The following is a 461,373-nucleotide window of genomic DNA, read 5'->3' as shown; positions in this document are numbered from 1 at the left end:
TTTAAAACAATCTTAGAGTTCTGTGTAATCGTATTGGTTTTCCAAATTGGTCTCGTGTCTGTTGTAGCGTCGTTTGAATAGCTTATAAAAATGAGAAATCAGCACCCGAAGCAATGCATACATCGGGATACCCAGAATGACCCCGACAATGCCGAACAATGATCCTGCCGTCAAAAGTACGAAAATGATCGTCACCGGGTGGATGAACAAGGTTTTTCCCATGACCTGCGGCGATATCAAGTTGCCTTCCACCAATTGCACAACCGTCCAGACAATTGCCAGCTTAACCAGCATGAATGGAGAAGTGACGAGCGCGATAATCGCTGCTGGTGTGATGGCGATGGCAGGACCGATATAAGGAACAATGCTCGTCACCATCGCTAAAACCCCCAGCAATAGCGCATAATCCATACCGATGATCAGGAATCCGATATAGACCATGACGCCGATGCAAAATGCCACAATCAGCTGTCCCTGTATATAGGCACCCAACTGCCGATCCGCTTCAGTGAACACTTCACGCGTATCTTCGCGGAATCTTGGCGGCAAAAGCTTCAGGAAATACTCCGGCAATTTCTCGCCGTCTTTCAATAGATAAAACAGGATGAACGGAACGATGACCACCGATAAAATAACACCGGTAATCGTCGAAATCAACCCGGTAACACCTGTAATAACGCTTGTTACAGTGTTTTGCAGCGTATCAGCAATATTGGCGGGCAAGGTCGCAAGCAAAGTGTCAATCGTGAAATCGGATTCACTGTAATAGTTTCCAATAAACGATGTCCGCAAAAACGCATCGACATCCGTCAGCAATTGCATGAAATACTCCGGAAACTCTTCAATCAGTGTTTGAAACTGTGAGCGCAAAAATGGGAATACCAATACAATCAACAGTGTAATCAGCCCTACCACACCGAGGAAGATGATGATAATCCCCCAGATGCGCGGGATTTTGAAACTCTCCAGCATGCGCAATATCGGCCGCAATAAATAGAAGAAAATCAATGCCAGCACTATCGGTAAAACCACTGTTTTCATAAAAACACTAACAGGATGAAAGAGAAATGAAACTTCCTTAAAGATAAATACCACCAATCCAAGCAATAACAAGGATATCAGGGTGAATAACGTATTTCTGCCACCTAAAAACCGAATGTAATTGGTCGCAAAAAATGATGGCTTGTCCTCTGGCTGCATAAGCTTCCCCTTTTCTGAATAGACTATCTACCTTCATATTATCATAATCACTAATGATTTAGTCTAGGGGTTGTGACAAATATTCACTTAATGCTTGCTTATTTTGCTCCACATCAATATCAAGAACCGACCCCGCATGAGCGTAGTTCCCATAGCTATAGCTGTCTTCAACTGGAAGAGTCAAACGGTCCACTTCCCCGCCTCCGCCGGTTGCCAATTCGGTGGCCAGTTTTACTTGGTCCGTCAATGGCATATCGGTTTGGACATAGCCTTGCAATGCACCTGCCAATTTCGGGAACTTCGGAATAGAAGAAATGCTGACCAGTTCATCTTTCATAGACGCAATCACTTGCTGCTGTCGGCGCACCCGGCCAAAGTCTCCTTCATTATCAGAACGGAACCGAGCATAGCCTAGAAGCTCTTTACCGTTGAGTTTTTGAACGCCTGGCGTCAAAGAGACCCCGATCTTTTCAGACATTGCTTTCTCGACATCAATTTCCACGCCATTTGGTGCAGCAATATCAACCAGGCTTTCAAAACTTGTGAAGTCAATCAAAGCATAATGATGAATCTCCACCCCAAACATGTTCCGAAGCGTATCTGCCAGCAGGTCCACTCCGCCTAAATAGTATGCCGTATTTAATTTATAGGATTGATAACCGGGAATATCGGCATAAATATCCCGCATGAATGAAGTCAATTTAATTTCGTCGTTCACTTTATCATGTGTGACGAGCATCATCGTATCTGTACGGGATTGCTCTTCTCCACGCGAATCGACACCAAGCACCAGGATGTTTTCATAATCTCCGTTTGCTGCGTCTCCATCGAATGTAACAGGTTCTTGCTCTATGCCATCAGCGAGACTTTCACCACTTTTAAATTGCAGGAATGCATAAACACCCACTGCGATGAGTGCAATCAGGAGCAGGAAGACGATGCCGCGCAGCCGTAATCTTCTTTTTCTGCGTCTTTTTCTTTTGAGGGGTTGTAATTCTTCTTCCATGATCAATACACTCCTTTCTAAACTTTTACGTCAATATGACGCTCACCTGTGCAATAAGTTTCGGGATTCCTTTTAAATTAACGAGCTAAACCATAATAATGGGCTTTTTCTCCCTTTTATGATGGAATGATTTAAAAGCATGCGAACAAAAGAAAAAGAGCTGCTCGAACTGTGCAGACGCGCCGCTATAAAAGTTTCGCTGTCTACAGAACATTTTAATTGTCGGAAAAGCGATCGAGTGGTAAGATTTTTCTTACCTACTATCAGATGGCGGCCTAAAATAACTTTTTCTTCCTATTAACTACCGAGATATAAAAGCGAAAGTTCTCATCTGCCAAGTAAACCATATAGCATCACCGGGAGAGGAGCCATAATCATGACAGAAAAAGCGACATTTGCAGGAGGCTGCTTTTGGTGCATGGTCAAACCGTTTGATCAGTTTGACGGCATTGAGCAGGTTGTTTCAGGTTACAGTGGCGGACATATAGAAAACCCTACCTACGAACAAGTGAAATCCGGAACCACCGGCCATTTGGAAGTTGTAGAAATTACATTCCAGCCTGATGTTTTTCCATACGAACAATTGCTGGATATCTTTTGGCAGCAAATTGATCCTACAGACGATGAAGGCCAATTTCAAGACAGAGGCCCTTCTTATCGGGCGTCGATTTTCGTCCATAACGAACACCAACGTGCGATAGCAGAAAAATCCAAGCAGGAATTAGATGCCAGCGGACGTTTCGATAAACCCGTCGTGACGGAAATCCGGGACGCTGTTGCTTTCTACAAAGCAGAGGATTACCACCAGGATTTTTATAAGAAAAATGCCGAACATTATAAAAAAGACCGGGCAGAATCCGGCCGGGATGTATTCCTATCTAATGCCTGGGAAAAAGTTGACGCTTGATGCGTCAGCTTTTTTTACCCTGCATTATAAACAGATTATTCGAACAATTGAACTACCCATTTCCGATTTAGGGAGGCACTCGATTGAAACTTATAGAATCTGTAGATCCTATTGTAATGCAATTGGTGATTGTTCCGATGATTGTCATCGGAATCGGTCTGCTGCTCGCTCTACTCACCAAAAGAGTTTATGTCGGACCCGTCTCAACGATGATCTTAACTTTGAGTTATAATTTTTGGTATTTCACGTCTTTTTATCCAAGCTCTGAGCTTTCTTTCACCATGATTTCCTCGTGGTGCATCATCTTTCCTTTAATCTCGCTTTACCTTTCGTGGATGGTGGTGCTCCAGCCGCATGTCATTAAAGCATTTTTCCTGCCGGAGCCAAAAGAATAGCTACCCCTTTTTATTGAGCAGCAGCGAAAAAATAACCATCAGCACAATAAAGGCTAAAAACAGCAGCAACGTGATATCGTGATTGCCCGTTGCATCGTAGATGATGCCGATTGTCAATGGCATGAAGGCCGAGATGATATAGCCGCCTGACTGCGTCATCGCTGTCCAGCTATTGGCTTCGTCGGCAGAAGTCGTTTCATCGAGTGGCATCAATAAAGCAATGGGGAAAAGCCCACCCAGTGCCACACCGATACAAGCGGCCGCTATCCAAATTGCCTCGACATTGCCGAACATCAGCAGGAAGATTCCCACCGTGCCAAAGGCCAATACAATCAATACCCAGGCCAAGCGGCTTGGAAACTTATTGAACATCAACGGAATACTGATATTCCCCACAATTTGAACCGCCGTCATCAGAGTCAACACCCCTCCAGCCGCCAAAACGGTCATGCCTTTTTCAATCGCAATCGGTGCAAGCCAGGTCAGCATCGAAAAGAAAAATGCAGACTGGAAGCCGAAAAACAGCAGCATGTACCAGGCCCGCTTATTTTTCCACGGCGATACTAGCGCAATACCGTCAATGGCTGTTTCCTCAACTTTCACTTCAGCCGGCTGTTTGACACGCACCCAGATGATGATGGCCACTACAGACAATAGACTCCAACTGGCAATCGCCAGCGGCCAGTCCGCTACGGTGTAAAAAACTCCTGTCAAACCAGCTGACAAAGTCGCCCCTAACCCCATCCCAAACGAATAGACACCGATCAATGCTGCAGTGCGCATCGGAAAATCACGCTTGATCATCGCCGACAGAAGAGGACTGATGATTGCGATGGCCAACCCGATGAAAAAGGCACTCGCAAGCAGAACCGGATAAGTCGGTACAAAACCTCTGATTAATGTAAACAGGCCGATTGCCACAAGCAACATGGCTATCGAGCGCTTCAATCCGAATTTCCGGCCGAACAGAACCGCCAAAGGCGCAAAAAGCCCCATGCAAAAAACAGGAACAGCCGTTAAGAGACTGACCTCACTATTGCTTAAATCCAAATCTGCGCGAATCGGCTCAAGCATCGGGCCGATGGACGAAATGGCCGGACGCAGGTTCAAGGCGACAAACAAAATCGCCAGTACCATCAAGCCAATCGTCGATTTCTTTTGCTGTTCAGCCACGTTTTTTTCCTCCTGATAACATATAGTAAGAATATGAATTCATCGTTTTATTAATCACTCATTCTAAATGATCCTGCCGAACTTCTCGGTACACAACACCAAACTTGTGACTCACCCCTCAATCATTTAAAATAGAGGTGTGAAAGGCGGGTTGCCGATGAAACTCGTGAATTGGAGTTACGCGAAACGCTACAATATAAAAGCGATTTTCGATGAATTCCCCCATGTTGTTGTACTGTTTCGCCAAATCGGCGGTTATTACTTTATCTATTCGATGAAAGGCCTGACGCCGGAACACATTCCCGGCCGTCGCGAGTATGTACGGATGGAGTATTTGCTGAATAAGGAACTTGGCATGTTGGAAGCCTATGTTGAACGGAAAACAAGGTAAAAACAACTTATATTTTTAGTTTATCCGAGACCACGGGCGAATGCTATCGATTTCCGTGGATTTCGTGGTATACTCTTCTTATTGTGAAATTTAGGAGGTACGTATAAATGATAGCTGCAAATGATGTAAGTCTTCGCTTTGGTGACCGCAAACTATTCGAAGATGTAAATATCCAATTTAACCCCGGCAATTGCTACGGATTGATCGGTGCCAATGGTGCCGGCAAATCGACGTTCATCAAAATCCTTTCCGGTGAACTTGAAGCACAATCCGGAAATGTCTATATGGGATCAGGTGAACGCCTGGCTGTACTGAAGCAAAACCATTTTGAATACGAAGAATATGCTGTTCTTGAAACTGTTATTATGGGCCACAAGAAATTATATGAGGTCATGTCCGAGAAGAACGCCATCTATATGAAAGAGGATTTCTCTGATGAAGACGGCATGCGTGCTGCTGAACTTGAAGGCGAATTCGCTGAATTGAACGGCTGGGAAGCTGAATCTGAAGCAGCCATCCTGTTACAGGGTCTTGGCATTACTGAAGACCAGCATGATAAGAAGATGGCTGAACTTTCGGGTTCCGATAAAGTGAAAGTGCTTTTGGCACAAGCTTTATTCGGTAAACCTGATGTTCTATTGCTGGATGAGCCTACCAACCACCTGGACTTGAAAGCAATCCAATGGCTGGAAGAATTCCTGATCAACTTTGACAACACTGTCATCGTCGTGTCGCATGACCGCCACTTCCTGAACAAAGTCTGTACACATATCGCTGACCTTGACTTCGGTAAAATTCAGCTTTATGTCGGAAACTACGACTTCTGGTACGAATCAAGCCAATTGGCTACCCGTTTGGCATCAGATCAGAACTCGAAAAAAGAAGAAAAGATTAAAGAGCTTCAAGCCTTTATCGCCCGCTTCTCCGCCAATGCTTCCAAATCGAAGCAAGCGACTTCACGGAAGAAAATGCTCGATAAAATCGAGCTCGATGATATCCGTCCTTCTTCCCGTAAATATCCGTTCGTCAATTTCACCATCGGCCGCGAAATCGGCAACGATGTGTTGACCGTAAGAGATGTCAGCCAAACCGTTGATGGCAAGAAATTATTGAACAATATCAGCTTTAACCTAAACAAAGACGATAAAATCGTCCTGATCGGTGATCCACTTGCAAAATCTGCTCTTCTGCGTATTCTAGCTGAAGAAGACCAACCGGAATCCGGTTCGGCCCGCTGGGGAGTCACTACTTCACGCGCTTACTTGCCGATCGACAATACCATCTACTTCGAAGGCAGTGAATTGTCACTAGTGGATTGGCTGCGCCAGTACTCACCGGAAGACGAAAGCGAAACATTCCTTCGTGGCTTCCTTGGAAGAATGCTATTCTCCGGCGAAGAAGTGAAAAAGAAACCTTCTGTTTTATCCGGCGGCGAGAAAGTTCGTTGCATGCTTTCCAAAATGATGCTGTCACACGCAAACGTTCTTCTTTTGGATGAGCCTACCAACCACTTGGACCTTGAATCGATCCAAGCGTTGAATAACGGCATGATCGCCTTCAAAGGCGCAATGGTCTTCACTTCCCATGACCATCAGTTTATCCAGACGGTTGCAAACCGCGTGATTGAAATCCGTGAAGACGGAACAATCCTCGACAAGCAATTAACGTACGATGAATACCTGGAGTGGAAAGATACACAAGGTATCACCAACTAAAAAGATTATGATTCAAGCAGCAGCTGCACTCGATTTCCTGAGTCCATCTGCTGCTTTTTCGTATGCCTACTCTTCCAAAAGAACATGGAAAAACCGTGGATCTGCGCAGATCCACGGTTTTTCGACTGACATGCTTTATTTTGTAAAACGTTTCACCAATCGGCCTGCAGGCAATTTGGAAACGTATTTATTTCCTGAATTGGATACTTTTTTGAGGAGCTCCAATAAATCCTCATCTCCAGCCCAATGCTCTGTGATGACTTCTTTCGGGAATTTGTTTAAAACCGTATTGATGACGAATACCGCCACGACGACATCGTCGAGGAATCCACCTGGACCTATCAGAATTTCAGGCAGGAAATCGATCGGCGCGATAAAATACATGATTCCGGCACCGACTGCTGCTTTGCTTTTCGCATCAATCCGGCTATCCAGCATCATTCTGGTCAAAAGATGGAATAAGTCCGGCGCGAACAAGACATAGCCGCTGACGGTTCCAACCACTCCCGGTTTGCTGTCCACCCACTTTTGAACTTTAGTCCGCAATTTCTGATAGAAATCATTTTGTTTTTCTTCACTCGGCATCGGTTTTTTTAGGTATTCATTGTCCATCTGCTATTCCCCCTTGATCTTTCTTTTCAATAACTGATGAATCCATGACGATTTCTAGAATACTAATGTTACATTTGTCGCTACACGGGCTTTGTCGGCAACACCTTCATAGACGGTGAACTTCACCGGCTGACCCGGATTCAGTTTCCGGAAGCCGTCGACATTGATGTTGATTTCTTCAAAGAAGAAGTCTTCCCCGTTGTCGCCTGTAATCATGCCTACCCCTTTATCTTCATCAAATGATTTTACTGTACCTTCCATGATAAAACCTCCCGTATTCTCTTTATCCAGTCATCTATTTATACCCATCCTGCACTGAATAAAAACCTCATGCGTCCGTTCTGGGCTGCCGTTCCCTTTGAGCACACTGCTCTTTTGGATACGGACTGAAATTAAGAGAAGGCATATGTGAGATGTCGAAATGATTCTGGCGTCCACCTATCTGTTGACAAAAAAAGAACCACTCCCGAAAGAGTGGTCCTGGGTTATTAGACTTTAGTTACGTTAGTTGCTTGAGGTCCACGGTTGCCTTCTTCTACTTCGAATTCAACACGTTGTCCTTCGTCAAGCGTTTTAAAGCCTTCGCCTTGGATTGCTGAGAAGTGTACGAATACATCGTCTCCGCCTTCAACTTCGATGAAGCCAAAGCCTTTTTCTGAGTTAAACCATTTTACTGTTCCTTCTTGCATAATAATTACCTCCTGTGGTAAAAAAATTTTTCAATATGGAATCTTTTCCAATAAAAAAATTCACATATTTCCAAAAGTACCATCACGTGCTGATCACTTTTGGAAATATGTGAATAGCTGTAATTGGTGGAGATTTCATGTTGTTAAGATAATTATATCAAATTGACTACAAAAGTCAAATAAATCTAAAAACTTATCTTTGGTTTCCCATCAACTAGCCAAATCAGCCCATGAAATATCTGTAAATCCTCTTCGCATTTTTCGCAATATTCCATTTCTTCCTGGTTCCAGTAGCTGTTGAAGGCTGAATCCCGCTCTTCATGCTCTTCAAATCTGTGGCTGAAATCCGCCTTTAGTTCCCCCAAGTATTCACGGGCGGATTCGGCTGAAGTAAACTCCCGGCGCGAAACTACTTTGTCCTGCCAGTCATCGAACATCCACCACGGTTCATAATCAGCCCTCATATAGATGATTTCATGCATAGCAGCCAGCCTCATTTCTTCCTATTTAGCATTGTGCCAAATCTTTTCCAGCTTGTAAAGAGTTAAGCTCGGTTTCCCAAAGGATTCGAAAGTTTGTATTGACATGCGGTTTCACGTAAAATATAAGAAAGAGAGAGCATTGAAATGAAACTTTTCAGTGCCAAGGACGTATAGAGTAAGTAGCAGTGAAGGAGGTCCTTTGCATGAAGCCCCTAAAGCCGATTGAAAATTTTATCAAAAGGCAATCCGTCAGTCTGCCTCTTATGACAGTGATGTTCCCAGTCCTGTATTTAGGAGCAGAAATCGGATTGATCGCATCAGGAGCTGTGGCAGCCGGAACTTATATCGCCAGCAACAGCACCATAAAACAGGTTCAGATTTCATCTGACTCTAAAAATCTGGGGATGACCCGCAGTGAATTCAAAAACGTACGTAACCAGATAAAAGAAGGCAAAGAAAAAATCAAACAGCTTCAAGGCAATTATTATAAAGTTCGTTCCATTTCATCTTTCAAACAATTGATGGACATGACAAAAATTGCGAATAAGATCATTACCGTAGTTCAACAAAATCCGAGAAAATTCTATTTAGCTGAACCTTTCTTTTATTCCCATTTGGATTCAGCCATTGAATTGACGGAAAAATACACCTTGCTGGTCGGACAGCCTGTCAAAGATCAGGAAATGCGCGTTGCCTTGCAGGATACCCGGGAAATGCTGCTGTCACTCAATAAAGTGATGGAGCAGGACTTGAAGCGCGTTCTATCGAGTGATGTCGAAAAACTGCGCATGGAATTGGATTATGCAAAATTGGCTGTCGATCAGCACAATAACCAGAAATTACTCGTACAGCCAGAACCTGAACATGAGGGAGACGTGGAAGATGACAGAGAAACCATCAACTCGAAGTGAATTGGATGATTTATTGGAATCGCCTTTTGGCGTGCAATTGGAAAAACAGGAACACGCTGTTGCCGAACAGGCGGAGGGCCGCCCTGTCGCCTTGATGGACCGTTTAACAAAAGAAGAACAGGCCAAAGCGCGCGAGCTTGCCAAGCAGATTCCGGTCGGCAATAACGAAGCGATCCTAACCTACGGCGCGAATGCACAAAACCAGTTGAGCCAGTTTTCACACAAAATGCTCGACCATGTCCAGCGCAAAGATATCGGTCCTGTCGGTGACGTGCTTCATGATCTGATGAAAAAGCTGGAAGAGCTCAATCCCGAAGAATTGACGCAAGGAAAGAAATCGGGCATCCGCAAGCTGTTCTCGAAAGCTAAATACTCCGTCCAGGAAATGATGACCAAATACCAGAAGCTCAGCACACAGGTGGACCGCATCAGCATCCAACTGGATCATTCCAAACGCGGGTTGTTGGATGATGTTCAGATGCTCGAGCAACTTTACGACCAGAACAAAACCTATTTCCAAGCATTGAATGTCTATATTGCGGCAGCTGAACTGAAACGGGACGAAATCATGAACGAAACGATCCCTGCACTCCGCAAAAAAGCGGAGACTTCACAGGACCAGATGGTTTATCAGGAAGTCAACGATATGGTCCAATACGTGGACCGGCTGGAGAAGCGCCTATACGATCTGCAGCTATCCCGTCAAATCACGATTCAAAGCGCACCGCAGATCCGCATGATCCAACAAACCAACCAAACCTTGGCAGAAAAGATCCAGTCATCCATCATGACCTCAATTCCGTTATGGAAAAATCAGATTGCCATCGCTTTGACATTGAATAAGCAGCTGAAAGCCGTAGAAGCACAAAAGCAAGTCACCTCAACCACCAATGACCTGCTTCTGAAAAACTCGGAAATGCTGAAAATGAATTCGATTGAAACCGCCCGTGAAAATGAGCGCGGCATCGTCGAAATCGACACTTTGAAGAAGACGCAGGAAAATCTGCTTGAAACGATTGAAGAAACACTTAAGATCCAGGCAGAAGGACGCAGAAACCGCAAAGCCGCTGAACTTGAAATCGGCCGCATGGAAGAAGACTTGAAACAACGCCTGCTCGCCATCCACGATGGCACCAACGACAACAATGGATAACAGCAAAATCCCCGGAAGCTCATGTGAGCGTCCGGGGATTTTTGTGTGTTTTATTTGTATGGAACGTATTTCAACCGATTCGGAAAGTATTCTGGGAGCAACGGAAAGTATTCCGTCTGTTTCGGAAAGTATTTTACTCTTTTTCGAAAGTAAATCCTTATACTGGAAATAAATCTTTAAAGGAATCAGCTATATATTGAACTAAAGAATCTAGCTTTTACACAACGCGTCGGACGCTTTGGGTAGAGCAAAGACGATTGCTCCTGCGCAAGCTCGTCGCAAATGAGGTCCCAGGAATGCCTGGTCCCTCATTGGCTCCCGCAAGAAGCCAGGCAAAGAGCGCCAGTCTTCATGCTTCGCCTAGCCCCTGGACGCGCCGGCGCTAAGAGTCATAGTGAATTCGATTTGAGCCACTGTGTTTCCGCTATATTTATAAAAGATATGGAACAAATCAGCGGAGACTCCAGCGGGAGCAGTGCAACGACATACAAGAAATCCACTCGGGCCAAAAGCCCGAGTTAGTTCGGCGCAAGCCCGCAGGAAAGATACGGCCGAAAGGAATTCGGATCGTATCTTTGCGACGAAGCTAGCGCAGCGATGCAGGAGCACCGGGTTTTCAGGAGCTGATTTGTGGAATATCAACAGGCGAAGATCATTAGTTCAACATATATAGTAAAGGAACATCACCCCGCCTGAATGACCAGATGCAGACTTCTTTTCAAAAGCCGCAAAGTCTGTTCGACAAACTGCTCCAAGGAATCGGCGCTGACGGATTTATTGCCGTACATCATCCGGTAAAATGCCGCCTGCTCTTCAGTGATGGGGTCGCTGCTCAAGAACAGGTGCAGCACTTCGATCCCCTGCTTTTTCGCTTCCGCTACAGCGTTTGCGGTATCCACCACGCCGTTCTCTGCGTAATTGTAGGCAGATGGCTCGCCGTCGGAAAAGACCAGTAAAAAGCGGTGTTTCTCGGCCCGGCGCTTCAGGCGATTGTTCATCCAGCGGATTGCAAAACCATCGCGATTGTCCTCATGCGCATCCAGTGACGCAATTTCCTGGGCATGGTCTTTGTCGCGGTCTTCGAACTTATGCATCCACTCGAAATAATTCGGCTGTTCAGCATCACTCGCTTCGTAGGCATCTTCATAAAATAGGACGATTTCATGCGGAACATTCAAGCCGCGCAGCACATCGTGGAACAACAGGACAGCCTGTTTCGTTTCATCCAATTTATCAAGCATCGAAGCAGAGCCATCGATCAGCAGGCAGAAAACCGCATCCAGTTCTTTGGATGGCGCTGTTTTTCGGTAGAATGGTTTGGGGCGTTCCTCAATCACCAGCGGCATCAGCTTTTTCGACAGCCTCCCCGCATTCAAGTTGCTGCGGACACTTTCCTGCCGCTGTGTCATCCGTTTTTTCAGTTCTTTCAGCAGTGCGCGTACATACGGCGCCTGTTTTTTGCGCCAGCCCTCAATTTCGAGGCGATGGTCGCCTTCTACACGCAATCTGGTTTCGTGATACACCACCTGGTCATTGGCTGAACCGAATCGGCCTTCCGCTTTTTTCGGCTGGCTCTCCATCTGCCGGTCCTCGGCGTCGCTGTCTTCCAGATGCTCTCCGCTTGAATCACCTTTAGCCGTCTGTTGGACCTCGCCTGCCCCTTCTTCTTCCCTGCCGCCTTCAGCTAGCTGGGAATCGCCGCGTTCGAGTTCAAACTCCAATGCAGGGGCGTCACTTTCTTCGGTTTCCCGATGCCAGGACTGGAACCATTCTTCAATGGTCTCAATTTCTTCAGGTTCTTCCGCCTCTTCCGCTTCGATGCCTTCATGATAATGGAATGGCGGCGCTTTGTCAGCGGCTTCGCCAAAAGTGTAATAGCTGTGCAGCGCATCCGAACTGAGTAGGAATTCTGCCCGGTCCATGATCCTTTCCACCACTTTTACAGCATCCATCGTCGTTTTTGCATCGAATAATTCTGTCCAAATAAAAGGCAAGGCACGGAAGCGCTCACCTGCATCCATTTCGATTCCACGTAAGCTTAAATAAGCCGCATTTATCAAAAGATCACTGTTAAAGCCTTTTTTCAAGTTTTGCTGGAATTGATCTTTGTGATATTCCGTATAAACAGCTTCCCGCGTAGCAAAAGCCGCAACCGTACCAGGGCGTGCCGCTTTAATCTTTTCGGAAAGACGGAACTCCTCAGCGCATAACAGCAATTGTTCCCGAAGGCTCGGCAAAGCTGTATCCGCCTTTTTGAACTGGCGCCATGCAGCCAAATTGAAATCCCGCCAATAGCCTGCAGCCATTAAATAGATGTCTGATAGGTAGCCGTTTCGCTCAATCCGTTTGGTGCGGTGGCGCCAAAAAACGCTGATGGACATCGCGGATTCGGATGGCCGCAGCTCCACCAATTTACGTGTAGTCACTTTTAAGTAAGGCGCATCCGCCAACGCACCGGCAAGCAGCTCCATTTGATGAAGCATCTTCGTATCGATGGTTTCGTTATTGAATTGGATAAACCGATTGACTGACGCCATCATTTTCACCTACTTTTTCCAAGTATGAGCCAGATCCATGAACAGATCGCGTTCACTTTCATCTTCCAACTTCTCGGCAATGGCGTATTGCACCGCGCGCAGCGGATCCATATATTGTGCCAGCGCTGTGGCATCCAACAAGCTTCGAATTGAAGCAGCTTCTTCTGACAATAAGCCGTTCGTCACTTGCTTCATCAAGTCTTCCGCCAAATTCAGCATAAATGCCTTCAGGTCGCCCTCCGCTTCCGGAAATTCGCGATCCCATAGCTCAGCCAATTGCTGACCCGTCAAATAAGGAATTGGATACGCAATAAAGCGGTTTTTCAACGCTTCATTCATGGGAGCTGTACCGATATAGCCTTCATTGATCGCAGAGATCACTCCAAAATCAGGATGCGCCTCAATCACTTCCCCAGTAAACGGGTTCGTCATCATACGCCGGTGGTCCAACGCACTGTGGAGAATCGGCAAGGTTTCAGCTTTGGCCATATTGATTTCGTCAATGTAAAGAAAATGTCCTTTTTTCATGGCGGTTACCACAGGGCCTTCGACAAACTCGATGACACTCTGCCCATCGCGCTGCACCAAGGTCTTAAACCCCAACAAGGCTTCAGCATCCAAATCAACAGAACAGTTGATGCTTTGCATCGGCTGCCCAAACAGCGCCGAGACGCTTTCCGCCAATTTGGTCTTGCCCGCTCCCGTCGGCCCTTTCAGCAATACCGGCTTCCGCAGCACCACCGCAGATAGGATATCCCGCCAGAGATGGCTATCGGGAGCAATATAACCCGGCTTTCCGATCAATTTATCGTAATCTTCATGTTTCCGTTCTTTACGCTTGGTGATATCCTGCTCAATCAATGACATTCCGATTCCTCTTTTCCACAGAAAAAGCCGATGTAAATCCATCGGCTTTTTGACATTCTTTAAGGCTTTAACAGCCAACTTTCCCTACATTATTCAAAATAAGTTTTGTAGAATCCACCGATTTTACCGGTATTGTCCACTACGAAAATGAATTCTTCCGTTTCGTTTTTCACTTCGTATTCCTTGCCCACAGTCAGTACATTGGAAACCAAAAATTTGGCTGCATCCGTATGCTTGCAGGTCACCGTTTTGATTGTTTCTCTCTGGAGCCATTCGTTGTGAATCATCGTCCTCATCCTTTTCAATCTGCCTATACCTTCAGTATAAGGAAAAAGCAGGCCAATTTCAAACTGGCTCTGTTTTAATCTTTTTCATAGATCTTAAATCGCAAATTCTTTTCTTCTGCGCTCTTGCATCGCTACGCCAACTCTGCCTGAAAACCTCTCACTTCTTCGCAAACTTTGTACTGTAGAAGTAACGGAACACTGCGATACAAATGACAAGAACCGACAGCAAGATCAAAAAACCCTGCAGATGTTCAAGGATGGTTTGGTATGCATAGGGAAACATCCGACCGATATTAAAGTAGATGAACATCCAGACAAACCCTGCCGTATAGGCGAACATCATGTAGCGCATGAACGGAAAGCGGTTGGCTCCAACAACATACGGCATTGCCCAACGGATTCCAGGCAAGAAAAAGCTGAAAGCAATCGCCCATTCTCCACGTTTTTCCAGAAAGGCATTGAATCGGCTGATCGGCCCTTTCAGACGTGTTCTGTTCAATCGGTTCAACAAACGATGACCGAGGCTGCGTCCAATAAAATAAGCGAATGTGTTGCTGGTGATCAGACCTAAATAAGCTGAAAGAAACGCATACACCGGCTTAAAATAGCTGATTTCCGTCAATACACCTGAAAAGGCTGCAGCGACTTCATTGGGGATCGGCAGACCGAAAAGCAGCAGCCAATTAAATACGAACATGCTGAAATAACCATATTCCTTCACCAATTCAATGAAAAATGAGATATCCATGGACTTCTACCGCCTTTAGGCTGTTCTTTCTTTAATGATGACAAAAAAAAGATAGTCCTGCAATGCAGGACTATCGGGTAGATTGATTATTAAGATTCCAGCAATAGATCTTCTGGATTCTCGATCATATCTTTAACCATTTTCAAGAAACCAACAGAATCGCTTCCGTCAATTACACGGTGGTCATAAGATAATGCCACGTACATCATCGGACGGATTTGAACTTCGTCTCCGATTGCAACAGGACGTTTTTGGATCGTGTGCATTCCAAGAATACCAACCTGTGTACCGTTCAAGATTGGTGTAGACATCAATGAGCCGAATACGCCACCATTGGTGATCGTGAATGAACCGCCTGTCATATCAGCAATTGAAAGTTTCTTATCGCGTGCTTTCGTAGCAAGTTCACCGATAGAAGCTTCAATTTCTGCAAAGTTCTTTTTGTCCGTGTCGCGAACGATTGGTACAACAAGTCCTTCTTCAGTAGAAACAGCAATACCTACATCATAGAACTGTTTTAGAAGGACATCTGTCCCGTCCAATTCAGCGTTGACATATGGGTATTTTTTCAAAGCTGCAGTCACAGCTTTTGTGAAGAACGACATAAATCCAAGTTTTACATCATTATTTTTAAGGAATTGGTCTTTTTTGCGGCTGCGTAAAGCCATAACATTCGTCATGTCGATTTCATTGAATGTCGTCAACATTGCAGTTGATTGTCTTACTTCAAGAAGACGTTTTGCAATTGTTTGACGGCGTCTTGACATTTTTTCGCGGACAATGCGGCCATTTTCTTCATCAGAAGAAGGAGCTGCAGCTTTTGGTGCTTCCGCTTTTGCTGCCGGTGCACTTGCTGCCGGTTTCGATGCGTGGGCTTCAACGTCCTGGACACGCACACGGCCCATTGGATCAACTGGAGCGATTGCAGCCAGGTCGATTCCTTTTTCGCGTGCCAATTTACGTGCTGCTGGGCTTGCAATTGTCCGGTCAGAAGAAGATTGCTCTTCAGCTGCAGGATCTTCAGCGACAGGCTCTTGAGTTGCAGGAGCTTCTGTTTTAGCCGGCTCTTCGGATTTTTGTGGAGCTTCTTCAGCTTTAGGTGCTGCTGCTTCGCCAGAACCTTCGCCCACGATTGCGATAACTTGTCCGACTTCAACTGTATCGCCTTCTTGTGCTAAATGTTCCTGAACAACTCCAGCTTCTTCGGAGATGACTTCAACGTTGACTTTATCTGTTTCCAGTTCAACGATGAATTCGCCCTTTTCAACTGTTTCGCCGGGCTGTTTAAGCCATTGAGCGATTGTTCCTTCTGTAATCGATTCTGCTAGTTCTGGTACTTTGATCTCTGCCACAAAAAATTCCTCCTTAGATTATCCTTACAATTTAGCTAATGCTTCATCAAGTATACGCGCTTGTTCCACTTTATGTGCTTCTCCATCGCCTTCTGCAGGGCTTTGGCGCTGAATGCGTCCGAAGTACTTCACTTCTTTGCCATCTGACAGTTCACGCAAGTACGGATCTGCAAATGTCCACGACCCCATGTTCTGAGGTTCTTCCTGTACCCAAGCCAACTCTTTGGCGTTTGGATAACGGTCGACAATGGCTTTGATTTTCTCAGCTGGGAACGGATACAGCTGCTCTACACGGACAATATGCGCCCACTCATAGCCTTTGCCGTCTTTTACTCGTTCTGCCAGATCAATCGCCATTTTGCCGCTTGCGAAAAGGACGCGTTTCACTTTTTTCGCATCTTTGCCCATATTCGGCTGTTCAATGACAGTTTCGAATTGGCCATCAGCCAAATCTGCTACATCTGCGCCGACCAACGGATGGCGGAGCAATGATTTAGGAGACACGATGATCAATGGGCGAATTGCCTCTTCTCCGAGCATTTTAGCCTGACGGCGTAAAATATGGAAGTAGTTGGCGGCGCTGGAAAGGTTTGCGACTGTCCAGTTGTTTTCAGCAGCCATTTGCAGATGCCGTTCCAGACGGGCACTTGAATGCTCAGGTCCCTGTCCTTCATAACCATGAGGCAACAGCATGACCAAGCCTGATTTTTGGCCCCATTTTGCGCGTCCCGCAGAAATGAACTGGTCAAACATCATCTGCGCCATATTGGCAAAATCGCCGTATTGCGCTTCCCAGATAACAAGCGCTTTATCATTTTCAACATTGTAGCCATACTCGAAGCCCAATACAGATGCTTCACTTAATGGGCTGTTATAGACGACGAACGAGGCTTTGGCATCTGAAATATGATGCAGCGGCACCAATTCATTGCCATTCTTTTCATCATGCAGGACAAGATGGCGATGTGCAAATGTTCCGCGCTGCGCATCCTGGCCAGTCAAGCGAATTGGATTGCCTTCTTGAAGGATTGAACCGAATGCCAGCGTTTCAGCATGTGCCCAATCAATCTTGCCTTTATCATTGAACGGATCTTCACGACGTTTCAGAATTCTCGCCAATTTGCCGAAGGCAGAGAAATCACTTGGCCAAGACAAAAGTTCTTCGTTCATCTTCGTCAGAACCTCTTTATCGACACCCGTCGCAATTTCAGGATAACCGTTTAAGACAGCTTCCGGAATTTCAAGTTTCGGGAAGTCCGCCGTTTTATTTTCTTTGACTCTGTCATAAGCTTCCTGCATTTCTTTCTGTATATCGGCATCAAGTTTTTTAACATCATCTTCTGATAGAACTTGTTCTGAGGCCAATTGTTTTCCATAAAGTTCACGAACCGTATCATGCTGATGGATGCCATGGTACATTGTCGGATTCGTCACTAATGGCTCATCCATTTCATTATGGCCGTATCGACGATAGCCGATCAGATCGATCAAAATGTCTTTTCCGAATTTTTCACGGTATTCGAACGCCAGCCGTGCGACTGCCACCACCGTTTCAGGCTCATCGGCATTGACGTGGATAACCGGCACTTCAAAGCCTTTTGCAGGATCTGATGAATAATGTGTCGATCTTGAATCAAACTGTTCTGTTGTAAAGCCGATCAGGTTGTTGGCGATGACGTGGATTGATCCGCCCGTCTGATAGCCTTTGACTCGGCTGAAGTTCAAGGTTTCGGTTACGATGCCCTGACCCGGGAATGCCGCATCCCCGTGTACCAGAATCGCGTATGACTTTTTCGGATCCATTTTTGCCACACCCGTTTGATCGGTGAGTTCCTGAGCAGCACGTGTCTGTCCAGCAACGATCGGGCTGACGATTTCCAGGTGGGAAGGGTTATAGGCAAGTTTTACACTTGTCCCATTTTCTGATTTAAAAGCTGCGCCCATGTGATATTTAACATCACCAAACCAGCCTTTAGTGATTTGAAGCGAACCATCTTCTGGTAGGAAAGCATCGTCTCCTACATGTGCGAAGCCGGCAAACATCATCTCGTAAGGTTTGTTCAAAATATGTGTAAGCACATTTAAACGACCGCGATGCGCCATCCCGATCATGATATCTTGTGTTCCGGCAGACTCGGATAAGCGAACAAGTTCGTCCATTAGAACAACCAGTGAATCGACGCCTTCGATTGAAAACCGTTTTTGTCCAACAAATGTGCGGTGTACAAATTTCTCAAAGCCTTCTACGCGTGTCAACAGATCAAGAACTTGTTTCTTTTTGTCCGGATCCAATGTCGGTTTGACTGCACCAGCTTCGATTTTCTCCTGCAGCCAGCTGCGTTCCTGAGGCTGGATTACGTGTGAAAATTCGAAAGCGACTTTATCCGTATAAAGGGACTTCAAATAATTAATAGCTTCCAGGCCATTCGTTACATCGCTCGGTGCATTATTCAGAAGCAATGAAACAGGTACTTCCTTCAGATCCTGCTCGCTGAGGCCATTTGCAGGCTCAATACGGGAGCTGTCTTTTGGTTGGTCCTTCAACGGATAGATATCCGATGCCAGATGGCCATGAGCGCGAATCGCTTCCGCCAAATGAACAGCAGCCAGTACTTTTTCGAAATTGTTCGGTTCCACAGCTTTTTCGGTCGAAGCTTGTTGGCTTGTCGAAACTTGTTGGCTTGTGGAAGCTTCAACAGGCGGGCCGTATTGTTTGAAAAGTTCGACGTACTCTGGATCAAGCAATTCCGGTGATTCTTGATACAGATCATACATCTCCATTATGTATCCCAGGTTAGGGCCTGTAATGGAACTCCACGGGGATTTTGCATCTGGATAATTGCTAGACATTAAAAAAACCTCCAACTATTTGTTTGACGGCAGTCACTTTATTTGTTATATGTCTCGTCTATTTTATCACGCATCCCACTAGACATAAAGCAGAAGGCGTTTTGTTGATAAAAGTTTAAAATTCCCTATCAATCTTACTACTTCCCCGTTGAAAAACAAAGCCTTTTCGTGAAAATATTCACATAAGAAATTGTTAAGCGCTTTCATACTCTTCGCTTCTGCAATATGGCCTTATAAAGCCCTGTATTAAGGGAATGAATACATGTAGCAACTGCCTTTACCGTTGCTTTTCGCTAAATAAAGCGCAGCATCCGCTTTTTTGACCAAATCATCGAAATCATTTCCATGCACGGGATAAACCGAAATGCCCATTGATGAAGTCGGTGTAAAATGATGACCGCCGATTATCCAGCCGTCGGCAAGTGTTTGAGTGATCCGGCTGATGACGCTTTCCACCTGCTCTTGACTTTCTTCAGGAGCAATGCCGCATAGGGCCACCAGGAATTCATCGCCGCCTACTCGAGCAATCATATCTTGCCTGCGCACACTTTTTTTGATTGCCTGGCCGAAATGATAGATGAACTCATCTCCGACATCATGGCCAAATTGATCATTGATTGATTTAAAATCGTCTCCGTCGATGAACAACAAAGCAATATGTTCATCTTTTGCTTCTGCCTGCTCTTTCATCTGCTGAAATTGCTGGACCATGAGACGACGGTTGGGCAAATTCGTCAAACTGTCATGGTAAGCCATGAAATGGAGCTGTTCTTCCATTTTTTTTCGTTCTGTGACATCGAATAGGATTGACAACACTTGATAAATTCGGCCATCCATATCCATTAAAGGAATGATAGTGGCATCCACCCAGAAAACTTCACCATTTTTCTTTAAACTTTTTATCTGGCCACGCCAAATGGAGCCTTTCCTAACGACAGCACGAATCTTTTCATATTCTTCAGTGGAAATGACCGCTTTCCCTATCTTGGAAATATTGATGCCGATGAGCTCTTCAGCTTTATAACCGGTCAATTGATTGAAATTGTCATTGACGAATTCAATGGTACCAGACAAACTCCAGATTGCGACAAGCGCTGCGTAATTAAGTGCATCCTTGTAGCTCTCCAGAATATTCTCTGTCTTTTTCAGCTCATTCTTCAACAGCAATTCACTGGTCAACTCCCTGAACACAACATGAAATGCACGGATAATGCCATTTTCATTGATGGGAGAATAGCTGACTGAAAACTTCGCGTCTGTGCCATCGAGCTTTCGTCGCTTCATAATCACAGAAGTGCTTCTAGTTTCAGGCGAGAATTTTTCCAGCAATGTTTTTCCTGCCCTGAACACTTCTTTTTGTTTATCGGGCAAATCCTTGTAATAGCGGTTCACCCATTCTTCTTTTACTACGCCGAACGTTTCTTCATAAGCTGGATTCAAATCGATGATCATGTATTCTGCAGAAATCATGATCATCGGATCCACTGAGTTTTGGACCAGCGACTCATAAAATAAATAATCTTCTTCAATCTTCTTTTGAGCTGCCACATTTTTTGTGATTGCCAGCACAAATTTCTGCCCTTCAAACTCAATCGGAGTCAATTCGGTTTCCATTGCTGTATCCAGGTCACTAAACAGGCTATAGTCGCGGTAGATGTGCCTCTCTCCTGCTTTCAATGCAATCTGATACTGCTTTTTGATTTCTCTGGTCAAATCCGGTGGCATGCTGTCTTCCAACGTGGTGCCACGCAGTTCTTTTTTGAATATAGCAAAACACACCGGATTGACGTAGACATAGTCAAAGGTGTCACCGTTTTGCTCCATAAAATAGACAGGGTCTTTCGAATTTCTGTAGAGGAGGTCCAACTGCTCCAGGGTAAATGGCATTGGCATCTAGTTCACCGCTTTCCATTAGACGAATTGTTTCGAAAGTATTGATATTTGCTCACTGAACTGCGCATAGCGTGCCTGCTCATCCAGTGGTTCAGAAGAGAGGATTCTGCTGCCGGTCCCATTCGGTGGCCAGTCGAATTTAGCAACTGACAGATAGGTCGCATTGCCGGTAAGCAAAAGTTGGATGTCGTCCCCTTCTTTGGAAACTGAACATTTCACCATGCCTCCTGGATTGTAGACCGAAACATCCCCATAAGGAACCAGTCCCGCCATGCAGCTGATCAATGCTGAAGCCGTCATTGCAGTTCCACACGCATTCGTGAATCCTACACCACGCTCATAGGTCCGGACAAATATGCCGTCTTCCACAGGCGTCACGTAACTGACGTTGACCCCATCAGAAAAATAATCATTGTCGCCATTGAAATACTGCGCCCATTTCTGCTGATGGCTTGTATCCTTCTGCAAGTCCGCCGGTACAATCCCGATCAGGTGTGGGTTAGGAACAGCGACCGCTGAAAACGGAATTTCTTCTGACACGAATGGCAAGGGTTTATGTACCCAATCCTCATGGCCCTCGTAGTTCATCGGCAAACTGCTGAGCGAAAATGAAACCGGGGATATTTCGACCGCATAGGTTTTGATCCCTTCATTTAACGTCTCTTCTTTTTTGACGCGCAGCGAAGCTCTCATGGTTTCAATCACCGCTTCCTGTACGCCGTCGCGTTCACATACATACCGGGCCACACAGCGAAGGCCATTTCCACACATGGATGCTTCTGAACCGTCATTATTGAATACCCGCATCTTCGCGTGTGCAACAGATGAAGGCAAAATCACTAGAATACCGTCAATGTCCTTATCCAATGCCGATAGTTGAATCGCCATCTCAGCAAAATCATTGCGTTCATCCGATTCCAGCATATAGAAGGTATTCATAGAGCCATGGACTTTTGTCAACGTTATTTCCATTCCGGTCACCTCTTTTAATATAGTTGGAAGTTATTTTGTATGGGCTGAGACCAATTTAGCCATTTCAGCAGCAGTAATTGGCGCTTCGGCTTGTGTCATAGTTTCGATCAACTGGCCTTTCCCGGCCTGCAAGCGGTCCATTTCTTCTACAAAGCGGTCTGCAGTCAATTCTTCCTCTTCAACCACATGCGCAAAGCCCTGTTTCTTGAAGAGATTCGCATTCAGTATCTGATCGCCCCGACTTTTTTGGATGGATAATGGGACAAGCAGCATCGGTTTTTTTAATGCTAAAAATTCGAATATGGAATTGGACCCTGCCCGTGAAACCACAAAATCCGTCATATGCAATAAATGCGGTAATTCGTGCGTAACGTATTCAAATTGCCGGTAATTCACATGGACATCCAGTTCCGGCATACTGTTGCCTTTGCCGCATAAATGGATGATATTAAACTGTTCCAGCAGCCGTTCCAGATTATTGCGAACAGCTGAGTTGATCATAGCCGAACCTTGGCTTCCACCCATCACCATCAGAACCGGCAATTCATTATCGAATGGACAGATTTCCTGCCCTTTTTCTGTCGAGCCTTCCAACAGCTCACTGCGGATTAGTGAACCTGTACATGTAGACTTCTCACTCGGCACATGTGCCAGTGTTTCTTTGAAGACGGTGAAGATGTGGTCTGCGAAAGGCAGCGCAATCTTGTTGGCCAATCCAGGCGTAACATCCGATTCATGGATGATGACCGGGACCGACATCATGCGTCCAGCCATTGCGACCGGAACAGATACGAACCCACCCTTCGAAAAAATCGCCACAGGCTTGGTTTTCCGGATGATACTCATCGCCTGCATCAATCCAGCACCTACACGGAACGGATCCGAAAAATTCTTTGTGGAAAAATAGCGTCTTAATTTCCCGCTTGAAATGGCGTGGTAAGGAACGGATGGAAACGATTCACGGATCAGTTCGTTTTCAATGCCGTCTTTGGAACCGATGTACTCTACATGGAATCCTAAATTCTTCAGTTCTGGAATCAATGCCTGATTTAAAGAGACGTGTCCTGCTGTTCCGCCTCCGGTCAATAAAATTGTTCTGTTTTCCATTGCTCGTCCTACTCTCATCTATTAATTTGGCATAGCCGGACCGCTTTAAGCACGCCTTTCTATGCTATACTGGATTCTATGTGTAAAATTGTTTTTATAATATCTTACCGCCGGCGTGCCATGGCTTTAACAAAGTAAGAAGACTGCTTTACTGTACCTGGCTTCTTGCTTGAACTCTGCCCAAAACAGCCGAAGCGATATGAAAAACTACAGTCAAATTGCAACTCAGATAATTTGCGGGAGGAAAGAAGTATGCACCAAACAAGAACCATGAAAGAAAAAATGCTGCTGTTGGTGAAAATTGTTTTCCCGATTCTTGTCACGCAAATAGCGATGTATATGGTGACATTTTTCGATATTTACATGACTGCCCGCTACGGAACAGAAGATTTGGCAGGCGTTTCGATCGGCTCGTCCTTTTGGGTGCCCGTCTACATCGGCCTTGCTGGTATTCTTATGTCCATCACTCCAATTGTAGCACAATTGATGGGAGCTAAGAAAAAAGAACAAGTAAAACAAGCCGTCCAGCAAGGGATTTATTTGGCGTTCCTGCTGTCTGCAATCGTCTTTGCTTTCTTCTACTTCGGCATCGATTATCTGCTGGCCTTCATGGACCTTGAACCGGTTGTCGCAGATGTCGCAAGCCGTTATATCTTTGCGATGTCGATCGGGTTGATTCCGTTATTCGTCTACAATGCCTTGCGCTCCTATATCGATGCACTCGGAGCCACTCGTGTGACAATGGTCATTTCACTGCTGTCGGCACCTATCAATATCTTCTTCAACTACCTGCTGATCTTCGGGAATTTCGGTTTCCCGGAACTTGGAGGCGCAGGAGCCGGTTTTGCCTCGGCCATCACATATTGGCTGATTCTTGCGATTGCCATCTGGATCATCCATACAAGAAGTCCGTTCAATTCCTACGGCATCTTCCGTAAATGGCCGAAGGTGTCGCTTGGCTACTGGGGCGAAATCAGCCGGATCGGGGTTCCCATCGGCATTTCGATTTTTGTGGAAACCAGTATTTTCTCTGCCGTGACGTTTTTGCTGGCAGTTTACGGCACCGTCACCATCGCAGCCCATCAAATTGCCCTGAATTTCGCATCCTTATTGTATATGCTGCCGCTCAGTATCTCTATGGGCGCGACAATTCTGGTCGGCTACGAAGTCGGTGCCAAACGTTTCCGGGATGCCAAATATTATAGCTGGCTGAGTGTCGGCACTGCTATCATCTTGAGTGCCCTGTCCGCCTGTATCCTGTTCTTCATGCGCAGTGAAATTGCGGCATTGTATTCCTCAGACCCTGTGGTGGTCGAATTGGCCGTGCAGTTCCTGCTGTTTGCAGCTTTGTTTCAGCTCTCTGATGCGATTCAAGCGCCCGTTCAAGGAGCGTTACGCGGATACAAGGATGTGAACATCACCTTCATCATGGCCTTGATATCCTATTGGGTCATTGGCTTGCCTTGCGGATACCTGCTGGCAAATTTCACTGATTTCGGTGCCTTCGGCTATTGGATCGGTTTGATTGTCGGCTTGACGGCAGGAGCCGTCACCTTGTCTATCCGCTTGCTGTCGATCCAAAAAAAGATTTCCCGTCAAACCGCAGCAGTCCCGCGGAACGCGCAATAAAATCAGCTTGTTGAAAAAGTCTTCATACTACATTTCGCTCTAGGCGGACGCGTTCCACGGGCACGGCTTCTGCCGCTTCCCTCGCTCTGCTCAGTCCAGTGGCTCCAGCTCGTGTCGCTCTGTCGCTTTGCTCCGTCACTGCTCCCGTTGGAGTCGCCGCCTTCCGCTACATTCAAAGAAGAAAGAGTTCATAAAGTGGTTTAGAGAAGCGTCCGCTCGACTCCTGCGGGAAAGCGAGACGGCCGAGACCCCGCAGAGAGCAAAGCGAACGAGGAGGCTTGGACGCGAGCCCGCGGAAAGCGAGCGGTAAGCTTCGGAAAACCACGGCTTGTTAGAAGTTTCTTGACAGCCTGAATAAAATAGGGAACGATAAAAAGCAGGACACGAAAAATCAATGATTTTTCGTGTCCTGCTTTTAGTTATGCCGACTATTTCCCAATCGGTTTTCGATCTACTCAGCGGCTAGTTTTCGATACAAAGCGGCCAAACCGTCTTTTTCCGTCTGCGACAAATCTGATTGTTCAATCCGCGCCAGTGCCAACTCCAGTTTTTGCTGTCTGGATTTGCGGACGCGTGGATGGGTCAGTTCGTCATCCAATTCGATCAGCATGTATTTTTCAAGCTCTTGCTGAGTCGCAATCTTTTCCGCTGCCGCCCGTTGCGGCCAGAGTTTCCGATAAGCCTCAATCATGGAAGCTCGACTCCTTCCAAGCCTTCTCCGATTACGACAATCTGGTTCTGCATCTTGATGTATTCAGGAAGCCATTGCGCCATCCCATAGGCAAACTGGAAGGCATGCGGATATTTATCGCCTTCGAGCGGCACATAGCCTTTGATGCGGAATACCGTATCCGGGAGTGCGCGCAGCCACTCCTCAAACTTTTCCCGTTGCACTGGTGCTTCAAATTGCAGCACTTTGGCATTCAGGTTCAATTTTGAGATCGGGGCTTTCGCAACGTCTCCCGACTTTGAAGGCGTCAATTTATCCAACGCCGAAAATGGCACTTTGGCGTGCACGGTCTGAATGATCTGTGCTTTCGGATTCAGCGACTGGATTTCGTAAACCACCGTTCCCTGCTCGCCCTCTGTCAGCAAGTCCGATTTATTGGCCAGAATCAAATCGGCGTGGCGGATCTGCTCCAAAAACAACGAACGGATCTGCGGCGATAAGCTACCCCGGTCCATCCACCGTTTGCTGTCGGCTACCGTGACGATCCCTTTGAAATTCAAGCGGTCAGCAAATAAGGGAGAAAAGATGGCATCCAAGGCTTCTACCGGATGTGCGGCACCTGTTGTTTCAATCAGTAGGACGTCGAAGTCCTCTTCAGCCAGCAGGGTCTGGATCTGCGCTTCTGATTTCTCGGATCCCGAGCAGCAAATGCAGCCGTCAAGGATTTCCTTCAACGGCACGCCATCTTCTACTGAGTCGGAATCCATATTCATTTTACCGAGTTCGTTCATGAAGACGGCAGGCTTGAGGCCTTGTTCTTTCATTTGGCTGATCATGCCTTTCAGCAGCGTCGTTTTCCCGCTCCCCAAAAATCCACTGAACAAATATACATCCTTCATCGTCTCATCCTTTCAATCCCTGATTAAGAAAAGGCCCGCCTAAGCGGACCTTTAGAAATCACTCTTCAGTTTCTTCTGATGCCGAAGCTGCGATTCCCGCTTCTTCCATCAGAAGTTTTTTAGCTTCCTGCAATTGCGGATCATCATTTTCGATTTTTTCACGCAATGCATCCATTACTGCAAATGTACTGTCTCCAGTCAAGATGCCTGTCGCTTCCAGGTCATTTTCCTCCTGGAAAGTTTCCACAGCTTCTGTCATCTGCTCTTCAAATACACCATCCACTTCTCCGACTTCGTAGCCAAGTGCCTCGAGCATCTGCTCCGCAGTCTTGACCTGGTCGGAAATGACGCCGTCTTTCAGCTCTACTGAAGTATCCAGTACCGGAAGAGACGCATACGCAGGGTATGCCACTTCCACATCCGGCGCGATTCCTTTTTCATGGATCCAATTGCCGTCAGGTGTCAGCCATTTAGCTGTCGTAAATTTCAAATTAGAGCCATCTTGAAGGTCATTGGCTGTTTGGACAGTCCCTTTGCCGAATGTCTTTTCACCGACTAATTTGATGTCTGCCGACTCGTTCATCGCTCCTGCCAATATCTCGGACGCTGAAGCACTGCCGCCATCGATCAGCATCGTAACAGGAACATCGATTTTCGTACCTGCTGTAGACATATAGATTTCCGGTTCTGCACCTTTTGCCTGAACTTCAAATAATGGTTTACCTTCTTCAATAAACAAGTCGGAAATATCAAGAGCCACATCCAGCAAGCCACCCGGATTTTGGCGCACATCCATGACGAGCGCTTCCATTCCTTCAGCTTCCATTTCCTCAATGGCATCAAGCAATTCCTGATAGGTATTTTCAGAGAAACTTGTCACTTGAATATGTGCGACTTTGTCTCCGACCATTTCCGCGTAAACGGTCTCGATCGGAATTTCATCCCGCACGATGGTAATATCGATCGGATCTGCATTTTCGCCACGCACGATGGTCAATGTAACTTCAGTCCCTTTTTCACCACGAATCAGCATAACCGCTTCAGTTGTTGTAAAGCCTTGGATGCTTTCTCCATCAACCGCTATAATCTGATCGTTCGGCAAGACACCCGCTTTTTCTGCAGGTGAATTCTTGATGGGCGAAACCACTGTTATAAACCCGCCGCGTTCCTGCACTTCTGCACCGATTCCCTGGAAACTTGAAGAAATCCCTTCCAGGAATTGAGATGCTTCTTCTTCATTCATGTAATCGGAATACGGATCTTCCAACGAGTCGACCATGCCGTTGATCGCTCCATTGACCAGAACATCTCTGTCGACATCCTCGAAATACTGATCCTGGATTTGGTCATATGCCGTATACAGCTTCTCGAATTCGCGGCGTTCCGGCGAATTGACTTCCACTGCTTTGTCGTCGCCGAACGTTAAGGCAAAAACGGTCAAACCTGCCGTTGCTATTATTAAAAGGAAGACAAGCATAATGAACGAGAATGTTTTCATCTTAATAGTGTGCGACGGCGATTCTTCTACTGGCGGAATCTGTTCATGCTCTTCCCCCGGATGTTTATCATCCATCTATTTCACCACTTTCATAATTGCCTTCAGAACTGGAGAGCATTAAAAGAAAAAGACTGTCAAGACAGTCTTTTTTTAAAACTTGAGAGGCTGCTTGCTCTTTTCTTTCTACTCTTGGATCGCTGCGTCCAACGCTACGACGATCATATCGTTGAACGTTGTTTGGCGCTCTTCGGAAGTCGTCACTTCACCAGTCAGCAAGTGATCGCTGACAGTTAAGATTGAAAGGGCTTGGCGGCCGAATTTCGCAGCCAATGTGTATAGGGCAGAAGATTCCATTTCAAGTGCCAGGACACCATACTGCGCCCATTTTTCGTGCTCTGCAAATTCGTTGTAGAAGACATCTTCAGTAAAGACGTTCCCAACACGTAAATTCAATCCTTTTTCAATACCGGCGTTGTACGCTTTCAGCAATAGATCGAAATCAGCTGTAGGAGCATAGTTGACACCTTTAAAAATGATCTCGTTCATTTTTGAATCAGTTGAAGCACTTTGTGCCAAGATGACGTCGCGAACCTTAACGTCTTTATGGATTGAACCACATGTTCCAACACGGATCAATTTTTTCACATCGTATTCCTGCATCAATTCTGTAACATAGATCGAAATTGAAGGTACACCCATTCCTGTTCCTTGAACAGAGATGCGTTTCCCTTTATATGTTCCGGTATATCCGAACATATTGCGGACTTCGTTGTACAAAGTCACATCTTCCAAGAAAGTTTCCGCTATGTATTTTGCACGAAGCGGATCTCCCGGCAGTAGAATTGTTTCGGCAATATCGCCTTTTTTCGCATTGATATGAACACTCATCTAAAAACCTCACTTTAATATAGTCGATTTAATCATACTGGTTTTTTTCCTTTAGTGCAATGACGAGCCTTATTCCCCTGTATATTCTTCCCACATGTCATCAAAGGTGGACGCTTTCATGACGGGATGCGCCTTTTCTTCGATGTATTTGGATAGCTTGTCGAAATCCGTGGCCGTTTTGGGAAATGAATGATCCAAGAACATCGCTTCCGCAAAGCGTGAATAATCGTCAGCTACGAGCTTCCCCCGGTATTTCAATGCAAATTGATAAAATGAACGTTCCATGAAGGTCTCCTTCCATAATTTAAGGCAAAAAAAACCCGGACAGTTGTCCGGGAAACCCGTTATTCAAACAATTTCTTGTATTCGGATAAGCCTTCCGCATCCAATTGATCTTTAGGCACAAAACGAAGTGCTGCGGAATTGATGCAGTAGCGCAGGCCGCCAAGAGAAGACGGTCCATCCGGGAAAAGATGTCCAAGATGGGAATCAGCCGTTTCAGAACGGACTTCTGTTCTTCTCATACCGTGGCTTGTATCCAAGTTCTCTTTTACTTCTGCGCCATCAATGGGCTTGGCAAAACTCGGCCAGCCGCAATGGGCGTCGAACTTATCCTTGGAGCTGAAAAGCGGTTTTCCAGAAACGATATCTACGTAGATGCCGTCTTCGAAATGCTGATCGTATTCTCCCTGGAAAGGCGGTTCAGTCCCGCTTTCCTGGGTTACATGATATTGCATCGGCGTTAACTTCGCTTTCAATTCTTCTTTCATGATTGTCCACCCCAATTCTTTTCGATAAACGCTGTCCGCCCGGAACCTACCGAGTAACGATTGTAATGGGCAGGGTTTTTCTTATAATAATCCTGATGATACGATTCTGCCGGATAAAACGGCTTTGCTTCCTTGATAGGCGTGGCTACAGGCTTTTCAAATCTGCCTGAATTGTCCAGTTCCTGCTTGGATTTTTCTGCTGCGATCCGTTGCTCATCAGAATGATAGAAAATTGCTGTTCCGTAAGATTCGCCGCGATCAAAAAATTGGCCGCCTGCATCTGTCGGGTCGATTTGTGTCCAAAATACATCCAGTAATTTTTCATATGGAAAAATCTCCGGCTGGAAGGTAATTTGAACAGCTTCTACGTGGCCTGTGGCATTTGAACAAACCTGTTCATAGGTCGGATTTGGCAACTCACCGCCTGTATAGCCGCTCACCACTTCTTCGATGCCATCCAATGAATCGAAAGGCTTGACCATACACCAAAAACAGCCGCCTGCAAATGTTGCTTTTTCTGTCTTCATACGTCCACTCCGTTCCTTATGGTTCAATTGTCACCAGTAATCGGATATCGTCTTCTTGCAGGTTGAATGATGATGCACGAACGGAAATGCCATCATCCAATGGAATTTCCGTCAACTTGAGCAGCACTTCTTCGTCCGCAGGCATCACTTCCATAAACTCTGGAAGTTCAACCGAATCTCTAAGCAACTTTAACGCAGATTCGGGAGGAATATCCAGCATACCGACTTCTACCGACTTCTGTTCCAGCAATAAATTTCCATCTTCTTGAACGAGCGGTTCAAATTTCATCAAAATCGGCAGGGTCACTGAAAAAATAGTAAGCTCTGTCGACAAACTGACATCGTCATTAACCGACAATGCTAAAGGAATCGGCTGGTCTTTCATGGCATCCTGGATATAGGTATTGGCTATTCCTTCAAAATCAGCTTTTGTCGTATTGACCACTACCGTATTGCCGGTAGCAGGAGCATTTTTTAATGCCTGATAAGATGTGTAATCTTTTGGCGGAGTGGTCACATAAAGCACGACTCCCACCAATGCCAGGACATTAAATGCTAGCAGTATAAAGAAAGCGATACGCCATTTTTTCATTATGTCACCACCCTATTCTTGATAGCTCAATCCGCATTCTTCCATCCGTTCCAGGATGCGCTCAGTCATCAAGTCATACCCTTTGCTGTTCGGATGAAAAAAGTCGGAATGGTAAACCAAGTTTTTATTGCCGACAAACAAATCACTGACAGGCACAAAGCATGCCTGCGGATCCTGTTCTGCTCTTTCTTGCATCACATCATTATATGAGGCGATAATTTGATCGAACTCCTCGACTTCATCCGTAATGAGCGAGAAGGGATTATAGATGCCCATTACGATCATAGGGGCATTCGGGTTGATGTCCCGGATTGCCGTAAAAATCGTATCGAATCGATTTTCATAGAGAATCAGTTCATCAGCAAAAGCTTCCATATTCAACGAAAACAGATCCCGTTTGACGATCCGCATGACATCATTGCCACCGATTGTCATTGTCAGGTAATCCGCTTCCGCCACCGGACCGGTAAGTTCACCTTGCTGGAACATGGCCAGCAATTGATCGCTGCGGCGCCCGCGTTTGGCGGTATTTTCAACAGCGACCCCTTCAATTCCTTGCCAGGTCCGAATTTCGGCTGCAATCCGACCTGTATAGCCACCCAGATTTTCTGTATCGCCTACGCCTTGAGACAAGGAATCCCCAAGCGCTGTGAGAATCACTGCTTGAGGAATGAAATTAGGCGGAACCGTGTATGGATTGATGGCTGGTTCGCTTCTTGGTTCCGCTTCTTCATTTCCAAAGATAAACGTTGGACTGCACCCCGCTACTATACCCATGGACAAAATGACAATAATAAACAGGATGCGTTTCAAATTTGTCTCCCCTTTTTCGAATGGGCCTTACCACTTCAGTTAATCCGTGTAGTACATAAAACCAATCGCTCCGATACCCGTGTGGGTGGAGATGACTGGAGTTGTAAAATCGAATTTAATATCCGTAAAACCCGTTTCCTTGATTTTTTCCCGCAACGGTTCAGCCATCGCCAAGCCATTGGCGTGGGCAATGCCGACACCTTTGACTATCTTCCCGGCTGTCCGCTCCATGAACTCTTTCATCAAGTAATCCACCACTTGCTTGTGGCTTCTGACTTTGGCAACTGGCGTATACTCTCCGTCATCCAATGAAGCGATCGGCTTAATCTTCATCAATGACCCCAATAATGCGCGGCCTTTTCCGATACGGCCGCCTTTCACCAAATTATCGAGCGTATCCACTACGACGAACAGCTTCGTATTCAGGCGGATCTGTTCAATGCGCTCCACGATTTCTTCCATTGATTTTCCGGCTTTCGCCATATCAGCAGCCTCAAACACCTGGAATGTCAGCGCATGGGAAATATAGCGTGAATCAATGACCGTAACATCCGAATCCGTCAGCTGAGCTGCGGTTTTTGCCGATTCGACAGTGCCGCTCATTCCGCCGGTCATATGGATTGATAAAATCTGATCTCCATTTTCGCCTAGCTTGTCATAAAGTTCCTTGAATACCCCAGGAGCCGGCTGTGAGCTTTTTGGCATTTCATCGGAATTCTTCATCAATTCAAGAAAAGATTCAGGCTCCAGGTCAACCCGATCCAGATAGGTTTTCCCGCCGATTTGAATCGTTAAGGGAACTACATGCAAGTCGTATTTTTCAATGACCTCCGGTTTTAGATCGGCGGTCGAATCCGTGACAATATGAATCTTGGACATGAAATCACTTCCTTCTTCTCTACTTAGTTTAAGGAATTACAGAACAGTAAACAACTGATAGGGTTGCTACCCGCTTCAAAACCCATCCTCAGTTAGTGGTTTTTGAGAGAGCGAGTGTCAAAACAGCTTCAGCAATTTGCGACCGGACCAATGTAATCGCTTCTTTCGAATCAAGCGTTCCGATCAATTCTGCAGAGATGGGATTCAAAATCTGGACCTTGACATCCGCTGGCAAGACCTTGTTGTTATTTTTTTCCATTATATCGGAAGTTCCATGAATCGCAATCGGCAGAATAGGTACACCTGCATCTTTTGCAATGCGCATGAACCCGGACTTGAATTCACCCAATCCCTGTCCTTTGCTTCTAGTCCCTTCAGGAAAAATCAAGATCGAATGGCCATCTTTCAATTTCCCGACTGTATCGGTGATGGACTTTAATGCGCTCCGACGATCGGTGCGATCCAAAAAGACGCAATTCATCTGTTCCATATACATGGAGATGATCGGCAGCTTTTTTACTTCTTTTTTGGAGATAAAGCCGAATGGTTTCGGGATTGTCGAAAGCAGGACCGGAATATCAAAATTCCCCTCATGATTACTGACAAAAAGGGCAGGTCCTTCAGGTAAATTTTCCATTCCGGTAATCGAGACGGTGCTTTTCGTCCGCTCCATAATGCCGGATGCCCATTTTTGGGGCTCTATATGGATCAGTTGATCGTATTCCTGTATGCTCAGCTGAGGTTTCTGCTTCATGCACTTTTTCAGGTTCACTGCACTGAATGGCAAATAGCCAAAAAGAAACGAGAATGTCCGGATCGAATTAAACATGGTCTATTTCTTTTTGCGCCGTTCGTATACCAGATACGAAAAAGGCACTTCGTTTGAAATTTGCTGTTCCGACTCTGAAACGAGCTTCCATTCACGTCCATATTCCGGGAAGTAGGTGTCCCCTTCAAATGACTGATGTACTAGCGTGATGTACAAGCGGTCTGCATCGTCCAGCACCGAGTTGAAGATCTGCTCGCCGCCGATGATCATGACTTCTTCATGGACTTCTTTGGCTAATTTTACGGCATCCTGTATGTTATGGACGACATCGACACCTTCCGCCTCATAATCATCATTGCGAGTGACGACGATATTGCGGCGCTTCGGAAGCGGCCGGCCGATGGATTCATACGTGTTGCGCCCCATGACGATGCCTTTCCCAATGGTGTGTTCTTTAAAATAAGCTAAATCTGCTGGGATATGCCAAGGCAATTCGTTGCCTATGCCGATGACACGGTTTTGATCATGCGCTACCATCAATGAAATCATGCATTTTCCTCCTATACCGCTCTTCGGCGGATCCTGAGCTTTAATGATCAGGCTTTTTTGTTATTAAATAAATCCATTAAACTGCGACCGGCGCTTTGATCCGCGGATGCGGATCGTACCCTTCAATTGTAATATCCGCCAGAGTCAAGTCAAAAATCGATTCGACGTCTTCGTTGATCTTTAAAGTCGGCAATGGTTTTGGCTCTCTTGCCATTTGCTCTTTAACCTGTTCCAGATGATTGGAATACAGATGGGTATCGCCTGTTGTGTGGACGAAATCGCCGACTTTCAACTTGCATTCCCGTGCAATAAGGTGTGTCAAAAGCGCATAGGATGCAATATTGAAAGGCACGCCTAAAAAGACATCTGCACTGCGCTGGTACAGCTGGCAGGACAGTTTGCCATCCGCTACATAGAATTGGAACATGATGTGGCATGGCGGCAAAGCCATGTCGTCGATGAATTCAGGGTTCCAGGCAGTAACCAGGTGACGGCGGGAATCCGGGTTGTTCTTGATCGACTCAATGACATTTTTCAATTGGTCGATGGTTCCGCCTTGGGTTGTTGCCCAAGAGCGCCATTGTTTGCCGTAAACCGGCCCAAGGTCGCCGTACTTTTCAGCAAACTCCGGATTTTCGATGACTTTCCGTTGGAAGCCTTGCATTTCCATCTTATACAGTTCCTCAAATTGCGGATCTTTTTGCGCACGGCGGCCGAAATCAGTCATATCGGGACCTGCATACTCATCGCTTGTGACCCATTGGGCAAACGCCCATTCATCCCATATATGATTATTGTCCTGCAGCAAAGTCCGGACATTGGTGTCGCCTTTGATGAACCAGAGAAGTTCCGAGACGATCAAGCGAAACGCCGTTTTTTTAGTGGTCATCAGTGGAAACCCTTCAGTTAAATCGAATCGCATCTGGTGGCCGAAGACACTTAAGGTTCCTGTACCGGTCCGATCTTCCTTCGTCGCTCCATTATGTAAAATATGTTCGCATAAGTCTAAATATTGTTTCATGTAATTCGCCTCCATTATTAAGTTTAATCATAACAATACTGCTGGTGTTAATAAAGATTTTAAATTTAAATTAAACCTGAGAATCATTATTTCAGATGCCGCTTCGGTCGCTTTGGGCAAGGCTCACACAATAAGCCGGGAAGTACACCCGTCTTATCGCTCCGCCCAGCCCGCGGACGCGCCGGCGCTAAGAGATTGGTAAATTCAAAGCGAACTCATTTTTCTACTGTATAATTCGCCAAAACAAAAAACCGTCACATAGTGAGCGGTTTAGGAGAGCCATTTCGGCGGTGTATTTTTGGACCAGTAAATATCGCCCACGGTTATGTGCTTTTGGAAATCATCTTCGGCCAGATGGTAGTGGAAATTGAAGGAATAGCCAACTTGCGGCTTTTTCTCCGTTCTGACATGGAAGCGGATTTCGTCTTTATTGGTTTCAGTATCGTAGACATGGAAGATCTTTTCTGAGTAATCGCCGGACGGTTTCTCAGATATGGCCAGTTTGCTTAATTTACCGGAATCAAGAGTTGCCAAATGAACGTCGATCGCCCGCTGGATGTTCGGCAGGATCATGGTCTGGAATTCATCCTGTATCACAGGACCGATCCGCGATCCGAACTTCAGGTAAGACTGCTCTTCGGCAGATTGGTGCACAGTGTCAAGTATGGATTCACCGGTAATGTAGAACTCACTCGGATCGATCCAATCATACGTATATTGTTTGTTATCACTTTCTGCTGCATGTGATTTCGGTTGGCCTTTTTCGTCCAGAAGCGACTCCCAGATAAGATGGTTCGGAGAGATGGCGCCCAATGTTAAAACGGCAACTGCAATCACCAGCGACTTTTGCCACCAATTTTTCATCAACATCACCTTTTCATTTATGAACATTTTAGTAACACGCTTGCTTATTTATACGAATTTTATTGGTAAAGGTTTCATCTTCTTGAAATTCATTGTACAATAAAGTCATTAACAACGCCTTGTTTTTTTGAAAAGGAGGAATTTTTCATGGATGCATCATTATTGATTGGACTGGGTCTTCTATTTATGCTCGTATATTTGACTTCACTTTCTTTTACAGACTAGTAAGCAATAAAAAAACTTCCTGGATAACGGGAAGTTTTTTTATTGCTTATTTTTTGGTTTGGCAAGAGATCAAACCGTAATGGAATTTCGTATTCGGACGTACACGCCGGGTAAAACCGAAGCGTTCAAAATCCTGTGAGCGAAAATGCGCTTTCAGGACAATCGCCTTGCGCGCCACCCTTTTCGCTTCGTCCATCCACTGTTGTGTCAATTGCCCCTGGTCAGCGGGACCTCTTAGTGGTGTAAAATTGGATGCTTCCGTAATTTCTTCTGTGAACATTGGATCCATGTAGATCACGTCAATCGAATTTGTTTCCAGTTTCTGCAAAAATGACACCGCATCGGAAGAAATCACTTTAATGCGTTTCATCGCCTCTTCCAAATGCGGCATGCCGCTATATTGCTGCAGGCCTTGCCCTACGACGTATGCGAGGACAGGATGGCTTTCACAGCCATACACCTGGCCCTGTTCACCAACGTGCTGGGAAGCCACAATCGAATCAGATGCCAACCCCAATGTGCAGTCCAGAAAAGAATCGCCGGGCTGTAGACTCGATACTTCGATCAAAGGGTCTTGTTCAAGCGGCCTTTTTGTCCGGAAAGCCGCTGAATTCGGATGAAAAAAGAACGGCTCGTTTTTACCCAGTGGATAAAACTCGAGCCGTTCCTTTAAACAGACTAGAAGATCCGCTCTTTCATCCATATGCAATCTTTCGATGGAGCGTTTATTGCGTGGAATCTGATCGAGCGAAAGATCTGCTGAAACGCGGCCGGCCTGTTCGAAGATGTACGAAGTTGGCCGGTACGCTGTGGTGATGACCGTTTTCACTGAGCAGCCACCTGTTCAAGGGCCTGTGCCAAATGGTCGCGGATCTGTTCCATCGGATAACCTTCAATGTGTTCGCGCGGAATAAAGTGAGCCAATTGGCCATCCTTCAATACGGCAATTGAGGGTGAAGACGGTGGTATCTCTTCAAAATAATTGCGCATCTGTGCAGTCGCTTCCTTATCCTGTCCAGCGAATACCGTCACCAGATGTTCCGGCTTAGCTTCCACTGTCTGCAGCGCTTCAATGACTGCCGGACGTGCCAAACCAGCTGCACAGCCGCAGACTGAATTAATGACTACAAGACTTGTGCCGTGAGCGCTGCTCATATGTTCGTTGACCTCTTCAGCCGTCAATAATTCCTTGAACCCCGCACCGGTCAATTCCTGGCGCATAGGTACAACTATGCCTTTCATGTATTCATCATATGCGTTCATGCTTTCGCCCCTTTTCCTAGTAAATATTTTGTTGCGTATCGAGAATCTTATCTCCTTTAGTGTAACCCAGATAACTCCTAATTTCATAGTGTACCGATCTATTTCTGAGAAACCTTAAAACTGATCGTAATGGAGATTCGGAAGTTGCTCTTGTCTTCTACATGATTTCCCTTACTATGTTATAGTAGGAATTGTATGATGTAATGGATTCTTTGAGACTTCACTTAGTCAATTTCCAATTATGGAAATGAGGAATTACCATGAAATTAGAAAGTATAACAGAAATACTGACTACCATACGCCAATACAATACTGCCATAATCATCCATACCTTTAGTAAAGATGGTATTTATTTGATTCGTGCAAGATGTATCCCATCAACTTCCACCATAGAACTTACTTTTCTCATAGAACAAAGAGTAGAGTTATTTGATTCTATTGCGGAAGCAGTGAAAATAGTAGAACTCCAAGTTAATTCACCCCACAATGCTTAACCCCTGATCTCTCAGGGGTTTTTTATGATTTTCTTGAAAATAGTGAAATATATTACTTTTCATGAAACTTGTCCCGGATGTACGTATAAATGAAAAGTTAAGCCTGACCCTGAAAGAGAGCTAACGTTATGAAGTTGAATCACATTAAGGATCTCCTATTAATCACCTGCCATTTCAACACTTCTTCAATTACACACACATTCGCTATTGAAGAAAGTGAAAATACGCTTAAAGTTAAGTGCATCAAGGACACATTCATCCTGGAGGTCACTTCCAGTGAAAGCCACAAAGTCGAATACTACACGTCGATCGATGAAGCGGCTGAAAGTCTTTTCAAGAAAATCTATTCTACTGACCTCCCTTAAAAGGAAGGTTTTTTTACTCACTGCATACTATGTGAATTCCAAGAAAAAAAGCATCCGGTTGGATGCTCTTTTAAACTCATTATTTGGTTGAGAAGCTGTTATACAGATTCTTAAGATATTTATCCGGATGGGGCATCGGATGATTTTTGCCTCTTTTGGTGTTTTTTTGGTAACTTTCAAAAGCCGCATTGATCAGCTCCCAATCTTCTGGGTAATCAATTTTAAAATTAGTCTTAAAAACATGCCAACTCATCTCTATACCATATTTTTTGATCATAGCTTCTATTTTTTTCTTTTTTGCGGGAAATACTGCACTGCCCATAATATCACTCTTTTCTCTTTTCAATATACAGTAAAATTGAAACTTTGAATATGGCTTACTTCACATCTTTTAACATACTACCCTACTACCCGGACAAATTAAAAAGCCGTCCCTCAGGACGACTTAAATAGTGAGATTTGAATGCCTTCAACGGATGGTGGGCGAAGAATGATGGAGCTTCCGACCTCTTCTACCGTGTAATCCTTTAAATATTCTTCTACATCTTGTGGATGTTCTGCCACTGCTTCTCTTATGAGTTCTTTGATGATCAACGAACTTCTTTTTTGATTCAATACTACCCCATCGACTGTAAGATTCACCTGAAACCCTCCTATGTATACATACAAGATAGCATAAATTTAATACCATTAAACGTATACAAGGACCTAATAATTTTTAATAAAAATGAATAATATTGATAAATTCGTATCTTTTGATGCATAAAGTGATTTTATAGTCCTATTTTTTCCTATATATCTGCCATTACCCACTCACAAAACACGATTTCCTGACAACGAAAAAACTACCCGAAATGGGTAGTTGGGGAACACTTCAGTTAGTCAACTTTCCTTTTCGAATGCCAGATTGTCAAATAACCCCGGCACCAGCCGATTAACTGCAAAGCTTTGCGTGAGTCCGCAGTGACCACATCCGGTGACCACTAATGGAAACTTGCCCGTTGTCGATTTCCCCAAAAACAGAAGTTCATCCACCATTACAGGGTCTTTGGTACCGCAAGCTGCGCATGTTTTGCTGACGCCTTTGGCATTCAAAGTTTTTGCGATGACTTCCAACTGATCTTTCGTGAGCCTCATTTTCATCTACCTTCCTTTCTTTAAAGAATTACCTACCCCAGCTTGTCGTATTCTTGGTTGATGAAATCCAGCATTTTGCTGAAGATGTCGTATTCGAACCATTCATACGAAGTATCCTGATTGTATTTTCCATCGTCCTTTATCTCCAGATTATTGGAAGACAGCTGAACAATCTGCGTATCATCGATATCGTCTTCCTGCTCCTTTACTTTTTGTTCTTTAAATTGCCTGCTTACTTTTTCAAAAAAAGCATCACGTTTTTGGCGGTCTTCAAATTCCCATGATTCGTACTTTCCACTGGATAAGATTTCTATTGAATAAACGCTGTTTGCCATCTGTATTCCTCCTAGTAAATTATGACTCCCTTTTTATCTCGGTTAGGAGCACTTTACCTCTTAATGGACCGAAGGAAACATTTTATTTGGAACAAGTTGACTTAATGACAGAAAAAGGCCGATGACTTTTCAGTCACCGGCCTTCAATTTTATTGGTCTTTCATCGCTTCGCGCGCTTCGGTCATTTGTTTCCAAACGGACCCTTTGGCGTCTTCACCCAGTTCGATGCGTGCGATCGCCATTTTAATCTGGAGCTTCACTTCAAACTCCGGATCCTCTTCTGCTTGCTTCAATGCAGGCAATGCTGCTTCTGTCCCTGTTTCATACAGGAACATCGCCGCTCTCCAGCGGACCAGCTTATTTTTATCCTTCAAGGTTTCCACCATAATCGGTTCGAATTCTTCAAAACCGAGGTCACTGATGGTATCCCCCGTTGTTCTGCGGACGGCCCAGCTCTTGTCTTTCATTGCACGTTCGACGTAAGGCACCACTGCTTTATCCTTGATGTCTCCAAGGAAAATAGCGGCTTGGCGGCGGATTGACATCTTTTCGTCATCTAACGCAAGAGACAGCAATGGAAGGTCGTCCACATCCGCTTCAATCATTTGATCGAGCAGCTGGAAACGGGTTTCCCAATCAGGCGCGTTGAATTCCTCTGCAGAAATCCTGCGGCCCCGTGGTGCTGCTTGTGCCTGCTCTGCCTCTTCTTTCGTAGTCAGCGCGTCCAGGCGGTCCTGCGGATAAGCCGCTTCGATTTCTTCCACCATGCTTTTGCCGATTTCGCCTTTGTCACCGTAACGGACGCCGTAATCGGCCCATTTACGCTGCAGCAGGTAGTTTTCCTCTGTCGGGTCCATGACCAGCTTCATAGCAGTGACAAATCGCTCCGGCATGCCAAAACGTTCTTCAGAGCTGTTATCGAAGACTTTGACCTGCAAGGGTATGCCTTTGAATTCCTGAACATGTACATAGACTTCACCGAAATGCTCGTCCATTTCGATTTCATCGCTTGAATGTTCCCGGTCTTCGCCAAAGACATTGCGGACCTGTGCCAAGATCGTTTCCCAGTCAAACTTCGAGATGCGCTCGACTGCCAAAAAGTCAGCTACGTGGTAGACGCCTTTGACTCCGTCAATCGAAAGCAATTCTTGAACTTCTTTCGGTGCACCTGCCAGATTTTCCTTGTTGTAATTGTGGCTTTTGCCAAATGGCAACTCCTGATCGATGATCACTTTCATCGTGTTTGGACTTGGCGTCGGTTCAATGGTAATGATTTTCACAAAAAATCCCTCCTGCAATTAATAGATCATGCTTCCGCGATTTCCTGAAGATGGGTCCACCGCTCGATCAATGCATCATAATCAGCCGTCAGTGCATTTACTTCTTTTGTCAGCTTCTGCAGTTTATCGTAATCTGCACCAGCCAGAGCCATTTCCTCTTCGCGTGCTTCGATTTTCGCTTCCGCCTGTGCAATCTTCTCAAGAATGCCATCGTAATCCTGCTGTTCTTTATAGGTCATTTTCATTTTCTTTTTCGGTTTCACCGGCTCAGGCACAATTGTTTCAACAAGCTCCTGTTCAGCCAGGGACACCGGATTGTTTTTCTCTTTGATGAACTCAGAGTATAAGCCTTGATATTCTTCAATTTTCCCGGTGCCTGTTGTCCATAATTTCCGCGCAATGCGGTCAAGGAAAAAGCGATCGTGGGAAATCGTAATGACGACGCCTGGGAAGTTTTCCAGGAAGTCCTCTAAAACCGAAAGTGTCTGGATGTCCAGATCGTTTGTCGGCTCATCCAGGAACAGGATGTTCGGCTGTTCCATCAATAGTTTCAAGAGATACAGGCGCTTGCGCTCGCCGCCCGACAGTTTGCCGATTTGCGTGCCATGGCCATTCGATGGAAACAGGAAGCGTTCAAGCATCTGCGTTGCAGACAGGCGAACTCCTTTTTCAGCTTCAAAATCACTGGATGTTTCCTGGATATATTCAATCATCCGCTGGGACTCATCCATTTCCGGCAAATGCTGTGTGAAGTGGGCGATTTTCACCGTACTGCCATATTCCATCTTACCGGTAGTCGGTTCCAGTTCGCCAGCCAACATCTTCATTAAGGTCGATTTGCCGGCGCCATTTGGCCCGACGATGCCGATGCGGTCTCCACCCTGCAATAGGAAGTCAAAACCACTGAAGATCTGCTTGTCGCCGAAAGCGACACCCATGTCCTTGCCTTCAATGATTTTCTTGCCAAGACGCTGGCTTTGCATCGACAGTTCCAAAGAAGTATTGTCGTTTTCTTTTTGGACATTTTCTTTAATTTCATCAAAACGCTGAATCCGCGCTTTTTGTTTGGTTGAACGCGCTTTTGCTCCGCGTCGAATCCATTTCAATTCTGAACGGAAGCGGTTTTCGAGTTTTTGCTGAGACGAGGCGTTCATTTCGTCTCGAATCGCTTTGTTTTCCAAATAGTCTCCGTAGTTCCCTTTATGGGTGTACATCGTCTGATCTGCAATCTCGAAGATATGTGTAGAAACGGCATCGAGGAAATAGCGGTCATGGGTAACAAAAAGCATGGCTGAACCCATGCGCAATAAAGTTTCCTGAAGCCATTCCGTTGAAACGGCGTCCAAATGGTTGGTCGGCTCGTCCAGAAGGATCAGGTCCGCTGGTTCGATCAATGCTTTAGCAAGGGCGACACGTTTGCGCTGGCCGCCCGAAAGCTCGCTGACCACTTGGTCGTACATGTCGATCCCCAGTTTGGATAAAGCTGTCTTGGCCAAGGCATTGATGTCCCAAGCATTCTCCTGCTCCATTTTTTCCTGGATATCCATTAACTCGTCCTGCAATTGAGTAGAACTTGAATCGACCATCATATTTTTCAAAGCATTCTCATAGGCGCGGTTTAAGACCAGTATCGGTGAATCACCCGAGAACACTGTTTCAAGAACTGTCAATGACTCATCGAATTCCGGCTCCTGCATCAAATACGTAATCCGGTATTTCTTCGGATGGTCCATAACGACCTTATCAGCATCCATTGTTCCTGCCAAAATGGACATCAAGGTCGATTTCCCTGTTCCGTTTACGCCGATCAATCCGGCGCGTTCTCCTGGATACAATGAAAATTCGACATCCTTGAATAATGTTTTGGCTCCAACTGTTTTTGTTAATTTCGTAATATTTAAGTGGCTCATTTATTCCCATCCGTTTCTGTTTGTAGTTGCTTTAAAAAGGATAGCATAAATTCATGGCGTTCTTCAGCCATCTGCTTACCAGTTTCCGTTGTCATTTGATCTTTCAGCAGCAAAAGCTTTTCATAGAAATGCGTAACGCTGCTTGTTTGTGCTTCCCGGTATTCCTGTTCCGTCATTGCTGTGCGTGCTTTTTCGTTCCAATCGTAGAGCTTCCGCCCTTTGGCTCCGCCATAGGCAAATGCCCGGGCGATGCCGATCGCTCCGATGGCATCCAAGCGGTCTGCATCCTGGACGATCTTCGCTTCAATGCTTGCTGCCGGCTTGCCGTTGCCGCCTTTGAAGGAAACCGAAGCAATGACGTCTTGGACCCTTTGCCTATGGATATCTGGCAGCTCCAGGCGATCCAGGATGTCCTGCTCCAAATCCTCTTCGGGTTTTTTGTATTTCGGGTCCGAAACATCGTGCAGCAGCACTGCGAGTTCGACAATGTACGCATCTGCCCGCTCCTGCTCCAATATGATTTCTGCATTTTTCAATACCCGCTCAACGTGCTGCCAATCATGGCTGGCATCGAACTGCTCATAGATTTTCTTCACTTCGTTACGGCATTGCTTGATTTTTTCCTGGTCCATGCTTCCGCTCCTATCGCCTGTTTCTTCTATTATAACCTGAAATGCCATCAGAATGCCTGTATTCCCAACGATTATTGACGTTTCGATAGGCTTCATGTATAGTATAGCCATCCATAACATGGCGTCTATAGGTCCATGGCATACTCAATAATAGGGGGAACTCGCATGCACCAGGGAACAGTGAAATGGTTTAACTCAGAAAAAGGTTACGGATTTATTGAGTATAATGATGGTGATGATGTATTTGTCCATTTTACAGGCATCCAGGGCGATGGGTTTCGGACATTGACCGAAGGCAAGACCGTGTCATTTGATATTATTGATGGCAATCGCGGACCACAGGCTGCAAATGTTATTCAAATCGATTCAGAATAATCCAATAGAAAAAAGCAGGGACGGAAATTCCGTTCCTGCTTTTTATTTTTTTGTCCGTTTAAACCCATGTGTAATTTTTTCCCCAGCTTTCACGTGCCAATGCTTCTATTTTCTCTACGTCTGAATCCTCAACCATAATCAGGTCGCCTTGTTCGTAAGGATTATAATGGAAGGCATACATCCGGGAAGTGAATTGATGGAAAGGCAAGGAAGATTCACCTTCCAGCTCCCCATTCCCCTGTACGCTCGTCAGAATTCCCTGGCCCCAATTCTGTCCGCTGTCATTATTCGGATTATAGAAGTAGACACGGTATTCACCTTGCGGATCTTTTGCTATCCGCTGAATCGATACGGCATGCAACCCTAAAAGATTGCCATGTACATTGGTGATGTAGATTCCCACAGGATTCGGGTAAATCATTTCATAACCTTCGTTGTATTCGGGATGATGGGTAGCATAGAACAACCGGACAAAAGCTGCATAGTCAGCTGCATAGCCGGTTAACGGGTCGATGATATTGGCAAAGCCACGGGAAATCCATTCACCGTAAAACTCAGGATTGACCCATTTATGACCATCTTCTCCCCGCAATATGGTTTTCTTCATCATTTCGTTGTAGATTTTGTCGAGATGAGGAACCAGTACGATGGAGACAGGATCCAGATCCTGATGAATTTCCTCGGCGACACCGCCGATCACCATATTGGAATGGATCGGTTCTCCTTCAAATGTCATATCGATATCATTTTCACGTACAGCACGGGCGATGTATTCAAGCAATTGGCCGATGCCGTGCTGAGCCCAGAGGCTCAGTGCTCTCGCCGACTGGCATGTCGGGTTCAACCCTTGGCCGATGCCAAGAGGCTGGCCGAGCACATTGATGACTCCCCCCACCAGTACACCGTTCGCAGTGATGCCGCCTTTTCTGAATTCCGGTTTCATCAGCAGCTGCTTCACTTCCGGCTGGATGTCGATTTCAAAAAGCCTTCTGAGTGCCGGCAGCAAAGGCTCCTGGGTCAGCACACCACGGTCCAGCATTTTCGACAAGCCATAAACCACTTTGCTCGTCTGCGGATGAACGGAAATTTGGATCATGTCCCGAATCAATTCCGGATTGGCGTTCAAACTCGCCTGGCCTTGTTCAGTCAAGCTTAAAGCATCACTCAATAGATGAGGATATTTCCGGTTGAGATAGCGCAAGAACACTGCATTGACCGGCGACACCAACCCGGTTTCGTTGATGGATTTTGCAAATGCCTGGGCTTCTTGCTGCAGGGTTTCTTCGCTTTCCTTCATCAATTGCAGACGATATGATTTCAAATCCGGGTACTGCTCGCTCAATGCAGTCGGATACGTAATGGCTTTCTTAAAATAAAGCAGCCGATTTTTGGTTTCGTCAGAGATGTTTTCATCAATCATGCGCGTAGCCGTTTCAATCATCAAGACGATCCGGTCCACCATGATGGGACGCTGAACTGTCAAACGCTCGATTTCCTCCACTAATTTCTCAGCGACCGCTTTATACGAAAGCTTGCCGCCGAGAAAGCGGAATAAGCGCTCGCCTCTTTCGAGATGCTCGCCCCCACCTGCTACTCTCGCTTCTTCGGTTTCCGGGGGAAACAGAAGATCCAAATTTAATGCCAGCACTTCATTCAGGAATGTGGCTGCTTCTTCAGCGGAAACTTCTGGATGTTCATACCTGCCTTCGGCTATTGAAAGCATACGCAATTCACTGAGCATCTCGACTACCGAATTGATGCCTTTGACCTTCAGAGCTCCTCCAACAAACGGAGCTTCAAGATTTGAGGCATCTGCCCAGGGACCTGCATGGAATACGCCCGCTTGATCGAATTGCTGAGCAAACTCATATATTTGGGCTAGCCCTTCTTCTGTGGAAGCAAGTTCAGTGGCCAATTGGAAAACCTCTGTCTGATACATACTTTTAGCGAACGGCTTTGCTTCTTCCAATGTTTGAAGCGCCTGTCCGAACTTGTCTTTCGTTGTTAATCCTGTTGACATTGAAATTCCCCCAAGCTATTAATGATAAAAATCGTAGTCTTCATATTGCTTCAGCAACTCTTGCATCCGATTGCTGTCATCTCCGAAAAAGAACAAGGTTCCATAATGATTTCCGAACCCTACGCGCTCTGCTACCTTGGAGGTGACCGGTATGAACAGGTCGTGTTTTTCGAAATATGAATCATTTTTCAGCTCTTCCGGAACGTCCAGCTTCTCAATAAGACGGACACGCGGATAAACCATTAAGCTTCCTGCATAGCCCTTCGCTGAAACGACTTCTTCAGGAAAGAAATTGTCCAGTTCTTCCGAAGGTGTGTCAGGATCGCTGCACAGAATTTGCGCCTGAAATGCATTAAAGCCATATGCCCGTTCAATCAAGTCAAAGATATGACCACCTGGCACACGCGCTGCCACTTCACCGAAATTTAACGTTCCATCATGGGAGATAAAGTATTCAGGATGGATGACGCCATATTGGATTTCAAATGAATCAACCAGTTTCTGTACCTGTTCGAGGATCTGCGGTCGCCATTCTTCAAGTGCGGGCGAGGCAGGAACGAAATTGGAATGTCCCAATCTCACATATTCCGTAATATTGAGGAACTTGACCTGGCCATCGTGTATGAACGCTTCACAGGAAAATTCCTGTCCGTCCAAATGGCTCTCCATGAGGTATGGAAATTCCTGATCACCGATTTTATCGATATCGCCAGCGTCCCGAATCATCATATGCCCCACTGTTCCCGCTTTGTTCAATGGTTTTATGTGGATCGGGTCGTTTAGGTCTCCGTCTATTTTAATCAAAGCATCGTTTACACGCTTCAGGAAACGATGAATGTCGTCTTTGGTGTAGGCTTCTTCAAAAACGCCCACTTTAATCCCTGACATTTGAGCTTTCCGCTTCATCAACCCTTTATCCCGCAGCAATAAGGAGCGGTTGAAGATCCGCGGATCGTCGAATAGCCTTGCATTCAAGGCTCCCGCCCATTCCACCGTTTCTTCATAGATGGGAACTGTCACTTTCGTGTCCATTTCTTTTAACCGTTCATAAAGTTCATCTGACCCTTCATTGAGCCGATCAAAATCCCAGCCGATAAAGTTGATGCCGTTCTCGTCCGCAAAAGCCTGGAAATCCGGTGGACCGACCACAACATAAGGCCTATCCAGCTTATCAATCGCTTCGATTGCGGGTAAACTCCACCCTAATAATGCCGTAAGCTTTTGTTGCTCGTTTGTTTCCGCCATAATAACACTCCTTAATCCTTAGTTTAGAAATCCGTGCATACTTTTACTATTACCCAGCCAAAGTATTCTAAACATGCAGATTATTCAATGTTTTTTGATTTCGGCAGCCAAAAAGAAGAAGAAAGAAAGAATTTCCAGACTGTAGACAAAGTCTGACCAAAATGTATAGCGGTGCATAATCCCCAACCGGTCCGTCCGCTTCCCTGTCCCACAGGAGTCTTCGTGGCCAGCCCGCTTGGAAGCGTGTCGCTTCAATCAAAGAAGAATGCCTGCTAGTCAGTTGCCGGAGAATGTTGCCGATACTTGGCTGTTGGAAAACAAATCGGCAGGGTAGCCAAAAAGAGAGCCCAGGACAGTTATCCTGTCCTGGGCTCTCTTTTCATTATTTATCGCTGGTTCCAACTTTATTGAGTTCATTTCCTAAAAATTGCAGCTGGGTTCCGACTGTGCAATTGCTGATGCAAAATCTGTGGGCAGCGGTTTTCCCTTCATCTTTGCGAAGTTGGGTTCTCACAAAACAGCCTTCACAGTATGTCGACAGCATTTCATCGATTTCATTGATAATAGAAACTTTTTTCACTTAGTCACCTCATAGCAAATCGTCATTTCCTCATTCTACTACGCATTTGTTTTTTATTGCAACAATAGTTATACTGACTGAGGACATTTTTACGGTACCAAGCGGTTCGCAAATTCCCGCTTTACCAAAACTAAGGAGGAAGTTTTTTTGTTTAATGAATTTTGGGGACTTGGCTTTGCCTTGTTCAATTTTGTACTGTTATTGATCATGTATAAGTTTTTCGGCAAGACCGGCTTGTTTGCGTGGGTAGCTATTTCCACGGTACTGGCCAATATCCAGGTCACGAAGACCATCGAAATTATCGGACTCACTGCTACATTAGGCAATAGCCTATACGCATCGACATTTCTGGCGACTGATATTTTGAATGAAAAGTATGGCAAAAAAGAAGCGAAAAAAGCAGTTTGGCTCGGCTTCTCCTCCCTGCTCATCATGGTGCTGGTCATGCAGTTCGGGATCAAGTTCATCCCTGCTGACAGTGATTTCGCGCAAGGCTCTTTGGAAACGATCTTCGGTCTTGTTCCGCAGATTGCCATCGGCAGCATGGTGGCATATCTTGCCAGCCAGCATTTGGATGTCATTATCTTCGGGGCGCTTCGCAAAATCTTTCCGAAAGACAGCCAATTCTGGATTCGCAACAACGGCTCAACCTTGTTGAGCCAGTTGCTCGATACCTTGATTTTTACATCCATCGCTTTTTGGGGCGTCTTCCCGTTCGATGTATGGCTGCAAATATTCATTTCGACGTATGTGCTGAAATTTATTGTGTCCATCATGGATACCCCATTCGGCTATTTGGCGAAAATCATGAAACCCATTGATGAAAAGTAGGTGATTCGATGCTGGAAGTGTTTGTGGATGCAGCGTCTGCTGGAACTCCTCAAGTCAGTGCAGTCGGTGTTTTCATTCGCGGCGAGGGCCATTTGATCCACTGGAGCGAATATGTGGGTGAAATGGACAATCATACCGCGGAATTCACCGCACTCGTAAAAGGGCTGGAGCTTGCAAAAGAGCTGTCATCAGGAATGGTGTCGATCAAGTCTGATTCCCAAGTTGCGGTCGATGCCTTTGAAAAAAGATCGATCAAGAATCCAAAGTTCAAGCCGCTCTTGGCCAGAGCACTGGAAATCGGCGATCAATTCGATTTCTGCTTTATCAAGTGGATTCCAGACTCACAGAACCGGGCGGCGGATGCACTGGCCAGAACCGAGCTTCGTGCACATAAGTAATCTGTCCCATCTGTGGCAGCCGTCCTTTATTTTTATGGACGGCTGTTTGGTTTCTATGCATACGCTGCAGCCAAAGTCTGATAAGATTGAGGTATCATCATTCATTGGAGGAAGCTTATGAGAACTAAACTTGGTACTGCACTCGATATTTTCATACTGGTCATCGGACCCTGGATCGTCTATACAAGGATCGTGGAAATGATGCAAAACGGAGTCTCTGTTTATCCGATGGTTTCGGTGGCTATCGTAACCGTTGCGGTGATTTTCTCCATCTATAACCTGTATTTACTGGTGGTGCGCAAACAGCAGGACAATACGAAAAAATAATTGGAAAAGAGGCTGTAATCGTGAAATCGGTTTTGTTTTATTTTATCCCGCTGCTGATTTTTGCGGTGATCAATAATGCGGTCGCTGCGTTGTCGTGGCCGCATTACCTAGTTTTGCTGCTGGCATTCCTGGTTTTCCAGCTGGCACGCATGCGCTATCCGAAAGACGCATTGCCGACGATTGCGAAAACCACACAAGCGGCCTTTTACATATTGACGGTTGCCACCATTTTCCGTGACCAGTTTTTAAGCCCGTTGCTCATTAATGTGCTGCTCGGGATCACTTTGGGCTTAGTCATCGTTGAAATTATCCAGACGAAAAAAAAGCCAGCCTGAGATGGCGAAAGACCATAGCCGGACTCGATTGATTCGAGACTGATTATGGTCTTTTTTTGTGCAGCCATGATGAACGGATTTGTTTTTTTGATTGGACAATTTTTTCTAAAAGGTTTAAGGCAGGCTAGTTTTCTTTATCTCGTAAAGTACCAAACGACTATCAGGACGACAGCAACAATGACCCATGTGAGGATGCGGATCAGATTCTGCTTTTTGCGGATTTCTTCCTGTTCTTTTACATCTTTCATAAATGGCATGAACTCACCTCCCTCAGTATATTATTTCCTATCAGCGTGTTAATCCATTAAGATGGAAAAAAGGAGGTTATTTCGTGAGAAAAATTCTACTCCCCTCTCTCTCCCTCTTCCTGTTGGCAGGCTGCAACAATGCCGCACCGAATCCGGAAGAAGCGACTGCTCCTTTCGAAGAGATTGCCACAGACCTTGAGGCTCCCTGGGCCATCAATAAAACCGGTGAAGAATTCTATATTTCGGAACGGTCGGGCAGTGTTGCCCATATAGCTGATGATGGTACCATGACGCGCCAGGAAGTCAACTTTTCCGATACGCTTTCCAGTGCGGCAGAAGCCGGATTTTTAGGCTTTGTTTTAAAGCAGGACTTTGAAGAAAGCCAGGAAGCTTACGGGTATTATGTGTACGAGCGTGACGGTGAAGATTACAATAAAATTGTTACGCTGCTTTTGGAAAATGGCCAGTGGCGGGAAGATGGAGTGCTGCTGGAAGGAATTCCGACAGGCAATGTCCACCACGGCGGCCGACTGGAATTGGATCCGGATGGAACCCTGTTCGCGACCATCGGGGATGCTTCAACTCCGGAGCTTGCGCAGGATTTAGGCTCTGTCAACGGCAAAATCCTCAAGCTGAATTCTTCCAATGAATTTGAAATCTATTCCCATGGCCACCGTAATCCGCAAGGCCTTGCCTGGGACGAAGAGACGATGTATGCTTCTGAACACGGCCAATCAGCCAACGATGAAATCAACATCATTGAAGAAGGAAACAACTACGGATGGCCAACCATTGAAGGCGAAGAGACTGAAGAAGGACTCGAATCTCCTCTCTATACGACCGGCTCCGCTGAAACCTGGGCCCCGAGCGGAATTACAATCCACAATGACGCACTTTATGTTGCTGCCCTCCGCGGGACCGCCATTAAAGTGTTGGACATAGATAACGCTGAAGTAACCGACTCGATTGAAGGCTTCGGCCGTGTCCGGGATGTACATTCTGATGGAGACTCGCTCTATTTCATCAGCAATAACACGGATGGCCGGGGAACGCCTGCTGAAGGCGACGATAAACTCTACAAACTGAATGAATAGCAAAAGGTGTATTGGCTGAGACCAATACACCTTTTCTTTTTTAGTTAAAAACAGTATACCGTTAAATGAATTTCACCATCAAATTTTCGTCGATATATTTTTCAGGCGTCTTCATCGATTTAATTTCCGTTCCGTATTTTTCAAAGCCCAGCCCTTCATATAAAGCGATTGCCGGCTGGTTTTCACTGGCGACCATCAAATCCAGCCGCTCCAATCCTTCCCAGTTCTCAGCAAACCGAAGGAGCTCCTGCATCGATCGCCAGGCAATCCCGTTGCCTCTTTGGCCAGGTGTCACGTAAACAGCAACCACTGATGCCCGGTGATTCAGCTTTGGCGTCCTATTTCGCACAAGCGTCACATTGCCGCATAAAGCGCCTGCTGTAAAAGCACCGAAAGTGACAGCATTCTCCAAAGCCAGGTTCTCCGCCGTCTTTTCAACCGGCCTTCTGATGGCATCTTCCAGTCTCGTAGCGAACGAATCCGGACTATCCCCTAAAGCTTCGATGCGCAAGTCATAGTATGCCTGTGCATCCGTAACATTCAATTTCCTGATTTCCATGGGCTGACATCCTTTTATCTGAATTCCTGTGTGACGGTGCCTTTGCCGTTGGAGACATGAATTTCCGCATAGGCACCATTGACAAAGATAATTTGCGGCGGTACATGGCCCAAGTCGATATCAAAAACAATCGGCAGATTAAGATCATCCGACAGATCCTGATACATCTTTTCGACCGTGTATCCCTCGACCGGCTCATTCGCCGCACTCCGTCCAAAGGCAATGCCGGCACAATCCTCAAACCACCCAGCGTATTTCATCTGTGTCAGTGACCGCTTTAAATCCGTCACCGACATTTCACAATTCTCCAGGTACCAGACGACTTTCTCGCCCGGGATGTGCTTGTCTCTGAAAGCCTGGAGTTCCCCGTACGGTGTTCCGATCAGGTGTCGAATCACATCGATGCAGCCACCCAGCAGCCGGCCTGAAAATGTTTCATCTGCACCTGAAACGGTTTTCCAGCTGGTAGGCTCCGTCAAATGAAAGACTACCGGTGATGGCTCTGAATGATTCCATTGTTTCTGGAAATACGACGAAGACTTTTGTTTTACGGTTTCTCCGGCTCCAGTCTTAAGAACTGACAGCCATTGTCCCGTGGTTTCATCACTCTTTTCGCCACGCAGATCCACAATATTGGTTCCATGGGCGGTGGCTAGTCCGGTGTTCAAGGTAATTGCCAGCAATAATAAACTGAGATCCGAATATCCCAGCACCCACTTGGGCTGAACTTTTGAAAAATCCAGGTATTCCAGTATTTCAATCAATAACTCACCGCCCCATGGCGGGAAAATGAAATCGATTTCCGGATCATTCATCATGTCCATGAATTCTTCCGCACGCTTTTTCGCGGATGCCGATTTGGCGAGTTCCTGCGTCCATGCAGTTTCTCCCGTTTCAATTCGGAAGCCATTTTTCTGCTGGCGGGCAATCGCCTGTTCCAGGAGAACGTGCTGTTCTTTCCCTACCCCCGAAGATGGTGCTGTAATTCCGATTGTTTTCAAGGTTTTTGCAGGATAACGAATCATCCAATAGTCCCCCTTTATGAGTTAAACGAAATAAAACAAAGAAAAGATCATTGCCATTAAAATAGCAGCGCCTGAACAGAACCATAGTGCATGACCCATCAATTCGAGAAAGCGGCTTGGTTCCTTATCCAATCTTTTCCCTTTAAATTGGGAGAAGTCAGGCGGTGTTTCTCTTTTTTGGTTAGTTTCCTTTATTTCCATCATTTTTGAATCTGTCGTCGGGTTCATAATGTTCCTCCTAAAATCAGTTGCAGTAAAATCAGTTTGTTGTCTTTCATTATACTAAACTTAACTTGAGAATAAAGTCCCCTTTTTCTACTTATTGGCATTTTTCAGAATTAAACAGAGCCATGTTTTGCGTGCAAGGACTCATACAGGGTATATTAGGAAAGAAGAGAAACGAAAATTGTAGAGGGGCTGAGTCGGATGAAAGTGTTGGTAGTCGGAGCAAATGGACAAATCGGAAGGCATTTTGTGAAAATGCTGGTAGATAGCGAAGAGCATACACCGAAAGCGATGATCCGCAAAGAAGAGCAAATCAGTTTTTTCAACAGTCTGGGAGTAGAGTCGGTATTGACCAGTCTCGAGGGCAGTGTGGAAGAAATTGCGGCTGCCATGCAAGGATGTGACGCGGTCGTATTCGCAGCGGGCAGCGGCGGCGGCACTGGTGCAGACAAAACCCTGCTGATTGATTTGGATGGCGCCGCAAAAACGATTGAAGCAGCGGAGCAAACCGGTACTGAACGCTTTCTCATGATCAGTGCCATCAATGCCGACAAACGGAATATGTGGAAAGAGGATATGGCCCATTATTACGTAGCAAAACATCATGCTGACAATATTCTGCGCGCCAGTGGATTAGTCTACACCATCATCCGCCCGGGTCTTTTGACGAACGATCCCGGAACCGGCAAGATCCTAGCGACAGAAAATCTGGATTCCGGAGAAATTCCACGGGAAGATGTAGCCCGTGTCCTACTCCAGTCACTAGCGAATGAACATGTCTATAACAAAACGTTTGAAATCATCTCCGGTGAAGATGACATCGTAGACGCGCTTAATAGTTTGTAGACACCTCAAAAATTCTAAAAAGGCTTTTGATCTTTTGATCAAAAGCCTCTTTGTCTATTTATTAGGATACCGTTTTCAGGCTTTTAATCCCAAGTACCAGCTGAAACACAAATGCAACCGAGCAGAGAATGATTGCGGCATAGCCAAGTCCGCCAATCGGCGTCATTTGGAAAGTTTGGATGACCAACAAGGCCATCATCAACGCAATGCCGAAATTCACAATATACGGCCGGTCATAATATTTCTTGGACGCGATTCCTACAAAAATTGCCACAGCAATAATCAATATCAACAAAAAACTCCCCATTGTTTTCCCTCACCCTTTTGCTTTGTCTTCCCTCATTCTAACATTTCCCCTATCGATCCGATAGAGTACCGGGAATTTTTTCATAGGCCAGCTTTTTGATGATCTTTCCCTGATTGGGATACAACTCCAGCAGCTCAGCCTGCCGCAATAATTCGAAATCCGCAAAGTCGAAGCCTGGTGAAACCATGCAGCCCACCAATGAAAAGCTGTCTTCTGCTTCAACTGTCGAACCGAAAATACTGCCTCTATCCACCAGTACCTGCGGCCGTTCTCCTGCTGCTATGTCCAGTCCCAATTTTTCGGCCCGGTAATTCCCATCAGCATCCAGGATATGCACAGTTACCGCACTGCCTGCGTGGAAATACCAAAGCTCATCGGATTTAAGCCGGTGAAAATGCGAAATGTCCTGTGACCTCAATAGGAAATAGATGCTGGTGTACAAATTCCTTTCAGCTGAGTGTGTCGCCAAGTTGATTTTTTCAGGCGAAACGAACGACTGCTTATAATACCCGCCTTCCGGATGCGCCGCCATATCCAAATGGGTGATCCAATCCTCTGCATTCATCATCTCCAGCTCCGTTCCTTATTATTTTTTCCTGCACCAAATTAATGAAACTTTCCAGCTCTTTAGACGTATCCATTATATAACATATCCATCTAAGTTGAACGATCGAAACCAGCTGAGAATTGTTAGTTCAACTTATATAATAAACCAAGGAGGAATAAAAGATGAATAATCATGAAATCGATTTTAAGCTGCACGGAGACGATATGCAGTTTGTGGAAGTGGAGTTGGATCCTTCCGAAACCGTCATCGCAGAAGCTGGCGCATTAATGATGATGGAAGACGGTATCGCCATGGAAACGATTTTCGGCGACGGTTCCAAAAGTTCTGGAGGCAGCGGTTTGATGGGCAAATTGATGGGTGCCGGAAAACGGATCATTACCGGAGAAAGCCTGTTCATGACGGCTTTCACCAATAATGGGACCGGCAAACGCCATGTTTCTTTTGCAGCTCCTTATCCCGGCAAAATCATTCCGATGGACTTGAGCATGCTGAACGGCAAAATCATCTGTCAAAAGGATTCCTTCCTGGCAGCGGCAAAAGGCGTTTCGATCGGCATTGAATTCCAGCGAAAACTCGGTGCCGGCTTTTTCGGCGGAGAAGGTTTCATTATGCAGAAGCTGGAAGGCGACGGGCTGGCATTTGTCCATGCCGGAGGCACCATCTACCGCAAGAACCTCCAAAAAGGCGAAGTGCTGCGCGTTGATACCGGTTGCCTGGTCGCGATGACAGGCGATGTCGACTATAATATCGAGACCGTTCCCGGCATTAAAACCGCCCTGTTCGGCGGCGAAGGCTTGTTCTTTGCTACATTACGCGGACCTGGAAGCGTTTGGATCCAGTCGATGCCATTCAGCCGTTTGGCCAGCCGTGTATTTGCGGCCGCTCCTCAAAATCCCGCCGGCCGTTCACAAGGCGAAGGCAGTGCCGCAGGCGGATTATTCGATCTATTAGGTGGAAGATAAACGAAAACAAAAAGCCGACTGTCCAAAATGGAATCAGTCGGCTTTTTCACGTCCAAAATCTAAACCATCACTTGCTGGTCTTCTGCTCGAACTGTATTTTAAATTGCAGCACTAGCTGGTTCCATTGGCTGTTCAGCTTCCATTTTTTTGCGGTTGAAGCCCATCAATCTCATGGCGTTCAAGATGACGATCAGGACACTCGCTTCGTGGATGAACATGCCGGAAGCCAGGTGGATGGATCCCATCAGCACACCGGCCAGCAGAACCGCCACAATGCCGACTGCGAAGAAAGTGTTTTGCTTCATATTGCGGATCGTCGCTTTCGACAGTGAACAAGCATGCGAGAACTGCATCAGTTTGTCAGCCATCAGCACGACATCCGCTGTCTCCATTGAAATATCGGTGCCCCCTTCGCCCATCGCTAGTCCGATGTCTGCAGTGGCGATTGCCGGAGCATCATTGACGCCATCCCCTGCCATTGCCACTGTATGGCCCTGCTCTTTCAATTGTTTTATGAAAGCCACTTTGTCTTCCGGCAGCAGCTCGGCATGGAACTCATCCAAGCCTAAAGCAGTTGCGACCAGCTCGGCTGTGTGCTGGTTATCCCCTGTCAGCATGACGATTTTTTTGATGCCGTCCGTTCTCATTTGAGCGAGTGCAGGAGCTGCGTCTTCACGGATTTGGTCGGCGATCGAGAAGATGCCGGCCACTTTCCCGTTTACAGCTGCAAAACTAGCCGTATTCCCTGCTTTTTCGCATTCTACTGCATAGTCCTCCACTTCTGTTGGAATGGGAATGTTTTTCGCTTTCATCAGTTTCCGGTTTCCGATCACCAAAATCTTGCCTTCTATATTAGCAGCCAAGCCATTGCCTTTAATGATTTCGACTTGGTCCGGCTCTTGATCGAGGGCTATATTCCGGCTTTTCGCTCTTTTGACAATGGTTTGGCCCAGATGGTGTTCAGATGCCATTTCTGCTTGAGCAACCAATCGAAGCAAATTCTGCTCTTCATGTGAATGGAAGACTTTGATAGCTGTCACTTCCGGCTTTCCTTTGGTCAAGGTACCGGTTTTATCAAAGACCAGTGTATCGACCTTCGAGAAGCGGTCCATGACTTCCCCGCCTTTGATCAGGACTCCATTTTTTGCGCCATTGCCGATGCCCGCTACGCTGGAGACAGGTGCCCCGATGATCAATGCACCTGGACAGGCAATGACCAGGAATGTAATGGCCAAATGGAGATCTCTTGTCAGGGCGTATACCACAATCGATAGGGCCACTACCGCAGGCGTATAGATGTTCGCGAATCGGTTCAGGAATTTCTCAGTCTTCGATTTCGATTCCTGCGCTTCTTCCACCAGTTCGATGATTTTTGCGAAAGTTGTATCATCTCCAACTTTTTCGGCGATGATTTCGATATATCCCGTATCGACGACTGTACTGCCATACACTTTGTCCCCGGGTTTCTTGGAGGCAGGGACAGATTCTCCTGTAATAGCCGCTTCATTCAATGAAGCGTGGCCAGTGACGATTTTTCCGTCAACCGGTACTTTTCCGCCAGTCCGTATCATCACCCGTTCGCCTCGGATAACTTCTTCCACCGGGACAGTCAAGGTGACTCCTTCACGGATGACGGTCGCTTCCTGTGGCGCCAGATCCACGAGGCTTTTCAGGGATGAACGGGTTTTCTCAAGCGTCCGCACCTCCAGATAGTTCCCGAACAGGAACAGGAAAGTGACAATTGCCGATTCCACGTATTCTCCGATAAACAAGGCCCCTATGACTGCGATTGTGACCAGCATTTCAATGCTGAAAGCTTTCATCCTCAATGCTTGAAATGCTTTGATGGCAATGGGGATCCCCGCAATGACCGTGGCGAGGATCAGCGTGAGCTGCCGCAAGTCATACTGGCCTGTAAAGTTTAAAACCAATGCGAGCACCAGTAGAAAACCGGCTCCAAACGTTATATTTTTTTGTTTTTGTGAATAAACGCAAACATTTTTCTTCATCTCCTCTTTCATTGATGTGGGAAGTTTTAGCCAAATTCTTTTTGGATATTGCTTTTCCTTATACTTCTATACTAAATCCAATGGAGTTTTTGCAAATTGACCCCCATCAAGTAAATGCAGATTTTCACATAGATAGTTAAGCAATAGATTTCAGGACTTGATGCATATCAAGGACGAGCCAAACTGGAGATTCTATACTAAAAGCAGAAAAAGAAAGGAGCGGTTCAAATGAGTAGAGTTAAATTTCAATTGGAACCCTTGACTTGCCCTTCCTGCATCAAAAAGATTGAAGGAAAAGTCGGGGAAATGGATGGCGTGGAGGAAGTGAAAGTGCTGTTCAATTTCAGTAAAGTAAGAGTGGATTATGACGAAGAACAGGTAGCACCAGAAGAGGTGAAGTCCGTTATCGAGAAGCTTGGCTATCCAGTAGTTGCCTAATTTCAGCCATTCCGAAACGATGAATTCAACGTCTGACTTGATGTGCGTCAAGTTCTTCTTTAGAGATGTTCGATAAACTAGAGATAGAAAGCAAGTCAGAAACAGGAGTGATCGCTATGATACATGTGCTTATCCTTTATGCGAGTTCAACAGGAAATACAGAAGAAATAGCCAGCCTATTGGAGCAGCACCTGGATCAGAAGATCTATGCAGTAAGCTTGGAAAATATCGAAATGGGAGACATGGATCCCCAGCGGCTGCTTCAGTATGGTGGCATTCTTTTCGGTACTTATACGTATGATGATGGGGATCTTCCATTTGAAACAGAAGTATTTTGCGACACGCTGCGAACCGTCGATCTGACAGGCAAAGTAGTTGGCGTTTTTGGTTCAGGGGACACTGCCTACGATGGATTTTGCTCAGCAGTCGATTTGATGAAAGTTGAGTTTAAGAAGCATAACGCACAGATGATCCCACATTCTGTCAAAGTGGATCTGTCGCCTGACGAAGAAGACCTGCAATCCATCGAAAAACTGGCTGCGGAATTCAAGAAATCCATCTTAAACGCCAGCTCTACTCATGAAACTGGTCAATTTTAATCTACTTACTTTAAAGGAGGAGAACTAAAATGAATGCAATTCAGTTTATTTCACCATTTTCTACCGATTTTTCGTTTAATGCGTTACTGCATGAACATAGTGCATTTTTAATTATCGGTATATTGATCCTTTTCTTCTCTGTGCTGTTGTGGGCAGGAAGAGTCGTTGTCATCGAGGCTGTCCTGCTCTCCCTGTTCTTTGTTATTGCTGAAACCTTTTCCAATCCACTTTACTTAGCACTGGTTGCCCTTCAGCTATTGTTCGGAATTTGGATGATCTGGAGGGTTAAAATTGCAGTAGACACAAGCTTTTATCGGCATTCTGAAAAAACACATTTACGCCCGACTGACATTACAAAAGGCGGCAATGCAGGAACAGGTCCCATTCTTTATTAAAAGACCCTGTTGGCCGTCAATTACATCATAAAAACGTCTATCCTAAGCCGTTAGTGGCTCGGAATAGACGTTTTTTGTTTGCTGGCTGTAATTAGTTGACGACAAAGGACGAAGCAATCGATATTTCAAAGATTGGGACTTCCTGTGACAAGAAAGTTTTGACGATCCGGTATTCACCTGGAGCCAACACGATTCCCAATTCCTCAACGGAAAACTGCATGTCCGTTTCGTCTCCCGCCGCCAACACAAGCCCAAAATCATTCAATTGCGGATCATTTATAAATACAGCGTCAGAATGAGTCAGGATATGCCATCCACTTTTTCGCTTCAATTCAATATGGAAGTATTCCCCGAAACCAAAATCCTGCATGCTGTCATTCTTGATCGTTGTAGCGATGACGGAAGGCGATCCTTCGTAATTATGTTCTTCAAGAAACAGCGACAAGCCGGCTTTGCTGGATGCAAGTTCCTGATCGGGCGACGGATATTCTATGGTCGATACTGTAGAATCGTTGCCGCAAGCCACTACAAATACAGCAATCATCAAAAATAGAATTATTTTTCTCATACGTACACCTCTTCCCCCCCGCATAGCTCTTATGCAGCTCCACCGCCTTGACGTATATCAAGTTAATATAAGGATTTTCAAGAACCACTCTAGTTTAAGCGTGAAGGATTGACAAAAATATAAACGCATGAGATTATAACCTAACGACCGTTAGGAAGGTGAACCGATGAAAGCAGATCATATTCTCCAAACCGCCGTCAGCCATTTTGCAAAAGAAGGCTACGAAGGTGCTTCCCTCAGCAAAATCGCCGAAGAAGTCGGAATAAAAAAACCATCAATTTATGCGCATTACAAAGGGAAAGACGATCTCTTCCTTTCCGCTCTGCATTACTCCCTCCACACCCAAAAAACTCATTTGGCCAGTTATTTCAATGATATGCGGGATGATCCGCTAGAGTCGATGCTATACGGCTATTTTGCTTGGTTCTCACAAGAAAGCCAAGACAATGAACGGATGAAATTCATCCTGAGAGTCGCTTATTTTCCACCGCTCAAACTTGAAAAAGAAGTCGGAGAACTGTTCAACCCCTTTTTTGACAACATGCATCGGCATTTAACCCGCCTTCTCCGTGAACGCCAGCGTCAGGAAAAAATACTGTATTCAGAGGATTTTTCTAATGCGGCTTTGGCATACCTGACGATCACAGAAGGAACCATGACCGAACTTGTATACAGTGGCGTAGAAAAATATGAAAAACGCCTGCAGGCTGTCTGGCCCATCTTTTGGCGCGGCTTGAGCATCTAATAATCCACATTCACTCCAGTTTCCATTATCAATGAGGCGCGAACATATTAAGGAGATCACCACATGAAAACAAATAAATTAGTTCTTTCCACTTTATTGCTTAACCTGTTTATCGCATTTTTAGGAATTGGCCTCGTCATTCCAGTCACACCGACCATCATGAACGAATTAAACATTTCGGGGACAGTAGTCGGCTATATGGTTTCGGCGTTCGCTTTTGCCCAGCTCATCGTTTCGCCTATCGCCGGAAGATGGGTCGATAATATTGGCCGCAAGCCGATGATTATCATCGGCTTACTGATCTTCAGTATTTCGGAATTCCTGTTCGGCATCGGTGAAACAGTGGAAGTCCTGTTTCTTTCCCGGATTCTCGGAGGCGTCAGTGCCGCTTTCATCATGCCGGCAGTAACTGCATTTATTGCGGACATCACATCCAGCAGCACGCGGCCGAAAGCGTTAGGCTACATGTCTGCGGCCATTTCCACCGGTTTCATCATCGGACCGGGAATCGGCGGTTTCCTGGCAGACATCAGCACACGGCTTCCTTTCTTTTTTGCAGCTGGTTTCGGTCTATTCGCGACCATTTTGTCGCTGATCACTTTAAAAGAACCGGAACGCGTTTACGAAGTTGAGGAAAAACATCAGCCGATTCCAAAATCAGGGTTTAAGAAGATTTTTTCACCGATGTATTTTATTGCATTTATGGTCATCCTCATTTCGTCATTCGGACTGGCCGCATTCGAGTCCCTGTTCGCGTTGTTTGTAGACCATAAATTCGGCTTTACCGCTATGGATATCGCAATTGTCATCTCTCTCGGAGCCATAGTCGGAGTGATTTTCCAAGTCGGCTTATTCAATCGGCTGACGCAATGGCTCGGCGAAATCCGCCTGATCCGCTACAGCCTGCTGGTGTCCACCATTCTGGTATTCATCATGACACTCGTCAATAGCTATTGGTCGATCCTCTTGGTTACGATGGTGGTATTCGTCGGCTTTGACCTGATGCGTCCTGCCGTCACCACTTACCTGTCACGCATAGCGGGAAATGAGCAGGGATTCGCCGGAGGAATGAACTCCATGTTTACGAGCATCGGCAATATTTTCGGTCCGATTATCGGCGGCATCCTATTCGACATCGATTTGAACTATCCGTTCTATTTTGCCACCGTCGTACTGGGAATCGGAATTGCTTTAACCTATGCTTGGAAGAGCCATCCCGTTTCTGCAGGAAAAGAACCAAGTAAACCGGTTGAAGTTTCCTGAACCTGGAGATGGCAAAGTAATCATAGCTACAACAAAGAAAGCAGGGCAACTTGGGAAATTCAAGTTGGCCTGCTTTCTTATAATTTTTTAGTATTTCCAATTAGTAGATGTCCAGCAAATTAGAGTCTGTTCTAAAAAGAATAGGATTTCCCGTCATCGGGAACCAATACATTAGAAGACATGCCCTTCTCTTCAGCAAAATTTTTCAGCTCTTCCCGGGACAGATTCCAATGATTGACTGCCTCCATATGGACAGTTATAATTTTAGCATTTGGAGCAGCTTTATGGACTGAGTAGACATCCTCTTTGCCCATGACCAGAGACCCCCCTTCCAAAAATTGATTGTCTCCAGCGTTGACGACAATCACTTCAGGGTTATAGGCATCGATTTCATCCTGAACGGCTTGATACCATACTGTGTCTCCTGCTATATACAAGGTTTTTTCGTCCGGATGTTTGAAGACCACGCCACATACGTTTCCTGCAAGCTTCAGGACTTCTCCTCTTCCATGCTCACCTTTTGTCTTGATCAATTGAATGCCTTCAAAGACGGTGTCTCCCTGCAAGACTTCCACATTCGTGAAGCCTGCTTTTTGTACTTCTTTCGCGTCTTCTTCATTTTGAGTGAATAACTTAATCTCTTTCGGCAATGCCTCTTTTGCAGCGTCATCCCAATGATCCAAGTGCAAATGGGTGACAATTACGGCATCTGCATCGATAATATCTTCAATGGACACCGGAAGTCCGACCAAGGGATTTTTCTGGTCTTGTCTGGCTGAATTCGGAAATGGCGGATAAACCTCTTTTTCGGCTAAAAATGGATCAACTAAAAATGTTTTGCCAGCGTACTCTACAACCAGCGTGGCATTTCGGATATGGTGTATATTCATCTGTACAGCTCCTTTTGTTGAATGTGAACCCAGTATACATGTTAACCGATTCGGAAATACAGAGGATGGATGAAGTCTTTTTGCCGTTTTACTTTATTTGTGAAAGGATTTGAAAAAATGTTGGATCACACCGATTTACATATTCTTGATGAACTATCGAGAAATAGCCGTATTACAATGAAAGAGTTAGGTCAAAAAATTCACCTGAGTGGACCTGCAACGTCCGCACGTGTAGAAAAGTTAGAATCAAGCGGCATCATCGAAGGCTATACTGTCCAAATCAACCAAGTGAAAATGGGTTATCCTGTGCATGCAATGATCAGCATCATCACAGAAAACAGGGATCATCAGCCTTATTTATCTTTCCTGAAAACACAGAAATTATTCGTGATAAACAACTACAAGATCAGCGGGGATAGCTGCTATCTTCTTGAATGCAAATTCCCATCCAATGAACAGCTGGATGATTTTCTGATTGATTTGAACAAACATGTAAATTATCGATTGTCACTTGTTATCAATAAGCAGTAGATTCTTCTGGTTGCGTCATCAGCTCACGTTTTTCGCTCCTCCAGCAAAAGCACCAAATAGCTGACTTCCCGCTGAAAGTCCCAATCCACAAAGAGGTCCAGCACCTGGCCATTCAGGATGGATTCCAAATTGAATAATTGAGTGATCCGCAATTCCAAAGGCCGCTTGGCCAAGCGCAGTTCTTTCGTGACTCCATTCTCGACCAGTTTCTTTTCAATATCTATAAGGATACCGATGCGTTCGATCAGCAAAACCTGGTCGCTCAACCAATAGAAATTCGTCTGATCCGGTATTCTTTGGGTAGTCATGCTGTTGAGGAGAATGATTTCCCGCAATGTGTCTTCATCGACTCGCTTTGGCCATGGAAATTCTTCCTGCAGGTTGTCCTTTTCCATAGTCGCAATCAGCATGCCGCTCCTCTTGGAGAGATTCCAGTCCGCATACAGATTAGTTAGTTTCCCATTGCTGTACGCCTGCAACCCGGTCAGTAGATCCGCTTTTACCGAATCGATCAGTAAATCCCTTATTTCCAACACTTTATTCCATTGGCCTTTCTCTACAAACATTTTCTCGGACGGCAAGATAAAACCGTCCAAGTGGATCAGGAGGAATGGAGGGCGAAGAGTGACTGACACCTGCTCCGGTTTCTCCCCGAAATGCTCATCCAGGAATTTTTCGATGTAGTGAGAAATTAATGGTTGGCTATGCTGTTCACGAGTCATCAGAAGCCCCTCCTTTTTTTCTCTTGAGCGATAGATTTATCCGTCAGCAGAAGATTGAAAGCAAGGGTTTTTCGGATTCCCAAGCTGCTACAAAAAAATACCGCCAAAAAGAATGAATCATTCTTTTTGGCGGTATTTCCAGCTCTACTGTCCGGAATACTTGGCCACTCCATTGAAGTTTTCTTCTCTTCTAGAGATTGACCTGTTGATTTCTTTATCTAAACTTTATCTTGAATTTTCTGTAAAGTAAAGAAAATCGTTTTTAGTGCTTTGCTACTGGACTGTTCCAGTTTCCAGATGAATCGATAAAGTTATTATTGACACCGTACTCGAAAAAACCGTTTAACAAACGATAAAAAAACCATCCTTCAGCTGAAAGATGGTTTTTTGATTGTTTATACGCCTGCAATTACAGTATTTGCGCAATTTGAATCAGATTTCCGCACGTATCATCCAAGACAGCAATTTTGACATTGCCCATCTCTGTCGGTTCTATCGTGAATTTTACACCTTGATCCAGCAATTGCTCATACTCTTTCTGCACATCTTCAACTCCGAACATTGTAGCCGGAATGCCGTCCGCAAATATCTTCTGCTGGTATTCTTTGGCGGCAGGATGGTTATTCGGTTCAAGGACAAGCTCCGTCCCTTGTTGATTGGCCGGAGAAACAAGCGTTATCCACCTGAATTCCCCCATTGGGATATCATTCTTTTCGATGAAGCCAAGTGTTTCCGTATAAAATTTCAAAGCCTTGTCCTGATCTTCGACAAATAAACTGGTTACAAGTATGTTCATCCTGTATTGCCTCCTTCATATGAATAAATGCTTCCGTAACTTACTCGAGCCAATCCTCCAGCAAGTTTCTCAATGGCTCTTTGTTGAAAGTCAGTACCCGGTATTTCCCCTTTCTTGTTGTTTTCACCAGCTCTGCTTCATCTAATAGAGATAGATGTTTGGCAATCGCCTGCCGTGAAATGTCGAGACTGTGCTTTGTGATCAGACGAATCGTCAGTTCATATAAAGTCATTTCATTGCGTTCAGATAATTCGTCCAGTATCAGCCTCCGTGTCGAGTCGTTGAGTGCTTTGAATACCGCATCTTTATTCTTCATACATTTATTATATGCAACTTTTTGGTTGCATGTCAATAAAAAAAAGACCAAACACATATAGCATCCGGTCTCATCACTTATTGTATTCAGCGTTGTTGATTCGTCAGTTCCCAATAAATCATGTCCCCTGAATTCTTCGTTTTTTATCATCCCTGCTTTTTCCAGCACACGGATGGATCCGATATTGTCCAAGTTGGTTTCTGCAGTCACTTTTTTTATCGCCATCCCATTAAACGCCCAATCCACAAGCCCTTCGACTGCTTCTGTTGCGTAGCCCTTTCCCCAATGGGTTTCGAGGAACCCATATCCCACTTCCACTTCTTGTCCCGAATTCGGTTTTCCTTTAAATCCCGCATCTCCGATTATCATCCCATCGGATTTCTGTAGAACCAACCAGCTGCCCCACCCATACAATGTTGGATCATCGCCAAGCTCTTTTAGGTGATTGGCGATTTCAGGGCCGTTGTCATAGCTTTGAGCTTCCAGGATCTCCAGTGAATGGCTGTCACAAGGAATCATGATCAACCGTGCAGTTTCTATTTTCATCTTTCTCTCCCGCTCCAATCCGATTAACTCTGCTCATATTCAGTTTGTCTGGCATTGATTTCGCCTCAAACCAGCGTTTCTTCAAGGGCATCATTCTCTTCCTCATACCATCCGGAATACTTTGGATTCAACACAGCGATGGAATACAGGAACGCTGTAATCAGCATGATGACTGCAAGAGATCCAATCGTCAATTTCAATGAAACAAAGTCAGCCAAGAAACCGATTGCCAATATGAAAAAGATCTGAAAAATGCTTTGGACCAGCCCGAAAATGCTCGTCACTCTGCCCATCACAGCAACAGGAACATTGTTTTGGTAAAAGGTCATGATGCCCGCATTCAAAAAGACATTAAAGAACCCGAGTATGATAAAGCCGACTGTAACAGAGGCGAATGACCAGGAAAACGCATAGATGACATAGCCGGCAGTCATCGTCAGCAAGCCGATCACAATCATGTATCGGATTGAGATTTTATTCGAAAACAACGAAAGCAAAAGCGCCCCACTTACTGAACCGATACCTGTAATGCTGATCAGCAGTGTATATTCTACTTCGGTCAGGCCAATCACCTGCTGAGTAAAGACAACTTCCTGAACATCCATCGCAAAAGAAAAGAGCATGACTGCCAGAAAACCCAGATAGATGACCGTAACATATTTCCTGTCTGCCATAAAGCCGTAGACCACTGTAAAGTCTTTTGCGATTTGAGCAGGAGTCAAAGCAGGAATAGCTGCCTGATCAATTTTTTCCGTTTCAGGCAAAACGATCAAAAGCATGGCAGCAACCAGAAAGAATCCGGCGTTTAGCCACATCGTCACTGAGATATTGCTCAGCAGGATAAGCGCTCCTCCAATTGCCGGTCCGATAATAAAAGCACCCGAAGACGTGAATGACCGCAACGAATTGAATCGCTTTCGCTTTTGAGGAGAAACAAGCATAGTGATATAGGTCATTGAAGCTGGACCGAAAAAGGATTTCGCGATGCTGAGAACGACAAGTATTGCATACACTGCTGGAAGATTCGGTGCCAAAGGAATTACTGCGATAAACAACGCTCTTGCAATCAAGGTCGCCATAACGATTTTTTTCTTGCTTCGATAATCGATGAAACTGCCGGTCCAAAACTTCGTCACGATATTGGTCAAGGGTCCGATTATCCAAAGGCCTGCCACAGCGGCAGCTGAACCGGTCATCTGGTAAACCATGATGTTAATCGCAACCAAATAAATGAAATCTCCCACACTGGCGATGCCCAAAGAACCGAGGAGGATCGAAGGTGTTTTCCATTCTTTAAAGTTTTGCTTCAAAGCAGTTCCCCCCATAAATACTACAAAATTTCTTTGATGAGTATTTTAAGAATAGAGCATTTAAGATTTGCTCTCAGTTAGAGCGTCTCCTTATTCCTTCTATTTTCGGGCTGCTTCAGCCAATGGCGCAGGCCTTTCCCTGCCAATGGCTCATCGTTATACCGGGGAATCACATGAAAATGGCTGTGGCTGATTGACTGATTTGAAGCCGCGCCTACATTCCAGCCCAATGTATAGCCATCCGGTGAATATTCATTGTCCAAGTATTCCCTGGCCAGTTTCAGTAAGTCGTATGTATCGTTCCACTCCTCTTTCGTTAAATCAAAAGCTAGGGTGCGATGCTGCTTTGGGACGATTACACCACTGCCCTCCAATACATCCTGTTCTTCAACATGCTGCAGAAAATAGCAGCTCGTATTCTCTAATACAATCTTTTGGTTCGGGTCTTTATCAGGGTTACAAAATGGACAATTCATTTCATTAAACATAATTTTCCTGCCTTTCTAATTCTGCCTCTTACTTACTCAGTAAATGTGAATTTTAATTAAATTAAAGCTCAATATCTAAAAAATCTTTATCAAAAAAAGAGGGCAGCAGTTCCAAGTCTTCAGGATAATCATGCTGCATCGTTGAAATCTCAGCAGCACCATTCCAAACTTTGTTTATCTTATCCATCTGACTAAGCCCTCTCATTGCCCACCCACCTTCATCATTTTCCAATTAGCCTATTTACTGTATACTCTGTTGGTAAGATCGCTGCTTTAGCTCGAATGAATTTCAAGAAAGAATTGTTTACAGGAGGGGAAGGCTGTGGAAAATCGATTCGATCTCAGTTGGAAGAATAAAGAAGTGAGAATGTGGATTTACATCATGATCCCCACCGCAATCATCGGATTTTCCATTTTGATTTTTGCAGACTATGCATATCAATCTATTGCTTCATTGGTGATTTTGAGTGCCTGGATTATTTTCTACTTTTGGCGTTTGAAATACAGAAAGAAAAAAACAGACTCAAACTAACGAGTCCATCTTAAAGCGGCAGGCTTTGAAAAAGTGAAATGGTGATGATGAATGCCGATAAGGTTCCGGCAGACAACAAGGTCAACATCTTCGGCCATTGGATCTCTTTCGTTGGTTTTACCGCTTCTTTGGAAACTGCAATCCAAATCGCTATTGACGCTAATGCGATGATCCCGATTACTTCATTAGACACAGTAAACATCTCCTTTACATACACAGTTAAATTTTAACCTATTTTGGATATTAATCTTCGCTATTCTTTTGCCGGTCTTCCATTACTTTCATGGCGGTCAATCCTAACAGCCCGACAACTGCAATGCCGTACAGGATCGTTTTGTGTAGCTCTCCCCACGTACTTGCTGCCGCAAAGAGAATGACAATCAATAAGACTATGTAATATAGATAACTGCGCATCTGCTGAATTTCCTTTCTTTTAAGAAACAGCAATATGAATCCCTCATTTGTTCTTTGGTCTATTCCTTATCAAACTCCAAACCAAACCTGCCAGAAAACAAGCCATCACCACCAGGATGAACGTCAGTGGATTAAAGAAAATATGATTCGAAAAGATAGTGAACAAAGAAAAGACTTCCGGATTGTCAAAAGCGTCTTTCGTTTCTACGCTTAAAGCATTCATTCCGTAAAAAGCAGCAAGAGTAAGGATTGCGCAAAGCCAATACAACAACATAAGCAGTTTGTACATATTGTTCCTCCATGCTAATCCAGCTTTTTACACCATATGGTTATATTCTCCATTTCCCGAAATATTCCTTCCGGTTCGCATTAAATCAAACTTTCTTTCGCTAAAAAAAGAAGAAGCGCATTCCAGCGCCTCTTCTCAACCAGTCTATCAATCCATCAAATTGCATTCTTGGTGGTCATTGCTTTTAAACTGCCTTCCAACTTCAGTAAACTGTTTGCTGCAAAAAATAAGAGCATCGCTGGAACCAAAGTAAATAGCGACAAGATACCAGCCAGCACAAGGAATACAGCCGCAATTGATGGAAAAGTCGCCATCATAACCAAACCGAACAAGCTGCAGAATAAGGCGAAGACGAGCATATAAAAAGGATACATCAGCACATCTTCCGCAAAGAGGATCATCTCATCCGCAAATTGCTCAGCTGAAACCGTGACTTCTCCTCTGGTCATATCCAGTTGCACTTTGGGATCGTTTTGAAATAGTTCGACCAATTTATCCTGTACCCATGGATTTTTCTCTAATGAATTCAAAAATAATACCGAACCAGCCAAAAGAGCCACCAGCAGAATGATGGATAAAGAAACCAATTTTTGTGTAGATTGCATACTCTACCTCCCACCGTTTCGTTATGTCTTTGATAAGAACAGCATAACTGGTTTTAACCTATAACTAATCGGCCTGAAGGGTGCTTAGAACTAAGACTTTAGATGTAGATTCTGTATGTCATTTTTAGCAGGACTGGCATCTGTATATTCCACTTAAATACTGGCTCCGATTTTTTTGGCGCAATCAGACTGGTTTTTTCCGAAACAATGGAAAAGAGGAAAAGCATAAATGCAGCTTCTCCTCTTACCTGTTATTTATTATTTTAACCAGCTTTCCAGAAACTCACTTTGGTCCCCTTCAAAATAATCTTCAAAAAACACTTTGAACTCTTCTGTGTCCACTTGCTCGAATTGATATTCTGCGTAATAAGCTGATAAAAATTCGAAAGCTGTCTCACGTCCATCCAGGCTGTCAAAATAATCTTTCAGCAGCATCGGAACCTTGCCGTAGATGGTCGAGTAATAGGCTTCCTCTTTGAATTTATCGAGCGGCAGATTCACGTAAGTTTCTGGCGGATAGTACTCTTGAGCCGTTTGTGCGCCCCAGAATCCATATTCATCATCGTCATAATAGTCGCTTAGGAAAAGCGAACTTGCGAATTCCGTCAGCCCCTCATCCAGCCAGGCTTCCTCGTACGGATCATTCGTCACCAGGAAGTATAACCATTGATGGGCAATTTCATGCACGAGTACAGACTCCTGGGATTCTTCATCCGCTGCCACTTCGATAATATTCGGGTACTCCATATAGCCGTCATTCCCGATGATGTCCAGCTCGCCAAAAGGATTATCGCCGATATGTTCTTCAAAATACACATAGGCCTCCGCTGCCATTCCCGAAGTCTCCTCCAGCATATCCGCTGAAAGAGGTGTAAACACCCGCAGTTTTGTATCGTTCGCTGCTACGGTTTCAAACGCCCATTCGTCCGGATCCATGATGGCCAAGTAAAAGTCTTTTATGTTGTCGCCTTGCACAGTGCCAGTTGAAGCGGCCACGATTTCACCATCTTCAGCCGAACTGGCAACCAAATAGTCCTGGGGCAAGTCATAGCTGACGGTATAGTCCCCATAATCCGTATCGTAGGACTCGCCTTTCGAGTCATAATCTTCAATATCCCATCCATTTTGGTAATAGCCAAGCATTGGATACCAATGAGCCAAGTAAAAGTTGTTGTCCACTTGTGACAACCGCATGCCATTTTGCGGCAAAACCATTGAATACTCGACTTGAATAGTCACATTGGATGTCGGTTCGAGATCTGTATCCAACTCCACCAACAACTCATTATTGTCCAAGTTATAATCCGATTCTTCCCCGTCAACAGTTACCGCAGTTATTTCCAGCCATACATCGTCATCTTCATAAAATGAGGTTTCTTCGGAATTCATGGCATTAGGGACCAAGTAAAAACCGATATCATCCCAAGTGTCCGATGAATAGTTCGTAACGTCGATAGAAGCCGCTATCTGAAATTCGTTTGTCTCATTCAGAAAAACCTCCAAGTCGTAGATAGCGTTTACTGTATCTTCCACTCTTCCGGATTCCTGAGGTCCGCAGTCTTCACAAAAGAAAGTGGTCCTCAAAGCTATAAACCCGATGACTCCTATTGCCATGACCATTACTGCTGCCCATATTTTCAGCTTCACGGTGCATCTCCCATCTCTTTAAATGTTTTATCATTTCCAGCAATTATTTTTCGGCAAATCATCGCAAAAGAATATTCTTTCTAAATAGTATCATTTGTTTTTCTACCTGGCTCGCATAATTTTTGATTTTCAAATTTCGTTTTCATATGTATGAGAAAAGATTATTTTTTTCACAATAGAAAAGGAGCAGATATTAAACCTGCACCTTCCTTGTAAACTTCAAATGGTACTTTTCATGATCCGATTAGATACTTTAAAGATACACGTTATCTCTAATTTAGATAAAAAAAGGTTTTATTTCAAAACGCATGTTTTTGTGCAATCAAGACATACAAAGATTCAGTTGGAAAGAATTTTTCTGTCATATGCAGTCCTGCAGCCTCTAACTCCTCTTCCATACCAGCTATAGAAATTCTTGGTGCCTTATGCGTTGACTGCCCTTTCGGCTCCAATTCGATGACGATTACATAACCATCGTTTTTAAGTACATCTTTAATCTGTGTCAAAGTCGCCGCCAACGGATGGATTTCATGCAATACCAATGATGCGATTACCACATCCATTGATGCATCAGGGATCGGAATTCCTGTGTTGCCTCCCTGGATCGGAACAATATTGGCGAGCTGTTCCTTAGCTGCTTTTTGGCTGATCATCTCCAGCATAGCCTGATCGGTATCAAGTGCAAAAACTTGGCCGTCCACTCTTTTAGCAGCAGGTATCGTAAAATAGCCCGTTCCCGCCCCAAAATCTAAAATATGATCGGTGCTCTTTAATGGAATCCTATTCAGCAATTGCTCCGGTGAAAAATCCGCTTTTCTTTTTGCGCTCTCCAAGTAAGATACTTTTCCGTGCTGATGAGCTGTTCCGTGGGATTTAACGTGTTCACTAGGCATTTTTTAATCTCCTTTTGATTTGCTGGTAAATGCTTTTGGTTTACTAAATAAATTATTTATGCTGTATAGGTTGAATTAATGATTTATTTCAGTCGATACTCCGCTTTCCAGCGGGCTTCCGCCCAATCCTCCTCGTCCGCTGCGCTCCCTGCGGTGTATCGGTCGAATCGCTAAGCCGCAGGAGTCTTCGCTGTTTTGCTCCATATCTTTGAGAGTTCTCCAGCGCCGGTGCGGCTCAGGATGAGGTGGGGCAGTAAGGTGTGTGTTCTTCTCGGCTTATCGTGGGAACCAAGGTACGCCAGAAGAATTTGGTTCACCTTTACAACAGAGCTTGCGGAGGATCATTGTTCTCTTCTCTTCCATAGCCGCCGAATCGGCATATAAATGTTACTTCTTTAGTTCAACTTATAGAGCTTACTTTTACTTGTGCAAATCTTTCCTCCAACAACTCTCCATTCACAGCAATCCCAGCCATACTGCCTTCTGCAGCTGCGATGATCAATTGGGATGGGCCGTCCATGACCGTATCTCCACAGGCAAAGACTCCCTCTACATTGGTCCGTCGAAAACGATCAGCTTCCACTCCGCCCCGCTCGTTTAACTTACAGCCAAGTGACGCACCAATAGCAGAGGCCTGTATCCATTGTGACGCTACAAATCCGCCTGTACGGAAGAGACGCTCGCCGTCAACAAACTCAATTGCCTCCAGCTTACCGTTTTTCCCAATCAATGAGCGGATTTTTTTCTCATTGACCTTGATGCCGTTCTGTTCCAAAATCCCTTTTTCATCTGCTGAAAGGATTGGCTTTCCGTTCGTACAGACAACTAAGTCATTCGTCCAATTGGAAGCCACTTTGGCCATATGAAAAGCGCCAGGAATTTCTGCAATGACGGCTAATGGCTGATCTCGAAGCTCCCATCCATCGCAGAATGGACAACTGAACAAACTGCTTCCATAAAACTCCTCTAACCGGTTGATGTCCGGCAGAACTTCTTTGAAACCGGTAGCTAAAATTACCTTTCGAGCTTTATAGAACATTCCATTTTCGGTTTCAATATGGAATAGCTGCTGTTCTTTTCTTACGTGCACTACCCGCTGTTTTTCAATTTTGACGTCCGGATATCTATTCAGCTCATCTTGGGCAATCCGTTTCAGCTCCTGTGGGTCTATCCCGTCACGAGTTATAAACCCATGTGCTTCTGAAGTCACTGCATTGCGGGGCTTATTATCATCAAACACGACGGTTTTTCTTCTTGCTCTTCCGAGAACCAACGATGCATTTAAGCCCGCTGGCCCTCCGCCTATCACGGCACAGTCCAGTATCATGTCATCATCTTCTTTCTGAAGCTTTTAGTTGACGTTTTCTTTTCTTTGGCTTTTTTCTTCCATTTTTTTCACAATATCAATCAGCAGCCGCTTCCGAAGCTCTTCTTTCATGTTTTCTTCAGACTGTCTCATGACTCCTTCAATCAGACAGCCTTCATGACGATGGATGGAACAATTAAATAAGTTGGTATCCCCTTCGATTGCCGTAATGACATCCAAAAATGAAATTTCATTCGATGACTTTGAAATTTTGTACCCACCTTTGGCACCTGGCGTCGATTCAATCAATCCGGCTTTCGTAAGCTTGGTTAAAATCTTCGACAGATACGTCGGTGACAGCTTTTGAAATTCCGCCAATTCCTGAACACCTATCGTATTATTTTGCGGCAAACGGATTAAGTGAACCATTGTATGCAAGGCATAGTTCGTTGCGTTTGAATATTTCATACGGGCCTCCTTTTTCATTTAAAGATATTACAGACTCTTGTTGTCTCTAATTAAATAAAATATACCACCTACTTAAAATCAAGTCAATTTATTTATTTCAATTTAAAATCATCTATGCTTAACATATATAGAGTTTATTATGATCAACTTAAAAAGCCCCAATTTCTAATTTCAGAAATTGGGGCTTCGTTCATATCTTATTCGCCGCGCGGCGCTTTTGGCGGTTGGCATACGTCACATTTACGCTGGTTTTTCGTATTGAATTTCGTAAATGTCTTTTCGAAGTTATTGCCGCATGCACATTTAAACAGCAGCTTTTGAGAAAAACCGTGGTATTCCGTCGATAATAATTTACTGTCTGAGTTTTTTTCGACAAATGCTTTGATTTCTTTAAAAGTCCATCGTTTATTCATTTTGTTACACCTCCATATTCTTTCCATAAGCGGAGGCTTTTTGGCATCCGTTCAATTGAGGCACTAATAATAATTGCCCTAAGTTCTTTATTATAACACGGGCCAGCCACATTATATAATAATATTCATCTATCCTTATTCATTCTTAATGAAATACTTTCCCGCGAAGAACGTATGGAATAGTTGTCTTCCTATGTATTGAGCCTTTTTCCTCACTTGGAACATACGCATACTTTTCTGCTGTTTTTTCATCCATCCAAGTAACTTCTTCTATTTCGTCAGTAGGCGACCGGTTAATTTCTCCGCCAACGATTTTCCCTTCGAACGTAAAGAAAATGGCGTGATGTGCCCGCTCTTCAAAAAACGCTTCACTCACCGCATACATGCCTCCTACTTCAATATCCAATCCCGTCTCTTCCTTCACTTCACGTATAGCTGCTTCTTCCAAAGTTTCGCCGGTTTCAACTGCTCCTCCAGGAAGTGTATAGTACGGGGAATCCAATGTATTATTTTTCACCGTCAGGATATTTTCTTTTTTGCTGTCGAACAAAAGGACATAGACTACATCTACTCTTTTCATCCTGTTTTCTACCTCTTTTCTCTCAAGACCTATATTCAGCAACTTATTCGTCAGTTCTTGTATTTGCTTCACTTTAAAAGGGTAAACTAATTCCAACTATTCTATTGTGAAATGACGAACTGGAGGTCTTGATGTGATTTTAATTTTAGCTAGCTATATTGCACTGCTAAGTTTTTCTGTAAGCAAATTTGCCGGAAACAAACGCCACCGGTGGATCCATTCGGGCTACATTACCGCATTTCTTCTGCCTTTTTTAGTGTATGCTATTTTTCTTGGAATCATTGCTCCTATTGTAAAGGCTGGAATCGGGGTGAGCTTTTTCGGCTTTCTTTTTGCCGTTGCTACATTGATTACCGGTTTCGTCTTTTTGTATATAGGCTATGCATCGAAAAAGCTTCGTGAGGAGTAAAAAACTTTTTTGATATAAAAAAAGGCATGTCCATCATGGACTTGCCCTCTCCCATTAACATCTGACATATCTTCGCTTGAACCCCACTCTGCCCTTAGCCACATCTTTTTGAATGCTTTCATAAGCATTCAGGAAACTGCTTTTTTTATTGTCCCGCTTCACTTCTACTACACCGACTTCTTTGGAAACTTCAATCGCTTTTTCAGTCAGCGGCACATAGGAAATCCCCACCGTGTAGAGAAAATTGTTCATGGCAGATTTCGTGCGTTCAGGTGAATGGTGTATTGAGTTTTTTACTTTATCGAGCATGGAGGAAATCTTGCTTTCAGAAAACTCATGGTCCTTCCGGTTCCCCAAAAGCCAGCAGTAACAGCTCCAACCGGCAGACATCTTCAGCTCCTCACCACTGTCAATCCACTTATCGGCCACTTCCTGTGCAATATCCGATTCGGAAAGCGTCACCGCCACTACAAAATCCGACAGCATATAAAAATAGGCACCATCCATCCAGCGGTCGAAATCAGCTGCGGTCATCGCTTTCGGATCTGCGATGATGCCCGCAAAATACATGGCATCGTAATTGCCCGTCGCATAAAGCTCCTCCGCCAACTGCTGGTCAATTTTTATTTTCTTTGCAATCGGCTTCATGGTGCCTATTGCCACGCCGAAAAGCGGCTCACGTGCACCATTGGATAGGTATATTTTTTTCATCCGTTCTTTGCCTAATGCCTCAAGCTCCTGCATCACTGTTTCGAACTCCATCAGTCTGCACCCTTTCCTGAGAAAATAGCTTTTTGTTTAAGTAATCGCCGGATCAAATCCAATCTATCCTAATGTAAGTGTACACTATGTAATCCTTTTTAGCAGTTAAGCAAAAATACTACCACCTATATCTAAAAAAAAATAGGCTACTTTCATTCCAAAAAATTTGGAAATTAAGTAGCCCAAAAGCTTCTTTATATTTTGGTTCAGCCTAACTTACTGGATTTACAATAAGTTTGGACATTTAGAATGATTCTCAAACTCAGCTCTTCACCAAATTTTCGGATGGTTTATTGAGCTCGAATACTTCTTTGAAATTCACTTTTTCGCCTTCCTTCAGTCGCTTCTTGTATTCAGCTGTTGCTGTAAAAAGGGCGTCTGTTGAAGAGTTGAGTGATGTTTCAAATGAATCTTGCAGCACGCCTATCACGAAGCCAACACCGACTACTTGCATAGCCACATCAGCAGGAATGCCGAATAAACTACAAGCTAAAGGGATCAGCAAAAGCGATCCGCCCGCAACACCAGAAGCGCCACATGCACATACTGCGGCCAATACGCTCAGGATTATCGCTGTAGGGATGTCCACTTGAATGCCAAGCGTGTGCACAGCAGCGAGCGTCAGAACCGTAATCGTAACTGCGGCACCTGCCATATTGATGGTTGCTCCTAGTGGTATTGATACAGAATATGTGTCTTTGTCCAATCCCAGCTTTTCACATAACGTCATGTTTACTGGGATATTGGCTGCAGAACTGCGCGTGAAGAAAGCCGTAATGCCGCTTTCTCTCAAGCACTTAAAGACAAGTGGGTATGGATTCTGGCGAATGTTCATAAACACGATAAGCGGATTGACCACAAGCGCCACAAAAAGCATACAGCCAATTAAAAGGGCCAGCAATTTCCCATAACTCAGCAATGCCCCAAGCCCGTTTGTCGTAATGGACTCAATCACTAGACCCATGATGCCAAGAGGTGCAAACTTGATGACCCAGCCAACCATTTTGGCTACTGCATCCGAGAGATTAGTGATTACTAATTTTGTGTTATCAGCGGCGGTTCTCAATGCCAGACCCAGGACAATCGCCCAAGCTAAAATGCCGATATAGTTTGCGTTGTAAAGAGCACTTACTGGATTATCGACAATGTTCAACACTAAAGTTTTAATAACTTCAATCGCATTACCCGGAGCCGCCAAATCCTCAGCACCTTGAGTCAGGGCAATGCTTACCGGGAAGATGAAACTGGCGATGACAGCAATCAATGCGGCCAAAAACGTTCCTAATAAGTAAAGAAATATGACTGTTTTCATATTTGTCGGCTTGCCGCTTCTATGCTGCGCGACTGATGCCATTACTAAAAACAGCACTAATACAGGCGCGATGGCTTTCAGTGCGCCTACAAATAAAGTACCAAAGATGGTCAATGATTTTGCTGCTTCTGGAATTAAAACAGCCAGTACAACCCCTAATATCAGCCCTATCAATATTTGCTTTACAAGACTAATCTGATTCCATGCTTTCAATACTTTCATACGTTCGTTATTCCCCCTGTTGATTTCTAAGTAGCTTAAACACAGCCCATCTTCTGCTAAACGATTCTAGTTGCATTCCTCCTATGGTAACGCTTTCAGTCTAATCCTATTCTATACAACCTGCGGAGGGAATAAAACATTTTTTTTAATAAATCAATGATTTTTTTGTAATTTCATTGTGATTTAACAATTCTCCCTTTCTTCAGAGATACAAAAAGGGCATTGGATCTTCGTCGTGTAACCCAGATTTTTTATCCTAAGTTTTGGCCAATACCTCTTCCAATTCTTCTGTTCCATCCGACTTCTATAAACTTCAAGCCTGCCGATATCTGCTGTGAAATTATGGGGTTGGTTTAACGACCAAACTGGTGGGATCGTCAATCCCATGAGGTGCCGATAAGATTAAGTTGCTATAGCTGTCCAGTCGAACTCCCAGTGCTCTTGCAGTCTCCGGAAATTTATGAGTTGTCCGCCATGATTGCGATTTCGAGGGAAGTTTTTATAACGAACCAGTACTGGATGATCCTTCCGCCATTGGTGATTTTCATCGTGTTGATTTATTGTTTTACTACGATTGCAGAGTCTCTCATGCATAAACAGCTTCTATCTTTCAAACCAGCGAAAGTAAAGAAGCTGCAGGAAAATCAAATCTTGGCTTCTTCATTTAAAAGAATAGACAATTCCAAAGTAACAGACGAAGTGAACTGAACCTATGAAAAAGGAAGGACAGAATCACCTGTAAGGGATTCTTCCTTCCTTTTTTGTTCTTATCCACGTTTATTGCAACTTCAAATTTTCATAGGTTGCCTGATCGCAAATGATAAAGAGCCGGGCACCTTCGGATATAGGATCCCCCATTCTGCGAATAATGCTGAAGTCCGGTCCATCTGCAATCAAATTGGCACCTTGTTCACGCAGCGCATCGAACGCATCTTTGTATATGCGCCAAGAAGGAGAAGGGCTGATTTCCCATATGTTTTCTCCATATGTGTGGTTCAAGAGCTGCATAAATAAACGGCTCGACCCGTGATGTAGCATGGACTTCGTCATCAACTGGGGGAAGATTCACTCGACAGCACAAATTCATTGACTCCGGCATGTTGGAACATCCGGATATGATCTTCGTGTGTGATTTCGACGATGGTATATATATTCCTCTTCTGATCAACGGCATATCTCTCGATAGCGGATGCGATAAGTAAGGTTTTACCATCTGCCTGGACTTCATAATCACTTTCAGAAGCGAATATCGACACAGAGTTCGCACGATCAATGTTTGCTTCCTGCAAAACTTTCGTGTTGGTTGGGTTTCCGCAGATATAGTGAAACCGCTCATGTTTGAAAGGTGCCTCTTCCACATGGTCAATCAACACCACATCTGTTTTAATATCTCTGCTAAGCAAAATTTCTTCGATGGTCTTTTGGACACTTTTCGACCAGCCGATTATCAAGAAATGATCTTTTCCTTTATAAGCCAGTTTTCCTTCCATTTTAAGCCTCCCGTAATAAGTATAAAAATCCACCACTTTTCCAAGTATGATACCCACAAGTCCGATGCCGAATATATAGAGGAATATACCAAACAGCCTACCGGGAACCGTCGTTGGAGAATAATCACCAAAACCCACAGTGGTGACCGTCGTCATCACCCACCAGAAACCAGCAAAAGGGCTGGGAAAAGTTTGCGGTTCGATAATGTAAATAATATATGCACTGGCGATGTAAAACAGACTGGCAAACACAATCAATTTACCCGGATTGATTTTCACAATTCGCTTGATCAGTTCAAACATCCTATAACCTCCAACCTTGATGCATTTCTGATTTCCAGAGCTTTCAGCAGTCAATTAGGCATTTTCACTATAGTTTTTTAATGTATAGAGGAAATCCACACTGACTTTTAGGTATAACTGCAAATTTCGCTATGAACATCAGCACCAGAAACAAAACAGTCAACAGACTTACAGTATTGCTGATCGTTTGAGTTTGAGGAGTGATCCCAAAATAAACAAGAACATTCATCAGTAAAAGAAATACAAATCCTGCAGATGCAAAGGTGTAGAAATGATTTCCGATGAGTAGCCTTCTATTGATGGGATCGGCAGCTGAAATTGTTTTCTGCAAAATTACAGACTGTTGAATCTGTTTGATCAAACCGTATATAAAGATACAAATAAAAAGGAATGGAATTACACCATTGACCCAACTCATAATAACCCTCCCATCGCTTTGTGTTTCTTATTAGTTTATACTATTCCATTACACCATAGAGTGATTTTTCTGTTTATTATTCATCACTTGTTTTATCCTTAAAAAGCTTATTGACATATTTTACTCAACTACGCTAGTATATGAGTTAACCAATAAAATAAAAGGGTTAACTCATAAAGGGGGTACAGGTTTGTCGGAATCGAATTTGAAATTGAGAATGATGATTGTAACAGCATTATTTGCAGCCATTATTGGAGTCTTAGCGCAAGTAACTATTCCATTGCCATTAGTGCCGATTACAGGCCAGACATTAGCAATTGGACTTGCTGCAACTATTTTAGGGGCTAAGTACGGGACATTGTCTGTTTTGGTTTATTTAGGGATCGGTGCAGTGGGAATTCCGGTATTCGCGCAAATGTCAGGCGGTTTAGGCAGCTTGTTTGGACCAACCGGCGGATATTTAATTGGTTTTATCCCAACCGCCTTTATTATCGGGTATTACCTTGAGAAGACGGGCTTTACAGTGACTCATGCAGTTATTGCCAATATCATCGGCATGTTTGTTGCCTTGACTTTCGGAACTGTCTGGTTGAAAATATTCGCAAACCTGTCATGGACAGGTGCTTTTGTGGGAGGATTTTTCCCATTCCTTTTAGTGGGTGTCATCAAAGCCGCACTTGCTGCTTGGATAGGAATCTCCGTCAGAAAACGCTTAAAATCCGCAAGTCTTCTATACAGCGGAAACCACTCCGCTACATGATTTTTTTAGCATCACGATAACTATTTCAAATAAAAAAACTGTCGACCTGCATTTGATGTCGGCAGTTTTTTGATGAGTGCGGAAATTAGATTTCATTTACCTATTTCCCGAACCGCCGGTAGCTATAGGCAAAAACCAGGATGATTCCCGTGCAGACAGCCAGTCCTGCAGCTAAAGCAAATAGACCGATGGCCTTCCACGGGTCGAAAACAGCGACTGCAAAGCTGCCTGCCAATATGGTGCCGGTCAGAACAGCACTTACCTTAACCGGGAGATATCTTCTGTTCAATGCCGACTGGCAGTAGACGGTCAACAAACCGAACAGCAGAAGATAAAGACCTGTAACCGCTATGGGGTTTGCGAGCCAGTGTGCTAGTGCGGATGGTCGGAACTCAGTATTCGGTTCAGGAAAATCCAAGCTCACAGATACTGTTTCCCCGCTGCTATAATCGACGGTCATTGCCTCATAGTCCTCCGGTTGATTTGGCCAATTCGGCTGCATCAAAAAGGCGATCCGATTTTCATGATGAAAAAAAGCTGGAGATACGACAGAAGCATTGAAGTCTGTCAGTCTTTTCGTTTCCCCCGATGAGTTTTCCATCAAAAAAAGTTCGTATTCATATAGCGAGCCATTATTTTTGGATTCTTCCGATACTGCTGTATAAGCCAGCAGCCCTTCATCATTAAAAAAATCCGGATGGTAAAGGTTACTGCTGATGTGCTGCGGCAAATAAGCGCTTTCTATCCCTTCTTCGATTGAATAGGCAACCAGCCGTTGCACACCATCAAATTCTGTATAATAAAGCGTTGTTCCATCGCCTGAAACCGATAAGTCGTCCATTGCAAAAGAGTCTTTGTCAGTAAGCTTAAGAAAATCTCCGCCTTCGGCATTCACTGAAAATAAGTCGGCTCCATTTTCTTTCTCCCCTTCAGGCTTTAAAAAGTCTTCGGCGGGAATCGCCATATAATAAATAGTGCTGCCGTCCGGTGAAAAAGCAGCGTCAGACACATGCACTTCTGTTCCGGTCAATTTTATGGATTCACCAGTTTTCCCGGTTTTGTGATGCAGAGACTGGACGCCGGCACTGTCAGCCGCCAGATACAGAAACCCTTCGCCAACCGGTGAAAATTGAGGCATTCTGTGGTCCTGTTCTTCCGGTTCCGTCACTTTTCTCACTTCCCCGTCTTTCAAGCTTCCCAGATAAATAGCTTCCCTTCCATTTTCATAATAAGAAAATGCAAGAGTCGCATCATCAGGCGATACAGAAATACTTGAACCCAAACCTGAATGAGTACTATACGAGGTCTCGTCATTCAAAACCCCATAGGTGATCGCTGCCACGAAAAGAACAGCGACCATACCGGTGAAAATCAATAGAGTACGATGACTTTTCATTGGACCGCCCTCTCTCCGATACTCGTTGATCGATGTTTGCTTCTCTCCTCGACCATCTGCCTTCTAATACAGGCTGTCCCTGTAGCTCTTCTCCAGAAGTTTGCCGATCGCTTCTTCGTCCACATTCGGCAATTTCGCATGAGCCGCTAAAATTTTCGCACCTTTTGGAAGTTCTTCTTTATCCGCCCATGTTTCAGGATTCCATAGTTCCGACCGTTTAAACGCCTTGGCACAATGAATAAAGCATTCCTCCACTTCGACGCCGATTCCAAGAAGCGGACTTTTTCCGTTAACCGCCATTTTCTCCAATAGTTCTTCGTCGTGGATCACACTGGCTTTTCCGTTGATGCGTAAAGTTTCACCGAGCCCTGGTATCAGAAACAGCAGGCCGATATTCGGATTCGACAAGATGTTCCGCATGGAATCCATCCGTTTGTTACCGGGCCTTTCCGGTATGATCAATTGCTTATCGTTCAATACATAAACAAATCCGGCTTTGTCGCCCCGCGGTGACACATCGCAAAATCCTGATTCGTCAGCTGTTGATAAGGTTAGAAAAGGTGATTTTGCAATAAAACCGCTGCAATGTTCGTCTATGTATGAAATAACCTTATTATTTACGAGTTCACTCGGCTTCCCGGTGATTTCCCTCAGTTCTTCCACTGTCTTTATTGTATTTGGAAATGTGTTTTCGGTCTTCAAAGTTTTCCATCCCCTTCGTTTCAACTTCCCTTTTTATGATGTACAGGATTTCACTTAAACGCTTTATAATTCCATCTTACCTTACATAGCACTTACTATTCCGTGTTTTTAGTTTTCTTTGTATAGTGTAACTTACTATTCCTCGATGAGGGTGCTTATGTAAAAAGCTTAAACCATGCAGAACGATTGCAACATCAATTAAAATGAAAAAACGTCCGCTAAGTGTTTTGGCACTTTACGAACGTTCATTTTTTCTTAATTGAATTTACGAACAGTGAATGATGGGCTCAATTCTTACAATCGTTCATCTCTGCTACAGCACTATTGAATTTGTCGAAATCGAATTCGACGCTGTTGGACTTATAGAAGAAAAGGATGGATTCTTTTTCGCCTTGTGCCAGCAAAAAAGTGACCACGGCTTTCGGGCTTGCCATGTCGATACCGGCTTGGTTAGCATCAGCCAGTTTCATCAGGATGTTGTCCGGTGTTTTACTCACTCCAAGCTCCCCTTTCCTGCTTGCGGTAAATTACGGATGTCCAAAATGGTCGGCAATTCCTTAAAATCAACTCGTTGGGTCATTTCCATCAATAAGCGAGCCGTTTCTTCCGGACTGCTGAGCAATCCGCTCTCTTTGTAATCCAGGAATTTCTCGACTAATGGGAAATCGGCCGCTTCACTTTGGCGAATTTTCTGCTGCATGGCGGTATCGATGATTCCCGGTGCCACAGAGACCACTTTCACATCATCATTTTCCGCATCCAGACACGAACTGAAATGATCAAGTCCCGCTTTTCCGGCACAATAAGCGCTCCAGCCTTCATAGACTTTACGTCCCGCTCCTGAAGAAGTATTGACGATTTTCTTCTCGGCTGAGTTGCTTTTCAGCTGCCGGATGAAAGCACCGCAAAGCAGCATCGGCGCCGTCAAGTTGAGCACGATGCTTTGGCTGACCTGTGCCGAGTCATTGGTGTGGGCAAGTCCAATCGGTTCGATAGTTCCCGCGTTATTCACCAAGACAATCGTTTCGGTTTCTCCAGGAATCAGATTTAAAGCCTGTGCTACGATTTCTTCAATTGCTTCCAGACGGGTCAGATCGAACGGCAGAAAATGCCCACCCGGCCAATTTTCCGGTTCGGTGCGTGCGATCCCGATGACCAAATGACCCGCTTCACTAAGCTGGCGGCTCCATTCAAAACCGATCCCTTTGGATGCTCCGGTAATGATGTATGCTTCTTTTGTCATTACTCCATCCCGCCTTTTTGGTACATGATTTCTCCTGCCACAACCGTCACGGCAACTTGAGCTTCCAGAATCTGTTCTTCATTTCCAGAGAACAGGTCCCGATCGAAAATCGTGAAATCGGCATCAAAGCCTTCACGGATCACACCGCGTTCCGCTTCCTTTCCGATGGCTGCTGCACTGCCGCTTGTATAAAGCTGGATCGCTTCAAAACGCGACAGTTTTTCTTCAGGCTGAAAACCTTCATGGGTTTCATATGGCTTTCTGCGTGTTACTGCCGCATAGATGCCGAGGCACGGATCGACCTCTTCGATCGGCGCATCCGATCCTCCAGCACAAATCAAGCCATGGTCGAGCAGTTTTTTCCATGCATATGCCCATTCCAACCGACTCTCACCCAGACGCTCCACAACCCAAGGGAAATCAGATGTCACAAAGCTCGGCTGGAGATCCAACGCTACATCAATCTTCTTCATGCGCTCCACCAAATCTTCACGAACCACCATTGCGTGAATGAGGCGGTCACGTTTGCCTGCAGGCACCGGATGGGCTTCAATAGCATCCAATGCCATTTCCAATCCCAGATCCCCGATGACATGTATAGCTACAGCTTCCCCATGTTTGCGTGCTATAGAGACCAAGCGCTTGAATTCCTCATCTGATTGGATCGCGACGCCGATTGTTGATGGGTCATCGTTATACGGTTTGCTCAGCAATGCTGTGCGGCCGCCGATTGATCCGTCCGAAAAGATTTTCATCGGGCCCGGATCGACAAACGGTTCAGCGTATGTCGCGTTTTCCATCATGTCTTCAAATGCGCTATGTGCTCTAAGCAGATGCGCACGGAATTTCACCTGATCGCCGATGACATTCTTGAATGCCTGCAAAGGCCGTGAATAATGGCCGTAATAGCCCATATCTTCCGTATGTGCACCCGTCAAACCAAGCGACAGTAAATTGTCTACTGACTTTTGCAGGGCACGCGTCAAATACTCAACGCTGACCTCCGGTACCTGGTTGGCGACAAGATCTTGTGCAGCGTCCAACAGATAGCCGGTCGGCTCTCCATCAGCATCACGCACAATTACACCGCCTTCAGGATCCTGGCTGTCTTTTGTGATGCCGGCAAGTGTCAAAGCACGGGAATTGGCCAGAATCGCATGACGGCATACCCGTTTCAGCAACATCGGTGATTCGCTGATTTCATCAAGTTCATGGCGGTGGAAAATTTTGCGGTCTGCAAAATTGTTTTCGTTCCAGCCTTCTCCGATAAACCATTCCTCTTTGCTCAATCCTTTGGTGGATTCGACCAATTGCTCCCGCATTTCTTCAGAGCTTCCGATTTTCGATAAATCGACACGCATCAGCTTTTCGCCATGGCCGATCATATGCATATGGCTATCGACAAATCCCGGGTACATGCTTTTTCCCTGCAGATCGATTTCCTTGTCAGCCCATTGCTTTAACTCCTCATACGTACCGATTTTCTCTATATGACCATCCGACACCAATACCGCTTCTGCAGTAGCGCCTTCAGTTTCCATTGTATAGATCGTTCCCCCATGCCATAGCACTTTCATCTAACCACTCCTTTTCTCTCTTCCCATCATAAGTTTATTCGCCGTGGCATTCAATATGTTTGGTTTGAATTTTTCAATGATTCACCCGCAAAGCAAAAGCATACCTAAATATGGTATACTGTTTTTACTTATAGAAAGCAGAGGTGAACCCTCCCAATCGGAGGGACGAATTGGACAGTATACTCATTCTCAATTTGTTTTTGGTCGCTCTTTTAATCGGGCTGACCGCTTTATTTGTTGGATCGGAATTTTCAATTATCCGTGTCAGGATGTCCCGCATTGATCAACTTGTATCAGAAGGCAATAAAAATGCCATCTTGACGAAGAAAATCACCAGCAATTTGGATTATTATTTATCCGCTTGCCAATTGGGAATTACAGTAACGGCGCTTGGCCTTGGTTGGCTGGGTGAACCGACTGTCGAACGGATCCTGCATCCGGTTTTTGAAAACTTTGGAATAGAAGAACCGACTGCGTCGATCTTTTCCTTTATCATCGCATTTACCGTCATAACCTTTTTGCACGTGGTGATCGGCGAATTGGCCCCTAAAACTCTGGCGATTCAGTATGCAGAGAAAATGGCCCTTATCTTCGCCCGCCCGCTCTATCTGTTTGGCGTCATTTTACTGCCATTCATCTGGGTGTTGAATGGATCAGCACGTTTGTTGCTGCGCGCTTTCGGCATTGAGCCGTCTGAGCACGAGCATGCCCATTCGGAAGAAGAGTTGAAGATCATCATGACGCAAAGTTACAACAGCGGTGAAATCAATCAAACGGAACTATCGTATATGCAGAATATTTTTTCTTTCGATGAACGGCTGGCAAAAGATGTCATGCTGCCGCGGACACAAATGGAGACCATTTCACTTGAGATGAGCCATGACGATTTAATGGAGATTGTGCGTGACCATCAGTACACCCGTTATCCCGTCACTGAACATGGTGACAAAGATGATATTATCGGCTTTGTCAACGTTAAGGAAATGCTGACCAATTACACCTATAAACAAGATTTGAACGACAGCATCGTCATCCACGATATTCCTTTTGTCCATGACATGGCGCCGATACAGGACGTGTTGCTGAAAATGCAGAAAGAGCATGTCCACATGGCGATAGTCGTCGATGAATACGGCGGAACTGCCGGCGTCATCACGATGGAAGATATTTTGGAGGAAATCGTCGGGGAAATCCGCGATGAGTTTGACGAAGACGAACGCGACGAGATCAAAGCCGTCGATATCAATAATTATTTATTGAACGGCCGCGTGCTCTTGTCTGATCTGGAAGATCGTTTCGCCATCGAGTTTGATGACAGTGAAGATGTCGATACCATCGGCGGCTGGATCCAGTTGAAGAATACAGATATCAGTGAAGGCGAGTCGGTTGAATTGCCGACCCATACCATCACCGTACGCGAAATGGAAAATCATCAGATTATCCGGGTACTCTTAACGCGCACTGCAGAGCGAATCGAATAACCAGAAAAATCCCCGACAACAGAAATTGTTGTCGGGGATTTTTTTATTTTTCTTCCAATAATGATTTTTCGTATTCGAACTTTTTCATCAGCATCTCGCCTGAATAGCCTTCTTCGATCAATTTCGCCAATATCGCTTTGGTTTCATCATCCGCTGCTTCCGGATGTTCGCCGCGGTCAAATTCCACGACGTTTTCTGCGTCTGTAATCCAGTCTGAGAAACTGCCCATATAAAGTCTCAGCTGATCATAGCCTTTTTCAGCCAAGATGGCATAAAGTGCCGCTGCTGTTACGCCGCTGCCGCAATAGACGACAGCTGGTTCATGCTTCTGTACGATATGGCTGATGTCTTCACTCAACTGGAACTCACCCTGAGAAACGAATTGCGCCCAGTCCAGATTTCGCGCTCCTGGAATCCGTCCTGCAACAGGATCGATCGGCTCTTCAAGTCCCGCATAACGCACTGCAGAACGTGCATCAACCAGAACTCCTAATTCGTCGCCGCTGATGACATTTTTCACGTATGCCTGATCAGCGAATATTTCACTGTTGAAATCCGGTTCATAGTCTATGCGTTGAGGGTTTGGCACTTCAGCAGAAACTGCAATTCCCTGCTCTTTCAGTTCATGAAAGCCTTTTTGGCTGATATGGACCTCTTCGAATCCTGCATATTTCAGCAGCCACCAGGCACGTGCCGCAAAAGGAGAACCGCCTTGGTCGTAAATGACAATCGAATCGTTCTTGTTCAATCCGCTTGAACGAATCAATTCAGTCAATTGCTCGTGTGAAGGCATTGGATGCCGCCCTTCATTCGAGGACATATCCGATAGGTCTTTTTCCAGATCCCAAAAGACGGCCCCGGCGACATGTTCTTCTTTGTACATCTTGTGGCCTGCTAATGAATCCTTCAAGTCAAATCGTGCATCTATCCATTTATGGTTTTCGGTATCGATCGTTTCTATAAACACAGACATCGTCTACACCCTTCCGTCCATCAAATTTGAATACAGCTCTTTCCATTGTGCCAATCTTTCAGATTGCTGAAGCAAAGTACGCTCCGAATCGATCTGATCGACGGCTTGGCGGAGAATATGCTGGCGTAAGCCTTCCGCTTCCTGCTCGATCCAGAATTCCGCCCAGTTGCCGAGTTCTTTTTTCTCTTTTTCCAAATAACGCAAGGCATCCGGCTCCATCATGGATTGCAGTGCATCACGCAGCTTCTCTTTTTCATTTTTCTCAAAGAAGCTCTTATTGTTCTTGTAATAGGATTTGACCGATGAATAATCGGCATCCGTGAATGGTTTAGGAATATCCAACGAACCTGCTTCCTGGACTTCATACGGTGTAAATGAAAAGTCCGGATTCAGTTCTTTCAGCTTGGCCGTGTCTTCCTTAAAGCGCATTTCCAGTTTCTTTTCGATAAACTGGCCCAGGCGGAAATTGGTGACACGCAATTCCTGCTGGAAATCAAAGCCGGTCATTTCGTTTATGTCCTGCAACGCGGTATCCAAGGCTTGCTGCGCCGATTTGTTTGAAAAGACCGACGGGTTGAATGCTTCTTTGAAAAAGTCGTTGAAGCGGTAGAAAACCCGCTGATTGACGTAATACAGCAATTCATCCAATTCCTGCAGGGCTTCGCGCTCCAATAGTTTCGCGATGGAAGCGCCAAACAGGATGCGCAGTTGCTGTTCAAGATGCTTGAGTTCTTCCAGCCGTTCGTCTTTTCGCATCAGGTTTTTTTCCGTATGTTCGATCAGGCTCCGAAAACGATCCACCGTTTTCTGTTCTTCCTCCGCCAGTGATTGGACGGCCATGCCTTTCAGCTCTTCCTTCAGGAAATGCTGGAACGCTTCCTCAAACTGCGGCATGCCGGAATGTTCCCGGTCACGCAGCGCTAACAGACTGGATACTCCGAACAACCTTGGGAACCGGATGCCGAAACGCTGCAGCTCGTCTTTCACATAAGTGACGACCGCATCTTTTTCCTGCTCGTCGTTGGCCAAATCGATGGCATTGACGACAAAGAACATTTTATCCATTTCAAAGGCATCTTTGACTCGGCCCAGCTGGATCAGGAATTCCCGGTCCGCCCGCGCAAACGCATGGTTGTAATACGTGATGAACAGGATGGCATCAGCGTTGCGGATGTATTCGAAGGCGACATTGGTATGCCGCGCATTGATGGAATCCGCTCCCGGCGTATCGACCAGCGTTACGCCATTGCGCGTCAGTTCACAATCATAATAAAAGTCGATTTCATCGACAAAGCAGCTTTTTTCTTCTTTCGCTACATACAAACCGAATTCTTCCCGGTCTGTCCGGATGGTTTCACCCAAACGGTCCTTGAAGCCTTCATAGCCTTTGTTGAAGGCGATGATGAACGATTTATGGACCTGTTGTTCAGTCGGCGTATCCTCCGGCAATTTCAGCGACTTGGCGTAGGCATCTTCCAAAGACGTCACTTCAATCCCCAGTACATGGAAGGAGTTTTTAACATCTTCCGTCATCTGGGCACGGGTCTTCAAACGCACATCCGCGGTTTCGTGCGGATGCTTTTCCGTAACTGGACGGATCCGGTTGATGGTTGCCGTCGTCGGATTCGGTGATACCGGCAGGACAGTTTCACCCATCAAGGCATTTGAAAATGACGATTTCCCGGCACTGAATGCACCGAATAATGCGATGGTAAATTCCTGTCCTTCCAGGCGGCCGGCTTTCCGTTTCAAATAGGCGGCCGTTTCGGCAAAGCCTTTGATCGGGTTGATCACTTCTGCGGTGCGGTTGGCACGTTCAAGTACAGCTTTTTCATCGAATGCCGCCACTTCAAGCACTTCAGTCTGTTGTTCCTGTTCGACCTGTTGCTGGTCATCCTTTTCCAGCATCGCCGGATCGAATTCAGTCATCTCTTCAATGGAAACCTCAAACTCTTCCAGCCATTGATCCACTCTTTCTTCGGCGGCTGTTTTTTGCTTCGGCAGCATCGCCGAATAGGATTTTTTCACTTTGTCGATTTTGCTGTCCATTTCTTCAAGCGTCTGGATCGCCAGTACTTTTCTGGACAGATTTTGTGCTTTCATGTCAATTTCCGTGCTGACATCATCCGTCAGTCCTTCGAACTTTTCTTCCTGCGCTTTTTTCCAGCCGTCCGTTTCGCGGATAAACCAGCGCTGGACAGCTGTAGAGATGCTGTTGGCAAAATTCAGCACGGCATCTCCCGTCGTGGAAGCACCTGTTGGGTTTTGATCTTCGACTATAGCAAATGGCACATCAAAGACCATATCATCGATCGCCAGGGATTCACTGTCGGTCAATAATCCAGCATCCTTCAAAGAAGCCTTCATCAATTTCTTCAGGTGGTTGGTGATTTGGGAAGAAACGGTCGAATCCAGCCGCTCGTCCACTTCCTGTTTTCTTTTCTGGCGTTCTTCTTCTGTCTTTTTGCCGCTGAACAGCATACCTACTTTGAAATTCGGTTGGACCGACTCCAAGTAGCTTGTCAATGCGCTGCGCAGTTCATAGGGCATGATATTCGAGCTTTCCAATAGTTCCTTGCGGCTCTTTTCGAATTTGGCCTGCCAGTTTTCAAAATCCTGCACAGACATTCTGCGTGACACCAATGCGTTTTCCTTTTTCAAGTCTTCACGCATTTCCCATTCTTCCGGATCAAGAACTTCAGAAAATGCCTGCAGGCGCTCCGCTTTTTCATCTTCCAAAAACTTGATGTGCTCATCCTTCAATTGGTCCAAGGCCGAATCCGAAGCTTCGCCGATATGGCCTTTCCAGTTCTGCATGGTCGATGACACCAATTCTTTGACCTGTTCGAAATCATTGCCAGGGAAAGTGAAGTCCTTCAAAGATGTAAAGAAGATGCCTTTTGGAACGACTCCCCATGCTGCAAACGAATCATGTACGGTTTGCTGGAAATCCGCAAAGCTCATTTCGCTGCTTTGATGCTTGTCGATTTGGTTGACGATCAAGTACAGCTCGGTGTATTTCTGCAGTTCTTTCGTGAAATTGAAATTCAATTCGGATTGCACATGGTTATAGTCCATGACATAAAAGACCATGTCTGCCACATGCAGAGCCGATTCTGTCGACAGCCGGTGAGCGTCATCCGTCGAATCGACGCCAGGCGTATCCATGACGGTGATGCCTTTCGGCAAGACAGAAGCTTGGTGGCCGATGTCGATCTGTGTGACATCCCCGCTTTTGCAGAATTCCTTAACAGCGTTAAAATCGTAATTCTCGGGAAAATAGACAGGCTTCTCGTTTCGCATATTGACGATGGCGAAGTCCTTATCCGCTTTCTGGACATTAACGATATTGGCACTCGTCGGAATCGGGCTGGATGGCAATAAAGTCTCACCTGTCAGCGCGTTGATCATGGATGACTTACCGGATGAAAAATGGCCGGCAAAGCCGATGATGAAATTATTCTTCAAGATTTTCTTCGCAAATAAATGGGCTTTCGCTTCACGCTCTGTATCTTCGTTGTCTCTGAAGATCTTGTAGAGATGTGCCGTTTCAAGTAATTCTTTTTTATGATCCAGAACTGTCATTTAGAAATCTCCTTCTCCGCTTACTGCTCTCTATCATATCATTTTTACGTCAGAACGAAAAACATCCTTCCTGAAATCAGGAAGGATGTCCACTTTCTTATGAAAATCCATGGATGGACATGCCGCCATCGACGAAAAGCGTCTGCCCCGTAATATAACTTGCTGCATCCGAAGCCAGAAACACGACCGGTGATGCCACTTCCGGCAACTCCCCGACCCGTTTCATCGGTGTCACTGCCAAGATCGAATCCAAATACTCCGGATCGCTTAAGATCTTTTCCGTTAAAGGTGTTTTAAAATACCACGGTCCAATCGCATTGACACGGATATTCTTCGGGCCCCATTCCATCGCCATGACTTTGGTCATCTGGATGATTGCAGCTTTGGATGCCGCATAAACCACACCGGTCTTCAACGCACGGTCGCCTCCGACTGAACTGATATTGATGATGGAACTGCCGCTGTCCATCTTTTTGACGGCTTCCTGTGAAAACATGAAGACACTTTGTGCGTTAGTGTCCATAATCTGATGCCATTCCGCGTCCGTTGCCTCCGACAAAGAGGAGCGGATATTCATTCCGGCATTATTGACGAGAATATCAAGCGCTCCGAATCGCTGCATCGTTCTTTCGATTGCAGCCAGAATGTCGCTGCGCTTTGTAATGTCCGCAAGCACATAGGATGTGCGGTCATTGCCGATTTCTTTCTGGGTTTGCTTTAGATCGGCTTCAGTCCGCGCTACCAGCATGACATTGGCTCCCGCTTCTGCAAGCGCCATGGCGATCGCTTTGCCGATTCCTTTCCCTGCGCCTGTCACAATCGCCGTCTTGCCTTTCAAACTGAATGATTTCAACATCGTTTATCGCCTCCGCTCCTATTATAATCAAACAATTCGTTGTTTGTCCTAAAAATAAGAAAACCGCCGTGAAAATTCACGGCGGTTCTTTGGTCAATTATCCAGTTGATAGATCTTCGAATATTTCTCTTCCAGGTACTCAGCCAAGTGATCCGGGTTTAGTCCTTCTCCCGTGACTTCCTTAAGAATTTCCAATGGTTTTTTAAACGCCCCATGATGATGGATATTTTTGCTCAACCACTCACGAATCGGCGTGATGTCCCGCTCCGCCAATAGCTCATCGAAATTCGGCAAATCCTTCAGCATCGCATTCTTGAGCTGCGCCGCATACATATAACCCAGTGCATAAGATGGGAAATAACCGAAGCTCGCGCCTGCCCAATGGACATCCTGCAGCACGCCTTCCGCGTCATTGGAAGGCCGGACGCCCAAATACTCTTCGTATTTGTCGTTCCATAACTGTGGCAAATCACTGACCTGTAAATCTCCATCAAATAACCCTTTTTCAAGTTCATAACGGACCATAATATGCAATGCATACGACAGTTCATCCGCTTCAATTCGAATCAAGGACGGTTTGGATTCATTGATTGCCCGCACATAATCCGCTAGTTCGACTTCAGCAAATTGCTTGGGAGCATATTCCTTCAAAAGGCCGAAGTTTTTCTGCCAGAAATGTTCATTGCGGCCGATAAAGTTTTCGCAGAACAAGGACTGGGATTCATGGATCCCCATAGATGCACCCGTCTCAATCGGCAACCCAGCTAATGCTTCACCCAAATTCTGTTCGTACATGGCATGTCCGCCTTCATGGATTGTGCCGAAGACGGCGTTGCGGAAATCGCCTTCGTCGTATTTGGTCGTTACGCGGATATCCTGCCGGTTAATCGATATCATGAACGGGTGAACCGTTTCATCCAGTCTGCCTGCTTCGAAATCATAGCCCAGCTGCTCCAGCATCTGTCGGCTGAAGTCCTGCTGTGCCTGTTTCGGAAAATGGTCATAGAGAAATGCCGTTTCCGGCTTGTTTGGTGAAGCGGCAATTTTTTGAACCAATGGCACGATGCGTTCGCGCAGCTTGCCGAATACCTCATCCAGAACTTCAGTAGTCATCCCCGGTTCGTACTGATCGAGCAAGGTATTATAGGGACTGCCATTTTTTTCACCCCAATAGCCGACCATTTTTTTCGTACTGCTGACCAAATCCTCCAGATAAGGAAGGAATAACGAAAAGTCCGAAGCTTCTTTAGCGGTTTCCCATACCGATTCCGCTTTCGATTTCAAAATGATGAATTCTTTGTATTCTGCAGGAGGGACCTTTTTGCTCAAATCGTATTCTTTGCGGGCTTCTTCTACAGAACGGCGGATAAAAGGATCCAGCGTTGCCTGATTCGCTTCCAAAGAAGACAGCAATTCGCCGAACTCATCCGATGTCGATAGATTGAATACTTCCGCAGATAAGGTACCGATGCTTTCAGAGCGAAGTTCCACTCCTTTTTTGGGAGCACCTGTCCGCAAATCCCAGTACAATAACGCGATAGCTTCTTCATAACCCTTAATCTTGCTGAAATGATCAGTAAACTGTTTTTCGAGTGACACAAAAATCCCTCCAATGGTTGATGAGACTATTGTATCACAAGGAAACCAGCAGCTTAAAAATTTTCAGCAGGCACCGGCAGGATTGTTTCCCATAGATGTTCCACGCGCAATTCGTCTTCATTGAGCAATAGATGAATTTCTCCATAATCCTTCGAGGTCCGGATCAGACGTCCAATTCCCTGCTGGATGCGAAGCTGCATGAAAGGCAAATCGATTTCTTCCAGCGGATTATTGCTGAATTTGCGCTTGGCATCAAAAACAGGATCTTTCGGTGGGAATGGCAGATCAACGATGATGACTTTCGTCAATGCTTCACCGGGCAGATCCAAACCTTCCCATAGATGATAGGAACATAGAATCTGGAACTTGCCTTCCTGGAACTCCTTGACGACCGTCGACAGCTCACGGTCCCCTTCGAATTCAATGGTGTATTGATGGTCCAAAGGCAGGGATTTCTTGAAGTTATCCATTTCCATCTTCGAAGTGAACAACACCAGCGACTGATCACCTGTACTGAACAGGTCATAGACACGTTCGAATTTCTGCTCTTGTTCAAGCGGATGCTTGAAGATTTTCATAACATCTTCATAGTCGAATGGAGATGGTACAGAAAACGATTGGTATTTGTCGATTCCAAGACTATCCGATAGGTAAGTGAAATCTTTTTGGATCGATAAGGTAGCGGAAGAAAAAATGATCGGAATTTTTCCGTCAAATAGTTTTTCATCCAATATATCCGTTACAAGGCGCGGCATGATGACCAGCGTCTCGATTTCGTCTTTTATTTCCAGCCACGTTACAGCATCGCCTTCTTCGACAAACAAACGCATCGAGAAGGTGTATTGCTCAAAATACTCTTCCGCCAGACGCAGTTCGTATTCCGGAATGGTGAACAGCTCGCCTTCAAAGACAAATTCCTCCATCATCAAATCGATGTGGCGAATCAGCATTTTGCCGACTTTGACCAATTCCGGCGCTTTGGTGATCGCTTTTCGGTCTTCGATGCTTTCGACGGTATGGATGCGCAGCAGACGGAAAAATTCGTTGTGCAGATCGATTGTCTGCTCAATCATGTTCAAGGTTTTTTCGCGCATGCCATCGGAAAGAATGCTTTCCGTTACATCTTGAAGCGTGCTTTCCTGTACTTCATAAGTCAATGCACGCTGTGCGGAAAATTCCAGCAGATGGCCTTCATCCAGTACGATTTGGGAGAATTCAGGAAGCAAAGGTGTCTGCCCTTCACGTTTGCGTGTTTCTTTTGTCCAAATATGCTCCATTAGGAAGTCATGCGAGCAAATGACCAGATCCGTCGCCTGGCGGTAATGGTTGCGGTGGATGGTCTGTCCGCATTTATTGCGCAGTTCACAGGCATTGCAGTTCTGGATCGGGTGGTAGTTGACTTGCTGCCATTCTTCATCCGTGACTTCCGGATAACTTGAGCGTTCACCGTATGGATAAGTGTTTTGCATAGAATAGGTTTTGTTGACGAATTCCGGTAGGCTGTATTCGATATCGTCCAGAAAATCAGCATCGCTGCGTTTTTTTGCACCTTCCAGGCGCTGGAGACATAAATACTGGTCGCGGGATTTCGCCAATCGGACATCCAGGTTCAAGTCAAACAGCTCATTCAGGCGGTCAACATCCCCGCCCTTTTTCACCAATTGCTCGATCAGGGTTTCATCTGCACACGATATAAGTGCCGGTTTCCCGGTATAGCGGGCATAGGCGATGGCCGGAAGCAGGTAGGCCATGGTTTTCCCTGTCCCTACGCCTGCTTCTGCAAACAACACTGCTTTTTCTTTCAATGCCTGTTCGATTTGGAAAGACATGAACACTTGTTCATCACGTAGATCATAGCCCTTTTCAGGCAACTCGTCGTAGAAGATATCGCCGATCCAGTCATTGAGTGATTCAAAGAAAGTTTTGTCCTTCGTTAAAGGGAATGGTAGTGGCTGTCTCATAAACTCTCCTCACAGAGAAACGGAAGAGCTGCTGCCCTTCCGTCTCGTCTCATTTATTTTTTAGAACGTTCTCCCCAGAACTGGAAAAGATCTGTACGGATAAACCCGTTGAATAATTTACGTTTTTTTGTTGCTGGCTGACCATAAAGGGTTTCGAAACGCCCCATGGAGGACAGCATGTAGACTGACCATGTCGGATGCTGCGCAAATACGCGGCCCATGTCAGCAATCATTTCTTCGATGACTTCAATTTCACCAAGACGCTCTCCGTAAGGTGGGTTGCCGACGACAACGCCGTTTTCTTCTGTCGTGGTGAAATCTTTTACTTGGCGCTGCTCGAATTGGATCAAGTCAGCAAAACCGGCTTCCCGGGCATTTTCTTCCGCAATCTTCAGCATGCGATGATCGATATCTGTCCCCAGAATGTTAAGCGGTTGGTCATAGTTCGCCAACTCTTCCGCTTCTTCGCGGACTTCATCCCAAATTTCCTGACCGATCCATGGCCACTCTTCGCTGTCGAAATCACGGTTATAGCCAGGCGCCAGGTTTTGTCCGATCATTGCCGCCTCGATGGCGATGGTTCCGGAACCACAGAACGGATCCACGAATGGACGGTCGGGAGTCCAACGTGATAATTTCACCAAGGCCGCAGCCAAGGTTTCTTTTAATGGTGCTTCACCCTGATCCAGGCGGTAGCCGCGTTTATGAAGGCCGGCTCCACTCGTATCGATGGATAGTTGGACCTTGTCTTTTAAAATCGATACTTCTATTTTAAAGCGCGGTCCGGTTTCATCCAAAAAGGAATTGCGGTGATACGCTTTTTTCAAACGCTCAACAATCGCTTTTTTAACAATGGACTGACAGTTGGGCACACTGTGCAAAGTCGATTTAACCGATTTCCCTTGTACCGGGAATTCAGCATCCACCGGCAGGAATTTTTCCCACTCGATTTCTTTTGTGCGTTCGAACAGTTCATCAAAGGTATATGCATTGAATTCACCAGCAATGATCTTGACGCGGTCAGCTGTCCGCAGCCATAGGTTTGTTTTGGCGATATCGCGTTCATTTCCTTCAAAAAATACTTTGCCGTTCTCAGTTTCCGTTTCGTACCCTAAATCTTTTACTTCGTTGGCTACAATGGACTCAAGGCCCATCGCGGCGGTTGCGAGCAATTTAAATGTTGTCATAACGACTCCCTCTCCAGTTGTTCACTATTTCAGATTTCGGTGTTTGTTTTATTGGTGGTCAATTGACCTACCTATATATTTTCAGTGTATAGGTTAATCTCTTTTTAATATTAACTCCTTTTCTGCTGTTGATATTCCGCAAACCAACTCCGCTTTCCTGCGGGCTTGCGCCGAACTAACTCGGACTTGCTGTCCGAGTGGATTTCGGCACTTCGCTATACCTTGGGAGTCTCCGTTGGTGTGCTCCATATCTTTTTAAATCAGAAAAATAAGGAAGCAAATTTTATAAATCTTGTAGGTTATTCCGCAAAACATTTAAGTTTGTATTCTCTGGATATCTCTTAGAAGAAAGAGTGGAAGGCGGCGACTCCTGCGGGAAAGCGGAGTGATGAGACCCCGCAGGAGCTTGCGACGAGGAGGCTCAACGCTTCGCCCGCGGAAAGCGTCCGCCTGAAACGATTTCTTCAAAATCTATGCTTTTAAACATTCCGTCTTTTAATATGAAGAAAAGCTCCCCCAAAAGGGGAGCCTTTGATAAGCATTTTAAGACCATGTGAAATTCTATAAGCCATGTTTTGTTTCCACGTACTCAAACGGTTTGCACCTTGTACTAGTGGACAGCAACCATCTATCTGCAAACTTGCGTCTGCCTCTTCATCGGTTCATTTCCCTCAGAAAAGTGCCCCTACCATAATTTGGGTTTCTCGCTCACGGGGTTTACCTCGTTCCACCTGTATAATTTCTTATACAGCTCCGTCACTGTGGCACCTTCAGGGTATTTCGGCCATATCCGAAGACTTAGGCGTTCTACCCGCCGTCAGCTATTGCTAGCTGCCCCAGCTTATTGTTTCACTGGGCGCGATCACTACGGTCATCTCAGAACCGTGCGAGCATGGACTTTCCTCTCCAGCTAAAAAGCCGGAGCGATTGCCAGAATTTCAAATGGCTTTATAAGTATACGTCATTTGATGCAATAAAACAATCGTTTTAGTTGTTGTCCAGTTTGTTTCCGAAAACATGGTTCTCTAAATGGGATAGGCGGCGCAAAATATCGAAATTGGTTGTGCCGGGAGCCGGTGTCGCCTGTTTTCTTGGTGTATCTTCCAATTCCATACGCAAGCGTTTGTTTTCATTTTGAAGTTGTTCGATCCGCTTCGAGAAAGCTTCGTAATCCTGGATGATTTCGTCCAGGAAATGGTCCACTTCATCCTGATTGTAACCGCGCATCGCTGTTTTAAAATCTTTTTCAAGTATATCTTTAGATGTGAATTTATTTTCCATTCCAATCGTCCTTCCATAAAAAACTACCTTATGCTAAGTATAGCATAAGGTGGATTTTTCGTGTTTAGTTCTCTTCAAGTTCCGGGCGTTTTTTTCGCTTTTTCTCTTCCAGGCGCGCCAATCTTTTACGGATGTCTTCAATGAGCGACTGGCGCACTTTCGTATGCTCGCTTGCTTCTTTTGCAAAGCCGGCCATGATGACTGCCTGATCCAAATCACGCAGTTGATGCTCGTACAATTTGGCTGCATGGATCCATGCTTCCACTTCGATGCTGCCGCGCAAGTGAGGGGCAGCTTCCTTGAACAATTTAACGGCTTCCTCCGGCTGGCCACCTCTTTTTTTCTGAATGGCCAACAAATAACGCGCTAATGCAGAAGAGGCTCCTCTTTCGACCGTAACATGTTCGAGATAAGCCGCACTTTGGTCGAACTGCTTCAAGTCGGCATACCATTTGCCGATATTGGTGTAGGCACCGCTCGTTTCCGATTCCATATCCTCCATCAGTAAATTGGATGACAATACATACAATGACACCAGTGACAGGATATCCAGTTCATTGTGGTACAGAACTTTTGCCAGGCCATCCGGAAAACCGCTCTTCACTGCATCGAGGTAGATGGCGGGAATCAGGTAGCCCGGCACATCCCCCTGCCGCATAAAACCGAGCTTCTCCTCTTCGATGGTGCTCAGCTTCATCCGGGCCAATTCATTTTTCCAGATCCGTTTGGTGCCATGGAACAAATCGATTTGGCGCGGCACCGGCAATTTCGGAAGAATGTGTCGATGCATGGTCCAGCGGGACATCAGCTGGGGCCAATCGAAGCTTTTGCCGTTATAGGAAAAGATGATGGGATCATCCGTTTTCCATAGACCGGTCTCATATAGAAACGCCGCTTCATGCGAAGGGTCCGGCATGATGTATTGCATCATCTCGAAATGATCACTGCGCTTGACCAATAGGCCGATCAAAAAGATATAAGCACCCGTTCCGCTGAGCCCTGTCGTCTCCGTATCGAAAAAGACGAGCGGATCCTCTTCCTTCAGTTTGAAAGGGTGGTCAAAATCCGTATTTTCCCAGGCCTTCAGTACGGAATCCAGTTCATTCAAGGTAACGGATCCATGAAGGGTATCGAGCGGATAGATGATTTTCTTCCGAAAGACAAATCCGAATTTATTCTCGACAAGCTCCAAACCGATCCTATTCCATTTATCTTCGTGAAGCGGCCGCTCTGCCGCTTTGGGCTGCTGCTTCTGGGCAGGCTTTTTCTTCAACATGCCTTTCATCTGGAGAAGCTTATTTTCAAACGACATCCCTCTTCACCTCTCTTTGCGAAGCTCATCCAGCAACCGGATGACATGGCTCTTCATGCTGACGGCAGCATCTTGTGCACCGATGCAGGACGGGCATCCGTCCAGGCAAGGGCATTCCGAGACATGCTGCTGCGCTTTATCGAGCAATGGCCGCCACAAATCGTAGATCCGCTCGCTGATACCGATGCCCCCCGGATAGGAGTCGTGGATGAAAAAGGATGGCATATCATTGTGCGGCGATTTCACCTGCGGTACGACATGGACATCCCGCCGGTCGCATTGAACGAATATCGGGATGAACGACTCGATCGCATAGGCAGCTCCGGTCATGGTATCCGACAATTCCGCTTCCGAAAAATCTTCCGGCTTCGTGAAGCTCAGCCACGTCGACGACGTATGCAACTCTTCCGCCGGCAGTGAAATCGGTCCGGAACCGATATTGTCATGTGAATCAAAACGGATTTTTTTGAAAATCGTCGGCATCGCGAGTACCGCGATATCCCCGTAAAAAACTTCCGAGCCGTTCATCTTCTTGTCTTTGTCTTCACTCATCACTTTCAGTTCCACTGCCAGATTGGCATCCGTGAAATAATCGACGTCGACTTCCCTGACGTAAGCTTTCTTTTCTTCCCAGTCCAGGATCTCCACTTGAAATTGTGTGCCCTGATGCAGGTAAATCGCTTCTTCATGCAATAATGTCATGGCGCTGAAACGGTCCATTTCACCGATCACACGTGTGTCTGCAGGTATAGACTGGTCGATGATGACGACATTTTCCTGCGAAGCTGACCGCAGGGAGATGTCATGCGCCGGGAAACGATCGCTCATCCAATGCCAGCGATCCGATGTCCGGACGAGCACCCCTTCTTCCTGCAGGTACTCGAGCAGTTCCTGGACTTCGAACTCCCCGTATTGATCGTCAATGCGAAATGGCAATTCAAACGAAGCACATTTCAAATGGTCCATCAGGATGATGATGTTCTCCGGGTGGATGCGTGCTTCTTCCGGAGACTGGTCCAGCAAATATTCCGGATGGTTGATGATGTATTGATCAAGTGCTGTCGACTGGGCTACATAGATCACCAGCGATTCATCCTGCCGCCGTCCAGCCCGTCCTGCCTGCTGCCAGGCGCTGGCGATATTGCCGGGATAGCCCGTCATGATGCAGGCCTGAAGCTGTCCGATGTCGACGCCAAGCTCCAGTGCATTGGTGGATACCACGCATTGGATCGAACCGTCACGCAAGCCTTTTTCGATGGCTCGGCGCTCCGTTGGCAGATAGCCCCCCCGGTAGCCTTTGATCGAGTCGTCCTGCAGCTTCATTTTGGTGATGGCCTGAAGATACGTTACCAGCATCTCGACACGGACCCGGCTCTTGGCAAAGACGATGGTCTGAATGCCATTTTTGATCAAATGGGTGGCCAGGTCGCGGACTTCCAATATCGCGCTTCTGCGGACACCGAAAGTCGGATGGATAATCGGTGGATTGTAGAAGACGATATGTTTCTTGCCTGAAGGTGCCCCGTTTTGGTCAATCAGCTTGTGGGTGCTGTTGGTCAGGTTTTCCGCCAGCTCTTTTGGATTGGCGATGGTCGCGGATGTGCAGATAAAGACCGGATTGCTGCCGTAAAATTCACAGATCCTTTTGAGTCTGCGGATAACATGCGCCACATGTGTGCCGAATATGCCTTTGTACGTATGCAGTTCATCGATGACTATATAATGAAGGTTCTCGAAAAGAGAGACCCATTTTGTATGATGCGGCAGGATGGCGGAATGCAGCATGTCCGGATTGGTCATCACAATCTGTCCTGCTTTACGTACCTTGGTCCGAATCGCCGGTGACGTGTCTCCGTCATAGGTATAAGATAGAATCGACTCTTCGGTCTTCTCGATCAAGTCATGGAGATCACTTTTCTGGTCTTGCGCCAATGCTTTTGTCGGGAACAAGTACAGAGCCCGTGCACCCGGATCGTTTAGAATCTTGTGCAGGACCGGCAGATGATAGCAATAGGACTTTCCTGACGCTGTCGGTGTTACGGCGGTGAACGAATTACCGGAAGTCGCCAAATCGAACGCTTCACGCTGATGGGTATACAACTGCTCTATGCCTTTTTTGCGGAGAGCCGCTTTTAGGCTGTCGTGCATTTCCGGTGGAAAGTCAGCGTATTGGGCAGGTTTTTCTTGTCTGGTATGCCAATGCACGATCCGCTCCATCATATCCGGTTCTGTTTTCCATTCATCCATCAACTCAGGCAGGTTTTTTCGCTTAATCATTCTGAGCACTCTTTTCATCGATGGCCAAGATGAATGTCTGGAGCGTGTATTGGGCCGCCTGAATTGTCTGGATAAAGCGTTTCTTGCTTGTCTCCTTATAAAAACTCTGAACAAAAAATTGTGTCATGCCTTCCGCCGCTGTATCAATTGTCGGCTTGTGGACATACTTAGGGCGCTCTTGCTGGATATACAGCAATGATTCTTTTTGCCATTCATTTATTTTTCCATGCCAGTAATCGGCATATGGTTTAACATCCTCGTAAAAATCAGGAACCGCGTCTTTTTCGCGCATTTCATAAAAGCGGTCCAAGCATTTTCCGCATTCGTCGTATAATGCAGAAGAGAGTTCTCTAACTGTCATTTTGCAACCCCTCCATTGCCATTAGTTTATCATATTCACTAAAGCGACACGACTTTTATCGAACAGACATTCTTTCCTGTTGGAACGTGGGAAGAAATCCGCTATTATTAGAAGATATAAATAGGGTGGACTATAAAGTTGAACTTCAGAGTATCGAGTTGATTTGTTTAGCTGCCTTTGCCTCTCAGCGATCCTCTCCGCACGGCGATACCGGAAACAGCTTCAAGGGTATGTGAAAAAGAATCACGGAACAGCCATAGGCAACGGTCTCAACCTCAACTTAATCAGTTGAAACTTTTCATCATATCAGTCGTCTAAAAGCTTGTGATATGATAGAGTTAGCGAGGTGTATCACAATGGCAATCAATTACCCGAACGGGAAAAAATTCATTCCGTCAAAAGTTCAACCTGCCAAAGAAAAAACTGCCGCAAAAAAGAAGAAGGATTTCTCCTTCAGCAACCGCGGCAAGACATTAGAAGACGAATTGAATGAAACCAATGATTATTATCTTCAGCTGGGATTGGCCGTCATCCATAAAAAACCGGTGCCCCTTCAGATCGTCAGAGTGGAGTACCCTTCCAGAAGTGCAGCCGTCATCCGGGAAGCGTATTTCCAGGCTCCTTCCACGACAGATTACAACGGCGTGTGGAACGGCCGGTATATCGACTTTGAAGCAAAGGAAACGGAAAACAAGACATCCTTCCCATTGAAGAATATTCATGATCACCAGATTCATCACATGTCCCAGGTCGTCAAGCAGAATGGTACGGCGTTTATGATCATTCGATTCTCTTCCTGGCAGCGGTATTTCATCATGCCGTTTGGAGAACTCGAGGTTTTTTGGAACCGGATGATGACTGGCGGAAGAAAATCGGTTACTTTGCAGGAAATTGAAGAAACTTCATTTGAGATAACACCTGGAGCATTCCCACGCATCGATTATTTGCCTCTTTTGACTAAGCTTTAAGCACCATCATATATATGAAAGTGAGGAACCGATTTTGAGCGATAAACAAATTTCGCGTGAAGAGCGCCGCAAAGCAATCGAACGCCAAAAGAAGACCAATAACAAAAAGAAAAAGAAATCCCCTGCAGTGACATGGATGAAACGCATCCTGCTGGCAATTGTCGCCATCGGTATAGCCGTTTTCGTCTTCGGAGCCTCCCTGTTTGCGTACTATGCAAGCAGCGCGCCAGACCTTGATGAAGAATTATTGCGTGATCCGATCAGTCCGACTTTCTATGCAGCAGACGGTGAAACCGAAATCCCTTATATCACCGCCGAAAATCGGGAGTATGTCGATTATGAAAATATTCCCGAATCGATCGAAAATGCCATTTTAGCGACGGAAGATAATCGCTTCTATGAACACTCCGGAATCGATGTCATCCGCTTAGGTGGTGCTGTCATTGCAAACATCACCGGCGGCTTCGGCTCACAGGGAGCCAGCACCATCACCCAGCAGGTGATCAAGAATTCGTTTTTAACAAACGACAAGACCTTAAAACGAAAAGCACAGGAAGCTTACCTTGCATTTAAGCTGGAACGTGAATACGAAAAAGAGGAAATTTTCGAGATGTATTTCAATAAGATTCTGATGTCCGGAAATATCTATGGTTTCGGAACTGCTTCAGAATATTTTTACGGCAAGCCACTGAGTGAGCTGACTCTCGCTGAATCGGCTTTGCTTGCAGGTATGCCGCAAAGTCCCAATGGGTATAATCCGTTCACTAACCCTGAACGTGCAGAAGAACGGCGAAATGTCGTTTTGAGCCTGATGGAACAGCACGAGAAAATCAGTACGGAAGAAAAAGAACAGGCACAGGCAGCACCCGTTGCCGATTCATTGGTTCCTGAAGGCGAACGCCAGCCTCAGACGGCCAGCAGCGAACACACAGCGTTCATGGAGATGGTTGAAAATGAGCTTGAATCATTAGAAGGCGATTATTCGCTTGATGAAGGCTTGACGATCTACACAACGCTGGAGCCTTATGTCCAGACAAAAGTCAATGAAGCGATGGCTTCCGATTTGTTCTTCGATGAAAATGTCCAATCGGCCATTACTGTCGTCGATACGAAAACAGGCGGAATCAGCGCAGTTGGGGCCGCACGCGAATACACCGGCGATGTGCGTCATAATTATGCTACCGCAAAAAGCCGCCAGGTAGGATCGATCATTAAGCCCCTGCTGGATTATGGTCCGGCTATCGAATACCTTGGATGGTCAACCGGCCAGACGATTGTAGATGAGCCTTATTCTTACGATGATGGTGGCCAGGATGTCCGGAATGTAGATGGACAGTTCCTTGGAACAATGACGATCCGTGAAGCACTTTACCGCTCACGTAATATCCCAGCCATTAAAACCTTGAAGGAAGTCGGTTCTGAAAATGCCGGTGAATTCATGAAGAATGTTGGACTCGATATGGAAGGTATCTTTGAATCGACAGCCTTGGGATCCGCCGAGTTTTCAACTGTCGAAATGGCAGGTGCTTTTGCAGCCCTTGGAAACAAAGGCGAATTCATTGAACCGCATACGATCAAGAAAATTGTTTTCCGTGATGGTTCGACCGAACAAGTTGTCGAACCGGAACCAGTGCAGGCGATGAAAGACAGCACCGCATATATGGTCACGGATATCCTGAGAGATGTAGTGGATACGAATCTTGCAGGATCTACAGGCAAAGAAGCCGCCATCAACGGTCTTGATGTGGCTGGTAAAACTGGTACAACCAACTATTCGACTGATGAAATAACAGATCTTGGACTGGATAGCAGCTCCGCACCGGATATTTGGTTTGCGGGTTACACAACAGATTATTCCATTTCTGTCTGGAGTGGCTATCCTAGCCGGAAGACACCGATGGATACAGCATCAGATGAACGGCTGTTATCTCAACGATTGTTCAAAAGTGTAATGTCAGAGATTTCTTCTCCAGAGACAGCCCGTTTTGAACAGCCAGAATCAGTAACTGAGCAAGTGGTAGAAGTAGGCTCTGATCCATTAAAATTGGCCAGTGCTTTTACACCCTACAGCATGCGCAGCTCTGAATTATTCGCCCGCGGCACAGAACCGAATTCAGTTTCGCAACGCTATATCGTTGAAGACCTGGATGCTCCAAGCGGGTTGCGTGCAAATGTGGAAGGTGATGCAGCGCAGTTATCCTGGAATCACGGCGACGACGATGTATCCTTTGAAGTATCGGTCGAGGTTGATGGATCACGTACCGTACTCAACACTTCATCAAGCCAGTCCTATACCTTCAATGGCCTAGAAGAAGGTAAAAGCTATACCTTCCGTGTTGTGGCTGTCAACAGCACCCAACGAAGCGATCCTGCTTCGACTGTTGTAGAAATTGCTGCTGCTCCTGAAGAACCGGAAGAAGAGCCAGTTGAAGAAGAACCGGCTGAAGAAGAGCCAGTTGAAGAAGAGCCGGTCGAAGAAGAACCGGTTGAAGAAGAACCGGCTGAAGAAGAACCAGCCGAAGAAGAACCCGTAGAAGAAGAGCCAGCCGAAGATGAGCCAATTGATGTACCGGAAGACCCGACTGAAGAAGAGGAAGGCGAAACGCCTTCTGTTAACAGCAGCGGGAACAATAATGCTGATAATGGCAATGGTAACGGGAATGGAAATGGAAATGGCAATGAAAACGGGAATGGCAATAATGATTCCCAAGACGGCGAAGCCGACAGTGAAGAAAATAACTAACACAACGAAAAACCCCGAGTGCCTTGGCATTCGGGGTTTTTTTTGCTCTATTCTTTTAAACGGCTACGTTCGATCCGCTTTCTTGCAAGTGTCTTCTTCAATTCTGAAAACAGCTCGTCCATCTGGCGGTATGCAGCGTAAGTGCCCGGAGATGCCTGGATAAATGATAAACGTTCTGAGCCATTCAAGGGTTCGAATCTCTCATCCTGCAAAGCTTCACGGCAATGGGCCAACAAAGAATTATATACCTTAAGCCCGGCTTGCATGGCATCTTTTGCTCCCCTGTTTCGCTGGTGATGGAGATCGGCTAATTCTGTTGATAGCTGATTCCATTCCTGAAAAAAAGGTTCTAGCTGATCTTTAGTTAATTTCTGTGACGATTTCACGTTTAACAAGTCCTTTTTTCTCACGCTTCTGCCCTTCACGACAACGATCGAACAGCGGACAGATATGGCAGCCCGGATTCTGTGATTTACAGTGATAGCGGCCAAAAAAGATGATTTGGTGATGCGTTTTGGACCAGTCATCAGCGGGTGTTTTTTTCATGATCGTTTCTTCCACTTGAAGCGGATTGTCTTTCCAGCGGTTCAACCCCAGACGTTTGGCGACCCGTTCGACATGAGTGTCCACTGCCAAAGCGGGAATTCCAAAAGCCACTGAAACAACTACATTTGCCGTTTTGCGCCCCACTCCCGGCAACGTCATCAGAAGATCCCGATCAGCTGGTACGATGCTGCCGTATTCATCGATCAACATCCGGCTCAGCGCCTGGATGTTCTTAGCCTTATTGCGGAACAGGCCGATGGAGCGGATATCCTGCTGCAGCTCTTCCAAGGATACCGATACATAATCCTCAGGTGTATGGTATTTTTGGAATAAGTCAGCCGTTACCCGGTTCACCAGCTTGTCCGTGCATTGAGCGGACAAGAGCGTCGCAATCAGCAAATCAAACGGATTGCGGTGGACCAATTCACAATGGGCATCCGGGAACATCCGGTCCATCTCATCAAGACAAGCAAGCCATTCTTTTTTGGACATCATCTACTTCACCTTCTAATTGCGGTCTTCCAGCCAATTATAAAACTGAACTTTTTTCGCAACGTTCTCTGTCGGCTGAATCCGTATATTTTTCTCTCTGAAAGAGCTCGCGTGTTTAGTAACCTGTGTAGAGGTTTTAATGTTCTTCTTTTTCCATTCGAATAGAATCCGGTCTACATAACGGAGACTGATTTTTTGGGAAATGACCGCTTCTTTCAATGCCATCCGGATCACTTCCGGCGTATGGCCATCCTGGTCCATCCACATCGAAATGGTTTCGATTTCCATCGGAGACAGGAAACGCCCGAACTCCTGCTCGAACAATTGGAAGATCTCCCCTTCCAGTTCTTTTTGGGTGTTTTCTTTCACTTCATGCTGTTCTTTGTAAATACAGTCCAGCACTCGATCCCATAAAGGCTGCAAAGAAATGATTTCTGTCAATACATCGTTTTCAGTCGTTTGTTCAATTGCCAAATATCCTTGCTGCATTAATTTCTGCAGCATCGTCGTTACGCTTTTTTGCGAAGTCATCATGCGTGCACCGATTTCATCAGGCGTCGGAAACTGGTTCCCGGTTTGTTGAAATGCCTGTATATGCATGAGCAGCATGGCTTCTTCGTCTGTGATCTTCAGTTCTTTATAAAACTGAAAAAAAAGCTGGGAAATGTTAACATTCCCCTGCTCAATCCACGTTTGCAGCCGATTAGGTTGTTTCATATCCCAACCACCTTTCCATTCATTATTTTTTTATGGGTATAAGCGGTTCAATAGTCGTGGGAACGGAATTGATTCTCTGACATGCTCCACGCCGCTGATCCAAGCCACTGTGCGTTCAAGGCCCAAGCCGAACCCTGAATGTGGAACAGCTCCGAATTTGCTTAGATCCAAATACCAGGCATAAGCTTCTTCATCCAACCCGTGTTCTTGGATGCGTTGCTTCATCAACTCATAATCATGGATCCGTTCAGATCCGCCGATGATTTCCCCGTAGCCTTCCGGTGCAATCATATCTGCACATAATACGACATCATCGCGTTCTGGATGCGGCTGCATATAGAACGGCTTGATGCCGATCGGATAATTGGTGATGAAAATCGGCATATCATAGCTTTCCGCCAGGGCCGTTTCATGCGGCGCGCCAAAGTCTTCGCCCCATTTGATGTCATCAAAGCCGTTTTCATTCAGCCATTTGATGGCATCATCATAGGATACGCGCGGGAATGGTGCTTTTATTTTTTCAAGTTTCGATACGTCTCTTTCCAGACGTTCCAATTCCAATTTGCAGTTGTTCAAAACAGACTGGACGATATGGGAAACATATTGCTCCTGTACTTCCAGGCTTTCGGCATGTTCCATAAAGGCCATTTCAGGCTCAATCATCCAGAATTCGATCAAGTGGCGGCGTGTTTTGGATTTCTCGGCACGGAAAGTAGGTCCGAACGAGAATACTTTTCCAAGCGCCATTGCAGCAGCTTCCATATAAAGCTGGCCTGACTGCGACAAATACGCGTCTTCGTCAAAATATTTTGTTGCGAACAATTCAGATGTTCCTTCTGGAGATGAACCCGTCAAAATTGGGGGATCCACTTTCACAAAGCCATTTTCATTGAAAAATTCATAAGTCGCACGGATAATTTCGTTGCGGATTTTCATGATGGCATGCTGTCTGCGTGAACGCAGCCACAAATGGCGGTTGTCCATCAGGAATTCCGTTCCATGTTCTTTTGGCGTAATCGGGAAATCCTTCGCTTCGTGGATCACTTCGATGCCTGTTACTGCCAGCTCGTAGCCGAATGCAGACCGCTCATCTTCTTTTACTTCCCCAATTACATATAAGGACGTTTCCTGTGTCAAGGCTTTAGCAACCGCGAAAATTTCATCGCCCACTTCCGCCTTTACGACAACACCCTGTACGAATCCTGAACCGTCGCGCAGCTGCAGGAATGCAATTTTTCCGCTTGAACGCTTATTGGCGATCCAAGCTCCTAGTTTTACTGTTTGTCCATTATATTTAGCCATTTCGGCAATGGTGATTTTTTTCATCCAGCGATAGCCTCCAAAAAATAATGTGGTCTTAGTCTTTCCATTTAGATGTAACAAATTGATGGATCCGCTCTACAGCTTCCGTCAACGTTTCAAGCGAGGTTGCATAGGATAGGCGGATCGTCGAATGCGCTCCAAATCCTGAACCTGGAATAACCGCAACGTTCGCTTCAGTCAATAGAGCTGTTACAAAATCGTCAACGGAAGCATATCCGGTTTTCGCGGCCGCTTCCGAAACATCCGGCAATAAGTAAAACGCGCCCTGAGGACGAATTACGTTGAAACCCGGAATGTCCTGCAGTTTCGGAAAAATAGCAGTCAAACGTCTTTCAAACGCCTGACGCATTTCTTCCACGGTGTCCTGTGATCCATTGTAGGCTTCAATTGCTGCATATTGAGAAGTAGTTGTCGGATTTGATGTGGAATGGCTCGCCAAATCAGTCATAGCTTTGATCAATGTAGCATCACCAGCTGCATAACCAATGCGCCATCCTGTCATCGAATGGGATTTTGAAACCCCATTGATCAAAATCGTGCGGTTTTTTGCATCTTCCGAAAGAGTTGCGATGGAAGTGTGCTCAACATCCCCATAGATTAGTTTTTCATAGATTTCATCCGAAACGATCAGGATATCAAATTCCCGGCAAACTTCGGCCAATGCTTCCAATTCCTCTTTGGAATAGATCATGCCAGTCGGATTGCTCGGTGTATTGAGGATGACAGCTTTCGTCCGGTCAGTCACAGCTTCTCTCAATTGCTGCGGAGAGATCTTGTATTCCTGGCTGGCTGTCGCTTCTATGTATACCGGAACGCCCTGTGCCAATTTCACTTGCTCCGGATAGCTGACCCAATAAGGAATCGGAATGATCACTTCATCGCCTTCATTCAGCAATACCTGGAATAAAGTGTAAAGGACATGTTTTGCCCCGATGCCGACCATGACTTCTTTCGGTTGGTAGCTCAATTGCTGGTCCCGCTGCAACTTATTGATGATGGCTTCTTTCAAAGCGGGCAGTCCGCCTGCTGGCGTGTATTTCGTCTTGCCGTCTTTCATCGACTGATAAGCGGCTTCCAGAATATTTGCCGGAGTATTGTAATCCGGTTCCCCGGCTCCCAAACCGATGACATCGACTCCTTGAGCTTTCAATTCATTTGCTTTTGCAGTGATTGCCAAAGTTGTTGAGGGTGTTAGAGTTTGTACACGATTCGCTAAGTTGATCAAATTTTTTCCGCCCTTTCACAAATTCAATATGCGTTTCCACCAAGTTCCATCATCAGCTGTTAAATAGACGTAATTTAAGCTGTCCTCTTCATTCAAAAAAGCAATTTCCCATACCGGCCCATCGCTTTCCATACCGAGTTTGGTATGCAGGATTTTCTTGACATCCATCTCTGCAAGGGCAAGTTCACGTGCCTGTTGAGCAGTGATTTTGTCATCCAATAGCGTCGTCTGGATCTTGCCTTCACCTTCCGGCACAAAAACAGCGGTCAATTCACCTTTGCTGTTTGTTCCAAGCACGGTTACGGAAGCAGAAGAATTGGTATAGACATACGCCCGTTCCACCTCTTCGATCAACTGCTCGCTTTTTGCACGGTCAATTGCCTGTCCTTCCGTTTCCGAATAAGGCTTATTGCCAAGAAACAATACCAGGATGATGATGGCTACTGCCAAAAAAGATAAAAAACCAAGTATGAATGTGATCCATTGTCTCATTTCATCACCTATGTTTTATAAATTGTAAAAATCGCTTTTTCAGAATCTTCCTTATCGAGCGCCAGCCCGAACATTAAATTTTTGTCTTTCAAGGTGCGGTTCAAGGCGTCCACCACTTTATATAAATCTGATTGATACGTAAGTTCCACTGTGGAGATCACTTCAATTTTCGATTCCATATATGTGCCCTTCCTTTCGTTAGTTCATTGCTTATTATACCAAGCTTCAATATCCGTTACCATCTTTTCTAAAGACACTTTGGATACTTTGACTTTCGGCAAAGCACTTATAAATTCATGCCCATACGATTTCGTCTCGATTCTGCGGTCCAGCACGATGAACAGTCCCTTATCGTTTTTCGAACGAATCAGCCTGCCGAATCCCTGCCTTAGCCTGAGCACTGCTTCCGGTAATGCATAATGCAGAAATGGATTGATGCCTTCGCGTGTGATGATTTCAGAGCGCGCCTTGAAGATCGGCTCATCCGGTGAAGTGAACGGCAAACGCACCACCACTACGGCACGAAGCGCATCCCCCGGCACATCGACGCCTTCCCAGAAACTATTGGTGCCAAACAGCACGGATTTCTGGAAACGCTGGAATGATTTCAATAATTTCATGCGGCTGCCCGATGAAATGCCTTGCGCAAACAGCATGTAATCATCGAGCAAACCTGTATCCTGAATCAAATCAACGGTTTTTCGGAGCATATCCTGTGACGTAAACAGCACAAAACAGCGGCCTTCCGTTACAATCACCGTCTGTATCACCGCGTCCGCCACCGATTCGATGTACTCATGCTGGGAGACCTGCTGGATGTCCGGCATGTCTTCCACAATGTAGACATGCGCCCCTTGATAAAAATCCTTCGGCGGCTCAAACTTCAGGATGGGTACATACTGCGGAATGCCGATCTGATTGACGATAAAACGCTCATTGGCAGGAACAGTCATGGTGCCGGAGAGCCAGATAACCGCTTTGTCTTCTCGAGCAGACGCCACTACCTTGTCCACCAGGGATGCTACGGCAAAAGGCCGTTTGTATAGACACAAACTGGTCGGCAGACTTCTGAGGTCTCCTTCGATCCAGCTGACTTCATCAGTAAGAGGAAAAACGAAAATTTCGCTGAATTCAACTGCCTTGACCATCATTTCTTCCGTCCAATAGCGCCAATCCGCTATCATCAGCTGATCCTGAATGGTTTTTTCCGTCAATCGCTCAGCTTTCTGCAGAATGAGCTGCGACAAATCGATCCATTCGTTCAAATAACGCAGCATTTCCAGAAACCGGCTGTCTTCGAGTGGCAGTTCACGCAAGAGCGACGCATTCTTCTTATGGCGGCTGGATGCAAACTTCGATGCAAACTCCACTGCCATAAGGCTTGAAACATCATCGAACAGCGCTGTGAACTTCTGGAACAGCGATTCGAGCTTGAGCAATTCGGGAACAGCCGAAAAACCGGTCCGATCAGCTGTCTCAAAAAGCGCTGCAAATAACTGCCGATCGTCCAGAGTTCCAATCTGGCCGAAAATATATTTCCATTGCGTATAGACGAAAGTTTTCTCATGCTGGGAAACGGCTGCCTGTACAACCTGGTGCGCTTCGTCCCAAATGTAGGCATCGACATTTGCGAGAATCGACTTCTTGCTCAAATGCTGATTCAGCAGAAAAGCATGATTCGTGACGATGATATGGGCATGCTGTGCCTGTTTCAGCGCGAACTCATAGAAATCGGCTCTTTTTTCCTGTTTCGACAGTTTTCGTATATGGGAACGGCGAATCTTATCCAGCACAAACTGGCCGCCGCTCGATGAATTAATTTCATTTAAGTCTCCGGTTTCTGTGGACGTCAGCCAAACCAGCACTTGCATGATCGTGAAGGTTTCGTCATAGGATTCATCATCGCCTTGCAGCAATTCCACAAAGCGGGCAAGGTCGATATAATGCGACAGGCCTTTGATCAACGAAATCCGCACAGGGGAACCGATAAAGGCCTCGACCATCCGTCCTTCCTTCAGCACCAGCTGGTCCTGCAAATGCGTCGTATAGGTGCTGATCAAAACCTGTTTGCCGGTTTTAAGGGAATAATTGACCGCCGGAAGCAAATAGGCAATTGTCTTGCCCATGCCTGTCGAGGCTTCGATGACCAGCTCTTTTTTATGTGCCAGAGCATCCTCGATCGATGCCATCATATTGTATTGGCTCGGCCGCTTTTCGAAATTTGGAAAAACGGTTTCAAGTCCCTGACGCCAATCCCGAGGAAGTGATTCCTGCATATCCGCATTTGCCGCAAATGAGGTTCTCGGCTTTAAAGGGATTCCCTGGAACCGGTCGAAACGATCAGCCTGCGCATTTCTTTTTTTCTGTGTCAGCTCAAAGAACAGGCGGGACAGATCCGATTTCAACTGGAAAGACCGCTTATGCAGAAAGGCCAATGTATCGTAAGGCAATGATTCCAAGTCATTTTTGGCGCGCAAAAACAACAGGGCCGTAGCCATGGCATCATCGTCCGCACGATGGGCGCTTTCCAACGGAATTCCCAGCTCCGATGTGATGTCCTGCAATTTAAAGCTGAATGCTGTCGGGTACATCAGCCGTACCAATTCGACCGTGTCCATCGTGATGCCTTGCCAGTTCGGCAAACCGCTGCGTTTTAGCTCTGCCTGCAGGAAAGGCAAGTCGAAATTTGTATTATGTGCAACAAAAATAGCATCTTGCATCTTTTCGTACACAGTTTCTGCGTAATATTCAAAAGCATGGGCATCTGCCACATCTGCGTCTGCAATATTCGTCAGATCCTGGATAAACAATGGGATGGTTCGTCCCGGATTGATGAATTTCGTATATGTATCGGTAATTACCTCATTTTCTATCGTTACCATTGCCAGTTGAATAATCCGGTCACCTTTTGCAGGGGAATGGCCCGTTGTTTCAATATCGACAACGACATACTTTTGCGTGTTCATCTTAGCCCCTCTTTCTTAGGTGATTGCCTAGAAAAATTGTAACATATCCTGCAGTTTTCCGCTTTCAAGATGAAAATTCAAAATTCTTTCCTGCCTTGCATACCTTGCATACAAAAGAAAAACAGCCTCCGAAAATTTTCGGGGCTGCATGGTTTACATGATTGTCGCTTCGGGTTCGTAATGGATGATTTCCTTGACTTGGTTATCGGCATCCATGATGGCGACTGTCGGTTTATGATCGCGTGCATTTTCGTTCATAACATACGCATACGACAGGATGATGACGATATCTCCGCGCTGCACAAGACGCGCTGCCGCTCCATTTACGCAAATGACACCGCTGCCGCGTTCTCCGGCAATGATATAGGTTTCGAAACGTGCACCGTTATTGTTGTTGACGATATGGACTTTTTCGTTTGCCAGCATACCGACAGCATCCAGCAAGTCCTGATCAATGGTAATACTTCCCACATAATTTAAATCGGCTTCTGTCACCGTCGCACGGTGGATTTTTGAATTGAGCATCATTCTAAGCATAGATCAGTTCTCCTTTGGGTTGAAAATGATATTATCAATCAATCGCGCTTTCTCAAATTGGACAGCCAGTGCCAGAATCGCATCGTTTTGGATGTCTGCCGTCAATGTCGGGTAATCGAGCAATTCGATGTAATCGATCTTTCCGGAAGTATATTCAGTCAAGTAGGCAGTCATGGGTTCAATCGGATCCTGTCCCTGCAGAAATAAGTTCTTGCCCATTTCCAATGCTTTTTTCAAGTGAGGTGCTTCGTTTCGTTCTGCATCACTCAAATAAACATTGCGGGAGCTTTTCGCCAGTCCGTCTTCTTCCCGGACCGTCTGGCCTCTCCGAATCGCCATCGGAAAATCAAAATCCTTCACCAGCGATTCAATGATCGCCAATTGCTGCGCATCCTTCTGGCCAAAGTACGCCAAGTCCGCTTCCGTTAAATGAAACAGCTTCGTGACCACTTTCAGTACGCCGTCAAAATGTCCGGGTCTTTTTGCTCCACAAAGTACTTCCGCCTGTGTACCGGCTGTAATGTTGATTTGGCTTTCGCGCGGATACATTTCATTCACGCTTGGCGCAAAAATGGCGTCGGTTCCCGCGCCTTCTGCCAGCTGCTGGTCGCGCTCCAGATTTCTCGGGTAGCGGTCGAAATCCTCGTTTGGTCCGAACTGAGCCGGGTTCACGAAAATACTCATCACCACTTTATCATTTTCGTCTTTGGCTTTTTTCACTAGGGACAGATGCCCTTCATGCAAAAAGCCCATAGTCGGGACAAGCCCAATCGTATTGCCTGCTCTTTTGGTTTCCCGAACCCAGTTTTTGAGCTCATCCACCGTCTGTAAAATCAACAATTTTTTCTCTCCTCTCGAGAAGAAAACCATATAAAAAGCCCTTCCGCCGAAAAAAAGACAGAAGGACAGTAAATGTGCGTTTGGTTTCCTCCGTCCCTGTCGTGTAAGTGATCAAGGCAGAACTATTTACGATGAATTTTGGGTGTAGTGCGGTTGTTCGGTGCAGTTCGCAAGCGATACTGCCCGTTAAAAATACTATACCAGAAATCCAGAAAAAAACATATTCCATGCTTGGTGGAATATGTGAATCTTAGGTTGAAGAAAGCGTTCCAGCCGGACGACCCACATCCTGCGGGCCCGAAAGCGGAGCTGGTTTGCTGAATAGCTCATCACCGTAATTTAGAATGAATCCAGCACCTTTAATCGGCCATTTCGATATCCGCTGAATAGATGCCGTGAAGTTTGCCGTCCGCTGTCCGCAACTGGAGGACACCGTCATCGGTGATGCCTTCTGCGATGCCTTCGAGCGTCTGGTTGGTCATCCGCGCGCGAACCGGGTGGCCGATGGTGGTCGAGTAGCTTTCCCACATGACTTTCAGCATCCCGAAGCCTTCTTCAATATACATCTGCGTATAGATTTCCAGATAATATAATAGGGACTGGACCAATTTTTGGCGGCTGACGAACTCTCCGTTTTCCATCTTCAGAGAAGTGGCGATATCCTGCACTTCTGGGTCAAAATCCTCTTTTTCCTGATTGATGTTCAATCCGATGCCGATGATCAATGCCTGAATGCCATCCACATCCGATTGAAGTTCAGTCAGGATACCTGTGCATTTTTTACCGTTCATCAAAATGTCATTCGGCCATTTGATTTTCGGCTGCAGCTTGGTCACTTCTTCGATGGCTCTGACTACTGCAACTGCAGTGACAAGTGTAAATTGAGGGGCTTTTTGGGGTACTACATCCGGACGCAGGATAATGCTCATCCAGACACCTTTCCCTGCTGCTGAATCCCATTTGCGGGCCAACCTTCCCCGACCGGCTGTTTGGGCTTCCGTAAGTACCACCGTGCCGTCTGGCGCGCCTTCTTGCGCCAGCTGATGGGCGATGATTTGAGTGGACGGACAGCTTTCGATGTATTCAATTTTTTGGCCGATCTGTTTGGTCTTCAATCCCGGGTGAATGGCAAGCGGTTCCAGTGTATCCGGCATAGAAAGGATGCGGTAGCCCTTTTTCTTAACCGATTCAATCATATAGCCCTTTTCTTCAAGGTCTTTGATGTGTTTCCAGATTGCTGTTCTGGAAATGCCGAACTCGTCTGCCAGTTGCTGCCCCGACACGGCTTCACCGTTCGACTCGATCAATCGCTTCGCTAATTTATGCGTGACGGTTATATTCATTTACAAACCAGTCCTTTATGAGTTCTTTGTCATTCTTTAATTCTCCATAAACAACGAGCTTTTCCAGTTTTTCAATCCATTCCTTCAGCCAGGGGCCTGATTTGCTTCCGCTCCACTCCATCAGCTCCCTGCCGCTCGCTGCGAGATCGGATTTTGTTTGGATGGGCAATTGCTCTTTAGCTTCTGTAGGATCTAGCCTTTTTCCGGTTATCCGCGCAGCCATCTCCAATTGCTCGGTTGAATACTGATAAAATGTCCATTGATCCCAAAATTCCAAACGGGCCACTTCCAGGCTTTTTTGAATGAGCCGTTTGTCATCATTCGAGAAGCGATAATCCCGTATTTCTGTAAATGAATGATTGCTTTTATGCAAGAGATAAATCCAGCCAAAAACCGCTTTGCCATTGGTTTGGTAAAGGCTCCAATCCACTTTGAACAGATTGCCGGCGGGCAGGTAATCCGTCAGCCGTGTATCCGAAAGATAAGCCATACTTTTTTCGGTGAACGAATTGACGAGAATTTTATCGATTTCCGATTTCAGACGCTCGACGGCAATCTCTTTGATCAATTCAGCATGGCGCTGGATGGAATCCAACGTCTCCTTGTCGATAACAAAATCCAGTTGTCCTGAAAAACGCACCGCTCTCAGCATACGCAGGGCATCTTCCTGAAAACGTGCATCCGGATCGCCTACTGCCCGGATAAGCCGGTTGTCGAGATCATCTCTTCCACCAAATGGATCAATGACGTCGAGGTTTTCCGTCATCGCCATTGCATTGATGGTGAAATCACGGCGTTTCAAATCTTCATCAAGGGATTGGACAAATTCAACTGAATCCGGTCTGCGGTTATCGGAATAATCGCCTTCGGTCCGGAATGTCGTCACTTCGATGCCTTCTCCCTCGATCAGCACCAGCACAGTGCCGTGCTCGATTCCCGTATCGACTGTCCGTTTGAAGAGCGATTTCACCTCTTGTGGTGAAGCCGAGGAAGCAACATCAATATCGTGGGGCGTTTTTCCGAGCAGAAAATCCCGGACGGCCCCACCGACCATATAGGCGTCGAATCCGGCTTTTTGTAAAACGCCAATGACTTTGATCGCCGTCTTCATTGTTCTTCATCCTTTGGCAGCAATTGTTCATATAAAGCTTCGTATTGCTCCAGAATTTTGGAGGAATGGAAACGCTCGGATACCGTTTTAAGAGCACCTTGCCGTAGTTTCTCCAGTTGCGATTCATCACTCAACATCCGGACTGCATAATCAGCTGCTTTCTGCGTATCTCCCAATTCGACAAGGTAGCCGTTTATGCCTGGCTCGATAATCTCGGGCATGCCGCCGATATTGGAGCCAATCACCGGCACACCGCACGCCATAGCTTCCAGCAGAACCAGACCGAATGCTTCTTTTTCAGAAAGCAGGAGTTTGATGTCGCTGATATTATAGAATTCGGCGAGGCCTTCCCGTTTCCCAAGAAACAATACATCATCATCCAGTCCGAGTTCACGCACCTGCTGGATGATCCTACCCATTTCAGGTCCATCTCCTACTAACAGGAGTTTGCAGGCCAACTGACGGCGAACCTGTGAAAAGGTCTCGACAACATCTTGTACGCGCTTGACATTGCGGAAGTTCGAAACATGGATCATCACTTTTTCATCTGCATCAATGCCCAATTCACTTTTTAGTTTCGAGGAATCCTGAGGAAAGTATTCCCTTTCATCAACGAAATTATAGACAGTTTCGATTGTTTTATCGGGGTTGATCAGATCATAGGTCTGATCCCTCAATGAATCTGAAACGGCCGTGACAATATCCGACTTTTCGATGCCGTAACGGATCGATTCTTTCAATGAAGAATCAGAACCCAATACAGTGATGTCCGTCCCGTGCAGAGTCGTCACAATCCCGATATTGGAGCCAGCCATATCCCGTCCGAGAATGGCACAAACCGCATGGGGAATCGCATAATGGACATGCATCAAGTCCAGCTCCTCATTCTTGATCACTTCTGCAATTTTTGTCGCCAATGCGATATCATACGGCGCATATTGGAAGACCGAATAGGTATTCACTTCCACTTGATGGCTATAGATATTTGCATATGTTTTATTCAGGCGGAAAGGGGTGCTGGAGGTGATGAAATGCACTTCATGCCCTTTTTCCGCCAGCATTTTTCCCAATTCCGTGGCAATGACACCCGATCCCCCAACTGTCGGGTAGCAGGTGATGCCGATTTTCATTTTTCGCACAATATTCTCTCCTATCCTCTTCGTTCTCCTAGCAGGCGCCAGTCGACAAACCCTTCCTCCAACCCCTTCAGAAGCACTTCAGCGGTCCCCATATTGGTTGCCAACGGAATACCGTAGACATCACATAGACGGATCAATGCAGTCACGTCCGGCTCATGCGGTTGGGCAGTCAAAGGATCTCGGAAGAAGATGACCATATCCATTTCATTCTGGGCAATCATCGCCCCTATCTGCTGATCTCCTCCAAGAGGGCCGGATTGGAAACGGATGACGGGCAGACCGGTTCCGTCAATTACCCGTTGTCCAGTTGTACCGGTAGCGTAAAGCGTATGCTGAGCGAGTATCGGCTGATACGCGGTAACAAATTGGATTAAGTCGTCTTTTTTGCGATCATGGGCTATTAAAGCGATTTTCATATTTTTTCCCCCTTAAACGATTATGTGTTCCAAGCCATAAATCAGTTCTTCTTTTTCCATAACCGTTTTAATGGATAACACGACGCCTGACATAAACGATCCTCGATTAAACGAATCGTGGCGAAGCGTCAACAGCTGTCCATCCCCTCCGAGTAGAACCTGTTGATGGGCGACTAATCCAGGCAATCGGACACTATGGATCCGCATACCATCATATTTGGCACCCCGTGCGCCGGCAATCGTCTCTTTTTCGCGGACATGCCCTTGCTCATGAATTGGACGTTCCTTCGAAATCAAGTGGGCCGTCTTCATCGCCGTTCCGGAAGGGGCATCCAGTTTTTGGTCATGATGCATTTCAATAATCTCGATATCCGGCAAGTACTTGGCTGCCTGCTCTGCAAACTTCATCATCAAAACCGCGCCAACCGCAAAGTTCGGGGCGATGATGCAGCCGATTTTCGAGTCTCTTGATAATGCCGTCAATTCCTCAAGCTGCTCATCTGAAAAGCCCGTCGTTCCAACAACCGGACGGATGTTCAATTCCAGAGCCTGTTTCGTATGCTCGTATACAAATTCAGGAGTGGTCAAATCGACCAGCACATCCGGTTCGGTTTCTGAGTAAAGCTCTTTAAGGTCTGTAAAGACCGGAACGGTATAAGAAGAAGGAAATAAATTCGTGTCTGCCAATGTCTTTCCGACATCTTTATAATCCAGAACAGATACCAGCTCCATTTCCGGATTGTCCATTACTGTATGTACGGCTTCTTTGCCCATTTTCCCTCTTGCTCCTGCAATTGCCACGCGAATCGTCATTTGTCTTCATCCTTTCTAGTCCAACGGTTTTTGTCTCGGCTGGCGAATTTCTCCATTACCCGGTCATGTGCTTGTGCCAGGTCGATGTCCATCGAGTTTGCCATACAAATCAAGACGAACAGAACATCTCCCATTTCCTCTTCGATGCTATTTACCTCTTCTGTACTCTTTTTCTTTTTCGGTCCGTATTCATGCATGACTTCTCTGGAAAGTTCACCTAACTCCTCTGTCATCCGAGCCATCATTTCCATCGGTTGAAAATAGCCTTCTTTATATTGTCCAATGTACTTGTCAACGTCCTGCTGCAGCTGTTTCATGGTTTTGTCTCCGTTCATTTCATCACACTCCTCAGTCAATCGTAAAGAAAACTGATGATGTTGTCAAAATACATTATTTATACGATAATACAGAAGTTGATTTGCACGAAAGGGGTTTATTTAAATTGAACGAATTAAAAATAAAAAACATCTTTTTCATCCTTCTCGGCGCCGCCATCTACAGTTTTGGGTTTGTCCACTTTAATATCCAAAACGAATTGGGGGAAGGCGGTTTTGCCGGAATTACATTGATTTTATATTTCATATTCAATTGGGACCCGGCATTGATGAACCTGCTTTTGAATATTCCTCTGTTTTTTATCGGCTGGAAGCTTCTCGGCAGAAAAGTTTTTCTGTATACCATTATCGGAACAGTAGCCGTTTCGGTGTTTCTGAAAATTTTCCTGATCTACGAAATCCAAATCAACTTGCAGGATGATTTATTCCTGGCGGCACTGTTTGCAGGTGTGTTTGTGGGAGTGGGGCTCGGAATTATTTTCCGTTTTGGCGGAACAACAGGCGGTGTTGATATTATCGCACGCCTGACGCAGAAATATATCGGCTGGAGCATGGGAAAAACAATGTTCCTATTTGATGCCGGCGTTATTATGCTGTCGTGGCTGACATTCCTTGACCATCGCTCCATGATGTACACATTGGTTGCGGTTTTTGTCGGTGCCCGCGTCATTGACTTTGTACAGGAGGGTGCCTACTCTGGACGTGGTGCATTGATCATCTCAAACTCACAGGAAGAGATCGCCACCCGGATTTCAGTAGAAATGGACCGGGGCATCACAATTCTGCGCGGCTATGGCCATTTCACCAAAGAAGAACGTGAAGTCCTGTACTGCGTCGTGGCCAGAAATGAAATTGTGCGGCTGAAGAACATCATCAACTCCGTCGATCCCCACGCTTTTGTATCCTTGATGGAAGTTCATGACGTGATGGGCGAAGGCTTTACCCTCGATGAAGAAAAGCAGCCGATCGGCTGATGGACATAGAAAAAACGGCCCATTTTTATGGGCCGTTTTTTTTATGAGCGGTTCATACTTGTATAGATTAAAATCAATCGGGCAAGTTCAAGAACTGCAACTGCAGTAGCTGCAACATAGGTCATCGCAGCGGCGCTCAACACTTTTTTCGCATGGCGTTCTTCGTCATTGCGGATGATATTATGCGACAATAACTGGTCCATCGCCCGGTTGGAGGCGTTGAATTCTACCGGCAAGGTCACTAATTGGAAAACCACACCTGCTGCCAATAGGATGATCCCGATCAATAGCGCTCCGCTCCAAGCGGAGAAGAAACCGATCATGATGAAGACCCATGACATATTCGATGAGATGTTAACGATCGGCACCATACGATGACGTAGGCGCAAGAACGAATAGTCTTCTGCATCCTGGATGGCATGTCCGACTTCGTGAGCCGCAACTGCAGTTCCAGCGACGGAAGCTTCATGATAATTATGGCTGCTGAGAGCAACAGTTTTCGTCAATGGATTATAATGGTCACTTAGCATACCGCGGCTTTCCACAACTTTAATATCCTGAAGATTATTGGCATCCAGAATCGTACGTGCCACCTGTGCTCCAGTATGGCCAGAAGTAGAACGGATTTTCGAGTATTTACCATATGTTCTTTTTAATTTAAATTGAGCCCAAATCGGGATGATCAGTAAAAGGATAAAATATAGGATATATCCACCCATGTGTAACCGACACCTCTTTCTTTCTGCTTGATACCCCTATTTTACTTGGGATAGTCAATATTGGTCAACTGAAACGGATTGTGATTTATTCAAATAAGCCACATAAAAGGCAAAGCCGACACAAGCTATTGATAACCAGAAAGTGAAGTAGCCGATTTGGCTGCTGTACTCACTCAAGGTACTGTAAATAGGCATTTGGCCAAAGACATAATCGATGACATCATTATGCAAGGTCCAAATGGCGGTCAACGCAACAGCGAACCAGCCAAAGCGATAATGTTCGATATACAGGACCGCTTGGAGGGCCATTGCAAAATGGGAAGCGACCAGCATCCAGCCGATCCAGCCGATTGAACCCGTTTCCCACAATGTCAGCAAGTTCATGACAACTGCCCATAAGCCATACTTGATCAATGTGACAAAGGCCAACGCTTCAAACAGTCTGCTCCGCTTGCCAACTATCCACAGCCCCAGCACTATCGTAAAGAACAGGCTCGCTGTCGGACTGTCAGGTACAAAAATCAGAAAAATTGGCTCAGTGATTTTCAGTTGCCAGCCATACCATATGTATCCGTATATCGTACCACCTAAATTAATGAAGAAAAGCAGGATCAAAAACGGTCGGTACATCAGCCAGGCAGATATCTTAATTGCAAAGGATAGCATCAATTTCTTCCTTTCAGGGTAGAAAAAAAGAGCCGGTTTCCCGGCTCTTTTTTTCTTTTTTATTATTCAGCTTCAAGGCCTGAAATAAATTCAGCCAGGACTTGCAGATCTTCATCTGTTCCGTCCCATGAAGGTGGCATCGTTTGTGCTCCGCCTTCTTCAATACCATTGACAGCGATGTCAGCGATTTCTTCAGGAGACAAGCCAGTTCCAACAAGTGTTGGCCCAACAGCCCCTTCCAGATTGTCGCCATGGCAACTGATGCACGCTGCTCCAGAATATATTTCATATCCTGGGTCAGCTGTATCAATTTCAACTTCCTCTGTAATCTGCCCTTGCGCTTCAGCAGCTTCCCAGTCATGGTTGGCTACTGACTCCCATGTAAGGAAGATGATAGAAGCGATACCAAGAAGCATGAAGCCTGTTGGCAATGGACGTTTAGAAGGACGTCTTTCCGGTCCGCGATCCAAGAATGGAGCCAGCATTAAAGCTCCAAAAGCAAGTCCTGGAACGATGATGGCACCAACCACGTTGAATGGTCCGGAAGCGAATTCGTATTTCAGTAATTGATATAAGAACAAGAAATACCAGTCTGGCAAAGGAATATAAGCTGTATCGGTCGGATCTGCCTGACCTTCAAGAGGCGACGGATGAGCGACGGTCAAAAGCAAATAACCGATCAAGAAGACTGCACCGATCATCCATTCTTTCAAAAGGAAGTTCGGCCAGAAAGCTTCTGTTTTACCAGGGTATTCGGAGTAATCTTTAGGAACATTCGGCTTACGGAATTCCATACTCGGAACACGCGAATCCCCTACAAATTTCATCCCTTTTCCGCGATGCATAGTGTTCCCTCCTTAATAAATCCTTGTTGCAGAATGAATTATAGCGGTCCTGAAATACCCTGTCTTCTGATCATGATAAAGTGAGCAGCTAGCAACCCAAGCAAAGCCGCAGGCAAGAAGAAGACGTGGATAGCGAAGAATCGTGTCAAAGTCTGTGCACCAAGGATTGTTGAATCCCCAGCCAATAGAATCTTGATTGATTGTCCGATAACCGGTACAGATGCTGCAATTTCAATCCCAACTTTTGTTGCAAATAGAGCTTTCATATCCCATGGAAGCAAGTAACCTGTGAAACTCAATCCAAGGATTACGCCAAATAGCATAACGCCCACGACCCAGTTCAACTCACGAGGTTTCTTATAAGAACCTGTAAAGAATACCCGCAGTGTATGAAGGAATATCATAACTACTACAAGAGAAGCTCCCCAGTGGTGCATCCCACGCACAATTTCTCCAAAAGCGACTTCGTTCTGAAGATAGTAAACCGACTGCCAAGCATTTTCAATATCTGGTACATAATACATGGTTAAGAACATACCGGATAAGATTTGAATTACTGTAATGAAAAATGTTAGTCCTCCAAAACAATATACAAATGCTGAAAAGTGGTGTGCGGGGTTTACGTGCTCAGGTACTTCATGGTCAGCAATATCACGCCAGATAGGCGTGATGTCTAATCGCTCATCAACCCAATCATATAACTTGTTTAGCACTGGTGTCGTACCCCCTAACTATTAAACTAGTGTGTTTTGTCTTACTGCACCGATCGCTACAAAGCCATCCTGTTCTTGTACTTCGTACTCATCCAGTGGCCCAAGCGGTGGTGTTCCTGCGATGTTCTGTCCGTTTTTCTCATAACGGCCTGCGTGGCATGGACAGAAGAATTGTGTCGGGTTTTCTGGATCTCCCGCCCAGTTCACTGTACATCCTAAATGTTTGCAGACAGGTGAAAGCGCGATTAACTTATCGCCTTCTTTATACACCCAAGCTGAATTCGTTACTTCAGATACGTACCATGCATCCGTTTGTTCGAAAGCAAAGTCGACACGTACTGGCTCTTCAGTAATATCAGCTGCAGCTTGATCAGTTAAAACGAAATCTCCGCCTTCATGTTGCTGAAGTATCGGGTCTACCGCGAAACGAACCATTGGCATCAACATTCCTGCTGCCATAAAACCGCCTACACCAGTTAAAGTGTAGCCTAAAAATTGACGTCGTGATACACGATTATTACTCATCCTTTTCCCCCCTCTAACATTCAAGGTCAGTCCAATGGACATACTCATTCAAATATAATTACTAGGACAACCTAATGATATATCAATCAAATCTTTAGGTCAATATCGCATTCAGCGTATTCACACAGTTTGTGAACATTTCATGAATGATGTGACCATTCTTTCGTAAATAGCGGCAATACCTGTCTCAACTGGTCTTCCATGACCGATTTCTTGAAGGATTGGTCCATATCTTCAATCGGAATCGCAGGCAGCCACAAAACATTTTTCAGGCTGTCGATCGTCCGCCAATCCGAATCCGTGGTCAGATAAAAGACGTGTTTGAACTTGGTATGCTGCATTTCTTCCGATAGCTCATCCGCAATTCGCTGCCGATTCGCTATTTTGGCATAAGAAACGGGCGGAAACAAAAGGATCCGCCCTTTAAATTGCTTTTCCAATAATGCCGTTAAGGTTTGCAGGTATTCAGAAGCGCCTGCACTGGACTTCATGCCTGCAGCACTTAAATCCAATTGCAAGAGCGGCACTACAGCCGTATCCACATAGTCTTGTTGGCTTAAATATTGATCCATTTCTTTTCCGATAAAATGCATAACACTTTTTCACTCTCCATCTTTTTTCAAGGTTTTGAATGCCTGCAACATCGCTGACAGTTCGAAGAAACGGTCACGATCATTGGCATCCAGTGCCTCATCAATTTGTTTGTGAATGGTTTCTTCCTGAAAAATCGACATACTCTCTTCGAGAATCTTCTCCGCTATCAGGCGATCCTGTTCATTGATCGAAGCGTTTTTAGGTACATACGGATTTTCTTCCAGCACGGATAAATACAGCGCTGGTGGAGGTATATTCGGGAAATTCAATTGAACGTACAAATCATCATCAGGATTCAACCGCAGATCATGAAACGACTTTTCCGCATCCGCTGTCATCAGATTCCCTTTATAGAAGCGAAACGGAATTTCTTTCGATTCAGTAGAGGACATGACCATTGCACGTGGACAATAATGCGCTTCTTCAACAAAATGGGTTTTTTCAAGCAGCTCTTCGTTGCTCAACATATAATTAAGAATCCAAATGCATTCACGTCTTTTCATCTTGTAAGATTGCAGAAACCAACGGACGAATTGCTTTTTTTCACCAATCGATACTGAAGCGGTCATGAAATTTCCTCCTTTCATTCAAACGACTGCTGCCAGTCGAACCATTCTGGATTATCGGGTTCCAATACCTGCAGCTCTTTAATAATTTCGAGAGCGGCCTCTCTTTTTCCTTCTTCTATCAGGAATAAGGCATACTTTTTCAGAAAGCCTGCATCCTCTTTAAAGGATGGATAAGCCTTATCGTAATAAACAATTGCCTGCCCGTAATTTTCTGCACGTTCATAGGCTTCAGCGATCATGGGATAAAGTCCCGCCCAATCGTCGCCGCTTTCGATCACCATCTCTGCAAGCTCGAGCACATCTTCATCCGACTCTTCAGCATGGAAATACGACACCAGCGTGTAGATGGCCTCCATATACTCCGGATCCAACGCAATTGCCTGGCGCAGATGTCCAACACCTTCCTCTGCCTTGCCTAGTTTCATGGCCAGCTTGCCAGCGAATAGATACAATTCCTTGTCGAATTCGTCCCTGGCTATGCCTTCACTTATGGCCTGATAGGCTGCCGGGTAATCTTCTGTCATATTCAGGCTTTGCGCCTTCAATAAATAAGCTGAAAAGTAATCCGGATCGATGTCGATCAATTCGTCAAGACGGCGGACGGCCATTTCATATTGGCGTGTCTGGAAGGCGGCAAATGCTGCACCGAACAGAACATCCGGCGTCGTCTGATCCTCCAACGCTTTTTCATAATGCGGCAAGGCTTCTTCGTAGGCAGCTCCTGCACTGTATACTTCAGCCAGCCGCTCCGAAAAGTTTACGCCTTCAATTGCGATATTTTGCGCTTCCAATTCCTGATAAATTTTCGCCGATTCGAGATAGCGTCCGGAATCCAGCAGCAATTCCGCTTTTGCCTGCTGCAGCAGCGGCTCATCCGGCATCAGTTCTATCGCTTCGTTCAAGCGATTCTCAGCTGCTTCAAGCAATCCCTGCAACTGAAACAGATCTGCCAGCGTAACGAGTGCCTGAGCATACAGCTCGTCATCTTTCGGAACTTCCATGAGGGCATTCAATGCATCGTCTTCACGATCGGCATCAATCAACAGGTTGGCCCGGTCAATGATCAACTGTGCTTCTTCAGGAAAAATGTACTGCAGATGCTCCAGCACCTTAATGGCTTCTTCCACAAAGCCGATTTCTGCAAGCCATTCAGATAGACCGTATTGCTCATCAGGATCTCCCTGCAGCAAATACTTATCCAGTAAGGTGTTCAGGAGATCGGGATCCCCTTGTTCCACCGCTTTTTGTATCTCTTCAATATTAGCCATATTATCACCTATTCCTTCACGTTCTTACTCTCATCCTACACGAAAGAACCGCTTTATCATAATAAAAAACTCTCCAAGAGGAGAGTCAATTTGTCAGTAAATTCAATTGTTCAAAGAAGTTCGGATAGGAAATTGAGATACATTCCGCATCATCAATCACAACTTCACCAGAAGCCGCCAAAGCGCCGATTGCCGCCATCATGCCCAGGCGGTGATCGCCGTAAGAGGTCATTTCAGCACCGGTCAAGGCTGTTGGTCCATGGATGATCATGCCATCTTCCGTCGCTTCGATGTCCGCGCCCATTTTCGTCAATTCCTTGACGACGGCTGCAATTCGGTCGGTTTCCTTGACCCGCAGCTCTTCAGCGTCTTTAATCACGGTCGTTCCTTCTGCCTGCGTCGCAATAAGGGCGATCAAAGGAATTTCATCAATCAGCCGCGGAATCAAGTCACCGCCGATTTCAATCCCTTTCAAGTTGCTGGAATAAACGGTCAGATCCGCCGAACGTTCTCCCTGTGCATCGTTTTCCTTCAAATCAAAAGAAGCGCCCATTTGTTCAATCACATCCAAAATGCCTGTCCGAGTCGGATTGATGCCGACATTCTCCAAAGTCACTTTACTGTCTTCTGTAATCAAAGCCGCTCCGATCATGAACGCAGCTGATGATATGTCACCTGGCACCTTTACATGGGCTGCTGTCAGCTTCTGGCCGCCTTCGAGCTTGATCTGGTGATCTTCACGCGTAATTGTAGCCCCAAAATGTTCCAGCATGATTTCCGTATGGTCGCGTGACGCAATCGGTTCGTGGATGACTGTCTTGCCAACCGCTTTCAGTGCTGCCAAGAGAATCGCGGATTTCACTTGAGCACTGGCAACTGGCAAGGTATAGTCAATTGCCTTCAACTGGGTTCCTTGAACTGCTAAAGGCGTGTATTGGCCATCCATCCGTCCACGGATGTCGGCTCCCATTAAACGTAGCGGATTGATGATTCGCTTCATTGGACGTTTGGCGATCGATTCATCGCCTGCCAGAATCGAATGGAAGGATGTTCCCGCCAATAAACCAAGCATCAGGCGTGTGGTGGTACCTGAATTTCCTGTGTCCAGAACCTCGGAAGGCTCTTTCCAGGAATCTTCCCCGTCGCTTTGGATGGTAACCAGGTCATCTGCAATATCAATTTCGACGCCTAATTTTTTGAAGCAGGAGATGGTGCTTAAACAATCGTCTCCCATCAGGAAGCCTTCAACTGTAGTTTTCCCGGTGGCCATCGAACCGAACATGATGGCACGGTGGGAGATGGATTTGTCCCCTGGCACTTTGATGCTGCCGGTCAGGGAAGGTTTTTTATACGTTAACGATATTGCCATGGGCTTATCCGTCCTTTCAGGAAATATACGAATCATAGACTGTCCGTGCCGAAATGCATTTCTGTGCACGGGCACGGTCTTCAGCAGTTTGGAAACTGATGACGAGAATACCGAACACATCCTCACGCGTTTCCAGAATCCGAAGATTGACGATGCTGATCTGTTCTTCTGCCAGATAGCCCGTCAATTCCGATATACTGCCGGGAACATCGGGGATGTCAATATAAAGATCAAATACGGAGAACATCGCTCCATGTCCGGCTATCGGCAGTTTGTCGCGTACTGTTTTGGCATGCGAAAAGAATCGCTCAATCGGTTCAGGGTCGTTTTTCACGAGCATATCTTTCAATTGATCCATCTGCTCCATCCAATTGCTTAATTGCTGGACGATCATCGCATTGTTCTGGGTGGTGATGTCACGCCACATTTCCGGATTCGATGAAGCAATACGTGTCGTATCCCGGAAACCGCCTGCTGCCAACTGCCGGGCAAAAGGGAATTTCTCCTCCTGATCCAATTGATGGACCAGCGAAGCAGCGATCAAGTGCGGAAAATGACTGACGATCGCTGTCATATGATCGTGTTCTTCAGCTGGCAGCACTTCGATTTTCGCTTTTGTCACCGCCAATAATTTCTTTAGGAACTGGAGACTCTTTTCATCCGTTTTATCACCAGGCGTTAAAATATAGAAAGCATTTTCAAATAAGACGTCTTTTGCAGCCTCTACACCGCTTTTATGGGAACCAGCCATCGGATGACCGCCAATAAAAATATGATCCAGACTTTTCGAAGCTTCCATTATTTGTATTTTTGTGCTGCCTGTATCCGTTAAAATGACATTATCTTTTAAATTCCAGTATCTGCTTTGTTCCATCAGTTTAATTGTGGCACCAACAGGCGTAGCAAAAATGATGATATCCGCTTCAGAAGCTGCTTGTTCAAGCGATGGAGGCGAACTATGTATTATGCCCATCTTAAAAGCTTTTCTTGCAGTTAATGCATCAGCATCGTAGCCCGCGACATGAACATCGCTATTGCGCTGAAGCGCTTTTGCCAGCGATCCGCCAATCAAGCCCAATCCAATGATTAAAATATGAGTTGTCACGTCGAACTCACCTGGCTTTTAGCCGTCAGATCCGGGCGTAGTTTCGTCGCTTCATTTAAATAAATATGCTGGATTTCCTGTTGGCTAAGCTCTGTATTGACATGCATCATGACTCGTATACACAAAGGCATGCTGCCGGGAACGTCCATTTCATGCGTGCACATGACCGGTACATAATTCCACTCGTCAATTGTTCGGACAGCCTTTGCAGGAAAAGCCGAAGAAATATCAGTCGTTGTCGAAATGATGACAGAAGCAACCTGATCCGGTTCGATTTTGTTTTCTTTGGCCATCTCCAAAACCAGCCGTCTTGTTTCTTTCAGGACTTCTTCCGGCTGATCTGCAGAAACCGTGATTGCACCTCTTACTCCACGTATCATCAAATCACTTCTCCTATCTGTAAAACTAATTTTCCATATGCTTTACTGGCGTGCTGTTCTTCCACTTTTTCTACAAAAGGCTTGCCCGTCTGCTCCAGCAGCACAAAATTCAACGCGCCTTTCGAGGACTTCTTATCTTTTTTCATATACGGCAATAAGGCTTCAAATTGAATTTCCCGCAATAAATGAAGCGGATAGCCATTTGCATTGGACCATCGGATAAATTCATTCAATTTTTCGTGTCCTGAAAGCAACAATGCGTAGGCCATGCCCAACACCACCGCTTCTCCATGCGTAATTTTGCCGTAACCAAGATGCCCCTCTAAAGCGTGGGCCAAAGTATGGCCGAAATTCAAGTATTTGCGGACGCCGCCTTCAAATTCATCTTCTTCGACGATGGCAGCTTTTACTGCAATGCCTTTTTCCAAATGCCGATTCAGATCCTCTTGGGAAATATCCGCGAAATCACGGATGGCCAAGAGTTCTGCCAGCCACTCTTCATTGGATATGAAAGCATGCTTGATCACTTCAGCCATTCCAGAACGAATTTCTCCCGGTGGCAATGTAGTGAGCAGCTTGCTGTCATACAAAACCGCTTTCGGCTGATAAAACGTGCCGATCATGTTCTTACCCAACTCGTGATTGATGGCTGTTTTTCCCCCAACCGCACTGTCATGGGCTAAAATCGTCGTCGGAAGCTGAATGAACGGAATGCCGCGCATAAACGTTGAAGCGACAAATCCAGCCACATCTCCTGTCGCTCCTCCTCCAAATGCCAACAGCAATGAATTTCTTGAACAGTTTTCGGATAACAGAAAGCTATGGCAGGCCATGAAGGTCTCCACAGATTTCGCGTTTTCTCCAGCAGGGATCGTCATGACACGGATATCCCAGTCTGCCAGAAAACCCATTAAATACTGCAAGTGAAGCTCTGCAACCCGTTCATCCGCTATGACGACAATACGGTCTGCCGCATCGAGCAAAGGACGATATGCATCAGCAAACAAATCGAACACCCCAGAACCGATGTGGACTGTATATGGTTGATCAGCTTCGACCCGCAATTGCTTCATGCTTAAAACTCCTTCGTGTAATTCATATAATTTTTCAGGTTGTCGACCAAACGCGGCATTTGATCCGCATCAAATTGATCCAGCAATGCGTTTGCAACTTCCCAGGCCACTACATGCTCGGCAACAATGGATGCTGCCGGAACCGCGCAGCTGTCAGATCGCTCAATGCTTGCCTGGAATGGTTCTTTTGTTTCGATGTCCACACTGTTTAACGGCTTATATAATGTCGGGATCGGTTTCATGACCCCTCTGACAATAATCGGCATTCCAGTTGTCATGCCGCCTTCGAATCCGCCCAGATTATTGGTTTTGCGCGTATAGCCATGTTCTTCATCCCATAGGATTTCATCATGCACTTCACTACCGGGTTTTCTGGCCATTTCAAATCCTAAACCAAATTCCACGCCTTTAAAGGCATTGATGCTCATAATCGCTGCTGCCAGTTTGGCATCCAGCTTCCGGTCATAATGGACATAGCTTCCGATCCCTGCCGGCATGCCTTCTACGATCACTTCCACTGTTCCTCCGATGGAATCGCCATTCTTCTTGGTTTGGTCAATTAAATCCGTCATTTGTTTGGTAACGGAAGGATCTGCACAATATACTGCATCATTTTCAACGATATCACGGATTTCATCAGCCGACTTCCCAAGGTAACTTTCCGGGTTCACCTTAATGCCGCCGATTTCGGTTACATGAGAGACGATATTGATGCCCAGTTCTGCAAGCAACTGCTTGGCTACTGCCCCAACTGCTACACGGACCGTCGTTTCACGCGCTGACGACCGCTCCAGGACGTTTCTCAGATCCCGGTGCCCATACTTCATGCCACCGTTCAAATCCGCATGTCCGGGACGTGGGCGCGATATTTGGCGTTTCACTTCTTCTGTTTCTTCGATAGGTTCAATGCCCATAATGGAAGTCCAATGTTTCCAATCGTCATTCGCAACGACTAAAGCTACAGGAGAGCCCAATGTTTTGCCATGCCGAACGCCGGAAACAATTTCAACCGTATCTTTCTCGATTTGCATCCGTCTTCCGCGTCCATGTCCGCCTTGGCGTCTTTTCAACTCTTTATTGATCATTTCTGCCGTCAAAGGCAATTGCGCCGGCAATCCCTCTATGATGGCAGTCAATTGCGGACCGTGTGATTCTCCTGCTGTTAAATAACGCATTTACGCTTTCTCCCTTCAACGTGCTAAAGTATTTATGTATCACTATACCATAAGGCATTTCTTCAATTCTATATGAAAATCAGATAAAGTGAAACTTCAATCAATTGAGAATTTTTACCTTCAATAATTGTTCATTTCCAAAATGAAATAGAGCCGCCCGAAAACCGGACGGCTCTAACAGCAAATATAAAAAAAAAAGCAGCTGAGCTGCTTTTCATCAGAGTGGATTAGTTAACCCAGCTGTTCATTGTTTTTTCGTATGAAACCAATTCTTCTTCTTTGAAGAACAAGCCGATTTCGCGTTCTGCGCTTTCAGCAGAATCCGAACCGTGGATCATGTTTTTGCCGACAGTAACTGCGAAGTCGCCGCGGATCGTTCCTGGAGCTGCATCTTTAGGGTTTGTAGCGCCCATCATTTGACGTGCAGTCAAAATAACGTTTTCGCCTTCCCAAACCATTGCGAATACAGGACCTGAAGTGATGAATTCAACCAATTCGCCGAAGAATGGACGTTCTTTGTGCTCGCCGTAATGTTCTTCTGCCAATTCAGTAGGGATCTGCATCAATTTAGCACCTGCTAAATGATATCCTTTTTTCTCGAAACGTGCGACGATTTCTCCGATTACGTTACGTTGAACGCCGTCTGGTTTAACCATTAAAAATGTTTTTTCCATTGTAAACACTCCTCTATTAAAAGCTCAGGCTTATTGCCCACCTTAAAAAATACTATCATTGTCGAGTCATTTGTCAACCGGCAACTTAAAAATTCCGTTTTCCGATAAAGAATGCAATTTTTCGCATTGTTTTCACCGCTCGCCCTTTCGGCAGGAATGTAAGTTCACGCAAAGCTTTTTCCAAATACCGTTCGCTCATCGCTTTTGCTTCCTCGATAGCAGAACTCTTACGGATTGTCTCGACAATCCGCAACCGTTCTTCAGTGGATAATTCCTTATTCAAATTTTCTTTCAACATGGCATAGATTTCGGGATCCTTTCGCGCACACAAAATAGGCAAAGTGATATTTCCTTGGATAAAATCGCTGCCCGCCGGTTTTCCCAATTCTTCATCAGTTGAGGTGAAATCGAGAATATCATCGATAATCTGAAAGGACATCCCGATAAAATAGCCGAAACGGCGAAGATGCGCTGCAGTTTTTTCATCAGTTCCCGAAACAAGCGCGCCCAACTCACAGCTCGAAGAAATCAACAAAGCCGTCTTCCGTTTGATGCGGCGGAAATAATCCCGCAAATTTTGATCCAATTTGTATTTGTCTTTGATCTGAATAATTTCACCACGGCAAACCTCAATCAAAGTCTTCGAAAGAATCTCATGGACACGCGGAGATTCAATTTCAGTTATCCGTTCCAATGCACGGGCCAAAATAAAATCTCCGGTATACATCGCTACACTGTTGTTCCACTGCGCCTTGACAGTCGGTTGGCCTCTCCGGATCTCCGAGTCGTCGATGACGTCATCATGGACCAATGAAGCCATGTGGATCAGTTCGAGCGGCACGGCTACGCGTTTCATGACATCAATATCATAATCGCCGAATTTTCCTGCAAGCAAAACAAAAACAGGTCGGATTCTTTTCCCTCCGGCCTGCAATAAATGAAGAGACGCATCATTTAAAAGGAGAGATTTGGAATCCACTGCCTGTTCCAATTCCTTCTCGATCATTTCCAGTTCCGGTCTAAGGTCGGAATAGAGCAATTTCAACTTCATCTTTTCCACTTAAAATCCTTCTCCCGCTAATTTACTTTTTTATTCCTAGGTGGAGGGCTGCGGCGCCTCCTGTATACGGTTTGTACTTCACTTTTTCAAATCCGACTTCCGTGAACAGTTTCGCCAGCTGTTTCATGCCCGGGAAAGTTTTTGCCGATTCCTGCAACCATGAATACTCTTTATAGCTTTTAGCGAAAAGCTTGCCGAAGACTGGCATGATGAAACGGAAATACACTCTGAAAAATGGTTTGAAGAGAATGTTCTCAGGCTGTGACGTTTCCAGACAGGCAATCATTCCACCCGGCTTCAGTACACGGTGCATCTCAGAAAGGACTTGGCGGTAATCCGGAACATTACGAAGGCCAAAACCGATTGTCGCAAAATCAAATGAATTATCGGGATATGGCAGTGACATGGCATTTCCCTGTATCAATTTGATTTGAGGCATCTCTTTGGTTTTCTCATGTCCGACATTCAGCATGTTCTGGCTAAAGTCCAGGCCGACGACCTGACCGGTTTCACCGACAGCTTTTCCAAGCGCAATGGTCCAATCCGCAGTTCCACAGCAAACATCGATAGCTGCAGCACCTTTGGGAACCTGCATTTTATACATGGTATCTTCACGCCATTTGTTATGCTGCTGAAAACTGATGACTGAATTCATCTGGTCATAGTTCTCTGAAATCTTTTCAAATACTTCGTGGACTCTTTGTTCTTTTGTTTTAGGCATATCAGTCATCCTTCTCGGGTCAGCTGCTCAGCTCTATGCTGGTGCGGGGTTATTTGATGGAGCAAAAATTGTGCCAGTTCATAATCCAGTGAACAATCAGCGATGGACGCCAATATCTGTCCATGCAGGCTATCCAGCTTTTCCAGCAACCAATGTTCGGTATAAATTTCATGAACAAGATTTGCGTTCAGTTCACGAAGGAAAAGGGTGTAATTTTTGGATTGCAACCGCTTCAGCTCATCTGTGTAGCGTATATACAGCAATGCCTGTTCAGCGATTGGAGCGTATTCGGTATAGCCATAGAATGTATAAAATGACATTAAAAGTTCAGTTTCAATAATAGTAATCGCTTCTTCTATTTCTTCTATCGGCCTGATTTCGTCTTCAAAGAACGAAGTTTTCTTTTCACTCACTTGAATAATGGCGGACGCCAGGTGCTGGACCATGGCAATATTCTTGGCATTCACCAGCATCTGATAATAGATTCCGCTGTACAGATCACCAGCAAGCACGGTCAATTGCTGCTCTTTGATGATAGGTGCATCTTCTCTGATTTGATCATGGGCATGCAAAGCGGCATAGACAATGGAAACCGTTTTTGCAGAGGACTCGACATCTGCAGACCAAGTTTTCCCGTCAAAAAAAGGCAATAACAAAAAAAACAAACGGGATTCTCTGACGGATGGACCATCTGTAAACTGGTCGAGTGTCCGCTGGCGTACAGCATTCAAGACCTCGATTTCCATGGAAATAATTTTCGATTGTATTTGATGTCCCTTCATACTGCTTGCTCCATTCATGATTTAGCCATACTACAATAGTATATCACAGGCAAAGCCTTGCCTTCATCCAATATCGTTTATTTTTTAGCTTCGCTTTCAACGATACCATGGGCAGAATGAATTTCCGCTTTACCGCGGATTTTCATAGCTGAAGTGTGCTCCGTAAACTGGGCAATCATCACTTCGCCTTTATCCAATTTTTCAGTATGGTGAAATTTTGTGTCGTTGCCGCGCGTCAATCCGATGACATTCACGCCATCTTCCTGGGCGCGGATAATAATGTATTCTGTCTGAGCCATTTTCACACCTGCTTTTCCGTATTAGTCCATATTGATATAAGTGATGACTTCCGAACGTTTGATGTCATCGGTTTCCAGTATCCCACGGGAAACGGCTGTCACTGTCTTCGAGCCCGGCTTCTTGATGCCTCTCATGGTCATGCACATATGCTCGGCTTCAATCATGACGTAAACGCCATGCGGGTTTAATGTTTTCATCAATGAATCCGCAATCGTCGAAGTGATGCGTTCCTGAAGCTGTGGACGTTTTGCAACTGTCTCTACCGCACGGGCCAATTTGCTTAACCCAGTCACAACCCCATCGCGAGGTATATAGGCGATATGCGCTTTTCCGAAAAACGGAACGAGGTGATGTTCGCACATCGAGTAGAAAGGAATATCTTTGACGAGCACCAGTTCTTCATGACCTTCATGAAAAACGGTTTTGAAATATTCTTTCGGATCTTCCTTTAATCCAGAAAATACTTCCGCATACATCTTAGCTACCCTTTTAGGCGTATCCTTTAATCCTTCTCGGTTTACGTCTTCCCCAACCGCCTCTAAAATCATCGAGACAGCTTGTTCTATTTTATCAAGGTCTACCTTCTGTGCTTTCACATCTATCATTCTGTTTCCTCCTGTTGAAGACGAATCGTTATTTGGATGGCAGCAGGATGGCTACCGGCAGATATGTTTTTAACTGTGGTTTGTGTTTTTCCTGGAATGCTTTTGCTTTTCTCATTTTCTAGCTTCAGGAGCCAGACCCTCGGGGTCATAAGTCAACCCAGCTGCGCGGCAAAGTACGCCACTCTGCTCGTCTGTCTTATGCCTGTCGGGTCTAACCGGCTCCCTCCGCTTTTCTCATTGTCTAGCTTCAGGAGCCAGACCCTCGGGGTCATAAGCCGTTCCGCCTGTGTGGCAAAGTGCGCCACTTCGGCGGCCCGTCTTATGCCCGTCGGGTTTTGCTCGATCGTCTCCGCTTTTCTCACATGAATCGTAGCATACGCACAGGTGTTTCGCAAAACTGTTGACTCAAAAAAAGAATGACTTTTGCAAGATTGTGTCTCGCAAAAGTCATCCTATGTACAGAGGCTAAAGCTTACTTCACTGCGTCTTTAAGCGCTTTACCTGGCTTAAATGCAGGAACTTTGCTTGCAGCGATCTCGATTTCAGCGCCAGTCTGTGGGTTACGTCCTTTGCGGGCCGCGCGTTCGCGTACTTCAAAGTTACCGAATCCGATCAACTGAACTTTTTCACCTTTAGTTAGAGCGTCTTGAATCGTCTCAAATGCAGCGTCAACTGCTTTGGCAGCGTCTTTACGAGAAAGTTCAGCTGCTTCAGCAACAGAGTTCACTAATTCTGTTTTGTTCATGCTATTCACCTCCTCTCAAAGGGGATGCAATCATCAATCCTGTAAAAAGAGTATCACATCGAAAATCGCATAGCAACAACAAACAGCCCGCTTTTTCAATAAAACCACCAAATACTAACAAAACTTTCTAAAAAACGGTCATTTCTATCAAAAACGCGTCAAATCAATGTTTTCACTCGTTTAAAAATACCGGCTCATTTTCTTCGTTTATTGTGTAAGGAAGTGAATAAGCGGGTACCACTGGATGGTCCTCATAAAGGATAAAACGGATATCCTGGCCTGGTTCCAGCTCCCCTTCATATTCCTGAAGGGCAGAATAAAGATCCATCGAATAATCAATGTAAACATCCCCACTGCCAGTGATCACCATCGGCAAATTACGACCGCTGTAAGGGCTCACGGCTGTTGGTTCCTCAGAAAAACCCATCGCTTCGTGGTTGAACTTATAGACATTATCTGCAAGGATATCGGAAATCGGAGCTTGTCCACCGTTGGCACTTTTCCGTACATTGACGGATCTTATCGCTTCTGCGGCCTGTAGATCGACCAACTTCACTGTTGGATTTTCTTCAACATCCATAAGTACATACTGAAAAATACCGCCGGTTTCAAATGCGTTTGTTGGTACTTCTGCTGTATAATCAGGAACGATTTTTGAGAAATCGACAGGGTATTTGATGTATTGATCAACATCCATTTCCCGGGTCTTGATCGGCAGCAAACCACCTGTCGCTCCTCTGTATTGATTTACTGCATTTTGAACTGTAATCAGTTGATCCTCATATGGAATCTGATTTTCAGCTCTTTCGCTTTGAGGATATCCGCAGGCTGTCAAAAATGCAGAAATCAGCAGAAGCAGAATGAGCATTGATGTTTTTTTCATTTTTCTCACCTCATGCGCCGCCGGTAGGGCCGCTGAATACTGTGAATATCATGATAAAGAATCCAAGAATCAGCAAGATGTATGCAACTAGCGCGAAAATAAATTTAAGGATGCCGTTTTTCAGTTTGTATCTGCTTAAATAGATAAAGCCCATTGAAATCATCAAAAAAGCAATCCCAGCAAATGATACCCACATTTTGTCTAAAGCACTCATAATTGCCCGCCTTTCATAGTGTTTCAGTCAATAGTATAGCATAAAAAAAGAAGAGTCAGCTTGTAGCATCCTCTTCTTTTGTGACAATTAAAGCAAGTTGATCAAATCTTCCATTTCGTTCTTCTTCATGCGTCCCATCAATTTTCCAACCGCATCGTCAGTCGACACGTTGTCAAAAAGAACTGCATAAAGCGCCGCAGTGATCGGCATCGGCACATCATATGCTTTAGACAATTGATAAGCCGCTTTTGTGGTGCGGATCCCTTCGACGACCATGCCCATTTCTTCCAGCACTTCGTCGAGGGACTTGCCTTTGCCGAGCATATTTCCTGCCCGCCAATTACGCGAATGCACACTCGTACAGGTCACGATTAAGTCACCCACTCCGGTCAATCCGGAGAACGTTAAAGGGGTTGCCCCCATTTTTACGCCAAGCCGTGCGATTTCAGCCAGTCCGCGTGTCATGATGGCCGCTTTCGCATTATCGCCGAAACCTAAACCGTCAGTGATTCCCACTGCCAAGGCAATGATGTTCTTCAAAGCACCGCCGATTTCAACGCCAATGACGTCCGTATTCGTATAGACACGGAAATAATGGTTCATGAACAGATCCTGGATCCGATTAGCTGCTGCGGTGTTCTCGCAAGCCGCTGTAACAGTAGTCGGATGCTCCTGAACCACTTCTTCCGCATGACTTGGACCCGACAATACAACCACATCTTCAATCCATTGTTCCGGTATTTCCTCACGGATCATTTCACTGATCCGCTTTAGTGAATCCGGTTCAATTCCTTTGGAAACGTGAACGAATAGAATCTTACGATCCAGATTCCTTTTGATATCCTGGCAGACTTCCCGGATGGCTTTCGTCGGAACAGCGAGGACAAAAATATCCGCGTGCTCGACAGCTGCAGCCAAATCGCTCGTCGCCTTCAGGCTCTCCGGCAATTGCGTATCTTTTAAATACCGTTTGTTTGTATGCTGGTTGATCTCATCAGCCTGTTCCTGGCGATGTGTCCATAGCAATAAATCATGGCCGTTTTGAGCCAATACATAACTTAATGCGGTCCCCCAGCTTCCTGCTCCAAAAACAGAAACTTTTTCCATAAGCTAAAACCACCTTTTACCTTAAGTACGCGCTCTCGTTATCAGACGAAGAGGAGTTCCTTCAAAATCGAAGCTTTCGCGGATCCGGTTCTGCAGGAAGCGTTCATAGCTGAAATGCATCAGATCCGGTTCATTGACAAAGACGACGAATGTCGGCGGCTTGATGGCCACTTGAGTTGCATAATAAACACGCAGACGACGGCCTTTATCCGTAGGTGCCGGATTCATGGCAACTGCGTCTTCAATTACTTCGTTCAAGATACTCGACTGGATACGTCTTGAATGGTTGTCATTTACTTTGTTGACGATCTCCAAGATATTGTGGACACGCTTGCCGCTGATTGCGGAGACAAACATGATCGGTGCATAATCCAGGAATAGGAAATGCTCACGGATTTTGCGTGTCATGACATTCATGGTTTTCTCATCTTTTTCGATGGCATCCCATTTGTTGACGATAATGATGATCGCTTTACCGGCTTCGTGTGCATATCCGGCAATTTTTTTATCCTGTTCCTGAATGCCTTCTTCTGCGTTCAAGACCACTAAAACAACGTCCGAGCGTTCAATGGCACGCAAAGCACGCAATACGCTGTATTTCTCAGTCGTCTCATAAACTTTCCCTTTTTTGCGCATTCCAGCCGTATCGATAATAACGTATGGCTGGTCATTGTATTCATATTGAGTATCAACAGCGTCGCGCGTGGTTCCTGCGACTTCGCTGACGATAACGCGTTCTTCACCCAGGAATGAGTTCACAAGAGATGATTTGCCGACATTCGGACGGCCGATCAATGAGAATTTGATGACGTCATCCGGATACTCTTCTTCATCGTCTGTCGGGAAGTTTTTGGCTACTTCGTCCAAAAGATCCCCTAACCCCAATCCGTGTGATCCTGAAAGCGGAAAGGGTTCGCCCATTCCAAGTGTGTAGAAATCATAGATCATGTGGCGCATATCAGGATTATCGATTTTATTGACGGCCAAAATGACCGGTTTTTTTGTACGGTATAAAATTTTGGCTACTTGTTCGTCCTGTGCAGTAACACCATCGCGTCCGTTGACAAGGAAAATGATGACATCCGCTTCGTCCATGGCGATTTCTGCCTGCTGGCGGATCTGTTCAAGGAATGGCTCGTCACGAAGATCGATGCCTCCTGTGTCTATAATGTTAAATTCATGTGTCAGCCAATCTGCCGAGCTGTAAATACGGTCACGCGTCACTCCTGGAATATCTTCCACTATGGAAACCCGTTCTCCTACCACGCGATTGAATATCGTGGACTTACCAACGTTCGGCCGGCCTACTATTGCTACTACCGGTTTAGACATAATAAATTCATCCTTCCACTTCTGATATGCCTATTATACACGAAAAAGGCGATGGCATCTGTTAAATGTCCATCCCCTTAAAATGTGCAATATTCAGTTTTTCTCTGGGTTTGCATAAGATGCCGGACTAAAGCCTCTGGCACCGAGATACTGTGCCAATTCCCCGGTAATGACTGCCGGACATTTCTGCAACTCTGTCAGGTTTTCTGCTCCAAGGGCCGTCATTATCATCGCCAAATCTTCATACAACGCTTCTATATCATGGATGAGCTGAGTTTCGCCATCTTGTATTGCGATCTTCAGAAAAGAACCTGCGAGACCCACTGCATCTGCTCCCAGTAGAAAAGCTTTGATCATGTCCTGTGCATCCTGTATACCGCCGGAAGCAAGGACCGTTTTTTTAAAGACGCTCTTCACTTCCACAATCGCTGCAGCTGTCGGAATGCCCCAGTCTTCAAAATAGGCAAGCTTTCTTCGTCGCCGCTCATTTTCGATGAGCGCAAAATTCGTTCCGCCAAAGCCACTGACATCAATTGCCGATATACCGGTATCCTTCAATTTTTCTGCAGCTTCGCGCGATATGCCAAAGCCCGTCTCTTTGATGATCACAGGGACGGAAAGATGCTCAGCAATTGCCTGTATGCGTTCCAACGCTCCCCGGAAATCACGATCTCCTTCAGGCATGGTCAACTCCTGCACAACATTCAAATGAATCTGCAATGCGTTTGCTTCGATCATTTCAACCGCTTCCGCTGCCTGTTGCACAGTTGCTTCGCTGCCAAGGTTTGCGAACAGGATGCCTTCGGGGTTTTGCTTTCTGACAATTGCATAGGACTGCCGTTCGCTGCTGTCTTTGAGTGCCGCCATCTGCGACCCAACCGCCATCGCAACTCCCGTCTCTCTGGCAACCCGGGCTAAAAGACCGTTCAATTGCTCGGTGTCCCTGCCCCCGCCGCCCGTCATGGCATTAATAAAAACAGGTGATTTCAAGTTCAAATCACCTGTTTTTGGTTTTATACTAATATCGGCGACCGCCGAATCAGGCAAAGCCTGATGAACGAACCGGATATCATCGAACATGTTTTTTCTGGTCTGCCCTGTCGATAAAGCGTATTGTATATGATCCATTTTCCGTTCGGCTCTCGACATGTTATTCGGACTTAAATCCTTTTAATTTATCGCCGATTACATCACTGATGGAGAAACCAGTAGACTCTTCAGGCATATCATAATTTGAGAAATCCTGTTCGCTTTCTTTTTCCTGCAGTTCCTTGATGCTGAGCGACAGGCGTTTATCAGCTTTATTGACTTCCAGCACTTTAACTTGAACTTCTTCGCCTTCCGTCAACACTTCGTTCGGTGTTGCGATATGCTTGTGTGCAATTTGAGAAATGTGGACCAGCCCTTCAACTCCAGGCAGAACTTCCACAAATGCTCCATAGCTGACAAGGCGTTTGACCGTACCGGTATGGACTGAACCTTTTGGCGCTTTTTCGTCAATGGAATCCCACGGCCCAGGAAGAGTATCCTTGATGGACAGTGAAATGCGCTCCGAATCACGGTCGACTGAAAGCACTTTAACTGTAACTTCCTGGCCTTCCGTCACTACGTCAGAAACTTTTTCCACATGTTCATGCGACAATTGGGAGATATGGACCAAGCCGTCTACTCCGCCTATATCGACAAATGCACCAAAAGAAGCAATGCGCTGCACCTTCCCTTTCAGCTCATCTCCGGCATGGATCTGTTCCATCACCTGTTCTTTCTGCGACTCTTTTTCCTTCTCGATGACTGCCCGATGGGAAAGGATCAGACGATTATTTTCTTTTTCCATTTCGACGATTTTAAAGGTCAATGTCTTTCCTTTATAATCCTCAAAAGACTCAACAAAGTAATCTTCCACTAAGGAAGCGGGAACAAATCCGCGCACGCCCAGGTCAACTACCAGACCGCCTTTTACGACGTCTTTTACTTCAGCTTCTATAATCTCGCCCGATTCGAATTTTTTCTCCAATTCATCCCATGCCTGTTCGGCATCGACTTTGCGTTTGGATAAAACAAAATTCTCATCTTCCACTTTCGTTATGATCAGATTCAGTTCGTCACCGACTTCAACGGAATCCGATGCCTTTTCGATATGAAGGCTTGATAACTCACTAATAGGTATGATGCCGTCAAAAGGCGCCCCTTCAATTGTTACGGTTACTGCTTTTTCTTCTATTTTTGCCACTATCCCTTTTACGCGATCTCCTGTTTGGAAGTCACGGTTTTCCATCATGTTCGTTTCCTCTGACATAAGTAGCCCTCCTTCACAAACTATCCACCTTCTATTTTATTCGAATTCTCTAATAAAAACAAAAATTATCACTTATTGTCGGCATACTCATCCAAAATCTTCTGTATACTGCCCATAATGGCTTCGGTCACTTCATCAACTGAAGCTTTCCGCTCGCGGAACGGGTCCATCCGGATCGGTTCTCCGTATACGACTCTGACCTTGCGGAATGCTTTATAAGGCCCGATAATCGCACAGGGCATTACGTCTGCATTGCCGCGGAGCGCGAAAAATCCAGCGCCGCTCAGCCCTTTTTTCAATACGCCATCCGTTGAACGGGTGCCTTCAGGAAATAGCCCTACAACTTCACCGCTTTTCAAAATCTTCAGCGCTGTACGGAGAGCTTCACGATCACTCATCCCCCGTTTGACCGGGAAAGCGTTCACCTTCGGAAGAATCGGCCCCAGAATAGGAGCCTTGAAGAGTTCTTCTTTTGCCATGAAATGCACAGTTCTTGGAGCCGTCATTCCGACAACGGGCGGGTCGAGCGCATGGATATGGTTGGAACATAGGAGAATACCGCCTTCTTTAGGGAAATTCTCAGCTCCGATCACTTCAAAACGATAGAAAGGACTTAATACGGTTTTTACCAGGCCTTTGCCAACTGCATATAAATTCACTTTACCCCAACCTCTCTTCAGCCAGTTTCAATATTTCCTGCGCCGCCTGATCAATCGTCAGAGCGGTTGTATCGAGATAGATTGCGTCTGCCGCCTGGCGCAGCGGTGCCACTTCGCGTTCGCTGTCCATTTTATCCCTTTTGGCAATTTCAGCTTGCAGATCTTCAAGGGGCGTCAAAATGTCCCTTTTCTTGTTTTCCTCGAACCTTCTTCTTGCACGTTCCTCGACAGATGCCGACATGAACACTTTCAATGCTGCTTCCGGTAGAACATGGGTCCCGATATCCCGGCCATCCATGACCACTCCCCGCCCTTCAGCCAATTGCTGTTGCAGTTCAACCATCCGCAGGCGGACCAGTTCATGGGCAGCCATTTCAGAAACAGCTTTCGTTACGTGCTGGGAACGGATCGCTTCTGTTACATCTTTTTTATCTAGGAATACCAATTGGCCATCTTCTGTCGGCTGCAGGTCGATTTCTGTTTTCGATAATAATTTGCCGGCCTCTTCGTTACTGGCCATATTGATTCCTTCTGTAAGAGCTTTTAATGTAATAGCACGGTACATAGCACCGGTATCGATGTAAACATAGCCTAATTTCTCTGCCACAATTTTCGCTATTGTGCTTTTGCCTGCAGCAGCTGGCCCATCAATCGCTATTTGTATCGGTTTCGTCAAAATAGTCACCTCATCCTATGTATTCATCATATTTTAACATAAAAAAAAAGTCTTCATGTATAAGACTTTTTCTTTGGAAATTCATTTTAGCTCGCCTGATTGCGCTGACGAATTATGGTCATGGTAATGCGTCAGGGAAAGTTGGTGGGCCTGTTTGACTTTTCGGAGGCCGAACCACCAGAGGAACAGCATGAACGGAATGGCTCCATACATGATGTTGTCATAAACGTACAGGCTGGTGTTATAAGCCAAATGAAGAATCACAGAACTTATAAACGCCCAACCGATCCAACGCCAGCGTTTGCTGCTTCTGGTGAACTTCGCCTTGCCGAAATAATAGCCCATGACAACTCCGAACAATGCATGGCTCGATACCGGGAGAAATGCCCGCATAAAAGCGGTCTGAAGCCCGAACTCCAGCAAGTATAAAATGTTTTCGACTGTTGCGAATCCCAAAGAAACACTGGCTCCATAGAGAATTCCATCATAGGGATCTTCAAAATCGACGTGGCGATAGACCGCAATCAATAAAACCAGCCATTTGAAAAACTCTTCAATTACACTGGAAAACAGGATATTCTGGGTAAAATCATTGGTAAAGACGCCTTCAGCATTAAATACGTATTGGACAAAAAGTATCGGGAACGTCAGAACAGCTCCATATAAAAAACTTTGAAACAGCAGCTTCGACGGTTCACTTGCAAATTGATCGCGCAAATACAAATAACTGAAAAGCGCTAGACTTGGGGCTATTGCTACAGTTAGTAAGATGATCATACGCGTACCCCTTTGTTTGGATTACATTTAGTGTACCATGTTTTGCAACATCATTTTCACCTTGACTGGATAGTTTTTCCCAATTGGTTATCGGTTAAAAACATCTGCCTGTACCTCGCTTTTAGCTGACAATAATACCGCAAGCTTAATGCGTGCTTTTTTGCTGTCGTAGTCACTTCCCAAAATAACGCCGCGCGTCAGCAGGTCATGCGCGCTTCCTGGATAGCTGTATGCCGGATAGGCATTTCCTTCTTCAGCGCCAGTCGTCAAAACCACCGGAATCCCCTGCCTGACTGCATGGTCGATCGCCTCCACCATATGAGGAGACACTTGCCCTCTGCCGGCCGCTTCCAGAACAATGCCTTCAGAAGGCCCGGCAACCAGCATATCGATTAAATAGCCATCCTGACCTGAGTGGCATTTGATGATATCCACCCGCGGCAATGGTCCATGGACCTCGTGAACTTCATGCATCACCGGCTTCTGATAGACCCTCACTGTATCGTTGTCAATGATGCCAAGATAACCATGCCCAAACGAATCAAAGCCCTGCAGATTGCTGGAATGGACTTTCTTAACATATTTGGCACTGTATATCCGCTCATTGAATACGACAACAGCTCCTATCCCTCTTAGACTGTGGTCCACCGCCACATAAATGGAGTTGCGGAGGTTGGAGTAGACGTCGGTTCCAACTTCCTCAGGAGAACGCTGTGAGCCTGTGATGACCACAGTCCGTTCATCGTCAATTGTCAAATCCAAAAAATAAGAGGTTTCCTCTAAAGTATCCGTGCCATGTGTCACAACGACCCCTTCAACTTCGGGATCCTGCAGTTCTTTAAGGACTGCTTCTCTTACTGTCAACATCTCATCGAAGCCGATATGCATGCTCGGCAACTGGAATACGTCGATTACTTTAACTTCAATTTCTTCCGGCAGCTGGCATAGCTCAGCTAATTCTTTTCCTGAAATCGCACCGGATTTTAAAAGCCCGTTAGAAATCTCCCTGCTGGCAATTGTCCCCCCTGTGGTAATCAATGATACTTTTTTCTTCATACTCCAACTTCCTTTCTTGTTCCAGTTATTCGCCCATAATTTTCAGGACCATAAAAAAGAAAGCACAATCAAGCTGTGCTTTCTTTTTTTGCAATAGCTTCCGCAATTTGCTGTCCATGAAAGCGTCCATTTTCAATAAAGATTTCATTGGCATTATTGCCTGCCGCGATGACTCCAGCAATGTACAGATTTTCCACGTCGGTCTCCATCGAGTTTTCATCGAAGCTTGGGCGCCCGGAAACCGGATCGATGGAAATGCCCATCGATCTTAGGAATTGATGATCGGGATGATAGCCGATCATCGCAAAAACGAATTGATTGGGAATCGTTTCTTTTTGATCATTGACGGTCAACTCCACACTGCTGTCCGTAATTTTGTCGACCATCGAGTCGAACAGCATCGTAATTTCCCCTTTTCGTACCAAACCATCAAATTCCGGCAGAATCCAGGGCTTAATGCTTTTCGAGTAGCTGGTGCCATGATAGGAAACCGTTACTCGGCTTCCAGCCTTGTGCAAAGCAAGGGCTGCATCAACAGCGGAGTTTTTCCCTCCGATAATCAAAACATCCTGATCAAAATATGGATGGCCCTCCTTAAAGTAATGCATCACTTTAGGAAGATCTGCACCTTCCACTTCAAGTTCATTGGGTTGATCATAATAGCCGGTGGCAGCAATTACATACTTTGCCTGGTATTGGCCTTTTGAAGTGGCCACGGTAAACAAGCCGTCTTTTTCCACCTGTTCCACCGTCTCAAACGAACGCACTTTGATACCGCTCCGCTTAACGACTTCCCGGTAATAGACCAGCGCCTGATTGCGTTTGGGTTTACTTCCTTCGATGATGAATGGCACATCCCCAATCGATAATTTTTCACTTGTACTAAAAAAGGTTTGATGGGTTGGGTAATTGAAAATGGCATTGACGATATTGCCTTTTTCGATGACTAGCGGCTGAAGGCCGTTTTTTTTCAATTCAATGGCGGCCGATAAGCCGCACGGCCCGCCTCCGATAATTAGGGCATCTACATATTCCATATCTGAACATCTCCTGTATTTAATCCTTTTCTAAGCATAATGGATGCAGCTGGTTTGTGACAAACTTTTATTCGGACATCTCTACTTTAGGCTTAACAGTCAATAGATGATATTCCGCTTGTGCACCTAGCCGCAGATGCAAAGTCGTCGTTCCGAAGCCGTTGCTGATTAACTCAACCCGGTCCTTCTTCATCTTCATAGAACCATTCCTGAACAAACCAAATGGTCCGATACGTATTTGCCCACCGTGGGTATGGCCGGCAAGCAGCAGATCCGCTGAATATTCCCCTTTGATTTTCCAGAAATCAAAAGGGGTATGCGAAACAAACAGGACCGTGTCCTGATCACTAATATCTTTGAAAGCATTTTCCAACCCCTCAGGTTTATAGGCAAAATGGTCAAATCCAACCAGCTTCAACCGGTCGTTGCCGAACAGTGTCATCGATCGGTCATCCAGTACATTCACTCCATAATGATCGAAAATTTTTCTGAGCGAAGTTTCGTCGACTTCCCGATCGTTATTGCCCCAAACAAAGTAAACGGGAGCACGGGCTGTCAAGGTTTTTATGTTTTCAGCAACCCGCTCCAGTGGAACACCTTTCTCCACCAAGTCGCCACCGATTATGATGATATCTATCGGGAAATCGATTATGTCGGATTGAATGACTCTCCGGTGGACGTCGGCGATAAAAAGGAGTTTAAACGGCTCAAAAGGTTTGACGGCACGCAATTCAACTGTTTTTTTCACAAGTTTTTCCGAAAAAGCATTTCGGACCATAAAAAGAAGCAGCGCCAAAGCTGCCAGAACTATACGAATCAAATATTTCATGTCGGGCTTCCTTCCAAAAAGAAGAAAAAACATAAGCGTGGCTTATGTTTTTTCTTCTTATTCTGCTATTAATCTTCTGCGATGTCCAATACACGGAAACCGGATTTTTCCAGTTCTTTCACAAAACGATTGACATTATCCTTCTTTTTAATCTTCAGGACAATGCGACGTACCATTTTATTGGTCTCATCAAAAGTGACGAGGGAAATGACAGATTCCTTGTATTTTTCAATGATTTCTCCAAGTCGGCCAATCCGGCCTTCCGATTCCACCGATGTAAATGTAATGCGGTAACCTGGTTTGTTCATCCCAAAAGCACTTTGCAATTGGTTGACGATGTCGAAACGAGTCACGATCCCTAAAAATTGCTGGTCTTCAACTACTGCAATAATTGGGAAATCATTCAATTCAACCAGCGCTTTTTCATACACATCATTGATATTCAGATAAACATCTTCATTAACGATTACGTCGCTAACTTTAGTTGTGCTATTGAACTCTTCTTTCGTTTTTCCAGAATAGAAAAAGGCACGGTATGCATGATACCAAGTGAAAATCCCTTTGTACTCTGTTCCTTCAACTACCGGCAAAGCATCGATTGAATACTTTTCCAATAGATCGAAACCTACTTGTACGGAGTCATTTAACTTTACTGTATGGCATTTTTCTCGTTTAACCATTGCACTTTTAACAAACATCTGCTCGCCTCACTCTCTATTCTCTACTCATTATTCCCTATCCGGCTGCTTTTAATCAACCGACTGCTTAAGGTAAAATCAAGGTTTGGCCAGGGCTGATACTGTTCGAACTCAACCCATTAGCCTGTTTGATTTTTTCCACTGCTGCAGCCGCTCCTGCTGCCCCGTAATTATTGACAGCGATTCGATACAAGGTTTCGCTGGATTGAACAACATAGGTTTTACCGTTTGCACTAGGAGCTTCCTCTTCTTTATCAGCTTCAGCTTTTGCTTTCGCCTCTGCTTCTTTCTTTGCCTGGGCTTCTGCTACGGCTTTCGCTTCAGCATCGGCTTTCGCTTTGGCTTCAGCGTTTGCCTGAGCTTCCGCTTCTGCAGCTTTCGCCTTCGCTTCAGCATCGGCTTTCGCGGCAGCTTCCTCTTTGGCCTTTTCTTCTGCTTTTGCGGCAGCATCAGCCTCTTCTTTTTCAGCCGCTTTTGCAGCTGCTGCTTCTTTTTCTGCAGCAGCCTTGTCTTTTTTAGCTTGCTCTTCTTCAGCTTTCTCTTTCTCTTCATCTGCAGCAGCGATAGAAGCAGCCGACGGTTGGGTATTCATCTCAAAGCTTACTTCATTTTCTGCGGGTTTAGCTGTCAGTGTATCGTCGGGTTCGAATAAGAAAGCCACATAAATCAGCAAAGAAACCGGAATTAATATAAAGATAAAAAATAATGCAGGCATCAAGAGGCTTTTGCTTTTTTTGGCCTTAGGCTTTTGTGCCTGCCGTTGAGCTGCTCTCGACAATGCCGAATTTTTGTCCACCGATATTTCCTGTCGATTCTTCTCAATCGACTCATGATAACTATTATTCCCCATACGTGACTACCCCTATCTGTACTAATATATCTATTATGACGAAAAAAGGCTCATTTGTAAATGTTAGTTAATGAGATTCTTATATAGGTAATATTACACGTAAACGGTCTTGCCATTCAAGGGGTATTTGCTTTTCTTTTGAATCTGAATAAGCTTCAAAGGCAGTGTAATCAATTCCATCATTCACACAACAATTAATCGGTTTGTCTAAGAGCTCCTGATCAAAGCATTCGATAATATAGCTGCGCAGGCAGTCTTCATGGAATAGAAACTCACGAATTTTCGCAGCTTGCTGCCTCTTTCCGCTTCTCAGGAGTTCCATTTGCCTGATGACGCCTTCCAAAGGCAATTTGGTGATCCAATAAGAGAGTACGCGAAACGCAGTTTCCCGGACAATCCCCTGATCGAGTAAGTACGTCGCCGCACTGCCCTCGCGGTATACCGCTTCGATTTCATGCTGATTCGGCAAATCGTCCATGACCAGGCTTTCAAGCAATGCTTCATCACCTTGCGCATAAAGCAGCGTAGCCAAAGCTGGTTGGCCATCTCTTCCGGCTCTTCCCACTTCCTGGACATATCCTTCTATGGAAGTCGGCAATTGAAAATGGATGACATGGCGAATATTCGGGATATGGACCCCCATCCCGAAAGCATTCGTAGAGCAGATCCATTGCAGTTCACCGTTCTGGAATTGCTGTTGGACAAAAATCCGATCCTGATGCTCCATTCCTCCATGATAAAAAGCAGAGGAAATACCTTGTTCTGTTAAAAGCATCGACAGTTCTTGGGACTTTTTTCTAGTGCCTGCATAAATAATTCCGGGACCATTGAATTTCCGAATAAAACCCTTCAGAAAATCCAGCTTTTCACGGCCATCTTCAAACTTTTTTATATCGTAGACAATATTTTTCCTGTCCATGGGATGGCAGTAAATATAAGGTTGTTTCAATTCAAGGTATTTCTTTATTTCTTCCGTAACTTTTTCCGTAGCTGTCGCAGTCAATGCCAATACTTGGGGGAATTTCAAAGTGGGCAGTATTTCTGAAATTCGCAGGTAATCCGGTCTGAAGTCAAAACCCCATTGTGAGATGCAATGGGCCTCATCGGCTACCAGCAAGGAAATCCGAAGCTGTTGCAGCTGTCTTTTAACAAAAGGCTGAACCAGCATCTCCGGTGATATGAAAATAAACTTATAAGAGCTCAGGCTGTTCCAGATTTTCTCTTTATCTTCCGGCTTTAAAAATGAGTTGATGGCGACAACTGATTTCTCACCCATTTTTTTCAGTTGGGCGACTTGATCTTGCATCAGCGACAGCAATGGAGATACGATCAAGACACTGCCCGACAAAAGTTTTGCAGGCAGCTGGTAACAGATTGATTTCCCCATTCCAGTCGGCAACAAGGCGATGACATCATCGCCGGCCAATACCCGCTCAATGATTTCCCGCTGACCTGGCCGGAATGAAGAGAAACCATAGGTGGAATATAATAAGTCATCCAGAGTCATCCTTGTTCCTCCCTAATCGCCAGAGCCAGACGTATTTGAAAATAGCTCGCCTCCGGTAAATGTTCTTTGATTTCACGCAATCTTTTTGTTTTCTGACGTCGGCTTTCGGCAATGATCGCCTCAAATAAGGCAGCATCTACGAACGGTGCATAATTGAAATATGGATCATTCATAGCCAACTCCACGAAATGGTCTTCGATGGTACTGGATTTCAATTTGCGAAGAGAAGCGATCTGTTCCAAAGAAAAGCCCCTCTCAAACAGTTTTTCTGTGCGTTGTGCAGACTCGGTTAACGAAGACTGCTGAATGATGCCTTCCATAAGTCCGGTCAAGAGCGGTGGCTTGGAACGTTCAATCACCGCCATCCAACCATGCAGTGTTTCTACAGCCATCAATTGGACATCCATGACGGACAGGTTTTTGGAAGCTGCAATTTGCTGCCACGTCATGCCGCTCAATCCGAGTCCGGATAAACGTTCCATGACGATCATTTTATGTGTTTCAGATACAGCCGTATCGGTTAATGTAATTACAAGTTCTTCTTTAAAGCGTTGAGCCACTGTCAAATCACGAAAGCGGATCCGGTTTAGATAGATTTTTACCCAGTTTTGTATTTCTTCGTTGCTGACAATTGGATCAAAGACATTTGCCTGTTGGCTGAAATGGGAGAAAGTTTGAACAATTAGTGACAAGCGGCTAAAGAAAAGATTTTCATTGCCCCTGTATTTCCAACCGTTCAATGGCGAAGCTTCAATATCCAAGTCCAACGCTTTTTCGGACAGATCGACCACTTGATCATTGGCCAATAAATAACCTTGTAAAAACAAGCTCTGAACCGCTCCGTCATAGGCTTTCTTATCTAGTTTTGGCAGCACACCGAAATAAGGATAAAGACCGAAATAGCCGATATCCTGTATCGTTTGCCCAGACTTCTTTCCTTTTATCAAATGATAAGGAGAAGAGATGGTCCGCTGCCGATTAACGGCCTTCATAATGGCCAAAATGAGTTCGGTAAATAACAAGCTTGCGCCCCCTAGCGGTTTTGGGTTGAAAAACTCCTCAAACACCTTTAGAATAAATACGATAGCATAACTGAACTTGTTCGGAGATAAAGGAGAGGAAAACAATATGGCTAAGTATACCATTGTCGACAAGGATACTTGTATCGCTTGTGGTGCTTGTGGTGCTGCTGCACCTGATATTTATGATTACGATGACGAAGGAATCGCTTTTGTTATTTTAGATAATAACATGGGAACAGAACAAGTTCCAGACGAACTCGAGGAAGACATGGAAGATGCATTTGAAGGATGTCCAACAGATTCCATCAAAGTTGCAGATTCATCTTTCGAAGGCGACCCTTTAAAATACGAAGACTGATTCAACTAGAAAAGGCGTTCGGGAGGTTAACCTCCCGAACGCCTTCTTTTTTGATTTTAAAGTAAAGTATTTTTGTTTGTCCAGCTTCAGCGCCCAGCTCTTTGGGTCATGAGTCAACCCAGCTGAATGGCAAAGAGCGCCATCCTGCTGGGTTGCTTTATGCCCGGCAGAGCTACACGGGCGCTTACGCTTTTCTATCTATAGATAAATAATAGGAACGCTGCTTTTCGATCCACGTGTGCATGCTGCTGAACATCAGCAGGACGACGGCAGTCAAGAGCAGGCCTTTGATTAAGTTAAACGGTAAAATCCCCAAAACGATGGTTCCGAACAACACACTGCCTGTTTCAGCTGGCATGTTGAGGAAATACGTGTACATCGGCAGAAAGACCAGGTAATTTAAAATACTCATACCGATCGCCATGGATAATGTACCAACTGCCAATCCGAAAGCCATGCCTTTTTTGGTTGCTACTTTGTGATAAATAAAATAAACCGGCAAAATGAACAGCAGACTTGTCACAAAATTCGCCATGTGCCCAACCGGAACGCCTGTTGGACTTCCTGCAAATAACCAATCCAATGCGTTTTTAAAGAATGCGACTAATATCCCTGCTACCGGGCCCATTGTAACGGCTGCAATCAACGCAGGCACATCACTGAAATCCACTTTCAAAAAAGCAGGTAAAGCGGGTAGCGGAAAGTTGAAAAGCATCAAAATAAAGGAAATACTGCTCAACATTCCAATGACGATCATCGTTTGTAACTTCTTGTTCTTCATATTCCTCTCTCCTTGTCGTGATTCACCAGAAGAAAGGCTTGGACCCAGCATTTACATATAAAAACCCTTAAGCAACAAGCACTTAAGGGAGAAAAGGCACACTTAATAAGCGTTCCGTCTACATGTAAACGACAAACGTCCGCACCTTCACCTTCTCCCATCCAGACTATACTGTCGGCTTTGGAGTCTCACCAAATCCTGCGTTTTACGGCTCGCGGGCTTATGAACAGAGTTCAATTACCGCCGGTAGGGAATTGCACCCTGCCCCGAAGATGAATCGATATTTTGTTATGGCCTAATCTTAGTATAAAAAAGAGGCGTTGTAAACAGATTTGTTTACAACGCCTCTTTTTACTGCACCGGCCAGTCCAGCAGGTTTGGTGCCACTGGAATCGGCAATGGTTGGCTAAAGTCAAATCCATTCCAGATTTCCGGTTTCAAGCCGTTCACTTTCACTTCTTTATCAAAAGCATCAGCCGTCATAACTAGGCTTTCGATCATCCGGACAGCTTCCAACTGGTCCATCGAAATCAGGTCGACTGCACCTTCAAACTCAATCTCTACCAAGTCTGCCGTCTCTGCCACCTGAAACTCCAGGTCTGCCGGAACGGTTGGCTGATAGAAATCGTTCGGGCTGTCTGCAAGTGCTTTCAGTGCTTCACTCACTTCTTCAAACGGCATATCATAGCCAGGCACCAGGTAAATCTGGCCATTTACAGCTGAAAATGAATAATAGGCAATATTGTTTTGGTCTGGAACGAGTGGCTCCACTTGTCCGATTTCAGAAAACTCCGCGGGTGATCCATCCTCATTGACCGTTTCTATTTCAGGTACGTCTGTAAATGTCTCTGAAAGTGTATTGAAATAGACACCGATACTGGCAGATGCCAAGTCATATTGATGGTCCTGAGGCAACATATGACGGATGCCAGAAGCTGTTTTTTCCAACGTTCCGACATAAGGATGATATTCGTCGAATCCTAGTTGTGTTTCATCAATATCATCGGCGTATTCCTTATACAAATCAAGGGAGGAGGGGGCGATACCTTCAAATGCTGCATCAACCTGGTCACTTGGAATCAAGAAAGAGACCGGTATTACGAACGCATTTTCTGTCATTCCAAGTGTCATGAGTACCTGTTCACCGATCGACTCTTCATAAGCTGCTGTCCGTAACGGAACTTCAACCTGTGAAGTTGAAAATGGACCCGGTTCTTCTGTTCCGGATTCTTCATCAGCAGCCATATCAGCAGCCCCTTCTTGTCCATTTTCCTCAGTTACAGCCGTAGACTCCTCTGATTCGCCACTTGAACTTTCTGGATTTTGAGCGGTATCTATTCCGTTTTGGCTGATGATGGAAGCCACCATTATGCCAATGGTGATAAACGCCAATGCCGCTACCAATAATGGAAGCCATCTTTTCGGCCTTTTTTGGACCTTCTCTTTTTGGAGCAGCCGATTATAAACTTCTTCTTTTGTCCGGTCATCTTTTATAGTGGGGAAATCCTTTAACAAATCTTCGATAGTCTCATCGGTCCATTTGCTATTCGGCATTTTCTTCTCCCCCTTCCCTGGCTATTAATTTTTCGCGCAAGGATTTGATTGCGCGGTGCTGTGTGGTCTTTACTTTCCCTTCAGTCCACCCCAGAACATCAGCAGTCTCTGCTATCGACAAATCTTGGAAGAACCGCATGATGATAACCATTTTCTGGTCTCCCGTACAGGTATCCAATGCCTTGTACAGAAGGATTTTATCTTCGTTCAATAAGGATACTTCTTCAGGAATTCGGTCAGACGAAACCAATTGCTGTGTTTCCCAATCAAAAAACTCCATCGAGTGTTTTTTACGTACTGCTGTTTTTCGGAAATGATCAATCGCTACGTTTTTGGCAATCGAAAAAAGCCATGTTTTCTCAGAGCTTTTCCCTTCAAAACGGTCATATGCCCGAAAAACACGGATGTACACTTCGTGCATCAAATCTTCTGAAAGATGCCTGTTTTTCACCAGATAAATCAAGAATTGAAAAACGTCCTGGTGATATTGTTCATACAGCCGATGGAAAACGGAGTCATTCAATATGCTCCCCCCGTTCTTAGGATTAGTCGTCTCTGTCTATAGAAAGTTACATATTCTTCAAAGGAAGTAAAAAGACAAATGAAGTTCCCTGTCCCATTTTACTCTCTGCATAGATTTTGCCTTCATGCGCCTGGATGATATTACTGGCAATTGCCAGCCCAAGTCCAGTTCCGCCTTTGCCGAGTGTTCTGGCCTTATTCGCTTTATAAAAACGTTCAAAGACGAACTCCAGATCTTTTTCTGAAATTCCTACTCCATTATCATTAATGGATATTTTCGCATACTCCTGTTGTTGTTCGACACGAACCACCACTTGCCCTCCTTCGGGTGTATGGCGGATCGCATTATCTATCAGATTGGTCATAACCTGTTCAATTCGATCTTGATCGATTTCAATGGCTGACCAATCGTCGATTGTCGTTTCGAACAATAGCTGGACTCCGTTCTCCTTAGCAATTTGCGAGAATTTAAGTGTCATGCGCTCAATTGCCCCATTCAATTGGACAATTTCTTTGTAAAGCCTCATATGACCGGATTCCATTCGTGCCAAATTCAATAGATCGGTGACTAAACGCCCCATCCGCTGTGATTCTTCATAAATGATTTTGGTCATTTCACGTCTTTCTTCCTCTGTAGCCCCGACATCGTCAAGAATCGCTTCACTATAACCCTGAAGCATGGCTATCGGAGTCCGTAACTCATGGGATACATTGGCAATAAAATCTTCTCTCAGTTTTTCCAAACGGTGCTGCTCCGTCATATTATGCAAAACGGCAACAGCGCCCCGTATGGTTTCACCACTGTATAAGGGGCTGAAATTAATGGCGTAATAAGCACCTTCAATCTCCAGCTCCTCCTCGATCTCCTCTTCAAAGCCGAGTACATGATCGAGCATATGAAGCATTTCCGGCGGCAGTGGCTGAGCTTCAGTTGCGCCCTTTTTAAAGACCCATTGCTGCAATAATTTCTCTGCTGGCGGATTACTCAATAAGATGGTTTTATCCTGATTAAAAGTAATGACTGCATCAGCCATCGATGTCAAAATACTGGATAATTGTTCTTTTTCCTGATTGATCACTTCAACGTGATGCTTTAGTTGACGGCCCATTTGATTGAATGCCGTAGCCAATTGACCGATTTCGTCGCTTGAAGTAGCTCTCACTTTAGTGTCAAAATTGCCTTTCGCCAATTCAAATGCACCTTCCCGCATTTTCCGGAGAGGCGACGTAATTCGGGAAGACAAAAAGAACGCAAAAAACGTCGTCAGCAAAAGAGCGATGAATGCCGACAGAAAAACAATATTAGTGGTCCGTTCTGCAGTGCGGTCCATCACTTCCAATGATTGATAGATAAATACGACCCCATGCTGCTCTTCTCCAGTCTGCAATGGACTTGCCAGGACAATGTAGGACTCCAGACGGTTCTGTTCCGTCAGTGAAGGCAGAAGCATTTCCTTCATCACTGTTTCACTAGTTTCAAATACCTTTTGAAAAGTAGGTTCATTCAATATCTTTTCACGCGTTTCCGCGCCATTTAAGCCATCATGAATATAATAGCTGCTGTCATATGGCTCTTCAGCGATAACCGCATTGGTTTCTGGTCCGATGACATCTTCAATGATCCCCAGCGCACCGGACACTTCTTCGTGGTCGTTGAAAATATTCGCAATCATATTCGCTTCGCTGTTCAACGCTTCTTCCACTGTTTCGCTGTGGTAGTTTCCAAGAAACTCCAAAAGCAGAACTGTCACTATAAAAAGGACAAAGGAAACGAGAAGCAGGATCGTAATCCAGAGCTTCCCGACGACACTATTCCATATTCTATTCATTTCCTACCTCAAACTTATAGCCTACGCCCCAAACGGTGACGATCATCTTCGCTGCAGACTCCGACACGCGGTTCAATTTTTCACGTAAGCGCTTGACATGTGTATCGACAGTCCGCAGATCGCCGAAGAAGTCGTAATGCCAAACTTCTTTCAGCAAATGCTCCCGGTCAAATACCTTATCGGGTGCTTTTGCTAAAAAGTATAGTAATTCGTATTCTTTTGGTGTTAAATTCACTTCTACGCCATCAGCAGTGACCCGGTGTGCGTCATGGTCTATCGTCAGATGGGGAAAGACAACCAAGTCTTTTGAGACTGTTGAATTAGAGATGGGCGAATAGGCGGATGAACGCCGTAATATCGCTTTGACACGCAACACCACTTCTCTTGGACTGAAGGGTTTGACAATATAATCATCCGCTCCGGATTCAAAGCCTTCCACACGGTTGGCTTCTTCGCCTTTTGCGGTAAGCATGATGATCGGTGTCATTTTCGTTTCACGCAATTCCGTAGCAACTTCAATGCCATCTTTTTCAGGCATCATCAGATCGAGCAAAATGCAATGGTAATCTTTTTCCGTCGCCATTTCGAGTGCCTGGACACCATTCTCAGCTTCTTCCACCAAATAACCCTCACGTTCCAGATACATCTTCAGCAATCGCCGAATCCGTTCCTCATCGTCCACTACCAATACCGTAATCTCTTCAGACATGCTAACCCCTCCAACTTTCTTCTGTTATGTATCATTGTACCGATAACTATGTCAAAAATAAAGAAAAGCGCAAGCGCCCGCTAAATCCAGATGCTGAAACACCTGCACTAAATAAAAAGCCTTTTCCGTTTCCGGAAAAGGCCCATTTATTCATCCTGCTTTACGCGTAAGAATGCAATCCGGCAATGATTAAATTAACTGCCACCAGATTGAACATGATGATCACAAAGCCGATAACAGCCAGCCATGCGGATTTCTCACCTTGCCAGCCTTTGCCCAAACGCAAATGAAGGTAAGCTGCATAGAATAACCAGGTGATCAAAGCCCATACTTCTTTCGGGTCCCAGCCCCAGAAACGGGACCAGGCGATTTGTGCCCAAATCATGGCAAAAATCAATGCACCCAATGTGAAGACCGGGAAACCGATAATAATGGCGCGATAGCCAATTTCATCCATCAATTGCAGATTTACATTTTTGACGAATGGTTTCAAGAGAGCCGCAATGCGTTTTCTGAAAACTAGGCGAATCAACCAATAAAGAACCGTTCCGACAATCACAGACCAAAGCACAGTCGTGAGCTTTCCGGCATGCACAAGTGCAGGTGTCTCGATAAGAGGTGTCATCGCATCTTCTGTCAAAGCCACATATTCATTCATGCCGAATATTGGGGGCATCGAGTAGGTGATGGCAGCATCTGCACCTTCTTTGTCCACATAAGTAAACTCTGCTTCATAACCTGTTGCCGAGAAGAACGTGCTCACTACTACAAAGCCAAGAACCAGTACCAGCGAGTACATGATGGCTTCCAGCCAGAAACGCTGTTTGGATCTTTTGGTAAGGTCCACTACTTTCAATAGGTAGATCAGACCGGCAGCAGCACTGATGGCAAGAATTCCTTCTGCAATAACTACTGTACTGACATGGATCGCCAACCAGTTTGTTTGCAATGCTGGAATCAGTGGGCTGACTTCGCTCGGGAACATACTTGCAAATGCGATGATCAATAATGCGACAGGTAATACGATCATGCCAAGAACCGGCGTTTTGTATAGAATATACAAAATAATGAATCCGCCGACCAATGTCATGCCGAAAGCCGTGGTAAATTCGAACATATTGCTAAGTGGTGCATGTCCGGTTGCACCCCATCTAGTAAAGAAATAACCAAGATTGGCGATGAAACCAATTACAGTGATGGTGATGGCAACTCTGCCCCACCGTTTTTCTGATTTGAACGTTCCTTCTTTATTGCCTTTTACTGCTCCTCCGAAAACAAATGTCGCAATTAAATAGGCAATAAAGGCAACGTATAATAAATTTGAGCTTAAATCGGCTAAATTCATGACAATGCTTCACCTTCCTTTTCCGCTTTCTCTGCTTTGTCGATTTCATCCTGCTGGTCTGTGTAAGCGGGCAGTGACGCATGTTCAACAACTTGATCAAGATCTTTCTTCAAACCGAACCAATTCTTATTGGTATGTCCAGCGAGCAAGATCGTGCCATCAGCCTTCTGCTGAATCCAGAAACGGCGATGGTTAAAATACATCCCTTGCGCTACACCGATCATAAAGATTAAACCGCCAAGTCCGAGAATCGGCAGCGTGCTGTCTTTTCGAACTGTCAGACCTGAAACATCCCGTGTTTCTACACTCTGGAAAGCTAGTTTATAGTCATTTTCACCTAAAGGTTCCACCGTGTTTTGAATCGTAATAAAGCTCGTTTCTCCTTCAGGTGTTTCAGGAGTAGTCAGTTCCACCAGGAATCCAGGATTGTTCGGCAACGGGGTTGCGGTTTGTGGTTCTCCGTCTTCAAACCCTGAAAAGTCCGGGTAATAGCCCAGTAATTCAACAGTTGAACCACTTTCAAGCTCATAGATATCTTCTGGATCTATCAAATCGATGGTCAGTTCACCCAGCGATTCTTCCGTTTCTTTATTGGTCAGAGCGAAGGTCATCGCTTTCAGCTCATCCAAACGATAATCCATCTGGTAAATGGCGTAGCCATCAAATTTCAACGGTTGGTTGACTCGGATTGGAAATTCTTTTACGACTTCTTGGCTGTCATCAGCACCCGGCAACGCATCTTCCGGTTTCTGATACAACACAACATCGGTCTGGTAATTTTTCGCGACCGTGCCGACACGATCCAGCGCTTCGCCGAACACTTCTTCTTCGCCTTCACCTGAGTAATTTTCCAGTTCGAAGTTCTTGCTTTCCAGATAGTAGCCAGGCACTTCAGGAATGGCTCTGGTTTCACCTTCACGCAGCCACAGGCTTTCGTCTATATAGAAGCCGGGAATCATACGCAGCATGACGCCAAACAAGAAAATAATCAGGCCGATGTGATTGACATAGGGACCCCATCGGGAAAAACGACCTTTTTCGGCTAAAAGCCCATTTTTATCCGTGCGGACATTGTATTTCAATTCCTTCAATTTCGTCTCTGCTTTTTGCAGCGTATCTTCCGCTCCAGGGCCTTCAGCATAAATGCGCTGTTTGTCCATAAAGCTTGGGTGGCGCAGTACCCGTTGATTTTTCAACGATTTATAAAGAGGGACGAAACGGTCTAAGCTGGCAATCACCAACGAAATTGCCAACATCCCAACTAACGCGATAAACCAATAGGAGCTGTACAGGTCATGAAAACCAAGAAAATGATAGACGCGGCCAATACTGCCATAAGTATCTGCATAATATTCCTGAATCGCAGTTTCTGTAGTCGCAGGTACAAATGCCTGCTGTGGCAAGATCGTACCGATGGCTGCAGCTACCAATAGAACGACAATAATGCTGACGCCTACTTTTACACTTGAAAAAAAGTTCCAGATTTTGTCGATGATGGATTTGTTATAGGTTTGGGAACGTCTGGCTGTTCCTTCGTAGCGCATATCCACCAACTTGCTGTTTTGATCTTTTTCAGTCAAAGACCGCCCGCACGATTCACAGAGCTTCGTGCCGGGCGGATTTACATGACCACATTGACATTGTAAATTTTCCATCCAAAAAATCTCCTTATTCAGGTTTGATTTCTTCCATAAACCCTTCAATATCCTCTTCAGTCATTTCACCTGTAATGATGCGCTCGATATTCCCTTCCGGATTAACAAGCACTGTGGTTGGCAATGGCCTGATGTTATAGGCCGTCATCACACTTTTTGTTTTATCAATCACTACTGGAAAAGACAAACCGTATTGATCAGCGAAAGATTGGACTTCAAAATCTGATTGAGCAATGTTTACTGCGAGCACTTGAACGCCATCATTTGAGAAAGCTTCATATTGCCGATCCATGGCTGGCATTTCTTTTGCACAAGGTTTACACCAAGTACCCCAGAAATTCAAAAAGACTCCTTGGCCTTCATAATCCGATAATTTATGGTCATTGCCTTCAAGATCCACTAAGGCAAAATCAGGCGCTTTGTCACCGACTTCAAGCAAGCTGACATCCTTGGCCGTTGCACTGTTGTAGATGGTGTAGCCAATTGCAGCTACCAGTATCGCCAGGATGGCTGTTCTCATCACAGCTCTCTTTTGCTTCTTGCTGTTCTTTTTTTGTTTGACCTGTTCACCCATACTTGTTCCTCCTTCGAGGGATATTATGCAAACTTAATTATAACAAAGTTTAAACAGTCACAAGTCTGGAGTTTTGAAGTGTTTGTGAACGTTAGACGCGCTTGCCCGTTTCAGCCAAAACACGCAAAAGTTTGACTTCGTGCGCAGAAAGCTCGCGCGATTCACCTGCGTTCAAGCCATGCAATGTCAGGAAAGCGAATTGTTCACGGCTCAATTTCTGAACCGGGTAACCGATCGCTTCGAACATTCTGCGGACTTGGCGGTTTCTGCCTTCATGAATAGTGATTTGCACAATCGCTTTGCCCGTCTTTTTATCTCCAGACAAAAGCTTCACTCTTGCAGGAGCTGTCATGCCATCCTCGAGTTTGATGCCACGTTCCAATTTTTTTAAATCGTCTCTTTCCGGGATCCCTTTTAAGCGGGCTACATAAGTTTTGTCAATTTCAAATTTTGGATGGGTTAGCATATTGGCGAATTCGCCGTCATTTGTCATAATCAGCAAGCCGGATGTATCATAATCCAGACGCCCGACTGGATAAATCCGTTTTTCGATGTCACCAAAAAAGTCCGTAACAACTTTCCGGTTTTTATCATCAGAAACAGCAGAAATGACACCGCGTGGCTTATACAATAAATAATAGACTTTCTGCTCTTTTTCAAGCTGAACGCCTTCCACTTCAATCTTATCCGTGCTTGAAACTTTTACTCCCAATTCTTTGATCGTTTTTCCGTTGACTCTTACTTTGCCGTCCAAGATCAATTGTTCCGACTTACGTCGTGACGCCACTCCTGCATGTGCAAGTACTTTCTGTAATCTTTCCATAAATAAGTTCACCTCATTAGTATTTTTTTCGAAAAGCCTACGTGCTCGTTCACCCTACTGGGATAAACACTGCAGCAGAAGAAACCAGAGTGTGCAATTGCATAATTCCGGACATCTCTGCCAAGTACTGCAAATGGTTTACAATAACTCGATATGCCGTTCGTTCCTCTCGGAATTATGTCACATTTCGCTAAAAAGCGGAAGCGCTAAGCTCAAAAGAAAAGAAGACTGTCAATGGCTCAGCCTTCAGAGAATCTCTATACTTTCACTTCTTCTTTAAAGGTTTGCTGAAAATTGGTCATAAAAAGATCTGCGTCTTCATCCAGATCATTCATCGCTTCCTCAGGCAGCGGAGGCAGTTCATCCAAGTTCTTCAACCCGAAATAATTCAAAAATTCGTTGGTTGTGCCATATAAAATGGCGCGGCCTGTCCCTTCAACCCGTCCGGCTTCCTGCACCAACCCTTTTGCTGCAAGGGTGTGCAATGCTTTTTCACTTTTAACTCCGCGCAGATCTTCAACTTCCACCCGCGTGATCGGCTGCTTGTAGGCAATGATTGCCAAGACCTCCAAGGAGGCTTGAGACAATGCTTGAACAGTGGGATTTTCCACCAATTTTTGAATCGTTTCAGCCACTTCCTGTTTCGTCACCAGTTGAAAAACTCCTGCCAGTTCTTTGAGACAGATGCCGCTGACAGATTCAGCGTAACGTGTCTCCAACTCCACGATTCCTGCTTGTAATTCTTCAATCTCCGCTTCCGTCAAAAACTGGAGCTGTTTCATCGTCAGGCCATCGTCTCCTGCCACAAACAGCAAAGCCTCTATTTTACTCGAAAGATTCGTCTTCATATTCCCACTTGTCCTTTCTCAGTTCCACCATCAAGTCCGTGAAATTGGTTTCCTGCTCAACCGCAACTACTTGCCGCTTCATCAATTCCAAAATGGACAAAAATGATACCACTAAAACGGTTTTGTCATCAGATGGAAACAGATTACTGAATGACGTACGTCCTTTTGATAACTTCAACTGGTCGACGATTGAAGTCATTTGATGTTTGATGGAAATTTCCTGTCTTGCGATTCGCGCAGATAATGGCGCTTTTAATTGCTTTCGGCGGAGCATCTTCTGAAATGCCCCGAGCATGTCGTACGCATTCACTTCGAGATCGACCTGATCGTACGGAATGGCTGCCTGTATTTCCGATAAATCCATTGGGGCTTTCGTATAAATGAAAGAGCGTTTGCTTTCCAACTCTTTCAACTTCTCGGAAGCCTCCTTGAATTTGCGGTACTCGACAAGCCGCGAGACCAATTCTTCACGGGGATCCTGTTCATCAAATTCATATTCTACTTCATCCAGTTCCCCTTCATGGACCGGCAGCAGCGTTTTGCTTTTTATCGCAAGCAAAGTGGCTGCCATGACAAGGTACTCACTGGCTTCATTTAATTCCAGGACTTGCATCGCACGTATGTGTTCCATATACTGTGAAGTAATCTGTGAAACAGGAATATCATAAATATCAATTTCCAAACGGTGGATTAAATGCAATAATAAATCTAGAGGACCTTCAAACGCCTCTACTTTTACTTCATAAGACATGATTTTACCACCTGACTGTTAAAATACTCATTGTTCCCGATTAATGGGCAATTAACCTTTATTATAGTAGAAAGGGGATCAAAATGCATCCACTTCAACATCCGCTGTTTATCCAATACATCATCAATTTTAATCAAGAAAAAGATTTTTTCGAATGCCACGAAGTTGGCGAAGAATACTGGAAGTCCATCGCCCCCAAAGACAAGATGCATCCACTTACCGGCTGGATCCAGTTGGCAGTCGGCATGTACCATTGGCGAAGAAGCAATTATCCGGGAGCATTGCGATCGTTTATCCGCGCAAAGGTCAAATTGGCTTCAGGTGGCGTTTGGGTGGAAGGATTTGATCATGAAAAGCTGATCGGGATCTTAACGGAGTCGATTGAAGCTGTCACAGAACGCAAACCTTTTTTCGACCAGCAAATTCCGATCATTTCCGAAGAGCTGAAACAGGCTGTGGAAGCCTATTACTCTGAACATCCTCTAACGCAGCAGGATCCATATTTCCTTATGCATAAGCATAGGCTACGTGACCGTACTTCCATCATCAGCTTACGTGAACAAAAAAAAAGGCGGAACCTTTAAATTAAAGGTCGCCTTTTTTTACTGGGCATTTTTTTAGAAATGCTTCGGTTTCTTCCGTTGCCAGCATTTTCCGATCTTGCATGATATCCTGGATCTTGTCCACCATTTCATGGCCGATTCCGTCTCCGCGATGCGAAGGATTTACTGACAAATGATGGATCGTATAGGATTCCTCGCCAACTTCCACACCTAATAACCCGACAAAATCATCCCCTTTTTTCCAAAGGAATAATTGCCAATCCGGATTTTCTTCATAGATATGCATGGTTTGCTGCAGTTTTTTCAACTCTCGCTCTTTCGGCATGAACGACATCAGCCCCATAGCGATTTTCTCGAATGATTTTTTATATCTGAATAGCATAATTAAATCCCTCATTTTCGTCTAAAAGCGGCTTTTATCATACTACTATAGATCTCCGGATAACTCAAGAGAGCATTCTTTAGCCGCTAATGACATTTTCTGCAAAAAAGACCCAGTAGACGATTCCCCATGCGATGGCCATCGCGAGGATAAAAAGCAACAAGACCAGGTTCCCTTTTTTCATTTCTGGACAGCCTTTTGGGAGTAACTTAGATCCTGTTTAATCAGATCATCATTTGTTTCACGTTTTACAACCAGCTGGTGTACACCGTTTTCCACGAAAACAACTGCTGGACGTGCGATGCGATTGTAGTTGCTGGCCATTGAATAGCCGTAGGCGCCTGTACAGAAAACACTTAAAATGTCTCCTGATTCAACCACAGGAAGCTCGGCTTTCTCGATCAGTTTGTCTCCTGATTCACAGCATTTTCCTGCAATGGTGTATTGTTCGGTCAATGCAGCATTTGCCTTGTTGGCTATCAATGAACTGTATTTTGCTCCGTACAGAGCAGGACGGATATTATCCGACATACCTCCGTCAACCGCCGCATATTTACGTGTCCCGGGCACTTCCTTCATCGAGCCGATGGTGTAAAGCGTCGTTCCGGCATCGCCGATCAATGAACGGCCCGGCTCGATCCAAATTTCCGGAATCGGATAACCCGCGGCTTCAGATGTCTGTTTGACAGTTTCAATCATCTGCCTTACATAGACAGCAGGTTCAAGCGGCTTGTCATCTTCTGTATAACGAATTCCAAAGCCTCCGCCCAAGTTCAATACCGGACACGTATAACCGAAATCCTCTTTCCAGCCGGCCATTTTCTGCAGCAGTTTTTCTGCAGCCAGCTGGAATGCACCTGTATCAAAAATCTGAGAACCGATGTGGCAATGAAGACCCATCAGCTTCAAATATTCATGATCATATGTTTGCTGGAATGCGTTGTCCGCTTGGCCGTTCTTCAAATCAAAACCGAATTTCGAATCTTCCTGCCCGGTCGTGATGTAGTCATGTGTATGGGCTTCAATTCCAGGTGTCACACGCAACAGGATATTCATTGGTCGTTTGGACTGTTCAGAAAGTTTCTTCAATAAGTCGATTTCGTGGAAATTATCGACCACGATGCAGCCGATTCCCACTTCAAACGCCATTTCCAACTCTTCCAGGCTTTTGTTATTGCCGTGGAAATGGATCTTTTCGACCGGGAACCCAGCTTTAATGGCTGTATACAATTCCCCAGCGGAAACTACGTCCAGAGATAGGTTCTCTTCCGCCGCTACCTGGTAGATGGCAATCGTTGAAAATGCTTTACTCGCATAAGCAACCTGGTAACCGATGCCTGCTTCTTCAAAAGTTTGCTGAAACGCTCTGGCACGATCTCGGAATAACTGGATATCGTAAACGTAAAGCGGTGTGCCGTAAGTTTTCGCCAAATCCAGCGAATCCGTTCCGCCTATCGTCAAATGGCCCTGCTTGTTGATTGATTGTGTGCCGTATAAATGCAATAAAAGCCCCTCCTGATAATGTATGTATGTGAAAAATCTTGCTGAGCGACTACCCAGCAAGATTTTTTGTCAATCGGTTATCAAAGCTGAGATCAGTTTGATTTTTTCAACCGGTTCACTAGTATATTCGATACTATTATATATCATTTTAGAACATTCTGCGACCTCTTCTGTGTTGGAATAGATCGTAGCGATCGACTCTCCAGCTTTGACGAAGTCTCCAACTTTCTTATGAAGAACAATTCCGACAGCTAAATCGATTTCGGATTCTTTCGTTGCTCTGCCTGCTCCCAGTACCATTGCGGCTGTACCAATTTCGTCAGCTTCCATAAATGACACATAGCCTTCTTCTTTGGAAGGGACTTCTGTAACAAATTCAGCTTGTGGCAATAATGTGACATCGTCCACTACTGCCGGATTTCCACCTTGATCTGCAATGAATTGCTTGAAGATTTCCAAAGCCTGTCCATTTTCAATCACTTTTTCCAACATGGTCCGGGCTTCCTCCAACGTTTCCGCTTTTCCTCCCACAACGACCATCTGGCTGCCGAGCACCATGCACAATTCCGTCAAATCTTCCGGTCCTTTGCCCTGCAGTGTTTCAATCGCTTCTTTGACTTCCAATGCATTGCCGATAGCAAATCCAAGCGGCTGGCTCATATCAGAAATGATGGCCATTGTTTTTCTGCCCGTAGCATTGCCGATCCCCACCATAGCATGTGCCAGTTCCTTGGCATCTTCAGGGGTTTTCATAAATGCGCCTTCGCCTGTCTTAACGTCGAGGACGATTGCGTCTGCCCCAGCTGCGATTTTTTTGCTCATGATCGAGCTTGCAATCAATGGGATGCTATTGACAGTACCTGTTACATCACGCAATGCATACAGTTTTTTATCGGCAGGAGTCAAATTTCCGCTTTGGCCGATAACCGCCAATTTATGGTCGTTTACTTGCTTGATGAAATCTTCTGTAGAAAGCTCCACATGAAAGCCGTCAATCGCTTCTAATTTGTCAATCGTTCCGCCGGTGTGGCCAAGGCCGCGCCCACTCATTTTTGCAACTGGAACGCCGCAAGCCGCCACTAAAGGACCAAGAACAAGTGTAGTCGTATCGCCGACTCCGCCCGTGGAATGCTTATCTACTTTTATGCCTTCGATCGCCGACAAGTCGATTTGGTCTCCTGATTCAGCCATTGCCAACGTCAGGTCTGCGCGCTCGCGTTCTGTCATGTTTTGAAAATAGACAGCCATCAGAAATGCACTCATCTGATAATCTTCGATATCGCCATTTGTATAGCCAGTGATGACGAACTTGATTTCTTCGGTCGACAGCTCATTGCCGTCTCTTTTCTTTTCAATCAAATCTACCATTCTCATGAATTCTACCGCCTTCTTAGTTTTGTTTTCGAATAGTCGAACCAAAAGCTTATTGGATTAATTGTTGTTGATATTCCGCAACGGAATAGTATTCATTCTAACTAATTAATTCAATTTATAATATTACCCGTTTAAACGTGACAAAAAGCTCTTGCCGAATTTAGGCATTGCCACGGAGAAGTTTTCAGCGATGGTAGCACCGATGTCGGAAAACGTCTTTCCGGTTTCCAGCTGTTCGCCGCCTTTGAAGCGCGGAGAATAAGCGAGAAGCGGAACATATTCACGCGTATGATCCGTACCAGGGAACGTCGGGTCATTGCCGTGATCCGCTGTAAGAATCAACAGGTCGTCTTCTTGCATTTTTTCCAGTACTTCAGGCAATCGGACATCAAATGCTTCCAGTGCATCTCCGTATCCTTTCGGATCTCTGCGATGTCCGTAAAGCGCATCAAAGTCCACCAGGTTCAGAAAACTCAATCCGTGAAATTCTTCTCCCACGACTTGAACCAATTTATCCATGCCATCCATATTGTCTTTTGTACGCAAGGCTTTCGTGACGCCTGCTCCATTGTAAATATCATCAATTTTGCCGATGGCGATCACGTCTTTGCCGCCATCTTTCAATTCATTCATTACCGTGCGTTCAAATGGCGCCAAAGCATAGTCATGTCGGTTCGATGTCCGTTTAAAAGCCCCGGGTTGTCCAAGGAACGGACGCGCAATGACGCGGCCTACCAGGTATTCCGGTTCCAATGTCAATTCGCGGGCGATTTCACAAATGCGGTAGAGCTCATCAAGTGGAATGATTTCCTCGTGAGCCGCAATCTGCAAGACTGGGTCAGCAGATGTATAGACGATGATTGCGCCCGTTTCCATATGCTGCTGGCCAAGCTCATCCAGAATTTCAGTGCCGCTCGCCGGCTTGTTTCCGAGAACTTTGCGGCCTGTCTTTTCTTCCAGCTGTCGGATCAACTCTTCCGGAAATCCGTCTGGATAGACCTTGAAAGGTGTGTCGATATTCAAGCCCATAATTTCCCAATGGCCAGTCATGGTATCTTTTCCGACAGAAGCTTCCTGCAATTTTCCGTAATAGGCTGTGGGTGCATCAGATGCTGCAAGCCCTTTCACCGGAACGATGTTGGCAAGACCGAGTTTCTCCATATTCGGCATATTCAATCCGCCCACCGCTTCTGCAATGTGGCCAAGTGTGTCTGATCCTGTATCTCCAAAGGCTTCAGCGTCAGGTGCTTCACCGATGCCCACTGAATCCAATACGACTAAGTGAACGCGTTTAAATGGTTTGATTGTCATAAGTCTTCCTCCTTATTTTCATTTTTATTTTACCACATTCCGTTCCCTTGTCGGAAGTCAGACCTCTTTTAGGCGCGAGGATGAAATTGAGAATAAACATCTTTTAAGCGTGTTTTGCTGACATGTGTATAAATTTGCGTGGTGGAGATGTCTGCGTGGCCCAGCATTTCCTGAACTGCGCGGATATCCGCTCCATTTTCCAAAAGGTGTGTGGCGAAGGAATGGCGCAGCGTATGCGGCGTCAATTCCTTTTGGATGCCCGCTTTTTGGGCGTGCTGCTTCAGCAGTTTCCAAAACCCTTGGCGGGTCAGCCGTTTGCCGCGCTGATTGATGAACATGGCATCCGTTTTTTCTCCGCTTTTCATTAGGTCCAATCGTCCTTGTTCCAAATAGGTTTGGCAGGATTTTAGCGCCGATTTCCCTAAAGGAATGATTCGTTCTTTTCCACCTTTACCGGTGCAGCGGACAAACCCCATCGTTAAATGGACGTCTTCTACATCCAGATTGATGCATTCACTGATCCGCATTCCGCTGGCATACAATAATTCCAGCATAGCCTGATCTCGTAAACCGTTCGCTTTATTGGTGGCTGGTGCCTGTATAAGAGCATCCACTTCTTCAATAGACAGGATATTCGGAAGCTTCTTGTCCATTTGAGGCATCTCTAAATGAACAGTGGGATCCGTTTCGACGATCCGTTCACGAATCAGGAATTGATGAAATGAACGGATCGATGAAATGTGGCGGGCTACGGTCCTTGGAGTTTTCGTCGATTCCTTCAGATGGCGCAAATGATTCAATATATGTACGCGCTCGACTTTGCTTAGGGACTCCAATTGTTCCACTTCTTTTAAATACTGCAAATAGGCTTTCAGATCCCGTTCGTATGACGACAGTGTATTATCCGCAAGCTGTCTTTCAACACGCAGAAAATGCACGTAATCGTCGAGTGCATCTTTGCCAAAATTCATGCGTCTGCCTCCTTTACATTTCACATTTGAGCTATCCGTTCCAATCATATAACCATTTCTATTTTCCCATAAAAAAAGGACGGCCTGTATGGGGGCCGTCCTTTTGGCATCAGTTATTCTGATGGATTTTGGGAACTGCTGTCGTTGCAGCGCCAGCAGATGCCATGGAAAGTAAGACGGTGGTCTTTAATTTGGAAATTCCAACGTTTCTCTACTATGTTCTCCACATCTTCCAGAAGGTCTTCCTGAATTTCATCCACTGCTCCACATTCCAAACACACAAGGTGATGATGGAAATGTGCTGCGCCTTCCTGACGCAAATCGTAGCGCGACACACCATCACCGAAATTTATTTTGTCGACAATTTTCAATTCTGTTAAAAGCTCTAACGTTCGGTACACCGTTGCCAATCCGATTTCCGGTGCAATGTCTTTCACTAACAGATAGACGTCTTCCGCACTTAGATGGTCTTCCTCATGGTCTAACAAAACTCGAACTGTCGCTTCACGCTGTGGCGTCAATTTGTAACTCGCAGCGTGTAATTGCTTTTTGATCCGATCAATCCTGGTTTCCATGCGACGCCCTCCCTCAAACTGCCTTTATTATATCAAAAGGGAGTTCTCAATTACAACAATACTCTCCGCTCTTTAATGATAATCGTTACAAAGTAATAATAGTTTCAATTCTCAATTGAGATTCGTTGCTTTGCCCATAGCACGGCAAATGCAGTTTTTGCATCATATATTCTTTCATCTACAACCATTTGTTCCGCTTCTTCAAGGGTCACTTCCATCAATTCCACGAATTCATCGTCATCAAGTACTGCACCATTTGTCGCTTTGCTTAATCCTTCCGCCGCAAACAAATGGACAACTTCGTCAGCAAATCCGGGAGATGTGGCGAAAGTTTGTATTTTAACAAGCTTCTCTGCTGTATACCCTGTTTCTTCTTCCAACTCACGCATTGCAGTATATTCCGGAGCTTCTCCGGGTTCCAGCTTCCCTGCAGGAATTTCCACAAGGGAACGTTCCAACGCTTTTCGGTACTGTTCCACCAATATGATTTTATTTTCAGGGGTAATGGCGATAATGGCAACCGCTCCTGGATGCTCGATCAATTCACGTTTCGATGTATGGCCATTGGGAAGCGACACATCATCAACTTTTAAATTAATGATTTTCCCTTCGTACAAACGATTGGAATGGATGGTCTTTTCTTCAAATTTTTTCATGGGAATCCTCTTTTCATTTGTGGTTTCTCTGAGGAAAAGTATACCATATAAGGTAGGACAGACTAAATGAGGTGCAGAGATGAAGAAAAACTTTTTAGGTACCAGTGAGATTGAAGTCAGTGAAATCGGTTTGGGCTGCATGTCCCTGCCAACAGATGCAAAAGAGGCGGGCATCATTGTTGATGAAGCAATTGCACAGGGCATCAACTATTTTGATACTGCCGATCTGTATAACAAAGGGATTAACGAGGAAGTTGTCGGAAAAGCATTAAAAGACCACCGGAAAAACATCGTCTTAGCTACCAAAGTCGGCAATGAGTGGAGCGCCCAATCAGATGAGGTCAAATGGAATCCGTCGAAAGCGTATATCAAAGAACAGATCCATGCGAGCTTAAAACGGCTCCAGACGGACTATATCGATCTGTACCAATTGCATGGCGGCATGATCACCGATGAGACCGAAGAAACCATTGAGGCTTTTGAAGAATTAAAAGAAGAAGGGCTGATTCGTGCGTATGGCATTTCCTCCATCCGGCCGAACGTCATCAAACGCTTTCTCGAAAAAAGTGATATTTCTTCCATCATGATGCAATACAGCCTACTGGACCGCCGGCCGGAAGAACTTCTCGACCGCATCGGACAAGCTGGAAAATCCGTTGTTACACGCGGGTCGCTTGCGAAAGGCCTATTGACCGGCGAAGGGCTTCAGCGGGCAGGAAAAATGGACGGCTATCTGGGGTATGGGGCGGAGGAATTGAAAACCACTCTCCATAAATTATCGGCAGTCCACGACAATTTGCATGCCTTGGCATTACAGAGCGTATTGCAGCACGACACGGTCAGCTCAGTCGTCGCTGGAGCCAGTTCAGCCGATCAGCTCAAAGCGACCATCAAAGCATACGATACGCCGGTTTCACCCGAGCAAATTAAAGAGGCTAAAGCACTGACTCGCCAGGATATTTATCAGGATCATCGGGAATAACCTAATCTTAACAATAAAAAACCAGCAGCAATCCCGTCAATAAAATACGGCTGGCTGCTGGTTTTCTATTTATAAAGCGATAAGTTCTCCATATCCAGTATCCGGATGGATCGTTGATCGTATTGCTGGATCCACCCTTCATCTTCAAACTTCGCCAATTTCCGGCTGATTGTTTCCGGCGTAGTTCCAAGATAAGAAGCAAGGTCTTTTCGCGACATCGGCAATCGAATCTCTTTGCTTTGGCTGGATTCAGCTTGTTGGATCAAATACAAGGCGACTCTCGTCTCTGTGTCTTCTGTCGTAAAACTGGTCATTTGATGTTCTGTCTGATCCAGTCTCAGCGAGAATTCCTTGATGATCTTCAAAGATATTTGCGGATATTTTAGAAACAAGTCGTTTATGTCTCTACTGCTGATCGTGCACAGTTCCGTAGCTTCCATCGCTTCTGCATAAGAATCGTGGACATTGTCTGTAAAAAGAGCCAGTTCACCTGTAAAATCACCTGGCTGCAGAATCCGGATCACCTGCTCCTTGCCATTTTCAGTCAAACGGTATACTTTCAATTTCCCTTTATGGATAATGTACAAGGAATTGGATTTTTCACCTGACCTGTAGAGAATTTCACCTTTTGACAACTTTCGTCCTTTGGTTGTAGCAGCGACTTCTTTCAGTTCGGCTGGTTCAAGATGGTTAAAAATTGGAACGATGGATACACATTAGATTTTCATGTGGCGAAGATGGTTGTTTTAACCCATTGCTCTCCATACTTTCCCTCCTGTATTGATCCATATAGTTCGATTTCTCCCTTACCTATACCCGAAAGATCAACCGCCTATATAAGACATGCCGATTTCCTTTCGGCTTTTGGCACTTTCTTCAGTCCGTTCATCGGAATACCGATCTCTTCTCCCACTCCAAACTGCACCGATTGCATCAAGTAGCTGTAGATCATCTACTCTGGGATCTCTTGAGACAGTCAATTTCAGCCGTTCACAAGTTTCCCCCAATGAAAAATCGATTAGAAAACGCCGATTTCCATCTATTTTCTCCTCTTCCGAACTCCCTGTTTCTCATTGGATAAGGGAGTTCCCTCTTTCGCCAAAGGAAATGCCCTAGCAGGAAAATCATTGGTTTTTGGCATGTTATACTGAAAAAAATGAGGGGAATGAATGACTATGTCAGGACCATCTTTGCGCCAGCTGCATGCCCATCATGCGATTCACGAAGGCGCCTTATCTGGAGCATTAACCAAAACCGAAGAAGTCGAAGACCTAATGAGAGCCAAAGAATATGAAGTCGCCCGTCAGGCTGCAGATCATTTGCTGGAGTACTGGGAAACGCGGATCATCAGTCATGCCGATGCGGAAGAAGAAGGATTTTACCAGGAAATGATCGATCAGAAACCTGAACTCAAGGAAACAGTGGCCGATTTGACGCGTGATCATGACATCTTGCGCATCATTGCGGCTGACATCAAGAAATTACTTGTGGAAGAAGGCGTCAGTTATGAAGTTATGAAGCAATTTCATGCGCTGCTGGTTGTAAACGCCATCCATAGCCGCGAAGAAGAACGGCTGCTGCTTCAGGAGCCTTCAATATGATAAAAGCAATTGGAAGAAACGAGCTTTGCCATTGTGAAAGCGGCAAAAAATACAAAAAGTGCTGTGGAGCGGACGAATCCTCCAAGCTGATGATTGAAGAACAAAACAAAGTACTCCAAGGCACGCTTCGGGATTTTTTTGAAAATCATCCACGTCCATCCCAACAGAAAGAATTGGTGAAATGGAAAGATAAAGTCGAAAACCTTCTCGTCCCACTTTACGGTGAGGATAAATCGAATGGCATTATCGGCGATCTCTTCTTCTTTTCTGAACGCGTCGATGTATGGAATGCTTTTATCGAAGAAAAGATCGCTAAAGAAGAAAGAACACAAATCAGCCAGATTCTCAGTCCTTGGCTTGACCCGCTGTTTATGGCTGGTGAAATTCTTTCTGTCTCCAATTACCGTGCCCAAGTCCGCGATTTGCTGTCTGAAAAGGTCACGGAAATTGAAGTCAATGAATCTTTCCCGGTTGAAGCAGGGAATATTGCGACCGGATTCTATTTGCCTGATATCCGCAATGGTGACAACTTCATGATGGTTCTAAACAGTTTGACGGTCGCGGTTGAAGTAAACCCGGAAAGTATCCAAAAGCTGAAGGAAATGTATCAGTCATCCGAAACGGCAAGCGCACAGGAATTTTACAGCCGGAACATGTTGGCCGTTTACCAGATCCTAAGCAGCGGCCTTCTGAGCACCGAGCAAGTCTCTTCTGCCGTTCTTGAAACTGTGGAAGAATTGGAGAATTTCCTTATTGCCCATGATTTGAAAAGTGATGAATTGATTGAAGCCTTCTTTCATTACGCAGAACCCTTGGCGTTGATTCCCAAAGAAGCGGTCGCTGGTGCAGTACAGTTTGCCATCGATCACCAATTGGTGAAGCTAGACTGGAAGATCGACGAAACAGCGCAGCATTTTGGCGTGGATACAGAAGGGCTGGCTCTTTTCAAAAATGATCTCGGTTCTTTTTATCACACCGCCAAAAGCAAGGAAGACCCAGAGAAAGAAGCCGTTTATGCTTTTGAAGTCGGAACAGATCCCAAAGGCAACGAACTGCAGAATTGGCAATTGTATATGCATTTGAAAAATGCGACCATTACAAGTGAAAATGAATTGAAACGCCAAATGGAGTACTACCACAGCAAATCCTATGAACCGAAAACCAAAGTTGAGAAAGCTCAGCTCCTTGCCTATAGTGCCTATACAAATACGGACCGGACCACCCAGCTGGAACAGATACAGGAGCTGGACCCCCAAAATACAGATGCTTTCTTACTGGCAGCTGAAATGGCAACAGATTCTTCATTAAAAGAACAATTGCTTCAAAAGGCGATCTCCAGCGGAAAAAGACGCTTTGAACCAGAAATGGATGTAGCTTGGCTGTATGTGCCAAACCGTCCATATTTGCGATCCCTGTTTTTGCTTGGAAATTTCTATTGGGAGCAAGCCCGTTTCGAAGAGGCTTTCCCTATTTATTATGAAGTACTGCGCTTGAACCCCGGCGATCACCAGGGCGTACGCTATTTAGCGGTTTCAGCGTTAATTTCCCTGGGGCGCCTTGAAGAAGCCGAAAGCCTCATCAGCCATTACGAGGAAGAACTCAGCGATAATGCATTCTATGCTTGGTTCAGATGGTCTATGGAGCGGCAGAAAGGTAAACTTTCACAAATTGCTCAAACGAGGTATATAGAAGCCATCGATCAAAATCCATATGTAAAAAAATATGTTGAACAACGGATTGCCGCTTTTCTTTATCCAAAATCTGCTGTCATCACTCCCCGCTCTCCTGAAGAAGCAGGGCTGATCTGGACGTTTTTGGCACCGACTCTCGAGAATCGATAAGTTGGATTCGGAGCAATAGACAACTGAACAAATTCAAAAAGAGGCTGCACCTTCTGTAATAGAAGGTGCAGCCTCTTCATTTTTTCAGCTATTGATTGAATTTGTTTGATTGTCGTCTTTTGCGGAATCAAAATTCCCTTGGCCAACCCTTTGGCGGATTTCATCTTCAGTTAATTTTCTGCCGATGGGTCCTGTCGGAATATCGGTGGAACTGTCTTCTCTTTCCGCACGTTCCACACGTGCAAAACCTGCATTCGTTTCACGGCCGATCCGTTCCCTTTCAGCCCTGCTTGTATAAATCTCTTCCGGTTTTTTTTCATCAGCCATAGAAATTCCTCCTTTTAATGACTTGCCAATCAGATGACATTAGTAATTTCCATCGGGTAAAAATATGGATCTAAACATATTTACCATACCATCATTTTTCTGATTATTCAAAACGGGAGAAACTTGACAAAGGCTTTATGGACGAATTGGCCCTTCCACTACGATTTTTCCGATTGTCCGCCCGGTCAGTAAGTTTTCGTAAGCTTCTTTTAAAGTCGCCGGTGAAAGAGGTGACAAATGCTGGGTCATGGTCGAGCGGACTTTCCCTTCTTCCACCCAGTCTGCCAATTGCGTCAAAATATGATGCTGCGCAACCATATCTTCTGTCTGGAAGACCGAACGTGTGTACATAAGTTCATAAGCGAACGTTACAGATTTGGAGAACAATGCAAGATGGAGCGGCTTAAAAGCTGGCAGAATTGAACAGATCTTACCTTGTGGCAAGATGATTTCTGCCATGTTTTCCATGTGATCATCCACGTTTGTCAAACAAAAAATATAATGTACTCCTTGAATTCCTAATGCTTCTAATTGCGGTTTGAATTCTTCATGATGATTGATGATATGATCGGCCCCATGATCGAGTGCCCATTCCTGGGATTCTGTACGGGAAGCTGTACCAACAACCTTGAGTCCAGCAAGTTTTGCAATTTGTGTTGCAATGGAACCTACTCCTCCAGCTGCTCCAATGATCAGAATCACCTTGTCTTTGTTATCGGCTGCTTCTTTAGCTACGCCAAGCCGATCAAAAAGTGCTTCGCAAGCAGTGATGCCTGTCAACGGCAATGCTGCTGCTTCCGGAAAGCCGATGCTCTTCGGCTTCTTCCCGACAATCCGCTCATCGACGAGATGGACCTCACTGAGGCTTCCTGGAACGTTGCTCGTGCCCGCATAGAAAACTTCGTCTCCCACCTCGAACAAGCTGCAGTCTTCTCCCACTTCTACGACCACTCCAGCTGCGTCACGTCCGACAATCGTCAATGACTGGTCGTCTTCATCCTTGCCGTCACGGGTCCGTAAATCTGTTGGGTTCACCGATATTGCCCGTACTTCCACTAAGAGGTTCTTGCCTGCTGCTTTTGGACGTTCGATTTCAACTCCTTCGAAATCAGGCGCTTCCGTTTTCAAGCCGGGTTTGTAGAAACCTAGTGCCGTCATCTTCTCTTGTTTCAATTCACTTCGCCTCTTTCAAGTTAATTAATGATAATAATTGAATCTTTACTTATTGTAACCGTGGAACTACATAGTCACAAAACCTCTGTTTCTCCTTTTTAATAAAAAATGAGATAACTTTATAATCATAAAACCCTAGCCTAGTCGGTTATGAGCTGAATGTCCTTATTACAAATATTAAATATTCTAAATATATGGAAAATTAAGTTGTTTTTTATTTTATTTTTGTTATTATGGATAAATAGGTTCAGCATTTATATTCAGAGGGAATACTTATCCCTACCTTCATAGGATATTATGCTCACTTTTCAGGGTAACCTGAGAATTTTCATATATCACATGCAACATCCATCAAAGGAGGACGAAAAATGATCAAGAAATTTTTTACCACGACAGCCGTACTTGCTCTAACATTATCCACAGTTTCATTGGCTCCGCTGGCAGCAACCAGCTTGGAAGAACCGTCTAATGTGAAGCCGGCTAACTATGCCAAAGATGTCAATTTAAATCCCCTATTGGAAGCAGTCGTCAAAGACTCCACTGGAGCAGGAATCAAGACGGTTGATTTTAAAAAAGGATTTACATACGATTTTGCCGGCAGTAATAATATCTCTGGCTTCGTAAATGATTCTTCCGATAACCCAATTTCTGTCCCGATTCAAACGAATACCACTCCATTAACAAAAGACCAGATAGCTGCTATAGCAGCTGACGATGGCAAGACCGCAGTAACGAAAAGCAGCAACGGCTTCCCTTCCCAGCGCTTTGTAGTTGATGTTTCCCAGGATTTAGCAGCAGGCAATGCCATTGAACTCTATTGGGAAGGCAAAACCCTGGCAAGCGGATTGGCCAATTTATCTGCTTGGGACTATAAAGCAGGAAATTGGGTAGCTTTGAGCCAGAAGCAAGGAAATGCTAAAGGTGAGGAAATTGTCCTCAAAGCTGAAATTGACAAAGAACGATTCGTCAAAGATGGTAAAGTTCAAGCAATGGTCCATGACTCAGGGACATTGACAGACTCCAAAGGTCAGGATTTCTCTATGGTATGGTTTACCGATACCCAGTATTATGCGCAAGATTATCCGGAAGTTTGGACCTCCATGACCGATTGGATGATCAATGAATTCAAAAAAGGCAGTTATGAATATGCGATGCATACAGGTGATCTTGTCAATGAAGTACTCGATGAGTCACAATGGAAAGTTGCAGAGAAGAATCTGGACCGCATGGATGAAGCCAATATCCCATATGGCGTGCTGGCCGGAAATCATGATGTCGCTATTGACCCGCTCAATAAAACATATGACTATAGCATTTTCAAAAGATATGCAGGAGTCGACCGCTTTGAAGACAAGCCTTGGTTCGGCGAAGCGATGAATGATGAAAATCAAAACCATTATGACCTATTTTCATTCGGCGATCACGACTTCATCTTCCTTTACCTCGGATATGGAAGAGATGGATCTGCTGAAACCGTAGCATGGGCGAATAAAGTTCTAAAGCAGCATTCAGACCGCAACGCTATTATCGGGATGCATGAAAATATCAACTCATTGGCACAATACGTGACAGCTGAAGCACGAGTTGTTAATAGAGAAATCGTTATGCCTAACGAAAACGTCAAGATGGTACTCAGCGGGCACCATCACGGCGCGAACTATCGTGTGAAGCAAGTTACTAATGAAGACGGTTCAGAACGTGAAGTACTGGAAGTATTGGCAAACCACCAAGGCAATACAGCTCCTGAACGCGGACAAGGGTATTTGAAGATGCTGACATTCGATCCAACAGATGAAACATTGGACTTTGTTTCGTATTCTCCATTCCTTAATGACTATGACTTTGATCAATTCGAACAGGCTAAAGAAAGCTTTACAGCAAACTTTGATTTAGCGGATGTACAAGCGAAAGTAAACCCTAGACAGATCGAAACGGATTATATGGCTGTCAATATCTTTACCGACCAATTGATCGGCCAGGACAAGGACCTTAAATCAGGAGAAACCGCTTCGGCCGAATGGAAAGGCCTCAGCAAAAACACTAAATATCACTGGTATATGAATATGACCAATACTGCGGGCGAAAGTGAAAAATCTCCCGTCTATCAATTTACTACTGGATCGACAGAACCTGCACCAACACCGGATCCAGACCCAACACCTAGTCCAGACCCAAAACCTGACCCGAATCCGACACCTAGTCCAGATCCGAAGCCTGAACCATCACCAACACCGGATCCAGACCCGTCACCTAATCCAGATCCAATCGTATTTACAGATGTTTCTGATCGATACTTCACATCAGTGAACTACCTTCTATCAAGAGGGATTACAAAAGGATTGACACCGACAAAATTTGGAACGGATCAGACCATTAAACGGGTCGATGCAGCTGTCATGCTGGCTAAAGCACTAGAGCTCGATACTGAAAACGTGAAGAGTGCAGGGTTCACAGATGTTCCCGAAAGAGCCGTGAAATACGTAAACGCCCTCAAGGCAGCTTCTATCATTAATGGTAAAACCACTACAAAATTCGGATCCGAAGCAGAGATTACACGAGGCGAAGTGGCAATCATGTTGGCCAATGCCTACGATTTACAAGCGACTCACCACGATGTACCTTTTACTGATGTATCCGAAAGATACGAAGAATCGGTCGCAGCTCTCTTGGAATATGGCATAACCAAAGGGAAAACAGATACACAATTCGGAACAGGTGGTTCTTTAAAACGTGGGGAATTTGCAATTTTCCTCTATAAGTCTAACCACTTGGAGTAAAAGACTGAAAGAATAGCAGTTGAATCTTTCAAGTCTTTAAAAAAGGATAGCCCCTGACACACTTGCTCTTACTTCCAGGAGCAGTGAGTTAGGGGCTATTTTTTTATTTCAGATAAAATTTTCTGTGATTTTGGTATAGTATGGTTTTATCAAGTTAAAACCATACAGCAGGAATTTCTATGTTTAACCATTAAGGGGGAATCTGTGATGATCACCCGCCGTACGGTCATTTCTCTCGGTATATCGCAATTGGTGTGCTGGGGGATTTCCTATTACCTGATAGCAGCTTTCGGTGCGCGGATTGCCGAAGACCTCGGCTGGACTGACGCCATTGTCTACGGTGGATTTTCAGCTTCATTGGTGATCATGGCAATCGCCTCTCCGCTGACTGGCCGATTAATCGATCGCTATGGCGGGAGCATTGTCATGTCCATCGGTTCTATCTTGCTTGCCTTAGGCTGTGGAGGTATTGCTTTGTCCCATTCCCTTGGCACCTATTATGCCTCCTGGATGGTGCTGGGGTTCGCCATGCGCCTGAGTTTATATGACGCGGCATTTGCTGCCTTGGCACGCATTGGTGGCGCTCATGCAAAACGCCCCATTTCACAGATTACTCTTTTAGGCGGTTTGGCTTCCACCATTTTTTGGCCAATTGGATTCTTTTTGACTGAAACGTTCGGATGGCGTCCAGCACTTATCATCTATGCCACTCTTGCGCTGTTGACGCTTCCGCTCCACCTCTCGCTTCCCAAAGGACGATTCAGCGAAGTAAGCCATACCGCAGATGCAGCTATGCCACCCTTATCTCCTGCTGCCACAACAGCACGGGAAAAATGGATCGCCGGCAGTCTTTATGCGCTGATTTTCACTTTGTTGAATTTCTTGAATTCAGGCATGTCCACCCATATGATCACCCTTCTTGCGGGGCTTGGGCTGACCGCTGCCCTTTCGGTTTGGATTTCGACTCTCAGAGGAATCGGACAGTCCCTGGCACGAGTCTGTGAGGTGTTGTTCGGTGCACGCCTGCATCCTGTTTCGTTAACAATTTTGGCATCTGCATTGTTGCCCATTGGCTTTATCACCGGCCTCTTCAGCGGTGAATTTCTTACAGCGGCTTTGCTGTTCGCTTTCCTCTTTGGAGCAGGCAATGGTCTGATGACCATTACCCGAGGAAGCTTGCCGCTGGTTTTGTTCGACCATGATACGTATGGGACATATGTCGGCAAGCTCCTGATTCCTGGATTCCTGCTGTCGGCGATTGCCCCCATCGTCTATACCTACGTCATCAACCGGTTCGGAGAACAAACCGCCCTTACCGGGTCTGCCGGACTGGCGTTCATTATATTTGCTCTATCGCTGGTTTTAAAATCAAGATATTATACTGATGCTTCCAAAAAGAAACAGCCAATCCCTTAATGACCAGGATTGGCTGTTTCTCTGTTTATCTCTTCAGTTCAAAACTTATTGCCTTTGTCTCCGTGCCGTTCCAATAATTCAGCAAAAGACAGGTTTTTCTCACGTTCTTTGCGTTCGAATAAACGCTGCGCTTCTTTTTCTTCTTCCTGCTTCTGTTCTTCTTTCAGCAATTCTTTTTTTGTTTCTTTCAATTTTGCCAAAATGTCTTCAGACAGCATACTGCTGGATTCTTCTTTTCTTTTAGCCATGGGTTCTCTCTCCTTAGGGACGTTTGATGACAGTCGCAATTCCCTGGCCGCCGCCGATACATAGGGTTGCAAGACCCGTCTTGGCATCCCGTTTGATCATTTCATGCAATAACGTAACGAAAATACGTGTACCGCTTGCACCGATTGGATGACCGATTGCAATGGCTCCGCCGTTTACATTCAAAATATCGTGATTGAACTTTAATTCACGGTCAACCGCAATCGATTGAGCTGCAAACGCTTCGTTCGCTTCAATCAATTCGATGTCTTCGAGTGACATCTCTGCTTTCTTCAAGGCATTCTTGACGGCTTGTACGGGACCGATGCCCATGACAGCCGGATCCACACCTGCATTGCCGTTTGCCACGACTGTTGCAAGCGGTGTCAGCCCGAGTTCATCTGCTTTCGCTTTGGACATGACAACGACTGCCGCTGCTCCGTCATTAATGCCTGAAGCATTCCCTGCTGTCACACTGCCATCTTTTTTGAAAGCTGGACGCAACTTCCCTAAACGTTCTTCATTCGAATCACTCTTAACATACTCATCTGCTTTGAAGATGACTGGGTCTCCTTTGCGCTGTGGAATTTCAACCGGCACAATTTCATCATCAAATCTGCCTGATTCAACGGCTGCTGTGGCACGGGCTTGCGAACGTGCCGCAAACTTATCCTGTTCTTCACGTGAAATATCGTAGCGATCGCATAGATTTTCCGCTGTAACTCCCATATGGTAATCGTTGAATGCACAGGTCAATCCGTCTACCAGCATGCTGTCGACCACTTTTTGATCTCCCATGCGGAATCCGCTCCGGGCATTCTCCATTAAATATGGTGCTCGGCTCATGTTTTCCATTCCGCCTGCAACAACGATGTCTGCATCTCCAGCGTAAATCGCCTGATACGCCAATTGGATGGATTTCAGTCCGGACCCACAAACTTTATTGATGGTCATCGAAGGAACGGTTTCTGGAAGTCCTGCATGAATCGATGCCTGACGTGCCGGATTTTGTCCAAGGCCTGCCTGAAGTACATTCCCCATGATGACTTCAGAGACTTGGTCCGGTTTGACTCCTGCACGTTCAATCGCCTCTTTGATGACGATCGCCCCTAATTGGGTTGCGGGTACATCTTTAAGAGACCCCTGAAACGACCCTACCGCTGTTCGGACAGCGCTTACAATAACGATTTCCTGTGACATATACATTTCCCCTTTGTTTGATTGTCTGGTAGTTGCTCTTTTATCCCTTCCCTCGCTACAATAGAAAGCAGGGGGGATACTATGTTCAGTTTACCAAAAAATGCAACGATTATCGAGGTTGGTCCGCGTGATGGCCTGCAAAACGAAGGGAAACTTGTAAAAACCGAAGATAAGCTTCAATTTATAGCTGCTCTGCAGCAAGCCGGAATTCAGGAAATGGAGTTAACGTCCTTTGTGTCGCCAAAATGGGTACCTCAAATGGCAGATGCTAAAGAGATAGTCGCCCAGACAGAAAAAGTCGGACGCCAGTTCGTTCTCACGCCAAACGAACGCGGAATCAATGCCGCTCTCGAATCGGGCGCGCAATCGCTTGCCGTCTTTGTTGGTGTATCCAATACTTTCAATAAAAAAAATATCAATAAGACCACAGAGGAAAGCATGGAGGCGTTAAAGTCGTTGATCATCAACCTGAAAAAGCAGGATATTTTTGTTCGTGCCTGTATTTCAACTGCATTTTACTGCCCGTTTGAAGGCGCTGTTTCTCCGGAAGCAACGTTGGCACTTTGCCGCCAGTTTGTAGAATGGGGAGTTGACGAATTGAGTGTCGCCGATACAATCGGCATGGCAAACCCGAAGGAAAGCTATGAATTATTCGCTAAACTAGTGGAAGCATTTCCGGATATCTTGATGACCGCCCATTTTCATGACACCCGCAGAATGGCATTGGCCAATATCTCTGCAGCGCTGCAGGCGGGTGTTACCCGTTTTGATGCTTCTGCAGGTGGGTTAGGGGGCTGTCCGTTTGCACCGGGGGCAACCGGCAATGTCGCTACAGAGGATGTCGTCAATATGCTCCACCGTATGGATGTTCAAACAGGAATCGATTTGGATATGCTCTGCCAGGCGATCGAAAAAATCGAACCGCATGTGACGAATCCCGTAACCACTGGGATGTACACGTTATACAAAACCCAGACATAAGGAGCTTTCGCCATGAAGAAAAGATTGATTTGGACTTCAGCCATCATTTCCAGTGTCCTTACAGCTTTGGCCACCGTTGCAGGATTTATTGCCAGCAATCGGCTGATGTATGTAAAGAAAAAGGACGAACAGCTGATTCTCGAAAGGGAAACCACCGCAAAACGCTATGACGAAGTATGGTATGCCAATGTTCCAAAAAGCGAGCAATGGATCGAATCTGAAAATGGATATCCAATCAAAGCCATTTTCCTTGAACCCCATGATACCAACCGCTATGTCATCATTTGCCACGGGGTCACTGAAACCAAAGTCAATTCCTTTAAATACGCCCGGATGTTTGAACGGATGGGTTTCAACTCCGTTGTCTATGATCATCGGCGCCACGGCGATTCAGGTGGGAAAACAACCAGTTTCGGCCATTTTGAAAAGATGGACCTGAAAGCGGTGGTCCAGGCTTTAAAGCTGCATGTTGGAGCGGATCTGTTTTACGGCATTCACGGTGAATCGATGGGAGCTGCGACCACCCTATTATACGCAGGTATGGAAGACAAAGCGGATTTCTACATCTCCGATTGTGCCTATTCTGATATTTATGAACAGATTCTCCATGTCATGAAAACGACGACGCCCTTGCGCACTACGTTGGCGCTGCGGCTTGCCAGCATTTTCATGAAAATGCGGGATGGTTATTCCATTTCTACAGTATCGCCGAGAGAAACCGTGCAGAACATTCAAAAGCCTGTTCTTTTTATCCATAGTGTCAATGATGATTTTGTTCTGCCGAAAATGAGTGAGGAACTTTATGCATTAAAACAAGGCCCAAAAGAACTGAAGCTTTTTGACGAAGGCGCCCATGCCCAGTCTTTCAACCGGAATCCCGAAGAATACGAAGAGACCGTTGCTGAATTCCTGGCGAAGTATGGACTGCTGACACCTAAGCAGCAGGAAACGCACCGAATTTCAGCAGATGCTGTTCCATCACAGAATAAATAAAAGCACTCCGCGGAGTGCTTTTTCTTATGGATTCTTCTTTTTGTTGAGTACCAGCTTCATCCCTGCTTGGCCTTCAGCCCCGATGAACAGCTCTGTAACCGGTCCGCTTTTCACAATTCCGGTAACATGAAGCTCGATCGTATCCAAATTGTAATCAGTCATATCTTTCACTAGCTCTTGTATCTTATCCAACGAAACAGGGAAAGCTTTTTTAAAATTGGCGCTTTCCAGATGAAACTTCCCTTCTTCTTTCTCATCTTCTTCAATGACCGGCAAATAAAACATCAACTCTTCATTTTCAGCCATTTTGAAACCCCCTTTATTTTTTGACACACGGCAGGAAAGAAACTAAATCTTATTGGCATAATACCCGTTATGAGAGATTTTAACTGTAGAATAAAAACAAAATAAAAAAAGCACTCCGAAGAGTACTTTTTATTTTTTAGCTGGTTTGCCAGGTTTAGTTGAGGCTTTATTCATCTGAGACATCATTTGATTGATTTTCTTCTGAGACGGTTTTTGTCCCATTTGCATCATCATGATTCGCAGCATTTCTTCATTGATTGGTGGGTTATCTTGCAAATATTTCATCATATATCGACGTGCGATAAAGAATCCAAGTGCAACACCTGCGAGTAAAGCCACGATAACGATTACGATCCAGATCCATGTATCCATTCTTGTTACCTCCTTCGTGTTGCGTAAATAAGTAGTGCACCACAATGGATTATACTATAAAAAAAGAATTGTGACCATAAGCAGGAAAATAATAAAGAGAAACTTCCCGCATTATAAGGTTCTTCCTTCTTTCACTATTGAATTTAAAGAAAAAATGGGAGCAGTAGATGCCCCCATCTTCCATTTTATTGTTCGTTGATCAAGTTTTTCACTTTGTTTGCTACGTTATCGACTGTGAAACCTAACTCTTCCATAATGCGGTCGCCTGGTGCACTTGCACCGAAACGGTCGATTGCCAAGATGTCGCCTTCGTCGCCTGTGTAGCGATCCCAGCCGAATGAAGTACCGACTTCGATAGCCAGACGTTTCTTGACAGTTTTCGGAATAACGGATTGCTTATATTCCTTGTCCTGTTTTTCAAAACGGTCCCAAGACGGCATCGAGACAACGGATACTTCAATTCCATCTTCAGCCAATTGTTTTTGTGCAGCTACAGCCAAGCTTACTTCAGAGCCGGTCGCCAGCAAAATCGCCTGAGGATTTTCAACAGGCGATACTACATAAGCACCCTTTTCGACGCCTGCTTCAGCAAGTTCAGCACTGTTTTCCAAAATTGGCAAGTCCTGACGTGAAAGCACTAATAAGGTCGGTGTCGTTTTAGCTGTCAATGCCAAACGCCATGCAGCTTTTGTTTCATTGGCATCTGCAGGACGAACCACGCTTAAGTTCGGCATAGCGCGAAGAGAAGCCAAATGTTCAACCGGTTCATGAGTCGGACCATCTTCCCCTACTGCTACACTGTCATGCGTGAAGACGTAAGTGACAGGAAGCCCCATCAATGCAGCCAAACGGATCGCAGGACGCACATAGTCACTGAAGACGAAGAACGTTCCACCGAAGACATGAAGTCCGCCGTGAAGAGCCATACCGTTTAACGCAGCACCCATTGCAAATTCACGAACACCGAACCAGATATTGCGGCCTTCAGGATGTTCAGCGTCAAAGTCGCCAGCGCCCTTGATGTTTGTTTTGTTTGAACCAGCAAGGTCAGCACTGCCGCCGAAGAAGGAAGGAACCGTTTTAGCGATGGCATTGATCATGTCTCCAGAAGAAGAGCGAGTTGCCTGTTTTTTACCAAATTCATAGGTTGGGAACTCGGCATCAAAGTTTTCAGGAAGATCGCCACGGATTGCCATCTGCAACTGTTCTGCTAATTCCGGATGAGCAGATTCATATTGCGAATATAATTCGTTCCATTCAGACTCTGCTTTTGCTCCAAGCTCTTCAGTTGCCTGTTCAAAAGTTTCATAAACTTCTTCCGGCACGTGGAAATCCTGATCGAATGTCCATTCGTAATATTCTTTCACCAATTTCATTTCATCTTCGCCCAGAGGTGCGCCGTGTGCATCCGCTTTACCGGATTTATTTGGAGCTCCGTAACCGATAACGGTTTTGACTTCAATCAATGTCGGCTTGTCTGAAGATTCCTTGGCTTGTGCAATTTTTGCGGACAAGTCGTCCAATACATTGCCATCATCTACGCGCAAGTAATTCCATCCATATGATTCAAAACGCTTTTGAACGTTTTCAGAGAAACTTTTGCCAAGTGGCCCGTCCAATGAAATGTCGTTGCTATCATACAATACAACCAATTTATTTAATTTTAGATGGCCGGCAAGGGAAATGGCTTCTCCCGCCACGCCTTCCATCAAATCTCCATCACCGCACAAAGCGAATGTGTTGTGATCTACGATGTTCATCTCATCTTTATTATAAGTAGCTGCTAAGTGACGTTCAGCCATCGCCATACCAACTGCCATGCCAATTCCTTGGCCGAGTGGTCCGGTCGTTGCTTCAACGCCTGTAGTGTGGCCGTATTCAGGATGTCCTGGTGTTTTCGAATCCCATTGGCGGAAATTTTTGATTTCATCCATTTCCAAACCATAGCCGCTCAAGTGAAGAAGGCTGTATAGAAGCATGGAACCATGTCCTGCCGATAACACAAAACGGTCACGGTTAAACCAGTCCGGGTTTTTCGGGTTATGGTTCATGTGTTTTGTCCACAATGTATACGCCATTGGAGCTGCGCCCATTGGCAATCCTGGATGGCCAGAATTTGCTTTTTCGATTGCATCGATGGAAAGTGTACGAATTGTTGTCACTGCAAGTTGGTCTGCGTGGGTTGACATAGTAACATCCTCTCTCAAACAAAAAATTTAATCCCTTTCTAGTTTAGTCAACAATAGTAAAGAATACAATAAAAAAGAGAATAAGTATTTAATTCAAATACTTATTCTCTCGAATATTTTTGACCTTTTCAGGAGTTACATCATTTCCTTCCGGGTCTATCACTTTTACATTTTCGATTGTGCCACGCATTGTCTTACGGAAAGTCTGTAAATATTCCTCACGTAATGAAGATTGTTCTTTAGCTTCTTCCTTTGACAAGCCTGTCGTTTTCGACTGGCGTGATAATTGGTTTATACGACTTAATTTGTCTGGTGATAACATAGACATCCACCTTTCTTCTTTTCATATGGTACAAAAAAAGTCAGGTTTCTGCAATGGTTTAGTCTTCCATCAGCTTTTCATACTCTTTATAACGGCGATGGACCGTCGCTTTGCTCGCCTGATATCCGAATCCCTGCAACGTAACAGCGATTTCACTGAAAGTCAGGCCATTGGTCTTCAAGCTTACAATCTGATCAATAGGGAGATCGAGACGTTCCCGCCCGTCGGGATTGCCTTTCCCTTTCAGATTCTTCTCTGGTTTATAACCGTTTTCTACAGCGCGTTTCATGCCACGTTTGATTTTGGCATTATGTATTTTGCGCTGATATTCTTCTACAATCGCTAGAATTTCAAGTACCATGTCATCCATGTCGTTTAATGAAATCGGACCACGATCTGATAACGTATAAACATCTACTCCGTACTTTTTCATCACATGCAATAGCGCGATGCGCGCATGGCCCCGGCCTAGGCGTGTTTCATCCTGTATGAACACAGCATCGACTTTATCAGTCTTAATGCTGTTCAGCATTTCCAACAGGCCATCGCGATCCATCTCGTAGCCGCTGTGCTGATCGGTAAAAACACCATCTACTTTATAGGATTGTTCAAACGCAAACTTCATCAGTTCTTCTTCCTGTCTCTCTAAGGAAGATTCCTGTGTATCTTTGGTCGTGCTGACACGGCAATAAATTAATGCGTTTTTCTTCATTCAGCATCACCTGCAAATTTACTGGTCTCATCAGGAGCAAATCTTAAATGATCACTGGGAATCTTGAGGGATTGCCCGGCGATGATTTTAGAAGTTGAAAGGTTATTCTCTTTCATAATCTCTTCTATCCATTCGTGATGGGGGGTAGTGCCACTGAACGATTCTGCTAATGTCCAGAGTGTGTCGCCTTCTTCTATTTCAACTTGGCTCATTTGTGCACTGTTTGTATTATGGGACAGGATCGCATAAAAAGTAAACACCATAATTAAAGCAAAAAACAAGATTAAGTAAGAATTTTGTCGGATGATCGTCAAATAAATCGCCTCCTGGGAATGAGTGTTCGGAATGTATGTTCTCATATTAATGCGAACAGGTGTTTTTGTCAAGAATAAAATTCGAACCTATGTTTGCATTTCACAGCCCGAGTTGGTATACTATTGGTAGAAATCAAGTAGTATTACTCAAATGAGGTGAAACTGTTGAAAAAAGTATCCAAACGCCAAGAAGACATATTGTCGTTTATAAAAGAAGAAGTCCGCTTGAAAGGCTACCCGCCATCCGTGCGTGAAATCGGGGAGGCAGTCGGTCTTGCATCCAGTTCGACCGTACACGGCCATCTAGCTCGTCTTGAAAGCAAAGGCCTGATCCGCCGCGATCCAACAAAACCAAGAGCAATTGAAGTTATCAGCACTGATGAAGCGCTTATTGATAAAAGTCCTGTATTACACGTCCCGTTAATCGGTAAGGTAACTGCCGGTATCCCGATTACGGCAATTGAAAATGTAGAAGAATACTTCCCTCTTCCCCAAAGCTATGGCACAGAAGATGATCACATCTTCATGTTGGAAATCATGGGTGAAAGTATGATTGAAGCTGGAATTTTAAATGGTGATTATGTCATTGTGAAGCAGCAGCAAACTGCTAATAACGGAGATATTGTTGTCGCGATGACTGCGGAAGACGAAGCAACAGTTAAACGTTTCTTCCGCGAAGAGAGTTACTTCCGCCTACAGCCGGAGAATTCATCGATGGATCCAATCATCGTGGATCAAGTTTCGATTCTGGGTAAAGTCGTAGGAGTTTATCGCCAAATCCATTAAACAAAAACCACCGGGAAATTTCCCGGTGGTTTTTGTTTGTATTTTTATTATGTAAACTTGACTTCCGGTTTACCGTTTCATGCAACTGAACGCTAAAATTACAGGAATTCTTTTTCTTCTAATGTACTCCTGTTCATCTTCGAAGTACTGAGGTTTCGGCTTCCCTTCCTGCAGACCAGTAACTGTAAATCCCGCCCGTGTAAGTGCCGAGAAATAACTTTCGATGGTTCGATGATGTTTCACCACTATTTTATCGATCCACGGTTCCTGCCGCTCCCCTTCTTCGAAATATTCATCTACAATCCAACTGCCTCTTCTTTCACCAGATTTTTTGCTTTCAAAAGAAGAAGTCGTCAGCGGATGCTGAACACTAAACACAAATCTCCCGTTGTCTTTCAACGACTTATAGATGTTTTGAAATAATTGGTCCACTTCGGACAAATAATGCATCACTAAGCGTGAAACGACAAGATCATATTGACTTTCCGGAAAATTGAATGCTTCCATCTTAGATCTTGTAATCTGAGCCTCTAAACCTTTTAAGTTTACTGATGCCAATCTGCACATTTGTTCCGATCCTTCCACTCCATGATAGTGCAGAGCTCCAGACTCCAGCAGCTCTTTTCCGAACAAGGCATCTCCGCACCCCAGATCCAGTACCCGCTTATTTTGGAATGCTCCCAGCAGTTCATAGATGACCGGCTTTTCAATGCTGTTGTTAGGACTTTCAAGCCGATTTCTTCTTTGCAGGAAACTTTCTAAAAAATCTTTTTCTTCGTATGCACTTGACCCTTCGTATTTCATTGTATCCCTCCATAATTCGATTTACAGTTACGTTTTAGCTCAAAAAAAGATGCTGCATAAGCAGCACCTTCCGCGCAGCTCATAGAGAAGAAATCTTCTATAATTCACTGACTTTTATATATTTAACCAAATTGATGGTGATGCGATAAATATTACCCGTTTCCGTATCAGAAATTTCATAAGTACCATTGGAAGGGATTTTGCTCAATGCCGACTCTTTATCTACTGCCTGGACGTTATGAATAAATGTATTTCCCTCATCAAAATTAAATTCTACTTGAAACGACTTCATAACAATGGCCTCCTTCTAGCTATTTACTTTGTCTTCGTGAAACAGTCTATCATACATATAATATTATTGCTGTTTATATAATTCCTTATAAACAATGACTTTAAGAGCAAGCAGTTCTTCTTCATTTAAATCTTCTTCAAGTTTTCGGATCACTTCATCAGCAGACATCGAGCCATCTTCAACACCAGACTTCATTTTAGCCAAGTCTTTTATCCCTACCTTTTTAATCACTGTCCCTGCGGCATCTCCAGTTGTCTGGAACGGTAAAGTCTCGCTTTTTTGTTCAGCAACTTGTGCCTCTTCTATGTACTCAAGCATTTGAGGGTCATTTTCTACATACTCCACTATTTTTTCCATTTGGCCACTATTCCGCAGTTCTTCAGTCGCTTCAGCAACCAGGCGATCCGCCGAAAAATCCGGACCTACAACATAGACACCGATCCCAGCAAATGAGAAAAAGATTAAAAAGATAATAATTGTCATTAGAAAGCGCATAGCCGAATTCTCCTTCGCTTTTAGATTATTATAACAGTAGACGGAAAAAAGTGTATAAAGTTACCATAAAAAAAGAAAACCTCAGTTTTAATTCTTTTCAGAACTAAACCCAAGGCTCTTTTCTTTCAATTAAGCATATTCCTTACAAAATCATCGTTTCTGCTGCTCAGCAATCCACCAGTCTATGTGCTCCAAGTTAAAGATCACAATATCCTGATATGCTTTGCGATGCGGAATCTTTCTTTTCGACATTAAATCTGTAATCTGCTCTGCAGCCAGTGGATAATTTACTGATTCCAAATAGTCTACTAAATTTGAAAGTCCTTGAATTTTCCTCAATTTAATCCCCTCCCACAAAATCTTCCTTCAGTTCATCCGAAGGAAAATTCAGTATGAGTTATTAAATTTTTTGGCTGCAATTAATTATAACCTTAAAATACAGCCTGTAAACCATTTTTTGATTCCATTATTATTCTGTTAGGTTGATTATTATCATGCCTTTTTTCCCCGACATTGCTGTAGACCTATTATTTTTCAGCTGGTCATACTTGTCGATCACTAAATGAGGACAGCCTTATAGTGAAAATTCGTTTTTCCAAAACAAAAGCACCTCCGAAGAGATGCTCAAAATCCTTATTATTTCTTTTGTAAGGCCAATACCGCATATCCTTTATCTTCATTAAAGTTCCAGTCGACATAAATATCATCTATCGGCCTTTTCAATATTTTCTCTAATGTGGATTGTTTAAAAAGTTTATATTCCAATGGCCGTTTTGCAAGTTTCAGCGTTTCTGAAAACCCCAGATTAATAAGTTCCTTCTCAAGAAGAGTGAATATCTCTATTCGCCTTATTAACAGGGTTCTTTCACCCAACCAGAAGAGCTCAGTTGAACCAGGCTCTTTTTGTCCGATTTCACTTATTTTGATGATTTCTTCAAGAAGTGTTTTCTCATCCACTTCGCTTGGCCACGGCTTCTTCTTAATGTCCCCCTCTTTAAGGACCGCTAGAATCATACCGGATTTTTGATCTAAATTCCAATCGGCATAAAGCTCTTTAATATCCAGGTTTGCTTCTTTCCAAAAGTTTATTTTAAATTCTTGCTCTATTTCTTCCATTAATAAATCTCTCAGTTCGAGAACCTTGGTGCCTTCATTTTTACTGAGAAGAATTTTTTCCATTGGTGATAAAAACTCTCTTATTTGTATACAAATAAAGGGGTGAACGATATTGACGTAAACCGACTTTGGACCCTTGCCGAAATGAGAACGCAAAATCGTTGACGAAAACCTGCTGATAATAGCTTCAATCGTCTTTTCCTGCTCTTTTACCATTTTAATACCCCTCTGAATGGAAGATAGAATTCTTTCCATTCTATCAACCATACAGGAGTTTGGCAGTGACTACTATTAATCGCGCTTACTCCGCTAATATTAGTGCTAATCTCTTGATACGTAGTGTCAGAAGCTTGTGTACTTTACCATAATACTCAGTAATCCGCTGATCAGGAATCAGCTCTTTGGCTTTTCTCATAAGCCCGTTCCTTCTTATTGTAGCGGATGTAGCCATTTCCGAAAGCGACAAGCGAGGTGATCCAGAGTGAAATAACAGCTGCATTTAAAATCATGAACATGATTTCTCCTCCTCTTTACGTATCAGCAATATGCTCGAGTATTAGAATAAATTTTGACCTAACTTTTTTAGAAAACACCTGGTGTTGAGTTATTTACCATTAGTCGAGTTAACCTACCAATAAGTTTCTTTCTTATTTCAATTTCAATCATTTCTTTAATCGCCTTCAATTTCAAAAGGCCATTCCATTGAGACATATAACGACCAGTTTGGGTAATCATATGGACATTCTCTGCTCCGAACCTTTCGACGAAAACAAAAAAACCGTTGGAGCTTTAAAGCTCCAACGGTTTCATGCAGTACTTTTAATACATTTTCAAGTATTGCTCGCGCTCCCAAGGGTGGACGCTTGTGCGGAACATGTCCCACTCAATTTCTTTCGCTTCGACGAAGTTGTTTAAGATATGTTCGCCTAACGCTTTAGTCATGACTTCATCTTTTTGAAGTTCCTGCAAAGCATTGTGAAGAGTGCTTGGAAGATCTTCGATACCAACTGCTTCACGCTCTTTTTGGTTCATCGCATAGATATTGCGATCCACCGCTTTTGGCGGAGTCATTTTCTTGCGGATTCCATCAAGACCAGCCCCTAAAAGAACAGCCATCGCTAAGTATGGGTTCGCTGCAGGATCTACTGAACGCACTTCTACACGTGTAGACAAGCCGCGTGATGCCGGAATACGCACTAACGGACTACGGTTTTGGCCGGACCAAGCGATGTAACAAGGCGCTTCGTAACCAGGCACTAGACGTTTGTACGAGTTTACAAGCGGGTTGGTTACCGCCGTAAAGCCTTTAGCATGTTCAATGATTCCAGCTATGAATTGGTAAGCTGTCTCACTCAATTTCATGTCGCCGTCTTCATCAAGGAATGTGTTGCGGTCTCCGTCGAACAAGGAAAGGTTCATGTGCATTCCTGAACCACTGACTCCGAATAATGGCTTCGGCATGAATGTTGCGTGGAGTCCGTGTTTACGGGCAATCGTCTTAACGACCAATTTAAAAGTTTGGATTTCATCACATGCTCTAATGGCATCTGCATATTTAAAGTCGATTTCGTGTTGCCCTGGTGCTACTTCGTGGTGGGAAGCTTCGATTTCAAAGCCCATTTCCTCCAGTTCAAGAACGATGTCGCGTCGGCAGTTTTCACCAAGGTCCATTGGTGCCAAGTCAAAATATCCACCGTGGTCATTCAATTCAAGAGACGGTTCGCCTCTTTCATCAAGTTTGAACAGGAAGAATTCAGGTTCTGGCCCAAGATTGAAATGTGTGAATCCAAGCTCTTCCATATCCTTCAATACACGCTTTAAATTCGTACGTGGATCTCCAGGGAATGGCGTGCCGTCCGGGCTGTATATGTCACAGATTAAACGAGCTACTTTTCCTTTACCAGTGATCCAAGGGAATACTACCCATGTATCCAGGTCAGGGTATAAATACATATCAGATTCTTCGATGCGTACAAATCCATCGATAGAAGATCCATCAAACATCATTTTGTTATCGAGTGCTTTCTCCAATTGGGACGTCGGTATTTCAACGTTTTTGATGACTCCAAGAATGTCGGTAAATTGCAGACGGATAAAATTAACGTTCTCTTCTTTTACTAATTGATGAATGTCTTCTTTTGAATACTTGCCCATGTTCTCTTCACTCTCCTATGAATGTTGTATGTAAGCCCATTTCAATTAAAGAAACGGGATAAATCACTTTGTCTGAAGCCGCCTCTTTCCACAGGTCTTGCCTGGTGCTTCAACTCTTCATGCAGCAACTTTCGCAGCTCCGCATCGCTTAAGTTTTTCGGCTCCAGCTTTTCGTTTGCAGGCGTTTCTCTCATATCGTATATTTTCTTGATGCCTGCAATATTAAGCCCTTGATCCAGGTAGTCCTTAATTTCAAGCAGGGTATCGACGTCGTTCAATGAAAACATACGCTTATTGCCTTCTGTTCGGGCAGGGCTGATTAAATCATGCTCTTCATAATAACGAATTTGTCTCGCTGTCAATTCCGTCAGCTGCATTACGATGCTGATCGGCAAAAGCGGCATCGTCCGTCTCACCCGGTTCGTCATAAGATTCACCCATTTCAAATAATTACTACTCTTACAGCATATATCATGTTAGATTATTTGTCAAACAAATGTTATGTTTTCTAACATAAAAAATTTCCGTAAAAATGATACGGAAATTAAATTAGATTCATTTGAGTTTTTTTAGAGAATCCACTGAATTGAGCACCGCAATTTTTACATGCTCATATGTGAGTCCGCCCTGGACAAAAGCTGTATAAGGAGGCCGGATCGGCCCGTCCGCTGTCAGCTCTATGCTGGACCCTTGGACAAATGTACCTGCTGCCATGATGACATCGTCTTCATAACCTGGCATATAGGCCGCTTCCGGTTTGAATTGGGCATTGACCGGCGAGCTTGCCTGAATGGTTTGGCAAAAAGCAATCATCTGATCAGCTGTTTGGAACGATACGGATTGGATCAAGTCTGTCCGCTTATCGCTCCAGTGGGGTGTCGTTTTCATCCCAGCCCGCTCCAATAAGGCTGACGTAAAGATTGCCCCTTTTAATGCTTGAGAAACGATATGGGGAGCCATGAAAAAGCCCTGGTACATATCTGGCAATGCATTCAATGACGCACCTGCCTCTGCTCCTATACCCGGTGAAGTCATTCGATAACCGCATTTTTCGATTAAATCTTTTCTGCCAGCGATATAGCCTCCAATTTTCGCCAGGCCGCCACCCGGATTTTTGATAAGGGAACCGGCAATCAAATCCACCCCAACTTCAATTGGCTCTTGCTGTTCCACAAACTCACCATAACAATTATCGACAAAAATGATGGCTTCAGGTTTGAGGCGGCGAATATTCAACACCATTTCACCGATTTCTCCTATCGTAAAGGAAGGACGTGTATCATAACCTCTGGAACGCTGAATCGCAATCACTTTCGTCTGGCTGCTGATCGCTTTTTCTGCGGCTGACCAGTCGATGTTATTATCCTTGTCCAGTTCCACGTGCTGATAGCTGATGCCGAAGTCCTTCAGCGAACCTGTATCCTTTTCACCGCCGGATACGATGGAGTCCAGTGTATCGTAGGGTTTTCCTGTTAGATAAAGCAACTCATCTCCAGGACGCAGCACACCGAACAATGAGATCGTAATGGCGTGGGTCCCCGAGATGATCTGCGGACGGACAAGAGCGGCTTCTGCTTTAAAAACATCCGCATATACCCGTTCAAGCGTATCCCGTCCTTCATCGTCATAGCCATATCCAGTTGATGGATTGAAATGATGATCGCTGACGCGTTGGCTGTGGAAAGCCTCCAACACTTTTTTCTGATTTACGTAAGCCGTTTCATCGGCCAGCTGCAGCTGGGCCTGAATCGTTTCTTCTATCGTTTTTATCGTTGTAAGCATGTAATTCTCCATTCTCTTCAATTTCTCTTTCTATTATGCGGCATGACTTGAAATAGCGTCAAATTCTGCTACAATTCATAGAGTTGTATGTTAAGGAGGAATAAGGCTTATGGCTTGGGAAGTACTGAGCGCCATCGGTACGATTGCTTTTGCAGTATCCGGTGCAATTATCGCGATGGAAGAAGAATATGATATCTTCGGCGTTTACCTTCTTGGCGTTGTCACCGCCTTTGGTGGAGGCGCCATCCGGAATTTATTGATTGGAGTACCCGTATCGGCTCTATGGGAACAGGAATTCATGTTACAACTTGCCCTTATCTCGATTACGGTTGTTTTCTTATTTCCCCATAAATTGCTTGGCCATTGGAATCGCTGGGGACATTTTTTTGATGCCATAGGATTATCAGCCTTTGCCGTTCAAGGAGCCATCTATGCAGTTGAACTTGAATTGCCGCTCTTCGCTGTGGTAGTGGCAGCTGTACTAACAGGGTCTGGCGGAGGAATTATCCGTGATTTATTGGCTGGAAGAAAACCCCTTGTTCTGAAATCGGAAATTTATGCTGTATGGGCAGCATTGGCGGGACTGTTCATCAGCTTTAATCTAGCCAATTCCGATTTGATGCTTTATTCTTTGTTTGTCCTGATCACTATCCTGCGAATCCTGTCCTATACCTTCAAATGGCGATTGCCGGCACGCAAAATCCAGATTTCGTAGCCTATGTCCGGCCAGCTCGAATGTCTGAACTCCCATGAAGAGCTGTGACAATATATGTTATCAATCATAAAAATAGACCGCTTGGCATATGCCGAACGGTCTGTTTTTATGATCTTTTATGCGATTGTTTCGCCATTCCAGGCAGTCATTCCGCCTTCAACATTAATCGTATTGATGTCGTTTGACTCTAAAATACCACAAGCCATTTCGCTGCGGCGGCCTGCACGGCAAACCATATAATATTCTGTTCCTGCATCCAGTTCCCCTGTGCGGTCTGCAATTTCACCGAGAGGAATATGTTTGGCTCCAGGAATCATTCCTGCAGCTACTTCGTCGTCCTCACGAACATCAATGATGTTCAATTCTTCTCCAGCCTCTACTCGTTCTTGCAATTCATCTGCTGTAATGGTTTTCATGGATACGCCTCCTGAATTAAAATCCTATTCACCTGAAAATGCTATACCCCTAAAAGCTAGCTGTCAACCTGAAAAGCGTAAGCAGCCGTTTAGGCCCGACAAGCATAAGCCGCACAGCCGGAGCGCCTTATGACCCGAGGGGCTGGGTGCTGAAGCTGGACACTGAAAAGCGGAAACGGCCGTTCAGCTCCGACAGGCAAGAGGTGGCTCAAAGGTAGTTTGAGCCACTTCTTTGCGACGAAGCACAAAGTGCTGCAGGAGCAATAAGGTTTAGACGGTCTGGCGAAGCGGCTTATTTTCAGCCGCACAGCTGGGCTGGCTTATGACTTAAAGAGCTGGGCGCTGGAGTCTGGACACCGAGAAAAACGCAAGCAGCCGTGTAGACTGACAACAAAAGCAACCATAAAACATAACAAAAAAGCCGGACTGCAACTGCAGTCCGGAATCCATTCTACTCTTCGTGCTCAATCGCTACAGCTTTTGCAGGAGAAAATGTTGAAATGGCATGTTTGTAGATTAATTGCTGCTTGCCTTCTGTTTCGACCAATACCGTAAAATTATCATAAGATTTAATGGTTCCTTTTAATTGAAAGCCGTTGAGTAAAAATACTGTAACATAAATATTATTTTTACGAAGCTGGTTTAGATAGACATCCTGAATATTGATCGGTTTCATGTGAATCCCCCTATTTCTCTACTTGTGATTGATTTGCCGTAAGTCTATCAATTCGACAGTTTCTGTCATTTTCCTGCATGAAAGCGGTTATTTCCTGGAGATTCTTTTCGGAATCCTTCAAGGCATCAATCCAGAAAATCGGCAATTTGTTCTTAAAATAGGTAAACTGCCGTTTGGCATATTTACGCGAGTTCTGCTTAAGCTTGATGATCGCATCTTCAATGCTTGCACGTCCATCGAGATAGTCATAAATTTCCTTATAGCCGATTGCCTGAATCGACTGCGCTTCCCGGATGCCTCTTTGCCGTAAAGCTTCGACTTCTTCAATCAAGCCGCGTACCATCATGCTGTCTACACGCTGATTGATGCGTTCATACAGGATATCTCTTGGAATATCCAACCCGATGATGACTTCATTGTACATTGGCGACAACGTCAGTTCACGGTCGCTTTTTTCCTGGCCGCTCACCAGGTTTTCAATTGCCCGCACAACGCGGCGCGCATTATTAGGGTGTATCGTTGATTGCGGATCCAGTTCCAGCAATTTCTGGTGCATCTTTTCAGGACCGAATTGTTCCAATTCCTTATTCAGGCTGTCGCGCAGCTTTTGGTCGACCGCTTCTTCGGAGAAGCGATAATCGAACAACACCGCCTGCACATACATTCCCGTGCCGCCGACAATGATCGGCAGTTTGCCCCGCGAACGTATTTCCGCAATTTTCTCCCGTACCAGCTTTTGGTATTCAGCTACCGAAAAGCTTTCATCCGGTTCTTTAATATCCAAGAGATGGTGAGGAATTCCCGCCATTTCTTCCGGTAAAATCTTTGCTGTCCCGATCGTCATATCCCGGTAAATCTGCATGGAGTCCCCATTGATGATTTCGCCGTCCATCTGTTTGGCCAACTCGAGGCTCAAAGCGGTTTTTCCGGATGCTGTCGGACCAACAATGGCCACAACGTCAATCATTTCCGCACATCCAATCACCAATGATTTCAAAGTGTGCGTGGCGATCAAGTTCATTCAGCAATTCATGTCTGCCCTGTTCTGAGAGGTAAACTTTAACATTGACCATTCCCGCTTCAACAAATTGCTTCGCTGAGCTGAAAACGCCTTTGCCGTTATCACCAACCGGATCCTTTGCTCCACTGATCAACAGGACCGGCAAGTCTTTCCGTATTTTGGCGATTTCTGAAGGTTTATTGATGACAGCAAGACCTGAGAACAAATCGATATAAAACTGATTGGTCGATTCAAAGCCGCACCAAGGATCAGCTTCATACTTCGCAACTGCTTCTTTGTCCCGGGTCAACCATGCATTGGAGGAACCTTCTTCTTTAAACGGTTTATTGTAGTTGCCGAAAGTCATCTTGCCGAGTGCTTTACTCGGCTGCTGCTTGCCCTGTGATTTCGCTGAAGCCAGCGCCACCGCCAACCCGATTTTCCCGGCAGTACCGGGATCTCCGCCAGTTCCGGACAAAACCACGCGACTGATGTCTTCGCTATGCAGCTGCATATAACGGCGAGTCACAAACGAACCCATGCTGTGGCCAAATAAGATCAGCGGCAGATTGCCGGTCGACATTTGCACTTCCGTAATGACTGCATGGGCATCCTCCACCACACGTTCAAATCCATCCTCATCCGCAAAATAGCCTTTTACACCGTTGCGTTCTGCTGTTTTTCCATGGCCACGCTGGTCATGCGCAGAGACGATGAATCCGCGGGAAGCCAGATACTCCGCGAATTCCGTATAGCGTCCGATGTGTTCTGCCATTCCATGAATGATATGGACATGTCCAATCGGGCTTGGTGGTTCATAACGCATAACATAGAGTTCCTGCCCATCGGAGACGCGTATATAATCTTTGCTCATCTGCATTCTCCACACCCCTCCTTAACGTGTCGTTTCACCTATGCTATATCCATACCCAAAACTCTTTCGGGTAAGCCTTGAAAAGTTTAATTCATAACACGTTTAAACATTTTTTCAACATCATAGGTTCTGAAATGGATGATGACGGGACGACCATGCGGACAAGTGAACGGCTGTTCCGCTCTTTTCAAATCCGCAAGCAGGCGTTCCATATCGTGTTTCTGAAGAAAGTGATTGGCTTTGATCGACCGCTTGCAGCTCATCATGATCGCCGCATCTTCACGCAGCTTCTTAACATCCACTTTCCGTTCAGTCAGGACCTGTTCAATCAAATCTTCGATGACTTCCTGTTCGAAGCCTTTCGGGAACCAGGTCGGGTATTCCCGGACAATAAATGAAGTCTCGCCAAACTCTTCGAGGAATACACCGCTATCGGACAGGACATCCAGATGATCTTTTAATCTTAAGGCTTCGTCCCGACTGTAGTGGAAAGTCAGCGGCAAAAGCAGGAACTGTCTTTCATCGCTGTCGATCTCCCCTACTTTTTCGCGGAAGTATTCGTATTTGATGCGTTCCTGTGCTGCGTGCTGATCAATCAGGTAAAATCCGTCACTACTCTGCGCCACAATATAAGTGCCATGGATTTGGCCCACCACTTCCAGTTCTGGGAATTGCGGACTGTCATCTTCTTCAGGCTCATCTAGCGGCGGCAGTTTCTCTTCAATCGGCACGGGATCAAGCTTGATCGCTTCCCGTTCCTTTTCAACCGGGAGCTCATGCCATTCCTCAACTGCATTGTCAGGCAGTGGCTGCTTCGGCTCTTGGACTGTAAACGAACTTTTCCATAGATCCAATTGCTTGGTAGGTGCTTGTTTGACCGGTTTCGGCTTGTCGATCACGGGAGCACGAACTACCGTACTGATGGTCCGGCGAATGGTTTCATATATCAATTCCATCAATTCTTTTTCTTTGCTTAAGCGGATCTGCTGTTTGGCAGGATGGACATTGACATCCGTCAAATAAGGATCGCCTTCGATATTCAAGACAACAATCGGCTGCCGCTCGAGCGGCAAAAAGGTATGGTAAGCTCTATGGACCGTATTGGCGATAGCGTAGTGCTTGACCCATCTTCCGTTGACGAACAAGGATATATAGTTTTTATTGGCGCGCGTGATTTCAGGCAATGAAGCATAACCTGAAACCTTATAGTCATGCGACTGCCCTTCAAATGGGATCATCTTCTTGGCAATTGCCACTCCATATATATCAGCCAGCACACGTTTGATTTCTCCGCTGCCGGAAGTCTGCAGAATCGTTCTGCCATCGTGCGTAAGCTTGAACGCGATTCCAGGATAGCTCAGTGCAAAACGATTGAGGAGATCGATTGTATGGCCAAGTTCCGTCTGCAGCGTTTTCATGTACTTCAAGCGTGCAGGTGTATTGAAAAACAATTGATCGATTTTGATATCCGTCCCTTTTCTAAGAGAACCGGCCCGGTGCTCAGTCAGGCGGCCACCTTCCATCTGTACAAAGGTTCCACTCACACCATCTGATGTATGCAAGGTCACTTTTGAGACCGAAGCGATACTGGCCAGTGCCTCCCCGCGGAATCCAAGCGTCCGAATACGGAAGAGATCATGTTCATTGGCTATTTTACTGGTGGCGTGGCGGGAAAATGACAGCAAAGCATCATCTGCGTCCATGCCGGCACCATTATCGATGATTTGGATGGAGGTCAGCCCCGCTTCGATGAGCAGCACTTCAATTGCCGTGCTTCCAGCATCGATGGCGTTTTCCACCAACTCTTTGACGACTGAGGTCGGCCGTTCCACCACTTCACCAGCGGCTATTTTATTGGATAGAGGTTCGTCCATCAATTGAATGATGCCCATAGTCTCACTCCTTATCGTTTAACTTTTGCTGCAGGTCGTTAAGCATCTGCAGAGCTTGAAGCGGTGTCATCTCGGATACTTGAACGTCTTTGATTGTCTGCAGGATTTCATCTTTTTCAGTATCTGCATCATCAAAAAATGATAATTGCTCAATGGTTTTTGGCTGTTGTTTTTTATCTTCTTCAAAAGTTTTCAGCAATTCACGGGCACGTGCCAGAATCGGTTCCGGCAAGTTCGCCAGCTCGGCGACGTGAATGCCGTAACTTTTATCAGCTGGGCCTTTTTTCACTTTGTGCAAAAAGACCACTTTGCCCGATTGCTCCATTGCCGCCACATGGACATTATGCAGTTTATCAAGCGAAGCTTCCAGCGCCGTCAATTCATGATAATGCGTAGAAAACAAGGTATTGGCGCCGATTTCTCTATGGATGTATTCAATCATCGACTGGGCAAGCGCCATGCCGTCATAGGTCGATGTGCCTCGTCCAATTTCATCAAACAGCAATAAGCTGTTTTTGGTAGCATGGGTAATGGCGTATTGCGACTCAAGCATTTCGACCATAAATGTACTTTGCCCTGAAACAAGATCATCAGCCGCTCCGATTCGAGTGAAGATCTGGTCGACAATCGGAAGATTTGCGGATTCAGCCGGCACATAACTGCCGATCTGCGCCAACACAATCGTCAACGCCACCTGCCGCATATACGTACTCTTACCCGACATGTTCGGCCCTGTAATCAGCAGCATGTTTTGGCCTTCCGCTAGAACGCAGTCATTCGGTACGTAATGCTGCTTATTGAGCATTTTTTCAACGACTGGATGACGCCCTTCAATAATGGAAATTTCATTGGCATCATTGAACTCAGGTTTCACAAAACGATATTTCTCAGCAACATTGGCGAAACTCAAAAAGACATCCAGTCCGCTGAGCGAAGAAGCCAACCGCTGAATACGTGAAATATACTGTTTGACTTCATCTCTGATGGCCACGAACAAATCGTATTCAAGGGATAGGCTCTCTTCTTCAGCCGTCAAAATCAATGCTTCTTTTTCTTTCAGTTCAGGCGTTGTATAACGCTCTGCGTTGGCCAAGGTCTGTTTGCGGTCATAGCGCTCCAGATCCGCCAAGTGCATATTGGCTTTGGACATTTCAATATAATAGCCGAAAATGCGATTGTAGCCAATTTTCAGGGATTTGACGCCTGTCAGTTTGCGTTCTTTCTGCTCAAGCTCTGCAATCCAGTTTTTGCCGTTGCGTGAAGCATCCCGGTATTCATCCAGTTGCTGATTGAAACCGTCGCGGATAACGCCGCCTTCTTTTGAAGACAGGGGCGGATTTTCACTGATGGCCTGCAATAACTCGCAGACTTCTATACAGCGGTCCAGCTTTTCGCTGAATTCCATCAATGCCGGATTGCCCGAATTGGACAGCTCTTCGATCAGCGTCGGCACTTTCTCAAGCGAACTCCGGAGTTGCGCTAAATCGCGTCCACTTGCGCTGCCAAAGGCGATACGGCCCGACAGACGTTCCAGGTCATAGACTTCCTTCAATAGCCCCTGGAGCTCTACACGCACGAAATACTGGTCGATCAAAGCTGCTACCATCTGCTGGCGTTCTTCGATCATCCGCTTGTTCGCCAAAGGCTGATGCAGCCATTGCTTGAGTTTCCGGCTGCCCATTGCTGTTACGGTTTCATCCAACAGCCACAACAGCGTCCCTTTTGTCTCCCCGCCGCGGATCGACTGCAGCAATTCCAGATTGCGCTTCGAATGGAAATCGATGCTCAATAATTGATTGTTTTCTTTGTAGGCAAAGGTTTGGATATGGTCGAGTGATTGCTTTTGGGTGCGGGAGATATACGTCAGCAATCGGTGGCAGCTCATCTGCAGATCTGCCGGACAAGCGGCTACCTGTGCTGGAGCCAGCGGATAAGCGTCTTCCATCGTTTCGATGGATAACACCAAGTCCTGTTCTTCTTCGGTCAGCAATAAAAACAATTGCTCTGAAACCACCAACTCACGGATGTTTAAGGACTGTAATTCCTGCAGCAAGGCTTTTTCCGTCCCCATTATGTATGTGGCTGTCGCTTCACCTGTGCTGATGTCTACGTAGGATAAGCCAAATCCATCTGCCAGCTCATCGGCAGCTGCTAAAAATACATTTGATTTGGAATCGACACTCTTTCCTTCTGTATGTGTGCCTGGTGTAACGAGGCGCACCACTTCACGCTTGACGACTCCTTTGGCCGTTTTCGGATCTTCCACTTGTTCGCAGATGGCCACTTTATGGCCTTTCAATATTAATTGATCGATGTAATTCTTCGCTGCATGATGGGGAACACCGCACATTGGAATACGGTCATCGCCAGTTCCCCCACGGCTCGTCAGTGTAATTTCCAAAATTTGCGATGCGTTGATGGCATCGTCGTAAAACAACTCATAAAAATCGCCCATACGGAAAAATAAAAACGCGTCCAGGTATTCGGACTTCACTTGAAAATATTGTTGCATCATCGGTGTCGGTGCCATTTTAAAACCTCTTTCAAATCGATTCGTCGTTTCTCCATTATATCAAAAATCAGGGCTGAAAAGAAAAAACTGAAAGAGCTTTGGCTCTTTCAGTTTCAAGCTGAAGGGAAAATTTTGGGTTGGTGCTTTTATTGAACACTCATGGTTGTTTTCGCTTTTCTTTTGTCCAGCTCCAGCGATCAGCCCCTCGGGGTCATAAGTCCCTCTGGCAATGCAGCTGAAGAAATGCCGCACAGCCAAAGCGTCTTATGCCTGTCGGAGCTGAGCGGCCGTTTCCGCTTTTCTTTTGTCCAGCTGCAACGGCCAACTCCTCGGATCATAAGCCAACCCAGCTGCGTGGCAAAGTGCGCCACACTGCTGGTCTGTCTTATGCCTGTCGGAGCTGAGCGGCCGTTTCCGCTTTTCTCTTGTCCAGCTCCAACGGCCAACTCCTCGGGTCATAAGCCAACCCAGCTGCGTGGCAAAGTGCGCCACACTGCTGGTCTGTCTTATGCCTGTCGGAGCTGAGCGGCCGTTTCCGCTTTTCTCTTAATCGCAGCTTCCCGGTGTGTCGTTGCGGACTTTTGATCCCGTTTCGCCGCGCAGCAAGTCGCCGCCAGTTTCCGTGATGATGTTGTTTGTCACTTGGTTTGCGATAGCCGTTGAAACCATCTGCAATAACGAATTGACGTCGCTTTGGGATTGCTTGAATTCCTGGACGATCGGGACTGCGTCGATTTCTTCTTCGATTTTGGCAATTTTGCCTTCAATCAAATTCAATGCGCGTTCTTTGCCGTATGCCTGGAAGTTGACTGCTTGTTTCTGCAGACTCTTCAAGCTGGCGATTTTTTCACGGATCTGTTGGTTTTCATTGATTTGTGCTTCCGCACGCTTAAAGAAATCCACTTCTTCTGTTGCTGCAATCATATCTGCTACTTCGCGCGCTTTGGCGACGATTTCCTGTTTTGTATACGTCATTTTTAGACACCCATTTCTGGTCTGATACGACTTCTATAAGTTCACCGTTCAACGACCATTTTTTAGTTTTAGTAATTCTGACTGCTCGATGTAATACACACGCAGCTATTTACAAGCCATGCTTTTCAAGCTTGCCACTCTATCTGATTGTACAGGTAAATGGATCGGGTCGACAAGATTTCCGCCTTGTACAAGGACGATAATTAATGAATCGCCGATATTTGTGTCAAGTTGATGAAAAACAAGACAGCGCATAAACATTTTGAAAAGATTCTTTAACTTTCCCGAATTTTTCTGCGAAAAACAAAGCTGGGCCAGTCGAGTGAAATCAATGTTCTCTATTCGTGAAAAAACTTTCAATCGATACCTTATTATACTGAAATTCAGGTATGTTCTACAAGGTGTCTGTTCCAATTGTCGGAGTTTCGTCAAGAAGCTGGAGATTTAGCCTTGGAACGGATAATCCTCATTGATGTAAACCCGTTCAAAAGCTTTCGCTTTGCCTGTTTGGTCATCGACTTCGGTAAAAAACCCGCTGACCACTGAACGGCCGCGTTTCGGCACTTCGAATCGCGTTGGCATATTCGTTTTGAAACGGTAGAGCACCGCTTCTTTATTCATACCTAATATTTCATCATACGGCCCGGTCATTCCAACATCCGAGATATAGGCTGTACCATTCGGCAAAATGCGTGCATCGGCTGTCTGAACATGTGTATGGGTACCGACAACGACTGACGCGCGGCCGTCTAAATGCCAGCCCATCGCAATTTTTTCACTGGTCGCTTCTGCATGGAAGTCCACGAACACCAATGGAGAAATCGCTTTGGCTTCCGCGATTAGTTCATCCGCTTTTTGGAATGGGTCTTCATGCGGCGGCAGGAATACGCGGCCATGCAGATTGATCACAGACAAAGTCTGGCCGTTTTTTGTCACCGTCGCCATGCCTCGCCCTGGTGCTTCATCCGAAAAGTTGGCAGGTCGGATCAAATAATCCACTTCATCGATGAAGTCAAAAATCTCTTTCTGGTCCCATGTATGGTTACCCATTGTCACCATATCCACACCCATAAACAGTAGATCCTGATAAATGGCTTTGGTGATGCCGCGTCCTGCTGCTGCGTTTTCGCCATTTGCAATGATGACGTCGGGCGAATACTTTCTTTTCAATCTAGGCAAATACGATTCCAATGCATCTCTTCCGATTGATCCTACAATATCTCCAATAAATAAAATTTTCACAAACTCACCTTTTTCCATAAGAAAAAGGCTTCTTTGAATAGACATTCATCGAAGCCTCACCCTTATTATTTTGCGTATTCAACTGCTCTGGTTTCTCTGATAACCGTAACTTTGATATGACCCGGATAATCCAGTTCCTCTTCAATCCGTTTCCGGATATCCCGAGCCAGACGGTGTGCCGTCATATCATCGATTTGTTCAGGGCGAACCATGATACGGATTTCGCGCCCCGCTTGAATAGCGAATGATTTCTCAACGCCTTCATACGATTCGGAAATTTCTTCAAGTTTTTCTAAGCGGCGGATATAATTTTCCAGTGTTTCACTTCTTGCACCAGGCCGGGCGGCAGACAATGCATCTGCTGCTGCAACAATGACCGAAATGATCGATGTCGCTTCCGTATCTCCATGGTGGGAAGCAATACTGTTAATGACAACCGGATGTTCCTTGTACTTGGTCCCAAGCTCTACGCCGATTTCTACGTGGCTTCCTTCCACTTCATGATCAATCGCTTTACCGATATCATGCAAGAGTCCGGCACGTCGAGCAAGCGTAACATCTTCCCCAAGTTCTGCTGCCATCAAGCCTGACAGGAATGCAACTTCCACAGAATGCTTCAGTACATTTTGTCCATAGCTCGTACGGTAGCGAAGGCGTCCAAGAATTTTGATCAAGTCAGGATGCAGGTTATGTACACCTACGTCAAATGTGGTTTGTTCACCAATTTCACGAATTTGTTCATCCACTTCGCGTCTTGACTTCTCGACCATTTCTTCAATGCGTGCAGGGTGGATACGGCCATCTGATACCAGTTTTTCCAGAGCCAATCGTGCTGTTTCACGGCGGATTGGATCGAATCCTGACAGAATGACTGCTTCCGGTGTATCATCGATGATTAAATCGATACCTGTTAAGGTTTCAAGCGTTCGGATATTACGTCCTTCACGCCCGATGATACGGCCTTTCATTTCGTCGTTTGGCAGGTTGACTACCGATACGGTAGTTTCCGCGACATGGTCTGCTGCAAAACGCTGCATAGCCAATGACAAAATGTTTTTCGCTTTTTTGTCCGATTCTTCTTTGGCGCGGGCTTCCGATTCTTTCATCATTACAGCAATGTCAGTTGAAAGTTCTTTTTCAACATCCTGCAAGATGATCGATTTGGCTTCTTCCCGTGTCAGAGATGAAATGCGTTCCATTTCGGACTGTTGCTGGCGGACTAACTCCTCAGCTTTGCTCTCCATCTGTTCAATATGCTGTTGTTTTTCTGCGAGTGCTTCGTCTTTACGTTCCAGACCCGCTTCTCTTTTGTTTAATGCATCATCCTTGCGATCTAAATTTTCTTCTCTCTGCAACAACCGATTCTCTTGTCTTTGTAATTCAGATCGGCGTTCCCGAATTTCAGATTCTGTTTCAGTACGCAATTTATGATTTTCGTCTTTCGCTTCCAATAAGGCTTCTTTTTTCAGCGCTTCAGCTTCTCGTTTTGCATCTTCGACTATTTGCTCCGCAGAATTTTTAGCGCCTGCAATATTGGAGTCGTTTGCTTTTTTCACTGCAAAATAACCAACAACTACACCGACGATGACACCAAGCAAAGCGAAGATGAACTCATTAATACCCATTCGGACACCTCCTCTTGCTATTAATTTTTTTCATTTCAAAAGATGAATAATGAAAACTTTCTTTCACTGCAACTAGTTTAAAATTAGTAAATTATACAATTTTAATTGTATAGATGGACTTATGTCGTGTCAACCCAGGAAAAGCAGAAGCGGCCATGTATGGAAGCTAACCTAAGTACGCGACTTCCTGTCGCAACGGTTACCTGATCCACATCCTGTGGACCTCCGACAGGCATAAGACGATCTGGCGAAGCGGCGTTTTTTCAGCCGTCCAGCCAGAGTGGCTTATGAGCCGAGGAATTGGCCAGTAGTCTAATCGGTTTCCCCCCGAACTTCCCCATCCCTTAAACCAGAATCACCACAGAAAAGCCGCAAAGCTTCTGCTTAGCGACTTTTCCTTACTTATGATGAGGAACCTTATTTATCGTCTTCGTCAATCAAAAGATTGAATTCTTCAGGCTCTTCCTTGCTGCCTGCAATTGTATAAGATGCAGCTGCCATCCCATAAGACTCACGGATTTTTCCTGAAATCTCATTGCGGACTTCCGGATTGTTTAAGAGGAATTGCTTCACATTTTCACGGCCTTGACCGATTCGTTCTTCATTGTACGAATACCATGAACCACTCTTTTGAATGATTTCCAGTTCAGAACCGATATCGACGATTTCACCTTCACGAGAAATCCCTTTTCCGTACATAATATCAACTTCAGCTGTACGGAACGGTGGTGCTACTTTATTTTTAACCACTTTAATTTTTGTTCGGTTACCAATGATATCAGTACCGGATTTCAATGCTTCGGCACGGCGCACTTCCAAGCGTACAGATGAATAGAATTTCAACGCACGGCCACCGGGAGTTGTCTCTGGGTTACCGAACATAACACCGATCTTTTCACGGATCTGGTTGATGAATATGACAATCGTGTTTGATTTATTGATGACACCTGACAATTTACGCAAAGCTTGCGACATCAAACGTGCCTGCAATCCCATATGTGAATCGCCCATTTCGCCTTCAATTTCCGCTTTTGGCACCAATGCTGCAACAGAGTCGACAACCACAATATCAACTGCTCCGCTTCGGACAAGCGCTTCAGCGATTTCCAATGCCTGCTCACCTGTATCTGGCTGAGACAAAAGCAATTCATCGATATTAACACCCAAATTTTTTGCGTATACTGGATCCAACGCATGCTCTGCGTCGATAAATGCGGCTGTCCCACCAGTTGCCTGAACTTCTGCAATCGCATGAAGAGAGACAGTTGTTTTACCCGAACTTTCAGGACCGTATATCTCGATTACGCGCCCACGCGGATATCCGCCTATTCCTAGCGCTGTATCCAATGCCAATGAACCACTGGAAACAGATGATATATTACGGTCGGTTTTTTCCCCCAATTTCATGACAGAACCTTTACCGAATTGCTTTTCTATTTGTTTTAACGCCATGTCTAATGCTGCTTTACGATCGCTCAAAAGAAATCCTCCTCTAAATGAAAACCTAATTTTCTACCTGTTTCTAGTATACTAGCTTATTGAGAAATATACAAGAAAAAAGCGAACGTTTATTCGCTTTTGTTTTTTCAAAACGAATTTTTAAACGCCCTATTAATGGCATTCCCCATTTTTGGGTATGAAAAAACACGCAAAATTAAATTTTGCGTGCATCTTCATCAGTTAAAGTCCGGATCACGTAATGCAACGCCAATTTGACGGCACGCAAACGATTGGTATTGCGCATTCCTGACAACTGGAGACGATAAGATTGAGATCCTTCATCCGCAGCAATTCCGATCCATACAGTCCCTGCCGGCTGATCGCCATGAGCATCGGGACCTGCTGCACCTGTCAATGAAACGCTGATATCAGTTTTGAACTTATCCTTCACAGCTTCTGCCATCGCCAGTGCTGTTTGTTCACTGACCACTCCATACTCCGCCAGTAACTCAGAAGACAGGCCAAGCTGATGAACCTTCATTTCCTCGTTATAGGTAATGACACCACCTGCCAGAACGGCGCTTGCTCCTGGAACAGAAGCCAGTTCAGACTGAAACAGGCCAGCTGTCAAACTTTCCGCTGCTGAAATCGTTTTGCCTTGTTCTTTTAACAGCTCAATCGTTTTGGAAGCCAAGGAATCATTGTCATAGCCATAAAGATAATCGCCTACTAAACCCAAAATTTCGTCTTTGGCGCCATTGATCAATTGCCAAGCTTCTTCTGTCGTATTGGTTTTAGCTGTAATGCGCAGCGTCACTTCGCCATCAGCAGCCAAAGGGGCGATGGTTGGATTGGTCTGCTTGTCGAGAATATGGTGCAGCCGGTCTTCAAGCTCCGCTTCGCCAATACCGTAAAAACGCAAAACGTGCGAAAGGATGACATCCGCTTTATTCAATAAATGTGCCAGTTTCGGTTTCGCCTCAAATTGGAACATCGGCTCCATTTCTTTTGGCGGACCGGGCAGCAGTATGTAGACACGTTCATCTTTTTTATACATCATACCCGGGGCCATTCCATTATGGTTGACGAGGACATCACTGTTTTTCAGCACTAGTGCCTGTTTTTTATTGTTTTCAGTCATCGGACGTCCTGCGCGCTCAAAAAAAGCGACAATCGAATCCAGTGCTTCCTGGTTACTTTCAAGTGTCGTATCCAGATGGCGAGCAATGGATTCTTTCGTCAAATCGTCTTTTGTCGGCCCTAGCCCTCCAGTGAACAGGATCAAGTCAGCACGGCTTTCCGCAATCGTTATCGCACCCTCCAGTCGGTCGGCATTGTCTCCCACCACAGTATGGTAGTAAACATTGATGCCAAGCTCTGCCAAGTGATTGGATAGAAAACGGGCATTCGTATTTGTGATCTGTCCTAATAATAGTTCCGAACCTACCGCAATGATTTCTGCGTTCATTTGTTCAATCCCCTTTGTAAAAGCCTATTTTGAAGCCATTAATGCGCGGCGATTGGCATAGAAATAATCCCATCCAGACCAAACTGTAAAGATTAAGGCAATGTAGAGCATAATTTCGCCGAACGGTAATCCAACAAGAGTGAAAATAGTATTATGCAGCAACAATGCAGCAATCGCTAAAATTTGTGCAGTGGTCTTGATTTTGCCAAGGCCTCCGGCAGCAACGACTTCCCCTTCGCCTGCAAGGACTAAACGCAAGCCGGTAACCGCAAATTCACGGCTGATGATGATGATGACGATCCATGATGCTGCAAAGCCAAGCTCCACTAAAATAATTAATGCAGCTGAAACCAAGAGCTTATCAGCCAATGGATCTAAAAATTTCCCGAATGTTGTAACCAGATTGTATTTGCGGGCATAGTAACCATCGACCCAATCCGTCAAGGAAGCAAAGATAAAAATAAGTCCTCCGACAAAATGGGTGACAGGCATATCAGCTCCGAAAAGCCTCATTGTCCCCCAGTCAAAGCCGGCTAGCATGATCACCATAAATACTGGTATCAATAAAATCCTCGAAATGGTGATCTGATTTGGTATGTTCATTATTGTTTCTCCTTTCAAACTTTCAAGAAAAATAGCCATCCAAAGATGGCTATTCGGCGTCCGTAAATTGAATAACGATATTTTGGGGTTGAAGCTGTTGTGTATACTCGATCGGTTCACCATTCAACGTCAGTGCAATATTCGAATAGTCACCGATGCGCAAACGAACGGTTTCCACTTCCGATAAATCAATTGTTTCAGTTTCTTCGGCTTGCATAACACGCGCTTCAGAAGTCAGCTCGTTTTGGTTCTCGTCTGTGGCCGCAATCCAGGATGGACCGCTCGCAGCTATTTCAAGCTGACGCTCTGCGGGGCCCTGCCATGAAAAAGTCGTTGTTTCTCCTTGCGTCTCTTCTACAGACAGAACGGCTTCTGGTTCTGCAGGTTCTTCTGCAGGCTCCTCCACCGGTTCTTCTGCAGCTTCTTCTTCCCTGGGTTCCGGCACAGAAACAACAGGTTCTTCATACGGAACGCCATCTTCTTCCTCCACCGGAGTATTTGCCGTATCGATGTTTGTCGAGGCACTGTAAAAATACCAGGCGACAGCAAGAATCAGCACAATAAACAAGGCGACCAGAACTTTAGGGATAAATTCGGCATACGCTTCATTCGGAGCAGTTCTACTTACCGACCGGCTTCTGGAAGTTAGAGTACTCGGCATTTGTTTTTGAGCAGCAGGTTCGTTAGCCGGCATTTCAGTTTTGTACTGATCCAGTAATTCCTCGCCATTCAGCCCAACCGCTGCAGCGTACTGCTTGATAAAAGCGCGCACATAGAACGCTCCGGGCATCATGCTGTGGTTGCCATCTTCTATACCAGCCAAATACCGCTTCTGTATCTTAGTCAAGTCCTGTAAATCTTCCAAACTATATCCTTTGGCGATTCTGGCCTGTTTCAGCCGAGCACCCAACTCACTCAAAACGATCACCTGCCTACTTAGAAGTTGAATCCGTCTCCAAACATATCCCCTTGTGATTTTTCATCCATGAAAGTATTTTTTTCGAGCACTTCATAGGTGATTTTCTCTTCCGGATGGTGGCGTAATTCAATAATATAATCAAAATCATCAATACTGTACTCAGATTGCTCTACAAACTTATCGGGATGCTCCACAACTTTGATCGTTGGCATGCGCATCATCTCCCGCACCAATTGCATATGCCGTTCATCTGCCGAGCGGCGTGTAACGATGCCATCCAGGATGAAGATGTTGTTGGCATTGTGTTCGTCTCCCATCAACTGGTTGCGGACAGTCTGCTTAATCATCGTTGAGGACAGGAAAATCCATTTTTTATTGGCACTGACGCTTGCCGCTACAATCGATTCGGTTTTGCCGACACGTGGCATGCCTCTTAATCCAACAAGTTTATGGCCTTCCTGCTTAAAGATTTCTGCCATAAAATCAACAAGCAGACCCAATTCGTCCCGCACAAAGCGGAAGGTTTTGCGATCGTCAGCATCCCGCTGAATATACCGGCCATGCCGAACTGCCAGTATATCGCGCAGCTTCGGTTCACGGAACTTCGTCACGGCAATCGTTTCAATTGTTGAAAGGATCTGTTCAAAACGCTCCAGCTGGACATCGTGTTCTGCCCGCAGCAGCATTCCGCGTCGGCCCTGGTCCACGCCATTGATGGTCACGATGTTCACCCGCAGCATTCCCAGCAGAGAAGCGATATCGCCAAGCAGGCCCGGACGGTTGACTTGAATTTCGTATTCGAAATACCATTCTTTCATACACTATCCGACCTTTCTCCATATGGGTTCCCTTAAGGAATCTCTAGTTAATATGATAGCTGATTTGCCGCTGTTGGAAAAGGGGCATATAGATAGAGGAAAAGCTCTAAACTCCTCTTATATCAGCCATCCACCATTGATACGCAGTGTTTGGCCTGTCATATAGTCCGCTTTTCCACCGACCAGAAAATCGACAGCATCGGCTATGTCCTGGGGAGTTCCCAGTCCTAATGGAATTTCTTCTTCAATTTCCTCCAGCTCTTCCGCAGAAAAGGAGGCGTTCATCTTTGTCCGTATAAATCCGGGTGCTATAGCGTTCACACGCGTTCCGGATGGTGCCATCTCCTTGGCATAGGCTTTGACAAACGCCAATTGGGCACCTTTGACAGCCGAATACATGGTCTCCATGGAAGCCCCGGTCTCGCCCCATATAGAAGAAATAAAGACAACATAAGACTTCTGATGACGATGAAAAAATGGGGATATTGACCGGATTGCTGAAATCGGATTTTTTACGTGTACGCGCCACAACGCTTCCATATCCTGCTCAGTCGTGTCAATCAGCATCTTCTGCAGCGATTGGCCACTGGCAACGATGATGCAGCTTGCATCGTAAACATTTCCAGCAAGCCGCTGCGCTCCTGCTTCATCGGTAAAATCAGCCTGCACAGAGATGAATTCCTGCGCAGGGTATTGTTTCGCCAATTGCTGCGCAAGCGCCTCTGCCGGATTGGTGTTCCAGTGGAGGTAGAGGGACCAGCCGCTCTCCGCCAACTGCAATGCGATGCTTTCGCCAATCTCTCCCGAAGCCCCTAACAGGACAGCAAACCGTTTCACTGTGCATCCTTTGCCGGAGGCATGATGGTAAAGACGGATTGTTGGGATTCGTGGCTCACTAATGCAAATGCATTTTGCAGATCGGCCACTTCCAGACTTTCCAAAACAGGTACAACATCAAACAAATTCATTTCATTAAACGCATAATGAGTAAACTGGTTGGCGATATATTCCGGAGAATTCAACGCTCTCAGGAAAAAGCCGATTTTCTTGCGGCGGACCCGGTCAAGGTCTTCCTGTCCAAAAGGCCATTTTTCAATCGCATTTTGCAGTGTGTGTTTGATTTCCTTTATCAGGATTTCCGGTTTGTGGGTATCAGAGCCGATCAAAGCGTAACCAAAACCACTTTCCAGTGAATAGTCAAACGAATAGGATTCGTCGATCCAATCGTTTTCATAGGCGTGGTGATAAAAGTCAGATGTCCGGCCGAACAGCAATTCATAAGCTAATTGAGCAGCCAATTCATGCTTCAGCATATCCGGTCCGATCAGATCCAATTTCTCCGGTTTTACACCGTAGAACACTTTAGGCTTCTGGACACTCATTTCCAGCACGCGTTCCTTGATTGCTACTTCCTTGGGCTCATCAGGGTAAATGCGCTTGATTTCTGTCGGTTCCTCAAATGTTTTCTGCGCCTGGTCTTCCTTCACCAATTTCATCATTTGGTCCGGATCGACGTTGCCGACGATGAATAAAACCATGTTGGACGGATGGTAGAAAGTATTGTAGCACGTATATAGATGTTCTGCCGTAATGTCCTGGATCGACTCTACCGTTCCCGCAATATCGATTTTCACCGGGTGTTTCTCATAGAGATTTTCAATGATGCCGAAATACAGACGCCAATCCGGCTGGTCGTCATACATGGTGATTTCCTGCGCAATGATGCCTTTTTCCTTCTCGACGGTCTTTTCCGTGAAATAAGGGCTTTGGACAAAATCCAATAAGGTTTTAACGTTTTTATCGATTTCACCAGTTGCTGAGAATAAATAGGCCGTCCGCGTAAACGAAGTAAAGGCGTTTGCAGAAGCTCCCTGTTTGCTGAACTCCTGGAAAACATCCCCTTCTTCTTTTTCAAACATTTTATGCTCTAAAAAATGGGCGATGCCATCCGGTACTTTAATTGGTTCGGTTTCGCCTTGAGGCACAAAATGGTTATCGATCGAACCGTATTTGGTCGTGAAGGTCGCAAACGTTTTAGAAAATCCTTTTTTCGGCAAAATGTATACGTTCAGGCCATTGTCCAGCTTTTCATGAAAAAGCGTTTCTTCCAATTGGTCAAATTCAACTTTATGCATCTTTTTCGTCCTCCTTGCCTGATAGGAAATACGTCATTTCCAAAGACAGCTTCTGAGCTACAGCCGCAATGTCTTGTTTCGTCACATTTTTCCATCTGTTGATCATGAATTCGGGTTCAAATGAATCAGTCAATTCCATGTACTGGTCATAGATATCGATCTGGCCGCGAGCTGAATCCAAAGCTTCTTTTAGTTGATTCGTCAATAACGCTTTTGTCTGGTCAAGTTCGATATCGGAAATATTCCCTTTTTTGACTTCTTCCAATTGTTCCAAAATCAAGGCCACAGCTTTTTCTTCCAATTTCGAATCGATGCCAGCCAATACAAACATCAAACCGAATTGCGAAGCAAAAGAACTGGACACATAGTAGGCCATGCTTTCTTTTTCACGGATGTTCACAAACAGCTTCGAATGTGCGTAACCGCCAAAAACCCCATTCATCAACTGCATGACCGGGAATTTTTCGTCGCGGAATGTAATCGGTGTAAAGAATGCCATATGCAGCTTGCCTTGCTTCATGTCTTCGTATTCAAGGACATGTGATTGCGCAGGTTTAACCAATTCCAGTGGAGGCGCGGCAATTGCCTTTTCCCGATCTTTGAAGTGGAAGAAATCGCGGATATGTGAAGCGATCATCTCTGGCTTTACATCGCCCACTGCATAGATTTCAATTTCATTTTGTGTCAGCATTTCTTTGTATTCCGCAACCAATTGTTCATTGGTGACGTTTTCTACATCTTCAATTGTGCCGTTTGATGTAATGGAAGCCGGATGGTTGGGCAAGGCCAATTCCATCATACGCTGCTGGGCATAACGTGTTTTCTCATCAAAAACCGATTCGATACGCTGCACAATGGCATTTTTTTCCCGCACAAATATAGACTCTTTAAATAAACCATGTTCAAAATTAGGTTTGAACAGGACGATATACATCAAATTCAGCACTTTTTCAAGAACGCCTTTTTCCGAAAGATACTGATCATTCACCGTTTCAACATTCAATGTCACCACATGTTCATTGCCCCGTTTTGAAGAATCTATGTATAGAGACGTTCCATACAGGTCATCCAGTACCATACGGAGCGCAGTATGCGAAGGATATACCTCATTGCTATGCTGCAGTACGTTTGCCAGAATCGAGCGTGCTGACGCTTTTTCTTTGGTCAGTCTATCTTTGAATTTAATTGAAAAATTTATCGTTTTAAACTGTGTCGTTTCATTAACATGTACATTAACACCTTTGGCGATGTTGATTGTTTCAAACATTTGGAATCCCCTCTCGTCGTTCATGTACTAACTATACCGAACTTTTTCCGTTAATTGCAAATAAAGAAAAGCGAGAGCGGCCCGTTTAGATTTGACGGGTATAAGATGCATTGGCGAAGTGGCGCATTTTGCCACATAGCCAGGGGGCTTATGACCCTAGAATCTGGCCGCTGGAGCTGGACATAAAGAAAAGCGCAGGTGCCCGTTTTAGTCCCGACAAGCGCTGGAGGGCTTTCCGGTAATGGCGTTTTTTTGCCATTGGCGGAAAGTCCGAAGCGACCTCGAGGGACTGGGCACCGGAGCTGGACAATAGAAAAGCGAAAGCGGCCTGTTAAGCTCCGAAAGGCATAAGACGCACTGGCGAAGTGGCGTTCTTTGCCACGCAGCCAGGGAGGCTTATGACCCGAGGAGCTGGCCGCTGCAGCTGGACAACAGAAAAGCGAAAGCGATCGTCTAGCCCCGACAGGCATAAGACACTCTGGCTGTGCGGCATTTCTTCAGCCGCATTGCCAGAGAAACTGATGACCCCGAGGGGCTGTTCGCTGCAGCTGGACAACAGAAAAGCGAAAGCGATCGTCTAGCCCCGACAGGCATAAGGCACTCTGGCTGTGCGGCATTTCTTCAGCCGCATTGCCAGAGAAACTTATGACCCCGAGGGGCTGATCGCTGCAGCTGGACAACAGAAAAGCGAATGCCCCCACTCCCTTATGCAAACAAAAAGAGCCGTCGCAATGACGGCTCTTTCAAATAGCTTATCGTTGTCCTTTGATATATGGTTTTCCGTTTGCCAGCGGTGCATTTGCACGTCCAATAAATCCGGCGAGTGCAAAGATCGTCAAAACGTAAGGCAAAATCAATAGGAAAACGTTCGGAATCTCTTGGATATAAGGGATGGATGATCCGACGATACTCAAGGATTGTGCAAATCCGAAGAATAAGGCGGCTCCCATGGCGCCAAGCGGATGCCACTTACCAAAAATCATTGCTGCCAGCGCCATGAAGCCCTGGCCGTTGATTGTGGCATGCCCAAAATCATTGGTGATGGTCTGTGCATAGATCGCACCGCCGATTCCCGCTAACGCCCCGGAAATCATAACTGCGATATAACGCATTCTCGTTACGTTGATCCCCATCGTATCTGCAGCCATCGGGTGCTCACCTACAGCACGCAGGCGCAAGCCGAACGGCGTTTTGTAGATGATGAACCATGCTACAAAGGCAATGGCAATCGCGAAGAACGATGTGTTGTAAACAGAGGTGAAAAATAAAGGACCGATAACCGGTATGTCCGAAAGGAACGGAACATTGTAGCGCGAAAAGCGCTCGGTGATAAAATCTGTCTGCCCTTTGTCAAAAATTCTTTTCACCAGGTATAAAGATAGCGCAATCGCCAATAAGTTGATGGCAACACCGGATACCACCTGATCTGCACGGAATGAAATGGATGCAACAGCATGCAGTAAAGATAACAGCAATGCCGCAACCATAGCCGCGATCAATGATATCCAAGGAGTGGCTGCGCCGAAAGTATCGGCATACAATAAGTTGAACAAAATTCCGACAAATGCACCGATGACCATCAGCCCTTCAAGGCCGATGTTGACGACTCCCGATCTTTCCGAGAACACGCCGCCGATGGCTACCAAAATAAGGGGTGCAGCATAGAATATGGCTGAAGGAATGATGAAGTATAGGACGTCAAGGAAACTCATATTACTTCGCCTCCTTCTTCTTAGCTGAAGCACGGAGCAGCAGCAAGCGAATGATGTAGCCTGAAGCTACAAAAAAGATAATAACTGCTATAACGATTTCAACAATCTCGATTGGAATACCCGCAGCGTTCGGCATGTTCAAAGCTCCATATTTCAAGGAACCGAACAAAGTAGCACCGAAGATGACACCCAGCGGCGTATTCATGCCAAGCAAGGCAACCGCGATCCCGTCAAACCCGATTCCGGTGAATCCGCCTTTGGAAGAAACGTATTCAAACGTTCCAAGCGCTTCCATCGCGCCACCCAATCCGGCGAACGCACCTGAAATGACCATGGCGAGAATGATGTTTTTATTGACGTTCATGCCTGCATATTGCGAGGCGTTCTGGTTGAAGCCAACAGCTTTCAGCTCAAATCCAAGCGTTGTTTTCTCCAGGATGAACCACATAACACCGACCATGACCAAAGCAATGATGATTCCAAAATGCAGACGCGAAAATTCCGTCAAGTTCTCCAAGAACTCTGAGCGCAGGGAAGCACTTGCAAAAATGCTTTCTGTGCGGTCTCCGCCGTCAGAAACGGTCCGGATCAACGCATTCGTTACATGCAAAGCGATATAGTTCATCATGATGGTGACAATTACTTCATGAACATGGAACTTCGCTTTCAAAAGGCCTGGTACAAAGCCCCACAAAGCTCCCGCTACCGCTGCTGCGATAATGGCTAATGGCAAGTGGATGATTTTCGGCAATTCGACAGCTACTCCGACATACGCCGCAGCAAACCAGCCGACAATCAATTGCCCTTCCACCCCGATATTGAAAAGACCTGAACGGAACGCAAAAGCAACCGCTAGACCAGCTAATAAATAAGGGGTGATTTGGCGAATCGTTTCGCCAATCGTATACATGTCTCCAAAAATCCCGTTCCAAAGAGCAGCATAGCCTTCCACTGGACTATATCCACTGACCAGCATGATGACTGCACCGACCAATAGCCCTAAAATAACGGAAATGATGGGGACCAGAAGATTTGTCGCTCTATTCGACATGCTGATCCTCACCCTTCTTTGTCAAATCCTGTGTTTTTTTGTTGTCTGTGTGACCCGCCATCAGCAAGCCCAATTGCTGTTCGCTGGTGGTTTCCGGTGTCACGATATCCACAATTTCACCGTCATGGATTACCGCAATGCGGTCTGAAACGTTCATGACTTCGTCCAGTTCAAAAGAAATCAGCAGGACGGCCTTTCCGTTGTCGCGCTGTTCAATCAAACGGCTGTGGATGAACTCGATGGCTCCGACATCCAAGCCTCTTGTCGGCAATGCCGCAATCAACAGATCTGGATCCCGGTCAACTTCTCTGCCGATGATGGCTTTTTGCTGATTGCCCCCCGATAGTGAACGAGCCAATTCTCCTGGGCCTTGCGTCCGAACATCAAAATCTTTGATGATCTGTAATGCTTTTTCGTTTATTTTGTTGTAATCGATAATGCCAGATTTGGAAATTGGTTTTGTGTAATACGTTTGAAGGGAAATATTATGACCAACCGGAAAATCCAATACCAGGCCATGTTTATGGCGATCCTGTGGAATATGGCCAACTCCAGCTTCCGTCACTTTCCGAGGTTTCATATTGGTGACGTCTTTCCCATTTATAAAAATTGTGCCGCTCTTCACTTTACGGAGGCCGGTTATCGCCTCGATCAATTCGGATTGTCCGTTGCCATCAATTCCTGCAATTCCGACAATTTCACCTTTACGGACGTTCAAATTCAACCTTTTCACTTTCTCGATACCGCGGTAATCCTGGACCACCAGATCTTTAATATCCAAGATCTCTTCACCAGGGAATGCCTGTCCTTTAACCGTAGTGAATTCCACCTGGCGGCCGACCATCAATGACGCAAGGTCGTTCGGATTGGTTTCCGCTGTGATGACCGTGCCGATTCCCTGGCCTTTACGGATGACCGTCACCCGGTCAGAAACATCCATGATTTCCTTTAACTTATGCGTAATCAAAATAATGGACTTGCCTTCTGCAATCAACCGCTTCATGATTTGAATCAACTCTGTGATTTCCTGAGGGGTCAATGAAGCCGTCGGCTCGTCAAAAATCAAGATTTCAGCTCCACGGTACAAAGTCTTCAATATTTCGACACGCTGCTGCATCCCCACTGAAATGTCTTCAATGATGGCATAAGGATCAACATTCAATCCATACTGCTCAGACAGCGCCTGAACTTTTTTTGCAGCATCCTTTTTATTGGTGATACCGTACTTTGTTGGTTCACTGCCCAAAATGATGTTTTCAGTGACCGAAAAGTTTTCGACCAACATGAAATGCTGGTGAACCATCCCGATTCCAAGATCATTGGCAACATTCGGATTGGCAATATCGACTTTCTTGCCACGAACCCGGATTTCTCCGCCTTCCGGTTGGTACAAACCGAATAAGACGTTCATCAATGTCGATTTCCCTGCGCCATTTTCCCCTAATAATGCATGAATTTCTCCCTTTTGCAGTTGCAGTGTAATATTGTCGTTGGCGACAAATGTACCGAACTCTTTACGGATATTCAGCATTTCGATTACATACTCCACTATTGTCACTCCCCTAAGAACTGCTGACTTCTTGAAAATTAATTAATACAAGAAAGACTTCTGTTGCCAAAAGCCTTTCGTCTATTAATTTTCAGCCAATAGGCAAAAAAAAATCATAAAGACCGGTTAAACCGGTCCTTATGATGACCGTATTAGACTTGCTTTTACTCTACTGTTTCAGGAACAGTGATGTCGCCATCGATAACTTGTTGCTTGTATTCTTCGATTTGCGCCATCTTATCTTCAGGGATTGCTCCACGTGAATCTGCAAGGCCTACACCATCGTCAGATAAACCGTAAGTGATGGTTTCGCCGCCTGGGAATTCGCCTGCCATTGCCTGTTCAGAAATATTGATTACAGCTGTATCGACGCGCTTCAATACCGAAGTCAAGGTAACATTGGCATCGCCAGTTTGGCCTTCATCGTATTGGTCAGCATCGACACCGATAACCCAGATGTTTGCTTCCGGATCTGCTTCTTTACGTTCTTTTGCTTCAGTGAATACTCCGTTTCCAGTACCGCCTGCAGCGTGGAAAATGATATCCGCTCCAGCAGAGTACATACGGTTTGCAGTTGTTTTACCTAATTCCGCTTTATCAAAAGCCCCTGTGTATTGAACATCGACTTCAATTGAATCATCAACAGTCGCAACCCCTTCAAGGAATCCTGCTTCAAAACGCTCGATTACCGGAATTTCCATTCCGCCGACAAATCCGATTTTATTTGTTTCTGTCATTAGAGCTGCTGCTACACCCGCAAGGAATGCGCCTTCCTGCTCTTTAAACAGGACACTTGCAACGTTTGGAGCATCTACTACAGCATCAATGATCGCGATTTGAGCTTCAGGCTGCTGTTCAGCGATTTCAGCTACAGCACCTTCCATCAGGAATCCGATACCGAAAACAACATCAAAATCACGGCGAATCAAGTTGTTCAGGTTCGTGTTGTAATCCGCATCTGACGCAGATTGAAGGTAATCAAAGCCGCCATCGCCTTTTTCAAGGCCATTTTCTTCACCAAATTGCTGGATTCCTTCCCAAGCAGATTGGTTGAAGGATTTATCATCCACACCGCCGACATCTGTAACCATTGCAACAGAGAAATCAGAAGCTTCTTCTGTGCTTTCTCCCCCGCCAGTTTCGCCAGTTGACGTATCTTCTTCGCTTCCGCATGCAGCAAGCATAGTACCAGCAGCAAGCATCAATGATAAACCTAGACCAAATTTACGTTTTGTCAATGTAATAACCCCCAAGGTTTTTTTGATATTAGCAGGAATTTGATGTTTTACACGCGTTTGCGAACCACATGAAAGCTGAATTTATCAGCTCTGAAATAATTCTTTGAATAAAGCACCAATCGATCGTCTTCATCGTAATGGAGCTGTTTTAATACCAGTAATGCTGTTTCCGGTTCACATTCCAGGATTGGCGAAGCATCTTCATGATAGCCGGTCGGATCGATAAATGTCACCGCATAGGCAATATGAATATCCCCTGATTCTTCAATCGCTGTAAAAATGGAACTCTCCTTGCGCCCTAAAAAATCTGCAGGCAAATAATCTGAAGGCACCTTGTCGATACAGTAGACGACAGGCTCTCCGTTTGCCGTGCGGACGCGTTCAATAGTAATGACAGTATCATCGGCAGTGCAATGAAAGCGTTTTATATCTTCTTCAGACGAAAGGCTCTCCGACGTGCTCAAATAGATGGCACCGGGTTCCATTCCTGCCTGGCGGATCATGTCGGAAACGCTCGTCAATTGTTCAATTCCTGAAGAAAACAATGGTTTTGAGTTGACGAATGTCCCGACTCCGTGGCGTCTGACGATGATATTATCTTCTTCCAACAACCGAAGCGCTTCTCGTAAAGTCGCACGGCTGACTCCCAGTGTTTTCGATAATTCGAATTCGGACGGCAACTTCTCTTTTTCTTTGTAGACGCCCGCAGCAATATCCTGTTTCATCCGATCGATCACTTGAAGGTACAAAGCACGATGATCCGATTTAATTGTCATACGATTCACCACCCATGACAGAGATCAGACATCTGATGTAAAACATTCCTACTAATCAAAATTACTATACCACTTATCAGAAATGAAATAAATAGCAATTTGTCGAATTTAGCGAATTTTCGTTTCTTAATAATCTAAAATACTAATCATTTTGTCACAAAAAAACCCCAATTACTCAATAATCTTCCTGCTTTGGAACTAAGACAGTCCGTGGCTTACTGCCTTCATAAGGTCCAACCACTCCACGCTGCTCCATTTGGTCTATAATCCGGGCAGCCCGCGAATAGCCCACACGGAAGCGGCGTTGCAGCATTGAAACGGATGCCGTCTGCATTTCTGTAACCAATTGCACAGCTTCATCATAAATTTCATCTGTCTCTTCATCAATTTTGGTTTCATCAATTTCGCTAGGAATCATGTCTTCCTGGTATTGCGCTTTCTGCTGTTCGATTACAAAATCGACAATTTTTTCGACCTCTGAGTCGGAAAGGAATGCCCCTTGGACACGAACCGGTTTCGATTGGCCAGCTCCGAGGAACAACATATCCCCGCGGCCCAGTAATTTCTCAGCACCGCCCATATCCAGGATTGTCCGTGAATCGATGGATGACGATACGGCAAAGGAGATACGGGATGGGATATTGGCTTTGATGACGCCTGTAATGACGTTGACACTTGGACGCTGTGTAGCGATGATCAAATGGATTCCAGCTGCACGGGCCATCTGTGCCAAGCGTGTAATGGCATCTTCGACTTCGTTGGAAGCGACCATCATCAAATCAGCCAATTCATCGACGATCACGACGATAAATGGCAGTTTAGGGTGCTTGTCTACATTTTCTTCATTGAAGACGCGCACGTACTCGTTATAGCCTTCGATATTGCGCGTTCCGGTATGTGAAAACAACTCATATCTTCTTTCCATTTCCGAAACGATCTTCTTCAAAGCCTGTGCCGCTTTGCGCGGATCGGTTACAACCGGCGCCAGTAGATGCGGAATGCCGTTATAGACATTCAGTTCGACCATTTTCGGGTCGATCATCATCATTTTCACTTCATGCGGTTTGGCGCGCATGATGATGCTGGTGATGATGCCGTTGATGCAAACCGATTTCCCGCTGCCTGTCGAACCGGCAACCAGCAAATGCGGCATTTTGTTCAGTTCTGTCATCACTGCCTGGCCAGTCACATCTCTGCCCAGAGCAAATAGCAGCTTGGCATCCGGCCGGTTGTTTTCTTCTGATTCCAGTACTTCACGCAAACTGACGATGGAAACTTCCGTGTTGGGAACTTCGATGCCGATTGCTGACTTCCCTGGAATCGGTGCTTCAATGCGAATATCACGTGCTGCCAATGCCAGTGCCAAGTCGTCGTGCAGGCTGACAATTTTACTCACTTTGACACCGGTATCCGGCAGGACTTCATATTTGGTGACAGCTGGACCTAAATGGACCTGCGTCACTTTTGCTCGAACTCCAAAGCTTTGGAAGGTTTTTTCAAGCTTTTTGGCATTTTTCTGTATGCCTGAATACTCTCCGCTTTGGTCGTGATGCGGCGGCAGCGTCAATAGGCTGAGCGGAGGCAATTGGTATTCTTCATTCTCCAGCTCTTCTGCAGTCGACATCAATTGGATTTCTCCCGTTTCAGCTTCAGCGACAGGTTCCGGTTTGGCTTCTGCCTGCTTCGGTTTGACGTTTTCAGTAAACGCAGAAATAATCGGCTCTTCCTGCTTCGGCCGGTACAGTAAATCTTCTTCTTCATCTTCCTGTTCATAAGCCAATGACTCATTAATTTCCAGCACTTGCTCAGGTTCCGACTTCTTGCGGGGAGCGCGCAACTTTTTCGGCTGCTCCCGTTGAAAGCGGCTCATAAGCGAGTCGATTGCCGGACGTGCACTTGGTATTTTTTCAGCAATAAAAGGTGCTGCCGCTTTTCCAGTCAAGATAATCGCGCCAATGGACAGCAGGATGATTGCGACGACCCACGTACCGGCCGTATCGAACAAAACATGCAATAACGAATACAGAAAGGCACCAATGATGCCGCCTCCCGTAGCCAAATACGTGCTCCAGATCGTACCGGTCATCTGCGTATGGCGAATCGTCTCAGAAATGACATTGGACGAAGTGATCGGCAAAATGGAACCTGCTGCCCAAATTAAATGACAGATCAATAAGATCCCAATCAATACAAAGCTCGAGCCGATTGCCACTTTCGCCCTTGGTTTCGGCCAAGCCCGCTTGACCATCACGAAGATGGCTACGCAGATGAGTGTCAAGGGAATCAGAAAGGCCATATAGCCCGCTGTAAATTCCGCTATATTGTAGAACATCTTGCCAATGACACCCAGTTGGAACACCATCAATACGGATATTCCCAATAATACCAAGCCGATCACTTCATATGCGAGCATCGGCATCGGTTGCCTTTTCTTATTTTTTGGTTTTGTTTTTGGTTTTGCTTTTGTTCTCGCTTTGGGTTTTGCCTTCGTAGTTGTACGAGCCCTGGTCATAGCTATCCCTCATTTCTTCCATAATCGAAAAAGGATTCCCTCCGAATAACTCGGTATGGAAATCCTTTTGCATTTTTCTTAGTATTCCATAATAATCGGGATAATCATTGGACGGCGCTTTGTCTGTTGGAACAGGTAGGAATTCAATGTATCGCGAATTTCCTGTTTGATGTTGTTCCATTCGAATGCGTCTCTGGTTACATATTTTTCAACGACCTTGCGGACAAGTCTCGTGGATTCATCCATCAATTCTTCTGATTCACGGACGTATACAAACCCGCGCGAAATCATTTCAGGACCGGAAGCGATTTTCTTCTCTTTACGGTTGAGCGTAACAACGACGATGAAAATTCCATCCTGTGACAATAATTTACGGTCACGCAAGACGATATTTCCTACATCCCCGATGCCAATTCCATCAATCAGGACGTTGCCGGCTGTTACACGTCCGCTCATCCGGACCTTGCCGCCTTTGTATTCTACGATATCACCTTTATCAGCAATAAAGATTTCAGACTTGTGCAAGCCGACTTGTTGAGCCAACTTAGAGTGGGCAATCAGCATTTTGTATTCGCCTTGAATTGGGATGAAATACTTTGGTTTCATCATGTTCAGCATCATTTTCAAGTCTTCCTGGCTGCCGTGGCCCGAAACGTGGACTTTTTTGCTTGAAGTCAAAACGTTCGCTCCTGCTTTTGCCAGTTTGTTCATCGTTTGGAACATTGGAACTTCCATACCGGGTGATGGTGTGAATGTAATCAATACGGTGTCGGTTTCTTTGATTTTAACATCTTTATGCTGCTTGCGGACCATTTTGTCGAGTGCCTCAAGCGGTTCCCCTTGGTTACCCGTAACAATGATGACCACTTCGTCATCGCGGTAGTTTTCCAAATCTTTCAGCGAAATGACGGTATCCTCGTGAACAGTCAAGTAGCCAAGGCGCAAGCCGACTTCGTAGCTGCTCTCCAAGCTTCTACCGGCTACAGCGACTTTTTTGCCTGTCGCTGTTGCAATATCAAATACCTGTTGGATACGAATAAAGTTTGATGAATACAGGGATACTAATACACGGCCTTCTGCAGCAATGAATGCTGACAGAATGTGGTCAGCAACCACAATTTCAGATGTCGTATAGCCAGGACGTTCAGCTTCAGTGGAGTCAGACAACAGCATCAGGACGCCATCTTCCCCTAATTTCGCCATTTTCGCGATATCAGGTTTATAGCTTCCTTTAGCTGATTGATCGAACTTAAATTCTCCTGTATGCACGATAGCGCCTTCTGATGTGTGGAAGACGATCCCAAGTGCGTCAGGAATACTGTGTGTTGTATGGAAGAACGTCACATGGGTCTTATCGAAGTTCATGCGGCTCTTATTGGTTACTTCAAAGAATTTGACATGCTTCAAAGAACCTTGTTCTTTAATATGCTCTTTGGCTAACGCAATCGTCAATTTCGATCCGTAAACCGGAGCCTGGATCTTTTTCAATAAATAAGCGATTGAACCGATCGCATCTTCGTGTCCGTGCGTCAAAAAGATTCCTTTGACGCGGTCTTTGTTTTCTTCCAGGAAGGTCATATCCGGAATGACGATATCGACGCCCAGCATCTCATCTTCCGGGAACATCAATCCGCTGTCTACAACAAACAGATCTTCATCGATTTCTACTACATACATAGCTTTGCCGATTTCGCCGACGCCGCCTAATGGTATTACTCTTATTACTTCATTTTTAATTTTACTCAATTTATTTCCTCCTAAAATTCACCCGTACACATCCATAGAATTCATTATACGGGAATCACCGGAAACAGTCCAAAGAAAAAAATAAACCGGCGCAATGGCCGGTTCATTTCTACGATTGCTGTAAGGGATTAAATGATGTTTTCTTCAATCAAAGCTTCTGCAATCTGAACCGAATTCAACGCCGCGCCTTTAACCAGGTTATCCGAAACCACCCATAGGTGGAAGCCGTTCGGATTGTCCAGATCCTGACGAATACGCCCGACAAATACCTCATCCAGACCCGCTGTCATTAAAGGCATTGGATAAACCTGATTTGACGGATCATCCATCAGTTCAACGCCTGGTGCATCCACCATCGCCTTTTTCACCTGTTCGACAGTCGCAGTCCCTGCGAGTTCCACGTAGACCGACTCCGAATGCCCTGTGACCACTGGAAGGCGTACACAGGTGGCTGCTACTGCCAAAGAATCATCGTGCATGATTTTTTTGGTTTCATTGATCATCTTCATTTCCTCGAATGTATAGCCATTGTCAGTGAATTGATCGATTTGCGGAATGACGTTGAACGCAATCGGGTAATGGCGTTCAGCGGATTTGACGGGCAGCATCTTCGCCTCGGCTGATTTTGCATGGTCAAAGTTGCCCGCCTGTTCTTTTAGCTCATTGATGGCATCAATGCCTGCTCCTGAAACGGCCTGATAAGTGGAGACCACGACTTTCGTTAAACCGAATTGCTCTTTTAGCGGCTGCAAGGCGCAGACCATCTGGATGGTCGAACAATTCGGGTTGGCGATGATTCCTTTGTGGAGGCCAAGATCACTTTTGTTCACTTCAGGTACAACCAATGGCACTTCTTTGTCCATGCGGAAGGCACTGGTATTATCGATGACGACTGCACCCCGTTTAACGGCTTCAGGCGCGAATTTTTCTGAAACGCTGCCACCTGCACTGAACAAGGCGATGTCGATGCCTTCAAAAGACTCCGGCTTCGCTTCTTGGACAGTGTATGTCTTGCCGTTGAATTCAATTTCTTTACCGGCAGAGCGGCTTGAAGATAAAAAGACGATTTCTTTTACGGGGAAATTCCGCTTCTCCAACTGCTCCATCATTTGTTGGCCGACTGCCCCTGTTGCTCCCATAATCGCTACGTTGAATGTTTTCACAATATTCGCTCCTTCTATGATGATTTGAATTATTGTAACATAATTTAGTCAATTAAAGGAACGAAATCACAAAAAAGCTTCCCTAAACTAGGGAAGCTTCTTTCGGACGGATGATGGATACTGCTGGCGACTCTACCAGAATCTCCAATAACGCGACTACTTTTTCAAGTGACACCTGATCGATCTGCGTCAGCACTTCGTCATAAGTCTGGTGCTTGCCGAGCAGCAACTCGTGTCTGCCGTTGCGGCTCATCCGTGCACTGGTACTCTCAAGCCCAAGCATCAAACTGCCCTTCAATTGCTCTTTGGAATCGGTGATTTCTTCTTCAGTGATGCCGCCATTCTTCAATTCCTTCAGCAAGCTCATGATTACCTGCTGCATTTCAGCCATCTGCTCATCTGAAGTTCCCCCGTATATCGCCAGCGTTCCGTGATCGGAATATGCCGAATGATAAGAGAAAACCGAATAGGCCAATCCACGTTGTTCCCGGATTTCCTGGAACAGCCTCGAAGACATGGACCCACCGATAATATTGTTCAAAACAGTAACATTGTAAATATCCGGATCATTCAAAGACAGGCCTGGAAATCCAAGGCATAAGTGGCCTTGTTCAGTCTCTTTGTTCTTCAATGAGTAGCCCGCCGTAAAGACAGGCAGTTGATATTTTTTAGGGCTCTCTTTTTTCTCAAAATGACCGAATAACGCTTCTATTTCTTCCAAGAGCGCCGGTGTGATATTGCCAGCCACCGACACAACCGTGTTTGCCGGTGTGTAATGCTGATTCATGTATTCACGGATCTTCTCGGGCGTAAAGCTCGCAAGGGTTTCAGCGGTCCCTAGTATCGGGGCGCCGATTGAATTTTGCGGATACATGACACGCCAGAGCTGTTCATGCACATCATCATCTGGCATATCTTCTGTCATACTGATTTCCTCCAGGATAACTTGGCGTTCTTTATCGAATTCCACAGGATCCATCTGCGAATTGAAGAGCATATCAGCCAACACTGCTACTGCATGCTCTGCATGATGATCCAGAACCTTTGCATAGTAGCAGGTGTATTCTTTTGATGTATATGCATTGATATCGCCGCCGATGCGGTCGAATTCCCGGGCGATTTCTTTGGCGGTCCGTGAATCCGTCCCTTTGAACAGCATATGTTCGATAAAATGGGTGATGCCGTTTTCTTCCGGCAATTCATCCCGGGAGCCATTATTGACAAAGACCCCTACCGCAACGGAATGAAAATGGGGAATGTGTTCGGAAACGATGCGCAATCCATTTTTGCAAGTCTGTGTGGTCACCATGTGCATGTTCCTCCTTATAGTAAAAAATTGCCGACAAAGTCGGCAATTTTCAATGGTTGGTTATTCTTGATTTTGTTTTTCTTTGGCTTCTTTTTGTTCTTTTAAAACAACCTTACGTGACAAGTTTACACGTCCTTGACGGTCAATTTCAATTACTTTGACTTCGACAACCTGGTCCATCTTCAAAACATCTTCCACTTCTTTCGTCCGTTCTTCTTGGATTTCAGATATATGGAGAAGTCCGTCTTTGCCAGGGAACAATTCAACGAATGCCCCGAATTTCTCGATGCGCTTCACTTTGCCTTCGTAGTATTCGCCGACTTTTGCTTCACGTACGATGTTTTCGATCATTGCTTTCGCTTTAGCGTTCATCTCTTCATCGACAGATGAAATAAAGATGGTGCCGTCTTGTTCTGTATCAATCTTAACGCCTGTTTCATCGATGATTTTGTTGATCACTTTACCGCCAGGTCCGATCACGTCACGGATCTTGTCCGGGTTGATCTTCACCATGATGATTTTCGGTGCATAGGCAGAAAGAGTTGTTCTCGGTTCAGCAATCGTTGCCAGCATCGATTCAAGGATGTGGATACGGCCGATTTGAGCTTGTGTCAACGCCTCTTCCAGGATTTCACGTGAAAGGCCATCGATCTTGATGTCCATTTGCAGAGCTGTAATGCCTTTAGCAGTACCAGCCACTTTAAAGTCCATATCGCCCAGGTGATCTTCCATACCTTGGATATCAGACAGTACGGTATAGTTATCGCCTTTTTTCACTAGGCCCATCGCAATGCCTGCAACCGGAGCTGTCAATGGGACGCCGGCATCCATCATTGCAAGCGTTGAAGCACAGATGCTCGCCTGAGAAGTTGAACCGTTTGATTCTAATACTTCCGCAACAAGGCGGATGGTGTATGGGAAATCTTTTTCATTTGGAATGACAGCTTCCAATGCGCGTTCACCAAGTGCTCCGTGACCGATTTCACGGCGTCCAGGTCCACGAAGGAATCCAGTTTCACCTACAGAGAACAACGGGAAGTTGTAATGGTGCATAAAGCGTTTTGTATCTTCGATGCCAAGGCCGTCGATGATTTGAACATCGCCTAAAGCGCCAAGCGTACAAATGCTCATTGCCTGTGTTTGACCACGCGTGAACAAACCGGAACCGTGCGTACGGTTTAAAATGCCGACTTCAGAAGACAATGGACGGATTTCAGAAGGTCCACGGCCATCCGGACGGATTTTTTCGTCAGTGATCAAACGACGGACTTCATCTTTGACCATTTTATCAAGAATCTGGCCAGCCTGTTTTTTCACTGCATCGTCCGATTCTTCATATGAAGCCATAGCACGAGCCTTAACTTCATCAATGGCTTCGTTGCGTGCTTGTTTTTCATTGATTTGGACAGCTGCATTCAATTCAGCTTCTACCGCTTCTTTAAGTGAGCTTGTCAGGTCGGCATCCAATTCATATAGCTGGATATCGGTTTTGTCTTTACCGACTTCCGCAGCAATCTGTTCTTGGAAAGCGATCAATTTCTTGATTTCTTCGTGGCCGAACATGATCGCTTCTAAAATGATTTCCTCAGAAACTTCCTTCGCTCCTGCTTCCACCATATTGATGGCATCTTTTGTTCCGGCAACCGTCAAGTTGATCGAGCTTTTTTCAAGCTGATCATTTGTCGGATTGATGATGTATTGTCCGTCGATCAAGCCGACGATCACTCCAGCAATCGGTCCGCCGAAAGGAATATCAGAAATCATCAAGGCTAGAGAAGAACCGAACATTGCAGCCATTTCTGACGGGCAATCCTGATCTACTGACATGACCATTGAAATGACCTGAACTTCATTACGGAAGCCATCCGGAAATAATGGACGGATTGGACGGTCGATCAAACGGCTTGTCAAGGTCGCTTTTTCGGAAGGGCGTCCTTCACGTTTGATGAAACCGCCTGGGATTTTACCTACTGCATATAGACGCTCTTCGTAGTTTACAGTCAGTGGGAAGAAATCCAATGGTTTTGGAGTTTTTGAAGCGGTTGCAGTTGAAAGAACTGCTGTATCGCCATAACGGATCAATGCTGCTCCGTTTGCTTGTTTTGCCAATTGGCCGACCTCAACCTGTAATTCACGGCCTGCCCAATCAAGTGTGTAGACTTTTTTTGCTTGCCCCATAATATCGAGCTCCTCTCTCTTACCTTGTTTCTATATACTATATGTATCCAATAGTAGTGTATCAAAAAAGCATCCGGTATGCGATGCGATAGATTAAAGTTTTATCCATAAAGAAAAAGCGGGACGAATCCCGCTTTTACTGTTTGCTATTAACGGCGTAGGCCAAGTCTTGCGATTAACTCGCGGTAGCGAGCTACTTCGTTTTCACGTAAGTATTTCAGCAAGTTACGACGGCGTCCAACCATTTTGAATAGACCACGACGTGAGTGATGATCTTTTTTGTGAGTACGTAAGTGCTCATTCAAATTGTTGATGTCTTCTGTAAGAATGGCGATTTGAATTTCTGCAGACCCAGTATCTGTGTCATGCACTTTGTATTCATTGATCAATTCATTTTTACGCTCTTGTGTGATTGCCATACTGTTTCCACCTCCTAATTTCTGATATCCCCAATTACCGAGCAAACGTTGGTGATTCGATTTGCCAAGCAACGGTTAGTACATTCAGTACTCATAAATAATAGCATAAGGATTTTTTAAAATCAACTGCACCGTCTAATTAATGCCTGCGAAAAATTGCTCAGCAGTTTCTTTGTCCCGCTGAATCTGAGCCTTCAGCTCATCGATGCCCGAAAACTTCTGCTCATCCCGAATTCGCTCATGCCATTCAACTTCCACCATTTCTCCGTAGATTGATTTATCAAAATCGAGGATATGGACTTCAATGACTTGTTTTTTCACATCCGGGTTATTGAAGGTCGGCTTGTAGCCGATGTTGCAGACACCATTATAGAATTGTCCCTGCACTTGGATTTTCACCGCGTAGACGCCGCGGCTCGGAACGACCGCACCCAGCTCAGGTTCGACATTGGCTGTCGGAAAACCGATCGTACGCCCTCGCTTATCGCCATTTACAACAGTGCCTAATACGCGGAATGGACGTCCCAGGAGATGGCAGACCTCTTCAACTGCACCGTTCTTCAACAATTCACGGATGCGCGTCGAACTGATTTTTTCATTGCCGTCTTCCAGCTTATCAACCACGCTGACGCCATATTGGCCTTCTCCAAACTGTTTCATCAATGCCATATCGCCTTTGCCTTTACTGCCGAACGAAAAATCAAATCCAGCTGTGACATGCACCACATTGAGGCCTATAATGAAAAACTTGATGAACTCTTCAGGCGTCAGTTTGGCGAATTCAGAAGTGAAACGGACGATAAAGCAATAATCGACACCCATATCTTCCAGGATTTCCATCTTTTGCTGCATCGGCGTAATATAAAAGACTTCTTCTTTTCTGCCGCCGAGCACCAGGGAAGGATGCGGATCGAAGGTCATGACCGCTGACTTGACGCCTTTTTGTTTGGCTTGTTCGATCGCTGCCCCAATAACGCTCTGGTGTCCTTTATGTACCCCATCAAAAAAACCGAGCGCCAATGACAAAGGGCCAGTTTCGAAATTGGGTTTCACGTGAATCGGATAACTTAAATGGATAATTTTCATGTTACACCTCGTCAGCTGTCGGAAAACCGAACATTTTTTCAGGTTTCATCTTGTCCGCTTTTTCAGGATGGTCTTTATAGAGCGCTACAGGGTTTCCCTGAACCGTTAAAACCACAAATCCCATTTGATCGAGGATGGCATGACGCGCCAAAACCTGACCATTTTTCACAGCAAAAATCTGTTTAGGCTCGATTTCCATAAATGGAAATGCACTTAAGCCATAGCTGAGCGGTTTCAAAATGTCACCGATATCTCCATTTTGAGCAAGTTCGGCCACTTCGGCAAGTGTTACGCAATCTTTTTGGCTGAATTTCCCGGATTCTGTCCGTGTCAGCCTCGACATATGGGCAGGATACCCCAGGGCTTGACCGATCTGCACTGCCAGTGTCCGGATATAAGTTCCTTTGCCGCAGCGGATACGGATATTGAATTTGATCTCCTGTCCTGCCCATTGCTGATCATCATCCAATAATTCAATGGAGTCGATGCGAACTGTACGTTCGGGCCGCTCAACAGCAATTCCCTGTCGTGCATATTCATAAAGCTTTTTACCGTTCACTTTAACTGCAGAATACATCGGTGGAATTTGTTTGATGTTGCCTGTCAACCCCAGCAGCACCTCAGCCACTTGGTCACGTGTAATAAGCTTCTCAGACGCATCCGTATCCACAGTCTCGCCCGTCGCATCTTCCGTTTCAGTCGAATAGCCGATTGTCACTTCAGCTTCATAGGTTTTCCCTTGGTCGGTAATGTACTCCGCTACTTTCGTCGTGTTGCCGATGCAGATCGGCAGTACCCCATCCACTTCGGGATCCAACGTTCCCGTATGTCCAACTTTTTTTGTCTGAAGAATTTTTCTCAGTTTGAAGACGCAATCATGAGACGTCATTCCTTTTTCTTTCCATAAAGGCAGAATTCCATTCAATGCCATATGCCTCAGCTCCTTTGCTTGATGCAAAAAAAAGCCCGCTATCTAAAATAGACAGCAGGCTCTTTTTAATCTTCTTTTGGTTCTTGGATATCACGCAATAAGGTATCGATCCGATTGCCGTACGCAACCGACGAATCGATTTCAAATGACAATTCCGGAGTTTTACGAAGACGGATCCGCTGCCCAATTTCAGAACGGATAAATCCTTTTGACTTCGTCAACCCAAGCAATGTCTGCTCTTTTGCATAGTCTTCGCCTAAAACGCTGATATATACAGTTGCCTGTTGGAGATCTCCTGTAACTTCAACATCTGTTACAGTGACAAATCCGATACGTGGATCTTTCAGTTTTCGGCTGATGATATCGCTAAGCTCTTTTTTCATCTGCTCAGCTACACGATTCGCGCGCATTGTCATTGCTAATCCACCTCGTTCTTACAAATATTCTTTTTCAATCTCCAAGCATTCCCAAGCAGGATTGCTTTCCAAATAGTAGAGAACCTGCGCCATTTCCTTATCTGCCATTTCTTTGGATGAAGAAACGAGGACAAAGGCGATGCGGGTCCGCTGCCAAACATTCTGGTGGTCAATCTCTGCTGCGGAAACATTGAATTTCTGTCTGCTGCGGGTCAGCATGCTTTTCACGACTGCCCGCTTATCTTTTAACGAATGTGCCGTTGGAATGAAGAATTCGCATTCCATGTACAGGATCATTTGCGTTCGATTTCTTCCATAACGTACGCTTCGATAATATCCATTTCTTTGACATCATTGAATTTTTTGATGGTGATACCGCATTCGTAGCCTTTAGCTACTTCTTTGGCATCGTCTTTAAAGCGTTTCAACGTATCAATTTCACCTTCGAATACAACAATGCCTTCACGGATGACGCGGACGCCACTTTCTCTCGTGATCTTGCCTTCAGTTACATAGCTTCCGGCAATTGTACCAACTTTAGAAACTTTGAATGTGCTGCGGACTTCAGCTTGACCGATAATTTTTTCTTCAAATTCAGGATCAAGCAAGCCTTTCATCGCGAATTCAATTTCTTCGATCACTTTATAGATGATGCGGTGCAGACGGATGTCCACGCCTTCTGCCTCAGCAGCGCGTTTCGCGTTTGCATCAGGACGGACGTTGAAACCGATGACGATGGCATTGGATGCAGCTGCCAATGAAATATCGGATTCCGTAATGGCTCCAGCGCCTGTGTGGATAATTTTCACGTTGACGCCTTCCACATCGATTTTAAGAAGAGATGCAGCCATTGCTTCAACGGCTCCTTGAACGTCAGCTTTGACGATCAAGTTCAATTCCTTCATTTCGCCTTGTTTCAATTGATCAAACAAGTTATCAAGAGTTACCCGTGTTTTTTCAGAACGCTGAACTTGAAGCGCTGAAGTTGCACGCGTTTCCCCAACCTGGCGAGCTGTTTTCTCATCTTCAAAGACAACAAAGCGGTCTCCTGCTTGCGGTACATCGTTCAGACCGGTAATTTCCACTGGTGTTGATGGTCCCGCTTCTTTGACGCGGCGTCCAATATCAGAAACCATGGCACGAACACGGCCAAATGTATTTCCGACAACAATCGGATCTCCGACTTTCAACGTACCATCCTGAACAAGTAGAGTAGCTACTGAACCACGGCCTTTATCAAGCTCTGCTTCGATAACTGTACCGATTGCACGGCGCGCGGGATTAGCTTTCAACTCACCAACTTCGGATACCAGAAGGATCATTTCAAGCAATGAATCGATGCCGTCTCCAGTCAGAGCAGAAATCGGAACAAAAATCGTATCGCCGCCCCAAGCTTCAGCTACTAGTCCGTGCTCAGTCAATTCTTGCATAACGCGGTCAGGGTTTGCACTTGGCTTATCCATTTTGTTGACTGCGATGATGATCGGAACTTCTGCCGCTTTGGCATGGTTGATTGCTTCAACTGTCTGTGGCATAACACCGTCATCTGCTGCAACAACGATAATTGCAAGGTCAGTCACTTTTGCTCCACGTGCACGCATCGTCGTAAACGCGGCGTGGCCAGGAGTATCAAGGAACGTGATTTTCTTGCCGTTGTCGTCAACAACCTGATAAGCACCGATATGCTGTGTGATTCCGCCTGCTTCTCCAGCAGTCACTTTCGTGTGGCGGATCGAATCAAGCAAAGTTGTTTTACCATGGTCAACGTGCCCCATGATGGTAACTACCGGGGGACGCTCTTGATTTAGGCTCTCGTCTTCAGGTTCAAAGTAAACTTCAAGATCCGTTTTATCCACTAAGATCTCTTCTTCCACTTCAACTTCATACTCGGCACAAATCAATTCAATTGCATCTTTATCCAACTCTTGGTTAATGGTAGCCATTACACCAAGCATGAACAATTTTTTGATGATTTCAGAAGGCTCGCGCCCTAATTTTTTTGCAAGCTCAGCTACTGTCAATGACTCACTGAAAGTGATTTTAGCCGGCAGTTCTTTTTCTTTTTTAGGCATTGGCGGCAATGGATTTACCGGTTGCTGCTGCTTTCCTTTGCGGTTGCGGTTTTGGAAGCCGCTACGGTTTCCGCCGCCTGGACGTCCTGAAGAACGCTGGCCAGGTCCTGCTGTCGGTTTAGCTGCCTTCGGTGTAAAATTCGATCCCGATTTTGCCGGTACAGTTGGTCGTTGGCCATTCCCTTGTGAACGGGACTGTCCTTGACTAGGCGCTGCAGCTGGACGGGATTGGCTTTGTCCTGATGGACGCAACTGGCCGCCTTGCGGACGTGACTGCCCTTGTCCTGATGGACGCGACTGGCTGCCTTGCGGACGGGATTGTCCCTGTCCTGATGGACGCGACTGGCTGCTTTGTGGGCGGGATTGCCCTTGGCTTGGTGGACGCGATGGCGCTTGCGGGCGCTGCCCAGCTGATGCATTTTTGTAGATGCTGTCTAATTTCGATACAGCATTATCTTCTAATGTAGCCATATGGTTTTGCACGGTAATATTATGTTTAGACAACTCATTGATAATTTCTTTACTTGGCTTGTCTACCTTCTTAGCATATTCATGTACTCGAATTTTGGTCATCTGCTCGCCCCCGATTAATTTCTTCATATAAGCTGGTTATTTTCTTTGCAAATCCTTTATCTGTGATCGCAATAACTACCCGCTCTTCTTTGCCTATCGCATGTCCCAACTCGAAACGGGATCCAAAAACATGGAGATCCACTCCATACGACTTGCATTTGTCCTGCAGTTTCTTACTGGTGTTTTCTGAAGCGTCTTCAGAAAGTATCACTAATTTCGCTTTGCCTTTTCGAACTTCATTCACGGTCATTTCTTCACCTGAAATGGTCATTCTTGCACGTGTGGCCAATCCAAGTAATTGAAGAATTTTCTGTTTGGTCATTATTTCAACTGCTCTCTGAGAACGACGCGAATTAACTCATCATAGATTTCGTCTGGAATTTTGACTTCCAATTGCTTGTCGAGCACTTTCTTTTTACGGGCAGCCGCGATGGCATCTTCCGATTTCGAAAGGTATGCGCCGCGTCCTGATTTCTTGCCCGTCAAATCGACGGATACTTCGCCTTCTTTTGAACGGACAACGCGGATCAATTCTTTTTTAGGATGCATCTCGCCTGTAGCTACACACTTCCGTAATGGAATCTTCTTTTGCAGAGCCAACGGACATCACCTTTTCTACATTATTCTTTTTCTTCGTAAAAATCAAAGTCGTCCAGTTCTTCACCGGATTCCACTAATTCGATATCAGCGTTCGGGTTTGGGTAAATCCCAAGTTCACGAGCATCGGTTTCACTCTTGATATCGATTTTCCAGCCAGTTAATTTCGCTGCCAAACGGGCATTTTGTCCGCGTTTGCCGATTGCAAGAGATAATTGATAATCAGGAACGACTACAGTAGTCGATTTTGCTTCTTCGTTTACTTGTACATCCAATACTTTGGACGGGCTAAGCGCGTTTGCTACAAAGACAACCGGCTCTTCTGACCATTCCACAATATCGATTTTTTCTCCGCTTAATTCGTTGACGATTGTCTGAACACGTCCACCCTTGGATCCAACACATGAGCCGACGGGATCGATATCATCACGGTGCGCGAAAACAGAGATTTTTGAACGGTCTCCGGCTTCGCGTGCAATTGATTTGATCTCAACGATGCCATCGTAGATTTCAGGCACTTCATTTTCAAATAAACGGCGAAGCAATCCTGGATGTGTGCGCGAAACGAATACTTGCGGTCCGCGTGTCGTACGCTCCACTTTCGTGATATACACTTTGATGCGGTCATGCGGCTTATAATGTTCGTTTGGCATTTGCTCTGTCTGTGGCAACACAGCTTCAACTTTACCCAGTCCAACATACAGATTGCGTGCGTCCATACGCTCAACAATGCCGTTGACGATGTCGTCAGCACGATCTACGAACTCTTCGAAGATCAAGCCGCGTTCAGCTTCACGGACACGCTGTGTAACGACTTGTTTTGCCGTCTGAGCAGCAATGCGTCCGAAATTGCGGGGCGTCACTTCTTCTTCCACGACATCTCCAAGCTCGTAGGCCGGATTGATGACTTTGGCGTCTTCCAACGAAATATGAAGGCGTTCATCTTCAACTTCCTCGACAACATCTTTACGGGAATAAACCAGCATTGTCCCCGTATTCAAGTTCAAATCTACACGGACATTCTGTGCTTGGTTAAAATTCCGTTTGTATGCAGTTACCAAAGCTGCTTCAATCGCTTCAATCAGGACTTCACGCGAAATCCCTTTTTGTTTCTCCAATACTTCAAAAGCATCCAATAACTCACTGCTCATATTATTCACTCCCAGGTTCTTCAATCAGGTTTAACAGAAAAATCAATGGCTAAACGAATCACTGCTATTTTTTCTTTTGCAATAGTAATTATTTTTCTGCGTGTTTTGATCTTGATTTCAATTTCCACTTGTTCATCGTCATAAGACTTAAGATAACCTTCAAACTCTTTTGCATCTTCAACCGGTTCATAGGTCTTGATGTAAATAAACTTACCCATAGCCTTTTCGAAATCTTTTTCCTTCTTCAATGGACGTTCTGCCCCTGGGGAAGAAACTTCCAGGAAATAGTTTTGTTCAATCGGATCTAATTGATCCAGGATTTCACTTAACTTTTCACTTACCAAAGCGCATTGATCAATATCAATAGGTGCTTCAGGATTGTCTACATATACCCGTAAAAACCAGTTGCGGCCCTCTTTCAGGAATTCCACATCGACTAGTTCCAGTGATAATTCACTGGTGATGGGCTGTGCTATCTTCTCGATTTGTTCTGTGATTTTGCTCATACATGCCTCCCGCCAATTTTATGCCATAACAAACAGAAAAGAGCGGGAGAACCCACTCTTCTGCGACAGAGCTATCAGTAAATGTTACTACAATAATACCACAAACGGCGCCGTGGTGCAACTGGCTAGAACAGGGACAGCTGGTTAGCGTCAGGCATCCCTTCCAGGCAACCGTGATCATCCATATATTCGATGATTGTTTTCGAAACCCGGCCACGCTGCTGCAGATCTTCTTTGGAGAGGAATTCCCCATGCTCACGGGCAGCAACAATCGATTTCGCCGCATTGGTCCCCAGTCCTGGAATGGCATTGAACGGTGGAATCAAGCTTTTTCCGTCAATGATGAATTGATCTGCAGATGATTTATACAGATCCACCTTCTGGAAAGTATAGCCGCGTTCCACCATTTCAAGCGTCAATTCCATAACCGTCAATAGGTTCTTCTCTTTTGTTGATGCTTCCAAACCTTTAGAGTTGATGTCATCAATTACAGCACGGATCGAGTGTGATCCTTTCGCCATGGCATTCACATCAAAATCCTCTGCACGAACTGTAAAGTACGCTGCATAATAAAGAACCGGAAAATGCACTTTAAAGTAAGCGATCCGCACAGCCATCAAGACATAGGCTGCGGCGTGGGCTTTCGGGAACATATACTTGATTTTCTTGCAGGATTCGATGTACCAGTTCGGCACGCCTTCTTTTTTCATGGCTTCTTCAAATTCCGGTGTCAACCCTTTACCTTTACGGACAGACTCCATAATCTTAAATGCCAATGAAGATTCAAGTCCCTGATAAATCAGGTAGACCATGATATCATCCCGGCACCCGATTACATCCGACAATTGGCAGGTCCCGTTTTGGATCAGTTCCTGCGCATTGCTCAACCACACATCCGTACCGTGGGACAGTCCGGAAATCTGGACCAGCTCAGAGAAGGTGTTCGGTTTCGTCTCCTCCAACATCTGGCGCACAAAGCGCGTACCGAATTCCGGAATTCCAAGCGTGCCTGTTTTACAGCCGATCTGCTCTTTGGTCACACCAAGCGATTCCGGACCGGCGAAGATTTTCATCACTTCCGGATCATCTGTAGGGATGGTCTTCGGATCGATGCCGGACAGATCCTGAAGCATGCGGATCACCGTCGGATCATCATGTCCGAGAATATCCAGCTTCAATAAGTTATCGTGGATGGAATGGAAATCAAAATGCGTCGTCTTCCATTCCGAATCCTGAGCATCTGCCGGGAATTGAATCGGCGTGAAATCATAGATGTCCATGTAATCTGGGACAACGATTATCCCCCCAGGATGCTGTCCAGTACTGCGCTTGACTCCCGAACAGCCTTGCACAAGGCGGTCGATTTCTGCGCCCCGCAAGGTCATCTCGCGGTCGTTGGCATAGCCCCGGACATAGCCATAAGCTGTTTTTTCCGCTACTGTACCGATCGTACCTGCGCGGAAAACATTATCTTCCCCGAATAATTCCTTCGTGTAATTATGGGCTACTGCCTGATATTCACCACTGAAGTTCAAATCGATATCGGGAACTTTATCTCCTTTAAATCCTAAAAACGTTTCAAACGGAATATCTTGGCCTTCTTTTTGATATGGAATATCACAATCCGGACAATTCTTATCTTTCAAATCGAATCCCGAACTGACTGAACCGTCATCAAAGAACTCCGATTTCTTGCATTTACTGCAAATGTAATGCGGAGGCAACGGATTGACTTCAGTGATTTCAGTCAATGTCGCAACCAGCGAGGAACCAACCGACCCACGGGACCCTACCAAGTAACCATCGTCCAGTGATTTCTTCACGAGTTTGTGCGAAATCAGATAGATAACCGCAAATCCGTGCCCGATGATGGATTTCAATTCTTTCTCGATACGGGCTTCCACGATTTCAGGCAATGGAGCACCATAAATCTGGGCTGCCATATTATAGCTCAATTCGCGGACTTCTTCATCGGCGCCTTCAATTTTTGGTGTATACAATTCATCTTTAATCGGCTTGACGACATCGATCATTTCGGAAATTTTAACGGAATTCTCAACCACCAGTTCATGCGCTGTTTCAGCCCCAAGAAAGTCAAAGGCGTCCAGCATTTCATTGGTCGTCCTGAAATGTACTTTCGGCAGTTTCTGGCGGTTCAGTGGATTAGCTCCGCCTTGGGAACCGATCAGCACCTGCCGGAAGATGGCATCCGTTTCGTCCAGATAATGGACGTTTCCTGTGGCAACCAAAGGAATTTCCAATTTACGGCTGACTTTCACCAGTTTACGGATGATGTCCTCTAAATTCCATTCATCACGGATCATTTCCCGTTCAATCAGATGTGAGTAGACCTCTTTCGGATGAACTTCCATATAATCATAAAATTGAGCCATCTTTTCGACTTCTTCCATTGACTTTTGCATCACTGCTTCAAAAACTTCGCCTTTATCGCAGCCCGAGCCGACCAGCAGCCCTTTCCGATGCCTTTGCAACAACGAACGCGGAATTCGGGGTACCCGGTAGAAATAATCGATGTGAGAAGCCGACACCAATTTGAAGAGGTTTTTCAAGCCTTCATCATTTTGCGCCAACAACGTGCAGTGCGTCGGCCGGGACCGTTTATAAGCGTCGCCGCTTCCGACATAATCATTGAGCTGATCGTGGTAGAGAATGCCTTTTTGATCAGCTTCTTTTAATAGATGCGTCAATAGATACGAAGTTGCTTCGGTATCGTAGATCGCCCGGTGATGCTGGGTCAGTTCGATCCCGAACTTCTTGGCCAATGTATTCAATCGGTGATTTTTCAGTTCTGGATGAAGCATGCGCGCGAGTTCCAATGTATCGATCGTGGCATGCTTCTTATCAATGCCGAATTTCTTATAGCAGACATACAAGAAGCCCATATCGAATGAAGCGTTATGGGCGACCATTATATGATCTCCTGCCCACTCGTGGTATTTGCGGATTACGTCTTCCACTTCGGGTGCATTCTTGACCATGTCATCCGTGATGCCCGTCAAATCGATCGTCGTTGACGACAGCTCATGGTGCGGGTTGGCAAAGCTCTCAAACTTATCGATGATCTGTCCGCCTTTGATCTTCACTGCAGCGAGCTCGATGATCGTATCGTAAACGGCAGATAGGCCTGTCGTCTCCAAGTCAAAAACCACAAAAGTTTCCTCTTCCAATAAAGCATGGCGCTCCTCATAAGCAATCGGCACTCCATCATCGACTAAATTCGCTTCCAACCCAAAAATCGCTTTGATGCCATGCTTTTTGCTGGCTGCATAGGCATCCGGAAAGGATTGTACACCGGCATGATCCGTAATGGCGATGGCTGGATGTCCCCATTTGGCCGCTTGGCTAACCAGTGACTCAACAGATGAAACTGCATCCATTTGGCTCATCGGCGTATGCAGATGCAATTCGACGCGTTTTTCTTCTGCCGTGTCCCGTCGAAGTACGGGATTGATTTCAACCATATCCTGCGCCATCATCACCAAGTCACGGACAAAGGTGTCAGTTTGGATCGAGCCGCGCGCTTTCAGCCACATGCCTTTTTTAGCATTGGCCATCAATTCGGCATCTTCCTTGTCACGCGAGAACATCTTCACGAGAATCGAATCGGTATAGTCTGTGATTTTTACTGTCAACAAGGAACGGCCGCTCCGAAGCTCTCTTACTTCGGCATCAAATACATAGCCTTCAATGGTCACTCTGCGTTCTTCATCGACAATGGATTTGATCTCAACAATATTTTCATCCGGCTTGATGGCTGTACCCATTTGGAATGGACCGGATGGAGTACCGTTCTCTTTGCGGTTTGTCTCTCGTTTCTTCATATCGGACAATGCTTTATTTGCCATTTCCGCTTCTTCACGCAGGCGTTCCGCCATGAACGCTTCATGGGCCGCTTCCTGGTTTTCGTCTGACAGCTGGAAATCGATGGCAACATGCGGGAAGCCGAACTGATGATATACTCCCGCTAATTTTTCGCTGTATTTTGACTTCAGCGCCATCATTTCGTGTTCATGGTTGCATTTCAATAACAGCTTATTGCCATTCCAGACAGGCGCCTGTGACAATAATCGCTCACGCAACGGGGGCGCCATGTCCGCCAGTTCTTCGACAGCGTATCTCCAATAAGATAATACAAGGTCTTCCTGTACGGTTTCCTGCGCCGCCTCAATGTTCAATTGAATTGAAGCGATGGGTGAAAACGTGCTATAAAGTCGTTCTTTTAATAATAGGTACAAATCGATCGGCAGGATATTCTTCAGTTTCACAAGAAATTTCCACGACCGTTCTTTTTTATGGACGGTCATCCGTGTCAGTTCAGCCTCTTCGAAAAAGGGCATATGTACATCGTCCGCTAAGTCGAGATGCTGAAGCAGCAATTTGAATCGCATCTTGGAGTCTTGCTGGTTTGTCATAATTATCCCCTTCGTGGTAGTAATTTAAAAAAGCGCAAGTGCTTGTCATACCTGACGCTTATAGCTATAGAAACGAGCAGAAAAAGAAAGGAAAGTACATATTGTACTTTCCTTTCATCATATCAGATTTTGCTGTTATTTTTTAAAGAACTGCTGTAATTGATCGAGTAATTCTTCACGCGTCCACTCGAATGTTTCACCTGTCCGCCGTATTTTGACTTCCAGTATTCCTTCAGCCGCTTTTTTGCCGATCGTAATGCGGATCGGCAACCCGATCAGATCTGCATCCGTGAATTTCACGCCTGCCCGTTCCTTGCGGTCATCGAGCAGCACTTCGTAGCGATTTGATTTCAGCAAGGCATAAAGCTCTTCACCAAGCTCACGTTGCACATCGTCCTTGACGTTGACAGGCACCAGATGAACCTCGTAAGGAGCAACAATATCCGGCCATGTAAAGCCGTTGTCGTCCTGGAATTGTTCCGCGACTGCAGCGAGCACACGTGACACACCGATGCCATAGCAACCCATGATATAAGGCATCGCTTTGCCTTGGTCATTCAGGAAAGTGCCCTTCAACGGAATGCTGTAGGTGGTTCCTAATTTAAAGATATGGCCGACTTCAATTCCTTTGGCAAATTGAATCGTGCCCTGGCCATCAGGAGAAGCATCGCCTTCCTGGATAAAACGAAGGTCGTGGTAAGCTTCGACTGGAAAGTCTTTGCCCGGTGTGACGTTTTTATAATGATAGCCACTTTCATTGGCGCCGACTACAGCATTGACCATGTTTTCAACTGCATGGTCCGCAAACAGCCGGATATCTGAAGGAAGGTTGATCGGACCTAGAGAACCGATATCGCAGGACAATAATTGCTGAACCTCTTCCGGAGTCGCCATGTCGATGACTTTCGCGCCCGTCGCATGTTTGACTTTAACGTCATTGACCTCATGATCTCCTCTTGCTAACACGATGACCAATTCATCGTCTGCTTTGAAGACCAATGTCTTGATGCATTTTTCAGCAGTTGTATCTAAAAACTCAGCTACATCTGCAATGGTGTTCTTATCTGGCGTCGCCACTTTCTCCATTTCTTCCGGCGTTTCATCTGAGGCGGGATAAGCTACATTGACAGCCGCCATTTCAATGTTGGCTGCATAAGAGGATGTGTCGGAATAAGCAATCGTATCTTCTCCAATTTCAGACAGCACCATGAATTCATGATTGTCTTTACCGCCGATGGCACCGGAATCCGCGATTACCGCACGGAAGTTCAAGCCAAGACGTGTAAAGATATTGGTGTATGCCTGCATCATGACATCATAGGTTTCATCCAGGCTTTCAGGTGTCGCATGGAATGAATAAGCATCTTTCATCAGGAATTCACGGCCACGCAATAATCCGAAGCGCGGACGCTTTTCGTCTCTGAACTTCGACTGGATCTGAAAAAGATTCAAAGGAAGCTTTTTATACGATTTGATTTCATCGCGAAGCAAGCTCGTGATAACTTCTTCATGAGTCGCTCCCAGAGCGAATTCACGGTCATTGCGGTCCTTCAAACGCATCAGTTCATCGCCGTACGAATACCAGCGCCCCGATTCCTGCCATAGTTCGGCCTGCTGGAGTGCGGGCATGAAGATTTCCACACTGTTGGCGGCTTCCATTTCTTCACGGATGACGGTTTCCACTTTTTGAAGTACGCGTTTGCCGAGTGGCAGGAATGAGTAGATGCCGCTGGTATTTTGGCGGATAAAGCCTGCGCGCAATAAGAGTTGATGCGATCTGACTTCTGCATCTGCTGGAGTTTCACGTAAAGTAGGGATAAAAGTTGCTGTTTGTTTCATTCCAAAATACACCTCAACTGACTATAGGATTTTTATTGATGGATTAAAAGTTCAGGACAGGCAGTAATAACTGCCTGTCCGGTATTGCTTAATCGACTATTTAAAAGAAATACTTTTGAATATCGTTCCAAGTGACGACGATCATCAGCAGCATGAGCAGCATGATCCCTACAAAATGGACCATCCCTTCTTTTTGCCGGTCAACCGGTTTTCCGCGTACCGCTTCAAGAATGAAGAACATCAGGCGTCCGCCGTCCAATGCAGGAAGCGGAAGCAGGTTCATGATCCCTAAGTTGATGCTGAGCATGCCTGCCCAGCTCATCAAGGTGAAGAATCCGTATTTGGCGACTTCTTCAGTCGTCTTATAGATCCCAACTGGACCGGATAAAGCATCAATCGTGAATTGGCCGGTCACCAGCATTCCAAGCAGACGGAAGATTTCCTTGAACCAAAAAACGGTCTGCTCAGCGCCATAGACAAAGGATCCGAGAAAATCTTTTTCTACCGGGCTTTGATACAGTACGCCGATGACGCCAATTTGTTCAGGTGACTGTTCAGATATTTCAGGAGTGATCGTAAAGTTCAATGCTTCTCCATTACGTTCAACTTCGAATTCAAGAGGATTACCGGCATTGTTCTGAACCGACTCCACCAGTTCATCCCACGTGCCGATCGAATTCCCTTCAATTTCGGTCACCAGGTCTCCATTCTGCATACCCGCTTCAGCTGCCGGACTTTCCTCCGTCACTTCAGTAATTACTGGCTCGAAGGTAGGAATCCCTTGCATCATGCCGAGTGCAGTGAATATCAGGAATGCGAGGATAAAGTTGAATAAGGGTCCAGCAAAAATGGTCATGAACCGCTTTCCGACTGTTTTCGAATCAAACTGCCGGTCATAAGGAGCCAAAATGGTTTCTCTCCCATTTTCCTCAACCACAGCATCGCGCGCAACGTCAATGCGCACCAGCTTTTCATCTTCATCATACCCTTTGATCCACAGCTCTTTTTCCAGATCCGCTTCTTCTACTTCAAGAAAAAGGATTTCCGGATAAACGTGCTTCTGGTTCATGATGATCTTTTTTGCCTGGCCTTCTTTATTCAATAAAACACCTATGCGATGGCCTGCCTGAAGTTGGATGGTATCCATATCTTCCCCGGCCATACGTACATATCCACCAATCGGCAACAAACGCAACGTGTATAGCGTTTCTCCTTTAGTGATGCCCAAAATTTTCGGGCCCATCCCAATTGCAAATTCACGTACCAGAATGCCGGCACGTTTTGCGAAAAGGAAATGGCCAAATTCATGGAAAAAAACTAAAGCACCGAAAATTATTATAAACGAGATAACTGTCTCCATTTCGAACCCATCCTTATAAACTTATTCGGTTTTGATCTTTAGTTATTTTAGCATGTTTTTTACAGATTTTCTTGTTTCAGCATCTACATGCAGAATCGTTTCAAGATCGGGGTTGGCCAGAACATCATGCTGATCCATTGCCCGCTCGATCAGTTCTTCGATCTGCAGGAACTTTATTTCTTCATTAAGGAATAAGGCGACCGCCTGTTCGTTTGCCGCATTCAGGACAGTAGTCATGGTTCCGCCTGCAACACCCGCATCGAATGCCAGCTGCAATGCACGGAAACGTGTATAGTCCATTTCCTGGAAATTCAATTTTCCGATTTCAGCCAAGTTCAGACGGTTCGCGTGCTGACGGGGAAGCCGGTCCGGATAGGACAAGGCATATTGAATCGGCACCCGCATATCGGGCGTCCCAAGCTGTGCCATCACGCTGGTGTCCTGGAATTCGACCATTGAGTGGATAATGCTTTCACGGTGTAGCACCACATCAATATCCGAATATGCGAAATCAAATAATATATGTGCTTCAATCACTTCAAGGCCTTTGTTGACCATGGTTGCGGAATCTATCGTGATTTTCGATCCCATCGACCAGTTCGGATGATTCAATGCATCCTGTACGGTGACATTTTTCAGCTGTTCACGCGTCAAGTCACGGAAGCTGCCGCCGGAAGCCGTTAAAATCAACCGGCTTGCCTGGTCTTTCTTTTCTCCATTCAACGCCTGGAACAACGCCGAGTGTTCGCTGTCGACAGGAAGAATCGCTGCGCCGTACTGTTTTGCACTGTCCATCACCAAATGTCCCGCCGTCACGAGTGTTTCTTTATTGGCGATTGCTATGGTACGGCCAAGTTTAATCGCTTCCAGTGTCGGCTCAAGACCAACACTTCCAAGTACAGCATTGACCAGAATATCGGCGTCATAGACAGCAATTTCAATCAGTCCCTCAGCTCCTGCCACAAAAGAGACAGCCGGATATTCAGCTTTCAGTGTTTTGGCATCTTCAGATTGCTGGACACATACAATTTCAGGAGTAAATTCAGCGATCAATTTACGAGTGATGTCCATATTTTTTCCGGCAGAAAATCCGATCAATGAAAATTCTTGCGGATGTTCGCGGATAATATCAGCTGTCTGCACACCGATTGAACCGGTTGCACCCAGCAGGATGATTTTCTTAACCATTCAGCAATTTCCTCTCTTAGATAAAATGTAAAAAATGAAGCAAAGGCATCACGAATAAAATACTGTCAAAACGATCCAGTATTCCACCGTGCCCCGGTAAGATCGACCCAGAATCTTTTACGTTAAAATGGCGCTTTAAAGCAGATTCCACCAGGTCACCCATTTGTCCGAAGACAGATGCGATGATGGTGACGATGATGATCAGGAAGATCGAGTGGTTTAATGGAATGAAGTAATTGAAGATAAGTGCAATCCCAATCGCCCAGATGATGCCACCGACAAAACCTTCTATTGTTTTGTTGGGTGAAATTTCCGGCCATAATTTCCGTTTGCCAATTTTGCGGCCTGTGAAATAAGCACCTGAATCAGTGAACCAAACCACCAGTAAAGCAAAAATCAGAAAGCTGAGGCTGGCTTCACGCGTTTCGATAAAATAAAAGAAACCGATACCGACATATAAAGTACCTAAAACAGCGAAGGCTGCATCATCAAAAGTGAAGCTGTTTTTTACGATGACTGTATGTATCAATAGAAGAATGACGGCTAGAAATGCGAATTCGACTTTTTCATAGCCTGTCCATTCAAAAATCTGAACAGCCCATTGATTGGGCATCATGAAGGCATAAAGCGCCAATAGGGAAATAAGGCCGGGGATGCTCCACAAACTCCGGCCCTTCATTTTCAAGAGTTCCTGCAATGCTACCGTTCCCAGTAAATAAACCAACAGAATAAATGGAAGGCCTCCATAAATAACGAAAGGAATAAATAGAGCTGCAGCAATGACACCTGTTATAATCCGTTGTTTCATTTCACTTCGTCCCCTTTCAACCCTCCATACCGGCGATTTCGTTTCTGATAATTTTCAATCGCTTCCAGTAAGGAATCTTCATTAAAATCGGGCCATAAAGTTTCCGTGAACCAAAACTCCGTGTATGCCAATTGCCAAAGCATAAAATTGCTCAATCGAACCTCACCACTCGTACGAATCAGTAAATCCGGTTCCGGCAAGCCTTTTGTCATAAGCCCACCCGAAATAAGGTCTTCGTTAATATCACAAATGTCCAGAGTTCCCGCAGCAACTTGAGTGGCAATATCTTTGACCGCATCTACAATTTCTGCACGGCTCCCATAATTCAAAGCGAAGTTCAGGACAAGGCCAGTATTGTCTTTAGTTGCTTCTTTCGCTTTCTTAATGGCTTTAAGTGTATGCATAGGCAAATTTTGATGGTATCCCATCATTTCCACGCGCACATTTTCTTCAATCAGTTCCGGCAGGAAGGTCGTTAAAAATTCTTCCGGCAAGCGCATCAAAAAATCCACTTCGATTTTTGGACGTTTCCAGTTTTCTGTGGAAAATGCATATAAAGTCAGGACACTGACCCCAAGTTCATTGGCGAGCTTTGTCACCTTCCGGACGGTCTTCATTCCTTCATGGTGTCCAGCAACTCTTGGAAGCGAACGTTTTTTTGCCCAGCGGCCATTGCCGTCCATGATGATTGCAATATGAGCCGGAACTTCTTCGTTCGAAATCAAAACTGAGCGATCTACATTTTCCAAGACCAAATCAGTATTTCGTTTTAATAGTTTATTAAACATAGTTAATCCTCCACCTATTACAAATCGGCATGTCTATTGCTTATCATATCAAAAAAAACAGCATTGTGCGCTTCTTTCAAGATACAGCGTTTATTTTTGGCATGAAAAAGCGTCCTGCTTAACAGGACGCCAGACATGAAATGAAGTTCGATTTAAACTTCCATAATCTCTTTTTCTTTACTTTTAGCCATTTCATCGATTTTTGCAATGTTGTCATCTGTCAACTTCTGGGTGTCGTCTGTATAGCCACGCAAGTCATCTTCCGTGATTTCACTTTTCTTCTCCAGCTTCTTGAACTCGTCATTAGCATCCCGACGGATGTTGCGGATGACCACTTTCGCTTCTTCCGCTTCTTTCTTCACTTGCTTCACAAGATCTTTGCGGCGTTCTTCTGTCAATGCAGGAACTGCCAAGCGGATCACCGAACCGTCATTTGACGGGCTCAAGCCCAAGTCAGACTTAAGGATCGCTTTTTCGATATCACCAAGAACCGATTTATCGTATGGCTGAATCATGATCAAACGCGCTTCAGGAATGGAAATGCCTGCAATTTGGTTGACCGGTGTTGGAGAACCGTAATAATCGATCGTCAACTTATCCAAAATTGAAGGAGTTGCACGGCCAGCACGGATTGAAGATAAATCACGTGAAAAAGCTTGAATTGCATTGGTCATTTTAGATTTAGTGTCATTCATCACTGATTTTGGCATTATAATGTTCTCCTCACTACTGTCCCGATTTTTTCTCCGAGTACAGCTCGTTTTATATTTCCATTTTCCATAATTGAGAATACTACGAGTGGGATGTCATTGTCCATACAAAGTGTAGAAGCTGTCGAATCCATCACCTGCAAGCCTTGTTGAATCACTTCGAAATAAGAAAGTTCTTCGTATTTTACAGCAGTGGAATCCGTTTTCGGATCAGCTGAATAAACGCCATCAACATTGTTTTTCGCCATTAAAATGACATCGGCTTCAATTTCAGCCGCGCGCAATGCCGCTGTTGTATCAGTTGAGAAGTAAGGGTTCCCTGTACCTGCTGCAAAAATGACAACCCGCTTCTTTTCTAGATGACGGATAGCTCTTCTGCGGATATAAGGTTCAGCAACTTGGCGCATTTCTATGGACGAAAGAACGCGGGTTTCAACGTCTTGCTTTTCCAAAGAATCCTGCAAAGCCAATGAGTTCATAACTGTTGCCAGCATGCCCATATAGTCAGCTGTTGCACGGTCCATTCCCATTTCAGAACCGACTTTGCCTCTCCAGATATTGCCTCCGCCTACAACCACTGCAACTTCCACTCCAAGTTCCACCACTTCTTTTACTTGGCTTGCTACTGATTTGATGATTTCTGGGGACAATCCGAAACCTTGTCCTCCTGCCATTGCTTCACCACTTAGTTTTAATACAATGCGTTTATATTGCTGAACACTCATCGGTACCCTCCATTACATAATTATTGAAAAATAGGGAACACATACTCGTGTTCCCCAAGATAAATCATATGATAAACGTTCTTATTTTTTGTTAACTTGGCTCATTACTTCGTCAGCAAAGTTATCTTCACGCTTTTCGATGCCTTCTCCAACTTCGTAACGGATGAATTCTTTAACAGATCCACCTGTAGAAGCTGCAAAATCACGAACTTTTTGATCTGAATTCTTAACGAACGCCTGGTCAAGCAAGCAGATGTCTTCGAAATATTTACCAAGGCGGCCTTCAACCATTTTAGCAACGATTTTTTCCGGTTTGCCTTCGTTTAAAGCTTGCTCAGTCAAGATTTTACGCTCGTGCTCTACTTCGTCAGCAGAAACTTCGTCGCGCGATACATATTTAGGGTTCAATGCAGCGATGTGCATAGCGATGTCGCGGGCAGCATCTGAATCCGTAGAGTTTTCAAGAACAACAAGTACTGAAATACGTCCGCCCATGTGAAGGTAAGGACCAAAAGCGTCAGCATCTGTTTTTGTGCGCACTTCAAAACGGCGCAATGTGATTTTTTCACCAATTTTAGCGATTGCGTTTGAAATATGGTCTGCAACTGTCAAACCGTTAGACATTGTTGAAGCATTAGCTTCTTCAACAGTAGCCGGCTTAGTTGAGATCAAGTGCTCGCCTAATTCTTTTACCAAAGTCTGGAAACCTTCGTTTTTCGCAACAAAGTCTGTTTCTGCGTTTACTTCGAAGATGACTGCTTCGTTTTCTTTCACAAGAATTGAAGTTGTCCCTTCAGCAGCAATACGATCCGCTTTTTTAGAAGCGCTTGAAAGACCTTTTTCACGTAGGAAGTCTAGAGCCGCTTCCATATCTCCATCTGTTTCCACTAATGCTTTTTTGCAATCCATCATACCTGCGCCTGTTTTTGCACGCAATTCCTTTACCATTTGAGCTGTAACTGCCATGATTAAATTCCTCCTTTAAGATAGTGTAGCCATTTTCTCAAAAAAAGGTGATAAGAGGGGTTGGCCGCTTATCACCTGTGTAAATTGCGAATTACTCAGCAGATTCAGCTTGAGTTTCTTCTTCTTCTTCTTCCGGTTTTGACTCAAGCAAAGCGTCCGCCATTTTACCAGTCAACAATTTAACTGCGCGGATTGCATCGTCGTTTGCAGGAATAACATAATCGATTTCATCCGGATCACAGTTCGTATCAACGATACCAACGATTGGAATGTTCAATTTCATTGCTTCTGCAACTGCAATGCGTTCTTTACGAGGATCAACTACGAACATTACGTCCGGTAGTGAACTCATGTCACGGATACCGCCAAGGAACTTAACAAGGCGTTCGTGTTGTTTTTTCAACTGAACAACTTCTTTTTTCGGTAGAACTTCGAAAGTTCCATCTTCTTCCATGCGCTCGATTTGTTTCAAACGGTTCACACGTTTTTGGATTGTACCGAAGTTAGTAAGTGTTCCACCCAACCAACGTTGGTTGATGTAGTAGTTGCCAGAACGTTCTGCTTCTTCTTTGATCGCGTCCTGAGCTTGTTTTTTCGTACCAACAAAAAGTACTTTGCCGCCTTCTTCGCCCACTTGTTTCATGAAGCTATAAGCTTCCTCCAATTTGCGGACTGTTTTCTGAAGATCGATGATGTAGATGCCGTTACGTTCCACGAAGATATATTTTTTCATTTTCGGGTTCCAGCGGCGAGTTTGGTGACCAAAATGTACACCAGCTTCTAACAATTGTTTCATTGAGATTACTGCCATGATTTGTTTCCTCCTGATAGGTTATTTTTTCCCTCCGCATTTTTCTTCTCTGAACCGTTACCCAGTTGGGCACCTACGACTCAAATCGAAATGCGTGTGTATTTAACACCATTTGAAATTATACCACGCTTCACCTTTAGTCTGCAACATGTTTCTCTCATTATATTTAAAGCAGCTACACTAAAATTCCAGCTGCTCCAAAAATAGCGGCGCTAAGCGGCGGAACCTGTGCTTCACACAAAGCAGAAAGAGTTTACCAGTAGCCTGGAGAAGTATCCGCCGCAATGGATCTCCTTCATTTTTCGGCTACGAAAAAGGGCTGCCCCCTAAAAGTCATTTACATGACCTTTTGGGGCAGCCCTTTTCGAAGTTCAATTTAGTTCATTTTCAATTGTTCAAGTTCTGCTAGGAATTTCGTGTTCAATACTTTGATGTATGTCCCTTTCATTCCTAGAGAGCGTGATTCGATAACGCCTGCACTTTCAAGCTTGCGAAGTGCGTTAACGATAACCGAACGCGTAATGCCAACACGATCAGCAATTTTAGAAGCGACCAGCAAACCTTCGTTGCCGTCAAGTTCTTCGAAAATATGTTCGATAGCTTCAAGTTCACTGTATGAAAGTGAAGAAATCGCCATTTGCACAACAGCTTTGCTGCGCGCTTCTTCTTCGATGCGGTCGCCTTTTTCGCGAAGGATTTCCATCCCTACTACTGTAGCGCCGTATTCACCAAGAATTAAATCGTCGTCGTGGAATTCTGCGTCTACACGTCCAAGAAGAAGTGTTCCTAAACGCTCGCCGCCGCCGTTGATCGGTACGATTGTTGTCAGTCCGTTTTTAAACAGTTCACGCTCTTCCACAGGGAAGATGGTGTGTTCGCTGTTAACGTCCAAGTTTTCAGTCGTTTCCTTGATGTTCGAAAGCTTCTGAGTATACTCAAGCGGGAATTGACGCTCTTCAAGCATCCCTTTCATGCGTTCGTTCTCAATCTGTTGGTTGATTGCATAGCCCAACACTTTACCTTTGCGGCTTACTACGAAAGCGTTGCATTCAATTACTTCGCTCAAAGTCTCAGCCATGTCTTTAAAGTTTACTTTTTTGCCGCCTGCTGCTTCCAGCATAGAGTTAATTCGTCTTGTTTTTCCTAATAAATTCATTTAAATGAACCTCCTACATAATTCGTACCATGTTTATTCAATATTCTAAAGGTTTTTACTCTTTAATGAAACTATTTCGCCTTGTTTTACAGAATAAATTGTGACAAGTCCTTATTCTTTGCCACATTTTCAAGTTTCTCATTCACATATTGGGGGGTTATGTCAATTTGTGCCGGAGAAATCTCGGAAGCTTCAAAAGACAAATCTTCCAACAAACGCTCCAGTATTGTATGCAATCTGCGTGCGCCGATATTATCTGTGTCTTGATTCACTTCATATGCAATTTCTGCAAGTCTGATTATTGAGGCATCATTGAAGTGTACCACAACTCCCTCTGTTTCGAGAAGGGCTTTATATTGATTTATTAAAGAATGTTTTGGTTCCGTCAATATTTTGACAAAATCTCCGACTTCAAGCTTCTGTAATTCCACTCGAATCGGGAAGCGCCCCTGCAGTTCCGGAATCAAATCGGAAGGTTTCGACATATGAAAAGCACCTGCAGCAACAAACAGCATGTAATCCGTTTGGACTGCACCGTATTTTGTAGAGACTGTCGACCCTTCCACAATCGGCAGAATATCGCGCTGTACCCCTTCCCGGGAAACATCAGCGGACGAAGAACTGTTCTTACTGGCGATTTTGTCCATTTCATCGATGAAGATGATGCCGTGCTGTTCAGCACGTTCGATCGCTTCCGACGCCACTTCTTCATCGTCCACTAATTTAGCCGCTTCTTCAGTTGTCAAAATCCGGCGAGCTTCTTTTACTTGCAAACGCCGTTTTTTCTTTTTCTTCGGCATAAGCGAAGAAAAAGCATCCTGCATGTTCGCACCCATCTGTTCCATTCCCGACCCTTGCAGGGCATCAAACATGGAAAGCGAATTCTCAACCACTTCAACTGTTACCCACTCGTCTTCCAGCTTGCCTGCTTTTAAATCAGCGGCGATTTCTCTTCTTTTGACGCGCACTTCCACTTCTGCAGTTGGTTCCTCTTCTTCTTGCTCAAGCTTTTGGCCGAACAGCATTTCCAGCGGATTCTGATTGGTCTGTTTTTTACGCAACGATGGAGCCAGCAATTTTACGATCCGCTCGTTGGCTGCCGCCTCTGCCTGAAACTGGACTGCTTCAAACTTTTCTTCTTTAACGATTCGCACAGCTGCTTCGACCAGATCGCGCACCATGGACTCAACATCCCGTCCAACGTAACCGACTTCTGTAAACTTCGTCGCTTCCACCTTGATAAAAGGTGCACCTGTCAATTTAGCGATTCGACGGGCGATTTCCGTTTTCCCGACACCTGTCGGACCGATCATCAGGATATTTTTAGGGATTACTTCGCCTCGCATCTCTTCATCCAACCGGCTTCTCCGGTAACGGTTGCGCAATGCGATGGCGATCGAACGCTTCGCATCTTTTTGGCCGACGATATACCGGTCCAGGTGGTCAGTAATTTGTCTTGGCGTTAAATCAGTTTGATTTTTCATTAGGACAATTCCTCCACTATGATTTGATGATTTGTATAGACACAAATGTCCGCTGCTGTCTCCAAAGCGGATTGTGCGATTTGTGCTGCCGTCAAATTATCTCCTGCATATTTCTTCAAGGCACGCCCTGCCGCCAGCGCATAGTTTCCGCCTGAACCGATGGCGAGAATGCCATCATCCGGCTCAATCACTTCTCCAGTGCCGGATACCAGCAGCAACTCATCTTTGTTCATGATGATGAGCATGGCTTCCAATTGGCGCAGCATCTTGTCTCCACGCCATTGCTTTGCCAATTCAACTGCAGCTCGTTGAAGATTGCCATTATACTCGGTCAGCTTTCCTTCGAACATCTCGAACAAGGTAAATGCATCTGCTACTGATCCTGCAAATCCGGTCAAGACCTGTCCGTTATATAATTTCCGCACTTTTCTCGCTGTATGCTTCATGACGACCGCATTGCCGAACGTTACTTGGCCATCACCTGACATCGCGCATTTCCCGTTATGTTGAACTGCAAATATCGTGGTTGCATGAAATTCTTGCATAATGAAATTCCCCTTTCTAAGCTCTCGGGTGTGAATTTAAATAGGTGTTCCGTAAATGTTCTTTGGTAACATGCGTATAAACCTGAGTAGAACTTAAATGGGAATGCCCAAGCAGTTCCTGCACAGTCCGGATATCAGCTCCGTTATTGATCAGGTGAGTTGCAAATGTATGACGGATCATATGCGGATAGATAGAAGAATTGACAGAGGCTTTCTTCATGCATTCGCTTAAGATATGGCGAACCCCTCGATCAGTTACAACCTCCCCACGGCTGTTCACAAACAAGTAGTCGTGCTTTTGGTTCTTCATCAGTTTAGGACGCGCATCCTCCATGTAATGTTCCAGAGCGTCCTGCGCAAACTGACCATAAGGGATGTAACGCTCTTTTCTGCCTTTCCCCATGACTTTGACAATCTGCATGGTCTGATCCAGATCTCCTAGTCGAATGGAGACGCATTCACTGACGCGCATACCCGTCGCATACAATAGTTCCAGTAGCGCTGTATTTCGGATCGACAATTTATCTTCACCCTGAACGGACTTAAAAAGCTGAGCCAACTCTTCTTCATAGAAAAATTGAGGCAGCCTCTCTTCTTTTTTTGGATGGTATAAAGACCTGAATGCAGCCTCATTCAACTCAAATTCGCGATTACCGTATCGGAAAAACGAGCGGATTGCCGAGATTTTTCTGGACACTGTGGTTCTTGATAATTTGGCGTCATATAGCTTTGTGACGTAATTTCGTGCATGTATATACTCGACTTCTCTAATATCAGGTACACCTTCAGCATTCAAAAACAGAAAAAAATCCAGCAGATCGTGTTCATAATGGTGGACGGTGTGTTCGGAATAATTTTTCTCCAATTGAATGTAGGTCATAAAAGATTCAAGCATCTTCTCTTTTTCCATATATGCTCCACCTTTCACCAAATACAAAAGCCTCTAAATTATACCAACATTTAGAGGCTTTTATCAATTAAACTGTCACTGTATTCATATAGTTTTGAATAGATGTCAATGCACGATCTGCGTGTCTTTCTGCACGCTCCTGTTTCGAACGGATGCGCTCACCAAGATCCGGGAACAAGCCGAAGTTGACATTCATCGGCTGGAAATTCTTGCTGTCAGCTTCTGTAATGTACCGTGCCATGCTGCCCAAAGCTGTTTCAGCAGGGAATACCAGCAGTTCTTCACCCAATGCCAATTTCGCTGCATTGATGCCTGCAAGCAATCCGCTGCCCGCAGATTCGACATAACCTTCGACACCTGTCATCTGGCCGGCAAAGAAAATATTCTCGTCAGCCTTCAACTGGTAGGTCGGCTTCAGCACACGCGGTGAGTTGATGAACGTGTTGCGGTGCATGACACCATACCGTACGATTTCTACGTTCTCTAAGCCCGGGATCAATTTAAGGACTTCTTTTTGAGGTCCCCATTTTAAGTGCGTCTGAAACCCGACAATATTATAAAGGGTTCCCGCAGCATCATCCTGGCGAAGCTGAACGACGGCGTAAGGAATTTTGCCTGTTTTCGGATCTTCCAGCCCTACTGGCTTCATCGGCCCGAAAGTCAGTGTTTTCTCTCCTCTGGCAGCCATGACTTCAACTGGCATGCAGCCTTCGAAATAGATTTCTTTTTCGAATTCCTTCAGAGGCACAACTTCTGCTTCGACAAGTGCCGTATGGAACCGTATAAACTCGTCTTCCGTCATTGGACAGTTAAGGTAAGCAGCCTCCCCTTTGTCGTAACGGGATTTCAAATAGACTTTGTCCATATCGATGCTGTCTTTTTCGACAATCGGCGCTGCCGCGTCATAAAAATACAGATATTCTTCACCTGTCAATTGGCGGACCTTCTCAGCAAGAGCCGGCGATGTCAACGGACCGGTTGCAATAATCGTAATGCCTTCCGGAATTTCAGTCACTTCTTCATTGATCACTTCCACCAATGGATGGTTTTTTACTTTCTCGGTCACTGCCCCAGCGAACTCGTGGCGGTCCACTGCAAGTGCTCCACCAGCCGGCACAGATGCACGGTCAGCTGAATCGATGATGACCGAATCCAATTTGCGCATTTCCTCTTTGATGACCCCTACTGCATTGGTCAAGGAATTGGCTCGAAGCGAGTTGCTGCAGACTAACTCTGCAAATTTATCAGTATGGTGAGCAGCTGTCTGTTTTACAGGACGCATTTCGTATAAACGGACGTTAACTCCCCGTTTTGCGATTTGCCATGCTGCTTCACTTCCGGCTAACCCGGCTCCAATTACGTTTACATACTTTGTCATTTTCAAACACCTCTATATTATTATTGAACTTCTTCTTTGTAATCACAGCTTGTGCAATTGATCTGCACACCTTTTTTCACTTTTTTCTCTACCAGTAACTCATTGCATTTCGGACAAGGACGTTCGATCGGTTTATCCCATGATACGAATTCACATTCGGGATAGCGTTCGCAACCGTAGAATATGCGGCGCTTCTTGCTCTTTCTTTCTACAATCTCGCCTTCTTTACACGTCGGGCATTTAACGCCGATATGTTTGACGATGGCTTTGGTATTGCGGCATTCCGGGAAATTGCTGCAGGCCATGAACTTGCCATAGCGCCCCAGTTTGTAGACCATTGGCGAACCGCATAATTCACAGTCTTCACCTACAGGCTCATCCTTGATCTGAACTTTCTCCATTTCCTCTTCCGCCACTTCGACGTTTTTCTCAAATTCAAGATAAAAGGCATCAATAATGGAACGCCAAGCGATTTCGCCTTCTTCGACCGTATCCAAGTCGTGCTCCATCTTGGCGGTAAACTCGATGTTAAGGATATCCGGGAAAAACTCAAGCACCAGCTGATGGACAATTTCACCCAACTCAGTGGGAATGAAACGTTTCGCATCCAACGTGACATACCCACGTTTCTGAATGGTGTCCAGTGTCGGTGCATAGGTTGACGGACGTCCTATTCCAAGCTCTTCAAGTGTCCGTACCAAACGGGCCTCTGTAAAACGCGGAGGCGGCTGCGTAAAATGCTGATTTGGTGTGACTTCAATCGCTTTCACGATATCACCTTCAGCCATCTCCGGCAGAATATTATCTTTTTCTTCTTTTTGATCGTCAGTACCCTCAATGTATAGCTTCATAAAACCAGGAAACTTGACCTGTGAACCGTTTGCACGGAATACCGCTTCGCCGTTTTGTAATTCCGCCATGACGGTATCGAGAACTGCCGGTGACATCTGGCTCGCTACAAACCGGTCCCAAATCAATTTATACAGACGGTATAGATCCCGCGAAAGAATACTCTTCATGGATTCAGGTGTCCGCATTACACTAGTCGGCCGCACGGCTTCGTGGGCATCCTGCGATTTTGCTGACTGTTTCGCAGCAACTTTCTGTGTAACGTATTGTTCCCCATAGTTTTCGACGATAAAGTCAATTGTATCTTTTTTCGCTGTGTCAGAGATTCTTGTGGAATCCGTTCGCATATAGGTGATTAATCCGGTGATGCCTTCTTTCCCTACGGATATGCCTTCATACAATTGCTGCGCGAGCATCATTGTCTTTTTGGCTCGAAAATTTAATTTGCGGGCTGCTTCCTGCTGCAGTGAAGAAGTTGTAAAAGAAGGGGATGGATTTCTTTTTCTCTCTTTTTTCACTACCCGATTTACGGTGAAGTCTTTGCCTTTCATCGAAGCCATGACAGCTTTGACATCGGCTTCGTTGTTCAATTTCATTTTTTCTTTTGTGTTGCCATAGAATTGCGCTTCGAATTTCTTCTTAGCCTTTTCGAATTCCCCGGTAATGGACCAGTACTCTTCCGGTTCAAAATTTTTGATTTCGTTTTCCCGATCAATGACCAATCGAAGGGCTACGGATTGTACACGCCCAGCTGAAAGGCCTTTTTTCACTTTTTTCCAAAGCAAAGGGCTGATGCTGTAGCCGACGAGACGATCCAAAATACGGCGCGCTTGCTGAGCATCGACTAAATCCATGTCGATCTTACGCGGATGCTTGAACGATTCTTTTATGGCATCCTTGGTGATTTCGTTGAAGACTACCCGGCAGTCAGAGGATTGATCAATGCCGAGAGCCGTAGCCAAATGCCATGCAATCGCTTCCCCTTCTCTGTCAGGGTCAGCTGCGAGAAAGACTTTTTTCGCTTTTTTCGCTTCTTTTTTAAGGTCTTGTAATATCGGGCCTTTGCCTCTTATTGTAATATAACGAGGTTCATAATTGTTTTCTACGTCTACACCCATTTGACTCCGGGGAAGATCGCGTAAATGTCCAAGTGAAGCACGGACTTTATATTTCTTACCCAAATACCGTTCGATTGTCTTAGCCTTTGCAGGCGACTCAACAATCACTAAAAAATCCGCCATAACTATTTCCTCCTCATAGAGGTTTCTCAAAACTGCTTAAAAGAATTACCTGTTGCAAAATGTATAACAGATTTTAGCTTAATGCAAGGCTTTTCATTTTTTCCATTGTTTTTCAGCTGTCATATGTTGGTATTCTTCTAGCACTTGCCAGCCGTTCCAGACCGGTTTTGCGCCTTCTGAAATCAATTTATGCGGTCCTTCAGATAAAAGCGATGAAATATCGCCTGGAACTGCAAAAATATCTTTTCCATGATCCAGCGCATGTTCAATTGTGCTCAAGGTGCCGCTTTTCACTAGAGCTTCCGTAACCACAATTCCTCTCGATAATCCGCTGATGATGCGGTTCCTCATTGAAAAATTCCATTTTAGGGGCTTCATATAGGGCGGATACTCAGTTAAAACCAGATGATTTTCTTCTATTATATTGTTTAGTTCTGCGTTTTCTTTTGGGTACGGATGGAGAAAACCACTGCCCGTGACGGCGATTGTACGCCCGCCTAAATCAATCGTTTTTTGATGTGCCATGGCGTCTGCTCCAATCGCCAGTCCACTGACGATGATAAAGCCCTTTTCAAGAAGCGGCGGAATGATTTTCTGCATGGCTTTTTCTGAATAAGCGGAGGCTTTACGCGAACCGATCACGGCTATTTTTTGGGGTTCTGCCAACAAAGCGGCGTCACCTTTGGCGTACAGGACAGCGGGTGGGTCGATCAATTCCAGCAGGCTTCCAGGATATAGGGGATGCTGATAAGATATGGGGAGTATCTTATGCTTGGCGTAGGTTTCACTTAAGGGGAATGTTAAGGTATGTCGGTAAGAAGCTTTCAGTTTCTCCGCCTGATCCCGTTTGATATTCAAGAGCATCATCAGTTCATACGGGGATTTCCGTTCCAGCTTAGATAAGTCTGGATCCTCTGCCAACAGCGGCAATAATTTCTGCAAACTTTTCGGGTACACATAATGCAGTGCCAATAAACGCTCCGTAAATTCTTTGTTCATTTCCTTCCTCCTCTTCTATTTGGGCTAAATGAAAGCGCATCAGACTGTCATGCGCCTAAACTCCAGTTTAATCGGTTTTCCGTCCGCCGTAAACCTGAAGAATTCCAGAATATTCGGCTTCCATTTTTTATCCAAAAAACCTTGAGTTTCTTCTATATAAAAAAAGGTTGATGCTGCGGAATGCGTTTAAAAGACTGTTTAAGTCTTGCCGTTTCTATCCGAACAAGCCTATTGAATTATCATACGAAAGTGCTTGATAAATCGGCTATGATTGCGTTTCCGCTTGATGAATAATAAATTGCAATCGATCTTTTTTCACCAAATGAAACCACGTCGATCTCGTTACGTATGATTAGCAATTGATATTTACGGCAAAACCGAAAAACAGGAAAAGTTTACCTCGATATTTTTCTTATGAGTGGACTCTATAAGTTACTGTTCATTCGGCAGGCGGTTATACAGTGACCGTTGGTGAAGAAAAAAAGCTCGAAACGCTGTCTTTCCAGCATTTCGAGCTTTTTGTATTAATGGGTTTTACACTTGTCGTATAACCCTTTTTCTCTGATGACTTTGATCAACGTTTCTCCGATAACAGACGGAGTATCTGCAACTTCGATGCCTGCTTCATTCATTGCTTTGATTTTATCAGCAGCTGTACCTTTACCACCGGAAATGATCGCACCGGCATGGCCCATACGTTTTCCTTCTGGTGCCGTTTGGCCACCGATAAATCCTACTACAGGTTTCGTCATGTTCGCTTTAACCCACTCAGCAGCTTCTTCTTCAGCTGTTCCGCCGATTTCACCGATCATTACGACTGCGTAAGTATCTTCGTCTTCATTGAATTCCTTCAATACGTCGATAAAGTTAGTGCCGTTTACTGGATCTCCGCCGATGCCGACAGCTGTCGACTGGCCGATTCCTTCTTCAGACAATTGGTGAGTCGCTTCATATGTCAATGTACCTGAACGTGAAACAACGCCGACATGTCCTTTTTTGTGGATATATCCAGGCATAATGCCGATTTTACATTCGTCCGGAGTGATTACGCCCGGGCAGTTCGGTCCAACTAGACGCGTTTTCTTGCCTTCCATGTAACGCTTCACTTTCACCATATCGAGTACTGGGATGTGTTCAGTGATGCAGATTGCCATGTCAAGATCAGCTTCAACAGCTTCAAGAATTGCGTCAGCTGCGAAAGGTGCCGGTACGTAAATTACAGATACATTAGCTCCTGTAGCTTTCACTGCATCTTCTACAGTGTTGAAGACAGGTACGCCTTCAGCTTCAGTTCCGCCTTTACCTGGTGTTACACCCGCAACGATTTTCGTTCCGTATTCAAGCATTTGCTTTGTGTGGAAAAGGGCAGTTGACCCTGTAATTCCCTGTACAAGCACTTTTGTGTCTTTGTTAATGTATACACTCATTTTTGTCCCTGCCCTTCTTTAGCCTACGAGTTCTACGATCTGTTTAGCGCCGTCTGCCATCGTACCGGCAGCCACAATATTAAGACCTGATTCATTAAGCAGTTTTTTACCGATTTCTACATTGGTTCCTTCAAGACGGACTACAAGCGGCACGTCAAGGCTTACTTCTTTCGCAGCCTGGATTACGCCTTCCGCAATGATGTCACACTTCATGATACCGCCGAAAATGTTAACGAAGATTCCTTTTACATTCTTATCAGAAAGAATGATTTTGAAAGCTTCCGTTACTTTTTCAGCGGTCGCACCGCCCCCAACGTCAAGGAAGTTAGCGGGTGTTCCGCCGTAGTAGTTGATCGTATCCATCGTTGCCATAGCAAGTCCGGCGCCGTTAACCATACAGCCGATGTTCCCATCCAAAGAAATATAGCTCAAGTCATACTTGGAAGCTTCAATTTCTTTTGAATCCTCTTCGTCGAAATCACGAAGTTCCACAATGTCTTTGTGGCGGTAAAGAGCGTTTTCATCGAAATCAAATTTCGCGTCAAGCGCTAAGATATTGCCGTCGCCTGTTTCAACCAATGGGTTGATTTCAACGATTGAAGCATCTTTTTCGATGAATACAGTGTATAGGCCAAGCATGAATTTTGCCGCTTTGTTGACAAGCTTTGGCGGAATGTTCATGTTGAAAGCCATACGGCGTGCCTGGAAACCAGTCAAACCGATCACTGGATCGATCACTTCTTTGAAGATTTTCTCAGGAGTGTTCTCAGAAACTTCCTCAATATCGACTCCACCTTCTTCAGAGCCCATAAGAGTGACACGTGAAGTTTGGCGGTCGAGTACCAATCCGACATAGTATTCCTTTTTAATGTCAGATCCTTCTTCGATCAACAAGCGCTTGATCTCTTTGCCTTCTGGACCTGTCTGGTGAGTCACAAGAACCTTACCTAGCAGTTCTTTAGCATATGTACGGACTTCATCCAGGTTTTTAGCGATTTTTACACCGCCGGCTTTGCCTCGTCCACCTGCGTGGATTTGTGCTTTCACCACGACAACATCCGTGCTCAGTTCTTTAGCTGCCTTCACTGCTTCTTCCGGAGAAAAAGCAACGGTGCCGTAAGAAACTGCTACGCCGTATTGTCTGAGGAGTTCTTTTCCTTGATATTCATGGATATTCATCTGTCATCCTCCAATCAAACATCTCTATCGTAATTTTATTACCTTTACCATTGTATTAAAGTTGTCACAGAATGTCCACCGAAGTTAGCTGAGCCGATTAAATTCCTTTGCTTAGAACAGAGAACTTTTCGTTAAGAGAGATTTGACAGGTTCGAACGTCTTCCGATGGATTCTACACGGACCATGCTTTTCAAGCGCGGAAACATGCTCTTTTGTTCCATATCCGGCGTGTTTTTCGAAGCCGTATTGCGGATACTGGGCAGCATACTCTTCCATGATGGCATCCCTTCCTGTCTTCGCCAAAATTGAAGCGGCCGCAATGCTCAAGCTCTGGGCATCGCCTTTGATGATGGATTCACACGGCATCGGCAGATTCAGCATCATTGCGTCAGCCAGTACGATATCAGGTGCAGGGGATAGCGCTAAAGCAGCTGCAGCCATGGACCCTTTTGTGGCCTGATAGATATTCACACGGTCAATTTCTTCCGGAGGCTGTATATGGACTGAATAGCTGATGGCGATCCTTTTGATGATTTCCGCAAACTGGTCGCGTTTGGCTTTGCTCAATTGCTTGGAATCGTCCAAACCGATAAGGCTCGAGCAATCCTCGGGCAAGATGACAGCCGCCGTTACGACCGGACCAGCGAGCGGCCCTCTTCCCGCCTCGTCGATGCCAGCCACAAGATCGGTTTCCACTGTCCTGAATGCTGCATCAAACAGCAGCTTTGAACTGTGATGTTCCATCAGCTTTTCCCGCAGCACTTGTTTCCGCTGCCAGGAAGCCAATAAAGTCTGGACGCTTTTACGTGAATCGCTTTTCAGCTCTTCCATCCACGGCTGCCATTCCACCAGTCCGTTCAGCTTATCTTTTATTTCATTCGTTGTTTGCATCTCTTCAACTTCTTCCTTCGATGATTTGCCTTAACTCTATAGCTTATTTTCTGTATTGGTTTCGTTTCCTCCAGCCCAAAAAAGCTGCTCCTCAAAATATCGAGGAGCAGCTTTTTATCGAATTGAGCGAATCCTCACTCTTCTTCTATCATTTCATCTCTGTAATCGAACGTCACTTTGCCCAAATGCTGATTCCGGATATCCCGGACAATCACTTCGGCCGTTGTTTCATAGTCGACATCGCCATGCTGATCATAACAGCCGCGTTTTTTACCGATATGGTCAAAGGTGACGACGATTTCTTCATCGACGTGATCGATGCCGTATCTTTCCATCATGCGGTCCGGATAACGTTCTTCCAGGAACTTCAGCGAATAGATGGCCAACTCCTGCATTTGGATGACCGAGTCTTTGATTGCTCCCGTAACGGCTAATTTCAAGCCCGTTTCCGGGTCTTCAAACTTCGGCCATAAAATACCCGGCGTATCCAATAATTCAATTTCCTTGCCGACTTTGATCCATTGCTGCGCTTTCGTGACACCCGGCATATTCCCGGTCTTAGCCAGGCTCTTTTTCGATAAGCGGTTGATGAGCGTCGATTTCCCGACGTTCGGAATTCCGACAATCATAGCACGGATGGCACGGGGCTTGATGCCTTTGGCGATCATGCGATCCCATTTTTCTGTCAGTATTTCTTTTGATGCTTTTGTCACCAATTGCAGCCCTCTGCCTTCAAGGGAATTGATCGCTACTGCACGGGTACCTTGATCTTCAAAATATCGAATCCACTTTTTCGTTTCAACTTCATCGGCCATGTCCATTTTGTTTAAAATAATGAGACGCGGTTTTTGCTGAATCACTTGATCGATCATCGGATTTCGTGAAGATAAAGGTAACCTGGCGTCAACAAGTTCAAAAATAATATCCACCAATTTCAGCTTTTCAGTAACTTGTCTCCGTGCTTTCGCCATGTGTCCAGGAAACCATTGTATCGTCATAAAACCACTCCTTATTTTACAATTCCCGCTTCAGGCAACGGCCAGAATACGAAACTTGTGTCACCGATGACATCATCAGTCGGGACCAATCCGATATGGCGGCTGTCTTTGCTTGCGCGTCGATTATCGCCCATGACAAAAACAGAACCTTCCGGTATGATGCTTTCTCCTCCGGTAACATCCTCCAAAACAAAGTCTTCAGTCAGAGTACCGGTGATTCCTTGCTTATAGATATCCAGATAAGGTTCTTCCACTGCTTCTCCATTTATATATAACTGATCGTCTTCATAGGCTACATGATCTCCCGGCAAGCCGATGATCCGCTTGATATAATCTTTTTGCTCCGGCGCATGAAAAACGATGATGTCGAAACGGTCAGGTTCGCCGACTGAATAACCGATCTTGTTGACGATCATGCGGTCCCCATGCTCCAAAGTCGGCATCATCGACTCTCCATCTACGACAATCGGCGTGAATAAAAAGAAACGGATAATTGCTGCTAAACCGAAGGCGATCAATAGAGCTTTGGACCATTCCCACATTTCATTCTTCTTCTTCACTTCAGTCTCCATGCGTGTTCCTCCCTATACTTACTGCTTTAATTGTACAAGGAAATAAGCTTTTTAGCAAAAAGAAAGAGGGCGCAAGCGCCCTCTCTCATTAATGCGATCTTATCGAATTTCTTTGATACGAGCTGCTTTACCGCGTAGGTCACGCAAGTAATACAATTTCGCACGGCGTACTTTACCACGACGGGTAACTTCAAGCTGTGCAATTTTTGGTGTGTGTACAGGGAATGTACGCTCAACACCAACACCGTAAGAGATTTTGCGAACAGTGAATGATTCACTGATCCCGCCTCCGCGACGGCTGATGACTACTCCTTCGTATACCTGAATACGTTCGCGTGTACCCTCGACAACTTTAACGTGGACGCGGACAGTATCTCCAGGACGGAACGTTGGAAGATCCGTACGAAGCTGTTCTTTAGTGATTTCTGTAATAATGTTTTGCATTATTTTTCTCTCCTTCTACAGATGCTCTTACACCCAAATGAACTGTTGCAGCGGAACATCGTGATCCTGTACTTCACATAAAAGTACAGTGTCCATAATACCACTAAACAATTGCTTGCGCAAGAGCAGTCTGCGATCTATTTTTGTTTTTTCAGTTCAGCGATGATTTTCTTTTGCTTGTCGCTCAATTCGATTTTGTCGAGCAGATCCGGGCGGCGCTCAAGCGTCCGTTTCAAGGTTTGTTCTTCGCGCCATTGATCGACTTTGCCATGATTGCCGGAAGTCAGCACGTCCGGCACCTTCCAGCCTCTGAATTCAGCCGGACGCGTGTATTGAGGGTGTTCCAGCATGCCTGTAGAGAATGAGTCGCGAACTGGCGAGTCAGCGTTTCCCAGCACCCCCGGAAGCAGTCTGACGACACTGTCGATGACAGTCATGGCTGCAAGCTCTCCACCGGTCAGCACAAAATCGCCAATGGAAATTTCGTCCGTGACCAAATGTTCCCGGATTCGTTCATCGTAGCCTTCATAATGGCCGCAGATAAACACCAATTCCTGTTCAGCTGCCAGCTCTTCCGCTTTTTGCTGGGTAAAGCGTTCGCCTTGCGGACACATCAGGATGACGCGCGGCTTGCTTTCTTGCACCAGGCTTTCAACAGCATTAAAAATAGGTTCAGGCTTAAGCACCATACCGGCGCCGCCGCCGAAAGGGTAATCATCTACTTGGCGCTTATTATCGGCAAACTCTCGAATGTCCACGACATTCAGGCTGACTGCACCTTTTTCCTGTGCTTTTTTCATGATCGAGTGCTGGAAGACCCCTTCAAACATGGGGGGAAACAGCGATAGGACATTTATATTCATCAAGACAACAAACCTTCCATGACTTCGATGGTCACTTTCTTTTCATCTATGTCAATTTCTTTGACGATGTCTTCGATATATGGAATATAATGCTTCTTCCCAGTTTTCGGCGTGACTTCCCAGACATCATTGGCGCCCGTTTCCAAAATTTCACTGATGGTTCCGAGTTCCTGTCCTTCTGTCGTGAAAACCGTACACCCTAAAATTTCGTGATGGTAGAATGCATTGTCTTCGAGTTCGGTTAAATCATGTTCAGCAATCTTCAGATAGGACTCTTTGAACGGCTCCACGTCATTGATATTCGGATAGCCTTCAAAAGTCACCAATTCGAAGTTCTTATGCTGGCGGTGGCTGGCGATCTTCACCATGATCGGCTTTTTTGCATCCGGTGTAAAAAGTCCAAGTTTTGAACCAACCGCAAAACGTTCTTCCGGAAAATCGGTACGGGACAAAACGCGCACTTCTCCACGAATTCCATGGGTATTGACAATTTTTCCTACATTAAACCATTGCACAAGCAAACATCCTTCCGGTGCTATTTTTCTGAAAAAAAAAGAAGGAACCTGGGCTCCTTCTTTTTCCTTAATCCACAATATCGAGGTAAGTTTTCTTCTTATGATAACCACCTGCTGCTGAGTACACAATTGAACGGACAGCTTTCGCCACACGTCCCTGCTTTCCGATGACTTTCCCTGTATCCTCAGGATGCACAGAAAGCTTGTAGACAATTCGGCTTGCGTTTTCGTCGGTTTCGACACGAACTTCTTCCGGATAATCAACTAACGGTTTCACAATGGTCTCAATCAGCTGCTTCATAAGAAAATCTCCCTTACTTGCTTAATTTTTCGTTATGGAATTTCTCCATAATGCCTTTTTGAGAAAACAAGTTGCGTACAGTATCAGATGGTTTTGCACCATCATGAAGCCATTTCAACACTAGTTCTTCGTCGATCTTAACTTCAGCTGGAACTGTCAGCGGGTTGTAAGTACCTACTGTCTGGATTTGACGGCCGTCACGTGGAGCACGTGAGTCAGCTACTACAATACGGTAAAAAGGAGATTTCTTAGCTCCCATACGTTTCAAGCGAATTTTTACTGCCATTTCTTAAAGCACCTCCGAATAGTTTCACACAAGATATTATATTAGCAAGCTTTAAATAGTTTGTAAAGTATTTTTTCTTAACACCTTAAAATTTTACTTGAAAAGTGAGTCCAGGCCTGACATTCCCATTTTCTTTTTGCCTTTTTTCGTGTTCATGCCAGACATTTGTTTCATCATTTTCTTCATATCCTCGAACTGTTTCAAGAGTCGGTTGACATCTTGAATCGATGTTCCTGAACCTTTGGCAATCCGTTTTTTGCGGTTTGCATTGATGATTTCGGGTGTCGTTTTCTCTTTTTTCGTCATCGAGTAGATAATGGCTTCCACACGATCCATCTGGCCTTCATCCACTTTAGCGTTTTCGAGCCCCTTGATTTTATTGGCGCCAGGGAGCATTTTCAAAATTTCATCCAATGGCCCCATTTGTTTGACCTGCGACATCTGTTCCAGGAAATCATCAAAAGTAAACGTGGAAGTTCTGAACTTCTCTTCCAACTCTTTCGCTTTTTCTTCATCGACGCTCGACTGCGCTTTTTCAATCAGCGACAGCATATCCCCCATGCCAAGGATGCGTGAAGCCATGCGTTCCGGATGGAAAGCTTCAAGCGCGTCCATTTTTTCGCCCATCCCGACAAATTTAATCGGTTTTTGGGTGACAGAGCGGATTGACAGCGCCGCACCGCCTCGAGTATCACCATCCAGTTTCGTCAGAACGACACCCGAAATTCCGATGGCTTCATCAAAGCTCTGTGCCACATTGACAGCATCCTGTCCGGTCATGGAATCAACTACCAGGAAAATCTCATCCGGCTCTTTAAGGGCACGGATATCCTTCAATTCCTGCATCAATGCCTCATCAACATGCAGACGGCCTGCAGTATCGATGATGACCGTATCCAAATGCTCTGTTTTTGCGTGTTCAATCGCCTGACGGGCAATTTCCACAGGAGACAGTTCTGTCCCTTTGGAGAAAACCGGCAAGGACAGTTGTTTGCCGATCGTCTCAAGCTGCTGGATTGCTGCCGGACGATAGACATCGGCCGCCACCAATAACGGCTTGCGATTGTGTTTTCTGCGCAGCAGGTTGGCAAGTTTCCCTGTAGTGGTCGTTTTACCGGCCCCCTGCAGACCGACCATCATGATGACAGTCGGCTGTTTTGAGGAAAACTCGATTTTCCGCTCTTCGCCGCCCATCAATTCGGTCAGTTCATCTTTTACGATTTTAACGACCTGCTGGCCTGGCGTCAGGCTATCCATGACGTCCTGGCCAATTGCCCGTTCACTGACTTTCTTGACGAATTCCTTAACGACTTTCAAGTTGACATCCGCTTCGATTAAGGCAAAACGAACTTCACGCATCATTTCCTTAACGTCTGCTTCGTTGACTTTTCCTTTACCTTTGATCTTTGTCATGGTGCCTTGCAGGCGTTCGGATAATCCTTCAAATGCCATTCTTTCCGCCTCCTAGTCCCATTCCTTCAGTTCGCCCAGAAATTGCTGGACGCGCTCTTCTGTGAATGGCTGTTTTTCAAATGACGAAACCAATTGCTGCCGTTTTTGAAATTTCTCAAACAACTGCAATTTGCGCTCATATTCTTCCAGCATCGCTTCCGTCCGCCGAATATTGTCATAGACGGCCTGACGGGTGATGTTGTATTCTTCAGCAATTTCACCCAGTGAATGGTCATCTAAATAATACAGCATCATATAGCTCCGCTGTTTAGGTGTCAGTAGCTCCTGATAGAAATCAAACAAATAATTCATGCGGGTTGTTTTTTCCAGTCCCATCATTGACGCTCACCCCATTCATACTACTGCTTAGAATACTGAAAATCCGAATAGCTGTCAAGTAATTTTACTTGTCTGCTTCAGTATCTTCCAGTTGCTGCTCTTTATCCAATCCTTCAGCAAATAAACCATAGACATATTTTTGTGCATCGAACGGCTGGAGGTCATCCAGCTTTTCGCCAAGCCCGACATATTTCACCGGAATCTTCAACTTATTGCGGATGGCCAGTACGATGCCGCCTTTTGCCGTTCCGTCCAGTTTCGTCAGGACGATGCCTGTAACGTCTGTCACTTCCTTGAACATCTGTGCCTGAATCATCGCATTTTGGCCGGTCGTGGCATCAAGAGCCAACAGGACCTCGTGAGGCGCTCCTGGTATTTCACGTGAAATGACACGGTGCACTTTCTGCAGTTCATTCATCAGGTTGACTTTGTTCTGCAGACGCCCTGCTGTATCGCAGATCAGCACATCCACTCCACGGGATTTGGCCGAACGGACAGCGTCATACATGACTGCCGCAGGGTCTGACCCTTCGCTTTGCTTGATGACATCGACGCCTACACGCTGGCCCCAGACATCCAATTGCTCAATGGCTCCGGCCCGGAATGTATCACCGGCAGCAAGCATGACGGTTTTGCCTTCACTCTTGAATCGATGAGCCATTTTACCGATAGTCGTCGTTTTGCCGACACCGTTGACACCGACCATCAAAATCACTGTCAGTCCATCAACAAAATTGATTTCATTGGTTTCCGCTTCGCCAGCCTCATAAATATCCACCAGTTTTTCAGAAATGACGGATTGGACATTGGACGTGTCCCGTACATTTTTTCGTTGCACTTCAAAACGCAATTCATCCATCAATTCGATGACCGTTTCGAAACCGACATCTGCCTGCAACAGGATCTCTTCCAATTCCTCGAAAAAGTCTTCATCGACTTTGCGGTATTTTGCTACCAGATCATTGATCTTCGATGTAAAGCCGGTACGGGTTTTGGCTAACCCTTCTTTGTATTTTTCAGTTGATTCTTCAGCCTCGGTGTTTCCGGCAAATTTATCTTTTAATTTTTTAAAGAAACTCACGTGACCACTCCTCTTTTAAATTTTCTCTTCAAGTTTAACAGACACCAATTTCGAAATCCCGGATTCCTGCATCGTAATGCCGTACAGGACGTCTGCCCCTTCCATCGTTCCTTTGCGGTGTGTAATGACGATGAATTGCGTATCTTCACTGAATTTCTTCAGGTATTGACTGTAACGCACGACATTTGATTCATCAAGCGCTGCCTCTACTTCATCGAGCACACAGAACGGCACAGGACGCACATTCAAAATCGCAAACAACAGGGCGATGGCAGTCAATGCGCGCTCTCCGCCTGACAGCAAACTTAAGTTCTGCAGCTTCTTGCCAGGCGGCTGGGCGATGATTTCAACACCTGTCAACAGCATATCCTTGGGATCGGTCAATACCAGGTCGGCAGAGCCCCCACCGAACAGCTCTTTAAAGACACGTTGGAATTGTATCCGGATAGCATGGAAGGTATCGTCGAAGCGACTGGTCATTTCCCCGTCCATCTCCCGGATCAAAGTACGCAAAGTGTCTTTTGCTTCGTTCAGATCATTGCGCTGCTCGGTCAAAAAGGCATGGCGATCGGAGACATGGTCGAATTCCTCGATGGCTCCGATATGGACAGGTCCCAACTCTTCTATGGACTGCTTCAACAGCTTCACTTTTCTGCGGACAGCTGCCTCTTCGTCCATCATCTCAAACTGCTTCGCCTGTTCGAGCGTCAACTGGTAATTGGTTTCGAGCTGGAGAATGAAACTGTGGATCTGGACGTCCAGTCGGGTCGATTTCACTTCACAGATCCGGATCGCTTCTACATATCCTTTGTAGATGCGCTGTTGTTCTTTCAGATCCTCTTCCAAACCGTTCAAACTATCCTGCTGCTCTGCCCGCTGTTCTTTCGTTTGGTTGATGGTTTGCTGGATCTGCATTTTTTTGGCAGACCAGGATTCGATTTCCTGAAGGATTTCTTCGTCAGAATAGACTTTCGCCGCTTCTTCCGATTGAATCCACTGCAGCTCTTTTTGATGCTCCTGCAGCTTACGGCTGCTTTTTTCCAGGCGTTCAAAAAGTTCAGCTTCACTGTTGGTCAACTGCAGGACGCGTTCTTTCGTCACGGCATGGAGCGATTTCTGCTCAGCTAATTTCTCCAGAACCTGATCGCGTGCCGATTCGTTCTGCTGCTTGAATAAAGTCAATTCGTCGATTTTCACCGTTATGGCGTTCAGTTCCCCGACAATATTTTCAAGCCGCACAGAAGCCGTTTCCTTGCGTTTGGTTATCTCTGTCAAATCATATTCTTTGTTTTTCTGTTCGGCTTCAAAAAGTTGGAAACGCTCGGAAGTGGTCTTTAGCACCGCTTCGATTTCACGCAGAATAATGGCATTTTCCGCTTCCATGTCCCGGTATTTTTCGCCTTCGGTCCGAAGAATCTGAATGGACTCTTCCACCGCTTTAACGTCGGCTTGTTCTTTCTGGATTGTTTTCTCCGCATTCAGGATCGTCTCTTTCAACTCTTCAGCCTGTACCAGCAATTGATCAAGCTCAGCTTTTCGTGAAAAGAATGAAGCTTGGGTTTTATTGGCACCCCCGGTCATTGATCCACCCGCGTTGACGATATCGCCTTCGAGTGTGACGACGCGGAACCGGTTGCCAGTCGCCTTGGCGATGGCCGTTGCGCCTTTCAAGTCTTCAGCGATAATGACATTGCCCAAGAGATTTTCAATGATCATTCCGTATTGCGGATCGTACTCGACCAGTTCAAATGCCATATTGATGTAGGAAGGGTGCTGACTCACAGTGGCCAATGTATGCTCCGGAATCTTTCTGGCCTTCATGACAGTCATCGGCAGGAAAGTCGAGCGGCCGGCTCTTTTTTTACGCAGGAAATCAATCGCTTCCCGGGCATGCTGTTCATTTTCGGTGATGATGTGCTGGCTCGAAGCGCCTAAAGCCGTTTCAATCGCTTTGGCGTAATTTTTTTCCACCTTGGCAATTTCAGCGACGGCTCCTCTTATTCCTGTTAAATGACCTTTTTCCCGTGCAACCAATACTTCACGGACACCCTGGAAAAAACCGGAAAAATCAGCCTCCAGTTCCTGCAGCGTTTCAATCCGTGCGCCTAATTGCTTTTGTGACTGATATGCCTGGAACAGCATGGATTGCTTCTGGTCAAACGCCTGCTTCTGCACTTGGTAAGAAGCTTCATTGTCTTTATACTGTTGGCGCTTGTCTTCTAGCAGTGTCCGGATTTCCTGGACATTCGTTTCCGCTTGGGCTTTTTCTTTCTTCAGCTTTGATAATTCAGCTGTAAAGTCTGTCCGCTGCGATGCAATGCGTCCTGTTGATTCAGACAATTGCTGTGCCTGCAAACCAATATTTTTCAATTCATTTTTGACGGTGGCCTGTTCATTCATCAAGTCGATGTAAACCGACTTGCAATTTTCGATTTCATTGTCGATATCCGCCGGAGTCCGGTTCAGCTGTTCTTCAAGCACCTTGATAGCTGTCCGAACCGTTTGCTGCTCTGCTTTACGCTCTTCCAGCAAAGCCAGCTGTTCGCTGTGTTTTTTCTTGAGGAAATCGTTCTCCAGTTTTTCTGTAGCAAGATTATCCTGCAGCTGCTGTGCCTGGCGATAGGCATTGTTTTTTTTCTCCGACATCAGCAACTTACGGCCCTGCCATTTCTCTGTCTCTGCACTGGCTTCAACAAGGGAATTTTGAGCCTGATCGATTTTACTGTCCAAATTCGACAGAGACTGGCGTGTTTTGGTGACTGTCCGTTCTTTTGTATTGATTTCCGCTGATAATTGCTGCTCTTTTTCTGAATGGCCTGCAGCGTCACGCGTCAACTGCTCCAGCTCCTGCTCCAGATTGCCCGCATCATAAGCCAATAAGGCGATATCGGCATCTTTCAGCTGCTCGTCCATATCCAGAAAATCCCTTGCCGTGGAAGCTTGAATCTGCAGCGGCTCCATACGGCCATCCAATTCATGCAGGATATCAAGCACGCGGTTAAGGTTTTCATCCGTTTCATTTAATTTTACTTCAGCTTTTTTCTTGCGCTGCTTGTATTTCAGAACACCTGCCGCTTCTTCGAAAATCGATCGGCGCTCCTCGGCTTTTGAATTCAGGATTTCATCCACGCGTCCCTGCGAAATGATGGAAAAGGCTTCTTTGCCAAGCCCGGAATCCATGAACAGATCCGTAATGTCCTTCAGCCGGCAATTTTGCTTATTCAGCAGATAGGCACTTTCTCCACTGCGAAAAACCCTTCTCGTTACGCTGACTTCACTGTAATCGAGAGGGACGCGGCCATCTGTATTGTCTAAAATTAACGTAACTTCCGCAAAGTTCAACGGTTTGCGGGAATCGCTGCCGGCAAAAATAACATCTTCCATTTTAGCGCCGCGCAGTGACTTTGCTGATTGTTCTCCGAGCACCCAACGGATGGCATCGGTGACATTGCTCTTGCCGCTGCCATTTGGTCCGACGACGGCTGTGACTCCGGGCACAAAATCAATGCCGATTCGATCAGCAAATGATTTGAACCCCATGACTTCCAATCTTTTCAAAAACATTGTTACTCCTCCGCCGCTTCCTGCAATTTACGGATCGCCAGTTGCGCTGCCTGCTGTTCCGCCTCTTTTTTCGACCGGCCATTGCCGACTCCGAGTTCCTGCTCTGCAAGAGAAACACGCGTCACAAATACACGGCTATGGGCAGGTCCGATTTCATCAATGATTTCATAATTCAATACTCCTGTATTTTTCTGCTGAACCAATTCCTGCAATTGGCTCTTATAATCCATCACATGCGAAAAAGCACCGATTTCCACTTTTGGGAACAAAACCATTTCCAAAAATGCGACAACAGGTTCCAATCCTTGGTCTAGGTAAAGTGCGCCGATATACGACTCAAAAACATCAGCCAGCAACGCTGGACGTGTTCTGCCGCCAGTCAACTCTTCCCCTTTGCCCAGAAGGATGTATTTGCCGAAACCAAGTTCGTTGGCAAATAAAACCAGTGAAGGTTCACACACGATCGCTGCACGCAGCTTCGTCAATTCCCCTTCGCTCATGTCTGGATATTTCATATACAGGTAATGCGAAACGGATAATTCCAATACCGCATCCCCCAGAAATTCCAAACGCTCGTTGTCGGTGAATTGTTTTCTTCGATGCTCATTCACATAAGATGAATGCGTGAAAGCTTGATACAACAATGCAGGCTTGTTGAATGAAACATTCAACTCTTTTTGCAATTGTTCAAATGCCGCTTTGGCGCTTTCTTTTATGACGCCGGGTTTCTGGTGATTTGCTTTTTTATTCATTGCCATTTTTTATCTGCCTTCCTTTGTGTACTTCCGTCAATTTTACCTTTTTTTCAGCTATTGTGCAAAAAGAGAATTGACGCACAACTGCTTAGTATAACAGCAATTGTGCGTCAATGGTTGTTTAAGTATTTGCGTGCGGCAGAAGGATCTATTGATCGTTTCTGCTTTTTTTGGTGTCCAGCTTCAGCGATCAGACCCTCGGGGTCATAAGTCACGTCGACTATGCGGCAAAAACACGCCGCTTCGTCGACGCGCCTTATGCCTGTCGGGTCTTAACGATCGCTTCGGCTTTTCTTTGCTTATGCTTGCTTCTTCTCGATATACGTTACTGCGTCGCCTACTGTAGCCATGTTCTCAGCGTCTTCGTCAGAAATTTCCATATCGAATTCATCTTCAAGTTCCATAACCAATTCCACTACGTCCAATGAATCTGCACCTAGGTCACCGGTAAATGAAGCTTCAAGTTTCACTTCGCTCTCTTCTACACCTAGACGATCCACGATTACTTTAGTTACTCTCTCTAATACTGTTGACAATGTCGTCACCTCCCCTCAAATCAGTATACAAAAAACTTTCTTACATGACCATGCCGCCATCCAGATGGAGTGTTTGGCCGGTCATATAGGACGCATCGTCAGAAGCCAGGAAGAGTGCTGCTTTTGCAACATCTTCAGGAGCTCCGAAACGACCCAATGGAATTTGACCCAGCATAGCTTTTTGGACTTCTTCAGTCAACTGGTCCGTCATATCCGTTGTAATGAATCCAGGCGCTACAGCATTTGCCGTAATGCCCCGAGTCGCCAATTCGCGTGCTGTGGTCTTGGTCAAACCGATGACCCCGGCTTTAGACGCGACGTAGTTTGCCTGCCCTGCATTGCCCATGACGCCTACGATGGATGCGATGTTGATGATCCGTCCTGCGCGTTGTTTCATCATTTGGCGCGTTACTGCTTTTGTACAGACAAAAACGCCTTTTAAGTTGGTATTGATGACATCGTCCCATTCATCGTCTTTCATCCGCATCATGAGATTATCACGGGTGATTCCGGCGTTATTCACCAAAATATCTACTGATCCGAAAGCCTTCATTGTTTCATCGACCATCGCTTTGACCGATTCCGAGTCCGAGACATTGGCTTTGACCGCAATCGCTTCTCCGCCATTTGCTTGAATTTCGGCAACAACTGCCTCTGCTTTTTCCTGGCTGCCGCTGTAATTGACGACCACTTTGGCGCCGTCAGCTGCAAATTTACGGGCGATTTCCGCTCCGATTCCGCGTGATGCTCCTGTAATGATGGCTGTTTTCCCTGCCAGTTTACTCATTTCGCCAACTCCTCTACCGCTTTTTCGAATGACTCCAAATCATAGACCGGCAAAGTTTTCACTGAGCGATCAATTTTTTTCACCAGGCCGCTCAATACTTTCCCCGGACCGATTTCAATGAATACCGTGACACCAAGATCGATCATTTCACGGACAGACTGTTCCCACAGTACCGGTGAATACAATTGTCGAACAAGAAGATCCTGGATTTGAGTGGCGTTGGTTTCCGCTTTTGCGGTGACATTCGAGACCACCGGCACTTTCGCATCCAACAGAAACGAATTACTTAATTCTTTCGCTAAATCCTGAGACGCTGAACGCATCAATTCAGAATGGAATGGTCCGCTGACATCAAGTGGAATTGCCCGTTTAGCACCGCGCTCTTTGGCAACCAGACAGGCTTGCTCCACGCCGGCTTTTGTTCCGGAAATGACGATTTGCCCCGGACAGTTTAGATTGGCCAACTGAACGACACCCGTCGTGTCCGTCACTTCGTTCGTCACTTTCTCCAGCTCATCACTTTCCATTCCCAAAATGGCTGCCATCGTTCCTTCTCCAGCCGGAAAAGCGGTATTCATGAACAAACCGCGTTTATGTACAATATTGACCGCCATCGGAAATTCCATCACATTTGAAGTCACTAATGCGCTGTACTCACCAAGGCTGTGCCCAGCTGTATAATCGGGTCTGATGCCCGCGCGGATCAGCCGTTCCGTAATCATTGAACTGACGGTTAACAAAGCCGGTTGGGCATGATATGTCAGTGTCAATTCTTCCTGTGGCCCTTCAAGCATCAGCTTGGACAATTTAAGATCAAGCGCCTGATCTGCACTTTCGAAAAAATTGCGGCTCGTATCATCCGCCAAAAAGCTTTCGCCCATTCCGACTGTCTGCGATCCTTGTCCGGGATATATAAATGCAATTTTAGTCTTCATGTAATGTCTCCTTTTTCAACGTACTGTAGATTGTGCCCGTTACATCGAACTCCACCATTGTGCGTGTTTGGCGTATGGCATTATATAAGGCCGTAGCATTTGACGAACCATGTGCTTTAATAACAGGCGCCTTCAAGCCGAATAGTCCTGCGCCGCCATATTCGCTGTAATCCAGCATGCCTTTGAGGCCTTTCATATCATCTTTGACCAAAAAAGCTGCCACTTTGGTTTTGGCCGAGCTCATAAAGACGCCTTTGATCATTGCGAAGACATTCATTGCCGTGCCCTCAATCGTCTTCAACACCATATTTCCGGTAAAGCCGTCAGTGACCACCACATCAGCCACACCGTTGAGCAAATCACGCGATTCCACGTTGCCGATAAAATTAACCGGCGCTTCTTTCAATAAAGGAAAAGCAGCTTTCGTCAAATCATTGCCTTTTTTCTCTTCTGTTCCGATATTCAGTAAACCGACTGTCGGATTTTGTATGCCGCGGACTTTCTCAGCATAGATGCTTCCCATGACGGCATATTGCACGAGATGTTCCGGCCGTGCTTCTGCATTGGCGCCCATATCCAGCATGACGAATCCTGTTCCGTCGATGGTCGGCAATGTTGGAGCAAGTGCCGGCCGGTCCACGCCTTCAATGCGGCCTACGATGAACAGACCTGCTGACATAAGCGCTCCTGTGTTGCCTGCAGAAACACAGGCATCTGCTTGGCCATCTTTTACCGACTGTGCCATACGAACCATGGAAGCGTCTTTTTTCCGTTTCACTGAACGGACAGGATCATCTTCTGATTCAATCACTTCTTCACAATGGACGATTGTCAGGCGTTCATGTTCCTTCAGGAATTCCTGCATCTTCTCCTGATGGCCAAAAAGTTGGATTTCGATATCTGAAAACTCATCCAACGCTTTATAGACCCCTGCGATAATTTCTTTTGGGGCGTTGTCTCCACCCATTGCATCTACAGCAATTTTCATTTTTCGTCACCTTCACTTTGCTCAGTCATTCGATACATTTCAAATGTGCCGATAAAAACCGTCTGTTGTTCGACAGAAGATACCACTTTCACAAACGCCCTGTTTTTTTCAGGCTGGCTCTCGATCACTTCCGCTTTTGCAACAACACGCTGTCCTGCTGTTACCGGACGCAGAAACTGCAGCTCCGATTTCACGGTAAGTGCTAGCTCCTCATTCATCACCGCTACTGCCAAAGAATTGGCTTGTGCAAATAAATGATGGCCTCTGGCAATCTGATTGCGCTGAAAAACATGCTCCGGTTTTACATCGAAAATTGAAATCGCTTTGTTATCCAGTTCAATATCGATAATCTCTCCGATCACTTCATCGATCGGCAAAGATTTTACTTCATCTTCAAATGTCTTCACGGCTACGTGTTTGATGCGTTCCCGCAATTCCGGAATGGCAAGCTCCATCCGATCTAAGCGGATCGTCTGAACACTGACATCAAATTCCACTGACAGTTCTTCATCCGTCACAAATGGATTATCTTTTATAGAGTCTTTCAACGCCTGTTGCCGTTGTTTTTTAGGTCTTCTCACTATGTCACCGCCCGCTATTAGCACTTGGTACTAACATCAGTATATAAATAACAAAAAAAGAATGCAAGGAAAATCATGGTCCCTGCATCCTTAATCCAATCTGCCACCGGACAATACACCTGATTGCTCTATTTGCTGCCGCAGACAACGCATGTCTTCAGCATGCCAGAATTCTTCGCTGCCGATCAATTTTTCAGCGTCTTTCCTGGCTGTTTCAAGCGCCCGGTAATCATGGACCAAATCAGCCATTTTAAATTCCGGGATCCCACTTTGCTTACGGCCGAAAAAGTCACCCGGGCCTCTCAGCTGCAGATCTTTCTCCGCCAGCACGAAACCGTCATTGGTTTCGGTCATGGTGGTCATCCGCTCTTTTCCAATTTCTGTTTTCGGATCCGCCAGCAGGACACAATAGGACTGTTCGCTGCCCCGTCCGACACGCCCCCGCAACTGATGCAACTGGGACAAGCCAAAACGCTCAGCATCATAGATCAGCATAAACGAAGCATTCGGCACGTTGACGCCGACCTCTACAACCGTCGTTGACACCAATACATCGATTTTGCCTTCTGTGAACTCACGCATCGTCTGTTCTTTTTCATCTGAATGCAGGCGGCCATGCATCAAACCGACACTAAACCGATCCTTGAAATACATCGCCAGCTGCTGGTATAGGTCCACGGCGTTCTGATAATCGAGTTTATCCGATTCTTCAATCAGCGGACAAATGACGTAAGCTTGCCGTCCAGCCGACAACTCTTTTTCCATCCGGCCGACAATTTTGCCGAACATGTCTTTTTTCATCCAGTAGGTTTCAATTTCTTTTCGGCCAACCGGCATCTCGTCGATGACCGACACGTCCATTTCCCCGAAAGCAGAAATCGCCAAGGTCCGTGGAATCGGCGTCGCCGTCATAAACAGCACGTCGGGATTATAGCCCTTGTCTTTCAGCACACGCCGCTGATCCACCCCAAAACGATGCTGCTCGTCCGTAATGACGAGCCCCAGTTTATGGAACTGCACTTCGGGCTGGATCAACGCATGGGTGCCGATCAACAGATCAATTTCTCCAGCAGCCAACTGCTGGAGGATCAATTGTCGCTTTTTGCCTTTGACCGAACCGGTCAACAGCGCGATATTCAAGGAAAACGGCCGGAACCACTGCTCCAATGTATTGGCATGCTGTTCAGCCAGTATTTCAGTCGGCGCCATTAAGGCGCCCTGAAGTCCCGCGGTATGGGCTGCATATAACGCAATTGCCGCCACCACCGTTTTACCGGAACCCACATCCCCTTGCAGCAGACGGTTCATGCGGAACGGCTCTTTCATGTCTTTACAGATTTCATTGACCACCCGTTTTTGCGCCGCCGTCAAATCGAAAGGCAGATCTTCAATGAAAGCCTTCAAGCGATCCAGGTCATAGTCGATGAAAGAGCCGCCTTCTTCCTCACGGTTCTTTTTGCGCAGCGCCTGCATCTTCAACTGAAACACCAACAATTCTTCGTAGACAAAACGCCGGCGTGCTTGTTTGACCGCTTCGCCGTCTGGTGGAAAGTGAACCCATTCCAAGGCATCTTGAATCGGAGCCAGTTGATAGGCTTCAACAAAACTGTTCGGCAGGCAGTCTTCTATATCTTCTTTCGCCAGATCAAGTGCCTGCCGCATCAGTTTGCGGAAGGTTTTTTGATGGATGCTGCCTTTCAGGCTGTAGACGGGTTCAAAATCCGCTCCATCGGTCCGCGGACCGATGGAATGGCTCGATACGGTAATCACCTGACGGCCGCGGTCCCATTTTCCGGTTAAGGTGATGATTTCACCCAAATGCAATTTGGCTTTTACATAGGGCTGGTTGAAGAAGATCGCTTTGATCAGATGGCGGCCTACCAATACGCGAACTTGAGTTCGGGATTTTTTCTTGCCTAAAAAAAGGACGGAAGGCTCGCTTTCAACCCTTCCCTCCACGGTAACGCGTTCATTATGAGGCGTGTCCGCCAAATCTTTCAGTTGAAAGTCTTCATGGCGATACGGAAATGTCATGATCAAGTCATGGATGGTTTCGATTTTCATTTCCTGCAAGGTTTCTGCGGCTTGCTTGCCTACCCCTTTTAATGTGGCGACAGAATCTCTACTGCCCACTTCCGACAACTGCTCCCCCGAAAATTTTGGACTCGAGCCATTTTCCGGTAGGAGTTGCGGCAAGTCCGCCTTTTGCGGTTTCCCTTAACGCACTCGGCATGGATTGGCCGATTTCAAACATCGCACCGATGACTTCATCACACGGGATGCGGCTGGTGACACCGGCTAACGCCATATCCGCAGCCACTACTGCATTGGCTGCTCCCATCGCATTGCGCTTCACACATGGCACTTCCACTAATCCCGCCACTGGATCGCAGACCAGGCCAAGCATATTTTTCATCGTAATTGCAAATGCTTCCGAACTTTGCTGCGGTGTGCCGCCGGCCATCTCAATAATAGCTGCTGACGCCATTCCTGCAGCAGAACCCACTTCTGCCTGGCAACCGCCGGCAGCTCCTGAAATCGATGCGTTATTTGCCACAACGAATCCGAAAGCTCCTGCCGTGAATAGATAACGGATCATTTGCTCTCTTGTCGGGTTCAATTTATTCTGTACAGCAAATAATGTGCCTGGCACAACTCCCGCAGATCCTGCTGTCGGTGTCGCACAGATGGTGCCCATTGCTGCGTTGACTTCATTGGTCGCCACCGCTTTGCTGACTGCGTCAATCAACAGATCTCCGGACAGTGTATTGCCTTTTTCACGATAAGCCTGCAACAGCACGGCATCGCCGCCTGTCAGACCGGAAACTGAATGTACACCTTTCAGCCCTTTTTCCACAGCCTCTTCCATGACCGTCAAATTCCGGTCCATCTGAATCATGATATCTTCACGCGAACGGTCCGTCATGAGCATTTCCTGCTCTATCATGATTTCTGAAATCAGCTTCTGCTCTTTTTCAGCCCGTTCAACCAATTCTCTAACATTACGGAATAAAGCTTCCATTGTTATAACCCTCCAATTTAATCGGCGATTCTTGTCACCTGCGTGATATTCGGAAGTTCCGTCAATTCATCCATCACTTCTTTATCCACGTTTTGGTCCACTTCGATGACCATCAGCGCCATATGCCCTTTTTCTTTACGGGACACTTCCATATGCCCGATATTGATGTCATATTTGTATAGGCAGTTCGCGACATTCGCGATGCAGCCTGAACGGTCTTCATGAACAACAAGAATGGCCGGGTGATTACCCGATAAACGAAGCGGGAAACCATTCAACTCTGTAATTTCGATTTTTCCGCCGCCAATTGAAATGCCCATCATCGACATCTCGGATTCTTGGTCCCCAATGACGATGCGCGCTGTGTTCGGATGGTCGACATGTCCCGTTTCAGGAATGAATTCATAGGACATACCTGCTTTTTGCGCTTCCTCAAACGAGGTTTTGATGCGCTCATCAAAGGTATCGTAATCTAATAAGCCTCCAATGATGGCGACATCCGTGCTATGCCCTTTATAAGTCTCCGCGAATGAACCATAAAGATGTACTCTTGCCCATTCCGGCTGTCTACCAAATAAATCCCTCGCTACTCTTCCGATGCGGGCTGCTCCCGCAGTATGCGAAGAAGATGGTCCGATCATGACTGGACCGATTATATCAAAAACAGATTTGAACTTCATGGCTCAAACCCCTCACTTTCGGTTACGTATACCAATAGTTTACATGATTTCGGCATATTAAACAAAAATAAAAAAGCGCATACATTCGTATGCGCCTCAACTTTAATTTCAGACTATTCATTTGAGCATAAAAACTATTCTACAGCAAGTATAAACGGATACAAAGGCTGCTTGCCGTTATGGATTTCGACTTCAACTTCGCTGTTGAGCGATTCGATGAATTCACCCAGTTTTTCAGCATCCGCCTCTGTAACGTCTTCTCCAAACAGGATCGTCACGATTTCGGCTTCACTGTCCACCAGTTTTTTAGCCAGTTCTTCTGTTACCCGTTCCAGGCTGCGGTCAGAGACTACGATCTTGCCTTCGGAAATGCCCATGAAGTCATCTTTTTTGATGCCGACTCCGTCGATTGATGTATCACGGACCGCAAATGTCACTGAACCTGACTTCACGTGTTTTGAAGCACTCGCCATGGCAGCTTGATTGTCCTCCACGGATGCGCCAGGATTAAAGGCCAGCAATGCTGACATGCCTTGGGGCACATCTTTTGTCGGCACAACAGCCGCTTCGATATCCAAAAGTTCAGCCGCCTGTTCTGCAGCCATGATGATGTTTTTATTGTTCGGCAAAATCAGTACACGTTCCGCACCAATCGACTTGACCGCATTGACGATATCTTCCGTCGAAGGGTTCATGGTCTGTCCGCCTTCGATGACATACGATGCGCCGATGCTGCGAAGCAATTCAGCGATTCCTTCGCCCATTGCAACCGTCACGACGGCATAAGGGTGAACGGCTTCTTGTTTTGGCGCATTTTTTTGGAAGTCTTCGCCGACAATATCGATATGCTGCTGGCGCATATTTTCTATTTTCATGCTGATCAAGCTTCCGTAGTCCTGGCCATATGTAAGCACTTTTCCTGGTTCTTCCGAATGGATATGGATCTTCGCAATCTCGTCATCCGCGATGACCAGCAACGAATCCCCATACTCACTCAAATCAGAACGGAATAAAGCTTCGTTAAACTCTTTTTTGCCATCTTCGAACTTCACCATAAACTCCGTGCAATAACCGAATTCAATATCGGCCGTATCCATAAAACTGGCGATGTTCTTGTGGTGTTCTGCGCTGACCAGATCCGTCATTGAATTATGTGCGTGTTTCTCTGGAAGCTCTTCACCTTTCAATGAAGCCAGAAAGCCTTCATAAACATAGACAAGGCCTTGCCCACCACTGTCGACGACGCCCACTTCTTTTAGGACAGGCAAGAGGTCTGGCGTCCGCTCCAAAGAAGCTTTTGCTTCTGTAACGACAGCTTCAAACCAAACGATGATATCCTCTTCCGTTTTTGACGCTTCCATGCCTTTGGCAGCCGCATCTTTTGCGACTGTCAAAATTGTACCTTCAACCGGCTTCATGACTGCTTTATAAGCTGTTTCGACACCATGCTGAAGAGCTTCTGCAAACTTAAGCGCTGTCAATTCCGGCTCTGACGCGATGTATTTGCCGAAGCCTCTAAATAGCTGTGAAAGAATAACGCCCGAATTTCCGCGTGCTCCCATCAACAGCCCTTTGGAAAGAGCGCTTGCTGTCTTGCCGATATGCTCTTCTGCTTGAGCGGTTGTTTCTTTCGCTCCAGAAGTCATTGATAAATTCATATTTGTTCCCGTATCACCATCAGGGACCGGAAAAACATTTAGTGCATCTACATAATCCGCATTTTGAAAAAGATGATGGGATCCCATCTGTACCATTTCCGCGAACTTCACTCCGTTTAATGACTTCATAACCGTTTCTTCCTCCTCCTACGGGTTCGTTACACGAACTCCCTGGACAAAAATGTTTACTGCTTTAACTGACATACCCAATGTTTTGTTAATCGTATATTTTACTTTGGACTGGACTTGATAAGCCACTTCGGAAATTTTCGTGCCATAGCTGATGATGACATACATGTCTACCACCAAATCTTCGCCTTCTTGGCGCACAAGAACTCCTTTAGCGAAGTTTTCTTTGCGAAGGATATCCGTCAGGCCGTCGCGTATTTGATGTTTCGTCGCCATGCCTACAATCCCGTAGCATTCAATTGCGGCACCGCCTGCTATTTGAGCAATTACATCATTGGAAATATCGATTTGACCATATTCGTTCTTTAATTCAATCGACATTGAAATTCCTCCTTGAGTCCTATTTCACTCTTTTCATTCTACCTTAAACCTTTATAGAAGAAAAGCCGCCGTTTGAGGGTGTAAAGGTTTTTTTCTTTAAACACCCCCAAATATAGTTGCAAACCCAATATGTCTGTGGTAAATTATTAAAGTATGTGAAACGAAAAACGAACTGGAATTCTATTATAATTTTCAGCTTCACTTGTGAGGAGGGACTTACATGCCTAAAGTATGTGCAATTAGTGGACGTAAAGCTCGTGCGGGAAATGCCCGTTCGCACGCAATGAATTCGACAAAACGTACATGGGGAGCAAACCTTCAAAAAGTTCGCATCCTTGTAGACGGCAAGCCGAAACGTGTATGGGTTTCTGCAAGAGCAATGAAATCAGGAAAAGTTGAGCGCGTTTAATCGCTCATCGATAATGCCGGTGCTGATCTAATCAGCCCGGCATTTTTTCGTTGCCTAAAGAAGAACATGCACATGTTGATTCAACTAAAATAGAAACAGGCAACGAAAAGAATTATCTTCTCGTTGCCTGTTTCTATTTACTTTAAGGAAGCTTTTGAGCGTCTGAACTTTCCATCATGAGGCATTGGCCGCTCTGGATGGCCACACTTCCACTTCCCAGCAGTTCATTGCTGACAAAGCGTGTCGTGCCGAAAGGAATGGCTTCATTCGTGACAGGGTATTTAAATCCAGTCAAGGTCAACCCTTTTATTTCTTCAGCAAAAGGATAAAAGGATACGTAGCGGTAATGCGGATCCTTTTCAACGGCATGCGTGCCTGGACTCAGGAAACGGATGCGGTTCTGGTTATTCAACAGGAGAAAACGGGTGTCGGGATATTCCTGCTGGTACTGATACACAATATGCAAGGCGCTCATGTAATGGTCCAGCCGCCCGCCTGTCACTCCGGCCAGTATGACCTGTTCCGGCTGATGCGACATTGCCACCTCAAGCCCCAGCTCTGTATCGGATTGTTCTTTTTCTGAGGGGGAGCGTGCCATTTCAGGAAAGATCGCCAGTATCTTCTCATAATCTTCAGCTGTCACCGAGTCGAAATCACCAACCGCTGCCGTTGGATGAATCCCTTTTTCCAACAGGACGAGCGTCCCGGAATCGATTCCGATATAGAGGGCTTCCGGAAAAAAAGAGAAATCCGGCAGTTCACCTGCCGGACCTCCTGCGATTAGAATGACGTTCACGAAATCGCCTCTTCTCCTGCTTTCCTGATTGCCTGTAGCGCTTGCGTCCGGTCTTTTTTACTGTAGATGGCTGAACCTGCTACAAAGACAGTCGCTCCCGCTTCTGCACACGGTATGATAGTTTCTTCATTGATGCCGCCGTCAATTTCAATTTCGATGGACAGGCCTTTCTCTTTGATGATGTCAGACAGTTGTTTGACTTTCGGTACAACCGAATGGATGAATTTCTGTCCGCCAAAGCCTGGATTAACGGTCATGAACAGGACCAAGTCGATATCTTCAAGAACATGCTGAATCGTTTCGATCGGCGTATGGGGGTTCAAGACGACACCCGGCTTGACACCAAACGACCGGATCAATTGGATGGTCCGATGCAAATGAGGGCAGGCCTCTACATGGACAGTGATGAAGTCAGCGCCGGCTTTTGCAAACTCCTCAATGTATTGATCCGGGTTTTGAATCATCAGATGGACATCCATCGGCAATTTGGTTAATGGCCGGATCGCATTTAAAACAATCGGCCCGAATGAAATATTCGGTACGAAATGGCCGTCCATGACATCGACATGGATCCAATCCGCTCCTGCTTTTTCCACTTCTAAAACTTCTTCTCCAAGTTTCGCAAAATCTGCTGCTAGAATAGACGGTGCAATTTTAATCATTTGAATACCTCGGCTTTCGGCTCATGATTTCTTCTAGAAATTTCAGGTAATGCTTGTAACGGTAATCCGGGATTTCCTTTGCCTCAACGGCAGCTTTGATGGCGCATTTCGGTTCGTTCATATGCAGGCATTCACGGAATTTGCAGGCATTGGAACGTGAAGCGAATTCCGGAAAACATGCGGACAGTTCTTCCCGCTCCATCGTTTCAAAGTCAAACGAACTGAAGCCTGGCGTGTCGGCCAATAAGCCATCGTTCACGGCAATCAGTTCCACATGCCGCGTCGTATGCTTACCTCGGTTCAACGCTTTGGAGATATCGTCCGTCTTCAGCTCCAATGACGGCAAGATGGTATTCAGCAAAGTCGACTTGCCGACTCCGGATTGGCCTGCCAACACACTGATTTTGCCTTCAAGAACTGGCATCAGACGGTCTTTTAAAGCTGGATCATCAATGAAAGTCGGAATCACTTCGTAGCCGATCTTCTCATAATCTTTTATATAGTGTTGAATTTTTTCTTTCTCCGACTCTTCCAAGAGATCCATTTTTGTCAGACAAATGATGGGTTGAATCGAATTGGATTCGATAGCTGTTAAAAAGCGGTCCAATAATAAGGGATGAAAATCAGGTTGCTTGGCTGAAAACACCAGGATTGCCTGATCAACATTCGTAATTGGCGGACGCACCAACTCATTTTTCCGTTCATAGACGTGCAGGATTGTTCCTTCCAAGTCATTATCGGCTTTATAATCGACGTAATCCCCGACCAAAGGCGTGATTTGGCGATTGCGGAAAACTCCGCGCCCACGGCATTGAATGTAACGTTCGCCATCTTCATCCAATACATAATAAAATCCGCTCAATGCTTTTCTGATTTGACCTTTCGGCATCTTTTCATTCCTTTCGCTGCTGTTTTTATTCGACGTTCGAGTATTCAAAAGTCTCTTCGAGTATCACGGTCGAATCTCGGACTATCCGATAAGAGGCACTTTCACCTTCGGCTATTTGCAATTCAATGCGATGAGACTGATCTTCAGTTATTGTAAACTCCTCAAACGGCTCCACCATGGTCTGGGTATTGTCCTGAATATAAATCTGGACGGTTTGCTCCACAGGCTCTTCCCCTTCTGCCGCAGGTTCAGCCGGTTCATAAGGAATCTCCACTGTATGGATATAGGTTTTCATCGGCTGTTCTGCCTCGCCGGAGGACAAGACCACTTCAATGGTGCTGCGGGCTTCCAGTTGTTCGCCTGCAGCAGGGGTCTGGGACATGACTCGTCCGGCTTCGACTTCATCCGATGCCTGTTCTGAGACAATGCGGATATTAAAGCCGGAAGAACGGGCATATTCATTCAGGTTTTCTTCTGTGAACCCGGCTAAATCCTCCACATTGCGCAAGTCTTTCCCTTTGCTGACGATAAATTCCACATCCGTTTCACTGATGATCACTTCTTCTCCAGCTGCCGGTTCCTGGTTTAAAATAGTCCCCACGGGCTCGTCAGAAAACTCTTCTACAGGTTCCACTGATGCGAAATTTTCATCTTTCAAAGCTTCGGTAGCCTCTTCTAGCGTATCACCGACAAAATCGGCCATTTCCGCTCTTTCTTTCCCCATGCTGACAAACAATTGCACTTCTGTTTCACGATCCCGCATTTTCCCAGCTTCCGGAATCGTTCGGATAATGTGGTTTGCTTCTATTTCTTCCGAATATTCCTCGGTCTCCACTCCGGCTACAAAGCCGGCTGCCTGCAATTCTTCCACCGCCTCGTTATGCTCCATCTCTGAAACATCCGGTACAGCGACTTGCCTCGGTTCGAACAGGCCAGGAAAAGCGATGGCCAGAACCAATCCGCCAATCAGCAGAAAAGCCAAAACACCTAAAATCCAAGGCCATTTCTTTTTCTTCTTTTTCGCAGGGGTTGCCTGTTCTTTTTTCACTTCATTCAGCGGCAACGGCATCGTTTTTGTATCTGCCACACTGGTATAAGCCGCTGGATCTTTGATTGCCGGCATCGCCCGCGTTTCATCCTGGTCGACAGGGATTGTGAATTTTGGTTCATTTAGCCGTTCCGGCAATAAAACGGTAGCCAGATCTTCTTCCATTTCATCTGCGGACTGATAACGATGCTGTATATTTTTTGCAGTCGCTTTCAAGACGACATTTTCAAGGCTTTGCGGCAGGTCGGGGACCGTGTCCCGCAAAGAAGGGGTTTCCGTCTGAAGATGCTTCAAGGCAATCGACACAGCCGACTCGCCTGAAAACGGCAGCTTCCCTGTAATCAATTCGTACATGACGATTCCGAGTGAATAGATATCGGATTTTTTATTGGCGGTACCGCCTCGCGCCTGCTCTGGCGATAAATAATGGACAGTTCCCAGCACAGAATTTGTCTGGGTATAGGATGTTGCACTTAAAGCCATCGCAATACCAAAATCGGAAATTTTCACATTGCCTTCCGCATCCATCAGAATGTTCTGCGGCTTGATGTCCCGGTGGACAATCTGGTTATGGTGGGCATGTGCCAATGCCGATGCCAATTGCTTCATAATCTCGACTGCCCGTTCAGGGGAAACCGGTGAATGGTCGATTATGTAATCCTTCAAGGTTTTTCCTGGAACATATTCCATCACCAAGTAATGCACTGAACCGTCTTCGCCCACATCAAAAATATTGACGATGTTCGGATGCGCCAAGCTGGTGGTGGACAGGGCCTCTCTTTGGAAACGCCTCCGCAGCTCTTCTTCATTAGAAAAATCATAACGGAGTATTTTGATGGCGATGTCCCGATCCAAAATCATATCATGTGCCAAATACACATTGGACATTCCGCCGCCGCCGATCAACTCCTTGATCTTATAGCGGCCATTGATGCTTTTGCCGATCAGCATGTTTATACCTCCTCATCCACAGAGGACAGAAGAATCAATGAAATATTATCTTCTCCTCCAAGATCATTGGCCAAGGTTACCAGCTCCTGCCCTTTTTGGGACAAAGGAACTGCAGATCGGACGATGGAGGCAAGTTCTTCTTTCGAAATCTTATTGCTTAAGCCATCTGAACAAATCAAGAGGTACGCAGCTTTGCCAAAGGAGAAATCGATCATTTCCCTTTCAATCTCGGCTTCAGTGCCAAGCGCCCGGACGATCCAGTTTTTCTTCGGATGTTCTTCGGCTTCTTCCTGGCTGATTTCCCCGCTGTCCACCAACACATTGACATAGGAATGGTCCCGCGTAATCTGTTCGATCGATTCATTGATGAGGTAGGCACGGCTGTCGCCGATATGGCATAAAATGCCTTCATTGCCCTCAATCAATGCAGCAATCAGCGTGGTTCCCATACCTTTGCATTCCAGATTCTCCATCGAGTGGTCATACACCGATCGGTTAATCATCTGTACACGGTCGGAAAGCCATTTTTTCTTGTGATCGAGCGTTGAAAATGCCTCTTCCCCGTCCTCCAAAAAATAATTGCTCAGTTGGTCGACAGTCATTTTGCTGGCGACATCTCCAGCTTTGTGTCCACCCATCCCATCGGCCACTATAGCGAGGATGAGTCCGTTCGGACGTTTTAGTACGGCTACGCTGTCTTCGTTCACTTCACGAATTTTGCCTGTATCACTTTCAACCACATACTGAAACAATTCATGACACCCCGATTCTAATCTTTTCCTGCTTTAAGCAGTTGCTGTCTTTTGGGTCTTTTTGAAAGCCGCAATGAAAAAGCCGTCGCTTCCATAATCCTGGGGGAATACTTGGACAAATCCTGTATGTTTGATGCCCATAGCTGCCGGCAATGCCGCCTGAATTTTTTCCATTTCAGGATGCTCTTTCAAGAACCGTTCAGCCGTGCCTCTGTTTTCGACTGCATCCACTGTGCAGGTACTGTAGACAAGGATGCCATCTTCTTTCAATAACCGGGCTGCCTGGTCCAGCAATTCAATTTGGATTTCTTGCAAACGCGCAAAATCCTCTTCTTTTTTCGTATATTTGATATCGGGTTTCCGCTTGATGACACCCAATCCACTGCAAGGTGCATCCACAAGAATGCGGTCGAATTTCTCTTCACCGAAGCGCTCGACGCTTTGTTTGCCGTCGCCCACTACAGTTTCGATGACCGTATGGCCCAAACGCTCGGCCGTTTCATCAATCAGTTTCACTTTATGCTGATGCAGGTCAAGCGCATAAAGCGTTCCGCTATTGTTCATCTTTTCAGCGATATGGGTGGTTTTCCCTCCCGGTGCTGCACACATGTCAAGCACCGTCATGTCGGGTTGGACCTGCAGTGCGTATGCCGGCAGCATCGAGCTTTCATCCTGTATCGTGATAAAGCCTTTTTCGAATGTCGCCGTCCGTGCAGGCTGTCCATTTGTGACGATCAGACATTCCGGAATCAATTTACTCGGCACCGCTTCCAACTCTTCGGACTCGAGCATTTCAATCACTTCTTCAACAGTTGCCCGTGCCGTATTGACCCGCACGGTCTGCGAAGGTGTCTTGTTGTTTTCCAACGCCATTTCACGTGTTTTTTCCAGACCGAACTGCTCTGCCCAGCGTTTGATCATCCAAATCGGATGGCTCGTTTCAATGGAAATTTTTTCATATGGGTCGCTGATTGTATTGAACGAACGGACGCCGTTGCGCTGAACTGAACGCAGCACGCCGTTGACGACAGAAGCGACGCCGCCATGCCCACGGCGTTTAGCGATTTCCACCGCTTCATGGACGACTGCATGTGCCGGAATCCGGTCAAGATAGACGATTTGATACAGGGACAATCTCAACAAGGTTTTAACCCATGGCTCGATTTTCCCTTTCAAATACGGTTCCAGGTAGTAATCCAGTGTCATTTGATGCTGCAGCGTGCCGTAGGTGATTTCCGTCAGCAAGCCTCTGTTTTTTGCGGCAATGCCATAGCTTTCGATAGTTTGGTGCAGCAATAGGTTGCTGTAGGCCTGTTTGTTTTCAACTGCCCACAGAATCGAGAATGCGGCGTCGCGGACATTCCCTTGAAGTTTTTTGTTTTTCATTCGAATAGATCTCCTGCCTGGATTTTAGGTCCTTTTAAATACTCTTTTGCTGTCATGCGTTTTTTGCCGGATGGCTGCAGTTCAGTGATGGCCAAAACGCCTTCGCCGGTCTGTACCAATATAGCATCATCAGTCAGTCCGACCACTTGGCCTGCTTGGCCGCTTGCAGTTGACGAATCTTTTTCCGTCCACCAGATCTTCATATTGTCGCCGTTGAAAGTCGTATAGGCGACCGGCCACGGATGGAGGCCGCGAACCTGATTGTAAATGGCTGCGGCTGATTTCGACCAGTCGATGCGCTCCTGCTCACGTGAAATATTCCGCGCGTAGGTAACTTTCTGTTCGTCCTGGGGAATGCGTTTATTCGTACCCGCAATAATCGATGGCAAGGTTTCCTTCAGGAGATCACGCCCCGCAACGCTCAATTTATCGAACATGCTGCCGGTGTGATCCTGCTCTTCGATCGGCACGGTTACCTGCGTTATGATGTCTCCCGCATCCAGACGGTCCACCATATACATGATGGTGACGCCGGTTTCTTTTCGGCCATCCATGATGGCCTGATGGATCGGTGCGCCTCCGCGGTATGCCGGAAGCAGCGATGCGTGGACATTGATCGCACCCAGTTTGGGCGCTTCCAGCAACTCGCTCGGCAAAATCTGTCCAAAAGCTGCTGTGACAATCAAATCCGCATCCAGATCGAGGACGTGCTGAAGCTCTTCCGGATTTTTCAGTTTTTCCGGCTGGTACACCGGCAATCCGAGACGCATCGCCTCTTCTTTCACCGGTGTCGCCGTCATCACTTTTTTGCGTCCGACAGGCCGGTCCGGCTGCGTTACGACTGAAACGACTTCGTAGCCTTCCTCGACCAGCATACGCAGAATCGGTGCCGAAAAGGCAGGTGTTCCCATGAATATGATTTTGGTCAAACCTGTTCCTCCTCTTCTTCCTGCTGGCGGATCATTTCATCTAATTCTTCCTGCGTGACGTATTTAGTGATTTTGCTGGTGAACAGGATGCCATCCAAATGATCCATTTCATGCTGGATCGCGCGGGCTTCGTAGCCTTCCGCTTCCAGCTCGTACCAAGAACCGTCGCGCTCCTGCGCTTTGATTTTGATGTGGTCATAGCGTTCTACTTCGCCGAATATTCCAGGGAAGCTCAAGCAGCCTTCAATATCCGTTTCCGCTCCTTCAAACAGCACCAATTCCGGATTGATCATTTCAATCGGCTCCTGGCCTTCACGGAAATCCACGATAGCGGCACGGACTGCCACCCCCACTTGAGGTGCGGCAATGCCGACGCCATCCGATTCAATCATCGTTTCATGCATATCGTCCAAAAGAACCGCTAAGTTCTTATCAAAAGTCGTGACAGGCTGACATTTCGTCTCTAATACTTCGTTCGGGTGCTTTACTACCATTCGAATTGACATATTCATTTCCTCTTTTCTGTTACATGACCGATGTCGGATTCATATCGATCGACAGCGTGGCTCCTTTTTTCAGCCATTCCGTCCGATGGATTTTAATCAATTGCTGCATCGTATCGGTCAGTTTCGGTTCTTTTTTGTATTTTATCAAACATTGATAGCGATATCTATTGTTGACACGGGCAATCAGCGAGGCCGAAGGCCCGATGATCAAGGTGTTTGGAGACAACTGGTTCTTCAGGTACCGGACCGTTTGATCCGCATATTCCGCTACTGTCATCAAATCTTCATGGGTAAACTGGATGTTGACCACGTAATAATACGGCGGGTAGCCGCTTGCTCTGCGCATGGCCATTTCCTGTTCATAGAAAGGTTCATACAATTGGTCTTTTGCCAACGTAATGGCGTAATGTTCCGGTGTGTACGACTGGACAAAAACTGTGCCGGGAAGAATATCCCTTCCGGCACGGCCGCTGACCTGTGTCAGCAGCTGATAGGTTTTTTCCGCCGCGCGGAAATCGGGCAAATGCAGGGTCGTATCTGCCGACAGCACGCCAACTAAAGTGATGTTCGGAAAATCCAGTCCTTTTGCGATCATTTGAGTGCCCAGCAGGATATCTGCTTTGCCATCGCCGAAAGCGGAAAGGATTTTCTCATGGGCCCCTTTATTGCGGGTCGTGTCGACATCCATCCGAAGAACCCGTGCTTCCGGCACCACTTTTGCCAGCTCTTCCTCGACCTTCTGTGTACCGGTTCCGAAAAACCGGATATGCTCACTTTCACATTCCGGACAGGTTTTCGGTACGCGTTCATCATAGCCGCAATAATGGCATTTCATGGTTTCGCTCGACCGGTGGTACGTCAGGGAAATATCACAGTTCGGACATTGCATGACAGTTCCGCAATCACGGCATAGCACAAACGACGAATAGCCCCGTTTATTGAGGAACAGCACGGTTTGCTGCTTTTTCTCCAAACGGTCTCGGATAGCGTCCGCCAATTGCAGCGAAAACATGGACCGGTTGCCGGTGCGCAGCTCTTCCCGCATATCGACAATATGGACCTCTGGCAAAGGCTGATTTTTTGCCCGTTTTTCCAGCACCAACAATTCATAGACGCCTTTTTGTGCACGTGCATATGACTCCAGCGAAGGTGTCGCGCTGCCCAGAATAACCGGGCAATTATGGTGCTCACTGCGCCAAATGGCCATGTCGCGGGCGTGATAGCGAGGAGAATCGTCCTGCTTATAGCTCGATTCATGCTCTTCATCGAGGATGATCAAACCCAGGTTCTGAAACGGCGCAAAAATGGCTGAACGGGCCCCGACAACAACTTTCACTTCTGCGCGTTGGATTTTTCGCCATTCATCGTATTTTTCGCCAGCCGACAATCCGCTGTGGAGAACCGCCACCTGATCGCCAAAACGCTCTTTAAAGCGAATCGTCATTTGGGGCGTCAATGAAATTTCCGGCACCAGCATGATCGCTTCTTTGCCCTGCTTCAGCACCTGATCGATCGTCTGCAGGTAGATTTCCGTTTTCCCGCTCCCTGTGATGCCATGCAATAGGAACGTTTTCGGTGTATTCAGCGCGTTTTCAATCGAATCAAAAGCAATTTGCTGCGCTCCTGTCAGTTGGAGTGAGGACTTTTGCTCAATCACTGTCTGCAATTGCGGATCCCGGTAGGATTCCATATTGGAAATCTGTGCCGCTCCTTTTTCCACTAAACTGTAGATCGTCGGCAATGACACGGCTGCTTCTTTCTGAAGTTGCGAAGATTCGATCGAACGGCCTGCATTTTTCAGGAAAAATTCCATCAGCTTGAGCTGCTGCTTGGCGTTGGCTCGAATTTCAATGGCTTCCAGCTGTTCGGTGCTGTCAGCGATATGGATCATCCGGACTTTTTTCACAGCGGTCTGCTGCTGGATATCCGTATCAGCAAGGATCGTGCCTTTTTCCATTTCCTGCTTCAACAAGCCATAGACATCCACTGCATCCTGCAACCGGATAAAGGACCGTTTTTCAAAATATGGACGCAAGGGAGCAGCGATCTCTTCAAGCGGTGCGTTCAGCACAAAGCGTTTTTCGTATTTTGCACGCAATGCTGCCGGCACCATGACCTGCAGCGCGTCAATTTCAAAGCACACGGTCTGTTCTTTCATCCATTGTGCCATTTTCAATAACTCTTCATTTAATACTGGCACAACGTCCATCAGTTCATGGATCGGTTTCAGGCGTTTCGGATCAAACTCTGAGAACGGCTTGATCTTGGTGATGAACCCAAGCACTTTGCGGTTGCCAAACGGCACTTTTACACGCATTCCCGGCTCTGCCAGCACTTCCACTTCTTTCGGAATGGCATAATCAAAAGGGCGGTCAATCGGATGTGCGGCGACGTCCACAATGACTTCAGCTATCATGCGGCTCTTCCTTATCCGTGATCATTTCAAGCAATTCGCGCGCCAGTTGTTGTTTGGACATCAGTTCAAAAGCTTGTTCAAAGCCGTTTTTGCCGTAGACCGTCACCCGGTTTGTATCCGATTCAAATCCTGCCTGTGCTTCTGTTACATCATTGGCGATGATGTAATCTGCGTTTTTCCGTTCCAATTTATCTTTGGCGTATTGTCCGACGTCGTTGGTTTCAGCCGCAAAACCGATCAACACCTGATTTTTCTTGTGTTGGCCAAGATGCTGAAGAATGTCGACTGTCCGTTCGAGAACGATGGTCGAACCGCCTTCCTGTTTCTTCATTTTCTGCTCGGCAACCGTTATGGGCCTGTAATCGGCTACTGCCGCAGTTTTAATGACGTAACTTGCCGTATCAAATTGGGCTTCGACTGCCTGAAGCATGTCTTCTGCACTTTCCACCAGTATCCGGGTGACGCCGCTCGGTACCGGCAATGAAACCGGTCCGCTGATCAAAATGGTTTCTGCACCCATTTCCGCTGCTGCACCGGCCATGGCATAACCCATTTTGCCGCTTGAGAAATTCGTCAGGAACCGGACTGGATCGATTCGCTCGCGTGTCGGTCCTGCCGTCACAATCACTTTTTTGCCTGCCAATTTATGTTCACGCGTAAAAAACCCTTTGACCAGCTCCGTAATTTTTTCCGGTTCTTCCAAGCGGCCTTTGCCGACATATCCACAGGCCAAAAAGCCTTCGGATGGCTCGATAAAGCGGATCCCGTCTTCATGAAGCTGCTGGATATTGCGCTTCACCGCAGGATGGTCATACATATGGACATTCATCGCCGGAGCAATCCAAATAGGGGCTGTTGCTGCCAGTAACGTTGTTGTGACCATATCATCACCGATGCCGTTTGCTAATTTGCCGATGACATTGGCGGTCCCCGGAGCTACGATGATCAGGTCTGCCCAATCCGCGAGATCGATATGTGCGATGACAGAAGAATCCTTTTCATCAAATGTATCTGTGTAGACATCGTTTCTGGACATGACCTGAAACGTCAACGGCTGCACAAATTGCTGCGCCGAACGGGTCATGATCACTTTTACGGAAGCGCCGGCCTGCGACAACTTGCTGACAAGTGCAACAGCCTTATAGACAGCAATTCCTCCACTGACACACAATAGGATTTTACGATTCTCCAACAATCCAAACACCCTTTCTAAACAACAAACTCCCAAAGAACAAGTTTGCTCTGGGAGTCGTCTGTTGCGATTAATGGTTAAATTTCGTCTTCGTATACTGCAAATTCATCTTGTTTTTCCTGCGTTAACACGCCGGCAGCCACTTCTTCCAGTGCTTTTCCGACCGATTTTGTTGAAGTATATGAGTCCAGTTTTTCATCACCGTGTTCGTGCAGTTGGCGCGCGCGTTTAGAAGCAAGCGCCACCAGCGAGTATTTTGAATCAATTCGGCTTTTCAGTTTATCAACGGATGGGTATAACATCAGACATTCTCCTTTAGCATATCAAAATATCGTTTTTCAACACGTTCACGCTTGCAATGTTCTGCAATGATGATGGCATTGATTCGGTCACAGGCATTTTCAACTTCATCGTTTTCTACAACATAATCGTATAAATTCATCATTTCCAATTCCTGGCGGGCAGCCAACAGCCGGGAAGCGATGACTTCATCCGATTCCGTGCCGCGGCCCACCAGCCGTTCTTCCAGCTCCGATAAACTCGGTGGCGCTAAAAAGATGAACAAGCCATCAGGAACTTTCGAACGGACTTGAGCTGCCCCCTGCACTTCGATTTCCAGAAATACATCACGGCCCGCATCCCGCATCTTGTTGACATACTCAAGCGGTGTACCGTAATAATTCCCGACGAATTCCGCGTATTCAAGCAGTTGATCCTGTTCGATCAATTCTTCAAACTCAGTCCGTGTCTTGAAAAAGTAATCGACTTCATCAACTTCCCCTTCCCGTGGCGCTCTTGTCGTCATCGAGATGGAGTATTCGTAATTTGTATCCGGCTGTGAGAACAGCTCTTTTCGTACCGTGCCTTTGCCAACACCCGAAGGCCCTGATAGGACGATCAGCAGTCCACGTTGGTTTCTCATTTTATCCCTCATTTGCCTCATCATCATTTTCTTCTAAACGCAAGAGCGCTGTCTCTGCAGATACCGCAGAAATCACCACATGGTCACTGTCCATAATAAAAATCGACCTGGTTTTTTTCCCGCTGGTCGCATCAACCAGCAATCCTCTGCTGCGCGATTCCTGAATTAGCCGCTTTGCCGGTGCAGAATCTGGTGTAATGACTGCCACAATCCGGCTGACCGAAACTGCGTTGCCTCCGCCAAGTGAAATAAACTTCACGTTTTTCGCCAAACTCCTCACCACCGTTCACAGCTGATCATTATTCTTCGTTTTCTAACTAACTGTCTTATTATATCATAATACACCGAGAAAATGATAAGATGGAACAAAACGATTTGAAAGAGGGATATTTAATGGCATTTGATGGATTATTCACAAAATCGATGACTAGCGAACTGCAACAGCTGGTCACCGGCAGGATTTCAAAAGTTCATCAGCCCAATCAGCTTGAACTGCTTCTACATATACGTGCCCAAGGAAAAAACCATAAATTGTTGATTTCGATCCACCCGTCTTATTCACGGATTCATTTGACGGCCGCAGCAAACGTCAACCCGTCAGAACCACCCATGTTTTGCATGTTGCTTCGCAAGCATATCGAAGGCGGCGTCATCACAGAGATTTCCCAATACGGGATGGACCGTCTGATCATGTTGAAGATCAAAGCAAAAAACGAAATCGGCGATGACATCGAACGCGAACTGCATGTCGAGATGATGGGACGGCATTCGAATGTCATCCTGATCGACGCAGAACGGACGATGATTCTCGACAGCCTGAAGCATTTGCCGCCGAGCGTCAATTCATTTCGCACCATTCTGCCTGGGCAGCCGTATGTCTTCCCACCGTCCCAGGAGAAAAAAGACCCGTTTAGTGGGGTCGATGAATTAGCCGGCACCGATCCGAAAGAAATCGTCGGCCAATTTTCCGGCTTTTCTCCATTGAATGCACGGGAACTTGCCTTTCGCCTGGAAACTTCGGATAACAAATCCGAAACTGCCAACGCCTTTCTGGCGGATTTCCTTAAAGCCCAACCGACAGGCCATTATGTGGAGCATGACGGCAAAAGCTTCTTCTCTGCCACTCCCCTGACCCATATCGGCGAGAGCGGGCTGGAATTTCCATCACTCGGCGAATTGCTCGACCGGATGTATTATGCCAAGGCGGAACGCGATCGCGTCAAACAACAGGCCGGTGATCTGGAAAGATGGCTGCAAAATGAAATTTCCAAACTGAAACTGAAGTTGAAGAAATTGAAGAAAGAACAAGATCAGGCAGAAAAACGCGACACGCTTCAATTAAACGGCGAATTGATCATGGCCAATCTTCACCGCATCACTAAAGGCATGAAGGAAATTGAAGTCGACAATTACTACAACGATGAAAAAGTGACCATCACTTTGGATCCACGGAAAACACCGATCGACAACTCGCAGCGCTATTATTCGCGCTATCAGAAAGCGAAAACAGCAGTAGTCAAAACCCAGGAACAGATCGACAAGACCACAGAAGACATCGAGTATTTCGAGACCTTGATGTCGCAGGTCCAGCAAGCCGGCATTTCTGATATTGAAGAAATCCGTGAAGAGCTCGCTGAGCAAGGTTTTATGAAAGCCCAAAAGTCGAAGAAAAAGAAAAAGCCGACAAAACCTTCTGTCGAACCTTATGTGTCTTCTACGGGCACACCGATTTCTGTCGGCAAAAACAACAAGCAAAACGATTATGTGACGTTCAAGGTAGCTTCTAAATCCGATACATGGCTGCACACCAAAGATATTCCCGGTTCACACGTCATCATCCACGACAGCAACCCGGATGAGACGACGATTCTGGAAGCCGCTACCATCGCCGCTTACTTCAGTAAAGCGCGTGAGTCGTCTTCCGTTCCTGTCGACTACACGGAAGTGCGCCAGGTCAAAAAACCGAACGGCTCGAAACCTGGATTTGTCATTTATTTCGAACAGAAAACGGTATTTGTCACACCGGACGAAGAACTTGTGATTAAATTGAAGAAATAGCGGTAGCTAAAAGGGCTGTCCCAAAAGGTCATGAAAAATGACTTTTGGCGACAGCCTTTTTGCGCTCTTAACATAAAAGATTTATTTGTTTACATAATAATTATATTAAAAACTAAAAGAGTTTTCTCATAAGTTAGGCTCAACCCATTGCTCTCCCCAGTGGTAAATGCTATGTTCTTAAAGGACTTAACTATAAGGGGGCTTTACACGTGTATACATATGCTACAAAACACAAGATGCTTTTGGCCACTGGTGCCGTTGCAACCTTGCTGCTCGCAGGATGCGGCAGCGAAGAAAGCGCACCTGAGGAAACGAAAACTGCTTGGGATGAAATCCAGGAGCAGGGATCAATGACTGTCGCCACTTCCGGAACCTTGCTCGCCACTTCTTTCCGTGACGCCGATTCCGATGAATTGACAGGCTTCGAAGTTGAAGTGGTACGGGAGCTCGGCGAACGCCTGGAGCTTGATATCGATTTTACGGAGCTTGGATTTGACGAAATGCTGACAAGTGTCAATACCGGCCAGATCGATATGGCCGCCAATGATATTGAAATCACTGAAGATCGTGCAGAAGAGTTCATCTTTTCAACGCCGATCAAGCATTCTTACGGCACCGCGGTTGTTCGAAAAGACGATTTATCCGGCATTGCCAGCCTTGAAGAATTAGAAGGCAAGAAAGCGGCCGGAGCTTCTACATCGATCTATATGGAAATTGCACGCGATTACGGCGCTGAGGAAGTGACCTATGACAATGCCACGAATGAAGTGTACTTGCGCGATGTGTCAATCGGCCGCACGGATGTCATCTTGAATGACTATTATTTATCGACATTCGGCGTTGCAGCTTTTCCTGAGCTGAATATCACCATTCATCCGGATATCAAATATGCACCGTCCGAGGTCGGCCTTGTCATGAACAAAGACAACACCGAGCTTGCTGAAAATGTCAATAAAGCCTTGGAAGAAATGCTTGCAGACGGCACCATCACAGAAATCTCAGAAGAATTTTTCGGCGGTGCAGATGTCTCGGTCAAACCGGATATTGAAGAAAATTAAGCAGGAGGTTGTCTGATGAATGACATTGAATGGGGATTGCTTTTTGACCCTGCCTTAGCTATCGAATCTCTGCCGTACGTATTGGAAGGCATTGGTTATACTTTGCTGATATCGATGGTCAGTATGATCATCGGGATCATCATCGGCTTTTTCCTTTCCCTTGCCCGCACTTCCCGGTTGCAGATTCTGCAATTTCCCGCACGCCTGTATATTTCCTTTATGCGTGGTGTTCCAATACTGGTCATCCTGTTCTTGCTGTATTTCGCCTTGCCGGTTATCGGCATTGAATTTACAGCTGTGCAGGCGGCTTTGATCGGCTTCACCATCAATAGTGCAGCTTATATTGCCGAAGTGTTCCGTTCTTCGCTGGCATCGGTGGATAAAGGCCAATGGGAATCTTCAACTGCGCTGGGATTGACCTATTGGCAAACCATGCGCCGCATCATCCTTCCGCAATCTGTGCGGATTGCAGTGCCTCCTTTATCGAATGTCTACCTGGACCTGATCAAAGCCTCTTCTTTGGCTGCCATGATCACCGTTCCGGAGATTTTCCAAAAGGCACGGATTGTCGGTGCCCGTGAATATGATCTGTTGACTATGCTGATCCTGGTGGCATTGATCTACTGGGCCATCTGTTCTGTGATGACCATTCTGCAGAACTATCTTGAAAAACGTTACGCTGATTATCTATAAAGAAAAAGGCATCCGGGACAAAATCTCCTGGATGCCTTTTTGTGTTCATCCCGTTGCTTCTTCTGCCATATAAATAACCTCCCACATATGGCCGTCCAAATCCTTGAAACTCTTGAGGTACATAAATTCATCATCCATTTTCTCACTTGCTTGTTGAGCACCTGCTTTGAACGCAGCGTCAACCAGTCGATCCACTTCTTCTTTGCTGCTTGCCGAAATGGCCGTGATCACTTCCGCGCTGCTTGCGGTATCGGCAATTTCTCTTTTTGAGAAACTCTTGAAAAATTCTTCGGTCAGCAGCATCCCGTAAATCGAAGGTCCGATAATCATGCATGCGCCTTTTTCATCTGTCATCTGTTCATCAAAACCAAATCCAATTTCTTCAAAAAAAGCTTTGGACCGCTCCAGATTCTTCACCGGCAAATTGACGAAAATGTGGCTGGATTGGACACTCATGTTTTCTCCCTCCTTTCCTTTGATTTTGTTATTACCATTATTCGCCACCAGATTCAAATATCCTGCAAAATAAAAAAGATCCCCACAATGAGGATCTTTCAGGCAAGCCGGTACCGCATTATCGACGGCAGCAACAATAAACTGCAGGCAAGACAAGCAGCACACTGATGATGAAGCTCCACGTGCCTGCAAAAGGAGCAATAAAGTTTAATACAAAAAGTGGTCCCACCATCATGATTGAAGCGAGAATGCGCGATAAAAACTGGACTTTATGAAGCATACCGCAATTGGGACAGGTGATGGGTTTGTAGGCAAGCCATACTGATTTGTTGATTTGCTTCCAGGTAAAAGGCGTTTGGCAATCTACACATCGCTGCATCAGTTGCCGGTCTTCAATTCATCCACATATTGTTTTGCTTCCAGCAAAGACCAACCGAATTCTTGTCTCGTACGTTTGACGGCTTCGACCATTTTCCCTTTTTGCAGAAGTTCCCGAAGTTCTTCATTGAGATTAGGCTCTGCTATTTTTTGGCCTTGCGTAGCGTCTTGGAGAAGTTTCTCCACATGCTTGATTCTGGTTTCCAATGCTTTTATCCGCTGTTCCGTAGCATTATAAACGATGTAGCCAAATACCAGAACGGCTCCAAGTATAATCATGATCCATGACAAATCCATTTACTCAGCACCTCTCAAATAAGTTTTTCCGCGTTGATAAAATCCATCCATTTCTTCTTTCGGCACTAAAGCACCACCGGTTGACCAGACGACGTGATTAACGGCCGACATGCGGATTTGATTCGTTTCGGCGTAATCTGTCGCCTGTATTTTCAACGGACCCAGCAATCCCGCAGTAGCAGATGGCTCAACGAAGATGCCTTCACTGTCCGCCAGCAGCGCCAATAATTTAAACAGCTCCTGATCCTCCACAGTGTAGATGCCGCTGACGGTTTTTTCGCTGATGCCCGAGGCGAAGCTCGAAGGCCTGCCGACCGCCAGTCCATCCCCTTCCGTGACATTGTCGATGCCGAAATCCTGGACGCTGACCTTGTCTTTTTCGCCGGTCATCAAACCGATCAGCACTGCAGGCGAATGGGTCGGCTCCACGAAAAAGCAATGGACTGCGTCACCAAAGACCTGCCGTAGACCGAACGCAATGCCTCCGGGAGCTCCGCCCACTCCGCACGGCAGGTAGACAAAGAGCGGATGATTGGCATCCACTTGGATATTTGCATTCTCCAATTGCTGTTTGAGGCGGAACGCAGCAACACTATAGCCTAGAAACAAGTGCTTAGACTTTTCATCGTCCACGAAATAAGCATCCGGCTTGGCGAGTGTTTCTTTGCGCCCTGCCAAAATGGCTTCGCTGAAATCCCCTTCGAATTCGACCACTTCCGCCCCTTTATCACGCAACAGATCTTTTTTCCATTGCTTGGCGTCCGCGGACATATAAACGGATACTTGAAACCCAAGCTTGGCGCTGATGATGCCGATACTGAGGCCCAGATTTCCCGTGGACCCAACACCAATAGAGTAACCGCTGAAAAATTCTTTAAACCGTACGGATGAAAATTGTTCGTAAGACTGCTCTTTTGTCAGTAAGTTCGCTTCCATAGCCAACTTTTCCGCATGATGCAGCACTTCATAGACGCCGCCGCGAGCTTTAATGGATCCTGCAATCGGCAATTCGTTGTCGCATTTCAAAAAAAGCCTGCCCGGCAGATTTCTGCAATAGTTGGCGCTGAGCTGCTCTTTCATGTTAGGAATTTCGCGCAGCGGCGATTCGACAATGCCTTTTTCTGAGGCCGTATCCGGAAATTCAGCTGCCAGATAAGGTGCAAACCGCTGCCATAGCTGTTCTGCATGCTCCATATCTTCCAGACCGACTGGCAGGCCGGACATGTCAGCCATCTTTCGAAGATTCGGATTCAGCCAGACTACCGGATTCAAATTAATGATGTTCTTCAACAATGGATATTTTTCGATCAAGCTGTTTAATTTCTGTTGTGCCATACTCATCATCCAAATCCCCTCTCTGTCATTCGTGCTGTTAATTTCATCATACAGGACGAGCATAAAAATTTCAGTTTCTCTTTAGAAGATCCTATTCTGTCCGCTTATACATTAGTTTGCTTACTGCCAGAAAAACCAAACCGGTGAGAAGGAAAATCCACCATTCCAATTTGACGACTGGGCCGAAATCATCGAACAGCCAAGCTATCAAAGCAACACAGGCAAAAGCTCCGGCACCATATAACCCAGCTTTCACATAAGCTTGCCATTTCTTTTTATCCTTTTGAAATACAGATGAACGGACAATTTTAAAAATGACCATAACGCCGATGACTGCCACCAGTATCACCGACAGCAGCATGAGCAGCAAGTTGCCGAGCGCAATGCTGTTATCCACCGGCCGAAAAAACGAGACAATCAGGCTAATGACTCCAAAGGTGGCCGCAAACCAGCCCGTTAAACCGATGATCTGTGAAGCGCTGAACCATAAAACATTTCGTCGGTTTTGGCTCGGCAAATTTTCAATCAGTTCATCTGCGTATTTCTGAGGAGACTCCCCAAACAACTCTTTTGCTGACTTGCCATCTTCCTGCGCCTCCACCAAATGGTCCAAGAGGTCCATAAGTATCTCTTCTCCAGCATGTTCATCGATTCGAAGATCGGTCCTTAAATACAAAAGTATATCTTCGTATACTTTTTCATTGTCATGGTTCAGCAATCCTCTTTTCTCATTGTTCTCCTCGATCAATTCAGCTGTTTTCCTCATCTTCTCCACCCCTTTTCAGTAATTGGCTGACCGGTTTGGCAATTTCCAGCCATTCAGCAGAAATTTGATCCAGCTCCGCCTTTCCCTCATCGGTTAAAAAATAATATTTTCGGTTTGGCCCTGATGCAGAAGGCCTCATTTCCCCGCGGATAAAGCCGTTTTTCTGCAGTCTCAGCAACACCGGGTAAATAGTGCCGTCACTGATGTCCGGCAGACCGATCCCCTGCAGTTTCTGCGACAGTTCATAGCCATAGACTGGCTGCTCTTCCACTACCGCCATAACGCAAGCATCCAAAACCCCTTTCAGCAATTGGCTTCTGAGAGCCATGCCTATTCCTCCTCATGGTACTTGGCGATACAAGATAGCTATCTAAAAAAATAACTACCTTGTATAACCAATTAGTTGATTTTATTGTATTCGACTCCACCTCTTCTGTCAATAGTTACAGAGAATACAAGACTTCAAAATAAAAAACCGACCAAGTGGCCGGCTTACAAAGTTCCTGTTTTCAATTTTTCATGCCAATCAGCGAGCATCGGCATATCTTCTTCACGGATCGCGCCTGTACTTAGTGCCTGTTCAACAAGTGCCGGAAAATCCGTCAGTGTATGGAAAGTGTACCCTGCTTCCGCAATCGCATTAATCGACTGCGGCAAATCATAGGTGAAGATCGCTACAATGCCCAGCACTTCAAAGCCTGCTGCTTCGAGTGCCTGTGCCGCTTGCAGCACCGAGCCGCCTTTAGAGATCAGGTCTTCCACGACCACCACTTTTTTGCCCGGCTCAACTTTGCCTTCGATCATATTCGTCTGGCCATGCTCTTTCGCTTTGGAACGGACATAGACCATCGGCAATTCAAGCAGATCGCTGACCCATGCAGCATGAGGAATACCTGCTGTCGCCGTTCCAGCAACCACCTGGCATTCAGGATAGGATTCTTTGATTGTTTCCGCTAATCCAGCGGCAATATCTCTACGTACAGCCGGATAAGACATCGTCAGGCGATTATCGCAGTAGATCGGCGATTTGACACCGGAAGCCCAAGTAAATGGATCCTGCGGGCGCAGCTCCACCGCTCCGATGGATAATAAATGGTTCGCAATTTCATTTTTCAAGATTGTCCACTCCATTCTGCTGAAATCTGGTCATAGCTCTCTGATGGGGTTGCAGACTTCGTAATGGCTCGTCCTACGACAATATGGCTGGCGCCTTTTACACGAGCTTCTGCAGGCGTTGCCACCCGTTTCTGATCATCAGCTGAAACTTCTGCTGGACGTATGCCGGGCGTAACACATAGGAAGTCCGGTCCGCAGACTTTCGTTATAGCCTCAGCTTCAAGCACTGAACAGACCACGCCGTCCAAACCTGCCTGCATGGCCCGCTTCGCGTAATGCAGCACCGATTCTTCAAGGCTGACATAAACGAGCTGATCTTCATGCATTTCGTCTTCGCCCGTTGAAGTTAATTGCGTTACAGCGATGAGTTTCGTATCGCTGCCCGCTAACCCGCGTTTAGCCGCTTTCATCATTTCCAGCCCTCCTGCAGCATGGACGTTGACCATATCCACACCCAGTTTGGACAAGCCGCGCATAGCGGATTCGACCGTATTCGGGATATCGTGCAGTTTCAGATCCAGAAAAATTTCATGTCCCTGCGACTTAATGGAACGGACCAGTTCCGGCCCTTCCTGGAAATAAAGCTCCATGCCCACCTTCACGAAAAGCGGCTCAGAAAACTGTCCCAGAAATTCCTCTACTTGTTCCTTTGATGCAAAATCCAATGCGATAATGGGTTTATTCACAGACGATGGCTCCTTCCGACAAGTTCTTCAACTGAATCAAATCCAAGTTCATGCAAGCGTTCCGGCAGTTGGCCGATGATTTCGGGACAGACAAAAGGATTGACGAAATTGGCTGTTCCGACTGCCACGGCGCTGGCGCCTGCCGACAGGAAGTCGATGACATCGTCTACATTGGTGACGCCGCCCATGCCGATAATCGGCAATTTGGTGTGCTGGCTGACTTCGTAGACCATCCGCAAGGCTACCGGCTTGATGGCGGGACCCGACAGGCCGCCTGTAATGTTGGCGATGACCGGGCGTCCGGTTTTGGTGTCCATCCGCATGCCAAGCAGTGTATTGATCATGGTGATGCCGTCCGCTCCGCCTTCCTCGACCGCCTTGGCGATTGAAACGATGTCCGTGACATTCGGCGACAATTTGATATAGACAGGCACTGACGAAACTTCCTTCACCGCCCGTGTCAACTCGCGGGCAACGTCGGGATCTGTTCCGAAGGTGATGCCCCCGAGCTTAACGTTCGGACAGGAAATGTTGATTTCCAGTGCATGGACATTCGGAGCCTGCGAAATGGCTTTCGCAACTTCCACATAATCTTCGGTCGTTGTGCCCGCCACATTGGCGATGATCGGCACGTCGTATTTCTCGAGCCAAGGCAATTCCTGCCCCGCCACTTTTTCAAGGCCTGGGTTCTGCAGGCCGATGGCGTTCAACATACCGGATGCCGTTTCTGCTACGCGCGGCGTCGGGTTGCCGAGCCGCGTTTCAACCGTCGTCGCTTTGATCATGATGGCGCCGAGCTGCGACAGGTCGTACAGCTGCGCATATTCTTTGCCGAAACCGAAGCAGCCGGATGCCGGCATGATTGGATTCTTTAACTTGAGTCCTGGAAGTTTAACTGTTAAGTCTGTCATGAAATCACCACTCCTGCTGGAAATACCGGTCCATCTGAACATACCTTGATGTAATCCGTTTCGCTTTTCGTTGTCCGGCAGACACATGCAAAGCATGCCCCGATGCCGCAGCCCATCCGCTGTTCATAGGACAGAAAGCCTTTTTTCTGTGGATAAGCCCATTGCACCGCTTCAAGCATCGCCGTCGGTCCACAGCTGTAATACGTATCGAAATCACTCGGCAGTTCGTTGAGGATATGCGTTACGAAGCCCTGCGTGCCATGGGAACCGTCGACTGTGGCGATGTGCGTGTCGCCGAGTGCCCGGAACTTCTCTTCATAAAAGACCGCCTGCTTGCTTTCAAATCCTAAGATATGGACGGTTTCAATGCCGCGTGCGTTCAATTGCTTTGCAAGTTCATACAGCGGCGGCACACCGATCCCTCCACCGATCAAATAGGCTTTTTTCTGTGCCTCTTCAACCGGAAAGCCATGGCCGAGCGGCCCAAGAACATCCAGCGTGTCGCCTGGCTTCTTTTCTGAAAGCAGCCCTGTTCCCCGGCCTTCTGCCCGGTAGATCATCGTGAATTGAGAAGCTTCCAAGTCAATGGATGCTACGGAGATTGGACGGCGCAGCAACGGCTCAAAGCTGTCTGCCACACGGATATGGACAAATTGCCCCGGCTCCGACATTTCATCGGCCAGTCCGCCTTGTACCGTCAGTTCAAAGATCTGCTTGGCGATTTCCTGCTGTTTGATGACTTGCATGCGTTCTTGTTTAATCATACGCCAGCCCCCATTTCCTCCGCTGAGAAGGTCATTGATTCGATGACGCGCAGCATCGCTTCTGCCGTATCCAGTGAAGTCAGGCAAGGAATGCCGTTTTCGACAGATTCGCGGCGAATGCGGAAACCGTCCCGCTGCGGCTGCTTGCCTCTCGTCAAGGTATTGATGACGAGTTGCGTATCGCCGTTTTGGATGACATCCAGCAGGGTTTTGCCTTCCGAACCGATTTTGCCGACCGGTGCAACGACAATGCCTGCTTCTTCGAAGGCTTTGGCTGTTCCGCCGGTCGCCATGATCTGATAGCCGATCGCTTTAAAGCGTTTCGCTAAACCAACTGCTTCTTCTTTATCTTTATCCGCTACCGTCAACAGCACAGTACCGTGATCTTTGACTTCCATACCAGCTGCTGCGAGGCCTTTATACAAAGCCTTTTCAAGCGTAGTGTCTTTGCCCATGACTTCTCCGGTGGATTTCATTTCCGGCCCGAGCGTGATGTCGACACGGCGAAGCTTCGCGAATGAGAAGACCGGCACTTTGACGAAGACGCCTTTTGAAATTGGTGCAAGGCCTGGTGTAAAGCCCTGCTCGACGATGCTTTGGCCCAAAATCGCTTTTGTTGCGATATTGGCCATCGGGATAGATGTGATTTTGCTCATGAATGGCACGGTCCGGCTTGAGCGCGGATTAACTTCAATCACGTAAACTTCACCTTTGGAAATGACGTACTGGATATTCAGCAAACCGATGATGTTCAGCCCTTTTGCCAGGCGCGTCGTGTAATCGACCAGCGTATCCAATAATTCGGTCGAAATGTTCTGCGTCGGATAGACCGCAATCGAATCCCCCGAATGGACGCCTGCGCGCTCTATATGCTCCATGATGCCCGGAATCAGCACATTTTCCCCGTCCGAAATGGCATCCACTTCGATTTCAATGCCTGTCAGGTAGCGGTCGACCAGCACCGGATGCTCCGGACTCGCTTCTACTGCATGTTCCATATAATGTTTCAGATCATCTTCATTGTAGACGATTTCCATTGCGCGCCCACCGAGTACGTAAGAAGGGCGGACCAATACCGGATAGCCGATATCAGCTGCGATGATGATCGCTTCTTCTGCGTTGACAGCCGTTTTCCCTAAGGGTTGTGGAATGCCGATCTCGTGCAGTGCCGCTTCGAATTTGTTGCGGTTTTCAGCCCGGTCCGTATCTTCCAGGGAAGTCCCCAGAATTTTGACGCCGTTCTGTTCCAATTTCTCAGCCAGGTTGATAGCTGTCTGTCCACCGAATTGGACGACGACGCCTTTTGGCTGCTCCAGGTCGACAATGTGCATGACATCTTCGATTGTCAAAGGCTCGAAATACAACTTGTCTGATATCGAGAAATCCGTTGAGACGGTTTCCGGATTGTTGTTGACGATGATCGCTTCGTATCCTGCTTCTTTGATTGCCCAGACCGAATGCACGGTTGCGTAGTCGAATTCCACTCCTTGGCCGATGCGGATCGGGCCCGAGCCAAGTACGATGACCGATTCTTTGTCTGTTTTCACTGATTCGTTTTCATCTTCATACGTGCCGTAGAAATAAGGAGTTTCGGATTCAAACTCTGCAGCGCACGTATCAACCATCTTATAGACCGGCATTAATTTGTTTTCCTTGCGCCAGTTGTAAACTTCCTGCTCGGTCGTATTCCACAATTTCGCGATCGTCCGGTCTGCAAAGCCCAGACGTTTCGCGCGTTTGGCTGTATCGTAATCGAAAGCTGCATTTTTCAATACTTCTTCATATTTGACGATGTTTTCGAATTTTTTCAGGAAGAATAAATCGATTTGGCTCCATTCGTTGATGGTTTCAATCGTCACACCGCGGCGCAGCGCTTCCCCGATAAAGAACAGACGCTCATCTCCTGCGCGGCAGATTCGTTTCTGTATCCATTCATCGCTCATGGCATCAGCGTTTTTCAGCTCCAGGTGGAATTGGCCCGTTTCCAGTGAACGCACCGCTTTCAGGATCGATTCCTCGAACGTGCGGCCCATGGCCATCACTTCGCCCGTCGCTTTCATCTGTGTTCCCAAATTGCGTTTTGCTGCTTCGAATTTATCGAACGGCCAGCGCGGAATCTTTGTTACGACATAGTCCAGTGCCGGTTCGAATGCCGCGTAGGTCCGGCCGGTGACCGGGTTCATCATTTCATCCAATGTCAGGCCGACTGCAATTTTTGCAGCCAGTTTGGCGATCGGGTAGCCCGTCGCTTTGGAAGCCAGTGCAGAGGATCGGCTGACACGCGGATTCACTTCAATGATGTAGTAGTTGAAGCTGAATGGGTCGAGTGCCAGCTGTACGTTGCAGCCGCCTTCAATTTTCAACGCGCGGATGATTTTCAACGACACATTGCGCAGCATCTGGTATTCACGGTCCGACAAGGTCTGGCTTGGCGCCACGACAATCGAATCACCAGTATGAATGCCGACCGGATCAATATTTTCCATGTTACAGACGACAATCGCCGTATCGTTCTTATCGCGCATCACTTCGTACTCGATTTCCTTGAAACCGGCAATTGATTTTTCCAGCAGGCATTGTGTGACCGGGCTGTATTTCAGGCCACTGGCGACGATTTCCTTCAATTCTTCGTAATTGTGGCAGATACCGCCGCCGGTGCCGCCTAAGGTGAAGGCCGGGCGGACGATGACCGGATACCCGACGCGTGCGATGAAATTCTCCGCTTCTGTCATGTTGTGGATAATATCTGAATCCGGAACCGGTTCCCCGAGTTCGTTCATCAAAGTTCTGAACAATTCACGGTCTTCTGCTTTGTGGATCGCTTCGAGCTTCGTCCCTAAGATTTCGATATTCAATTCGTCCAAAATGCCCGATTCGTCGAGTTCAATCGCCATGTTCAGCCCTGTCTGGCCGCCCAGTGTCGGCAGCAATGCATCCGGACGCTCTTTGCGGAGGATGCGGCTGACGAATTCAAGCGTGATCGGTTCAATATAGACTTTATCTGCAATTTCGGTGTCCGTCATGATGGTCGCCGGATTCGAGTTGATGAGGATGACACGGTAGCCTTCTTCCTTCAATGCCAAGCAGGCTTGTGTGCCTGCATAGTCGAACTCTGCTGCTTGCCCGATGACGATAGGTCCGGATCCGATTACGAGTATACTTTGAATATCTTGTCTTTTAGGCATGTTGTTGCTCCTTTCGAGTTGCGTTCATAACTTCAATAAAGCGGTCGAATAAGTAGTTCGAGTCTTCCGGGCCCGGTGAGGATTCCGGATGGTATTGAACGGTGAAAGCTGCATAATCCAAATGCGCCAGCCCTTCGTTCGTTCCATCGTTCAATGCACTGTGCGTCACTTTCAGACGTGTGCCCTGCAATGTTTCTTCATCCACCGCATAGCCATGGTTCTGGGAAGTGATTTCAATTCTTCCCGTGCTTAGATCACGGACCGGGTGGTTGCCGCCCCGGTGGCCGAACTTCAGCTTGAAAGTATCTGCTCCGCAGGCTCTTGCGAATAATTGGTGGCCAAGGCAGATACCGAAAATCGGAACTTCTCCAAGCAACTCGCGAACCACTTCCACACATTCTTCCACATCTTTTGGATCTCCAGGGCCGTTTGACAGCATGACGCCGTCCGGTCCCCACGCCAGTATTTCTTTAGAAGAGGTGTTATATGGTACAACGATCACATCGCAGTCCCGGTTGTTGAGCTCACGCAGGATGCCGTGCTTCATGCCATAATCGATCAGTACCACCCGTTTGCCGCGTCCTGGGCTAGGATAAGGGCGTGCTGTTGAAACCTGCGCCACCTGATTTCTTGGCAATACTGTCGCCTGCAGCGTGTTGACGACTTCTTCGACTTGTACGTCCTCTCCTGCTGCAGTCAAAACGCCTTTGATGGCACCTTTTGAGCGGATCAGGCGCGTTAATTTCCGCGTATCGATACCTGAGATTCCAGGAATGCCCTTGATTTTGAAGAGTTCATCGAGCGTAGCATTATTTCTAAAATTGGATGGGAACTCGGCGATTTCACGCACGACCATTCCTTTAACTGCCGGTTCGATCGATTCGAAATCATCGCTGTTGATGCCGTAATTGCCGATCAGCGGATAAGTCATCGTGACAATCTGCCCACAATAAGAAGGATCTGACAAAATTTCCTGGTAGCCGGTCATACTGGTATTAAAAACGATTTCCCCTACTGAAGCCCCTTCGCCTCCGAATGCTGTTCCTTCAAATACTGTCCCGTCTTCTAAGATCAAATAACGTTTCATCAATTTGTCTCCTCCTGCCATACGATTTCTCCACCAAAAATGGTCATTACCGGCCATCCTGTGCAATTCCAGCCGTCGAATGGTGTGTTTTTGCCTTTAGATAAAAATGAGTCTGCCTGGATGGCCTGCTCTTTTTCCAGTTCCAACAGGACCAGATCAGCTGTTTGGCCAGGTTCCACTAAGCCATACGGCAAGTTGAAGGTTTCGCTCGGTTTGATGGTCAGCCAGTCGATCAATTGCTGCAGACTCCATGTACCGGTTTCAACAAATTTGCTGTAAAGAAGCGGAAAGGCTGTTTCAAATCCGACAATCCCGAACATCGATCCGTTCATGCCGTTGGTTTTCTCTGCCGCTGTGTGAGGAGCATGGTCCGTTGCAATAAAGTCCAGCGTGCCGTCCAGCAAGCCTTCATGCAGTGCTTGCCAGTCTTCCTTGGCGCGGAGCGGTGGGTTCATCTTGTAGTTTGCGTCATCCGCTGGAATATCGTCTTCTGTCAACAGCAGATGGTGCGGTGTCACTTCAGCCGTAACGTGAACTCCCGCACGTTTTGCATCGCGGATCACACGGACCGATTCTTTCGTACTGACGTGGCAGACATGGTAATGTGCGCCTGCTGCTTCCGCAAGCAGGATGTCGCGTGCGATATGCACCGATTCTGCAATCGAAGGAATCCCTTTCAACCCAAGTTCTTTACTGCGCTTGCCGTCGTGCATGACACCGTCGTAGATCAGGCTGTTGTCTTCGCAATGGGCAACGACCGGCATGTCGATTTTCGCTGCGTCCTGCATCGTTTCGTACATCATGCCTGCCTCTTGGATGCCGACACCGTCATCGGTGAAAGCGAAAGCTCCATTTTCTTTCAACTCCTGCAAGTTTGTGCGTTCTTTCCCTGCTTCCCGGATGGTGATGGAAGCGTACGGCAAAACCCGGATAAGCGCATTTTTTTCGATCAATCCGTTGACCAGCTGCAGATTTTCTTTCGTATCGGGCACAGGGCGCGTGTTCGGCATGGCACAAATCGTGGTGAAGCCGCCTTTTGCTGCTGACTTTGTCCCGCTTTCGATCGTTTCTTTCTGCTCGCCGCCCGGTTCACGCAAATGGACATGGACATCCACAAATCCTGGTGCGATCATCCGGCCTTTGCCGTCGATTTCCGTTTCGCTGTTCACTTTCAGGTCTTTCCCGATTTCGGCGATCTTGCCGTCTGAAATGCGGATATTGGTTGGAGCAAGTTCTCCATTTTGCAGCATGTTTACGTTTTTAATGAATAAATTCAATTCAATCTCTCCCTTTCAATGCGTATTCAAGTACTGCCATCCGGACAAAAACTCCGTTAGCCATTTGTTTGAAAATTCGTGAGCGCTCACATTCAACCAGGCAGTCTGCAATTTCCACACCGCGATTGATCGGCGCCGGGTGCATGATGATGGCCCCGTCTTTCATCCTTTTCTCCCGCTCAATCGTCAAGCCGTACTGCTCATGGTAATTGTCTTTCGAAAACAGGGCCGATACCGCATGCCGTTCATGCTGGACCCGGAGCATCATCACCACATCCGTCTTTTCGATAAAGTCATCCAGGTGTTCCGAAGATTCGTACTCTCCGCTCCATTCCGCTGGACAGATGAATGTCACTTCCGCACCCAATTGCTGGAGCGCAGCTGCATTTGATTTCGCTACTCGGCTGTGCGCGATATCCCCGACGATCGTGACGTGTGTGCCTTCGATCTGGCCGAACTCCTGATAGATTGTCATCAGATCCAGCAAGGATTGTGTCGGATGCTGTCCCGATCCATCTCCACCGTTGATGACCGCTACATTACACCCTTCAAGCTGCTGGTAATATTCCTCTTCTTCGTGGCGGATGATGACGGCGTTCACGCCGATGGCTTCCATCGTTTTGACCGTGTCGTACAGCGTCTCGCCTTTCAGGATGCTGGAAAAGGCGGTTTCAAATGGCAGTACAGCCAGCCCCATTTTGTGTTCGGCCATCTCAAAACTCATTTTGGTCCGCGTGCTCGGTTCGAAGAACAGATTGACGACTGTACCATCGATTAGTGTTTTTTCCCCGCGCTGAAATTCTCCAGCCCGCTCCAATAAGCTCATGATCGTATTATTTTCCAAATTGTTCATGGATAGTAAGTTCGGCAAAATCATCTCATCCTTTCATCCCTCAGACAAAAAAACACCTTCCCAGAGGCAGGAAGGTGTGAGGAAAAAAGGGTAGCGTACTCCCCATTCTTCAACCCTTTCCATGCCTCTCTGGACATTCATTAAAAGGTGATTATTCAGTTCCGTCGTCTAATTCATCTTTATTGAGTCCCGGCAACACCAGGTTCAACACCACTCCGACAATCGCGGCCAGCGCCATTCCTTCTATAGAGAAGGATTCGCTGAACTCCAGCTTGGCTCCGCCGATTCCGATGACCAGGATAACTGACGAGATCACCAAGTTGCGGTTATTGCCGAAGTTGATGTTATTGTCCACCAGCATGCGCAGTCCGGAAGAAGCGATGATCCCGAACAGCAGGATGGAAATCCCACCAAGGACCGCCGTTGGAATCGTCTCGATGACTGCCATCAATTTTCCAAAGAAGGAAAAAGCGATGGCGAACACTGCCGCTCCAAGGATGACATAGACTGAGAATACTTTCGTAATGGCCAGAACACCGATGTTTTCACCATATGTGGTCTTTGGCGGACCGCCGACCAGTGAAGAAATGAAAGTTCCGATGCCATCACCCAGAATCGAGCGATGCAAGCCCGGATCTTTTATGTAATTTCGATCTACGATTTTGCCGAGTACCAGCTGATGTCCGATATGTTCAGAAATTGTGACGATGGCGATGGGAACCATGACGAACAGCAGAGTTGGGGTAACCTGGAAGGAATAATCCACTCCTGGAATCAGAAACTCCGGTACAGCGAACCAGCTTGCTTCGCCGATTGCTGTAAAGTCGATGATGCCGATGGCTGCTGAGTATGCATAGCCCACGATAATACCGATCAGGATGGGCATCAATGAGATGATGTTCTTGAAATAGATGTTGCAGATGATCGCTGTCAGCAGCGTGACGATGGCTGCTGAGAAGTGCATCAGGCTGTATTCAGAACCATTCGCGGTCGGAACGTTCATGGCCATATCCACTGCTGTCCCGGATAAAGCAAGTCCGATGACGATGATGACAGGCCCCACCACAATCGGTGGAAGCAGCTTCATGAGCCACCTGTAACCTGTTTTCCAGATGATCAGCGCGACGATGGCGTAGACCGCTGAGACGAACATCGCGCCGATCATCGCCGATCCGATGCCGCCGGTTTCAGTGGCGATGGTAATCGGTACGATAAAGGCGAAAGAAGATCCCAAATACGCTGGTACTTTAAATTGGGTGATGATGATGAAGATGATGGTGGCGATTCCGCTTGTCAATAATGCAATCGCCGGGCTCAAGCCCACCAGCTGCGGCACTAAGATCGTCGCTCCAAACATCGCGAACATATGCTGCAGGCTTAATGAAATCCATTGCCCGGTTTTCGGTTTATCATGTACATCTAAAATGGCTTCGCTCAATTTCCGTTCTCCCCTGTCTCTATCTCTCTATTCGTGGATGGCTACCCGGTCTACCTGGTCGCTTTCGACCATTTGTACAACAATCCGTTCATCGCTTGAAGTCGGAATGTTTTTTCCGACAAAATCCGCTCGGATCGGCAACTCCCGATGGCCCCGGTCAATCAACACTGCCAGCTGAATCTGTGACGGCCTGCCTAGATCCATGACCGCGTCCATCGCTGCCCTTACTGTCCGCCCTGTATAAAGCACATCATCCACCAGGATGACTTTTTTATCGAGTATGCTGTGTTCGATGTCCACTTGCTGGACCAGCGGCTCCTGGTTTTTCGTTTTGATGCTTAAATCATCCCGGTAAAGGGTGATGTCCAGTTCGCCTTTCATAATCGGGCGCCCTTCGATCTTCTCTATTTTTTCCGCCAGGCGTTTTGCGATAAAAGCTCCCCGTGTCTTGATGCCGACCAGTATGCATTCATCGATGCCTTTGTTGCGTTCGATGATTTCGTGTGCAATCCGTGTAATGGCTCTGCTAATTGCCTGTTCATCCAGAATATCCGCTTTTTCCACCATGAGATCCGCTCCTTTTTTGCAAATAAAAAACCTCTTGCCCGAGAGGCAAGAGGATAGATGCGCAGAAAATTCCAGCACGGAAGACAGACTTCCGGCTTGCGTAAATACCTTCTCAGCCTCTCTGGACTGTTATTAAAGGTGTTCATTATTCGATTCGTTTTTTCAAGTATAAAGAAAGGTAACCGGGTTTGTCAATCCTTGTCGCGAAGAGATTCCAGAAGTTCTGCAAATTCAGCCGGCGGCTCTACAGAATACTCCATGTATTCGTTCGTTTTCGGATGAATAAATCCAATCACTTCCGCATGCAAAGCCTGTCCACCGACGTCCATCGTTTTTTTCGGTCCGTATTTCGGATCGCCGACAAGCGGATAGCCGATATACTTCATGTGGACACGGATTTGATGGGTTCTTCCTGTTTCCAGGCGGCATTCCACCAGCGTGAAGTTCCCAAATCGTTCCAATACACGGAAATGCGTCACTGCGTGCTTTCCTTTGTCGACGATTGCCATGTTCTGGCGTTCTTTTGGATCGCGTGCAATCGGCGCCTGAATCGTTCCTTTATCGTGAGGAATATGGCCGTGTACAAGTGCTACGTATTTACGGGTTACGGTCTTTTTCACCAATTGATCGACCAATGATGTGTGTGAAGCGTCATTCTTCGCGACCATCAATAAGCCGGATGTATCTTTATCGATTCGGTGGACGATGCCAGGGCGTACCACACCATTGATCCCGGAAAGATCCTTGCAATGATGCATCAAGCCGTTCACCAATGTCCCTTTGGCATGTCCTGGAGCTGGATGTACAACCATCCCTTTCGGTTTGTTGACTACAAGGACATCTTCGTCTTCATAGACAATCTCCAAATTCAAATCTTCCGGCACGACATCCAACTCTACAAGTTCTGGAGGCGTAACAACGATGATATCCTGCAAGCGGACTTTATAATTCGGCTTTACGGTAATGCCATTGACTTTCACTGCGCCTTCTTTGACCCAGTTGGCGATCTGTGAACGCGACCAGTCTTCATCTATTGATGACACGGCTTTATCTACTCGTTCGCCGGTCATTTCTTCTGTAATTTCAATCGTTAAATCTTCCATTAAGACACCTTTTTCTTTTGTTGTTTTTCGTCATAAATAATATAGATAATCATCAATACGACACCGATCGTCAAAGCGGCATCTGCAACATTAAATATCGGGAAATCATAATTGATCACTGGAATCAGCACATCGACAAAATCGACGACTTCTCCGCGCAGCATCCGGTCGATGAAATTGCCGACCGCTCCGCCTAAAAGAACCATTAAACTCAGTTGGAACAAAGGCTGCCCTTTCGCATGTTTATGAAAATAATAAAGAATTCCGATGATGACAGCCACGGTGATGATAGCAAACAGCCACATCTGTCCCTCCAGCATTCCCCAGGCAGCACCACGGTTGCGGTGTGAAAGCCATCCGATGTAAGGGTCGATGACCGAAATCCTTTCACCAATTTCCATATTTTTAAGAACCAGCCATTTAGTCCATTGGTCTAATGCGATTATCAATAACGCAATTCCATAATAAATAAACATCCGTATCCTCCGTCAATTCAGCAGTCAATCTATTTTAACACAATGTCAGCAAAAAAAGTAAAGGTCTGAAAAACCGGCTACCCGATTCCCCAGACCTTTTCTATGTTTTAACATTTTCAGCTTTAAATTAAGCGTATTGTGTTTCTATCACGCTTGCACAGCGAGGGCATAATGCTGGATGTGCTTCACTTTGGCCAATTTCTTCGGAAATCGTCCAGCAGCGCTCACATTTTTCGCCTTCAGCTTTTTCAACTGTCACTGAAACTTCGTTCAGCTTCACCGCATAGTCAGGAGCCAGATCTTGTGTACCGCCGTATTCGTATTTTGATACGATAAACAATTGAGCCAGGTTCTCATCAGTTGAAGCGAGCAGTCTCGCCAGCTCTTCATTGCCGTATACAGTCACTTTAGCTTCCAGTGATTTCCCGATGGTTTTAGCTGCACGCGCTTCTTCCAATGCCTTCAGGACATCGTCACGGACATCCATGAAACGGCTCCATTTCTCATCAAGACCTTCAAACGCCGGGTTCGAAACCGCTTCTGGGAAGTCAGTCAACTGAACACTTTCTTCTTCGACAAAGCTTAAGTATGACCACAATTCGTCAGCTGTATGCGGAATGATCGGTGCAGACAGCTTAAGGATGGCCATCAAGGAATCGAACATGACTGTCTGCATGGCACGGCGATGCGGATGATCTGCGCTTTCGATATAAACGACATCTTTCGCCACGTCCAGATAGAAGGAGCTTAAATCATTGGCACAATAATTGTTCAAAGCATGATAGATGCTAGAGAATTCGTAGGTTTCATACGCCTTGCGTACTGTTTCCACCATCTTCTGCAATTTCATCGCCATATACTGGTCCATTTCGCGCATATCTTCAAATGCGACGCGATGCTCTTGTTCATTGAAATCTGACAAATTGCCATGAATGAATTTCAGCGTGTTGCGGATTTTACGGTAAACTTCTGAAACCTGCTTGAAGTTTTCGTCAGAAACGCGCACATCCGCCGTGTAATCCACTGAAGAAACCCATAGGCGGAGAATATCCGCTCCCATTTGGTTCATCACTTTCGAAGGCACAATCACATTGCCTAATGATTTACTCATCTTGCGGCCATTGCCGTCGAGCGTAAAGCCGTGGCTCAAGATCCCTTTATAAGGTGCGATGCCATTGATTGCGACACTTGTCGTCAACGAAGAGTTGAACCAGCCGCGGTATTGGTCAGATCCTTCCAAGTAAAGGTCTGCCGGGTACTGCAGATCTTCGCGTTCCACAAGTACGCCTTGGTGAGATGATCCTGAATCGAACCAAACATCCATGATATCCATCTCTTTTGTGAACAGGCCATTCGGGCTGCTCGGATGGGTGAATCCTGGAGGCAATAATTCTGCTGCCGGACGTTCAAACCAGATATTCGAACCGTTTTCACGGAACAAGTCTGCAATGTGCGCAATCGTTTCTTCAGTGATGACCGGATCGCCATTTTCAGCGTAGAATACTGGAATCGGAACGCCCCACACGCGCTGGCGTGAGATATTCCAATCTCCCCGGTCACGCAGCATATTGAATAGGCGTGTTTCGCCCCATGCCGGTGTAAACGAAGTTTCTTTGATGGCTTTCAGGATCTGGTCGCGGAATGCATCGATCGATACAAACCATTGAGCCGTCGCACGGTAGATGACCGGCTTTTTCGTCCGCCAGTCATGCGGATAAGAGTGTGTGATAAATGAAAGGTTTTCAAGAGCGCCGGCATTATCCAACGCTTCCGTGATGGATTTATTGGCTTTGTCATAGAACTCGCCTTCGAATCCAGGTGCTTCGTCTGTCATGACTCCGCGCTCATCCACCGGACAAAGAACATCCAATCCGTATTTCTTGCCGATCAGGAAGTCATCTTCACCATGGCCGGGTGCCGTATGGACACAGCCTGTACCGGAATCAGTCGTTACATGGTCGCCGAGCATGACCAGAGACGTCCGGTCATATAATGGATGCTTCGCAAGGATATGTTCCATTTCAGCACCTTTTAATACGCGGACGACTTCGAAATCTGTCCAGCCTAATTGCTCGGCAACTTCTTTCAATAATTCCTGTGCAATGATATACAGCGAACCGTTTACGGAAACTTCCGCATAATCCAATTTTTCATGTACAGAAATTCCCAGGTTTGCAGGGATTGTCCAAGGTGTAGTTGTCCAGATCACTAATTTCGTTCCTTCAGCTAAAACGCCTTTGCCGTCAGTGACAGGGAAAGACACATAGATCGAAGGAGATTTTTTATCATGATATTCGATTTCAGCTTCTGCAAGTGATGATTCACTTGATGGGGACCAGTAAACCGGCTTTAACCCTTTGTAGATATAGCCTTTATTGGCCATTTTGCCGAATACTTCAATTTGGCGTGCTTCATATGCCGGTTTCAACGTCACGTAAGGATTTTCCCAATCGCCGCGGACACCGATGCGTTTGAACTGAGAACGCTGGCTATCGATTTGCTGATAGGCATATTCTTCACATAATTTACGGAATTCCGCCAGTGACATTTCTTTGCGGTTTACGCCTTTGTTCGTCAAGGCCTGTTCAATCGGCAATCCGTGTGTATCCCAGCCCGGAACGTATGGCGCATGGAAGCCCATCATAGAACGGGAGCGGACGATCATATCTTTTAATACTTTGTTTAGTGCATGGCCCATATGCAGATCACCGTTCGCATACGGAGGTCCGTCATGAAGAACGAAGAAAGGTCGTCCTGCTGTACGATCCAGCACTTTCTTATAGATATCCATCTCTTCCCATTTCTGTTGCATTTCCGGTTCCCGGTTCGGCAAATTGCCGCGCATCGGAAAATCTGTTTTCGGCATCAATAATGTATCTTTGTATTCCATTTCCATTCCTCCTGTAGGCATAATAAAAAGCCCCCATCCCTGGAAAGGGACGAGAAGCTTAGACTCGCGGTACCACCCTTGTTGCAGCTAGATAGCTGCCACTCGATCACCGTAACGTGGCGTAGACGGAATTGGATACTGTCGTTCACCAATTCTGCTCAAGAGTGATTTTCGTCTATGTGTCCGTGCCAGGCTTCCACTGTTCCTGGTTCGCTTTACCGTCCTGCATAGCATACTGTCTCTGTCAGCGCGTTTTTTTGTATGTCGTAATTATAGAAGCAGAAAGTCTCAGAGTCAAGAGTTCGACTCTTCTTTGTCCTTCTCGATCTTCTCTAGATTCTGTGTATCGATATCGTATTCCAAAAGCGTCTCCCAATCATCTGTTTCGATTAAATCCAACTGGGCTTCGACAAGCATTTTAAAGCGGTTTTTAAAGATGCGTGACTGCTTCTTCAACTCTTCGATTTCTGTTGCGATGCGGCGTGCTTTTGTCAATGATTCATTGACGATGCGATCAGCATTTTTCTCAGCTTCCTTGATGATCAACTCCGCCTCTTTCTGTGAGTTGCGGCGAACTTCTTCTGAAGCTTCCTGAGCTACAAAAATCGATTTCTGCAAGGTCGATTCAATTGTATTGAAATGGCCAACACGCTCATCAGTTGTTTTTAGGCGTTCTTCAAGCGCTGCCTTGTCTTTCAGTAGGATTTCATAATCTCTCATGATCTGTTCCAGGAATTCATTTACTTCATCTTCCTGATATCCTCGGAATGCTCGGCTGAATTCTTTGTTATGTATATCTAACGGGGATAATGGCATTGAGTAAACCTCTCCTTAACTTGTCATCTTATCTTCCTATTATACAGTTCATGGCTCGAAATTTCAGTATTATTTCGTATTTTTTACAAGCCGCCTACTTTTTCGCTTCCAGGCGGCCTATCTGCAGGCGAACTTTGTCCTTTTTGGTCCGTCCTTCAATCATGATCAACCGTACACGGCCATAGCCCCGTGAAGAAATCATATCCGATTCGTGCAGCTCAAACGATGGCTGCTCCTGAAGGGTCCAGTTAACTTTCACTTTGCCTCCATGAATCAATGCGGATGCTTTTTGACGGGAAATATTATATACCGAGCTCATCACCGTATCCAGTCTCATCGAGCTGACCGTGTACGACTCTTCTATCCATTCCTCGCTGGTCTCGATCAAGTGTTCCGCATCTGCCACTTCATTCAATTGAACTTTCACTTTTGCAGCGCTGACAAAATTACTTTGCAGATAAGGGCTGATTTCATTCATGACAGCCAGTTGGACACGCTCATTGTCGATGCGGATGTCCCCGAACTTGCTGCGGTCCAGTCCAAGGGACATCAAAGAGCCCAGGATGTCCGGATGGCGCAAATTGACAAACTTTGATGGGTATTTCAATTCGAAAACGGTTGTATTGAAATCTTCCTCCTGCGGTTCAAAGTAAGATGGATACAATAATACCCGCTGTCTTTCCGCATCTTTGAATAGTCCAGAAGACATCATCTTCACTTCACTTGAACCCACCACGGCTTCCACAATGAAACGCTGGCGCGGATCGAGGAAATCCGTCAGCTTCGGTGAATAGCGGTCTTCCACTTCCCGAAGCCATCCTGATACTTGTTCGATAAATTGCTGCTCTTCTTTTCTGAAATGCTGAAATATCTCTTCCATTCAAATGCTCCTTCATGTGTGATCCGTTCTTCAAGAAAAAAACCTCACATCACGTGAGGTTTTGAGTTAAATGAGATAACCAGCCAATACAACGATACCTTGGCTTGCTAAGCTTAATGTGAAAATCGCAACAATCGGTGAAATATCAATCATGCCGATCGGCGGAATAAAACGTCTGAAGATATCCAGATACGGATCTGTAATTTTGGAAATCATTTGTCCGAAGCTCGACTCTTTGATGCTTGGTACCCAGCTCATGAAGACACTGACTATCAAGATATAAAAATAAATATTAATGGCCGAAAGTAATAGATTCACAAGAACTATCATATTATTTTATGGCACCCCTCTTATTGTTGATCATCGTAGTAATAATCTGAAATGGCGCCATCCACTTCAACAGTGTCTGGTACGCATAGGAAGATGTCAGTTCCAATGCGTTGAATATCTCCGCCAAGGGCGTAAACTGTTCCACTTAAAAAGTCGATGATCCGAAGTCCCTGATCTTTTTCGATGCGCTGCAGGTTAACAACTACAGCCTGTTTGCTTTTCAGACTTTCTGCGATATCCTGCGCTTCCGCGTAGACTCTCGGCTCTGCCAAGCTGACTTTTGAAGATTTTGCCGCACTTTGCAAACTGACTAAATTAGGCACAATGGTCTCCTCCACTTTCTGGCGCCGTTCTTTCGGTGTTTTTTTCGGCTCTTGCATTGCAGCCGGCTTTTCATACCGCGGTGCTGGTTTTTGTTGTGGTACAGGCTGTTCCTGTACGCGTTCTTCTTCATATTCATCTAAATAAAAGAAATTTTTGAATTTGTTTTTCATGCTCATGGCTTTGCCTCACTTTCCGACCCGACTAACGCTGTTCCAATCCGGACAAAACTTGCCCCTTCCTGAGCAGCGATTAAGTAATCATTGGACATACCCATGGAGCATTCTGTACATGGTGCATGGGTCCAGTGTTTCTCTGATACTTGGAGTTGGAGTAATTTTAATCCTTTGAACGCTTCACGAATAATGCGTTCATCTTCTGTATTCGGTGCCATCGTCATCAGTCCGACTACCCGAATTTTATCGTAAGCTTCCAGCGATTTGATGAAATCCATTGTTTCATCAGGTGCAATCCCGCTTTTAGACTCTTCGCCGGAAACATTCACCTGCACAAAGCAGTTCACTTGCCGGTTTGCCCGTTTCTGAATTTCCTTCGCCAGACTTAAACGGTCCAAGGAATGCAAATAATCAATTTCATTGATGACGTCTTTTACTTTTCTGGTTTGCAGATTACCGATATAATGCCAGGACACATCTTCGTCGATCGCCTCAAGTTTCTGCGCCAATCCTTCCGGACGGTTCTCCCCCAAGTGGCGGATTCCAGCTTGGATCGCTTCTTTCGTACGTTCTACACCAACTTGTTTGGTGACAGCAATCACTTGTATGTTATCCTTCACAGCATTCAACTGCTCGGTGATCTCTTCAAATACCGGTTTAATGGGTTTCATGCATTCACAACTTTTCTATAGAAGTCCAATATATTGTATCAAGTTTTGGCTGATTTATCAATTAAGCCCTATGCTAAAAAAAACAGCTGCCCAACCGGCAGCTGTTCGGATTAACGTCTCTTTTGACGATTACGTAAAAACGTCGGGATGTCCAATGCATCGTCGTTATTTTTTTCTTGTCTTTGTGGTTCCTGGTTGTAGTAAGGTGGCTGTTCTTCACGGCGCTGCTCGTCGCGGCGTTGGTCTTCACGGCGTGCATCACGGATTGAAGGCGCTGGAGCCTGTTGTTGAATCGACTGCACACGGCTTGAATTCAATCCAGAGCCTCTAGGCGTTCTTGGCTGAAGCTGTTCCTCATTGAAGCCGGTAGCAATTACCGTAACGATGATTTCATCTTTGAGGTTATCATTGATGACTGAACCGAAAATCATATTCACTTCTTCATCTGAAGCTGAAGCTACGATATCAGCTGCTTCCTGTACTTCATAAAGGCTTAGGTTTGAGCCGCCTGTAATATTCATCAGGACTCCTTTTGCTCCATCAACTGAAACTTCAAGCAACGGGCTTGATACAGCTTTTTTAGCAGCTTCTGAAGCGCGATTTTCTCCTGAAGAAACTCCGATCCCCATTAATGCAGAACCTTTATTCGACATGATTGTTTTTACATCGGCAAAATCCAGGTTGATCAATCCAGGAACGGCGATCAAATCGGAAATACCCGAAACACCTTGGCGAAGAACATTATCCGCTTCACGGAATGCTTCAAGCATCGGTGTATTTTTGTCGACGATTTCAAGCAAACGGTCATTCGGAATGACGATCAATGTATCCACTGATTCTTTCATCGTAGAAATACCGCCGATTGCCTGAGTTGAACGTTTGCGGCCTTCAAATGTAAATGGACGCGTAACCACGCCTACAGTCAATGCACCCAGCTCTTTAGCGATTCCAGCAATAACCGGTGCTGCACCAGTTCCTGTACCGCCGCCCATTCCTGCTGTAACGAAAACCATATCCGCTCCACGAAGAGCTTCCTCGATTTGTTCTTTGCTTTCTTCAGCTGCTTTTTTCCCTACGTCAGGGTTAGCACCGGCACCAAGTCCACGTGTCAATTTTCCACCGATTTGAAGGCGCACTTCTGCTTTGGACAGGTTCAAAGCCTGTGCATCCGTATTTACTGCAATAAATTCTACCCCTTGGACCCCATGTTCGATCATGCGGTTAACAGCATTATTCCCGCCGCCGCCTACACCGATAACTTTAATTACGGCCAGTGCGTCAATATTTGTATCAAATTCCAACATTCTTTTTCCTCCTAAAATTGCTCAGCTTTTATAGTTGCAAGCTAGATACAATGTTGATTTTATTCAAAGAATCGATCAAACATCTTCTTGGCTTTAGTTACGACGCCTTCAGAATTTTGTTTTGGCTGCTTTTGCTTCTTAGGTTGCTGTACTTCCTGATGCTCAATTTTCGCATTTCCTGATACAGCTGCACCATTTCCAACACGGCCATAGAAGACATCCTCCATGTATGCATATTGAATCAGGCCTACTGCCGTCGTGTACTGAGGTTCCCGGACGCCGATAAATTCAGGTGTAAATAGACGAACACGCGTCTGCAGGATATTCCGTGCAAGTTCAGGAAGTCCATCCAATTTAGCCATACCACCGGTTAAAACGACTCCTCCTGGAAGGTCTTGGACACCTAAACGGTAAAACTCATCTAAAATCAGTTCGAAGAGTTCTTCCAGGCGAACTCCGATTATTTCAGATATGTATTTTTGGTTATATTGTTCTGTTGAATCCGAACCAATGACAGGAACTTCAAAGACTTCATCTTCTGAAGCATCCTCAAAAAATGCATGGCCATGTTCAAGTTTGATTTTTTCAGCTTGATCTGTCGGTGTCTTTAAAATGATGGACAAATCTTTTGTAACGTGGTCGCCTCCAACCGGAATTACGGAAGAAGCGGTCAAGTGGCCGTCTTGGAAGATGGCAATAGAAGTAGAACCTCCACCGATATCGATACACGCCGTGCCATGATTTTTCTCGTCTTCAGTTAATGCGTAACTTCCTGCAGCAAGTGGCTGGACGTAAATATCACGAATTTCAAGCCCTGCTCTCTCCACACAGCGGAGTACGTTATGCAGAATTGTTTTTGAAGTTGTCACCATTGTACCATCCATTTCGAGGCGGATACCAATCATGCCCCGTGGATCTTTGATTTCACCTAAATGATCGACCACGTACTGTTCAGGAATGATATTAACCAATTCCCGTTCCGGTGGAATCGACATGACTTGAGCCGCTTCCAATACACGATCCAAATCGTCATCGGTAATTTCCCGATTTTCACTGTTCACTGCTACGATTCCTTTAACAGGCTGTAGCACTGCTTTGTTCGCTGGAATTCCAAGCACAACTTCGTGGATGGATTTACCGATCATGCGCTCTGCTTGATCGACTGCTTTTTTAATGGACTGCACCGTTGCATCTATGTCAACAATCGCACCTTTTTTAATCCCATTAGATTTTACATTTCCGACGCCGATTACATTCAGCGACTTGTTGGCCATTTCCCCGATTAAAACTTTAACGGATGACGAACCGATATCTAGACTAACGTATAATTCTGATTGACTCAATTCGTGGCACCTCCTTATTAAACTGCTGTACTTATATTCTATTGTATATCATGCACCTTGTCTAAGAAAATCGCAAAACTTAGAAAAATTTCCTTCAATTGTTCAAATAGTCTCTCTAACTTCTTTCTTTTCAGCCCATTTTGCCAAAATGATGCGTCGAATGACGGCGATGTTCTGGAATAGCCGTACACCGAATGCGAAAATTGCAGCCAAGTATAAATCTACTCCTAAATGGACACCAAGAAAAGCAAGGCCGGCCGCCAACGCGATGTTGAAGAAAAAGCCGGAAACAAATACTTTATCGTCATAGACTTGCTGCAGATGAGCCCGAATCCCTCCGAAAAGGGTATCGAGTGATGCCAATACGGCTATCGACAGGTAATTGGCATATTCCGGCGGAATTTGAATATCTGTGAGAAGCCCTAGCGATATTCCGAGTATTAAACCTAAAATGGACAGCCACATCGCTATTCCCCCTCTGATGCCTGCAAATAATTGGTGTCTATCGTGCCGTCGTATGCTTCGATGATCAGATCATCTTGTGGCTCTGAAACCGTCAACGTCAAGTTATCGATGTAAAAGTCATCCAAAATACGGGACGCTAATAAATGATTATACAGCTTTTCTGAGTCTTCCATCGACTCAGAGATGATTTTTATGGAAAATGGCGGTGTTTCCACCGGTTTGGTATTGACGGTCGTTTGGCCATTGATATCCCGAATCGCGGTTGTATTGATGATTCGTTTGCCGTCAATGGAAACATACAAGCCGTTATAACGATTGATTTCGTTGACTAAACGGATAAGCAGATCCGGTGAAATCCCTTCAATCTCAAGTCCCATCGCAACCGCTTCCATCGAAGGTTCGACAAAAACTTCAATTCCAGGCCCCGCCGTCTCCGTTAAACCTGCTGCACTTCTCAGCTCGCCCGCCGTTTCGCGCAAGGCTTGTTCGGGGCTGGCATCTGCAGTTGCTTTGTATTTGTTCAATGTATCGTCGAGTGACTCGATTTCCGACAACAGTTGAGAATGGAGCTGTTTTTCTCTCGCCAGTTCCTGCCTAATCTCCCAAACATCCCGTGTATCCCGGATATCGGGTTCATTGATCGTGTTATATTGAATAGCCGTCATCAAGCCTATGACAAACATAATCACCGTAAATCGGGTAAGAATCCTTTTCTTCATGCAATCCCCCCTCGCTCATGATTCTGTCAGCAAAGCAGGCATTTCAATGATTTGCCCCTCATCTAAAGTGACGATGATATTATCATTCAATAATTGATCCTTAATCCCACCGGTCAACTCAATTGAAGAGGTCAATACCTCCGGCTCGCCGATAGCTTCAATGACAAAAGGAGCCGGGTATTGGACACCGTCTACCGTTATGACCGGTCCTGTACAGACAATATATGAATTTCCATGGATCCGCTGGCCATTGATCGAAATGGCCTGGGCGCCTGAAATATATAATTCGTTGATCACTTGGAAAACATGGCTTTCATGAACAATATAATCATTCGGGTTGACCGAGTTCGGATTGTAATCGCCGTCTTGCAACGTGACTTTCAGGCCGCTCCCTTCTACAGGAACCAGCCCAAGGTATCTTCGCAATTCTTCAGCTTCCGCCGCATATTCAGTGTAGCGGTTTTCTCCGTCAGCAAATGATTTTTCGTACTCTTGTACCTCGCTCTGCTTCTCCTGCAACTCATTTCGCAGGTCTTTATTGCCTTCCTGCTGGTCAATCAATTCTTTACGATAGCGGTCTTCCTGTTCGAAAAATGCACCGCCGGTAAATCCCTCTGTCTCTTTTGTCGCACTCGATAAACTATAGGAATAAGCCATGATAAATCCCAGCACCAGAAATACCAGAGAGAAGACAATCGATTTACTGAAACTCTTACGATTATTCTTCTTCGGGGTCTTCATCTTCGGCACCTTCCTTCGCAAAGCCATAAACATCCGCATAAGAGCGGAAGAAGATGCCCACTTCCATATCAATTACCCCTTGTTGGCCGTCTTCCAATTGGGCAATGACGGACGGGTAATAATTCATCTTTTCCGCTAACGTACTTAAAATTCCATGCACTTCATTTCCATCATTCATGTATAAAGTCACATAATCCGCGTCTTCCTGGTCGGGATCCAAAATAACTTGAGAAACCAACTGAAGAACTTCAGGATCAATCTCAATTAATTGATCAATCAGTTTCTTCCGCTTCTCTTCGTTTTCAAAATTCATGTAAATCGGACCGTCCACATCAGCGACGGGTTGATCCAGAGCCAGGTTATTCGACAGGACAATCTGGTAGCTGTTGCCGCGGTCCAGATAGCCCATCTGAACGTATTCCTTCAAATTGATTTCAACACCGGTCAACCAATTTTTGTTGACCGATGCTTCTTCTATCCATTCCAGCTTTTCCAATTGCTGCGCAACAGTTCCCGCATCAAAGGACCACATCGAATCCCCGATGTTCAATCCACTTGCTGCCTGGTAGCTTTCCTGGTCGAAAAGAACAGCGCCGTCGATAGTGATGGTCTGGATTTCACTGTACTTCGACTGGCTGTATAAAAGTACGGCAAGCAAAGTGAGAAAAATGAACAGCAGCGCCACGAACTTGCGATTAGTTCTTTTTTTCCGGCGCTCGCGGAGCGTCGGGATGCGTTCTTCGATGTCAATCACTTTGTCCATAATTGCTGCCCCTTATCTTTTATTCATTCGCTTCCGTCATCTGCTGGACTGCGGAAATGAAAGCATCTCCCCGAATTTCGAAACTATCGTATTGGTCCCAGCTTGCGCAGGCAGGGGATAATAGGATCGTATCTCCGCTCTCAGACTGCTTGATCGCTTTCTCAACTGCATCGTCCATCTTGCCTGCCTGAATAATTACCGACACGCCACAGTCCTCTGCAAATGCTTTAAAGCGTTGTGCAGTTTCACCAAACGTGACCAGGACTTTGACGCGGTCCATAAATGGCCGGATTTCTTCCAGAGAATGATTACGTTCTAATCCGCCTGCCAATAAGATGATTTTTTCGGGAAAAGCTTCCAAAGCACTTTTCGTTGCCAGTGCGTTGGTGGCTTTTGAGTCGTTGTAAAATTTACGTCCTTGCCATTCCACTATAAATTGGGAACGGTGCTTCACGCCTGTAAATGAAGTCAGCACACGGATAATGGTTTCTTTGGTTCCCCCCCAAAGCAAAGTCGCTGCCGTTGCGGCTAGAATATTCTCCAGATTGTGCTGGCCGCCCAACATGATTCTTGAACGTTCAATCAATTTTTCGCCTTGCCAGTATACAAATTCAGCATCTGCACTGATACTGGTGGCGGTACGTCCTTTCAATGTGAAAGGCACCAGCTGCGCTTTGCAGCTTTTCGCATGTTCAACCAATAATGGCTGATCAGCATTGTAGATGAAATAATCCTGAGCTGTTTGATTTTCTGTTAGCTTCATTTTGGAAGCACGGTAATCCTCGATCGTTCCATGGTAATCCAAATGCGCTTCGTATAAGTTCGTGATGATCGCGATTTCTGGCCGGAAAGCGACAGTGCCCTTCAGCTGGAACGAAGACAGTTCAGTGACGATGACATTTTTCGCTTTCGCTTTTTCTGCCACGCCGCTCGCTACAGTCCCGATGTTTCCGGCAATCAGCGGATTCTTATTATCCTGATTGAGCATATGGAACAGTAGAGTAGTCGTTGTTGTTTTGCCGTTAGAACCGGTGATGCCGATAAATGGAGCTTCACTGATTAAATAAGCCAATTCAATTTCAGTCCATACCGGAATATTTTTTTCGATAGCTGATTCAATCAATATATTAGTATAGGGAATTCCCGGGTTTTTGACAACCAGCTCAAAACCTTCCTCAAGTAAATCTTCGGGATGTCTACCGCAAATGACGGTAACGCCCATATTTAATAATTCCTGTGCTTCCGGATTCGCTTCAAATGGCTTGGAGTCATTGACAGTTACAAATGCACCAAGCTTATGAAGAATGCGGGCGGCTGTAAAACCGCTTTTTGCCAATCCGAGAACCAGGATTTTCTTTTGATATAATTGTGGCACCTCTTTCATTTACATTACCTCCAAAAAGACTGCGATTGCCGCACTGATTAGACCGACTGTCCAGAATACAATGACTACTTTCCACTCTGACCAGCCGCTCAATTCGAAATGATGGTGAATTGGGCTCATTTTAAAAATTCGTTTTTGCCGCAATTTAAAACTGCCAACCTGCAAAATGACTGACGCTGTTTCAATGACGAAGACAAGTCCAATCAGCAACAGAAGCAATTCCTGTTTCAACAAGATGGAAACCATTGCGAGTGCGCCACCTAGAGCCAGTGAACCTGTATCGCCCATAAAGACTTTTGCAGGGTATTTATTGAAGATCAAAAACCCAAGCAAACCGCCTGTTACGGAAAAAGTGAAAATCGCAATACCGATTTCATCCTGATGGATTGCCAATACTCCAAATGCAGCAAACGCAATAGAAGCAGTACCGGCAACCAGGCCGTCGAGGCCATCCGTTAAATTGACTGCATTAGAAAATCCAACCAGCCAAAAGACAATAAAGAACACATACAGCCATGATAACTCAATTGAAATAGCTGTAAAAGGGATGCTGAGTCCCGTTTCAAAATCGATGCCGCTCAACACAACGAACGATATGACCGCTATGACGATCTGTGCGATCAATTTTTGTAAGGAAGTCAATCCCAGATTCCGCTTTAGTACAACTTTGATGAAGTCATCCAAAAAGCCGATCATTCCATATCCGAAAAGCACCAGCAATAGTATAAGTACTTTAGCGGTCAATAGACCAGCAACCCAGGCAACTAGCAGGACTGTGATGATGATGGAAATTAAGAAAACCAACCCGCCCATAGTGGGCGTGCCCGTTTTCTTCATATGTGATTCAGGCCCTTCTTCGCGGATGCTTTGGCCGAATTTCATCCGTTTCAACAACGGAATAAAAATCGGCATCAATCCAACTGTTAAGAGCAAAGCAATTCCAAGACCCATTACTATATATACGTTCATTTAGAGAGCTCCTTTAAACACGAGATTACTCGGTTGTTTCTTCTGTCGGTGTTTCTGTTGGTTCTTCTGCTGATGTTTCTGCTTCTGTTGCTTCTTCATTATTTTGAGAATCGGATTCTTCCAACGCGCCCGGATCTTCTTCGGCACCTTCTTCAGCTGCTTCGGCTTCTGCCCGTGCAGGATAGTAGATTTCAGGTGGATGAAGTTCAATTACTACTGGCTCATTATCCGTTATTACTTTGCCTTCTGCAATGCTTTGCGTCAAAACATATCCCTGGCCAGCAATTTCCAGCGCTAAGCCACTTAAGGATTGATAGGCAAGGAGTTCCCGTTTAGACCACCCTGTAAAATCAGGCAAGGTGGTGTCCCCCGCCGTCTTCAGAATGACCAGTCCGCCTTCAAGTACGGTATCGCCCGCCGCCGGGTATTGGGCAATGACTTCATCCGTATCCCCGGAGACAACAGCTTCGAGCCCTAATCCGTTCAACGCTTCAGAAGCTTCTGCGGCTGATTTCCCTGTATAATCATCAACTGGTCTAGTTGTCGCTTCAGCCATGTTTTCCGGCTCGATGTTCAAATACTTCAAACTGTTTTCCATGACGGAAGTAAAGATTTTCGCAACCGGCACCGAACCATATTCATCAGCTGGCAGATTAGGCTGCTGTACACCAATGTAGATGAGCAATTCCGGATCATCGGCAGGAGCCATCCCCAGGAAGGAGAACAGATAATTATTTCTGCCAGCTAAGTAACCGCCACCTTCTTTCGGAACTTGGGCAGTACCCGTCTTCCCGGCTATTGTGTAATCCTGAAGCGCAAAACCTTGCGCTGAGCCAACCTCGGACGTGACAGTTGAAGCCAGGACTTCTTTTACTTTTTCAGCAGTTTCAGCTGAAATAGGCTGACCTGCTTCTTCAGGTTCACTTTTGACAGTGACTTTCCCCGTATCGGAATTCTTGATCTGATCGATGACATAGGGCTTCATCATCACACCGCCATTTGCAATTGCAGTGGCAGCCTGGATCATTTGAATTGGAGTTACAGTCGATCCCTGTCCATATGCCGTGGTCAATTTATTGATCGGATATTGATTGAGGATTGTGCCTTTTGCTTCTTTCGGCAAATCAATTCCTGTCTGCTCGCCGAATCCAAAAGCATCCACATAAGTCATGAAAGTGTCTGCCCCGAGCCGTTCTAATAAGTACGCCATCGAGACGTTAGAAGAGCGTTGAAAACCTTCCAGATACGAGATGGTTCCCCAGCCGCGTCCGCTGTTATGGTCACCGATCGTGCTGTCCAGCAGCGTATAGGTTCCCGAATTATAGGTAGCATTCGGATCCCATCTGCCTTCTTCGATAGCCGCTGCCAACGTAAACATCTTCATTGGAGAGCCAGGTTCAATCGTCAATTCGATGCTTTCGTTCAACCAGTTATCAGACAGCCCTTCCCGCGTATTCGGATTAAACGTCGGGCGCTGGGACATCGCCAGTATTTCGCCGGTTTTCGGATCAGCAATTACAGCGATCATCCGCGTGGGATCGTATTCTTCCTGGACGCCACTCATTGCGTCTTCCAGGAAGTTCTGCAATGTTTTATCCAAAGTCAGCTGAACATCAGAACCATCGACAGCTGGAGTTACCGCAGATTCACTATTCGGCAGCAGGAATCCCCATTTATCGGTATCGAATTCTATTTTACCGTTCTTCCCTGTCAAAATATCATTGTGTATGGATTCCAGACCCATTCTTCCAGTCGTTTTTGTTACGCCGTCTTTCAGTTCTTCTTTCATGGCATAGCCAATCAGGTGAGATGCAAAAACGCCGTTCGGGTATAATCGTTTTAAATCCCGGACAAATAGTAAACCCGGAATTTCGGCTTCTTTCATTTCAAGCATCTGTGTATGGCTGATCTCACGGCCGGCCGCACCGAATTCCACCTGATAGCGGTCTTTTTCCTTACCGGATTTCAACGTTTTCAGGATACTTTCTTCCGAAACACCTAAATAGCCTGCCAGTTTTCCCGCAGTTTCTTCGATATCTACGACATGACGCGGGTCACTGGCCTTTTGGGTAGCTGATTCATCAAGCACTGCAACTACTTTATAAGTCAGTGTATCTTCAGCAATCACTTCTCCGTTGCGGTCGATGATGCGTCCACGCTCAGCAGTAAGCACCTCTTCCTGGCTGTACTTCGCTGCGGCTTTGGCAGCAAGTTCCTGGCCTTCCACTTCTCCCGTAGCTTGTATTGTCACAATTCTAGTCAATAAAAGGAAAAAGAGCCCTGCAAATAACAAAAACAGCAGAAAGGCTCCCCCTTGAAATCGAAACTTTTTTTTCATTGTCCAGGCACTACCTTTACATTTTGCTCATTTAATTTAAGGCCAAGTTCTTTTGCTTTCGACCAAATGCGCTCGTATGAAGATAGTTCACTTACCTGTACCGACAAATCTGTATTTTGCTTCGTTTTTTCATTGACTGATTGTTCAATTGTTTGAATTTCCTGAGTAGATGCCTGAATCGTCGATTGATTCTGCAGAACCAGCAATGCGCACAGGATACAGACTGCTACAAAAGTTACGTACAGTATTTTCTCGCCTTTCGTGATTAAGCTTTTCTTTCTTGCCGGCTGCCGACTCGGATTTTGAGGAACGGCCGGCTGTTGGATGTAGGTTTCAGTTCTTGCATTCAACGCCATCTGAACACGTCCTTACTCGTTTATTTTTTCTGCAATCCGCAGCTTAGCGGACCTTGACCGATTATTATGTGCCAGCTCTTCTTCAGTAGGCAGGATTGGTTTTCTTGTGATCAATTTCAGGATCGGCTCCATCCCTTCTGGAATCACCGGTAAATTCGGCGGTAATTCGGGAAGCGAGGATGCCTCTTTAAATATTGCTTTGCAGAGCCGGTCTTCAAGCGAATGGAAGGTGATGACACTAATTCTTCCGCCGATAGCCAATAGGCCGATTGCGTCCTGCAGTGAAGTCTCAGCAGCTCCAAGCTCATCGTTTACTGCGATGCGGATGGCTTGGAACACACGTTTTGCAGGATGGCCGCCTTTTCGGCGGGCAAAAGCAGGAATACCGTCTTTAATGCATTCGACCAGTTGGCCGGTTGTTTCAATAGGATGCTTTTCTCTTGCAGCTTCGATTTTGCGTACGATTTGTTTCGAGAATTTTTCTTCGCCGTAGCGGTAAAATATTCTCACCAAATCTTCGAAAGACCATTCATTTACTACATGATACGCGCTCAACTCAGCGCTTTGGTCCATTCGCATATCCAGAGGGGCATCATTATGATAACTGAAGCCCCGTTCAGGAGTATCCAATTGTGGAGAAGAAACGCCCAGGTCATATAGAATGCCATCGACTTTCTGCACCCCACGCATTTCCAGTTCCTCTTTTAAAAACTTGAAGTTGGCATGGATAAACGTAATTCTATGTAAGTAATCTTGTAGTTTTTCTTTTGCATGAGCCAGTGCTGTTGCGTCTTGGTCGAAACAATATAAATGACCTTCGTCAGATAATTGCTGAACCAAATATTCGCTGTGTCCTGCTCCGCCCAGCGTACAATCTACATATATGCCGTCAGGGCGAATGTTCAGACCATCGACAGTTTCATGCAGTAAAACCGTGGTGTGATTGAACAATCCATTCCCCCCGTTCACTTTTAAAAGTCAAAATCAGTTAAATTTTCCGCGATTTCATTGAAGGAATCTTCGGATGCTGCAAAATAGCTTTCCCATGAATCTTTTGCCCATATTTCAAAACGGTTGGACACACCTAAGATGATGCATTCTTTTTCAAGTTTTGCGTAAGAAATTAATGTCGTCGGTATATTGACGCGTCCCTGCTTATCAAGTTCCACTTCCGTAGCACCTGAAAAAAAGAAGCGTGTAAAAGCACGAGCGTCTTTTTTAGTGACCGGCAGCTCTTTCAGCTTTTCTTCAATTTTCTGCCATTCGTCCATCGTGTAGCCAAATAAGCATTGATCCAGGCCGCGAGTGATGACAAAATTGTCACCCAGCAGTTCACGAAACTTAGCCGGTATGATTAACCGTCCCTTTGCATCAACGCTATGTTGATATTCGCCCATGAACATGCCCTTCACCCCACTTATTGTAATAAATGTACCACAATCCCCCACTCGCCACCACTTGTTTTTGAAATATTTCACGTTTGTTGCAAGAAATTATCTCAACAAGTTATTTTGACATAAAAAAAGCCTGCATATGCAGACTTTTCGGGTTAAAAATAAATAATTTTATGATTTTTGTCATAATTCAGCGGAAGAGCCAAAAGGTCTTTCACCAGCTCTGTTCCGTACTGGTTCATATAGATGAATGGACTGTAGATCCGTTCCTGAAAACCGCCGTTTGGCAGCAGTTCATTTTCAATCGAAGAAAGATGGCCAAACTCAATACTGTTTTGAAGCATCACTTCATCCAGCAGCTTGTTCTTCAGAAAAGTGAATTGTTTAATATGCAGCTGAAGATTCTTTTCGACAATCGGTGTCAAGCCTTTACTGATGGAAGAAAACTGCTGATTAATCTTCTCATAGGCTTCTTCTACCTGCTCTTGCAGCCCCTCGATCAATGCTTCAGCTTCCTGTTCGCGAATCGATTCCATCAATTCGTTTCTCATCACTGGAATTCTGCGTTCATTGACTACGGCCGTGAAATCCAATTTATATTGTTCCAGTAGACTTTGGGTTTTGCGGTTCACCAAAGTCAGGCTCAGCCTTGGCATGATGACCGGCAACTCCATGCCCATTAACTTGAAAGCATCTTTTAATGCAGCCCAGTAGGCGATTTCTCCGGGACCGCCGACAAATGCCAGTACAGGGAACACCATCTCCTGCATCAATGGGCGTGTCACCACATTATTGCTCAAGAGTTCCGGATTCTGTTGGGCAACGTCTAGAAGCTGCTGTTTTGTATAGCGGATCGCACCATTGTTTGCGATAAACTCTTCGTTTTCACGTTCCAGCAATAAACGCTCGCCTTTCACTGTAATAAACAGGTTGGCGGCATTTTCTTCCGCACCGATCACTGCACTGTACCCATCCTGGATAAGTGCCTGTTCGGCAGCAGTTACTGTTCGTGCAATTTCTCCTGAGCGTTCAATCAGCTCCATGAAATAAGGAGCTTCATATTTGCGGAATTCTTTATCTGCTGCATCAATATACAGCAGCCCTTCATCCTGGAAAAAATAATGGAGCAGCGCAGCGAAGAAATCAGTAAAGGATACGGATTGTTCCAGGAGGCCAAAAGCCAGTTGGTGGATTTCTCTGGAATGTTCGGTTTCCGGCAGGCTGCGGAAATACTCTTCCAGGAAAAGAGCGATTTTAGGTTTATTGAGCTCTGCGGTAGAAGCCGAATGTTTGCCATATTCAGCATGGGGAATATTCAATTTGTCGACCCGCCCATTGATCTCTCGGTAAAGGTGACTGATTTCAGCTAAGTCATGGTCTTCACCGGCAATCCAAAAAACCGGCACTACTCTGGTGTTCAGCTGCTCTGAAGCTTGTTTTGCCAGAACAACTACTGAAATGGCTTTATGTACCGTATATAGGGGACCTGTTAAAAGACCCGCCTGCTGGCCGGTGACGACCACCTGCGCGCCTTCTTCAAAATCTTTTAAATTTTGTTGTGCCGCTTCCGACAACCCATTACGTTCCATATACCTACGTATAATGCCTGCCAATTTTCCACGGTCGACAGAATGCCCTTGAAGCTTCTTCAAGCGTTCATCAAATGACTGCATCTGCGGATCATACGAAAAATAAGAGCGGATGGCCGGTCTCCCATTCACATAATCACTCATCAATTTACTTACTGGTTCTACGTATTGTTCCTCTACCTTCATGAAAAAAAGTCCCCTTTTCCCTTTACATTTAAAATCTACTATATCAAACGCATCACTCAAAGAAAAAAAATACGCCTGCTAAAATGATTTTATGATAACAATCACAAGGCCGACCAGCCACACAAGAGCATAAACGGAGGCTAACAGCAAAAAGTAGGTTCTCCATAATTTCCGGAAAAACGGGATGATTTCAATTTCTTTGGCTGTTCTCCATTCGATGACCAACAGAACAATTGCCAGGACAAGGGCAACAAAATAAATAGATGCCGTAATGGAATAGCCCCACAGGAACTCAACGGAAGCCGGTACGGAAAAGAACAATAAAAAGGTGGTGACATCCGATGCAACACCAAGCGCTTTCCGTTTTTTTCTTTTCAATGAGATGAAATAGATAAAAGCAAACAGCAGAAAAGGGACGTAAAGGAAGACGGTTCCAATTGTATGTAATATCGTCATTTTCCTACCTCAACAGTTTTCAGAAGGTGATAAAAAGCTTTAAACAAAGGCAATTCAAGCTTTGAACGGTTCAACACATAAAGCATCAGGCCTTCAACTTCCATCGCATCGCCCGCGAGTCGATCAGCCAGCATGGCAGAAACTCTTTCAGGTTCAGCGGCGCATAACGTTGCCACTTTTTCAATCGGCTGCAGCCACTCAATTTCAGGGAAAGCCAAATAAATTTCACTGTATAGGTTCCTGAATAATTCATAGGCGTGCGGATTGGTGATCAGTTCGCCGTTGCAGATCTTCATGATTGCCGTCAGCGGATCGATCAGGCTGTTGTACAACAACTGTTCAAAAAGCGATTCTTCAATAGTATCCACCCACTCGCTCTGCCAGGCAGAAGTTTCAAGAACCGGCAGGAATTCTTCTGCATGTCCTTTCACTAATCCGAATGTGAGCCGCGCTGCTTTGTTGAAACTGATTTCAACATCACTTAGCTTGACGCAATCTGTTTCCAGTATGGCGGCTGCAATATGGCGATGCGATAGAGTCCTTGCTTTTTCCAAAAACAACATGCCTTGCTGAAGGAAAATGATCCTATTGCTTGCGCAGCGGATCTTCAAGAGCCTTAAAATTGGCTGCAGATCTTCGTAATTCACCGTCAGAATAATAACAGCATCGGGATCAATCTGCTCCACATCCGTATAGGCTTCGACTGGCTGGCGGTTTTCCCCATGTATGATTCCCTGCTTGTTGATCAATGCGGCTTGTTCTTCATGCTGTGCGATCACTTGTACATCATGGCCAGCTTTTTTCAATAGATAGGCTGGCAGCAGTCCACTCGCTCCAGCTCCGATAATTGCATATTTCACGGAATCACTCCTTACAGTGCCACAATTTTTTCTTAAAAAAGAAGCCTGCCCATATTAGGCAGACTTCCAATAATAATTTTTATTATACAGGATAAATCGGATGTTTTCGATATGGCAACGGCAAATCTTTTGTTTCATAAAAAGATAGACGCTGGGAAAGCACTGAACGCAATTGATGAGGAGCCACAATTTCATCAATGATCAATTCGGATGCCAGACGGTAAATATCGATTTCTTCTTTGTATTCCTGATGCTTTTGCTGAACATACTGAAGACGTTCTTTCGGGTCTTCAATTGCTTCGATTTTATTGGAGTAAACAGCATTGACTGCTGCTTCAGGACCCATCACCGCGATTTGCGCTGTCGGCAAAGCAATGCAGACATCCGGTTCAAACGCCGGGCCCGCCATTGCATAGAGGCCGGCTCCATAAGCCTTGCGGACAATAACAGAGATTTTCGGCACTGTCGCTGAACTCATGGCTGCGATAAACTTCGCACCATGGCGGATAATGCCCGCACGTTCAACTTTTGTGCCGATCATAAAGCCTGGTACATCAGCAAGGAACAGCAGCGGAATTGAGAAAGCGTCGCAAAGATTGATGAATTTCGCTCCTTTATCAGCTGAATCACCGAACAAAACTCCGCCTTTGACTTTCGGCTGGTTGGCAAGAATGCCGACCACTTGACCGTCGATGCGGGCAATTCCTGTAATCAATTCTCCAGCGAACAGCTTTTTAATATCAAAGAAGCTGCCTTCGTCGACCAACTGATCGATCAGTTCATACATATCAAAAGGCGCATTCTGGTTTTCAGGAATGATTGCTTCCAGTGACCGTCCAGCCTTCGCCGCTTTTGCCTCTATCTTTTCAGGCTTGATGGCAAAGTTGGCCGGGAAATTCTGCAGATAGCGGCGCGCTTCAGAAATGGCTTCTTCTTCTGTCGCAACCAGCACGTCACCAACACCGCTGACGGTGCAATGCATGCGGGCTCCGCCCATCTCTTCAAGCGTCACTTTTTCACCGATGACCTTTTCCGCCATACGCGGCGATCCAAGATACATTGAGGCATTGCCATCAACCATGATGACGATGTCACAGAAAGCAGGAATATAAGCGCCGCCTGCAGCGGATGGACCGAACAATAGGCAAACTTGCGGCACCATCCCAGACATTCTTACCTGGTTGTGGAATATTTTCCCTGCTCCGCGCCGATTCGGGAACATATCCAGCTGATCCGTAATTCGGGCTCCGGCAGAATCCACCAGGTACAGCATCGGCACCTGCATTTTTTCAGCGGTTTCCTGAATGCGGATGATCTTTTCAACGGTACGTGAACCCCACGATCCCGCTTTGACCGTAGAATCATTGGCCATTACACAAACAGTTTCCCCGTTGACTTTGCCAATGGCTGTAACAACGCCATCAGCGGGCAGATCTTCTGCCTCTACATTGGCAAAGCGTCCATCTTCCGCATAATGTTCATCGTCAAATAATAATTTCAGCCGGTCACGGACAAATAATTTATTGCTTTCTTTCATTTTTTCGTGATATTTTTGCTGCCCCCCAGCAAAAATCTTCGCCAGCTTTTGTTCCAAACGTTCATTGTAGCCCGTTGTTTCAGTCGTTTTTGTCATTTCACTGTCCCCTTTGCTTGAGATCGTTTATTCGCCGACAGTTAACAGTAGGTCGCCTTCGTTGACGAAACCGCCAACTTCCACATGGATTTTTTCCACTTTGCCGCCAAATTCAGCTTCAATCGGAATTTCCATCTTCATTGATTCGATTGTCAGAACAGCCTGTCCCGCAGATACTGCTTCCCCTTCTGCTGCCAATACATTCAATACTGTTCCTGCCATAGACGCTTTCAATTCTTTCATAATGTGTGTTCCTCCTTTGTTTTTTCCATCCATTGCGGCAATACTGCTGTCGCATAATCACCAGAAATAAATTCTTCTGACCTAATAAATTCCTTAAATAACGGAATATTGGTTTTTACACCATTAATTGTAACATGATTGAAAAAAGTCTGTGATTTGGTCAATGCGTCAACTCGGTCCGTTCCGTGAATGATGATCTTAGAAATCATCGGGTCATAGAAAGGCGTCACTCGGTTGCCTTCTTCGTAACCAGTTTCAATACGCGCGCCCTCTCCCCATTGAAGCTTTTCGAGTTTCCCTGGAGAAGGGAAAAACGTTTTTGGATCTTCTGCGTATACACGGTATTCGATTGCATGGCCTTTGGTTCCGATACTGTCTTGAGAAGGCAGTTTGCCTCCATCAGCTACAGTAAGCTGCCATTCGACCAGGTCAAGTCCAGTCACTTCTTCGGTGACAGGATGCTCCACCTGCAAACGCGTATTCATTTCCAGGAAATAAAATTCGTTTTTCGGATCGACGATAAATTCCACCGTTCCAGCATTCGTATAATCAACCGCTCTGCCAGCCTTAAGTGCGGCTTCGCAAAGGCGCTCACGCACATCCTGCGGCAGGTGCGGCGAAGGTGATTCTTCAATCACTTTCTGGTTGCGCCGCTGAACCGAACAATTCCGTTCATACAAATGGACGAGATTGCCGTGATGATCACCGAAAATCTGGACTTCAATGTGGCGGGCATCTGCGATAAATTTCTCAAGATAAACGACATCATCACCAAAATAGGCTTTGGCCCGATTTTTGACCGAGACAAACTGCTGAGTGAGCGCTTGCTCACTTTCACAACGGACCATACCGATTCCCCCACCGCCTGCACTGGCTTTCAGCATAAGTGGATAACCGATCTTTTCGGCTTCCAGAAGTGCTTCTTCCAGCGTCGACACACCTTCTTCAGTACCAGGAACCACTGGCACCCCAGCCTGGATCATGGTTCTTCGGGACTCGATTTTATCACCCATTTTTTCAATGATGTCACTTGATGGTCCGATAAAAACCATTCCGGCTTCCGCCACTTTGCGTGCAAAATCCGCATTTTCCGATAACAGGCCATATCCGGGATGGATCGCATCCGCACCGTGTTTTTTGGCTTCTTCAATAATTTTTTCAATTTGCAGGTAAGACTGTACGACCGGATTCGGACCGATCAATACAGCTTCAGTCGCTTCACTGACGTAAGGCAGATCCCCATCTGCCTCGGAGTGGATGGCGACCGTTTCGATTCCGAGGCGGTCGCATGTCCGAATGATTCGGCGCGCGATCTCTCCTCGATTCGCAATCAGGATTTTCTTCATATTTGAAATACCCCCTATGTTTTCTCCCTTCTATAGCATATACGAATTTTGTAAGCGATTTCAACTATTCGTTGAAATATTTCTTTCAAAGTAGAATGAACTGCAGAATTCCATTAAAACAAAAAAAGAAATCCCTTCTAAAAGGGATTTTATTTCTTCGTTTTATTGAGGAAGTTGTCGACTGCTTCGTGATGGGCGTCTCTCTCCCATAGAACGGCGCATCTTCTGACTTCCTGTTCGACGCGCTCCTGCAGGTCGGTCTTGCGCCATTTACGGATGGCCATTTCCTTATAGGCACGATGGACATCCGGATGGACTTTTTTCATGGAGCTGAAAAAGGAGTCGATGTCCCGGTCTTCCTGAATGACCGATGATGCCCAGCCGATTTCCCGCAATTCAGCTGCGGTATAGACTCTGGCTTCACTGAGCATTTTCAACGCTTTATCATGCTGCAAAGTTTCCATCAGGTAAGTGCCGCCGCCCCATCCGCTGGTAATGGCGAGGGTGCCTTGAATGAAGCCGCATTTCGCATGATCCCATACAAGCCTGTAATCGCACGCTGTAGCGATTTCACAGCCGCCACCGACAGCTGCGCCATTAACCACCGCAACAACCGGTACAGGCAGCGTTTTGATCGAATACAGCACATTGCTCATGCGTTTCAGCATGCCATAGGACTGTTCTTCTGTTCGCAAGGCATGAAACACCGAAAGATCGCCGCCTGAACAAAAAGCCTGTTTGCCGGATGCTGTGATGATGACTGTCTGAACCGAGGGCTGCTGCGCTTTTACCGCCAGTTCCTCAAGCCCTGCTGTCACTTCATCATTGATGGCGTTGCGGATATGCGGTCGGTCGATGGTGAACGTCATGATGCCATCCTTAAGGTTGATCGTATAAGACAATAGAATCCCTCTCTTCTGCCATTTTTCCTGCTGGCGATACCGTCGCCACTTGCTTATGTATAGAGAAAAAGGCTATCGAGAGCCATGGCCTCTCAATAGCCTTTCAGCAGCAAATACTGTTTTATTTGCTTGCTACTACTTCTTTCCCTTTGTATGATCCACATGCTTTGCAGACGTGGTGAGCCAATTTACTTTCGCCACAGCTTGGGCAAATTACCATGCCCGGCACTGACAATTTAAAATGTGTACGGCGCTTTCTTTTAGCGGTTTTGGACGTTCTTCTAGCTGGTACAGCCATTGGTGACACCTCCTTACACTAATTCTATTCATCTGACTGATCAAAATACTTTGCTAAATCAGCAAGTCTTGGATCCGGTTTTGGTGGTGCCGCTTCTTTCTCGGCCTCATACTCTTCGTCTGTTGAATACGACCAATCATTCCCGCCTTTGATGACAGTCTGATCAGCGTCTTCCTTAAACACCTGTATCGGTATCTGCAGCAAAACTAGTTCTTCCAGTATCGGCTGAAGATCAATGATCTCCGTCTCTACTGCGTGAACATCACTAAGCTTGTCTTCTCCGGCCTCTTCAGACCAATCAAAGACTTCAATCGAGTCGACGTTAATCGGAAACTCAACATCCTCCCAAGTTCTGGCACAAGGCAGCGTGAGCATACCTTCGAGATGGAGTTGGCACGTTAATTGTTGCGAACCAATCGTGCAATGTCCAGTGACATGTACAGGTGAAATTTCCCGAATATCGCTATTCCGTGATTTCACTGCATCCAAATGAACAATTTGGTCAATTGGCAGTCCGTCTCTGCGATGCTTTTGAAGCTGTTGAATCGCTATTTTCATAAGTAATCACCTCAAGACAACAAAGTTGATTATATAATGCACAGAAAAAGATGTCAAGAAAAAATCTTGTCACTCTATTTCAAACATCGGTATACTAAAGTTAATTCTACCAAAGAGGTGAGCAGATTGAAAGCTGTAGGAGTTATTGTTGAATACAACCCTTTCCATAATGGCCATCTGCATCATGCGCAGCAAGCGCGCGCAGAATCGGGTGCAGACCTTGTCGTAGCGGTCATGAGCGGACAGTTTCTGCAGCGCGGGGAACCGGCGTTTGCAGATAAGTGGACGCGGACACAAATGGCGCTGGATGCAGGAATCGATCTGGTGATTGAACTGCCATACGTATATGCCACGGCGCAGGCCTCCGATTTCGCCAAAGGAGGCATTGCGCTGCTTGACGCAATCGGCTGTTCCTCTTTTTGTTTCGGCAGTGAGCAGGGGTCAATTGCCCCTTTCCTGAAATCCCGACAACTACTGACTGAGCGCAGTGCTGAATACCAGCACCTCATCCACGAGGCTGTCCAAACCGGCATCAGCTATCCAAAAGCCCTCAACAATGCCTATCTTTCCCTGACCGGCAGCGGGGCAGGGTTTGCCGATCTGACACAACCGAATAATATTTTAGGGTTTCATTATTTGGAGGCCGCTCAAAAGTTGGGGTCTTCGATGAAGCCGCTGACGATTCAGCGCATCGGCGCTAATTACCATGACCCGATCAGAGCAGGACTGCCGATTGCCAGTGCTACCGGAATACGCGAAGCTTTCTTTAAGGGTGAGTCAGTCGATGAGCTGTCATCCTATATGCCGGAAAGTTCAATCCAGTCACTAAAGAACATGGAACAGGAATATGGCACCTTCGGCAGTTGGGAGCAGTTTTATCCTCTGCTGCGTTTTACGGTTTTGCGGGAAGGTCCCGATAACCTAAAACATTTCGCCGAAATAACCGAAGGCATCGAAAACTTGATCTATCAGTCAGCGAAAACAGCGAATGACTTTGAATCCTTCATTTCACTCGTCAAATCCAAGCGTTTTACACGGACGCGGATTCAACGGATGCTGACGCATATTTATACAGGCTTTACCTGGCAGCTGCTGCGTTCATTTGAATCTCCGGGCTACATCAGGCTTCTGGGGATGTCAGCTGCAGGCAGAAGCTATTTAAACGAAACAAAAAAAAACATCAAGCTTCCCTTGGTCAGCCGTGCAGCCGAGCTGCATGATGAGATGGGGAAACTTGATATTCATGCCACTGCCATGTATTTGCAGGGAATGGGATCTGCTGATTTGAAAAAAGAATTTACAACCCCTCCGATTTACCGGGGCTGAAGCTCTTCCAGAAAAGCAAGTGCATCTTCAATGGTGTCGACGGGAACGATCTCCATCGATGTCCCGATTTTTTCTGCGGTTTCAACAGCTATTGTATAATTGCTGTCTCCCCCTCCCTCTACCGGGGCATTCGGTGCAAAGAAGATGTCGATGTCCGCGGAATCGGCGGCCATGATTTTTTGGTCGATGCCTCCTATTCTTCCGACAGAACCATCACTTTCCATGGTACCGGTGCCAGCGACGTGATAACCTTTCGTAATATCTTCGTCCACTAACTGATTAAGGATTTCGAGCGTGAACATCAGACCGGCTGATGGACCGCCTATCGTGTCGGAATCGATTTCCACTTCAGGTGTCGTTTCAATGCTCTTGTCTTCCACAAAGGATATCCCCAGGCCGACCCGCTCAGGATCCGTAGGCAAAAGAGCCAATTCGATGTCGGTACTGATTTCGCGATCCTTGCGCTCGTAAAGCACCTCCACTGTCTCCCCAGCTTCTTTGTCACTCAAGTAATCGATGAATTCCTGCATTTCAGTAAAATTATTGCCATCCACTTCCAGAACGCGGTCACCAGGTGCCAAGATGCCATCTGCTGCCCCTCCGGTGAGTACATTCAGAACGAAAACGCCGTTATTGCTGATTTCGTAAGGCAATTCCGCCTGCTCAAACGCAATCTGCAAAGCATTCACCTGGGAATCGGACATCAGCTTCAGCTGGCGCACATTGTATTCTTCATCGCTTTCATGAGGGCTTCTGACCTGTTCCGGCGGCATGACCTTATAGCCATCCTGGATTTTTGCCCAGACATATAGAGCAGGAGTCGCTGTAAGCATGGAAACCGTCATCAGGCTGAGGCTGCCCTCATCGTCTTCATCACCGCCGACCACTTCAACCAGCGGAGACAGCTCATAGGCTCCGCCTGGTCTCGTGATATAGGCATCTAATTGATAAGTGGACAGAAAGACTACAAGCGCCATCACAATGACGAAAATAACTAATCGTTTATTTTTCATGCAGTTCTTCCTTTCATCGGCTGAAATCTTAAGGTACTTACGTTTTACATAAGAAAAAGCCACGAAATTCGTGACTTATTGAAATTTTGAATGAAGGGCTTTTTCGACTGCTTCAGGAACCAGGCCCGTAATGCTGCCTTTGTATTTCGCCACTTCTTTGACGATGCTCGAGCTAAGAAACGAATATTGGTTGTTGGATACCATGAATAAAGTTTCGATATCTTCATTTAGGAATCTGTTCATCGATGTGATCTGCATTTCATATTCAAAATCACTTACCGCACGCAGGCCGCGAATGATAGCGTTTGCTTGAACTTCGACTGAATAATCAATCAGCAAGCCTGAAAACGAATCCACTTTGACATTCGGGATGGATTCCGTCACCTGCGAAATCAAATCCATTCGCTCATTGACGTCGAATAATGGGTTTTTTGAAGAATTATTCATCACGACCACTTTGACTTCATCGAAAATAGTGGACGCCCGTTTAATAATATCCAGATGCCCCATTGTGATCGGGTCAAAACTCCCTGGAACTACAGCAATTTTAGTCAATACGTTCTCCCTCTTCCCCTTGATAACGATAAATTGAAATAATGGTGCTTCCATAAAGCTCTTTCTTGTAGCGCTCAAAATACCTGGTGCGATCCGGAAGCTTCACTTCCCGATCATGTTCACAAACTATAATCGCATCTTTCGTGACAATTTCCAATTCTCCCGCTTTATCCATCAGATCGTAAGATTTTTTCATATGATAGGGAGGATCCAGAAAAACCAATCTCGCTTGTACCCCATTTTTCTTTATTGCCTTTACGGCACGTTCTGCATCTGCCCGGTAGACCTCCGCTTGGTCAACGAGGCGCGTCTTTTCAAGATTTGCTTGAATCGTTTCTACAGCCCGTTTATCCTTATCGGTGAAAATGACCTGGTCAATGCCGCGGCTTAGAGCTTCAATGCCCAGTCCGCCGCTTCCTGCAAACAAATCCAAGGCAACTCCGCCATCAAAAAATGGACCGATCATATTGAAGATGGATTCCTTCACTTTGTCTGTCGTCGGTCTGGTCGAATTGCCAGGCACCGCCTTCAATGGAATCCCTTTAACTGAACCTGCTACAACACGCATACTATCGCCTCTAACTTAAATGATTTTCTTGATGCAATTTACATGCATAATGGTAAAATGAAGACTGGAAAGGACGTGAAACGATGATTCAACGTTTTATTGAACTCGGAGAAGGGTACGGAGATATCTATGAGCTCCGTGAACTCATCACAAGCAATCAACAACGCTTTATGCATGGCTTTGTATTTATTTCAAAAAATCCACAAGGCCAGGATGTCTTGTCGGTGGCAGCTGCGTTCAAACCGGCTGCAGAAGGCAACTTTATGCCCATCTATATGTGCCGGGAAGGAATCCCAGTCGATTCCAAGCGTTTGGATATTTTTGAACAAGCCGTTGCCAAAATCGGATTTACTCCCATCAAGATGGAGGTCAAGCACTCCACCGTGTATGCGGACCGGAAATTCTACCATAGCCACTTGATTTCAGTATTAAGGCTAAATCATTATATTCCGCCAATGCAATAATCAAAGGCCGATTTTATAATCGTATTCCTTAGCTTTATCAGGCTTGGCGTTTTCATATTCAGTTTTCAGGAATGGACGGTAGGATTCAAGTACCTGTTTTACATAAGGTAATTTATTTAACTTCGTTTTGGTCGTTTCGATGGCATCCTGATCCATATAGAGGACTACATATTTCAATTTACGGGAAATATAATGGACGTGCCCGAACTTCCGCAGCGATTTAGCTTGTTTTAAATGATGCACATAGACGATGAGGCCTTGGCGATCATGCATAAGTATCCCTCTTTTCTTAGTTTCTAGAATACCATAGGAAAGAAAAAAGCCGCAACCGAATACAGTGAAACTCCTATCCACGCGGAAAACTTACTCCGCGGTTGAAGAAAAGCAGGATACAGGCTGAGAACGCCGGCAGCTTTTCTCACTTATAAAAGCCACTGATCATTAAATAGGAAAAACTGTCAGTACAGCGTACAATTCGCTATACTGTTTTTATTACAGAATTCCAGGGAGGTCAAACAGAGTATGGGAAAAAAGACAAAAATCGGTTTTGCCGCCGCTGCTGTCGGAGCTGCCGCTTGGGCAGGTTCCAAAGCGTTGGCAAATCCACAGCAGCGTCCTGTTAAAGAAGTCTTGAATTATGAACGCCCGATTGTTCTTGCACATCGTGGCGGCGCCAAACTGGCACCTGAAAATACATTGGCTGCCTTTAACCGGTCAGCTGAACTTGGAGTCCACGGCTTTGAAATCGATATCCGGATGACGAACGATGAAGAGATCCTGGTTTTTCACGATGAATTCATTGATCGGACAACTGACGGAGCGGGAAGAGTAGCTGATATGTCGCTTGATCAGTTAAAGGCGTTCGATCTCGGCTACCACTTCATCGATCCGGACGGTCAGCATTCCTACCGTGGCAAAAACGAAAAAGTGGTACTGCTGCGTGAACTGATTGAAAAATTTCCTCAGATGTATATCAACATCGACATCAAAGACGATCCTGAAACATACGAAGGAAGCTTAGTGCCTTCAAAGCTGTGGCGATTAATTGATTCACTGGGTGTACAAGACCGCGTAGCAGTAACTTCTTTTTATGATGAACAGATCGACCGCTTCAATCTATATGCTCAAAACCGGGTAGCGATTGGAGCAGGTGAAAACGAGGTCAGAAAAGCTTATACATCCTACAATAGCCAGTTCGGCCATCTCTATCAGCCGCGCGCAGATGTTTTTCAGATTCCCGTTAAATCATCCGTGTTCCGTTTGGATTCTCCCCGCTTTATCTCGTTCCTTGAGAATTTGAACATTCCGGTCCATTATTGGATTATCGATGAACCGGAAGCCATGCGCGCTTTAATCGGAGCAGGTGCAAAAGGCATCATAACCGATCGCCCTGATTTGGCTGTAGCTGTCATTTCAGAAATGGAAGAAGAGTAGCCATAAAAAATGAGCAACGCGGGGCGCTGCTCTTTTTTTATGGAAATGTTTGATTTTAAACGGTTAAGCTGAACAAGAACAGCCGCCGCCAGTACCACAGCTTCCCCCACAGGAAGATTCCGATGAGAAAAATGGATTGGTGGATGGAATTTTTACTGCTTCCGATACAGATCTTCCAATAATGAAGCTCACTTGGTCCATCAGATCCTGCAGCTCGTTTTCAGCCAAACGCAGATTGGCCACTTTTTCATTCAGGTCCAATCGGCGTTTATCCACTCGAATCTGTTTCATCACCCGTGAATATTCCGGATGGTATTTACCAAAACGCTGTACTTCTTCGTATTGTTCTTTTAATCTGGCGAAGGCTTGGATTTCAGCCGCGAGATTTTTATCGTTATAGACAGAGTCATAAGCCGCCCGGTAAAGGTCAGCCTGCTCTGATTGTAGGATCATTTGGCTTAACTCATCTGCAAAGTCAGTTATTTCAGCCCATTCATAGGTCATAATCATAGCATTTTCCTCCTTTACGCTTTTAATCATAGCAGATATTTTTGAATTTCACTATAGACTTGAGAGGATTGTCAGCATGAACCCTTTAACCGATCAATTTACACGCATTATGGAGAACTCCAGTACTGAAGACCTTAAGATCCTGACAGATTACCTGACGAATTTCGAGAAAAAACAACAAGGCGAATTCGCCACTTATTTAAGCGCCGGCCTGAACATGACACGTGTTACAGATGAACAATCTTCGGTTGTTTCGATTCCGAATACGCCGTTCATCCACAACAATGTCGACATCCCCCACGGCGGCATTCTTGCAGTTCTCCTTGATACAGCGATGGGCACTCTTGCAAACAGCAAATGTCCAACCGGATTCGGAGCTGTCACTACCAATCTTACCATCCATTACCTGACTGTCGCAGACGACGAAACGATCAACGCGGAAGCGCGCATCATCCGCAGCGGCAGGCACACCATGGTGCTGGAAGGAAATATCTATCAAGAAGACGGAAAGCACATAGCAACTGCCACCGGTTCTTTTTTCATCGTTCCTAAAAAAACAAAGCCTGTTATTGCTTCTGAGCAATAACAGGCTTTGTTTCTAGAAAGATCTGTGTATAGTATTTTCCGAATACCCCGACACCGGTCTGATTGTATTGATTACTCAGCAGCGTCTTACGGTGGACATCTGAATTAGTCCAACCGTGTACAGTCTCTGCTGCGTCAAAATAGCGGGCCGCTGTATTGACGGCAGCCTGTTCAAAATCGATATTTCCTTCTTCCAGCCGGGCATGCAAATCTTTGAATTCCAGTTCTTCGGAAGAGAAATTTTGTTTGGCCATATCTTCACTGTTCGTTTCTGCCACCATGTTTGCTAAAGGATCGGCGATCAAAGGCTTTGTTTGATGATGCAGGCGATAAACATTTACTAAGTCGACAATCTGTCTGGCGTTAGCATCGTCGATTGATTGCTGCATAGTAGAAGATGGCGTCTGGATCGGCAATAATTCACCAGAGAACATCATATCATACGGCTGATGCCGCACTAAGGTTTCCGCATCCATAAAGCGGACAGCTTCTAATGCCCTATCGATGGAATCAATATACAATTGCGCATAGACTCCCTCAAATTTAACGAGGATGCGTTTATCCATATCTTCAGCAGTGACATTGAATGTATACGAATTGTCGCCATATTTGACAGTGACTTCATTTTCGAGAATGGTGAAACGGTACAATTCATCCAGTGATTGCCCTATTTTATAGGGAGTGGCATCTACCGCAGTCCCTGCTGTGTACACCTGCACGATTTTGTCATCCTTTACTCCCACCATCGTAAAGTGGGCATAGCTGTCGTTATAGACCCACCAATCGTATCCAAAGGCAGAAGGTTCAATCCTTCCTGGTTCTCCGAATTGTTCAATCCATCGCTCGCTGGCTTTGCCTATATAGCTTGAAATTCCCGTGGCAGGACGGGCAATATCCAATGATTCATCCGTAATTTCTTCGCTTGGCAAAGGATCGGTGGTCCGCGGCGCTTCCAAGACATCATTTTCATTTATTGAAGGATCCAAATAAAATAATCCAATCAGAACGATCGATAGAAAAATCATAATGCGAAGCAAGTCTTTCAATCGAACAGCCCCTTTGCTATTGTATCTCCATTATTATACCAGTCGCCTCTACACTGACACAATCTAGCCATTGCAACAACTTAAATTATGATCTATTATTAAAGGAGCATGTAGTCTTTTTTGTTATAGAGGAGGAGAGATCCTATGTATTTTGAAAATACAGGACTTGAAAACATTCACGTAGATGTCGCATTACTTGAAAGCATCATGAACAAACATGGCTTGACTAAAGAAGGCCAATGGGATTACGAGCGTGTCACTTATGACCGCAAATTCATCATTCGCGAAGGTACTTACTACTTGCGCGTATTCGCTTATGCTACAGACGGAGATGTTGATTCAAACGATGCCACTATGCGCGTCTTGAAGCCAGTACTCGGCAAACATTATTATCCGCATGGTGTTGAATATGGTGAAGATGAAGAATTCCCGGAGCATTTGGTTAAAACGTGTATCGGCTTATTGGACTCCATCAAAAAGGATATCCAGACTTTCGAGATCAGCGTATAAAAATCCCGCAGTTCAGTAATTGAACTGCGGTTTTTTAAACCCGATCCATGAATATTTCAACTTCCTAAGGAGGATTCAACAAGTGAAGTGGTTGACGAAAAGAACTGTAACGATCGCTGTCGTGATAGCGGTCTTGATATTGATTTCGATATACATACTGCCCGTTTCCATTCCATTGATCATCGCTTTGATCACTGCTATTTTTTTAGAACCACTTGTTAATTTTATACATAAAAGGTTCAAATGGCACAGGAAATCGGCAGTCATCTCAGTATTCATCCTGTTCCTGCTGGTTGTGTCTGGGTTGCTTTACTGGATTGTCACCCAGTTAATCGGACAGATTATCCAGTTTTCGAAAATGGTCCCCGAATACATCAATTCTTTGTCGGCCATGTGGGATGAGTTTCAACGGTTCTTTTTCCGTTCTACAGAAGATATGCCGGTCGAAGTGGTTTCTTCATTTGAAACTGAATTAGCAGGATTTATGGAAGGCATACGCAATTGGGTGCTGACGATCGTCAACTACGATACGGTCTCCAATCTTTTGACAGGCATCCCATCTTTTCTTGTCAGTTTCATCGTCTTTTTGATCGCGCTGTTTTTGTTCATGCTGGATTTGCCTGATTTAAAAATCATGCTGTTCAAGCGCTTAAAGGATTCAACAGCCGAAAAAGTCCGTTTCATGTTTGCACGTTTAAACAAAGTGATTTTTGGTTTCCTGAAAGCACAATTTCTGGTAAGCTGCATCATCTTCATCGTTTCGCTCGTTTCACTGGCCTTTATCACCCCTGAATATGCCTTCGTTATGTCACTGGTGATATGGATTATTGATTTCATACCAATTTTAGGATCGATTATCGTTCTGACACCATGGTTTGTATATGAATTCATTACAGGCGATATTGTCCAAGGAACCCAACTGGCTATTCTGGCGCTTGTCCTGTTGATTATCCGTCGGACAGTGGAACCGAAAGTCATGGGGACCCAGATCGGCCTATCGCCTCTAGCGACCTTGATCGCTATGTTCATCGGGCTGCAGCTGATCGGCTTTCTCGGATTCTTTATCGGCCCATTGATCGTCATCCTCTTCACATCAGCACGTGAAGCCGGTATGATAAAAATTGATTTTAAAGTATAAAAAAGGAACCCCGTGAGGGTTCCTTTTTTTATCCGCCTAAAATGGCTTTAAATACAGAAGTTGTATGGCCGCCTTCGTAAAACACATAGAGCAGCAAATAGACCATCACGCCTGTTATGGCAGTTGAAAACCAGACCACACTTGTAATCGGTCCGATTTTACGGTGTTTGGCCAATTGGTTTTTCCAACCCCAGTATATCGTGATCAAGCCCATAACACCGCCTGTTGTAGCCAAAGTGATATGGAAGATCAAGAATACCGTATAGAAGATTTTTAGATCATCAGGTCCACCAAAAGCAGTGTTTCCGACGAAAATAGTGCGGGACATATAAATGATGAAGAAAGTCAGTGCTGCAGCACCAGCTCCCACCATCACTTTCTTATGAGCTTCAATTTTGCGGCGACGGATCAGGTTCCAGCCGATCGCCACCAAAATTGCGCTTAATACGATAAAAAAAGTACTGATAGTCGGCAATAGCGGCAAATTCATTTACATTATTCTCCTTTGTGATGCGTTAAGCATTATGTCTGTGATAGGCCATGTCTTTACGGTCCTGCAATACTTTAGCCGTAATTTCGTCAGCATTGTCTGTTTCATTACGCAGCCATTCGTAGAATACCAGCCATAGAAATACTGTGAAAACAAGCTCCTGAAGAACTTTCATTGTAATTCCACCTGTACGCTGATCTTCAATCGCTGACATAGTGGAGAATAACTCAGGACCCGACAGATTCAATTGCGAAAGCGTTCCGGCAGGCACACACAATGCCATTGCCTGCAGCCATGCTTCACCATCGGTATATGTCGCGTAAAAAGGAGTGCCGCTGAAGATGATCAATGCACATGCAGGGGTCATCAAAACACTCAATCCAAATAAGTACGCCAGTTTACTCAATCCATGAAATTTATGCATGCCTTCCAAATTATTGACTACTGGCCACCAATAGAATATTGCCGAAGTGAATAAGACGATATTTACTGCCCCATGAATCCATACATCTTGTTTGACAAAATCAAAGACCATTGGAATGTGATAAAACGAAAAGACCATTCCAAACAAGATCAATGCCAGCATCGGCTTAGTCAAAAAGTTGAATATAGGCTTAACTACTGGAAGATCGATAAATGCTCTCCAGATATAAGTCGGGATACCCATTATCAGTAACGGTGGAATCAGCAGCAACAACAGCGCCATCTGAACCATATGCATTGTAAATAGGATATGCCCATATAAATCCACAGGTGAACCTTTGATGATATAAAGCAGGACAATGCCTGATACAAAAAGTGCAGCTTCTCTTAATGTCAGCGGCTGATTTCCTTTAAACTTTCCACGCCACTTTGTAGTAGCCAAAAAATATAGAATCGTCACCAAAACGAGGACTGCTAAGTAAACGGGACTCCATAAAGCTTGAAACCCGAAGATACTGATCGGCATGTAATGGGACCTCCTTTTCTTCAAGTACCCTCATTATATAGTGGCTTGCAAACTATATCAATGAACGAACTATGAACAATATGAAATATGAAAGTGCCAGACGGCAAGCTTTTCCTTCCCTTCTCCACCAGAGATGAAATCCACTTCAGAATACAGCCTAAGGCATTTCCCTCTTCGTGTTGCGGGTATATCCTTATCCATAGAAAAAGCCCTTACCTCGAAAGGTAAGGGCTTTTAGAATGTGCCTACCACCAAACAATTGTCACTAATGCAAGAACTGTGATGAAAGCTACAAACATGCCACAGAACATAAAGAACGCAACCATACCGTGTCCTTTACCGCTCATGTGCATGAAATAGTAAAGTTGAAGAATAACTTGAATGCCCGCCAACAAAAGAATGATTGGAACAATCAGGTAAGCGGAGAATCCGGCAGCCACCATCGTAAAGGCAACTAATGTCAAAAAGATCATAATCGCAAAAGTTGCTAAATGGCCGCGCATTTCTTCTGCTCTCTTTTTCTTCGCGTATTCGAATTCTGCCTGCGATCTAACATGAATATGTGTATCGTGTGCCATTATCCGATCACTCCCATCAAATAGACGACAGTAAAGATGAATACCCATACGACGTCAATAAAATGCCAGTATAACGAAGCAAGATAGAATTTTGGTGCATTGTACATGTTCAAACCGCGTTTAGCGTTTCGAAGCATCAATGCGATAAACCAGCTAAGGCCGAATAGTACGTGAGCCCCGTGCGTTCCGACTAAAGTGTAAAACGCAGAACTAAAAGCACTGTTTGTATAACCGAATCCTAAATGGACATAATGATTAAACTCATAAATCTCCAATCCTAGGAAAGTTGCACCAAGCAGGACTGTAATTCCTAGCCATGCTTGCATCGCTTTAAAATTATGGTTTTTCATATGGTACATTGCGTAAACGCTTGTCAATGAAGATGTCAAAAGAATCATCGTCATTGCAAAAACCAGCGGCAGTTCAAAAAGTCCAGCGGCAGAAAACTCCATGCCGCTCGGCCCTTTATCTTTTAATGCAAGGTAAGTTGCGAAAAGCGAAGCAAATGTTACTGTCTCCGCAGCAAGAAGCAACCAGAAACCAATAAACTTATTTTTCCCTTCCATCGTAGCCGTCTCAGGATGTTCCGGCCATGATTGAGGAGTATATCTTTGATTAATGTCCATCGGTGTTGCCTCCCTTCGCATCTTCAAGTAATTCTGCTTTCGTAATATGGAATCCTAAATCATCTTTCAATGAACGCACTAACATCGAACCGAAAGTGATGACTAATCCGATGATCAAGACGGCCAACGCCCAAGGCTTGTCGCCATCGAGGAAGTACAGTGCTCCGAATGAAGCAATGAACATTCCAAGCGAAATTACGAATGGAATGATGGAACCATTCGGCATATGGATATCGCCAAGAGGTTCAGCGTAAATCATGCCTTTTTTGTTGCCATCCATTTTTTCGATCCAGAATGTATCAAGACCACGAACTAATGGAGTTTGAGCAAAGTTATAGAATGGCGGTGGAGAAGCAATTGCCCATTCCAATGTACGGCCGTCGCCCCATGGATCGTTGCCGACACGCTCATTTTTGATAGAAGTCATGACAACGTTTACCAGAAGAATGATAACGCCGATTGCCATCAATACAGCACCTGCTGAACTGATTGCGTTGAATAGATCCCAGCCTTGGTCAGCTCCGAACGTGTAAACACGGCGAGGCATACCCATCAAGCCAAGGAAATGCTGGATGAAGAAAGTTAAATGGAATCCGATGAAGAAGAACCAGAACGTCCATTTACCAAGTTTTTCACTAAGCATCGTTCCGAACATTTTCGGCCAGTATAAATGTGTACCTGCCAGAATTGCCAGTACAACACCACCAACGATTACATAGTGAAAGTGAGCTACGATAAAGTAGGAATCATGCAATTGATAATCCAAAGGAGCAATCGCCTGCATTACCCCTGTAACCCCACCCGCAACGAATGACGGAATGAAAGCTACAGCGTAGATCATTGGAGTTGTGAAGGAAATATTCCCTCCCCAGATCGTTAACAACCAGTTGAAAATTTTGATTCCTGTTGGGACAGCAATGATCATTGTCGCAAGAGCGAATACAGCATTAGCTGTTGGCCCTAAGCCGACTGTGAACATGTGGTGAGCCCAAACCATGAATCCGTAGAAACCGATAAGAATTGTTGCAAAAACAAGTGCAGTGTATCCGAAAAGGCGTTTACGGGAGAAGATTGCAAAGATTTCGGAGAAGATACCGAAAGCCGGCAAAATCAGAATATAAACTTCAGGGTGACCGAAGATCCAGAATAAATGCTCCCAGATGATCGTGTTACCACCCATTTCGACTGCAAAGAAGCTTGCTCCGAACATACGGTCAAAGACCATGAAGAAAAGTCCGACTGTAAGTGGCGGGAATGCCAATAGGATCAAAGCGGAAGCAACGAAAGTTGTCCAAGTGAACAATGGCATTCTCATATACGTCATGCCTGGTGCACGCATGTTGATGATCGTAACCAGGAAGTTAATCCCTGCGATCAACGTACCAAAACCGGATATCGTCAACCCCAGTGAATAGAAGTCGATTCCGTGTCCTTCAGATGCCAGTGCCAACGAAGCGTAGTTCGTCCAACCGGCATCCGGTGCGCCGCCCATGAACCAAGAAAGATTCAGGAAAATACCACCAAAGAAGAATAACCAGAATCCAAGTGAATTCAAGAATGGGAAGGCTACATCACGCGCGCCGATCTGCAAAGGCATGATGGCGTTCATGAAAGCCAGTAAAATCGGCATCGCTGCCAAGAATATCATGGTAGTACCGTGCATTGTTATAATTTCATTATATGTTCCGGCACTTAGGAAATCATTTCCTGCTGTAGCCAACTGGACACGGATCAACATCGCTTCAAGACCACCGACAAGGAAGAAGAAACCACCAGAGATCAGATAAAGGATCGCGATTTTCTTATGGTCGACCGTTGTCATGAAGTCCCAAATTGTAGCGCCGAAGCCCTTTTTTTGAGCAATAGAACTCACACTGTATACCTCCCTTTTTTAAGCTTTATTTCTACTCTTCAACTGTTAGGCCCATTAGATAGGCTGCAAGAGAATCGAGCTGTTGTTCAGTGAATGGTTCACCGTCGTTCAATGATTCAGGATCAGGCATTAAGTTGCCTGGCTTGTATTCCTGTGGATCTGCAATCCAGTTTTTAAGATTTTCTTCATCATGCTCCAAATATCCGGCAATCCGGTTGCGGTCGCCGAATGTTGCCAAGTTGGGACCAACTCCACCAGTGCCTCCAACGCCAGAAGTGGCGTGGCAAGCGATACAGCTTTGTTCGAATAGCTCTTGGCCTTCCTGAGCTACCGCATCTTCAGCAGGAGTCGGTTCTTCCTGCATTGCTGTAACCCATTGGTCAAACTCTTCGCGATCCACAGATTTCACTTTGAAATCCATCAACGCGTGAGAAGGTCCGCAAAGCTCAGCACATTTACCATAGAAAACGCCATCTTCAAGCTCTGAAGATTCCTGATCGAATTCCAGGTAGAAAGTGTTGACGTTTTCCGGGTTTACATCCAATTTACCGCCAATAGATGGAATCCAGAATGAGTGCTTGATATCCGCAGAAATCAAGTTAAAGTAAACGCGTTCATCAGTTGGTACAACCAATTCCTGTGCAGTTACGATTCCTTGTTCAGGGTATTCAAATTCCCACCAGTAAAGTTTTCCGGTTACATTGACTGTCAAATGAGATGAATTGCCATCTTCTGCCTGAACGTCCATTGTCGAAACGTCAGCCAAATCGAATGTTGAATAGACGGTTGGAACAGCAAGAATCAAAAGAAGGACAATCGGAACAGCTGTCCACAAAAACTCTAATCTCGCGCTTCCTTCAACCTGCTCGGGGATCATGTCTTCCCCCATTTTAGAACGGCGGAACTTAACGATTGCTAAAACGAAGATAATCGATACAACAATAATGACAAACAGCATAACGACTGATGATAAAATCAACAGATTAAATTGATCTTGAGCAACTTTGCCTGCCGGTATTAAGGTTGAAATCTCTTCACGTCCGCATCCCGCAAGAAAAACCAGCAATGTGGTCATTAATGCGAAAAGCCGCCATTTTTTAATTCCTTTCATCATAGCTTTTCATACCCCTCTCATTTAAATAGTTTCTCTTTAGAAATGGTCATTAGATAAAGACAGCGAAAATGATCATTGACACAAATAAAATAGTCATATAGTTCAATGAATAGATGAACATCGTCTTCGCCCATTTCAGGTCATCAGCCACTTTAAATCCACGAATGGCTAAGACTAGCCAACCGATGTTCAAAAGTGTCGCTAAGATGATGAAGCCTGTCCCAAGTTCCATTAATAGGAATGGCAGAGGGAAAAGCATTACAACCCATGCAAGCATCGATTTTTTGGTTCGGTGAAAACCTTTGATTACCGGTAGCATCGGAATACCCGCTGCTCGATACTCTTCCGTCCGTTTCATAGCCAAAGCATAGAAATGCGGTGGCTGCCAAATGAACATGATCAGGAATAATGCCCAAGCTCCTGTGCCGAGTGTCGGTTCAACAGCAGCCCAACCGATCAGCGGCGGTATCGCACCAGAGATGCTCCCCACGATCGTATTGCTGACATGACGTCTTTTAGACCACATGGAATATAAGACGACATAAGCTAAAACTCCGGCAATCCCGAATAGACCAGCTGATACAGAAGCGGAAAACAAAAACAATTCGCCTATAACGATGAAAGAAACAGCTAGTGCCAATACAGCTGATGGCTTGAATCTTCCTGTCACTGTCGGACGTGCTTTCTTACTTTCCATTAACGGGTCTATATCCGTATCGATATAGTTGTTCATAGCTGCAGAACCCGCAATGATCAGTGCTGATCCGACGATGGTATAGACAAGGATATCCAGCTCGTTCAGAAAATGCCTGTCGGAAAACTGGAATGCGAGCCACAATCCTGTGAAGACCGTGATCAAATTGGAATTTACAATCCCAATTTTAATAAGTGCCAAAAAGTCTTTCAGGAATGTCGTCGCTTCCGGCGCTTCGTGTGTCTCTGCAGACATTGCCCGGCCGTTTGACATATAAGTCCCTCCTTTCAAAGTTGTAAGCATATTCCGCTAACCATAACTATATCTAAATTCCAGTTGTTTTTCTACATATAACTGAAATTTCCTGATAAAAGAGATGATTTCCACGCAATTGGTCTCACAAATATCCATCTCCTATCATACCTTAACGGTCACACTATTTTAAGATAGAAAAATAATAGTTTTTGAACAGTTTGTGAAGCTCCATTTATTATGTCCAAATCTTGAAAGTTTCCTCTATTGTTGATTTCTCGTTGTATTTTGAAGAAACATTCGCTATTATCGAGTATGCAGGTAGATGGACGTTGAAAAGTTTTCTATAGAAAAAGTAGGTGGTATTTTGCAGCAAAATAGATATATAAAATGGTTTGCCGTTGCGGCTACTATAGGTATGTTATTCATTCTTCTGGGTGGTGCTCTTGTCACCAAGACCGACAGCGGTATGGGATGTGGGCGAAATTGGCCAGATTGCAATGGCAAATTGATTCCGGATAATATCACACCTGAAGTTCTGATTGAATTTTCCCACCGCCTTGTAACAGGGGTCGTCGGCATATTGATCGTCATACTGGCAGTTTGGGCCTGGCGAAAATTCGGACATGTCCGGGAAACAAAATTCTTGGCAATCATGGCCGTTTTCTTTCTGGTTCTACAGGCATTGATTGGAGCAGCACAGGTTCTTTGGGGACAAGGTGATTTCATCTTAGCACTTCACTTCGGAATTTCCCTGCTGTCGTTCGCTTCCATCCTGCTTTTGACGCTGCTGATTTTCGAAGTGGACCGGAAGTTTGATACAGATCGTTTGCAGATCGGCAAAAAACTCCGCTTTCATACGATAGCCGTCACTTTGTATTCCTATATCGTGGTTTATACCGGCGCATTGGTTCGCCATACGGAGTCAAGCCTCATTTGTTCGGATTGGCCGCTTTGCCGGAATGATGATTTTGCATTGCCGGGCAATATGTATGAATGGGTCCAGATGGGACATCGTGCTGCCGCCGGACTGATTGTCATTTGGCTGGGCTATATCGCCTGGCATGCAATCAAGCAATACAAGGATCAGCGCGTCATCTATTGGGGATGGACAATCGCTTTCATCATTGTGCTTCTTCAAGCGACAACCGGTATGCTGGTTGTCCTGACCAAGTTGAATTTAGTTGTGGCACTTCTTCACTCTCTCTTGATCTCCATGCTTTTTGGTCTACTGTGCTACATGGTACTCCTTGTCTCACGCAGCCGAATCAAAAAATCTTCATAAAAAAATGGCTGGCGCAAATGCGCCAGCCATTTTTTTATTTTTTCTCCATTTCAATCAGGAGATCTCCTGTAGAAATACCATCGTTGGCAACTACATGGATATCTTGGATCGTTCCATCGAACGGAGCTTGGACAGTCGTTTCCATCTTCATGGCTTCTGTCACCAGCAAATGATCGCCGCGTTTCACTTTAGCGCCTTTTTCCGTCAACACTTTTAATACAGTGCCCGGCATTGTCGCTGCAATATGGCTTTCGTTTGTCGGATTTGCCTTCGGTTTGGCCGTGCTATCCGTTTCCACCGTCATGTCCTGAATGCTGACTTCACGTGGCTGGCCGTTCAATTCAAAGTAGATGATGCGCGTTCCGTCTTTTTGCGGTTCGCCAATTGATACCATCTTAATCATCAAGGTTTTCCCTTTTTCGATCTCCACTTCGATTTCTTCGCCTAATCTCATTCCGTATAAGAACGTCAACGTGTCAAGAACGGATACATTACCGAATTGGACATTGGTTGCTGTATATTCTTCGAACACTTTTGGATAAAGTGCGTAAGCCAAAACTTCATGGCTTGTGATCGGTCGTTCCAATTTATCATACAAAGTTTTCTTGATTTCATCGAAATCTGCAGGTTCTAACAGTTCACCAGGACGAACTGTGATTGGCTCACGCTCTTTCAAGATGACTTTCTGCAGTTCTTCCGGGAATCCACCATGCGGCTGACCGATATAACCTTCAAAGAATTCAATAACGGATTCAGGGAAGTCGATCGTTTTCCCGCGGGAAATGACCGTTTCTTCATCCAGTTCATTTTGAACCATGAATAATGCCATATCCCCGACTACTTTTGAAGAAGGTGTCACTTTTACGACATCACCGAATAACAGGTTGACGCGCGAATACATCGTTTTAACTTCTTCCCAGCGCAGACCGAGACCTACTGCTTTTGACTGCTGTTGAAGATTGCTGTACTGGCCGCCCGGCATTTCATGTTCATAAACCTCAGAATGCGGGCTGTTCATGCCGCTTTCAAAGTCAACATAGTATTTGCGGACGTCTTCCCAATAATGGGACATTTTTTCTAGCCCTTTAACATCCGCTCGAACTTCACGGCCGCTTCCGCTTGTTGCGTAGTAAAGCGAGTTGGAGCTTGGCTGGGAAGTCAAACCTGCCATCGATCCAAGAGCCGTATCAACGATATCCACACCTGCTTCAATGGCTTTCGAGTAAAGATAGATGCCGTTGCCGCTTGTATCATGTGTATGAAGGTGGATTGGCAGTGAAACCGTATCCTTTAATTCGGACACTAAACGATACGCCGCTTCCGGTTTTAAAAGACCAGCCATATCTTTGATGGCCAGAATATGAGCGCCTGCCGCTTCCAGTTCTTTTGCCATATCTTTGTAATATTGAACCGTATACTTGTCACGGCTCGGGTCAAGGATATCCCCAGTATAGCAAATCGCCGCTTCTGCGATTTTACCGGATTGACGGACTTCATCAATCGCCACTTCCATTCCTTTGATCCAGTTCAAGCTATCGAAAATACGGAATACATCGATTCCCGCATCGCCTGATTTCCGGACAAATTCACGGATGACATTATCGGGATAATTTTTATAGCCGACAGCATTTGCACCACGGAACAGCATTTGGAACAATACGTTCGGAATTTCCTGGCGAAGTTTGATCAGACGCTCCCATGGATCTTCTTTCAGGAATCTGTAAGACACATCAAAAGTTGCGCCTCCCCACATTTCCAATGAAAACAGATCGCTCTGCAAACGTGCAGTTTCTTTGGCAATTCCAAACAGGTCATGCGAACGGACGCGTGTAGCCAATAATGATTGGTGGGCATCCCGGAATGTCGTGTCTGTCAACAAGACATCTTCCTGCTCGTGAATCCATTTGGTCAACCCTTCTGCTCCCTGGAGATCAAAGATTTGTTTAGTACCGCTTGGTGCCGGTGCCGATAAATCGACTTCCGGTTTTCTCGGAGCGCCATAGATCGGCTTGTTTTTCTTTTCGATACCCGGGAAACCATTTACAGTTACGTTTCCAATATAGCTCAATAGCTTCGTACCACGATCTTTGCGAACCGGGAAGATGAACAATTCGGGTGTACTGTCGATAAAGCTGGTATCAAAATCACCTTTTATGAAATTCTGGTGTTTTACCACATTTTCCAGGAAAGGAATATTTGTTTTAATGCCACGAATCCGGAATTCCTGCAAGTTCCGGTCCATTTTAGCCGCCGCTTCTTTGAACGTCACTGCCCAAGTGGAGACTTTCACCAAAAGTGAATCATAATAGGGTGAAATGACCGCTCCCTGGAAACCATTACCTGCATCCAGACGGACACCGAAGCCGCCGCCTGAGCGGTATACCATCAATTTTCCTGCATCTGGCATGAAATCATTCAACGGATCTTCAGTCGTCACACGGGATTGGATCGCAAAGCCGAATAACGGTATATCACTCTGCTGAGGAATCCCCACTTCTTCACTATGGATCATATGCCCTCTCGCAATATGGATCTGCGCATGGACAATGTCGATGCCAGTAATCATCTCGGTAATCGTATGTTCCACTTGGATACGTGGATTTACTTCAATAAAGTAGAATTCATCATTAGCTACAAGAAACTCTACAGTTCCCGCGTTTATGTAGTTGATGTTTCTCATTAATTTGACTGCAGCATCACAAATTTCGTTGCGCAATTCCTCACTGATTGAATTTGAAGGTGCGATTTCCACGACTTTTTGATGACGGCGCTGAATCGAACAATCTCTTTCGTACAAATGGATGACGTTGCCATCTGAATCACCCAAAATTTGGACTTCAATGTGTTTTGGCTTATCAACAAATTTTTCAACATACATTTCATCTGAACCGAAAGCTGCTTTTGCTTCAGATTTCGCACGTTCATAGGCAGACGCCAACTCTTCATGAGATTTAACGATCCGCATTCCGCGACCGCCGCCACCTAGCGAGGCTTTGATCATCAAGGGAAAACCTGCTGTTTTGCTGAATTCTTCAACTTCCTCCAACGACTGTACAGGGCCATCTGTACCCGGAATAACGGGAATGCCTGCAGCTATTGCTTGCGTACGCGCTTTTACTTTGTCCCCAAACATATCCAAATGCTGTGAAGTCGGACCGATAAAGACAATTCCTTCTTCCTCACAGCGTCTTGCAAAATGGACATTTTCTGATAAGAAACCATAGCCGGGATGGATGGCATCTACATTGGAATCCTTTGCGATGCGGATAATGTCTTCAATATCCAAATAAGCATCAATCGGTTTTTTTCCTTTGCCAACCAAATAGGATTCGTCCGCTTTATAGCGGTGATATGAACCACTGTCTTCCTGAGAATAGATCGCAACTGTTTGAATTTTCAGTTCTGTACAAGCGCGGAAAATCCGTATAGCGATTTCTCCGCGGTTGGCCACCAAGATTTTGTTGATCTCCTTCACACCGCAGCACACCCTTTACTTTTTGGTTTTTTCGTATTTGTTGAACATGGAAACATTCATCAATACTCCCATAGCTAAAGATAACAAAATTACGGACGTTCCGCCATAGCTTATAAAAGGAAGTGTTACGCCAGTCAATGGAATAAGTCCTGTCAAGCCACCCAAATTCACAAAAGATTGGATTCCGATCATGCTCGCAACACCTGCTGCAAGCATTCTGGCCAACGGATCATGCGTCGTCATGGCAATCCAAAGTCCACGCAGAACAATAAACCCTAAACCGCCTAAAACAAATACGACACCCAACACGCCCAGCTCCTCAGCAATGACCGACATGATGAAATCGGTATGGGGTTCAGGCAGATAGCCCAACTTTTGGATGGACTGTCCGAGCCCTAATCCGCTCAACCCGCCAGAACCGATTGCCAGGTAACCATTGACTATCTGAAAACCAAAACCCAGCTCATCCGAGAATGGGTTAAAGAAAGCATCCAAACGGCCCAGCCGTTTTTCTGTAAAGATACTGTCGCCGGCAAAGATCATGAGCGGAACGATGAAGACTGATGCTGCTGCAATAAAGATGCCCGCAAGCCGAATAAACGGTTTTAAGCGGACGCCGCTCGCTGACATGACAGACAAGCCGACAGCCCCGATGATCAACATGGAACCAAGATCCGGTTCAAGAAAAACGGAAAACAGAACCAGAGTCAAAATAATGACCGGCGGTATAATCGATTCGTTTAATTTATTGATGGTGCCGTTATTGTATTTATTTGAAAAGACTCCGGCCAAGTATAAAATGATGCCGACTTTCGCTACTTCAGAAGGTTGTATATTGGCAAACCCAAGGCTGATCCAGCTTTTGGCGCCGCCGGCTGCGAAACCGATAAAATGGACAGCTATCAATCCGGAAAAGACAACCGTCAAGATGGTCACCATCATCCAGCGTTTCTTAAAATGCTTATACGGAAAAACAGCAGCAATCGCGAAGACCGGGAAGGCGATTGCCAGATTTATCAATTGCTGTATGTAGAAACGGTCTGGCTCTGAGCCATAATAATTGACCGACCAGGCCATGCTTGAACTGTAAATCATGATCAAACCGAATATCGTTAAGGCCAAATAAGTGATAAGTAAAGGATAATCGAAAAACTTTGCGTACTTCTTGATGTAAGATTTCATTTTTATACCTCTTTTAATTTGATGGATGTTGAATTAGTAAAAAAACTCAAACAAAATTCGTTTGAGTTTTAGATCATTTATTTGTATACGCTTCGTGAAGAATTGAAAGTTTCTTTTCTAGCGTATCCATTAAATTTTTTCCAGCCTCACGTTCGATGAGTCCCAGCTTAACCGCAAAATCGATTTCGCGTGAAAGACCGAACATTTGGGTGTCAAGCACCTCTTCATATAAAGGACAAGATGGCAACGTCAAATGATCCATTTGCACCTTGATTAACTGCTCGATTTTTTCTGCATCAGCTTTGAGGAGTTCTAAAGCCTTTAGATGGTATGTTTGTTCTTCTGTATGTTCCATGAGGACTCCCCCATTTTATGAGTTTTCTTCTCTATTTTCCTGTTTAAAGTGTATCTTTTAAGCAAGGAAAATGCAAGCCTCTATATGAAAGAGATGAATCCCTTTGGGAACTTGACACAAAAAGGTATACTGTTAGAAGAGTGATTATTTAAATGGAGGGTTTACCCATGGAATTTATCGTACCTTTTAAAGGTGAAGTGAAATTTAAGCTGATACTGGATCCGACAGTGTGGATTTTTGATGACCGGAAATTGAATTTAGAGACGTATTTCCAGGAAGAGCGAATCGAAAAAGACGAACTCGAAGAATATAAACGTGGAATGGGCGAACACTGGTCCCGGGAAATTATGGAAGGCAACACCGTACCCCCAACTTTAAACTCAGAAAAAACCTACAAGAGCAAAGAAAAAAAGGAAATGCTGACAGGCACATTCGGTATCGTGTTTAAGCCATTTCTACTGAATGCGGAACCTTACGAACATACAAAACGTGTGATTTTCGAAACTTTGCACGGAGAATTCGAGTTTCCAATTGAGCATGCTGAACAATTAATCTTCAAGTTCAGTGAAAAAGGCCAGCCCCTGAAAGAAGACGGTCCTGTCCATGTTCTTCTTCCGGATGGCTCCAACCAGGAAAATCCCATTACCGATATCCAAGCCATCCGATTCGAATAGGAGTGATTCACTATGCGTGTACAATGCGTAATCTGCGACAAGATTGAGGAATTAGTGGATGATACCTTGCAGGCTAAGCGTCTGCGCAACAGGCCCATCCATACCCATATGTGCAATGAATGCCATGACCGGATCACCGAAAGGACCAAGGAGCGCCTGGCTACCGGTTCTTTCCACTTTTACCGCAGTTCCCGCAGCATTGAGGATGACTTCTGATGAAGCTGTTAAAAGGCATCTGGATTGGATTTTGGAGCGGGTTGATTTTAGGTCTTCTACTGAAATGGATTCAATCCGTCACTGGCGAACAAGTCTATACCCTTCTACTGAACGTAGATTTTATTCCGTTGATCGGCGATGTGCAATGGTCAGAGATAACTGAATTCATTTTTCACATGAGCATTTCGCTGATCATCGGTGTGGTCTTTGTCTATCTGGCAAAAAGACGCAACTATTCGTTTGGCCAATTGGTGATCATCAGTCTTCTTTTGTCCATCCCTTTCCCGTTTCTCTATTTTCTATTATCCTGGCTAGCCGTCGAAGCTGACGTGCCGGCTCCCACTGATTTGGGGGCGTTCCTTTATTGGATGTTCGCCCATCTCACATATGCTTTGCTGTTGCCGATCCTCTACAAAACTTTTGAACGCAAAAACGCTGTATCTCAATGAGATACAGCGTTTTCGCGTTTTTCGCGCCATAGGCGGATTTTGTAAAGAATCAGTATAAGCGCCGCAATAATGAGCCCTTCCACTATCGGCAGGAAAAAGGCAAGAAATGTGAGCCCTAAACCACCGACAGCCAGGAATAGGCCGATCATTGCATTTTTTCCAATAGATAACTTCTTAGCAAACCCTAATTTATAGACGAATGCCGAGAGCAGGAAAATCACCGCAAATAATGCGTATCCCGCCATTTCAAAACTCGGCAGACTCTGGTATAGAACTCGGGCTACCGGATACATATTGTCATAGACAAAAGCTTGATCGTCCACGGGCTATACATCCTTCCCATTCACTTATTCTTCGATGGCGACTTTCTTTTTCTTAGCCATACGCTCACGTTCGTTTTTATCAAGAATTTTTTTGCGCAAACGAATGGTTTGTGGAGTGATTTCGCAATACTCATCATCATTCAAGTATTCAAGCGCTTCTTCAAGACTCATCAAACGTGCTTTTTTCATTGTTGTTGTCTGGTCTTTGTTAGCTGAACGAATGTTGGTTGCAGCTTTTATTTTGACGATATTTACGGTTAGGTCGCTATCGCGGTTATGTTCTCCGACGATCATGCCTTCGTAGATTTCAGCACCGACTTCAACAAATGCAGTTCCACGATCTTCGATGCCCATCAAGCCGTAAGTCGAAACTTTACCGCGCTCCATAGATACCAATACACCTTGACGGCGTCCACCGACACGGCCAGAAGCAACTGGCTGGTAGCTGTCGAATGTATGGTTGATGATTCCGTAGCCACGTGTCTGTGTCAGGAATTCAGTTGTGTAACCGATCAAGCCACGTGCTGGTACGTTAAACACAAGACGGACTTGTCCGCTTCCGTTATTGATCATATCCAACATTTCGCCTTTACGCTCACCCAAGGATTCGATGATTGCTCCTGTGTATTCTTCAGGCACGTCTACTTGAACGCGTTCTACTGGCTCGCAGCGAACTCCGTCAACCATACGGACAATAACTTCAGGTTTTGAAACTTGAATTTCAAATCCTTCACGGCGCATATTTTCGATCAAGATCGATAAATGCAGTTCTCCGCGTCCAGAAACTACCCAAGCATCAGGTGAATCAGTTGGATCCACACGCAAGGAAACATCGGTTTCCAGTTGGGCATCCAAGCGTTCCTGAATTTTTCTTGACGTAATATATTTCCCTTCTTTACCTGCAAATGGGCTGTTGTTGACAAGGAAAGTCATTTGCAAGGTCGGCTCATCGATGCGCAGGATCGGTAATGCTTCCTGATGATCTGCAGGACAGACCGTTTCACCTACGTTGATATCCTCCATACCTGAAACAGCAATCAGATCGCCAGCTTCAGCTTTTTGGATTTCAACGCGTTTAAGTCCCATGAAACCATGGATTTTAGTAACTCGGAAGTTTTTCACTGCTCCATCAAGTTTCATCAATGCTACAGACTGTCCGACTTCGATCGTCCCGCGGAATACACGGCCGATACCGATACGTCCAACATAGTCATTGTAGTCAAGTAGAGCAACCTGGAACTGAAGTGGCTCATCTCTGTTATCGATGGGCGCTGGGACGTGTTCCAAAATGGCATCATAAATGACCTGCATATTTTCTTCCTGGTCTGCAGGATCAGCAGAAAGGCTTGCTGTACCATTCATACCTGATGCAAAGATAACCGGGAATTCCAATTGGTCGTCATTTGCTTCAAGCTCGATGAACAATTCGATAACTTCATCAACCACTTCTTCAGGACGTGCGAAGTCGCGGTCAATTTTGTTGACGACAACGATTGGTTTCAAGTTCTGCTCAAGAGCTTTTTTCAAAACAAAACGTGTCTGTGGCATACAGCCTTCATAAGCGTCGACTACTAAAAGGACACCATCTACCATTTTCATGATACGTTCAACTTCTCCGCCGAAATCAGCGTGTCCAGGAGTATCCAGAATGTTGATTTTAGCGTCTTTATACTGGATCGCAGTATTTTTCGCAAGAATTGTAATTCCGCGTTCTCTTTCAATATCATTCGAGTCCATAGCACGTTCATCAACGTGTTCATTTGAACGGAAAGTTCCGGATTGTTGTAGAAGTTGGTCCACCAAAGTTGTTTTACCATGGTCAACGTGGGCAATAATTGCAATGTTTCTTAAGTCGTTACGTAAGTTAGTCATATTTTCACTCCAATATTCTTTTTTCATGCCTATAACTGTGCTAGTATAGCACATATAGGTGTAAAACCCTAAGATTTTATTTCAGGCAATAAGCTACAGGAGGAAAATCGCGTGATAAGCTTAGTTAAAAACATAAAATGGATTTTTGTACTGTATTCCTTGGCAGCAATAGTGGCGATGGTCGGAATCGGTTTGGCTATTGGCCTGCGCAGTGTCTTAGGCATATTCGCAGCAATCTTGCTATTGGGTCTGGTCATGGGCATGGGCTTCAAAAAGAAAAAAGAAATGCGGGAAGCCGGATTACTATAAGTATAAAAAAAGATGCGGAAATCCGCATCTTTTTTTACTTGATTTTGATATATTTTTTCAACAGCTCCTGGTGAATAGCCGGATTGGCGGCGATAAACGTATCCTGTTTCAATAAGTTCGCCGGGTCGCCTTTGAAGTTCGTAGTGACCGCACCAACTTCCTGCGCAATGACCATGCCACCCGCAATATCCCATGGTGACAATCTCATGGAAATATAGGCATCGACACGTCCGCTTGCTAAATAGGCAAGCTCCAGTGCAGCAGATCCGTAAGAACGCATGCCCCGTACGTCGCGGATCAATTGGATGGTTGCTTCATGGTCCAGATAGCGGTTCGGCACTGCCCACGTCGCATTCATAGCGACGATCGATTCAGTTATCACCGTTTCCATCAGAGGTCTCAGCTGCTCATCATTGTAATAAGCGCCTCCATCCTTTATTCCGTGATATAAATCATCATTAACAACGTCATAGATATAGCCAAGTTTGCCGATTCCGTCTTCATATATGCCAAGTGAAATAGCGAAATTGCGTTTCTGATGAACAAAATTCATCGTGCCGTCAATCGGATCGAGCAGCCAGATGGCCCCTTCCGAACTTTGGATATCGTCGCCGAACCCTTCTTCTCCGAAGATCCGATGTCCCGGAAAGTCCCTGCGGATACGTCCAATAAAAAATTGCTCGATTTCCTTGTCGATATTCGTCACCAAATCGTTGGCGTTTGATTTTGATTCGATGGTGATATCAGTCAAAAACGAATTGCGGATCCGATGCCCCGCTTCTTTGATCAGTGATTTTATGTATAAATCCATAGCATGTAAATCCATGTATGTATCCCTCCTCATTTGTTACAGTATAACGAAAAAGGCATCTGCTGTCTTACTTCAGCAGATGCCTTTAATGTATAGACGTATTAGAGCGCATGAAGGGCCTCCAGTTCTACGTGAATCTCTTGAAGCCGCTGCTTGCTTTTTGAGATTTGATGATCGTCTTTCTGCTGCATCGCATCAAATAATGAAGCAAGTTCATAATCAAGTTCTAATTTCAGCACATGTACATATTCTTTCTCTACATCCGCTTTGCGGATTATCTGAATCATCTGTTTCATAATGAGCACCCCTTTCTCATCATACTCCGAAAATTCTGACTAATCGTGTTACAAGTATTATAATACCACTTTTCTTTAATGAAATCCATTGGCAGAAACGTATTTATATTCTTTTTTCCCAAACTTCGTTAAAATGAAACCTGATTACCTAAATTAAAGGAGGATATTTACTTGAAGCCTTATTGGAATGACCAGGATTTCGAAGTTTTCAACACTCCTGGCCTCGATGCCAGGATGTCAGCACTCACGGAATATGTCCGTCCGAAGTTCCAGGAACTAGGGACTGAGTTCTCATCTTTCTTCTCTGGAAAAACCGGAGATGAGTTTTTCCCTCATGTAGCAAAGCATATGAGGAGGACGGTCAATCCCCCCAATGATAGCTGGGTGGCTTTTGCTCCTTACAAAAGAGGCTATAAAGCAGTTCCCCATTTTCAGATTGGCATGTGGGAAAGCCATGTATTCGTTATTTTGGCTGTAATCTACGAAGCGCCCAATAAATCCACAATGGCTGAAAACCTTCTGCACTCCGAAGTATTGGACCTCTTATCAGGAGACTTTGCCGCTTCCGGGGACCATATGAAACCCCAGGCTGAGTCCTTAATCGAATTAGGGGAAGAAGGCATCGAAAAATTATTGATCCGCCTGCGTGATGTCAAAAAAGGAGAATTTGTTATCGGGCGGCATTTGTGTAGAGAACAGGCTGCTTCTTTAACGAAAGAACAGTTTCTCCGATTTGCTGAAGAAACTTTCGAGGCCCTTCTTCCTGTTTACCATACTTTGCTCCAACCAATAAAAGAACCTGTCAGCCGCTGAGGCTGCAGGTTCTTTTTCTGCTAGATCTTATTCACCTTGATGATTTCGTCGCCGGTTCCTGCCTTCATTTCTTTTATGGCTGGGAAACATGCATAGCCGCTTTCTTCTTCGAATTCGCGGAAATAGGTTTTTTCTTCTGAAATTGCAGGTACGACTTGCTTAAACTTCCGGTAACGCGTCAAGAGGTCCTGTCTGCTGATGCCTTTTTCATATGCCCGTTCGATGCCTTCGAAAAAACTGACGACATCAATGATTTCTTCTGTTGTCCATTCAATTGAAAATGGATAGGAATAATCCATCTTTTCACCCCTCTTTTCATTCAGTGGCTGACCATTTTTTCCGGATTTCTTCAGCCTGTCGGACCATTTCCTCAATCAGTTCCTGGACTGTCGGCACGTCTTTGATCAATCCCGTCACTTGTCCGGCCCAGCCGAAGCCCTGATCCTTTTCTCCATTATAGATGAATCGCTTATTGGCTTCACCGCTGATGTATTCTTTCAAGGCTTCATAAGTCGGCGTCTGGCTTTCAATCTCGAGAATTTTATCCGTCCAGCTGCTCCGCAATGTCCTAGCAGGTGCGCCGATGCTTCGCTTGATGATGACTGTATCGTTTTCAGAACTGTTGATCAGCTGCTCTTTATAAGCTTCTGAAGCATGGACACATTCTTTGGTGGCGATAAAGCGCGTCCCCATCTCAATGCCTTCAGCACCGAGGGCAAGAGCCGCCATCCAACCGCGTCCGTCTCCGATCCCGCCCGAAGCGATGACCGGAATGTTCACAGCGTCGACTACCTGCGGAATCAGCACCATCGTACCGATGTCGTCACGCCCTAAATGTCCGCCGCCTTCGTGCCCCACGACCATCACAGCATCCGCCCCGAGGCTTTCCGCTTTTTCAGCCTGTCTCCTGGCAGCCACAAGGACCAGTTTTTTGATATCCGTTCCTTTTAGCTGCTCGAATATCGGGGTCGGATTTCCGCCTGTCATCGAGACGACCGGCACCTTTTCTTCGATCGCCACATCCAGCATATGCGAAAATGCACGGCCATGATCGCCAATCGCAAAATTAACACCAAAAGGCTTGTCCGTCAATTCTCTTACTTTTTGAATTTCTTTCCGCAGCTCTTCAGGCGTAGAAAGGCTCATCGCCGTAATTTGTCCCAGCCCACCTGCGTTTGAAACAGCTGCCGCCAATTCTGCATAAGCTAAATATGCCAAGCCTCCCTGAATAATGGGATAGCGGATGTTCAATAGCTCAGTCACCCTCGTTTTGAATTCCATGAACTCACTCCTTTTCTCTCTGTATGTCATGTATTCGCTTCCACCACAGAAAATCCTTTTATTTTTTACTATAGGCCATGGCATCATGCTATAATTCTTTTTGTTTTCATTTTATTAAGTGAGGTGGGCTAATCATTGTCTCAATTAGAAACTCCGTTATTTGATGCGCTTTTGAAGCATCGAAACCGGCACCCGATCCAATTCCATATTCCTGGCCACAAAAAGGGCCAAGGCGTCGATCCTGCATTCAGGGAATTTGTCGGCGATAATATTTTATCCATTGATTTGATTAATATCGCCCCGCTGGACGATTTACATTCTCCAAAAGGTGCCATTAAAGACGCGCAGGAACTGGCTGCCAAAGCATTCGGCGCGGATCATACATTCTTTTCGGTACAGGGTACAAGCGGTGCCATCATGACCATGATCTTGAGTGTGGTCGGTCCCAACGACAAGATACTCGTGCCGCGAAATGTTCATAAATCCATTATGTCGGCCATAGTCTTTGCCGGCGCCATTCCGATTTTCATCCATCCGGAAGTTGATCCGGAACTCGGAATCTCCCACGGCATTTCTGCAGAAGCTGTAGAAAAGGCGATGAACGAATACCCTGATGCCAAAGCGGTGCTGGTCATTAATCCTACTTATTTCGGTGTAGCCGCTGATTTGAAGCGGATTGTCGATATCGCCCATTCACGCAATGTACCTGTTTTGGTCGATGAAGCGCACGGCGTCCACATCCATTTCCATAAATCCCTCCCAATTTCCGCGATGGCGGCAGGAGCGGATATGGCAGCAACTTCTGTCCACAAGCTTGGTGGATCCATGACACAAAGTTCAGTACTCAACGTACGGGAAGGCCTGGTCTCACCTAAACGCGTCCAGTCCACGCTATCGATGCTGACGACAACTTCGACTTCATATCCGATTCTGGCATCCCTTGACACTGCTCGCCGCCAATTGGCGATTCATGGCTTTGACCTGATCGACCAGGCCATCCGCCTGGCTCAGGACGCCCGCAAACGCATCAATAAGATTCCACATCTGCACTGCGTCGGCAAAGAGGTATTGAATTCGTCAGCCACTTTCGACATGGATCCGACGAAGCTGTTGATCAGCGTTAAAAACCTGGGCATCACCGGGCATCAAGCTGAGGAATGGCTGAGGGAAAACGCCAATATCGAAATCGAACTTTCCGATTTGTATAATATTCTTTGCCTGGTGACAATCGGCGACACCCGCAAGGAATTGAATCTGCTGTTAAATGCTCTTCAGCGCATGAGCGAAGCATTCGACAGTGAGGCCGCTGTCATCGAACCTGTCGTTCTGCTGCCGGATATTCCACGGCTTGCTATGACACCACGAGACGCTTTCTACGCGACTACCGAAGTCATTTCAATCAATGATGCTGTCGGCCGCATTTCAGCTGAATTCATCATGGTCTATCCGCCGGGCATCCCTATTTTCATTCCTGGGGAAATCATTACCGAAGAAAACATCAATTACATCCACATGAACGTCGCTGCCGGTTTGCCTGTCCAGGGGCCGGAAGACGATACATTGCAGATGCTGCGCGTCATCAAGGAGCAGCAGGCGATCAGGTAAGAACCACAAAAAGATCCAAGAGCCGATGCTCTTGGATCTTTTTTAAATGCCTTCTATTGCTGCCGGATCTACAAAGCCATAGCCTTTATCCTTCAAGCCCTGAATGATGCCTGGAAGGGCTTCTGACGTCCATTCGCGGTCATGCATTAAAAGATTGGCGCCGTTGTTTAAGTACTCGGTATTGACCATGATGTCTGTTAAGGATTGGGCATCCCGGTACTGCTGTTCCCAATCATAGCCATATGTCCAATTCATGAGGACCATTTTCTGCTCCTGAACAAGCTGTTTGCTGAAATCCGTATTCGCTCCATGTGGTGCCCGGAAGAATTTCGGCTTTTCACCGATGATCCCTTCGATCGTTTCATTCAATTGCAGAATTTCTTCCTTTTGCTGTTGTTCAGTAAGATCCTTTAAGTTCGGATGGCTGTTGGTATGATTGCCGATTGCAAAACCCATTTCATGAAGCTGCTTCAATTGCTGCTTTTCTTCATCCGTGTCCAAAAAATGCCCATTGACGAAAAAGATCGCTGGGATATCTTGGTTTTTCAAGGTTTCCGCCATCTCCATAGCGTGTTTGTCCGGTGCATCATCAATTGTCACCAGTACGACTTTTTCTGCAGCATCTGCTATTGGCTGCACGGACCAATTAGCAGTATTGACGCGGTATTGCGGTTCGGCCACTGCCACTTCTTGAGTCTCTTGTTCTTTTTTTTCCTCCTTCGGTTCAGCTGCTTTTTCACTTTCTTCAGCTTTTTCTTCATTTGCTGTTTGATCTACAACGGGTTCTTTCTCTTCAACTGATGGTTTGTCGTTTTCTCCGTTGCACGCAGCCAGTAAAATCAGCGTAGCTGCAAGTATCATCCATCGTTTATGTATCAATACGACCACCCCATTTCTAAACAAATCTTACCATGGCTAGCTTATTTTTTCCAAAAAAAAAGAAGCCGCATAAGCGGCTTCCTATCAGTTATTTAACGATATGAATCGGTGTTCCAAGAGCTACTTCTGCAGCTTCCATTGTAATTTCAGCAAGTGTCGGATGCGCATGGATGGTCATTGCGATATCTTCCACTGTCATTCCAGCTTCGATTGCAAGGCCAAGCTCAGCGATCATGTCTGATGCGCCGGCTCCAACGATCTGTGCTCCTAACAGCAAGCCGTCAGATTTGCGTGAAACCAGTTTCACGAATCCTTCAGTTGCGTTTAATGAAAGAGCACGGCCGTTTGCAGCGAATGGGAATTTCGCAGCCGCAGCTTCGAATCCTTCTTCTTTTGCCTGTTCTTCAGACAAACCTACGCTTGCAAGTTCCGGATCTGTAAAGCAGACAGCCGGAATAGCCATATAATCAACTTCAGACTTCTCGCCTGCAATTGCTTCTGCAGCAATTTTGCCTTCATATGAAGCTTTATGAGCCAACTGAAGTCCTGCCACTACATCACCGATTGCATAGATATTCGGGATGTTCGTGCGGCATTGCTTATCGACTTCAATCAAACCACGGTCCGTCATTTTAACGCTCACTTCTTCAAGACCCATTTCGTCTGTATTCGGACGACGGCCAACCGTTACAAGAACATAATCAGCTTCAAGCGTTTTTTCTTCCCCGCCTGCTTCATAAGTAACTTTAACGCCTGAATCAGTTTCCTCTACACCCTTAGCCGATGCTTTAGTGATGACTTCTACGCCTTTTTTCTTCAATCCTTTTTTAACGATTGCTGTCATCTGTTTTTCGAATCCAGCTAAGATATCAGGAGCGCCTTCAAGAATCGTTACTTCAGAACCCATGTTTGCAAATGCAGTACCAAGCTCTGTACCGATATAACCGCCGCCGATAACGACAAGTTTTTTAGGAAGCTCAGTAAGTGCCAAAGCTCCAGTTGAATTAATCACGCGTTTTGTAAATTTAAACGTCGGGATTTCAACAGGACGAGACCCAGTAGCGATAATTGCATTTTTGAATTTATACGTCTGCGCTGAATTGTCATCCATCACACGAACTGTATTTTCATCAACGAAATAGGCTTCTCCACGAAGGATTTCGACTTTATTGCCTTTAAGAAGAGATTCAACACCGCCAGTCAATTTCTTCACGACGCCATCTTTAAATGCCTGTGCTTTTTCAAAGTTGAGTGAAACTTCTTTGGCAACGATCCCCATATCTTCTGAATGTTGAGCTTCCTCAAAACGGTGCCCAACAGAAATCATCGCTTTTGAAGGGATACAACCGACATTCAAGCAAACGCCGCCGATATATTCCTTTTCAACGATTGTTACTTTTTGGCCAGTTTGTGCTGCGCGAATAGCTGCAACATAACCGCCAGGGCCTGAGCCGATTACAAGCGTGTCTGTTTCGATCGGAAAATCTCCTACTACCATAAGTTTTACGCCTCCATTAATAGTAATTCAGGTTGACTTAATAAACGTTTAATGTGATTTAACGCGTGTTGTGCTGTTGCTCCATCGATCATTCTGTGATCGAAGCTCAATGATAATGCTAACACAGGTGCCGCTACAATTTCACCATTTTTAATTACAGGCTTTTCTGCAATCCGACCAATTCCAAGAATTGCCACTTCCGGATGGTTGATAACCGGCGTGAACCATTGCCCACCGGCAGAACCGATATTCGTAATCGAGCATGAAGCGCCTTTCATTTCAGCAGCAGATAATTTACCATCACGCGCTTTTGTTGCCAACCCGTTGATTTCATCGGAAATGGCGAATACGGATTTACGGTCTGCGTTTTTGATGACAGGTACCATCAAGCCTTTTTCTGTGTCGGCTGCAATACCGATATTGAAGTAATGCTTCTGGATAACTTCGCTTGTTTCATCATCAAATGATGTGTTCAAGGCTGGGAATTCACGCAATGTGCTGACCAGCGCTTTCACCACATATGGCAAATAAGTGAGTTTGATTTCTTTTTCTGCAGCAATGTCCTTGAACTTTTTGCGGTGTGCCACCAATTCAGTGACATCCACTTCGTCCATCAAAGTTACGTGAGGAGCGGTATGTTTTGAATGGACCATTGCTTTAGCGATCGCCTTGCGGATACCGGACATTTTCTCACGGGTTTCAGGGAATTCCCCTTCAGGAGCTGCCGCAGCTTTTGGTGCCGCTGCAGCTTTTTCAGTGCTTTCTTCTGCCGCTTCCTGTGGTGCTTCCTCAGAAGCTGCAGGTGTTGCCGCTTTTTGGTCGCCTTTCATGAAGGCTTCCACATCTTCTTTTAGAATGCGGCCATTATTGCCGGATCCTGAAACTTGTTTGATATCCACATCGTTGTCGCGCGCAAACTTGCGGACAGACGGCATAGAAATGACGCGCGCATTTGGATCAGATTCTTCTTTAGCATCCGCTTGCGGCTGAGCTCCAGCGCCAGTCTTCTCTTCAGGCTTGCCATCTTCGGCCGGAGCTTTTTCGACATCTTGCCCGGATTCGGCTGTACCTGATTGAACCTGCTCTTCCGTTTCTTCCTTCACTTCAGGAGCGGCTTCTTTTTTATCGCCTTGCTCTTCATCTTCTCCACCATCAGCATCAGGTGCATCAATACGGATCAAAACATCGCCTACTACAGCAACTGTCCCTTCCTCCACCAATACTTCTTCAACTGTTCCTGAAACCGGTGATGGAATTTCAACGACCGCCTTGTCATTTTGCACTTCAACAAGAATATCGTCTTCTTCGATTGTATCTCCTGCTTTTACGAACCATTTTACGATTTCACCTTCATGGATACCTTCTCCGATATCAGGCAAACGAAATTCAAAAGCCATATATTTCACCCTTCCGTTTCTGTCTATTTTAAAACGTAAGTACTTTTTTAGCTGTCTCTACTATATCATTCGCATTCGGAAGCCAAACTTGCTCTGCTTGTGAGAATGGGAATATGGAATCCGGCGCGGTTACGCGAAGAACCGGTGCATCCAGGCTCAAAATTGCACGGTCTGTGATTTCAGCCACGACACTCGCTGCGATTCCAGCTTGTTTTTGAGCTTCCTGAACGACCATAGCGCGTCCAGTTTTTTCTACAGAAGCGATGATTGTTTCAATATCAAGCGGCTGGATGGTGCGAAGGTCAACCACTTCAACCGAGTAGTTTTCTTTTTCAAGTGCTTCTGCCGCTTTGATACTTTCCTGCACCATTGCGCCGTAAGCGATAATCGTTAAATCTTTGCCTTCACGTTTCACATCCGCTTTACCGAGAGGAATCGTATATTCTTCTTCTGGCACTTCCTGGCGGAAAGAACGGTATAGCTTCATATGCTCAAGGAAAATGACCGGATCGTTGTCGCGGATTGCTGAAATCAACAAACCTTTTGCATCGTACGGTGTAGACGGAATGACTACTTTTAGCCCTGGCTGAGCCGCCATTAATCCTTCCAATGAATCAGCATGCATTTCTGGTGTGTGGACACCGCCGCCGAACGGCGAACGAATTGTCACTGGCGAATTCAGGCTCCCGCCGCTGCGGAAACGCATGCGTGCCATTTGGCCGCTGATCGAATCCATCACTTCAAAAACAAAACCGAAAAACTGGATTTCCGGAACAGGTCTGAATCCCTGCAAAGCAAGACCAATTGCAAGGCCGCCAATTCCAGATTCCGCCAAAGGTGTATCGAAGACACGATCTTCTCCGAATTCTTTCTGCAAACCTTCCGTTGCACGGAATACCCCACCGTTATTTCCTACATCTTCACCGAAAACAAGAACATTTTCATCGTTCTTCATCTCTGTTTTCAGAGCGTCGGTAATCGCTTGGATCATTGTTAATTGTGCCATGGCTTACTTCGACTCCTTTGCTTTATAGATATCCATCTGCTCTTGCACGTTGAACGGCAGCTCTTCATACATGAATCCAAGCAAATCTGTAACTTTTTGCTTCGGAGCGCCATCTGCTTTTTTGATTGCCGCTTTGATTTCTTCTTTAGCTCTATCCATTACTTCAGTTTCTTTCGCTTCATCCCAGATGCCTTTCGCTTCCAGGTATTTACGGAAACGGACAAGCGGATCTTTCTTTTCCCATTCGCTGTCGATATCCGATGTACGATAGCGTGTCGGGTCATCCCCAGCCATCGTATGCGGTCCATAACGATAACAGAAAGTTTCAATCAGCGTCGGACCTTCTCCTTTGATTGCGCGTTCGCGTGCGTCGCGCGTCACCGCGTAAACAGCCAATGGATCCATGCCATCGACAAAGACACCCGGGATCCCAGCAGCTACAGCTTTTTGAGCAATTGTTTTAGCGGCTGTCTGAGCATCACGCGGAGTCGAGATTGCGTATTGATTGTTTTGGACAATAAAGATAGCCGGTGCACGGAAAGCTCCGGCAAAATTGATTCCTTCGTAGAAATCGCCCTGTGAAGAACCGCCTTCTCCTGTGTAAGTTACTGCAACAGCTTCTTTTTTGCGCTTCTGCATACCCAGCGCAACGCCCGTAGCCTGGATGAACTGAGCGCCGATGATGATTTGCGGCGGCAGAACATTCAAGCCTTCAGCCATTTGATTCCCCATGAAATGCCCACGGGAGAAAAGAAATGCCTGGTGAAGCGGCCATCCATGCCAGATCAATTGCGGTACATCACGATAACCCGGCAAAATGAAATCTTCTTTCGACAAAGCAAAATGAGAGGCCAATTGAGAAGCTTCCTGTCCTGCTGTCGGAGCATAGAATCCAAGGCGTCCCTGACGATTTAATGAAATAGAACGCTGATCAAGGATTCGCGTATACACCATACGAGTCATCAATTCCTGAAGATCTTCATCCGATAGTTTCGGGTCTGCCTCTTCATTGACGATTTTGCCTTCTTCGTTCAAAATCTGAACCATTTCAAACTTTTCTTCGATTGCATTAAGCGTTTCCACTGGATCGAACTGCTGTGATTTTTTCGCAGCCATAAAAGCAACTCTCCTTTTTATCTGTATTAAAATAATTACCCATTGTTTATGATACAATTGCACATTCTTTATCAGTATACGTTACAAAAATAACTCGGTCAATCATAGAGAACCTAACATTTTCGGACAATAGTAATAATAAGATAATTCGAATATCCGAAACTGTATCAGTTAATTTTAGGACCTGTATTATAATACAGCAGCGTTTCTGCCCATCTTTTATAGCACAGAAAAAGCGACCGTAAAGGCCGCTTATTCCTCGCTTTCATTTAATTTTTCCATTGTTTCGTCCTTCAAGTCATTCACCTGTTGTGTTAACTCATTGAACGCTGTAACAGCCAACTGGACCTGCTCGTTTTGCTCATTCACTTCTGCAGCTTTCTCCTGAAGCATTTGCAATTTGCTTTCTTCATCCTTCAATAGTTCATACAGTTCTTTTTGGCGAGCGACCAACTCTTCATAGGCTGTTGTAAACTCATCATGGGCAGCAAAGCGTTCCTGCATTTTTGCTTTCAGCGCTTCCAGATCCGTTTTTACAGATTCCTCTTCTGCTTCTTCGATTACTTGGTCGATTTCAGTAAAACTCTCTTCAGCCGATTCCATCGACTCTTTTTCAGTCTGTAAAAACTCCAAGCGTTCATCTGCAGAATCAAGTGCTTCCTGAGCCTGCTCTGCCACCTGCTCCTGTTCTTCTTGAGTCAGAGCCATGATTTCTTCAAACAATTGCTGTTCCTTTTTTTCCCGCTCCTCGAGATCATCCTGCACTGCACGATATTCTTCTTCAGCATCGAAAGTATCATTCAGAACGCCATCCAAATCTTCCCTGATGCCCGAACCTGAACAGGCAGACAACAATAGAAAAACAGATAAACTAACCGCCATCCCCAATTTCTTCATCTGATTCACCCCTTAATTACCATGAATTAACTATAGTATGCAGAGGATTAAAATACAACTCCACCCAATAGCTTTTTCTTTTTTCAAAACCACTGATTTACGTTATACTAAATTGTATAGCAAGCCATTTGAAAGGATGAAATCACTTGATACGAATGAAAGACATAATACGTGAGGGTCATCCTACACTCAGAAAACGCGCTGAGGAAGTGAAGTTTCCACTTTCTGAAGCAGATCGAAAATTGGGTGAAGACCTTATGGAATACGTAGTGAACAGCCAAGATGATGAATTGGCTGAAAAATACGATTTGCGCCCCGGTGTGGGAATTGCTGCGCCTCAAATAAATGAAGCGAAACGGATATTCGCCTTGCATTTCGATGAAACTTCTGGAGAAAATCTCAGCCTGATCGCAGTGAATCCTAAAATCGTCAGCCATTCAGTAGAAAAAGCTTATTTAGCAGCTGGAGAAGGCTGCTTATCAGTAGACCGTGCAATTCCAGGTTATGTACCAAGATATGCCCGAATCACCATCAAGGCATTCAATTTGGATGGCGAAGAAATCAAGATGCGCTTAAAAGGCCTTCCAGCGATTGCCTTCCAACATGAACTTGATCACTTGAATGGGGTCATGTTCTTCGATCACATCGATTCCAAAAACCCTTTCGCCAAAATTGAAAATGCTATCGCAATCGAAAGAGACTCGGCTGAGTAAGCCGAGCCTCTTTTTTTCATTTATTTCAGCGAGCCTTAAGTTCCACAGTTAATGGGCGCTTCCGCTTTTCTTTTTGTCCAGCTCCAGCAGCTAGCTCTTTGGGTCATAAGCCAACCCAGCTATGTGGCAAAGAGCGCCACTCCGCTAGTCTGTCTTATGCCCGGCAGAGCTGGACAGCTGCTTCCGCTTTTCTCATTGTCCAGACTCCAGCGCCCAGGTCCTAGGGGCATAAGCCAACCCAACTGCGTGGCAAAGTACGCCACACTGCCGGTCTGTCTTATGCCCGTCGGACCTACACGGGCGCTTCTGCTTTTCTTTATCAAATCAATTTCAGGTGCTTGAAGGCTTTGGCGAGTCCGTTGTTGTCGACGTGATCCGTGACGTAGGTTGCACGTTTTTTTGTTTCTTCGTGTCCATTTTCCATTGCCACGCTGTATCCGGCAATATCCATCATCTGCAGATCGTTCAGACCGTCGCCGAATGCAATCGTATCTTCTATAGAGTGTCCCGTCGCTTTGATCAAGTGCTCGATTCCGCTAGCCTTTGTTCCGCCTTTGGGCGTGATATCACAGGATACGCGATGCCAGCGGACAAAGTCCACTTGCTCAAATGCTTCATGATATTGCTGTTGTTCTTCTTTTTCACAAAATAGCAGCGCTTGGTATATATCATTTTTCAGATAAAAATCCTTTTCCACTTCCGGATGCGGCATTTTTAGCGTTTTGATGCTTTCGTCGATATCCGGATGAAAGTCAATGGACGATACCATCTTATTTTCATTCATGAACACGATCGGATGATCACGCTGCTCCGCATATTCGAAAATCTCATTGAGCATATTCGAATTGATCGCCTGTTTATGGATGGCTTGCCCTTTGTGAGAGATATACTGACCATTGAATGTAATGTAAGTATCTATGTTCAGTTCCTCCAGTATCCGAGTGATCATAAAAGGGCCACGTCCCGTTGCAATCGCCAACTCGTGGCCATTTAAACGCGCCTGTTCCAATGCTTCTTTTGCAGAAGCCGGCAATTTTTTGTGTGAATCCAATAAAGTTCCATCAATATCCAGCAATAATAATTTAGACATGTTTTAGTCTCCATTCTTGTTAAATTGAGTAGCCGCGCCAAAGCCCGGTTTCTTTACAATTGTCAGAAAACAAAGTATACTCGCTATAAGGAGTGGTTGGCCATGCTGAAACGTTTGAAAAGAAAACTTCTCAGACAGCTCAATGGCATCATGAACAAAAAGAAAATCGCATAAACGTTTTAGCCCTTCTTTATAAATAAGGAGGGCTATTCTTTATTTTAGTCTAATGACATGATAATATAAAGGAAGTGCATTTATCTGAGCGTGGAAAAAGGAGAGCAAACAATGATTTTTAAAGTATACTACCAAGAAAACCGTTTTGAAGTACCAGTTCGAGAAAACACCCAAAGCCTTTATGTTGAAGCAGCATCCGAGCGAGAAGTCCGACACCACTTAAAAGACCGCAACTACAATATTGAACTTGTTCAATTACTTGAAGGCAATCATCTCGAGTATGAACAGGCTGCCCAAAATTACGAAGTCGAGAGCGTAGAATAATTATGAAGTTTGTCAAGAACGACCAAACAGCTGTTTTCGCCCTAGGCGGACTGGGTGAAATCGGCAAAAATACGTATGGTGTCCAATTCCAGGATGAAATTATCCTGATTGATGCAGGCATTAAATTCCCGGAAGACGATTTGCTCGGAATCGATTACGTTATTCCGGATTACACATACTTAGTAAAAAATGTCGACAAGATCAAAGGCCTCTTCATTACACATGGCCATGAAGACCATATCGGCGGCATTCCCTACTTGCTAAAAAAAATCAATATTCCAGTATACGGCGGCAAACTGGCTCTTGGCCTATTGCGCAAAAAATTGGAAGAGCATGGTTTATTGCGTCAAACGAAAATGACGGAAATCGGTGAAGATGATATCATCAAGTTTCGCAAGACAGCCGTCAGCTTTTTCAGCACAACCCACAGTATCCCTGATGCTTTCGGTGTCGTAGTGAAAACTCCGCCCGGGAATATCGTCCATACTGGTGACTTTAAATTCGATTTCACCCCAGTGGGTGAGCCTGCCAATCTATTGAAGATGGCGCAAATCGGCAGTGAAGGCGTACTTTGCCTGCTGTCAGACAGCACCAACGCAGAAGTTCCAGACTTCACGATGTCTGAACGAAAAGTCGGCGACTCCATCAAGGAAATCATGAGAAAAATTGATGGCCGTTTGATTTTCGCTACTTTCGCGTCGAATATCTACCGTCTCCAGCAGGTAACCGATGAAGCGGTCGCACAAGGCCGTAAAATCGCCGTCTTCGGACGCAGCATGGACAACGCGATGACGATCGGCCGCGAGCTTGGTTACATCAATGCTCCGGAAGATGCTTTTGTGGATACGCAAACTTTAAATCGTTTGCCGGCAAACGAAGTATTGATCCTCTGCACCGGTTCACAAGGTGAACCGATGGCCGCTCTTTCGAGAATCGCCAACGGAACACATCGCCAAATTCAAATTCAGCCGAACGATACGGTCGTCTTCTCGTCTTCTCCGATTCCGGGCAATACGAGCAGCGTCAATCGAACAATCAATTTATTGTTTCGCGCCGGAGCAGATGTAATTCACGGATCACTTAACAATATCCATACATCAGGCCACGGTTCAGAACCTGAAAACAAATTGATGCTTCGTTTGATCAAACCGAAATACTTCATGCCGATACACGGTGAATACCGGATGTTAAAAACGCATGCGGGCTTGGCTGTTGAATGTGACGTTCCACTTGAAAACACATTCATCATGGAAAATGGTGAAGTTCTTGCTTTAGGGCAGGATGAAGCTTCTGTAGCTGGACGCGTTCCATCCGGCGATGTTTACATCGACGGCAGCGGAATCGGCGACATCGGCAACATCGTTCTGCGTGACCGTCGCGTGCTTTCGGAAGAAGGCTTGGTCATCGTCGTCGTAAGCGTCGATATGCAAAAGAACAAAATGGTTTCCGGACCTGATATCATTTCACGCGGATTTGTCTATATGCGCGAGTCAGGCACCATGATCTATGAGGCTCAGCAAATGCTGAACCGTCATCTGAACAAAAAAATACACAGCAAAAACACGGAATGGGCAGAATTGAAAAACGACATTTCTGACGTTCTTGGGCCGTACCTTTACGAAAAAACAAAACGCCGCCCAATGATTTTGCCGGTGATTATGGAAGTTTAGTAGTAGAAAAGCGCAAGCCGCCGTTAAGCCTCGACAAGCGCTGGAAGCCTTACCGGTAATGGCGTTCTTTGCCATTGCTGGTATGGCTGAAGCGACTCGAGAGGCTGGCTGCTGGAGCTGGACATAGAAAAGCGCAAGCAGCCGTTAAGCCTCGACAAGCGCTGGAAGCCTTACCGGTAATGGCGTTCTTTGCCATTGCTGGTATGGTTGAAGCGACTCGAGAGGCTGGCTGCTGGAGCTGGACATAGAAAAGCGCAAGCAGCCGTTAAGCCTCGACAAGCGCAAGCGCCCGATAGATCTTATTGGCACTCGCATTAAATCTAACAAAAAAGAAGCATTGGAGTAAAATCCAATGCTTCTTTTTTGTTTACTTATGATAAGGCTCTGCCAATCTTTTATTAGTTCATCATCTTCTTCTCAAAACGGTTGATGTCCGCATCAGATCCGATGATGATCAGGATATCTTCCTGTTCGATTTCCATATCGGCCTGCGGGGAAACGATGATGTCTTCTCCCCTTTTGATGGCTACGATGTTGATGCCATAACGGGCACGAATATCTAGGCCAATCAAGGTATAGCCAGCGAGCTTATGGTTTGCTTTGATTTCCATGATGGAATGTTCATCGGATAGCTCCAAGTAATCCAGTACATTATTGGAGAGGATGTTATGGGCAATCCGGATGCCCATATCACGTTCCGGATGGACCACTTTGTCTGCACCAATTTTGTTCAATACTTTAGCATGGTAATCGTTTTGCGCTTTTACCGTAATTTTCTTCACGCCGATTTCCTTCAGCATCAGAGTCGTTAGAATACTGGCTTGAATATTTTCACCGATTGCCACAATCACATGCTCGAAATTCCGGATGCCCAGCGATTTTAATACGGCTTCATCTGTCGTATCTGCAACAACGGCCTGAGTCGCAATCGCAGAGAATTCATCCACCCGTTCCGAATCTTTGTCGATCGCCATTACGTCCGCATCTTGTTCAATCAATTCACGTACAATGCTGCCGCCAAAACGGCCCAGTCCAATGACTACAAATTCCTTTTTCATATCCATCCTCCAACTAGTTCAAGTGGCTTTATTTTACCATATATGGCTCGAACTAAAAATCTTATCCATAAAGAACTGCTGCAAGAAAAAAACCCCGCTTATCGGCGGGGATCCAATGGGCGTTTCGGCCGGTTTTCACAATATTCACAGCTGATGTCTGTACAGGGTTCTTCCCGCCATTCATTGCAGCTGGCGCAATAACTTGCGTCAAATTCATCGTCAAAAGTAAGTGCCGACAAGCAGCTATGACAATACGTATGGACATCCATCCAGTTGATGAAGCGCTTGTCTGCCACAAGGTACAAACCTTGCTGGTCCTGTTTATAATTCATAATTGATGGTTTTTGAATGACCCGATTTTTGGGGTCAAGAAAGAAATTCATTTTGCCGTTCACATTGATCACTCCTAGAGTTTTGGTCGAGCTGGAAAGATTGGACTTGCTCAAGTCAGCAGCATACCTGCTTCCCTTCCTTTATGTACGCATAAAGGCCATGGTTTCCATTGTTATGGTTTCATTTTTTATAATCGTTCATTTTTAGGTTTTTATCAGTTAGATACCGGTTAGGAACAACATTATTAATTTCACACTTTCTCTATGATAGTAAATACTGCCGGTAAATTGCAATAGATAACAATCCCTTATTGAAAATAATTTTTAACTTGAAAAATATCAGTCGTCTCGTATAATGAATATATGCTATTAGTAAACTAAAAGTATATTTTAACTAAACTTTCTGCAAGTATTACTTAACGATGAAGCGAGGAGAATTCTGATGGACATCGGAACAAAAATCAAACGCCTCCGATTAATGAATGGTTTGACTCAGGAAGAGCTCGGAAAACGGACAGACCTGAGCAAAGGTTTTATTTCTCAGCTGGAGCGGAATATGAATTCCCCTTCTATTGAAACATTTTTCAGCTTACTCGAAGTTTTGGGAACTACCCCTAAAGAGTTTTTCGCTGATGAACACGATGTTAAAGTCGTATATTCCACCGCTGACCATACGGCACATATCGATGAAGAAGCGGGATATGAAGTGGAATGGCTCATCCCCACATCGAATGAGAAGGAAATGGAACCTGTCTTTTTGACCTTTCAGGCAAATGGCCACTTTAAAAAGTTTGAACCGTCTTCTGCTGAAACCTTCATCTACGTTCTGGAAGGACAGGTCCTGCTCAGAATCGGAGATCATCAATACACTGCCGCTGCCGGCGATTCCATTTACTTTGAAGCTTCCAATCACCATCAGCTGATCAACGATTTTGATGGAATATCCGAAGTGATCATCGTCGCCACACAATCTTATTTATAATTCAGGAGGGATCGTTATGACCGAAACATCTATTATACGCTTCGAAAATGTCACTCAGACATACGAAGGTGCCGGCAATGTCTTGGACAATGTCAGCTTTGAACTTGAAAAAGGAAAATTCTACACATTGCTTGGCCCGTCAGGCTGCGGTAAAACAACCATTCTACGTCTGATTGCCGGTTTTGCTACACCGAGCAAGGGCAATATTTATATTGAAGGTAAAAAAATGAACACCGTGCCGGCCAATCAACGCCAAGTCAACACCGTATTTCAGGATTATGCCTTGTTTCCTCATTTGAATGTATTTGAAAACATCGCGTTCGGCTTGCGCATCAAGAAAGTCAAAGGCTCTGAAGTTGAGCGCCGAGTGCGGGAATCTTTAGCTTTCGTCAATCTGCAAGGTTATGAAAAACGTGAGATTGCAGAAATGTCCGGTGGCCAACGCCAGCGCGTCGCCATTGCCCGGGCTATCGTCAATGATCCGGAAGTTATCTTGCTCGATGAGCCTTTATCTGCTTTGGACTTGAAACTGCGGACAGAGATGCAGTATGAACTGCGTGAACTTCAGCAGCGCCTTGGGAAAACTTTTGTTTTTGTTACGCATGACCAGGAAGAAGCACTGGCCATGTCTGATGAAATTTTTGTCATGAATGCTGGCCAAATCCAGCAAAGCGGCACGCCGATGGACATTTATGACGAACCGATCAATCGCTTTGTCGCTGATTTTATCGGAGAGTCGAATATCGTCAGCGGTGAGATGATTGCCGATTACCAGGTTCGTTTCGCGAACAAGGATTTTGAATGCGTGGATGCAGGGCTGAATCCTAATGAACAGGTAGAAATCGTCATCCGGCCTGAAGACCTGGAAATCACCGCAAACGGCGTCGGCAAAATGGCCGTTACCGTCGATACCCAATTGTTCAGAGGGGTCCATTTTGAAATCTCTACCATCGACGAAGTCGGCAATGAATGGCTGGTGCACTCCACAAAAAAAGTAGAGGTCGGTTCACAGATCGGTTTGGACTTCTCAGCAGAAGCAATTCATGTCATGCGTTTGAACGAGTCGGAAGAAGCGTTTGATGCAAGACTGGAGTCCTACGGAGCGGCAGTCAATGAAAGATAGCCCATCACGCCCGTTATACCTCGCCCCTTATTATATTTGGATCGCTTTGTTCGTCATCGCACCGATTGCGTTGATTTTCTATTTTTCATTTTTGGATTTGACCGGAGCTTTCACCCTGGAAAATTATCAGAACTTCTTTTCCTCCGTCTACTTACGGATGACTTTGAGTTCTTTCTGGTATGCCTTCCTGATTACATTGATCACCATTCTGATTGCCTATCCGACAGCCTACTGGCTGACCAAGACAAAGCATAAGCAGCTATGGTTATTGCTGATCATCATACCATCATGGATCAATTTACTGTTGAAAGCCTATGCCTTTATCGGGATCTTCGGGTTATACGGGCCGGCCAACAAGCTTCTTCAGGCGCTCGGTGCCGGTCCCTTGCAGATCTTGTTCACCGATTTCAGCTTTATCTTTGTTTCAGTTTATATTTTCATTCCGTTTATGGTGCTGCCGATTTTCAATTCGCTGGATAAAATCAATCCCGCGTTGATCGACGCATCACGCGATCTGGGTGCTTCGTCTTTCACCACCTTCAGACGCATCATTTTTCCTTTGGCCATCAACGGTGTTAAATCTGGCGTCCAAGCTGTTTTCATCCCTGCCCTGTCACTCTTTGTCATCACCCGTCTGATTGCCGGAAACAAGGTCATTACACTTGGTACAGCAATCGAGCAGCAGTTTTTAGTGACACAGAACTGGGGGATGGGTTCCACTATCGCCGTGTTCCTTATCCTATTCATGATCATCATCATGATGCTGACAGGCCAGAAAGAAAAAGGAGGCTTATATAATGGCAAAACTAAGTAAGCCCGCAAAAATCTATTTGATACTCGTCTTTGCCATTCTCTATACGCCAATTTTCTACCTGATCTTTTATTCATTCAACAGCGGCGGCACCATGTCGAGTTTCGAAGGGTTTACATTGGAACATTACGGCGCCGTTTTTAATGACACCCGGCTGCTGATTATTTTGATGAATACGGTGATCATTGCATTGCTGTCTTCTCTCATTTCAACAGCAATCGGCGTTCTTGGTGCAATTGGCATCGTCTTTTTGCGGAACCGTAAAACGCGCAATGCCGTTCTGTCCTTGAACACGATTCTGATTGTCAGTCCGGACGTCATCATCGGGGCATCATTCCTGATCTTGTTCACCATGATCGGCGTCAAGCTCGGCTTTGCATCTGTACTGATTTCCCACATTGCATTCAGTATTCCAATCGTGGTGATCATGGTCCTGCCGAAGCTGCAGGAAATGAGCGGTTCGCTGATCGATGCAGCAACCGACCTGGGGGCATCGAAACGGGATATTTTGACACGCGTTATCATTCCATATATCAAGCCCGGTATTTTCGCTGGATTCTTTCTTGCCCTCACCTATTCGCTGGATGATTTCGCCGTGACATTCTTTGTTACCGGCAATGGATTCTCGACTTTATCAATTGAAATCTACTCAATGGCACGGGCTGGAATCACCTTGACCATCAACGCCCTTTCCGCCTTAATATTCGTGGTAACACTTGGCCTGGTCCTTGGCTATTACTTCTTTACTCAACGGGCTGGACAATCCCCTGGAACAGGAGGCGCCAAAGTATGAAGGAAATCATCAGAGCCGCCAGTGCAATCCTTATTGTATCGGCTATTCTTTTATATGCCGTCAATGCCTTGGAAAGGAGTTCGGCGACAGTGGGCGGAGGCAGCATTTCCGTCTATAACTGGGGCGAATATATCGATCCCGAACTGATCGACCAATTCGAAGAAGAGACCAATATCTCCGTAGTCTATGAAACATTCGATTCCAATGAGTCGATGATGACCAAAATCGAGCAGGGCGGCACAACCTACGATGTGGCCATGCCATCAGAATACGCCATCGAAAAAATGAAGGAAAACGACTTGCTGCATCCGATTGACCACGAGCTTATCCCGAATCTTGAGAACATCGATCCGTATTTTCTCGATCTCCCTTTCGATCCGGGCAATGAATATTCGATTCCTTATTTCTGGGGTACGGTCGGCATTGCATTCAACCCGACCTTGCTGGAGGGCCAGACATTTGAAAGCTGGGACGACTTATGGAATCCGTCACTTGAGCAGGAAGTCATCCTGGTCGACAGTGCGCGTGAAGTCATCGGTATGGGGCTGAACAGCCTCGGTTATTCATTGAATTCGACTGACCTTGGTGAATTGCGTGAAGCCACCGATAAATTGAAAACGATGGGTCCCAACGTCAAAGCCATCATCGGCGACGAAATTGTCGAGATGATGCGCCGTGAGGAAGCCGCAGTGGCCGTAACCTGGTCTGGACAAGCGGCAGATATGATGTGGATCAATGAAGACATCGATTACTCAGTTCCGGAAGAAGGCTCGAATTTATGGTTTGATAACATGATCATTCCAAAAACAGCCGGCAACGTAGAAGGTGCCCATGCCTTCATCAACTTTATGTTGGACCCCGAAGTGGCTGCCCAAAACGCAGACTATGTCGGATATTCCACACCGAACGAAGAAGCGATTGCCCTGATGGATCCGGAAGTGACAGAAGATGAACGCTTTTATCCACCGGAAGAACTTCGGGAACGCCTGGAAGTTTATGAAAATCTGGGACTTGAAATGCTTGGAACTTATAATGAACTATTTTTGGAGTTTAAAATGGATATGGAAAACTGACAGGCAGAACTTTTGCCTGTTTTTTTTATGGAAATTGGGGTATAGTATGTAGATTCTATAGACTAAAGTTTAGCCTTACGAAATAATGACGAAAGAAGGTCCCTCTATGGCCGTACGTTCAAATAAATTTGCACTCTATGTACTGATGTTCAATATGTTCATCGCTATGAGCGGCATCGGTTTGATCATTCCGATAATGCCTGCCTATTTAGATACATTCGGGGTTGCAGGACAGGCACTTGGCACATTGATCGCGACTTTTGCCTTGGCTCAATTCCTGTTCTCCCCATTATCCGGCCAACTTTCCGATAAATATGGCCGCAAGAAACTCATCATCTTCGGATTGATTGTCTTCGGACTATCCCAACTGGCCTTCGGATTGGCTACGCATTTATGGATGCTGTACCTTGCCCGCTTCTTCAGTGGACTCGGCGCAGCATTCCTGATTCCTCCGATGATGGCATTTGTTGCGGATATCACGACATATGATGAACGCGGAAAAGGCATGGGGCTTCTGGGTGCCTCTATGTCTCTCGGTTTCATGATCGGACCCGGCATCGGGGGATTTCTGGCGGAAGTCAGCATTCAGTTTCCGTTTTATATCGCTACTGCTGTTGCGCTGATTGCAGCCTTCATTTCCTTCGTGGTGCTGCCAAACGTAGCGCCTAAAATTCAGGCTGCCGATGCAAAATCCGAGAACCTGCTGCAACAACTGAAGCGTTCCACCTATACACCTTACTTTGTCATGTTGCTGGTCATGTTCATTTTCGCTTTCGGTTTAGCCAACTTCCAATCAACCATCGCCTTATATGCGGACAAGAAATTCGGCTTTACTCCGAAGGAAATCGCTATCTTGATCACTGTCGGCGGATTTGTTGGCGTAGTTGTCCAAACGTTCGTTATCGACAAGCTCTTCAAGCGCTTTGGCGAGATGAAGGTGATTCTGGTCAACCTGCTGGTGTCTGCAGGGGCCATGATTGGCATTCTGTTTGTCAGTTCTTTCTGGGCCATCCTCTTGGTGGCGGCAGTATTTTTCACTGCCGCTTCCCTGCTCCGCCCAGCCATCAATACCTTGATCTCGAAGTTGGCGGGTGATGAACAGGGATTTGCAGCTGGCATGAACAATGCCTATATGAGCTTGGGCAATATGATTGGACCAGCACTCGCGGGTATCCTGTTCGATATCAATATGAGTTATCCTTATATTTTAGGAACCGCTATCCTGATCACCTGCTTCTTCATCGCCAATACCTGGTCGATGAGGAAACAGCAGCTGTTGGCTACCAGCAGGAGCTGACAGCCAACTTCTTTACATCGCTCCTGCGCCTAGGACAGCCTCACTTTACAACATCCCTTTATAATAAAATGCAAAATAAAAGCGAAAAAGAGTCAGTTCCTCTTTTTCGCTTTTATCAATTGGTCGATTGCCGCTGGAGAAGATTCCTCTTCTGTTGCGGCTTTTCTTTTTAGCACAGGTTTTGGAAGTCCAAAACGCCGAAGCGTGATGTCTATGAAGAATAGAAACATCGCGGCAAACAGCAGATACAACTGAATCGGACGAATGGTGCCGCTGGTAAAGGGGATATCACGGAAAGCATCATCCATAGCAGTCAGTACCTGTCCACCTGTCCGTTCAGCGAGCGCCGTCATCAACGGCATGTTCGCTTCTGCAGTTTGGTATTCGTCGCCATACGGGATCGTCAGTCCCGTTTTATAGGCTGCTCCGTTTTCATTGGTCACGCTGAAGAACACCAGACCTGGCTGCGCATCCATTTTCACATCCACTTTTCCAGGGGCAACCGGTTCTGTTTGCAGCGGAATTTCATTGCCTTGCTCGTCAACGGCCGCGACCGTCAAAATCGCTGAGCTTTGTGTAGGATCTTCGACCGTATAAACGCCTTGTTCTTTACGCACCACTGAATAAGGGATTTCCTCAAAGCTCGGCAATAGTTCCGCTACATTGCGGTTCCAAAAGTCAGGCCATCGTGGCCAATTTTGGAAGTCACCGCTCCAGGCACCGCTCCCTGATGTATAGGCGACCGTTTTGCCAAGGCCATAATTCCAGCTGGCGAGTACGGGGTCTCCCTCCTCGCTTTCCAGCGCAACTGATGTTGTGCGTTTTGCTGTCGTGGCAATATAGGCATTGAGCTGCGGAACGCCTTCTGTAAACAAATTGTTCCATTTGCTGTCATAGACAACGGGATAGAACGGTTCATCGACTATATAAGTCCGCGACATCATAATGGTTTCACGAGACAAGATGGCCGGAATCGTGGTGGCATCGGTCACATCGTAAAAACGGCCGCTGCCGGTATCTGCTAATTGCTCCAGCAGATTCCGGTCAGCATCCTGGCCAATTGACACCGTCGATAACGTGATATTATTTTCCTTGCCATTTTCAATCAATGCATCGTAATCATTGGCTGTAGCGGACTGGCCGTCCGTCAGCAGAATGATGTGCTTACGCTGCAGCTTCAAGTCTTCAAGTTCCATATAAGCCTGCTGCAGTGACCGATAGATTTCGGTGCCGCCTCCTGGAGTAATCCCCAGAATCTTATCGACAGCTTCCTGCGGATCCGCGATTTTGGCAGTCGGCAAAATTTCCCATGGCTGATCGTCAAAAGCGATGACACCCAAGGTATCGTCCGGACGCAGCAGTTCAACGGAACGTGCAGCCGCTTCTTTTGCCAGTTCCATCTTCATGCCCATCATGCTGCCCGAACGGTCCATGACGATCATCAAACCGAGTGAAGGCAATTCATGCTTGCCTTTGACTTCCATTTCGACAGGCAATAGCCGTTCAATCGGCGTCTTAAAATAACCGCCCAGACCGAAGCTTTGATCGCCGCCGACCATCATAAAGCCGACACCGAATTGCTGGACGGCCTGTTCGATGATGTTCATCTGCTGCTCTCCAACCGATGTACCGGAGACATTGTCAAAAATAATCGAATCGTAGCGAAGGATCGAAGACAGGCTGCTCGGCAATTGGGCCGCGGACAGCTCAGTAACCCGTAAGTTGCCGGTATCCAATAGAGCAGGTATCGGACTCGGTTCTCCCCCGTTGATCACCAGAACTTCCGGATTTCCGGAAACTTCTGTGATACTGACCAATGCATTGTTTTCGAGAAATGCATCTTCTGCCGATTCCAAACGCACTTCGTACTTCAAAAGGCCTTCCAAGTTGGCAGGATATGAATAAGTGAAGATATTCTGCCCTTCTGCCAATTCGATCTCTTTCGTATCCAAATCCAAATCATTGACTGAGAAAATCAGCCTTGCTTGTGCCTCTGTATCTGAATCGACCGTTACAGTAAAGGCTTGAGTTTCACCTAAAAATGCGCGTGATGGCGTTTCGAAACGGCTGATGGCCATGTCATTTTCCATCGTTTGCTCGATTGGCCAGACATCCACTTGCAGCCGGTCGGACTTGAGCCGGTTCAAACTTTCAATTGCTGAGGAGTGAGTTTCATTGCCATCGGTGAGAATCACCAGCCGTGTTGCAAGGTCGGTATCTCCACTGTTTGAAGCCAGTTCCAGTGCGCGGGCGATGTTGGTGTGGCCATTTTGGCCGATTGTCAGTTCCTGAGGCAGAGTTTCCGGATCTGCCGTCATCGGAAGCAGGCTTTGAAAATCTTCGGCAAAGGTATAGACAGCAACCGATTGATGATCTTTTTTAGCGTTTAGGGCATTTTCCACTGCAGTCGCCATCTCTGTTTCCATTCCTTCAAGAGAGGCAGAACGGTCCAGCAAGAAAATGACCTGTTCTTCTTTTACAGGAAGGAACAGTGAAGGCGCCGCTAGTGCGAAAATCAATAAAGCGACGACAGTGACTCGCAGGATATAGACGATTTTTGCAATTTTGGAGCTCACTGAAAAATTCCTGATACCGAACCAGCCAAAATAGATGACTGCAGGAATAAGCAATAACAGCCAGAGCGGTTCATCGAGTCGCAATTCCACGGCGGTACACCTCCCATTCCACAGCAACCAGCAGCAGGATCAACCCAATGATAATTGGGACAAACGAAAAACGGACGGTATCCTGAGCAGCTTCCGCTTGCCCCATTTTATAGCTAGTGCCCGCTGAAAGCACCTTCTCTTCCCCTGGCAACTGGACAACTACGAACATGGTCTCATCTTCACCAATCACTTCATAGATTCCTGGCTCTGAAGGTGCGATAAATGGACCGCTTCCTTCTATATACGAATGGCTGTAAGAGCCATCTTTGAAAATCTCCCATTCACCGCTCTCAGAAGCCAAAGACACGGATCGATGTTCATTCGGTTGGAAAAACCCGAGAAATTCCGCGTCACCCGATAGGCTGTCCATCGCACTCCATAGAAATAGGGGAAATGAAGGGAAAAGAGGCCAGTCAGTCAATTGAATATCCGTCAACACGGCGATGTCTCCTTTTGGAGATAGTTGAATAAAAGGATGGCCATCAATCGAAGCGATGGTCTCATACCCCTCAAAAGGCGGATACAGCTGCGAAACATAGATTTCCTCCAAAGAAGCATACGTGAAGAGCGGATGCTCCTGCATTTCAATTTGTCCCGATACGTCGAATGGCGTTTCATCATTGCGGCCAATTAATAAGACCGGTGCAGTTCCTTCCAGCAATTCACTTTGATTCGTGACGATCGGCAACTTCGAATCCGGCTGCAATTGTCCTGTTTCTGCCAAAAGAACATCCAATTCGAGCGAACGGAAGCCGCTGGCGACCAATTCATGCAGGGCCGAGTCAACCAATATGGAGTTGGCCGGGGGAGCTAAATAACTGGCCATCGTATTGTCGGCAGCGTAGTCATCCTGCACTTCTACAGTTGCTTGCCATAGCTTGTCATTCGGCAAATCTTCGAAAGGGACAAGCAGCTCTTCAGAAGGTGCCAGTTCCACTTCCACCATTTTCTCCGCACTTCCCGCTGACAAACGCACAGTGGCCGGCATCGTTTCTTCGCTGTTATTGACCAGTTGGACAATCCCCCGGACGCCGTCTGCTGTTTCTGACAGGCCGAACTGCCGAATCGACACATTGCGCAGCGTTTCAGTAAAACCATGGACCTGGTAGCTTTGGCCGGTTTTACTGGCCAACACAGCACGATCCAAGGCATCGGTGAAAATGTGGATGACCGTCGAGTCGCTGACCGCGAGAGTATCCGCAAACAAAATCGTCTGCTCCATTTCAGCCCTTTCATAGCTTACCGCTAATTCATCGATTGCTCTTTCGATCAACTCAAGGTCCTGCTCATTGCGGAGGAGCACTTCCGGACTGTTTCCGGTTGTGACGATCGTCACCGGTTTGCCCCCAGCTTGCGCTGCAAGATCCTTCATTTCCTGACGGTGCCCTTCAAAATGAGAAGGGGAACCGGCCAGCATCGTTGCTGAGGTATCTACTACAAAAATAAAATCATTGCCTGCAAGCGTTTCCGACTCGCTGAATGGGCCAAGCAAGCCCAATACGCAAAGCACTAGCGCCGCCAATTGCAGATAGAACAATAAATGATGCTGCAGTTTTTTCAAATACGGTGAAGCCTGCAGTTCTTTCATCCGTTCCTGCCAAAACAGCGTCGACGAGACCCGCTGATCTTTGTACTTTTTTCTGAAGAAATAATAGAGGATCACGGCCAGCGGCATAATTGCTGTCCAGATCATTCCCCAATTCGATGCTCCCATGCCGCTCCCCCTCATTTAATCCAATTTTTGCGCGCCATCTGATGAAACAGCACCTGTTCGATTCCATCTTCCACATGTACGGGCAAATAAGCGATTCCATAAGTTCGGCAAAGCGATTCCAACCCTTTTGTGTGAAGCTCACTTTGCTTTTGATAAGCAAGAAGCACCTCTTCCGTAACTGTGACGTTCAACACTTCCCGCGTTTCATCATCGATAAAACGAAGATCCCCTTTGTAAGACGGCGACCGCTCTTCTTCTGTACTGATGTGGATAAAGCGGATATCATGTGCATAGGCGGGTGCCTGCCGGAAGAATACATGCCAGTCCTCCAGCGGTTCCAAGCCATCCGAAACGATGAACAGCACCGTAGAATCTTTTGCAGCATGAAAGCTTGCTTGCTTTGCAAACGACAGGTTTTGCGGATCCGGCACCGAAGACATAAAATGTTCGAACAGCTTTCTGGCTGATTTCCCTTTTTTGCGAAAAGGGATGGTTTCTTTTTGTCCGCCTGAAACCGTTAAGCGGTCATCGCTTCCCAAGACCATCAACCCAAGCGAAAATGCCAGCTGTTTAGCGAACAGCCACTTGTTGTCCATCGATTTCGAGCTGTCGATCAGGATATGGATGCGCATTTCCTGTTCATCCAGAAAGCGTTTGATATAGACGCGCTCCGTTCTGGCGTAGACATTCCAGTCGATATGGCGAACATCATCTCCTGGATGATATTCACGGAAATCGGAAAAATCCAAGGAACTGCCAAAACGCATCGACCGGTGCGATCCTTTGTGATGGCCCCTGATTTTCGCTTTTGTTCCAATGGCGTAACGGCTGAGACGTGATCCCCAATCAGCGGGCAAGTGCAACAAGGTCATTTCAAAACGCCTTTTCCGGCTGTGCTGAGCACCAAGTCTATCAGTTCGTCCGCTTCCTTACCGATTGCTTCCGCTTCGTAATTCAATAGCAGGCGATGCCGCAATACCGGTTTGGCGACGTGCTTCAAATCGCCGATGGATACATGATAGCGCCCTTCCATCAACGCCCTTGCCTTAGCAAGGCGGATCAGACTCTGCAACCCGCGTGGTCCGCTGCCGTACTGTACAAACTGTCGGATGGCTTCATGTTCCGAATATGTTGGATGAGTATTTTGGATGATGTCGACAGCCACCAGTAGAATATCTTCTGCCATCAGGACTTCTTTGGCCATCTGCTGCGCATCGATCAGGCTAACTGTATTCATTTTTTTGTTGAGGTTGATGATGCCTGTCCCCGTCGTCCGGCGGCTGATTTCGGCAAGTTCACTGCGGCTTGGATAGGAAACCATGATTTTGCATAGAAAACGGTCCATCTGCGCTTCCGGCAAAGGATAGGTCCCTTCCATTTCTATCGGATTCTGTGTCGCTAAAACGAAAAAAGGCTTTGCCATCTCTTTTGTATCCCCAAGGATGGTCACTGTTTTTTCTCCCATCGCTTCAAGCAATGCACTTTGGGTTTTAGGCGTCGCTCGGTTGATTTCATCGGCAAGCACCATTTGATGGAAGATCGGCCCTTCCCGGAATGTAAATTGCTGGCGTCCTTCCGCATCACGTTCGATCAAGCTGGTTCCTGTAATATCCGATGGCATCAAGTCAGGCGTAAACTGGATTCTTGAAAACGACAAATCGAGCACATCCGAAATGGTGCGGATCAGCATCGTCTTACCGAGCCCGGGAAGCCCTTCAAGCAGCGCATGGCCATCCGCCAAAATAGCGTACAAGGAAAACTCGACCGCATTTTCCTGTCCTACGATAAAGCGTCCAATTTCCTCTTTGACTTCCTGAAGCAATTGGCTCATTTCTGTAAATTGATCGGTAGTATATGTCATAAAACCCCTCTTTTCTATTTGTCGGTTTCAATATCCGTAAAGTATCGCTCTACAATCGTCTGCAGGTCGGACGGCAATTGCAGGCGATCGGCACTTGAGAAATAAGAATCCGAATAGTCACCTACCAAATCGGCATAGGGCTGCACGGTTCCTTTAGTTGCGGAAACTGGCCCACGCTGCTCTCCAGCTGCTTGGCCTTCACCAATTTCTCCACTGTCGACTGCCGTTTCACCTTCACCACCGATTCGGGACGGGGTGGTCAACAGCTCTCGGCTTCCCTGCCCTTTGCCGGCTCCTCCACCTTGTCCTTGACCTTGACCTTGTCCTTGACCCTGTCCTTGGCCTTGACCTTGACCTTGTCCTTGACCCTGTCCTTGACCCTGTCCTTGGCCTTGACCTTGACCTTGTCCTTGACCCTGTCCTTGACCCTGTCCTTGGCCTTGACCTTGACCTTGACTCTGTCCTTTGCCTTGGCCTTGACCCTGACTCTGTCCTTGGCCCTGGCTTTGGCTATTCCCTGAACCATCCTCTGAACTTCCAGCTTCTTCTGCATCTGTTTCGCTTGATGTTTGTCCACCGGCACCGGAACTGTCTGCCTCACCTTCTGAATCCGAAGATTCACCATCAGCAGATCCACTCGGATTTTCCTGGCTGGATTGTTCACGGTTGGCAATGGTCTGCTGCAGCGGAAATGGCACAGGTTTCCCCATATTGCTTAAAGCCGTTTGCGTTTTCCCAGCTTGTTCGGCCAGTTGGTCAGAAGCTTTCTCAAGGTCTTTCGAGGTTGTTTCGGCATCTGGGTTGTTTTTTTCAGCCAGTTGCCGTTTTTTTAAATCCAGTTCTTTTTGTTTTTTTACGATGTCCTTCAAAACCGCTTCCGGATCTTCCTTTTCTTCAATCGTTTCTTTTAAGGCAGTCAATTCTTTTTTGGCTTCTTCCGTTTCTGCCCGCTTTTCCATTTCATCGACTTCTTTTTTGATGTCTTCCACCAATTCCATCTCTCTTTCGGCATCATTCGCCTGATTCTGTAAATTGCTTGGGAACACCAAAAGCACAAGCATCAGGGTGCCGCTGATCACCGTGCCAAAGAGCCACTTAGGCCGCAGCCATGCTTTTCGTTCTTTCCGGAACAGCCGGTAGCTGTACGGAATGATTTGTGCGGTTTTACTGGTCAATTCCTCTGTCAGAGTGTTCTTTTCTTCCAGCCTCCATACTGCCAAAAGCTGATTATGGGGCGTAAAGCGGTCCAGCTCCTGCACCGCCTGTTCGGTGGTCGGCAAGTCTTTGATGGACAATAAAAGCCAGGATATTATAGCCGCAAATCCTGCAGCATATGCATAAAATTCATAATAAGGAAGCATGAACAAGCGCGATATCAATAATAAAGCCGTGGCTGAAACCAATCCTGCAACCAAAGCGAACTGAAAACTGCGGCTGAAATGAAGCAATTTCAACAGGCGCCCTGTTTTTCTGACATACCTGTTAATATCACGATTGTCCATGGAAATCCCTCCTTATTTGTATTTATTCATATTGACGCGCAGCCGTTTGACTGCCAGTAAAATGCAGGCCGCTGACAGGATAATATAGAAGATGGTGTATCCGATCCATAAGGGTATCGGGACCAATGTCAGGCTTTGCAGCTGTTCCTCCATCGGCGGCTGCAGCAAGGTCAGCATAACGGCCGGCGGATTGATGGTCGCCCAAAAATGTGCGATCGGCGACATCGACGGAGCAGCAGTGCCCATTTGCGATATCTGAACCGAGATCAAGAGGAAAAATGCAGTGACGCCTGCAATGAAAATCATCGCTCCATAAGTGGCAATGATGGCGACGATGGTTTTTCTGATCAAGGTCGACAGCATGACTCCGATGCTGGCAATTGCCAGCAAGGTCAGCAGGTAAAAAAGGAAGATGAAAAACAATTGGCTCGGGGAAACCCCGCCATATAAGAATACCAGACTGTAAATAGGCAGACCCGAAACAATCATCAATAACAGAAAAGCAATCGATGACGTCATTTTTCCAAAAATGATCTGGAAAGAGGTCTGAGAAGTTGTCAATAAAATATTCAAGGTCTGTTTTTCACGTTCAGAACTGATGGTCCCTGCCGTCAGTGCCGGAGTGATGAATAGGATCAATCCTAATTGAATATAGGTCATGATGCTGAACAGCATAAAACTCTCATCGGGACGGAAAAATCCATTCCCAGTCAAAGAAGTGGCCAGAAAGATGAAACCAAAAACGAATACACTCATCGCAATCAAGTAGAAAAGAATACCTGTAAAACTTTTCATGTTGCGGAAGCGCAGTTTTAGCTCTTTAATCAGCACGGGGTTAGTAACTAGGGTTTTCATCCGATTTCCACCCCTTTGGTGATTGCCATAAAGACATCTTCCAAATCCGTCTCTTCTTCTGAAAAGGACAGGATCGGCAGTTTTTGAGCTATTGCCTGCTGCAGCAAGCGCAGCTGATCTTCTTCGGTTCCCCGATAGAAAAACTGAATGGTGTTTTTATCTTGCTGTTCTTCAATCTGGGAGACGAAAGGATCCATTTCAAAAAATGGAATGACAGAACGCGTATCCCCCACCACTTTGATACGGAGCACTTTTTCACTTTGCAGCTGAGCTTGAATATCATGGACGGAACCTTGGGCGATCAACTTTCCATTATCGATGACGCCGATGCTGTCGCACATTTCAGCCAGCTCCGGAAGAATGTGTGAAGATATCAAAATGGTTTTGCCCATCGTCTTCAACTCTCTCAGGATATCCCGCATCTCTACGCGGGCACGCGGGTCAAGTCCGGATGCCGGTTCATCCAAAATGAGGATTTTCGGATCATGGATCAAGGCACGCGCTAAACATAGACGTTGCTTCATCCCACGCGACAGCAGATCGACATAGTCATAACGCTTGTGCTCCAGATTGACCAATTCCAAGAGTTTCGGAATCAGTACACCCCGCTCTTTTGGCTTGATGCCATAACTTGCGCCATAAAAATCCAAATATTCATCTGTCTTCAATTGATCATAAACACCGAAGAAATCCGGCATATAGCCGATTTGCCTGCGTACCTCCTGCGGATTCTTAGTGACACTCATTCCATTTATGAAGGCATCCCCTGCTGTCGGTTGGAGAAGTGTAGCCAAAATCGAAAAAGTCGTTGATTTCCCTGCGCCATTCGCACCGACAAAGCCGAAAACAGTACTGTCTTCCACAATCAGGTTCAAATCCTGAAGTGCATAAAAAGAACCGTACTTCTTGGTTAATCCGATTGTCTCAATCATGGGGCAATCACTCCTTTCACTTTGACTTTCGGCACGATGACTTCCGGATTTCCTGAACTCTCGGACATTTTCAGCTTCAGCTTGATCGTCCCTTCAGGACTTAGGTAATTTTTTGCATGATCGGTGAACTTTTGGTTAGACTGGGTGATTTCTTCATACTCTCCACTATCCAGGTTCAAAATGCTGACTGCCAGGGTTTGGCCTGTCGTCGCAACCGACAATTCATTCCAGGAAGCTTTCTTCAGTTCAATATCTTCCGGCAGCGTATAGGTCATGTCATATTCCCCTATTTCCATATAATACAGATAAGGGTCGTTCGACACATTATCAAAATAAGCACCGCTGCTGGCTCCGGCTAAGTCCATAGTAAAAGCATCAGCATTCAAAGAGATGTCCCCACTCAACGACAATTCCGGTTTAAAGCTCTGTGCGATCAAATGGACGGATTCTACCGAAGCCCGTTGATTTTCAAGGGTGATCGGGACGATGGCATCTTTCGTATAGGCAATCACATAAGGAGTTTTGCCACTTTGTGAAATTTGGTCATAGGACGTGGAAAGCAGTGTTTGACGGCGTGCTTTATCCAATGCTTCCAAATCGGAAATCGGCTGGTAACCGTAGGACTGGCCGATTGGGGCGGCAGGCGACAGAATATCTGCCTGCACCTTTTCATCAACCGTTAATTCTTCTCCCGGATTCAAACTTCCCATATCCAACAGGCGTGTCCCTGACCAAATTGAAACATCTTCGACTGCAAACGGAAAGTTGTTCCGGATGGTGCCTGTGATTTTTTCTTCAGCCACTTCCAAATCGATGCTGAAGTTTCCGCTGTCTTCAATATATGTCTGACCCATGATCGATTCGACTGACCAATAGCGCATGTCACGCAAAGTCATTTGATTGCTTGCGGCCCCTTTTTCCATCATTGCGGAAAGGTAAGGCTGCCCCCCTGAAAATTCATTGGCCATGCGGTATGTCATGGTGGTCGAAGAAGGCGCCGAAAATTGATAATTCCCACCCCGATTCGACAGCAATGAATTGACGTAATACCCCTTCAATCCCTGATCTGCATCCACTTCAAAAAAACCGGTCTGCTGAATTTGCGGATTGCCGATCCGGTCTTTTGCACCGAAAGCGAATAATCCGATCGAGGTCAGCAAAGCGACTGCCGGAATGATGAACCAGGCATATTCCCGCTTATCCTTTTTCTTCAGAACGATATAAAGAACCGGAACAATCAACAGGATATAAAGAAAGATAATGGCAAGGATGAAAGGCTTCGAGACTTCAAAACTCTCGAACAACTCATTGACTTCCCCCACTTCATAGGCCATGTAATCGAGAACCGATTGGCCGCCCATTGAATGGTTATAAGCCATTTGAGCCGGGAAAAATTTGGACAGCATCTGGCTATAGCCTTTTTGTCCGGAAACATTTTCGTCTCCAAGAGAAAAACTCAATTGCGTCAAGCTTCCTGAACCGACTGGCTGCGTAGCGGCCAGTACCTGATTTCCGCTTTTCAGCCTGGTTTCTGCATCTTCTTTTGCAGTTGCCTGATAAGCTGGAACTGATTTTTCAAGTCCAGGTACAGACACTTCATACGGTTCAGCCAATTCCAAGGGCAGGTATTCGCTCAAATTCCCCAGTTCGGCTTCCATATTCCCTGATGAACCAGTGATAACATGGCCGCCTTGCTGAACCCATTGCAGCACTGCCTGCTGCGTCGGCTCCGGTAAATCACTATAGGCAAATTCGTCGATGACCAGGTAATCAATCATGTCCCAAGCCTGCGCTTCTGTCGGCAAGGTGAAACCCTTCAATTGATTGAGGTGAAACACTTCCACCCCTTCACTTGCCGGAACAGCGATCTGCTTCAGTGGCAACAGCCGATCCTGGTTATCCGTCAAGCTGGCGACAAACAGGGTCATTGGCGTGTAATAGGAAGGCTGTATCGTTTTTGATCCTTTAAAAGCGATGGATTCCCCTTCTTCCCAGCCTCCCTCGAATAGGAAGATGCTCTGGTCATTGGGTCCGCCGGTATAATACATATCCGACAAACCTGAAGAAGCGATCTGCAGCGTCTTGGTCTCGCCTTCAGCAAGCTCGATCGGCATCGCCAAACCCGCTCCCAGACTATAGGTCTCTGAATAGCTGAGCACCAGATCACCCGAGAACGCTGAACCCTGATTGGTTACCGTAAATTGCAGCGGCAGCCCTTTTTCATACTTCACCTTGTTTTGAAAACCGGCACTGGAATCCACGGTGATTTGCGGCGCCGCCAAAGATACTTGCGGCATACTGAACAAACTGATAAGCAATGCAAAAGCAAAAAATGCCAGCAAGCGTTTATGCATGGTGATCCCCCTTTTACTCGTCTCTTTATTAGTACGCTGGGAAAGTTAAATAGTTCCATCTTCTCACAAGAAAATCCAATTTTGAGTTTTTTATTTTTGCAAAAAAAAAAGAACAGACAGCATGAGCTGTCCGTTCCTATAATTCAGAAAAGAATCCGTGGATAAAGTCCGGCATAAGGCTCAGGATTTTTTCATCCGGATCCAGTTTTGCATGATGCAATCCGTATGGGGATGAAACGCCTGCCCAGAACATCAGTCCCGGCAGCTGCTCGGTGAAATAACCGAAATCTTCACCTGTCATGGCAGCCTCGCTGCGGATGGCTTCAATAACTTCAGAACTGCTGGCATAGTGAAGAAACTTTTCCGCCAACTCCTCATCATTATTGACTTCCAGATAGCTCGAACCATAATCGATGCTGATCTTGCAGTTGTTGGCTTCCTCGACTGCACGGCAGATGGCTTCGATCCGCTGCTTCATATGAATCATGGATTCACTGTTCAAGGTACGGATCGTCCCTTCCAACCGCGCATGTTCAGCAATGATATTCTGAACCGTTCCGGCACTCATCTTGCCGACTGTCAGTACTGCAGAGTCCATCGGGTTGACATTACGGCTGACAATGGTCTGCAGCTGAATCAGCAGAGAGGCAGCTGCAACAGCCATGTCTTCCGTCAAATGAGGGTATGCTGCATGCCCGCCTTTTCCATGGAGATCGATAAACAGCTCTGACGTATTGGCAAACAGCAAACCAGGCCGGGTGCCGACTGTACCGACCGGCAGCTCAGGCGCAATATGCAGCGCACAAATCACGTCCGGAAGAAAATCCGGTTTGTCATTTTTCAGCCATTCACGAAATGGCAATGCTCCTCCTGGACCTTCTTCTGCAGGCTGAAACAAAATCACGACATCATCCTTGATGGGCTTGTCAATCAGCTTTTCCAGCAAACCGAGTGCCACAGTCATATGGACATCATGTCCACAGGCATGCATATAGCCAGGATGAATCGATTTGAATTCAAATCCAGTCTCTTCTGTGATCGGCAGAGCATCGATGTCCGTACGCCAGCCAATCCGTTTCTTGGGATGGCTGCCCCGCACTTTAACCGCGATGCCGGTACGCCATTCCACCACTTCCAGCCGCTCTTGAGGCAACCGGGAAATGGCTTCCAATAGATAGGCCTGTGTTTTGACTTCCTGAAAACCAATTTCCGGAATCTGATGCAGATCTCTTCTGATTTTCACTAATTCCATTGGGTTCACCGATTACAGCTGTCTTAGTTCTTGTTTGATTTCTGTTTTTGCACGTGTTTTCGCATCCATCAATTTCAGTACACGCGCGGGTGTTCCGCCCACTACTGAGTTTTCAGGAACGTCTTCAATAACGATTGCTCCTGCAGCGACTACTGCTCCTTTGCCGATGCGAACGCCTTCTAGCACTACTGCATTAGCCCCGATCATCACATCATCTTCAACGATGACAGGTGTGGCTGATGCCGGCTCGATAACGCCCGCGAGTACAGCGCCTGCTCCGATGTGGCAGTTTTTGCCGACAGTTGCACGGCCGCCCATGATGACGCCCATGTCGATCATTGTCCCGTCTCCGATTACAGAGCCGATGTTGATGACAGCACCCATCATGATGATGCAGTTATTGCCGATTTCAACGTTTTCACGGATAAATGCACCCGGTTCGATCCGGCTGTTGATGTTCTTCATATCCAATAATGGAATCGCTGAATTTCTGCGGTCATTTTCCACCACTGAATCTTCAATGACAGAAGCATTGGCTTCCAATGCTTTTTGGATATCTGTCCATTCACCGAAAACAGTTACTGAACTGCCTTCACCGAATACTTTTGAATCCGTGCCGTAATCCAAATCAGCAACGCCTTGCCCTTTTATGTATGCTTTTACCGGTGTAGCTTTTTTCGCATTTTGTATGTACGAGATTATTTCGTTTGCATCCATCTGTTTCATCAATAAAACCTCTTTCTATTAGGTGATGCTGTTAGTATATCTGATATCGCATAAAAATTCATCCGCTTCACCTTAATAAAGCGGCATGTTTTTTGACTATATCGACAAATGCCTCTACTTGACGAAGCTGGAAGGCTGATTCGTAGCCGATCAGCCACGTATCACGTGTCAATTCAAGCTCTTCCTCGTTGTTCGTCAAGGGCATCATGTGGACATCTTCTGTACCGGTCAGTGTAATCGATGGAAGGATGGCATAGCCGATGCCATTGACGGCCATCTGTTTGCAGGTTTCGATCTGATCCACTGTGATCTGCCGTTTGGGATTGGAGGCAAAATGCTTTTGCCACCATTGCTGAATTTCCTCGTAATAAGTCGAGTCACTTTTAAACTGGATAAATGGACGCTCTGTCTGAAGAAGCTCTTCAAGTGACCGTATTTCTTTGTCCACCAAATACAAAGTATCTTTGAATAGATGGATTTTTGGCCCTTTCCAGTCGGTATGGCCGCGCACAATTCCGATATGGGCTTCGCCATCGTAAAGCGAGCGGACAATTTCCGAGCTCCAGCCAGTGATCAGTTGAATTTTCGCTTCCGGATAAAGCGTCACAAAATCCTTCAGCACTTTTGGCAGCCAGTTTTGGCCGACAATCGTCGCACATGCAATCTTCAAAGTGCCATGCACTTTGGAAGTCAAGGTATGCAATACTTCGAACACTTCTTCTTTTCGCAGAATCGTTTCATTGGCATATTGAATGACCAATTCCCCTGCAGGTGTCGGAGACAGCCCTTTTTGCGAACGGATAAACAATTGCTGCCCCCAATCCTTTTCAATGGTCTGAAGGCGCTGGGATAGAGCAGGCTGCGATAAAAACAGACGCTCTGCCGCTTTTCTCATATTCCCCTCTTCGGCCAGTACTTTAATGATCAGTTCTTCATTTGACACTGCTCTTCACTCCTTTTTGTCCGCGCAGCCCAAGGATCAGAATAAAGCTGAGAAGCGCGAAAAATGCAGTTACCAGGTATACATTCTGAAGTGCTCCAGCCAATGCCTGCTGCAGGAAGCCCAGCGCGTCAGCTGAAATTCCCGCGCGGCTGTCCATGCTCAATAAGTCATTGATGGAGCTTAAGGAGTAGTTCCTGCCATTGTCTGCGAAATACCGAAGCAACGAACTGTTCAGGATACTGCCAAGCAAGGCGACACCAATCGTACTGCCCAGATTCCGCATGAACATATTTGAAGCAGTGGCCGATCCGCGCAGCTCATAGGAAACAGACGCTTGGATAGTGACGATAAAAGTCGTGCTGGTCAAGCCCATTCCAACGCCGATAAAAAAGCTCGACATAGCTGCCCATAAAGGACCGAAACCAGGCTGCATCAAAACAAACAACAAGCTACCTATTATCAGAAAAGATCCACCAGCCAAAGAGGTTTTGAAGTAACCGATGCTCAGCAGAAGCCTGCCGGAGAAAAAAGCAGCCAGAGGCCAACCAATCGACATGGCCGTCAACGTAAAGCCTGCAATAGCTGCAGGCTGTTCCATCACGCCTGTCACATAAGTGGGCAAATAGCTGGAGATGCTGATCAAAATGACGCCGGTTGCCAGAGAAACCAGATTGGCATAAAGAATGGTTTTATTTCGCCAAATTTCAAAAGGCATCATCGGATCGATGGCTTTCTTCTCTGCTCGAATGAACAACACAAAAAACAGCAGGCTGGCAGCAAGCAATATCACGGATGGCCTGGAAAGCCAGTCAAACGATACGCCTCCTTCCACCAATAGATACAGCATAGTCGATAAAGCAGCCGTCAATAAGGCAGCTCCTTTATAATCGATCACCGGTTTTTTTGTATTTACCGGCTCTTTCAAGAACAGCAAGACGCCAAGCAACGAAACGATGCCAAGCGGCAGGTTCAGCCAGAAGACATATTCCCATCCTACGGTCACCACCAGAACCCCGCCGATTGCAGGCCCAGTGACAGCTGAAATTCCCCAGACACTTGATAGATAGCCTTGGATCTTCGCCCGTTCTTCTCTGGAATAGATGTCGCCGACAATCGTTGTCGCAATCGGCATGACTGCGCCAGCACCCATTCCCTGAATAAACCGGTAGAATATCAATTCGTCTATCGAGTTGGCAAAGCCGCATAATAACGAACCGAACAGAAACAGCAGCATGCCGACAGCAAAGATGCGTTTACGGCCAAATAGATCAGATAATTTCCCGTATAATAAGACCGTCACCGTGCTCATCAACAAATAAGCCGAGAATACCCAACTATATTTTGAAAACCCGCCCAGCTCAGAAGCGATGCTTGGCATGGCAGTCGACACGATTGTGGCTTCGACTGCACTGACGAACATCGCCAACATGACAGAAATCAATACCAGCGGCCTTTTTGTTTTATCCATTCACTAAACCTCTTTTCAACTGACAATAGAAAGCGAAAACGTCCTTGCAGATTGGAGCCACAGCCAGAATGGGCTTATTGCGTTGAACGCTGGAATCCGTCTAATTGAAGAACAGAAATGCCCTAAGCTCCAAAGCATAAAGAAGGCCCCAAAACGAGGCCTTCTCCACTATTGCTGCAATTATCTTTTCAACTGATAAATTTGTTTTTTCAACTGCTTCAACACCACACGACGCGTCAAAATGCCCATAAACATTTCTTCATCGTCTATGACGCAAAGAAAGTTTTGATTGATGACCATATCAAGTGCTTTTTGAAAACGTTCGTTGATGTGGATCAGGGGCAGATCTTTTTCCATGATATCTTCCACGCGGATATCAGAAAGCCGCTCGTATTCTATATGATCCATCCCTAGAATTGCATCAGTAATCCGTTGTGCATTGATCAAGCCGCAAAAGCGGTATTTCGAATCCAACACCGGGATTGCTGAATAGCCCGTTTTCGTCAGTACAAGCAATGCATGTTCAGCACTGTTGCCCATCTGAACATGTGCAACTTTTTCGGAAGAAATGATATAGTCTTCGATTGGTGTATCAAGAAAATCTCTGCTTGGTAATGAAATCATGTACTCTACTCCTTTTGCATCGCCTGTATTAGATGCCACCATTCAGATTTCATCATAACACATCAAGATTCCTGAAACTATTTTATTGCTGTGAAAATTGTCTTAAAAAGGGAATTTATTCAGCCATTGGCCGCCGTCCAAAGTAACGATTTCTCCGTTCATGTATGAGGCTTTTTCCGACATGATGAAGGCTGCAAGTTCCGCTACTTCCTCTGGTTTGCCGAGTCTGCCCAGCGGAATCGATTCCAACGTCCGTTTCGCCGCCTTCTCGGATTCCCACAGTTTATCGGCTCCACCCGTCCGCTCGATCGGGCCTGGCGCTATGCCGTTGACCCGGATGCCGAACTGCGTTCCCCATTCGACAGCGAGCGTCCGCGTCAATGACATGACCCCCGCTTTTGCTGCTGCGGAGTGCGCAACACCAGCTCCAGCATTCCAGGCATACGTGGCAAGCATATTCAGGATATTGCCCTTTGTGCCATTTTCAATCCAATAATTGCCGACGGCATGGGAACAGAAGAAGGTTCCATTCAAAACAATATCAATGACTGATTTCCAGCCATTGGGTGACAATTTTTCCGCATGGACGATAAAGTTTCCGGCCGCATTGTTGACCAGTCCGTCCACCCTGCCGAATTTATCATGGGCGAACTTCACCATCGCTTTGGCATGTTCAGGTTCCCGTACATCCATTTGGAACACTTCTACCGAACCACGCTCTCCTGTAATCGCTTTCACAGCTTCGTTCAATTTTTCCATATCGCGTCCCGTTATGACGACATTGGCCCCTTCAGAAGCGAATTTTTTCGCCATATGTAGCCCCATTCCACTTGAGCCACCTGTAACAATAATCGTTTGATCCGTGAACATACAAACATCCCCTTTGAGTTAGACTATAACTTGTAAATCCTAATTCTCCATCTGCCAGAATTTCGAAAGACTGCTTCTTAAAGCCCGACCGTCCATAGCCAGATGAAGCGGTGTCTAAAAGGTATTTCCTTTTGTTCACCTTACCTAGTAGAGTTCTACAAAACCGCTGATTTCCCCTTCTATCGCATATGCCACATCGGTATACAGTCCCTGCAAATTTTGATATGATAAAGTCGAACTAACCACTATTCGTATGAAAGGAATGAGTTCATGCCAGCTTCAAAATCAGATTCAGATATCGCGCAAGCCATTTTCACGGTTAACCGGCATGCAAAAACCGCTCCCGACAACCACTATTTGTATGCTTTGAAGAAACAAGCCTTAAATATGATGATCGAGCAGGAGCGTGCACAAAAAATCGGTCTGCACTTCAGTAAAAACCCTCAGAAAAGTCAACAACAATCTTCAGTCCTCGTAAAATGCGGCAATTACTATTTTCATATGCTCCCGAAAAAAGAAGATTTCTCGTCACTGGACCATTTAGGCCATCTGGATGATACGTACCGCAATCCTCCAAGCCGCATGAACTTGAAAGTGGCAAAAGAAATTTTGCGCACTCTGACTGGATTGGAACCACAGAAAAAAGAAGCAGCAGCTTCCAATTTCACTAAATCTTATCAACCTCGGCAAGTTGACCGGTTTTATTCGCCTAAAAAATCCTATTTCGATTGACGTTGATCTTCAGCCGGAAACCTGTACAGGTTTCCGGCTTTTCTTATGCCTCGTATTGCCGGATCAAGCTTTGCGTCCCTTTGTCTTCGTAACCTTGAGCCGCTAATTGTTCATACATTTTCAACGACAACTTAAGACCCGGAAGTTCTAACCCCCAACTCTCGGCTTCTTCGGCTGCGATTTTCATATCTTTGATGAAATGCTTGATGTAAAAGCCGGGACGAAAATCTTCATTGATCATCTTTGGCGCCAAATTAGAGAGTGACCATGAACCCGCTGCCCCTGTGGAAATGGAGCGCAGAACCCGCTCTGGATCGAGCCCAGCTTTTTTTGCGTAGATCAGCGATTCACAGACACCGACCATATTACTGGCGATGGTGATCTGATTGCACATTTTGGTATGCTGTCCCGAGCCTGCCGGACCTTGAAAAACAATATTTTCACCGAAGAGATTCAGGATGGGGGAAATTTGTTTAAAAATATCTTTTTCTCCTCCGACCATAATGGACAAAACGCCGTTTCTGGCCCCGATATCCCCTCCGGACACAGGTGCATCCAGTGCATGAAGCCCTTTTTCAGCAGCAGCTTCAAAAATTCTTTGTGCCAGTTGCGGCTTGGAAGTGGTCATGTCCACCAGTACAGAACCTGATTTCGCATGTTGAAGGATGCCTTTGTCACCGAAATACACTTCTTCAACATCAGACGGATAGCCGACCATCGTAAAAATGACTTCGCAATTTTCAGCTACTTGTTTAGGCGAATCCACCAGTATAGCCCCTGCTTCAACCAAATTCTCTGCTTTTTTAGCCGTCCGCGTGTAAATGGAGACTTCATGCTCGTGGTCCAGTAAATGTTTGACCAGGCTATTGCCCATGACTCCCGTTCCAATAAATCCGAGCTTCATATGTATTTCCTCCTTTTGTATTTATCTTCAGTTTAGCAAAAATCTTTGGGATATTCACTTTTAAAACAGAAAAGCGTAAGCAGCTGTTAACCCCGACTAGCGCTGGAAGCCTTTCCGGTAATGGCGTTCTTCAGTCATTGCTGGTAAGGCTGAAGCGACTCGAGGGGCTGGCTGCTGGAGTCTAAATACAGAAAAGCGTAAGCGCACAGCTCTTCCAAAACAAAAAAAAGAAGCCGACCCGTAAAACGGACCGACCACAAAAGGGGGAAATGAGAATGTTGCTGTGTTCAAGTATACTATGCCCTTCCTGTAAACACTTTAAACATTTTCTTTTAAATATTTCCCTTTTATTTTTTCGATTTCATCGATGAATTGCGTTGCCTGAGTATCCGGCAATCGCTTATCGCCATACCGGACCTGATCATAGGTCTTGTAGAAAGACTCCGGCACCTCCCATTGCATGCGCGCCACCCACTCCCGAACCGTTTCATACTTCTGCCGTTCCTTGCCATGGTCCTTTGCCATCTGCTCAAGCCCTCGAAAAACTTCTCTGACCTGATGCAGTTCCAGGCTTTGTCCATAAGTAGGATCCGGCGTTTCGACAGGCTGTTCAGCAGATGTATGACTGTATCTTTTAATCGAGGCTTTAGCCTCTTGGTCCGGTATTCGGGAATCCGGCCTTATCTTCCTCATCCATATTACCAGTGCAATCGCGCAAGCCAGAACTACAAAGCCCAACAGGATCTCAACCGGAAAATCCGCTGAAATCGCCTCACCCACAGCAGCATCTTCACGAACCGACTCTTCGTCAGGTCCGATCTTGTCTATGGTTTCCTGCACCTCTTCTTCTGTCGATAATCCAGACAAAAATTCACTAACCTGCTCCAGCAAAAGCGCGAGCGGCCAAAACAGGAGCTGGATAGCGCCACCGAGTACCACTCCCACAAACTTTCGAACTTCATCCGCGAAAAAGAGGGTGCTGATTGCCGCTATGGCAGAGGCTCCGGCTACAATACCGAAGGCTCCGGCTGCTTGGCTGAATCGTGCGCCATCTGCCGCTGACTGGAAATAACGGGACAACAATTGGGCTGCCACGTAGAACAGCACCGCTGCAGGCACAAGTGTGAACAGCAACCGGCTTGTCTGCTGGTCTGGATTCACCAAGAGAAGAACCCAGCAGATACTGAAAACCAGTACAAACTTCATCAGGAAATGATGGTCATCGTTAAATTCATCAGCATTGGTTGAATAACGTGCATGCATCAGGTAAATAGCCAGCATCCCTAAAATTGCAGCCAGCCACAGTGGTACACCTGCTCCCCACATACCTCCAGCAGCAACAAGGCAAATTCCAATCATCCAAGATAGCCGATAGATGGATTTTGAAAACAGGAAATAGGCGATACACGAGATCGCCACTGATGCCAACAGCCAGTTCCACAGCACCGGTAAAGCTGCATTCGTTGAAACAAACACCAGAACCAGCGAAACGATGAATGCATCAAACATAAAATGAATGGCCGGTAGCAAACGTCCCGTCATGCCGGATCACGTTCCTTTCTGTTCCGCACGACTGTCAATTCCGTTCGGCTGCTCCATATTGTGATGAAGCGCGTTGCTTCCTGCGGTTCATCGGTCAATAAATAGGTCGTATACGGCAGTTCTGTGTGCATGTCCAAATGGCCAAGCATCGTACGGTAAGGAAGCGTTGAACTGTTTTTCGATATGACCGACAACAGCTCCAGAGCTTGTTGCCGTTGTTTTTGCCCCTGGCCTGCCGCTAAATACAAATAAGGCATCTTCCCAGCTGAGCGGATGTTTACCGCAATTGCGTAAGGCACTCCCGTAGTGAAGCAGTTCTCAATATAAGATGCCAATTCTTCAATCCGCTCCTCCATATTGTGGATAGTTCCGTAAAGCGTGGAGATGTTCAGTGCAAAAAGCATCGACTCGTTGGCCACCCGGGAAAATATCTTTGTCTGGTAGTTTTGCATTCTGACACTGGCTTTCCAATGAATTTGATTGAATTGATCAGTCGATACATAATCACGTGTACCGATCGGCTGAAACGCATCATCGAATAAGGAATGCTGTAAATTGAATTGACCCGGTTTGTGGCGGGACGGAGCATATCGAAAAGGGGATTTCCGAAGTTTCGGAAATACCAGCTGTTCGTGCAGAATCGTCGGCTGGTATTCTAACGTTATGCTGCCTTCTCCAAATGGATGAGGAATCAACACTTCCATTTTCTTGATGCGTGATACGCCTCTTCTTTCTCCCGTGATGGGCACTTCAATTTCAACCGTCTGATTTCTGCCGATGGTAAAAGGCAAATCCATCTCCACCAGATCTCCATAGCTCGTAATTTCTGTGCCTTTGGGTTCTACGGCGTTGTGAAACCATATTTTCAGTTGACCGCCCCAAATCGGCATTCCGTCATTTTTAAAAACCAACTGCCAGGAAGAATCTCCTCCGTGAAGTACGCGCCTGCGTATTCGATCGTTTTGAAAAGCCAGCTTCTTGCCGACATGCTTAAAGTAAAGCATCTGCAGACTGATTACTGCCAGGACAAAAACGATTGCAGCAGCAGCTGTAAATTGCAGAAATGCCATAGCGATAAAGAACAGGACCATTAAAAGCCCCATTACCCATTTCATGTTTTTCGTATCGTGATCATGGCGTATCCACACCATCTATACTGCCTCTACTGGTGAAGCCACTGATTTCGAGATTTCCTGTAAGATAGTTGAAGGTTCATGGACAAGCATTCCTTCGGCCGTGAGCATCAGACGATGGACTGCAACAGGTTCAAGTATGTATTTGACATCATCCGGCGTCACAAAATTGCGCCCTTCAATGAATGCCCTCCCTTGAGCTGCGTGTACAAGGGCCAGGGCTGCACGGGAACTCAATCCGAGTTCAATGGCTGGATGTTCACGAGTTGCCCGCACAAGCGCTAAAATATAAGTTTCGATGTCTTCGTGCACCGCTATTCTTCCAGCCTCACTATGCCACGTTCTGACGTCTTCTGCTGATGCGACAGGAAGAATTTCTTTTTTGTGCGAAACATTATCCCGGAAGTTGCGGATGATGGCTAGTTCTTCTTCATACTCCGGATAACCGATTTCCAAGCGGAACAGAAAACGGTCCAATTGGGCAGCGGGCAGAGGAAATGTTCCCTGCTGGGATTCCACGGGGTTTTGTGTAGCGATGACAATGAACGGATCCGGCAATTGAACGGTCTCTCCGTCGATGGTCGCCTGTTTCTCTTCCATGGATTCCAGCAGGCTTGACTGCGTCCGTGGGGTCGCACGGTTGATTTCGTCAGCCAGCAGCAAATTGGTTTGTACCGGCCCCGGCCGCAATTCGAATTCCTGGGTTTTGGGATTAAAAAACCGGATTCCTGTCACGTCTGACGGCAACACATCCGGTGTGAATTGAATTCGCTGAAACTGGCCGGAAAATGAACCAGCAAACGCCTTAGCCATCCATGTCTTGCCTGAACCCGGCACACTTTCAAGCAAGACATGCCCCCCTTGAATCAAAGCGATCAGCATGAAGTCAATCTCTTTTCCCCTGCCGACCACCAATTCATTTAACTGTGTTTTGACTTGTGTTAACTTCTCCACCTTATCCCCTCCGCTTTTGTGATCCACTATTATTTAGACGGTTCTTCTGTGTACGTATAGACAGTGATGCCGTGGTGATAGGCGGTTCCTCTGAAATGCTTGAAATCCTCACGCGCGATCAACACTGTCCGGAAATCCAGGAAATCTTCTTTCTCGATGGTAATGGATTCGATTTCCCCATTTTTTAAATCTTCGAGTTGCTGGTTGTAGTCAGTCATGAATTGTTCTCCTTTTGCCTTAGTTTTAATAACTCCTTCTGTTATAATACTAAACGAATGATAAATATCCCATTCGGCAAGCATTATGAGGAGCCACCTTCAGACAGATTCCGAGAATCTGTACTAGGCAATAGTATACAGCAAGATAACAAGGCGGACATCTATGCCCTTAATGCCGTTACTGAAGCGGGGCTTCGGCTTTTATTTTTAGGAGGATTTACATGATCAACTTTTTAAAACAGCATCCCTTGATTTTGATGCTGCCCCTGGCTTTCTTTTTGTATAATTTGGCCTTTGAAAATACCGCCATCTTTTGGTATATGTACACCTTTGCAATGCTGATTTTAATGTCTCTCGCTATAGTATTCGTTAAAATATTCGATGAGCTCGTCACTTGGAAAACATTGATCTATGGCTTAGGCTACGGAACACTTCTTTATGGACTCATTGCGGTTGGATTTCAATTGCTGCAACTGGTTCCCTTAAATATCACGGGATCTGTCGAAAGCTTTCTAACTGCTTTTGCACCTGTCTCGATTTGGCATTACCTCTTATTGATGTTCATCATCGTTCCCGGTGAAGAAGTTTTTTGGCGTGGGCTGGTTCAACAGAAACTGAAACAGTATGTCTCCACTCCAGTGGCAGTGCTGATCAGTTCTGTACTGTTCGGTTCTGCATTGGCATTAGGCGGGTTTTGGCCCGGAGTAGGTGCTGGAATAGCAGCTGGCCTGATTCTGGGACTGCTCTACGAATGGAAAAGAAGTCTGCCGGTCATCATCGTCGCTCACTTGGTCATGATCGTCCTGCTGTTCCTGGTTTTGCCATTACCTGTTTAAGATGAAACATTCCTCCTTCCGAAACGTCTACTAGACAAACCGATAGGAGGAATTTTTTTATGAAGAAGCATTTATTTTTAGGTTCATCCATTCTGACGATTGGTATGTTGTTTGCTGCCTGCGGATCTCCAGATACTGCAGAGGAAAACACAGGAACAGCTCCTGAAGAAGCTGCCGAAGAAGTAGTGGAAGAAGAAACGGATGACAGTGTTCCCGCTGAAGAGGCCGTGGAAGACACTGAAGATACCGAAGAAGAAACCGCTGCAGGTGAAGAGACTGAAGAACCTGAATCTGAACTTGCCGGTAGCCTGACCCAGAGCGAAGAGCAAAACTATGAATTAACCGTTCTTGATGGCTACGAGCTATCTGCCGAAGAACCGGGCAAAGATGCATTGTATGTATCCGACAATTCAGCTGTCTTCATGCGGATCGAGACATTCACTCCTGAAGAAACTGATTTTGCTTCGGCCGAAGAAAACATGCGACAAACCCTTCAGGCGGTTAATCCCGACGAACAGCCTGTGGAAGTTACGGATTTCGATGGATCAGATTTCACCCAATCTGCAGCCTATAAAGTACCAAGTGCTGAAGGCACCGTAACCGGCATCGTCTATGAAAAAGAGAACCTGATCGTGCGCCTGACTATTTTTGATGACAGCACGGTCAATGCTACTGAAGATTTTATCGCCATGGGAAAAACCATCGAATCCTTGGAACAATAAAAAACCAAGTGATTATAGCTTATAGAAAAAGGCCATCCGAAGTTCGGATGGCCTTTTTGCTTTGTTCAATAGGATAGGTCTTTAATCGACAAGCCCAATTTCTTCATCAATTCAATGGCTTGTTCTTTTTCTTCACTTGACAGTGCTTCTGTTAATTCATGCAATTTCTTTTCGTGCTCCGGAAAAATCTGAGCCATGAATTCTTTTCCCTGTTCCGATATTTCCGCATAGGTCACGCGGCGGTCATTCGGACAATTGACGCGTGTGATATAACCGCGTTTTTCAAGCTTATCGATGACATACGTGATGGAGCCGCTCGCCAACAGGATTTTGCCCCCTATTTTTTGGAGCGGCTGCTTGCCTTTATGGTATAAAAGCTCCAAAACAGCAAATTCAGTAGGATTTACTCCACTTGCTTGAAAAAACTGATTGGTTTGTTCGGTAATTGCTTTATGCGCACGCGACAACACGATAAATAATTTCAGCGATTGTTTAATATCTTCATTCATCCGATTCACTCTTTCCACTGTTTAAGCTGCATTACACTAATTATAGTCTTTTTCCATCAAAATAACATCTTCCAGGATTTAACCGATGATTACGCGCTCTTTCGGGTAATGGAATTTGGTCGGGTCTGTTTTCCCGCCAATTGTGAAAAGGAATGAGATCAACCCTACACGCCCCACAAACATTAAGGCCATGATGATGACCTTTCCGGTAGACGACAAATCACCTGTTATCCCCAGCGACATTCCACAAGTTCCGAAAGCAGAAGTGATTTCAAAAATAACTTCTACGATTGTCGCTTGGGGCTCAGTGATGAGCAAGGCGATGGTTGCGACGAGTACCATGAAAAATGCCAGAAAAATGACAGCAAATGATCGGAAAACATCAATCAATTCAATTTCCCGCTTAAAAATTTGAATGGTGTTTTTCCCGCGCGCAAAATTAATCAAAAAGAGGATGGCGATTGCAAAAGTCGTTGTCCGAATTCCTCCTCCTGCCGAACTTGGAGAAGCACCGATGAACATCAACGCACTCATGAAGACATTTGTTGCATCACTGAATTGTGTGATATCCACTGTCACCAATCCACCGGAACGGGAAGAAACCGAATGGAAAATTGCCGCGAATGCAGATTCGTGCCAGCTCATCCCTTTAAAGGCACGGAAGGATTCCAGCAATAGGATGCCGACTGTTCCGACCGCCAGCAAAATAGCGAATATGCTTGTGGTGATTTTGGTAAATAAAGAGAATCGGAAATACTTTTGTTTGTTTGACAGAAACTCTTTTACTTCAATCAGTACCGGGAAACCGATCGCTCCTAAAATGATGAGGATCATATTGATGATTTGCACGAAATAATCATTGAAATAAGGCATCAATGATTCTCCTGTAATATCAAATCCGCCGTTCGTTGTCGCAGTTACTGATCCAAACACGCCATGGAGCAAAGCTTCCTGGAACGTCGGAAAAAACTGCGTGAAATAAATCGTCAGAATAAGAGCCCCCACTGCTTCGATCAGCAGCAGGATCTTGACGATTTCACGGATCAGCTTGACCACACCCGCCATGCTCGATTGGTTATGGTCAACCATGATCAGTTGGCGTTCACGCAAGCCAATTCGCTTCCCGACAAGGAGCCAAAAAAACGTTCCGATGGACATGATGCCAATGCCGCCCAGCTGCAAAATCACCATTAGAACGACAATGCCAAATACCGTGTAGGTTTCGACAACATTGATGACAGTTAAACCTGTTACACTCACAGCACTGACTGCCGTAAAGAGGCTGTCGATTAAGGGGATGGTCATCCCTGGTTTATGGACATTCGGTAACCTCAATAATAAGAAGGAAACTGCAATTGCCACAAAATAATACGAAACTATTGCCTGGGCAGGTGTCAGATTCCGTACTTTTTGAAATGATTTATTCATAAGACATTGATTCCCTTCAGCGTTTACTCTCTCCCCATTCTATGAAAAGAATAGACAAAAAGAAAGAGAAATCGAAAATCTATTTAAGAAGAACAAATGGGCTTCAATTGCTATAAGCCGATAGAGCAGGGATATGTACTTGATGGACCTCCTATCACTTTGCTCAATTTCTGTGTAGTTTCGTCCATCTGAGCGGTAAAAAAGAAAATCCCTTTCTTCTATGAATAGGTAAAAAGGAAAAGAGCAGAAGATTCACTTCTACTCTTTCTCTTTATTTCCTTGTTCATTTTGTGGCTTCGAAGAGTTCCCACTTTGCTTCTGATCTTGTTTTTCATCTTTACTGCTGTGATCGGGAGCCTGGCTGTCTTTCTTCTCTTGATCCATTGAAGGTCGAGGTTCGGTTTTATGAATGGAATTATTGCTGGCTGCTGGGGTATCCTTCTTCTTTTGCTGTCCTGGCGCTTCATTGTTTGGGCGAGCTTTGTTCTCTGACGGATTCTTTTCTTTGTGTTCTGCTGGGTTCTTTTCTTTTTTCTCAGCAGGTTTTTCTTTTGGAGCAGGCTTGTTTGAATTGTTCTTTTCCTCCGTTTTTACAGGAGGAGCTTTTTCGGTTTTGGCTGCAGGCTCTTCAGCTTTCCTGTTTGGCTTCTGTGTTTTTTGCTGCTCTGTTTTTGGTGATGGATTGTTTTGTTTCTTTTCTGCTGCAGGCGGAGCTGGTTTCTTCTCACCTCTTGGAGGAATTGTCTTGTTTTTATCTGCCGGCTTGGTATTCTTTGTTTCTTTCTCATGATTCTTTCCGTTATTATTGGTTGGCGGTTTTTGCTCATTGACCGCTTTGTTTTCTTTTGGCACCGTTACGGCCTCGGCCTCTTCCCCCGATTTCCGCACATCAGGCTGCTGCTGGATTTTCAAGGTTTCGGTTTTTTTGATCATTTGTCCAACAGGGACGTGATCTTCTCTTGATTGACGCCATTGCGCCTTTGTGGCTTCCTTCATCTGAATTGCCATTTGCTTATTTTTCGCATCTGAAGAAACCGCAAGAACAACTTTCTTGATAGCCTTGTCAAAGTCACTGTCATCTTCTTCAACTGCCGTAATCGTAATTTGTTCTGTCTGGTCTGTCACCGCTATTTCAAAAACGCGGCTCAGCACATCTAACAGGGAGTCATTTTTCCAATCATCCAGTTGATGGATCAACTCGTGTCCGTCACTGTTCAATTCACGAATCGATACCACTTCATACTGGTCATTGATCCCCAGTTCAACACCGGGGTTGATTTGAACCTGTACATAGCCGAAAGCTTCTTCAGCAGGTGATACCAAACCAGACATAAACAGAACCAAAGCAGCCACTGCCGCGATTACAGGTGCCATAATCGGCTGCCAGCGAACTGCCGGTTTTTTTTCGTATGGATAAAAAGAAGCTTCTTCTCCTATTGACGGATTCCCTGCAGGCGTCCCTTTGATGAACCGGCCATTTGCCATCAGAAAAATGGAGCGGTCCTGATTCAGTTCTATGCATATTCCCGATTGTCTCCGCATCAGTTTAACCGCCCCTTCAAATAATCTTTTAAAAAATGCAAATCGCTCATCTGCAGCAACGCCATAGCGATTATGTACTTTCGATTGCGTTCAATCGTTTTTCGTGAAACCTTAACCAACTTTTCAATCTCCTTGATCGGCAATTTTCTCTTTTCCAATAAGTATTGGTTATATTCATCGGTTTCAGCTACCAATTGGGCAATCTGGATGGAAGTGATGCGTGCATCCTGATGAGCTGGCGACACTTTAACCAGTTCCTGAAAGGACAAGCCGAATTCCCGGAGAATCTCTTCGTATAAAGCGATTTCCTCCCGTCTTTTCTGGTTCTGCTGATTGGTGTCGTATGCTTCGGAAGCGGCATAATCTGCTATGCCATTATGCGTTTCCGGCTCTGCTGCCGGCATGAAATCATGGCTGAATTCGTCCCGGCGGCTTTCCTTGCGTATAAAATCAATGACACGCCTACGGATGACCATGTGGGCAAATGTCAGAAATGAAGCATTATTGGTATGGTCAAACTTTTGCACAGCTTCGTTAAAAGCAGAAAGCGCCACACTGTATTCATCATCATGATCGTCGATAAATCGTTTGCATACTTGTGATGCCGTCTTTTTCATAAAGGGTGAATAGGAAAAAAGCAAGTCATGCAAAGCCTGCTCATCACCGTCCTGAGCCTGTATTACCAATATTTCAGCATTGGATTTTTCGATACGTCCAAATCGCCCACCCAATGAAGTTAAAAGCACACCACTCACCTCTTTTCAAAGTCACTGCCTACTTGATTGTAACTTTGAAGGATTCAATTGAAAAGAGGCAGGTTTTTCTGTTCTTACCATTATTCGCTTTTAAAATGGTTCTTTTGTGGGTAGCCGATTCGACTTCTTAAAAGTCTATAGAAAAAAGGTACATTGAATTGGATTCAATGCACCTTTTTTAGTTTTTCCTTACAGGAACACGCTCTTATTTAACTTCCTGTTCCTTAACCTGTTCTTTATTCTGTTTGACTCCGAGAATTCCTCCAACTACAACGATGCCAAGGAGTACTGTCCAGAAGATCAATGTCCATGGTGTTGAGTGTGGGAAATCGTGTGGCAGAATCCCGACATTTTCGTGGGATAAAGTCATGACCAATAATTTCACGCCGACCCATCCAACAATAACAAAAGCTGCTGTTTCGAGCTGTGGGTATTTTTCAAGCAATTGCACAAATTTATGTGCTGCAAATCGCATGATGATTACTCCGATCAATCCACCGGCAAGCATGACCATAAACTGGCCTGAGTTAATGCCGCCTATATCTTCCATATTGAAGACAGTCAAATGCGGCAAGGTTACTGCCAACGCAACCGCTGCCAGCATTGAGTCGATGGCAAATGCAATATCGGCCAACTCCACTTTCAATACGGTCATCCAAAAACTTGAACCTTTTTTCTCAGGTTTTGCATCCACGCCTTCAAGAATCTCGTCTGTATCCCCTTTGCGCTGATCATATATGCTCTTGATTGAAATAAACAATAGATAAGCTGCTCCAAGTGCTTGGATCTGCCAAATATTAACTAACAGTGTAATCATGAATAATGCTGCAAAGCGGAAGACGAAAGCTCCTACCAATCCATAAAACAATGCTTTCTTCTGTTGCTCTTTCGGTAAATGCTTAACCATTACTGCCATTACCACTGCATTATCTGCAGCCAGTAGCCCTTCAAGTCCAACTAATACCAATAGGACCCAGGCATACTCCAATAAAATTGCTTCCATTCCGCTTTCTCCTCCTATTTTTGCCACCAAAAAAGACCTCCGCCTAAATAAAGGCAAAGGTCTCGCTAAGCAAAATTCGTTTGCTATCACAACCGATGGCTACTAACCATGTATTGACGACTGTGAAATAGGTTTCCCTATAGCTACTCCCCCTTGACTGAAAGTCAAAGTGTATTGAGTTGTAATGTCAGTATAGCATCTTTTTTATGCAAGGCAAAGTTTTAATGAATGGTGATTTGAAATTTCTTGTCATTTTTGTGCAGATTGTAAAAATCCACCATTGCCGGCATGGTTTCAAGAAAATCGGCACAGTGAATGCCACTGCCATTCAGAAGGCGTTTGGCATTCTGTGTGTCAAAATTCGCGGACCAAGTCAAATAATCCAAAGTTTCAACCTCCACCCCCAACCCTTTTCTTATTGCAGCAACCGACAAAGACACTTTCGCCAAGTTGTGCGGCAATCGCCCTTTTGGATTTTTCCCGGTCATCAGGTGGACCATTCCGCGGTAAACTTCTTCCACCGGATGAGGGTTCGGATCTGTCAGATGGATAGTTTGCCCTTCTGCTGCTTCCAACTTGCTGAGATAGATGGAGGCATTCAGAATATAATCGATCGGTACTACATTAATATAGGATTTTGAACGTCCGACAAATGGAATGATTGGCAGGAACTTGACGCGATCAATCAAATTCAGGAAAAAATAAGGCCCATCAAATTTGATGGTTTCCCCTGTCACTGAATGGCCTCGGACAATACCGGGACGGATAATCGTAACCGGCACTTTTTTTTTCATTTCATTCACCAGTAATTCCGCTTCGAACTTTGTTTCCTCATAAAAGTTTTTGAAAGCTTGTGGACGCTTCAAGTCATTTTCATAAATAGTTCCTTCCCGATTGCCTGCTACATAAGCGGTACTGAAATAGACGTAACGTTCCATAACAGGCAATGCCGCGACAAAGTCATTCACGTAGCGGGTTCCCTCCACATTGACTTTCCACGCAAGATCTCTTGGAACTGCGAGGTCATAGATTGCCGCAAGATGCCAAAATGTCACTTCTTTCTTTTCTAAATATTCTTTGTCGGCATGTGCAAGTCCAAGGCCGCTTTTGGTGATATCACCTTCAATCAGTTTAATGGCCCGGCAATTGGTTTCTTTTTGGATGCGCTCAGCTTCCTTTTCTGCTTTCGGCCGTTCCGACGAAAGGATGATGGCCGAAATCGCTTCGTTGTTCTCGGCATGCTTTTGAATCAATTGACTGGCAATGAATCCTGGAAATCCTGTAAATACCACTTCTCTCATAGATACATCTCCTTTTTACAATCATACTAAATTTTCCAATAATTTTCAGCAAAAAGAAAAAGTAAACCCGAAGGCTTACTTTTTATTCATTCTTCTTGTTTGTTTATCAAATAGGCTATAGACAATCGGTACAATGTAAAGGGACAGCAAGGTTGAACTGATAAGTCCACCGATTACAGTAATCCCCATCGGCTGGTTGATTTCAGTCCCTTCCCCAATTCCAATCGCCAGAGGAAGCAAGCCTAAAATAGTCGTCAATGCCGTCATTAAGATTGGACGGCGGCGATCGTGGACGGAAGTAATAATGGCGTCGTAGGAACCCATTCCCGCTTGTTTCCGCTGATTGATGTAATCAACCAGCACAATCCCGTTGTTGACGACAATACCCACCAGAACCAGCAGACCGATAACTGCGGTGATGCTGACCGGCGTCTGTGTGACAAACAAGGCAATTGCTACACCAATCGCCATCAACGGTACAGTGAACATGATGACCAATGGATATTTGAAGGATTCGAATTGTGCGGCCATAACGATGTAAACCAAGACGATAGCAAGCACAACCGCAAGCATCATATCGTTTATGGAGTTATCCAACAATTCCCGGTCTCCGCCAAACGAAATCATCGTATTTTCATCCAAGTCCAATTCTGCAATTGCTGTATCCACCTCATCAGACATGTCGCCCAAAGTGATGCTCGATTGATGCTGCAGGGTAAAGGAGACACTGTCTGCCTGGTCCACTCGTTGAATGCTGACAGGCCCTTGTGCAACTTCGATATCTGCAAGCTCCTGAAGCTCAACGAATTCCCCTGCAGGCGTCCGTAGCGATAATTCGCGCAGCTTTTCAAGACTGTTTCTTTCGCCTTCTTCATAAGCGACGTAAACACTGAGGACTTCATCATTCTCCGTCAATACCTGTGTAGCCAATACGCCCCGAGTGATATTATTGACAGTCTGAGCTATTTGAACCGGCGGCAAGCCATACTCGGTGGCCGCATCACGATTGATGGTCATCTGGATCTCATCGATCGTTTCTTGACGGTCATTCGTCAGTTCTGTCACTTCTGGAAGGTCTGTTAAAACCCCTTCAATATCAGCGACCGCGTTATCCAGCCGTTGCCGATCGGTATCCGTCACTGTAAAGGATAGGGTATTTGGCGAAGAACCGGCTGCTGTCTGCAAGTTGAAGCTGACCAAAGCCTGCTCTCCAACTGTCTCCAGTACCCGCGGCTGGACTTCATCCACAAATTCGAAAATGGAACGATCCCGTTCGCCCAGGTCCACAAGTTTCACATAGATTTCAGCAGTATTTGATTCTGAGGAACCTTGCGCCTGTCCCTGCTGAGTCGAACCGATCAAGCTGACGTAAACATCTACATCTTCTTCCAGTTTCAATTCATCTTCAATCTGATTGACCACCTCGTCTGTTGCTGTTCTCGAAGAGCCCTCTTCAAGCTCTACAGAAACACTGACGAAACCTTCGTCTGTCGCCGGTATAAATTCTGTACCGACTTGCATCACGCCAAAAGCGCCGACTACCAGCAAAACAAGTGCCGTAAACAAGACGATGATTCTGTGGCGCAATGCCCAAATAACGGATCCTTCGAATGCTTTGACGCTTTTTGACGCATCTTTCTGCACTTTTGGCTTGTCGCTTGGTTTTCCAAGCATTCTTGAAGCCATCATCGGAATGACGGTCAAAGCCACCGCTAAAGAGGCAAAAAGGCTGAATGAAATCGTTAAAGCAAATTCAAAGAAAATTTCTCCGATCAAGCCGGATATGAAGATAACCGGTATAAAAACAGCGACAGTGGTGAGGGTGGATGCAATGATTGCACCCGAAACTTCCTTCGCGCCTTCGGAAGCGGCTTTCTTCGAGTTTTTGCCCATTGCCAAATGGCGCTCGATATTCTCGATGACCACAATCGCGTTATCCACTAGCATCCCGATACCGAGAGCGAGTGCACCCAAAGTTAAAATATTCAAAGCAAAGTCAGCAAAGAACATCAACACAAAAGTCACAATGACCGAGTAAGGAATGGCCACCCCGATAATGATCGGACTCTTGATGCCGCGCAGGAAAAAGAACAAGACGAGCATCGCAAAAATCCCACCCAGAATCAGGGTTTGACCGATATTGCCGATTGCCAATTTGACGTAATCGCCCTGGTCAAACAGGATATCCGCTTCAACTCCCTCAAAACGTTCTTCGCTCAGCAACTCATCCAGCCTTTCCTGGAAAGCATCTGAAACTTCAGCTGTATTTGCCCGAGATTCCTGCAATGCCGACAGCAGGACAGCCGGCTCTTCATTGGTTCTTGTTTCACTATTGCTTTGACGTTCGCTGACGTTGACTTCGGCGACCTCAGCGATTGTTACATTTTCGCCTTCTATGGGGTCAATCGTAAGAACGAGTTCCCGTATCTCCTCAACACTTGTCAAGGTACTGATAATTCGGGTAGTCAAGTTCCGGCCATCTTCGGTTTCAATCGGTTCCCCCGGCAATGAAATGTTATTTGCCTGGATCAGCTGGACCACGTCCGATTGTTGGAGGCCGCGTTCTTCAAGTTCTGCCTGGTCCAATTCGATTTGGATTTCTTCTATTAAAGAACCGGAAATATTCACGCTGGCCACGCCATCTGTCTGGCGAAGCTCCGTTTCCAATTCTTCCGCAACCACACGCACATCAGCATCCGGGTCACTTGACCGCAGAGACAACTGAAGAATCGGGAATTGAGAAGGGTCGAACTTCAGAAAGCGTGGATCGTTTGAATCATCAGGTATCGGTGTTTGGTCGATCCGCTGCATAATGTCTGATTGGACATCGTCGATATCCGTCGACCAATCAAATTCCAGCAGGATAAAATTTGAACCTTCCTGGCTGTTCGATTGAATCGACTCAATCCCCGGCAAGGTCGCCAAATTCGCTTCCAGGGGCTTTGTTACTTTCTCACTTACTTCTGTGGGACTGGCCCCAGGGTAGTTGGTCACTACTACACCAATCGGCGGATTAAGTTCAGGTATTAGTGTAATCGGAATACGGCTGAATGAGACCGCTCCCAAAATGATGATCAGGAACATAATAACCAGCGTAAAAACAGGCCTTTTTATCGAAAAATCGCTTATTTTCATTTGTCCAACCCTCTCTTATCCGTGTTTCTCTATCATAAGAAAAATCACTTGCAACCGCAAATCATATAGATGATGTTCACCTTTTTGCCACTTTTTTCAAAAAAATAAAAAAACCTGCCGAAGCAGGTTCTTATTTTTATAGTAGGCTGTACAATCGAATGCCCGGATTTTTGTCCTGGAACCAGCGTGTCGCAAACTCGTTTTCGAATAAAAAGACATAATTATCGAAACGGTCCCGTACAAGCATGGAACGTCCACTTGACATCGATTCTTTGACATCTTCTTCATTTTCAATCCAGCGTGCAATTTTAGAACCGACCGGCTCCATTCGCACATCTACATTGTATTCATTTTTCATCCGGTGTTCGAACACTTCGAATTGCAACTGCCCGACTGCACCAAGGATGACTTCTTCCAGGTGAAGCGTTTTGTAGTATTGGATCGCGCCTTCCTGTACAAGCTGAAGAATTCCTTTATGGAAGTGCTTTTGTTTCATGACGTTTTTAGCGGTCACTTTCATGAAAAGTTCTGGAGTGAACTGAGGAAGTTTTTCAAATTGGAATTTCTTTCCGCTGGTGATGGTGTCACCAATTTGGTAATTCCCCACATCATGGAGACCGATGATATCTCCAGCTACGGCTTCATTGACCATTTCGCGGTCATCCGCCAGGAACTGGGTGGTTTGTGACAATTTAATGTTTTTGCCGGTACGCGCCAACGTCACGTTCATGCCCCGCTCGAATTTGCCGGAAACAATCCGTACAAAAGCGATGCGGTCGCGGTGAGCGGGGTTCATATTGGCTTGGATTTTGAAAATAAACCCTGAAAACGGCATCTCGACCGGATCGATTTCCTCTTTTTCCTGTGTATCGCGCGGCTGCGGCGAAGGTGCAAATTGCAGGTAAGTTTCCAAGAAGGTTTCAACACCGAAATTGCCTAAAGCACTGCCGAAGAACACCGGCGTCAATTCGCCTTTTTTCACCCGGTCGATTGAAAAATCGTTGCCGGCTTCGTTCAATAGATCGATGTCTTCCATCGCTTGTGTATAATAGGACGATTTGGTCATTTCGTGGTCATTCAGTAATTTCCCTTCTTCATTCAACTCCAGGAAACGTCCTTCTTTAGAACGGAATGGCTCAATGCGTTTGTTGAAACGGTCGTAAATGCCGAGAAATTCTTTCCCCATGCCAATCGGCCAGTTCATTGCATAGGATTGAATTCCTAATACTTCTTCCAATTCTTCCATCAATTCCAAAGGCTCTTTTCCTTGGCGATCCATTTTGTTGATGAAGGTGAAAATCGGAATGCCGCGCATCTTACAGACTTTGAAAAGCTTGACGGTCTGCGCTTCAATTCCTTTGGCAACATCGATGATCATGACAGCACTGTCGACGGCCATCAAGGTTCGGTAGGTATCTTCACTGAAATCCTGGTGTCCGGGAGTGTCGAGAATATTGACGCGGTGCCCGGCATAATCAAATTGCATGACGGAAGAAGTTACAGAAATTCCCCGTTGCTTCTCGATTTCCATCCAGTCGGATGTAGCGAACTTGCCGCTTTTCTTCCCTTTGACAGTTCCGGCATCACGGATAGCTCCACCGAATAATAACAGCTTTTCCGTTAAGGTCGTTTTCCCGGCATCCGGGTGGGATATGATGGCGAAGGTTCTTCTATTTTGAATTTCATTCTTTAATTGGTCTGACATGTTTATACGCTCCTTTAATCTACTCTCTTCATATTAGAGAAGGGGACTGAAAAAAACAAGGAATTTTAACGCCTGCAGAAAAAAGAAGCCACTGGAGGCTTCTTTTTAAGCTTATAGACAAAAGAGTATTTAGATCATTAGAAGAATAAATACTCATCTCATCATGTTTACACCGGATCCTGCGCTCCAGGCGGACGCTTTCCACGGGCTCGCGCAGGAAGCGAGTCGGGCTGTGCCTGACTCGTTTGCGACGAAGCTAGCGCAGCGATGCAGGAGCATATCTTTGCCCTTCGCCGCCTTGCACTTCGGATCCTTGAGTGAAAGATCTCTCCGATTTGTTGTTACTATTTTTATCCTGTAACTGACTAGCAGGCTTCTGTCTTTGATCGAAGCAACACATTCCCGACCAGGCTGGCCACGAGACTCCTGTGGGAGCAGCGCAGCGACGAAAGCTGAAGACCCCGCAGGAAAGGCATTGGCCGAAACTTGTGAGGTCAAGCCTTTGCGACGAAGCTAGCGCAGCGATGCAGGAGCATGGGTTTTTCCAGTGACGAGGAGGCTGAAGCTGAGCCCACGGAAAGCGAAGTGGCCAGCCTGGTTGGGGTTATGCACCGCTAATTATTTTGGTTAGACTTTTTCACTGAAACTTTTTCAATGCTTCCTGTATCGCGATTTCTTTGTCGCTGTGCGGGTATTTGGTATTGCCGATAATCTGGTAATCTTCATGCCCTTTTCCGGCAAGAATAATGATGTCGCCCGTTTCTGCCTGTTGCACAGCATGCTTGACCGCTTCTTCGCGGTCGCCGATGCAGGCGAAATTACTGTGGGTCATGCCGGTTTCCAAATCACCTAAAATACTGTCGTAAGCTTCATCGCGTGGATCATCTGTCGTCAATACGACATAATCTGCGACGGATGCTTTTTCAGCCATGATAGGGCGTTTTGTTTTATCGCGGTTGCCGCCTGTTCCTACCAGGAAAATGATTTTATTCGTTTTGAAATCCTGGACAGCATCAATCGCTTTTTCAATGGCATCCGGTGTATGCGCATAGTCGATGAAAACCGAGATAGGCGCCTCGATTTCCACTTTCTGCATACGGCCTTCGACAGGGGAAATCTCCGATAAAGCCTTCAGGATTTCATGCAGTTTGTAGCCTTCCGCATATAATGCGGCAATTGCCGCCAATGCATTGGAAACATTGAATTCGCCAAGCAACTTCATGCTTACCGGGAACTTCCCTTCCGAACATTCAAGAGTGAAGGACGTACCTTCATGTGTCAGTTCGATTTCCTTCGCTTGGAATTGAGCGTCGTTGCGAATGCCGTATGTGTAAACGGGGTGAGGCGTCATTTTCGCAATTTCGTTGGACCAGGAATCATCCGCGTTTAAAATGGCCTGTTTCCGGTTGGCAAGATCCTGCCCCAGCTGCGAAAACAATAAAGCTTTGGCATGGCCATATTCTTCCATAGTGCCATGGAAATCCAGATGGTCATGCGTAAGATTGGTGAAAATTGCCGTGTCGAATTCCACTCCTGCAAGACGGCCGAGGACCAAGCCATGCGACGAAACTTCCATCGTCATATGCGAACAATCTTCATCGCGTGCACGTGCAATCATCTGCTGTGTCGTCAATACATCGTTTGTCGTATTGGCCGATGGATGCAGTTGGCCATTCAGGTTGAAGCCAATCGTGCCCGTCAACGCCGATTTCTCGCCAAGATTCATCAGCATTGAATGCAGGATGCCCGCCACACTGGTTTTGCCGTTGGTGCCGGTGACACCGATCATGTGAAGAAGCTTGGAAGGATAGTCGTAAAACTTAGCAGCTAATAGACCCAAAGTCCGCGAAGTGCTGTCTACAAGGACGACTGTCGCATTATCAATGGTCAATGGCCTTTCAGCTATGATCACCGCTGCCCCTTGATCCGCAGCACCTTGTGCAAAATCATGGCCATCCACTGTATAGCCGGCGATGCATACAAAAATTGAGCCGGCTTTAATGTCACGGGAATCTATTGTCAGGTGTTCAACCGTTTCGGGCAAAGCTCCTTTAATCTGCTTATATGGAATTGCCGCAAGTAAATCTTTGCTGTTCATGTAGATCCTCTCCTAACTCTTATGAAACCAATGGAGACAGCACATATGCATGAAGCAAGGCTGCCGCCGCTTTTAATGAATCTGTATGGGTACGTTCATACGAATGTGACGCTTCAATGCCCGGACCAAACAAGGCATGTTTGACATCATGGCCGGCGCTGATCGCAGCTGAAGCATCCGATCCATAATAGGGATAGATGTCGACTTTGTAGTCGATCCCCTGGTCTTTCGCCAGGGAAATCAGATGGCGGGTCAATCCGTAATGATAAGGGCCGCTTGAATCTTTCGCACAAATGGAAACGGTATATTCATCCGATTCCTGTCCGTCTCCAATAGCGCCCATGTCGACCGCAATGTATTCCTGTGTTTCCGGAGGTATGCTTGAATTGCCGCCATAGCCGATTTCTTCATTATTGGATATATAAAAGTGGGTCGTATTCGGCAGCTGTTCTCCAGTCTCTTTCAAATGCTTCACCAATTGAAGGAGCAACGCCGTGCTTGCCTTATCATCCAAATGGCGGGATTTAATGTATCCGGATTGGGTCGCTTCAAATCTTGGCTGGAACGACACAAAATCGCCTACTTCAATGCCGAGGCTTCTTACCTGTTCCTGCGAAAAAGCTTTCTCGTCCAGGCGAACTTCCATATTGTCTGCACTGCGTTCAGCGGATCCTGCATCTTTGTAGACATGGACGGTGGTCTGATGCAAAAGAATGGTTCCGGAGACCGTCGAGCCATCCGCTTTATGTATGAGGCAGTTTTCCCCTTCGATGGCATTAAATTTAAAGCCTCCGACCAATGACAACTTTAAGCGGCCGCTTGGTTTGATTTCCTTCACCATCGCGCCGAGTGTATCAACATGGGCAGTCAGAAGCCGATGCTGCTGCTGATTTCCCCCTTCGATCGTCGCAATCACCGCACCTTTATGGGTGGTCTTGTGATCAATGCCCCACTGTGTCAACACTGTGCGGATTTTTGACATGACATCCATGGTGTATCCTGAAGGGCTTGGAATTTCCACTAGTTCTTTCAATAATTCGATGGTTTCGTTTTGATTCCATTGGTAAGTCATTTCTATCACTCCTCGATCTTATAATCATATCAAAATGAAAGATGTTCGGACAGTCCTGTCTTATAGTATTATAGTATAAGTTGACTCAAAGAATTCACCCCAGCCTCTGGCATCAGCCATTTTTAGGTTGGTTCTAGTGAAAAATAGAATTGCTTAATGAAATTCGACAAGCAAGTATACGCAATGAACCACATAAAAGCATGAACTTGAGGTGTCCAATGGAAAGAAATGAAACCAACCGCAAAAGAAATCAATTATTCATCCATTTGTACGGATTTTCAAGCATCCTGCATTTTCTGCTCAATCAGTGGATCGAGATGAATTCTGCAATTATATCGCCGTTGTTCGGCATCTTTTCCTATCTGGTGCTGCTGGGGTTATTTTCTGTAAAAATACAGGAACGTGCTCTTCAATTCATGGTTCTTTTTGCTATGAATTTGTATGTTTTCATTTTAAATTTCGAATCTTTGTCCTCTGTAACGCTTGTTTTTTTTGTAATACCCATTATTGCTTCTGCCCTATACAATGATACGAAACCAATCGTCATACTGGCTGTTGTCACTTCTATTGAATTTGCGCTTCTATTGACCGTATTTGACCGGTTTGCAGCGAGAGCCCCATTGCCTTATATCCAACTCTCCATTGTTGTTTTTTTCGTTGCTGTATTATCGATTACACTTTTACACAGTATTTATTTCAGCCATTACTGGAAGCAGTTAGAAATTAAAAATGCGTCGATGGAAAAGGCCTTGATGTCGAAGGAAGGTTATCTACAATTATTTTTTGAAACTGCGAAAGATGCCATTGCGGTGTTCGATTCAAACAATAAAATCATCGCCGTCAATCCGGCTTTCGAGGATCTTTATGGGTGGACTTCCGAAGAATGCATCGGAAAAATCTTGCCGCTTTATCCGGAGGATATGAGAGAGGCCGCCGAGAAACGAACATTGGACGTTCAACAAGGGGAAAGTTATTCCCTGCTTGAAACCGTAGATGTCCGAAAAGATGGCAGCCGTTTCCATGCACAGGTCACCTTATCACCCATTTTTGACCGTTCTCAAAAAGTGATAGCCACGTCCATCATCTCACGGGATATCAGCTATCAGAAAGAGTCGGAAAAACTGATTCTTCAATCGGAAAAACTGAAGCTCGCCGGCGAAATTGCTGCAGGCGTTGCACACGAAATCAGAAATCCGATGACCGTCATTTCCGGTTTCGTCCAAATGATGCACCATGATCCCAAGCATCTGTTTCCGGAGTATACAGCATTGATCCAATCCGAGATGGACCGGATCAACCTGATCATCAGTGAATTTCTGATTTTGGCAAAACCTCAAGCTTCAGCATTGAAGAAGTTCAGCATCCAAAATGCATTGGATGATATTTTGCTGCTGTTCGGTCCAGAACTTAATCTGCATGGCATCACAGTGAAAAAAGACTGGAATGAAGATTTCCAGGTCAACGGGGAAGAGCATCACTTGAAGCAAGTTTTCATCAATTTACTGAAGAATGCGATTGAGTCGATGGATGAACCTGGAGAAATTCGGATTTTGATGAAAGCCGAAGACGAATCCATGTTGTCCATCACCTTCAATGATTCGGGAAATGGCATCTCAGCAGCAGATTTAGGAGAGGTTTTCCAACCTTTTTATACGACGAAAGCAACCGGCACAGGGCTGGGATTGCTCATTTCCCAGAAAATCGTCCAAGAACATCAAGGCGACCTCCTTATATCGAGTACATTGGGCGTAGGAACAGCCGCCAAAATTCTGTTGCCGCTCAATAACTGAAAAACAGCAGGAGAAAAATCCACGGATTTTTCTCCTGCTGTTTTTTTGTGTTTTAGTTAGTGTATAGGTTTTGATTAATCCCAGTCATCATCATCGTCATCAGTATCCGAATCGACTTTCAATATGGAACCATCTTTTGCATTGACCTCGACATCATGCTCCGTACGGCCATCTTTAATATCGATTTCGTAATACGAAACGCCATCATCTTTTTCGAGTTCGAGACTTTCAACTGTTCCGCTCACTACTGCTAAAGCTGCCTCGACTGCTTTTTCAGAACCGATCAATTCCTCGCTCGATGATGCCGTTTGGCTAGTGGAATTGCTTGCAGCGGATGATGTACCTGCCGATGAAGCTGCTTCTTTCATTTGTTTAGAATCGTAATCTCTGTCTTTTTCACGTTTTTGCTTCAGTACTTCGCCTGTGTAGGCATCGAATTCAAAATCATATTCGTAGCCATCAAAATCGATATCGACTTCGTAATGGGGTCTTCTGTCATCTTTGTCCAATTCAATATCGGTGATGCGACCATCTGCCAACTCCAAGGCTTTCGCTGAGACTTCCTCAAAACGGAGCATTTTTTCAGTTGCTGAGGATGTCTGCACTTCATTGGTCACCGTTCCTGATGTAGATGCTGGATTGGCTGCAGGCGCTTCGGTGTTGGCCAAGACAATGCCCCCAAACGCTAAAACCCCTGCTGCAACTGGAATGTAAATTAATTTCTTCATGTAATTTCTCCTCCTCATTTGTTGTTACTCTTACAATAACCTTCTCTTCTGAGGAGAAGATTAAGGCTTTATGAGAATTTGATGAGAAATCCATGAAACTGTTCTCAGTGTCAATCATCCCACTCGACCGACATCGTATCACCGCGTATTGCATGGATCTGAACAGTCGCTTCTTGCTCGGTCTGATCGTTTTCAATTTCCACCAAGTAGTAGCCGCCGTCTTCCGTCTGTACAAACTCCGCTTCCTGAAGTTCTCCGTCCAAGGTGTTTTTAGCCAGCCGGACTGCTTCATCCCGCGTAATGATTCGATCAGGTTCCGGTTCCTCCGCTGGAGATTCCGCTTCAATCGGCTCCTGGCTAATCTTCCATACTTCCCCAGTTGCTGCAGATAAGACAACCGTCGACATCTGTGTTTCTCCCTTGACCTTGACGTCATACTCATTGCGTCCTTCGTCGTAACTGATGCTGTCGACTGTCCCTTCAGCTTTTTCCAAAGCAAGGTCCTTCGCTTGCTGTTCAGTCAGTTCTTTGGCCGCTGCCGTTTTTTCAATCAATTCCATATTTTCGACTTGACCGTTCTGTCGGTTGACCAATGCCAAGTAACGTCCATCCGCCCGCTGAAATTCCACGCTGTAGACTTTACCGGATTCCGTGGTTTGTTCCACTTTTCCTCCGTAGAGGCTGATCACCGTTTCATTGGCCTGATCCATCGTTATCTCCTCTGAAGAATTCGGGAACAACAGAAACACCAAGACTACTGCTCCTAGCAAGATTGTCGCTGACGCCATAACCATCCATTTTCGCATCACAATCCCTCCTGCTTTGAGTGTACATCCCCAACATTAAAATTCTCTGAGAAAATGATGGATACTGTGGTCCCCAGCTGTTCGATGCTTTCCAGCTCGATTTTGACGTTCAGCGAATCAGCCAATTGCTTCGCCAAAGACAAGCCCAAGCCAAAACCACCTGTTTCCCGGCTTCTTGCTTTATCGACCCGGTAAAAGCGTTCAAAGACATACGGCACTGCTTCTTTTGGAATGCCGATTCCCGTATCGCGAATCTGGATGACGGTGTCGCCATTTTTCCTCGCCACTACTTCGATCTTGTCCGAACTGTATTTCCGGGCGTTATCCAGGAGAATATACAGCAACTGTTTGAACTTTGCCGTATCGGTCGTGATCGGCAGTGACTGTTCCGTGGTGATCAGCTTGAATTCACGATTGTAAGATGTGTTCATCGCTGTCACAGTCTGCTCCAATAAATCTACGGCGTTCACTTTTGTCCATTCAACTTGCGACTCACTCCGGCGGGCAATGTGCAGCAACTGCTCGATCAACGCTTTCATCCGATCGGTTTCTGCGCGAATGGCAGAGATGCTTTCCTCTGCAATTTTCTCATCCTGCATCCCTTGCCGCTCGAGCAATTTGGCATAACTGCCGATGACCGTCAGCGGCGTCTTCAGTTCATGGGAAGCATTTGAAACAAACTCCTCCTGCTTGGAATAATTCTCTTCCAACAAGCCCATCATTTCGTTGAAGGTATGGCCCATCTGCGCCAGCTCATCCTGAGACTTCCCTTCCACGGGCAATTTTTCAAATTGGCCGTTTCGCTGGATGCGCGTCATAGTCTTTGTAAGATTTGTGATGGGCTGTGTCACAATTTTCCCCAGCACGATGCTGGAAATGATGACAGGAATCATCGCCAGTAAAGTTCCCACCACCAATACCAGGCGCAGCGTATTCAAATTATTCGTCGTTTCCCGTAAAGATTGCGCAACTGTCAATTCCGCCACTTGGCCGTCTGTCCAGATGATGGGTGCTTTGCTGTAGGCAAAACGCTCACCTTCCACATTCACCGTTCCGGACTGGCCCTCCAATTCTGCAGGAAGCTGGACAGTCACTGACGGAGATTGGATGGGAGAAGGCTGTTCGCCTTCTGGAACCGTCACCTTCACAAGTCCGTTGACCGGCATATAGGCCCGCAGCACAATTCCTGGATCTCCAGCAGTTTCATTGAGATCCGCCACTAAGGCATTTGTTTCTGCCTGCAGCTGCTCCACTTCCGTTGAATATGTCAATTGGCTGAATGAAAAATAAATGACAAAAGCCAGTACCAGCAAAATGACCAGCATCAACAAAGCGGAAGAGATATGGATTTTATTTTTCAGTTTCATGGCCTTGCTCCTTCAATACATATCCGACTCCACGGACGGTCTGGATGTAGGTCGAGTTTTCACCGGCGTCCACTTTCTTCCGCAAATAGCGGATATAGACATCGATCACATTGGTATCTCCGTAATAATCATAGCCCCACACCGCATTCAGCACTTGTTCCCGGCTGAGTACCTGCTGTGGATTTTTGATCAAATACAGCAGCAGGTCAAATTCCCGTGGCGTCAATTCGATTACACGTCCGCCTCTTTTGACGTCCCGGGTACTTTCGTTCATCTCCAACTCATGGAATCGGTGCAGCGTCGAATTGCCGTTGCCGTTCGACAAGCGCAGGCAAGCGCGGATCCGTGCCAACAACTCTTCGATTTCAAATGGTTTGGTGACATAATCGTTAGCTCCCAAATCCAAGCCGGCCACTTTATCTTTCACATCGTTTTTGGCAGTCAGTAAAATAACCGGAATTGACCCATCAGAAGAACGGATGCGTTTCAAAACATCCAGCCCGTGGATTTCCGGCAGCATCAAATCAAGCAGGACCAAATCCCAATCCTGTTCCCGGAATTGGATCAATCCTTCAGATCCTGTATGCGCGACGCCTATTTCGTATCCTTCAAACTTCAATTCCAATTCCAGTACACGTGCAATGCTTTTTTCATCTTCCACAATTAAAATGCGTTCCGCCATTGCCATCACCTCTTAGTATTTATCATAGCAGATTTAAGAAAAGCGTAGGCAGCCGTTTAGCCCCGACAAGCGCTGGAAGTCTTACCGGTAATGGCGCTCTTTGCCATTGTCGGTAAGACTGAAGCGACTCGAGGGGCGGCTGCTGAAGTCTGGACAATAAAGAAAAGCGTAGGCGCCCGTATAGCTCTGACGGGCATAAGACAGACCAGCAAAGTGGCGTTCTCTGCCACGGCGCTGGGTGGGCTTATGACCCGAAGAGCTGGGCGCTGGAGTCTGGACAATAAAGAAAAGCGCAAACCAACCTAAGAGCCCAGCAATCCGACAACGAAAAAAAGCGACCCGGAGGCCGCTTATCTCAATACCGTTTTGATCCATTTCGCTTTGTTTTTATAAGGCGGAAAGACCAGGTTCGTTGAAAATTTGGTTGATTTTTTCAGAATCGATTTGGCATGCGTAAAGGTTTCAAAGCTGGATTTCCCATGATAGGAATTGATGCCTGACGTGCCGATTCCGCCAAACGGCAGATACGAACTGCCCACATGGGAAACCGTGTCGTTGATGCAGCCGCCGCCAAACGGCAATTGATCCAGGAAGAACCGGATTGCTCGGTCATTTTCCGAGAACAGGTAAGCCGATAGAGGCTTCGGCAATTTGCGGATCTGGCGCAGCAGCAACGGTAAATCGTTGTAGGTGATGATCGGCAAAATCGGCCCGAAAATCTCATCTTCCATCGAAGGGCTGTCCCAAGTGATGTTGTCCAGAAACACTGGCTCGATGTACAGGTCATCGCGGTCCATTTTGCCGCCGTAGATGACATGATTGGCTTCCTTCTGCACGATTTCCGCTAATCGGTCAAAATGCTGCGTGTTGACGATGCGTCCGTAATCTTTGCTCTTTTGTGCATCTTTGCCATAAAAGTTCTGTATCGTTTTCGTCAATTTTTTCAGGAATTCGTCTTTAACCGATTCATGCACACAAATATAATCCGGTGCCACACAGGTTTGCCCGGTGTTCATCAGTTTTCCCCAAGCAATCCGTTTCGCTGCCAGATCAAGATTTGCAGTCTGGTCCACAATTGCCGGGCTTTTGCCGCCGAGCTCCAAGGTAATCGGTGTTAACCGTTCCGATGCCGCTTTCATGATGACTTTCCCGACATTGACGCTGCCCGTGAAGAAAATATAATCGAATGAAGCGTGGATCAAGGCCGTCACTTCTTCACGCTCGCCTTCAACTACACGAATATAGTAGGAAGGAAACGCTTCTTCAATGATAGTACGGATGACTTTTGCTACGTGAGGCGTCGCTTCAGAAGGTTTGACGACTGCACAATTCCCGCCGATGATGGCACCGATCAAAGGCTCCATCACCAATTGGAAGGGGTAATTGAAAGGCCCGATGATTAAAACAGAGCCATACGGTTCACGGATGACAAAGCTTTTCGCCGGCTGAAGATGAATCGGTGTCTTGACTGGCTCCGGCTTCATCCAGTCTTCCAGGTTTTTCGCCATGCTGCCGATGCTGTCGAGCACAAATCCCACTTCCGTGGCATAGGCTTCAAATTCACTTTTGCCCAAGTCTTTCTTCAAGGCATCAATCACTTCAGTTTTACGGGATTGGATCACCTTTTTTAACCGATGCAATTGCTCAACCCGAAACTCTGTTGATTTAGTGGCACCTGTATAAAAATAATTGCGTTGTTCTTCAATCATCTGTTCCACGTCAGTTGCTGTAAAATTCATTTTCCAACCTCCTTCAAGTTTCTTCATTATACCAATTAAGGCAGGAGATTCAAAAAATGAACACTTATTCAGTCAATAAATGATCAATATAGCGTTGGACGACTAGTCCTTCTTCAAAATTGACCAAAAGGGTCGATTGATTGTTCATTTCCTCAAAAAGCGAAGGGACATCATCGAATTCATTGATCAATTGGCGATCTTCGCCTTTTGCCGATTCATAAAGATCTGACCAGTTCTCTAGCGTCAGAACTCCTCGCTCACCGTAAACCTTGAACTGCAGCAACTCTTTTTGTCCGATGCCGCTGATGCCTGTCACCAGAAAAGGAATCTGGTCGCGGGTAAGCCCATGGGCGATCAATCCGGTTTCACATTTTTCAACTTCTTCCGGATAGCTGATGTGATGGGAGGTAAATGATAAGTCACCGAAAAGCCGGTTCATCAATTGAAAATAATGGGGAAAGACTTCACGGACAAAGCCTCCCTGACTTCTCGACCCGATCCAAGGATTCTGCTGCCACAATCTTGGCCAATCGGGGAAAAAGGTCTGCAGTTCGATCCGGACTATTTTTCCGATGTGGCCGCTCTTGACGCGCTTAGCCATTTCGCGGACTGCCGGTTTATACATCAACGGAAAATGCATAGCCGTTTGGATGCGATTATCCTGCGCAGCAGCTGCCATCATTTCGCCGCCTTCCACATTCTGCGCCAATGGTTTTTCACATAAGATATTGATCCCAGCACTGGCTGCAAGTTCGGCGATTTCGGCATGAAAAGCTGGCGGTGTCGCAATATAGACCCAGTTGATATCCGAATGGAGAACTTCCTCCACTGATTTCGCCATCGGAATTCCGTAGGTTTCGCTGATTTGTGTGAGCCGTTCCGTCTGTTGATCGTATACTGCTCTGATCTCTATATGGCCTTCCTGCTGAATCTGTTTAATGATCCGTTCGCCAACAATTCCCGCTCCAATGATGCCCATTGAAATCATTTAGAATCTCTCCTTTTAAGGCCTTCCGGCTTTTTTTACGCTGTTTGTTTATTAGTGTAACCTTTGGGGGTATAGAATAGTCAAACAATACCACTACCGTCTGAGGAGGAAATATGATGAATAAACAATTGAATTGGTGGGAACCTATTTTCACAGGAGAACTGGAAGTCGGGGTCAATAAAGAAAAGCTTGAAAGCCTTACCGAAGAGTCCATCTTGTATTACGACGAAGCTGCGCAGCAAACGGAGCCAGCACTTTAATTGCTGAAGTCTATAAACGACCATTGCCGCTGCCATACATAAAAACGCCTTCTTCAATTTGGAATTGAGAGAGGCGTTTTACTATGCCGTTTTTTAGGAAGACCGCTTCCGCACAGAGATGCATAACCAGCTGTCTGATTGCCACAAAGCTCACTATTCCATATAATGATGAGGAAACGAAAGCAGGGATCCTTATGAAATTGAAACTTATATTACTGACTCTATTCTTCCTCTCAGGCTGCGGCATGTTGGAGACGACGGACACCGCTGGCACGACCGACCAGATCGATGTGGAAGTGACACAGGTCATTGATGGCGACACCATCAAAATCATCTATGAGGGTGAAGAAGTGACTGTCCGCTATCTGTTGATGGATACACCGGAAACCAATCATCCACGCCTGGGCGAACAGCCTCTCGGCAAAGAAGCCACTGAAGAAAACAAACGGCTGATTGAATCGGGCGATGTATCGATCGAATTCGACGTCGGCGACCGCTTTGACGACTACGACCGCTTGCTGGCCTATATTTATGTGGATGGCGAAAGTGTACAGGAACAGCTGATTGAATCCGGACTTGCCAGAGTCGCCTATGTGTTCCCGCCAAATACCCGCTACCTCGATGACTTCGAGCAAGCGGAACAAATTGCGAGAGACAAGGAAGCAGGCATTTGGCAATACGAAAACTATTCCACTGACCGGGGCTTCAACTCAGATGTCTTCGGACAAGATTCAACCGGAAATAACAGCCCTGCCACTGAAGAGCCGACTCAAGGCGATTGCGCGATCAAAGGCAACATCAACCGCAGCGGCAATAAAATCTATCATATGCCGAGCGATTCCTCCTACGAGCAAACCAATCCGGAAGAATGGTTCTGCACTGAACAAGAAGCACAAGATGCCGGTTTCCGGGGTGTTGGCCAGTAGGACAAAGGCTCTTCATCTAGCTTTTTTCCGCCTGGATGCCTGATGAAATGCAGACCGTATTTTTCTTCTCCAAAAACTATTGACTTTTTCCGTGGACAAGATATACTTATATTTGTCCTGGAAATTGAGATTCCTTAGCTCAGCTGGGAGAGCGCTACCTTGACAGGGTAGAGGTCGCTGGTTCGAGCCCAGTAGGAATCATACGTGTTAAATTGAAAAACCGCGCAGCCTCATTGGCTGCTCGGTTTTTTTGTGCTCCATATTTTTCAATCTGCGGGCAGCGAGCCGAAAAAAACAGCGGACCCATCCTCAAATTAAAAACAATAATAGGACAATCAGTAAAATACCACCATAGAAATAGAATCCATCTTGAAAGCTTATGCTCTCTTCGCCAAAGAAATACAAATTTAACTGCTTCATTTCATCATCCCTTTTTTAAATTTCTCTAAGAAGCGATTCCTACTTTCATTCAACCGTCACAATCGAAACCACTTCATCCATCGGCAGCCTGTGCTTTTCAGCTTGATCTCCGTAAATCAACATACGGCTTCTTGCATCGATGCCTTCAATCGTTCCCCTGTGCTCATAGATTACTCCGTCCTTCCAGCTGTGGATAAGGACTTCGCATTGGCGTTTCAGTGCAATGTCCATCTCCTCCTGGAGCAGCTGCAAGTCGTATTCGTTCAGGTCGGGTTTGGGTACCTTTTCGTCTTTTTCGTACCACTCCCGGATCATTTCGACATGTTCCGGCAGCATTAAAGCTGTCCATTTGATCTTTCCACGGTCTTTGATGTCGCCTACGGTCTTTAAATATTTATTGCGCTTCATCGGACCACTCCCCTTATTCTTTATTGTGTCCGCCAATCAGTTTCGTCCGCGCTATGGCTGTGCCTGCCTGGGTACCCGATATGCCCCGGTAAATCGCCGAATAGCCGTACTTTTTCCGGATGCTGTCCATGGCTGTTCCAAGACTTCTGTTTTCGAACTTCCGTTCATCAAAAAGGCTTAACTGCATGGATGATTCTTCTTCTAGGTTGCTGATGGACAGTGAAATCTGTCGGACGGGTTTGTGCTGGAAATGTTCTCTGAAAATCGCCTGGCAGACCTGATAAATCTTCAAGGTGTCATTTGTCGCTTCTTCAATAGAGCGCGAGCGGGAAAAGCCCCCACCGAAGGCAGTTTTGCTGTATGCGATGCCTAAATGTATCGTCCTCCCTGCACGGCGGGCTTGGCGCGTCCGCATCGCTACGTCTTCGCACATTTCCAGAAGGATTATCATGATGTCTTTTTCTTCTATGTAATCCCGATATAGAATCTGTCCTTTTCCATAACTGACCTGCCCCTCTATCAAGGGAGATCCCAGATCCGATAAATCGATGCCATTCGCGTGCTGATGCAGCTGATTGCCCAGAATCCCGAACCGCTCTTCCAACAGAGAGACATCCGCACTCGCCAGATCCCCCACACAAAAGATGCCCATGCTGTTCAGGGTCTTTTCCGTTCGTGATCCGATGCCCCACATTCTCCGCAGAGGCGCAACAGGCCATAACTTCGCTGCTACATCAGCATATGTCCAATAGGCAAAACCCGTTTCTTTCGCTTCCAGATCCAAAGCCAGCTTCGCCAGCAGCATATTGGGCCCTCCACCGACCGAGGAAGGCAGTTTGAAGTGATCCAGCAACTCCTGTTGAATGCGGCGCATGGTGACTTCAGGCGATCCCCATAACTTTTCAGTGCCTGTAAGTTCAATGAAACTTTCGTCCACGCTATAGATATGAATCGACTCTTTTGGCACATAAGTTCCCAATAACTCAGTGATGGCCATGGACTTCTCCAAATACAGCTTCATTTTCGGTTCAATCAGCAAGATGTCCGGATGGTTGGGGATTTCAAAAAGCCGCGTGCCGGTTTTCACACCAAAACGCTGCTTCATCATCGGTGAAGCAGCTAAAACCACGCTCCCCTTCCGCTCCTGATTCCCGACAATCGCAATACACACTTCCAGTGGATCCAACCCCAGCTCGACCGCAGAAACACTGGCATAAAATCCGCGCATGTCGATGCAGAATATAGAGCGTTCCGGCAGTTCATGTCCTTTCATCATCGCCACCTCCCTAAAGGGAACGTATGTTCTTATTCTATACCACCACTATGACAACAGCAATCCTTTTTGCGAAAATAAAAATTCCGGTCTTTGTTTTATTTAATTCGAAGGGGAACAGAAGCCGCTTTTCCAAGACTTTTCTGCTGTTTTCATTTCAGTCAACCCGGGATGGTTGGCCTTCAGCTTAGACAGAAGAATTGCCGCCTGAATCAACGAATTTTCTAACAACTTTACATTTGGCTGACCGCGTATTATGATAGTCCAAGTAAGAGATTTGACATCCATCGTTCTTATCAGCGCAACGGAAAACAGGACAGCAACTGTTCGCGCCCTGAAGGAATCATTGGGTGCCAAACCCACTGCAAGCTTTAGGAACAAAGTTTGCTTTGAAAAAGTCATCGCCTTCGGGTGATGGCTTTTTTCGTTTTTTTTTATATTTTTTATATGATAAAAAAACACAAAACCGGCCGGGCTAATGCCCGGCCGGTTTTGTGTTCAATTATGCTTCTGCTGTTTTAGCAGGTTTTTTATCGCGTGCCAGCCATTGGATTCCGAACAGAATCACAAATGCGACAGCACCGATTGTATCAGATAGGCCTTCCGGATAAATCAAAGCAAGTCCGGTTGCAAATGTCAGGATACGCTCGATCCAGTTTAGCTTCCGGTACCAATAACCGATCAGTCCCGCTCCGATAGCGATCATACCTGTCAGAGCCGTGATCAATACCCAGACCAGTTCCGGCCAGGTCGTATCGATCATTAGAAGGGCTGGTGACAAAACGAACATATACGGAATGATGAACGCTGCTATCGCCAGTTTAGCCGCGGTGAAACCGGTCCGTATCGGCTCACCACCCGAGATTCCTGAAGCCGCAAATGCTGCTAAAGCAACCGGAGGGGTGATATCGGCGATGATTCCGAAGTAAAATACGAATAAATGGGCAGATAAAGCGACCACAAGCGGCACCGCTGCTCCAACCGGCTCATCTATCATCAACAAAGTGATGATGGCTGGTGCCGCTATCGTTGAGGTAATGACATAGTTGGCGGTTGTCGGTGATCCCATACCCAGGACAATCGCTGCCAGCATCGTGAAGAATAGCGTCAGCAGGATATTTCCGCCTGAAGCGGAAACCAGCCCATTCGCCAAACTTAAACCAAGGCCGGTCTTTACAACGACCCCGACGATGATCCCTGCTGCCGCTGTTGCTGCTGCAACAGCCAGAGCAGTCCGAGCACCGTCAACCAACGCTAAGATGATGTCTTTGAAATTCAAGCGCGTTTCTTTATTGAAGGCACTGACAAAAATCGTCAGCAGAATCCCGTAAAGCGCTGCTTGCATAGTCGGAATACCAATCAATAGGAAGAAGATGATTGCAACAATCGGCAGGAGCAGGTAAATCTTTTTCAAGACTTCCTTGCGGTCCGGCATTTCTTCCGGTGAAAGGCCCTTTAAGCCGATTCGCTTGGCTTCGAAATGGGTCATGATCCAAACGCCTGTGAAATATAAAAGAGCCGGTATTGCAGCTGCTTTGGCAATTTCCCAGTAAGTCACTCCCCCGATAAATTCCACCATCAGGAAGGCTGCTGCCCCCATAATCGGGGGCATCAGCTGACCGCCGGTGGAAGCTGCTGCTTCCACCCCGCCGGCAAATTCTTTTTTATAGCCTAATTTTTTCATCATCGGAATCGTATAAGAACCCGATGTAACAACATTGGCAACAGAACTTCCGGAAATGGTTCCCTGCAGGGCACTTGAGAAAATCGCTACCTTGGCCGGTCCACCCGTTAAATTTCCGGCCAGGGATACAGCCAAGTCGTTAAAGTACTGTCCGACTCCCGTTTTCACCAGGAAGGAACCGAATAACAGGAAGGTGAAAATGAAAGTCGCCGATACGCCGATCGGTGTTCCCAATATTCCATCGGTGGTATAGAACATCAACTGAACGACTGAGTCCAGATCTTGTCCTCTATGACGCAGGAATCCTGGGAAATAAGGACCGAAAAAGGAATAGGCCAAAAACAAACTGGCAATGACCGTAATCGGCATTCCCACTGCACGCCTTGTCGCTTCAAGTGTCAGCAAGATCGCTAAAATACCGACGATCAAGTCCAATTCAGTGACCCGCCCCAGACGGAACACCAAATCGTCATACATGATCGGCCAATAGGCAGCTACGCCGATCGACAACAAGGCCAGGATATAATCGTACCAGGCAACTTTAAGGCGGTTTCCTTTACGTTTTCTGGCAGGAAACAATAGATAGATCAGGGATAAAGCAAATCCTAAGTGAATCGAGCGCTGAATATAGGCGGTGTATTGACCAAAAATTGCCGTATAAAGCTGGAATAGAGCAAATGCCAATAATCCGAAAAAGACCACATGTTTAATGATTCCGCTTAAATCCCGTGTATTGGATTCGGGATCATATCTTTGTAGGATTTCTTTCTGTTTTTCTTCTGAGATGTAGGATTCATCCTCTGGTGGAAGCTTTTGCTGTTCGCGTTCTTCTGGAGGCAACTTATCGCTCATCAAATCTCACTCCTTTTCTTAGTTGAAATAGGGATAAGCGCTCTACCCGAAAAGTATACGACTTACCTCTTTCAAGCGTTTTTTTCAAATCCATTTGACGCCCTTTAGTGCCAAATGACAGTCCTGCATCAACATCCCCTACAAACAGCCGGAATTCAGGAATTTTCTTCGTCATATTCTTGATGAAGTATTTACCGTCTTTTTCGACAAATGTCTCTCCTTCTCCTGCATTTGAAGGCATGCCAATATTAAAATCTTCGTATTCAAGCTCTGTCATCATCAGCTCATTGTTTTCCATTACTTTGTAGCTCTCGATGACTTCCGACAGATGGATTGAATGCGTATACCTGATTTGGAAATACGGACTTTCCACCGGTAGATAAGCCGCTGTTTCTTCAGTCTGATTATCGATAAATACATAATGCTTATGGAAAGGGAAGAATGCGATTAAGGAGCCGATTAAGATGAGGGCAATCAGTAAAGGAAGAAATTTCTGCATCCGGAGAAACTGCATAGACCATTCTCCTCCATCTTCAAAACAAAGAACTGACGGCAGAGCTCACGCTTTACCGTCAGTTAATCGCTCATTCAATTAGTTTACTTCGTCGAAATACTTCTGAGCTCCTGGGTGGATGTCGATTCCGATTCCATCAAGAGCTGTTTCAGCTTTGATAAATTCAGCTTTTGCATGCTGGATTTGATCTGTGTTTTCGTAGATCGCTTTCGTGATGTCGTAGACAAGATCTTCCGAAAGGTCGTTCTGAACCACTAGCATCGCGAGAACAGAGACAGTTGGAACTTCCTCAGTCAAGCCGTAGATGCCGGATGGTACAACGTCATGGGCATAATATGGATATTTCTCGATCAGTTCGTCAGCTTTATCCTGCTCTACAGGGACAATGACAACGTCTGAAGTAGCTCCAAGGCTTTCGACTGCGCCAGTCGGAGTTCCTGCAGTGATGAATGCCGCGTCAATCTGGCCTGATTGCAGACTTTCCTGCGACTCACCGAAGTCAAGGTTCTGTGCATCGATATCTTCCATTGTCATACCATGGATTTCCAATAATTGTTCAGCGTTAATATAAGTCCCGGATCCAGGGGCACCAACAGAGATGCTTTTGCCTGCCAAGTCATCAAAAGAAGCAATACCGGAATTCGCAGTCGTAACCAATTGAATCGTCTCCGGATAAAGTGCACCGATTGCAGAAACGGTATCGATCACTTCGCCTTCGAACATGTTCGATCCTTCAGCAGCATAGAAAGCTGTATCCGTTTGCACGAATGCGATCTGTGCAGCGCCATCGGCAAGTGCCGTCATGTTCGCAGCAGAAGCCTGTGAAACTTCAGCCGTGGTATCCAAACCTGTTTCGTTTTCAATGATCGTCGCCATAGCGCCGCCAAGTGGATAATAAGTTCCTGTCGTTCCGCCTGTCAGGATGCTGAGGAATTCAGGATCAGAAGCCCCGCCTTCGCCTTCTCCTTCGGGTTCTGTAGTAGCTGCATCATCTCCGCAACCTGCCAAAAATACAGATCCTGCAAGAGTTACTGCAGCAAATAAACCAAATTTCTTTTTCAACATAAAGTGACCTCCCTTTTCAATAATAGTATTCCGTGTTCCAACTTCATAATAGCATGTCTTTCTTACTAGTTTCAATGCATTTCAGTAAATACAACCGCTTACAGCGGGAACATTCAGAAAAATAATCAGGTTTCAGCACCTTCTACATGGGTTTCAGGAGCTGTGTCTTCCGGAGCCAGATCTTCAAATGTTCTGCCCTGCTCTTCAAGATCACGTGTCCGGTGGGCAATGCGGGCAGATGCACACGCTGCGACGCTTGCTACTAAATCATCGAGGAATGTGTGGACCTGGCCACCGTATTTTGTATCCAGGTTATGGATAATACCTGTTTTGTTTTTGTCCAAGTGGCCAAATGTGGTCACGGCGATGCTGCCGTATGTTAAAACTGCTCCCAGCCCGATCATTTCATCGACACCGAAGAGCCCTTCATCCGATCCCACGATCTGCTGGAGCGGGCGGGATAATTTCCCTTGCTCTGCCAATTCATCCAATTCAATCCCTACCAGAAGGGCGTGCTGCATTTCGCGTTTACGCAAAACACTTTCAACCGATTCCATGCAATGTTCAATCTTCAGCCCCTCATTGAAAGGCAGCTGCATATCCAAAACAATTTTGGCTATGTCTTCATTGGTGACTCCTCTGCGCTCCAGTGCTTCGTGCGTTGCTTTTGTCACGTCGTCTGAGTGTACTCGAAATCTTCCGCCATCCATATCAAAAACCCCTTCCCTCTATATAATTGGTGTTCTTTTCCCATTATACCTTGTCGATTCATTATGGTACAATTTTCTTACAAAACTCTAGAGGAGGCCTATCAATGACTACTGGAAAGGTAGAAGATTTATCCATCTACAGCAAGGAACTTCAAGAAGACATGCAATTGCTTGTCTATCTTCCTTCCAATTTCTCGCCCTTATATAAATATACGCTGGTCATCGCTTCTGACGGCAAAGACTATTTTCAATTAGGACGAATTCCACGGGTGGTGGATGAGCTATTGGAAAATCAGGAAATTGAAAACATCATCGTGATCGGTGTTCCTTACAAGAGCGTAGCTGACCGGAACAAAAAATACGAACCGACCGGCGAACAGCATGGTGCCTATCTGCGTTTTTTGGCGCACGAACTGGTTCCCTTCCTGGACGAAAAATACCCGACCTATCAAGTAGGCATGGGCCGTGCATTAATCGGGGATTCGCTTGCAGCGACCGTGTCTTTAATGGCTGCTTTAAAATATCCTAACATTTTCGGCCGCGTCATCCTGCAATCACCTAAAGTGGGAGATGAAATGCTCACAGCAGTGGAAGCATTTAAATCGGCCAATTCCTTTACCGTTTATCATGTCATCGGAAAGGAAGAAACAGCTGTCAAACTAAGCAACGGCGGAACCGAGGATTTTGTCGGACCAAACCGGAAATTAAATAATTTAATGAAAAATAAAGGGTTTTCGATCTTTTATGAAGAATTTGAAGGAGACCACACTTGGAGACATTGGCAGCCCGATTTGCGGCGTGCATTGATTCAGAACTTCGGCATGTAGAGGCTGGTGGTGCTCCAGGGCATAATTGGCACTAAGATAGAAATGGTTATTACAGACAAGGAGGTCGTTAGGATGAAATATGGAGTTGCAGCTTTTCCTTCAAAAAAATTGCAGGATCTCGCCAATTCGTACCGGAAACGTTATGATCCGCATTATGAACTGATTACCCCTCATATGACATTGAAAGATCCATTTGAGGCGGATGCATCTAAAATAAAAGATGTAGCAGCAGAAATGCAGAATATCGCCAAGCGACAAAAACCGTTCAAATTGCACGCTACGCGTGTCAGCACGTTTTCTCCGGTTACCAATACCCTGTACTTCAAAGTGGAACCGAATGCTGAAATTACTGACTTACACGAAGACCTGCATTCAGATTTCTTCGGCGGTATGCCGAAACATTCTTTCGTCCCCCATATCACCATTGGGCAGAAGTTGTCCGATACAGAACACGCCGATGTTTATGGCCAACTAAAAATGGTCGGCATTGAACATGAAGAAATTATTGACCGTATACACCTGCTCTATCAATTGGAAGATGGTTCATGGACCGTGTACGAGACATTCCGATTAACTGGAGATGATCAGTAAGTGCTGAAAGTAAAAATTGCTGAAAACCAATTAGAAAAAGAACAGGCTTTCGATGTCCGCAGAAAAGTTTTTGTGGAGGAACAACAAGTTCCGATCCACATCGAAATGGATGAATACGATGACAGTGCAATCCATTTCGTCGGTTACCAGCTTGCGCAGCCAATTGCTGCCGGACGCATCCGGGAAGTGGAATCCGGACTTGGCAAAGTTGAGCGCGTATGCGTACTTTCCGAATACCGCGGACAACAGATCGGTGTCATGATGATGAACGAGATGGAAGAATATGCACGGGCACATGGGCTATTCAGACTGAAATTGAATGCCCAGACCCATGCACTTGCCTTCTATGAAAAGCTCGGCTATGAAATCACATCCGATGAATTCATGGACGCCGGTATTCCCCACAAATCGATGGAGAAAGTCGTTGCCGGATAATAGTCTAAATCAAAAAGCAGATCAACCGATAAATCGGCTGATCTGCTTTTTGGTGTTTTTAAAGGATGTGGTATCCGCTGTCTACATGAATGGTTTCGCCTGTAATACCGCGCGACATGTCGCTGAACAGGAAAGCAGCTGTATCGCCCACTTCTTCAGGAGTGGTATTGCGGCGTAATGGTGCTTTTTCTTCGATTTCATGCAGGATTGAGTTGAAATCGCTGACCCCTTTTGATGATAGGGTACGTATCGGACCCGATGAAATCGCATTGACCCGGATGCCGAGTCTTCCAAGATCTGCCGCCAAGTAACGGACCGACATTTCGAGAGAAGCTTTTGCTACACCCATGACATTGTAATTCGGCATTACGCGCTCGCCGCCGATATACGTCAACGCTACAATGCTGCCGCCTTCTGTCATCAATGGCTTTGCATTTTTCGCGATATTGGTCAATGAATAGGCGCTGATATTTTGTGCCAATAGGAACCCGTCTCTTGATGTATCTGAAAAATCGCCGGCCAATTCCTCGTTCTTCGCAAAAGCGATGCAATGCGCCAGTCCGTGAATCGTACCTACCTGTTCTTTAATGGCCGTGAAGCATTCAGCGACAGCCTCATCATTTGTCACATCGCATGGCAGGATCAACTCGTGGTTGCCATCCAATGTCGCCACCAAATCGCGAACAGATTTTTCAAAACGTTCACCTGCATACGTAAAAATCAGGTTTGCACCAGATTGATCCAAAGAACGTGCGATTCCCCAAGCAATGCTCCGCTTGTTGGCTACTCCCATAATGACGAAAGTCTTTCCTTTTAATGATATTGACATGTCCATTCCTCCTGCGTCTGTTATTATTACCTGGTACTAATAATACCTCACAAAAAAGAAAAGTGCAATTCGCACTTTTCTAGAGGCTGCTCAGGAACGTAGTTGCTAAGCCTAAATAAATCAAAATCGAAATGATATCGTTTAAAGTGGTGATAAAAGGACCTGAAGCAACAGCAGGGTCGATTTTCATCCGATGAATCAATAATGGGATGAACGAACCGGCCAATGTCGCTACAAAAATAGAACTTGAAACAGCCGTTCCGACCAATACACCGATCAGCAACTCGCCTTTCCAGAAGTAAACCAGACCAACGACGACAACACCGCAGACAATACCGGTAATCAGTCCTGTCCCGGCTTCCCGGAACAACAGCTTCATTTTGCTTTGCTCTTCGATATCGCCTGTTGCGATTCCTCGAACTGCTACAGCCAAAGCCTGGGTACCGCTGTTTCCAGCCATTCCGGCAATCAGCGGAATAAAGACAGCAAGCAAGGCCACCTGATCCAACGTCGCTTCGAACATTCCCATCAAATTGGCGGTCAGCATGCCAAGGAAGGTCAACAGGATCAACCACGGCAAACGTTTTTTTGCTGCGGTGAACGATCCTTTGTCGAACGTATCCATATCAGAAACGGCTGCCAGTTTGGAATAATCGTCCGATGCTTCTTCTTCCAGCACGTCAATGATGTCATCGACCGTGATGATGCCGAGCAGATGATGTTGGAAATCGACAACCGGCAAGGCCAGGAAATCGTAATCCTTGATCATCCGTGCCACTTCTTCCTGATCTTCACTGACAGAGACGCTGACAACACGGTCATTCATAATCGATTTGATCAGCGTGTCTTCTTCTGCAAGGATCAAGTCACGCAAGGTCACGATGCCAGACAGTTTTTTATCGTCATCGATGACAAAAACATAGTAAATGGTTTCCGCATTCGGAGCGGCATTGCGAAGAATATTCATCGCAGATCGGACCGTTGAATTTTTCGGTATCGCTACAAATTCCGTGGTCATAATGGAACCGGCAGTATATTCTTCGTAATGCAGCAAGTCCTTGATTTGCTGCGCCGACTCTTTGTCCATGATCGTCAAGTAACTGGCGACTTGTTCTTTATTCAGTTCGTTTAAGACATCGACCGCGTCATCCGTATACATATAGGATAATAGATCGGAGGCGTAACGCGCGTCCATCTCTTGGAAGAGATCTTCGTAGTCATCATCATCCAATTCAATAGCTTCAAAAATATCCGCCATCTCTTTAGGAGAGAGATACTGATAAAGCAATTGCCTGGTCTCCGAATCCGCCTTTTCATAAAAACTTGCCTGGTCGTATGGATGGTGCGATAAAAACTCATCGCGGAATTCTTTTACATCTCCGCGTATAAGCAATTCAGTAAACAATGCATCATTCAATTCTTCATCACGTACTACTTTTTCTTCCATCATGTATACTCCCTCCTTTCGAAGATTCTCTCTGCTTGCTATAGTAGTCTATACGCTACACCATGCTTATGTATAGTAAACTCCAAAACAAAGAGGTGTGTAAAATGAAATACGATATTATCGGGGATATTCACGGCTGCTATCAGGAGCTGCTGCAGCTCATTGCCCGTTTAGGCTACGAAAAGCAAGGCGATGTGTTCATCCATCCGGAAAACCGGAAACTCGCTTTTGTCGGCGATGCCATGGACCGTGGCCCTGAGTCCCTCAATGTCCTGAGATTATTGTTTGCATTGCAGGACGCAGGCATCCTCTACTATTCCCCTGGAAATCATTGCAATAAACTTTTCCGTTACTTTAAAGGGAACGATGTCCAGCTGACACATGGCTTGGAGGTGACTGTAGATGAATGGCAGCAGCTGCCGAAACCGGAAAGGCAGCAATTCCGAAAACGCTATATCCATTTCTATGAACAGCTGCCGCATTATCAACAGCTTGAAAATGACCTGATTGTCGCCCATGCCGGCTTGAAAGCCGAAATGATCGGCAAACCGCTCAGCAAAGGCATCGCGGTATTTGTCCTATATGGCGACATCACCGGAAGATTCCATGCTGATGGCCGTCCTGTCCGGCGGGATTGGGCCAAATCCTATAGAGGCCAAAAATGGGTGGTGTATGGCCATACACCGACAGCCGAACCTTATTTCGTCAACCGCACCGTCAACATCGATACCGGCTGCGTGTTCGGCGGTTCCTTGACGGCTTTCCGCTTTCCTGAAAAAGAAATCGTTTCTGTCCCTTCCCAGCAGCCGTATCAACCCGACCGCTTTCACATCTACAGTTAAACCAGCGACTGCATGTCTTTATTCAATGAAGAACTGAAGAACAGTTTGTCTCCTGAAACCGGGTGGAACAATTCCAATTCCGTACAATGGAGCGCCTGACGTTCCAATAGATCCCTCTTGCCGCCATACAAATCGTCCCCTACCAAGGGATGGCCGATATGGGCTAAATGGACACGGATCTGATGGGTTCTGCCGGTATTCAATTGCAGGTTGATATGCGAATAGCCTTCCAGTCGCCGGAGCACACGGACTTCTGTTTCTGCAAATTGGCCATCGTTGCGGACTTCCCGTTCAATGATGCTCTGATTCTTTCGCCCGATGGGTGCAGTTATGGTAAATTCGTCTTTGTCTATTTGTCCATGCACCAGCGCTTCATACCGCCGTTTCATCTTTTTCTCCTGCTGCTGCATGGAGATTATATGATGGATATGGCGGTTTTTTGCGATGCATACAAGCCCGGATGTATCCCGGTCCAGCCGAGTCGCGATATGCAGAGTCGACGGAATGCCATGGTCATTGAAATGCTTGGCAACGATATTGGCCAGACTGCCGAAAGGATGTTCACGGGAGGGGATCGTATTTTGCAGCGGCGGTTTTTCAACGATCAGCAGTGCATCATCCTCGTAGACGATGTCCAGTTTCCCGTCTTCTGCAACAAGCCCTTTTCCATGTTCTTCATTCGGAAAAATAACGGTCACAGCATCACCTTTTTCCAAGGCATGCCTGACCGTTACTTCTGCACCATTCACTAAAATCTGTCCGCCTCCGTACTTTACGGAAGCGAGTGTTCGTTTGGAGATGCCCCACTGCCCCAATGCTTCACGGAGCAGGCTCTGGGCTTCAGCAGTATACGTCAGTTGAAAAGGTTTCATGGCGTTCAATCTGAAAGCTCGCTGTCGATAAAGGAATCATGGACACGCTGCCAGAATGGGAATGAGCGGAATCTTGCAAATCGAACTTTTTCGCTGGCCACTTTGTATTCGATTGATTTCACATCTTTATGGAGCAGCTGCAGATGATCGACCGTGACCATGAAGTCAGGTGCTTTCACCGGGCGTAATGCACAACGGTGATGGCCGGGCAGAACCAGCGGTGATCCAACTGTACGGAAAACCCGGTTATTGATGGAAGCCATCTCCGTCAATTGCATCGCTTGAAGTGACGGGTGGATGATGGCACCGCCAAGCGCCTTATTGTAGGCTGTGCTCCCCGAAGGAGTGGACATGCACAGGCCGTCTCCTCTAAAGCGTTCAAAATGACTTTCGTTCAAAAAGACATCCATGACCAATGTGACATCCGGAGACTTCACTGTCGATTCGTTCAACGCCAGATAAACAGCTGGTTCATCGAGGTTCTGGTAATGGATACTGACTTCCAGCAAGGGGTATTCGATCACTTCAAATTCTTTTTTGGCAATCGATAAAACCAGCTTTTCAATTTCAATCGGCTTCCAATCGGCATAAAAGCCAAGATGGCCTGTATGTATCCCGACAAAGGCGACATCCGCGAGTTTTTCGCTGTATTTATGGAACGCATGAAGCAAGGTGCCGTCTCCGCCAATCGACAGGACGACATCCGGCGACTCCTCATTCCACTCCATTCCGAAATCCTCCAGGTAGTCCCTGGCAGTGGCCATCAACTTGTTGGATAATTTGTCGCTTCTCGATATAATATAAAATTTCATCTTTCTGATCGACCTCCCTCTCTATCGGCTCGGAAATGTGTTCCGGGTGATTCCTTGAATTCGGTGAAATAAGCTTGTGCTTCCTGAATTTCATCCCGAATCTGGGACATTTCCTCATCCAATTGGAATGCGGCTTCCGCTGCACGCTGTAACCGATTCTTTATCTCTTCCGGAAAAACACCTTTATATTTGTAATTCAAGGAATGCTCAATCGATGCCCAGAAATTCATAGCCAGTGTACGGATCTGGATTTCCGCCAAAATCAACTGCTCACCATTGATGGTTTGGACCGGATATTCCACAATCACGTGGTAAGAGCGATAGCCGCTCTGTTTTTCCTGGGAGATGTAATCTTTTTCTTCCACAATCCGCAAGTCTTTGCGCTGCCGCAGCAGGCCGACTACGGTTTCAATATCCCCGACAAACTGGCACATCATCCGAATTCCGGCAATGTCCTGCAATTGATGGGCAAGCTCTTCGGAAGGCTCAAACGGAATGCCTTTTTCCAGGGTTTTGTCGTAGATGCTCGCTAAAGGTTTGACGCGCCCGGTCACGAACTCGATCGGTGAATTTGTATTTCCATTCTCAAACTGGCTTCGCATCCCTTTAAATTTAACCTTCAATTCATCCACTGCCTGTTTATATGGTGCTAAAAATCGATTCCATTGACCCATTTCCGGTCCTCCTCACTTCTTTCAAGATCGTGAAGCAAGTGCCTCATGAAATGCTTGTTCTACAGCGGTACGGAAAGCTTCCCCGTAATTGTCGTTGCCTTCTATATTTTCCACCAGCATCCATAGCTCTTCGTGGAAATCTGCCAAGGGCATGACTTGCTTGCCCCACGTAAGAAGCGGAACTTTTTTCAGCTGCAGCGCCTTGGTCATCGCTGGCCATGTATGTATATCAAATTGAACATATATATATTCTGTACCCGTATCCAACAAATAGACAAACGCCTGATTGTCGGAATCCGTCAACATTTGGCCAGATGCTTCAATTGCTTCGGCCGGTTCAGTTTCTTCGATGAAGAATTCAATTTTATTGTCGTTGATTTCAGTTCTGTTTACTGCCACTAATTTATGCAAATCAATACTTCCTTTCTGGCTTCTTGATAATGATATTTTAACACAGCTCTGCCATTCGTTGCAGTTTGCACTAAACTATCCGATAATGAAGTTAACAGAGAGGTGTTCACTATGACAAAAGAACTCGAAATCGAATTTAAGAACATGCTGGCCAAAGAAGAGTATAAACGTTTGCTGGAAGATTTCGCCGCTCTTCATGACGGGCCCATCACCCAGCATAACCATTATTTCGATACTGCTGATTTCCGGCTGAAAGAGCAGCTCAGTGCCTTGCGGATCCGCAATAAAAGCGGCCGCTTTGAGTGCACCTTAAAAGTTCCTGCTCCAGTCGGACATTATGAAATCACCGATAAATTGACCAAAGAACAAGCGCGCCGGATGCTTGAACTGGAAACCTTCGAAGCAACCGAAGTATCTGTAGCCCTTCGAGAACTTGAAATACCGCTGACTGCATTGAAGCCGATCGGAACCTTGACCACACACCGTGTGGAATTCGAATATCTCGGTGGCCTTTTGGTGATCGACCATTCCGAATACAATGGCCTTGAAGATTTCGAGTTGGAATTCGAAGTGGCAGACGCGGAAACCGGCCATGAAGATTTCTTGAATTTCCTGCAGCAGCAAGGGATTCCCGTACGTCCAGCACGAAAGAAAATTGCGCGCTTCATGGATTCAGCTACTCCACGTACTGCTGGCCAATAGTTTTGGAACCCTAAATTTTGTAAACTTCACAATCGATTTGGTTGAGATATTCAAGCTGCGTTGTTAGAATGAATTTACAGCTAAAGCAAAGGAGACACGATGATGACTGGAAAACCGATTATTCCGTACGAAGAGATTGGTGCGGAGAGATTATCACAGTTAGTCGATGCATTTTATGCTCGCGTAGCGGCACATCCAAAGCTGCAGCCTATTTTCCCAAATGATCTTTCAGAAACCGCCCGTAAACAAAAACAATTCCTAACCCAATATTTAGGTGGACCGAATATTTATTCAGAAGAACATGGACATCCGAGATTAAAGGCAAGACATAACCCATTCGCCATTACACCTGCTAGAGCTCAGGCTTGGCTTGAGTGTATGAGTGAAGCAATGGACGAAGTGGGGTTGAGCGGAAAATTCCGTGAGACTTTATACAATCGGCTTGTTTTAACTGCACATCATATGATCAATGCGTCTGACAGTGAGGAGGAGTTGGAGTGAGCAACCTGGACCTGGCTCAAGAAATTCGTGAGCCTGCGAATTCTTTCAAACCAATGGAACTGTATGTTTTTGTAGATCCTTTGAACCCGGAATGTTGGGAGCTTCAGGCTGTCATCCGGAAGCTACAGATTGAATACGGCCATTATTTTTCCATGCGCATCGTGTTGAGCACACAATTATTCAACTTAAACAAAGCAACGTTTTCAGCTAATATCGATACCGATAACTTAACTCACCCTGTGTTGCCTTCTGTTGCCATCAAAGCTGCAGAACTTCAGGGAAAACGATCTGGAAACCGCTTCCTGCACAAATTACAGGAGCATCTATTCCTTCAGTCAAAGGACGTCTCTTCTTACAGTGTCTTGCTGGAAATTGCGGAGGAAGCAGAGCTGGATCAGGAAGAATTCAAAACGGATTTCCATTCTGTACATACCGCAAAAGCTTTTCAATGCGATTTACAGATTACTCGTGAGATGGAAATCACTGAAGTACCCAGCATTGTATTCTTCAACGAATGCATTGAAGATGAAGGCGTCAAAATATCCGGACTTTATTCATACGATGTGTACCAAACAATTTTACAGGAAATGATGGGGGAAGAAAGCCTGAATCGGCAAACCCCACCGCCTTTAGATGATCTCTTCACAAAATTTTCGACCATGGCAACCAAAGAAATTGCTTCTATATACAATATTTCCGAACAGACTGCAGAATGCGAGCTGAAGAAACAAGTTCTTCAACAAAAGTTGGAACGCATCTGCATGCCGAAAGAAACTTTATGGAAAGTAAAATAACCTGCCTCCCCTTTGTGGGAGACAGGTTATTTTTTTGGCTTGGATTTAGCTTTGGATAGTATTTCACTTTTAGCGGAAAGTATTTGGCTTGAATTAGAAAGTATTTAGAAAGAACCAGAAAGTATATCCATTTAATTGGAATAATCTTCTTGTTCATATCCTCGCAACAACATGGGTGCTTACGCTTTTCTTTGTCCAGCTACAGCGCCCAGAACCTCGGGGTCTTAAGTCAATTTGCCTGTGCGGCACAAAACGCCGCTTCGGCAAACTGCCTTAAGCCTGTCGGTTCTAAACGGGCACTTCCGCTTTTCTCTTCCCAAAGCGAAAGGCGCCTTCCACGTCCGGAAGGCGCCTTTCTATATTACACAAAGGGGATGGGAGAAATGTTCACGCTCAAACAAAGGGGTGTATGTTTGTATGTGATTTATTTCACAACGTAATCTTATCACGGGATAATAGTTAATGCAATAATTCACAAGGACTTTCACAAATTCGTCATAATTAAGCTTATTATTGCTATCTCCATTTTCCATTTAATTATTTCAAAATAACTAAATAACAGAAGCTGATCTATAAAATCAGCTTCTGCCTCCATTTTATTTATTCAACAATAGCTTTTCAAGTTCGTTTAACTTTTGTTCGAATACTTTACAGGCTTCTTCAACAGCTTCTGACTGCGTCATGTCGACCCCTGCTTTTTTCAGCACTTCGATCGGATAGTCCGAGCTTCCCGCTTTCAGGAATTCATTGATATAACGATCAACAGCGGGCTGACCTTCTTCAAGGATCCCTTTGCTCAACGCTGTAGCTGCACTAAATCCTGTGGCGTATTGGAAGACATAATAATTATAGTAGAAATGTGGAATCCGTGCCCACTCTAAACCGATTTCTTCATCGACCGCCACGTCCGGCCCAAAGTATTTTTGGTTCAATTCGTAATAGACTTCAGTTAAGCGATCGGCTGTCAACGCTTCCCCGTCCTGATCCATTTTGTGCATCAGGTGTTCGAATTCAGCAAACATGGTCTGGCGGAATACCGTTCCGCGGAATCCATCAAGCCAATGATTCAACAAGTAAATGCGCTCCTGGTCGTCTTCTGTGGACTTCACCATGTATTCGTTCAGCAAGGCTTCATTGGTCGTCGAAGCGACTTCCGCTACGAAAATCGAGTAATCTCCATAGACGTATGGCTGGTTTGCGCGTGAATAGTAACTATGGACACTGTGGCCGAATTCGTGCGCCAGCGTAAACAGGTTGTCTACATTGTCCTGCCAGTTCATCAGGATATACGGATTGGTTCCGTACGCCCCCGAAGAGTAAGCTCCACTGCGTTTTCCTTTGTTCTCTTTCACGTCCACCCAGCGATTGTCGATGCCCTCTTTGACGATGCCTACATATTCCTCTCCAAGTGCTCCAAGCCCTTTGAGCATGATGCCAGTGGCTTTTTCATATGGAATCTCCATTTTCACTTCTTTGACTAGAGGGGTATGCAAATCCCACATGTGAACCTTGTCGATTCCCAGGACTTCTTTGCGCAGTGCTGCATAACGGTGCAATAGGTGGAGGTTATTGTTGACGGTCTCCACCAGGTTATCGTACACTGCTTCCGGAATATGGTCATCAGCTAAAGCCGCCTGGCGGGCAGAATCAAATTTCCGGATACGCGCTTCGACGTTATCGCGTTTAATATTGCCTGATAAAGTAGAAGCAAACGTATTGCGGAATTTGCCGTAGGTTGCATAAACTGCTTTAAATGCATCTTCGCGTACGCGGCGATCTTTGCTTTCAAGGAACCGGATATAGTTGCCATGCGTAATCTGCACTTTTTCCCCTGATTCATCTTCTATTTCCGGAAATTCAAGATCTGCATTGTTCAGCATTCCGAATGTCTCTGAAGAGGCTCTGCTCACTTCTGACATTTGAGCAAGCAGCGATTCCTGCTCTGCAGGCAAAACATGCGGACGCAGTGAATTCAATTCCTCGAGCGCCTGTTTGTATAAGCTCAAGCCTTTATGATCGGCTATCCAGTCATTCAGCACGGATTCCTCCAAAGCTAGAATTTCAGGCGTCAGAAATGACAAGCCAGCTGATACTTTCGCAAATAATGACTTAATCCGGCTGTCCATAGCCTGGTATTTTGAATTGGTGGTGTCCTGATCGTAACGCATATGCGAATACGTATATAGACGTCTCATGCGCTCCGTCAACTCATCTTTATACACCAGTACCTCATAAAGAGCTTCAGCAC

General features: G+C 45.7%; 475 protein-coding genes, 1 tRNA gene, 1 other RNA gene, 2 pseudogenes, 1 riboswitch and 1 other annotated feature (1 of these 481 cut by a window edge). Of the genes and pseudogenes, 82 read left to right on the top strand and 397 right to left on the bottom strand.

Annotated features, from left to right (window positions below):
- Window positions 1-12: 12 nt before the first annotated feature.
- Both ACRC6Q_RS08265 and ACRC6Q_RS08260 read right to left on the bottom strand, forming a co-directional pair.
- Entirely contained in the window at window positions 13-1,200 is a 1,188-nt protein-coding gene (locus ACRC6Q_RS08265; protein WP_223632393.1) for an AI-2E family transporter, read from the bottom strand.
- 58 nt (window positions 1,201-1,258) lie between these two features.
- On the bottom strand, window positions 1,259-2,206 hold the full coding sequence (locus ACRC6Q_RS08260) for an LCP family protein (protein ID WP_223632395.1): 948 nt from the start codon (window positions 2,204-2,206) through the stop codon (window positions 1,259-1,261).
- A gap of 376 nt (window positions 2,207-2,582) precedes the next feature.
- Between ACRC6Q_RS08260 and msrA (ACRC6Q_RS08255) the strand changes: the two genes are divergently transcribed.
- Both msrA (ACRC6Q_RS08255) and ACRC6Q_RS08250 read left to right on the top strand, forming a co-directional pair.
- Window positions 2,583-3,113, top strand: a complete 531-nt coding sequence (gene msrA, locus ACRC6Q_RS08255) for a peptide-methionine (S)-S-oxide reductase MsrA (RefSeq protein ID WP_298827615.1) — start codon at window positions 2,583-2,585, stop codon at window positions 3,111-3,113.
- 83 nt (window positions 3,114-3,196) lie between these two features.
- Window positions 3,197-3,508: a hypothetical protein gene (locus ACRC6Q_RS08250; protein WP_223632399.1), complete on the top strand. Its 312-nt coding sequence runs from the start codon at window positions 3,197-3,199 to the stop codon at window positions 3,506-3,508.
- On the opposite strand, the gene ACRC6Q_RS08245 is transcribed toward ACRC6Q_RS08250, so the two are convergent.
- Window positions 3,509-4,681 carry a CynX/NimT family MFS transporter gene (locus ACRC6Q_RS08245; RefSeq protein ID WP_431466217.1) on the bottom strand — a complete coding sequence of 391 codons (1,173 nt, stop codon included), beginning with the start codon at window positions 4,679-4,681 and terminating at the stop codon, window positions 3,509-3,511. It lies immediately after the preceding gene.
- Window positions 4,682-4,838: 157 nt separating this feature from the next.
- On the opposite strand from ACRC6Q_RS08245, the gene ACRC6Q_RS08240 reads away from it, so the two are divergent.
- The gene (locus ACRC6Q_RS08240; RefSeq protein ID WP_223632403.1) at window positions 4,839-5,072 is read left to right on the top strand and encodes a hypothetical protein; all 234 of its coding nucleotides are present in this window, start codon (window positions 4,839-4,841) and stop codon (window positions 5,070-5,072) included.
- A 107-nt stretch (window positions 5,073-5,179) separates the two neighbouring features.
- Window positions 5,180-6,787, top strand: a complete 1,608-nt coding sequence (locus ACRC6Q_RS08235) for an ABC-F family ATP-binding cassette domain-containing protein (RefSeq protein WP_223632405.1) — start codon at window positions 5,180-5,182, stop codon at window positions 6,785-6,787.
- 135 nt (window positions 6,788-6,922) lie between these two features.
- Here the strand turns inward: ACRC6Q_RS08235 and ACRC6Q_RS08230 are convergent, their stop codons facing one another.
- The 4 genes from ACRC6Q_RS08230 to ACRC6Q_RS08215 all read right to left on the bottom strand — a co-directional run bounded on the left by ACRC6Q_RS08230 (window position 6,923) and on the right by ACRC6Q_RS08215 (window position 8,570).
- Window positions 6,923-7,399: a YkvA family protein gene (locus tag ACRC6Q_RS08230; RefSeq protein WP_223632407.1), complete on the bottom strand. Its 477-nt coding sequence runs from the start codon at window positions 7,397-7,399 to the stop codon at window positions 6,923-6,925.
- A gap of 54 nt (window positions 7,400-7,453) precedes the next feature.
- Window positions 7,454-7,660 (bottom strand): cold-shock protein, encoded by a 207-nt coding sequence (locus ACRC6Q_RS08225; RefSeq protein WP_223632408.1) that lies wholly within the window; start codon window positions 7,658-7,660, stop codon window positions 7,454-7,456.
- Window positions 7,661-7,887: 227 nt separating this feature from the next.
- Window positions 7,888-8,088 (bottom strand): cold-shock protein, encoded by a 201-nt coding sequence (locus tag ACRC6Q_RS08220; RefSeq protein ID WP_008428384.1) that lies wholly within the window; start codon window positions 8,086-8,088, stop codon window positions 7,888-7,890.
- Between the two features lie 185 nt (window positions 8,089-8,273).
- The gene (locus ACRC6Q_RS08215; RefSeq protein ID WP_223632410.1) at window positions 8,274-8,570 is read right to left on the bottom strand and encodes a DUF1033 family protein; all 297 of its coding nucleotides are present in this window, start codon (window positions 8,568-8,570) and stop codon (window positions 8,274-8,276) included.
- Between the two features lie 203 nt (window positions 8,571-8,773).
- Between ACRC6Q_RS08215 and ACRC6Q_RS08210 the strand changes: the two genes are divergently transcribed.
- Both ACRC6Q_RS08210 and ACRC6Q_RS08205 read left to right on the top strand, forming a co-directional pair.
- Window positions 8,774-9,481, top strand: a complete 708-nt coding sequence (locus ACRC6Q_RS08210; RefSeq protein ID WP_223632412.1) for a 5-bromo-4-chloroindolyl phosphate hydrolysis family protein — start codon at window positions 8,774-8,776, stop codon at window positions 9,479-9,481.
- The gene (locus tag ACRC6Q_RS08205; RefSeq protein ID WP_298827657.1) at window positions 9,453-10,634 is read left to right on the top strand and encodes a toxic anion resistance protein; all 1,182 of its coding nucleotides are present in this window, start codon (window positions 9,453-9,455) and stop codon (window positions 10,632-10,634) included. The genes ACRC6Q_RS08210 and ACRC6Q_RS08205 overlap by 29 nt, the downstream gene beginning before the upstream one ends.
- A gap of 683 nt (window positions 10,635-11,317) precedes the next feature.
- On the opposite strand, the gene ACRC6Q_RS08200 is transcribed toward ACRC6Q_RS08205, so the two are convergent.
- The 9 genes from ACRC6Q_RS08200 to ACRC6Q_RS08160 all read right to left on the bottom strand — a co-directional run bounded on the left by ACRC6Q_RS08200 (window position 11,318) and on the right by ACRC6Q_RS08160 (window position 23,247).
- Window positions 11,318-13,171, bottom strand: coding sequence for a vWA domain-containing protein (locus ACRC6Q_RS08200; protein ID WP_431466216.1), 1,854 nt, complete (start codon window positions 13,169-13,171; stop codon window positions 11,318-11,320).
- 9 nt (window positions 13,172-13,180) lie between these two features.
- Window positions 13,181-14,038: an ATP-binding protein gene (locus tag ACRC6Q_RS08195; RefSeq protein ID WP_431466215.1), complete on the bottom strand. Its 858-nt coding sequence runs from the start codon at window positions 14,036-14,038 to the stop codon at window positions 13,181-13,183.
- A gap of 89 nt (window positions 14,039-14,127) precedes the next feature.
- A complete protein-coding gene (locus ACRC6Q_RS08190; protein ID WP_223632424.1) occupies window positions 14,128-14,325 on the bottom strand; it encodes a DUF6501 family protein in 198 nt (65 codons plus the stop codon).
- Between the two features lie 157 nt (window positions 14,326-14,482).
- Entirely contained in the window at window positions 14,483-15,073 is a 591-nt protein-coding gene (locus ACRC6Q_RS08185) for a DedA family protein (RefSeq protein WP_431466214.1), read from the bottom strand.
- An 89-nt stretch (window positions 15,074-15,162) separates the two neighbouring features.
- Entirely contained in the window at window positions 15,163-16,425 is a 1,263-nt protein-coding gene (gene odhB / locus ACRC6Q_RS08180; protein ID WP_431466213.1) for a 2-oxoglutarate dehydrogenase complex dihydrolipoyllysine-residue succinyltransferase, read from the bottom strand.
- Between the two features lie 24 nt (window positions 16,426-16,449).
- Complete coding sequence (locus tag ACRC6Q_RS08175; RefSeq protein ID WP_431466212.1) at window positions 16,450-19,275, bottom strand: 2-oxoglutarate dehydrogenase E1 component; 2,826 nt, start codon at window positions 19,273-19,275, stop codon at window positions 16,450-16,452.
- 246 nt (window positions 19,276-19,521) lie between these two features.
- A complete protein-coding gene (locus ACRC6Q_RS08170; RefSeq protein WP_431466211.1) occupies window positions 19,522-21,168 on the bottom strand; it encodes a diguanylate cyclase domain-containing protein in 1,647 nt (548 codons plus the stop codon).
- Window positions 21,169-21,186: 18 nt separating this feature from the next.
- Complete coding sequence (gene dapF / locus ACRC6Q_RS08165) at window positions 21,187-22,140, bottom strand: diaminopimelate epimerase (RefSeq protein WP_223632446.1); 954 nt, start codon at window positions 22,138-22,140, stop codon at window positions 21,187-21,189.
- Window positions 22,141-22,170: 30 nt separating this feature from the next.
- Window positions 22,171-23,247 carry an undecaprenyldiphospho-muramoylpentapeptide beta-N-acetylglucosaminyltransferase gene (locus ACRC6Q_RS08160; protein WP_223632448.1) on the bottom strand — a complete coding sequence of 359 codons (1,077 nt, stop codon included), beginning with the start codon at window positions 23,245-23,247 and terminating at the stop codon, window positions 22,171-22,173.
- Window positions 23,248-23,499: 252 nt separating this feature from the next.
- Here ACRC6Q_RS08160 and ACRC6Q_RS08155 point away from each other — a divergent pair, with 252 nt between their 5' ends.
- A complete protein-coding gene (locus ACRC6Q_RS08155; protein ID WP_431466210.1) occupies window positions 23,500-24,876 on the top strand; it encodes an MATE family efflux transporter in 1,377 nt (458 codons plus the stop codon).
- A 451-nt stretch (window positions 24,877-25,327) separates the two neighbouring features.
- Here the strand turns inward: ACRC6Q_RS08155 and ACRC6Q_RS08150 are convergent, their stop codons facing one another.
- The 16 genes from ACRC6Q_RS08150 to ACRC6Q_RS08075 form a co-directional block, all read right to left on the bottom strand.
- Window positions 25,328-25,567 carry a hypothetical protein gene (locus tag ACRC6Q_RS08150; RefSeq protein WP_223632454.1) on the bottom strand — a complete coding sequence of 80 codons (240 nt, stop codon included), beginning with the start codon at window positions 25,565-25,567 and terminating at the stop codon, window positions 25,328-25,330.
- On the bottom strand, window positions 25,564-26,445 hold the full coding sequence (locus ACRC6Q_RS08145) for a CobW family GTP-binding protein (protein WP_223632458.1): 882 nt from the start codon (window positions 26,443-26,445) through the stop codon (window positions 25,564-25,566). Before ACRC6Q_RS08145 ends, ACRC6Q_RS08150 begins: the two co-directional genes overlap by 4 nt.
- A gap of 58 nt (window positions 26,446-26,503) precedes the next feature.
- Entirely contained in the window at window positions 26,504-28,018 is a 1,515-nt protein-coding gene (locus ACRC6Q_RS08140) for a S41 family peptidase (protein ID WP_431466209.1), read from the bottom strand.
- A gap of 108 nt (window positions 28,019-28,126) precedes the next feature.
- Window positions 28,127-28,831 (bottom strand): purine-nucleoside phosphorylase, encoded by a 705-nt coding sequence (deoD, locus tag ACRC6Q_RS08135; RefSeq protein WP_223632464.1) that lies wholly within the window; start codon window positions 28,829-28,831, stop codon window positions 28,127-28,129.
- A gap of 69 nt (window positions 28,832-28,900) precedes the next feature.
- Complete coding sequence (locus ACRC6Q_RS08130) at window positions 28,901-29,116, bottom strand: YozE family protein (protein ID WP_223632467.1); 216 nt, start codon at window positions 29,114-29,116, stop codon at window positions 28,901-28,903.
- A gap of 59 nt (window positions 29,117-29,175) precedes the next feature.
- Window positions 29,176-29,601, bottom strand: a complete 426-nt coding sequence (gene msrB, locus ACRC6Q_RS08125) for a peptide-methionine (R)-S-oxide reductase MsrB (protein ID WP_223632471.1) — start codon at window positions 29,599-29,601, stop codon at window positions 29,176-29,178.
- On the bottom strand, window positions 29,598-30,128 hold the full coding sequence (msrA, locus tag ACRC6Q_RS08120; RefSeq protein ID WP_223632474.1) for a peptide-methionine (S)-S-oxide reductase MsrA: 531 nt from the start codon (window positions 30,126-30,128) through the stop codon (window positions 29,598-29,600). The genes msrB and msrA (ACRC6Q_RS08120) overlap by 4 nt, the downstream gene beginning before the upstream one ends.
- 16 nt (window positions 30,129-30,144) lie before the next feature.
- Complete coding sequence (locus ACRC6Q_RS08115; RefSeq protein ID WP_223632477.1) at window positions 30,145-30,720, bottom strand: YpmS family protein; 576 nt, start codon at window positions 30,718-30,720, stop codon at window positions 30,145-30,147.
- 12 nt (window positions 30,721-30,732) lie between these two features.
- Window positions 30,733-31,533: a GDSL-type esterase/lipase family protein gene (locus tag ACRC6Q_RS08110; protein ID WP_394121694.1), complete on the bottom strand. Its 801-nt coding sequence runs from the start codon at window positions 31,531-31,533 to the stop codon at window positions 30,733-30,735.
- Between the two features lie 39 nt (window positions 31,534-31,572).
- Complete coding sequence (locus tag ACRC6Q_RS08105) at window positions 31,573-32,412, bottom strand: DegV family protein (RefSeq protein ID WP_223632482.1); 840 nt, start codon at window positions 32,410-32,412, stop codon at window positions 31,573-31,575.
- Window positions 32,413-32,500: 88 nt separating this feature from the next.
- Window positions 32,501-33,241 (bottom strand): lysophospholipid acyltransferase family protein, encoded by a 741-nt coding sequence (locus tag ACRC6Q_RS08100; protein WP_431466208.1) that lies wholly within the window; start codon window positions 33,239-33,241, stop codon window positions 32,501-32,503.
- A 3-nt stretch (window positions 33,242-33,244) separates the two neighbouring features.
- A complete protein-coding gene (locus ACRC6Q_RS08095; protein ID WP_223632487.1) occupies window positions 33,245-33,730 on the bottom strand; it encodes a dihydrofolate reductase in 486 nt (161 codons plus the stop codon).
- A gap of 76 nt (window positions 33,731-33,806) precedes the next feature.
- Window positions 33,807-34,751 carry a thymidylate synthase gene (locus ACRC6Q_RS08090; protein WP_431466207.1) on the bottom strand — a complete coding sequence of 315 codons (945 nt, stop codon included), beginning with the start codon at window positions 34,749-34,751 and terminating at the stop codon, window positions 33,807-33,809.
- Between the two features lie 270 nt (window positions 34,752-35,021).
- Window positions 35,022-35,615 (bottom strand): YpjP family protein, encoded by a 594-nt coding sequence (locus ACRC6Q_RS08085; RefSeq protein WP_223632489.1) that lies wholly within the window; start codon window positions 35,613-35,615, stop codon window positions 35,022-35,024.
- A gap of 271 nt (window positions 35,616-35,886) precedes the next feature.
- A complete protein-coding gene (locus ACRC6Q_RS08080) occupies window positions 35,887-36,669 on the bottom strand; it encodes a class I SAM-dependent methyltransferase (protein WP_223632491.1) in 783 nt (260 codons plus the stop codon).
- Window positions 36,666-37,103 (bottom strand): BrxA/BrxB family bacilliredoxin, encoded by a 438-nt coding sequence (locus ACRC6Q_RS08075; RefSeq protein ID WP_223632493.1) that lies wholly within the window; start codon window positions 37,101-37,103, stop codon window positions 36,666-36,668. The genes ACRC6Q_RS08080 and ACRC6Q_RS08075 overlap by 4 nt, the downstream gene beginning before the upstream one ends.
- Window positions 37,104-37,363: 260 nt before the next feature.
- Between ACRC6Q_RS08075 and ACRC6Q_RS08070 the strand changes: the two genes are divergently transcribed.
- Together ACRC6Q_RS08070 and ACRC6Q_RS08065 are read left to right on the top strand one after the other, a co-directional pair.
- Complete coding sequence (locus ACRC6Q_RS08070) at window positions 37,364-37,597, top strand: hypothetical protein (protein ID WP_223632495.1); 234 nt, start codon at window positions 37,364-37,366, stop codon at window positions 37,595-37,597.
- A gap of 128 nt (window positions 37,598-37,725) precedes the next feature.
- Window positions 37,726-37,962, top strand: a complete 237-nt coding sequence (locus tag ACRC6Q_RS08065; protein WP_223632497.1) for a hypothetical protein — start codon at window positions 37,726-37,728, stop codon at window positions 37,960-37,962.
- 79 nt (window positions 37,963-38,041) lie between these two features.
- Here the strand turns inward: ACRC6Q_RS08065 and ACRC6Q_RS08060 are convergent, their stop codons facing one another.
- The 7 genes from ACRC6Q_RS08060 to ACRC6Q_RS08030 all read right to left on the bottom strand — a co-directional run bounded on the left by ACRC6Q_RS08060 (window position 38,042) and on the right by ACRC6Q_RS08030 (window position 43,256).
- Window positions 38,042-38,284 carry a hypothetical protein gene (locus ACRC6Q_RS08060; protein ID WP_223632499.1) on the bottom strand — a complete coding sequence of 81 codons (243 nt, stop codon included), beginning with the start codon at window positions 38,282-38,284 and terminating at the stop codon, window positions 38,042-38,044.
- 113 nt (window positions 38,285-38,397) lie between these two features.
- Window positions 38,398-38,604: a hypothetical protein gene (locus tag ACRC6Q_RS08055; RefSeq protein ID WP_431466206.1), complete on the bottom strand. Its 207-nt coding sequence runs from the start codon at window positions 38,602-38,604 to the stop codon at window positions 38,398-38,400.
- Window positions 38,605-38,844: 240 nt separating this feature from the next.
- Entirely contained in the window at window positions 38,845-39,099 is a 255-nt protein-coding gene (locus tag ACRC6Q_RS08050; protein WP_431466205.1) for a hypothetical protein, read from the bottom strand.
- A 32-nt stretch (window positions 39,100-39,131) separates the two neighbouring features.
- Window positions 39,132-39,434 (bottom strand): hypothetical protein, encoded by a 303-nt coding sequence (locus tag ACRC6Q_RS08045; RefSeq protein WP_431466204.1) that lies wholly within the window; start codon window positions 39,432-39,434, stop codon window positions 39,132-39,134.
- A 149-nt stretch (window positions 39,435-39,583) separates the two neighbouring features.
- Window positions 39,584-40,714: a conserved virulence factor C family protein gene (locus tag ACRC6Q_RS08040; RefSeq protein ID WP_431466203.1), complete on the bottom strand. Its 1,131-nt coding sequence runs from the start codon at window positions 40,712-40,714 to the stop codon at window positions 39,584-39,586.
- 26 nt (window positions 40,715-40,740) lie between these two features.
- Window positions 40,741-42,624 (bottom strand): ABC-F family ATP-binding cassette domain-containing protein, encoded by a 1,884-nt coding sequence (locus ACRC6Q_RS08035; protein ID WP_431466202.1) that lies wholly within the window; start codon window positions 42,622-42,624, stop codon window positions 40,741-40,743.
- The gene (locus ACRC6Q_RS08030) at window positions 42,621-43,256 is read right to left on the bottom strand and encodes an HD domain-containing protein (RefSeq protein WP_223632523.1); all 636 of its coding nucleotides are present in this window, start codon (window positions 43,254-43,256) and stop codon (window positions 42,621-42,623) included. Before ACRC6Q_RS08030 ends, ACRC6Q_RS08035 begins: the two co-directional genes overlap by 4 nt.
- 165 nt (window positions 43,257-43,421) lie before the next feature.
- Between ACRC6Q_RS08030 and ACRC6Q_RS08025 the strand changes: the two genes are divergently transcribed.
- Window positions 43,422-43,631 (top strand): cold shock domain-containing protein, encoded by a 210-nt coding sequence (locus ACRC6Q_RS08025; RefSeq protein ID WP_006831634.1) that lies wholly within the window; start codon window positions 43,422-43,424, stop codon window positions 43,629-43,631.
- A 58-nt stretch (window positions 43,632-43,689) separates the two neighbouring features.
- On the opposite strand, the gene ACRC6Q_RS08020 is transcribed toward ACRC6Q_RS08025, so the two are convergent.
- From ACRC6Q_RS08020 to ACRC6Q_RS08010, 3 genes are all read right to left on the bottom strand, one after another.
- Window positions 43,690-45,651, bottom strand: a complete 1,962-nt coding sequence (locus ACRC6Q_RS08020) for a hypothetical protein (RefSeq protein ID WP_223632527.1) — start codon at window positions 45,649-45,651, stop codon at window positions 43,690-43,692.
- Between the two features lie 18 nt (window positions 45,652-45,669).
- Entirely contained in the window at window positions 45,670-46,896 is a 1,227-nt protein-coding gene (locus ACRC6Q_RS08015; RefSeq protein ID WP_223632531.1) for an ATP-grasp domain-containing protein, read from the bottom strand.
- Window positions 46,897-47,278: 382 nt separating this feature from the next.
- On the bottom strand, window positions 47,279-47,476 hold the full coding sequence (locus ACRC6Q_RS08010) for a zinc-finger domain-containing protein (protein WP_223632533.1): 198 nt from the start codon (window positions 47,474-47,476) through the stop codon (window positions 47,279-47,281).
- A 147-nt stretch (window positions 47,477-47,623) separates the two neighbouring features.
- On the opposite strand from ACRC6Q_RS08010, the gene ACRC6Q_RS08005 reads away from it, so the two are divergent.
- The 4 genes from ACRC6Q_RS08005 (at window position 47,624) to ACRC6Q_RS07990 (ending at window position 49,367) form a co-directional block, all read left to right on the top strand.
- Window positions 47,624-48,307: a queuosine precursor transporter gene (locus tag ACRC6Q_RS08005; protein WP_298827766.1), complete on the top strand. Its 684-nt coding sequence runs from the start codon at window positions 47,624-47,626 to the stop codon at window positions 48,305-48,307.
- An 8-nt stretch (window positions 48,308-48,315) separates the two neighbouring features.
- Window positions 48,316-48,705: a ribonuclease HI family protein gene (locus ACRC6Q_RS08000; RefSeq protein WP_431466201.1), complete on the top strand. Its 390-nt coding sequence runs from the start codon at window positions 48,316-48,318 to the stop codon at window positions 48,703-48,705.
- A gap of 117 nt (window positions 48,706-48,822) precedes the next feature.
- Window positions 48,823-49,032: a hypothetical protein gene (locus tag ACRC6Q_RS07995; protein ID WP_431466200.1), complete on the top strand. Its 210-nt coding sequence runs from the start codon at window positions 48,823-48,825 to the stop codon at window positions 49,030-49,032.
- A 20-nt stretch (window positions 49,033-49,052) separates the two neighbouring features.
- Window positions 49,053-49,367, top strand: coding sequence for a hypothetical protein (locus ACRC6Q_RS07990; RefSeq protein WP_431466199.1), 315 nt, complete (start codon window positions 49,053-49,055; stop codon window positions 49,365-49,367).
- Window positions 49,368-49,501: 134 nt separating this feature from the next.
- Here the strand turns inward: ACRC6Q_RS07990 and ACRC6Q_RS07985 are convergent, their stop codons facing one another.
- Window positions 49,502-49,624: a hypothetical protein gene (locus tag ACRC6Q_RS07985; RefSeq protein WP_431466198.1), complete on the bottom strand. Its 123-nt coding sequence runs from the start codon at window positions 49,622-49,624 to the stop codon at window positions 49,502-49,504.
- A 74-nt stretch (window positions 49,625-49,698) separates the two neighbouring features.
- Here ACRC6Q_RS07985 and ACRC6Q_RS07980 point away from each other — a divergent pair, with 74 nt between their 5' ends.
- A complete protein-coding gene (locus tag ACRC6Q_RS07980) occupies window positions 49,699-50,709 on the top strand; it encodes a PQQ-dependent sugar dehydrogenase (RefSeq protein WP_431466197.1) in 1,011 nt (336 codons plus the stop codon).
- A 61-nt stretch (window positions 50,710-50,770) separates the two neighbouring features.
- Here the strand turns inward: ACRC6Q_RS07980 and ACRC6Q_RS07975 are convergent, their stop codons facing one another.
- The 3 genes from ACRC6Q_RS07975 to ACRC6Q_RS07965 are packed head-to-tail and all read right to left on the bottom strand — an operon-like array spanning window position 50,771 to window position 52,521.
- Window positions 50,771-51,268 (bottom strand): N-acetyltransferase family protein, encoded by a 498-nt coding sequence (locus ACRC6Q_RS07975; RefSeq protein ID WP_431466196.1) that lies wholly within the window; start codon window positions 51,266-51,268, stop codon window positions 50,771-50,773.
- A 14-nt stretch (window positions 51,269-51,282) separates the two neighbouring features.
- The gene (locus ACRC6Q_RS07970) at window positions 51,283-52,293 is read right to left on the bottom strand and encodes a S66 family peptidase (protein ID WP_431466195.1); all 1,011 of its coding nucleotides are present in this window, start codon (window positions 52,291-52,293) and stop codon (window positions 51,283-51,285) included.
- A 21-nt stretch (window positions 52,294-52,314) separates the two neighbouring features.
- Complete coding sequence (locus tag ACRC6Q_RS07965; protein ID WP_431466194.1) at window positions 52,315-52,521, bottom strand: hypothetical protein; 207 nt, start codon at window positions 52,519-52,521, stop codon at window positions 52,315-52,317.
- 198 nt (window positions 52,522-52,719) lie between these two features.
- Between ACRC6Q_RS07965 and ACRC6Q_RS07960 the strand changes: the two genes are divergently transcribed.
- Window positions 52,720-53,364 (top strand): SDR family oxidoreductase, encoded by a 645-nt coding sequence (locus ACRC6Q_RS07960; RefSeq protein WP_431466193.1) that lies wholly within the window; start codon window positions 52,720-52,722, stop codon window positions 53,362-53,364.
- Between the two features lie 61 nt (window positions 53,365-53,425).
- On the opposite strand, the gene ACRC6Q_RS07955 is transcribed toward ACRC6Q_RS07960, so the two are convergent.
- Together ACRC6Q_RS07955 and ACRC6Q_RS07950 are read right to left on the bottom strand one after the other, a co-directional pair.
- On the bottom strand, window positions 53,426-53,671 hold the full coding sequence (locus ACRC6Q_RS07955; RefSeq protein ID WP_298827796.1) for a hypothetical protein: 246 nt from the start codon (window positions 53,669-53,671) through the stop codon (window positions 53,426-53,428).
- Between the two features lie 49 nt (window positions 53,672-53,720).
- Window positions 53,721-54,236, bottom strand: coding sequence for a cupin domain-containing protein (locus ACRC6Q_RS07950; RefSeq protein WP_431466192.1), 516 nt, complete (start codon window positions 54,234-54,236; stop codon window positions 53,721-53,723).
- 164 nt (window positions 54,237-54,400) lie between these two features.
- Between ACRC6Q_RS07950 and ACRC6Q_RS07945 the strand changes: the two genes are divergently transcribed.
- Entirely contained in the window at window positions 54,401-55,201 is an 801-nt protein-coding gene (locus ACRC6Q_RS07945) for a TIGR00266 family protein (RefSeq protein ID WP_431466191.1), read from the top strand.
- A gap of 98 nt (window positions 55,202-55,299) precedes the next feature.
- Here ACRC6Q_RS07945 and ACRC6Q_RS07940 read toward each other — a convergent pair whose 3' ends face one another.
- Window positions 55,300-57,210, bottom strand: a complete 1,911-nt coding sequence (locus ACRC6Q_RS07940) for a heavy metal translocating P-type ATPase (RefSeq protein ID WP_431466190.1) — start codon at window positions 57,208-57,210, stop codon at window positions 55,300-55,302.
- 228 nt (window positions 57,211-57,438) lie between these two features.
- Between ACRC6Q_RS07940 and ACRC6Q_RS07935 the strand changes: the two genes are divergently transcribed.
- From ACRC6Q_RS07935 to ACRC6Q_RS07925, 3 genes are all read left to right on the top strand, one after another.
- Complete coding sequence (locus ACRC6Q_RS07935; protein ID WP_431466189.1) at window positions 57,439-57,648, top strand: heavy-metal-associated domain-containing protein; 210 nt, start codon at window positions 57,439-57,441, stop codon at window positions 57,646-57,648.
- 116 nt (window positions 57,649-57,764) lie between these two features.
- Window positions 57,765-58,247 carry a flavodoxin domain-containing protein gene (locus ACRC6Q_RS07930; RefSeq protein ID WP_431466188.1) on the top strand — a complete coding sequence of 161 codons (483 nt, stop codon included), beginning with the start codon at window positions 57,765-57,767 and terminating at the stop codon, window positions 58,245-58,247.
- 29 nt (window positions 58,248-58,276) lie between these two features.
- Window positions 58,277-58,642, top strand: a complete 366-nt coding sequence (locus ACRC6Q_RS07925; RefSeq protein WP_431466187.1) for a hypothetical protein — start codon at window positions 58,277-58,279, stop codon at window positions 58,640-58,642.
- 91 nt (window positions 58,643-58,733) lie between these two features.
- Here ACRC6Q_RS07925 and ACRC6Q_RS07920 read toward each other — a convergent pair whose 3' ends face one another.
- Complete coding sequence (locus tag ACRC6Q_RS07920; protein WP_431466186.1) at window positions 58,734-59,210, bottom strand: immunoglobulin-like domain-containing protein; 477 nt, start codon at window positions 59,208-59,210, stop codon at window positions 58,734-58,736.
- Window positions 59,211-59,376: 166 nt separating this feature from the next.
- On the opposite strand from ACRC6Q_RS07920, the gene ACRC6Q_RS07915 reads away from it, so the two are divergent.
- On the top strand, window positions 59,377-59,955 hold the full coding sequence (locus ACRC6Q_RS07915; protein WP_431466185.1) for a TetR/AcrR family transcriptional regulator: 579 nt from the start codon (window positions 59,377-59,379) through the stop codon (window positions 59,953-59,955).
- A gap of 63 nt (window positions 59,956-60,018) precedes the next feature.
- Window positions 60,019-61,218 (top strand): MFS transporter, encoded by a 1,200-nt coding sequence (locus ACRC6Q_RS07910; protein WP_431466184.1) that lies wholly within the window; start codon window positions 60,019-60,021, stop codon window positions 61,216-61,218.
- 131 nt (window positions 61,219-61,349) lie between these two features.
- On the opposite strand, the gene ACRC6Q_RS07905 is transcribed toward ACRC6Q_RS07910, so the two are convergent.
- Window positions 61,350-62,108 carry an MBL fold metallo-hydrolase gene (locus ACRC6Q_RS07905; RefSeq protein ID WP_431466183.1) on the bottom strand — a complete coding sequence of 253 codons (759 nt, stop codon included), beginning with the start codon at window positions 62,106-62,108 and terminating at the stop codon, window positions 61,350-61,352.
- Window positions 62,109-62,225: 117 nt separating this feature from the next.
- Between ACRC6Q_RS07905 and ACRC6Q_RS07900 the strand changes: the two genes are divergently transcribed.
- The gene (locus ACRC6Q_RS07900) at window positions 62,226-62,639 is read left to right on the top strand and encodes an Lrp/AsnC family transcriptional regulator (protein WP_431466182.1); all 414 of its coding nucleotides are present in this window, start codon (window positions 62,226-62,228) and stop codon (window positions 62,637-62,639) included.
- Window positions 62,640-62,662: 23 nt separating this feature from the next.
- On the opposite strand, the gene ACRC6Q_RS07895 is transcribed toward ACRC6Q_RS07900, so the two are convergent.
- The 7 genes and pseudogenes from ACRC6Q_RS07895 to ACRC6Q_RS07865 form a co-directional block, all read right to left on the bottom strand.
- A complete protein-coding gene (locus tag ACRC6Q_RS07895) occupies window positions 62,663-63,361 on the bottom strand; it encodes a Na-translocating system protein MpsC family protein (protein ID WP_431466181.1) in 699 nt (232 codons plus the stop codon).
- 409 nt (window positions 63,362-63,770) lie between these two features.
- Window positions 63,771-64,157, bottom strand: a complete 387-nt coding sequence (locus ACRC6Q_RS07890; protein ID WP_431466180.1) for a VOC family protein — start codon at window positions 64,155-64,157, stop codon at window positions 63,771-63,773.
- A gap of 40 nt (window positions 64,158-64,197) precedes the next feature.
- A complete protein-coding gene (locus ACRC6Q_RS07885; RefSeq protein WP_431466328.1) occupies window positions 64,198-64,473 on the bottom strand; it encodes an ArsR/SmtB family transcription factor in 276 nt (91 codons plus the stop codon).
- A 207-nt stretch (window positions 64,474-64,680) separates the two neighbouring features.
- A pseudogene (locus ACRC6Q_RS07880) lies at window positions 64,681-64,842 on the bottom strand (GNAT family N-acetyltransferase); the annotation flags it as partial.
- A 242-nt stretch (window positions 64,843-65,084) separates the two neighbouring features.
- On the bottom strand, window positions 65,085-66,329 hold the full coding sequence (locus ACRC6Q_RS07875; RefSeq protein ID WP_431466179.1) for an MFS transporter: 1,245 nt from the start codon (window positions 66,327-66,329) through the stop codon (window positions 65,085-65,087).
- Window positions 66,330-66,406: 77 nt separating this feature from the next.
- Complete coding sequence (locus ACRC6Q_RS07870) at window positions 66,407-66,817, bottom strand: HIT family protein (RefSeq protein ID WP_431466178.1); 411 nt, start codon at window positions 66,815-66,817, stop codon at window positions 66,407-66,409.
- Between the two features lie 61 nt (window positions 66,818-66,878).
- The gene (locus ACRC6Q_RS07865; RefSeq protein ID WP_431466177.1) at window positions 66,879-67,022 is read right to left on the bottom strand and encodes a hypothetical protein; all 144 of its coding nucleotides are present in this window, start codon (window positions 67,020-67,022) and stop codon (window positions 66,879-66,881) included.
- A 117-nt stretch (window positions 67,023-67,139) separates the two neighbouring features.
- Between ACRC6Q_RS07865 and ACRC6Q_RS07860 the strand changes: the two genes are divergently transcribed.
- The gene (locus ACRC6Q_RS07860; protein ID WP_431466176.1) at window positions 67,140-67,349 is read left to right on the top strand and encodes a hypothetical protein; all 210 of its coding nucleotides are present in this window, start codon (window positions 67,140-67,142) and stop codon (window positions 67,347-67,349) included.
- Between the two features lie 10 nt (window positions 67,350-67,359).
- Here ACRC6Q_RS07860 and ACRC6Q_RS07855 read toward each other — a convergent pair whose 3' ends face one another.
- The 10 genes from ACRC6Q_RS07855 to ACRC6Q_RS07810 form a co-directional block, all read right to left on the bottom strand.
- Window positions 67,360-67,542 carry a hypothetical protein gene (locus ACRC6Q_RS07855; RefSeq protein ID WP_431466175.1) on the bottom strand — a complete coding sequence of 61 codons (183 nt, stop codon included), beginning with the start codon at window positions 67,540-67,542 and terminating at the stop codon, window positions 67,360-67,362.
- A 50-nt stretch (window positions 67,543-67,592) separates the two neighbouring features.
- Window positions 67,593-67,763, bottom strand: coding sequence for a hypothetical protein (locus tag ACRC6Q_RS07850; protein WP_431466174.1), 171 nt, complete (start codon window positions 67,761-67,763; stop codon window positions 67,593-67,595).
- 43 nt (window positions 67,764-67,806) lie between these two features.
- Window positions 67,807-68,052, bottom strand: a complete 246-nt coding sequence (locus ACRC6Q_RS07845) for a hypothetical protein (protein ID WP_431466173.1) — start codon at window positions 68,050-68,052, stop codon at window positions 67,807-67,809.
- Between the two features lie 155 nt (window positions 68,053-68,207).
- A complete protein-coding gene (locus tag ACRC6Q_RS07840; RefSeq protein WP_431466172.1) occupies window positions 68,208-68,657 on the bottom strand; it encodes a hypothetical protein in 450 nt (149 codons plus the stop codon).
- A 258-nt stretch (window positions 68,658-68,915) separates the two neighbouring features.
- Window positions 68,916-70,304, bottom strand: coding sequence for a M1 family metallopeptidase (locus ACRC6Q_RS07835; RefSeq protein ID WP_431466171.1), 1,389 nt, complete (start codon window positions 70,302-70,304; stop codon window positions 68,916-68,918).
- Between the two features lie 299 nt (window positions 70,305-70,603).
- On the bottom strand, window positions 70,604-71,197 hold the full coding sequence (locus ACRC6Q_RS07830; protein ID WP_431466170.1) for a class I SAM-dependent methyltransferase: 594 nt from the start codon (window positions 71,195-71,197) through the stop codon (window positions 70,604-70,606).
- Between the two features lie 400 nt (window positions 71,198-71,597).
- Window positions 71,598-72,524 carry an NAD(P)/FAD-dependent oxidoreductase gene (locus ACRC6Q_RS07825; protein ID WP_431466169.1) on the bottom strand — a complete coding sequence of 309 codons (927 nt, stop codon included), beginning with the start codon at window positions 72,522-72,524 and terminating at the stop codon, window positions 71,598-71,600.
- Window positions 72,525-72,548: 24 nt separating this feature from the next.
- A complete protein-coding gene (locus ACRC6Q_RS07820; protein WP_431466168.1) occupies window positions 72,549-72,971 on the bottom strand; it encodes an Rrf2 family transcriptional regulator in 423 nt (140 codons plus the stop codon).
- 197 nt (window positions 72,972-73,168) lie between these two features.
- On the bottom strand, window positions 73,169-73,384 hold the full coding sequence (locus ACRC6Q_RS07815; RefSeq protein WP_058385191.1) for a hypothetical protein: 216 nt from the start codon (window positions 73,382-73,384) through the stop codon (window positions 73,169-73,171).
- A 145-nt stretch (window positions 73,385-73,529) separates the two neighbouring features.
- The gene (locus tag ACRC6Q_RS07810; protein WP_431466167.1) at window positions 73,530-73,964 is read right to left on the bottom strand and encodes an NUDIX hydrolase; all 435 of its coding nucleotides are present in this window, start codon (window positions 73,962-73,964) and stop codon (window positions 73,530-73,532) included.
- Between the two features lie 133 nt (window positions 73,965-74,097).
- On the opposite strand from ACRC6Q_RS07810, the gene ACRC6Q_RS07805 reads away from it, so the two are divergent.
- On the top strand, window positions 74,098-74,373 hold the full coding sequence (locus ACRC6Q_RS07805; protein WP_431466166.1) for a hypothetical protein: 276 nt from the start codon (window positions 74,098-74,100) through the stop codon (window positions 74,371-74,373).
- Window positions 74,374-74,427: 54 nt separating this feature from the next.
- Here ACRC6Q_RS07805 and ACRC6Q_RS07800 read toward each other — a convergent pair whose 3' ends face one another.
- The 3 genes from ACRC6Q_RS07800 to ACRC6Q_RS07790 all read right to left on the bottom strand — a co-directional run bounded on the left by ACRC6Q_RS07800 (window position 74,428) and on the right by ACRC6Q_RS07790 (window position 77,093).
- A complete protein-coding gene (locus ACRC6Q_RS07800; protein WP_431466165.1) occupies window positions 74,428-75,135 on the bottom strand; it encodes a DNA alkylation repair protein in 708 nt (235 codons plus the stop codon).
- 262 nt (window positions 75,136-75,397) lie between these two features.
- Window positions 75,398-76,669, bottom strand: a complete 1,272-nt coding sequence (sstT, locus tag ACRC6Q_RS07795) for a serine/threonine transporter SstT (protein ID WP_431466164.1) — start codon at window positions 76,667-76,669, stop codon at window positions 75,398-75,400.
- 340 nt (window positions 76,670-77,009) lie between these two features.
- The gene (locus tag ACRC6Q_RS07790) at window positions 77,010-77,093 is read right to left on the bottom strand and encodes a hypothetical protein (RefSeq protein ID WP_431466327.1); all 84 of its coding nucleotides are present in this window, start codon (window positions 77,091-77,093) and stop codon (window positions 77,010-77,012) included.
- Between the two features lie 50 nt (window positions 77,094-77,143).
- Between ACRC6Q_RS07790 and ACRC6Q_RS07785 the strand changes: the two genes are divergently transcribed.
- The gene (locus ACRC6Q_RS07785) at window positions 77,144-77,377 is read left to right on the top strand and encodes a hypothetical protein (RefSeq protein WP_431466163.1); all 234 of its coding nucleotides are present in this window, start codon (window positions 77,144-77,146) and stop codon (window positions 77,375-77,377) included.
- Window positions 77,378-77,446: 69 nt separating this feature from the next.
- Here the strand turns inward: ACRC6Q_RS07785 and ACRC6Q_RS07780 are convergent, their stop codons facing one another.
- The 3 genes from ACRC6Q_RS07780 to ACRC6Q_RS07770 all read right to left on the bottom strand — a co-directional run bounded on the left by ACRC6Q_RS07780 (window position 77,447) and on the right by ACRC6Q_RS07770 (window position 78,880).
- The gene (locus ACRC6Q_RS07780; RefSeq protein WP_431466162.1) at window positions 77,447-77,707 is read right to left on the bottom strand and encodes a hypothetical protein; all 261 of its coding nucleotides are present in this window, start codon (window positions 77,705-77,707) and stop codon (window positions 77,447-77,449) included.
- 11 nt (window positions 77,708-77,718) lie between these two features.
- Complete coding sequence (locus ACRC6Q_RS07775; protein WP_431466161.1) at window positions 77,719-78,462, bottom strand: potassium channel family protein; 744 nt, start codon at window positions 78,460-78,462, stop codon at window positions 77,719-77,721.
- Window positions 78,463-78,529: 67 nt separating this feature from the next.
- Window positions 78,530-78,880 (bottom strand): hypothetical protein, encoded by a 351-nt coding sequence (locus tag ACRC6Q_RS07770; RefSeq protein ID WP_431466160.1) that lies wholly within the window; start codon window positions 78,878-78,880, stop codon window positions 78,530-78,532.
- Window positions 78,881-79,070: 190 nt separating this feature from the next.
- On the opposite strand from ACRC6Q_RS07770, the gene ACRC6Q_RS07765 reads away from it, so the two are divergent.
- The gene (locus ACRC6Q_RS07765) at window positions 79,071-79,640 is read left to right on the top strand and encodes a biotin transporter BioY (RefSeq protein ID WP_431466159.1); all 570 of its coding nucleotides are present in this window, start codon (window positions 79,071-79,073) and stop codon (window positions 79,638-79,640) included.
- A gap of 100 nt (window positions 79,641-79,740) precedes the next feature.
- On the opposite strand, the gene ACRC6Q_RS07760 is transcribed toward ACRC6Q_RS07765, so the two are convergent.
- The 5 genes from ACRC6Q_RS07760 to ACRC6Q_RS07740 form a co-directional block, all read right to left on the bottom strand.
- Complete coding sequence (locus ACRC6Q_RS07760) at window positions 79,741-81,036, bottom strand: TolB family protein (protein WP_431466158.1); 1,296 nt, start codon at window positions 81,034-81,036, stop codon at window positions 79,741-79,743.
- A 63-nt stretch (window positions 81,037-81,099) separates the two neighbouring features.
- Window positions 81,100-81,738 (bottom strand): pyridoxamine 5'-phosphate oxidase family protein, encoded by a 639-nt coding sequence (locus ACRC6Q_RS07755; protein ID WP_431466157.1) that lies wholly within the window; start codon window positions 81,736-81,738, stop codon window positions 81,100-81,102.
- 287 nt (window positions 81,739-82,025) lie between these two features.
- On the bottom strand, window positions 82,026-82,235 hold the full coding sequence (locus ACRC6Q_RS07750; RefSeq protein ID WP_223632707.1) for a hypothetical protein: 210 nt from the start codon (window positions 82,233-82,235) through the stop codon (window positions 82,026-82,028).
- Entirely contained in the window at window positions 82,232-82,981 is a 750-nt protein-coding gene (locus tag ACRC6Q_RS07745; protein ID WP_431466156.1) for an SDR family NAD(P)-dependent oxidoreductase, read from the bottom strand. The genes ACRC6Q_RS07750 and ACRC6Q_RS07745 overlap by 4 nt, the downstream gene beginning before the upstream one ends.
- Window positions 82,981-84,558, bottom strand: coding sequence for an amidohydrolase (locus tag ACRC6Q_RS07740; RefSeq protein ID WP_223632712.1), 1,578 nt, complete (start codon window positions 84,556-84,558; stop codon window positions 82,981-82,983). Before ACRC6Q_RS07740 ends, ACRC6Q_RS07745 begins: the two co-directional genes overlap by 1 nt.
- Window positions 84,559-84,728: 170 nt before the next feature.
- On the opposite strand from ACRC6Q_RS07740, the gene ACRC6Q_RS07735 reads away from it, so the two are divergent.
- Window positions 84,729-86,039: a hemolysin family protein gene (locus ACRC6Q_RS07735; protein ID WP_223632715.1), complete on the top strand. Its 1,311-nt coding sequence runs from the start codon at window positions 84,729-84,731 to the stop codon at window positions 86,037-86,039.
- Window positions 86,040-86,082: 43 nt separating this feature from the next.
- Here the strand turns inward: ACRC6Q_RS07735 and ACRC6Q_RS07730 are convergent, their stop codons facing one another.
- The 11 genes from ACRC6Q_RS07730 to ACRC6Q_RS07680 all read right to left on the bottom strand — a co-directional run bounded on the left by ACRC6Q_RS07730 (window position 86,083) and on the right by ACRC6Q_RS07680 (window position 101,431).
- Window positions 86,083-87,012, bottom strand: coding sequence for a sulfurtransferase (locus ACRC6Q_RS07730; RefSeq protein WP_431466155.1), 930 nt, complete (start codon window positions 87,010-87,012; stop codon window positions 86,083-86,085).
- A gap of 3 nt (window positions 87,013-87,015) precedes the next feature.
- Window positions 87,016-90,597 carry a dynamin family protein gene (locus ACRC6Q_RS07725; RefSeq protein WP_431466154.1) on the bottom strand — a complete coding sequence of 1,194 codons (3,582 nt, stop codon included), beginning with the start codon at window positions 90,595-90,597 and terminating at the stop codon, window positions 87,016-87,018.
- A 97-nt stretch (window positions 90,598-90,694) separates the two neighbouring features.
- The gene (locus tag ACRC6Q_RS07720) at window positions 90,695-91,453 is read right to left on the bottom strand and encodes an SDR family NAD(P)-dependent oxidoreductase (protein ID WP_431466153.1); all 759 of its coding nucleotides are present in this window, start codon (window positions 91,451-91,453) and stop codon (window positions 90,695-90,697) included.
- Window positions 91,454-91,546: 93 nt separating this feature from the next.
- Window positions 91,547-93,052, bottom strand: coding sequence for a carboxypeptidase M32 (locus ACRC6Q_RS07715; protein WP_431466152.1), 1,506 nt, complete (start codon window positions 93,050-93,052; stop codon window positions 91,547-91,549).
- Between the two features lie 53 nt (window positions 93,053-93,105).
- On the bottom strand, window positions 93,106-95,013 hold the full coding sequence (locus ACRC6Q_RS07710; RefSeq protein ID WP_431466151.1) for an ATP-dependent DNA helicase: 1,908 nt from the start codon (window positions 95,011-95,013) through the stop codon (window positions 93,106-93,108).
- A gap of 53 nt (window positions 95,014-95,066) precedes the next feature.
- The gene (locus tag ACRC6Q_RS07705) at window positions 95,067-96,200 is read right to left on the bottom strand and encodes a THUMP domain-containing class I SAM-dependent RNA methyltransferase (RefSeq protein WP_431466150.1); all 1,134 of its coding nucleotides are present in this window, start codon (window positions 96,198-96,200) and stop codon (window positions 95,067-95,069) included.
- Window positions 96,201-96,759: 559 nt separating this feature from the next.
- An RNA gene (gene rnpB, locus ACRC6Q_RS07700) (RNase P RNA component class B) lies at window positions 96,760-97,139 on the bottom strand.
- Window positions 97,140-97,187: 48 nt separating this feature from the next.
- Complete coding sequence (gene gpsB, locus ACRC6Q_RS07695; RefSeq protein ID WP_223632736.1) at window positions 97,188-97,481, bottom strand: cell division regulator GpsB; 294 nt, start codon at window positions 97,479-97,481, stop codon at window positions 97,188-97,190.
- A 64-nt stretch (window positions 97,482-97,545) separates the two neighbouring features.
- Window positions 97,546-98,793, bottom strand: a complete 1,248-nt coding sequence (locus tag ACRC6Q_RS07690; RefSeq protein WP_431466149.1) for a ribonuclease H-like domain-containing protein — start codon at window positions 98,791-98,793, stop codon at window positions 97,546-97,548.
- A gap of 6 nt (window positions 98,794-98,799) precedes the next feature.
- Window positions 98,800-101,070: a DEAD/DEAH box helicase gene (locus tag ACRC6Q_RS07685; RefSeq protein WP_431466148.1), complete on the bottom strand. Its 2,271-nt coding sequence runs from the start codon at window positions 101,068-101,070 to the stop codon at window positions 98,800-98,802.
- Complete coding sequence (locus ACRC6Q_RS07680) at window positions 101,063-101,431, bottom strand: YppE family protein (protein WP_223632742.1); 369 nt, start codon at window positions 101,429-101,431, stop codon at window positions 101,063-101,065. Before ACRC6Q_RS07680 ends, ACRC6Q_RS07685 begins: the two co-directional genes overlap by 8 nt.
- A 356-nt stretch (window positions 101,432-101,787) precedes the next feature.
- Here ACRC6Q_RS07680 and recU point away from each other — a divergent pair, with 356 nt between their 5' ends.
- Together recU and ACRC6Q_RS07670 are read left to right on the top strand one after the other, a co-directional pair.
- Entirely contained in the window at window positions 101,788-102,399 is a 612-nt protein-coding gene (gene recU, locus ACRC6Q_RS07675) for a Holliday junction resolvase RecU (protein WP_223632745.1), read from the top strand.
- A gap of 34 nt (window positions 102,400-102,433) precedes the next feature.
- Complete coding sequence (locus ACRC6Q_RS07670; RefSeq protein ID WP_223632748.1) at window positions 102,434-105,142, top strand: penicillin-binding protein 1A; 2,709 nt, start codon at window positions 102,434-102,436, stop codon at window positions 105,140-105,142.
- A 47-nt stretch (window positions 105,143-105,189) separates the two neighbouring features.
- On the opposite strand, the gene ACRC6Q_RS07665 is transcribed toward ACRC6Q_RS07670, so the two are convergent.
- The 16 genes from ACRC6Q_RS07665 to ACRC6Q_RS07590 form a co-directional block, all read right to left on the bottom strand.
- Window positions 105,190-105,528 carry a YpoC family protein gene (locus tag ACRC6Q_RS07665; protein ID WP_431466326.1) on the bottom strand — a complete coding sequence of 113 codons (339 nt, stop codon included), beginning with the start codon at window positions 105,526-105,528 and terminating at the stop codon, window positions 105,190-105,192.
- The gene (gene nth / locus ACRC6Q_RS07660) at window positions 105,503-106,183 is read right to left on the bottom strand and encodes an endonuclease III (protein ID WP_223632754.1); all 681 of its coding nucleotides are present in this window, start codon (window positions 106,181-106,183) and stop codon (window positions 105,503-105,505) included. Before nth ends, ACRC6Q_RS07665 begins: the two co-directional genes overlap by 26 nt.
- 12 nt (window positions 106,184-106,195) lie before the next feature.
- Window positions 106,196-106,897 (bottom strand): DnaD domain-containing protein, encoded by a 702-nt coding sequence (locus tag ACRC6Q_RS07655; protein ID WP_223632756.1) that lies wholly within the window; start codon window positions 106,895-106,897, stop codon window positions 106,196-106,198.
- Between the two features lie 30 nt (window positions 106,898-106,927).
- On the bottom strand, window positions 106,928-108,223 hold the full coding sequence (gene asnS, locus ACRC6Q_RS07650; RefSeq protein ID WP_223632759.1) for an asparagine--tRNA ligase: 1,296 nt from the start codon (window positions 108,221-108,223) through the stop codon (window positions 106,928-106,930).
- A 31-nt stretch (window positions 108,224-108,254) separates the two neighbouring features.
- Window positions 108,255-109,445: a pyridoxal phosphate-dependent aminotransferase gene (locus ACRC6Q_RS07645; protein WP_263298520.1), complete on the bottom strand. Its 1,191-nt coding sequence runs from the start codon at window positions 109,443-109,445 to the stop codon at window positions 108,255-108,257.
- 15 nt (window positions 109,446-109,460) lie between these two features.
- Entirely contained in the window at window positions 109,461-109,937 is a 477-nt protein-coding gene (locus ACRC6Q_RS07640) for a DUF5590 domain-containing protein (RefSeq protein ID WP_431466147.1), read from the bottom strand.
- Between the two features lie 8 nt (window positions 109,938-109,945).
- Window positions 109,946-110,116 carry a YpmA family protein gene (locus ACRC6Q_RS07635; protein WP_191714259.1) on the bottom strand — a complete coding sequence of 57 codons (171 nt, stop codon included), beginning with the start codon at window positions 110,114-110,116 and terminating at the stop codon, window positions 109,946-109,948.
- A gap of 24 nt (window positions 110,117-110,140) precedes the next feature.
- A complete protein-coding gene (gene dinG, locus ACRC6Q_RS07630; protein ID WP_431466146.1) occupies window positions 110,141-112,903 on the bottom strand; it encodes an ATP-dependent DNA helicase DinG in 2,763 nt (920 codons plus the stop codon).
- Window positions 112,904-113,056: 153 nt separating this feature from the next.
- Window positions 113,057-113,440 carry an aspartate 1-decarboxylase gene (gene panD / locus ACRC6Q_RS07625; RefSeq protein ID WP_223632766.1) on the bottom strand — a complete coding sequence of 128 codons (384 nt, stop codon included), beginning with the start codon at window positions 113,438-113,440 and terminating at the stop codon, window positions 113,057-113,059.
- Between the two features lie 3 nt (window positions 113,441-113,443).
- On the bottom strand, window positions 113,444-114,280 hold the full coding sequence (gene panC, locus ACRC6Q_RS07620) for a pantoate--beta-alanine ligase (protein WP_223632768.1): 837 nt from the start codon (window positions 114,278-114,280) through the stop codon (window positions 113,444-113,446).
- Between the two features lie 359 nt (window positions 114,281-114,639).
- Window positions 114,640-115,623 carry a biotin--[acetyl-CoA-carboxylase] ligase gene (locus tag ACRC6Q_RS07615; protein WP_431466145.1) on the bottom strand — a complete coding sequence of 328 codons (984 nt, stop codon included), beginning with the start codon at window positions 115,621-115,623 and terminating at the stop codon, window positions 114,640-114,642.
- Window positions 115,601-116,734 carry a CCA tRNA nucleotidyltransferase gene (locus tag ACRC6Q_RS07610; protein ID WP_431466144.1) on the bottom strand — a complete coding sequence of 378 codons (1,134 nt, stop codon included), beginning with the start codon at window positions 116,732-116,734 and terminating at the stop codon, window positions 115,601-115,603. The genes ACRC6Q_RS07615 and ACRC6Q_RS07610 overlap by 23 nt, the downstream gene beginning before the upstream one ends.
- Entirely contained in the window at window positions 116,731-117,873 is a 1,143-nt protein-coding gene (gene bshA, locus ACRC6Q_RS07605) for an N-acetyl-alpha-D-glucosaminyl L-malate synthase BshA (protein ID WP_223632774.1), read from the bottom strand. The genes ACRC6Q_RS07610 and bshA overlap by 4 nt, the downstream gene beginning before the upstream one ends.
- 11 nt (window positions 117,874-117,884) lie before the next feature.
- Window positions 117,885-118,289 carry a methylglyoxal synthase gene (gene mgsA / locus ACRC6Q_RS07600; protein WP_223632776.1) on the bottom strand — a complete coding sequence of 135 codons (405 nt, stop codon included), beginning with the start codon at window positions 118,287-118,289 and terminating at the stop codon, window positions 117,885-117,887.
- 12 nt (window positions 118,290-118,301) lie between these two features.
- Entirely contained in the window at window positions 118,302-119,102 is an 801-nt protein-coding gene (gene dapB / locus ACRC6Q_RS07595) for a 4-hydroxy-tetrahydrodipicolinate reductase (protein ID WP_223632779.1), read from the bottom strand.
- Window positions 119,099-119,437 (bottom strand): nucleotide pyrophosphohydrolase, encoded by a 339-nt coding sequence (locus ACRC6Q_RS07590; RefSeq protein ID WP_223632783.1) that lies wholly within the window; start codon window positions 119,435-119,437, stop codon window positions 119,099-119,101. Before ACRC6Q_RS07590 ends, dapB begins: the two co-directional genes overlap by 4 nt.
- A gap of 107 nt (window positions 119,438-119,544) precedes the next feature.
- Here ACRC6Q_RS07590 and ACRC6Q_RS07585 point away from each other — a divergent pair, with 107 nt between their 5' ends.
- Window positions 119,545-120,411, top strand: a complete 867-nt coding sequence (locus ACRC6Q_RS07585) for a YitT family protein (RefSeq protein ID WP_431466143.1) — start codon at window positions 119,545-119,547, stop codon at window positions 120,409-120,411.
- Window positions 120,412-120,452: 41 nt separating this feature from the next.
- On the opposite strand, the gene ACRC6Q_RS07580 is transcribed toward ACRC6Q_RS07585, so the two are convergent.
- The 36 genes from ACRC6Q_RS07580 to ACRC6Q_RS07405 form a co-directional block, all read right to left on the bottom strand.
- Complete coding sequence (locus ACRC6Q_RS07580; protein WP_223632788.1) at window positions 120,453-121,130, bottom strand: zinc metallopeptidase; 678 nt, start codon at window positions 121,128-121,130, stop codon at window positions 120,453-120,455.
- Between the two features lie 54 nt (window positions 121,131-121,184).
- On the bottom strand, window positions 121,185-121,796 hold the full coding sequence (locus ACRC6Q_RS07575; protein ID WP_223632791.1) for a DUF1405 domain-containing protein: 612 nt from the start codon (window positions 121,794-121,796) through the stop codon (window positions 121,185-121,187).
- A 62-nt stretch (window positions 121,797-121,858) separates the two neighbouring features.
- Window positions 121,859-122,641 (bottom strand): menaquinol-cytochrome c reductase cytochrome b/c subunit, encoded by a 783-nt coding sequence (locus tag ACRC6Q_RS07570; protein ID WP_223632794.1) that lies wholly within the window; start codon window positions 122,639-122,641, stop codon window positions 121,859-121,861.
- Window positions 122,642-122,679: 38 nt separating this feature from the next.
- Window positions 122,680-123,354, bottom strand: a complete 675-nt coding sequence (gene qcrB, locus ACRC6Q_RS07565; protein WP_223632797.1) for a menaquinol-cytochrome c reductase cytochrome b subunit — start codon at window positions 123,352-123,354, stop codon at window positions 122,680-122,682.
- 21 nt (window positions 123,355-123,375) lie between these two features.
- Window positions 123,376-123,879, bottom strand: coding sequence for a ubiquinol-cytochrome c reductase iron-sulfur subunit (locus ACRC6Q_RS07560; protein ID WP_223632800.1), 504 nt, complete (start codon window positions 123,877-123,879; stop codon window positions 123,376-123,378).
- Window positions 123,880-124,019: 140 nt separating this feature from the next.
- Complete coding sequence (locus ACRC6Q_RS07555; RefSeq protein WP_223632802.1) at window positions 124,020-124,472, bottom strand: DUF2487 family protein; 453 nt, start codon at window positions 124,470-124,472, stop codon at window positions 124,020-124,022.
- A 9-nt stretch (window positions 124,473-124,481) separates the two neighbouring features.
- On the bottom strand, window positions 124,482-125,042 hold the full coding sequence (locus ACRC6Q_RS07550) for a ReoY family proteolytic degradation factor (RefSeq protein WP_223632805.1): 561 nt from the start codon (window positions 125,040-125,042) through the stop codon (window positions 124,482-124,484).
- A 14-nt stretch (window positions 125,043-125,056) separates the two neighbouring features.
- A complete protein-coding gene (locus ACRC6Q_RS07545) occupies window positions 125,057-126,310 on the bottom strand; it encodes a tetratricopeptide repeat protein (RefSeq protein ID WP_431466142.1) in 1,254 nt (417 codons plus the stop codon).
- Window positions 126,311-126,395: 85 nt separating this feature from the next.
- Window positions 126,396-127,679, bottom strand: a complete 1,284-nt coding sequence (gene aroA, locus ACRC6Q_RS07540) for a 3-phosphoshikimate 1-carboxyvinyltransferase (RefSeq protein WP_223632811.1) — start codon at window positions 127,677-127,679, stop codon at window positions 126,396-126,398.
- Window positions 127,680-127,695: 16 nt separating this feature from the next.
- Window positions 127,696-128,784, bottom strand: coding sequence for a prephenate dehydrogenase (locus ACRC6Q_RS07535; protein WP_223632814.1), 1,089 nt, complete (start codon window positions 128,782-128,784; stop codon window positions 127,696-127,698).
- Window positions 128,781-129,164, bottom strand: a complete 384-nt coding sequence (gene aroH / locus ACRC6Q_RS07530) for a chorismate mutase (protein ID WP_223632817.1) — start codon at window positions 129,162-129,164, stop codon at window positions 128,781-128,783. Before aroH ends, ACRC6Q_RS07535 begins: the two co-directional genes overlap by 4 nt.
- A complete protein-coding gene (gene aroB / locus ACRC6Q_RS07525) occupies window positions 129,164-130,237 on the bottom strand; it encodes a 3-dehydroquinate synthase (RefSeq protein ID WP_223632820.1) in 1,074 nt (357 codons plus the stop codon). Before aroB ends, aroH begins: the two co-directional genes overlap by 1 nt.
- A gap of 2 nt (window positions 130,238-130,239) precedes the next feature.
- A complete protein-coding gene (gene aroC / locus ACRC6Q_RS07520) occupies window positions 130,240-131,412 on the bottom strand; it encodes a chorismate synthase (RefSeq protein ID WP_223632822.1) in 1,173 nt (390 codons plus the stop codon).
- A gap of 227 nt (window positions 131,413-131,639) precedes the next feature.
- A complete protein-coding gene (ndk, locus tag ACRC6Q_RS07515; protein WP_008431013.1) occupies window positions 131,640-132,086 on the bottom strand; it encodes a nucleoside-diphosphate kinase in 447 nt (148 codons plus the stop codon).
- A gap of 85 nt (window positions 132,087-132,171) precedes the next feature.
- Complete coding sequence (hepT, locus tag ACRC6Q_RS07510) at window positions 132,172-133,137, bottom strand: heptaprenyl diphosphate synthase component II (protein ID WP_263298539.1); 966 nt, start codon at window positions 133,135-133,137, stop codon at window positions 132,172-132,174.
- A 31-nt stretch (window positions 133,138-133,168) separates the two neighbouring features.
- On the bottom strand, window positions 133,169-133,867 hold the full coding sequence (locus ACRC6Q_RS07505) for a demethylmenaquinone methyltransferase (RefSeq protein WP_223632829.1): 699 nt from the start codon (window positions 133,865-133,867) through the stop codon (window positions 133,169-133,171).
- 5 nt (window positions 133,868-133,872) lie between these two features.
- The gene (locus ACRC6Q_RS07500) at window positions 133,873-134,649 is read right to left on the bottom strand and encodes a heptaprenyl diphosphate synthase component 1 (protein WP_431466141.1); all 777 of its coding nucleotides are present in this window, start codon (window positions 134,647-134,649) and stop codon (window positions 133,873-133,875) included.
- Between the two features lie 77 nt (window positions 134,650-134,726).
- A complete protein-coding gene (gene mtrB, locus ACRC6Q_RS07495; RefSeq protein WP_006829861.1) occupies window positions 134,727-134,948 on the bottom strand; it encodes a trp RNA-binding attenuation protein MtrB in 222 nt (73 codons plus the stop codon).
- A gap of 21 nt (window positions 134,949-134,969) precedes the next feature.
- Window positions 134,970-135,554 (bottom strand): GTP cyclohydrolase I FolE, encoded by a 585-nt coding sequence (gene folE, locus ACRC6Q_RS07490; RefSeq protein ID WP_431466140.1) that lies wholly within the window; start codon window positions 135,552-135,554, stop codon window positions 134,970-134,972.
- Between the two features lie 472 nt (window positions 135,555-136,026).
- Window positions 136,027-136,299 (bottom strand): HU family DNA-binding protein, encoded by a 273-nt coding sequence (locus tag ACRC6Q_RS07485; RefSeq protein ID WP_006829858.1) that lies wholly within the window; start codon window positions 136,297-136,299, stop codon window positions 136,027-136,029.
- Window positions 136,300-136,471: 172 nt separating this feature from the next.
- Window positions 136,472-137,182 (bottom strand): hypothetical protein, encoded by a 711-nt coding sequence (locus ACRC6Q_RS07480; protein WP_223632838.1) that lies wholly within the window; start codon window positions 137,180-137,182, stop codon window positions 136,472-136,474.
- A 10-nt stretch (window positions 137,183-137,192) separates the two neighbouring features.
- Window positions 137,193-137,396, bottom strand: coding sequence for a DUF2768 domain-containing protein (locus ACRC6Q_RS07475; RefSeq protein ID WP_223632841.1), 204 nt, complete (start codon window positions 137,394-137,396; stop codon window positions 137,193-137,195).
- An 87-nt stretch (window positions 137,397-137,483) separates the two neighbouring features.
- A complete protein-coding gene (locus tag ACRC6Q_RS07470) occupies window positions 137,484-138,503 on the bottom strand; it encodes an NAD(P)H-dependent glycerol-3-phosphate dehydrogenase (RefSeq protein WP_223632845.1) in 1,020 nt (339 codons plus the stop codon).
- A 21-nt stretch (window positions 138,504-138,524) separates the two neighbouring features.
- Window positions 138,525-139,835, bottom strand: a complete 1,311-nt coding sequence (gene der / locus ACRC6Q_RS07465) for a ribosome biogenesis GTPase Der (RefSeq protein WP_223632848.1) — start codon at window positions 139,833-139,835, stop codon at window positions 138,525-138,527.
- A gap of 93 nt (window positions 139,836-139,928) precedes the next feature.
- A complete protein-coding gene (gene fni / locus ACRC6Q_RS07460) occupies window positions 139,929-140,963 on the bottom strand; it encodes a type 2 isopentenyl-diphosphate Delta-isomerase (RefSeq protein ID WP_431466139.1) in 1,035 nt (344 codons plus the stop codon).
- Between the two features lie 22 nt (window positions 140,964-140,985).
- Window positions 140,986-142,131, bottom strand: coding sequence for a 30S ribosomal protein S1 (gene rpsA, locus ACRC6Q_RS07455; RefSeq protein ID WP_223632854.1), 1,146 nt, complete (start codon window positions 142,129-142,131; stop codon window positions 140,986-140,988).
- A gap of 68 nt (window positions 142,132-142,199) precedes the next feature.
- Window positions 142,200-142,790, bottom strand: a complete 591-nt coding sequence (locus tag ACRC6Q_RS07450; protein WP_223632856.1) for a lysophospholipid acyltransferase family protein — start codon at window positions 142,788-142,790, stop codon at window positions 142,200-142,202.
- A gap of 1 nt (window position 142,791) precedes the next feature.
- Window positions 142,792-143,466 carry a (d)CMP kinase gene (gene cmk / locus ACRC6Q_RS07445; protein ID WP_223632858.1) on the bottom strand — a complete coding sequence of 225 codons (675 nt, stop codon included), beginning with the start codon at window positions 143,464-143,466 and terminating at the stop codon, window positions 142,792-142,794.
- A gap of 81 nt (window positions 143,467-143,547) precedes the next feature.
- On the bottom strand, window positions 143,548-144,243 hold the full coding sequence (prsW, locus tag ACRC6Q_RS07440) for a glutamic-type intramembrane protease PrsW (RefSeq protein WP_223632873.1): 696 nt from the start codon (window positions 144,241-144,243) through the stop codon (window positions 143,548-143,550).
- Between the two features lie 87 nt (window positions 144,244-144,330).
- Entirely contained in the window at window positions 144,331-145,299 is a 969-nt protein-coding gene (locus ACRC6Q_RS07435; protein ID WP_223632876.1) for an asparaginase, read from the bottom strand.
- 68 nt (window positions 145,300-145,367) lie between these two features.
- Window positions 145,368-146,336, bottom strand: a complete 969-nt coding sequence (locus ACRC6Q_RS07430; RefSeq protein WP_223632879.1) for a YpdA family putative bacillithiol disulfide reductase — start codon at window positions 146,334-146,336, stop codon at window positions 145,368-145,370.
- A 67-nt stretch (window positions 146,337-146,403) separates the two neighbouring features.
- On the bottom strand, window positions 146,404-147,165 hold the full coding sequence (locus ACRC6Q_RS07425; protein ID WP_431466138.1) for a metallophosphoesterase: 762 nt from the start codon (window positions 147,163-147,165) through the stop codon (window positions 146,404-146,406).
- Between the two features lie 68 nt (window positions 147,166-147,233).
- Window positions 147,234-147,863, bottom strand: coding sequence for a CBS domain-containing protein (locus ACRC6Q_RS07420; RefSeq protein ID WP_223632890.1), 630 nt, complete (start codon window positions 147,861-147,863; stop codon window positions 147,234-147,236).
- A 67-nt stretch (window positions 147,864-147,930) separates the two neighbouring features.
- Window positions 147,931-148,713 carry a LysM peptidoglycan-binding domain-containing protein gene (locus ACRC6Q_RS07415; protein ID WP_431466137.1) on the bottom strand — a complete coding sequence of 261 codons (783 nt, stop codon included), beginning with the start codon at window positions 148,711-148,713 and terminating at the stop codon, window positions 147,931-147,933.
- A 79-nt stretch (window positions 148,714-148,792) separates the two neighbouring features.
- Window positions 148,793-150,220: a RecQ family ATP-dependent DNA helicase gene (locus ACRC6Q_RS07410; RefSeq protein ID WP_431466136.1), complete on the bottom strand. Its 1,428-nt coding sequence runs from the start codon at window positions 150,218-150,220 to the stop codon at window positions 148,793-148,795.
- Window positions 150,217-151,242 carry a helix-turn-helix domain-containing protein gene (locus ACRC6Q_RS07405; RefSeq protein ID WP_431466135.1) on the bottom strand — a complete coding sequence of 342 codons (1,026 nt, stop codon included), beginning with the start codon at window positions 151,240-151,242 and terminating at the stop codon, window positions 150,217-150,219. The genes ACRC6Q_RS07410 and ACRC6Q_RS07405 overlap by 4 nt, the downstream gene beginning before the upstream one ends.
- A 106-nt stretch (window positions 151,243-151,348) precedes the next feature.
- Here ACRC6Q_RS07405 and ACRC6Q_RS07400 point away from each other — a divergent pair, with 106 nt between their 5' ends.
- The gene (locus tag ACRC6Q_RS07400; RefSeq protein WP_142826477.1) at window positions 151,349-151,600 is read left to right on the top strand and encodes a ferredoxin; all 252 of its coding nucleotides are present in this window, start codon (window positions 151,349-151,351) and stop codon (window positions 151,598-151,600) included.
- 184 nt (window positions 151,601-151,784) lie between these two features.
- Here ACRC6Q_RS07400 and ACRC6Q_RS07395 read toward each other — a convergent pair whose 3' ends face one another.
- The 11 genes from ACRC6Q_RS07395 to ACRC6Q_RS07345 all read right to left on the bottom strand — a co-directional run bounded on the left by ACRC6Q_RS07395 (window position 151,785) and on the right by ACRC6Q_RS07345 (window position 162,991).
- Window positions 151,785-152,381, bottom strand: coding sequence for an ECF transporter S component (locus ACRC6Q_RS07395; protein ID WP_223632902.1), 597 nt, complete (start codon window positions 152,379-152,381; stop codon window positions 151,785-151,787).
- A 145-nt stretch (window positions 152,382-152,526) separates the two neighbouring features.
- Window positions 152,527-152,659: riboswitch (FMN riboswitch) on the bottom strand.
- 73 nt (window positions 152,660-152,732) lie between these two features.
- Entirely contained in the window at window positions 152,733-153,935 is a 1,203-nt protein-coding gene (locus tag ACRC6Q_RS07390) for a hypothetical protein (protein ID WP_223632905.1), read from the bottom strand.
- On the bottom strand, window positions 153,925-154,458 hold the full coding sequence (sigX, locus tag ACRC6Q_RS07385; protein ID WP_223632908.1) for an RNA polymerase sigma factor SigX: 534 nt from the start codon (window positions 154,456-154,458) through the stop codon (window positions 153,925-153,927). Before sigX ends, ACRC6Q_RS07390 begins: the two co-directional genes overlap by 11 nt.
- Before the next feature lie 46 nt (window positions 154,459-154,504).
- The gene (locus ACRC6Q_RS07380) at window positions 154,505-156,286 is read right to left on the bottom strand and encodes an ATP-binding protein (protein WP_223632912.1); all 1,782 of its coding nucleotides are present in this window, start codon (window positions 156,284-156,286) and stop codon (window positions 154,505-154,507) included.
- Window positions 156,279-156,995 (bottom strand): response regulator transcription factor, encoded by a 717-nt coding sequence (locus ACRC6Q_RS07375; protein WP_223632916.1) that lies wholly within the window; start codon window positions 156,993-156,995, stop codon window positions 156,279-156,281. The genes ACRC6Q_RS07380 and ACRC6Q_RS07375 overlap by 8 nt, the downstream gene beginning before the upstream one ends.
- A 160-nt stretch (window positions 156,996-157,155) precedes the next feature.
- Window positions 157,156-158,340 carry a c-type cytochrome biogenesis protein CcsB gene (ccsB, locus tag ACRC6Q_RS07370; protein ID WP_223632919.1) on the bottom strand — a complete coding sequence of 395 codons (1,185 nt, stop codon included), beginning with the start codon at window positions 158,338-158,340 and terminating at the stop codon, window positions 157,156-157,158.
- The gene (locus ACRC6Q_RS07365) at window positions 158,337-159,995 is read right to left on the bottom strand and encodes a cytochrome c biogenesis protein ResB (RefSeq protein WP_223632935.1); all 1,659 of its coding nucleotides are present in this window, start codon (window positions 159,993-159,995) and stop codon (window positions 158,337-158,339) included. The genes ccsB and ACRC6Q_RS07365 overlap by 4 nt, the downstream gene beginning before the upstream one ends.
- A gap of 13 nt (window positions 159,996-160,008) precedes the next feature.
- Window positions 160,009-160,569, bottom strand: coding sequence for a thiol-disulfide oxidoreductase ResA (gene resA / locus ACRC6Q_RS07360; RefSeq protein ID WP_223632938.1), 561 nt, complete (start codon window positions 160,567-160,569; stop codon window positions 160,009-160,011).
- 91 nt (window positions 160,570-160,660) lie between these two features.
- Window positions 160,661-161,392, bottom strand: coding sequence for a pseudouridine synthase (locus ACRC6Q_RS07355; protein ID WP_223632941.1), 732 nt, complete (start codon window positions 161,390-161,392; stop codon window positions 160,661-160,663).
- Between the two features lie 257 nt (window positions 161,393-161,649).
- Complete coding sequence (gene scpB / locus ACRC6Q_RS07350; RefSeq protein WP_223632944.1) at window positions 161,650-162,240, bottom strand: SMC-Scp complex subunit ScpB; 591 nt, start codon at window positions 162,238-162,240, stop codon at window positions 161,650-161,652.
- The gene (locus tag ACRC6Q_RS07345; RefSeq protein ID WP_223632946.1) at window positions 162,218-162,991 is read right to left on the bottom strand and encodes a segregation/condensation protein A; all 774 of its coding nucleotides are present in this window, start codon (window positions 162,989-162,991) and stop codon (window positions 162,218-162,220) included. Before ACRC6Q_RS07345 ends, scpB begins: the two co-directional genes overlap by 23 nt.
- Before the next feature lie 83 nt (window positions 162,992-163,074).
- Between ACRC6Q_RS07345 and ACRC6Q_RS07340 the strand changes: the two genes are divergently transcribed.
- Window positions 163,075-163,575, top strand: coding sequence for a DUF309 domain-containing protein (locus tag ACRC6Q_RS07340; protein ID WP_223632949.1), 501 nt, complete (start codon window positions 163,075-163,077; stop codon window positions 163,573-163,575).
- Between the two features lies 1 nt (window position 163,576).
- On the opposite strand, the gene ACRC6Q_RS07335 is transcribed toward ACRC6Q_RS07340, so the two are convergent.
- The 7 genes from ACRC6Q_RS07335 to ACRC6Q_RS07305 form a co-directional block, all read right to left on the bottom strand.
- Window positions 163,577-163,936, bottom strand: a complete 360-nt coding sequence (locus ACRC6Q_RS07335; protein ID WP_223632952.1) for a GNAT family N-acetyltransferase — start codon at window positions 163,934-163,936, stop codon at window positions 163,577-163,579.
- A gap of 180 nt (window positions 163,937-164,116) precedes the next feature.
- Window positions 164,117-165,439, bottom strand: a complete 1,323-nt coding sequence (lysA, locus tag ACRC6Q_RS07330; protein WP_431466134.1) for a diaminopimelate decarboxylase — start codon at window positions 165,437-165,439, stop codon at window positions 164,117-164,119.
- Between the two features lie 69 nt (window positions 165,440-165,508).
- Entirely contained in the window at window positions 165,509-166,813 is a 1,305-nt protein-coding gene (locus ACRC6Q_RS07325) for a pyrimidine-nucleoside phosphorylase (protein WP_431466133.1), read from the bottom strand.
- A 123-nt stretch (window positions 166,814-166,936) separates the two neighbouring features.
- A complete protein-coding gene (gene deoB / locus ACRC6Q_RS07320) occupies window positions 166,937-168,124 on the bottom strand; it encodes a phosphopentomutase (RefSeq protein ID WP_223632960.1) in 1,188 nt (395 codons plus the stop codon).
- A 68-nt stretch (window positions 168,125-168,192) separates the two neighbouring features.
- Window positions 168,193-169,095, bottom strand: coding sequence for a site-specific tyrosine recombinase XerD (gene xerD / locus ACRC6Q_RS07315; protein WP_223632963.1), 903 nt, complete (start codon window positions 169,093-169,095; stop codon window positions 168,193-168,195).
- A 113-nt stretch (window positions 169,096-169,208) separates the two neighbouring features.
- Window positions 169,209-169,670, bottom strand: a complete 462-nt coding sequence (locus ACRC6Q_RS07310) for a Fur family transcriptional regulator (RefSeq protein WP_006829823.1) — start codon at window positions 169,668-169,670, stop codon at window positions 169,209-169,211.
- A 104-nt stretch (window positions 169,671-169,774) separates the two neighbouring features.
- Window positions 169,775-170,326 (bottom strand): NUDIX domain-containing protein, encoded by a 552-nt coding sequence (locus tag ACRC6Q_RS07305; protein ID WP_223632966.1) that lies wholly within the window; start codon window positions 170,324-170,326, stop codon window positions 169,775-169,777.
- 79 nt (window positions 170,327-170,405) lie between these two features.
- Here ACRC6Q_RS07305 and ACRC6Q_RS07300 point away from each other — a divergent pair, with 79 nt between their 5' ends.
- Window positions 170,406-171,308 (top strand): aldo/keto reductase, encoded by a 903-nt coding sequence (locus ACRC6Q_RS07300; protein WP_431466132.1) that lies wholly within the window; start codon window positions 170,406-170,408, stop codon window positions 171,306-171,308.
- 65 nt (window positions 171,309-171,373) lie between these two features.
- Here the strand turns inward: ACRC6Q_RS07300 and ACRC6Q_RS07295 are convergent, their stop codons facing one another.
- Entirely contained in the window at window positions 171,374-171,943 is a 570-nt protein-coding gene (locus tag ACRC6Q_RS07295) for a Crp/Fnr family transcriptional regulator (protein ID WP_431466131.1), read from the bottom strand.
- A 189-nt stretch (window positions 171,944-172,132) separates the two neighbouring features.
- Window positions 172,133-172,261, bottom strand: a pseudogene (locus ACRC6Q_RS07290) (GTP 3',8-cyclase MoaA); the annotation flags it as partial.
- 222 nt (window positions 172,262-172,483) lie between these two features.
- Here ACRC6Q_RS07290 and ACRC6Q_RS07285 point away from each other — a divergent pair.
- Both ACRC6Q_RS07285 and ACRC6Q_RS07280 read left to right on the top strand, forming a co-directional pair.
- Window positions 172,484-172,909 carry a hemerythrin domain-containing protein gene (locus ACRC6Q_RS07285; protein WP_431466325.1) on the top strand — a complete coding sequence of 142 codons (426 nt, stop codon included), beginning with the start codon at window positions 172,484-172,486 and terminating at the stop codon, window positions 172,907-172,909.
- Window positions 172,906-174,750 carry a tetratricopeptide repeat protein gene (locus ACRC6Q_RS07280; RefSeq protein ID WP_431466130.1) on the top strand — a complete coding sequence of 615 codons (1,845 nt, stop codon included), beginning with the start codon at window positions 172,906-172,908 and terminating at the stop codon, window positions 174,748-174,750. Before ACRC6Q_RS07285 ends, ACRC6Q_RS07280 begins: the two co-directional genes overlap by 4 nt.
- 84 nt (window positions 174,751-174,834) lie before the next feature.
- Here ACRC6Q_RS07280 and ACRC6Q_RS07275 read toward each other — a convergent pair whose 3' ends face one another.
- Both ACRC6Q_RS07275 and ACRC6Q_RS07270 read right to left on the bottom strand, forming a co-directional pair.
- Window positions 174,835-175,077 (bottom strand): hypothetical protein, encoded by a 243-nt coding sequence (locus ACRC6Q_RS07275; protein WP_223633003.1) that lies wholly within the window; start codon window positions 175,075-175,077, stop codon window positions 174,835-174,837.
- 135 nt (window positions 175,078-175,212) lie between these two features.
- Entirely contained in the window at window positions 175,213-176,250 is a 1,038-nt protein-coding gene (locus ACRC6Q_RS07270; protein ID WP_431466129.1) for a zinc-binding alcohol dehydrogenase family protein, read from the bottom strand.
- A 368-nt stretch (window positions 176,251-176,618) separates the two neighbouring features.
- Between ACRC6Q_RS07270 and ACRC6Q_RS07265 the strand changes: the two genes are divergently transcribed.
- Window positions 176,619-179,027 (top strand): S-layer homology domain-containing protein, encoded by a 2,409-nt coding sequence (locus ACRC6Q_RS07265; protein ID WP_431466128.1) that lies wholly within the window; start codon window positions 176,619-176,621, stop codon window positions 179,025-179,027.
- A 207-nt stretch (window positions 179,028-179,234) separates the two neighbouring features.
- Window positions 179,235-180,443, top strand: a complete 1,209-nt coding sequence (locus ACRC6Q_RS07260) for an MFS transporter (protein WP_431466127.1) — start codon at window positions 179,235-179,237, stop codon at window positions 180,441-180,443.
- Window positions 180,444-180,481: 38 nt separating this feature from the next.
- Here the strand turns inward: ACRC6Q_RS07260 and ACRC6Q_RS07255 are convergent, their stop codons facing one another.
- Together ACRC6Q_RS07255 and ACRC6Q_RS07250 are read right to left on the bottom strand one after the other, a co-directional pair.
- Window positions 180,482-180,691, bottom strand: coding sequence for a DUF3886 domain-containing protein (locus ACRC6Q_RS07255; protein WP_223633020.1), 210 nt, complete (start codon window positions 180,689-180,691; stop codon window positions 180,482-180,484).
- A 13-nt stretch (window positions 180,692-180,704) separates the two neighbouring features.
- A complete protein-coding gene (locus ACRC6Q_RS07250) occupies window positions 180,705-181,889 on the bottom strand; it encodes an acetyl-CoA C-acetyltransferase (RefSeq protein ID WP_223633022.1) in 1,185 nt (394 codons plus the stop codon).
- Between the two features lie 81 nt (window positions 181,890-181,970).
- Here ACRC6Q_RS07250 and ACRC6Q_RS07245 point away from each other — a divergent pair, with 81 nt between their 5' ends.
- Together ACRC6Q_RS07245 and ACRC6Q_RS07240 are read left to right on the top strand one after the other, a co-directional pair.
- Window positions 181,971-182,870, top strand: a complete 900-nt coding sequence (locus ACRC6Q_RS07245) for a hydroxymethylglutaryl-CoA lyase (protein WP_431466126.1) — start codon at window positions 181,971-181,973, stop codon at window positions 182,868-182,870.
- A gap of 12 nt (window positions 182,871-182,882) precedes the next feature.
- Window positions 182,883-183,863 (top strand): alpha/beta hydrolase, encoded by a 981-nt coding sequence (locus tag ACRC6Q_RS07240; RefSeq protein WP_431466125.1) that lies wholly within the window; start codon window positions 182,883-182,885, stop codon window positions 183,861-183,863.
- A gap of 24 nt (window positions 183,864-183,887) precedes the next feature.
- On the opposite strand, the gene ACRC6Q_RS07235 is transcribed toward ACRC6Q_RS07240, so the two are convergent.
- The 6 genes from ACRC6Q_RS07235 to yneA form a co-directional block, all read right to left on the bottom strand.
- The gene (locus tag ACRC6Q_RS07235; RefSeq protein ID WP_431466124.1) at window positions 183,888-184,169 is read right to left on the bottom strand and encodes a hypothetical protein; all 282 of its coding nucleotides are present in this window, start codon (window positions 184,167-184,169) and stop codon (window positions 183,888-183,890) included.
- 129 nt (window positions 184,170-184,298) lie between these two features.
- Window positions 184,299-184,541 (bottom strand): YneF family protein, encoded by a 243-nt coding sequence (locus ACRC6Q_RS07230; RefSeq protein WP_058384996.1) that lies wholly within the window; start codon window positions 184,539-184,541, stop codon window positions 184,299-184,301.
- A gap of 185 nt (window positions 184,542-184,726) precedes the next feature.
- Entirely contained in the window at window positions 184,727-186,730 is a 2,004-nt protein-coding gene (gene tkt, locus ACRC6Q_RS07225; RefSeq protein ID WP_431466123.1) for a transketolase, read from the bottom strand.
- 88 nt (window positions 186,731-186,818) lie between these two features.
- Entirely contained in the window at window positions 186,819-187,052 is a 234-nt protein-coding gene (locus tag ACRC6Q_RS07220) for a DUF896 domain-containing protein (protein ID WP_223633034.1), read from the bottom strand.
- Between the two features lie 58 nt (window positions 187,053-187,110).
- Entirely contained in the window at window positions 187,111-187,764 is a 654-nt protein-coding gene (locus ACRC6Q_RS07215; protein WP_223633038.1) for a YneB family resolvase-like protein, read from the bottom strand.
- Complete coding sequence (yneA, locus tag ACRC6Q_RS07210) at window positions 187,761-188,078, bottom strand: cell division suppressor protein YneA (protein ID WP_223633041.1); 318 nt, start codon at window positions 188,076-188,078, stop codon at window positions 187,761-187,763. The genes ACRC6Q_RS07215 and yneA overlap by 4 nt, the downstream gene beginning before the upstream one ends.
- A 165-nt stretch (window positions 188,079-188,243) precedes the next feature.
- Between yneA and lexA the strand changes: the two genes are divergently transcribed.
- The gene (gene lexA / locus ACRC6Q_RS07205; protein WP_223633044.1) at window positions 188,244-188,864 is read left to right on the top strand and encodes a transcriptional repressor LexA; all 621 of its coding nucleotides are present in this window, start codon (window positions 188,244-188,246) and stop codon (window positions 188,862-188,864) included.
- A 69-nt stretch (window positions 188,865-188,933) separates the two neighbouring features.
- Here the strand turns inward: lexA and ACRC6Q_RS07200 are convergent, their stop codons facing one another.
- The 9 genes from ACRC6Q_RS07200 to ACRC6Q_RS07160 all read right to left on the bottom strand — a co-directional run bounded on the left by ACRC6Q_RS07200 (window position 188,934) and on the right by ACRC6Q_RS07160 (window position 195,507).
- Window positions 188,934-189,668 (bottom strand): class I SAM-dependent DNA methyltransferase, encoded by a 735-nt coding sequence (locus ACRC6Q_RS07200; RefSeq protein WP_431466122.1) that lies wholly within the window; start codon window positions 189,666-189,668, stop codon window positions 188,934-188,936.
- Between the two features lie 97 nt (window positions 189,669-189,765).
- Window positions 189,766-189,960 carry a hypothetical protein gene (locus ACRC6Q_RS07195; protein ID WP_223633050.1) on the bottom strand — a complete coding sequence of 65 codons (195 nt, stop codon included), beginning with the start codon at window positions 189,958-189,960 and terminating at the stop codon, window positions 189,766-189,768.
- A gap of 63 nt (window positions 189,961-190,023) precedes the next feature.
- Window positions 190,024-190,455, bottom strand: a complete 432-nt coding sequence (locus ACRC6Q_RS07190; RefSeq protein ID WP_431466121.1) for a hypothetical protein — start codon at window positions 190,453-190,455, stop codon at window positions 190,024-190,026.
- Between the two features lie 150 nt (window positions 190,456-190,605).
- Window positions 190,606-190,794, bottom strand: a complete 189-nt coding sequence (locus ACRC6Q_RS07185) for a hypothetical protein (protein WP_223633058.1) — start codon at window positions 190,792-190,794, stop codon at window positions 190,606-190,608.
- 297 nt (window positions 190,795-191,091) lie between these two features.
- Window positions 191,092-191,787 carry a Na-translocating system protein MpsC family protein gene (locus ACRC6Q_RS07180; RefSeq protein WP_223633060.1) on the bottom strand — a complete coding sequence of 232 codons (696 nt, stop codon included), beginning with the start codon at window positions 191,785-191,787 and terminating at the stop codon, window positions 191,092-191,094.
- 170 nt (window positions 191,788-191,957) lie between these two features.
- Window positions 191,958-192,086, bottom strand: coding sequence for a hypothetical protein (locus tag ACRC6Q_RS07175; protein ID WP_263298521.1), 129 nt, complete (start codon window positions 192,084-192,086; stop codon window positions 191,958-191,960).
- 304 nt (window positions 192,087-192,390) lie between these two features.
- Window positions 192,391-193,725 carry a type I glutamate--ammonia ligase gene (gene glnA / locus ACRC6Q_RS07170; protein WP_431466120.1) on the bottom strand — a complete coding sequence of 445 codons (1,335 nt, stop codon included), beginning with the start codon at window positions 193,723-193,725 and terminating at the stop codon, window positions 192,391-192,393.
- Between the two features lie 41 nt (window positions 193,726-193,766).
- The gene (locus ACRC6Q_RS07165; protein ID WP_298828342.1) at window positions 193,767-194,153 is read right to left on the bottom strand and encodes a MerR family transcriptional regulator; all 387 of its coding nucleotides are present in this window, start codon (window positions 194,151-194,153) and stop codon (window positions 193,767-193,769) included.
- A 127-nt stretch (window positions 194,154-194,280) separates the two neighbouring features.
- The gene (locus tag ACRC6Q_RS07160; protein WP_431466119.1) at window positions 194,281-195,507 is read right to left on the bottom strand and encodes an aminotransferase class I/II-fold pyridoxal phosphate-dependent enzyme; all 1,227 of its coding nucleotides are present in this window, start codon (window positions 195,505-195,507) and stop codon (window positions 194,281-194,283) included.
- A gap of 109 nt (window positions 195,508-195,616) precedes the next feature.
- On the opposite strand from ACRC6Q_RS07160, the gene ACRC6Q_RS07155 reads away from it, so the two are divergent.
- Window positions 195,617-196,222 carry a trimeric intracellular cation channel family protein gene (locus tag ACRC6Q_RS07155; protein ID WP_223633069.1) on the top strand — a complete coding sequence of 202 codons (606 nt, stop codon included), beginning with the start codon at window positions 195,617-195,619 and terminating at the stop codon, window positions 196,220-196,222.
- A gap of 116 nt (window positions 196,223-196,338) precedes the next feature.
- Here the strand turns inward: ACRC6Q_RS07155 and ACRC6Q_RS07150 are convergent, their stop codons facing one another.
- The 79 genes from ACRC6Q_RS07150 to ACRC6Q_RS06760 all read right to left on the bottom strand — a co-directional run bounded on the left by ACRC6Q_RS07150 (window position 196,339) and on the right by ACRC6Q_RS06760 (window position 285,623).
- Window positions 196,339-196,638, bottom strand: coding sequence for a rhodanese-like domain-containing protein (locus ACRC6Q_RS07150; RefSeq protein WP_223633079.1), 300 nt, complete (start codon window positions 196,636-196,638; stop codon window positions 196,339-196,341).
- 451 nt (window positions 196,639-197,089) lie between these two features.
- Window positions 197,090-197,314 carry an RNA chaperone Hfq gene (gene hfq / locus ACRC6Q_RS07145; RefSeq protein WP_146556690.1) on the bottom strand — a complete coding sequence of 75 codons (225 nt, stop codon included), beginning with the start codon at window positions 197,312-197,314 and terminating at the stop codon, window positions 197,090-197,092.
- A gap of 10 nt (window positions 197,315-197,324) precedes the next feature.
- Window positions 197,325-198,281 carry a tRNA (adenosine(37)-N6)-dimethylallyltransferase MiaA gene (gene miaA, locus ACRC6Q_RS07140; protein WP_431466118.1) on the bottom strand — a complete coding sequence of 319 codons (957 nt, stop codon included), beginning with the start codon at window positions 198,279-198,281 and terminating at the stop codon, window positions 197,325-197,327.
- The gene (locus ACRC6Q_RS07135) at window positions 198,274-199,194 is read right to left on the bottom strand and encodes a lysophospholipase (RefSeq protein ID WP_431466117.1); all 921 of its coding nucleotides are present in this window, start codon (window positions 199,192-199,194) and stop codon (window positions 198,274-198,276) included. Before ACRC6Q_RS07135 ends, miaA begins: the two co-directional genes overlap by 8 nt.
- Before the next feature lie 80 nt (window positions 199,195-199,274).
- A complete protein-coding gene (mutL, locus tag ACRC6Q_RS07130; RefSeq protein ID WP_431466116.1) occupies window positions 199,275-201,080 on the bottom strand; it encodes a DNA mismatch repair endonuclease MutL in 1,806 nt (601 codons plus the stop codon).
- A 4-nt stretch (window positions 201,081-201,084) separates the two neighbouring features.
- Window positions 201,085-203,610 carry a DNA mismatch repair protein MutS gene (gene mutS, locus ACRC6Q_RS07125; RefSeq protein WP_223633088.1) on the bottom strand — a complete coding sequence of 842 codons (2,526 nt, stop codon included), beginning with the start codon at window positions 203,608-203,610 and terminating at the stop codon, window positions 201,085-201,087.
- Between the two features lie 528 nt (window positions 203,611-204,138).
- Complete coding sequence (locus tag ACRC6Q_RS07120; protein ID WP_223633090.1) at window positions 204,139-204,567, bottom strand: RicAFT regulatory complex protein RicA family protein; 429 nt, start codon at window positions 204,565-204,567, stop codon at window positions 204,139-204,141.
- A 444-nt stretch (window positions 204,568-205,011) separates the two neighbouring features.
- Complete coding sequence (locus tag ACRC6Q_RS07115; RefSeq protein ID WP_223633098.1) at window positions 205,012-205,809, bottom strand: TIGR00282 family metallophosphoesterase; 798 nt, start codon at window positions 205,807-205,809, stop codon at window positions 205,012-205,014.
- A gap of 65 nt (window positions 205,810-205,874) precedes the next feature.
- Entirely contained in the window at window positions 205,875-207,434 is a 1,560-nt protein-coding gene (gene rny / locus ACRC6Q_RS07110; protein WP_223633105.1) for a ribonuclease Y, read from the bottom strand.
- Between the two features lie 417 nt (window positions 207,435-207,851).
- On the bottom strand, window positions 207,852-208,913 hold the full coding sequence (gene recA, locus ACRC6Q_RS07105; RefSeq protein ID WP_223633119.1) for a recombinase RecA: 1,062 nt from the start codon (window positions 208,911-208,913) through the stop codon (window positions 207,852-207,854).
- Window positions 208,914-209,088: 175 nt separating this feature from the next.
- Window positions 209,089-210,342, bottom strand: a complete 1,254-nt coding sequence (locus ACRC6Q_RS07100; protein WP_223633122.1) for a competence/damage-inducible protein A — start codon at window positions 210,340-210,342, stop codon at window positions 209,089-209,091.
- Between the two features lie 24 nt (window positions 210,343-210,366).
- Complete coding sequence (gene pgsA, locus ACRC6Q_RS07095; protein ID WP_223633125.1) at window positions 210,367-210,945, bottom strand: CDP-diacylglycerol--glycerol-3-phosphate 3-phosphatidyltransferase; 579 nt, start codon at window positions 210,943-210,945, stop codon at window positions 210,367-210,369.
- Window positions 210,946-210,994: 49 nt separating this feature from the next.
- On the bottom strand, window positions 210,995-211,864 hold the full coding sequence (locus ACRC6Q_RS07090; RefSeq protein ID WP_223633128.1) for a helix-turn-helix domain-containing protein: 870 nt from the start codon (window positions 211,862-211,864) through the stop codon (window positions 210,995-210,997).
- A 17-nt stretch (window positions 211,865-211,881) separates the two neighbouring features.
- Window positions 211,882-212,682 carry a YmfK family protein gene (locus ACRC6Q_RS07085; RefSeq protein WP_142826530.1) on the bottom strand — a complete coding sequence of 267 codons (801 nt, stop codon included), beginning with the start codon at window positions 212,680-212,682 and terminating at the stop codon, window positions 211,882-211,884.
- Between the two features lie 117 nt (window positions 212,683-212,799).
- Window positions 212,800-213,519 (bottom strand): elongation factor P 5-aminopentanone reductase, encoded by a 720-nt coding sequence (ymfI, locus tag ACRC6Q_RS07080; protein ID WP_431466115.1) that lies wholly within the window; start codon window positions 213,517-213,519, stop codon window positions 212,800-212,802.
- Window positions 213,516-214,817, bottom strand: coding sequence for an EF-P 5-aminopentanol modification-associated protein YfmH (yfmH, locus tag ACRC6Q_RS07075; protein ID WP_431466114.1), 1,302 nt, complete (start codon window positions 214,815-214,817; stop codon window positions 213,516-213,518). Before yfmH ends, ymfI begins: the two co-directional genes overlap by 4 nt.
- Window positions 214,810-216,084, bottom strand: a complete 1,275-nt coding sequence (yfmF, locus tag ACRC6Q_RS07070; protein ID WP_223633138.1) for an EF-P 5-aminopentanol modification-associated protein YfmF — start codon at window positions 216,082-216,084, stop codon at window positions 214,810-214,812. Before yfmF ends, yfmH begins: the two co-directional genes overlap by 8 nt.
- 752 nt (window positions 216,085-216,836) lie before the next feature.
- Window positions 216,837-217,796, bottom strand: a complete 960-nt coding sequence (locus tag ACRC6Q_RS07065; protein ID WP_223633141.1) for an ABC transporter permease — start codon at window positions 217,794-217,796, stop codon at window positions 216,837-216,839.
- A 1-nt stretch (window position 217,797) separates the two neighbouring features.
- A complete protein-coding gene (locus ACRC6Q_RS07060) occupies window positions 217,798-218,847 on the bottom strand; it encodes an ABC transporter permease (RefSeq protein WP_223633144.1) in 1,050 nt (349 codons plus the stop codon).
- Entirely contained in the window at window positions 218,837-220,396 is a 1,560-nt protein-coding gene (locus ACRC6Q_RS07055; protein ID WP_223633147.1) for an ABC transporter ATP-binding protein, read from the bottom strand. Before ACRC6Q_RS07055 ends, ACRC6Q_RS07060 begins: the two co-directional genes overlap by 11 nt.
- Before the next feature lie 164 nt (window positions 220,397-220,560).
- Window positions 220,561-221,634, bottom strand: a complete 1,074-nt coding sequence (locus ACRC6Q_RS07050; protein ID WP_298828406.1) for a BMP family lipoprotein — start codon at window positions 221,632-221,634, stop codon at window positions 220,561-220,563.
- 47 nt (window positions 221,635-221,681) lie between these two features.
- Window positions 221,682-222,410, bottom strand: a complete 729-nt coding sequence (locus ACRC6Q_RS07045; protein ID WP_223633153.1) for a GntR family transcriptional regulator — start codon at window positions 222,408-222,410, stop codon at window positions 221,682-221,684.
- Between the two features lie 175 nt (window positions 222,411-222,585).
- Complete coding sequence (locus ACRC6Q_RS07040; RefSeq protein ID WP_431466113.1) at window positions 222,586-224,922, bottom strand: DNA translocase FtsK; 2,337 nt, start codon at window positions 224,920-224,922, stop codon at window positions 222,586-222,588.
- 78 nt (window positions 224,923-225,000) lie between these two features.
- Window positions 225,001-226,668 carry a ribonuclease J gene (locus tag ACRC6Q_RS07035; protein ID WP_223633158.1) on the bottom strand — a complete coding sequence of 556 codons (1,668 nt, stop codon included), beginning with the start codon at window positions 226,666-226,668 and terminating at the stop codon, window positions 225,001-225,003.
- Between the two features lie 128 nt (window positions 226,669-226,796).
- Entirely contained in the window at window positions 226,797-227,834 is a 1,038-nt protein-coding gene (locus ACRC6Q_RS07030) for an aspartate-semialdehyde dehydrogenase (RefSeq protein WP_223634849.1), read from the bottom strand.
- 79 nt (window positions 227,835-227,913) lie between these two features.
- Window positions 227,914-229,140 carry a M16 family metallopeptidase gene (locus tag ACRC6Q_RS07025; protein ID WP_223633175.1) on the bottom strand — a complete coding sequence of 409 codons (1,227 nt, stop codon included), beginning with the start codon at window positions 229,138-229,140 and terminating at the stop codon, window positions 227,914-227,916.
- 60 nt (window positions 229,141-229,200) lie between these two features.
- Window positions 229,201-231,318: a polyribonucleotide nucleotidyltransferase gene (gene pnp, locus ACRC6Q_RS07020; protein ID WP_223633178.1), complete on the bottom strand. Its 2,118-nt coding sequence runs from the start codon at window positions 231,316-231,318 to the stop codon at window positions 229,201-229,203.
- 149 nt (window positions 231,319-231,467) lie between these two features.
- Window positions 231,468-231,737, bottom strand: a complete 270-nt coding sequence (gene rpsO / locus ACRC6Q_RS07015; RefSeq protein WP_142826542.1) for a 30S ribosomal protein S15 — start codon at window positions 231,735-231,737, stop codon at window positions 231,468-231,470.
- A gap of 135 nt (window positions 231,738-231,872) precedes the next feature.
- The gene (ribF, locus tag ACRC6Q_RS07010; RefSeq protein ID WP_431466112.1) at window positions 231,873-232,823 is read right to left on the bottom strand and encodes a riboflavin biosynthesis protein RibF; all 951 of its coding nucleotides are present in this window, start codon (window positions 232,821-232,823) and stop codon (window positions 231,873-231,875) included.
- Between the two features lies 1 nt (window position 232,824).
- Window positions 232,825-233,754 (bottom strand): tRNA pseudouridine(55) synthase TruB, encoded by a 930-nt coding sequence (truB, locus tag ACRC6Q_RS07005; RefSeq protein ID WP_317851894.1) that lies wholly within the window; start codon window positions 233,752-233,754, stop codon window positions 232,825-232,827.
- Between the two features lie 65 nt (window positions 233,755-233,819).
- Window positions 233,820-234,170: a 30S ribosome-binding factor RbfA gene (gene rbfA, locus ACRC6Q_RS07000; protein ID WP_215099824.1), complete on the bottom strand. Its 351-nt coding sequence runs from the start codon at window positions 234,168-234,170 to the stop codon at window positions 233,820-233,822.
- Between the two features lie 18 nt (window positions 234,171-234,188).
- Complete coding sequence (locus ACRC6Q_RS06995) at window positions 234,189-234,467, bottom strand: DUF503 domain-containing protein (RefSeq protein WP_431466111.1); 279 nt, start codon at window positions 234,465-234,467, stop codon at window positions 234,189-234,191.
- Window positions 234,464-236,815, bottom strand: coding sequence for a translation initiation factor IF-2 (infB, locus tag ACRC6Q_RS06990; RefSeq protein WP_431466110.1), 2,352 nt, complete (start codon window positions 236,813-236,815; stop codon window positions 234,464-234,466). Before infB ends, ACRC6Q_RS06995 begins: the two co-directional genes overlap by 4 nt.
- Window positions 236,793-237,137 (bottom strand): YlxQ family RNA-binding protein, encoded by a 345-nt coding sequence (locus ACRC6Q_RS06985; protein WP_223633191.1) that lies wholly within the window; start codon window positions 237,135-237,137, stop codon window positions 236,793-236,795. Before ACRC6Q_RS06985 ends, infB begins: the two co-directional genes overlap by 23 nt.
- Entirely contained in the window at window positions 237,137-237,415 is a 279-nt protein-coding gene (rnpM, locus tag ACRC6Q_RS06980) for an RNase P modulator RnpM (protein ID WP_223633206.1), read from the bottom strand. Before rnpM ends, ACRC6Q_RS06985 begins: the two co-directional genes overlap by 1 nt.
- A gap of 20 nt (window positions 237,416-237,435) precedes the next feature.
- Window positions 237,436-238,563 carry a transcription termination factor NusA gene (nusA, locus tag ACRC6Q_RS06975; RefSeq protein ID WP_223633209.1) on the bottom strand — a complete coding sequence of 376 codons (1,128 nt, stop codon included), beginning with the start codon at window positions 238,561-238,563 and terminating at the stop codon, window positions 237,436-237,438.
- Between the two features lie 20 nt (window positions 238,564-238,583).
- The gene (gene rimP / locus ACRC6Q_RS06970) at window positions 238,584-239,069 is read right to left on the bottom strand and encodes a ribosome maturation factor RimP (protein ID WP_223633212.1); all 486 of its coding nucleotides are present in this window, start codon (window positions 239,067-239,069) and stop codon (window positions 238,584-238,586) included.
- A 125-nt stretch (window positions 239,070-239,194) separates the two neighbouring features.
- Window positions 239,195-243,502, bottom strand: coding sequence for a PolC-type DNA polymerase III (locus ACRC6Q_RS06965; protein WP_223633215.1), 4,308 nt, complete (start codon window positions 243,500-243,502; stop codon window positions 239,195-239,197).
- A 135-nt stretch (window positions 243,503-243,637) separates the two neighbouring features.
- Entirely contained in the window at window positions 243,638-245,341 is a 1,704-nt protein-coding gene (locus ACRC6Q_RS06960) for a proline--tRNA ligase (protein WP_431466109.1), read from the bottom strand.
- Between the two features lie 100 nt (window positions 245,342-245,441).
- Window positions 245,442-246,701, bottom strand: a complete 1,260-nt coding sequence (gene rseP / locus ACRC6Q_RS06955; protein ID WP_298828459.1) for an RIP metalloprotease RseP — start codon at window positions 246,699-246,701, stop codon at window positions 245,442-245,444.
- 42 nt (window positions 246,702-246,743) lie between these two features.
- Complete coding sequence (gene dxr, locus ACRC6Q_RS06950) at window positions 246,744-247,889, bottom strand: 1-deoxy-D-xylulose-5-phosphate reductoisomerase (protein ID WP_431466108.1); 1,146 nt, start codon at window positions 247,887-247,889, stop codon at window positions 246,744-246,746.
- A gap of 16 nt (window positions 247,890-247,905) precedes the next feature.
- Window positions 247,906-248,697: a phosphatidate cytidylyltransferase gene (locus ACRC6Q_RS06945; RefSeq protein ID WP_223633223.1), complete on the bottom strand. Its 792-nt coding sequence runs from the start codon at window positions 248,695-248,697 to the stop codon at window positions 247,906-247,908.
- Window positions 248,694-249,485 carry an isoprenyl transferase gene (locus tag ACRC6Q_RS06940; protein ID WP_223633225.1) on the bottom strand — a complete coding sequence of 264 codons (792 nt, stop codon included), beginning with the start codon at window positions 249,483-249,485 and terminating at the stop codon, window positions 248,694-248,696. Before ACRC6Q_RS06940 ends, ACRC6Q_RS06945 begins: the two co-directional genes overlap by 4 nt.
- Window positions 249,486-249,637: 152 nt before the next feature.
- Window positions 249,638-250,195 (bottom strand): ribosome recycling factor, encoded by a 558-nt coding sequence (gene frr, locus ACRC6Q_RS06935; protein WP_431466107.1) that lies wholly within the window; start codon window positions 250,193-250,195, stop codon window positions 249,638-249,640.
- Entirely contained in the window at window positions 250,195-250,920 is a 726-nt protein-coding gene (pyrH, locus tag ACRC6Q_RS06930) for a UMP kinase (RefSeq protein ID WP_223633229.1), read from the bottom strand. Before pyrH ends, frr begins: the two co-directional genes overlap by 1 nt.
- A gap of 81 nt (window positions 250,921-251,001) precedes the next feature.
- Complete coding sequence (gene tsf, locus ACRC6Q_RS06925; RefSeq protein ID WP_223633231.1) at window positions 251,002-251,886, bottom strand: translation elongation factor Ts; 885 nt, start codon at window positions 251,884-251,886, stop codon at window positions 251,002-251,004.
- 91 nt (window positions 251,887-251,977) lie between these two features.
- Window positions 251,978-252,697, bottom strand: a complete 720-nt coding sequence (rpsB, locus tag ACRC6Q_RS06920) for a 30S ribosomal protein S2 (RefSeq protein ID WP_215099839.1) — start codon at window positions 252,695-252,697, stop codon at window positions 251,978-251,980.
- A 376-nt stretch (window positions 252,698-253,073) separates the two neighbouring features.
- Entirely contained in the window at window positions 253,074-253,853 is a 780-nt protein-coding gene (gene codY / locus ACRC6Q_RS06915) for a GTP-sensing pleiotropic transcriptional regulator CodY (RefSeq protein WP_223633234.1), read from the bottom strand.
- 86 nt (window positions 253,854-253,939) lie between these two features.
- Entirely contained in the window at window positions 253,940-255,337 is a 1,398-nt protein-coding gene (gene hslU / locus ACRC6Q_RS06910; protein ID WP_223633237.1) for an HslU--HslV peptidase ATPase subunit, read from the bottom strand.
- Complete coding sequence (gene hslV / locus ACRC6Q_RS06905; protein WP_223633240.1) at window positions 255,337-255,882, bottom strand: ATP-dependent protease subunit HslV; 546 nt, start codon at window positions 255,880-255,882, stop codon at window positions 255,337-255,339. The genes hslU and hslV overlap by 1 nt, the downstream gene beginning before the upstream one ends.
- Window positions 255,883-255,898: 16 nt before the next feature.
- Window positions 255,899-256,792 carry a tyrosine recombinase XerC gene (xerC, locus tag ACRC6Q_RS06900; RefSeq protein WP_223633243.1) on the bottom strand — a complete coding sequence of 298 codons (894 nt, stop codon included), beginning with the start codon at window positions 256,790-256,792 and terminating at the stop codon, window positions 255,899-255,901.
- Window positions 256,793-256,859: 67 nt separating this feature from the next.
- Window positions 256,860-258,170, bottom strand: coding sequence for an FADH(2)-oxidizing methylenetetrahydrofolate--tRNA-(uracil(54)-C(5))-methyltransferase TrmFO (trmFO, locus tag ACRC6Q_RS06895; RefSeq protein ID WP_223633247.1), 1,311 nt, complete (start codon window positions 258,168-258,170; stop codon window positions 256,860-256,862).
- A gap of 20 nt (window positions 258,171-258,190) precedes the next feature.
- Window positions 258,191-260,260: a type I DNA topoisomerase gene (topA, locus tag ACRC6Q_RS06890; RefSeq protein ID WP_223633250.1), complete on the bottom strand. Its 2,070-nt coding sequence runs from the start codon at window positions 260,258-260,260 to the stop codon at window positions 258,191-258,193.
- Window positions 260,261-260,353: 93 nt separating this feature from the next.
- Window positions 260,354-261,259, bottom strand: coding sequence for a DNA-processing protein DprA (gene dprA, locus ACRC6Q_RS06885; RefSeq protein WP_431466106.1), 906 nt, complete (start codon window positions 261,257-261,259; stop codon window positions 260,354-260,356).
- Between the two features lie 524 nt (window positions 261,260-261,783).
- The gene (gene sucD / locus ACRC6Q_RS06880; protein WP_223633257.1) at window positions 261,784-262,686 is read right to left on the bottom strand and encodes a succinate--CoA ligase subunit alpha; all 903 of its coding nucleotides are present in this window, start codon (window positions 262,684-262,686) and stop codon (window positions 261,784-261,786) included.
- 18 nt (window positions 262,687-262,704) lie between these two features.
- Entirely contained in the window at window positions 262,705-263,865 is a 1,161-nt protein-coding gene (gene sucC, locus ACRC6Q_RS06875) for an ADP-forming succinate--CoA ligase subunit beta (RefSeq protein ID WP_223633260.1), read from the bottom strand.
- Between the two features lie 111 nt (window positions 263,866-263,976).
- Complete coding sequence (locus ACRC6Q_RS06870) at window positions 263,977-264,756, bottom strand: ribonuclease HII (protein WP_223633263.1); 780 nt, start codon at window positions 264,754-264,756, stop codon at window positions 263,977-263,979.
- 134 nt (window positions 264,757-264,890) lie between these two features.
- Window positions 264,891-265,754, bottom strand: a complete 864-nt coding sequence (ylqF, locus tag ACRC6Q_RS06865; protein ID WP_223633265.1) for a ribosome biogenesis GTPase YlqF — start codon at window positions 265,752-265,754, stop codon at window positions 264,891-264,893.
- A gap of 11 nt (window positions 265,755-265,765) precedes the next feature.
- Window positions 265,766-266,326, bottom strand: coding sequence for a signal peptidase I (gene lepB, locus ACRC6Q_RS06860; protein ID WP_223633267.1), 561 nt, complete (start codon window positions 266,324-266,326; stop codon window positions 265,766-265,768).
- 99 nt (window positions 266,327-266,425) lie between these two features.
- A complete protein-coding gene (gene rplS / locus ACRC6Q_RS06855; RefSeq protein WP_223633270.1) occupies window positions 266,426-266,770 on the bottom strand; it encodes a 50S ribosomal protein L19 in 345 nt (114 codons plus the stop codon).
- Between the two features lie 137 nt (window positions 266,771-266,907).
- The gene (gene trmD, locus ACRC6Q_RS06850) at window positions 266,908-267,633 is read right to left on the bottom strand and encodes a tRNA (guanosine(37)-N1)-methyltransferase TrmD (protein ID WP_223634853.1); all 726 of its coding nucleotides are present in this window, start codon (window positions 267,631-267,633) and stop codon (window positions 266,908-266,910) included.
- Window positions 267,633-268,148, bottom strand: coding sequence for a ribosome maturation factor RimM (gene rimM / locus ACRC6Q_RS06845; protein ID WP_223633274.1), 516 nt, complete (start codon window positions 268,146-268,148; stop codon window positions 267,633-267,635). Before rimM ends, trmD begins: the two co-directional genes overlap by 1 nt.
- A gap of 67 nt (window positions 268,149-268,215) precedes the next feature.
- Window positions 268,216-268,449 (bottom strand): KH domain-containing protein, encoded by a 234-nt coding sequence (locus ACRC6Q_RS06840; protein WP_142826576.1) that lies wholly within the window; start codon window positions 268,447-268,449, stop codon window positions 268,216-268,218.
- Window positions 268,450-268,462: 13 nt separating this feature from the next.
- Window positions 268,463-268,735 carry a 30S ribosomal protein S16 gene (gene rpsP / locus ACRC6Q_RS06835; protein WP_191714046.1) on the bottom strand — a complete coding sequence of 91 codons (273 nt, stop codon included), beginning with the start codon at window positions 268,733-268,735 and terminating at the stop codon, window positions 268,463-268,465.
- 93 nt (window positions 268,736-268,828) lie between these two features.
- Entirely contained in the window at window positions 268,829-270,187 is a 1,359-nt protein-coding gene (gene ffh, locus ACRC6Q_RS06830; protein ID WP_223633277.1) for a signal recognition particle protein, read from the bottom strand.
- A 12-nt stretch (window positions 270,188-270,199) separates the two neighbouring features.
- Window positions 270,200-270,523, bottom strand: coding sequence for a putative DNA-binding protein (locus tag ACRC6Q_RS06825; protein WP_006828274.1), 324 nt, complete (start codon window positions 270,521-270,523; stop codon window positions 270,200-270,202).
- A gap of 67 nt (window positions 270,524-270,590) precedes the next feature.
- On the bottom strand, window positions 270,591-271,607 hold the full coding sequence (gene ftsY, locus ACRC6Q_RS06820; RefSeq protein ID WP_431466105.1) for a signal recognition particle-docking protein FtsY: 1,017 nt from the start codon (window positions 271,605-271,607) through the stop codon (window positions 270,591-270,593).
- A 15-nt stretch (window positions 271,608-271,622) separates the two neighbouring features.
- Window positions 271,623-275,171, bottom strand: coding sequence for a chromosome segregation protein SMC (gene smc, locus ACRC6Q_RS06815; RefSeq protein ID WP_431466104.1), 3,549 nt, complete (start codon window positions 275,169-275,171; stop codon window positions 271,623-271,625).
- A 2-nt stretch (window positions 275,172-275,173) separates the two neighbouring features.
- On the bottom strand, window positions 275,174-275,929 hold the full coding sequence (gene rnc, locus ACRC6Q_RS06810) for a ribonuclease III (RefSeq protein WP_298828523.1): 756 nt from the start codon (window positions 275,927-275,929) through the stop codon (window positions 275,174-275,176).
- 296 nt (window positions 275,930-276,225) lie between these two features.
- Window positions 276,226-276,462, bottom strand: a complete 237-nt coding sequence (locus ACRC6Q_RS06805) for an acyl carrier protein (protein WP_223633286.1) — start codon at window positions 276,460-276,462, stop codon at window positions 276,226-276,228.
- Window positions 276,463-276,502: 40 nt separating this feature from the next.
- On the bottom strand, window positions 276,503-277,249 hold the full coding sequence (gene fabG, locus ACRC6Q_RS06800; protein ID WP_223633287.1) for a 3-oxoacyl-[acyl-carrier-protein] reductase: 747 nt from the start codon (window positions 277,247-277,249) through the stop codon (window positions 276,503-276,505).
- The gene (gene fabD / locus ACRC6Q_RS06795; RefSeq protein WP_394120556.1) at window positions 277,246-278,184 is read right to left on the bottom strand and encodes an ACP S-malonyltransferase; all 939 of its coding nucleotides are present in this window, start codon (window positions 278,182-278,184) and stop codon (window positions 277,246-277,248) included. Before fabD ends, fabG begins: the two co-directional genes overlap by 4 nt.
- Window positions 278,174-279,172 (bottom strand): phosphate acyltransferase PlsX, encoded by a 999-nt coding sequence (gene plsX / locus ACRC6Q_RS06790; RefSeq protein ID WP_223633292.1) that lies wholly within the window; start codon window positions 279,170-279,172, stop codon window positions 278,174-278,176. The genes fabD and plsX overlap by 11 nt, the downstream gene beginning before the upstream one ends.
- Window positions 279,169-279,753 carry a transcription factor FapR gene (gene fapR, locus ACRC6Q_RS06785; protein ID WP_298826178.1) on the bottom strand — a complete coding sequence of 195 codons (585 nt, stop codon included), beginning with the start codon at window positions 279,751-279,753 and terminating at the stop codon, window positions 279,169-279,171. Before fapR ends, plsX begins: the two co-directional genes overlap by 4 nt.
- A 90-nt stretch (window positions 279,754-279,843) precedes the next feature.
- Entirely contained in the window at window positions 279,844-281,886 is a 2,043-nt protein-coding gene (recG, locus tag ACRC6Q_RS06780) for an ATP-dependent DNA helicase RecG (RefSeq protein WP_431466103.1), read from the bottom strand.
- Entirely contained in the window at window positions 281,876-282,775 is a 900-nt protein-coding gene (gene sdaAA, locus ACRC6Q_RS06775; RefSeq protein WP_223633297.1) for an L-serine ammonia-lyase, iron-sulfur-dependent, subunit alpha, read from the bottom strand. The genes recG and sdaAA overlap by 11 nt, the downstream gene beginning before the upstream one ends.
- Window positions 282,776-282,792: 17 nt before the next feature.
- Window positions 282,793-283,455: an L-serine ammonia-lyase, iron-sulfur-dependent subunit beta gene (gene sdaAB, locus ACRC6Q_RS06770; RefSeq protein ID WP_223633299.1), complete on the bottom strand. Its 663-nt coding sequence runs from the start codon at window positions 283,453-283,455 to the stop codon at window positions 282,793-282,795.
- Between the two features lie 134 nt (window positions 283,456-283,589).
- Window positions 283,590-285,242 carry a DAK2 domain-containing protein gene (locus ACRC6Q_RS06765; RefSeq protein ID WP_223633301.1) on the bottom strand — a complete coding sequence of 551 codons (1,653 nt, stop codon included), beginning with the start codon at window positions 285,240-285,242 and terminating at the stop codon, window positions 283,590-283,592.
- An 18-nt stretch (window positions 285,243-285,260) separates the two neighbouring features.
- The gene (locus tag ACRC6Q_RS06760) at window positions 285,261-285,623 is read right to left on the bottom strand and encodes an Asp23/Gls24 family envelope stress response protein (RefSeq protein WP_223633303.1); all 363 of its coding nucleotides are present in this window, start codon (window positions 285,621-285,623) and stop codon (window positions 285,261-285,263) included.
- A gap of 220 nt (window positions 285,624-285,843) precedes the next feature.
- On the opposite strand from ACRC6Q_RS06760, the gene rpmB reads away from it, so the two are divergent.
- A complete protein-coding gene (gene rpmB, locus ACRC6Q_RS06755) occupies window positions 285,844-286,032 on the top strand; it encodes a 50S ribosomal protein L28 (protein ID WP_049693306.1) in 189 nt (62 codons plus the stop codon).
- Window positions 286,033-286,174: 142 nt separating this feature from the next.
- Here rpmB and ACRC6Q_RS06750 read toward each other — a convergent pair whose 3' ends face one another.
- The 13 genes from ACRC6Q_RS06750 to ACRC6Q_RS06690 form a co-directional block, all read right to left on the bottom strand.
- The gene (locus ACRC6Q_RS06750; RefSeq protein ID WP_431466102.1) at window positions 286,175-286,828 is read right to left on the bottom strand and encodes a thiamine diphosphokinase; all 654 of its coding nucleotides are present in this window, start codon (window positions 286,826-286,828) and stop codon (window positions 286,175-286,177) included.
- Window positions 286,825-287,490, bottom strand: coding sequence for a ribulose-phosphate 3-epimerase (gene rpe / locus ACRC6Q_RS06745; protein ID WP_431466101.1), 666 nt, complete (start codon window positions 287,488-287,490; stop codon window positions 286,825-286,827). The genes ACRC6Q_RS06750 and rpe overlap by 4 nt, the downstream gene beginning before the upstream one ends.
- Window positions 287,483-288,379, bottom strand: coding sequence for a ribosome small subunit-dependent GTPase A (rsgA, locus tag ACRC6Q_RS06740; protein ID WP_431466100.1), 897 nt, complete (start codon window positions 288,377-288,379; stop codon window positions 287,483-287,485). Before rsgA ends, rpe begins: the two co-directional genes overlap by 8 nt.
- A gap of 25 nt (window positions 288,380-288,404) precedes the next feature.
- Complete coding sequence (gene pknB / locus ACRC6Q_RS06735) at window positions 288,405-290,378, bottom strand: Stk1 family PASTA domain-containing Ser/Thr kinase (RefSeq protein WP_431466099.1); 1,974 nt, start codon at window positions 290,376-290,378, stop codon at window positions 288,405-288,407.
- Between the two features lie 2 nt (window positions 290,379-290,380).
- Entirely contained in the window at window positions 290,381-291,130 is a 750-nt protein-coding gene (locus ACRC6Q_RS06730) for a Stp1/IreP family PP2C-type Ser/Thr phosphatase (protein ID WP_431466098.1), read from the bottom strand.
- A 33-nt stretch (window positions 291,131-291,163) separates the two neighbouring features.
- Window positions 291,164-292,516 carry a 16S rRNA (cytosine(967)-C(5))-methyltransferase RsmB gene (gene rsmB / locus ACRC6Q_RS06725; protein ID WP_223633320.1) on the bottom strand — a complete coding sequence of 451 codons (1,353 nt, stop codon included), beginning with the start codon at window positions 292,514-292,516 and terminating at the stop codon, window positions 291,164-291,166.
- Entirely contained in the window at window positions 292,513-293,445 is a 933-nt protein-coding gene (fmt, locus tag ACRC6Q_RS06720; RefSeq protein WP_223633322.1) for a methionyl-tRNA formyltransferase, read from the bottom strand. Before fmt ends, rsmB begins: the two co-directional genes overlap by 4 nt.
- Window positions 293,442-293,951, bottom strand: a complete 510-nt coding sequence (gene def, locus ACRC6Q_RS06715) for a peptide deformylase (RefSeq protein ID WP_223633325.1) — start codon at window positions 293,949-293,951, stop codon at window positions 293,442-293,444. The genes fmt and def (ACRC6Q_RS06715) overlap by 4 nt, the downstream gene beginning before the upstream one ends.
- A gap of 19 nt (window positions 293,952-293,970) precedes the next feature.
- Window positions 293,971-296,367, bottom strand: coding sequence for a primosomal protein N' (gene priA / locus ACRC6Q_RS06710; protein WP_223633329.1), 2,397 nt, complete (start codon window positions 296,365-296,367; stop codon window positions 293,971-293,973).
- Window positions 296,357-297,562 (bottom strand): bifunctional phosphopantothenoylcysteine decarboxylase/phosphopantothenate--cysteine ligase CoaBC, encoded by a 1,206-nt coding sequence (coaBC, locus tag ACRC6Q_RS06705; protein ID WP_223633332.1) that lies wholly within the window; start codon window positions 297,560-297,562, stop codon window positions 296,357-296,359. Before coaBC ends, priA begins: the two co-directional genes overlap by 11 nt.
- 74 nt (window positions 297,563-297,636) lie before the next feature.
- On the bottom strand, window positions 297,637-297,861 hold the full coding sequence (gene rpoZ / locus ACRC6Q_RS06700; RefSeq protein WP_223633335.1) for a DNA-directed RNA polymerase subunit omega: 225 nt from the start codon (window positions 297,859-297,861) through the stop codon (window positions 297,637-297,639).
- On the bottom strand, window positions 297,861-298,481 hold the full coding sequence (gene gmk / locus ACRC6Q_RS06695) for a guanylate kinase (protein WP_223633348.1): 621 nt from the start codon (window positions 298,479-298,481) through the stop codon (window positions 297,861-297,863). Before gmk ends, rpoZ begins: the two co-directional genes overlap by 1 nt.
- Window position 298,482: 1 nt before the next feature.
- Entirely contained in the window at window positions 298,483-298,752 is a 270-nt protein-coding gene (locus ACRC6Q_RS06690) for an extracellular matrix/biofilm biosynthesis regulator RemA family protein (protein ID WP_223633350.1), read from the bottom strand.
- Window positions 298,753-298,874: 122 nt separating this feature from the next.
- On the opposite strand from ACRC6Q_RS06690, the gene ACRC6Q_RS06685 reads away from it, so the two are divergent.
- The 3 genes from ACRC6Q_RS06685 to ACRC6Q_RS06675 all read left to right on the top strand — a co-directional run bounded on the left by ACRC6Q_RS06685 (window position 298,875) and on the right by ACRC6Q_RS06675 (window position 302,290).
- A complete protein-coding gene (locus ACRC6Q_RS06685; protein WP_223633351.1) occupies window positions 298,875-300,539 on the top strand; it encodes an Rqc2 family fibronectin-binding protein in 1,665 nt (554 codons plus the stop codon).
- 236 nt (window positions 300,540-300,775) lie between these two features.
- Window positions 300,776-301,597: a transporter substrate-binding domain-containing protein gene (locus ACRC6Q_RS06680; RefSeq protein ID WP_223634860.1), complete on the top strand. Its 822-nt coding sequence runs from the start codon at window positions 300,776-300,778 to the stop codon at window positions 301,595-301,597.
- A gap of 12 nt (window positions 301,598-301,609) precedes the next feature.
- A complete protein-coding gene (locus tag ACRC6Q_RS06675; protein ID WP_223634862.1) occupies window positions 301,610-302,290 on the top strand; it encodes an amino acid ABC transporter permease in 681 nt (226 codons plus the stop codon).
- A gap of 45 nt (window positions 302,291-302,335) precedes the next feature.
- Here the strand turns inward: ACRC6Q_RS06675 and ACRC6Q_RS06670 are convergent, their stop codons facing one another.
- The 45 genes from ACRC6Q_RS06670 to ACRC6Q_RS06450 all read right to left on the bottom strand — a co-directional run bounded on the left by ACRC6Q_RS06670 (window position 302,336) and on the right by ACRC6Q_RS06450 (window position 344,916).
- The gene (locus ACRC6Q_RS06670) at window positions 302,336-302,746 is read right to left on the bottom strand and encodes a VOC family protein (RefSeq protein ID WP_223633354.1); all 411 of its coding nucleotides are present in this window, start codon (window positions 302,744-302,746) and stop codon (window positions 302,336-302,338) included.
- A 118-nt stretch (window positions 302,747-302,864) separates the two neighbouring features.
- Window positions 302,865-303,125 (bottom strand): TIGR04104 family putative zinc finger protein, encoded by a 261-nt coding sequence (locus ACRC6Q_RS06665; RefSeq protein ID WP_431466097.1) that lies wholly within the window; start codon window positions 303,123-303,125, stop codon window positions 302,865-302,867.
- Window positions 303,125-303,421, bottom strand: coding sequence for a hypothetical protein (locus tag ACRC6Q_RS06660; protein WP_223633377.1), 297 nt, complete (start codon window positions 303,419-303,421; stop codon window positions 303,125-303,127). Before ACRC6Q_RS06660 ends, ACRC6Q_RS06665 begins: the two co-directional genes overlap by 1 nt.
- Entirely contained in the window at window positions 303,422-304,762 is a 1,341-nt protein-coding gene (locus tag ACRC6Q_RS06655; protein WP_431466096.1) for a D-serine ammonia-lyase, read from the bottom strand. It lies immediately after the preceding gene.
- A gap of 85 nt (window positions 304,763-304,847) precedes the next feature.
- Window positions 304,848-305,522: a DUF1129 family protein gene (locus ACRC6Q_RS06650; protein WP_223633380.1), complete on the bottom strand. Its 675-nt coding sequence runs from the start codon at window positions 305,520-305,522 to the stop codon at window positions 304,848-304,850.
- Window positions 305,506-305,850: a PadR family transcriptional regulator gene (locus ACRC6Q_RS06645; protein ID WP_223633383.1), complete on the bottom strand. Its 345-nt coding sequence runs from the start codon at window positions 305,848-305,850 to the stop codon at window positions 305,506-305,508. The genes ACRC6Q_RS06650 and ACRC6Q_RS06645 overlap by 17 nt, the downstream gene beginning before the upstream one ends.
- A gap of 164 nt (window positions 305,851-306,014) precedes the next feature.
- Window positions 306,015-306,638 (bottom strand): orotate phosphoribosyltransferase, encoded by a 624-nt coding sequence (gene pyrE / locus ACRC6Q_RS06640; protein ID WP_223633386.1) that lies wholly within the window; start codon window positions 306,636-306,638, stop codon window positions 306,015-306,017.
- On the bottom strand, window positions 306,635-307,324 hold the full coding sequence (gene pyrF / locus ACRC6Q_RS06635) for an orotidine-5'-phosphate decarboxylase (protein WP_431466095.1): 690 nt from the start codon (window positions 307,322-307,324) through the stop codon (window positions 306,635-306,637). Before pyrF ends, pyrE begins: the two co-directional genes overlap by 4 nt.
- Window positions 307,321-308,235: a dihydroorotate dehydrogenase gene (locus tag ACRC6Q_RS06630; protein WP_431466094.1), complete on the bottom strand. Its 915-nt coding sequence runs from the start codon at window positions 308,233-308,235 to the stop codon at window positions 307,321-307,323. Before ACRC6Q_RS06630 ends, pyrF begins: the two co-directional genes overlap by 4 nt.
- On the bottom strand, window positions 308,232-308,999 hold the full coding sequence (locus tag ACRC6Q_RS06625) for a dihydroorotate dehydrogenase electron transfer subunit (RefSeq protein ID WP_223633394.1): 768 nt from the start codon (window positions 308,997-308,999) through the stop codon (window positions 308,232-308,234). Before ACRC6Q_RS06625 ends, ACRC6Q_RS06630 begins: the two co-directional genes overlap by 4 nt.
- Window positions 308,996-312,184: a carbamoyl-phosphate synthase large subunit gene (gene carB, locus ACRC6Q_RS06620; RefSeq protein ID WP_431466093.1), complete on the bottom strand. Its 3,189-nt coding sequence runs from the start codon at window positions 312,182-312,184 to the stop codon at window positions 308,996-308,998. The genes ACRC6Q_RS06625 and carB overlap by 4 nt, the downstream gene beginning before the upstream one ends.
- Window positions 312,177-313,274 carry a carbamoyl phosphate synthase small subunit gene (locus ACRC6Q_RS06615; RefSeq protein ID WP_223633406.1) on the bottom strand — a complete coding sequence of 366 codons (1,098 nt, stop codon included), beginning with the start codon at window positions 313,272-313,274 and terminating at the stop codon, window positions 312,177-312,179. Before ACRC6Q_RS06615 ends, carB begins: the two co-directional genes overlap by 8 nt.
- Window positions 313,271-314,548, bottom strand: coding sequence for a dihydroorotase (locus ACRC6Q_RS06610; protein WP_431466092.1), 1,278 nt, complete (start codon window positions 314,546-314,548; stop codon window positions 313,271-313,273). The genes ACRC6Q_RS06615 and ACRC6Q_RS06610 overlap by 4 nt, the downstream gene beginning before the upstream one ends.
- A 1-nt stretch (window position 314,549) precedes the next feature.
- Window positions 314,550-315,419, bottom strand: a complete 870-nt coding sequence (locus ACRC6Q_RS06605; protein ID WP_431466091.1) for an aspartate carbamoyltransferase catalytic subunit — start codon at window positions 315,417-315,419, stop codon at window positions 314,550-314,552.
- A gap of 133 nt (window positions 315,420-315,552) precedes the next feature.
- Entirely contained in the window at window positions 315,553-316,839 is a 1,287-nt protein-coding gene (locus ACRC6Q_RS06600) for a solute carrier family 23 protein (protein ID WP_223633419.1), read from the bottom strand.
- 27 nt (window positions 316,840-316,866) lie between these two features.
- A complete protein-coding gene (gene pyrR, locus ACRC6Q_RS06595; RefSeq protein ID WP_298827306.1) occupies window positions 316,867-317,403 on the bottom strand; it encodes a bifunctional pyr operon transcriptional regulator/uracil phosphoribosyltransferase PyrR in 537 nt (178 codons plus the stop codon).
- A 194-nt stretch (window positions 317,404-317,597) separates the two neighbouring features.
- The gene (locus tag ACRC6Q_RS06590; protein WP_223633429.1) at window positions 317,598-318,509 is read right to left on the bottom strand and encodes an RluA family pseudouridine synthase; all 912 of its coding nucleotides are present in this window, start codon (window positions 318,507-318,509) and stop codon (window positions 317,598-317,600) included.
- Window positions 318,509-318,985, bottom strand: coding sequence for a signal peptidase II (gene lspA / locus ACRC6Q_RS06585; protein WP_223633431.1), 477 nt, complete (start codon window positions 318,983-318,985; stop codon window positions 318,509-318,511). Before lspA ends, ACRC6Q_RS06590 begins: the two co-directional genes overlap by 1 nt.
- Before the next feature lie 127 nt (window positions 318,986-319,112).
- Complete coding sequence (gene ileS, locus ACRC6Q_RS06580) at window positions 319,113-321,875, bottom strand: isoleucine--tRNA ligase (protein WP_223633433.1); 2,763 nt, start codon at window positions 321,873-321,875, stop codon at window positions 319,113-319,115.
- Window positions 321,876-321,917: 42 nt separating this feature from the next.
- Window positions 321,918-322,132, bottom strand: a binding site (T-box leader).
- 37 nt (window positions 322,133-322,169) lie between these two features.
- A complete protein-coding gene (locus ACRC6Q_RS06575) occupies window positions 322,170-322,691 on the bottom strand; it encodes a DivIVA domain-containing protein (RefSeq protein WP_223633435.1) in 522 nt (173 codons plus the stop codon).
- 94 nt (window positions 322,692-322,785) lie between these two features.
- The gene (locus ACRC6Q_RS06570; protein WP_431466090.1) at window positions 322,786-323,571 is read right to left on the bottom strand and encodes an RNA-binding protein; all 786 of its coding nucleotides are present in this window, start codon (window positions 323,569-323,571) and stop codon (window positions 322,786-322,788) included.
- Window positions 323,572-323,637: 66 nt separating this feature from the next.
- Window positions 323,638-323,901, bottom strand: coding sequence for a YggT family protein (locus ACRC6Q_RS06565; protein WP_142826624.1), 264 nt, complete (start codon window positions 323,899-323,901; stop codon window positions 323,638-323,640).
- Window positions 323,902-323,921: 20 nt separating this feature from the next.
- Window positions 323,922-324,401, bottom strand: coding sequence for a cell division protein SepF (locus tag ACRC6Q_RS06560; RefSeq protein WP_223633439.1), 480 nt, complete (start codon window positions 324,399-324,401; stop codon window positions 323,922-323,924).
- Complete coding sequence (locus ACRC6Q_RS06555) at window positions 324,398-325,069, bottom strand: YggS family pyridoxal phosphate-dependent enzyme (RefSeq protein WP_431466089.1); 672 nt, start codon at window positions 325,067-325,069, stop codon at window positions 324,398-324,400. Before ACRC6Q_RS06555 ends, ACRC6Q_RS06560 begins: the two co-directional genes overlap by 4 nt.
- A 110-nt stretch (window positions 325,070-325,179) precedes the next feature.
- Window positions 325,180-326,373: a cell division protein FtsZ gene (ftsZ, locus tag ACRC6Q_RS06550; protein WP_223633441.1), complete on the bottom strand. Its 1,194-nt coding sequence runs from the start codon at window positions 326,371-326,373 to the stop codon at window positions 325,180-325,182.
- A 59-nt stretch (window positions 326,374-326,432) separates the two neighbouring features.
- Complete coding sequence (gene ftsA, locus ACRC6Q_RS06545) at window positions 326,433-327,716, bottom strand: cell division protein FtsA (protein WP_431466088.1); 1,284 nt, start codon at window positions 327,714-327,716, stop codon at window positions 326,433-326,435.
- A 102-nt stretch (window positions 327,717-327,818) separates the two neighbouring features.
- Window positions 327,819-328,181 carry a small basic family protein gene (locus ACRC6Q_RS06540; RefSeq protein ID WP_146556527.1) on the bottom strand — a complete coding sequence of 121 codons (363 nt, stop codon included), beginning with the start codon at window positions 328,179-328,181 and terminating at the stop codon, window positions 327,819-327,821.
- Between the two features lie 2 nt (window positions 328,182-328,183).
- The gene (locus ACRC6Q_RS06535; RefSeq protein ID WP_431466087.1) at window positions 328,184-328,900 is read right to left on the bottom strand and encodes a DUF881 domain-containing protein; all 717 of its coding nucleotides are present in this window, start codon (window positions 328,898-328,900) and stop codon (window positions 328,184-328,186) included.
- 15 nt (window positions 328,901-328,915) lie between these two features.
- A complete protein-coding gene (locus ACRC6Q_RS06530; RefSeq protein ID WP_431466086.1) occupies window positions 328,916-329,641 on the bottom strand; it encodes a DUF881 domain-containing protein in 726 nt (241 codons plus the stop codon).
- Entirely contained in the window at window positions 329,619-330,404 is a 786-nt protein-coding gene (locus tag ACRC6Q_RS06525) for a cell division protein FtsQ/DivIB (RefSeq protein ID WP_431466085.1), read from the bottom strand. Before ACRC6Q_RS06525 ends, ACRC6Q_RS06530 begins: the two co-directional genes overlap by 23 nt.
- Before the next feature lie 19 nt (window positions 330,405-330,423).
- Window positions 330,424-331,788, bottom strand: a complete 1,365-nt coding sequence (murD, locus tag ACRC6Q_RS06520; protein WP_431466084.1) for a UDP-N-acetylmuramoyl-L-alanine--D-glutamate ligase — start codon at window positions 331,786-331,788, stop codon at window positions 330,424-330,426.
- Window positions 331,789-332,757, bottom strand: a complete 969-nt coding sequence (gene mraY, locus ACRC6Q_RS06515) for a phospho-N-acetylmuramoyl-pentapeptide-transferase (RefSeq protein ID WP_223633454.1) — start codon at window positions 332,755-332,757, stop codon at window positions 331,789-331,791.
- 25 nt (window positions 332,758-332,782) lie between these two features.
- Entirely contained in the window at window positions 332,783-335,095 is a 2,313-nt protein-coding gene (locus ACRC6Q_RS06510) for a penicillin-binding transpeptidase domain-containing protein (RefSeq protein ID WP_431466083.1), read from the bottom strand.
- Complete coding sequence (gene ftsL / locus ACRC6Q_RS06505) at window positions 335,092-335,451, bottom strand: cell division protein FtsL (protein ID WP_223633469.1); 360 nt, start codon at window positions 335,449-335,451, stop codon at window positions 335,092-335,094. The genes ACRC6Q_RS06510 and ftsL overlap by 4 nt, the downstream gene beginning before the upstream one ends.
- A gap of 12 nt (window positions 335,452-335,463) precedes the next feature.
- Window positions 335,464-336,402 (bottom strand): 16S rRNA (cytosine(1402)-N(4))-methyltransferase RsmH, encoded by a 939-nt coding sequence (gene rsmH, locus ACRC6Q_RS06500; RefSeq protein ID WP_223633471.1) that lies wholly within the window; start codon window positions 336,400-336,402, stop codon window positions 335,464-335,466.
- Between the two features lie 20 nt (window positions 336,403-336,422).
- Window positions 336,423-336,854: a division/cell wall cluster transcriptional repressor MraZ gene (mraZ, locus tag ACRC6Q_RS06495; protein WP_146556518.1), complete on the bottom strand. Its 432-nt coding sequence runs from the start codon at window positions 336,852-336,854 to the stop codon at window positions 336,423-336,425.
- Window positions 336,855-337,000: 146 nt separating this feature from the next.
- The gene (bshC, locus tag ACRC6Q_RS06490) at window positions 337,001-338,620 is read right to left on the bottom strand and encodes a bacillithiol biosynthesis cysteine-adding enzyme BshC (protein WP_431466082.1); all 1,620 of its coding nucleotides are present in this window, start codon (window positions 338,618-338,620) and stop codon (window positions 337,001-337,003) included.
- Window positions 338,621-338,698: 78 nt separating this feature from the next.
- Window positions 338,699-339,076: a DUF3397 family protein gene (locus tag ACRC6Q_RS06485; protein ID WP_223633476.1), complete on the bottom strand. Its 378-nt coding sequence runs from the start codon at window positions 339,074-339,076 to the stop codon at window positions 338,699-338,701.
- Window positions 339,073-339,936: a ketopantoate reductase family protein gene (locus ACRC6Q_RS06480; RefSeq protein ID WP_223633481.1), complete on the bottom strand. Its 864-nt coding sequence runs from the start codon at window positions 339,934-339,936 to the stop codon at window positions 339,073-339,075. Before ACRC6Q_RS06480 ends, ACRC6Q_RS06485 begins: the two co-directional genes overlap by 4 nt.
- Window positions 339,937-340,018: 82 nt before the next feature.
- Window positions 340,019-341,569 carry an acyl-CoA carboxylase subunit beta gene (locus ACRC6Q_RS06475; protein ID WP_223633484.1) on the bottom strand — a complete coding sequence of 517 codons (1,551 nt, stop codon included), beginning with the start codon at window positions 341,567-341,569 and terminating at the stop codon, window positions 340,019-340,021.
- Between the two features lie 27 nt (window positions 341,570-341,596).
- Window positions 341,597-341,812 (bottom strand): biotin/lipoyl-containing protein, encoded by a 216-nt coding sequence (locus ACRC6Q_RS06470; RefSeq protein ID WP_223633493.1) that lies wholly within the window; start codon window positions 341,810-341,812, stop codon window positions 341,597-341,599.
- Window positions 341,809-343,158: an acetyl-CoA carboxylase biotin carboxylase subunit gene (locus tag ACRC6Q_RS06465; protein WP_431466081.1), complete on the bottom strand. Its 1,350-nt coding sequence runs from the start codon at window positions 343,156-343,158 to the stop codon at window positions 341,809-341,811. Before ACRC6Q_RS06465 ends, ACRC6Q_RS06470 begins: the two co-directional genes overlap by 4 nt.
- Before the next feature lie 149 nt (window positions 343,159-343,307).
- A complete protein-coding gene (locus ACRC6Q_RS06460) occupies window positions 343,308-344,060 on the bottom strand; it encodes an enoyl-CoA hydratase/isomerase family protein (protein WP_431466080.1) in 753 nt (250 codons plus the stop codon).
- 121 nt (window positions 344,061-344,181) lie between these two features.
- Entirely contained in the window at window positions 344,182-344,358 is a 177-nt protein-coding gene (gene rpmF / locus ACRC6Q_RS06455) for a 50S ribosomal protein L32 (RefSeq protein WP_006828847.1), read from the bottom strand.
- Window positions 344,359-344,382: 24 nt separating this feature from the next.
- Window positions 344,383-344,916 carry a YceD family protein gene (locus ACRC6Q_RS06450; protein WP_223633500.1) on the bottom strand — a complete coding sequence of 178 codons (534 nt, stop codon included), beginning with the start codon at window positions 344,914-344,916 and terminating at the stop codon, window positions 344,383-344,385.
- A gap of 126 nt (window positions 344,917-345,042) precedes the next feature.
- Between ACRC6Q_RS06450 and ACRC6Q_RS06445 the strand changes: the two genes are divergently transcribed.
- The gene (locus ACRC6Q_RS06445) at window positions 345,043-346,242 is read left to right on the top strand and encodes a nucleotidyltransferase (RefSeq protein WP_223633503.1); all 1,200 of its coding nucleotides are present in this window, start codon (window positions 345,043-345,045) and stop codon (window positions 346,240-346,242) included.
- Here ACRC6Q_RS06445 and ACRC6Q_RS06440 read toward each other — a convergent pair.
- The 3 genes from ACRC6Q_RS06440 to rsmD form a co-directional block, all read right to left on the bottom strand.
- Window positions 346,230-347,255, bottom strand: coding sequence for a SepM family pheromone-processing serine protease (locus ACRC6Q_RS06440; protein WP_223633506.1), 1,026 nt, complete (start codon window positions 347,253-347,255; stop codon window positions 346,230-346,232). The two genes, ACRC6Q_RS06445 and ACRC6Q_RS06440, sit on opposite strands and share 13 nt — an antisense overlap.
- A 75-nt stretch (window positions 347,256-347,330) precedes the next feature.
- Entirely contained in the window at window positions 347,331-347,810 is a 480-nt protein-coding gene (coaD, locus tag ACRC6Q_RS06435) for a pantetheine-phosphate adenylyltransferase (RefSeq protein WP_223633509.1), read from the bottom strand.
- Complete coding sequence (rsmD, locus tag ACRC6Q_RS06430; protein ID WP_223633522.1) at window positions 347,803-348,378, bottom strand: 16S rRNA (guanine(966)-N(2))-methyltransferase RsmD; 576 nt, start codon at window positions 348,376-348,378, stop codon at window positions 347,803-347,805. Before rsmD ends, coaD begins: the two co-directional genes overlap by 8 nt.
- Window positions 348,379-348,461: 83 nt before the next feature.
- On the opposite strand from rsmD, the gene ACRC6Q_RS06425 reads away from it, so the two are divergent.
- The gene (locus ACRC6Q_RS06425; RefSeq protein WP_223633525.1) at window positions 348,462-348,842 is read left to right on the top strand and encodes a DUF7147 family protein; all 381 of its coding nucleotides are present in this window, start codon (window positions 348,462-348,464) and stop codon (window positions 348,840-348,842) included.
- On the opposite strand, the gene ACRC6Q_RS06420 is transcribed toward ACRC6Q_RS06425, so the two are convergent.
- Window positions 348,843-349,115, bottom strand: coding sequence for a YlbG family protein (locus ACRC6Q_RS06420; RefSeq protein WP_223633528.1), 273 nt, complete (start codon window positions 349,113-349,115; stop codon window positions 348,843-348,845).
- 249 nt (window positions 349,116-349,364) lie between these two features.
- On the opposite strand from ACRC6Q_RS06420, the gene ACRC6Q_RS06415 reads away from it, so the two are divergent.
- On the top strand, window positions 349,365-350,276 hold the full coding sequence (locus tag ACRC6Q_RS06415) for a glycerophosphodiester phosphodiesterase (protein ID WP_223633532.1): 912 nt from the start codon (window positions 349,365-349,367) through the stop codon (window positions 350,274-350,276).
- Window positions 350,277-350,339: 63 nt separating this feature from the next.
- On the opposite strand, the gene ACRC6Q_RS06410 is transcribed toward ACRC6Q_RS06415, so the two are convergent.
- On the bottom strand, window positions 350,340-350,786 hold the full coding sequence (locus tag ACRC6Q_RS06410) for a YlbF family regulator (RefSeq protein WP_223633552.1): 447 nt from the start codon (window positions 350,784-350,786) through the stop codon (window positions 350,340-350,342).
- 76 nt (window positions 350,787-350,862) lie between these two features.
- On the opposite strand from ACRC6Q_RS06410, the gene ACRC6Q_RS06405 reads away from it, so the two are divergent.
- Complete coding sequence (locus tag ACRC6Q_RS06405) at window positions 350,863-351,372, top strand: PaaI family thioesterase (RefSeq protein WP_223633554.1); 510 nt, start codon at window positions 350,863-350,865, stop codon at window positions 351,370-351,372.
- Here ACRC6Q_RS06405 and ACRC6Q_RS06400 read toward each other — a convergent pair.
- The gene (locus ACRC6Q_RS06400; RefSeq protein ID WP_223633557.1) at window positions 351,353-352,417 is read right to left on the bottom strand and encodes a CAP domain-containing protein; all 1,065 of its coding nucleotides are present in this window, start codon (window positions 352,415-352,417) and stop codon (window positions 351,353-351,355) included. The two genes, ACRC6Q_RS06405 and ACRC6Q_RS06400, sit on opposite strands and share 20 nt — an antisense overlap.
- Window positions 352,418-352,561: 144 nt before the next feature.
- Here ACRC6Q_RS06400 and ACRC6Q_RS06395 point away from each other — a divergent pair, with 144 nt between their 5' ends.
- On the top strand, window positions 352,562-352,927 hold the full coding sequence (locus tag ACRC6Q_RS06395) for a YugN family protein (protein WP_223633560.1): 366 nt from the start codon (window positions 352,562-352,564) through the stop codon (window positions 352,925-352,927).
- 82 nt (window positions 352,928-353,009) lie between these two features.
- Window positions 353,010-354,065 carry a sporulation integral membrane protein YtvI gene (gene ytvI / locus ACRC6Q_RS06390; RefSeq protein WP_223633563.1) on the top strand — a complete coding sequence of 352 codons (1,056 nt, stop codon included), beginning with the start codon at window positions 353,010-353,012 and terminating at the stop codon, window positions 354,063-354,065.
- A gap of 28 nt (window positions 354,066-354,093) precedes the next feature.
- On the opposite strand, the gene ACRC6Q_RS06385 is transcribed toward ytvI, so the two are convergent.
- The 7 genes from ACRC6Q_RS06385 to cyoE form a co-directional block, all read right to left on the bottom strand.
- Complete coding sequence (locus tag ACRC6Q_RS06385) at window positions 354,094-354,555, bottom strand: DUF420 domain-containing protein (RefSeq protein WP_223633567.1); 462 nt, start codon at window positions 354,553-354,555, stop codon at window positions 354,094-354,096.
- A 25-nt stretch (window positions 354,556-354,580) separates the two neighbouring features.
- Window positions 354,581-355,504, bottom strand: a complete 924-nt coding sequence (gene ctaG / locus ACRC6Q_RS06380) for a cytochrome c oxidase assembly factor CtaG (protein ID WP_223633570.1) — start codon at window positions 355,502-355,504, stop codon at window positions 354,581-354,583.
- A gap of 245 nt (window positions 355,505-355,749) precedes the next feature.
- Window positions 355,750-356,082: a cytochrome c oxidase subunit IVB gene (gene ctaF, locus ACRC6Q_RS06375; protein ID WP_223633573.1), complete on the bottom strand. Its 333-nt coding sequence runs from the start codon at window positions 356,080-356,082 to the stop codon at window positions 355,750-355,752.
- The gene (locus ACRC6Q_RS06370; RefSeq protein WP_146556494.1) at window positions 356,082-356,708 is read right to left on the bottom strand and encodes a cytochrome (ubi)quinol oxidase subunit III; all 627 of its coding nucleotides are present in this window, start codon (window positions 356,706-356,708) and stop codon (window positions 356,082-356,084) included. Before ACRC6Q_RS06370 ends, ctaF begins: the two co-directional genes overlap by 1 nt.
- The gene (locus ACRC6Q_RS06365) at window positions 356,698-358,581 is read right to left on the bottom strand and encodes a cytochrome c oxidase subunit I (RefSeq protein ID WP_223633576.1); all 1,884 of its coding nucleotides are present in this window, start codon (window positions 358,579-358,581) and stop codon (window positions 356,698-356,700) included. Before ACRC6Q_RS06365 ends, ACRC6Q_RS06370 begins: the two co-directional genes overlap by 11 nt.
- A gap of 31 nt (window positions 358,582-358,612) precedes the next feature.
- Window positions 358,613-359,695, bottom strand: a complete 1,083-nt coding sequence (gene coxB, locus ACRC6Q_RS06360) for a cytochrome c oxidase subunit II (RefSeq protein ID WP_298826481.1) — start codon at window positions 359,693-359,695, stop codon at window positions 358,613-358,615.
- A 49-nt stretch (window positions 359,696-359,744) separates the two neighbouring features.
- Window positions 359,745-360,662, bottom strand: a complete 918-nt coding sequence (cyoE, locus tag ACRC6Q_RS06355; RefSeq protein WP_223633581.1) for a heme o synthase — start codon at window positions 360,660-360,662, stop codon at window positions 359,745-359,747.
- A 346-nt stretch (window positions 360,663-361,008) separates the two neighbouring features.
- Here cyoE and ACRC6Q_RS06350 point away from each other — a divergent pair, with 346 nt between their 5' ends.
- Entirely contained in the window at window positions 361,009-361,926 is a 918-nt protein-coding gene (locus tag ACRC6Q_RS06350; protein WP_431466079.1) for a COX15/CtaA family protein, read from the top strand.
- A gap of 34 nt (window positions 361,927-361,960) precedes the next feature.
- Here ACRC6Q_RS06350 and pyc read toward each other — a convergent pair whose 3' ends face one another.
- The 3 genes from pyc to ACRC6Q_RS06335 form a co-directional block, all read right to left on the bottom strand.
- Window positions 361,961-365,401 (bottom strand): pyruvate carboxylase, encoded by a 3,441-nt coding sequence (pyc, locus tag ACRC6Q_RS06345; protein WP_223633586.1) that lies wholly within the window; start codon window positions 365,399-365,401, stop codon window positions 361,961-361,963.
- 15 nt (window positions 365,402-365,416) lie between these two features.
- Window positions 365,417-366,583, bottom strand: coding sequence for an FtsW/RodA/SpoVE family cell cycle protein (locus tag ACRC6Q_RS06340; RefSeq protein ID WP_223633589.1), 1,167 nt, complete (start codon window positions 366,581-366,583; stop codon window positions 365,417-365,419).
- Between the two features lie 73 nt (window positions 366,584-366,656).
- A complete protein-coding gene (locus ACRC6Q_RS06335) occupies window positions 366,657-366,938 on the bottom strand; it encodes a YlaN family protein (protein ID WP_058384833.1) in 282 nt (93 codons plus the stop codon).
- A gap of 167 nt (window positions 366,939-367,105) precedes the next feature.
- Here ACRC6Q_RS06335 and ACRC6Q_RS06330 point away from each other — a divergent pair, with 167 nt between their 5' ends.
- From ACRC6Q_RS06330 to ACRC6Q_RS06320, 3 genes are read left to right on the top strand one after another with little or no spacing between them, the layout of a single operon-like run.
- The gene (locus ACRC6Q_RS06330) at window positions 367,106-367,612 is read left to right on the top strand and encodes a peptidyl-prolyl cis-trans isomerase (RefSeq protein ID WP_223633592.1); all 507 of its coding nucleotides are present in this window, start codon (window positions 367,106-367,108) and stop codon (window positions 367,610-367,612) included.
- A gap of 12 nt (window positions 367,613-367,624) precedes the next feature.
- On the top strand, window positions 367,625-367,828 hold the full coding sequence (locus ACRC6Q_RS06325; protein WP_223633595.1) for a YlaI family protein: 204 nt from the start codon (window positions 367,625-367,627) through the stop codon (window positions 367,826-367,828).
- Window positions 367,828-368,277, top strand: coding sequence for a hypothetical protein (locus tag ACRC6Q_RS06320; protein ID WP_431466078.1), 450 nt, complete (start codon window positions 367,828-367,830; stop codon window positions 368,275-368,277). The genes ACRC6Q_RS06325 and ACRC6Q_RS06320 overlap by 1 nt, the downstream gene beginning before the upstream one ends.
- On the opposite strand, the gene ACRC6Q_RS06315 is transcribed toward ACRC6Q_RS06320, so the two are convergent.
- Together ACRC6Q_RS06315 and typA are read right to left on the bottom strand one after the other, a co-directional pair.
- Complete coding sequence (locus tag ACRC6Q_RS06315) at window positions 368,271-368,600, bottom strand: YlaH-like family protein (protein ID WP_223633616.1); 330 nt, start codon at window positions 368,598-368,600, stop codon at window positions 368,271-368,273. The genes ACRC6Q_RS06320 and ACRC6Q_RS06315 overlap by 7 nt on opposite strands.
- Window positions 368,601-368,624: 24 nt before the next feature.
- Window positions 368,625-370,472, bottom strand: a complete 1,848-nt coding sequence (gene typA, locus ACRC6Q_RS06310; RefSeq protein ID WP_223633619.1) for a translational GTPase TypA — start codon at window positions 370,470-370,472, stop codon at window positions 368,625-368,627.
- A gap of 111 nt (window positions 370,473-370,583) precedes the next feature.
- Here typA and ACRC6Q_RS06305 point away from each other — a divergent pair, with 111 nt between their 5' ends.
- The gene (locus ACRC6Q_RS06305) at window positions 370,584-370,781 is read left to right on the top strand and encodes a YlaF family protein (RefSeq protein ID WP_223633623.1); all 198 of its coding nucleotides are present in this window, start codon (window positions 370,584-370,586) and stop codon (window positions 370,779-370,781) included.
- 34 nt (window positions 370,782-370,815) lie between these two features.
- On the opposite strand, the gene ACRC6Q_RS06300 is transcribed toward ACRC6Q_RS06305, so the two are convergent.
- Window positions 370,816-371,607: an inositol monophosphatase family protein gene (locus ACRC6Q_RS06300; protein WP_223633626.1), complete on the bottom strand. Its 792-nt coding sequence runs from the start codon at window positions 371,605-371,607 to the stop codon at window positions 370,816-370,818.
- Window positions 371,608-371,693: 86 nt separating this feature from the next.
- Complete coding sequence (locus ACRC6Q_RS06295) at window positions 371,694-371,888, bottom strand: hypothetical protein (RefSeq protein ID WP_223633629.1); 195 nt, start codon at window positions 371,886-371,888, stop codon at window positions 371,694-371,696.
- A gap of 171 nt (window positions 371,889-372,059) precedes the next feature.
- Between ACRC6Q_RS06295 and ACRC6Q_RS06290 the strand changes: the two genes are divergently transcribed.
- Window positions 372,060-372,701 carry a YktB family protein gene (locus tag ACRC6Q_RS06290; protein WP_431466077.1) on the top strand — a complete coding sequence of 214 codons (642 nt, stop codon included), beginning with the start codon at window positions 372,060-372,062 and terminating at the stop codon, window positions 372,699-372,701.
- Between the two features lie 20 nt (window positions 372,702-372,721).
- Here the strand turns inward: ACRC6Q_RS06290 and ACRC6Q_RS06285 are convergent, their stop codons facing one another.
- Both ACRC6Q_RS06285 and ACRC6Q_RS06280 read right to left on the bottom strand, forming a co-directional pair.
- Complete coding sequence (locus ACRC6Q_RS06285; protein WP_223633649.1) at window positions 372,722-373,000, bottom strand: UPF0223 family protein; 279 nt, start codon at window positions 372,998-373,000, stop codon at window positions 372,722-372,724.
- A 16-nt stretch (window positions 373,001-373,016) separates the two neighbouring features.
- Entirely contained in the window at window positions 373,017-373,982 is a 966-nt protein-coding gene (locus ACRC6Q_RS06280; RefSeq protein ID WP_431466076.1) for an NAD(P)H-dependent flavin oxidoreductase, read from the bottom strand.
- A 135-nt stretch (window positions 373,983-374,117) separates the two neighbouring features.
- Between ACRC6Q_RS06280 and ACRC6Q_RS06275 the strand changes: the two genes are divergently transcribed.
- Window positions 374,118-375,587: an aminotransferase class I/II-fold pyridoxal phosphate-dependent enzyme gene (locus ACRC6Q_RS06275; RefSeq protein ID WP_223633655.1), complete on the top strand. Its 1,470-nt coding sequence runs from the start codon at window positions 374,118-374,120 to the stop codon at window positions 375,585-375,587.
- Between the two features lie 42 nt (window positions 375,588-375,629).
- On the opposite strand, the gene ACRC6Q_RS06270 is transcribed toward ACRC6Q_RS06275, so the two are convergent.
- The 6 genes from ACRC6Q_RS06270 to ACRC6Q_RS06245 all read right to left on the bottom strand — a co-directional run bounded on the left by ACRC6Q_RS06270 (window position 375,630) and on the right by ACRC6Q_RS06245 (window position 382,380).
- Entirely contained in the window at window positions 375,630-376,466 is an 837-nt protein-coding gene (locus tag ACRC6Q_RS06270; RefSeq protein ID WP_431466075.1) for a polysaccharide deacetylase family protein, read from the bottom strand.
- A gap of 88 nt (window positions 376,467-376,554) precedes the next feature.
- Window positions 376,555-377,964, bottom strand: a complete 1,410-nt coding sequence (lpdA, locus tag ACRC6Q_RS06265) for a dihydrolipoyl dehydrogenase (protein WP_431466074.1) — start codon at window positions 377,962-377,964, stop codon at window positions 376,555-376,557.
- A gap of 5 nt (window positions 377,965-377,969) precedes the next feature.
- Entirely contained in the window at window positions 377,970-379,361 is a 1,392-nt protein-coding gene (locus ACRC6Q_RS06260) for a dihydrolipoamide acetyltransferase family protein (RefSeq protein ID WP_223633664.1), read from the bottom strand.
- A 28-nt stretch (window positions 379,362-379,389) separates the two neighbouring features.
- Window positions 379,390-380,367 (bottom strand): alpha-ketoacid dehydrogenase subunit beta, encoded by a 978-nt coding sequence (locus ACRC6Q_RS06255; RefSeq protein ID WP_223633667.1) that lies wholly within the window; start codon window positions 380,365-380,367, stop codon window positions 379,390-379,392.
- 3 nt (window positions 380,368-380,370) lie between these two features.
- Window positions 380,371-381,483 carry a pyruvate dehydrogenase (acetyl-transferring) E1 component subunit alpha gene (gene pdhA, locus ACRC6Q_RS06250; RefSeq protein WP_223633670.1) on the bottom strand — a complete coding sequence of 371 codons (1,113 nt, stop codon included), beginning with the start codon at window positions 381,481-381,483 and terminating at the stop codon, window positions 380,371-380,373.
- A gap of 252 nt (window positions 381,484-381,735) precedes the next feature.
- Window positions 381,736-382,380: a YkyA family protein gene (locus ACRC6Q_RS06245; protein ID WP_223633673.1), complete on the bottom strand. Its 645-nt coding sequence runs from the start codon at window positions 382,378-382,380 to the stop codon at window positions 381,736-381,738.
- A 146-nt stretch (window positions 382,381-382,526) separates the two neighbouring features.
- Between ACRC6Q_RS06245 and def (ACRC6Q_RS06240) the strand changes: the two genes are divergently transcribed.
- Window positions 382,527-383,093, top strand: coding sequence for a peptide deformylase (gene def, locus ACRC6Q_RS06240; RefSeq protein WP_223633676.1), 567 nt, complete (start codon window positions 382,527-382,529; stop codon window positions 383,091-383,093).
- Between the two features lie 319 nt (window positions 383,094-383,412).
- Here def (ACRC6Q_RS06240) and ACRC6Q_RS06235 read toward each other — a convergent pair whose 3' ends face one another.
- Entirely contained in the window at window positions 383,413-384,183 is a 771-nt protein-coding gene (locus tag ACRC6Q_RS06235; RefSeq protein WP_223633679.1) for a Cof-type HAD-IIB family hydrolase, read from the bottom strand.
- A 285-nt stretch (window positions 384,184-384,468) separates the two neighbouring features.
- Between ACRC6Q_RS06235 and ACRC6Q_RS06230 the strand changes: the two genes are divergently transcribed.
- Window positions 384,469-384,681 (top strand): DNA-dependent RNA polymerase subunit epsilon, encoded by a 213-nt coding sequence (locus ACRC6Q_RS06230; RefSeq protein ID WP_223633682.1) that lies wholly within the window; start codon window positions 384,469-384,471, stop codon window positions 384,679-384,681.
- 2 nt (window positions 384,682-384,683) lie between these two features.
- Window positions 384,684-386,351 (top strand): ribonuclease J1, encoded by a 1,668-nt coding sequence (rnjA, locus tag ACRC6Q_RS06225; RefSeq protein WP_223633685.1) that lies wholly within the window; start codon window positions 384,684-384,686, stop codon window positions 386,349-386,351.
- Between the two features lie 398 nt (window positions 386,352-386,749).
- On the opposite strand, the gene ACRC6Q_RS06220 is transcribed toward rnjA, so the two are convergent.
- Window positions 386,750-387,409: a potassium channel family protein gene (locus ACRC6Q_RS06220; protein WP_223633688.1), complete on the bottom strand. Its 660-nt coding sequence runs from the start codon at window positions 387,407-387,409 to the stop codon at window positions 386,750-386,752.
- Window positions 387,410-387,507: 98 nt separating this feature from the next.
- Window positions 387,508-387,804, bottom strand: coding sequence for a hypothetical protein (locus tag ACRC6Q_RS06215; protein ID WP_223633691.1), 297 nt, complete (start codon window positions 387,802-387,804; stop codon window positions 387,508-387,510).
- A gap of 379 nt (window positions 387,805-388,183) precedes the next feature.
- Between ACRC6Q_RS06215 and ACRC6Q_RS06210 the strand changes: the two genes are divergently transcribed.
- The 6 genes from ACRC6Q_RS06210 (at window position 388,184) to ACRC6Q_RS06185 (ending at window position 393,820) form a co-directional block, all read left to right on the top strand.
- Window positions 388,184-388,723 carry a helix-turn-helix domain-containing protein gene (locus ACRC6Q_RS06210; protein WP_223633695.1) on the top strand — a complete coding sequence of 180 codons (540 nt, stop codon included), beginning with the start codon at window positions 388,184-388,186 and terminating at the stop codon, window positions 388,721-388,723.
- A 16-nt stretch (window positions 388,724-388,739) separates the two neighbouring features.
- The gene (locus tag ACRC6Q_RS06205) at window positions 388,740-389,846 is read left to right on the top strand and encodes an ABC transporter ATP-binding protein (protein ID WP_223633711.1); all 1,107 of its coding nucleotides are present in this window, start codon (window positions 388,740-388,742) and stop codon (window positions 389,844-389,846) included.
- The gene (locus tag ACRC6Q_RS06200; RefSeq protein WP_223633714.1) at window positions 389,836-390,660 is read left to right on the top strand and encodes an ABC transporter permease; all 825 of its coding nucleotides are present in this window, start codon (window positions 389,836-389,838) and stop codon (window positions 390,658-390,660) included. The genes ACRC6Q_RS06205 and ACRC6Q_RS06200 overlap by 11 nt, the downstream gene beginning before the upstream one ends.
- A complete protein-coding gene (locus tag ACRC6Q_RS06195; RefSeq protein ID WP_223633717.1) occupies window positions 390,644-391,450 on the top strand; it encodes an ABC transporter permease in 807 nt (268 codons plus the stop codon). Before ACRC6Q_RS06200 ends, ACRC6Q_RS06195 begins: the two co-directional genes overlap by 17 nt.
- Window positions 391,447-392,523: an ABC transporter substrate-binding protein gene (locus ACRC6Q_RS06190; RefSeq protein ID WP_431466073.1), complete on the top strand. Its 1,077-nt coding sequence runs from the start codon at window positions 391,447-391,449 to the stop codon at window positions 392,521-392,523. The genes ACRC6Q_RS06195 and ACRC6Q_RS06190 overlap by 4 nt, the downstream gene beginning before the upstream one ends.
- 106 nt (window positions 392,524-392,629) lie before the next feature.
- Window positions 392,630-393,820, top strand: coding sequence for an MFS transporter (locus ACRC6Q_RS06185; RefSeq protein WP_223633723.1), 1,191 nt, complete (start codon window positions 392,630-392,632; stop codon window positions 393,818-393,820).
- 92 nt (window positions 393,821-393,912) lie between these two features.
- Here ACRC6Q_RS06185 and ACRC6Q_RS06180 read toward each other — a convergent pair whose 3' ends face one another.
- From ACRC6Q_RS06180 to fadH, 14 genes are all read right to left on the bottom strand, one after another.
- Window positions 393,913-396,486, bottom strand: coding sequence for a VWA domain-containing protein (locus tag ACRC6Q_RS06180; RefSeq protein ID WP_431466072.1), 2,574 nt, complete (start codon window positions 396,484-396,486; stop codon window positions 393,913-393,915).
- Window positions 396,467-398,200, bottom strand: coding sequence for a vWA domain-containing protein (locus ACRC6Q_RS06175; protein WP_223633730.1), 1,734 nt, complete (start codon window positions 398,198-398,200; stop codon window positions 396,467-396,469). Before ACRC6Q_RS06175 ends, ACRC6Q_RS06180 begins: the two co-directional genes overlap by 20 nt.
- A gap of 11 nt (window positions 398,201-398,211) precedes the next feature.
- Entirely contained in the window at window positions 398,212-399,072 is an 861-nt protein-coding gene (locus tag ACRC6Q_RS06170; RefSeq protein WP_223633733.1) for a DUF58 domain-containing protein, read from the bottom strand.
- Window positions 399,069-400,061: an AAA family ATPase gene (locus ACRC6Q_RS06165; protein WP_223633736.1), complete on the bottom strand. Its 993-nt coding sequence runs from the start codon at window positions 400,059-400,061 to the stop codon at window positions 399,069-399,071. The genes ACRC6Q_RS06170 and ACRC6Q_RS06165 overlap by 4 nt, the downstream gene beginning before the upstream one ends.
- 14 nt (window positions 400,062-400,075) lie before the next feature.
- Window positions 400,076-401,563, bottom strand: coding sequence for a hypothetical protein (locus ACRC6Q_RS06160; RefSeq protein ID WP_431466071.1), 1,488 nt, complete (start codon window positions 401,561-401,563; stop codon window positions 400,076-400,078).
- A 12-nt stretch (window positions 401,564-401,575) separates the two neighbouring features.
- Window positions 401,576-402,418 carry an ABC transporter permease gene (locus tag ACRC6Q_RS06155; RefSeq protein ID WP_223633751.1) on the bottom strand — a complete coding sequence of 281 codons (843 nt, stop codon included), beginning with the start codon at window positions 402,416-402,418 and terminating at the stop codon, window positions 401,576-401,578.
- Window positions 402,415-403,350, bottom strand: a complete 936-nt coding sequence (locus ACRC6Q_RS06150) for an ABC transporter ATP-binding protein (protein ID WP_223633754.1) — start codon at window positions 403,348-403,350, stop codon at window positions 402,415-402,417. Before ACRC6Q_RS06150 ends, ACRC6Q_RS06155 begins: the two co-directional genes overlap by 4 nt.
- Complete coding sequence (locus ACRC6Q_RS06145) at window positions 403,347-405,704, bottom strand: hypothetical protein (RefSeq protein ID WP_431466070.1); 2,358 nt, start codon at window positions 405,702-405,704, stop codon at window positions 403,347-403,349. Before ACRC6Q_RS06145 ends, ACRC6Q_RS06150 begins: the two co-directional genes overlap by 4 nt.
- Window positions 405,705-405,840: 136 nt before the next feature.
- The gene (locus tag ACRC6Q_RS06140) at window positions 405,841-406,956 is read right to left on the bottom strand and encodes an N-acetyldiaminopimelate deacetylase (RefSeq protein WP_223633760.1); all 1,116 of its coding nucleotides are present in this window, start codon (window positions 406,954-406,956) and stop codon (window positions 405,841-405,843) included.
- 12 nt (window positions 406,957-406,968) lie between these two features.
- Window positions 406,969-407,682, bottom strand: coding sequence for a 2,3,4,5-tetrahydropyridine-2,6-dicarboxylate N-acetyltransferase (gene dapD, locus ACRC6Q_RS06135; protein WP_223633763.1), 714 nt, complete (start codon window positions 407,680-407,682; stop codon window positions 406,969-406,971).
- Window positions 407,683-407,749: 67 nt separating this feature from the next.
- Window positions 407,750-408,625, bottom strand: coding sequence for a LysR family transcriptional regulator (locus ACRC6Q_RS06130; protein ID WP_223633766.1), 876 nt, complete (start codon window positions 408,623-408,625; stop codon window positions 407,750-407,752).
- The gene (locus ACRC6Q_RS06125) at window positions 408,615-410,093 is read right to left on the bottom strand and encodes an MDR family MFS transporter (protein WP_431466069.1); all 1,479 of its coding nucleotides are present in this window, start codon (window positions 410,091-410,093) and stop codon (window positions 408,615-408,617) included. The genes ACRC6Q_RS06130 and ACRC6Q_RS06125 overlap by 11 nt, the downstream gene beginning before the upstream one ends.
- A 180-nt stretch (window positions 410,094-410,273) precedes the next feature.
- Window positions 410,274-410,717 (bottom strand): cyclic-di-AMP-binding protein CbpB, encoded by a 444-nt coding sequence (gene cbpB / locus ACRC6Q_RS06120; RefSeq protein ID WP_223633772.1) that lies wholly within the window; start codon window positions 410,715-410,717, stop codon window positions 410,274-410,276.
- A gap of 102 nt (window positions 410,718-410,819) precedes the next feature.
- The gene (gene fadH, locus ACRC6Q_RS06115; RefSeq protein ID WP_223633774.1) at window positions 410,820-411,587 is read right to left on the bottom strand and encodes a 2,4-dienoyl-CoA reductase; all 768 of its coding nucleotides are present in this window, start codon (window positions 411,585-411,587) and stop codon (window positions 410,820-410,822) included.
- Window positions 411,588-411,857: 270 nt separating this feature from the next.
- Here fadH and ACRC6Q_RS06110 point away from each other — a divergent pair, with 270 nt between their 5' ends.
- Window positions 411,858-412,319 carry a YkyB family protein gene (locus ACRC6Q_RS06110; protein WP_223633778.1) on the top strand — a complete coding sequence of 154 codons (462 nt, stop codon included), beginning with the start codon at window positions 411,858-411,860 and terminating at the stop codon, window positions 412,317-412,319.
- A 43-nt stretch (window positions 412,320-412,362) separates the two neighbouring features.
- On the opposite strand, the gene ACRC6Q_RS06105 is transcribed toward ACRC6Q_RS06110, so the two are convergent.
- The 5 genes from ACRC6Q_RS06105 to ACRC6Q_RS06085 form a co-directional block, all read right to left on the bottom strand.
- On the bottom strand, window positions 412,363-413,223 hold the full coding sequence (locus tag ACRC6Q_RS06105; RefSeq protein ID WP_223633781.1) for an NAD(P)-dependent oxidoreductase: 861 nt from the start codon (window positions 413,221-413,223) through the stop codon (window positions 412,363-412,365).
- Window positions 413,224-413,541: 318 nt separating this feature from the next.
- Entirely contained in the window at window positions 413,542-414,765 is a 1,224-nt protein-coding gene (locus ACRC6Q_RS06100; protein ID WP_431466068.1) for a hypothetical protein, read from the bottom strand.
- Entirely contained in the window at window positions 414,762-415,916 is a 1,155-nt protein-coding gene (locus ACRC6Q_RS06095) for a DUF58 domain-containing protein (RefSeq protein WP_431466067.1), read from the bottom strand. The genes ACRC6Q_RS06100 and ACRC6Q_RS06095 overlap by 4 nt, the downstream gene beginning before the upstream one ends.
- Complete coding sequence (locus tag ACRC6Q_RS06090) at window positions 415,917-416,852, bottom strand: AAA family ATPase (protein WP_223633791.1); 936 nt, start codon at window positions 416,850-416,852, stop codon at window positions 415,917-415,919.
- A 29-nt stretch (window positions 416,853-416,881) separates the two neighbouring features.
- Window positions 416,882-417,070: a hypothetical protein gene (locus ACRC6Q_RS06085; protein ID WP_223633793.1), complete on the bottom strand. Its 189-nt coding sequence runs from the start codon at window positions 417,068-417,070 to the stop codon at window positions 416,882-416,884.
- A 221-nt stretch (window positions 417,071-417,291) separates the two neighbouring features.
- On the opposite strand from ACRC6Q_RS06085, the gene ACRC6Q_RS06080 reads away from it, so the two are divergent.
- Together ACRC6Q_RS06080 and ACRC6Q_RS06075 are read left to right on the top strand one after the other, a co-directional pair.
- Window positions 417,292-417,906, top strand: a complete 615-nt coding sequence (locus tag ACRC6Q_RS06080; RefSeq protein WP_223633796.1) for a CPBP family intramembrane glutamic endopeptidase — start codon at window positions 417,292-417,294, stop codon at window positions 417,904-417,906.
- Between the two features lie 59 nt (window positions 417,907-417,965).
- Complete coding sequence (locus ACRC6Q_RS06075; protein WP_431466066.1) at window positions 417,966-418,628, top strand: hypothetical protein; 663 nt, start codon at window positions 417,966-417,968, stop codon at window positions 418,626-418,628.
- 65 nt (window positions 418,629-418,693) lie between these two features.
- Here ACRC6Q_RS06075 and ACRC6Q_RS06070 read toward each other — a convergent pair whose 3' ends face one another.
- The 10 genes from ACRC6Q_RS06070 to ACRC6Q_RS06025 all read right to left on the bottom strand — a co-directional run bounded on the left by ACRC6Q_RS06070 (window position 418,694) and on the right by ACRC6Q_RS06025 (window position 433,176).
- Window positions 418,694-419,137 carry a MarR family winged helix-turn-helix transcriptional regulator gene (locus tag ACRC6Q_RS06070; protein WP_223633802.1) on the bottom strand — a complete coding sequence of 148 codons (444 nt, stop codon included), beginning with the start codon at window positions 419,135-419,137 and terminating at the stop codon, window positions 418,694-418,696.
- 78 nt (window positions 419,138-419,215) lie between these two features.
- On the bottom strand, window positions 419,216-420,565 hold the full coding sequence (locus ACRC6Q_RS06065) for a TrkH family potassium uptake protein (protein ID WP_223633805.1): 1,350 nt from the start codon (window positions 420,563-420,565) through the stop codon (window positions 419,216-419,218).
- Window positions 420,566-420,823: 258 nt separating this feature from the next.
- On the bottom strand, window positions 420,824-422,107 hold the full coding sequence (locus ACRC6Q_RS06060; protein ID WP_431466065.1) for an anti-sigma-I factor RsgI family protein: 1,284 nt from the start codon (window positions 422,105-422,107) through the stop codon (window positions 420,824-420,826).
- Window positions 422,107-422,853: an RNA polymerase sigma-I factor gene (gene sigI / locus ACRC6Q_RS06055; protein ID WP_223633811.1), complete on the bottom strand. Its 747-nt coding sequence runs from the start codon at window positions 422,851-422,853 to the stop codon at window positions 422,107-422,109. The genes ACRC6Q_RS06060 and sigI overlap by 1 nt, the downstream gene beginning before the upstream one ends.
- A 214-nt stretch (window positions 422,854-423,067) precedes the next feature.
- Window positions 423,068-423,865: a TerC family protein gene (locus ACRC6Q_RS06050; protein WP_223633814.1), complete on the bottom strand. Its 798-nt coding sequence runs from the start codon at window positions 423,863-423,865 to the stop codon at window positions 423,068-423,070.
- Window positions 423,866-424,086: 221 nt separating this feature from the next.
- Window positions 424,087-425,166 carry an SDR family oxidoreductase gene (locus tag ACRC6Q_RS06045; protein ID WP_431466064.1) on the bottom strand — a complete coding sequence of 360 codons (1,080 nt, stop codon included), beginning with the start codon at window positions 425,164-425,166 and terminating at the stop codon, window positions 424,087-424,089.
- A gap of 75 nt (window positions 425,167-425,241) precedes the next feature.
- Complete coding sequence (locus tag ACRC6Q_RS06040) at window positions 425,242-428,301, bottom strand: efflux RND transporter permease subunit (RefSeq protein ID WP_431466063.1); 3,060 nt, start codon at window positions 428,299-428,301, stop codon at window positions 425,242-425,244.
- Window positions 428,302-428,437: 136 nt separating this feature from the next.
- Window positions 428,438-430,006, bottom strand: a complete 1,569-nt coding sequence (locus ACRC6Q_RS06035; protein WP_223633819.1) for a peptide chain release factor 3 — start codon at window positions 430,004-430,006, stop codon at window positions 428,438-428,440.
- Between the two features lie 637 nt (window positions 430,007-430,643).
- Window positions 430,644-432,104, bottom strand: a complete 1,461-nt coding sequence (locus tag ACRC6Q_RS06030; RefSeq protein ID WP_223633820.1) for a UDP-N-acetylmuramoyl-L-alanyl-D-glutamate--2,6-diaminopimelate ligase — start codon at window positions 432,102-432,104, stop codon at window positions 430,644-430,646.
- A gap of 19 nt (window positions 432,105-432,123) precedes the next feature.
- On the bottom strand, window positions 432,124-433,176 hold the full coding sequence (locus tag ACRC6Q_RS06025) for a M42 family metallopeptidase (RefSeq protein ID WP_431466062.1): 1,053 nt from the start codon (window positions 433,174-433,176) through the stop codon (window positions 432,124-432,126).
- A gap of 218 nt (window positions 433,177-433,394) precedes the next feature.
- Here ACRC6Q_RS06025 and ACRC6Q_RS06020 point away from each other — a divergent pair, with 218 nt between their 5' ends.
- Entirely contained in the window at window positions 433,395-434,966 is a 1,572-nt protein-coding gene (locus tag ACRC6Q_RS06020; protein WP_431466061.1) for a PAS domain S-box protein, read from the top strand.
- A 74-nt stretch (window positions 434,967-435,040) separates the two neighbouring features.
- Here the strand turns inward: ACRC6Q_RS06020 and ACRC6Q_RS06015 are convergent, their stop codons facing one another.
- The 6 genes from ACRC6Q_RS06015 to ACRC6Q_RS05990 form a co-directional block, all read right to left on the bottom strand.
- Window positions 435,041-435,694 (bottom strand): PepSY domain-containing protein, encoded by a 654-nt coding sequence (locus ACRC6Q_RS06015; protein ID WP_431466060.1) that lies wholly within the window; start codon window positions 435,692-435,694, stop codon window positions 435,041-435,043.
- A 110-nt stretch (window positions 435,695-435,804) separates the two neighbouring features.
- Window positions 435,805-436,500, bottom strand: coding sequence for a PepSY domain-containing protein (locus tag ACRC6Q_RS06010; protein ID WP_223633833.1), 696 nt, complete (start codon window positions 436,498-436,500; stop codon window positions 435,805-435,807).
- Window positions 436,500-437,867, bottom strand: coding sequence for a sensor histidine kinase (locus tag ACRC6Q_RS06005; RefSeq protein WP_223633836.1), 1,368 nt, complete (start codon window positions 437,865-437,867; stop codon window positions 436,500-436,502). The genes ACRC6Q_RS06010 and ACRC6Q_RS06005 overlap by 1 nt, the downstream gene beginning before the upstream one ends.
- The gene (locus tag ACRC6Q_RS06000; RefSeq protein ID WP_223633839.1) at window positions 437,851-438,549 is read right to left on the bottom strand and encodes a response regulator transcription factor; all 699 of its coding nucleotides are present in this window, start codon (window positions 438,547-438,549) and stop codon (window positions 437,851-437,853) included. The genes ACRC6Q_RS06005 and ACRC6Q_RS06000 overlap by 17 nt, the downstream gene beginning before the upstream one ends.
- Before the next feature lie 350 nt (window positions 438,550-438,899).
- Window positions 438,900-440,288 carry an aldehyde dehydrogenase gene (locus ACRC6Q_RS05995; RefSeq protein WP_431466059.1) on the bottom strand — a complete coding sequence of 463 codons (1,389 nt, stop codon included), beginning with the start codon at window positions 440,286-440,288 and terminating at the stop codon, window positions 438,900-438,902.
- Between the two features lie 64 nt (window positions 440,289-440,352).
- Complete coding sequence (locus tag ACRC6Q_RS05990; protein WP_431466058.1) at window positions 440,353-441,276, bottom strand: Gfo/Idh/MocA family protein; 924 nt, start codon at window positions 441,274-441,276, stop codon at window positions 440,353-440,355.
- A gap of 116 nt (window positions 441,277-441,392) precedes the next feature.
- Here ACRC6Q_RS05990 and ACRC6Q_RS05985 point away from each other — a divergent pair, with 116 nt between their 5' ends.
- From ACRC6Q_RS05985 to ACRC6Q_RS05975, 3 genes are all read left to right on the top strand, one after another.
- Entirely contained in the window at window positions 441,393-441,536 is a 144-nt protein-coding gene (locus tag ACRC6Q_RS05985) for a hypothetical protein (RefSeq protein ID WP_223633856.1), read from the top strand.
- A 194-nt stretch (window positions 441,537-441,730) separates the two neighbouring features.
- A complete protein-coding gene (locus ACRC6Q_RS05980; protein WP_223633859.1) occupies window positions 441,731-442,462 on the top strand; it encodes a thermonuclease family protein in 732 nt (243 codons plus the stop codon).
- 128 nt (window positions 442,463-442,590) lie between these two features.
- Window positions 442,591-442,663, top strand: a tRNA-Val gene (locus tag ACRC6Q_RS05975).
- 264 nt (window positions 442,664-442,927) lie between these two features.
- On the opposite strand, the gene ACRC6Q_RS05970 is transcribed toward ACRC6Q_RS05975, so the two are convergent.
- The 6 genes from ACRC6Q_RS05970 to ACRC6Q_RS05945 form a co-directional block, all read right to left on the bottom strand.
- Complete coding sequence (locus ACRC6Q_RS05970; RefSeq protein ID WP_431466057.1) at window positions 442,928-443,290, bottom strand: YolD-like family protein; 363 nt, start codon at window positions 443,288-443,290, stop codon at window positions 442,928-442,930.
- A 13-nt stretch (window positions 443,291-443,303) separates the two neighbouring features.
- Window positions 443,304-444,563 (bottom strand): UV damage repair protein UvrX, encoded by a 1,260-nt coding sequence (locus ACRC6Q_RS05965; protein WP_223634872.1) that lies wholly within the window; start codon window positions 444,561-444,563, stop codon window positions 443,304-443,306.
- A gap of 502 nt (window positions 444,564-445,065) precedes the next feature.
- The gene (locus ACRC6Q_RS05960) at window positions 445,066-447,099 is read right to left on the bottom strand and encodes a TRAP transporter permease (RefSeq protein ID WP_431466056.1); all 2,034 of its coding nucleotides are present in this window, start codon (window positions 447,097-447,099) and stop codon (window positions 445,066-445,068) included.
- A complete protein-coding gene (locus ACRC6Q_RS05955) occupies window positions 447,089-447,613 on the bottom strand; it encodes a DUF1850 domain-containing protein (protein WP_431466055.1) in 525 nt (174 codons plus the stop codon). The genes ACRC6Q_RS05960 and ACRC6Q_RS05955 overlap by 11 nt, the downstream gene beginning before the upstream one ends.
- Before the next feature lie 78 nt (window positions 447,614-447,691).
- Window positions 447,692-448,678: a TAXI family TRAP transporter solute-binding subunit gene (locus ACRC6Q_RS05950; RefSeq protein ID WP_223633869.1), complete on the bottom strand. Its 987-nt coding sequence runs from the start codon at window positions 448,676-448,678 to the stop codon at window positions 447,692-447,694.
- Window positions 448,679-448,803: 125 nt separating this feature from the next.
- Entirely contained in the window at window positions 448,804-449,388 is a 585-nt protein-coding gene (locus tag ACRC6Q_RS05945; RefSeq protein ID WP_223633871.1) for a phosphatidylglycerophosphatase A family protein, read from the bottom strand.
- A gap of 104 nt (window positions 449,389-449,492) precedes the next feature.
- Here ACRC6Q_RS05945 and ACRC6Q_RS05940 point away from each other — a divergent pair, with 104 nt between their 5' ends.
- The 3 genes from ACRC6Q_RS05940 (at window position 449,493) to ACRC6Q_RS05930 (ending at window position 451,241) form a co-directional block, all read left to right on the top strand.
- Complete coding sequence (locus ACRC6Q_RS05940; protein ID WP_223633873.1) at window positions 449,493-450,215, top strand: alpha/beta hydrolase; 723 nt, start codon at window positions 449,493-449,495, stop codon at window positions 450,213-450,215.
- A gap of 72 nt (window positions 450,216-450,287) precedes the next feature.
- On the top strand, window positions 450,288-450,806 hold the full coding sequence (locus ACRC6Q_RS05935; RefSeq protein ID WP_223633875.1) for a YjcG family protein: 519 nt from the start codon (window positions 450,288-450,290) through the stop codon (window positions 450,804-450,806).
- Entirely contained in the window at window positions 450,807-451,241 is a 435-nt protein-coding gene (locus ACRC6Q_RS05930) for a GNAT family N-acetyltransferase (protein ID WP_223633877.1), read from the top strand.
- Window positions 451,242-451,299: 58 nt separating this feature from the next.
- Here ACRC6Q_RS05930 and fabI read toward each other — a convergent pair whose 3' ends face one another.
- Both fabI and mgtE read right to left on the bottom strand, forming a co-directional pair.
- Window positions 451,300-452,070, bottom strand: coding sequence for an enoyl-ACP reductase FabI (gene fabI, locus ACRC6Q_RS05925; protein ID WP_223633880.1), 771 nt, complete (start codon window positions 452,068-452,070; stop codon window positions 451,300-451,302).
- Window positions 452,071-452,149: 79 nt separating this feature from the next.
- Window positions 452,150-453,520 (bottom strand): magnesium transporter, encoded by a 1,371-nt coding sequence (gene mgtE, locus ACRC6Q_RS05920; RefSeq protein ID WP_223633882.1) that lies wholly within the window; start codon window positions 453,518-453,520, stop codon window positions 452,150-452,152.
- A gap of 101 nt (window positions 453,521-453,621) precedes the next feature.
- Between mgtE and prpE the strand changes: the two genes are divergently transcribed.
- Complete coding sequence (gene prpE / locus ACRC6Q_RS05915) at window positions 453,622-454,359, top strand: bis(5'-nucleosyl)-tetraphosphatase PrpE (RefSeq protein WP_223633885.1); 738 nt, start codon at window positions 453,622-453,624, stop codon at window positions 454,357-454,359.
- Here the strand turns inward: prpE and ACRC6Q_RS05910 are convergent.
- The 4 genes from ACRC6Q_RS05910 to ACRC6Q_RS05895 are packed head-to-tail and all read right to left on the bottom strand — an operon-like array spanning window position 454,356 to window position 457,128.
- Complete coding sequence (locus tag ACRC6Q_RS05910) at window positions 454,356-455,231, bottom strand: RluA family pseudouridine synthase (protein WP_223633888.1); 876 nt, start codon at window positions 455,229-455,231, stop codon at window positions 454,356-454,358. The two genes, prpE and ACRC6Q_RS05910, sit on opposite strands and share 4 nt — an antisense overlap.
- 5 nt (window positions 455,232-455,236) lie before the next feature.
- Window positions 455,237-456,043, bottom strand: coding sequence for an NAD kinase (locus ACRC6Q_RS05905; RefSeq protein WP_223633891.1), 807 nt, complete (start codon window positions 456,041-456,043; stop codon window positions 455,237-455,239).
- Window positions 456,040-456,717, bottom strand: a complete 678-nt coding sequence (locus ACRC6Q_RS05900; protein ID WP_223633893.1) for a GTP pyrophosphokinase — start codon at window positions 456,715-456,717, stop codon at window positions 456,040-456,042. The genes ACRC6Q_RS05905 and ACRC6Q_RS05900 overlap by 4 nt, the downstream gene beginning before the upstream one ends.
- Window positions 456,718-456,738: 21 nt before the next feature.
- Window positions 456,739-457,128: a hypothetical protein gene (locus ACRC6Q_RS05895; protein WP_431466054.1), complete on the bottom strand. Its 390-nt coding sequence runs from the start codon at window positions 457,126-457,128 to the stop codon at window positions 456,739-456,741.
- Window positions 457,129-457,239: 111 nt separating this feature from the next.
- Here ACRC6Q_RS05895 and ACRC6Q_RS05890 point away from each other — a divergent pair, with 111 nt between their 5' ends.
- The 3 genes from ACRC6Q_RS05890 (at window position 457,240) to ACRC6Q_RS05880 (ending at window position 459,125) form a co-directional block, all read left to right on the top strand.
- A complete protein-coding gene (locus ACRC6Q_RS05890; RefSeq protein WP_431466053.1) occupies window positions 457,240-457,830 on the top strand; it encodes a CYTH domain-containing protein in 591 nt (196 codons plus the stop codon).
- A 102-nt stretch (window positions 457,831-457,932) separates the two neighbouring features.
- Complete coding sequence (locus tag ACRC6Q_RS05885) at window positions 457,933-458,331, top strand: globin (protein ID WP_223633900.1); 399 nt, start codon at window positions 457,933-457,935, stop codon at window positions 458,329-458,331.
- Window positions 458,328-459,125 carry a ClpXP adapter SpxH family protein gene (locus ACRC6Q_RS05880; protein WP_431466052.1) on the top strand — a complete coding sequence of 266 codons (798 nt, stop codon included), beginning with the start codon at window positions 458,328-458,330 and terminating at the stop codon, window positions 459,123-459,125. The genes ACRC6Q_RS05885 and ACRC6Q_RS05880 overlap by 4 nt, the downstream gene beginning before the upstream one ends.
- A 596-nt stretch (window positions 459,126-459,721) precedes the next feature.
- Here the strand turns inward: ACRC6Q_RS05880 and pepF are convergent.
- Window positions 459,722-461,373 carry the 3' portion of an oligoendopeptidase F gene (pepF, locus tag ACRC6Q_RS05875; protein ID WP_223633906.1) on the bottom strand. 157 nt of this gene lie beyond the right edge of the window, so 1,652 of the gene's 1,809 nt are visible here — the last part of the coding sequence; its start codon lies off the right edge, out of view — the gene reads right to left on this strand; the stop codon is at window positions 459,722-459,724.

It is taken from the genome of Planococcus sp. SE5232 (assembly GCF_050686535.1).
In the GTDB taxonomy this organism is placed as follows: domain Bacteria; phylum Bacillota; class Bacilli; order Bacillales_A; family Planococcaceae; genus Planococcus.
Note: the sequence above shows the minus strand (reverse complement) of the source record. Positions and strands in the feature narration are given on the sequence as shown.

Bases quoted from the DNA above. Each gene is read 5' to 3' on its own strand.
- ACRC6Q_RS07300 (WP_431466132.1), top strand. From the start codon at position 170,406: ATGAAGAAAAACTTTTTAGGTACCAGTGAGATTGAAGTCAGTGAAATC.
- ACRC6Q_RS06000 (WP_223633839.1), bottom strand. From the start codon at position 438,549: ATGGCGGAACGCATTTTAATTGTGGAAGATGAAAAAAGCATTGCACGT.
- ACRC6Q_RS07410 (WP_431466136.1), bottom strand. From the start codon at position 150,220: ATGACTCTGGATGACTTATTATATTCCACCTATGGTTTCTCTTCATTC.
- ACRC6Q_RS06440 (WP_223633506.1), bottom strand. From the start codon at position 347,255: ATGAAAAATAAACGATTAGTTATTTTCGTCATTGTGATGGCGCTTGTA.
- ACRC6Q_RS06560 (WP_223633439.1), bottom strand. From the start codon at position 324,401: ATGAGCATGAAAAACAAATTCAAAAATTTCTTTTATTTAGATGAATAT.
- ACRC6Q_RS06555 (WP_431466089.1), bottom strand. From the start codon at position 325,069: ATGAAACCCATTAAACCGGTATTTGAAGAGATCACCGAGCAGTTGAAT.
- ACRC6Q_RS06680 (WP_223634860.1), top strand. From the start codon at position 300,776: ATGCTTTTGGCCACTGGTGCCGTTGCAACCTTGCTGCTCGCAGGATGC.
- ACRC6Q_RS08070 (WP_223632495.1), top strand. From the start codon at position 37,364: ATGAAATTAGAAAGTATAACAGAAATACTGACTACCATACGCCAATAC.
- nusA (WP_223633209.1), bottom strand. From the start codon at position 238,563: ATGAGCAGTGAGTTATTGGATGCTTTTGAAGTATTGGAGAAACAAAAA.
- ACRC6Q_RS06960 (WP_431466109.1), bottom strand. From the start codon at position 245,341: ATGAAACAAACAGCAACTTTTATCCCTACTTTACGTGAAACTCCAGCA.
- ACRC6Q_RS07785 (WP_431466163.1), top strand. From the start codon at position 77,144: ATGATTGCGATTTCGAGGGAAGTTTTTATAACGAACCAGTACTGGATG.
- ACRC6Q_RS07365 (WP_223632935.1), bottom strand. From the start codon at position 159,995: ATGGAAAATTTACAATGTCAATGTGGTCATGTAAATCCGCCCGGCACG.
- ACRC6Q_RS06075 (WP_431466066.1), top strand. From the start codon at position 417,966: ATGAAGAAGCATTTATTTTTAGGTTCATCCATTCTGACGATTGGTATG.
- ACRC6Q_RS08050 (WP_431466205.1), bottom strand. From the start codon at position 39,099: ATGAGGCTCACGAAAGATCAGTTGGAAGTCATCGCAAAAACTTTGAAT.
- sstT (WP_431466164.1), bottom strand. From the start codon at position 76,669: ATGAAAGTATTGAAAGCATGGAATCAGATTAGTCTTGTAAAGCAAATA.
- ACRC6Q_RS06110 (WP_223633778.1), top strand. From the start codon at position 411,858: ATGCCAGCTTCAAAATCAGATTCAGATATCGCGCAAGCCATTTTCACG.
- ACRC6Q_RS06125 (WP_431466069.1), bottom strand. From the start codon at position 410,093: ATGGATAAAACAAAAAGGCCGCTGGTATTGATTTCTGTCATGTTGGCG.
- murD (WP_431466084.1), bottom strand. From the start codon at position 331,788: ATGAAAGAGGTGCCACAATTATATCAAAAGAAAATCCTGGTTCTCGGA.
- nth (WP_223632754.1), bottom strand. From the start codon at position 106,183: ATGATGTCCAAAAAAGAATGGCTTGCTTGTCTTGATGAGATGGACCGG.
- rpsB (WP_215099839.1), bottom strand. From the start codon at position 252,697: ATGGCAGTAATCTCAATGAAACAATTGTTAGAAGCTGGTGTACATTTT.
- deoB (WP_223632960.1), bottom strand. From the start codon at position 168,124: ATGACAATCAAACCATTTAAACGCGTTCACTTAGTCGTATTGGATTCA.
- ACRC6Q_RS07475 (WP_223632841.1), bottom strand. From the start codon at position 137,396: ATGAGTGCTTTAGACAAAATGTGGGTATCATTTGCTGGGATTGCTTTT.
- coxB (WP_298826481.1), bottom strand. From the start codon at position 359,695: ATGATGAAAGGAATTAAAAAATGGCGGCTTTTCGCATTAATGACCACA.
- ACRC6Q_RS08075 (WP_223632493.1), bottom strand. From the start codon at position 37,103: ATGAACGCATATGATGAATACATGAAAGGCATAGTTGTACCTATGCGC.
- ACRC6Q_RS05940 (WP_223633873.1), top strand. From the start codon at position 449,493: ATGACTACTGGAAAGGTAGAAGATTTATCCATCTACAGCAAGGAACTT.
- ACRC6Q_RS06645 (WP_223633383.1), bottom strand. From the start codon at position 305,850: ATGGCTCTCAGAAGCCAATTGCTGAAAGGGGTTTTGGATGCTTGCGTT.
- deoD (WP_223632464.1), bottom strand. From the start codon at position 28,831: ATGAGTGTTCATATCAATGCGAAAAAAGGCGATATTGCCGAAACAATT.
- ACRC6Q_RS07810 (WP_431466167.1), bottom strand. From the start codon at position 73,964: ATGAAAAGAGTAGATGTAGTCTATGTCCTTTTGTTCGACAGCAAAAAA.
- ACRC6Q_RS07685 (WP_431466148.1), bottom strand. From the start codon at position 101,070: ATGATTAAGCGAAAAAACCTGCCTGAGTTGATGGATGAATGGAAAACA.
- ACRC6Q_RS06300 (WP_223633626.1), bottom strand. From the start codon at position 371,607: ATGGATTTACATGCTATGGATTTATACATAAAATCACTGATCAAAGAA.
- ACRC6Q_RS06525 (WP_431466085.1), bottom strand. From the start codon at position 330,404: ATGGACAAAGTGATTGACATCGAAGAACGCATCCCGACGCTCCGCGAG.
- scpB (WP_223632944.1), bottom strand. From the start codon at position 162,240: ATGAAGACGAATCTTTCGAGTAAAATAGAGGCTTTGCTGTTTGTGGCA.
- miaA (WP_431466118.1), bottom strand. From the start codon at position 198,281: ATGATTGACGTTGTGGCCATTGTTGGTCCGACAGCATCCGGAAAAACC.
- ACRC6Q_RS07025 (WP_223633175.1), bottom strand. From the start codon at position 229,140: ATGGTGACCACACAGACTTGCAAAAATGGATTGCGCATCGTTTCCGAA.
- tkt (WP_431466123.1), bottom strand. From the start codon at position 186,730: ATGTCAACCCACGCAGACCAACTTGCAGTGACAACAATTCGTACACTT.
- ACRC6Q_RS07435 (WP_223632876.1), bottom strand. From the start codon at position 145,299: ATGAAGAAAAAAGTATCATTGATTACCACAGGGGGGACAATTGCCAGC.
- ACRC6Q_RS07610 (WP_431466144.1), bottom strand. From the start codon at position 116,734: ATGAAGACGGCGATCAAAGTCATTGGCGTTTTACAAAAAGCCGGATTC.
- gpsB (WP_223632736.1), bottom strand. From the start codon at position 97,481: ATGGAAAATAAATTCACATCTAAAGATATACTTGAAAAAGATTTTAAA.
- mgsA (WP_223632776.1), bottom strand. From the start codon at position 118,289: ATGAAAATCGCTTTAATAGCCCATGATCGCAAAAAAGACGACTTAATC.
- ACRC6Q_RS08045 (WP_431466204.1), bottom strand. From the start codon at position 39,434: ATGGCAAACAGCGTTTATTCAATAGAAATCTTATCCAGTGGAAAGTAC.
- ACRC6Q_RS05995 (WP_431466059.1), bottom strand. From the start codon at position 440,288: ATGAATTTTACAGCAACTGACGTGGAACAGATGATTGAAGAACAACGC.
- ACRC6Q_RS06185 (WP_223633723.1), top strand. From the start codon at position 392,630: ATGGCCGTACGTTCAAATAAATTTGCACTCTATGTACTGATGTTCAAT.
- sucD (WP_223633257.1), bottom strand. From the start codon at position 262,686: ATGAGTGTATACATTAACAAAGACACAAAAGTGCTTGTACAGGGAATT.
- rnjA (WP_223633685.1), top strand. From the start codon at position 384,684: ATGAAGTTTGTCAAGAACGACCAAACAGCTGTTTTCGCCCTAGGCGGA.
- ACRC6Q_RS06070 (WP_223633802.1), bottom strand. From the start codon at position 419,137: ATGAATGAAGATATTAAACAATCGCTGAAATTATTTATCGTGTTGTCG.
- ACRC6Q_RS07400 (WP_142826477.1), top strand. From the start codon at position 151,349: ATGGCTAAGTATACCATTGTCGACAAGGATACTTGTATCGCTTGTGGT.
- ACRC6Q_RS06170 (WP_223633733.1), bottom strand. From the start codon at position 399,072: ATGACCTTGTTGCACTTGCCCGCTGATTGGGGATCACGTCTCAGCCGT.
- mutS (WP_223633088.1), bottom strand. From the start codon at position 203,610: ATGGCACCGACACCGATGATGCAACAATATTTTCAAGTGAAGTCCGAA.
- ACRC6Q_RS06025 (WP_431466062.1), bottom strand. From the start codon at position 433,176: ATGACTTACCAATGGAATCAAAACGAAACCATCGAATTATTGAAAGAA.
- ACRC6Q_RS07945 (WP_431466191.1), top strand. From the start codon at position 54,401: ATGAATAATCATGAAATCGATTTTAAGCTGCACGGAGACGATATGCAG.
- ACRC6Q_RS07425 (WP_431466138.1), bottom strand. From the start codon at position 147,165: ATGAAATATTTGATTCGTATAGTTCTGGCAGCTTTGGCGCTGCTTCTT.
- ACRC6Q_RS07930 (WP_431466188.1), top strand. From the start codon at position 57,765: ATGATACATGTGCTTATCCTTTATGCGAGTTCAACAGGAAATACAGAA.
- ACRC6Q_RS07985 (WP_431466198.1), bottom strand. From the start codon at position 49,624: ATGCCATTTATGAAAGATGTAAAAGAACAGGAAGAAATCCGCAAAAAG.
- ACRC6Q_RS08085 (WP_223632489.1), bottom strand. From the start codon at position 35,615: ATGAAAAATTGGTGGCAAAAGTCGCTGGTGATTGCAGTTGCCGTTTTA.
- ACRC6Q_RS05900 (WP_223633893.1), bottom strand. From the start codon at position 456,717: ATGGGTCAATGGAATCGATTTTTAGCACCATATAAACAGGCAGTGGAT.
- ACRC6Q_RS07825 (WP_431466169.1), bottom strand. From the start codon at position 72,524: ATGATACTGGACTGTGCCGTGATAGGCGGAGGGCCAGCGGGCTTAAAT.
- ACRC6Q_RS06575 (WP_223633435.1), bottom strand. From the start codon at position 322,691: ATGCCATTATCCCCGTTAGATATACATAACAAAGAATTCAGCCGAGCA.
- ACRC6Q_RS07975 (WP_431466196.1), bottom strand. From the start codon at position 51,268: ATGGAAATCAGGAAATTGAATGTTACGGATGCACAGGCATACTATGAC.
- ACRC6Q_RS06630 (WP_431466094.1), bottom strand. From the start codon at position 308,235: ATGACAGACTTAACAGTTAAACTTCCAGGACTCAAGTTAAAGAATCCA.
- glnA (WP_431466120.1), bottom strand. From the start codon at position 193,725: ATGGGCAAGTATTCAAAAGAAGACATTCATCAATTAGTAAAAGAAGAG.
- ACRC6Q_RS07215 (WP_223633038.1), bottom strand. From the start codon at position 187,764: ATGAAGAAAAACGCATTAATTTATTGCCGTGTCAGCACGACCAAAGAT.
- ACRC6Q_RS05950 (WP_223633869.1), bottom strand. From the start codon at position 448,678: ATGTTGAAAAAGAAATTTGGTTTATTTGCTGCAGTAACTCTTGCAGGA.
- ACRC6Q_RS07680 (WP_223632742.1), bottom strand. From the start codon at position 101,431: ATGACAGTTAGAGAACTCTCTTCTGCATTATACGACGAATGCGGAAAA.
- ACRC6Q_RS08025 (WP_006831634.1), top strand. From the start codon at position 43,422: ATGCACCAGGGAACAGTGAAATGGTTTAACTCAGAAAAAGGTTACGGA.
- ACRC6Q_RS06065 (WP_223633805.1), bottom strand. From the start codon at position 420,565: ATGAATAAATCATTTCAAAAAGTACGGAATCTGACACCTGCCCAGGCA.
- ACRC6Q_RS07970 (WP_431466195.1), bottom strand. From the start codon at position 52,293: ATGATTCGTTATCCTGCAAAAACCTTGAAAACAATCGGAATTACAGCA.
- ACRC6Q_RS06210 (WP_223633695.1), top strand. From the start codon at position 388,184: ATGGACATCGGAACAAAAATCAAACGCCTCCGATTAATGAATGGTTTG.
- ACRC6Q_RS06625 (WP_223633394.1), bottom strand. From the start codon at position 308,999: ATGATTAAACAAGAACGCATGCAAGTCATCAAACAGCAGGAAATCGCC.
- ACRC6Q_RS07195 (WP_223633050.1), bottom strand. From the start codon at position 189,960: ATGAAGTCGTTTCAAGTAGAATTTAATTTTGATGAGGGAAATACATTT.
- ACRC6Q_RS06200 (WP_223633714.1), top strand. From the start codon at position 389,836: ATGAAAGATAGCCCATCACGCCCGTTATACCTCGCCCCTTATTATATT.
- ACRC6Q_RS06235 (WP_223633679.1), bottom strand. From the start codon at position 384,183: ATGTCTAAATTATTATTGCTGGATATTGATGGAACTTTATTGGATTCA.
- ACRC6Q_RS07480 (WP_223632838.1), bottom strand. From the start codon at position 137,182: ATGAAAAAAACATCAATGCTCATTCTGCTTCTGCTGATTTCTGCATTT.
- ACRC6Q_RS06190 (WP_431466073.1), top strand. From the start codon at position 391,447: ATGAAGGAAATCATCAGAGCCGCCAGTGCAATCCTTATTGTATCGGCT.
- folE (WP_431466140.1), bottom strand. From the start codon at position 135,554: ATGATAGATGTGAAAGCACAGAAGGTAGACCTTGATAAAATAGAACAA.
- ACRC6Q_RS07345 (WP_223632946.1), bottom strand. From the start codon at position 162,991: ATGTCTTATGAAGTAAAAGTAGAGGCGTTTGAAGGTCCTCTAGATTTA.
- ACRC6Q_RS06220 (WP_223633688.1), bottom strand. From the start codon at position 387,409: ATGAAAAAGGAATTTGTAGTCATTGGACTGGGCCGTTTTGGCGGCAGC.
- ACRC6Q_RS05970 (WP_431466057.1), bottom strand. From the start codon at position 443,290: ATGAAGCGCAATAAATATTTAAAGACCGTAGGCGACATCAAAGACCGT.
- ACRC6Q_RS06095 (WP_431466067.1), bottom strand. From the start codon at position 415,916: ATGGTGTGGATACGCCATGATCACGATACGAAAAACATGAAATGGGTA.
- ACRC6Q_RS06590 (WP_223633429.1), bottom strand. From the start codon at position 318,509: ATGGAAGATTTAACGATTGAAATTACAGAAGAAATGACCGGCGAACGA.
- ACRC6Q_RS07065 (WP_223633141.1), bottom strand. From the start codon at position 217,796: ATGAGTTTCCTTGACGTCCTATACTTCATCATTCCTTCAGCCATATTC.
- rpsA (WP_223632854.1), bottom strand. From the start codon at position 142,131: ATGTCAGAGGAAACGAACATGATGGAAAACCGTGACTTCCAAACAGGA.
- ACRC6Q_RS05935 (WP_223633875.1), top strand. From the start codon at position 450,288: ATGAAATATGGAGTTGCAGCTTTTCCTTCAAAAAAATTGCAGGATCTC.
- ACRC6Q_RS07260 (WP_431466127.1), top strand. From the start codon at position 179,235: ATGATCACCCGCCGTACGGTCATTTCTCTCGGTATATCGCAATTGGTG.
- ACRC6Q_RS07845 (WP_431466173.1), bottom strand. From the start codon at position 68,052: ATGTACAAACTGCTTATGTTGTTGTATTGGCTTTGCGCAATCCTTACT.
- ACRC6Q_RS07890 (WP_431466180.1), bottom strand. From the start codon at position 64,157: ATGAACATACTTGTAACCAGTTTATTTGTCGAAGATCAGGACAAGGCT.
- ACRC6Q_RS06255 (WP_223633667.1), bottom strand. From the start codon at position 380,367: ATGGCACAATTAACAATGATCCAAGCGATTACCGACGCTCTGAAAACA.
- ACRC6Q_RS07485 (WP_006829858.1), bottom strand. From the start codon at position 136,299: ATGAACAAAACAGAATTAGTGAACTCTGTTGCTGAAGCAGCTGAACTT.
- dxr (WP_431466108.1), bottom strand. From the start codon at position 247,889: ATGGTTAAGAAAATCATCCTGCTGGGTGCAACCGGTTCAATCGGTGTG.
- rpmB (WP_049693306.1), top strand. From the start codon at position 285,844: ATGCCTAAAGTATGTGCAATTAGTGGACGTAAAGCTCGTGCGGGAAAT.
- ACRC6Q_RS06260 (WP_223633664.1), bottom strand. From the start codon at position 379,361: ATGGCTTTTGAATTTCGTTTGCCTGATATCGGAGAAGGTATCCATGAA.
- mgtE (WP_223633882.1), bottom strand. From the start codon at position 453,520: ATGATGGAAGAAAAAGTAGTACGTGATGAAGAATTGAATGATGCATTG.
- ctaG (WP_223633570.1), bottom strand. From the start codon at position 355,504: ATGCCGATCAGTATCTTCGGGTTTCAAGCTTTATGGAGTCCCGTTTAC.
- ACRC6Q_RS06045 (WP_431466064.1), bottom strand. From the start codon at position 425,166: ATGAGAGAAGTGGTATTTACAGGATTTCCAGGATTCATTGCCAGTCAA.
- ACRC6Q_RS08185 (WP_431466214.1), bottom strand. From the start codon at position 15,073: ATGGATATCTCATTTTTCATTGAATTGGTGAAGGAATATGGTTATTTC.
- ACRC6Q_RS07240 (WP_431466125.1), top strand. From the start codon at position 182,883: ATGAAGAAAAGATTGATTTGGACTTCAGCCATCATTTCCAGTGTCCTT.
- ribF (WP_431466112.1), bottom strand. From the start codon at position 232,823: ATGAAAATTATCCATTTAAGTTATCCGATTCACGTGAAACCCAATTTC.
- ACRC6Q_RS07255 (WP_223633020.1), bottom strand. From the start codon at position 180,691: ATGGCTAAAAGAAAAGAAGAATCCAGCAGTATGCTGTCTGAAGACATT.
- gmk (WP_223633348.1), bottom strand. From the start codon at position 298,481: ATGAGAAACCAACGTGGACTGCTGATCGTCCTATCAGGGCCTTCGGGT.
- ACRC6Q_RS06015 (WP_431466060.1), bottom strand. From the start codon at position 435,694: ATGAAGAAATTAATTTACATTCCAGTTGCAGCAGGGGTTTTAGCGTTT.
- ACRC6Q_RS07925 (WP_431466187.1), top strand. From the start codon at position 58,277: ATGAATGCAATTCAGTTTATTTCACCATTTTCTACCGATTTTTCGTTT.
- lpdA (WP_431466074.1), bottom strand. From the start codon at position 377,964: ATGGTAGTAGGAGATTTTCCGATCGAAACAGACACGCTTGTAATCGGC.
- ACRC6Q_RS07820 (WP_431466168.1), bottom strand. From the start codon at position 72,971: ATGAAATATTCAAACGCAACGAACTATGCCTTGCATACAATGGTTCAC.
- ACRC6Q_RS06100 (WP_431466068.1), bottom strand. From the start codon at position 414,765: ATGACGGGACGTTTGCTACCGGCCATTCATTTTATGTTTGATGCATTC.
- ACRC6Q_RS08020 (WP_223632527.1), bottom strand. From the start codon at position 45,651: ATGTCAACAGGATTAACAACGAAAGACAAGTTCGGACAGGCGCTTCAA.
- ACRC6Q_RS07615 (WP_431466145.1), bottom strand. From the start codon at position 115,623: ATGAATATAACCGTCACGCATAAATTAGCGAAGCGATTGATCGAGTCG.
- ACRC6Q_RS06685 (WP_223633351.1), top strand. From the start codon at position 298,875: ATGGCATTTGATGGATTATTCACAAAATCGATGACTAGCGAACTGCAA.
- topA (WP_223633250.1), bottom strand. From the start codon at position 260,260: ATGGCGGATTTTTTAGTGATTGTTGAGTCGCCTGCAAAGGCTAAGACA.
- prsW (WP_223632873.1), bottom strand. From the start codon at position 144,243: ATGATCATCTTACTAACTGTAGCAATAGCCCCAAGTCTAGCGCTTTTC.
- ACRC6Q_RS07950 (WP_431466192.1), bottom strand. From the start codon at position 54,236: ATGAATGCAGAGGATTGGATCACCCATTTGGATATGGCGGCGCATCCG.
- ACRC6Q_RS07275 (WP_223633003.1), bottom strand. From the start codon at position 175,077: ATGGCTGATGAAAAAAAACCGGAAGAGATTTATACAAGCAGGGCTGAA.
- ACRC6Q_RS08225 (WP_223632408.1), bottom strand. From the start codon at position 7,660: ATGGAAGGTACAGTAAAATCATTTGATGAAGATAAAGGGGTAGGCATG.
- ACRC6Q_RS06385 (WP_223633567.1), bottom strand. From the start codon at position 354,555: ATGAATTTGCCGCTATTGCCGACTATCAGTACTTTTTTTATCGTATTA.
- ACRC6Q_RS06195 (WP_223633717.1), top strand. From the start codon at position 390,644: ATGGCAAAACTAAGTAAGCCCGCAAAAATCTATTTGATACTCGTCTTT.
- asnS (WP_223632759.1), bottom strand. From the start codon at position 108,223: ATGAAAAAAATCACCATTGCCGAAATGGCTAAATATAATGGACAAACA.
- ACRC6Q_RS06080 (WP_223633796.1), top strand. From the start codon at position 417,292: ATGATCAACTTTTTAAAACAGCATCCCTTGATTTTGATGCTGCCCCTG.
- rpoZ (WP_223633335.1), bottom strand. From the start codon at position 297,861: ATGTTATACCCATCCGTTGATAAACTGAAAAGCCGAATTGATTCAAAA.
- ACRC6Q_RS08060 (WP_223632499.1), bottom strand. From the start codon at position 38,284: ATGGGCAGTGCAGTATTTCCCGCAAAAAAGAAAAAAATAGAAGCTATG.
- ACRC6Q_RS08160 (WP_223632448.1), bottom strand. From the start codon at position 23,247: ATGGAAAACAGAACAATTTTATTGACCGGAGGCGGAACAGCAGGACAC.
- ACRC6Q_RS07705 (WP_431466150.1), bottom strand. From the start codon at position 96,200: ATGACAACATTTAAATTGCTCGCAACCGCCGCGATGGGCCTTGAGTCC.
- ACRC6Q_RS06945 (WP_223633223.1), bottom strand. From the start codon at position 248,697: ATGAAACAACGGATTATAACAGGTGTCATTGCTGCAGCTCTATTTATT.
- ACRC6Q_RS07780 (WP_431466162.1), bottom strand. From the start codon at position 77,707: ATGCTACATCACGGGTCGAGCCGTTTATTTATGCAGCTCTTGAACCAC.
- msrA (WP_298827615.1), top strand. From the start codon at position 2,583: ATGACAGAAAAAGCGACATTTGCAGGAGGCTGCTTTTGGTGCATGGTC.
- yfmF (WP_223633138.1), bottom strand. From the start codon at position 216,084: ATGTTTGAAACAATCAACATCGCCAAAGGTGTTAATGTACATGTTAAT.
- ACRC6Q_RS08190 (WP_223632424.1), bottom strand. From the start codon at position 14,325: ATGATTCACAACGAATGGCTCCAGAGAGAAACAATCAAAACGGTGACC.
- ACRC6Q_RS06565 (WP_142826624.1), bottom strand. From the start codon at position 323,901: ATGATAGTTCTTGTGAATCTATTACTTTCGGCCATTAATATTTATTTT.
- hslU (WP_223633237.1), bottom strand. From the start codon at position 255,337: ATGAAAAATCAAACTGATTTAACGCCAAGACAAATTACTGACCACCTG.
- ACRC6Q_RS08265 (WP_223632393.1), bottom strand. From the start codon at position 1,200: ATGCAGCCAGAGGACAAGCCATCATTTTTTGCGACCAATTACATTCGG.
- rsmB (WP_223633320.1), bottom strand. From the start codon at position 292,516: ATGAAAAACAAAAAACTTCAAGGGAATGTCCGCGACGCCGCATTCTCG.
- ACRC6Q_RS06940 (WP_223633225.1), bottom strand. From the start codon at position 249,485: ATGTTTAATAAACTATTAAAACGAAATACTGATTTGGTCTTGGAAAAT.
- aroC (WP_223632822.1), bottom strand. From the start codon at position 131,412: ATGCGTTATTTAACAGCAGGAGAATCACACGGTCCGCAATTGACTGCC.
- ACRC6Q_RS07505 (WP_223632829.1), bottom strand. From the start codon at position 133,867: ATGCCTAAAACAAAAGAACAAAGAGTCCACGAAGTATTTGAAAAGATT.
- rnc (WP_298828523.1), bottom strand. From the start codon at position 275,929: ATGGCAATGAATAAAAAAGCAAATCACCAGAAACCCGGCGTCATAAAA.
- ACRC6Q_RS07245 (WP_431466126.1), top strand. From the start codon at position 181,971: ATGTTCAGTTTACCAAAAAATGCAACGATTATCGAGGTTGGTCCGCGT.
- dapF (WP_223632446.1), bottom strand. From the start codon at position 22,140: ATGGAAATAACGTTGACAAAAGTCCATGGCTCTATGAATACCTTCTAT.
- ACRC6Q_RS06340 (WP_223633589.1), bottom strand. From the start codon at position 366,583: ATGAAATCTTACATCAAGAAGTACGCAAAGTTTTTCGATTATCCTTTA.
- ACRC6Q_RS06285 (WP_223633649.1), bottom strand. From the start codon at position 373,000: ATGGATTATTCCTATCCATTTTCAATTGAATGGACAACAGAAGAAATC.
- ACRC6Q_RS06230 (WP_223633682.1), top strand. From the start codon at position 384,469: ATGATTTTTAAAGTATACTACCAAGAAAACCGTTTTGAAGTACCAGTT.
- ACRC6Q_RS06965 (WP_223633215.1), bottom strand. From the start codon at position 243,502: ATGACAAACCAGCAAGACTCCAAGATGCGATTCAAATTGCTGCTTCAG.
- ACRC6Q_RS08105 (WP_223632482.1), bottom strand. From the start codon at position 32,412: ATGTCCAAGATTCATATTGTCACGGATTCGACCGCCGATCTAAAACCG.
- ACRC6Q_RS06540 (WP_146556527.1), bottom strand. From the start codon at position 328,181: ATGTGGCTGTCCATTTTAGGTTTAATACTCGGAATATCGCTAGGGCTT.
- ACRC6Q_RS07150 (WP_223633079.1), bottom strand. From the start codon at position 196,638: ATGAAAACCATTACAGCAGATGAATTGCAAGAACGAGTAGAGGCTGGA.
- ACRC6Q_RS07040 (WP_431466113.1), bottom strand. From the start codon at position 224,922: ATGACCAGGGCTCGTACAACTACGAAGGCAAAACCCAAAGCGAGAACA.
- ACRC6Q_RS07920 (WP_431466186.1), bottom strand. From the start codon at position 59,210: ATGAGAAAAATAATTCTATTTTTGATGATTGCTGTATTTGTAGTGGCT.
- ACRC6Q_RS06005 (WP_223633836.1), bottom strand. From the start codon at position 437,867: ATGAAACTGAAAAATAAAATCCATATCTCTTCCGCTTTGTTGATGCTG.
- lepB (WP_223633267.1), bottom strand. From the start codon at position 266,326: ATGGAGACTGAAGTGAAGAAGAAGAATGAAATGTGGGAATGGTCCAAA.
- ACRC6Q_RS06165 (WP_223633736.1), bottom strand. From the start codon at position 400,061: ATGACATATACTACCGATCAATTTACAGAAATGAGCCAATTGCTTCAG.
- ACRC6Q_RS07120 (WP_223633090.1), bottom strand. From the start codon at position 204,567: ATGACGTATACAAAACAGGAAATCGTCGCCAAAGCGCGCGAAGTAGCA.
- ACRC6Q_RS08155 (WP_431466210.1), top strand. From the start codon at position 23,500: ATGCACCAAACAAGAACCATGAAAGAAAAAATGCTGCTGTTGGTGAAA.
- ACRC6Q_RS07135 (WP_431466117.1), bottom strand. From the start codon at position 199,194: ATGCAGATGAGCAAAGATTATATACGCGTCTCCGATGGGCAGGAACTC.
- ACRC6Q_RS07325 (WP_431466133.1), bottom strand. From the start codon at position 166,813: ATGAGAATGGTAGATTTGATTGAAAAGAAAAGAGACGGCAATGAGCTG.
- ACRC6Q_RS07560 (WP_223632800.1), bottom strand. From the start codon at position 123,879: ATGAGTAATAATCGTGTATCACGACGTCAATTTTTAGGCTACACTTTA.
- ACRC6Q_RS08115 (WP_223632477.1), bottom strand. From the start codon at position 30,720: ATGAAAAAATGGCGTATCGCTTTCTTTATACTGCTAGCATTTAATGTC.
- ACRC6Q_RS07690 (WP_431466149.1), bottom strand. From the start codon at position 98,793: ATGTCGTTTGAAAATAAGCTTCTCCAGATGAAAGGCATGTTGAAGAAA.
- typA (WP_223633619.1), bottom strand. From the start codon at position 370,472: ATGACTAACTTACGTAACGACTTAAGAAACATTGCAATTATTGCCCAC.
- ACRC6Q_RS07085 (WP_142826530.1), bottom strand. From the start codon at position 212,682: ATGAAAGAATGGTATTTCGAATACGAAATTCAAGTCAACCGTCCGGGC.
- ACRC6Q_RS06535 (WP_431466087.1), bottom strand. From the start codon at position 328,900: ATGAAGAAAAGGATTCTTACCCGATTTACGGTGATTATGTTTGTCATA.
- ACRC6Q_RS06010 (WP_223633833.1), bottom strand. From the start codon at position 436,500: ATGCGAAAATGGATGGTTATGGCGTCAGCGACAATCTTGCTAGGAGCA.
- resA (WP_223632938.1), bottom strand. From the start codon at position 160,569: ATGGGTGAACAGGTCAAACAAAAAAAGAACAGCAAGAAGCAAAAGAGA.
- ACRC6Q_RS06020 (WP_431466061.1), top strand. From the start codon at position 433,395: ATGGAAAGAAATGAAACCAACCGCAAAAGAAATCAATTATTCATCCAT.
- priA (WP_223633329.1), bottom strand. From the start codon at position 296,367: ATGATAGCTGAAGTCATTGTGGACGTCGCCGCACATCCGATTGACCGC.
- ACRC6Q_RS07500 (WP_431466141.1), bottom strand. From the start codon at position 134,649: ATGAAGGGACATCAAATACAATCGAAAATTATTTCCATGGAAATCGAG.
- ftsL (WP_223633469.1), bottom strand. From the start codon at position 335,451: ATGGCGTTGAATGCAAGAACTGAAACCTACATCCAACAGCCGGCCGTT.
- dprA (WP_431466106.1), bottom strand. From the start codon at position 261,259: ATGAACAAAGAATTTACGGAGCGTTTATTGGCACTGCATTATGTGTAC.
- ACRC6Q_RS08205 (WP_298827657.1), top strand. From the start codon at position 9,453: ATGACAGAGAAACCATCAACTCGAAGTGAATTGGATGATTTATTGGAA.
- rplS (WP_223633270.1), bottom strand. From the start codon at position 266,770: ATGCAAAACATTATTACAGAAATCACTAAAGAACAGCTTCGTACGGAT.
- ACRC6Q_RS06150 (WP_223633754.1), bottom strand. From the start codon at position 403,350: ATGATTGAGACAATCGGATTAACCAAGAAGTACGGTTCTTTTTATGCA.
- rsgA (WP_431466100.1), bottom strand. From the start codon at position 288,379: ATGCCGAAAGGTCAAATCAGAAAAGCATTGAGCGGATTTTATTATGTA.
- ACRC6Q_RS06280 (WP_431466076.1), bottom strand. From the start codon at position 373,982: ATGGAATTCAAAACGAGGGTGACTGAGCTATTGAACATCCGCTATCCC.
- mtrB (WP_006829861.1), bottom strand. From the start codon at position 134,948: ATGGCTCAGACAGAATACATTATTATCCGCGCCCAGGAAGATGGCGTG.
- ACRC6Q_RS07745 (WP_431466156.1), bottom strand. From the start codon at position 82,981: ATGACAAAAGAAGCATACATCATTACCGGAGCATCCAAAGGGATCGGT.
- ACRC6Q_RS06405 (WP_223633554.1), top strand. From the start codon at position 350,863: ATGAACCCTTTAACCGATCAATTTACACGCATTATGGAGAACTCCAGT.
- der (WP_223632848.1), bottom strand. From the start codon at position 139,835: ATGTCTAAACCGGTAGTAGCAATAGTAGGCCGGCCGAACGTTGGTAAG.
- ffh (WP_223633277.1), bottom strand. From the start codon at position 270,187: ATGGCATTTGAAGGATTATCCGAACGCCTGCAAGGCACCATGACAAAG.
- ACRC6Q_RS07720 (WP_431466153.1), bottom strand. From the start codon at position 91,453: ATGTTGAAATCATTCAGTTTGAAAGGCAAGACGGCGATTGTGACAGGC.
- pnp (WP_223633178.1), bottom strand. From the start codon at position 231,318: ATGGGGCAAGCAAAAAAAGTCTACACACTTGATTGGGCAGGCCGTGAA.
- ACRC6Q_RS06060 (WP_431466065.1), bottom strand. From the start codon at position 422,107: ATGCGGAGACAATCGGGAATATGCATAGAACTGAATCAGGACCGCTCC.
- msrA (WP_223632474.1), bottom strand. From the start codon at position 30,128: ATGAAGACAGAAAAAGCAACATTTGCAGGCGGCTGTTTTTGGTGTATG.
- hslV (WP_223633240.1), bottom strand. From the start codon at position 255,882: ATGCAAGAATTTCATGCAACCACGATATTTGCAGTTCAACATAACGGG.
- ACRC6Q_RS07895 (WP_431466181.1), bottom strand. From the start codon at position 63,361: ATGACTCGTGAACAGCATAGCCAACCATTAATTTCTCACTACATCGAA.
- recU (WP_223632745.1), top strand. From the start codon at position 101,788: ATGGCAATCAATTACCCGAACGGGAAAAAATTCATTCCGTCAAAAGTT.
- ACRC6Q_RS07640 (WP_431466147.1), bottom strand. From the start codon at position 109,937: ATGAGACAATGGATCACATTCATACTTGGTTTTTTATCTTTTTTGGCA.
- ACRC6Q_RS07965 (WP_431466194.1), bottom strand. From the start codon at position 52,521: ATGAACCCGACGACAGATTCAAAAATGATGGAAATAAAGGAAACTAAC.
- ACRC6Q_RS07635 (WP_191714259.1), bottom strand. From the start codon at position 110,116: ATGGAATCGAAAATTGAAGTGATCTCCACAGTGGAACTTACGTATCAA.
- ACRC6Q_RS07305 (WP_223632966.1), bottom strand. From the start codon at position 170,326: ATGAAAAAATTTGAAGAAAAGACCATCCATTCCAATCGTTTGTACGAA.
- ACRC6Q_RS07340 (WP_223632949.1), top strand. From the start codon at position 163,075: ATGCATCCACTTCAACATCCGCTGTTTATCCAATACATCATCAATTTT.
- ACRC6Q_RS07310 (WP_006829823.1), bottom strand. From the start codon at position 169,670: ATGGAAACCAGGATTGATCGGATCAAAAAGCAATTACACGCTGCGAGT.
- yfmH (WP_431466114.1), bottom strand. From the start codon at position 214,817: ATGCATAAAGTTGAATTTGACCAATTGGAAGAAACGCTTTTTCATGAA.
- ACRC6Q_RS05985 (WP_223633856.1), top strand. From the start codon at position 441,393: ATGAATAAACAATTGAATTGGTGGGAACCTATTTTCACAGGAGAACTG.
- ctaF (WP_223633573.1), bottom strand. From the start codon at position 356,082: ATGGCACACGATACACATATTCATGTTAGATCGCAGGCAGAATTCGAA.
- dinG (WP_431466146.1), bottom strand. From the start codon at position 112,903: ATGAACACGCAAAAGTATGTCGTTGTCGATATTGAAACAACGGGCCAT.
- fni (WP_431466139.1), bottom strand. From the start codon at position 140,963: ATGGATCATATACAATACGCTTTATCGACAGGGCAGACCAGAAAAAAC.
- ACRC6Q_RS07570 (WP_223632794.1), bottom strand. From the start codon at position 122,641: ATGCATCGCGGAAAAGGGATGAAATTTGTAGGGGATTCGCGTGTTCCG.
- ACRC6Q_RS07420 (WP_223632890.1), bottom strand. From the start codon at position 147,863: ATGTTTGTTAAAAGTGCAATGGTTAAACGAGAAAAATGCCATACAGTA.
- ACRC6Q_RS07710 (WP_431466151.1), bottom strand. From the start codon at position 95,013: ATGAGACAGCCACTACCATTCCCTTTAACGAAGGACAAAACTTTCTTT.
- ACRC6Q_RS07885 (WP_431466328.1), bottom strand. From the start codon at position 64,473: ATGAAGAATAAAGATGCGGTATTCAAAGCACTCAACGACTCGACACGG.
- ACRC6Q_RS06395 (WP_223633560.1), top strand. From the start codon at position 352,562: ATGTATTTTGAAAATACAGGACTTGAAAACATTCACGTAGATGTCGCA.
- ACRC6Q_RS06105 (WP_223633781.1), bottom strand. From the start codon at position 413,223: ATGAAGCTCGGATTTATTGGAACGGGAGTCATGGGCAATAGCCTGGTC.
- ACRC6Q_RS08130 (WP_223632467.1), bottom strand. From the start codon at position 29,116: ATGGAACGTTCATTTTATCAATTTGCATTGAAATACCGGGGGAAGCTC.
- codY (WP_223633234.1), bottom strand. From the start codon at position 253,853: ATGAATTTATTAGGAAAAACAAGACGAATTAACTCTATGCTGGAAGCA.
- ACRC6Q_RS06370 (WP_146556494.1), bottom strand. From the start codon at position 356,708: ATGGACATTAATCAAAGATATACTCCTCAATCATGGCCGGAACATCCT.
- fabG (WP_223633287.1), bottom strand. From the start codon at position 277,249: ATGAGTAAACTGGCAGGGAAAACAGCCATCATTACAGGAGCATCACGC.
- ACRC6Q_RS07155 (WP_223633069.1), top strand. From the start codon at position 195,617: ATGGCTTGGGAAGTACTGAGCGCCATCGGTACGATTGCTTTTGCAGTA.
- aroH (WP_223632817.1), bottom strand. From the start codon at position 129,164: ATGATACGTGGAGTAAGAGGTGCAATCACGGTTTCTGCAGATCAGCCG.
- ACRC6Q_RS05960 (WP_431466056.1), bottom strand. From the start codon at position 447,099: ATGAGCGATAAGTTGCCTCCAGAAGAACGCGAACAGCAAAAGCTTCCA.
- ACRC6Q_RS08015 (WP_223632531.1), bottom strand. From the start codon at position 46,896: ATGGCGGAAACAAACGAGCAACAAAAGCTTACGGCATTATTAGGGTGG.
- ACRC6Q_RS07830 (WP_431466170.1), bottom strand. From the start codon at position 71,197: ATGCCTAGTGAACACGTTAAATCCCACGGAACAGCTCATCAGCACGGA.
- ACRC6Q_RS07995 (WP_431466200.1), top strand. From the start codon at position 48,823: ATGAGAACTAAACTTGGTACTGCACTCGATATTTTCATACTGGTCATC.
- ACRC6Q_RS07725 (WP_431466154.1), bottom strand. From the start codon at position 90,597: ATGACAGTTCTGGATCATAAAAAAGAATTACTTGAAACGGCACATCTC.
- ACRC6Q_RS07175 (WP_263298521.1), bottom strand. From the start codon at position 192,086: ATGTTCATGATTTTAAATGCAGCTGTTATTTCACTCTGGATCACCTCG.
- ACRC6Q_RS07770 (WP_431466160.1), bottom strand. From the start codon at position 78,880: ATGAGTTGGGTCAATGGTGTAATTCCATTCCTTTTTATTTGTATCTTT.
- ACRC6Q_RS06655 (WP_431466096.1), bottom strand. From the start codon at position 304,762: ATGAGTATGGCACAACAGAAATTAAACAGCTTGATCGAAAAATATCCA.
- ACRC6Q_RS06825 (WP_006828274.1), bottom strand. From the start codon at position 270,523: ATGGGACTGGAAAAAACAACCCGCATGAATTATTTGTTTGATTTCTAT.
- ACRC6Q_RS06145 (WP_431466070.1), bottom strand. From the start codon at position 405,704: ATGCATAAACGCTTGCTGGCATTTTTTGCTTTTGCATTGCTTATCAGT.
- ACRC6Q_RS07655 (WP_223632756.1), bottom strand. From the start codon at position 106,897: ATGAAACAACCTAATCGGCTGCAAACGTGGATTGAGCAGGGGAATGTT.
- ACRC6Q_RS08150 (WP_223632454.1), bottom strand. From the start codon at position 25,567: ATGATTGAGGCTTATCGGAAACTCTGGCCGCAACGGGCGGCAGCGGAA.
- tsf (WP_223633231.1), bottom strand. From the start codon at position 251,886: ATGGCAGTTACAGCTCAAATGGTAAAGGAATTGCGTGCAAAAACAGGC.
- ACRC6Q_RS07165 (WP_298828342.1), bottom strand. From the start codon at position 194,153: ATGACGAACCGGGTGAGACGGACGATGCCGCTTTTGCCGATCAGCATC.
- ACRC6Q_RS06995 (WP_431466111.1), bottom strand. From the start codon at position 234,467: ATGATCCTGTACATGGAATGCGAATTCTTCATTCCAACGGCACATTCG.
- ACRC6Q_RS06085 (WP_223633793.1), bottom strand. From the start codon at position 417,070: ATGACTGACTACAACCAGCAACTCGAAGATTTAAAAAATGGGGAAATC.
- ACRC6Q_RS06155 (WP_223633751.1), bottom strand. From the start codon at position 402,418: ATGAAAACCCTAGTTACTAACCCCGTGCTGATTAAAGAGCTAAAACTG.
- ACRC6Q_RS06205 (WP_223633711.1), top strand. From the start codon at position 388,740: ATGACCGAAACATCTATTATACGCTTCGAAAATGTCACTCAGACATAC.
- ACRC6Q_RS08220 (WP_008428384.1), bottom strand. From the start codon at position 8,088: ATGCAAGAAGGAACAGTAAAATGGTTTAACTCAGAAAAAGGCTTTGGC.
- trmD (WP_223634853.1), bottom strand. From the start codon at position 267,633: ATGAATATAAATGTCCTATCGCTGTTTCCCCCCATGTTTGAAGGGGTC.
- bshC (WP_431466082.1), bottom strand. From the start codon at position 338,620: ATGAAGGTAGAGGAACAATACGTAGAACCAGTAAGTAAATTGATGAGT.
- rpsO (WP_142826542.1), bottom strand. From the start codon at position 231,737: ATGGCAATCACACAAGAGCGTAAAAATGAATTGATCAATGAATACAAA.
- ACRC6Q_RS07760 (WP_431466158.1), bottom strand. From the start codon at position 81,036: ATGAAAAGTCATCGTACTCTATTGATTTTCACCGGTATGGTCGCTGTT.
- ACRC6Q_RS06510 (WP_431466083.1), bottom strand. From the start codon at position 335,095: ATGAAAAAAAAGTTTCGATTTCAAGGGGGAGCCTTTCTGCTGTTTTTG.
- ACRC6Q_RS08230 (WP_223632407.1), bottom strand. From the start codon at position 7,399: ATGGACAATGAATACCTAAAAAAACCGATGCCGAGTGAAGAAAAACAA.
- ACRC6Q_RS07580 (WP_223632788.1), bottom strand. From the start codon at position 121,130: ATGGGTGGATATATCCTATATTTTATCCTTTTACTGATCATCCCGATT.
- ACRC6Q_RS06245 (WP_223633673.1), bottom strand. From the start codon at position 382,380: ATGAAGAAATTGGGGATGGCGGTTAGTTTATCTGTTTTTCTATTGTTG.
- ACRC6Q_RS07280 (WP_431466130.1), top strand. From the start codon at position 172,906: ATGATAAAAGCAATTGGAAGAAACGAGCTTTGCCATTGTGAAAGCGGC.
- ACRC6Q_RS06665 (WP_431466097.1), bottom strand. From the start codon at position 303,125: ATGCAGCGATGTGTAGATTGCCAAACGCCTTTTACCTGGAAGCAAATC.
- ACRC6Q_RS08170 (WP_431466211.1), bottom strand. From the start codon at position 21,168: ATGCCAATGCCATTTACCCTGGAGCAGTTGGACCTCCTCTACAGAAAT.
- plsX (WP_223633292.1), bottom strand. From the start codon at position 279,172: ATGAAAATTGCTGTAGATGCAATGGGTGGAGACAACGCCCCAAAAGAA.
- ACRC6Q_RS08200 (WP_431466216.1), bottom strand. From the start codon at position 13,171: ATGGCGTCAGTCAATCGGTTTATCCAATTCAATAACGAAACCATCGAT.
- ACRC6Q_RS07180 (WP_223633060.1), bottom strand. From the start codon at position 191,787: ATGGTAAAAGAGCAGGAAAAGACGATTGAAGCTATTATCAGCAGGTTT.
- ACRC6Q_RS07590 (WP_223632783.1), bottom strand. From the start codon at position 119,437: ATGAACGGAGACAAAACCATGAAACAGCTGCAGCAGGACGTTGACAAG.
- ACRC6Q_RS07335 (WP_223632952.1), bottom strand. From the start codon at position 163,936: ATGCTATTCAGATATAAAAAATCATTCGAGAAAATCGCTATGGGGCTG.
- rsmD (WP_223633522.1), bottom strand. From the start codon at position 348,378: ATGCGTGTTGTAGCAGGTTCAGTTAAAGGGATTCCATTGAAGGCGGTG.
- mraZ (WP_146556518.1), bottom strand. From the start codon at position 336,854: ATGTTCATGGGCGAATATCAACATAGCGTTGATGCAAAGGGACGGTTA.
- rpe (WP_431466101.1), bottom strand. From the start codon at position 287,490: ATGATTAAAATTGCACCGTCTATTCTAGCAGCAGATTTTGCGAAACTT.
- ACRC6Q_RS05955 (WP_431466055.1), bottom strand. From the start codon at position 447,613: ATGCAGTTTCTCCGGATGCAGAAATTTCTTCCTTTACTGATTGCCCTC.
- ACRC6Q_RS06030 (WP_223633820.1), bottom strand. From the start codon at position 432,104: ATGAACAGCAAAGATTTACTTGCGGCAATTCCATATAAGCAGATTAAA.
- mutL (WP_431466116.1), bottom strand. From the start codon at position 201,080: ATGGGCATCATTCAATTGATGGACGAACCTCTATCCAATAAAATAGCC.
- ACRC6Q_RS07775 (WP_431466161.1), bottom strand. From the start codon at position 78,462: ATGTTTGAACTGATCAAGCGAATTGTGAAAATCAATCCGGGTAAATTG.
- ndk (WP_008431013.1), bottom strand. From the start codon at position 132,086: ATGGAAAAAACATTTTTAATGGTTAAACCAGACGGCGTTCAACGTAAC.
- aroA (WP_223632811.1), bottom strand. From the start codon at position 127,679: ATGGCAATATCGTTAACGTATAAAAAACCTTCCCTGACCGGCAGCATC.
- xerD (WP_223632963.1), bottom strand. From the start codon at position 169,095: ATGAATTTTGGCAAAGATGCACTCGACGATTACGTGCATTTTCTGCGT.
- pyrH (WP_223633229.1), bottom strand. From the start codon at position 250,920: ATGAGTGTTCAGCAATATAAACGCATTGTATTAAAACTAAGTGGTGAA.
- ACRC6Q_RS06410 (WP_223633552.1), bottom strand. From the start codon at position 350,786: ATGATTATGACCTATGAATGGGCTGAAATAACTGACTTTGCAGATGAG.
- prpE (WP_223633885.1), top strand. From the start codon at position 453,622: ATGAAATACGATATTATCGGGGATATTCACGGCTGCTATCAGGAGCTG.
- ACRC6Q_RS06295 (WP_223633629.1), bottom strand. From the start codon at position 371,888: ATGAAACAGATGATTCAGATAATCCGCAAAGCGGATGTAGAGAAAGAA.
- ileS (WP_223633433.1), bottom strand. From the start codon at position 321,875: ATGGAATACAAAGATACATTATTGATGCCGAAAACAGATTTTCCGATG.
- ACRC6Q_RS07960 (WP_431466193.1), top strand. From the start codon at position 52,720: ATGAAAGTGTTGGTAGTCGGAGCAAATGGACAAATCGGAAGGCATTTT.
- ACRC6Q_RS06670 (WP_223633354.1), bottom strand. From the start codon at position 302,746: ATGAGTGTCCAATCCAGCCACATTTTCGTCAATTTGCCGGTGAAGAAT.
- xerC (WP_223633243.1), bottom strand. From the start codon at position 256,792: ATGGAAAAAGAGAAGATGCTTGAATCTTTTATGACCTACATTCAATTG.
- ACRC6Q_RS08145 (WP_223632458.1), bottom strand. From the start codon at position 26,445: ATGAAGGATGTATATTTGTTCAGTGGATTTTTGGGGAGCGGGAAAACG.
- ACRC6Q_RS08035 (WP_431466202.1), bottom strand. From the start codon at position 42,624: ATGAGCCACTTAAATATTACGAAATTAACAAAAACAGTTGGAGCCAAA.
- ACRC6Q_RS06570 (WP_431466090.1), bottom strand. From the start codon at position 323,571: ATGGAAGAGATATTTCAGCATTTCAGAAAAGAAGAGCAGCAATTTATC.
- ACRC6Q_RS07190 (WP_431466121.1), bottom strand. From the start codon at position 190,455: ATGCGCTTTCTAATGACAATTATTATCTTTTTAATCTTTTTCTCATTT.
- ACRC6Q_RS06160 (WP_431466071.1), bottom strand. From the start codon at position 401,563: ATGGACAATCGTGATATTAACAGGTATGTCAGAAAAACAGGGCGCCTG.
- ACRC6Q_RS07870 (WP_431466178.1), bottom strand. From the start codon at position 66,817: ATGTTTAATGAAATGAATTGTCCATTTTGTAACCCTGATAAAGACCCG.
- ACRC6Q_RS07100 (WP_223633122.1), bottom strand. From the start codon at position 210,342: ATGAACGCAGAAATCATTGCGGTAGGTTCGGAACTATTATTAGGACAG.
- ACRC6Q_RS07545 (WP_431466142.1), bottom strand. From the start codon at position 126,310: ATGGCTAATATTGAAGAGATACAAAAAGCGGTGGAACAAGGGGATCCC.
- ACRC6Q_RS06140 (WP_223633760.1), bottom strand. From the start codon at position 406,956: ATGGAATTAGTGAAAATCAGAAGAGATCTGCATCAGATTCCGGAAATT.
- rny (WP_223633105.1), bottom strand. From the start codon at position 207,434: ATGGGTATTAATGAGTTCATCTTCGCTTTGCTTGGTGTCATCGTCGGT.
- carB (WP_431466093.1), bottom strand. From the start codon at position 312,184: ATGCCTAAAAGACAAGATATTCAAAGTATACTCGTAATCGGATCCGGA.
- rbfA (WP_215099824.1), bottom strand. From the start codon at position 234,170: ATGACAATGCGCGCGAATCGTGTAGCTGAGCAGATGAAAAAAGAGCTT.
- frr (WP_431466107.1), bottom strand. From the start codon at position 250,195: ATGCCAAAATCAGTGATGAATGACACTAAATCTAAAATGACCAATGCA.
- trmFO (WP_223633247.1), bottom strand. From the start codon at position 258,170: ATGACAAAGTATGTAAACGTAATTGGAGCCGGGTTAGCCGGAAGTGAA.
- ftsZ (WP_223633441.1), bottom strand. From the start codon at position 326,373: ATGTTGGAATTTGATACAAATATTGACGCACTGGCCGTAATTAAAGTT.
- ACRC6Q_RS07575 (WP_223632791.1), bottom strand. From the start codon at position 121,796: ATGCTATCCTTTGCAATTAAGATATCTGCCTGGCTGATGTACCGACCG.
- ACRC6Q_RS08065 (WP_223632497.1), top strand. From the start codon at position 37,726: ATGAAGTTGAATCACATTAAGGATCTCCTATTAATCACCTGCCATTTC.
- ACRC6Q_RS07935 (WP_431466189.1), top strand. From the start codon at position 57,439: ATGAGTAGAGTTAAATTTCAATTGGAACCCTTGACTTGCCCTTCCTGC.
- ACRC6Q_RS05990 (WP_431466058.1), bottom strand. From the start codon at position 441,276: ATGATTTCAATGGGCATCATTGGAGCGGGAATTGTTGGCGAACGGATC.
- ACRC6Q_RS07060 (WP_223633144.1), bottom strand. From the start codon at position 218,847: ATGTCGAATAGAGCGACAAATCTTCTGGTCCCCATCATTTCCGTTATT.
- ACRC6Q_RS07415 (WP_431466137.1), bottom strand. From the start codon at position 148,713: ATGGGGAATAATAGTTATCATGAGTCGATTGAGAAGAATCGACAGGAA.
- ACRC6Q_RS07250 (WP_223633022.1), bottom strand. From the start codon at position 181,889: ATGTCACAGGAAATCGTTATTGTAAGCGCTGTCCGAACAGCGGTAGGG.
- ACRC6Q_RS05965 (WP_223634872.1), bottom strand. From the start codon at position 444,563: ATGAAAGGACATGAACTGCCGGAACGCTCTATATTCTGCATCGACATG.
- ACRC6Q_RS08215 (WP_223632410.1), bottom strand. From the start codon at position 8,570: ATGCATGAAATCATCTATATGAGGGCTGATTATGAACCGTGGTGGATG.
- ACRC6Q_RS06040 (WP_431466063.1), bottom strand. From the start codon at position 428,301: ATGAAAATAAGCGATTTTTCGATAAAAAGGCCTGTTTTTACGCTGGTT.
- truB (WP_317851894.1), bottom strand. From the start codon at position 233,754: ATGGCATTGAATGGAATTCTGCCTTTATGGAAAGAAAAAGGAATGACG.
- ACRC6Q_RS07800 (WP_431466165.1), bottom strand. From the start codon at position 75,135: ATGGAGTTCGAAACAGTGATGCAGGAGCTTGAGGCATTAGGCAAAGAA.
- ACRC6Q_RS07160 (WP_431466119.1), bottom strand. From the start codon at position 195,507: ATGCTTACAACGATAAAAACGATAGAAGAAACGATTCAGGCCCAGCTG.
- msrB (WP_223632471.1), bottom strand. From the start codon at position 29,601: ATGAAAGAAGAATTGAAAGCGAAGTTAACGCCGATGCAATATCATGTA.
- ACRC6Q_RS07900 (WP_431466182.1), top strand. From the start codon at position 62,226: ATGTTGGATCACACCGATTTACATATTCTTGATGAACTATCGAGAAAT.
- ACRC6Q_RS05905 (WP_223633891.1), bottom strand. From the start codon at position 456,043: ATGAAATTTTATATTATATCGAGAAGCGACAAATTATCCAACAAGTTG.
- pknB (WP_431466099.1), bottom strand. From the start codon at position 290,378: ATGCTGATCGGCAAAAGCATCAATGGCCGCTATAAGATCAAGGAGTTG.
- ACRC6Q_RS07375 (WP_223632916.1), bottom strand. From the start codon at position 156,995: ATGTCTGAAGAGATTACGGTATTGGTAGTGGACGATGAGGAACGGATT.
- ACRC6Q_RS05885 (WP_223633900.1), top strand. From the start codon at position 457,933: ATGACTGGAAAACCGATTATTCCGTACGAAGAGATTGGTGCGGAGAGA.
- ACRC6Q_RS08175 (WP_431466212.1), bottom strand. From the start codon at position 19,275: ATGTCTAGCAATTATCCAGATGCAAAATCCCCGTGGAGTTCCATTACA.
- ACRC6Q_RS07200 (WP_431466122.1), bottom strand. From the start codon at position 189,668: ATGAAATACGAAGGGTCAAGTGCATACGAAGAAAAAGATTTTTTAGAA.
- ACRC6Q_RS08235 (WP_223632405.1), top strand. From the start codon at position 5,180: ATGATAGCTGCAAATGATGTAAGTCTTCGCTTTGGTGACCGCAAACTA.
- ACRC6Q_RS06660 (WP_223633377.1), bottom strand. From the start codon at position 303,421: ATGGATTTGTCATGGATCATGATTATACTTGGAGCCGTTCTGGTATTT.
- ccsB (WP_223632919.1), bottom strand. From the start codon at position 158,340: ATGAATTTAGCCGATTTAAGCTCAAATTTATTATACGTTGCCTTTATT.
- ACRC6Q_RS07730 (WP_431466155.1), bottom strand. From the start codon at position 87,012: ATGTCTGTGTTTATAGAAACGATCGATACCGAAAACCATAAATGGATA.
- pdhA (WP_223633670.1), bottom strand. From the start codon at position 381,483: ATGGCTGCGAAAAAATCACAGCAGTTCGATCCAGTGGAAACGCTTAAT.
- dapD (WP_223633763.1), bottom strand. From the start codon at position 407,682: ATGAAACAGATGGATGCAAACGAAATAATCTCGTACATACAAAATGCG.
- ACRC6Q_RS07230 (WP_058384996.1), bottom strand. From the start codon at position 184,541: ATGGATACATGGATCTGGATCGTAATCGTTATCGTGGCTTTACTCGCA.
- sdaAB (WP_223633299.1), bottom strand. From the start codon at position 283,455: ATGAAGTTCAAATCTGTTTTTGATATAATCGGTCCAGTCATGATCGGA.
- ACRC6Q_RS05945 (WP_223633871.1), bottom strand. From the start codon at position 449,388: ATGGATGGCGGAAGATTTCGAGTACACTCAGACGACGTGACAAAAGCA.
- ACRC6Q_RS06870 (WP_223633263.1), bottom strand. From the start codon at position 264,756: ATGCAAACAACGAATGAAATAAAAGATAAGCTGAACGGACTGGTGGAA.
- fabD (WP_394120556.1), bottom strand. From the start codon at position 278,184: ATGAAGACTAAAATTGCATTTATATATCCCGGACAAGGATCGCAGACA.
- ACRC6Q_RS06985 (WP_223633191.1), bottom strand. From the start codon at position 237,137: ATGACCAAACAGAAAATTCTTCAATTACTTGGATTGGCCACACGTGCA.
- ACRC6Q_RS06465 (WP_431466081.1), bottom strand. From the start codon at position 343,158: ATGAAGAAAATCCTGATTGCGAATCGAGGAGAGATCGCGCGCCGAATC.
- ACRC6Q_RS06035 (WP_223633819.1), bottom strand. From the start codon at position 430,006: ATGTCAGACCAATTAAAGAATGAAATTCAAAATAGAAGAACCTTCGCC.
- ACRC6Q_RS08240 (WP_223632403.1), top strand. From the start codon at position 4,839: ATGAAACTCGTGAATTGGAGTTACGCGAAACGCTACAATATAAAAGCG.
- ACRC6Q_RS06425 (WP_223633525.1), top strand. From the start codon at position 348,462: ATGATTCAACGTTTTATTGAACTCGGAGAAGGGTACGGAGATATCTAT.
- ACRC6Q_RS07910 (WP_431466184.1), top strand. From the start codon at position 60,019: ATGAAAACAAATAAATTAGTTCTTTCCACTTTATTGCTTAACCTGTTT.
- cbpB (WP_223633772.1), bottom strand. From the start codon at position 410,717: ATGATTTCATTACCAAGCAGAGATTTTCTTGATACACCAATCGAAGAC.
- ACRC6Q_RS06475 (WP_223633484.1), bottom strand. From the start codon at position 341,569: ATGACAAAAACGACTGAAACAACGGGCTACAATGAACGTTTGGAACAA.
- ACRC6Q_RS07235 (WP_431466124.1), bottom strand. From the start codon at position 184,169: ATGGCTGAAAATGAAGAGTTGATGTTTTATTTGCCGGTCATTGAAGAA.
- ACRC6Q_RS06320 (WP_431466078.1), top strand. From the start codon at position 367,828: ATGAAGCTGTTAAAAGGCATCTGGATTGGATTTTGGAGCGGGTTGATT.
- ACRC6Q_RS08100 (WP_431466208.1), bottom strand. From the start codon at position 33,241: ATGTTTAATTCGATCCGGACATTCTCGTTTCTTTTTGGCTATTTGCCA.
- ACRC6Q_RS06335 (WP_058384833.1), bottom strand. From the start codon at position 366,938: ATGGAACATACAGAAGAACAAACATACCATCTAAAGGCTTTAGAACTC.
- aroB (WP_223632820.1), bottom strand. From the start codon at position 130,237: ATGAAGCAATTGCGGGTCGAAGCTGATCAACCATATACAGTCCACATC.
- ACRC6Q_RS07395 (WP_223632902.1), bottom strand. From the start codon at position 152,381: ATGAAGAACAAGAAGTTACAAACGATGATCGTCATTGGAATGTTGAGC.
- ACRC6Q_RS07840 (WP_431466172.1), bottom strand. From the start codon at position 68,657: ATGCAATCTACACAAAAATTGGTTTCTTTATCCATCATTCTGCTGGTG.
- ACRC6Q_RS06450 (WP_223633500.1), bottom strand. From the start codon at position 344,916: ATGAAAATAGCGATTCAACAGCTTCAAAAGCATCGCAGAGACGGACTG.
- ACRC6Q_RS07550 (WP_223632805.1), bottom strand. From the start codon at position 125,042: ATGACCGCTTCAGTATCGATTGGTGAAAAAAAGCAATTCGTCCGTTGG.
- ACRC6Q_RS05980 (WP_223633859.1), top strand. From the start codon at position 441,731: ATGAAATTGAAACTTATATTACTGACTCTATTCTTCCTCTCAGGCTGC.
- ACRC6Q_RS07265 (WP_431466128.1), top strand. From the start codon at position 176,619: ATGATCAAGAAATTTTTTACCACGACAGCCGTACTTGCTCTAACATTA.
- ACRC6Q_RS08030 (WP_223632523.1), bottom strand. From the start codon at position 43,256: ATGGACCAGGAAAAAATCAAGCAATGCCGTAACGAAGTGAAGAAAATC.
- ACRC6Q_RS06650 (WP_223633380.1), bottom strand. From the start codon at position 305,522: ATGAGGAAAACAGCTGAATTGATCGAGGAGAACAATGAGAAAAGAGGA.
- ACRC6Q_RS05910 (WP_223633888.1), bottom strand. From the start codon at position 455,231: ATGAAACCTTTTCAACTGACGTATACTGCTGAAGCCCAGAGCCTGCTC.
- ACRC6Q_RS05890 (WP_431466053.1), top strand. From the start codon at position 457,240: ATGACAAAAGAACTCGAAATCGAATTTAAGAACATGCTGGCCAAAGAA.
- sucC (WP_223633260.1), bottom strand. From the start codon at position 263,865: ATGAATATCCATGAATATCAAGGAAAAGAACTCCTCAGACAATACGGC.
- infB (WP_431466110.1), bottom strand. From the start codon at position 236,815: ATGACCAAAATTCGAGTACATGAATATGCTAAGAAGGTAGACAAGCCA.
- sdaAA (WP_223633297.1), bottom strand. From the start codon at position 282,775: ATGGAAGCTTTATTCCGTAATGTTAGAGAATTGGTTGAACGGGCTGAA.
- ACRC6Q_RS08260 (WP_223632395.1), bottom strand. From the start codon at position 2,206: ATGGAAGAAGAATTACAACCCCTCAAAAGAAAAAGACGCAGAAAAAGA.
- ACRC6Q_RS07865 (WP_431466177.1), bottom strand. From the start codon at position 67,022: ATGAGAGGGCTTAGTCAGATGGATAAGATAAACAAAGTTTGGAATGGT.
- ACRC6Q_RS07390 (WP_223632905.1), bottom strand. From the start codon at position 153,935: ATGCCGAATAGCAAATGGACCGATGAGACTATCGAAGATTTGTTAAAG.
- ACRC6Q_RS08195 (WP_431466215.1), bottom strand. From the start codon at position 14,038: ATGTCATTGATTGAGCAGGATATCACCAAGCGTAAAGAACGGAAACAT.
- fabI (WP_223633880.1), bottom strand. From the start codon at position 452,070: ATGTCAATATCATTAAAAGGAAAGACTTTCGTCATTATGGGAGTAGCC.
- ACRC6Q_RS06415 (WP_223633532.1), top strand. From the start codon at position 349,365: ATGGGAAAAAAGACAAAAATCGGTTTTGCCGCCGCTGCTGTCGGAGCT.
- ACRC6Q_RS07740 (WP_223632712.1), bottom strand. From the start codon at position 84,558: ATGAAAGTGCTATGGCATGGGGGAACGATCTATACAATGGAAACTGAA.
- ACRC6Q_RS06765 (WP_223633301.1), bottom strand. From the start codon at position 285,242: ATGAAGTCATTAAACGGAGTGAAGTTCGCGGAAATGGTACAGATGGGA.
- cyoE (WP_223633581.1), bottom strand. From the start codon at position 360,662: ATGTCAAACGGCCGGGCAATGTCTGCAGAGACACACGAAGCGCCGGAA.
- ACRC6Q_RS07555 (WP_223632802.1), bottom strand. From the start codon at position 124,472: ATGCATTTTATCGGAAAAGAAATGGATCAATATTTAAGCCAACAAGAC.
- rimP (WP_223633212.1), bottom strand. From the start codon at position 239,069: ATGAGCAAAATCACAGAACAAATCGAGAAGATAGCACAGCCCATCACC.
- ACRC6Q_RS08095 (WP_223632487.1), bottom strand. From the start codon at position 33,730: ATGATTTCATTGATGGTAGCGCATGATCAAAACCGTGTCATCGGCATA.
- dapB (WP_223632779.1), bottom strand. From the start codon at position 119,102: ATGACGATTCGCGTGGCAATTGCAGGAGCAAGAGGGAAAATGGGCAAA.
- ACRC6Q_RS06485 (WP_223633476.1), bottom strand. From the start codon at position 339,076: ATGACGATATTACATACAATTGGAACCGTCTTCCTTTACGTCCCTTTT.
- ACRC6Q_RS07940 (WP_431466190.1), bottom strand. From the start codon at position 57,210: ATGAAGAAAAATGTTTGCGTTTATTCACAAAAACAAAAAAATATAACG.
- ACRC6Q_RS07955 (WP_298827796.1), bottom strand. From the start codon at position 53,671: ATGGGGAGTTTTTTGTTGATATTGATTATTGCTGTGGCAATTTTTGTA.
- ACRC6Q_RS07905 (WP_431466183.1), bottom strand. From the start codon at position 62,108: ATGAATATACACCATATCCGAAATGCCACGCTGGTTGTAGAGTACGCT.
- ACRC6Q_RS08000 (WP_431466201.1), top strand. From the start codon at position 48,316: ATGCTGGAAGTGTTTGTGGATGCAGCGTCTGCTGGAACTCCTCAAGTC.
- ACRC6Q_RS07380 (WP_223632912.1), bottom strand. From the start codon at position 156,286: ATGAATAGAATATGGAATAGTGTCGTCGGGAAGCTCTGGATTACGATC.
- mraY (WP_223633454.1), bottom strand. From the start codon at position 332,757: ATGAACGTATATATAGTAATGGGTCTTGGAATTGCTTTGCTCTTAACA.
- def (WP_223633325.1), bottom strand. From the start codon at position 293,951: ATGTCAATTCGAATGGTAGTAAAGCACCCGAACGAAGTATTAGAGACG.
- ACRC6Q_RS07355 (WP_223632941.1), bottom strand. From the start codon at position 161,392: ATGGAAAGATTACAGAAAGTACTTGCACATGCAGGAGTGGCGTCACGA.
- ACRC6Q_RS06840 (WP_142826576.1), bottom strand. From the start codon at position 268,449: ATGAAGCAGCTGATTGAGACCATTGTGAAACCGTTAGTTGATTATCCG.
- ACRC6Q_RS06325 (WP_223633595.1), top strand. From the start codon at position 367,625: ATGCGTGTACAATGCGTAATCTGCGACAAGATTGAGGAATTAGTGGAT.
- hfq (WP_146556690.1), bottom strand. From the start codon at position 197,314: ATGAAACCGATCAATATTCAGGATGTCTATCTAAACCAGCTTCGTAAA.
- ACRC6Q_RS06175 (WP_223633730.1), bottom strand. From the start codon at position 398,200: ATGGGAGCATCGAATTGGGGAATGATCTGGACAGCAATTATGCCGCTG.
- lspA (WP_223633431.1), bottom strand. From the start codon at position 318,985: ATGTTTATTTATTATGGAATTGCGTTATTGATAATCGCATTAGACCAA.
- rpmF (WP_006828847.1), bottom strand. From the start codon at position 344,358: ATGGCTGTACCAGCTAGAAGAACGTCCAAAACCGCTAAAAGAAAGCGC.
- pgsA (WP_223633125.1), bottom strand. From the start codon at position 210,945: ATGAACATACCAAATCAGATCACCATTTCGAGGATTTTATTGATACCA.
- smc (WP_431466104.1), bottom strand. From the start codon at position 275,171: ATGTTTTTGAAAAGATTGGAAGTCATGGGGTTCAAATCATTTGCTGAT.
- rpsP (WP_191714046.1), bottom strand. From the start codon at position 268,735: ATGGCAGTAAAAATTCGCTTGAAACGTATGGGAGCTAAGAAATCTCCT.
- ACRC6Q_RS07430 (WP_223632879.1), bottom strand. From the start codon at position 146,336: ATGGAATATGTAGATGCCCTAATTATCGGAGGCGGGCCGTGCGGCTTA.
- ACRC6Q_RS06760 (WP_223633303.1), bottom strand. From the start codon at position 285,623: ATGTCGATTGAATTAAAGAACGAATATGGTCAAATCGATATTTCCAAT.
- ACRC6Q_RS07220 (WP_223633034.1), bottom strand. From the start codon at position 187,052: ATGTTATCACCAGACAAATTAAGTCGTATAAACCAATTATCACGCCAG.
- ACRC6Q_RS07815 (WP_058385191.1), bottom strand. From the start codon at position 73,384: ATGAATAAACGATGGACTTTTAAAGAAATCAAAGCATTTGTCGAAAAA.
- ACRC6Q_RS07470 (WP_223632845.1), bottom strand. From the start codon at position 138,503: ATGGAAAAAGTTTCTGTTTTTGGAGCAGGAAGCTGGGGGACCGCATTA.
- ACRC6Q_RS08210 (WP_223632412.1), top strand. From the start codon at position 8,774: ATGAAGCCCCTAAAGCCGATTGAAAATTTTATCAAAAGGCAATCCGTC.
- rseP (WP_298828459.1), bottom strand. From the start codon at position 246,701: ATGGAGACAGTTATCTCGTTTATAATAATTTTCGGTGCTTTAGTTTTT.
- ylqF (WP_223633265.1), bottom strand. From the start codon at position 265,754: ATGACGATACAATGGTTTCCTGGACACATGGCGAAAGCACGGAGACAA.
- ACRC6Q_RS07915 (WP_431466185.1), top strand. From the start codon at position 59,377: ATGAAAGCAGATCATATTCTCCAAACCGCCGTCAGCCATTTTGCAAAA.
- panD (WP_223632766.1), bottom strand. From the start codon at position 113,440: ATGCTTAGAATGATGCTCAATTCAAAAATCCACCGTGCGACGGTGACA.
- ACRC6Q_RS06530 (WP_431466086.1), bottom strand. From the start codon at position 329,641: ATGAAGACCCCGAAGAAGAATAATCGTAAGAGTTTCAGTAAATCGATT.
- ACRC6Q_RS07850 (WP_431466174.1), bottom strand. From the start codon at position 67,763: ATGCGCAGTTATCTATATTACATAGTCTTATTGATTGTCATTCTCTTT.
- ACRC6Q_RS06330 (WP_223633592.1), top strand. From the start codon at position 367,106: ATGGAATTTATCGTACCTTTTAAAGGTGAAGTGAAATTTAAGCTGATA.
- ACRC6Q_RS07045 (WP_223633153.1), bottom strand. From the start codon at position 222,410: ATGACAATTAAATCGGATCATCGTGCTTTGTACCTTCAAGTGATCGAT.
- hepT (WP_263298539.1), bottom strand. From the start codon at position 133,137: ATGAAGTTGAAATTGCTCTATTCCGACCTTAGACCGGAACTGGAAATG.
- ACRC6Q_RS08090 (WP_431466207.1), bottom strand. From the start codon at position 34,751: ATGAAACAATATTTAGACTTATGCGAACATATTTTACATAATGGAGCG.
- ACRC6Q_RS07285 (WP_431466325.1), top strand. From the start codon at position 172,484: ATGTCAGGACCATCTTTGCGCCAGCTGCATGCCCATCATGCGATTCAC.
- fadH (WP_223633774.1), bottom strand. From the start codon at position 411,587: ATGTTCACGGATCAAACGATTATTGTTACAGGTGGCTCAAGTGGAATG.
- ACRC6Q_RS06050 (WP_223633814.1), bottom strand. From the start codon at position 423,865: ATGGAAGCAATTTTATTGGAGTATGCCTGGGTCCTATTGGTATTAGTT.
- ACRC6Q_RS06420 (WP_223633528.1), bottom strand. From the start codon at position 349,115: ATGCATGATCGCCAAGGCCTCATCGTCTATGTGCATCATTTAAAACAA.
- ACRC6Q_RS06470 (WP_223633493.1), bottom strand. From the start codon at position 341,812: ATGAAAGAATTGAAAGCGTCTATGGCAGGAACAGTATTGAATGTATTG.
- ACRC6Q_RS08140 (WP_431466209.1), bottom strand. From the start codon at position 28,018: ATGGATGATAAACATCCGGGGGAAGAGCATGAACAGATTCCGCCAGTA.